The sequence below is a fragment of the Enterococcus phoeniculicola ATCC BAA-412 genome, assembly GCF_000407505.1.
Lineage (GTDB): Bacteria > Bacillota > Bacilli > Lactobacillales > Enterococcaceae > Enterococcus_K > Enterococcus_K phoeniculicola.
Genome location: NZ_ASWE01000003.1, coordinates 173,014 through 634,386 on the forward strand (window position 1 = coordinate 173,014; position 461,373 = coordinate 634,386).

At 37.0% G+C, this 461,373-nt stretch carries 397 protein-coding genes, 2 pseudogenes and 1 CRISPR repeat array (2 of these 400 cut by a window edge); of the genes and pseudogenes, 327 read left to right on the forward strand and 72 right to left on the reverse strand.

Features of this window, described 5'->3' with window-relative positions:
* The 41 genes from rpoC to truA all read left to right on the forward strand — a co-directional run.
* Positions 1-3,116: the 3' portion of a DNA-directed RNA polymerase subunit beta' gene (gene rpoC / locus I589_RS11515; RefSeq protein ID WP_010767939.1), read on the forward strand. It extends 532 nt beyond the left edge of the window; only the last 3,116 of its 3,648 coding nucleotides appear in the window; its start codon lies off the left edge, out of view; the stop codon is at positions 3,114-3,116.
* Between the two features lie 778 nt (positions 3,117-3,894).
* Entirely contained in the window at positions 3,895-4,203 is a 309-nt protein-coding gene (gene rpsJ, locus I589_RS11520; protein ID WP_005880808.1) for a 30S ribosomal protein S10, read from the forward strand.
* 28 nt (positions 4,204-4,231) lie between these two features.
* Positions 4,232-4,861: a 50S ribosomal protein L3 gene (gene rplC, locus I589_RS11525; protein WP_010767940.1), complete on the forward strand. Its 630-nt coding sequence runs from the start codon at positions 4,232-4,234 to the stop codon at positions 4,859-4,861.
* Between the two features lie 27 nt (positions 4,862-4,888).
* Positions 4,889-5,512: a 50S ribosomal protein L4 gene (gene rplD / locus I589_RS11530; protein WP_010767941.1), complete on the forward strand. Its 624-nt coding sequence runs from the start codon at positions 4,889-4,891 to the stop codon at positions 5,510-5,512.
* Positions 5,512-5,799: a 50S ribosomal protein L23 gene (gene rplW, locus I589_RS11535; protein WP_010767942.1), complete on the forward strand. Its 288-nt coding sequence runs from the start codon at positions 5,512-5,514 to the stop codon at positions 5,797-5,799. The genes rplD and rplW overlap by 1 nt, the downstream gene beginning before the upstream one ends.
* Before the next feature lie 40 nt (positions 5,800-5,839).
* On the forward strand, positions 5,840-6,670 hold the full coding sequence (gene rplB, locus I589_RS11540; RefSeq protein ID WP_010767943.1) for a 50S ribosomal protein L2: 831 nt from the start codon (positions 5,840-5,842) through the stop codon (positions 6,668-6,670).
* Between the two features lie 42 nt (positions 6,671-6,712).
* Positions 6,713-6,991 carry a 30S ribosomal protein S19 gene (gene rpsS, locus I589_RS11545; RefSeq protein ID WP_010767944.1) on the forward strand — a complete coding sequence of 93 codons (279 nt, stop codon included), beginning with the start codon at positions 6,713-6,715 and terminating at the stop codon, positions 6,989-6,991.
* Positions 6,992-7,014: 23 nt separating this feature from the next.
* Complete coding sequence (gene rplV / locus I589_RS11550) at positions 7,015-7,362, forward strand: 50S ribosomal protein L22 (protein ID WP_010767945.1); 348 nt, start codon at positions 7,015-7,017, stop codon at positions 7,360-7,362.
* A gap of 13 nt (positions 7,363-7,375) precedes the next feature.
* Positions 7,376-8,032, forward strand: a complete 657-nt coding sequence (gene rpsC / locus I589_RS11555; RefSeq protein WP_010767946.1) for a 30S ribosomal protein S3 — start codon at positions 7,376-7,378, stop codon at positions 8,030-8,032.
* Between the two features lie 2 nt (positions 8,033-8,034).
* On the forward strand, positions 8,035-8,469 hold the full coding sequence (gene rplP / locus I589_RS11560; protein ID WP_010767947.1) for a 50S ribosomal protein L16: 435 nt from the start codon (positions 8,035-8,037) through the stop codon (positions 8,467-8,469).
* Positions 8,459-8,647 (forward strand): 50S ribosomal protein L29, encoded by a 189-nt coding sequence (gene rpmC / locus I589_RS11565; RefSeq protein WP_010767948.1) that lies wholly within the window; start codon positions 8,459-8,461, stop codon positions 8,645-8,647. Before rplP ends, rpmC begins: the two co-directional genes overlap by 11 nt.
* Before the next feature lie 24 nt (positions 8,648-8,671).
* A complete protein-coding gene (gene rpsQ / locus I589_RS11570; protein WP_010767949.1) occupies positions 8,672-8,938 on the forward strand; it encodes a 30S ribosomal protein S17 in 267 nt (88 codons plus the stop codon).
* 58 nt (positions 8,939-8,996) lie between these two features.
* Entirely contained in the window at positions 8,997-9,365 is a 369-nt protein-coding gene (rplN, locus tag I589_RS11575) for a 50S ribosomal protein L14 (protein ID WP_010766218.1), read from the forward strand.
* A 36-nt stretch (positions 9,366-9,401) separates the two neighbouring features.
* The gene (gene rplX / locus I589_RS11580) at positions 9,402-9,734 is read left to right on the forward strand and encodes a 50S ribosomal protein L24 (protein ID WP_010767950.1); all 333 of its coding nucleotides are present in this window, start codon (positions 9,402-9,404) and stop codon (positions 9,732-9,734) included.
* 27 nt (positions 9,735-9,761) lie between these two features.
* A complete protein-coding gene (rplE, locus tag I589_RS11585) occupies positions 9,762-10,301 on the forward strand; it encodes a 50S ribosomal protein L5 (protein ID WP_010767951.1) in 540 nt (179 codons plus the stop codon).
* An 18-nt stretch (positions 10,302-10,319) separates the two neighbouring features.
* Positions 10,320-10,505 carry a type Z 30S ribosomal protein S14 gene (locus I589_RS11590; RefSeq protein ID WP_002356214.1) on the forward strand — a complete coding sequence of 62 codons (186 nt, stop codon included), beginning with the start codon at positions 10,320-10,322 and terminating at the stop codon, positions 10,503-10,505.
* Between the two features lie 35 nt (positions 10,506-10,540).
* The gene (gene rpsH, locus I589_RS11595) at positions 10,541-10,939 is read left to right on the forward strand and encodes a 30S ribosomal protein S8 (RefSeq protein WP_010767952.1); all 399 of its coding nucleotides are present in this window, start codon (positions 10,541-10,543) and stop codon (positions 10,937-10,939) included.
* A 31-nt stretch (positions 10,940-10,970) separates the two neighbouring features.
* A complete protein-coding gene (rplF, locus tag I589_RS11600; RefSeq protein WP_010767953.1) occupies positions 10,971-11,507 on the forward strand; it encodes a 50S ribosomal protein L6 in 537 nt (178 codons plus the stop codon).
* A 63-nt stretch (positions 11,508-11,570) separates the two neighbouring features.
* On the forward strand, positions 11,571-11,927 hold the full coding sequence (gene rplR / locus I589_RS11605) for a 50S ribosomal protein L18 (protein ID WP_010767954.1): 357 nt from the start codon (positions 11,571-11,573) through the stop codon (positions 11,925-11,927).
* Positions 11,928-11,947: 20 nt separating this feature from the next.
* Positions 11,948-12,448, forward strand: coding sequence for a 30S ribosomal protein S5 (gene rpsE, locus I589_RS11610; RefSeq protein WP_010767955.1), 501 nt, complete (start codon positions 11,948-11,950; stop codon positions 12,446-12,448).
* A 14-nt stretch (positions 12,449-12,462) separates the two neighbouring features.
* Complete coding sequence (gene rpmD, locus I589_RS11615; protein ID WP_010767956.1) at positions 12,463-12,642, forward strand: 50S ribosomal protein L30; 180 nt, start codon at positions 12,463-12,465, stop codon at positions 12,640-12,642.
* A 39-nt stretch (positions 12,643-12,681) separates the two neighbouring features.
* A complete protein-coding gene (gene rplO, locus I589_RS11620) occupies positions 12,682-13,122 on the forward strand; it encodes a 50S ribosomal protein L15 (RefSeq protein WP_010767957.1) in 441 nt (146 codons plus the stop codon).
* A complete protein-coding gene (secY, locus tag I589_RS11625; protein WP_010767958.1) occupies positions 13,122-14,417 on the forward strand; it encodes a preprotein translocase subunit SecY in 1,296 nt (431 codons plus the stop codon). Before rplO ends, secY begins: the two co-directional genes overlap by 1 nt.
* A gap of 65 nt (positions 14,418-14,482) precedes the next feature.
* Positions 14,483-15,130: an adenylate kinase gene (locus tag I589_RS11630; protein WP_010767959.1), complete on the forward strand. Its 648-nt coding sequence runs from the start codon at positions 14,483-14,485 to the stop codon at positions 15,128-15,130.
* Between the two features lie 202 nt (positions 15,131-15,332).
* Positions 15,333-15,551, forward strand: a complete 219-nt coding sequence (gene infA, locus I589_RS11635) for a translation initiation factor IF-1 (RefSeq protein ID WP_010767960.1) — start codon at positions 15,333-15,335, stop codon at positions 15,549-15,551.
* A gap of 32 nt (positions 15,552-15,583) precedes the next feature.
* On the forward strand, positions 15,584-15,700 hold the full coding sequence (gene rpmJ, locus I589_RS11640; protein ID WP_010742772.1) for a 50S ribosomal protein L36: 117 nt from the start codon (positions 15,584-15,586) through the stop codon (positions 15,698-15,700).
* Between the two features lie 17 nt (positions 15,701-15,717).
* Positions 15,718-16,083, forward strand: coding sequence for a 30S ribosomal protein S13 (gene rpsM / locus I589_RS11645; protein WP_010767961.1), 366 nt, complete (start codon positions 15,718-15,720; stop codon positions 16,081-16,083).
* 27 nt (positions 16,084-16,110) lie between these two features.
* Positions 16,111-16,500: a 30S ribosomal protein S11 gene (gene rpsK, locus I589_RS11650; RefSeq protein ID WP_010734450.1), complete on the forward strand. Its 390-nt coding sequence runs from the start codon at positions 16,111-16,113 to the stop codon at positions 16,498-16,500.
* Between the two features lie 81 nt (positions 16,501-16,581).
* Positions 16,582-17,520: a DNA-directed RNA polymerase subunit alpha gene (locus tag I589_RS11655; protein WP_010767963.1), complete on the forward strand. Its 939-nt coding sequence runs from the start codon at positions 16,582-16,584 to the stop codon at positions 17,518-17,520.
* Between the two features lie 27 nt (positions 17,521-17,547).
* Complete coding sequence (rplQ, locus tag I589_RS11660; RefSeq protein ID WP_010767964.1) at positions 17,548-17,928, forward strand: 50S ribosomal protein L17; 381 nt, start codon at positions 17,548-17,550, stop codon at positions 17,926-17,928.
* Between the two features lie 348 nt (positions 17,929-18,276).
* On the forward strand, positions 18,277-19,506 hold the full coding sequence (locus I589_RS11665; protein WP_010767965.1) for an ABC transporter substrate-binding protein: 1,230 nt from the start codon (positions 18,277-18,279) through the stop codon (positions 19,504-19,506).
* A 107-nt stretch (positions 19,507-19,613) separates the two neighbouring features.
* Positions 19,614-20,564 carry a carbohydrate ABC transporter permease gene (locus I589_RS11670; protein ID WP_010767966.1) on the forward strand — a complete coding sequence of 317 codons (951 nt, stop codon included), beginning with the start codon at positions 19,614-19,616 and terminating at the stop codon, positions 20,562-20,564.
* The gene (locus I589_RS11675; RefSeq protein WP_010767967.1) at positions 20,561-21,382 is read left to right on the forward strand and encodes a carbohydrate ABC transporter permease; all 822 of its coding nucleotides are present in this window, start codon (positions 20,561-20,563) and stop codon (positions 21,380-21,382) included. Before I589_RS11670 ends, I589_RS11675 begins: the two co-directional genes overlap by 4 nt.
* A gap of 28 nt (positions 21,383-21,410) precedes the next feature.
* Positions 21,411-24,386: a glycoside hydrolase family 2 gene (locus I589_RS11680; protein WP_010767968.1), complete on the forward strand. Its 2,976-nt coding sequence runs from the start codon at positions 21,411-21,413 to the stop codon at positions 24,384-24,386.
* Positions 24,376-26,091, forward strand: a complete 1,716-nt coding sequence (locus I589_RS11685) for an amylo-alpha-1,6-glucosidase (protein ID WP_010767969.1) — start codon at positions 24,376-24,378, stop codon at positions 26,089-26,091. The genes I589_RS11680 and I589_RS11685 overlap by 11 nt, the downstream gene beginning before the upstream one ends.
* Before the next feature lie 10 nt (positions 26,092-26,101).
* Positions 26,102-26,989, forward strand: a complete 888-nt coding sequence (locus tag I589_RS11690; protein WP_010767970.1) for a DMT family transporter — start codon at positions 26,102-26,104, stop codon at positions 26,987-26,989.
* Positions 26,982-27,989, forward strand: a complete 1,008-nt coding sequence (locus tag I589_RS11695; RefSeq protein ID WP_010767971.1) for a LacI family DNA-binding transcriptional regulator — start codon at positions 26,982-26,984, stop codon at positions 27,987-27,989. Before I589_RS11690 ends, I589_RS11695 begins: the two co-directional genes overlap by 8 nt.
* A 247-nt stretch (positions 27,990-28,236) precedes the next feature.
* The gene (locus I589_RS11700) at positions 28,237-29,076 is read left to right on the forward strand and encodes an energy-coupling factor ABC transporter ATP-binding protein (protein WP_034685206.1); all 840 of its coding nucleotides are present in this window, start codon (positions 28,237-28,239) and stop codon (positions 29,074-29,076) included.
* On the forward strand, positions 29,052-29,921 hold the full coding sequence (locus I589_RS11705) for an energy-coupling factor ABC transporter ATP-binding protein (RefSeq protein WP_010767973.1): 870 nt from the start codon (positions 29,052-29,054) through the stop codon (positions 29,919-29,921). The genes I589_RS11700 and I589_RS11705 overlap by 25 nt, the downstream gene beginning before the upstream one ends.
* Positions 29,911-30,708 (forward strand): energy-coupling factor transporter transmembrane component T family protein, encoded by a 798-nt coding sequence (locus I589_RS11710; protein ID WP_010767974.1) that lies wholly within the window; start codon positions 29,911-29,913, stop codon positions 30,706-30,708. Before I589_RS11705 ends, I589_RS11710 begins: the two co-directional genes overlap by 11 nt.
* A 168-nt stretch (positions 30,709-30,876) precedes the next feature.
* Complete coding sequence (gene truA, locus I589_RS11715) at positions 30,877-31,623, forward strand: tRNA pseudouridine(38-40) synthase TruA (protein ID WP_010767975.1); 747 nt, start codon at positions 30,877-30,879, stop codon at positions 31,621-31,623.
* Between the two features lie 1,060 nt (positions 31,624-32,683).
* Here the strand turns inward: truA and I589_RS11720 are convergent.
* Together I589_RS11720 and rpmB are read right to left on the reverse strand one after the other, a co-directional pair.
* Positions 32,684-35,326: a YfhO family protein gene (locus I589_RS11720; RefSeq protein WP_010767976.1), complete on the reverse strand. Its 2,643-nt coding sequence runs from the start codon at positions 35,324-35,326 to the stop codon at positions 32,684-32,686.
* A gap of 432 nt (positions 35,327-35,758) precedes the next feature.
* The gene (gene rpmB / locus I589_RS11725; protein WP_010767977.1) at positions 35,759-35,947 is read right to left on the reverse strand and encodes a 50S ribosomal protein L28; all 189 of its coding nucleotides are present in this window, start codon (positions 35,945-35,947) and stop codon (positions 35,759-35,761) included.
* Positions 35,948-36,226: 279 nt separating this feature from the next.
* Here rpmB and I589_RS11730 point away from each other — a divergent pair, with 279 nt between their 5' ends.
* The 15 genes from I589_RS11730 to gshAB all read left to right on the forward strand — a co-directional run bounded on the left by I589_RS11730 (position 36,227) and on the right by gshAB (position 57,137).
* Complete coding sequence (locus tag I589_RS11730; RefSeq protein WP_010767978.1) at positions 36,227-36,589, forward strand: Asp23/Gls24 family envelope stress response protein; 363 nt, start codon at positions 36,227-36,229, stop codon at positions 36,587-36,589.
* A gap of 51 nt (positions 36,590-36,640) precedes the next feature.
* Positions 36,641-38,320 (forward strand): DAK2 domain-containing protein, encoded by a 1,680-nt coding sequence (locus I589_RS11735; protein ID WP_010767979.1) that lies wholly within the window; start codon positions 36,641-36,643, stop codon positions 38,318-38,320.
* Between the two features lie 97 nt (positions 38,321-38,417).
* The gene (recG, locus tag I589_RS11740; protein ID WP_010767980.1) at positions 38,418-40,454 is read left to right on the forward strand and encodes an ATP-dependent DNA helicase RecG; all 2,037 of its coding nucleotides are present in this window, start codon (positions 38,418-38,420) and stop codon (positions 40,452-40,454) included.
* A gap of 41 nt (positions 40,455-40,495) precedes the next feature.
* Entirely contained in the window at positions 40,496-41,503 is a 1,008-nt protein-coding gene (plsX, locus tag I589_RS11745) for a phosphate acyltransferase PlsX (protein WP_010767981.1), read from the forward strand.
* Positions 41,504-41,630: 127 nt separating this feature from the next.
* The gene (gene acpP, locus I589_RS11750) at positions 41,631-41,873 is read left to right on the forward strand and encodes an acyl carrier protein (protein WP_010767982.1); all 243 of its coding nucleotides are present in this window, start codon (positions 41,631-41,633) and stop codon (positions 41,871-41,873) included.
* A 262-nt stretch (positions 41,874-42,135) separates the two neighbouring features.
* Positions 42,136-43,143 carry an ABC transporter ATP-binding protein gene (locus I589_RS11755; RefSeq protein ID WP_010767983.1) on the forward strand — a complete coding sequence of 336 codons (1,008 nt, stop codon included), beginning with the start codon at positions 42,136-42,138 and terminating at the stop codon, positions 43,141-43,143.
* Positions 43,144-44,088, forward strand: coding sequence for an ABC transporter ATP-binding protein (locus tag I589_RS11760; RefSeq protein WP_010767984.1), 945 nt, complete (start codon positions 43,144-43,146; stop codon positions 44,086-44,088).
* A complete protein-coding gene (gene opp4B / locus I589_RS11765) occupies positions 44,088-45,050 on the forward strand; it encodes an oligopeptide ABC transporter permease (protein WP_010767985.1) in 963 nt (320 codons plus the stop codon). The genes I589_RS11760 and opp4B overlap by 1 nt, the downstream gene beginning before the upstream one ends.
* Positions 45,051-45,083: 33 nt before the next feature.
* Entirely contained in the window at positions 45,084-46,001 is a 918-nt protein-coding gene (locus I589_RS11770; protein ID WP_010767986.1) for an ABC transporter permease, read from the forward strand.
* A gap of 15 nt (positions 46,002-46,016) precedes the next feature.
* Positions 46,017-47,813 carry an oligopeptide ABC transporter substrate-binding protein gene (locus I589_RS11775; RefSeq protein ID WP_010767987.1) on the forward strand — a complete coding sequence of 599 codons (1,797 nt, stop codon included), beginning with the start codon at positions 46,017-46,019 and terminating at the stop codon, positions 47,811-47,813.
* Between the two features lie 154 nt (positions 47,814-47,967).
* The gene (gene rnc / locus I589_RS11780) at positions 47,968-48,660 is read left to right on the forward strand and encodes a ribonuclease III (protein WP_010767988.1); all 693 of its coding nucleotides are present in this window, start codon (positions 47,968-47,970) and stop codon (positions 48,658-48,660) included.
* Between the two features lie 22 nt (positions 48,661-48,682).
* A complete protein-coding gene (smc, locus tag I589_RS11785; protein ID WP_010767989.1) occupies positions 48,683-52,267 on the forward strand; it encodes a chromosome segregation protein SMC in 3,585 nt (1,194 codons plus the stop codon).
* Positions 52,268-52,380: 113 nt separating this feature from the next.
* A complete protein-coding gene (locus I589_RS11790) occupies positions 52,381-53,217 on the forward strand; it encodes a Cof-type HAD-IIB family hydrolase (protein WP_010767990.1) in 837 nt (278 codons plus the stop codon).
* On the forward strand, positions 53,204-54,208 hold the full coding sequence (gene ftsY / locus I589_RS11795; RefSeq protein ID WP_010767991.1) for a signal recognition particle-docking protein FtsY: 1,005 nt from the start codon (positions 53,204-53,206) through the stop codon (positions 54,206-54,208). Before I589_RS11790 ends, ftsY begins: the two co-directional genes overlap by 14 nt.
* A 664-nt stretch (positions 54,209-54,872) precedes the next feature.
* Complete coding sequence (gene gshAB, locus I589_RS11800; RefSeq protein ID WP_010767992.1) at positions 54,873-57,137, forward strand: bifunctional glutamate--cysteine ligase GshA/glutathione synthetase GshB; 2,265 nt, start codon at positions 54,873-54,875, stop codon at positions 57,135-57,137.
* Positions 57,138-57,287: 150 nt separating this feature from the next.
* Here the strand turns inward: gshAB and I589_RS11805 are convergent, their stop codons facing one another.
* Together I589_RS11805 and I589_RS11810 are read right to left on the reverse strand one after the other, a co-directional pair.
* Complete coding sequence (locus I589_RS11805) at positions 57,288-57,692, reverse strand: hypothetical protein (RefSeq protein WP_010767993.1); 405 nt, start codon at positions 57,690-57,692, stop codon at positions 57,288-57,290.
* 11 nt (positions 57,693-57,703) lie between these two features.
* Entirely contained in the window at positions 57,704-58,153 is a 450-nt protein-coding gene (locus I589_RS11810) for a YueI family protein (protein WP_010767994.1), read from the reverse strand.
* A 159-nt stretch (positions 58,154-58,312) separates the two neighbouring features.
* On the opposite strand from I589_RS11810, the gene fitA reads away from it, so the two are divergent.
* The 7 genes from fitA to I589_RS11845 all read left to right on the forward strand — a co-directional run bounded on the left by fitA (position 58,313) and on the right by I589_RS11845 (position 64,246).
* Positions 58,313-59,260, forward strand: a complete 948-nt coding sequence (gene fitA / locus I589_RS11815) for an iron chelate ABC transporter permease FitA (RefSeq protein WP_010767995.1) — start codon at positions 58,313-58,315, stop codon at positions 59,258-59,260.
* Positions 59,257-60,225 (forward strand): iron chelate uptake ABC transporter family permease subunit FitB, encoded by a 969-nt coding sequence (gene fitB, locus I589_RS11820; protein WP_010767996.1) that lies wholly within the window; start codon positions 59,257-59,259, stop codon positions 60,223-60,225. Before fitA ends, fitB begins: the two co-directional genes overlap by 4 nt.
* Positions 60,222-60,980 carry an iron chelate ABC transporter ATP-binding protein FitD gene (gene fitC / locus I589_RS11825; protein ID WP_010767997.1) on the forward strand — a complete coding sequence of 253 codons (759 nt, stop codon included), beginning with the start codon at positions 60,222-60,224 and terminating at the stop codon, positions 60,978-60,980. The genes fitB and fitC overlap by 4 nt, the downstream gene beginning before the upstream one ends.
* 33 nt (positions 60,981-61,013) lie before the next feature.
* A complete protein-coding gene (locus I589_RS11830) occupies positions 61,014-61,973 on the forward strand; it encodes a siderophore ABC transporter substrate-binding protein (protein ID WP_010767998.1) in 960 nt (319 codons plus the stop codon).
* Positions 61,974-62,155: 182 nt separating this feature from the next.
* Positions 62,156-62,725, forward strand: a complete 570-nt coding sequence (locus I589_RS11835) for a GNAT family N-acetyltransferase (RefSeq protein WP_010767999.1) — start codon at positions 62,156-62,158, stop codon at positions 62,723-62,725.
* 50 nt (positions 62,726-62,775) lie between these two features.
* A complete protein-coding gene (locus I589_RS11840) occupies positions 62,776-63,675 on the forward strand; it encodes a metallophosphoesterase (protein WP_010768000.1) in 900 nt (299 codons plus the stop codon).
* Between the two features lie 10 nt (positions 63,676-63,685).
* On the forward strand, positions 63,686-64,246 hold the full coding sequence (locus I589_RS11845) for a DNA-3-methyladenine glycosylase I (RefSeq protein ID WP_010768001.1): 561 nt from the start codon (positions 63,686-63,688) through the stop codon (positions 64,244-64,246).
* 164 nt (positions 64,247-64,410) lie between these two features.
* Positions 64,411-64,917: direct repeats of the CRISPR family, unit length 33 nt; unit sequence GTCTTGCCCTTCATAGGGCAAGTGGATTGAAAT.
* Between the two features lie 132 nt (positions 64,918-65,049).
* Here the strand turns inward: I589_RS11845 and I589_RS11850 are convergent.
* From I589_RS11850 to I589_RS11860, 3 genes are all read right to left on the reverse strand, one after another.
* Complete coding sequence (locus tag I589_RS11850; protein WP_010768002.1) at positions 65,050-65,499, reverse strand: DUF1801 domain-containing protein; 450 nt, start codon at positions 65,497-65,499, stop codon at positions 65,050-65,052.
* Between the two features lie 23 nt (positions 65,500-65,522).
* Positions 65,523-66,161, reverse strand: a complete 639-nt coding sequence (locus I589_RS18625; protein WP_010768003.1) for a YdeI/OmpD-associated family protein — start codon at positions 66,159-66,161, stop codon at positions 65,523-65,525.
* A 129-nt stretch (positions 66,162-66,290) separates the two neighbouring features.
* Positions 66,291-66,689, reverse strand: a complete 399-nt coding sequence (locus I589_RS11860) for a DUF805 domain-containing protein (protein WP_081628316.1) — start codon at positions 66,687-66,689, stop codon at positions 66,291-66,293.
* Between the two features lie 158 nt (positions 66,690-66,847).
* On the opposite strand from I589_RS11860, the gene I589_RS11865 reads away from it, so the two are divergent.
* The 4 genes from I589_RS11865 to I589_RS11880 all read left to right on the forward strand — a co-directional run bounded on the left by I589_RS11865 (position 66,848) and on the right by I589_RS11880 (position 69,127).
* Complete coding sequence (locus tag I589_RS11865) at positions 66,848-67,462, forward strand: DUF1054 domain-containing protein (RefSeq protein WP_010768004.1); 615 nt, start codon at positions 66,848-66,850, stop codon at positions 67,460-67,462.
* 19 nt (positions 67,463-67,481) lie between these two features.
* A complete protein-coding gene (locus tag I589_RS11870; RefSeq protein WP_010768005.1) occupies positions 67,482-67,706 on the forward strand; it encodes a DUF2829 domain-containing protein in 225 nt (74 codons plus the stop codon).
* A complete protein-coding gene (locus tag I589_RS11875) occupies positions 67,703-68,467 on the forward strand; it encodes a 3-oxoacyl-ACP reductase (protein WP_010768006.1) in 765 nt (254 codons plus the stop codon). Before I589_RS11870 ends, I589_RS11875 begins: the two co-directional genes overlap by 4 nt.
* 150 nt (positions 68,468-68,617) lie before the next feature.
* Positions 68,618-69,127 (forward strand): QueT transporter family protein, encoded by a 510-nt coding sequence (locus I589_RS11880; RefSeq protein WP_010768007.1) that lies wholly within the window; start codon positions 68,618-68,620, stop codon positions 69,125-69,127.
* A 240-nt stretch (positions 69,128-69,367) separates the two neighbouring features.
* Here I589_RS11880 and I589_RS18540 read toward each other — a convergent pair whose 3' ends face one another.
* On the reverse strand, positions 69,368-70,285 hold the full coding sequence (locus I589_RS18540; RefSeq protein ID WP_010768008.1) for a hypothetical protein: 918 nt from the start codon (positions 70,283-70,285) through the stop codon (positions 69,368-69,370).
* Between the two features lie 355 nt (positions 70,286-70,640).
* Here I589_RS18540 and lepB (I589_RS11890) point away from each other — a divergent pair, with 355 nt between their 5' ends.
* The 6 genes from lepB (I589_RS11890) to I589_RS17905 all read left to right on the forward strand — a co-directional run bounded on the left by lepB (I589_RS11890) (position 70,641) and on the right by I589_RS17905 (position 77,364).
* A complete protein-coding gene (gene lepB, locus I589_RS11890; protein WP_162140354.1) occupies positions 70,641-71,120 on the forward strand; it encodes a signal peptidase I in 480 nt (159 codons plus the stop codon).
* A 44-nt stretch (positions 71,121-71,164) separates the two neighbouring features.
* Positions 71,165-73,807, forward strand: coding sequence for a leucine-rich repeat domain-containing protein (locus tag I589_RS11895; protein WP_010768010.1), 2,643 nt, complete (start codon positions 71,165-71,167; stop codon positions 73,805-73,807).
* A 54-nt stretch (positions 73,808-73,861) separates the two neighbouring features.
* Complete coding sequence (locus I589_RS11900) at positions 73,862-75,028, forward strand: DUF7601 domain-containing protein (protein ID WP_010768011.1); 1,167 nt, start codon at positions 73,862-73,864, stop codon at positions 75,026-75,028.
* Between the two features lie 27 nt (positions 75,029-75,055).
* A complete protein-coding gene (gene srtB / locus I589_RS11905) occupies positions 75,056-75,979 on the forward strand; it encodes a class B sortase (RefSeq protein ID WP_034685210.1) in 924 nt (307 codons plus the stop codon).
* Complete coding sequence (locus tag I589_RS11910) at positions 75,972-76,610, forward strand: Spy0128 family protein (protein ID WP_010768013.1); 639 nt, start codon at positions 75,972-75,974, stop codon at positions 76,608-76,610. The genes srtB and I589_RS11910 overlap by 8 nt, the downstream gene beginning before the upstream one ends.
* 214 nt (positions 76,611-76,824) lie before the next feature.
* A complete protein-coding gene (locus I589_RS17905) occupies positions 76,825-77,364 on the forward strand; it encodes a TetR/AcrR family transcriptional regulator (RefSeq protein WP_010768014.1) in 540 nt (179 codons plus the stop codon).
* Between the two features lie 106 nt (positions 77,365-77,470).
* Here I589_RS17905 and I589_RS11920 read toward each other — a convergent pair whose 3' ends face one another.
* On the reverse strand, positions 77,471-78,016 hold the full coding sequence (locus I589_RS11920) for a biotin transporter BioY (protein ID WP_010768015.1): 546 nt from the start codon (positions 78,014-78,016) through the stop codon (positions 77,471-77,473).
* A 146-nt stretch (positions 78,017-78,162) separates the two neighbouring features.
* Positions 78,163-78,774 (reverse strand): 30S ribosomal protein S4, encoded by a 612-nt coding sequence (rpsD, locus tag I589_RS11925; protein WP_010768016.1) that lies wholly within the window; start codon positions 78,772-78,774, stop codon positions 78,163-78,165.
* 342 nt (positions 78,775-79,116) lie between these two features.
* Between rpsD and I589_RS11930 the strand changes: the two genes are divergently transcribed.
* The 3 genes from I589_RS11930 to I589_RS11940 are packed head-to-tail and all read left to right on the forward strand — an operon-like array spanning position 79,117 to position 81,409.
* On the forward strand, positions 79,117-79,914 hold the full coding sequence (locus tag I589_RS11930) for a formate/nitrite transporter family protein (protein ID WP_010768017.1): 798 nt from the start codon (positions 79,117-79,119) through the stop codon (positions 79,912-79,914).
* 57 nt (positions 79,915-79,971) lie between these two features.
* Positions 79,972-80,610: a DNA alkylation repair protein gene (locus tag I589_RS11935; RefSeq protein WP_010768018.1), complete on the forward strand. Its 639-nt coding sequence runs from the start codon at positions 79,972-79,974 to the stop codon at positions 80,608-80,610.
* A 22-nt stretch (positions 80,611-80,632) separates the two neighbouring features.
* Positions 80,633-81,409: an HAD family hydrolase gene (locus I589_RS11940; RefSeq protein ID WP_010768019.1), complete on the forward strand. Its 777-nt coding sequence runs from the start codon at positions 80,633-80,635 to the stop codon at positions 81,407-81,409.
* 61 nt (positions 81,410-81,470) lie between these two features.
* Here I589_RS11940 and I589_RS11945 read toward each other — a convergent pair whose 3' ends face one another.
* Positions 81,471-82,652, reverse strand: coding sequence for a hypothetical protein (locus I589_RS11945; RefSeq protein WP_034685293.1), 1,182 nt, complete (start codon positions 82,650-82,652; stop codon positions 81,471-81,473).
* A 250-nt stretch (positions 82,653-82,902) separates the two neighbouring features.
* Between I589_RS11945 and I589_RS11950 the strand changes: the two genes are divergently transcribed.
* From I589_RS11950 to I589_RS11970, 5 genes are all read left to right on the forward strand, one after another.
* Positions 82,903-83,700, forward strand: coding sequence for a TIGR00282 family metallophosphoesterase (locus tag I589_RS11950; protein WP_010768021.1), 798 nt, complete (start codon positions 82,903-82,905; stop codon positions 83,698-83,700).
* A 12-nt stretch (positions 83,701-83,712) separates the two neighbouring features.
* The gene (locus I589_RS11955) at positions 83,713-84,099 is read left to right on the forward strand and encodes a YlbF family regulator (RefSeq protein WP_010768022.1); all 387 of its coding nucleotides are present in this window, start codon (positions 83,713-83,715) and stop codon (positions 84,097-84,099) included.
* Positions 84,083-86,641 (forward strand): DNA mismatch repair protein MutS, encoded by a 2,559-nt coding sequence (gene mutS / locus I589_RS11960; protein WP_010768023.1) that lies wholly within the window; start codon positions 84,083-84,085, stop codon positions 86,639-86,641. Before I589_RS11955 ends, mutS begins: the two co-directional genes overlap by 17 nt.
* Before the next feature lie 15 nt (positions 86,642-86,656).
* The gene (gene mutL, locus I589_RS11965; RefSeq protein ID WP_010768024.1) at positions 86,657-88,711 is read left to right on the forward strand and encodes a DNA mismatch repair endonuclease MutL; all 2,055 of its coding nucleotides are present in this window, start codon (positions 86,657-86,659) and stop codon (positions 88,709-88,711) included.
* A 255-nt stretch (positions 88,712-88,966) separates the two neighbouring features.
* Positions 88,967-89,521, forward strand: coding sequence for a Maf family protein (locus I589_RS11970; protein ID WP_010768025.1), 555 nt, complete (start codon positions 88,967-88,969; stop codon positions 89,519-89,521).
* A 135-nt stretch (positions 89,522-89,656) separates the two neighbouring features.
* On the opposite strand, the gene I589_RS11975 is transcribed toward I589_RS11970, so the two are convergent.
* The 4 genes from I589_RS11975 to treP all read right to left on the reverse strand — a co-directional run bounded on the left by I589_RS11975 (position 89,657) and on the right by treP (position 94,118).
* Positions 89,657-89,884 carry a hypothetical protein gene (locus I589_RS11975; protein ID WP_010768026.1) on the reverse strand — a complete coding sequence of 76 codons (228 nt, stop codon included), beginning with the start codon at positions 89,882-89,884 and terminating at the stop codon, positions 89,657-89,659.
* Between the two features lie 421 nt (positions 89,885-90,305).
* A complete protein-coding gene (locus I589_RS11980; protein ID WP_010768027.1) occupies positions 90,306-90,638 on the reverse strand; it encodes a hypothetical protein in 333 nt (110 codons plus the stop codon).
* Between the two features lie 140 nt (positions 90,639-90,778).
* Positions 90,779-91,246, reverse strand: coding sequence for a hypothetical protein (locus I589_RS11985; RefSeq protein ID WP_162140355.1), 468 nt, complete (start codon positions 91,244-91,246; stop codon positions 90,779-90,781).
* Positions 91,247-92,123: 877 nt separating this feature from the next.
* Positions 92,124-94,118: a PTS system trehalose-specific EIIBC component gene (treP, locus tag I589_RS11990; protein ID WP_034685212.1), complete on the reverse strand. Its 1,995-nt coding sequence runs from the start codon at positions 94,116-94,118 to the stop codon at positions 92,124-92,126.
* 266 nt (positions 94,119-94,384) lie between these two features.
* Here treP and I589_RS11995 point away from each other — a divergent pair, with 266 nt between their 5' ends.
* From I589_RS11995 to I589_RS12035, 9 genes are all read left to right on the forward strand, one after another.
* Positions 94,385-97,036: a glycoside hydrolase family 65 protein gene (locus I589_RS11995; protein ID WP_010768030.1), complete on the forward strand. Its 2,652-nt coding sequence runs from the start codon at positions 94,385-94,387 to the stop codon at positions 97,034-97,036.
* A 3-nt stretch (positions 97,037-97,039) separates the two neighbouring features.
* Positions 97,040-97,690, forward strand: a complete 651-nt coding sequence (gene pgmB / locus I589_RS12000) for a beta-phosphoglucomutase (RefSeq protein ID WP_010768031.1) — start codon at positions 97,040-97,042, stop codon at positions 97,688-97,690.
* Between the two features lie 158 nt (positions 97,691-97,848).
* The gene (gene treR / locus I589_RS12005; protein ID WP_010768032.1) at positions 97,849-98,562 is read left to right on the forward strand and encodes a trehalose operon repressor; all 714 of its coding nucleotides are present in this window, start codon (positions 97,849-97,851) and stop codon (positions 98,560-98,562) included.
* Positions 98,563-98,590: 28 nt separating this feature from the next.
* The gene (locus tag I589_RS12010) at positions 98,591-99,142 is read left to right on the forward strand and encodes an AsnC family protein (RefSeq protein WP_010768033.1); all 552 of its coding nucleotides are present in this window, start codon (positions 98,591-98,593) and stop codon (positions 99,140-99,142) included.
* Between the two features lie 314 nt (positions 99,143-99,456).
* The gene (gene msrB / locus I589_RS12015) at positions 99,457-99,894 is read left to right on the forward strand and encodes a peptide-methionine (R)-S-oxide reductase MsrB (protein WP_010768034.1); all 438 of its coding nucleotides are present in this window, start codon (positions 99,457-99,459) and stop codon (positions 99,892-99,894) included.
* A 196-nt stretch (positions 99,895-100,090) separates the two neighbouring features.
* Complete coding sequence (ruvA, locus tag I589_RS12020; RefSeq protein WP_010768035.1) at positions 100,091-100,687, forward strand: Holliday junction branch migration protein RuvA; 597 nt, start codon at positions 100,091-100,093, stop codon at positions 100,685-100,687.
* Positions 100,688-100,699: 12 nt separating this feature from the next.
* Positions 100,700-101,710, forward strand: coding sequence for a Holliday junction branch migration DNA helicase RuvB (ruvB, locus tag I589_RS12025; RefSeq protein WP_010768036.1), 1,011 nt, complete (start codon positions 100,700-100,702; stop codon positions 101,708-101,710).
* A 79-nt stretch (positions 101,711-101,789) separates the two neighbouring features.
* Entirely contained in the window at positions 101,790-101,981 is a 192-nt protein-coding gene (locus I589_RS12030) for a substrate-binding domain-containing protein (protein ID WP_010768037.1), read from the forward strand.
* Between the two features lie 277 nt (positions 101,982-102,258).
* Positions 102,259-103,350: a M42 family metallopeptidase gene (locus tag I589_RS12035; protein WP_010768038.1), complete on the forward strand. Its 1,092-nt coding sequence runs from the start codon at positions 102,259-102,261 to the stop codon at positions 103,348-103,350.
* Positions 103,351-103,559: 209 nt separating this feature from the next.
* Here the strand turns inward: I589_RS12035 and I589_RS12040 are convergent, their stop codons facing one another.
* A complete protein-coding gene (locus I589_RS12040) occupies positions 103,560-104,438 on the reverse strand; it encodes a LysR family transcriptional regulator (RefSeq protein ID WP_010768039.1) in 879 nt (292 codons plus the stop codon).
* A 119-nt stretch (positions 104,439-104,557) separates the two neighbouring features.
* Between I589_RS12040 and I589_RS12045 the strand changes: the two genes are divergently transcribed.
* From I589_RS12045 to I589_RS12075, 7 genes are read left to right on the forward strand one after another with little or no spacing between them, the layout of a single operon-like run.
* A complete protein-coding gene (locus I589_RS12045; RefSeq protein ID WP_010768040.1) occupies positions 104,558-105,463 on the forward strand; it encodes an acyltransferase domain-containing protein in 906 nt (301 codons plus the stop codon).
* A gap of 8 nt (positions 105,464-105,471) precedes the next feature.
* Positions 105,472-107,118: a malonate decarboxylase subunit alpha gene (gene mdcA / locus I589_RS12050; protein WP_010768041.1), complete on the forward strand. Its 1,647-nt coding sequence runs from the start codon at positions 105,472-105,474 to the stop codon at positions 107,116-107,118.
* 16 nt (positions 107,119-107,134) lie between these two features.
* Positions 107,135-107,434 carry a malonate decarboxylase subunit delta gene (locus I589_RS12055; protein ID WP_010768042.1) on the forward strand — a complete coding sequence of 100 codons (300 nt, stop codon included), beginning with the start codon at positions 107,135-107,137 and terminating at the stop codon, positions 107,432-107,434.
* Positions 107,424-109,106: a biotin-independent malonate decarboxylase subunit beta gene (gene mdcD / locus I589_RS12060; protein ID WP_010768043.1), complete on the forward strand. Its 1,683-nt coding sequence runs from the start codon at positions 107,424-107,426 to the stop codon at positions 109,104-109,106. The genes I589_RS12055 and mdcD overlap by 11 nt, the downstream gene beginning before the upstream one ends.
* 3 nt (positions 109,107-109,109) lie before the next feature.
* Positions 109,110-109,697 carry a malonate decarboxylase holo-ACP synthase gene (locus I589_RS12065; RefSeq protein ID WP_010768044.1) on the forward strand — a complete coding sequence of 196 codons (588 nt, stop codon included), beginning with the start codon at positions 109,110-109,112 and terminating at the stop codon, positions 109,695-109,697.
* Between the two features lie 25 nt (positions 109,698-109,722).
* The gene (locus tag I589_RS12070; protein WP_010768045.1) at positions 109,723-110,838 is read left to right on the forward strand and encodes an acyltransferase family protein; all 1,116 of its coding nucleotides are present in this window, start codon (positions 109,723-109,725) and stop codon (positions 110,836-110,838) included.
* 57 nt (positions 110,839-110,895) lie between these two features.
* Positions 110,896-111,771 (forward strand): triphosphoribosyl-dephospho-CoA synthase MdcB, encoded by an 876-nt coding sequence (locus tag I589_RS12075; RefSeq protein ID WP_010768046.1) that lies wholly within the window; start codon positions 110,896-110,898, stop codon positions 111,769-111,771.
* 145 nt (positions 111,772-111,916) lie between these two features.
* Here the strand turns inward: I589_RS12075 and I589_RS12080 are convergent, their stop codons facing one another.
* Both I589_RS12080 and I589_RS12085 read right to left on the reverse strand, forming a co-directional pair.
* Positions 111,917-112,207: a hypothetical protein gene (locus I589_RS12080; protein WP_245561647.1), complete on the reverse strand. Its 291-nt coding sequence runs from the start codon at positions 112,205-112,207 to the stop codon at positions 111,917-111,919.
* 130 nt (positions 112,208-112,337) lie between these two features.
* Entirely contained in the window at positions 112,338-112,736 is a 399-nt protein-coding gene (locus I589_RS12085; RefSeq protein ID WP_010768048.1) for a hypothetical protein, read from the reverse strand.
* A gap of 566 nt (positions 112,737-113,302) precedes the next feature.
* Between I589_RS12085 and I589_RS12090 the strand changes: the two genes are divergently transcribed.
* The 3 genes from I589_RS12090 (at position 113,303) to I589_RS12100 (ending at position 117,391) form a co-directional block, all read left to right on the forward strand.
* Positions 113,303-116,152: an endo-beta-N-acetylglucosaminidase gene (locus I589_RS12090; protein ID WP_010768049.1), complete on the forward strand. Its 2,850-nt coding sequence runs from the start codon at positions 113,303-113,305 to the stop codon at positions 116,150-116,152.
* A gap of 345 nt (positions 116,153-116,497) precedes the next feature.
* Positions 116,498-117,085, forward strand: coding sequence for a TetR/AcrR family transcriptional regulator (locus I589_RS12095; protein WP_010768050.1), 588 nt, complete (start codon positions 116,498-116,500; stop codon positions 117,083-117,085).
* Positions 117,086-117,160: 75 nt separating this feature from the next.
* Entirely contained in the window at positions 117,161-117,391 is a 231-nt protein-coding gene (locus I589_RS12100; RefSeq protein WP_010768051.1) for a hypothetical protein, read from the forward strand.
* 18 nt (positions 117,392-117,409) lie between these two features.
* On the opposite strand, the gene I589_RS12105 is transcribed toward I589_RS12100, so the two are convergent.
* The 4 genes from I589_RS12105 to I589_RS12120 all read right to left on the reverse strand — a co-directional run bounded on the left by I589_RS12105 (position 117,410) and on the right by I589_RS12120 (position 122,183).
* Entirely contained in the window at positions 117,410-118,132 is a 723-nt protein-coding gene (locus tag I589_RS12105) for a GntR family transcriptional regulator (protein WP_010768052.1), read from the reverse strand.
* An 85-nt stretch (positions 118,133-118,217) separates the two neighbouring features.
* Positions 118,218-119,321 carry an SGNH/GDSL hydrolase family protein gene (locus I589_RS12110; RefSeq protein ID WP_010768053.1) on the reverse strand — a complete coding sequence of 368 codons (1,104 nt, stop codon included), beginning with the start codon at positions 119,319-119,321 and terminating at the stop codon, positions 118,218-118,220.
* A 48-nt stretch (positions 119,322-119,369) separates the two neighbouring features.
* Positions 119,370-120,779, reverse strand: a complete 1,410-nt coding sequence (locus I589_RS12115; RefSeq protein ID WP_010768054.1) for a PTS transporter subunit EIIC — start codon at positions 120,777-120,779, stop codon at positions 119,370-119,372.
* A 222-nt stretch (positions 120,780-121,001) separates the two neighbouring features.
* A complete protein-coding gene (locus tag I589_RS12120) occupies positions 121,002-122,183 on the reverse strand; it encodes an MFS transporter (protein ID WP_010768055.1) in 1,182 nt (393 codons plus the stop codon).
* Positions 122,184-122,478: 295 nt separating this feature from the next.
* Here I589_RS12120 and I589_RS12125 point away from each other — a divergent pair, with 295 nt between their 5' ends.
* From I589_RS12125 to abc-f, 4 genes are all read left to right on the forward strand, one after another.
* Positions 122,479-122,994, forward strand: coding sequence for a DNA-3-methyladenine glycosylase I (locus tag I589_RS12125; RefSeq protein WP_034685215.1), 516 nt, complete (start codon positions 122,479-122,481; stop codon positions 122,992-122,994).
* A 439-nt stretch (positions 122,995-123,433) separates the two neighbouring features.
* The gene (locus I589_RS12130; RefSeq protein ID WP_010768057.1) at positions 123,434-124,102 is read left to right on the forward strand and encodes an HI_0552 family protein; all 669 of its coding nucleotides are present in this window, start codon (positions 123,434-123,436) and stop codon (positions 124,100-124,102) included.
* Positions 124,089-124,709, forward strand: coding sequence for a hypothetical protein (locus I589_RS12135; protein WP_010768058.1), 621 nt, complete (start codon positions 124,089-124,091; stop codon positions 124,707-124,709). The genes I589_RS12130 and I589_RS12135 overlap by 14 nt, the downstream gene beginning before the upstream one ends.
* Before the next feature lie 254 nt (positions 124,710-124,963).
* Positions 124,964-126,409, forward strand: coding sequence for a ribosomal protection-like ABC-F family protein (abc-f, locus tag I589_RS12140; protein WP_010768059.1), 1,446 nt, complete (start codon positions 124,964-124,966; stop codon positions 126,407-126,409).
* Positions 126,410-126,971: 562 nt separating this feature from the next.
* On the opposite strand, the gene I589_RS12145 is transcribed toward abc-f, so the two are convergent.
* Genes I589_RS12145 through I589_RS12155 form a run of 3 tightly spaced genes read right to left on the reverse strand, consistent with a single transcriptional unit; the run spans position 126,972 to position 129,958 of the window.
* Positions 126,972-128,072 (reverse strand): SIS domain-containing protein, encoded by a 1,101-nt coding sequence (locus I589_RS12145; RefSeq protein WP_010768060.1) that lies wholly within the window; start codon positions 128,070-128,072, stop codon positions 126,972-126,974.
* 6 nt (positions 128,073-128,078) lie between these two features.
* Positions 128,079-128,894 carry an HAD family hydrolase gene (locus I589_RS12150; protein ID WP_010768061.1) on the reverse strand — a complete coding sequence of 272 codons (816 nt, stop codon included), beginning with the start codon at positions 128,892-128,894 and terminating at the stop codon, positions 128,079-128,081.
* Between the two features lie 8 nt (positions 128,895-128,902).
* A complete protein-coding gene (locus I589_RS12155; RefSeq protein WP_010768062.1) occupies positions 128,903-129,958 on the reverse strand; it encodes a LacI family DNA-binding transcriptional regulator in 1,056 nt (351 codons plus the stop codon).
* A gap of 182 nt (positions 129,959-130,140) precedes the next feature.
* Here I589_RS12155 and I589_RS12160 point away from each other — a divergent pair, with 182 nt between their 5' ends.
* From I589_RS12160 to I589_RS12175, 4 genes are all read left to right on the forward strand, one after another.
* Entirely contained in the window at positions 130,141-131,109 is a 969-nt protein-coding gene (locus tag I589_RS12160) for an ROK family protein (protein WP_010768063.1), read from the forward strand.
* A complete protein-coding gene (locus tag I589_RS12165) occupies positions 131,096-133,471 on the forward strand; it encodes a glycoside hydrolase family 9 protein (protein WP_010768064.1) in 2,376 nt (791 codons plus the stop codon). Before I589_RS12160 ends, I589_RS12165 begins: the two co-directional genes overlap by 14 nt.
* A gap of 3 nt (positions 133,472-133,474) precedes the next feature.
* Complete coding sequence (locus I589_RS12170; RefSeq protein ID WP_010768065.1) at positions 133,475-134,782, forward strand: PTS sugar transporter subunit IIC; 1,308 nt, start codon at positions 133,475-133,477, stop codon at positions 134,780-134,782.
* Between the two features lie 302 nt (positions 134,783-135,084).
* On the forward strand, positions 135,085-136,044 hold the full coding sequence (locus I589_RS12175; RefSeq protein WP_010768066.1) for an LPXTG cell wall anchor domain-containing protein: 960 nt from the start codon (positions 135,085-135,087) through the stop codon (positions 136,042-136,044).
* A 158-nt stretch (positions 136,045-136,202) separates the two neighbouring features.
* Here I589_RS12175 and I589_RS12180 read toward each other — a convergent pair whose 3' ends face one another.
* The gene (locus tag I589_RS12180) at positions 136,203-137,069 is read right to left on the reverse strand and encodes a helix-turn-helix domain-containing protein (protein ID WP_010768067.1); all 867 of its coding nucleotides are present in this window, start codon (positions 137,067-137,069) and stop codon (positions 136,203-136,205) included.
* A 369-nt stretch (positions 137,070-137,438) separates the two neighbouring features.
* Between I589_RS12180 and I589_RS12185 the strand changes: the two genes are divergently transcribed.
* The 17 genes from I589_RS12185 (at position 137,439) to I589_RS12265 (ending at position 160,947) form a co-directional block, all read left to right on the forward strand.
* Complete coding sequence (locus I589_RS12185; RefSeq protein ID WP_034685309.1) at positions 137,439-139,082, forward strand: PTS transporter subunit EIIC; 1,644 nt, start codon at positions 137,439-137,441, stop codon at positions 139,080-139,082.
* Between the two features lie 5 nt (positions 139,083-139,087).
* The gene (locus tag I589_RS12190; protein ID WP_034685311.1) at positions 139,088-139,846 is read left to right on the forward strand and encodes a Cof-type HAD-IIB family hydrolase; all 759 of its coding nucleotides are present in this window, start codon (positions 139,088-139,090) and stop codon (positions 139,844-139,846) included.
* A 3-nt stretch (positions 139,847-139,849) separates the two neighbouring features.
* Positions 139,850-140,308, forward strand: coding sequence for a PTS sugar transporter subunit IIA (locus I589_RS12195; protein ID WP_010768070.1), 459 nt, complete (start codon positions 139,850-139,852; stop codon positions 140,306-140,308).
* Between the two features lie 790 nt (positions 140,309-141,098).
* Positions 141,099-142,202, forward strand: a complete 1,104-nt coding sequence (locus I589_RS12200; RefSeq protein ID WP_139242834.1) for a tyrosine-type recombinase/integrase — start codon at positions 141,099-141,101, stop codon at positions 142,200-142,202.
* 542 nt (positions 142,203-142,744) lie between these two features.
* Complete coding sequence (locus I589_RS12205) at positions 142,745-144,457, forward strand: SpaH/EbpB family LPXTG-anchored major pilin (RefSeq protein WP_010768072.1); 1,713 nt, start codon at positions 142,745-142,747, stop codon at positions 144,455-144,457.
* A gap of 29 nt (positions 144,458-144,486) precedes the next feature.
* Entirely contained in the window at positions 144,487-149,415 is a 4,929-nt protein-coding gene (locus I589_RS12210) for a SpaA isopeptide-forming pilin-related protein (protein WP_010768073.1), read from the forward strand.
* 1 nt (position 149,416) lies between these two features.
* The gene (locus I589_RS12215; RefSeq protein ID WP_010768074.1) at positions 149,417-150,079 is read left to right on the forward strand and encodes an isopeptide-forming domain-containing protein; all 663 of its coding nucleotides are present in this window, start codon (positions 149,417-149,419) and stop codon (positions 150,077-150,079) included.
* 163 nt (positions 150,080-150,242) lie between these two features.
* Positions 150,243-151,997 carry a sortase family protein gene (locus I589_RS12220; RefSeq protein WP_010768075.1) on the forward strand — a complete coding sequence of 585 codons (1,755 nt, stop codon included), beginning with the start codon at positions 150,243-150,245 and terminating at the stop codon, positions 151,995-151,997.
* Between the two features lie 150 nt (positions 151,998-152,147).
* Positions 152,148-152,711 carry a hypothetical protein gene (locus I589_RS12225; protein ID WP_010768076.1) on the forward strand — a complete coding sequence of 188 codons (564 nt, stop codon included), beginning with the start codon at positions 152,148-152,150 and terminating at the stop codon, positions 152,709-152,711.
* A 93-nt stretch (positions 152,712-152,804) separates the two neighbouring features.
* Positions 152,805-153,347: a signal peptidase I gene (lepB, locus tag I589_RS12230; protein WP_010768077.1), complete on the forward strand. Its 543-nt coding sequence runs from the start codon at positions 152,805-152,807 to the stop codon at positions 153,345-153,347.
* Between the two features lie 41 nt (positions 153,348-153,388).
* A complete protein-coding gene (locus I589_RS12235) occupies positions 153,389-154,123 on the forward strand; it encodes a hypothetical protein (protein WP_034685221.1) in 735 nt (244 codons plus the stop codon).
* A 22-nt stretch (positions 154,124-154,145) separates the two neighbouring features.
* On the forward strand, positions 154,146-155,252 hold the full coding sequence (locus I589_RS12240) for a coiled-coil domain-containing protein (protein WP_010768079.1): 1,107 nt from the start codon (positions 154,146-154,148) through the stop codon (positions 155,250-155,252).
* Between the two features lie 115 nt (positions 155,253-155,367).
* Complete coding sequence (locus tag I589_RS17910) at positions 155,368-156,468, forward strand: LPXTG cell wall anchor domain-containing protein (RefSeq protein ID WP_010768080.1); 1,101 nt, start codon at positions 155,368-155,370, stop codon at positions 156,466-156,468.
* A 32-nt stretch (positions 156,469-156,500) separates the two neighbouring features.
* Entirely contained in the window at positions 156,501-158,978 is a 2,478-nt protein-coding gene (locus tag I589_RS17915; RefSeq protein ID WP_010768081.1) for a BspA family leucine-rich repeat surface protein, read from the forward strand.
* Positions 158,979-159,360: 382 nt separating this feature from the next.
* Positions 159,361-159,711 (forward strand): hypothetical protein, encoded by a 351-nt coding sequence (locus I589_RS12255; RefSeq protein ID WP_010768082.1) that lies wholly within the window; start codon positions 159,361-159,363, stop codon positions 159,709-159,711.
* A gap of 308 nt (positions 159,712-160,019) precedes the next feature.
* Entirely contained in the window at positions 160,020-160,340 is a 321-nt protein-coding gene (locus I589_RS12260) for a homing endonuclease associated repeat-containing protein (RefSeq protein ID WP_010768083.1), read from the forward strand.
* Between the two features lie 73 nt (positions 160,341-160,413).
* Positions 160,414-160,947 carry a TetR/AcrR family transcriptional regulator gene (locus I589_RS12265; RefSeq protein WP_010768084.1) on the forward strand — a complete coding sequence of 178 codons (534 nt, stop codon included), beginning with the start codon at positions 160,414-160,416 and terminating at the stop codon, positions 160,945-160,947.
* Positions 160,948-161,046: 99 nt separating this feature from the next.
* Here I589_RS12265 and I589_RS12270 read toward each other — a convergent pair whose 3' ends face one another.
* Together I589_RS12270 and I589_RS12275 are read right to left on the reverse strand one after the other, a co-directional pair.
* Positions 161,047-161,865: a Cof-type HAD-IIB family hydrolase gene (locus tag I589_RS12270; RefSeq protein ID WP_010768085.1), complete on the reverse strand. Its 819-nt coding sequence runs from the start codon at positions 161,863-161,865 to the stop codon at positions 161,047-161,049.
* Positions 161,866-162,126: 261 nt separating this feature from the next.
* Positions 162,127-162,897: a MurR/RpiR family transcriptional regulator gene (locus tag I589_RS12275; protein WP_010768086.1), complete on the reverse strand. Its 771-nt coding sequence runs from the start codon at positions 162,895-162,897 to the stop codon at positions 162,127-162,129.
* A gap of 329 nt (positions 162,898-163,226) precedes the next feature.
* Between I589_RS12275 and I589_RS12280 the strand changes: the two genes are divergently transcribed.
* The 5 genes from I589_RS12280 (at position 163,227) to I589_RS12300 (ending at position 169,327) form a co-directional block, all read left to right on the forward strand.
* A complete protein-coding gene (locus I589_RS12280; protein WP_010768087.1) occupies positions 163,227-165,074 on the forward strand; it encodes a heavy metal translocating P-type ATPase in 1,848 nt (615 codons plus the stop codon).
* Between the two features lie 132 nt (positions 165,075-165,206).
* Positions 165,207-165,491, forward strand: a complete 285-nt coding sequence (locus I589_RS12285) for a hypothetical protein (protein ID WP_010768088.1) — start codon at positions 165,207-165,209, stop codon at positions 165,489-165,491.
* A gap of 12 nt (positions 165,492-165,503) precedes the next feature.
* Positions 165,504-165,737 carry a heavy-metal-associated domain-containing protein gene (locus I589_RS12290; RefSeq protein ID WP_010768089.1) on the forward strand — a complete coding sequence of 78 codons (234 nt, stop codon included), beginning with the start codon at positions 165,504-165,506 and terminating at the stop codon, positions 165,735-165,737.
* A gap of 65 nt (positions 165,738-165,802) precedes the next feature.
* The gene (locus I589_RS12295; RefSeq protein ID WP_010768090.1) at positions 165,803-166,471 is read left to right on the forward strand and encodes a Crp/Fnr family transcriptional regulator; all 669 of its coding nucleotides are present in this window, start codon (positions 165,803-165,805) and stop codon (positions 166,469-166,471) included.
* Positions 166,472-166,762: 291 nt separating this feature from the next.
* Complete coding sequence (locus tag I589_RS12300; protein ID WP_010768091.1) at positions 166,763-169,327, forward strand: HAD-IC family P-type ATPase; 2,565 nt, start codon at positions 166,763-166,765, stop codon at positions 169,325-169,327.
* Here I589_RS12300 and mafR read toward each other — a convergent pair.
* Positions 169,322-170,755 carry a global transcriptional activator MafR gene (mafR, locus tag I589_RS12305; RefSeq protein ID WP_010768092.1) on the reverse strand — a complete coding sequence of 478 codons (1,434 nt, stop codon included), beginning with the start codon at positions 170,753-170,755 and terminating at the stop codon, positions 169,322-169,324. The genes I589_RS12300 and mafR overlap by 6 nt on opposite strands.
* Positions 170,756-171,082: 327 nt before the next feature.
* On the opposite strand from mafR, the gene I589_RS12310 reads away from it, so the two are divergent.
* Together I589_RS12310 and I589_RS12315 are read left to right on the forward strand one after the other, a co-directional pair.
* Positions 171,083-171,745 carry a DUF998 domain-containing protein gene (locus tag I589_RS12310; RefSeq protein ID WP_010768093.1) on the forward strand — a complete coding sequence of 221 codons (663 nt, stop codon included), beginning with the start codon at positions 171,083-171,085 and terminating at the stop codon, positions 171,743-171,745.
* A gap of 311 nt (positions 171,746-172,056) precedes the next feature.
* Positions 172,057-172,500, forward strand: a complete 444-nt coding sequence (locus tag I589_RS12315; protein WP_010768094.1) for a DUF7006 family protein — start codon at positions 172,057-172,059, stop codon at positions 172,498-172,500.
* A 141-nt stretch (positions 172,501-172,641) separates the two neighbouring features.
* On the opposite strand, the gene I589_RS12320 is transcribed toward I589_RS12315, so the two are convergent.
* Together I589_RS12320 and I589_RS12325 are read right to left on the reverse strand one after the other, a co-directional pair.
* Entirely contained in the window at positions 172,642-173,544 is a 903-nt protein-coding gene (locus I589_RS12320) for a UbiA family prenyltransferase (RefSeq protein WP_010768095.1), read from the reverse strand.
* Positions 173,545-173,596: 52 nt separating this feature from the next.
* A complete protein-coding gene (locus I589_RS12325; protein WP_010768096.1) occupies positions 173,597-174,394 on the reverse strand; it encodes a hypothetical protein in 798 nt (265 codons plus the stop codon).
* Positions 174,395-174,964: 570 nt separating this feature from the next.
* On the opposite strand from I589_RS12325, the gene I589_RS12330 reads away from it, so the two are divergent.
* On the forward strand, positions 174,965-176,884 hold the full coding sequence (locus tag I589_RS12330) for an endonuclease MutS2 (protein WP_010768097.1): 1,920 nt from the start codon (positions 174,965-174,967) through the stop codon (positions 176,882-176,884).
* Between the two features lie 237 nt (positions 176,885-177,121).
* Here I589_RS12330 and I589_RS12335 read toward each other — a convergent pair whose 3' ends face one another.
* The 4 genes from I589_RS12335 to I589_RS12350 all read right to left on the reverse strand — a co-directional run bounded on the left by I589_RS12335 (position 177,122) and on the right by I589_RS12350 (position 180,896).
* Entirely contained in the window at positions 177,122-178,225 is a 1,104-nt protein-coding gene (locus tag I589_RS12335; protein WP_010768098.1) for an NADH-dependent flavin oxidoreductase, read from the reverse strand.
* An 82-nt stretch (positions 178,226-178,307) separates the two neighbouring features.
* On the reverse strand, positions 178,308-178,676 hold the full coding sequence (locus I589_RS12340) for a MarR family transcriptional regulator (protein WP_010768099.1): 369 nt from the start codon (positions 178,674-178,676) through the stop codon (positions 178,308-178,310).
* Positions 178,677-179,051: 375 nt separating this feature from the next.
* Entirely contained in the window at positions 179,052-179,588 is a 537-nt protein-coding gene (locus I589_RS12345; RefSeq protein ID WP_010768100.1) for a DUF5067 domain-containing protein, read from the reverse strand.
* Between the two features lie 99 nt (positions 179,589-179,687).
* Positions 179,688-180,896, reverse strand: coding sequence for a serine/threonine-protein kinase (locus tag I589_RS12350; RefSeq protein WP_010768101.1), 1,209 nt, complete (start codon positions 180,894-180,896; stop codon positions 179,688-179,690).
* A 116-nt stretch (positions 180,897-181,012) separates the two neighbouring features.
* Here I589_RS12350 and I589_RS12355 point away from each other — a divergent pair, with 116 nt between their 5' ends.
* The 7 genes from I589_RS12355 to I589_RS12380 all read left to right on the forward strand — a co-directional run bounded on the left by I589_RS12355 (position 181,013) and on the right by I589_RS12380 (position 188,553).
* On the forward strand, positions 181,013-181,435 hold the full coding sequence (locus I589_RS12355; protein WP_010768102.1) for a hypothetical protein: 423 nt from the start codon (positions 181,013-181,015) through the stop codon (positions 181,433-181,435).
* A 311-nt stretch (positions 181,436-181,746) separates the two neighbouring features.
* Complete coding sequence (locus I589_RS12360) at positions 181,747-183,303, forward strand: ClC family H(+)/Cl(-) exchange transporter (RefSeq protein WP_010768103.1); 1,557 nt, start codon at positions 181,747-181,749, stop codon at positions 183,301-183,303.
* Positions 183,304-183,611: 308 nt separating this feature from the next.
* Positions 183,612-183,767, forward strand: a complete 156-nt coding sequence (locus I589_RS18385; RefSeq protein ID WP_010768104.1) for a hypothetical protein — start codon at positions 183,612-183,614, stop codon at positions 183,765-183,767.
* Between the two features lie 171 nt (positions 183,768-183,938).
* Complete coding sequence (locus I589_RS12365) at positions 183,939-185,171, forward strand: sodium/glutamate symporter (protein WP_010768105.1); 1,233 nt, start codon at positions 183,939-183,941, stop codon at positions 185,169-185,171.
* Between the two features lie 21 nt (positions 185,172-185,192).
* Positions 185,193-186,092: a glutamate formimidoyltransferase gene (gene ftcD / locus I589_RS12370; protein WP_010768106.1), complete on the forward strand. Its 900-nt coding sequence runs from the start codon at positions 185,193-185,195 to the stop codon at positions 186,090-186,092.
* A 22-nt stretch (positions 186,093-186,114) separates the two neighbouring features.
* Positions 186,115-186,741 (forward strand): cyclodeaminase/cyclohydrolase family protein, encoded by a 627-nt coding sequence (locus I589_RS12375; protein WP_010768107.1) that lies wholly within the window; start codon positions 186,115-186,117, stop codon positions 186,739-186,741.
* Positions 186,742-187,242: 501 nt separating this feature from the next.
* A complete protein-coding gene (locus tag I589_RS12380) occupies positions 187,243-188,553 on the forward strand; it encodes an NCS2 family permease (RefSeq protein ID WP_010768108.1) in 1,311 nt (436 codons plus the stop codon).
* An 84-nt stretch (positions 188,554-188,637) separates the two neighbouring features.
* Here I589_RS12380 and I589_RS12385 read toward each other — a convergent pair whose 3' ends face one another.
* A complete protein-coding gene (locus tag I589_RS12385; protein WP_010768109.1) occupies positions 188,638-190,980 on the reverse strand; it encodes an ABC transporter ATP-binding protein/permease in 2,343 nt (780 codons plus the stop codon).
* Positions 190,981-191,172: 192 nt separating this feature from the next.
* Between I589_RS12385 and I589_RS12390 the strand changes: the two genes are divergently transcribed.
* From I589_RS12390 to I589_RS12460, 15 genes are all read left to right on the forward strand, one after another.
* The gene (locus I589_RS12390; protein WP_010768110.1) at positions 191,173-191,853 is read left to right on the forward strand and encodes a response regulator transcription factor; all 681 of its coding nucleotides are present in this window, start codon (positions 191,173-191,175) and stop codon (positions 191,851-191,853) included.
* Positions 191,843-192,874 (forward strand): sensor histidine kinase, encoded by a 1,032-nt coding sequence (locus tag I589_RS12395; RefSeq protein WP_034685224.1) that lies wholly within the window; start codon positions 191,843-191,845, stop codon positions 192,872-192,874. The genes I589_RS12390 and I589_RS12395 overlap by 11 nt, the downstream gene beginning before the upstream one ends.
* 123 nt (positions 192,875-192,997) lie before the next feature.
* Positions 192,998-193,351 carry a DUF2200 domain-containing protein gene (locus tag I589_RS12400; RefSeq protein ID WP_010768112.1) on the forward strand — a complete coding sequence of 118 codons (354 nt, stop codon included), beginning with the start codon at positions 192,998-193,000 and terminating at the stop codon, positions 193,349-193,351.
* 831 nt (positions 193,352-194,182) lie between these two features.
* Positions 194,183-195,031 carry a PRD domain-containing protein gene (locus I589_RS12405; RefSeq protein ID WP_010768113.1) on the forward strand — a complete coding sequence of 283 codons (849 nt, stop codon included), beginning with the start codon at positions 194,183-194,185 and terminating at the stop codon, positions 195,029-195,031.
* 17 nt (positions 195,032-195,048) lie between these two features.
* Complete coding sequence (locus I589_RS12410; protein WP_010768114.1) at positions 195,049-196,905, forward strand: glucose PTS transporter subunit IIA; 1,857 nt, start codon at positions 195,049-195,051, stop codon at positions 196,903-196,905.
* Between the two features lie 19 nt (positions 196,906-196,924).
* The gene (locus I589_RS12415) at positions 196,925-197,638 is read left to right on the forward strand and encodes a glucosamine-6-phosphate deaminase (protein ID WP_010768115.1); all 714 of its coding nucleotides are present in this window, start codon (positions 196,925-196,927) and stop codon (positions 197,636-197,638) included.
* Positions 197,635-198,444, forward strand: a complete 810-nt coding sequence (locus I589_RS12420) for a carbohydrate deacetylase (protein WP_010768116.1) — start codon at positions 197,635-197,637, stop codon at positions 198,442-198,444. Before I589_RS12415 ends, I589_RS12420 begins: the two co-directional genes overlap by 4 nt.
* A 229-nt stretch (positions 198,445-198,673) precedes the next feature.
* On the forward strand, positions 198,674-199,567 hold the full coding sequence (gene murQ / locus I589_RS12425) for an N-acetylmuramic acid 6-phosphate etherase (RefSeq protein ID WP_010768117.1): 894 nt from the start codon (positions 198,674-198,676) through the stop codon (positions 199,565-199,567).
* 135 nt (positions 199,568-199,702) lie between these two features.
* On the forward strand, positions 199,703-201,010 hold the full coding sequence (locus tag I589_RS12430; RefSeq protein ID WP_010768118.1) for a PTS sugar transporter subunit IIC: 1,308 nt from the start codon (positions 199,703-199,705) through the stop codon (positions 201,008-201,010).
* Positions 201,011-201,335: 325 nt separating this feature from the next.
* Entirely contained in the window at positions 201,336-201,635 is a 300-nt protein-coding gene (locus tag I589_RS12435; RefSeq protein ID WP_010768119.1) for a hypothetical protein, read from the forward strand.
* Positions 201,635-202,531, forward strand: coding sequence for an N-acetylglucosamine kinase (locus I589_RS12440; protein WP_010768120.1), 897 nt, complete (start codon positions 201,635-201,637; stop codon positions 202,529-202,531). The genes I589_RS12435 and I589_RS12440 overlap by 1 nt, the downstream gene beginning before the upstream one ends.
* Positions 202,528-203,616, forward strand: a complete 1,089-nt coding sequence (locus I589_RS12445; protein WP_010768121.1) for a DUF871 domain-containing protein — start codon at positions 202,528-202,530, stop codon at positions 203,614-203,616. Before I589_RS12440 ends, I589_RS12445 begins: the two co-directional genes overlap by 4 nt.
* A gap of 201 nt (positions 203,617-203,817) precedes the next feature.
* Complete coding sequence (anmK, locus tag I589_RS12450; protein ID WP_010768122.1) at positions 203,818-204,948, forward strand: anhydro-N-acetylmuramic acid kinase AnmK; 1,131 nt, start codon at positions 203,818-203,820, stop codon at positions 204,946-204,948.
* 10 nt (positions 204,949-204,958) lie between these two features.
* Positions 204,959-205,822, forward strand: a complete 864-nt coding sequence (locus tag I589_RS12455) for a MurR/RpiR family transcriptional regulator (protein ID WP_010768123.1) — start codon at positions 204,959-204,961, stop codon at positions 205,820-205,822.
* A 184-nt stretch (positions 205,823-206,006) separates the two neighbouring features.
* The gene (locus tag I589_RS12460; RefSeq protein WP_034685325.1) at positions 206,007-206,945 is read left to right on the forward strand and encodes an alpha/beta fold hydrolase; all 939 of its coding nucleotides are present in this window, start codon (positions 206,007-206,009) and stop codon (positions 206,943-206,945) included.
* 104 nt (positions 206,946-207,049) lie between these two features.
* Here the strand turns inward: I589_RS12460 and I589_RS12465 are convergent, their stop codons facing one another.
* Positions 207,050-207,877, reverse strand: a complete 828-nt coding sequence (locus I589_RS12465; RefSeq protein ID WP_010768125.1) for an AraC family transcriptional regulator — start codon at positions 207,875-207,877, stop codon at positions 207,050-207,052.
* 137 nt (positions 207,878-208,014) lie between these two features.
* On the opposite strand from I589_RS12465, the gene I589_RS12470 reads away from it, so the two are divergent.
* The 33 genes from I589_RS12470 (at position 208,015) to I589_RS12630 (ending at position 247,313) form a co-directional block, all read left to right on the forward strand.
* A complete protein-coding gene (locus I589_RS12470; protein ID WP_010768126.1) occupies positions 208,015-209,310 on the forward strand; it encodes an ABC transporter substrate-binding protein in 1,296 nt (431 codons plus the stop codon).
* 396 nt (positions 209,311-209,706) lie between these two features.
* On the forward strand, positions 209,707-210,627 hold the full coding sequence (locus I589_RS12475; RefSeq protein ID WP_010768127.1) for a carbohydrate ABC transporter permease: 921 nt from the start codon (positions 209,707-209,709) through the stop codon (positions 210,625-210,627).
* Complete coding sequence (locus tag I589_RS12480) at positions 210,620-211,465, forward strand: carbohydrate ABC transporter permease (protein ID WP_010768128.1); 846 nt, start codon at positions 210,620-210,622, stop codon at positions 211,463-211,465. Before I589_RS12475 ends, I589_RS12480 begins: the two co-directional genes overlap by 8 nt.
* A 10-nt stretch (positions 211,466-211,475) precedes the next feature.
* A complete protein-coding gene (locus I589_RS12485; protein WP_010768129.1) occupies positions 211,476-213,572 on the forward strand; it encodes a glycoside hydrolase family 36 protein in 2,097 nt (698 codons plus the stop codon).
* Between the two features lie 534 nt (positions 213,573-214,106).
* On the forward strand, positions 214,107-214,907 hold the full coding sequence (locus I589_RS12490; RefSeq protein ID WP_010768130.1) for a TrmB family transcriptional regulator: 801 nt from the start codon (positions 214,107-214,109) through the stop codon (positions 214,905-214,907).
* A 14-nt stretch (positions 214,908-214,921) separates the two neighbouring features.
* Positions 214,922-215,800, forward strand: a complete 879-nt coding sequence (locus I589_RS12495; RefSeq protein WP_010768131.1) for a sulfite exporter TauE/SafE family protein — start codon at positions 214,922-214,924, stop codon at positions 215,798-215,800.
* A 12-nt stretch (positions 215,801-215,812) separates the two neighbouring features.
* On the forward strand, positions 215,813-216,790 hold the full coding sequence (locus I589_RS12500) for an ornithine cyclodeaminase family protein (protein WP_010768132.1): 978 nt from the start codon (positions 215,813-215,815) through the stop codon (positions 216,788-216,790).
* Positions 216,791-217,246: 456 nt separating this feature from the next.
* Positions 217,247-219,172 (forward strand): BglG family transcription antiterminator, encoded by a 1,926-nt coding sequence (locus I589_RS12505; protein WP_010768133.1) that lies wholly within the window; start codon positions 217,247-217,249, stop codon positions 219,170-219,172.
* Positions 219,173-219,177: 5 nt separating this feature from the next.
* Positions 219,178-219,492 carry a PTS lactose/cellobiose transporter subunit IIA gene (locus I589_RS12510; RefSeq protein WP_010768134.1) on the forward strand — a complete coding sequence of 105 codons (315 nt, stop codon included), beginning with the start codon at positions 219,178-219,180 and terminating at the stop codon, positions 219,490-219,492.
* Positions 219,493-219,508: 16 nt separating this feature from the next.
* A complete protein-coding gene (locus tag I589_RS12515) occupies positions 219,509-219,844 on the forward strand; it encodes a PTS sugar transporter subunit IIB (RefSeq protein WP_010768135.1) in 336 nt (111 codons plus the stop codon).
* 12 nt (positions 219,845-219,856) lie between these two features.
* Complete coding sequence (locus tag I589_RS12520; protein WP_010768136.1) at positions 219,857-221,197, forward strand: PTS sugar transporter subunit IIC; 1,341 nt, start codon at positions 219,857-219,859, stop codon at positions 221,195-221,197.
* 109 nt (positions 221,198-221,306) lie between these two features.
* Positions 221,307-222,392 carry a M24 family metallopeptidase gene (locus I589_RS12525; protein ID WP_010768137.1) on the forward strand — a complete coding sequence of 362 codons (1,086 nt, stop codon included), beginning with the start codon at positions 221,307-221,309 and terminating at the stop codon, positions 222,390-222,392.
* On the forward strand, positions 222,383-223,438 hold the full coding sequence (locus tag I589_RS12530) for a M42 family metallopeptidase (protein WP_010768138.1): 1,056 nt from the start codon (positions 222,383-222,385) through the stop codon (positions 223,436-223,438). Before I589_RS12525 ends, I589_RS12530 begins: the two co-directional genes overlap by 10 nt.
* Positions 223,425-224,621, forward strand: a complete 1,197-nt coding sequence (locus I589_RS12535) for a MalY/PatB family protein (protein ID WP_010768139.1) — start codon at positions 223,425-223,427, stop codon at positions 224,619-224,621. The genes I589_RS12530 and I589_RS12535 overlap by 14 nt, the downstream gene beginning before the upstream one ends.
* Before the next feature lie 259 nt (positions 224,622-224,880).
* Entirely contained in the window at positions 224,881-225,468 is a 588-nt protein-coding gene (locus I589_RS12540) for a sugar O-acetyltransferase (RefSeq protein WP_010768140.1), read from the forward strand.
* A 288-nt stretch (positions 225,469-225,756) separates the two neighbouring features.
* A complete protein-coding gene (locus I589_RS12545) occupies positions 225,757-226,596 on the forward strand; it encodes a PRD domain-containing protein (protein ID WP_010768141.1) in 840 nt (279 codons plus the stop codon).
* Positions 226,597-226,612: 16 nt separating this feature from the next.
* Complete coding sequence (locus I589_RS12550; RefSeq protein WP_010768142.1) at positions 226,613-227,077, forward strand: PTS sugar transporter subunit IIA; 465 nt, start codon at positions 226,613-226,615, stop codon at positions 227,075-227,077.
* A 20-nt stretch (positions 227,078-227,097) separates the two neighbouring features.
* The gene (locus I589_RS12555; protein ID WP_010768143.1) at positions 227,098-227,376 is read left to right on the forward strand and encodes a PTS sugar transporter subunit IIB; all 279 of its coding nucleotides are present in this window, start codon (positions 227,098-227,100) and stop codon (positions 227,374-227,376) included.
* Between the two features lie 5 nt (positions 227,377-227,381).
* The gene (locus I589_RS12560) at positions 227,382-228,731 is read left to right on the forward strand and encodes a PTS galactitol transporter subunit IIC (protein ID WP_010768144.1); all 1,350 of its coding nucleotides are present in this window, start codon (positions 227,382-227,384) and stop codon (positions 228,729-228,731) included.
* Between the two features lies 1 nt (position 228,732).
* Complete coding sequence (locus I589_RS12565; protein WP_010768145.1) at positions 228,733-228,951, forward strand: hypothetical protein; 219 nt, start codon at positions 228,733-228,735, stop codon at positions 228,949-228,951.
* The gene (gene rhaD, locus I589_RS12570) at positions 228,944-229,744 is read left to right on the forward strand and encodes a rhamnulose-1-phosphate aldolase (RefSeq protein ID WP_010768146.1); all 801 of its coding nucleotides are present in this window, start codon (positions 228,944-228,946) and stop codon (positions 229,742-229,744) included. Before I589_RS12565 ends, rhaD begins: the two co-directional genes overlap by 8 nt.
* A 332-nt stretch (positions 229,745-230,076) precedes the next feature.
* A complete protein-coding gene (locus tag I589_RS12575) occupies positions 230,077-231,105 on the forward strand; it encodes a LacI family DNA-binding transcriptional regulator (protein WP_010768147.1) in 1,029 nt (342 codons plus the stop codon).
* On the forward strand, positions 231,086-233,353 hold the full coding sequence (locus tag I589_RS12580) for a glycoside hydrolase family 31 protein (protein ID WP_010768148.1): 2,268 nt from the start codon (positions 231,086-231,088) through the stop codon (positions 233,351-233,353). The genes I589_RS12575 and I589_RS12580 overlap by 20 nt, the downstream gene beginning before the upstream one ends.
* A gap of 13 nt (positions 233,354-233,366) precedes the next feature.
* Positions 233,367-234,239, forward strand: coding sequence for a carbohydrate ABC transporter permease (locus I589_RS12585; RefSeq protein WP_010768149.1), 873 nt, complete (start codon positions 233,367-233,369; stop codon positions 234,237-234,239).
* A complete protein-coding gene (locus I589_RS12590; RefSeq protein ID WP_010768150.1) occupies positions 234,236-235,060 on the forward strand; it encodes a carbohydrate ABC transporter permease in 825 nt (274 codons plus the stop codon). The genes I589_RS12585 and I589_RS12590 overlap by 4 nt, the downstream gene beginning before the upstream one ends.
* A gap of 18 nt (positions 235,061-235,078) precedes the next feature.
* Positions 235,079-236,326, forward strand: a complete 1,248-nt coding sequence (locus tag I589_RS12595) for an ABC transporter substrate-binding protein (RefSeq protein WP_010768151.1) — start codon at positions 235,079-235,081, stop codon at positions 236,324-236,326.
* 69 nt (positions 236,327-236,395) lie between these two features.
* Positions 236,396-239,560, forward strand: coding sequence for a glycoside hydrolase family 31 protein (locus tag I589_RS12600; protein ID WP_010768152.1), 3,165 nt, complete (start codon positions 236,396-236,398; stop codon positions 239,558-239,560).
* Positions 239,561-239,572: 12 nt separating this feature from the next.
* Complete coding sequence (locus I589_RS12605) at positions 239,573-241,201, forward strand: glycoside hydrolase family 13 protein (RefSeq protein ID WP_010768153.1); 1,629 nt, start codon at positions 239,573-239,575, stop codon at positions 241,199-241,201.
* A gap of 548 nt (positions 241,202-241,749) precedes the next feature.
* Entirely contained in the window at positions 241,750-243,801 is a 2,052-nt protein-coding gene (locus I589_RS12610; protein ID WP_010768154.1) for a BglG family transcription antiterminator, read from the forward strand.
* Positions 243,798-244,079 carry a PTS sugar transporter subunit IIB gene (locus I589_RS12615; RefSeq protein ID WP_010768155.1) on the forward strand — a complete coding sequence of 94 codons (282 nt, stop codon included), beginning with the start codon at positions 243,798-243,800 and terminating at the stop codon, positions 244,077-244,079. Before I589_RS12610 ends, I589_RS12615 begins: the two co-directional genes overlap by 4 nt.
* A 25-nt stretch (positions 244,080-244,104) precedes the next feature.
* Positions 244,105-245,466: a PTS ascorbate transporter subunit IIC gene (gene ulaA / locus I589_RS12620; RefSeq protein ID WP_010768156.1), complete on the forward strand. Its 1,362-nt coding sequence runs from the start codon at positions 244,105-244,107 to the stop codon at positions 245,464-245,466.
* A gap of 19 nt (positions 245,467-245,485) precedes the next feature.
* On the forward strand, positions 245,486-246,361 hold the full coding sequence (locus tag I589_RS12625; RefSeq protein WP_010768157.1) for a transketolase: 876 nt from the start codon (positions 245,486-245,488) through the stop codon (positions 246,359-246,361).
* Complete coding sequence (locus I589_RS12630) at positions 246,345-247,313, forward strand: transketolase family protein (RefSeq protein ID WP_010768158.1); 969 nt, start codon at positions 246,345-246,347, stop codon at positions 247,311-247,313. Before I589_RS12625 ends, I589_RS12630 begins: the two co-directional genes overlap by 17 nt.
* Before the next feature lie 122 nt (positions 247,314-247,435).
* Here the strand turns inward: I589_RS12630 and I589_RS12635 are convergent, their stop codons facing one another.
* Complete coding sequence (locus tag I589_RS12635) at positions 247,436-248,338, reverse strand: ArsR/SmtB family transcription factor (RefSeq protein ID WP_010768159.1); 903 nt, start codon at positions 248,336-248,338, stop codon at positions 247,436-247,438.
* A gap of 355 nt (positions 248,339-248,693) precedes the next feature.
* On the opposite strand from I589_RS12635, the gene arfA reads away from it, so the two are divergent.
* From arfA to I589_RS12660, 5 genes are all read left to right on the forward strand, one after another.
* Positions 248,694-250,172 carry an arabinosylfuranosidase ArfA gene (gene arfA / locus I589_RS12640; protein ID WP_010768160.1) on the forward strand — a complete coding sequence of 493 codons (1,479 nt, stop codon included), beginning with the start codon at positions 248,694-248,696 and terminating at the stop codon, positions 250,170-250,172.
* Between the two features lie 12 nt (positions 250,173-250,184).
* The gene (locus tag I589_RS12645) at positions 250,185-251,483 is read left to right on the forward strand and encodes an ABC transporter substrate-binding protein (protein ID WP_010768161.1); all 1,299 of its coding nucleotides are present in this window, start codon (positions 250,185-250,187) and stop codon (positions 251,481-251,483) included.
* A gap of 159 nt (positions 251,484-251,642) precedes the next feature.
* Positions 251,643-252,518, forward strand: coding sequence for a carbohydrate ABC transporter permease (locus I589_RS12650; protein ID WP_010768162.1), 876 nt, complete (start codon positions 251,643-251,645; stop codon positions 252,516-252,518).
* Positions 252,519-253,334 carry a carbohydrate ABC transporter permease gene (locus tag I589_RS12655; RefSeq protein WP_010768163.1) on the forward strand — a complete coding sequence of 272 codons (816 nt, stop codon included), beginning with the start codon at positions 252,519-252,521 and terminating at the stop codon, positions 253,332-253,334.
* An 88-nt stretch (positions 253,335-253,422) separates the two neighbouring features.
* On the forward strand, positions 253,423-256,458 hold the full coding sequence (locus I589_RS12660) for a glycoside hydrolase family 2 (protein ID WP_010768164.1): 3,036 nt from the start codon (positions 253,423-253,425) through the stop codon (positions 256,456-256,458).
* Between the two features lie 79 nt (positions 256,459-256,537).
* Here I589_RS12660 and I589_RS12665 read toward each other — a convergent pair whose 3' ends face one another.
* Positions 256,538-257,716 (reverse strand): ROK family transcriptional regulator, encoded by a 1,179-nt coding sequence (locus I589_RS12665; RefSeq protein ID WP_010768165.1) that lies wholly within the window; start codon positions 257,714-257,716, stop codon positions 256,538-256,540.
* Between the two features lie 152 nt (positions 257,717-257,868).
* Here I589_RS12665 and xylA point away from each other — a divergent pair, with 152 nt between their 5' ends.
* The 3 genes from xylA (at position 257,869) to I589_RS12680 (ending at position 262,249) form a co-directional block, all read left to right on the forward strand.
* Positions 257,869-259,176 (forward strand): xylose isomerase, encoded by a 1,308-nt coding sequence (gene xylA / locus I589_RS12670; protein WP_010768166.1) that lies wholly within the window; start codon positions 257,869-257,871, stop codon positions 259,174-259,176.
* Between the two features lie 239 nt (positions 259,177-259,415).
* Positions 259,416-260,912 carry a xylulokinase gene (gene xylB, locus I589_RS12675; protein ID WP_010768167.1) on the forward strand — a complete coding sequence of 499 codons (1,497 nt, stop codon included), beginning with the start codon at positions 259,416-259,418 and terminating at the stop codon, positions 260,910-260,912.
* Between the two features lie 254 nt (positions 260,913-261,166).
* Positions 261,167-262,249, forward strand: coding sequence for an acyltransferase family protein (locus I589_RS12680; protein WP_010768168.1), 1,083 nt, complete (start codon positions 261,167-261,169; stop codon positions 262,247-262,249).
* A gap of 145 nt (positions 262,250-262,394) precedes the next feature.
* Here I589_RS12680 and I589_RS12685 read toward each other — a convergent pair whose 3' ends face one another.
* Positions 262,395-262,826, reverse strand: a complete 432-nt coding sequence (locus I589_RS12685) for a GNAT family N-acetyltransferase (protein ID WP_010768169.1) — start codon at positions 262,824-262,826, stop codon at positions 262,395-262,397.
* Positions 262,827-263,299: 473 nt separating this feature from the next.
* Between I589_RS12685 and I589_RS12690 the strand changes: the two genes are divergently transcribed.
* On the forward strand, positions 263,300-264,991 hold the full coding sequence (locus I589_RS12690; RefSeq protein ID WP_010768170.1) for an Hsp70 family protein: 1,692 nt from the start codon (positions 263,300-263,302) through the stop codon (positions 264,989-264,991).
* Positions 264,988-266,814 (forward strand): DUF4947 domain-containing protein, encoded by a 1,827-nt coding sequence (locus I589_RS17920; protein WP_162140356.1) that lies wholly within the window; start codon positions 264,988-264,990, stop codon positions 266,812-266,814. The genes I589_RS12690 and I589_RS17920 overlap by 4 nt, the downstream gene beginning before the upstream one ends.
* A gap of 101 nt (positions 266,815-266,915) precedes the next feature.
* Here I589_RS17920 and I589_RS12700 read toward each other — a convergent pair whose 3' ends face one another.
* A complete protein-coding gene (locus I589_RS12700) occupies positions 266,916-267,854 on the reverse strand; it encodes a 2-dehydropantoate 2-reductase (protein ID WP_010768172.1) in 939 nt (312 codons plus the stop codon).
* 181 nt (positions 267,855-268,035) lie between these two features.
* The gene (locus I589_RS12705; RefSeq protein ID WP_010768173.1) at positions 268,036-269,694 is read right to left on the reverse strand and encodes a PucR family transcriptional regulator; all 1,659 of its coding nucleotides are present in this window, start codon (positions 269,692-269,694) and stop codon (positions 268,036-268,038) included.
* A gap of 156 nt (positions 269,695-269,850) precedes the next feature.
* On the opposite strand from I589_RS12705, the gene I589_RS12710 reads away from it, so the two are divergent.
* From I589_RS12710 to arcC, 7 genes are read left to right on the forward strand one after another with little or no spacing between them, the layout of a single operon-like run.
* The gene (locus I589_RS12710; protein ID WP_010768174.1) at positions 269,851-270,723 is read left to right on the forward strand and encodes an oxamate carbamoyltransferase subunit AllH family protein; all 873 of its coding nucleotides are present in this window, start codon (positions 269,851-269,853) and stop codon (positions 270,721-270,723) included.
* Positions 270,723-272,276: an acyl-CoA synthetase FdrA gene (gene fdrA / locus I589_RS12715; RefSeq protein WP_010768175.1), complete on the forward strand. Its 1,554-nt coding sequence runs from the start codon at positions 270,723-270,725 to the stop codon at positions 272,274-272,276. Before I589_RS12710 ends, fdrA begins: the two co-directional genes overlap by 1 nt.
* Complete coding sequence (locus tag I589_RS12720) at positions 272,269-273,687, forward strand: YlbE family protein (RefSeq protein ID WP_010768176.1); 1,419 nt, start codon at positions 272,269-272,271, stop codon at positions 273,685-273,687. Before fdrA ends, I589_RS12720 begins: the two co-directional genes overlap by 8 nt.
* Positions 273,688-273,706: 19 nt before the next feature.
* Positions 273,707-274,834, forward strand: a complete 1,128-nt coding sequence (locus I589_RS12725) for an ankyrin repeat domain-containing protein (RefSeq protein WP_010768177.1) — start codon at positions 273,707-273,709, stop codon at positions 274,832-274,834.
* A 4-nt stretch (positions 274,835-274,838) separates the two neighbouring features.
* Positions 274,839-276,329, forward strand: coding sequence for a cytosine permease (locus I589_RS12730; protein ID WP_010768178.1), 1,491 nt, complete (start codon positions 274,839-274,841; stop codon positions 276,327-276,329).
* 4 nt (positions 276,330-276,333) lie between these two features.
* Positions 276,334-276,780, forward strand: coding sequence for a nucleoside deaminase (locus I589_RS12735; protein WP_010768179.1), 447 nt, complete (start codon positions 276,334-276,336; stop codon positions 276,778-276,780).
* 14 nt (positions 276,781-276,794) lie between these two features.
* Positions 276,795-277,727, forward strand: a complete 933-nt coding sequence (gene arcC / locus I589_RS12740; RefSeq protein WP_010768180.1) for a carbamate kinase — start codon at positions 276,795-276,797, stop codon at positions 277,725-277,727.
* A 102-nt stretch (positions 277,728-277,829) separates the two neighbouring features.
* Here the strand turns inward: arcC and I589_RS12745 are convergent, their stop codons facing one another.
* Positions 277,830-278,876 carry a PTS sugar transporter subunit IIC gene (locus tag I589_RS12745; RefSeq protein WP_010768181.1) on the reverse strand — a complete coding sequence of 349 codons (1,047 nt, stop codon included), beginning with the start codon at positions 278,874-278,876 and terminating at the stop codon, positions 277,830-277,832.
* Between the two features lie 568 nt (positions 278,877-279,444).
* On the opposite strand from I589_RS12745, the gene I589_RS12750 reads away from it, so the two are divergent.
* The 15 genes from I589_RS12750 (at position 279,445) to I589_RS12820 (ending at position 299,063) form a co-directional block, all read left to right on the forward strand.
* The gene (locus I589_RS12750) at positions 279,445-280,830 is read left to right on the forward strand and encodes an extracellular solute-binding protein (protein ID WP_010768182.1); all 1,386 of its coding nucleotides are present in this window, start codon (positions 279,445-279,447) and stop codon (positions 280,828-280,830) included.
* Between the two features lie 98 nt (positions 280,831-280,928).
* Positions 280,929-281,807 (forward strand): carbohydrate ABC transporter permease, encoded by an 879-nt coding sequence (locus tag I589_RS12755; RefSeq protein WP_010768183.1) that lies wholly within the window; start codon positions 280,929-280,931, stop codon positions 281,805-281,807.
* Positions 281,804-282,625, forward strand: coding sequence for a carbohydrate ABC transporter permease (locus tag I589_RS12760; RefSeq protein WP_010768184.1), 822 nt, complete (start codon positions 281,804-281,806; stop codon positions 282,623-282,625). The genes I589_RS12755 and I589_RS12760 overlap by 4 nt, the downstream gene beginning before the upstream one ends.
* Before the next feature lie 67 nt (positions 282,626-282,692).
* Positions 282,693-283,706 (forward strand): LacI family DNA-binding transcriptional regulator, encoded by a 1,014-nt coding sequence (locus tag I589_RS12765; RefSeq protein WP_010768185.1) that lies wholly within the window; start codon positions 282,693-282,695, stop codon positions 283,704-283,706.
* Positions 283,707-283,723: 17 nt separating this feature from the next.
* Positions 283,724-286,009, forward strand: a complete 2,286-nt coding sequence (locus tag I589_RS12770) for a glycoside hydrolase family 65 protein (RefSeq protein WP_010768186.1) — start codon at positions 283,724-283,726, stop codon at positions 286,007-286,009.
* A gap of 16 nt (positions 286,010-286,025) precedes the next feature.
* Positions 286,026-288,203, forward strand: coding sequence for a glycosyl hydrolase family 65 domain-containing protein (locus I589_RS12775; RefSeq protein WP_010768187.1), 2,178 nt, complete (start codon positions 286,026-286,028; stop codon positions 288,201-288,203).
* Entirely contained in the window at positions 288,191-288,841 is a 651-nt protein-coding gene (gene pgmB / locus I589_RS12780; RefSeq protein ID WP_010768188.1) for a beta-phosphoglucomutase, read from the forward strand. The genes I589_RS12775 and pgmB (I589_RS12780) overlap by 13 nt, the downstream gene beginning before the upstream one ends.
* A 224-nt stretch (positions 288,842-289,065) precedes the next feature.
* Positions 289,066-290,388 (forward strand): NAD(P)/FAD-dependent oxidoreductase, encoded by a 1,323-nt coding sequence (locus I589_RS12785; RefSeq protein ID WP_010768189.1) that lies wholly within the window; start codon positions 289,066-289,068, stop codon positions 290,386-290,388.
* Complete coding sequence (locus I589_RS12790; RefSeq protein ID WP_010768190.1) at positions 290,378-291,814, forward strand: AcpB/EbpR/MafR family transcriptional regulator; 1,437 nt, start codon at positions 290,378-290,380, stop codon at positions 291,812-291,814. The genes I589_RS12785 and I589_RS12790 overlap by 11 nt, the downstream gene beginning before the upstream one ends.
* Before the next feature lie 138 nt (positions 291,815-291,952).
* Complete coding sequence (glpK, locus tag I589_RS12795) at positions 291,953-293,473, forward strand: glycerol kinase GlpK (RefSeq protein ID WP_010768191.1); 1,521 nt, start codon at positions 291,953-291,955, stop codon at positions 293,471-293,473.
* 1 nt (position 293,474) lies between these two features.
* Positions 293,475-295,304, forward strand: coding sequence for a type 1 glycerol-3-phosphate oxidase (gene glpO, locus I589_RS12800; protein WP_010768192.1), 1,830 nt, complete (start codon positions 293,475-293,477; stop codon positions 295,302-295,304).
* The gene (locus tag I589_RS12805) at positions 295,301-296,017 is read left to right on the forward strand and encodes an MIP/aquaporin family protein (protein WP_010768193.1); all 717 of its coding nucleotides are present in this window, start codon (positions 295,301-295,303) and stop codon (positions 296,015-296,017) included. The genes glpO and I589_RS12805 overlap by 4 nt, the downstream gene beginning before the upstream one ends.
* 216 nt (positions 296,018-296,233) lie before the next feature.
* A complete protein-coding gene (locus I589_RS12810) occupies positions 296,234-296,845 on the forward strand; it encodes an ATP-binding cassette domain-containing protein (RefSeq protein WP_010768194.1) in 612 nt (203 codons plus the stop codon).
* The gene (locus I589_RS12815; RefSeq protein ID WP_010768195.1) at positions 296,842-298,002 is read left to right on the forward strand and encodes an ABC transporter permease; all 1,161 of its coding nucleotides are present in this window, start codon (positions 296,842-296,844) and stop codon (positions 298,000-298,002) included. The genes I589_RS12810 and I589_RS12815 overlap by 4 nt, the downstream gene beginning before the upstream one ends.
* A gap of 32 nt (positions 298,003-298,034) precedes the next feature.
* Positions 298,035-299,063, forward strand: coding sequence for an ABC transporter permease (locus I589_RS12820; RefSeq protein WP_139242848.1), 1,029 nt, complete (start codon positions 298,035-298,037; stop codon positions 299,061-299,063).
* A 100-nt stretch (positions 299,064-299,163) separates the two neighbouring features.
* Here I589_RS12820 and I589_RS12825 read toward each other — a convergent pair whose 3' ends face one another.
* Complete coding sequence (locus I589_RS12825; RefSeq protein ID WP_010768197.1) at positions 299,164-299,631, reverse strand: effector binding domain-containing protein; 468 nt, start codon at positions 299,629-299,631, stop codon at positions 299,164-299,166.
* Between the two features lie 290 nt (positions 299,632-299,921).
* On the opposite strand from I589_RS12825, the gene I589_RS12830 reads away from it, so the two are divergent.
* The 12 genes from I589_RS12830 (at position 299,922) to I589_RS12885 (ending at position 311,742) form a co-directional block, all read left to right on the forward strand.
* A complete protein-coding gene (locus tag I589_RS12830; protein ID WP_010768198.1) occupies positions 299,922-300,356 on the forward strand; it encodes a universal stress protein in 435 nt (144 codons plus the stop codon).
* A 222-nt stretch (positions 300,357-300,578) separates the two neighbouring features.
* Complete coding sequence (locus tag I589_RS12835; protein ID WP_081628321.1) at positions 300,579-301,199, forward strand: NAD(P)H-binding protein; 621 nt, start codon at positions 300,579-300,581, stop codon at positions 301,197-301,199.
* Positions 301,200-301,249: 50 nt separating this feature from the next.
* Entirely contained in the window at positions 301,250-301,690 is a 441-nt protein-coding gene (locus tag I589_RS12840; RefSeq protein WP_010768200.1) for a MarR family winged helix-turn-helix transcriptional regulator, read from the forward strand.
* A gap of 440 nt (positions 301,691-302,130) precedes the next feature.
* Positions 302,131-304,026, forward strand: a complete 1,896-nt coding sequence (locus I589_RS12845) for an FAD-dependent oxidoreductase (RefSeq protein WP_010768201.1) — start codon at positions 302,131-302,133, stop codon at positions 304,024-304,026.
* Positions 304,027-304,220: 194 nt separating this feature from the next.
* Positions 304,221-304,952, forward strand: a complete 732-nt coding sequence (locus tag I589_RS12850; protein ID WP_010768202.1) for a hypothetical protein — start codon at positions 304,221-304,223, stop codon at positions 304,950-304,952.
* A 16-nt stretch (positions 304,953-304,968) separates the two neighbouring features.
* The gene (locus tag I589_RS12855; protein WP_010768203.1) at positions 304,969-305,907 is read left to right on the forward strand and encodes a serine hydrolase; all 939 of its coding nucleotides are present in this window, start codon (positions 304,969-304,971) and stop codon (positions 305,905-305,907) included.
* Between the two features lie 162 nt (positions 305,908-306,069).
* A complete protein-coding gene (locus tag I589_RS12860) occupies positions 306,070-306,567 on the forward strand; it encodes a YehS family protein (RefSeq protein WP_010768204.1) in 498 nt (165 codons plus the stop codon).
* A gap of 121 nt (positions 306,568-306,688) precedes the next feature.
* Positions 306,689-307,090 carry an HIRAN domain-containing protein gene (locus I589_RS17925; protein ID WP_010768205.1) on the forward strand — a complete coding sequence of 134 codons (402 nt, stop codon included), beginning with the start codon at positions 306,689-306,691 and terminating at the stop codon, positions 307,088-307,090.
* Between the two features lie 17 nt (positions 307,091-307,107).
* The gene (locus I589_RS12870) at positions 307,108-307,800 is read left to right on the forward strand and encodes a response regulator transcription factor (protein WP_010768206.1); all 693 of its coding nucleotides are present in this window, start codon (positions 307,108-307,110) and stop codon (positions 307,798-307,800) included.
* A complete protein-coding gene (locus I589_RS12875) occupies positions 307,787-308,788 on the forward strand; it encodes a sensor histidine kinase (RefSeq protein ID WP_010768207.1) in 1,002 nt (333 codons plus the stop codon). The genes I589_RS12870 and I589_RS12875 overlap by 14 nt, the downstream gene beginning before the upstream one ends.
* A 188-nt stretch (positions 308,789-308,976) precedes the next feature.
* Positions 308,977-309,735: an ABC transporter ATP-binding protein gene (locus I589_RS12880; protein WP_010768208.1), complete on the forward strand. Its 759-nt coding sequence runs from the start codon at positions 308,977-308,979 to the stop codon at positions 309,733-309,735.
* A 3-nt stretch (positions 309,736-309,738) separates the two neighbouring features.
* Entirely contained in the window at positions 309,739-311,742 is a 2,004-nt protein-coding gene (locus I589_RS12885) for an ABC transporter permease (protein WP_010768209.1), read from the forward strand.
* Between the two features lie 92 nt (positions 311,743-311,834).
* On the opposite strand, the gene I589_RS12890 is transcribed toward I589_RS12885, so the two are convergent.
* Positions 311,835-312,272, reverse strand: coding sequence for an acyl-CoA thioesterase (locus I589_RS12890; protein WP_010768210.1), 438 nt, complete (start codon positions 312,270-312,272; stop codon positions 311,835-311,837).
* A 254-nt stretch (positions 312,273-312,526) separates the two neighbouring features.
* Between I589_RS12890 and ahpC the strand changes: the two genes are divergently transcribed.
* The 3 genes from ahpC (at position 312,527) to I589_RS12905 (ending at position 315,302) form a co-directional block, all read left to right on the forward strand.
* Positions 312,527-313,090, forward strand: a complete 564-nt coding sequence (gene ahpC / locus I589_RS12895) for an alkyl hydroperoxide reductase subunit C (protein WP_010768211.1) — start codon at positions 312,527-312,529, stop codon at positions 313,088-313,090.
* A gap of 13 nt (positions 313,091-313,103) precedes the next feature.
* Complete coding sequence (gene ahpF / locus I589_RS12900; protein ID WP_010768212.1) at positions 313,104-314,639, forward strand: alkyl hydroperoxide reductase subunit F; 1,536 nt, start codon at positions 313,104-313,106, stop codon at positions 314,637-314,639.
* A gap of 294 nt (positions 314,640-314,933) precedes the next feature.
* Positions 314,934-315,302: an iron chaperone gene (locus I589_RS12905; protein WP_010768213.1), complete on the forward strand. Its 369-nt coding sequence runs from the start codon at positions 314,934-314,936 to the stop codon at positions 315,300-315,302.
* Between the two features lie 52 nt (positions 315,303-315,354).
* On the opposite strand, the gene I589_RS12910 is transcribed toward I589_RS12905, so the two are convergent.
* The 4 genes from I589_RS12910 to I589_RS12925 form a co-directional block, all read right to left on the reverse strand.
* Positions 315,355-316,998, reverse strand: coding sequence for an amino acid ABC transporter ATP-binding/permease protein (locus I589_RS12910; protein ID WP_010768214.1), 1,644 nt, complete (start codon positions 316,996-316,998; stop codon positions 315,355-315,357).
* The gene (locus I589_RS12915) at positions 316,995-318,713 is read right to left on the reverse strand and encodes an ABC transporter ATP-binding protein/permease (protein WP_010768215.1); all 1,719 of its coding nucleotides are present in this window, start codon (positions 318,711-318,713) and stop codon (positions 316,995-316,997) included. The genes I589_RS12910 and I589_RS12915 overlap by 4 nt, the downstream gene beginning before the upstream one ends.
* Positions 318,706-319,110 carry a YbaN family protein gene (locus I589_RS12920; RefSeq protein WP_010768216.1) on the reverse strand — a complete coding sequence of 135 codons (405 nt, stop codon included), beginning with the start codon at positions 319,108-319,110 and terminating at the stop codon, positions 318,706-318,708. The genes I589_RS12915 and I589_RS12920 overlap by 8 nt, the downstream gene beginning before the upstream one ends.
* A 390-nt stretch (positions 319,111-319,500) precedes the next feature.
* A complete protein-coding gene (locus I589_RS12925; protein ID WP_010768217.1) occupies positions 319,501-319,842 on the reverse strand; it encodes a YrdB family protein in 342 nt (113 codons plus the stop codon).
* A gap of 97 nt (positions 319,843-319,939) precedes the next feature.
* Here I589_RS12925 and I589_RS12930 point away from each other — a divergent pair, with 97 nt between their 5' ends.
* The 13 genes from I589_RS12930 (at position 319,940) to I589_RS12995 (ending at position 340,472) form a co-directional block, all read left to right on the forward strand.
* Positions 319,940-320,302, forward strand: coding sequence for a winged helix-turn-helix transcriptional regulator (locus I589_RS12930; RefSeq protein WP_010768218.1), 363 nt, complete (start codon positions 319,940-319,942; stop codon positions 320,300-320,302).
* Between the two features lie 260 nt (positions 320,303-320,562).
* On the forward strand, positions 320,563-321,975 hold the full coding sequence (gene pepV, locus I589_RS12935) for a dipeptidase PepV (RefSeq protein WP_010768219.1): 1,413 nt from the start codon (positions 320,563-320,565) through the stop codon (positions 321,973-321,975).
* A 585-nt stretch (positions 321,976-322,560) separates the two neighbouring features.
* Positions 322,561-322,968, forward strand: coding sequence for a hypothetical protein (locus I589_RS12940; protein WP_010768220.1), 408 nt, complete (start codon positions 322,561-322,563; stop codon positions 322,966-322,968).
* 4 nt (positions 322,969-322,972) lie between these two features.
* Positions 322,973-332,131, forward strand: coding sequence for a polymorphic toxin type 33 domain-containing protein (locus I589_RS18390; RefSeq protein ID WP_010768221.1), 9,159 nt, complete (start codon positions 322,973-322,975; stop codon positions 332,129-332,131).
* A gap of 10 nt (positions 332,132-332,141) precedes the next feature.
* The gene (locus I589_RS17930) at positions 332,142-332,543 is read left to right on the forward strand and encodes a DUF4279 domain-containing protein (protein WP_010768222.1); all 402 of its coding nucleotides are present in this window, start codon (positions 332,142-332,144) and stop codon (positions 332,541-332,543) included.
* Between the two features lie 533 nt (positions 332,544-333,076).
* Positions 333,077-333,214, forward strand: a complete 138-nt coding sequence (locus tag I589_RS18545; RefSeq protein WP_211215223.1) for a hypothetical protein — start codon at positions 333,077-333,079, stop codon at positions 333,212-333,214.
* Positions 333,215-333,222: 8 nt separating this feature from the next.
* Positions 333,223-333,600 (forward strand): hypothetical protein, encoded by a 378-nt coding sequence (locus I589_RS12965; protein WP_010768223.1) that lies wholly within the window; start codon positions 333,223-333,225, stop codon positions 333,598-333,600.
* A 730-nt stretch (positions 333,601-334,330) separates the two neighbouring features.
* Positions 334,331-334,975 (forward strand): L-fuculose-phosphate aldolase, encoded by a 645-nt coding sequence (locus tag I589_RS12970; protein WP_010768224.1) that lies wholly within the window; start codon positions 334,331-334,333, stop codon positions 334,973-334,975.
* 38 nt (positions 334,976-335,013) lie between these two features.
* Positions 335,014-335,499: a PTS sugar transporter subunit IIA gene (locus tag I589_RS12975; RefSeq protein WP_010768225.1), complete on the forward strand. Its 486-nt coding sequence runs from the start codon at positions 335,014-335,016 to the stop codon at positions 335,497-335,499.
* Between the two features lie 38 nt (positions 335,500-335,537).
* Complete coding sequence (locus tag I589_RS12980; protein WP_010768226.1) at positions 335,538-335,840, forward strand: PTS sugar transporter subunit IIB; 303 nt, start codon at positions 335,538-335,540, stop codon at positions 335,838-335,840.
* A gap of 19 nt (positions 335,841-335,859) precedes the next feature.
* Positions 335,860-337,257, forward strand: coding sequence for a PTS galactitol transporter subunit IIC (locus I589_RS12985; RefSeq protein ID WP_010768227.1), 1,398 nt, complete (start codon positions 335,860-335,862; stop codon positions 337,255-337,257).
* Positions 337,258-337,268: 11 nt separating this feature from the next.
* On the forward strand, positions 337,269-338,321 hold the full coding sequence (locus tag I589_RS12990) for a 2-hydroxyacid dehydrogenase (protein WP_010768228.1): 1,053 nt from the start codon (positions 337,269-337,271) through the stop codon (positions 338,319-338,321).
* A gap of 108 nt (positions 338,322-338,429) precedes the next feature.
* Positions 338,430-340,472 carry a BglG family transcription antiterminator gene (locus tag I589_RS12995; protein WP_010768229.1) on the forward strand — a complete coding sequence of 681 codons (2,043 nt, stop codon included), beginning with the start codon at positions 338,430-338,432 and terminating at the stop codon, positions 340,470-340,472.
* Between the two features lie 209 nt (positions 340,473-340,681).
* On the opposite strand, the gene I589_RS13000 is transcribed toward I589_RS12995, so the two are convergent.
* Positions 340,682-341,314, reverse strand: coding sequence for a pentapeptide repeat-containing protein (locus tag I589_RS13000; protein WP_010768230.1), 633 nt, complete (start codon positions 341,312-341,314; stop codon positions 340,682-340,684).
* A gap of 252 nt (positions 341,315-341,566) precedes the next feature.
* On the opposite strand from I589_RS13000, the gene I589_RS13005 reads away from it, so the two are divergent.
* From I589_RS13005 to I589_RS13045, 9 genes are all read left to right on the forward strand, one after another.
* Positions 341,567-342,250 carry an ABC transporter ATP-binding protein gene (locus I589_RS13005; protein WP_010768231.1) on the forward strand — a complete coding sequence of 228 codons (684 nt, stop codon included), beginning with the start codon at positions 341,567-341,569 and terminating at the stop codon, positions 342,248-342,250.
* Positions 342,247-343,515 (forward strand): ABC transporter permease, encoded by a 1,269-nt coding sequence (locus I589_RS13010; RefSeq protein WP_010768232.1) that lies wholly within the window; start codon positions 342,247-342,249, stop codon positions 343,513-343,515. Before I589_RS13005 ends, I589_RS13010 begins: the two co-directional genes overlap by 4 nt.
* A 352-nt stretch (positions 343,516-343,867) precedes the next feature.
* The gene (hisS, locus tag I589_RS13015) at positions 343,868-345,166 is read left to right on the forward strand and encodes a histidine--tRNA ligase (RefSeq protein WP_010768233.1); all 1,299 of its coding nucleotides are present in this window, start codon (positions 343,868-343,870) and stop codon (positions 345,164-345,166) included.
* 15 nt (positions 345,167-345,181) lie between these two features.
* Positions 345,182-346,951 carry an aspartate--tRNA ligase gene (gene aspS, locus I589_RS13020; protein WP_010768234.1) on the forward strand — a complete coding sequence of 590 codons (1,770 nt, stop codon included), beginning with the start codon at positions 345,182-345,184 and terminating at the stop codon, positions 346,949-346,951.
* Between the two features lie 105 nt (positions 346,952-347,056).
* Positions 347,057-347,932 carry a YitT family protein gene (locus I589_RS13025; RefSeq protein ID WP_010768235.1) on the forward strand — a complete coding sequence of 292 codons (876 nt, stop codon included), beginning with the start codon at positions 347,057-347,059 and terminating at the stop codon, positions 347,930-347,932.
* A 477-nt stretch (positions 347,933-348,409) separates the two neighbouring features.
* The gene (locus I589_RS13030) at positions 348,410-350,257 is read left to right on the forward strand and encodes an acyltransferase family protein (RefSeq protein ID WP_010768236.1); all 1,848 of its coding nucleotides are present in this window, start codon (positions 348,410-348,412) and stop codon (positions 350,255-350,257) included.
* 447 nt (positions 350,258-350,704) lie between these two features.
* Positions 350,705-352,531, forward strand: coding sequence for a beta-glucoside-specific PTS transporter subunit IIABC (locus I589_RS13035; RefSeq protein ID WP_010768237.1), 1,827 nt, complete (start codon positions 350,705-350,707; stop codon positions 352,529-352,531).
* Positions 352,532-352,562: 31 nt separating this feature from the next.
* On the forward strand, positions 352,563-354,026 hold the full coding sequence (locus I589_RS13040; protein WP_010768238.1) for a glycoside hydrolase family 1 protein: 1,464 nt from the start codon (positions 352,563-352,565) through the stop codon (positions 354,024-354,026).
* An 18-nt stretch (positions 354,027-354,044) separates the two neighbouring features.
* Entirely contained in the window at positions 354,045-354,893 is an 849-nt protein-coding gene (locus tag I589_RS13045; protein ID WP_010768239.1) for a PRD domain-containing protein, read from the forward strand.
* 43 nt (positions 354,894-354,936) lie between these two features.
* On the opposite strand, the gene I589_RS13050 is transcribed toward I589_RS13045, so the two are convergent.
* The gene (locus I589_RS13050; RefSeq protein WP_010768240.1) at positions 354,937-355,242 is read right to left on the reverse strand and encodes a GIY-YIG nuclease family protein; all 306 of its coding nucleotides are present in this window, start codon (positions 355,240-355,242) and stop codon (positions 354,937-354,939) included.
* On the reverse strand, positions 355,232-355,966 hold the full coding sequence (locus I589_RS13055; protein ID WP_010768241.1) for a tRNA1(Val) (adenine(37)-N6)-methyltransferase: 735 nt from the start codon (positions 355,964-355,966) through the stop codon (positions 355,232-355,234). The genes I589_RS13050 and I589_RS13055 overlap by 11 nt, the downstream gene beginning before the upstream one ends.
* A gap of 151 nt (positions 355,967-356,117) precedes the next feature.
* Here I589_RS13055 and I589_RS13060 point away from each other — a divergent pair, with 151 nt between their 5' ends.
* From I589_RS13060 to I589_RS13075, 5 genes and pseudogenes are all read left to right on the forward strand, one after another.
* Positions 356,118-356,738: a lysophospholipid acyltransferase family protein gene (locus tag I589_RS13060; RefSeq protein ID WP_010768242.1), complete on the forward strand. Its 621-nt coding sequence runs from the start codon at positions 356,118-356,120 to the stop codon at positions 356,736-356,738.
* Positions 356,739-357,134: 396 nt separating this feature from the next.
* Complete coding sequence (locus tag I589_RS13065) at positions 357,135-358,268, forward strand: exonuclease SbcCD subunit D (RefSeq protein ID WP_010768243.1); 1,134 nt, start codon at positions 357,135-357,137, stop codon at positions 358,266-358,268.
* Positions 358,269-358,896: pseudogene (locus I589_RS18805) on the forward strand (AAA family ATPase); the annotation flags it as partial.
* Between the two features lie 860 nt (positions 358,897-359,756).
* Positions 359,757-361,418: pseudogene (locus I589_RS18810) on the forward strand (SbcC/MukB-like Walker B domain-containing protein); the annotation flags it as partial.
* 17 nt (positions 361,419-361,435) lie between these two features.
* Positions 361,436-364,618 (forward strand): DEAD/DEAH box helicase, encoded by a 3,183-nt coding sequence (locus tag I589_RS13075; RefSeq protein WP_010768245.1) that lies wholly within the window; start codon positions 361,436-361,438, stop codon positions 364,616-364,618.
* Positions 364,619-364,834: 216 nt separating this feature from the next.
* Here I589_RS13075 and I589_RS13080 read toward each other — a convergent pair whose 3' ends face one another.
* A complete protein-coding gene (locus tag I589_RS13080) occupies positions 364,835-365,545 on the reverse strand; it encodes an HAD family hydrolase (protein WP_034685353.1) in 711 nt (236 codons plus the stop codon).
* Between the two features lie 297 nt (positions 365,546-365,842).
* Here I589_RS13080 and I589_RS13085 point away from each other — a divergent pair, with 297 nt between their 5' ends.
* The 5 genes from I589_RS13085 to pepF all read left to right on the forward strand — a co-directional run bounded on the left by I589_RS13085 (position 365,843) and on the right by pepF (position 372,884).
* Positions 365,843-367,558: an ABC transporter ATP-binding protein gene (locus tag I589_RS13085; RefSeq protein WP_010768247.1), complete on the forward strand. Its 1,716-nt coding sequence runs from the start codon at positions 365,843-365,845 to the stop codon at positions 367,556-367,558.
* 777 nt (positions 367,559-368,335) lie between these two features.
* On the forward strand, positions 368,336-368,734 hold the full coding sequence (gene spxA / locus I589_RS13090) for a transcriptional regulator SpxA (protein WP_010768248.1): 399 nt from the start codon (positions 368,336-368,338) through the stop codon (positions 368,732-368,734).
* Between the two features lie 375 nt (positions 368,735-369,109).
* Complete coding sequence (locus tag I589_RS13095) at positions 369,110-369,757, forward strand: adaptor protein MecA (protein WP_010768249.1); 648 nt, start codon at positions 369,110-369,112, stop codon at positions 369,755-369,757.
* A 188-nt stretch (positions 369,758-369,945) separates the two neighbouring features.
* On the forward strand, positions 369,946-370,998 hold the full coding sequence (locus I589_RS13100; RefSeq protein ID WP_010768250.1) for a competence protein CoiA: 1,053 nt from the start codon (positions 369,946-369,948) through the stop codon (positions 370,996-370,998).
* A 68-nt stretch (positions 370,999-371,066) separates the two neighbouring features.
* Positions 371,067-372,884 carry an oligoendopeptidase F gene (pepF, locus tag I589_RS13105; protein ID WP_010768251.1) on the forward strand — a complete coding sequence of 606 codons (1,818 nt, stop codon included), beginning with the start codon at positions 371,067-371,069 and terminating at the stop codon, positions 372,882-372,884.
* 78 nt (positions 372,885-372,962) lie between these two features.
* On the opposite strand, the gene I589_RS13110 is transcribed toward pepF, so the two are convergent.
* Together I589_RS13110 and I589_RS13115 are read right to left on the reverse strand one after the other, a co-directional pair.
* The gene (locus tag I589_RS13110; protein WP_010768252.1) at positions 372,963-373,616 is read right to left on the reverse strand and encodes a ClpXP adapter SpxH family protein; all 654 of its coding nucleotides are present in this window, start codon (positions 373,614-373,616) and stop codon (positions 372,963-372,965) included.
* Between the two features lie 115 nt (positions 373,617-373,731).
* On the reverse strand, positions 373,732-374,307 hold the full coding sequence (locus tag I589_RS13115; RefSeq protein ID WP_010768253.1) for a CYTH domain-containing protein: 576 nt from the start codon (positions 374,305-374,307) through the stop codon (positions 373,732-373,734).
* 198 nt (positions 374,308-374,505) lie between these two features.
* Between I589_RS13115 and yjbM the strand changes: the two genes are divergently transcribed.
* Genes yjbM through mgtE form a run of 4 tightly spaced genes read left to right on the forward strand, consistent with a single transcriptional unit; the run spans position 374,506 to position 378,261 of the window.
* Positions 374,506-375,171: a GTP diphosphokinase gene (yjbM, locus tag I589_RS13120; RefSeq protein ID WP_010768254.1), complete on the forward strand. Its 666-nt coding sequence runs from the start codon at positions 374,506-374,508 to the stop codon at positions 375,169-375,171.
* Between the two features lie 13 nt (positions 375,172-375,184).
* Positions 375,185-375,982, forward strand: a complete 798-nt coding sequence (locus I589_RS13125; protein ID WP_034685355.1) for an NAD kinase — start codon at positions 375,185-375,187, stop codon at positions 375,980-375,982.
* 2 nt (positions 375,983-375,984) lie between these two features.
* Positions 375,985-376,878: an RluA family pseudouridine synthase gene (locus I589_RS13130; RefSeq protein WP_010768256.1), complete on the forward strand. Its 894-nt coding sequence runs from the start codon at positions 375,985-375,987 to the stop codon at positions 376,876-376,878.
* Between the two features lie 18 nt (positions 376,879-376,896).
* Positions 376,897-378,261, forward strand: a complete 1,365-nt coding sequence (gene mgtE, locus I589_RS13135; RefSeq protein WP_010768257.1) for a magnesium transporter — start codon at positions 376,897-376,899, stop codon at positions 378,259-378,261.
* 71 nt (positions 378,262-378,332) lie between these two features.
* Here mgtE and I589_RS13140 read toward each other — a convergent pair whose 3' ends face one another.
* The gene (locus tag I589_RS13140) at positions 378,333-378,977 is read right to left on the reverse strand and encodes a copper homeostasis protein CutC (RefSeq protein WP_010768258.1); all 645 of its coding nucleotides are present in this window, start codon (positions 378,975-378,977) and stop codon (positions 378,333-378,335) included.
* A 105-nt stretch (positions 378,978-379,082) separates the two neighbouring features.
* Between I589_RS13140 and I589_RS13145 the strand changes: the two genes are divergently transcribed.
* The 4 genes from I589_RS13145 (at position 379,083) to recD2 (ending at position 385,200) form a co-directional block, all read left to right on the forward strand.
* On the forward strand, positions 379,083-379,940 hold the full coding sequence (locus tag I589_RS13145; protein ID WP_034685238.1) for a methyltransferase domain-containing protein: 858 nt from the start codon (positions 379,083-379,085) through the stop codon (positions 379,938-379,940).
* A gap of 371 nt (positions 379,941-380,311) precedes the next feature.
* On the forward strand, positions 380,312-380,818 hold the full coding sequence (gene trmL / locus I589_RS13150) for a tRNA (uridine(34)/cytosine(34)/5-carboxymethylaminomethyluridine(34)-2'-O)-methyltransferase TrmL (protein ID WP_010768260.1): 507 nt from the start codon (positions 380,312-380,314) through the stop codon (positions 380,816-380,818).
* 1,124 nt (positions 380,819-381,942) lie between these two features.
* A complete protein-coding gene (locus I589_RS13155) occupies positions 381,943-382,587 on the forward strand; it encodes a histidine phosphatase family protein (protein WP_010768261.1) in 645 nt (214 codons plus the stop codon).
* Positions 382,588-382,614: 27 nt separating this feature from the next.
* Entirely contained in the window at positions 382,615-385,200 is a 2,586-nt protein-coding gene (gene recD2 / locus I589_RS13160; protein WP_010768262.1) for an SF1B family DNA helicase RecD2, read from the forward strand.
* A gap of 55 nt (positions 385,201-385,255) precedes the next feature.
* Here recD2 and I589_RS13165 read toward each other — a convergent pair whose 3' ends face one another.
* Positions 385,256-386,230: a diacylglycerol/lipid kinase family protein gene (locus I589_RS13165; protein ID WP_010768263.1), complete on the reverse strand. Its 975-nt coding sequence runs from the start codon at positions 386,228-386,230 to the stop codon at positions 385,256-385,258.
* A gap of 400 nt (positions 386,231-386,630) precedes the next feature.
* Between I589_RS13165 and I589_RS13170 the strand changes: the two genes are divergently transcribed.
* Entirely contained in the window at positions 386,631-387,656 is a 1,026-nt protein-coding gene (locus I589_RS13170) for a glycosyltransferase family 4 protein (protein WP_010768264.1), read from the forward strand.
* Between the two features lie 41 nt (positions 387,657-387,697).
* Here the strand turns inward: I589_RS13170 and I589_RS13175 are convergent, their stop codons facing one another.
* The gene (locus tag I589_RS13175; protein WP_010768265.1) at positions 387,698-388,861 is read right to left on the reverse strand and encodes an NAD(P)-dependent malic enzyme; all 1,164 of its coding nucleotides are present in this window, start codon (positions 388,859-388,861) and stop codon (positions 387,698-387,700) included.
* A gap of 37 nt (positions 388,862-388,898) precedes the next feature.
* The gene (locus tag I589_RS13180; RefSeq protein WP_342662924.1) at positions 388,899-390,179 is read right to left on the reverse strand and encodes a 2-hydroxycarboxylate transporter family protein; all 1,281 of its coding nucleotides are present in this window, start codon (positions 390,177-390,179) and stop codon (positions 388,899-388,901) included.
* A gap of 201 nt (positions 390,180-390,380) precedes the next feature.
* Between I589_RS13180 and I589_RS13185 the strand changes: the two genes are divergently transcribed.
* The 5 genes from I589_RS13185 (at position 390,381) to efp (ending at position 394,887) form a co-directional block, all read left to right on the forward strand.
* Positions 390,381-391,931, forward strand: coding sequence for a Spo0B domain-containing protein (locus I589_RS13185; RefSeq protein WP_010768267.1), 1,551 nt, complete (start codon positions 390,381-390,383; stop codon positions 391,929-391,931).
* On the forward strand, positions 391,909-392,595 hold the full coding sequence (locus I589_RS13190; protein ID WP_010768268.1) for a response regulator: 687 nt from the start codon (positions 391,909-391,911) through the stop codon (positions 392,593-392,595). Before I589_RS13185 ends, I589_RS13190 begins: the two co-directional genes overlap by 23 nt.
* A 678-nt stretch (positions 392,596-393,273) precedes the next feature.
* Positions 393,274-393,522, forward strand: a complete 249-nt coding sequence (locus I589_RS13195; RefSeq protein ID WP_010768269.1) for a GlsB/YeaQ/YmgE family stress response membrane protein — start codon at positions 393,274-393,276, stop codon at positions 393,520-393,522.
* A 205-nt stretch (positions 393,523-393,727) separates the two neighbouring features.
* Entirely contained in the window at positions 393,728-394,129 is a 402-nt protein-coding gene (gene spx, locus I589_RS13200; protein WP_010768270.1) for a transcriptional regulator Spx, read from the forward strand.
* A gap of 194 nt (positions 394,130-394,323) precedes the next feature.
* On the forward strand, positions 394,324-394,887 hold the full coding sequence (gene efp, locus I589_RS13205; protein ID WP_010768271.1) for an elongation factor P: 564 nt from the start codon (positions 394,324-394,326) through the stop codon (positions 394,885-394,887).
* Positions 394,888-394,936: 49 nt separating this feature from the next.
* Here the strand turns inward: efp and I589_RS13210 are convergent, their stop codons facing one another.
* Entirely contained in the window at positions 394,937-395,353 is a 417-nt protein-coding gene (locus I589_RS13210; RefSeq protein WP_010768272.1) for a hypothetical protein, read from the reverse strand.
* Between the two features lie 47 nt (positions 395,354-395,400).
* Positions 395,401-395,760 carry a DUF1694 domain-containing protein gene (locus I589_RS13215; RefSeq protein WP_010768273.1) on the reverse strand — a complete coding sequence of 120 codons (360 nt, stop codon included), beginning with the start codon at positions 395,758-395,760 and terminating at the stop codon, positions 395,401-395,403.
* A 138-nt stretch (positions 395,761-395,898) separates the two neighbouring features.
* Between I589_RS13215 and I589_RS17935 the strand changes: the two genes are divergently transcribed.
* Positions 395,899-396,732, forward strand: a complete 834-nt coding sequence (locus I589_RS17935) for a MerR family transcriptional regulator (RefSeq protein ID WP_010768274.1) — start codon at positions 395,899-395,901, stop codon at positions 396,730-396,732.
* Positions 396,733-397,005: 273 nt separating this feature from the next.
* On the opposite strand, the gene I589_RS13225 is transcribed toward I589_RS17935, so the two are convergent.
* The 4 genes from I589_RS13225 to I589_RS13240 form a co-directional block, all read right to left on the reverse strand.
* The gene (locus I589_RS13225; RefSeq protein WP_010768275.1) at positions 397,006-397,650 is read right to left on the reverse strand and encodes a FusB/FusC family EF-G-binding protein; all 645 of its coding nucleotides are present in this window, start codon (positions 397,648-397,650) and stop codon (positions 397,006-397,008) included.
* Positions 397,651-398,026: 376 nt separating this feature from the next.
* The gene (locus I589_RS13230) at positions 398,027-398,881 is read right to left on the reverse strand and encodes a PhzF family phenazine biosynthesis protein (protein ID WP_010768276.1); all 855 of its coding nucleotides are present in this window, start codon (positions 398,879-398,881) and stop codon (positions 398,027-398,029) included.
* Positions 398,882-399,475: 594 nt separating this feature from the next.
* A complete protein-coding gene (locus tag I589_RS13235) occupies positions 399,476-400,420 on the reverse strand; it encodes an acetylxylan esterase (RefSeq protein ID WP_010768277.1) in 945 nt (314 codons plus the stop codon).
* The gene (locus I589_RS13240) at positions 400,407-401,594 is read right to left on the reverse strand and encodes an AGE family epimerase/isomerase (protein WP_010768278.1); all 1,188 of its coding nucleotides are present in this window, start codon (positions 401,592-401,594) and stop codon (positions 400,407-400,409) included. The genes I589_RS13235 and I589_RS13240 overlap by 14 nt, the downstream gene beginning before the upstream one ends.
* 138 nt (positions 401,595-401,732) lie before the next feature.
* Between I589_RS13240 and I589_RS13245 the strand changes: the two genes are divergently transcribed.
* From I589_RS13245 to I589_RS13280, 8 genes are all read left to right on the forward strand, one after another.
* The gene (locus I589_RS13245; RefSeq protein WP_010768279.1) at positions 401,733-402,662 is read left to right on the forward strand and encodes a glycoside hydrolase family 113; all 930 of its coding nucleotides are present in this window, start codon (positions 401,733-401,735) and stop codon (positions 402,660-402,662) included.
* Between the two features lie 90 nt (positions 402,663-402,752).
* Positions 402,753-404,063: an ABC transporter substrate-binding protein gene (locus tag I589_RS13250; protein WP_010768280.1), complete on the forward strand. Its 1,311-nt coding sequence runs from the start codon at positions 402,753-402,755 to the stop codon at positions 404,061-404,063.
* Between the two features lie 200 nt (positions 404,064-404,263).
* On the forward strand, positions 404,264-405,148 hold the full coding sequence (locus I589_RS13255; protein WP_010768281.1) for a carbohydrate ABC transporter permease: 885 nt from the start codon (positions 404,264-404,266) through the stop codon (positions 405,146-405,148).
* Positions 405,148-406,005 (forward strand): carbohydrate ABC transporter permease, encoded by an 858-nt coding sequence (locus tag I589_RS13260; protein ID WP_010768282.1) that lies wholly within the window; start codon positions 405,148-405,150, stop codon positions 406,003-406,005. The genes I589_RS13255 and I589_RS13260 overlap by 1 nt, the downstream gene beginning before the upstream one ends.
* 18 nt (positions 406,006-406,023) lie before the next feature.
* The gene (locus I589_RS13265) at positions 406,024-406,632 is read left to right on the forward strand and encodes a hypothetical protein (protein ID WP_010768283.1); all 609 of its coding nucleotides are present in this window, start codon (positions 406,024-406,026) and stop codon (positions 406,630-406,632) included.
* Between the two features lie 20 nt (positions 406,633-406,652).
* Positions 406,653-408,887 carry an alpha-galactosidase gene (locus I589_RS13270; RefSeq protein ID WP_010768284.1) on the forward strand — a complete coding sequence of 745 codons (2,235 nt, stop codon included), beginning with the start codon at positions 406,653-406,655 and terminating at the stop codon, positions 408,885-408,887.
* A gap of 3 nt (positions 408,888-408,890) precedes the next feature.
* Positions 408,891-410,318 (forward strand): glycoside hydrolase family 1 protein, encoded by a 1,428-nt coding sequence (locus I589_RS13275; protein ID WP_010768285.1) that lies wholly within the window; start codon positions 408,891-408,893, stop codon positions 410,316-410,318.
* 85 nt (positions 410,319-410,403) lie between these two features.
* Complete coding sequence (locus I589_RS13280; RefSeq protein ID WP_010768286.1) at positions 410,404-411,120, forward strand: GntR family transcriptional regulator; 717 nt, start codon at positions 410,404-410,406, stop codon at positions 411,118-411,120.
* Positions 411,121-411,193: 73 nt separating this feature from the next.
* On the opposite strand, the gene I589_RS13285 is transcribed toward I589_RS13280, so the two are convergent.
* Positions 411,194-412,015: a pyruvate, water dikinase regulatory protein gene (locus tag I589_RS13285; protein WP_010768287.1), complete on the reverse strand. Its 822-nt coding sequence runs from the start codon at positions 412,013-412,015 to the stop codon at positions 411,194-411,196.
* 10 nt (positions 412,016-412,025) lie between these two features.
* Positions 412,026-412,655 carry a helix-turn-helix transcriptional regulator gene (locus tag I589_RS13290; RefSeq protein ID WP_010768288.1) on the reverse strand — a complete coding sequence of 210 codons (630 nt, stop codon included), beginning with the start codon at positions 412,653-412,655 and terminating at the stop codon, positions 412,026-412,028.
* A gap of 165 nt (positions 412,656-412,820) precedes the next feature.
* Between I589_RS13290 and ppdK the strand changes: the two genes are divergently transcribed.
* The 29 genes from ppdK (at position 412,821) to I589_RS13435 (ending at position 444,998) form a co-directional block, all read left to right on the forward strand.
* Positions 412,821-415,427 carry a pyruvate, phosphate dikinase gene (ppdK, locus tag I589_RS13295; RefSeq protein ID WP_034685242.1) on the forward strand — a complete coding sequence of 869 codons (2,607 nt, stop codon included), beginning with the start codon at positions 412,821-412,823 and terminating at the stop codon, positions 415,425-415,427.
* Between the two features lie 266 nt (positions 415,428-415,693).
* Positions 415,694-416,092 carry a VOC family protein gene (locus I589_RS13300; protein WP_010768290.1) on the forward strand — a complete coding sequence of 133 codons (399 nt, stop codon included), beginning with the start codon at positions 415,694-415,696 and terminating at the stop codon, positions 416,090-416,092.
* A gap of 476 nt (positions 416,093-416,568) precedes the next feature.
* Positions 416,569-417,393: an ankyrin repeat domain-containing protein gene (locus I589_RS13305; protein WP_010768291.1), complete on the forward strand. Its 825-nt coding sequence runs from the start codon at positions 416,569-416,571 to the stop codon at positions 417,391-417,393.
* Positions 417,394-417,523: 130 nt separating this feature from the next.
* On the forward strand, positions 417,524-418,738 hold the full coding sequence (locus I589_RS13310; RefSeq protein WP_010768292.1) for an amidohydrolase: 1,215 nt from the start codon (positions 417,524-417,526) through the stop codon (positions 418,736-418,738).
* 84 nt (positions 418,739-418,822) lie between these two features.
* The gene (ald, locus tag I589_RS13315) at positions 418,823-419,923 is read left to right on the forward strand and encodes an alanine dehydrogenase (protein WP_010768293.1); all 1,101 of its coding nucleotides are present in this window, start codon (positions 418,823-418,825) and stop codon (positions 419,921-419,923) included.
* A 323-nt stretch (positions 419,924-420,246) separates the two neighbouring features.
* Positions 420,247-420,873: a beta/alpha barrel domain-containing protein gene (locus I589_RS13320; RefSeq protein ID WP_010768294.1), complete on the forward strand. Its 627-nt coding sequence runs from the start codon at positions 420,247-420,249 to the stop codon at positions 420,871-420,873.
* Positions 420,874-420,887: 14 nt separating this feature from the next.
* Positions 420,888-421,367 (forward strand): PTS sugar transporter subunit IIB, encoded by a 480-nt coding sequence (locus I589_RS13325; RefSeq protein ID WP_010768295.1) that lies wholly within the window; start codon positions 420,888-420,890, stop codon positions 421,365-421,367.
* A gap of 18 nt (positions 421,368-421,385) precedes the next feature.
* A complete protein-coding gene (locus I589_RS13330; RefSeq protein ID WP_010768296.1) occupies positions 421,386-422,135 on the forward strand; it encodes a PTS mannose/fructose/sorbose/N-acetylgalactosamine transporter subunit IIC in 750 nt (249 codons plus the stop codon).
* Positions 422,132-422,968 carry a PTS system mannose/fructose/sorbose family transporter subunit IID gene (locus I589_RS13335; protein WP_010768297.1) on the forward strand — a complete coding sequence of 279 codons (837 nt, stop codon included), beginning with the start codon at positions 422,132-422,134 and terminating at the stop codon, positions 422,966-422,968. The genes I589_RS13330 and I589_RS13335 overlap by 4 nt, the downstream gene beginning before the upstream one ends.
* A gap of 12 nt (positions 422,969-422,980) precedes the next feature.
* Entirely contained in the window at positions 422,981-423,916 is a 936-nt protein-coding gene (locus I589_RS13340) for a phosphoglycerate dehydrogenase (protein ID WP_010768298.1), read from the forward strand.
* A gap of 20 nt (positions 423,917-423,936) precedes the next feature.
* A complete protein-coding gene (locus tag I589_RS13345; protein ID WP_010768299.1) occupies positions 423,937-424,344 on the forward strand; it encodes a PTS sugar transporter subunit IIA in 408 nt (135 codons plus the stop codon).
* A gap of 19 nt (positions 424,345-424,363) precedes the next feature.
* Positions 424,364-425,248, forward strand: a complete 885-nt coding sequence (gene dapA / locus I589_RS13350) for a 4-hydroxy-tetrahydrodipicolinate synthase (RefSeq protein WP_010768300.1) — start codon at positions 424,364-424,366, stop codon at positions 425,246-425,248.
* Positions 425,249-425,343: 95 nt separating this feature from the next.
* Positions 425,344-426,417: a PucR family transcriptional regulator gene (locus I589_RS13355; RefSeq protein WP_010768301.1), complete on the forward strand. Its 1,074-nt coding sequence runs from the start codon at positions 425,344-425,346 to the stop codon at positions 426,415-426,417.
* Entirely contained in the window at positions 426,418-426,906 is a 489-nt protein-coding gene (locus I589_RS13360; RefSeq protein WP_010768302.1) for a PTS sugar transporter subunit IIB, read from the forward strand.
* A 2-nt stretch (positions 426,907-426,908) separates the two neighbouring features.
* A complete protein-coding gene (locus I589_RS13365) occupies positions 426,909-427,493 on the forward strand; it encodes an SIS domain-containing protein (RefSeq protein WP_010768303.1) in 585 nt (194 codons plus the stop codon).
* A 656-nt stretch (positions 427,494-428,149) separates the two neighbouring features.
* Positions 428,150-429,220: an ABC transporter ATP-binding protein gene (locus I589_RS13370; RefSeq protein ID WP_010768304.1), complete on the forward strand. Its 1,071-nt coding sequence runs from the start codon at positions 428,150-428,152 to the stop codon at positions 429,218-429,220.
* Entirely contained in the window at positions 429,220-430,104 is an 885-nt protein-coding gene (locus I589_RS13375) for a carbohydrate ABC transporter permease (protein WP_010768305.1), read from the forward strand. The genes I589_RS13370 and I589_RS13375 overlap by 1 nt, the downstream gene beginning before the upstream one ends.
* Position 430,105: 1 nt before the next feature.
* Positions 430,106-430,924 (forward strand): carbohydrate ABC transporter permease, encoded by an 819-nt coding sequence (locus I589_RS13380; RefSeq protein WP_010768306.1) that lies wholly within the window; start codon positions 430,106-430,108, stop codon positions 430,922-430,924.
* Entirely contained in the window at positions 430,908-432,200 is a 1,293-nt protein-coding gene (locus I589_RS13385; protein ID WP_010768307.1) for an MBL fold metallo-hydrolase, read from the forward strand. The genes I589_RS13380 and I589_RS13385 overlap by 17 nt, the downstream gene beginning before the upstream one ends.
* Before the next feature lie 27 nt (positions 432,201-432,227).
* Positions 432,228-433,517: an extracellular solute-binding protein gene (locus I589_RS13390; protein WP_010768308.1), complete on the forward strand. Its 1,290-nt coding sequence runs from the start codon at positions 432,228-432,230 to the stop codon at positions 433,515-433,517.
* A 331-nt stretch (positions 433,518-433,848) separates the two neighbouring features.
* Positions 433,849-435,396, forward strand: a complete 1,548-nt coding sequence (locus I589_RS13395) for a bifunctional metallophosphatase/5'-nucleotidase (RefSeq protein WP_010768309.1) — start codon at positions 433,849-433,851, stop codon at positions 435,394-435,396.
* A gap of 105 nt (positions 435,397-435,501) precedes the next feature.
* A complete protein-coding gene (locus I589_RS13400) occupies positions 435,502-436,206 on the forward strand; it encodes a LytR/AlgR family response regulator transcription factor (RefSeq protein WP_010768310.1) in 705 nt (234 codons plus the stop codon).
* Positions 436,196-437,323: a sensor histidine kinase gene (locus I589_RS13405; RefSeq protein WP_010768311.1), complete on the forward strand. Its 1,128-nt coding sequence runs from the start codon at positions 436,196-436,198 to the stop codon at positions 437,321-437,323. Before I589_RS13400 ends, I589_RS13405 begins: the two co-directional genes overlap by 11 nt.
* An 84-nt stretch (positions 437,324-437,407) precedes the next feature.
* A complete protein-coding gene (locus tag I589_RS13410; protein WP_010768312.1) occupies positions 437,408-439,201 on the forward strand; it encodes an ABC transporter ATP-binding protein in 1,794 nt (597 codons plus the stop codon).
* Positions 439,198-441,063: an ABC transporter ATP-binding protein gene (locus tag I589_RS13415; RefSeq protein WP_010768313.1), complete on the forward strand. Its 1,866-nt coding sequence runs from the start codon at positions 439,198-439,200 to the stop codon at positions 441,061-441,063. Before I589_RS13410 ends, I589_RS13415 begins: the two co-directional genes overlap by 4 nt.
* 357 nt (positions 441,064-441,420) lie before the next feature.
* Positions 441,421-442,098, forward strand: a complete 678-nt coding sequence (locus tag I589_RS13420; RefSeq protein ID WP_010768314.1) for a helix-turn-helix transcriptional regulator — start codon at positions 441,421-441,423, stop codon at positions 442,096-442,098.
* A complete protein-coding gene (locus I589_RS13425) occupies positions 442,098-442,442 on the forward strand; it encodes a RidA family protein (protein WP_010768315.1) in 345 nt (114 codons plus the stop codon). The genes I589_RS13420 and I589_RS13425 overlap by 1 nt, the downstream gene beginning before the upstream one ends.
* A 10-nt stretch (positions 442,443-442,452) precedes the next feature.
* Positions 442,453-443,820, forward strand: coding sequence for a Na+/H+ antiporter NhaC family protein (locus I589_RS13430; RefSeq protein WP_010768316.1), 1,368 nt, complete (start codon positions 442,453-442,455; stop codon positions 443,818-443,820).
* Positions 443,821-443,831: 11 nt separating this feature from the next.
* Positions 443,832-444,998 (forward strand): MalY/PatB family protein, encoded by a 1,167-nt coding sequence (locus I589_RS13435; protein WP_010768317.1) that lies wholly within the window; start codon positions 443,832-443,834, stop codon positions 444,996-444,998.
* A gap of 88 nt (positions 444,999-445,086) precedes the next feature.
* On the opposite strand, the gene I589_RS13440 is transcribed toward I589_RS13435, so the two are convergent.
* The gene (locus I589_RS13440) at positions 445,087-446,601 is read right to left on the reverse strand and encodes a helix-turn-helix domain-containing protein (RefSeq protein ID WP_010768318.1); all 1,515 of its coding nucleotides are present in this window, start codon (positions 446,599-446,601) and stop codon (positions 445,087-445,089) included.
* A gap of 144 nt (positions 446,602-446,745) precedes the next feature.
* On the opposite strand from I589_RS13440, the gene I589_RS13445 reads away from it, so the two are divergent.
* Positions 446,746-447,882 carry an AI-2E family transporter gene (locus I589_RS13445; RefSeq protein WP_010768319.1) on the forward strand — a complete coding sequence of 379 codons (1,137 nt, stop codon included), beginning with the start codon at positions 446,746-446,748 and terminating at the stop codon, positions 447,880-447,882.
* A 204-nt stretch (positions 447,883-448,086) separates the two neighbouring features.
* Here I589_RS13445 and I589_RS13450 read toward each other — a convergent pair whose 3' ends face one another.
* Positions 448,087-448,725, reverse strand: a complete 639-nt coding sequence (locus I589_RS13450) for a DJ-1/PfpI family protein (RefSeq protein ID WP_010768320.1) — start codon at positions 448,723-448,725, stop codon at positions 448,087-448,089.
* 110 nt (positions 448,726-448,835) lie between these two features.
* Between I589_RS13450 and I589_RS13455 the strand changes: the two genes are divergently transcribed.
* Positions 448,836-449,768 (forward strand): helix-turn-helix transcriptional regulator, encoded by a 933-nt coding sequence (locus I589_RS13455; protein WP_010768321.1) that lies wholly within the window; start codon positions 448,836-448,838, stop codon positions 449,766-449,768.
* 332 nt (positions 449,769-450,100) lie between these two features.
* On the opposite strand, the gene I589_RS13460 is transcribed toward I589_RS13455, so the two are convergent.
* On the reverse strand, positions 450,101-450,466 hold the full coding sequence (locus I589_RS13460; RefSeq protein WP_010768322.1) for a hypothetical protein: 366 nt from the start codon (positions 450,464-450,466) through the stop codon (positions 450,101-450,103).
* A gap of 505 nt (positions 450,467-450,971) precedes the next feature.
* On the opposite strand from I589_RS13460, the gene I589_RS13465 reads away from it, so the two are divergent.
* The 3 genes from I589_RS13465 to I589_RS13475 all read left to right on the forward strand — a co-directional run bounded on the left by I589_RS13465 (position 450,972) and on the right by I589_RS13475 (position 455,561).
* On the forward strand, positions 450,972-452,912 hold the full coding sequence (locus tag I589_RS13465) for a heavy metal translocating P-type ATPase (RefSeq protein WP_010768323.1): 1,941 nt from the start codon (positions 450,972-450,974) through the stop codon (positions 452,910-452,912).
* Positions 452,913-453,402: 490 nt separating this feature from the next.
* Complete coding sequence (rlmN, locus tag I589_RS13470) at positions 453,403-454,476, forward strand: dual-specificity RNA methyltransferase RlmN (protein ID WP_010768324.1); 1,074 nt, start codon at positions 453,403-453,405, stop codon at positions 454,474-454,476.
* A 521-nt stretch (positions 454,477-454,997) separates the two neighbouring features.
* A complete protein-coding gene (locus I589_RS13475; RefSeq protein WP_010768325.1) occupies positions 454,998-455,561 on the forward strand; it encodes an aminoglycoside 6'-N-acetyltransferase in 564 nt (187 codons plus the stop codon).
* Between the two features lie 341 nt (positions 455,562-455,902).
* On the opposite strand, the gene I589_RS13480 is transcribed toward I589_RS13475, so the two are convergent.
* Positions 455,903-456,739, reverse strand: a complete 837-nt coding sequence (locus tag I589_RS13480; protein WP_010768326.1) for an NUDIX domain-containing protein — start codon at positions 456,737-456,739, stop codon at positions 455,903-455,905.
* 88 nt (positions 456,740-456,827) lie between these two features.
* On the reverse strand, positions 456,828-457,112 hold the full coding sequence (locus I589_RS13485) for a hypothetical protein (protein WP_010768327.1): 285 nt from the start codon (positions 457,110-457,112) through the stop codon (positions 456,828-456,830).
* 148 nt (positions 457,113-457,260) lie between these two features.
* On the opposite strand from I589_RS13485, the gene I589_RS13490 reads away from it, so the two are divergent.
* From I589_RS13490 to I589_RS13500, 3 genes are all read left to right on the forward strand, one after another.
* The gene (locus I589_RS13490) at positions 457,261-458,637 is read left to right on the forward strand and encodes a class II fumarate hydratase (RefSeq protein WP_010768328.1); all 1,377 of its coding nucleotides are present in this window, start codon (positions 457,261-457,263) and stop codon (positions 458,635-458,637) included.
* A gap of 125 nt (positions 458,638-458,762) precedes the next feature.
* The gene (gene metG, locus I589_RS13495; RefSeq protein WP_010768329.1) at positions 458,763-460,769 is read left to right on the forward strand and encodes a methionine--tRNA ligase; all 2,007 of its coding nucleotides are present in this window, start codon (positions 458,763-458,765) and stop codon (positions 460,767-460,769) included.
* A 279-nt stretch (positions 460,770-461,048) separates the two neighbouring features.
* On the forward strand, positions 461,049-461,373 hold the beginning of the coding sequence (locus I589_RS13500; RefSeq protein WP_010768330.1) for an AAA family ATPase. It continues 611 nt past the right edge of the window; only the first 325 of its 936 coding nucleotides appear in the window; its start codon is at positions 461,049-461,051; its stop codon lies off the right edge, out of view.

Genomic DNA, 461,373 nt, shown 5'->3' on the forward strand with positions numbered 1-461,373 from the left:
TGCTAGACAATGTTGATTTAGACGGCGAAGTAGTGACACTGAAAGAAGAATTGAAGACAGCTCAAGGGCAAAAACGTACGCGTGCGATTCGTCGTTTAGACATCTTAGAAGCTTTCCGTGCTTCTGGAAATGAGCCAAGCTGGATGGTTATGGATGTTATTCCAGTTATTCCTCCAGATTTACGTCCAATGGTTCAATTAGAAGGTGGACGTTTTGCAACAAGTGACTTAAATGATTTGTATCGTCGTGTAATCAACCGTAATAACCGTTTGAAACGCTTGTTAGACTTGAATGCACCGAATATCATTGTTCAAAATGAAAAACGGATGCTTCAAGAAGCAGTGGATGCATTGATTGATAATGGTCGTCGTGGCCGTCCGGTAACTGGACCAGGAAACCGTCCGTTGAAATCTTTATCACATATGCTAAAAGGGAAACAAGGTCGTTTCCGTCAAAACCTGCTAGGAAAACGTGTTGACTATTCTGGTCGTTCCGTTATCGTAGTTGGACCAAACTTACAAATGTATCAATGTGGTTTACCAAAAGAGATGGCTATTGAATTATTCAAACCATTTGTTATGCGTGAATTAGTGCAACGTGAGCTTGCGTCAAACATTAAAAATGCGAAACGTAAGATTGAGCGTCAAGAAGATGAAGTTTGGGATGTATTAGAAGATGTAATTCGTGAACATCCAGTTCTATTGAACCGAGCACCTACATTGCATAGATTAGGTATCCAAGCGTTTGAACCTGTATTAGTTGAAGGACGTGCGATTCGTTTGCATCCGCTTGTGTGTGAAGCTTACAATGCCGATTTCGATGGAGACCAAATGGCCGTTCACGTGCCGTTAAATGAAGAAGCACAAGCAGAAGCACGTATGCTAATGTTGGCTGCTCAAAACATTTTGAATCCAAAAGATGGCAAACCAGTGGTTACACCATCTCAGGATATGGTTTTAGGAAACTACTACTTAACGATGGAAGAAGACGGACGTGAAGGCGAAGGCATGATCTTCCGTGATATGAACGAAGCAGTAATTGCATGGCGCAATGGCTATGTTCATTTACATTCACGTATTGGTGTAGATCCAAACACATTAGGCGACAAACCATTCACTGAATGGCAAAAAGAACGTATGATGATTACGACGGTTGGTAAGATTATCTTTAACGAAATCATGCCGCAAGAATTCCCTTATTTGAATGAACCAACGGACTTTAACTTAACCGTTCAAACACCAGATAAATACTTTGTGGAAGCTGGAACAGATATTCCTAGCTTCATCAAAGAACAAGAGTTGATTCTTCCATTCAAGAAGAAAAATCTAGGAAACATCATTGCGGAAGTCTTTAAACGTTTCAAGATTACTGAAACTTCTAAGATGCTTGACCGTATGAAAGATCTTGGATACAAACATTCAACGATGGCCGGGATTACTGTTGGGATTGCTGATATCATGGTTCTTCATGAAAAACAAGAACTGATTGATGCAGCTCATAAACAAGTAGAAACTATTACTAAACAATTCCGTCGCGGTTTGATCACAGATGATGAACGTTATGAACGTGTAATTGCTGTGTGGAATAAAGTAAAAGATGATATCCAACAACGATTAATGGAAAGTTTAGATGCAAAAAATCCAATCTTCATGATGTCTGATTCTGGAGCCCGTGGTAACATCTCCAACTTTACTCAGCTTGCTGGTATGCGTGGACTTATGGCCGCTCCGAATGGTCAGATTATGGAATTGCCGATTATCTCTAACTTCCGTGAAGGGTTATCTGTCTTAGAAATGTTTATCTCTACTCACGGGGCTCGTAAAGGAATGACCGATACAGCCTTGAAGACCGCCGATTCTGGTTACTTAACTCGTCGTCTAGTTGACGTAGCACAAGATGTTATCATCCGTGAAGACGATTGTGGTACTGATCGCGGACTAGAAATTCAAGCAATCCGTGAAGGAAATGAGATTATTGAGTCTCTGGAAGAACGTTTGGTAGGACGTTATACACGTAAAACTGTTCGTCATCCAGAAACAAATGAACTAATCATTGGTGACGATGAATTAATTTCCGAAGATATCGCTCGTCAAATCGTAGATGCTGGTGTTGAGAAGGTTACTATCCGTTCAGTCTTCACATGTAATACGAAGCACGGCGTATGTAAACATTGTTATGGTCGTAACTTGGCTACTGGTTCTGATGTTGAAGTTGGGGAAGCAGTTGGTACAATTGCCGCTCAATCAATCGGTGAACCAGGTACTCAGTTAACCATGCGTACATTCCATACCGGTGGGGTTGCCGGAGATGATATTACTCAAGGGCTACCACGTGTCCAAGAAATTTTTGAAGCACGTAATCCGAAAGGGCAAGCTGTTATTACAGAAGTAACAGGGGAAGTCATTGATATTTCTGAAGAAGCTGCGACACGTGTCAAAGAAGTGACGATTAAAGGGAAAACTGATACACGTACGTACACAGTTCCTTTCACTGCACGTATGAAAGTAGCAGAAGGGGATTATATCCATCGTGGAGATCCGCTAACTGAAGGATCAATTGAACCAAAACAATTATTACAAGTTCGTGATGTGTTATCTGTTGAAAACTACTTGTTACGTGAAGTACAACGCGTATATCGTATGCAAGGGGTAGAAATCGGCGATAAGCATATCGAAGTAATGGTTCGTCAAATGTTGCGTAAAGTCCGTGTAATGGATCCAGGTGACACAGATATCTTACCAGGAACGTTATTGGATATTGCAGAATTTAAAGACCGTAACTACGATACTTTAGTAGCTGGCGGTGTCCCAGCGACATCACGTCCAGTGTTACTTGGTATTACAAAAGCATCATTAGAAACGAACAGCTTCTTGTCAGCTGCTTCCTTCCAAGAAACGACTCGTGTCTTAACAGATGCGGCTATTCGTGGGAAGAAAGATCCGCTTCTAGGATTGAAGGAAAATGTTATCATTGGTAAAATCATTCCAGCAGGTACAGGGATGGCACGTTACCGTAACATGGAACCAAAAGAAGTCAGCGTAGCAAGCGAAAATGTTTACAGTATCTCTGATATTGAAGCACAAATGGCTGCTGAAGATGCGTTAAATAATAAATAAAAATAGAAAAGTAGAGTTGGTGAATGTTGCCAGCTCTATTTTTTTGCAAAAAACCTCTATAAAAATAAATTCACATTGTGCGTCATTATTCTGTTGTTGAAACACGGCTAATGCCAACAGCTGCCAATTTGGCGGATATAAACTTAGAGAAAAATAGATTTGGAGATGAATTTTCTTCCTGTGTAAAAATTCCTTTTAAGTTGGACTGCTTATTTAGCATCCAAGGTAGCTATCGTAGTTAAAATGCGAGAAAGAAACAAAGATGAATTCACTTTGAACTCGTGATAGAAGTGTCCAGCTCCAAGAATCAAGTGGGGACTGTGCATCGTCGGAAGTGAACCCCCGTGATTTTAGCATTATGCTGAAAATTTACTATTTGTTAACAGGGGAAGGAAGTTAGAATAAAACTTTTTGAGAGACGTTCCGTTCTCTTAAAGGGATACGAAATAAAATTAGTTTCTTCTATATAAATAGTAAACTAGAGAAAAAAGAAATCTGAAAAAAGAAGTGATCTAAAAAAATAAATAGAAAAGAAAATTAGACTATGAAAATAAATTATTTTTTTCAAGAAAAAGGCTTGCTATCTATGTTTTTCTGTAATATAATCATAAAGGTGCTGTTTACGTGAGTAAATGTGCACTGGTAGGGCTCGAAAGAAAACTGCCGGCTAAGAAACGAGAGGTTGCGACACGCCCGGACGCTTTGCCACGAACGAGCGTGACGGAAAATTTTCGTGGAGCTATGTCTACTTTTCAAAATAGGCGAAGGAGGGAATAAGATGGCAAAACAAAAAATTCGTATCCGTTTAAAAGCGTATGAACACCGTATTTTAGACCAATCAGCGGATAAAATTGTAGAAACTGCAAAAAGAACTGGAGCTAGCGTGTCTGGTCCAATTCCATTACCAACAGAACGTAGTCTTTACACTGTTATTCGTGCGACTCATAAATACAAAGATTCACGCGAACAATTCGAAATGCGTACTCACAAACGTCTGATTGACATTGTGAACCCAACACCAAAAACAGTTGATGCTTTAATGAAGCTTGACTTACCATCTGGTGTGAACATTGAAATTAAACTATAATCAAAAAAATTAAGTTGGAGGTGTACTCATGACCAAAGGAATCTTAGGGAAAAAAGTGGGAATGACACAAATCTTCACTGAATCTGGCGAACTAATCCCAGTTACAGTTGTTGAAGCTACGCCAAACGTAGTTTTACAAGTGAAAACAATGGAAACTGATGGCTACGAAGCTATTCAAGTTGGTTACCAAGATATGCGTGAAGTTTTATCAAACAAACCTGCGAAAGGTCATGTTTCAAAAGCAAACACGGCTCCTAAGCGCTTCATTAGAGAATTCAAAAATGTTGAGCTAGGAGAATACGAAGTAGGAAAAGAAATCGCTGTTGATGTTTTCCAAGCAGGTGACATTATTGATGTTACAGGTACTACAAAAGGTAAAGGATTCCAAGGGGTTATCAAACGTCACGGCCAAAGCCGCGGACCAATGGCTCACGGTTCTCGTTACCATCGTCGTCCTGGGTCAATGGGTCCAGTTGCACCTAACCGTGTATTTAAAAATAAAAAACTTGCTGGCCGTATGGGTGGCAATCGCGTAACAATCCAAAACTTGGAAATCGTTCGCGTGGATGTTGAAAGAAACGTTATCCTTATTAAAGGAAATGTTCCTGGAGCGAAAAAATCATTAATCACTATTAAATCAGCTGTGAAAGCTAAATAATTAGTACGGGAAAGGAGGAACTAAGGAATGCCGAATGTAGCATTATTCAAACAAGATGGAACCCAAAACGGTGAAATCACTTTAAACGAAGAAATCTTCGGAATCGAACCTAATGAATCAGTTGTCTTTGATGCAATCATCATGCAACGTGCTTCATTAAGACAAGGAACTCACGCAGTTAAAAACCGTAGTGCAGTCCGTGGCGGTGGTCGTAAACCATGGCGCCAAAAAGGAACTGGTCGTGCTCGTCAAGGATCAATCCGCTCACCACAATGGCGTGGAGGTGGTATTGTCTTCGGACCAACACCACGTTCTTACAGCTACAAACTTCCTAAAAAAGTTCGTCGTTTAGCAATGAAATCTGTATTGTCAGAAAAAGTTGCTTCAAACAATCTAGTTGCTGTTGACGCGTTAAGCTTCGACGCACCTAAAACAAAAGAATTCAAACAAGTTCTTGCTAACTTATCTATTGACTCTAAGGTGTTAGTAGTAATTGAAACAGAAAATGATTTTGCAGCATTATCTGCACGTAATCTTGAGAAAGTTTCAGTTGTTACTGCTGACAATGTAAGTGTTCTAGACGTTGTCTCTAATGACAAAGTGTTAGCAACACAAACTGCTCTTACTCAAATTGAGGAGGTGCTTGCATAATGAACTTACTAGACGTAATTAAACGCCCAGTGATCACTGAAAAATCTATGCTTGCCATGGACGAAAAGAAATTCACTTTTGAAGTGGACACTCGCGCAAACAAAACTTTAGTAAAACAAGCTGTTGAAGCAGCATTTGACGTAAACGTGAAAAACGTAAACATCATCAACGTGCGTCCTAAATTTAAACGCATGGGCAAATATGCAGGATATACAAAAAAACGTCGCAAAGCAGTTGTGACTTTAACTGAAGATTCTAAAGGAATCGAAATTTTCGATGCTGAATAAGCATTTCTAAAAGAAACAATAAAGTAGGAGGGAATAAGACGTGGCGATTAAAAAGTACAAACCTACCACAAATGGCCGTCGTAACATGACAAGTTCTGATTTCGCTGAAATCACAACTGCAACACCAGAAAAATCATTGTTACAGCCGATGAAAAACAATGCCGGTCGTAACAACAATGGCCGTATCACTGTTCGTCATCAAGGTGGCGGTCACAAACGCCAATACCGTGTCATTGACTTTAAACGTAACAAAGACAATGTACCAGCGGTTGTTAAAACTATCGAGTATGATCCAAACCGTTCTGCTAACATTGCGTTAGTTCATTACGAGGATGGAGTTAAAGCATATATCTTAGCACCTAAAGGACTAGAAGTAGGCATGCGCCTAGTATCTGGACCTGAAGCGGATATTAAAGTAGGTAACGCACTACCATTGGAAAACATTCCAGTAGGTACAGTTATCCACAACATTGAAATGAAACCTGGTAAAGGTGGACAATTAATTCGTTCAGCTGGAACAAGTGCTCAAGTACTTGGTAAAGAAGGCAAATACGTGTTAATCCGTTTGAACTCAGGCGAAGTACGTATGATCTTGGCAACTTGCCGTGCAACTGTTGGTTCTGTTGGAAATGAACAACATGAATTAATCAACATTGGTAAAGCAGGTCGTTCTCGTTGGATGCGTAAACGTCCAACTGTACGTGGTAGCGTAATGAACCCTAACGATCACCCACACGGTGGTGGTGAAGGTAAAGCTCCAATCGGACGCCCATCACCAGTATCACCTTGGGGTCAACCAGCTATTGGCTTCAAAACACGTAACAAAAAAGCTAAATCAGACAAACTTATTGTTCGTCGCAGAACAAAATAATTTCATTAACAGAGTGTTACACATTTTGAGAGGAGGTTCACCATGGGTCGTAGTTTAAAGAAAGGACCTTTCGCTGATGAGCATTTAATGAAAAAAGTTGAAGCTCAACAAGGTGCCGAAAAGAAAAGAGTTATTAAAACTTGGTCTCGTCGTTCTACAATCTTCCCAAGTTTTGTTGGATTCACAATCGCAGTTTACGATGGACGTAAACATGTGCCTGTTTATATCCAAGAAGATATGGTAGGACACAAATTAGGTGAATTTGCACCAACTAGAACTTATCGTGGCCATGCTGCTGACGATAAGAAAACTAGACGCTAATTTTGAGGGGAGGATAAATACAAATGGCAGAACAAATTACATCAGCTAAAGCAACTGCAAAAACAGTTCGCACTTCACCTCGTAAAGCCCGTTTAGTAATCGATCTTATCAGAGGTAAAAGCATTGCGGATGCAATTTCAATTTTGAAATTCACACCGAATAAGTCTGCTGGAATCATCGAAAAAGTTTTGATGTCCGCAGTTGCTAATGCAGAGAATAACTTTGACTTAGACGTTGAAAACTTGGTAGTATCTGAAGCTTTCGTTAACGAAGGACCAACTATGAAACGCTTCCGTCCACGTGCGAAAGGATCAGCTTCTCCAATCAACAAACGTACAAGTCATATTACAGTAGTCGTATCAGAAAAATAAGGAGGGACATTCAGTGGGGCAAAAAGTACATCCAATTGGAATGCGTGTAGGAATCATCCGCGACTGGGATGCTAAATGGTATGCTGAAAAAGAGTATGCTGAATTTTTACACGAAGATTTAAGAATCCGTAAATTTATCTCGACTAGACTTGCTGATGCTGCGGTGTCTACAATTGAAATCGAACGCGCTGCAAATCGTGTTAACATTTCAATCCACACAGCGAAACCAGGTATGGTAATTGGTAAAGGCGGATCTGAAGTCGAAAACCTAAGAAAAGAACTAAATAAATTAACTGGTAAAAGAATTCACATCAACATCGTTGAAATCAAAAAACCAGATTTAGATGCAAAATTAGTGGGCGAAGGAATTGCACGTCAATTAGAAAACCGTGTTGCTTTCCGTCGTGCGCAAAAACAAGCAATCCAACGTACAATGCGTTCAGGAGCTAAAGGAATTAAAACTCAAGTATCAGGCCGTTTAAATGGTGCGGATATCGCTCGTTCAGAAGGATATTCTGAAGGAACAGTTCCATTGCATACATTACGTGCAGATATTGATTACGCTTGGGAAGAAGCAGATACAACATACGGAAAACTAGGAGTTAAAGTGTGGATTTATCGTGGAGAAATTCTTCCAACTAAAAAGAACACTGAGAAAGGAGGGAAATAAGCATGTTAGTACCTAAACGTGTAAAACACCGTCGTGAATTCCGCGGAAAAATGCGCGGTGAAGCGAAAGGCGGAAAAGAAATCGCATTTGGTGAATACGGCTTACAAGCTGTTGAATCACATTGGATTACAAACCGTCAGATCGAAGCTTCTCGTATTGCTATGACTCGTTACATGAAACGTGGCGGGAAAGTATGGATTAAAATTTTCCCTCATAAATCATATACATCTAAAGCGATCGGCGTTCGTATGGGTAAAGGGAAAGGGGCTCCTGAAGGATGGGTTGCACCAGTAAAACGTGGAAAAATCATGTTTGAAATTGCAGGCGTACCTGAAGAAGTAGCTCGCGAAGCATTACGTCTTGCTTCTCACAAATTACCTATGAAAACGAAAATCGTAAAACGTGAGGAAATGGGTGGTGAATCGAATGAAGGTTAAAGAAATCAGAGAATTAACCACTGCCGAAATGCTAGACCAAGAAAAACAATTGAAAGAAGAATTGTTTAATCTAAGATTCCAACTAGCTACAGGTCAATTAGAAAACACTGCACGTATTAAACAAGTACGTCAATCGATTGCACGCATCAAAACAGTATTGCGTGAACAAGCTAACTAATAGTGGAAGGAGGCCATTCATCGTATGACTGAAGAAAGAAATCAACGTAAAGTTTACCAAGGTCGCGTTATTTCCGACAAAATGGATAAAACGATCACAGTATCTGTTGAAACTAAGAAGAATCACCCAATTTACGGTAAACGTATGAAATATTCTAAGAAATACAAAGCTCATGACGAAAACAACACTGCAAAAGTTGGAGATATCGTGAGAATTATGGAAACTCGTCCATTATCAGCTACAAAACGTTTCCGTTTGCTAGAAGTAGTGGAAGAAGCAGTTATTATCTAATAAAACGAGATTTTCCTATATAGATTGAGACTTAAAATCTGAAAGGAGGATACACATCGTGATCCAACAAGAAAGCCGTTTGAAAGTCGCTGACAATTCTGGCGCGCGTGAAATTTTAACGATCAAAGTCCTTGGTGGTTCTGGTCGCAAAACTGCTAATATTGGTGACGTGATTGTTGCTACTGTCAAACAAGCAACGCCAGGTGGAGTTGTTAAAAAAGGTGAAGTAGTAAAAGCCGTTATCGTTCGTACAAAATCCGGAGCTCGTCGTACTGACGGTTCTTACATTAAATTTGATGAAAATGCTGCAGTAATTATCCGTGATGATAAAAGCCCTCGTGGAACACGTATCTTTGGCCCAGTTGCACGTGAATTGCGTGAAAACAACTTCATGAAGATCGTTTCTCTAGCACCAGAGGTTTTATAATCGTGAGTCACTTATCAAAGGAGGTGCGCAACAATAATGTTTGTTAAAAAAGGCGATAAAGTTAAAGTTATTACTGGTAAAGACAAAAATAAAGAAGGCGAAGTATTAGCTGTCTTCCCTAAACAAAATAAAGTCACAGTACAAGGTGTTAACATTGCTAAAAAACACCAAAAACCTTCACAATCAGCTCCTCAAGGAGGAATTGTTGAGTTTGAAGCTCCAATTGATGCTTCTAACGTGATGATCATTGATCCATCAACAGGTGAAGCAACTCGTATCGGATACAAAGTCGTTGACGGTGTGAAAGTTCGAGTTTCTAAAAAATCTGGAGAAGTTATTACTACTCCTAAAAAATCAGAAGATAAATAATCATTTAAGGAAGGAGGGGCTTATTGAATGAACCGCCTGAAAGAAAAATATCTTAAAGAAATAACTCCATCATTAATGGAAAAATTCAACTATAGTTCTGTTATGCAAACACCTAAAGTTGACAAAATTGTCATCAACATGGGTGTTGGTGATGCGGTATCAAACGCAAAAAACTTAGATAAAGCTGTTGAAGAATTAGCAATTATTACTGGTCAAAAACCAATAATTACAAAAGCTAAGAAATCAATCGCTGGCTTCCGTCTACGTGAGGGTATGCCAATCGGTGCGAAAGTAACTTTACGTGGAGAAAGAATGTACGAATTTTTAGATAAATTAGTATCAGTATCTTTACCACGTGTACGTGACTTCCACGGAGTAAGTAAAAAAGCCTTTGATGGCCGTGGTAACTACACTTTAGGTATTAAAGAACAATTAATCTTCCCAGAAGTTGATTATGATTTAGTAGATAAAGTACGCGGTATGGACATCGTTATTGTTACAACTGCAAACACAGATGAAGAATCTCGTGAGTTGCTAGGACAATTAGGTATGCCGTTCCAAAAATAAAAAAAGGAGGCGAACTACGTGGCTAAAAAATCAATGATTGCTAAAAATAAACGTCCAGCTAAACATTCTACACAAGCTTATACTCGTTGCGAACGTTGCGGACGTCCACATTCAGTTTATCGTAAATTTCATCTTTGCCGTATTTGCTTCCGCGAACTTGCCTATAAAGGACAAATTCCCGGCGTGAAGAAAGCTAGCTGGTAAACAAGTAAACTCGCATAAAGGAGGTAAACAGTTCAATGGTCATGACAGATCCAATTGCAGATTTTTTAACTCGCATTCGTAATGCTAACATGGTTAAACATGAAGTGTTAGAAGTGCCTGCATCAAAAATCAAACGTGATATCGCAGAAATCTTGAAACGTGAAGGTTTCGTTCGCGATGTAGAATATATCGAAGATGACAAACAAGGTGTGATTCGTGTTTTCTTAAAATACGGAAAAAACAACGAGCGTGTTATCACGAACTTAAAACGTATCTCTAAACCAGGCTTACGTGCTTACGTTAAAGCTGATGAAGTACCAAAAGTACTAAATGGTTTAGGAATCGCAATCATCTCAACTTCTGAAGGTGTTATCACTGATAAAGAAGCAAGAGCTAAAAACGTTGGTGGCGAAGTAGTCGCTTACGTTTGGTAATCTAAAAGAATACACAAGGAGGTGTCTCTAAGTGAGCCGTATTGGTAATAAAATCGTTGTCCTTCCTGCGGGAGTGACAATTACTCAAGATGGAAATGATGTTACAGTTAAAGGACCTAAAGGTGAGTTAACACGTACTTTTTCTTCTGATATTAAAATGAATATCGAAGGAAACGAAGTGACATTCACTCGTCCAAATGACAGTAAAGAAATGAAAACAATCCACGGAACTACACGTGCGAACTTCAACAACATGGTTGTTGGTGTTAGCGAAGGTTTCGAAAAAGCTTTAGAACTAATTGGGGTTGGGTACCGTGCACAATTGCAAGGAACAAAACTTGTATTGAACGTAGGTTACTCACATCCAGTTGAAATTACACCACCTGCTGGAGTAACAGTTGAAGTTCCTTCAAATACTCAAGTAATCGTTAAAGGTGCTAATAAAGAACATGTTGGCGAATTAGCTGCGAATATTCGTATCGTTCGTCCACCAGAACCTTACAAAGGCAAAGGTATCCGCTATGTTGGTGAATACGTACGTCGTAAAGAAGGTAAAACTGGTAAATAATAGTAATTCATGTGAATTACTATTCGCAGCCTAAGGGCTAGCAAAAATAAAGAGGTGACAATTGTGATTACAAAACCAGATAAAAATAAAACACGTCAAAAGAGACATCGTCGTGTACGTAACAAAATCTCTGGTACTGCTGAGTGCCCACGCTTAAATATTTTCCGTTCAAACAAAAACATCTACGCTCAAGTAATTGATGACGTAGCGGGTGTGACGCTAGCAAGTGCCTCTGCCTTAGATAAAGAAGTATCAGGCGATACAAAAACAGAAGTCGCTACAGCAGTTGGGAAACTAGTTGCTGAACGTGCCGCTGAAAAAGGCATCAAAAAAGTAGTCTTTGACCGTGGTGGATACCTTTACCATGGCCGCGTTGCAGCTTTAGCTGAAGCAGCTCGTGAAAATGGACTAGAATTTTAGGAGAAGGAGGAACACCATTCATGGTTTATATTGATCCAAAGCACTTTGAATTAGAAGATCGCGTTGTTGCAATCAACCGTGTAACAAAAGTTGTTAAAGGTGGACGTCGTCTACGTTTTGCTGCTTTAGTTGTTGTGGGAGATAAAAACGGACATGTTGGTTTTGGTACTGGTAAAGCACAAGAAGTACCTGAAGCAATCCGTAAAGCAATTGAAGACGCTAAGAAAAACTTAGTTGAAGTACCAATGGTTGGTTCTACAATCCCTCACGAAGTAATCGGTGTATTCGGTGGCGGACGCATCCTTATGAAACCTGCTGTAGAAGGTTCTGGAGTTGCTGCTGGTGGACCAGTTCGTGCCGTATTGGAATTAGCTGGAGTTGCGGATATCACATCTAAATCTTTAGGTTCAAACACACCAATTAACGTTGTGCGTGCAACTGTAGAAGGTTTAACTCAATTGAAACGTGTTGAAGAAGTTGCAGAACTTCGCGGCAAATCAGTTGAAGAAATTATCGGTTAAGGAGGACAAAAATAATGGCTGAATTAAAAGTAACTTTAAAACGCAGTGTTATCGGACGTCCTCAAAACCAACGCGATACTGTTAAAGCGTTAGGTTTAAACAAAGTAAATAGTACAGTTGTAAAGCCTGCCAATGATGCAATCAAAGGTATGATTAACACTGTATCTCATTTAGTGGACGTTGAAGAAGTCTAAAAAAGATTTATTTAGATTGTTTAAGGAGGTGCCAAACCTATGAAACTTCATGAATTAAAACCTGCTGAAGGGTCTCGCAAAGTACGTAATCGTGTTGGTCGCGGAACATCTTCTGGTAATGGTAAAACTGCCGGACGTGGACAAAAAGGACAAAAAGCTCGTTCAGGTGGTGGCGTACGTCTAGGATTCGAGGGGGGTCAAACTCCTTTATTCCGTCGTTTGCCAAAACGTGGATTTACTAACGTAAACCGTAAAGACTATGCTGTTATCAACTTAGACGTGTTAAATCGTTTTGAAGATGGTGCAGAAGTAAGCCCAGTAGCTTTAATTGAAGCTGGAATCGTTAAAAATGAAAAAGCTGGAATTAAAGTGTTAGCTAACGGTGAATTAAATAAAAAATTAACTGTTAAAGCCGCTAAATTCTCTAAAGCAGCACAAGAAGCAATTGAAGCTGCCGGTGGTTCAATCGAGGTGATTTAATGTTTAAGCTATTAAAAGATTCTTTTAAAGTAAAAGACATTAGGTCAAAAATTCTCTTTACAGTATTTGTTCTGTTTGCTTTCCGCTTGGGTGCGCATATAACTGTGCCTGGTGTGGATGCAAACAGCTTGCAAAGCTTAAGCGAGTTACCTTTCTTTAACATGATGAATATGGTTAGTGGTAGTGCAATGCAAAACTTCTCTATCTTTTCGATGGGGGTTTCGCCATATATTACTGCATCAATCGTTATTCAATTGTTACAGATGGACATCGTTCCTAAATTTGTGGAATGGTCAAAACAAGGTGAAGTGGGTCGTAAAAAATTAAATCAAGCAACTCGCTATTTAACATTAGTTTTAGCGTTTGTCCAATCTATTGGGATCACTGCTGGGTTTAATACCTATGCTCAATTAGGGTTTGTTAAAACGCCTAACGTACAAACATATCTGACTATTGGATTAATCCTAACAGGCGGTACAATGTTTGTTACATGGTTAGGAGAACAAATCACCGAAAAAGGGATTGGTAACGGGGTTTCAATGATTATCTTTGCGGGAATTATTTCTCGTTTACCTGAAGGGATTAAAGAAATTTATGAAGATTACTTCGTCAATATCGACCCATCAGATATTTGGAAATCAGCGATCTTTGTTGCTATCTTAATCATTGCAATTTTGATTATTGTAACGCTTGTAACATTTGTTCAACAAGCAGAACGTAAAATTCCTATTCAATACACAAAACGTGTTGCTGGAGCACCAACGAGTAGCTATTTGCCATTAAAAGTAAATGCTGCCGGCGTTATCCCAGTAATTTTTGCCAGCTCTTTTATTGCAACGCCTAACGCAGTGCTGCAAGCACTAAGTGGGAAGTTTGAAGGTGCGGCTTGGTATGATGTAGTGATGCAAATATTCAGCTATAATACGTTGCCAGGTGCAGCTATCTATACTGTTTTAATCGTTGCATTTACGTTCTTTTATGCGTTTGTACAAGTAAACCCAGAGAAGCTTTCTGAGAACTTGCAAAAGCAAGGAAGTTATATTCCAAGCGTTCGCCCTGGTAAAGGGACTGAAGAGTATGTTTCAAGTCTATTGATGCGTTTAAGTACTGTAGGTGCTGTCTTCTTAGGTCTTGTGGCGTTAATCCCAATCATTGCTCAAATGGTTTGGAATTTACCACAATCAATCGGTTTAGGCGGGACAAGCTTGTTAATCGTCATCGGTGTTGCACTGGAAACTGCGAAACAGTTAGATGGCTTAATGTTAAAACGTAAGTATGTTGGATTTATTGATTAAGTAAGAAAAGCGTGTTGAGGATTTTCCTCAGCACCGTTCTCACAATTCATTAGGAGGGTACAGCAATGAACCTCATTTTAATGGGGCTACCTGGTGCAGGAAAAGGAACACAAGCAGAAAAGATTATTGATGCTTATGGCATTCCTCATATTTCTACGGGCGATATGTTCCGTGCGGCTATGAAGAATGAAACTGCTCTTGGCCTGGAAGCAAAATCATATATAGATAAAGGGGCATTAGTACCCGATGATGTAACAAATGGTATCGTCAAGGAACGTTTGGCTGAACCAGATACGGAAAAAGGCTTTCTATTGGATGGCTTCCCTCGTACATTGGATCAGGCAGAAGCTCTGGATGCTATGTTATCAGACTTGAACAAAAAAATTGATGCTGTCATCGACATCCACGTAGGTGAAGAAGTATTGGTTGAGCGTTTAGCTGGCCGCTTCATTTGCCGTAATTGTGGAGCAACTTATCACAAACTATTCAACCCAACAAAAGTTGAAGGTACTTGTGATCGTTGTGGTGGACATGAATTCTATCAAAGAGAAGATGATAAACCAGAGACGGTTAAAAATCGTTTAGCTATCAATATTAAAAATAGTGAACCAATCTTAGCGTATTATAAAGAACAAGGTTTGCTACAAGCTATTGATGGTGATCGTGAAATTGATGATGTATTCGTTGATGTAAAACAAATCATTGAAGGATAATAAATTGTCAATTGCTCATAGCCGACTTGCATAATGCAGTTTTTCTTGCCAAGTTTAACAAAATATGATAAAATATGTCAGTCCGACTTCTAGAGTGATTAGTCATTCTAGTGGGATCATTTTGAGAATTTCGAGGTGGGAACTGCAGTTTCCGCCATTTTATCGTGTGAAAATGCGAAACAAGTACAAGGAGGTACTGTGCGTGGCAAAAGAAGATATGATTGAAGTCGAAGGTACAGTCGTCGAAACTTTGCCGAATGCAATGTTTAAAGTAGAATTAGAAAACGGACACCAAGTTCTAGCTACTGTTTCTGGAAAAATTCGAATGCATTATATTCGTATCTTACCAGGTGACAAAGTAACGGTTGAATTATCACCGTATGATCTTAGTCGTGGCCGGATTACTTACCGCTTTAAATAATTGTACTCCGTAAAACCACAGGAGGTATTATCATGAAAGTAAGACCATCAGTAAAACCAATGTGTGAGCATTGTAAAGTAATTCGTCGTAATGGACGCGTTATGGTGATTTGTCCAGCAAATCCAAAACATAAACAACGTCAAGGATAATTGGAGGTGTAACAGATATGGCTCGTATTGCAGGAGTAGATATTCCTCGTGATAAACGTGTAGTAGTTTCACTTACCTATATCTATGGTATTGGTAACACTACTGCAAAAAAAGTTCTAGAAAAAGCTGGTGTTTCTGAAGATGTTCGTGTTCGTGATTTAACGAATGAACAAACAGATGCTATCCGTGCTGAAATTGACAACTTGAAAGTTGAAGGGGATCTTCGTCGTGAAGTGAACTTAAACATCAAACGTCTAATGGAAATCGGTTCTTACCGTGGAATTCGTCATCGTCGTGGATTACCAGTTCGTGGACAAAACACGAAAAATAATGCACGTACTCGTAAAGGCCCAGCTCGTACTGTAGCAGGCAAGAAAAAATAAATCTTAAGTGAAGGAGGTTAAAACTTCATGGTAGCAAAAAAAGTGAATCGTAAACGCCGTGTCAAAAAGAATATAGAAGCTGGGATTGCACATATCCACTCTACATTCAATAACACAATTATCATGATCACTGATACTCACGGAAATGCTTTAGCGTGGTCATCAGCTGGGTCATTAGGTTTTAAAGGAAGCAAGAAATCAACTCCTTTTGCCGCTCAAATGGCAGCAGAAACTGCTACTAAAGCAGCAATGGAACACGGATTAAAGACTGTTGAAGTAACAGTTAAAGGACCTGGTTCTGGACGTGAAGCAGCAATTCGTTCATTACAAGCAACAGGTTTAGAAGTGACTGCAATTCGTGACGTGACTCCAGTTCCTCATAATGGTGCCCGCCCTCCAAAACGCCGTCGTGTTTAATGAGTGCCTCTCATTTTGAGTTTGAATTAAAGAACGTCATTGAACAAGACACTTTTCGTTTTGAAAGGGGTAAAGATAAGAATGATTGAATTCGAAAAACCAAGAATCGCAAAAATTGATGAAGAGAAAGATTATGGCAAGTTCATCGTTGAACCTCTTGAAAGAGGGTATGGGACTACTTTAGGAAATTCCCTACGTCGTATTTTATTATCTTCTTTGCCGGGTGCTGCCATCACTAATATTCAAATCGATGGTGTGCTGCATGAATTCTCTACCATCAAAGGTGTGAGAGAAGACGTCACACAAATCATCTTGAACATTAAAGGCCTAGCGCTTAAAATGTATGGTCAAGAAGAAAAAACCCTTGAAATCGATATTACTGGACCAGCTACTGTAACTGCCGGCGATATTATCGTTGATAGTGATGTAGAAATCCTCAATAAAGATTTATATATCTGTAGTGTTTCAGAAGGTGCTACGTTCCATGCTCGCTTAACTGTGAGACCAGGTCGTGGGTATGTTCAAGCAGATGAAAACAAAAAAGAAGATATGCCAATTGGCGTTCTTCCTGTTGATTCTATTTACACACCAGTTCGTCGTGTGAACTACCAAGTAGAAAATACACGTGTTGGTCGTCGTGATGACTTCGACAAATTAACGATGGAAATATGGACTGATGGCTCAATTGAACCATTAGAAGCAATGAGTTTAGCTGCAAAAATCATGACTGAACATTTGGACATCTTTGTTAACCTAACTGATGAAGCACGTAATGCTGAAATCATGGTTGAAAAAGAAGAAACACAAAAAGAAAAAATGTTGGAAATGACAATTGAAGAATTAGACTTGTCTGTTCGTTCATACAACTGTCTAAAACGTGCAGGAATTAATACTGTACAAGAACTTACAAATAAATCCGAACCTGAAATGATCAAAGTACGTAACTTAGGCCGTAAATCACTTGAAGAAGTGAAAGCTAAATTACATGATTTAGGTCTTGGATTACGTAAAGAAGATTAAAACCTTTTACGAAGGAGGGAAACCAACGTGAGTTATCGTAAACTAGGACGCACATCTAGTCAGCGTAAAGCGATGTTGCGTGATTTAACAACTGATTTATTAATTAACGAACGTATCGTAACGACTGAAGCTCGTGCTAAAGAAGTTCGCTCAACTGCTGAAAAAATGATTACATTAGGTAAGCGTGGAGATCTTCATGCACGTCGTCAAGCAGCTGCTTTCGTTCGTAACGAAGTTGCAAGTGTACGCGAAGAAAACGAAGAAATCGTTATTGAATCAGCTTTACAAAAGCTATTCAGTGATATCGCACCTCGCTATGCAGAACGCCAAGGTGGCTATACTCGTATCTTGAAGACAGAACCAAGACGCGGAGACGGTGCACCAATGGTAATCTTAGAACTTGTCTAAAATCACACTAATCCATCACTTTATAGATGATTCTTTTAGAGTGTTATGATGTTGGAGTGTTTACTCCGAGTCTAGCTCAGCGCTGCTCTCCAAGTCTTTTGACTTGGGGAGTAAGCACTCATCATATATAAGGTGTTTTTATTTACTAATTTTTTATTACTTCATATAAGATTTAGTGAAAAGATTAATCTTATAAACTACAAAAGGATAGTAGCCTTTCATTAGAAAAGCTATTATCCTTTTGTTTTTTCTTTTGTTTTAGTAAATAAATAATTAAAAGCGTTTACATTTAGTAAATATTAAATTATAATAAGCGTATGAAATAGAAGAAAAAAAGGAGCGAGGCAAATGAAAAAAAGTTATTTGTTAATGATGGCAACATTGTTGGTTGGAATGATCGTATTATCTGGTTGTTCTTCTGGTGGAAAAGAAAAAGAAGACGCAGATGGTAAGGTTCATTTACGATTTTCTAGTTGGGATTCAGATGAGAGCTTGGATTTACAACAGGCTCTAGTGGATAAATTTAATGAAAAAAATCCGGATATACAAGTTACCTTGGAAGCTTACGGTAGTGATTATGATACAAAAATTGCAGCAGGAATTGGTGCAAAAGATGCGCCAGACGTTATGTATATGTGGAATTATCCTCAATATAAGGATGCCTTAGAACCTCTAGATGAATATATTGATGCTGAAGGAGATAAGTATAAAGAAAATTTTTATGAGACGTTGTGGAACTACAATTCACTGGATGAAGTTACTTTAGGAATTCCTACTGGTTTTACAACTCACGGAGTCTATTATAATAAAGATATGTTTGATGCAGCAGGAATAGACTACCCAAAAGCTGACTGGACATGGGAGGACTTGGAACAAATAGCAACTGACTTAACAAATGAGAATAAAAATGAAGTAGGATACGCTATGATGGGAAAACCGGACCCATATGATTTTGAAATGTATCTATGGGGAAATGGTGCTTCGTATACAAATGAAAAAGGTGAACTTGCTGGTAATTTAGATAGTAAAAATTCTATTGAAGTGTTTGATACATTTCAAGGAATGTTGAAAAATGAAGTGGCAATCGCCACTGAAGGAGATGGAGCGACTGAAATGAGCACAGGCAGTGTAGGGATGTTTGTAAATGGCTCATGGTCAATGAAAACATTGGAAGATGCAGGGATTAATTATGGTTTAGTTGAAATACCTAATTTTCCCAACCATAAGAGTGCAAGTATTATCAGCTCATCTGGTGTTTCAATCTCCAAATATTCTAAGCATAAAAAAGAAGCATTTGAGTTCATCAAGTTTTGGACGGGAGAAGAAGCCAATCAAGAAAGAATAAACTATGAGCTACCGGTCTTGAAGTCAGTGGTAAAGGAAAATAAATTAGAGTCAGATGAAATCAAAGGGGTATTTTATAGAATGTTAGAACGTAGTGAAGAGTATACTCCGACATCATTCAAAGTGGAAAATTGGAGTGACATCTCAGAGAAGCTAAAACTATCGTTTGAGCAAATATTTAATCCTAGTCAATTAACGAAACCAAAAGATGCATTAAAAGAAGCTGTTGAATAGAGTGTAGACTAGGTATAAAAGGAAAAGCAAGCTTTCGTTGAGAGAGATGAACTGTATCTTTTAAACAGAGCTTGTTTTTCTTAATAATTAATGAGGAGTAAAAAAGTATGGAAAATCAAGTAGCAGGGAGTAAGCCAAGACTGAAAAAGAAATCATGGAGTCGCTTTGCACCATATCTATTCATTATGCCGTGGATTATTGGTTTTTTAGCCTTTACTCTGGGCCCGCTAGTTCTTTCTCTTATCATGAGTTTTCATGATTGGCCAGTAACACGTGAACCAGTATTTGTGGGGATTCAAAACTATGTTCAAATGTTTACACAAGATAAGCAATTTTGGTCATCCTTGTTTATCACTTTCAAATTTGCTATTATTTTCGTCCCATTAAATATGATTATAGCGCTTATATTGGCAGTTTTATTAACTCAAAAAGTAAAAGGAGTGAAATTGTTCAGAGGAATTTTTTACTTACCAGCAGTTATTTCAGGTGTTGCGGTATCTATTATTTGGGGATGGATTTTTAATACAAAATACGGAATTCTCAACTATCTCCTTAGTTTGATAGGAATTGAAGGACCAAGCTGGTTAGTAGATCCTAAATGGGCACTATTCGCTGTAGTTATCGCCAGTGCGTGGGGAGTTGGGACTATGATGTTGATTTTTTACACAAATATCAAATCTATTCCAAAAGACTATTACGAAGCAGCAGTAATTGACGGTGCTTCTCCATTAAGGCAATTTTTTAGTGTGACAATTCCAATCATTACCCCTACCATTTTATTTAATTTAATTACCTCAACAATCACAGCTTTACAACAATTAACGCTAATTATTCTTTTAACGGGCGGGGGACCTTTAAAATCGACCTATTTCTATGGACTATATGTTTTTGAAAATGCTTTCAAGCATCAACGATTAGGTTATGCGAGTGCGAATGCATGGATTATGTTTATCATTATTTTATTCTTTACGGCATTGATATTTAAGTCTTCAGATGCTTGGGTCTTCTATGAAGCAGAAATGAAAACTAAGAAGAAAAAGCGGGGGAAAAAAGCATGACATTAACAAAGAAAAACAAAGTAATTATCTATGGCTTGTTAATTGCTTTTTCAATCTATTTTATGGCACCTTTTCTATGGATGTTGGTTACAGCGATAAAATCACCTGCGGAAGCAAATGTCTATCCACCAACTTTTTTACCTAAAGTTGCACAATGGAAAAATTTCGCAGATTCCTGGGGTTCACAACCCTTTGGCAAGTATTTAATGAATTCACTCATTGTAACGGTTATGACAACAATTGGACAAGTAATTTCATGCTCGATGATTGCATTTGGATTTGCTCGTTATGATTTTAAATTTAAAAACTTTTTATTTATGCTATTACTAGCTTCAATGATGTTGCCATGGGATGTAACAATGATTCCCTTATACATGGAGTTTAACGCTTTAAATTGGATTAATACATTGAAGCCGCTTATTGTACCTTCATTCTTTGGCTCAGCCTACTTCATCTTTTTACTACGTCAATTTTTAATGAATATTCCAAAAGATATTGAAAATGCTGCTAAAATTGATGGGGCAAACGATTTTCAAATTTATTATAAAATATTTTTACCAATTATGAGGGCTCCATTGTTTTTGATTTCCATATTAAATATTTTAAATGTTTGGAATGATTACTTGGGACCATTAATTTTCTTGCAAGATCGTTCAAAATATACGTTAGCTTTAGGTCTTGCTTCATTTAAAGGATTGCACAATACCAACATAATACCAATTATGTGTATTACATTATTAATGATTATTCCCCCTATTATTGCTTTCGTATTTGCTCAAAAATACATTATAGAAGGTATGAGTGGTGCGGTGAAATAAGTTTAAGGAGGAATTAGGAGTGATAAAAATGAAACCTTGGGAAAATATTCATGCTGTGGCAGACAATCGATTGCAACCTGTAGCAGCTTTTAATCGGTATCAAACACTACAAGATGCTTTAGATATGGAGGAAGAAGCAACGATAGGGTTCCAGTCATTAAATGGACTGTGGCAGTTTCGATACTTTCATACACCAGAAGAAGTACCACAAAACTTTATCGAATTATGGAAATCGCTTAACGAACAAATAGAGGTACCTAGCTGCTGGCAGCTAAAAGGATATGATCAAATGCATTATACCGATGTTTTATATCCTTTTCCAATTAATCCCCCTTTTGTTCCAACAGAAAATCCTACAGGAGTTTACGGTTACGAATTTGATTATGAGGTAAATAAAGGAGAACGGGCGATTCTTCAGTTCGAAGGGGTAAGCGCTTATTTTGAAGTATATCTGAATGGTGAGTATATTGGATTCAGTAAAGGAAGCCGTTTGGAGTCAAGGTTTGATATTTCAGAGTATTTAAAGCCAAATGGAAATCAGTTAATTGTAAAAGTGGTGAAATGGTCAGATGGAACTTACTTAGAAGATCAGGATATGTGGTGGCTATCAGGTATCTTTAGACCTGTTCGTTTGTATAAGCTAATTGATGGAGAAGATTTAGATATCCAAATTGATACACAGCCACAAGAAGGATATGAAGATTTTCAATTGTCTGTTCAGATAAAACATACAAAATCCAATGCTCGCCTTTACTTGTACGAGAATGGAAAACGAATAAGAGAAGTAAATCCACTCATAGACGGGAAAAGTCTAACAACCATTCTAGCACCAAAACGTTGGACTGCCGAAACGCCTCATCTTTACACGCTTATATGTGAAATTGAGGGGAAAGATGATTTCTATTTTATTCCAGTTAAATTTGGTTTTAGAGAAGTAAGGATTATTCAAAATCAAATCTGTATAAATGGAGTCCCTATCTTTTTAAATGGTGTGAATCGCCATGACTTTAATCCTAAGAATGGTTTAGTAGTAAGTCGAGAGCAGATGAAATCAGATGTTGAAATGATGAAAACATTTAACATTAATGCAGTTCGCACGGCGCATTATCCAAATCAAAGTTATTTTTATGAATTGTGTGATGAGTATGGTCTGTACGTGATTGATGAAGCAGATTTGGAATGTCATGGGTTCGAGAATACAGGTGTCTACGATTGGATTAGTGATAACCAACTATGGGAAAAACAATATGTTGACCGTGGTGTAAGAATGGTTGAACGAGACAAAAACCATCCATCTATTATTATGTGGTCTTTAGGAAATGAATCTAGCTCAGGACAAAATTTTACTGCAATGTATGGAGCAATTAAGCAAATTGATTCGAGCCGTCTAATTCATTATGAAGGAGATAAACAAGCTGCATACAGCGATGTATACACAACTATGTATACAAACTACGAGAAACTAGAACAATTAGGCAAGTTATCTGAAGGACGAAAGCCACATATTTTATGCGAATACGGGCATGCGATGGGGAATGGACCTGGGGGACTTGAAGAATATCAACGAATTATGCGGAAATATTCTCGTTTACAAGGAGGCTTTATCTGGGAATGGTATGATCAAGCAATAGAAATTGAACGAGATGGTGAAACTACCTATTTTTACGGAGGAGATTTTAAAGATACTCCTAATAATAGCAATTTTTGTGTGGATGGACTGATTCATCCGGATCGTAGTCCTTCTACAGCCTTATATGAAGTGAAAAAAGTATTTGAACCCATTAAAACGGAACTTATTCAAGAAAATAAGCAATTAAAACTTAGTATTCAGAATTTATATGATTTTATTGATTTGAGTACGATTCAGCTTGAGTTATGCTACTTGAATGAAGAAGGGGGATGCTTATTCTCAAAAATGAAAAATCTTCCAGCGATTTTACCAGGAGAAATTCGCCAATTCCCTATCGAAACATTTTCTGTACAGGACGGTACACAGGATATTTATCTTCGATTGAGATTCAAACAGCAAGAGACAGGCCACCTTGTTACAGAAAATCAGTTTCTTATTCAAAAGAAAAAAAGTACAGAGCCACATTTTGAATCAGCAAAATTCAAAGTGGAGCAAGAACATATGAAGCTAACCATTCAAAATGAATCGTCAAAAGCTGTGTTTAATCAGGTTACAGGATTATTAGAAACGTATGCGTATCAAGGAGAAGTGTTTATACAGCAGGGACCAAGGATGACTTTGTGGCGAGCGCCAATTGATAATGATATGTATCAGCTTAAAGAGTGGCAGGAAACGTTCTTTTTGAATAAACTTTCAGAACAGCTACGTGGGTTCGACTATCAAGAGACAGCCGATGGTATCACTGTTTCAGTGAGAAAATACGTGGGAGCTTTGAACCAAGGATGGGGCTATGAAGTGGAACTAACGTATAACTTTTTTGGAAAAGGTATGCTAAACCTATTCATAGAAGGAAAACCCAAAATTAATTGTGTCGAAATTCCTAAAATGCTTCCAAGAATTGGCTTTGAATTTCAAGTAAATCAGCAATTATCCGAATTTTCTTGGTATGGACTCGGTCCGCGCGAAAACTATTCAGATTCGAAAGCTAGTGCATTTATGGGGACCTATCATAGTACAGTTGAGAATCTACATGTCCCTTATGTCTTCCCGCAAGAAAATGGGGCGCATATGAACGTGGAGTATGCTGCATTACAAGATGGAAAAAAAGAGAGTGGCTGGAAGCTGTCTATGAATCCACCGAGAATGCTGACTATACATGATTACACTAAGGAGGCATTGGAAAAAGCGATGCATTCAGATGAAATAGAAAAATCACCTTTTAATGTATTGACGATAGATATCGCTCAATCAGGGTTGGGAAGTAATAGCTGTGGTCCTGAACAACAAGAAGCACATCGCTTGAAAATTCAACCGTTTGTGACAGAAATTAATTTTGAGCCAATGAAAAGAGAGGAGAAGCAGGATGAACATTAATATTGAAGAAATCCCTTTTTCTCGTCAGGGTTCATATTTTGTCTTATCGTATCTGAAAAAATGGAATAGCATAGTCCTCCGTGATATTCACGGAGGGGATATGTCTCCTAGTGAGTTATTTTTAGTGAAGATAGAAGGGAAAGTTAGTGATTTAACCAGTAAATTGTTTCAAGAAACGTATGAAGTTCGTGTTACTGAAACTTGTTTTCGACTTCAAAAAAAGTGTGATTCAACCTCATTTCTTGAAATTATTTATCCCACAGATCGCACAATCAGAATGAAAACACAGAATCTAGGTGTTTCATTTGAAGCTGTCAAAGAGAGATATGACACCTTTTATATGTTAACAAACCAAGTCTATGAATATATATCGTATAAAAAAGATCAGCGCTACCATTTTGTCCCATTGAGCGGATCGCTGGAAATAGAAAATCCTTGGAATGAAGTAGGAAACACAAAAGTTGAACTATTTTTAGCAGAAAGTGCAGAGGTACAGGAGCTACTCATTTTGAATGATAAAGTAGTTCCTCGTATAAACGATGATAATCCGAGCTCATTTGAAGAAGTGAAAGAGGGCTTAGAAAAAGAATTCTCTCAGTGGCAAGAGGCTTTATTAATAGAAGGAAAAAATCTGAGCCATTCAGATGAAATGGCATCTTATTTGTTGTGGTCTTGTCAAGTCCATGAAGAAAAAATGCTAACTAGACCAAGCCTGTATATGTCGAAAAACTGGATGCAAAATATTTGGAGTTGGGATAATTGTTTCAGTGCTTTAGGAATTGCAAAAGTAGATCCAGAGCTGGCGTATAACCAGTTTTTAATTTTTGTGGACCATCAAGATGAATCAGGGGCGTACCCAGACTTTATTAACGATGTATATGCTTCTTTTAGTTGTGTGAAACCACCTATCCATGCATGGGCATATCAGAGATTAATGGAGCAATCCGTTTATTTTCAAGACGCTAAAAAGTTACAAGTGATTTATGATAGCATCGGTCGTTCAACAAATTACTGGTTGAATCATCGTAAGCATCCCGAAACGGAGTTATATTATTATTCTCATGGAAATGATTCGGGATGGGATAATGCGAGTATTTTTAAAGCTGGAATGCCTGTATCTTCACCGGATTTAGTAGCTTATTTAGCTTGTCAATGTGCTTATTTAAGTGAATGGGCTAACCAATTAGGAAATTTAGAGGAAAGCTGTATATGGAAGGAAAAGAAACAGGGATTAATGGATCAGCTGATGACAAGCTACTATAACTATGATCGCCAACAGTTTGTAGCGTTAGAGGCGAAAACCGGAAAAGAGCTACCTTATTATGATAGCTTAATACTTTACATGCCATTAGTTCTAGGAAAAGCGCTGCCAGTTTTTGTGAAGGAGCGATTGGTGGAACAGTTAATTCAAAAGTTTGAAGGAGAGTACGGCTTGTCAACGGAAAGCATGACAAGTAAACATTATCGTCAATCAGGTTACTGGTTAGGACCTATTTGGGCGCCGGTATCATATCTTTTAATTAGCAGTCTTCGAAAAGCTAGTGAAGAAAAATTCGCTAGGCGTTTAGCAGACAAGTTTTGTCGGATGACCGAATTAGGTGGGATGGCAGAAAATTTTGATCCTGTTACTGCCAGAGGAAATGATGATTTAGCATTTACGTGGACATCAAGCGTTTATCTGATGTTGAATCAAAATAATTTTTAGGAGGGTGAACGTGTTCAAAAAATATAAAGGCCAAATGGGGCTGACGATAGTAGCTATTATTTGGGGAAGTGGATTTGTAGCTAGTGCAATAGCTATCCAGCATTATTCTCCTTACCAAACGCTTGCTTTGCGTTTTTTATTGGCAGCAATTTTGCTCTGTCTGATTTTTTTTAAGAAAATAAAAAAGATAAAAAAAAGTACATGGATGAGAGGAGGAATTCTTGGCGGAGCGGTATACTTGGCATTTCTGTTTCAAACAGTAGGACTAGCCTATACAACGCCATCTAAAAATGCGTTTTTGACAGCTGTTAATGTTGTAATCGTTCCAATACTGGGGTTTCTTTTTTATAAACAAAAATTTTCGCTTCAAATGGTTCTAGGTGCGGTGCTCTCTTTGTTTGGAATTGGTTTTTTATCCTTGCATGGATTTAATGGAGTAAATGGCGGAGATATACTTACACTAGTATGTGCAGTTTTTTTTGCACTACAAATTACATTAACCAATCAATTTATTGAAAATGAAGACCCTGTGCAGTTAACACTCGTTCAGATGGTTACAGCGGCTGTAATTGGGGCAGGTGTTTGTTTCATTAGAGGAGAGACGCTATTTTCTTCAAGTATTGAAGGGAATCTATCTATTTTTTATCTGGGTGCAATCAGCACGATGTTAGCTTTTTTGATTCAAACAGTTTCCCAAAAATATACAACAAGTACAGAGACGGCATTAATTCTTTCAACGGAAGCATTTTTTGGGATGATGGCTTCGGTAATTATATTAAAAGAACCCATTACAATTCAAATGATGATTGGCGCAATCCTTATCTTTTCTGGTATACTGATTGTGGAAGTAAAACCTTCTATAATCATGAGAAAAGCAAAGGAAGAGAGCTGTGAATAAACGTAAAAAACCAACAATCAAAGACATCGCCTCTGTTGCTGGAGTTTCTTCTGCGACAGTTTCTCGTGTGTTAAATTATGATGAAACATTAAATGTAGCCATGGAGACGAAAAAGAGAATTTTTGAAGCAGCAGAAGAACTTTCTTATGATGTTAGTGGACAGAAAGCAAAAAAGAAACAGGAAACAATTGGGTTTTATTATACATATAATGCGGAAGAGGAATTAGAGGATGTCTATTATCTTTCTCTAAGAGTAGATATCGAAAAGTTTTTTGCATTAGATGGTGTAAAAGTTCAGATGATTAATCAAACGACAAATAAAGAAGTTTTGAAAAAAATAGATGGAATAATCTGTTTAGGAATGTTGCAGTCTACGGCTATTCAGTGGCTGAAAAGTTTAGAAAAGCCAATTGTATTTATTGATTCTATTGTGAATCAGGATGAATTTAGTTCGGTATCGTTTGATTTTTCCTTAGCAACCCAAAAAGCTTTAAATCACTTGCTGGAATTAGGGCATGAAACAATTGGATTTATTGGTGGAAGAGATACAAATGAGTTTGGTATTTGTCAGGAAGACATTCGGTTAAAAACATTTCAAAGTTATCTAAATCAACTTGGACATTTAAGAAAAGAGTGGATAAAGGTTGGACATTATACGCCAAAAGATGGTTATGCTTTATTTAAAGAACTGATGTCTGAAAAAAATAAACCAACAGCCATTTTCATTTCAAATGATTCGATGGCAGTTGGCTGTTATAAAGCGGCAAATGAGATGGGGTTAAAGATTCCTGAAGATGTCAGCTTAGTGGGCTTTAACGATTTATCCACTTCAAAATACATGATTCCACCTTTGACGACGATTCGGTTGGATGCAGAATATCTCGTTCGAATTGCCAAGCAATTAATTTCAGAATCAATTGCTAAAAATTTAAAGCTACCCTTACAAATATTTATTCCAACTGAATTAAAAGTAAGAGAAAGTACAGCAAGACTTAAATAATTAAAGAATCAAAAAAGTAGTTGTCTGGATGTGGCAATCTTAAAAAGTAGACTAAAACTCTAACTTTTAAGATCGTTATAGGAAGATAACTACTTTTTTTACACCAATATCTGTCAAGACAGATATGTTTTTCCATTTTAACAGGAATTTGCTATAATAGAGCGGTACTTTATAAGTAAGAAATGATTGAAAAAAAAAGTATTATTTGTTAGTGTTAGTAAGACTAAACTTGTTGAGGGAGTACATGATGCAACCAATTATTGAATTAAAGAATATTACTTATAAATATCAACCTGATGATGTAAATCCTGCTTTGAAGGATGTTTCTTTTTCGATTAATAAAGGAGAATGGATTGCAATTATCGGACATAATGGTTCTGGAAAATCAACATTAGCTAAAACCATTAACGGATTATTGATGCCAGAGACTGGAACGGTCAATGTGGGCGAGTTATCTTTAAATGAGGAAAACGTCTGGACGATTCGTAAAATGGTCGGCATGGTTTTCCAAAATCCAGATAATCAGTTTGTTGGGTCAACGGTAGAAGATGACGTAGCATTTGGTCTAGAAAACCAAGGGATTCCCCGTGAAGAAATGGTAGAGCGTGTGAAAGCTGCGTTAGAAGCTGTACGAATGTCTGAGTTCTCTAAAAAAGAGCCTGCCCGTTTGTCTGGAGGACAAAAGCAACGTGTTGCAATTGCTGGTGTAGTCGCTTTAAGACCAGATATTATTATTTTGGATGAAGCGACAAGCATGCTTGATCCAGAAGGGCGTGCAGAAGTGATTTCAACAATTCAAAAGATTAAAGAAGAAAGTAATTTAACAGTTATTTCAATTACTCATGATATAGATGAAGCTGCAAACGCCAATCGCATTTTTGTTATGCGACAAGGTGAGCTGGTCAACGAAGGAACACCTGAGGAAATTTTTTCTGCAGGTCCTGAATTAATAAAGCTTGGACTGGATTTGCCATTTCCTGAAAAGCTAAAGGCAGCATTAAAAGAACGAGGAATTGATGTGCCTAGTGAGTATTTGACCGAGGAAGGAATGGTGGATTGGTTATGGACATCCGTTTTGAAAAAGTAGACTTTACCTATCAACCGAATACACCATTTGAACAGCGTGCTTTGTTTGATATTGACATGACGATTAAAGAAGGCTCATACACGGCAATTGTTGGACACACAGGAAGCGGAAAGTCGACGTTGCTTCAGCACTTGAACGCGTTAGTTAAGCCGACTAAAGGCGTGGTTGAGATTGGGGATAGAAAAATTGTTCCTGAAACGGACAATAAAAATCTAAAGCCTATACGAAAAAAAGTGGGGATTGTTTTTCAGTTTCCAGAAGCACAGTTATTTGAAGAAACCGTAGCAAGGGATATTGCTTTTGGACCAAAAAACTTCGGTGTTAGTGAAGAAGATGCACGAAAACTTGCAGAAAAAATGTTGCTGCAGGTAGGACTAGATGAGAGTTATCTTGAACGTTCTCCATTTGAGCTTTCAGGAGGTCAAATGAGACGTGTAGCAATTGCTGGTGTCTTGGCTATGGAACCTGAAATACTAGTCTTAGACGAACCAACAGCTGGTCTAGATCCACAAGGACGTAAAGAGATGATGGAAATGTTCCTGCGCTTGCACAAAGAAGAAGGAATTACGATTGTTTTGGTTACACACTTAATGGATGATGTGGCAAATTATGCAAACTATGTTTATGTTCTTGAAAAAGGACATATTGTAAAAGATGGAGAACCAAAAGAAATCTTTCAAGAACTAAGCTGGCTGAAAGAAAAACAATTGGGGGTTCCAACAGCTACTGAATTTGCTGAGCGATTAGTTGCAAAAGGAATTTCCTTTAATTCTCTACCGTTGACAGCGGACGAATTGGCGGATCAGCTAGTGATGCTTTCAGGAGGACATGCCAATGATGAATAAACTAATACTGGGAAGATACATGCCTGGAGATTCGTTGATTCATCGGCTAGATTCTCGGGCAAAATTAGTGGCAAGTTTTTATTTCATAGGAATTATATTTATGGCGAATAATTGGCAGACTTACTTGCTGGCTGCAGTATTTACGTTGTTTGCAATTTTGTTATCAAAAGTGGATTTGAAATTCTTTATTCGTGGAGTGAAGCCTTTAATCTGGTTAATTCTCTTTACTGTTGCACTGCAAATTATGTTCACTCGTGGTGGTGAGGTTTACTGGGAGTGGGGTGTGTTTAGTATCACTGAATTTGGATTGACGAATGGAGTCTTTATCTTCTGTCGTTTTGTCTTAATCATCTTTATGTCTACCTTGTTGACGTTAACAACGCCGCCGCTAGAATTATCAGATGCGATTGAATATCTATTACGTCCATTAAAAGTTGTTCGTTTCCCTGTTCATGAAGTTTCTTTAATGTTATCTATTGCATTGCGCTTTGTTCCAACCTTAATGGATGAAACGGAGAAAATTATGAATGCACAGCGCGCACGAGGCGTTGACTTTGGAGAGGGTAGTCTTATTCAAAAAATGAAAGCTGTGGTTCCGTTATTAATCCCATTGTTTGTAAGTAGTTTTAATCGTGCAGAGGACTTAGCAACTGCGATGGAGGCAAGAGGCTATCAAGGTGGAGACGGACGGACGAAGTATCGTGTCCTTCACTGGCATAATCGAGATACAATGGTTGTTGTTGCTTTTGTTCTCTTAACAATTGCTCTTATTTTCTTGAGAAGCTAAAGCAGTAGGGTGAAAAAGAACAAGTAATTAACAACAAGTAATTAACAACAAGTAATTAACAACAAATAAGCTGCTGAAAAGAAAAAGGGAGTGGATAGATTTGTCCCCTTCCTTTTTTTATGAGAAAAGAATAAAAAAGAGAAATACGATAATGCTTAGGAGGTAGTCATGGTTCGATATAAAGCAACCATTTCATATGATGGAACCCTTTTTAATGGGTTTCAAAGACAACCGAATGGACGTACAGTCCAAGAAGAGGTTGAAAATACACTGAAAAAGATGGCGAATGGCAAAACGATTCAAATTTTTGGCTCCGGACGAACAGATGCCGGAGTTCATGCGATAGGGCAAGTAATTCATTTTGATTATCCAGAGGAACGTCCGTTAGAGAGAATGAGATTTGGGTTAGATACGCAAACACCAGAGGACATTGCAGTAAAATCAGTGGAAATTGTTCCTGAAGATTTTCATGCACGTTATCTGGTGAAAGAAAAAACCTATCAATTTCGAGTGGATATTGGCAAACCAAGAAGCCCATTTCGACGTTTTTATGCAAGTTATTTTCCTTATCCAGTTGATGTTGAAAAGATTCAACGTGCATTACCAGATCTTCTTGGGACACATGATTTTACAGCATTTTGTGCAGCAGGAAGTCCAATTGAAGACAAAGTCCGAACGATTTACGAAGCAAAGATGGAAGTAAATGAAGCCGGAGATGAGCTTTTGTTTACCTTTCGAGGAGACGGATTTTTGTACAAGATGATTCGTATTTTAGTGGGGACATTGCTGAAAATTGGAAATGGTCGAATGTCAGAGACGTGTATACCTGAAATTATTGCCTCAAAAGACAGGAATCTTGCTGGACCTACAGCTCATCCAGAAGGGTTATATCTTGTAGAAGTGAAGTATGAATAGATAATTAATTTCTAGGTTAAACAATGAGTGTCTCGATAATTTGAGGATTGGAAAGAAGTATTCAGCTACGAGAACCAAGTAGATTTCTATAGCTATTTCTTTCAGAAAAGGTGACTCGGATGCACCAAGTAGGTACAACACATTTGCGAAGCCTTCAACTCAAGTATGTATCATGCGTAGAAGATGATGAGGTACTCCTATTTTCGACGTTTATTAAGTTTTCAAGAGGGTGTGGCATAACTTAAACAGTTATGCCACACCCTCTTGATTTTATGTATTAAAAAACCTATCGTCCTCTAGTATGATTAAATCACCACAAAATAAAAAACTGAGCGGATGATATACTCTATGGAAATTCTATCAAAAAATGTTTCGATTAACAGAAAAAAATTAGAAGTGACAGGCATTTCTCAAGAAACCAGTCGAAATGAACACAACTTGGTTATTGAAGCTTCTCTCTTTCACTAACCTCTCTGTATGTACAAACTTACGATTCTTATTCAAAAGATGCACAAGAAAAGCCTAGCATTGTCAAAAAAGGAGCCTGCCAGAGGGTAGCTGGCAGGCAAGGAGTTAAAAATGAAAAAGTGTTTTATTAGGGTTGTTTGTTGGTATGAATATACTATACCGAGAAAATTTGAATAAATGATGATGAAATTGTAGAAAAAAAGTAAAGAATCTCATCCTTTAAACTAGGTAAAAACACTACATACTTCAGAGAAAAAAAGGAGCCTGCCAGAGGGTAGCTGGCAGGCAAGGAGTTAAAAATGAAAAAGTGTTTTGTTAGGGTTGTTTGTTGGTATGAATATACTATACCGAGAAAATTTGAATAAACTATGACGAAATTGTAGAAAAGAGTTAAAGAAATAGTTAACTTTTAGGATTCATACACAGACTGAGAAATAAGAGTGAGGGCGGTCATAACTATCTAAGTTATAGGCCACCCTCACTCTTATTAAAGGTTGGAAAGAGGAGTAACTCATCTACACTACGTTTCGCTCTCATCATCTTCTACGCATGGAACATACCTAACTGGTTCTCATAGCTGAACACTTTCTGTTCAGGACTCACCTTTTTCCTTTTTACTAGATAAGTGATGAGTAATTCTTGCGCTTTCTTTTTTATTTAACCAATAACGATAACCGATGAACAAAAGAAGACAAATCACGAATAAGCTTGCACCTGGGATGAAACCTACTGGGAGATACTGCAGCGTAATCGTATGTTTTCCTTTTGGCACCTTAAGACTAACAAAGGCATCTTTAAAATCTGTGACTGCTACTTTTTTTCCATCAATAAATGCAGTCCAGCCTTTATCATAAGGAATTGTTGTAATAAGTGTTTGCTCTTTATCTGATGAACTTTCTCCTGTTGCGGTACGTCCGTTTACTGTAAAGTCGACGCCTGATTGCTTAATTTGATCGATAGCTGTTTGATAAGCAAGCGTATCTAGTCCCACAACTTTGGGTTCAATGAAGCTCACTTCAGCTGTTCCATAGAAACTCACAGTGAATTCAACACTTGTTTCTTGATCATAATAGCCCAAGTCATAGTATTGACCCGTGATGTTGATTTGGGATTTTTGTGTACGTCCATTCACCTTTACTGTAGCTGTTGAGCTTTCTAATTGAGCAAAGTTCGATGGGAACAGACTTATATACGCTTGGGTATTAGCCGGAACAGTGACTCTCCATGTGATATCCTTAGAAACATTAGGAGATTCTTCTTTGTAAGTTACTCCACTTCCTGTTTGAGTAATTATAGTATTTTTTTGTTCAATAATTGTTGCAGGATAAAATTGGAAGTAGGTTAAATTTAAGCCAGAAAGACCATTTAATAAATTTGTTTGGCTGGTTAAGTTATCTGTTTCCGGCTGTTTGATTTTTTGAATGCTGTTTGGGGCAAGAAACCCTAAAGGTAACGCATTTTTGTTTTCGTATAGATTATAGGCGCCTGATGTATTTACTTTATCGAAGCCGTAATAACTTAGATCTCCTTTTGATAGGAGGTACTTCATTCCTAAAAAGCTATCCATTGCAATAGTGTTATTAGGATAACGCAGATTAAGGTTTGTTCCTCGTGAACGATAGCCCAGTGTATTTAAATAAGTAGAAGAATGCCGATTTCTAATAGAAGAAAACATACCAATTCCATTATAACCGTAATTAAAGCTGTCATTTGCAGAAACACCGTCAAGGTTCTCTAATCGATAAAAAGTTTCATTTTCTTTTTTTGTTTGATCTACAAGCTTTTTAATGTCTGGATAAGGTTGTGTATAAAGACTTCTTGAAGCGTAATTCCAGTCATCTAAAATTCCTTGGACCATGCTGCTTGTATTAACGATTGCCTCTGTACTCATGAGTACAAGTAATAAAATCGTTAGTTTTTTCTTTGGGAATGAACCTAATTGATAGTAGCCAATAGCCAATAGATAGAGAAGAAGGAAGACAATCGTTAAAACAAAAGAGACCGTTGTTACATAGTCATAGCTCTCGTTTCCTTTTGTTCCCCAAGCGATGCAAAATGCACCAATCAGCACAAAAATAATCGCACTAAGTGTACCTAGGTCATTTCGCTTAAATTGTTCCCAACCATACCCTGCTAAAAAGACTACTAAGAAAGAAAAGAGGAAGGCATAACGAAATAAAAACATGTTAGGCGCATGCATTCCATGCCAAAAAAGATTTAATGGTACAAGATAAAAGCTTGCGATGAGAATCGCAAATAAACTAGCAAAACCTATTTTTTCTTTTAATGGAATTCGTTTGGATACAAAATATAATAGACAAAATACGAGTGGTAGCAATCCCACATAAATAAAAGGAATGGAGCCATATTTAGTCGTGTCATAAACACCAACCATGTTTTTGATTAAAATATCCCAAAGTCCAGTTGCTTCTGTTTTTAGCTTTGTAATCTCACTTAACTTTTCGCCGTTTTCTCTCAAATCAATGAGTGCAGGCAAGATGATTATCATCGATGCACCACCAGCTAGTAAGGAGGTTATTCCATATTGAAGGATAGATCCTTTAGTTTGTTTCCAGTGCGTGAATAGCCGAACACAGAAATAAAGAAAGGAAAATACGCCCACCATGAATCCCATATAAAAGCTGGATAAAAACAGCATTAAATAGGAAACAAAAAGTAGCGTAGGCTTTCGTAAGTCCATCACTCGATGAATCCCTAAGATGATTAATGGCAGATAGACAAAGGCATCCAGCCACATGATAATTTCAGAATGAGCAATCGCAAAAGAAGACAAAGCATAAGCAACAGCCAAAGCAACATGATTCCAGCGAGGAAGCTTGAAGGTCTGCTTAGCTAAGAACCAAAAGGCAAGACCGCTACTAGCTACTTTTAATAAAGTAATAACATACAGCGCATCAGGCATCCACTGATTTGGAAAGAAAAAGACAATTGCAGTGAAAAAACCACCAAGATAGTAAGAAATTAAAGACAGGTAATTCAAACCTAAAGAACCATTCCATGTATAAAAAATACTTTGTTTGCCCAGAAGCATATTTCTAAAACTTGCATGGAAATTTGAGAATTGAGAAAAGGCATCACTGGCTAATATACTGCGACTGCTTCCAGGATAAATACCGATGCTCAAGTAAACAAATGCCAAAATAAAAAAAGGAATAAAAAAGCTTGCTAACATATAAGAACGATTAGCCTTTATAAATCGTTTGATTGTTGTCATAAATAAACCTCACCAATTTTCTAAAAAATTCTTGATTTCAGTTTACCATATCTTAATAGGAAAACCTCCAAATTTTGAATAAAATTACGGAAAACCTTATTAGATTAAGGTTTTAAAAAGGTTGTTGCTGCAATAATAAATCTCAAATAATAAAAAATATTAACAGTATATTGACTTTTTTAGAGAAAGGGGGTATCTTTGAAGCATAACAGCACATATTTATTTACTTATTAGACCCCATCTAATAGGTGCACATAGGAGTATCATGGACGGTTTATACCGGAATTGTGCATAGTGGTCATTGCGCAATTCAGCGAGGATTGAGTATCTAGAAATAGATATTTGATTCTCGTTTTTGTTTTCTAATTGAGAAAAAGACAATAAAAAAAAACCGTTCAGGTGAACGGTTCGGAACAATTCATAATTCAGATATTAAACGCGCTCAACTTTTCCTGATTTCAAAGCACGAGCTGACACCCAAACTTTTTTAGGTGTTCCGTCGATCATAACACGAACTTTTTGTAGGTTCGGTTTAACAGTACGTTTAGAAGCGTTCATAGCGTGAGAACGATTGTTTCCACTTGATGTTTTACGACCTGTAAAGTAACAAACTTTAGCCATTTTTAATTTCCTCCTTTGCCTTGATGTTGGAGCGATAATTTTCAGCTCATACTAAAATAATTTAACACAATCTGCAAGTATTTACAAGAGAATTTTTTCATAGATGATTGACATTACTGGGGAAACATTGTAAATTAGACAAAGTTATTGTGAGAAATAGCCTTTTTTCGTTTAAATTGAGAGGTAACTAGGGGATCGTCCTTTTATTTACCGGTAGGCTATGATAAAATATTATAGTAGAAAATGGGTTAAATAGACTCGTTAAGGAGGGTCATTTCAATGGCTGTAAAAATTAAAACATCAGCTGGTACTATCGAAATAACAAATGAAGTGATTGCGACTGTCGTAGGCGGCGCAACTACTGACGTATTTGGAATCGTTGGTATGGCAAGCAAAAATCAAATTAAAGACAATATTACTGAAATTTTACGCAAAGAAAATTATGCGCGTGGGGTCGTTGTACGTCAAGAAGAAAACGGCATTGCTGTGGATGTGTACACAATCGTTAGTTATGGAACTAAGATTTCTGAGGTTTCTCGAAATGTACAAGAAAAAGTGAAATACAATTTAGAGACATTACTAGGCGTAACTGCAAACTCAGTGAATGTATTTGTGCAAGGTGTACGCGTACTGCCGGACTAGGCAGAAGATCCGCTAAAAAATAGCTGATCGATCTGAAGGAGGATTATTTAGGTGAAGGTAACAGAAATTAGTGCAAGTCAGTTCCAAGAGATGGTGCAGGCCGGTGCGAATCGTTTGCAGACAAATGCAGAATATGTCAATTCTTTAAATGTTTTCCCTGTGCCTGATGGTGATACGGGAACAAATATGAATTTATCAATGACAAGCGGAGCAAAAGCTGTTGTTGATTCTACATCTGATAAAGTGGGCGAATTAGCCAACGTTTTATCAAAAGGATTATTAATGGGGGCACGTGGAAATTCAGGAGTTATCCTATCTCAATTATTCCGCGGCTTTTCAAAGCAAATTCCAACTGTAGAACAATTAAATGCACAAGACTTAGCTGCAGCTTTTACACGCGGTGTTGAAACAGCATATAAAGCAGTGATGAAGCCCGTAGAAGGAACAATTTTAACAGTTGCTCGTGAAGCGGCAAAAGCTGGAGAGAAAAAAGCAAAAGAGTCAGATGATTGTGTGGAAGTTATGACTTCTGTGGTAACTGGTGCAAAACGTGCGTTGGCAAAAACACCAGATCTTTTACCTGTACTTAAAGAAGTGGGCGTAGTAGATAGCGGAGGCCAAGGATTATTATTCATCTATGAAGGATTCTTGAGTGTCTTAAATGGTGAATTCCAGTTAGATACGGTGTTTGAACCGTCTCCTGCTGAAATGGATGACATGGTGAATGCAGAACATCACCGCAGCGTTCAAGGTCAGCTGGCAACAGAAGACATTACATTTGGCTACTGTACAGAAATTATGGTGAAAATTGGCGAAGGCCCCACTGTAGATAGTAAATTTGACTATGAAGAATTCCGCAATTATTTAGATAAAATTGGTGATTCATTACTTGTTGTTAATGATGATGAAATCATTAAAGTGCACGTTCATACTGAGCATCCTGGTGAAGTGATGAATTATGGTCAGAAATTTGGTTCTTTAGTAAAAGTGAAGGTAGACAATATGCGCCTTCAGCATGAAACAATTTTAGAACACGATGGGGCGCAGCCAAAAGCAGCTGTTAAAAAACCTCGTACACCATTTGGCATCATTGCAATCGCTGCAGGGGAAGGAATCCAAGAATTGTTCCGAAGCCTAGGTGCCAGCTATGTTATTAGCGGGGGACAAACAATGAACCCAAGTACAGAAGATATCTTAAAAGCGATTGAAGAAGTCAATGCTGACCAAGTGATTATTCTTCCTAATAATAAAAATATTTTCATGGCAGCTGATCAAGCAGCAGAAGTCGCTGAAATCCCAGTAGCTGTTGTTCCATCAAAAACAATCTCTCAAGGGATGACTGCAATGCTTGCATTTAACGATCAAGCATCTTTAGCTGATAACAAGGCAAGTATGATTGAAATGCTTGAAAGTGTTGTTAGCGGTCAAGTTACGAATGCCATTCGCAATACATCAATTGATGGAGTGGAAATTACAGAAGGCGACTATTTAGGAATGATTGATGGAAAAATCATCATCTCAAATCCAGATCGTTTTGAAACTTCTCTAAAAACATTAGAACAAATGATTAATGAAGAAACAGAAATCGTAACCATCATCATTGGTGAAGAGGGTACAAGCGAAGAAGCCGAAAAAATTGGCGAAGCGCTAAACGAAAAATATGAAGAATTAGAATTGGAAATACACCAAGGCGATCAGCCGGTATATCCTTATCTATTTTCTGCTGAATAAAGTTAAATAAAACAAACTAGTAGCTGGGATGTAAATCGTTTATTGATTTATATCCCGGCTACTTTCAAAGTGTCCATAAAGAAGGGAGGGAAAATGTATGACCAGTCTAAAGGATCCCGTAACAGTTTTATCTGGTGTCGGGGAGAAAAGAGCAGGAAACCTTGCAGAGCTTGGGATTCAAACAGTGGAAGATTTGATGACGTATTATCCATTTCGCTATGAGGATATTCAAGAGAAGAACTTAACCGAGATTCAAGATCAGGAAAAAGTAACCTTGAAAGGGTTGGTTGTCTCAGAGCCTGTGGTTAGCCGATATGGATACAAAAAAAGTCGTCTGCAGTTTCGTATGATGCAGGAACATGCAGTTTTTAACGTATCCTTCTTTAATCAGCCCTATCTAAAAGATAAGATTGTGCTGTCAGAGGAAATTGCTGTGTATGGGAAATGGGATGCAAAGAGAAAAGCTTTAACAGGAATGAAAATTCTAGGAAGTAAAGCCACAGAAGAGTTTGCACCTATTTATCATGTCAGTAAGTCGATTCGCCAAACGACTTTGGTTGAATTAATTAAAGCATCTTTTACAGGGTATTTTAATCAGCTGACTGAAAATCTTCCAGAAAACCTGTTGGAAAAATACCGGTTGATGGGACGCAAACAAGCGGTCTTTGCGATGCATTTTCCTAAAGACCAAGAAGAAAGTCGACAAGCAAAACGACGAGTGATTTTCGAGGAGTTCTTTTTGTTCCAAATGCAGATTCAGGGCTTGAAACGAGCGGAAAAAGCAGAATCACAAGGACTATCGATTCTTTATGATGTTGAAAAATTAAAGCAGTTTACACAAAAACTTCCTTTTGAATTAACTGAAGCGCAAAAGCGTGTGACAAATGAAATTTGTCGTGATTTACGCAGTAAAAAGCACATGCAGCGCTTATTACAAGGAGACGTAGGGAGCGGCAAGACAGTAGTTGCCGCCATTGCACTTTATGCTACCGCCACAGCTGGGTATCAAGGGGCTTTGATGGTGCCAACAGAGATTTTGGCGCAACAGCATTTAGAAAGCTTGAATCAATTATTTGATCCTTTAGAGATTCAGACTGCGTTGTTGACAGGCTCAACAAAAGCAAAAGAACGTAGAGAAATCCTTGCGCAACTTGCTAGCGGTGAGATTGATGTAGTCATCGGTACGCATGCCTTAATTCAAGAAAATGTAGCATTTCACCGTCTAGGATTGGTGATTACAGATGAACAGCATCGTTTTGGTGTGAATCAGCGAAAGATTTTGCGGGAAAAAGGCCTGAAACCAGATGTGCTTTTCATGACAGCAACTCCGATTCCTCGAACGCTTGCCATCACTGCCTACGGTGAAATGGATGTTTCTGTAATTGATGAGCTACCTGCTGGAAGAATTCCTGTTGAGACACGGTGGATTCGTCCGCCACAGCTGGATAGTATTCTTGAATGGGTGCGAAAAGAACTAGCCATTGGTCATCAAGTATATGTCATTTGTCCGCTAATTGAAGAATCTGAAGCGTTAGATGTAAAAAATGCTACTGAAATTTATGAGCACCTTCAACAGGTTTACTCTCCTGAGTACCAAGTAGGACTTTTACATGGGAAAATGAAGAATACAGAGAAAGACAGCATAATGGAATCTTTCAAAGAAAAAGAACTGCAAATTCTTGTTTCTACTACTGTAATAGAAGTTGGGGTCAATGTGCCAAATGCTACGGTGATGTTGATTATGGATGCGGATCGATTTGGCTTAGCACAACTTCATCAGCTGCGCGGACGAGTAGGACGTGGTGCAGATGCTTCTTATTGTATATTGGTTGCTAACCCTAAAAACGAGATGGGCGCACAACGAATGAAAATTATGACAGAAACAAATAATGGTTTCATCTTAAGTGAAAAAGATTTAGAATTAAGAGGACCAGGAGAAGTTTTCGGCTCGCGTCAATCTGGTATCCCACAATTTTTAGTGGGAGATTTGATGACGGATGGGAATATACTTGAAGTTGCAAGAGAAGAGGCAAATAAAATCTGGCAAATTCCTGATTGGCAGTTAAAAGAGAGCTATCAGGGATTGAGCGAGTCTATCAAAATAGAAGATCCAGAAGGTCAGTATTTTGATTAGGAGAACAGACTGGTTTTTGAGTTGAGAGGAGCGAATAGGTAATGAGGATTGCAGTAGATGCAATGGGTGGCGATAATGCCCCGAAAGCAATTGTTGAGGGAGTGATGCTCGCACAACAGGATTTTCCGGAAATCGAATTTATCTTATATGGAAAAGAAGCTGAAATTAAAAAATACGTAACGAATGAAAAAAATCTGACGATTGTTCATACAGATGAAAAGATTGCTAGCGATGATGAGCCTGTAAAAGCAATTCGCCGTAAAAAGACAGCTTCCATGGTTTTAGCTGCTCAAGCAGTCAAAAATGGTGAAGCAGATGCTATTTTTTCTGCAGGAAATACAGGAGCGCTTCTAGCAGCAGGCTTGTTCATTGTTGGGCGAATTAAAAATATTGAGCGACCAGGACTGATGTCTACTCTTCCGGTAATTGGCAATCCAGAGGGTGGATTTGATATGTTGGACTTGGGAGCAAATGCAGATAATAAGCCTGAGCATCTTGTGCAATATGGGGTATTAGGTTCATTTTATGCACAGAAGGTACGTGGAATTTCAACGCCTAAAGTAGGTTTGCTGAACAATGGGACAGAGGAAACAAAAGGAAGTGAAGTAACTAAAAAAGCATTTGAGCTCTTAACAGAAGAAAAAAGTATCAATTTTATTGGAAATGTTGAGGCACGTGACTTATTAAGCGGTGTGGCAGATGTGGTAGTAACGGATGGGTTTACAGGAAATGCTGTGTTAAAGTCAATCGAAGGAACGGCGTTAAATATGATGGGATTACTAAAGACCTCTATTTTAGCAGAAGGCGTTAAAGGAAAGCTGGGTGCTTTGCTGTTGAAAAAGGCGTTAAAGGGAATGAAAAATGAAATGGATTACTCTAAACATGGAGGAGCAGTTTTGTTTGGACTAAAAGCCCCCGTTGTAAAAACGCATGGCGCAACAGGTCCAGAAGCAGTTCGCTACACGATTCGCCAGATTCATACAATGCTGGAAACTAATGTCGTTGGACAGTTAGTAACTCATTTTGAAGAGGACTCAAAGGACGAGTAGAAATCAAATTGAAATTATTCTGTAACATTTTTGAAAAAATGCTGGACAAATAGATTGTTTCTGAGTAAAATGTACTATGGCTTTGCTATTAAGAAGGTCTTGTCAAAAGCAGTGGAGGTGAATGCAATTGACTCGTGAAGAAGTTTTTACTAAAGTAGCGAATATTATCTCGAACCATTTTGATGTTGATGCAGATAAGGTAAACGATCAACTAAGTATTAAAGATGATTTGAACGCTGATTCGATCAGCATTATGGAATTTGTATTAGAGCTTGAAGATGAATTTGGGACAGAAATCTCAGATGAAGATGCCGAAAATATTGAAACTGTTGGTGGAGCGGTAGAATATATCCTTTCTCACCAAGGGTAATAAAAAAATAACAATTTATTAGAACAATCTAATGAATTGTTATTTTTTTTACCCTACGTTAAATTTTAATAGATTTTTCTGACAATTTGAGCAGTTTTGGGCGAATAAATCTTGCATTCTCCCCTGTATTTCTATATAATTATTAAGAAACTATTATACTATGTTAAGAGAAAGATTTGTATACGTTGAAAAATACTGATATTTCAATCTTTTTTCATATAAAAAACAACTTCAGTGAAGGGTAACAGAGAGGGGTATTCGATTGTCAAATGATAATCAATTATTAGACGTACAAAACCTGCATACAAGCTTCCGAATTAAAGATGATTTTTATGACGCAGTAGACGATGTGTCTTTTGTCCTCGAAAAAAATGAAATTCTAGCGATTGTAGGGGAGTCTGGTTGTGGAAAAAGTACGTTAGCAACAACCATTATGGGCTTACATGATCCAAATAATACAAAGATTACTGGGGAAATTTTATATAATGACTTAAATTTATCGAATTTAAATGAGCCTTTATATAATAAGATTCGTGGAAATGACATCGGAATGATTTTCCAAGACCCGTTGTCTGCGTTAAATCCTTTAATGAGAATTGAAGATCAGATTAAAGAAGGTCTTTCTTATCATACAACAATGAATGCAGAGGAACGTCAAGCACGTGCGCTTGAATTATTAGAGCAAGTGGGGATTCCCAATCCTCCACGTGTAGGCCGTCAATATCCGCATGAATTATCAGGTGGGATGCGTCAGCGTGTTATCATCGCAATTGCCATTGCATGTAAACCGCCAATTATTATTGCTGATGAGCCAACTACTGCATTGGATGTAACCATTCAAGCACAAATTTTAGATTTGCTAAAAGACTTGCAAAAAGAAACGGAAACGGGAATTATCTTAATTACACATGACTTAGGTGTTGTTGCTGAGATGGCTGACCGTGTTGCGGTGATGTATGCGGGTCAATTTGTAGAAGTGGCAGATGTAGAGGAATTATTTGCGAATCCACAACATCCATATACACGTTCATTATTGAACTCTATCCCTCAAGAGGATAATCATGACAGTGAGTTACACGTTATTGAAGGAGTAGTTCCTTCTTTGAAAAATATGGTACGTACAGGTTGTCGTTTTGCACCACGTATCCCTTGGATTCCAGAAAGTGATCATGAAGAAAATCCAAGTCTACATGAAGTTGCACCAGATCATTTAGTGCGTTGTACATGCTACAAGCATTTTCATTTTAGAGACGAAGAAGGAGAAGTGTAAATGTCAGAATTAATTCAAATAAAAGACCTAAAAGTGCACTATCCAATTCGCAGTGGTTTCTTTAACCGTGTCACTGATTTTGTTTATGCGGTAGATGGGGTAGACTTTACAATTGAAAAAGGAAAAACCTATGGACTTGTAGGAGAATCTGGTTCAGGAAAATCTACAACGGGAAAAGCGATTGTTGGATTAGAAAAAGTTACTTCCGGTGAAATCCTTTACGAAGGGAAAGATATTACTAAACGTAGCAATAGAAAAAAAATGGATTACAACAAAGATGTTCAAATGATTTTCCAAGATGCAATGTCTAGTCTGAATCCTAAAAAACGGGTAGCAGACATCATTGCAGAGCCTATCCGTAACTTTGAACGTTTAAGTGATCAGGAAGAAAAGAAAAAAGTAAAAGGGCTTCTTGATATTGTTGGAATGCCAGAAGATGCACTATATAAATATCCCCATGAGTTTTCAGGTGGACAACGTCAACGTCTAGGAGTTGCACGTGCAGTAGCAACAAATCCAAAATTAATTGTGGCAGATGAGCCGGTATCAGCATTAGACTTATCTGTTCAGGCACAAGTATTGAACTTTATGAAACGAATTCAAGAAGAATATGGTCTGAGCTACTTATTCATTTCTCATGATTTAGGGGTTGTGAAGCACATGTGTGACAACATTGCTATCATGACAAAAGGTCGTTTTGTCGAAATTGGTTCAAGAGAAGATATCTATACAGATCCTCGCCACATCTACACGAAACGTCTGTTATCTGCAATTCCAAGAATCGACGTGGAGAATCGTGACGCACACAAACAAAATCGTCGTCGCGTAGAAGAAGAGTATATCACTCATCAAAAAGATTATTACGACAATGTAGGTCGTGTATACGATTTGAGAAAAATTACAGATACACATCAAGTCGCATTAAAAGATGGGGGTGCTCAATAATGTGGAAAACAATTTTACGACGAATTATGTTAATGATTCCCCAAGTAATCATTCTTAGTATCTTAATTTTCTTATTAGCAAAAGCAATGCCGGGAGATCCATTTACTGGGCTAATTAATCCAAACCAAGACCCAAAAGTTATCGAGTCTATGCGAGAAGCTGCAGGATTAAATGATCCTTGGTATACCCAATATTTTAGATGGATAGGAAATGCGCTTCAGGGCGATTTTGGGCAAAGCTTCCTATATAAACGTCCAGTAGCAGATTTAATTGGTGAACGAGTAGTTAATACGCTCTATCTATCAATTTTAACAGTTATTATTACTTATATTATTGCTGTTCCGCTGGGAATGTTAGCAGGACGTTATCAAAACTCAATTCTTGATAAAGTGGTAGTCATCTATAACTTCTTTAGTTTTGCTGTACCTGTCTTTATTTTTGGATTGATTACCTTGTTCTTCTTTGGGTACCGTCTAGGCTGGTTCCCAACTAGTGGCTCACAAACAATTGGCTTAACAGGCGGCTTCTTTACAGAAGCTTTAGATAAGCTGAAATATATTATGCTACCTGCTTTAACACAAGCGTTCTTAGCAACCGCAGTTACGATTCAGTATCTTCGAAGTGAAGTCATTGATTCTAAATCTATGGACTTTGTTCGGACTGCTCGTTCTAAAGGGGTACCAACCTCTAAAGTCTTTAGTCGTCATATTTTCCGAAATGCTGCATTACCTATGGCCTCACAAATGGGCTATGAAATTACTTCGTTAATTGCAGGTTCTGTAGTTATTGAAAAAATCTTTGGCTATCCTGGAGTCGGAAAACTATTTATTGATAGTATTTCCCAACGAGATTATACGGTGATTACATCATTAGTTTTAATTCTTGGAATAGCGACACTTGTCGGAACATTACTTTCCGACATCATTATGAGTATTGTAGATCCGCGGATCCGTATTCAGTAGAAGATTATTTTCAGAAAGGAGAATGGATAAGTTATGAGCAAAGAAGAAAAAAAAGTGACGTCAGCTGAAAGTATCCCACCGATGGGGTTACGGATGATTGCACGTGAATTTTTAAAAGATAAAGTGGCAATTTTATCTTTGATTATTTTAGTTGTTTTACTACTTGCAATTTTTATTGGTGCCATGTTTATGGATCAAGATAAAGTTATGTTTGTAAGTATTTTTGATAAATACGCTGCACCTGGTTCTATTTCAGCTCAAGGACATAAATATATTCTGGGAGCTGATGAGGGTGGACGTGATGTGCTAGGTCAATTATTTATTGGGGCACGCAACTCTGTGTTAATTGGATTTACGATTACGATTATTACCTCTATTGTTGGGGTAGGAATTGGGATTATTTCTGGTTATTATGGAGGAATGATTGATAATATTTTGATGCGTATTGTAGACTTTGTTATGATTTTACCAATTATGCTGATTATTATCGTATTTGTGTCGATTATTCCTAAGTATAATGTGATGTCATTCGTCGGAATTATGAGTGCTTTTTATTGGGTAGGGAAAGCACGGCTGTTTCGAAGTAAGACGTTATCAGAAGGACGTCGTGATTATGTAAGTGCCTCTAAGACAATGGGGACAAGTGATTTCAAAATTATGTTCAGAGAATTAATGCCCAATTTAAGTTCGTTAATTATTACGAACTTAACAATGAACTTTGCTGCGAATATTGGGATAGAAACAACCCTTTCATTCTTAGGCTTTGGTTTGCCAACAAGTGTTCCAAGTTTAGGAACACTCATTGGATATGCCAGCAGTGGAGATGTTCTCGTGAACAGACAGTGGATTTGGGTACCTGCGTCAATACTTATTTTAGTCTTGATGCTGAGTATAAATTATGTTGGTCAAGCATTTAAGCGTTCAGCTGATGCCCGTCAACGTTTAGGATAAGAAGGAGGATATAGGATGAAGAAAAAGATTTTAGGATTAGTTACCTTGGCTTCTGTGCTGACATTAGGTCTGGCAGCGTGTGGCGGAGGGAACAGCAAAGGGACTGACTCTTCTGGTGGTTCAGCTACCGGTGGATCGGAAACAACGGATGTAGCAAGTTTCCCAATCGCAACAACGAATAAGGATGAAGCGATAAAGGATGGAGTATTAGATGTTGCAGTTGCGACAGATAGCCAATTTAAAGGGTTGTTCCAATGGGAATTTTACCAAGATGCATATGATAATATGTTTATGGGACCTTCTCACGAACAATTGTTCACTAATGACGGAGACTTTAAAATTACAAATGATGGAGCAGCTAGCTTAGACTTAGACCAAGAGGCTAAAAAAGCAACGATTACATTAAAAGATGGTGTAACATGGTCTGATGGTGAACCTGTAACTGCAGATGACATTATCTTCCCTTATGAAATTATCGGACACAAAGACTACACTGGTATCCGTTATGATGAAACATTCCGTCGTATTGTAGGGATGGATGAATACCATGATGGAAAAGCTGATTCTATTTCTGGAATCAAAAAAGTTGACGATAAAACAGTTGAAATTAACTATAAAGATGTAAATCCAAGCATGTTGCAAGCTGGTGGCGGTGTGTGGTCTTATGCAGCACCAAAACACGTGTTGAAGGATATCGCAATTAAAGATATGGAATCAAGTGATCCAGTTCGTAAAAATCCAGTAACATTTGGACCATATTACATGAGTAATATTGTTCCAGGTGAATCTGTTGAATACAGTCCAAATGAACATTATTGGAATGGAACACCTCAATTGAAGAAAATTGTGATGACTTCAGTACCTACATCAAGTATTGTAGAAGCATTGAAATCTAAACAATATGATATGGTTTACCAAATGCCTACAGATATTTATGACACTTATAAAGATTTAGACGGCTATACAAACCTAGGACGTGAACAAACTTCTTATACTTACTTAGGATTTAAACTAGGTAAATGGAATAAAGACAAGAGTCATGTAGAATACAATCCTGATTCTAAAATGGCTGACAAAGCATTGCGTCAAGCAATGGGTTACGCTTTAGATAACGGCGCAGTTGGCGATCGTTTCTATGCTGGATTACGTTCAAATGCAACGTCACTAATTCCACCAGTATTTAAAACAACACATAACTCAGAAATGAAGGGTTATACATTAGATATTGATAAAGCCAAAAAATTATTAGATGATGCTGGCTACAAAGATGTAGACGGCGACGGTATCCGTGAAGGCAAAGATGGTAAGAAATTCACTATCAAATTTGCTTCAATGTCAGGTGGAGAAACGGCTCAACCATTAGCTGACTACTATATTCAACAATGGAAATCTATTGGCTTGAATGTAGAATATACAACTGGTCGTCTAATTGAGTTTAACTCATTCTACGATAAATTAGAAAATGATGATCCAGAAATTGATGTATATCAAGCAGCATGGAATACAGGGACTGATCCAAATCCTGATGGACTATATGGACCAACTGCAGCCTTCAACTACACTCGTTTTGAGTCAGATGAAAATACAGAGTTAATCAATAACATTAGCTCAAGCAAATCATTTGATGCAGATTACCAAAAAGAAGCATTTGATAAATGGCAAGAGTATGCATTTGAAGAAGCATTTGTTATCCCAACATTGTTCCGTAACGAAGTGTTACCAATCAGCGATCGTGTAACAAACTTCTCATGGGCATATGATGCACCAAATCCATGGGCAACTGTGGGTGTATCTGCTGATACACGTAAATAATAGAATGATAAAATCGACAAAGAGCCTTGGTTCTTTGTCGATTTTTTTGATTTTTATTGAAGCTTTTCATTCTTTTAACAGAAGCATTTCAAAAATCAGCAAAAACCAGTATAATAGGGGAGTGTTGTAAATACAATTAAAGGAATGTGGAAGAATGGATATACAGCTGATTAAAGAATTACAGGAACGATATGGAATTACTTTTCATGATGTCGATATACTGGAACAAGCGTTTACCCATTCATCCTATGTGAATGAGCATCGGAATCTAAACTTGTCTGATAATGAACGATTAGAGTTTTTAGGGGATGCAGTATTAGAGCTTTTGGTTTCTCAATATTTGTATCGGGAATATCCGACTTTGCCTGAAGGAAAATTGACGAAAATGCGTGCAGCGATTGTGCGTGAAGATAGCTTGTCGATGTTTGCAAAAGCGTGTCATTTTGATCAATATGTTCGCTTAGGTAAAGGAGAAGAAAACTCTGGCGGAAGAAAGCGACCTGCCCTATTATGTGATTTATTTGAAGCCTTTTTAGGGGCGTTATATCTAGATCAGGGGACAGAGGCTGTTCATGAGTTTATCAAGAAAGTCATTTTTCCTAAAGTGGCTGCTGGTGCTTTTTCACATGAGATGGATCATAAAACGAGATTACAAGAAGTATTGCAAAAATCTGGGGATGTCTTTATTGACTACCGTTTGATTAAAGAAGAGGGCCCAGCCCATGAACGAATTTTTTGGACAGAAGTGTATGTGGACGAAAAATTAATTGGTAAGGGACAAGGAAAATCGAAAAAATTAGCCGAACAAAATGCTGCAGAAAATGCGTTGAGTGGGTTGCAAGGATAATTGAAGGGAGCAGGAGTCTTTCGTGTATTTAAAACGACTAGAAATCGCTGGATTTAAATCATTTGCAGATCGTACGGTCATTGATTTTGAAAACAGTGTGACGGCAGTTGTCGGTCCGAACGGGAGTGGAAAAAGTAATATTACAGAAGCAGTCCGTTGGGTTCTTGGGGAACAATCTGCTAAAAGCTTGCGTGGCGGGAAAATGCCAGATATTATTTTTGCTGGTTCAGATTCCCGTAAGCAATTAAATATCGCTGAAGTGACGGTGATACTAGACAATAGTGATCACTATTTACCGTTAGACTTCAATGAAATCAGTGTTACCCGACGTTATAACCGAAATGGGGACAGTGATTTCTTTATCAACAAACAAAGTTGTCGGTTAAAGGATATTCAAGATTTATTTATGGATTCAGGGCTTGGAAAAGAATCATTTTCTATTATTTCTCAAGGAAAGGTTGAAGCCATTTTCAGCAGTAAACCAGAAGATCGTCGAGGAATATTTGAAGAAGCTGCAGGTGTTTTGAAATATAAGCAGCGAAAGAAAAAAGCAGAACAAAAACTCTTTGAAACAGAGGATAATCTGAGTCGTGTCCAAGATATTATTTATGAACTAGAAGATCAGTTAACTCCTTTGGCAGCCCAGAGTGAGGCTGCTAAGGAGTTTTTACGCCTAAAAGAAAGCCTGACTGAAGCGGACATTAATTTAACTGTTAGTGAAATTAATACAGCAAAGGTCTATTGGGAAGAGCACAATCAAAAGTTAGTGGAATTAAATGAACAGCTTGCTCAATTAAATGAAGGAATACGTCAATCAGAGCAGACGCTTGTTTCGCTTAGAGGAAAACGTGGTGAAATGGACCAGTGGACGGAGCATGCACAACAACAGCTGCTGCATCTAACCGAAGCGCTTAAACAAGCAGAGGGTCAAAAAGAAGTAATGATTGAGCGTTCAAAGCATACCTTACAAAGCTCAAAAGAGTATCAGGAAAATCTCCAGGAGACTGCTGAAAAGATTCAACAGTTGGAAATGGATATTCTTGCTTTAGAAGAAGAAAAAGAGGCAAAAAGTGTAGAAGTTCTTAAAATTGAATCTGAAATAGACCAAAATGAACGAGAACTAATCAAATATCAAAAAACATCTAAAGAGTTATTAGAAGAGTTGCGTGGACAATATGTTGAGCTTATGCAGGAACAGGCAAGTACTGGAAATGAGCTGAAGCATTTAGAACGTCAGTACCAGCAGGAGTCCTCTAAGAATCAGCAAGCACTGAGCAAACATGAAGAGCTTGCAAAAAGAAATCAGCAGCTAGAAGAAAAACAGCAGACTGTTGCTGCAAACTATGAATCGATAAAAGTGGAGTTAGTTCAACAAAGAGAGCAATATGTTGAACACCAGCAACAATGGAAAGTCGCTCAACAGCAGTTAGCAGAAGAACAACAAACAATGTATCAGCTGATGAGCCGTGTGCAACAGGTTCGTGCACGTCAAAAGAGTTTGCAGGAAATTCAGGAAAATTATTCTGGTTTCTATCAAGGCGTCCGGATGGTTCTTCAACAAAAAGATACCCTTTCCGGTATTGTAGGGGCGGTTGCCGAATTAATTGATGTACCTGCTGACTACACGTTAGCTATTGAGACTGCTTTGGGAGGCGCTGCACAGCACGTTATTGTAGAGACAGAAAAAGATGCGCGTCAGGGAATTACCTATCTGAAACAACAACGTGGCGGACGTGCAACGTTTTTACCGTTAACGACAATCAAGCCGCGCCAAATGCAAGTGAATACCTTGCAAAAAGCAAACCAAATTTCTGGCTTTATGGGAATTGCCAGCCAGCTGATTTCATTTCCTGAGAAAATTTCTACCATCGTGGAAAATCTTTTAGGAACAATCATTATTGCAAAGGATTTATCCAGTGCCAACCAGATTGCACAAAGCATTAACTATCAGTATCGTGTAGTATCTCTTGAAGGAGATGTTATGAATGCTGGCGGCTCTATGACTGGTGGGGCGAACAAACGGGGAAATCAAGGAAGCTTATTTTCTCAGGCACAAGAGCTTCAAGAATTAGCGACACAATACGAACAGCTTGATCAACAACAGCAAGCACGAGAAAAACGAGTACGTGAGTTAGAACAAAAAGTTGCGGCATTTTCTGAAAAGGTAGAGAAAATTCGGGAACTAGGCGAAACGGCACGTTTTAAAGAGCAGGAAGTAGCAAATCAATTACAAAATATTACAGCAGATCTTGAACGGATTCAAAAAGAACAACAACTTTTCAGCTTTGAGACAAAAGAGCTGCAGAATTTTATTCAGCAATATGAAGAGCAGAAACAATCGTTGGAAAAACGTCAACGTGAATTAGATGAAGCACGTGAAGCTATTGATAAGGAAATTGAGTCCATTAGTCAAGAAAGTGATTTGATGGAGGAAAAACGACAAGAGCTAACACAAGAAAAAGCACGTTTAACAGCAAGTTTAGCCGTTTCTAAAGAACAACTGGCCAACATTCAACAACAACTTCAGCGAGCGGATGAGCAGTTGACAGAGACGGTTTTGAAGAAAGAAAGTCTTTCACGTCAGCTAGAGGCATTAACCAGCGATGTTTCTGATCATGAAGTAACAGAAGAAACACTCGCTATTCGCGTAACGGAGCTGCAAGAAAAACGGGATGAAATAAGCGAGCAGCTAACGGCGCGTAAATCAGAACGTATGAATGTGCAAGGCCAAGTTGATGAATTAGACAAAAATCTGGCTGAGTTAAACCGAAATCAAAAGCAGATGCTCTCAGATCAGACAAAAATTGAAGTACAAAAAAATCGTGCAGAAATGAAGCTGGATTCAGGACTTCAGTACCTGCAAGAAGAGTACAGCTTGACTTTTGAAGCGGCTGCCAAACAAGCCGAAGAAATTGAAGAAAACGAGATAGAAGAAACAAAGCAAGAGGTTAGCCGACTAAAACGGAGCATTGAACGATTAGGTCCAGTGAACTTAAATGCCATTGAGCAGTATGAACAAGTGAATGAACGACACGAATTCTTAGTGACACAACGAGATGATCTTTTGTCCGCAAAAGAACAGTTATTTGAAACAATGACAGAGATGGATCAGGAAGTGAAGATTCGTTTTAGTGAGGTTTTTGAAGCGATTCGTGAGAAGTTTAAAGTGGTCTTTCCAAATATGTTTGGGGGAGGTCGTGCAGAGCTTGTCTTAACTAATCCAGAAGATTTATTGAATACGGGGATTGAAATTGAAGCACAGCCACCAGGCAAAAAACTTCAAAGCTTGAGTCTCCTATCTGGTGGGGAGCGAGCATTAACAGCTATCGCATTGCTCTTCTCAATTATTCAAGTTCGTCCAGTACCGTTTTGTATTTTGGACGAGGTAGAGGCGGCATTAGATGATGCCAACGTTGCACGTTTTGGTCATTATTTAAGCCAATTTCAAAATGATACACAGTTTATCGTCGTAACGCACCGTAAAGGAACGATGGAAGCTGCCAACGTCTTATATGGGGTAACTATGCAAGAATCTGGGGTTTCTAAGATTGTTTCTGTTCGACTAGAGGAAGTAGCAGAGGGTGGAAAGATTATTTCTGCTAGTTAACAACAAATGATTTATATAAGGGAAGTAAAGTGTTCAGTTGTCTTATGAGCAATATTTGTCAATCCCTAGCCTAACTTATAAGACAACAGAAGCTTTAGTTATAAGGAGAAAAAATGATTAAACTTATTGCAATTGATTTAGATGGAACCTTATTAAACGATAAAAAGCAAATTTCTGAAAGAAACAAACAAGCGCTAGCGCAAGCAAAATCAATGGGCGTAAAAATTGTGATCTGTACAGGTCGGCCGTTAAAAGCAATTGAAGGATTTTTAGAAGAGCTGAATTTGTTGGAGTCTGGTGATTACAGCATTACGTTTAACGGTGGATTAGTCCAAAAAAATGATACGGGTGAAATTATAGAGCAGACGGTTATGGAGCAAAATGATATTCGCACGTTACATCAAGTTGCAGAAAAAATGGATTTACCGTTGGATGTTTTATCAGAAGGAACGGTGCTGCAATTTCCAACTTCTCAGACCAATCCATCAATTTATAGTCAGTTAAATAAACTACTTGATTTTCAGCCTGCAGTGATGAAAGAATTGAATGATTCAACCATCTATAATAAAGCAGTCATCGCGATTGACCAAGAAATTTTAGATCCAAAAATTGCAGAGATACCAAAAATCTACTATGATCAGTATGAAATCATAAAAACTCGGAATAATCTACTAGAGTTCATGCCTAAGGGGATTACAAAGGGGTATGGGATTTCTTTACTGGCAAAGGATTTAGGGATTGAGCGACATGAAATCATGGGTATTGGTGATGAAGAAAACGATTTGCCTATGATTGAGTATGTTGGTATGGGCGTTGCGATGGCAAATGCCATACCGCTTGTGCGAGATGCTGCAGACTACGTGACAGCAACGAATGAAGAAGACGGAGTTGCTCAGGCAATCGAGCAATTTGTTTTACACGAAAAGGAGGGATTCGATGGGATTCTTTGATAAAATCAAGAAAGCTTTTACAGGGGAAGAACAGGCACCAGAAGAAGTGGTTGAGGTTCAGGAAAAGTATGATAAGGGCTTAGAAAAAACACGGAAAACCTTTGGCGAACGAATGAATGAGCTGTTTGCTAATTTTCGTAGCGTAGATGAGGACTTTTTTGAAGAGCTTGAAGAAACGTTAATTGGTGCAGATGTGGGCTTTGAAACTGCCATAAAAATTACAGAATCACTACGTCAGGAAGTAAAGCTGAGAAATGCAAAGAAGCCAGCAGAGGTACAAAATGCAATTATTGAAAAGCTAGTTGATTTGTATGAGGCAGAAGGAATTAACGAAATTAATGAGATTCAGCTGCAAGAAGAAGGCGTAACGGTTATTTTATTTGTTGGGGTAAACGGGGTCGGAAAAACGACCAGTATTGGGAAATTAGCCCATCAATATCGAGAAGAAGGAAAAAAAGTATTAATGGCAGCAGCCGATACATTCCGTGCGGGAGCTATTGACCAGCTAGTAGTTTGGGGTGAACGTGCAGGTGTAGAAGTTGTTCGTGGAAATGCAGGTGGCGATCCTGCGGCAGTCGTATTTGATGCAGTGGCACGTGCCAAAGCAGAAGGTGTGGATGTTTTATTAGTTGATACAGCAGGTCGTCTACAAAACAAAGTAAATCTGATGAATGAACTAGAGAAAATCAAGCGTGTCATTCAAAGAGAACTACCCGATGCTCCGCACGAAGTCTTGTTGGTGCTTGATGCAACCACTGGACAAAATGCGATGGTACAGGCAAAACAATTTAAAGAAACTACGGATGTGACTGGTTTAGTGTTAACAAAGCTAGATGGAACAGCAAAAGGTGGAATTGTCTTAGCTATCCGAAATGAGCTGCATTTACCTGTTAAACTAGTCGGTTTAGGTGAAGGAATCGATGATTTGGAAGTTTTTGAACCAAATGATTTTGTTATCGGACTATTCAAAGGATTGCTAAAAGAAGAGTAAGATTGTAGAGCTGTGTAACACGTGTATTGCTACCAATTATAGAAGAAAGAGTCTGGAGTCGTAACGCATAAAAGTTATGATGTCCGACTCTTTTCTCATTTAAGGAAGGATGTATTTGGAAATTTGAAATATAGAAAGAAAAGAATCATGAAGGACTCTTTAATGATACCTATACCGTAAAAATACATGAAGAGTTGAAAAGTAAGAATGATAAACTTGAGTTTTTCTGCAAACTTGAATCAGATTTATTAGAGACCCTGCTCTTTGTGAGCACTTTTTTCGATAAGTAGATTGAGCGAGACCTCCTTGCTGAAAAAAGAAGGATTTAAATGTGTACAGGCACGTGTTGAAAGGTGTGCTGAATCCTAAGGAAGTAAAATAAGTAATTAGCCTACATGATACACAACAGGATTCTTTGAAAGAAATACGTGTGAAAAATTTTATGACAAACTTTCTAGGAAATAGAAGAGGGAAGTCATTACATACAATAAAAATAAATTCTTATGCATCTATCTTCACATTTAGTGGTATCATTTATTCGTAGCGAAAAAAACAGAGAATAAAGCTTCAAGAAGAGAAATGATGTTTGCCGAGGCAACTTTAGAGGCTTTATTTGGACTTTCCTATATAATGGTTTTTAGTAGAAATAAAAGGGGAAAATAGAATGCAAATGAAAGAATTCATGCGTCGGGCAAGTGTTCGACCATTTTTAAAAAAGGCTCGCTTTGGCTTAGAAAGAGAAAGTCAACGAGTGACGTTACAAGGAGAACTAGCAAAAACCGATCATCCTTCCATTTTAGGAAACCGTGAATTTCATCCTTATATTCAAACAGATTTTAGTGAAACACAGGTGGAGATGATAACACCAGTGGCAGATACCGCCAAAGAAATGCTGCGTTTTTTAGCGGCAATTCAAGACGTGACTATGCGCTCTTTACCAAAAGAAGAAATGCTTTGGCCGTTAAGTATGCCTCCTGCTTTACCAGAAAAAGAGGAAGATATCATCATTGCCAAGTTAGATAAGTTTGAAGATGTTTTATATAGACGCTATCTTGCAAAAGAGTATGGCAAGCGAAAACAAATGGTTAGCGGCATTCATTTTAATTTTGAATTTGCTGATGGACTTGTTCGACAATTGTTCAATGAACAGACGGCTATTTCTTCTTTTGATCAATTTAAAACAGAAATTTATATGAAGGTTTCACGAAACTTTTTGCGCTATCGCTGGTTAGTTACTTATTTATATGGCGCATCACCTGTTAGTGAAGCACGTTATTTTGAAAATGAACCCAAGCCTGAAGAGCCTGTAAGAAGTATCCGCAGCAGTAAATACGGATATACAAATCATGAAGATGTGACGGTCTCCTATGAGTCGTTGGAAACGTACGTTCAAAATATTGCTGAGATGATAGAAACAGGAAAGTTATCTGAAGAAAAAGAATTTTATGCCCCTCTTCGCTTACGGGGAGGAAAGAAAATGTCTGAGCTGGCAACTCACGGCATTCGTTATATTGAATTACGAAGCATTGATGTGAATCCTTTTGAGCGATTGGGAATCAGTGAAGAACAGATTCAATTTCTGCATATCTTCATGTTGTATTTATTATGGACGGAAGAGAAACATTCTGCAGATGAGTGGGTGGCAATTGGAGATTTGCTAAATAATCAGGTTGCCTTAGAAAATCCTTTGGAGCAAACGGAGCTGTTAGAAGAAGGCGAGGTCTTGTTTGCAGAGATGCTGGCCATGTTAGAGGAGTTAGAATTAACAGAAGAAGCGGAATTGATTCGCACGCTTCAAAAACAATTAACGAGTCCAGAAGATACGTTGTCTGGTCAGTTATTAAAAGAAAGCCAAGCATCTAGTCAAAAGAAAGTTGCTGTTGCATTCGCGCAAAACTATTATCAAGAAGCGCATGAACGTCCTTATCAGTTGGCAGGTTTTAGAGAGATGGAGCTTTCCACGCAAATTTTATTTTTTGATGCCATTCAAAAAGGAATATCAGTAACTGTTTTAGACGAAATGGACCAATTTTTGAAATTACAACATAAAGAGCATGTTGAATACGTGAAGAATGCAAATATGACAAGTAAAGATTCGTATGTTGTCCCATTGATGATGGAAAACAAAACTGTAACGAAAAAAATCTTGGCAGAAGCAGGTTTCCGTGTACCAAAAGGAGCAGAATTTGCCAACATGGAAGAAGCACAAAGAGCCTATCCTGAATTTGCAAAAACCGCCTTTGTTGTGAAGCCGAAATCAACGAATTATGGACTAGGTATTTCTATCTTTAAAGAGGGCGCCTCAAAAGAAGACTATCAAACGGCCTTAGAGATTGCCTTTGCAGAGGATACAGAAGTGCTGCTTGAAGAATTTCTTCCGGGAACAGAATATCGATTCTTCGTATTGGACGGAAAAGTTCGTGCAATCTTGCTTCGAGTGCCAGCTAATGTAGTTGGTGATGGTGAGCGGACAGTAGAAGCACTAGTTGCTGAAAAAAATCAAGATCCATTGAGAGGGACCCATCATCGTTCACCATTAGAATTGATTCAATTAGGAACGCTTGAAAAACTTATGCTAAAAGAGCAGGGACTGACAGTTGATTCGATTCCTGAAAACAATCAGGTAGTGTATCTTAGAGAAAATTCCAATATCAGTACGGGTGGGGATTCGATTGATGTCACGGAGACCTTTACAGATGCTTATAAAAAAATTGCGGTAGACGCAGTGGAGGCATTGGGCGCAAAAATAAGCGGAATTGACTTAATTATTCCAGATCAGACGATTGATCCAACAAAAGAGGCGAATGCCTATGGAATTATTGAAGCGAATTTTAATCCTGCTATGCATATGCACATTTACCCTTATCAAGGAACGGGACGCAGATTAACGATGGATGTTCTACATCTCTTGTATCCAGAAGTGGTTTAAAGAAAGATTCTGTTTCCGTCGTTTAATAAGCGTTTAAGAGCGTAAGACCTAACTTAAATCGTTAAGTCTTACGCTCTATTGTCGTTAGTAAGAGATAGTTTTCTTCTCTCAGAACGCTGTTGAGTGTCTAGTTTTTCAAGTCTTCCAAGTCTAGTCAAAAGCGGGAATACTAATGGTTTGTTTGGTTTCTTCGATTTCTAGACCCGTCTTTTGTTCCCACCATTGGCGCATTTCTTTTTCATACGTTTTAGGGAATGTCTCCACAACATCTGACAATTTTCTTTCAGCTAATGTTGCGTAAGGATAGTTCATGGCTAGATTATATTTCAGCTCCGTCAGCAAACTATAATATTGAAACATCATATAATTCATTTCCTCTTCATCCTCAACTGCCAAAACTTTCGGTGCACGATCCAGCATGAATCCAAAGCTGTGCATCATAAAAAAGATTCCATCCAGATGCTTGGGTTCAATCGTTTCAACGTCTTTTAACAAATCAATGTGACAATCCAATACACGTAACAATTCTTCTTTTAACTGTGTATAACCAACCATAAGATGGCCTCCTAACGAAATAGTTTATGCCAAAAGCCCTTATCTTCTTTGGGCTTTGCTGCCTCAGATGTTTCACTTGATGCATATTTTTCTTCGATATCAATCACTTCTTTATTTACAGCTTCTTTGGCTGTTAAAAGTAGACCAAAGCTCTCTGGATTTGTTTCAACAAAATCGTTAATCACAGTGAATTTGACCTTGTTTTGTGTTGCAAGCTGAATATAGGCTGCTTGAAGTTGCTCAGGGAGCGCACCGTTTAAAAGGATTGTCAACTCGGGATACTTTTTTAATTCTTTTACGAATCGTGATTGATTTTCTTTCTTTTTCATTTCGGCGACAGTCATGCTAAGGACACAGCGTTCACGAAACGTCCCCATATATTTATGCTGTTCATCTGGATTTACCAGTGGACTGCCATAGCGGCCGCGATCTAAGTGACTTTGAAGTTGGTCGTCTGCCATGGAAAAAACCTCCTGAATCTCTTTTCAATACTTAAGATAAGTATAGCACACTCTCATTTTTTTGCAGGAATGAAAAAAAGCATTGATTTTCTTCGACTGTTCCCATAAACTGTAATAAGAATGAAAATCATTCTCAATTAGTTTTGCTGGAGCGTATCTATGAAAAAAATGGGTCTGTTTTTACTTCTTTTTTTATTAACCCTTCTTTCTTTATTTGTGGGCGTAAAAGATCTTTCGTTTGTGAATTTATTTGTAGGAAATAGCGAAGAGAAGCTTGTTTTTTTTGCTACAAGAATACCTCGAACGATTAGTTTACTTTTGGCTGGAAGCACCTTAAGCATCTGTGGATTGATTATGCAACACTTAACTCAAAATAAATTTGTTTCACCAACAACTGCAGGCACTATGGATAGTGCACGATTGGGCATATTAGTGGTGATGCTGTTTTTACCTAATGCACCATTATCTGTTCGTTCACTGGTTGCATTTTTATTTGCTTTTATAGGCACGATGGTCTTTCTTGCATTAACAAAATTATTACCTGCGAGAAACCAATTAATGCTTCCCTTAATTGGTGTAATGTTTGGGAATATTATCGGCTCAATTGCTACATTTTTTGCGTATCAATTTCAGCTTGTTCAAAATATGTCTTCGTGGCTGCAGGGAAATTTCTCAACGGTCATGAAGGGCAGTTATGAGCTATTATATCTAACGATTCCTTTATTTGTCGTGATTTATCTCTTTGCTTACCAGTTTACAATTGTTGGATTTGGTGAGGACTTAGCAACAAATCTGGGGGTAAATTATCGTTGGATGCAGATTTTCGGTGTCGGTTTAGTGGCATTAGCTAGTGCAGTCGTCTTAATCATGGTGGGAAGTATCCCATTTTTAGGAGTAGTTATCCCTAATTTAGTCTCGTTGATTTATGGGGACAATATAAAAAATACATTAAGTATCACCGCCATTTCAGGTAGCTTGTTCCTTGTTAGTTGCGATATCATTGCACGAGTGATCATTGCACCGTACGAAGTGCCTGTCAGCGTGGTTGTTGGCGTTTTAGGAAGTATTTTATTTGTCATTCTACTAACAAGGAGGACAAATGCATGAAAAAAATTATTTATTCATCAGTAGGAAAACTTATTTTTCTAGCTCTGATAGCTTTCATTCTTTGTGGTGTTTATCTTACATACAATACTTATGGAAACTTTTCCTTTGCTTGGCAAATACGTGGAAAAAAACTTTTCGCATTTATATTGGTAGCGATTGCTACAGGATTTTCTACCATTAGTTTTCAAACACTCACACAAAATCATTTTTTAACACCAAGTATTCTAGGCTTAGATTCCTTGTATGTACTTATCCAGACACTGTTGTTTTTTCTCTTTGGTGGGGTGACAATGCTCTCTCAGCAAAGTCTAGGATTGTTCCTCGGAACCATTAGTTTAATGGTCATTGCTAGTCTATTCCTATCTAAATTTATGTTAGGAAAAAGTCAAAATGATTTGTTTCTTTTATTGATGATAGGCTTAATTTTAGGCACCTTATTCAGTAGCGGAAGTACCTTTCTTCAAGTATTAATGGATCCTAATGAATATGACTTATTACAAGGAAAGCTGTTTGCAAGCTTTGGAAATGTAGACAGTCAGTATCTTTTATGGGCAGCTGCCATTATTATAGGAATCTCAGCGATTTTATTTTGGTTAAGTACAACACTGGATGTTCTCCACCTAGGACGCGAACAAGCCATAAATTTAGGCATTAACCTTCCGCGTCTGCAAATTTTATTGTTAGTGTTGATTAGCGGACTTACAGGAACGGCGACTGCCTTAGTGGGGCCAGTGACATTCTTAGGATTTATTGTGGCAAATATCAGCTATCAATTCATGGGAACGTTTAAGCATCGTACTTTGTTTGTCACCTCTGGTTTGTTAGGTATTATTTTATTAGTAGGTGGTCAATTTTTAGTTGAGCAGGTCTTTCGCTTAAATACGACATTAAGTGTGATTATTGAATTTGTCGGAGGCGTGTATTTTGTTGGAAAGCTCGTTTATGAAAGGAAGCGTCACGTATGATTGAAATAAAAAATGTTTCCAAACGTTTTGGTGAAAAGCTGGTTGTTTCAGAAATAAAACTACCAATTACAGAAAATAAATTAACGGCATTTATCGGCCCCAATGGTGCGGGGAAAAGTACCTTACTTTCCATGATGAGTCGTTTGATTCCTAAGGATATTGGTGAAATTTATTTAGACCATAATGAAGTGAAATCGTGGAAATCCAATGAATTATCCAAAAAACTATCTATTTTAAAACAAAGCAATGGTGTAAATGTCAAAATTACAGTTAGAGAGCTGGTCAATTTTGGACGGTTTCCCTATAGTAAAGGACGTTTAAATAAAACGGATTATCGAATTGTCGAAGAAGCATTGCAAAATATGGGGTTAGTTGAACTGGCAGATCAAATGATTGATACATTATCTGGCGGACAACTTCAACGAGCGTATATTGCGATGGTTTTAGCGCAGGATACAGACTATATTTTACTGGATGAGCCGTTGAATAATTTAGATATGAATTATGCGGTTCAAATGATGCAAACACTGCGTCGATTGGTTGATGAAATGGGAAAAACGATTATCATTGTCTTGCATGATATCAATTTTGCGGCAAGTTATGCAGATGAAATTGTTGCGATGAAGGATGGGAAACTATTTACACATGGCACAACGGATGAAGTGATTCAAAGTGAAGTCCTCAATAAACTCTATGGAATGAATATCCGTATTTGTGAAATTGAAGGCAAACGATTCTGTATGTATTTTCAGTAATGAAAATCAAATAATTTATAAAGGAGAAAGATTATGAAGAAAAAAATCATCGCAGGCTTAGCAGTAGCTGCGTTAAGCTTAGTACTTGTAGCATGTGGAAATGGAGGAAAGACAGATACCACAGGAACCAAAGAAACCAACAGTTCTGCCCAAGCAACAACCATTGAGATAGAGGATAGTAATGGGAAAGTAACTGTTCCTAAAAATCCGAAGAAGGTGGTTGTCTTTGACAATGGCTCATTAGATACAATTAATGAACTAGGTGCAGGCGATGCAGTGATTGGTGCTGCAGTGGATAATTTACCCACATATTTAGAAAAATTTAACTCTGTGGAATCTGCAGGTGGGATAAAAGAACCTGATTTGGAGAAAATTAATCAAATACAGCCAGATTTAATTATTATCTCTGGTCGTCAACAGGATTTTCAAGAGGAGTTGTCTAAAATAGCGCCGACTGTTTTTTTGTCTGTAGATAATAAAGATACATGGGCATCTATCCAAAAAAATGTGACAACACTTGGAAAAATATTTGATAAAGAAGACGAGGCAAAAGAAAAGCTTGCTTCACTGGAAAAAGAAATTGCTACAACGAAAGAAGCAGCAGAAAAAAGTGGTATGAAAGCGTTAGTTGTTTTAGTAAATGAAGGACAGCTTTCTGCTTATGGTGAAGGCTCTCGTTTTGGAATCGTTCATGACACGTTTGGATTTGCACAAGCAGATGATGGGATTGAGGCTTCAACACATGGACAAAGTGTTTCATTTGAATATGTTCTTGAAAAAAATCCAGATGTATTATTTGTTGTAGATCGTACAAAAGCAATTGGTGGGGATGACTCACAAAATAATCTTACGGACAATGAATTAGTGAAGCAAACAACTGCTGGAAAAGAAGACAAAGTGATTCAACTTTCTCCAGACGTATGGTATTTAAGTGGCGGAGGACTAGAATCTACTCATTTAATGCTGGAAGATGTGAACAAAGCATTGAAATAAAGGCTCTCTCTTAATAAATAGTAGGAGCTAAATAATTCTTCTATTGGTTAGTTGGAATGAGAAGGAGGTCGGAAATTTTTATTTCTGACTTCTTTTTTTCATCAAAAAATGATCATGCTATAAATATTTCTTGATGTTTGCATATGGTTTCTATATAGTATGTAGAAAAGTAGGTCGATGATATGGAAATTTTGAAGAATTATGCGCTCCTGTTTGCTCAAAACCAGCAACTAGAAACACAACGTTTGCTTTTGCGATCTGTCACTTTAGCAGATGTAGAGGATATGTATGACTATAGTAAGGATGAAGAGACTACCGAGTTTGTATTTCCTACACATCGAACGCAGGAAGAGACAGGTAGTAGTATTGCTAATTATTTTATGGCGGCTCCACTTGGAAAATATGGAATTGAACAAAAAGAGACAAGACGGTTGATTGGAACAATCGATCTTCGAGTGAATGAAGCGTATAAAACTGGAGAATTAGGCTATGTACTGAATAAAAAGTATTGGGGACAGGGGATAATCCCTGAAGCAGCAAATGAACTCATGAAATTTGGATTTGACGTACTTGAGTTAAATCGAATATATGCATATCACGATGAGGAGAATCCAAAGTCTGGTCGTGTAATGGAGAAAATTGGGTTGCTTCGAGAAGGACGTATTCCTGCAGCACGAATAAATAAAGGAAAAGTAGTAACAGATATTCAGTATGGCGTGACAAAAGAGGTCTGGCTTACTAGAAAAACATGATACAATAGAGAGAAACAATGGATTGAAAGAACAAAAAAGAAGGTGTGTACGTGGCTCGATTAGCAGTCATTAGTGATTTGCATGTGGATATTAATCACTTTACAGAAATAGAACTTCAACAATTATTGGCTATCCTTAAAGAAAAACAAGTAACACACCTGCACTTAGCTGGAGATGTAGCAAACCGCGTGGAGACCTGTCAGGAGATTATCGAATTTTTTTCTAGCGCAGGACTTCCAACTACTTTTGTCTTTGGAAACCATGAGCTTGCAGATGTGTCCGGTGAAGCTATGATGACGCATTTTCCTAATACACATTTTTTAAATGAACGTTACATACCATTGAATCATCAAACGGTTTTATTGGGATTTAACGGCTGGTATGATTACAGTTATTCAACAATGGAGACAGAGAAAGAAATTGTTCGTTTAAAAAATCTCTATTGGTATGATCGTTTTATCAGTCGAGCCTTTTCAGATCCTGTGGTGAATCAACAGGGATTGAAGCGGTTAAAATATTTACTAACAGACTTGGAAAAGAAAGGTCTGTCAGTTATTTTAACTACGCATTTTGTTCCTAAAAGAGAATTTATTGTCTATCAGACAGGGAAATATAAACGCTGGAATCAGCTAAATGCATTTTTAGGATCAGAGGCATTAGGAGAGCTCATTGATGGGTTTTCAAATGTGAAGCAAGTGGTGTTTGGTCATACGCATCGAAGATTTGAGGACCAAACGATAGAAGAGACGATTTATAGCTGTCGTCCTTTTGGTTATTTCTATGAGTGGCAGCTAACAAGAAAATTTATCCAAGAAAATCAATTAATGGACACTTTTCAGATGGCGAAAATTAGAAATGTACTAAAGACAAATCAACACGCCTTTGATATTTATAAACAGGAACACCTGAAAGAGGAATTCCAATCTGCGATGACACTAATTGATTATTAGGAGGCAAAAGATGAAGCGATGTTCGTGGGCAGAAAGTCATGAGCTGGAAACGATATATCACGATACCCAGTGGGGAATTCCAGTGCATAATGACCAAAAATTATTTGAAATGTTGATGTTGGAAGCGATGCAAGCGGGTCTTAGTTGGCTTACCATCTTAAAGAAAATGGAGACTTTTAGTGAGGCGTATGATCATTGGGATTATCGGATAATTGCGACGTATGATGATCAAAAGATTGAAGAGTTATTGAGTAATCCAGGGATTATTCGTCATCCGTTGAAAGTAAAGGCAGCAATCAATAACGCACAGAAATTCTTGGCTATTCAAGAAGAATTTGGCAGCTTTGATACCTATATTTGGGGATTTGTTGATGGTCAGCCTATTATGAATCACTGGAAGGAAATGAGCGAAGTTCCAGGAACCACAAAGCTATCTGAAAAAATCAGTAAAGAATTAAAAAAACGAGGCTTTAAATTTTTAGGAAGTACAACGGTTTATGCATTTATGCAATCAATTGGGATGGTCAATGATCATGTGGAAGACTGTTTCTGCAAATACTCAACAAAATAAATAAGGTGCGGATGTGAAGTGGACATGAAATCCCCGGGACATCCGCACCATTTTTTGCGTGAAAAGAGAGGGGAAAACCCTCTTTTTCTCATACATATTTAATGTTATACTAAATGAAAGACGAAAAAGGGAAAATGCGTTCGTGTAACAGCCCTGTTTTCGCCGTCTTGCCCTTCATAGGGCAAGTGGATTGAAATTTCCATGGAAGGATTTAAATTAATAGGGTCTACTACGTCTTGCCCTTCATAGGGCAAGTGGATTGAAATAAATATTAACATTGCAGAAGAAAGAGAAATTCGGTCTTGCCCTTCATAGGGCAAGTGGATTGAAATTCCTGATTATATAAATGCTTTAAATAAAATAGAGTCTTGCCCTTTATAGGGCAAGTGGATTGAAATAATCACTTGCTCGTTATTATCTGGGGATACAGTGAGTCTTGCCCTTTATAGGGCAAGTGGATTGAAATGCTTTAAATGGACAGTTGACTATGATGGTCGTAGGTCTTGCCCTTTATAGGGCAAGTGGATTGAAATATGTGATTGCGGCAGAAAATATAGGGAGGTGGACACGTCTTGCCCTTTATAGGGTAAGTGGATTGAAATTACTGCATTGATTGTTTGTCTTGTCACATTGACAGCGTCTTGCCCCTTACAGGGCAAGTGGATTGAAATATCAACAGTTAATCCGTACATGTTGATGATTGATGTCTTGCCCCTTATAGGGCAAGTGTATGCTACTGTTTATTTATTGAAAAGAATGGAATTTTGTGAGCGTTCATCAAAATTCCATTCTTTTTTTGATAGTTATTTCTTTTTTGTTTGATAGTGTTCATAGCGAGCAATCCAATCAGCTGGGCTCATTTTTTTCGCGAGTTCTCCCATTAACTCATAAGGGATTGTCTTTGGATTAGTGAAGCGAATACAGCTTTTTCCCATATTTAGCTTTGTGGGTACCTGTTTTTTATATTCTTCTTCAAACCATGAGAGTAGAGAAGGATTGCTCATGATTCCCATGTGATACACAGCGAAATGATTCTTTTGTGCGCCAAGAGAAAGAAAAGGTAAAGGCTCATCTGGTCTATTTAAATAACCGTTTGGATAAGCACTTAGAGGGACAACAAAAGTAGGCATCCCATATTGCAACACAAACTGAAATCCTTCGGGGAGGTTGGTAAGAAGCTGTTCTTTTAGTAAAAAGTAGCTTGATTGCCATTTCTCCGGTAAATTCGCTTCGTATTCTTCAATAGTTTTCACGAGAATTCCTCATTTCTGAAAAATTATTTATATTTAATTCCTTCATTTAATAAATGAATCATTTCTTGCTTTCGTTTAATCTGTGTCGCTTCTTGTTTCGCACTGTAAACAAATCTTGCCCAATTTTTTTGATAACCTGGTGTGAGCGATTTAAAAAAGGCAAGAGCTTGTGGTTCATTTTCAAGATCTTTTTCAATATGTGGGATGTAAGTAATGTAATCCGCTACAGATTGACTAGCGTTTTTTTTTCTACTCTTTTTCTCGACGCGCTTTAGTCCAATAATTGTATAAGTATCGTCTAATTTGACCATCTGATTAAATTTATAATCACTATTTGGCACATACCCCTCTTGTTCATCTACGTGCAATGCGGGGAAGATGTCATCTCGGTGAACATAGGTATTTAATTGTTTATTGCCTTTTTTGGGATAGGCAATGAGTAGTCGTCCATTTGGAGTTAGAAGCTTTTTTTCTATAATAGTACCTATTTCTTGTTTCAATTCCTCAAGCGTTTTGACAAAGACAATCATCGTTTCTACTGGTTTTTTTGGATAAACTTCTGAGACCGATAAGTCAGAGAAGTAATCAGATGTAGGCCGATAAAGAACGGTCACTGATTGACTAGGGGTGAGTCGTAATTTTTGAAGCAATGTTTGTGCCATTGATATGCACTCCCTTCTCTGTAGAAGTATACATGAGAGGCTTAGTGAAAGGCTACTTAGATTACTTGAAACGCTCAGATATAAACAAAAAAACCAGAACGATAAATGCTCTAGTTTTTTGAAGGAAGACTAAAAATTTGATGAAGGTTTTGGACGCTTCTCGCTAGGGAGACAATAAAAAACAAGAAGTGCTAAGGGACCTATATAAGGAATAAAGTTAAAAAAGATAAAGCCCCAAGGAAAGCCACCATCTTGTAAACGACGGATATTAATAGCAAGGGTTGGAAGAAACGTAGCGAGTAGATAAAGAGCTAGCGCTAAAAAGATAGCAAATCCGCTGAATGCACCTGCAGAGATATTTTGTCTCCCGGGAATCCCCATGGTTAAAAAGCTGATGAGCATTAGCGTAACTAATGAAAGAATAATAAGACTATGTACAATAATTGCAAGCCAGTAATCTTTTCTATTGGTTCTTCCTTGAAAATTAACATAATTTTTCCAAAATTGACCATATGCTGTAAATATAATTTTTCACCTCCTGATGAATCCTTTAATTAGTGTATCATATAAGGAGAATTTTTTGACTATTATTGAAAATGTCTATTTTTAATGAGAGTTGGCTATTTTTTCATTTTCCGTTAAAATAAAGAGTCGTGACAAATTAAACAGGATTGAGAGGAACAACAATGTTTACGGAAGAGAGCTTTGATGTATTTACTATAAATGGATTAGATAACCGTATGGCGGCTATCCGCTCAGAAATCCAGCCGATTTTTCAAGAGTTGGATGAAGCGTTTAAAGAAGAACTTGAAAAAAAAGTGAAAGAAGAGCTATTTATTCATATTGCACAGCATCGTAGACGAACTGTCTATCCTCCTGAGAATACGTGGTCTGCGATTAGCAGAAAAAAACGAGGGTATAAAATGGAGCCTCATTTTCAACTGGGGATTTTTCCTGAGTATGTATTTATGTGGCTGTCTTTTATAGATAATCCAAAGAATGAAAAAGAAATGGCCCAAGTATTATTAGATAAACCTGCGCTTTTTTCTCATTTGCCAAAGGATACGATGGTTTCTTTTGATCACACGATAGATCGAGTAGAGAAGCTAAATGAAGTTGATTTACAAAAAGGGTTAACTCGTTTTCGTGATGTAAAAAAAGGAGAGTTTCAAATTGGACGGATTATTCCTAAAGAAAGTCTACTTTGGAAAAATAAACAAGACGCGCAAGACTATATGCTCGCTACATATGAAGCATTATTGCCTATTTATCAAGAAACCATTATCTATGCACCAAAATAAGTTTAAGAGGAGAATAGTGATGACATTTGAAGAAATTTTACCAAAATTAAAGCAGGGAAAGAAAATTGTACGTAAAGGCTGGAGTGGCTTTGAGCTGTATGTTACCTTAGTTGAGGGAGAAATCTTTGAGGGAGCTCCCGTCACCCCGTATTTTCTAATCAAAACATCTGATGAAGGATTTTCAAGCTTTGCCCCAACTGTTTGTGATATTTTAGCGGAAGATTGGATAATTGTTGAAGAATGAGTAAGATTGTCTATGAAGAATTTGTTGGAAAAACGATTTTAGCGACTGGGGCAGGTTCAGGCATTGGGTACGCACAAGCACGAGCCTTTTTAGAGCAAGGGGCTTTTGTCTATGGCTTGGATCAGCAAAGTGTATTAATGCTTCAGTTAAAAGAAGATTATCCTGCTACATTTGCCTTTCAGGTAGGGGATGTGAAAGAAGCTTCAGTGCTATCTTTGACTGTAGCGGCTTGTTTGGAACGTTTTGGAAAAATTGATATATTGCTGAATACTGCAGGGATTCTTGATGGGTATCGTCCATTACTGGAAACGAGTGAAGAGCTTTGGGATGAACTGATGGAGGTTGACCTAAAAAGTGTCTATCGATTAACTAAGCTTGTCTTGCCAGAAATGATAGAACGAGGCAATGGAACGATTATTAATATGGCTTCTATCGCAAGTGTGGTTGCTGGCGGAGGAGGAATCGCTTATACAACTGCTAAACACGCTGTCGCAGGATTTACCAAGCAGCTGGCACTTGATTATGCAAGTAAAGGAATTCACGTAAACGCTATTGCACCAGGAGCGATTCAAACCCCGATGAACCAAGCGGACTTTGCAGGAGATGGGGCGATGGCGAAATGGGTGGAAAATGAAACCCCTGTTAAGCGATGGGCTCAGCCAGAGGAAGTGGCAGCACTAACTTTATTTTTAGCAAGTGAACAATCAAGCTATATGCAAGGAACTCTTGTTCCAGTCGATGGTGGCTGGTTATTAAAATAAATTGTTGAGATATTCTTGAAAAATGAATTTTTTCGCGTATGATAAATAATAGTGGGTTTCCCACACTGTGGCACTTCAGCTGGAGAAGTCAATCTCCCATCCTTTGGTCACAGTTATGAACAAGAGAAATCTTGTAAAGGAGAATGACAAATGAATCAAAAAAAAGCGCGAACTGCCACTCGATGGACAGTGTCAGAGACTGCTAGAATGGCGATGGTGACAGGGCTATATGTCGTGGTTACTGTATTTTTATCTGTGATAAGTTTTGGAGTGATTCAAATTCGCTTATCAGAAATGTTTAATTATCTTTCGCTATTCAATATACGCTACATTCTAGCGGTGACATTAGGGGTAGCGATTGCCAATCTTGCTTCGCCACTGGGGATTATTGATGTAATTGTTGGAAGTGTTTCTACATTTCTTGTGTTATTAATTAATTATTATCTAACAAAAAAAATAAGAAATATGACTCATAAAATGATAGTAACAGCTCTCCTGTTTTCTTTTTCAATGTTTACAGTTGCAGGACAATTAACTATTTTGTATGGAGCACCCTTTCTTTTGAACTGGGGCATTATAGCAATTGGTGAGCTTGTTTCAATGACAGTAGGAGCAGTCATCATTCATTGGATAAGTAAAAAAATAGATTTAACTAAATAAAATAACGAAAAAGAGCGACAAGTAGAGAATGGATATTCTTTGTTTGTCGTTCTTTTTTGTTATTTTTAATAATGATAAGTAGCTAATTTTCTGAATGATTTGCTAACGATGTATGCAATCGTAAATAGTGCTTGAATAAATTTTAACTATACTTATTTAGTGAAAATCTAGTTGTTCTTAGGTTTGAAACGATAGGTTATCTTTCTCACTATGGATTCTTTGATTGTTCTGTAATGGTATTTAATCTAGCAGGTAGCTTTCTAGTAGAGTAAGTTGGTTTTGTATATGGTTTATTTGTGTATGCGGTACAAATATACTAAGCGATGAAAGGATTTCTTGTTTAAATATGTCCCATTTGTTTTGAGTCAATTCTTTTTTTTGCATCCCTTTTTTGATATATTCTGCAATTTTTTTCCACATAAACATATACCAATTATGTTCAGAAATGACATAGCTTTCAAATAGTTGAGTTGTCAATAAAACGTTTGAATATTTTTTTGTTCGAACAGAATTAATTAGCATACTAATCAATGCACGTTCAACAATTTGATTACTTTGAACATCAGTCAATGGAGTTTTATTGACCATTTTTAATACCTTTAGAAATAACTTTGGTGAAACTTGATTGATTCCATTAAGCTGTTGGTAAGAAAGAAAATCTAAGTCATAGAGAGTGTATACAGTAGCATTTTGTAATCTTTTAAGAATACGATGTTCTAAACTATTTATTTCATTTTCACTTACTTCCGAGTCTGGATTAAGTAAATAATCAGAACTCAAAATTTTATATAAGGCTTCTTCTTTCCCTAATGTGAAGGTGGTCGTTTGTATATATTCTTTAAATTCTTTAATTAGTGGCGTGCTATGTTGAAAATCTTTCTTATAGATTAGTGATAGGCAATCTATTTTATATGTAACAGTTGTTGAAAGACCCATTAATTTTTCTGTACACTCAAAAGGAGAAAGAGAAAGAATTTCTATAAGAAGGGCAAGGTCCGTAATTCTAATATCACTTTCTTCTTTTACAAAACGCTGAAAGGTTCTGCTGGAGATGCCATTCTCATCAAATACACGTAATGGTATTTTTTTTCCACGCCTAATTTCTTCTAAATATGTGCCAAATAAGCTATATTCATCAATATTCTTTTGAGTTTTCATACTCATCCTCCAATTTATTTCACGCCAGTTTGTCGTAAAGCCAACATTTTTCATAAATTTGATATTAATATTACATTAAGTGATATTTATAAGCAATGAAAAAACATAAAAAACGTTATTTTTTATTTTTGAACGAAATATAACCCTTGTTATAGCAAGGTTTATTAGTTATGCAAGAAAATGAATATTTGGGGAATCGTTATTTTATGTTTTCGGGAGGAAAATAAAATAAGCTGAGAATTTATTGATGTCTTATAATTTTTCGGGAAAAAGAATGGGGACATGTTACTTGGTAAGAAATCAAAAAAATAAGAATCTACACAAAAAAAAGGAATCTTCACCAATGAAGGATTTGATGTATTTGTTTATGAAGATTATCTTTCTTATTCTTTTATTTATGTTACTTTTTACCTTTGTTTTTGGCATTCATCGTGTAAAAAATGCCAGCATGGCTCCATCTGTTAAAGAAGGAGACATTCTTTTATTTTATCGACTCGATCATAGTTATCACTCTGGAGATATTGTTGTCTTAGAAAAAAATAAGGAAAAACAAGCACTGCGCGTTGTTGCTGTCTCTGGAGATGAAGTAGATATCACCAAGGATGGTCTAAAAGTTAACGGACACCCACAAGATGGCTTAGAAAAAGGCTACATTATGGAGGATACTGAACAGTTTGTTGAAGGGATTACACTTCCTGTGACCCTGAAAAAAAATGAATTTTTTGTACTAGGAGATAGTCGAGGGCATGCTGAGGATAGTCGGATTTATGGTCCTGTAAGCACCAATCAGATTCAAGGAAAAATAATGACTGTGATACGTAGAAGAAATTTTTAGACAAACAGACAATCTATTCTAAAGGAGAGGAGGAGATAAAAACGATGAAAAAACTAAGAATAGCGGCTGTGTGTATTCTGTTATTCTCGCTACTAGTTCATATAGGAATTCCGATACGAGCAGTCGCAGAGACGATGGCAATGGAAGAACTTAAAAGAGACAATGGGGATGATTTAGTAGATGATGAAACAAATACAACGGATACTCTAATAGAAACAGACGAGACTGATCAGACAATCGACTCAAATCAAGTTTTTTCTACGTTAGACTCAACGACAAAAAGTATTGAAACGCAAGAAGGAAAAAGAGAGGAATCATCACCTGAAGCTAGAGCTATTTCTGAGGGGGTGAATGTGTATTCAACAATCACAGGGAGTAAGAGAATTGATGCTATTTTTCCTGATGCTAATTTGGCAGTGGTTGTTTCCCGAACGCTAGGTTACGGGACGAATACAGCTCAAAAAGTCACTCAAACAACACTGAATACTATAACGACTCTTTCTGCTGACTCTATTGTAGTTTCTTCAATTGAGGGGATTCAATACTTGAATGGTGCAACAAAAATATCGTTTGAGAATTCTTTGAATATTACTGATTTAAGTCCATTGAAAGGATCAAATCTAACTAAGCTAAAGCAATTGTATTTAAAAAACAACAAGATTACAGACATAACGCCTTTAGCTACCGCTGGACTAACGAGTCTTGAAGAACTTTATCTAGAGGATAATCAGATAACCAATCTAACAGGAATTGAAAATATCTTAAGCTTAAAATACCTAAGCTTTCAAAATTCTGGGGATACAGGTAATGCAATTACCTCGTTAGCGCCTCTGTCTAAATTGGTAAATTTACAAAAAATTTGGGGAAAAAGTAATCAGGTTACCAGTTTACAGCCATTGGAAAATTTGTCGAAATTAACAGATGTTTTCATGGAGAGCAATGAGCTACATAGTATCTCTGGAATGGAGAATAAACTCAATTTAGTTAATTTCAGCATTATGTATCAGCAGGTAAAAGACTTAACTCCAATAGTGAATTCAACTGCTTTAGTGAGTCTGTATATTCGAGAAAATCAAATTTCCAGTGTGGAACCCCTAAAAAATATGGTGAAATTGAATACTTTATTGATGGAAAGTAATCATGTAGTCGATATAAGTCCTTTAAATAAGTTAACAAGCTTAACTTTATTTCTAGCAACAAACCAAACCTACACGTTACCCAAAGATGAATATTCTACGTTAATTCCTTTTGAATTAAATACTATCGTTAAAACAAGGAATGGGGCGGTTGTCAATCCATCAGTGATTTCGGACGGGGGTGTATATCAGAATTCGCTTATTCAATGGGACTTACCTAAGGGACAGACAGAAGTTTCGTATAGTTGGTACACTACTAGTCCAGCTCCAGGGGAATTCAGTGGAAAAGTTATTCAGCCAGTGGAAGAAAAAGAAACCGTTGATTTCACGATTACAAATACAATTTTAAATAATCCGAATGCTGGTGAAACCATCGAATATACGATTAAAATGACTTCTGAAAATGGTGCAGTGATTCTTCCTTCAAAAAATAACCTTGTGCCTTTACCTGAGGATAGTACTATTGGAACCTTTTCACTGAAAAATGGGGAGTCTATAACATTGAAGGGGCTTCCGAAAACGACGTATACAGTTTTTGAAAAGATTGACACCACTTATTATCGTTCTCAATATAGTTCTGTTCACGATACAGAAAATTTGACGAATCAACCATTGCCTAGCAATAGGACTATAAGTAATCGTTTAGCAGCAACAGAGAATCGGTTAGAATTTCTAAATAAGTATAAGTCAAAAATGAGTATTAGCAATCTTTTTTTGCCATCTGAGGCGATGAATTCAGCGGTATATGATATTTTCTTTACTTATCCAGATGGTTCAACAAGTGAAAATCATTTTACAGGTGTCACGTTAACTGAAGGTCAGCCTTTTGAAGAAATGATTGAAGTTGGGACGACTTATCAAGTAATTCAACGGGAAATTGTCGGATATGAGCCATCAGTTGAACTAACTGAAGAGGGAAAAAAACAACCAAGAAAATTTGGGGAAATTGATAAGAGTTTGTCTGCATCAGGAGTTATTGGTATAGAAGAAAACAGTCTTGTGTTTAAAAATGTTAAAACAGAGCAGTTGGAAATAACAACAAAAGATACAAGTAAATATCCAAATATCAATCAAACGTTTGAGTATACAATGAAGTTTTCTAAAACAGATCAATCCGAAGGCGCTAAATATACAGCAGATAAATATGTAGGAAATTCAGTTGTTGAAACGTATGAGGTAACAGCAGGTCAAACTTCGTTAGATGTTCATTTAAAGGATGGGGAACGCTTAGTTTTCCCAAAGCTTCCAATTGATAGCCAATTTTCAATAGAACAAAAAGGTGTCACTAGCTATCTAACGACAATTTTTGATTCAACGAACAATGGAATAATAACTGGAGGCGGACTTAGTAAGGGAAGAAAAATTGAGGGGCAGATGGAAGTTTACGGAAATCAACTTTCTTTTACGAACCATTCCGATTATATTCCGCCATCAACAGGAATTAGCCAAAGTGGGCTTGCTTCATGGACAATCATTTTTATGGTGATTGCGTGTCTAATAAGTTATCTTTTCCAAAAGCAAATACGATATTTAAGAAATAAAAATAGGTAGACAATTAAAGTGTCTGCTGAATTTAAATGAAAAGAAATTTAAGGAGAGAAAATAATGAATAAAACTTTAGGGAAAATTTTAACATTTTCAGCAGTAGTAGGATTTGGAGTGTTAGCAACTATACCAGCATTTGCGGCAGATCCAGCAACACCAGAACCAAGTGTCGTCTTAACAAAGACATTTGTTACACCGGACAAAACAGTCGTAACAATGCCAAGTGTGTTTAACTTTGAATTTGAGGTTGTAGAAGATTCATTCACTCCTCATGGTGCGACAACACCAGATTCATCAGTTACAGTACCAGATATTACAGATAAAGTGGTATCGTTCACTCCTGCAGCTGATAAGGGAACGACTGTAGATGGAGCAACTACCACCTATAAACAAACTGGGAATTTATTGGAAGGTATCACATTCCCAGAAGCAGGCGTTTATAAGTATACTATTACAGAAAAAACAGGAACCTATGTTGTGGACCCAGCAACGGAAGAATTAGTTTACAGTACAGCAACTTATACATTGTATGTTTATGTAAGTCGTGATACAGATGGAAATCCTATTGTAGATGGCGGGACAGTGGAAGATGAAAATGATAAGAAAGTAGACCCGACTCCTTCGACCCCATCAACTGGTGGAGGTTCAAATGAAGTAGAGGCAGCAAATGGCTTTAATTTTACGAATATTTATCGGAAGCAGGCGGGAAGTATAACTCCTCCAGATCCTAGCAATCCAGATGCAGGACTAGTGGTTTCAAAAACAATTACTGGGGATTTATCAAACACGTCCGATGAATTTACGTATTCATTTTTATTGGAAGATACACCGTTAGTTTCTGGTGAAACATATACACTTTCAACACCTACTGGAAATATCACTGTAACGCCAGGGACAACAGCGACATTCAAATTAAAAGGGGGAGAACAAGCCTTACTTTTAAATGCACCGGCTGGAGCAAGCTTTCATGTTGAGGAAACTGATTTTGGCTATTATACGCCATCCAATGTTTTAGAATTAAATAGTGTGGCGGCAGCTTCAGAAAGTAATGTAAAAGCAGGAGGTATCTTAGGAGAAAACAGTAATAAAACAGACTATACAAACAATTGGGAAACAACAACACCAACAGGGATTATTCTAAATAATTTACCTTATGTACTTCTTATTGTAGTTGCGGTGACTGGATTTGGGGCGTATATCGTAAGTAAACGTCATCATAAATCTTAAGAGAAATGAGATGGCTGTGAAGAGACCATGAAAAGCAAGCATAAAAAGAGGTATATTCGAATAGTGGATGGCTGTATTAATTTCTGTGTTTTACTTTTTTTGCTATTGCTATTTTCGTATGGATGTTATGCAATATGGGATTCAGAACAGATTTATGCTGCAGGGAATGCAGCAAACTATCAAGTCTATAAGCCTAGTGAAGAGAGTGAACTTTCTTTTAACGACTTAAAAGAGAGAAACCCGGATGTACTTGGTTGGCTAAATGTGTATGGAACAAAAATTGATTATCCTCTTCTTCAAGGAGAGGATAATCAAAAATATATCTCTACAAATGCTCAAGGAGATTATAGCTTGGCAGGAAGTATTTTTTTAGATTATCGGAATACACCTGATTTTAGTGATTTTAATACGATTGTTTTTGGGCATCATATGGAAAAATCAGCTATGTTTGGTGATTTAGAACGGTTTTTTAATCAAGATTTTTTTGACCACCATAAATATGGAAATCTTTATTTTGATCGTAAGGACCATGGAATAGAATTTTTTGCATTTATGGAAGTGGATGCATTTGATTCGAGTATATATACAACACCTATACGCCAAATACAAGCAAAACAAGAGTATTTAGAGAGAATAAAAGAGCAATCAAAATATTATCGTGATGTTGGGATTTCAATAGAAGATCATCTAATCTTGTTAAGCACATGTACAGAAAATACAACAAATGGGCGTCATATACTTGTAGGTCGCGTGACAGATGAAGTATTTCCGGAACCCAAAGAATCAAATAAGCGATTAGGGAAAGAAGTATTTTTTCAATCAGGAACATTTCAACAGAAATTGAAAGAAAATTGGCTAGTAGTCTGTTTGTTTAGTTTCCTTATTATCGTTTTGTTTATCCTTTATCTAAGTAAAAAACGAACGTTGAAAAAGGATGGTGAAAATGAATAAAAAAAAATTGGTGAACGCACTTATTCTCATCGTGGGCTTGCTGGCTAGTTTAGCATGCTTGCAAACAGGATATGCAGATACTTTTATAGAAGCCACGACTAGTATTCCAATTCAACAGCAGTTTGAATCAAATGAAAAAAATAAGGCTGGCATATTCACTTATCAGTTAGAAGCAGTGAATGAAGAATCACCAATGCCGACCAATCAATCGGTTTATGAATTTACAATAAGAGAGTCAGAAACACATACGATTTCACTTACTTTTGACCAGCCAGGTGTCTATCACTATGAAGTAAAACAAGTAATTCCAGATAAAAAAAAGCAGGGATATACTTATGATACTAGAAAATTATTCATTGAAGTCTACGTAAGCTATGCTCGAAATCAGCAATTATTATCCAACTTAATTGTTAAGAATGAAACGGGTTTAAAAGTAGAATCACTTACTTTTGAGAATTCATTTTTTAACTCCAAGATAGCTGGTCATCAAGAAAATAAGAAGTATTTACCTAAAACAGGAGAAGAAGTCACTTTCGTATTTTCTATTACTGGAATTGGCTGTATTTGGCTAATATGTCTATTTCTGATTTATAAACATAAATCAACGAATCAAAATGAAAAAAAGAGCTAGCAGGGAAAAAGACGCTGATTTGTCACTTTATTAAACAAGTATCGTCTTTTTGATAGTTAGGTTACTTTCTTTTAGTCTATCGAAAATTAGAAAGCAGAAGGACTATAATCTATTTATCACCTGAATCATGCTTATCAAAAATGAATGGTACGTTATTAATTCTTGGTAGTGTTTAAAGGAATCAAAGGAAAATATATGTTGACTGGAGAATTCAATGAGACAAAAGAGGTATGATAAATCATTTATTTTAAATGGCGCATATAAACTAGTTAAAAAGAAAGGATTCTCTTCTTTAACAGCTCGAGATATAGCAAAAGAACTATCTATTTCTACACAACCTATTTATATAGAATTTAAAAATATGAAAGCACTGCGCGATGAGCTGCTGATATATACATTTATGGGCATACAAGAGAATTACTTCAATACAAATAATACTCTTGAAGAGTTTATCAAAAATGTTCTTTCTTTTATCAATGACGACAACGAACTGTATATATCTTTACTCTCTGAGAGAGCATTTCTTGTACAATTAGCAAACTGTTTGTATGAACTCTATTGTGAGAATAGCGAAACTGTTCAAAGATTCAAAAATGAAGAGGATAGGCGGTTTAGTTTTATAATGCTTGTTAGCATGGCAACTGCGGCTTGTTATGTTGGTGAAAAAAAAACAGATGAAGAGAGTGACTATCTGAATCGAATGAATCAACTGGTCAAAAATGATTTATTTCGTTCGTTCTTTCTCTTTTCATAAAATTTTATAACAGTAAAACGACGACTAAAAAAGAAAGTTCGATACTCTGAGTCATTAAAAAGCAGAGTCTCGAACTTTTTGTATTCTAAATCAATAGGAGAATACTCTATCTCCCTCTTTGTAAAAATAACGAGGGGAGTCTGTCGCGGATGAAGATTCCTAAATAGCCAGCAGCTAAGGCTTTTAAAATTCCTGGAAGGATAAAAAAGCCAAAGCCAGAAATGAAAGCTTCCTGCCAGCCAAATTCAGCGCTTATCTTTAACCAGACAGTACCAAATCCTAGTGTGACCATTGCACCGATAATATTTGCAATAGCAGCCCATGTATAAGTAAAGGCCTTTTTTTCTAAGATAGCACCTGTGACTAGACCGTTAAAGATGAAGCCGATTAAATAGCCTCCAGTTGCGCCAAATAAGATACCAAAACCACTGGTCATTCCTGCGAATACAGGTAATCCGATAAGTCCTAATAATAGATAAATGAGAATGGCATACGTACCTGTCCGCTTTCCAAGGAGTGTTGCAGTTAGACCTACAGCAAAGGTTTGTCCTGTTAAGGGAATCAATCCTAGAGGGATAGTAAATTGAGAGAGGACACCGATAATTACAGCGAATTCTGCAGCAAGAATCCATTCTTTTAAAGAGGTTTTCATAAGCTTGTTCCTTTCTGTTAACCTTTTGTTTTATTTTGGTTAACGAAATTATAAGCTAATTTTTTTTAAATGTATAGTATTTTTTGAAAAAAACACAAAAAAACCAAAGCCTTGAAAACAAGATTTTGGTTGATGTTGTAAGACTCTTAAAGTTTTTTGTTGTAGAATTCAACGATTAGAGATTCGTCGATTTCAGGATGTAATTCGTCACGTTCAGGTAAACGAGTTAGTGATCCTTCTAATTTTTCAGTGTCAAAGCTTACGAATGCTGGGCGACCAACAACTGCTTCAACTGCTTCTTTAACAGTTACGATGTTTTTAGATTTTTCACGAATAGAGATCACTTGACCTACTTCTACGTGGTATGAAGGAATATCAACGCGTTTTCCATCAACTAAAACGTGACCATGGTTTACTAATTGACGTGCTTGACGACGAGTAGTTGCTAAACCTAGGCGGTAAACAACGTTATCTAAACGTTGTTCTAGTAAGATGATGAAGTTAACACCGTGTTTTCCTTCTTTAATTTTGCTAGCTTTTACGAATAAGTTACGGAATTGACGTTCGTTCATTCCATACATATGACGTAGTTTTTGTTTTTCAGCAATTTGCATACCGTATTCAGATAATTTTCCACGGCTGTTTGGTCCGTGTTGACCAGGTGCATAAGGACGACGTGCTAGTTCTTTACCAGTTCCTGATAGAGAGATTCCTAGACGACGTGATACTTTCCAAGATGGGCCAGTATAACGAGACATTTAAAGTTCCTCCAATAAAATAAGTTTTTGGAGTAAAATAATCCGATGAAAAACTCATATTCGTACAGTTTGTTCTCCAATCTTCACCTTTGCAGCCGCGGTTACGCAATTGAACCCGAAACGGGGCAACAAACTGGGGACGAGCTATTATCTTTCTGCTGCATTATTTTACACAATGAATAGTATACGTTAAAATTTAGAGAGAAGTCAAGTGATTTCTAATGTAAATGGTGAATGTTTTTTCAGAAAAAGGTCGATATTTTCAAAAAGAACTTTACAAATCGGTCTTTCGTTATTAGAATATACTTGTAGATTTTTTTGTTATAGAAAAGGAGAAAAAAGATGAATCCAGTATCACCATTATTTGAAAAGATTGATTCTTCTATCGAAAAGAAAGTCAATCTAATCGAAAACAGTTATATCCGATATGCTGTTCGAGCAATGTTGGCTTGTTTATTTTTAACGTTAGGTACTGCTATTGCTTTTGCCATTGCTATGAAGGGTGAATCAATGGTGCATGGGTTGGGAAAAATTCTTTACGCGTTTATGTTTAGCTGGTCGCTGGTGATGATTCTTTATATGAATGCGGAACTGGGAACATCTAATATGTTATATATGACGGTTGGCGTGTATCGAAAGAAGATTAAGCTTCCAATGGCATTAAAAATTTTATTTACGTGTATTTTGTTTAACTTAATCGGTGGTGTGATTTTCGGCTATTTAGTTTCTTTAACAGCCCCATTCCAAAACTTACCGGTGGATAATTATATGTTTGAAGGAATTACTGCAAAACTTGAAAAGTCAACGGTTCAAATTCTGGTTGAAGCAATGTTTGCAAATATTGTTGTAAATACAGCTGTATTGGTGAGTATGAGAATGAAAGATGATGCAGGAAAAGTAGCGGCTATTATTTTCATTATCTTCATCTTTGCCTTTTTAGGATATGAGCACGTTATCGCTAACTTCCCTGCCTTTACATTGGCCTATGCTGCCTCTAATGGTGGCTTAGCTGCAATGACTGCTGGAAGTGTAGCGCACAACTTAATCTTTGCACTAATAGGAAATTATATTGGTGGTGGTTTAGTAATGGGACTTGGCTATGCATGGCTAAACAATTCAAAATCAAATTATGTAGATTAATCAGCGAAAGTGGTGTGTTTGTGCACCGCTTTTTTCTGTTATTATGGAGGAGTAAAAATGACCCCTTTAACATTTCCAATCCAATCAGAAAATGCGGTACCTATGGAAAACTATATGAAGAATCATTTTCCGTTTGCAGGGGTGCCAAAGCCGCAACGCGCACAGCTTGAAAAACCGTATTTAGCAGCGAGTCTCAATTGGTCACTTGCTGAATTGCTACAGGTTATTCAAGAGAATTATGAGAAAAATGAACGAGAGTATCAATACTATGGAATTGATTTAGCACTAAAAAATGTACGTCGTCTAACGCTGGAGTTTATGAAGGCGTTATTACCGCTTATAGGAGAAAAAAGCTGGTGGGATAGTATCGATGCTTGGCGAAAAGTGTATAGCGAGTGGGTTAAGGTGCACCCGGAAGAATTACAGACAGTCTATTCTTGGTTTTACGGACATGAAGATTTCTGGTATCGTCGAATGGCGCTGAATTTACAATTGCAGCATAAAGAGCAGGTCAATCTTGAATTGTTGAAAAAAGCTATTATCTATGATAAGTATACAGAGGAGTTCTTTATTCAAAAAGCAATTGGCTGGGCGTTAAGAGAGTATAGCAAAACAGATACAAAATGGGTAGCTGATTTTTTAGAAACGGAACAATTAAGTTCGCTTGCTACAAGAGAAGCAAGCAAGTATTTATAAGAAAGCGAGACGGAATTTATTTATGAGACGAAGATTATTTGCCTTTGATATTGACGGAACATTGCTGGATAGTAACAAAGAAGCATTGGATAGCACCAGAGAAGCTTTAGAAATCTTACGAAGAAAAGGGCATCTTGTAACGATTGCTACAGGGAGAAGTCGATTCCATGCACAAGAAGTATTGCGAGACCTGGAGTTTAATAACTATGTTTTATGTAATGGGGCTGCTGCATTTTTAGATCACCAACAGGTTTATCAAAATTTACTGGATAGAGAAGAATTAGATACGTTCGTTGAAGAAGCAAATGAATTAGCTATTGATACGGCTTATGTCGGTTTAGATACAGCTAAGCGTTCTACCTCTAATAATCTTGAATTGATGGATGAGGCAATGAAATCTTTTGGCGGAACATTGCCTGAAATGGATGAATATTTTGTGGAGGAACAAGATGTTTACCAAGCACTTGCTTTTTATAATCGTTCCTTTGATCAACGATTTAAGGATAAATATAAAAAGATTCGTTTTGTACGTTGGCATGAAAATAGTGTAGATGTAGTGCCCTATAATGGATCAAAGGCGACGACTCTTTTAAATTTAGCCAAACGAGTTGGAATAAAAAATGAAGATATTATCAGCTTTGGTGACGGGGAAAATGATCGGGAGATGTTGCGATCTTCAGGCATAGGTGTAGCGATGGGAAATGCAATGCCTGAGATTCAGGCAGAGGCAAAACTAGTGACAGATACGAATGATAATGATGGAATTTGGAAAGCACTAAAGGAATTAGATGCGATTTAAAAAATGAGCTTGGTTTTGGTATAGGGACGAATCCCTATACCAAAACACAGGCTCATTTTTTTTAATAACATTTAGAGCAAGGTGTTAATCCTCGAGCAAGAGCTTCAGAGAGTGGTGCATCATAATACGTACCATTACCACATTTATGTGTATGATACTTAGAACCTGTTGCTGTAACGAGTACATGCTCTTCTGCCTGATTTGCAGCGGCTTGTTCGGCTTCTTGTTGTGCAATAGCTGCTTGTTGTTCTTGCTCTGCAGCTTGACGTTCTTGTTCTGCCTTTGCTAACTGCTCTTTCTTTTCTTGTTCTTGTTTTTCTTTTCTTTCTTTTTCTTCATTATCCTTCACTATTTGTTGTACAGCAGCCACGCGTTTTGTGAGGCCTTCATCTGTGGCTGGCAATTTTGCAATCGCAGTAGTAGCTGTATCACACAATGAATTAGAGGGTGATTTTTCTGCTGCTTCTACAGCTTTAGCTGCTTGTGCATATAATTTTTCTTGTTCCTCTTTTTCTTCAATTTTTGTTTGAAGAGAGGTAACTCGATTATTTAGTTCTTCTTTGTTCAAGCTGGCAAGTGCAACCTGTTTTACAGCTTCCTCCAAGTCTTTTCGTGCAAGACTTTTTTCTGCTGTTTCAACAGCTTCATAAATTGTAATGTTTTCTTCAATAGTCTTAAGACGTTTGTCGTAGTCATCGTATGTTTTACTTAATGAATGAACGAGTGTTGCCGCTTCATCATAATTTTTCTGGTTGGGTGTAGATTCTGCGAGTGCTAACGCAGTTTCTGTTTTTGCTAGTAATTCTTTTTCTTTCTTTTCTTCTTGTAAAATGGCAATGAATTCTTTGGAAGGTTCAACAACAATTTTTTCATCCTTCACCACTTTGTTCAATGAGGCCTTTAAAACATATGTATGCTCTTTTTCATCAGAAAGCTGAACGGTTTCTGAAAATGTGCCTTTTACATTTTTAATATTTTTTCCATCCAAGGTGATCTTTGCGTTTTCGCTGACTTCTCCTTCGATAGTTGCAACTCCTTGTGCATCTGTCGTTAACTGAACAGCATTCACAGAAAGCTGTAAAGGAGTAGAGGCTGTAGCTGCCCCAATTATTATTGCAATAACACTAACCGCTAAAGCGATTCCTCCCAGTTTCTTAGGCTTTTTACGAATCACTGAATAGATGAAAAAGCCAAGACTTAAAATTCCCCCTAATAATCCAAGTAACAAAATAATAGTACCCATAACAAACACATAAGCCTCCTAAATTAATTAAATTATTTATTTTAGTATAACATGTGAATTGTTTAATTTGAATGGGCTTTCTTATTTTCTCTTATTATTTTTTATAGATTTACAGCAGGAAAATGATTGAACTTCGTTTAAATAGAAGTCATCTATCCTTTGTACGGTTAAACAAACGTCACCTCGACTTTTCTTTCTCTTCAAAAACTACTATAATGAAGGAAGATGTGAATAGAAAAGAGGAAATAGTGTGCGTTTACTATTTATTGGAGATGTTGTGGGTTCATTGGGGCGCCAGATGCTAACCGATTACCTACCGAAAATGAAAAAGAAATATCGTCCGCAGGTGACGATTGCAAATGGAGAGAATGCGGCTTCTGGTCGTGGGATTACTGGGAAGATATACAAGAAATTCTTACAAGATGGCGTAGATGTTGTGACCTTAGGAAATCATACGTGGGATAATCGAGATATTTTTGAATTTATTGATGAAGCAAAAAAAATGATTCGCCCAGCAAACTTTCCTGAAGAAACACCGGGAAAAGGAATGGTCTTTGTTAAAGTAAATACGATTGAACTTGCGGTAATTAATTTGCAAGCACGTACCTTTATGACTGCAATTGATGATCCTTTTAAAAAGGCAGAAGAGCTGGTGAATATCGCAAGAGAACGGACACCATTTATCTTTGTTGATTTTCACGGAGAAACCACAAGTGAAAAACAAGCGATGGGCTGGTTTTTAGATGGTCATGTGTCAGCTGTAGTAGGGACGCATACACACGTTCAGACAAATGATGCACGAATTTTACCGAATGGAACAGCGTTTTTAAGCGATGTTGGTATGACCGGTCCTTATGATGGCATTTTGGGAATGAAACGAGAAGCAGTAATCGAACGATTTATAACCACGCTTCCGCAGCGATTTGAAGTCGTTGAACAAGGGCGTTCTTTGTTATCTGCCTGTGTCATTGATATTGATGAACAAACAGGAAAAGCAACCTCGATTGTTCCGATACAAATAAGTGAAGACCGACCATTTTCTGAATAAAAGGGAGGATCTATGGATTCTTTAGAACAAGAAGCTGCAGTGAAGACTGCTTTAGATAGATTAAGTGAGTTACTGGAACATAATGAAGTCATTCAAAAATACAAAGCGCTCAAGCAACGTGTAGAACAAAACAAACATTTAGATGAGCTTATTGAGAAAATCAAGCAAGCACAAAAAGATGCGGTTCAGTTTGCTCACTATGGAAAACCTGAAGCTGAGCGTGAAGCAATTAAAGAAGCAGATAGACTAACGGAGGAGTTTAATCAGCATCCATTAGTTTTGGCTTATAGAACACAGCTGGTGGAAGCCAATGATTTGGTTCATCACCTGACAGATTTGATTCAAAGAAAAGTAAATGAAGGATTAGAGGGGGAGTCAGTTCATGCCTCAAAAGACTAAAAATACTCCAATGATGGAACAATATTTAAGCATCAAGGCTCAATACCAAGATGCTTTTTTATTCTATCGATTGGGAGATTTCTACGAGTTATTTTATGAAGATGCTGAAAAAGCAGCACAGATTTTAGAATTAACATTAACTAGCAGAAACAGAAATGCAGATGATCCTATTCCAATGTGTGGTGTTCCCCATCACGCAGCGCAAGGCTATATTGATACGCTGATTGAAAAAGGCTATAAAGTAGCTATCTGTGAACAAGTGGAAGATCCAAAGACGACTAAAGGAATGGTGAAGCGAGAAGTTGTTCAGCTAGTGACACCGGGGACGGTTATGGATAGCAAAGGTCTATCTGCGAAAGAAAATAACTTTTTGACAGCAGTGGTCTCTTCTAATGAAGGATTCGGCTTTGCCTATGTAGATTTAAGTACAGGTGAGCTGAAGACGGCCATTTTAGCAGATGAAGAAGCTGTATTAAATGAGGCTTCTGCTCTGCAAACAAAGGAAATTGTTTTGGGAAGTGAGTTGTCTGACTCCCTTGAAAAACAACTGCGTGAGCGATTAGGTCTCGTCTTCTCCATTCAGGAAACAGCGGAAGAGAATGCAGAATTCAGCTTTTTAACTAGTGAACTAGAACATCCGCTTGAAAAAGAGGTAACTGGGAAACTGTTAACCTATCTTTCTGTTACACAAAAGCGTGGATTAGCTCATATTCAAAAAGCACTTGAATATCAGCCAGACCATTTCTTGAAGATGGACTTTTATTCAAAATTTAATTTAGAGCTAAGTCAATCAATTCGGACAGGAAAAAAACATGGGACTCTTTTATGGTTGCTGGATGAAACAAAAACAGCAATGGGTGGACGGTTATTAAAGCAGTGGCTAGACAGACCGTTAATTCAGCAGAAACAAATTATTTCAAGGCAGGAAATGGTTGCATCCTTACTCTCTTCTTATTTTGAACGAATTGATATTCAAGGCGCATTAACGAAAGTTTATGATTTAGAGCGTTTAGCAGGCCGTGTTGCTTTTGGGAACGTAAACGGGCGCGATTTGATTCAATTAAAGACTTCTTTAGAACAAGTCCCAATGATTCGTGAGCTGATTTTGGGGATAAATCAAGGACAGTGGAACGATCTTCTGCTGGATATGGAACCGATGGAAGAGCTTGTTCAATTGATTAATCAGGCGATTCAGGAAGAGGCACCCTTACAAATCACCGAAGGAAATGTGATTAAGGATGGCTTTAATGAACAACTGGACACCTATCGTGAAGCAATGAAAAATGGAAAGCAGTGGCTAGCTGAGCTTGAAGCAAGAGAACGTGCGGAAACAGGAATAAAGAATTTAAAAGTTGGATTTAATCGAGTGTTTGGCTACTATATCGAAATTACAAAATCCAATTTAGCGAATCTTGAAGAAGGAAAATATGATCGTAAGCAAACACTGGCAAATGCAGAACGTTTCATCACTCCTGAGCTTAAAGAGCTGGAGACACTGATTTTAGAAGCCGAAGAAAAGTCTGTTGATTTAGAGTATCAGCTATTTTTAGGGGTTCGGGAACAAGTGAAACAATCCATTGCCCGGCTGCAAAAGCTTGCAAAATCGTTGAGTGCGGTGGATGTTCTTCAAAGCTTTGCTACAATCAGTGAACGCTATCAATATGTTCGTCCCGAAATGAAAAGTAATGGTCAAAATTTGCAAATCATTGAAGGGCGACACCCAGTTGTAGAAAAAGTGTTAGGACATCAGGAATACATTCCAAATAGTGTCCACATGAATCCAGAAGAGATGATTCAGTTAATCACAGGACCCAACATGTCAGGGAAAAGTACGTATATGCGTCAGCTTGCATTAACCGTTGTGATGGCACAGATGGGCTGTTTTGTACCCGCTGAATCTGCAGAGTTGCCTATTTTTGACCGGATATTTACTCGAATAGGTGCAAGTGACGATTTAATTGCGGGACAAAGTACCTTTATGGTTGAAATGATGGAAGCCAATCAAGCGTTACGACATGCCACACCAAATAGTTTGATTTTATTTGACGAGCTAGGCAGAGGGACAGCGACGTATGATGGGATGGCTTTAGCGCAAGCAATCATTGAATATATCCATAAAGATGTTCGTGCAAAGACGCTCTTTTCCACTCACTACCATGAGTTAACCGTTTTGGATGAAGCTTTGTCTCACTTGAAAAATGTTCACGTAGGAGCGGTAGAAAAAGACGGCGAGGTTGTTTTCCTTCATAAAATGATGGACGGACCAGCAGATAAGAGTTACGGAATTCATGTAGCAAAAATTGCAGGGCTGCCAACCAAACTGTTAGAAAGAGCTGGAACAATACTTAAAGCATTAGAGGCAGGAAGCCATACCGTTGAACGTGTGGAAAAAGTAGAAGAGGATACCCAACAATTATCACTGTTCACTGAGATTTCAACAGAGGAAATTGGCGTAGTAGATACATTGAAAAAACTGAATTTATTAGAAATGACACCGATGGATGCGTTAAATACTTTGTATGACCTTCAAAAACGAATTTAGAAAGAAGGAGAGACAATGGGAAAAATCCAAGAATTATCGGAGCGCTTAGCCAATCAGATTGCAGCCGGAGAAGTAGTTGAACGTCCGGCTTCTGTCGTAAAAGAGCTAGTTGAAAATGCCATTGATGCTGGCGGCACACAAATTGATATTATGATTGAAGAAGCAGGATTAAAAACGATTCAGGTTGTGGATAATGGCGAAGGAATTGCCGAAGAAGATGTCTTAAGTGCCTTTAAACGACATGCTACAAGCAAAATCCATAGTCGAGATGATTTATTTCGGATTCGTACGCTGGGCTTTCGAGGAGAGGCATTACCTAGTATTGCTTCTGTCTCTGAATTAGAGATAGAAACGGCAGTTGAAGGGGCAAGCCAAGGCTCCTTTGTTTCCCTAAAAGGGGGAACAGTGGAGGTTCACACGCCGGCAGCTTTACGACAAGGAACAAAAATTACGATTCGAAATCTTTTTTTTAACACGCCTGCACGGTTAAAATATGTCAAAACCATTCAAACAGAGCTTGCCAATATTGGGGATATCGTCAATCGCCTAGCACTCAGTCACCCGACGATTGCATTTCGATTAGTCCATGACGGAAATCGGATGCTGAATACAGCAGGAAATGGTGATTTGAAACAAACGATTGCAGGAATTTATGGGTTATCCACAGCAAAAAAGATGTTAAAAATTCAGGCAGAGGATTTGGACTTTAAAATTAACGGGTATGTTTCCTTACCAGAGGTTACTCGGGCAAGCCGAAATTATTTATCCACGATTATTAATGGTCGCTATATAAAGAATTTTGCCTTAAATAAAGCCATTGTAGCAGGATATGGTTCAAAATTAATGGTAGGAAGATTTCCTATTGCAGTGGTGGAAATTGAAATGGATCCGTTGTTAGTGGATGTCAATGTTCACCCTACAAAGCAAGAAGTACGTTTATCTAAGGAAAAAGAACTGACACAGCTAGTTGCCCAAGCGATTCAAGATGCACTCAAGCAAGAGAATCTAATTCCAAGTGCAGCGGATAATTTACGTTTTAAAAAGAAACTAACAGATCAACCAAAAGCAGAGCAATTAGAAATTGACTTAGTGGAAGAAAAGCCTTCTGAGTTTCCAGTTAAGCGAACGCCGGGAAGTCTCTCTTTTGATAGCAAAACTGGAGATTTTTTCGTTCAATCAAACGAACAACACACACTTGTGGATAAACCAGTGGATAACTTTGTGGAAAGAACTGGAAAACTTTATTCAGAAAATAATGAATCGAAAGAAAGCTTGGTAGAACAGGAAAAATCTGTGGATGTTGTGGAAAAAGCTGTCGAAAACTCGACGAAAATCTCTGATGAATCTGTGGATAACTTTGTGAATGAGCCTCAAGAATCTGAAAGTTATCTACACCCGGAATTTGATTTTCATGGAGGAAGCAGTGAACGGGAACTGGAACAAGCGATTAAGAAACTTGAAAATGAGCACCCAACACAGCGTTTTCCAGATTTAGCATATTTTGGTCAGATGCATGGTACGTATCTCTTTGCTCAAAGTAAAGAAGGGTTGTATATTATTGACCAGCATGCTGCACAAGAGCGGATTAAATATGAATATTTCCGTGAAAAAATTGGAGAAGTAAGCGATGATTTACAAGAGCTACTAGTTCCGTTTATTTTGGACTATCCAAACAATGATGCGTTGAAACTAAAAGAACAAAAAGAGCTGCTGGAAGATGTGGGAATCTTTTTGGAAGAGTTTGGTCAAAATAGCTTTATTATTCGTGCACATCCCACATGGTATCCTGCAGGGCAAGAAGAAAGTATTATTCGCGAAATGATAGATATGCTGTTAACGACAGGAAGTGTAAGCGTAAAGAAATTCCGTGAAGCGACAGCCATTATGATGAGTTGTAAGCGATCGATTAAAGCCAATCACTATTTAAATGAAGCGCAGGCACGGGTTCTTTTGGAAGACTTGAAAACCTGTGAGAATCCATTTAATTGTCCACATGGGCGTCCTGTTCTTATCCATTTTACCAACTCTGATATGGAACGAATGTTTAAACGAATTCAAGATCCACATTAAGAAATAGAAAATTTAGAAAGAAGGTGGGACATAACTAATTAAGTTGTTTCCCACCTTTGTAAACTCTTAATAAAGGTTGGGAACAGAAGTAACTCATCTCCCCTGCGTTTCGCTCTCAACAACTTCTACGCATGGGACATGCTAGAGTTGAAGGTTTTACACAGAACCTGCTCTCGGAGCTGAACACTTCTGTTCCGACCTCTGGCAGTTATCCACAACAAAAGTTATCCACAGGGATAACAGGGAGGAAACAAAATGAAAATTATTTTAGCATCTCAATCACCAAGAAGAAAAGAATTACTGGGTCAATTGGTCCCGTCTTTTGAAGTAGTTCCAGCAGATATTGATGAAACAATCAATGAAAAAGATACACCAAAGGAATATGTGGATAAGATGGCTTCTTCAAAATCGGAGGTGGTAGCTGCTAGCTATCCAACTGATTTAGTGATTGCTAGTGACACAATTGTAGCTATTGATGATGAAATATTAGGAAAGCCTACCTCTCGTGAAGACGCATTTTTGATGCTGAAAAAAATGAGTGGCCGCAAACATATGGTTTATACTACAGTTGTTTTACGACAAGGCAAAAAAATTAGGAAAGAAACCGTTCCAGCTGAAGTGACATTTTTTACACTAACTGATGATGAAATTAATCAATATTTAGATACAGGAGAGCATAAAGATAAAGCAGGTGCGTATGGGATTCAAGGTGCAGCTTCTGTATTCGTAAAAAAAGTGAATGGAGACTATTACAGTATTGTTGGGTTTCCAGTAGGCGTAGTTCATCAGATGTTGAAAGAATTTGTTTAAGAGGACGAAGAAATATAGTCTAAGGGAAACAGTTGGACGAAAGAAAATAGAAGATAAAAATCGTGAAAATGATTTTTATCTTCTATTTTTATTTGTAGGAAATCATATATTTTTTTTATTGAAACGCTGGAACACTTATTTTTTTATCAGTTGCGTATACTTAACTTTTTGGTAACCATAGCGAACAGCACCTAAAAGTAAGACTATTGGATAAAGGAAAAGAGACACTGCCAGCCACTCTGCTGAATAGATTCCAGTAAATGACAAATGATAGGTTACAGCATATACCAAGGGCAAACTTATAGCGAGTAAACCATAGATTAAACTCATTTCAAAAATAATTCCACGATAGCTGTTCTTCATTTAGCAGCCTCCTATCAAGTTGATGTTTTAATACTTTACTTTATCAGTATAAAACTTCTAATAAACAAAAACCTCCTTCTAAAGTATGATTTTTCCCATAAAAAAGGAAGAAGATGAGCTTAGAACATAAGTTTTAACTGAAAATACAGATACCAGTCCAATTGATTGGACATCTACTTTTTACAATTTCCAATTTCTGCTGAAGTTATTTAATAGCTAAGTAGACATAATCCTGTAACCAAGTGGACCATCCAACATAGCTTAGGGGTACATGGAACATAGAAACGAAATTGCACGGTAGTGGAAAAAAACAAAAGTACATGGAACACGCTTAAAAAATGAAAATGAACAAACAATAAACGGTACTCAATATCTCAACTGCAGCAACAGAGCCTTGTTGGTTTTTGAGTACCGTATTTAATTAATTGACACGCGGATTCAAACTGTAACAATTACCATCGTTCTTTTTATATGCATACTTAATATCACTATCTTCTGAATTTTTAATCAAATAAATTTCTGTTCCTTTTTCTAAATACATAGAATACCAATCTTTTAACTCATCTTTTGAACTTACTTTTTCTTCAATTTCCCCTACATATTTTTCAATATCTTTGTCTTCTACAGGGGCATCAGTAGCATACAATAAAAAACCCGCATTTGGAATTTGAGTAATATTATTATCCTTGTTGCATGCACTTAAAATTAAAACAACAAACATAAAAATTAATAAAAATAATTTAGTGGATTTCATAATACCACTCACTTTCATTATTTATTGACTTTAACCGTATCATACCAGGTGCCTTCAGTAGTTCGCTTCCCATTTTCTTTATATGAACGAATCAATTTTCCCGAATATCTATCGTACACAGAAACTGTATCATTACTTTCTCACACATTTGCACGTATTCTCAATTGAGTATATCCACTTGATACTGCTTTAATTGAATATCCTGTAACGCCTGAACTCATTGGGGCAAAACTAACAGATACGCCACCGTAGCCAAAAGAAAAACTAGCCGAAGCTTTTTTGTTGCTTAGGTAATAGAAAGCAACATTTCTAGTAGGTCCAATACCTGGATGAGCCCCAACTACCGCATCCTTTTTAATAATCTTTGTTGAAGTACGTTTATACACATAGTTATAACCCCCAGAACTAAAAGTACTAATTCCACTGTGAGGTCTGATTATAAACTCATCGGGAGGCAACGAACCATCTTCTAGACAGCCATTACTAAACTCGCTCGCACTAATTGAAGGTATTTCTTGTTCAAAATAAGTTTCTTGACTCGAATCTAAACGAACATTATCTGCAAACACTGCAGGTGTCAAAGGTGAAAACATTAACTCAAATGACAACAAACCAACAACAATTTTTTTCGGTAATATAACAACCTTAATTTAATGTATATTGAATGTACCTTAAAATTAGAAACTTCGCAAACGTTTTCTTACGGAGTTTTAATCTATTATTTCAAGTGTTCAATAGCTAAAATTTAAACATTGTTATTTAATCACTAGGTTCACATAATCTCGAATTAAACCAAGCAGCGCCCATATCAACCGATACGGGCGTTCTTTTTGTGAATTTTAATTGGTCTAACTTCCTAGTGGAAGCGAAATTCCAAGCTCATCCGCAAGTTCTTTTATTGTTTTTCTACCATTTTACATCTCGTGAGAATACTTATTAGTATCTTGTAGTCTATCCAAAACAGAACATTCCGAAAAGTAAATTTTTAAAGAATTTATTTTTACTTCTCAATGGATACAAAGTCCCTAGTGGTTTATCTTACGAACTCTCGTCCAAAGAACTCAAATTCCCTCAAAGAAAAAACTAGAATAAGGAAAAGGTGGGACATAACTAATTAAGTTATGTCCCACCTTTGTAAGACTTTAATAAAGGTTGGGAACAGAAGGAACTCATCTCCACTGCGTTTCGCTCTCAACAACTTCTACGCATGGAACATGCTAGAGTTGAAGGTCTCCGCTGCGTTTGTCTCTCAACAACTTCTACGCATGAGACATGCTAGAGTTGAAGGCTTCGAAAATAAGCTGAACACTTCTGTCCCGACCTCACCCTCGTAAACTATTCATATAGAATTCAAAAATAGAAACGCTTGCATCAGCTTTTACATATGGAATAGGTGTAGAAGCTGATGGTTTTGTAGATAACCACTTGGTTCTCGAAGCTGAACCCTTTTATCTCAACCTCAACTTTTTGAAAAAGAGGTCAGTATTAATTTACGTTTGCTTCCCCAATTTTTTGAGCATGTTTGACAACACCTGTAGCAGAAAGTTTAAAGTCGTGTACTCTGTCATCGTTTGTAAGAGCAACAATGATATCCGTCTCTTTTCCAGCAAGCTTCACATCATCTAAATTCATTTCTGCAAGCAGTGTATCAGGGGTCACTTGATCATTTTCCTTCACGTGGACAGTGAAAGGTTCTCCTTTTAACTCAACCGTATCTAAGCCCATGTGAACAAGAACCTCTGCTCCGCCAGGCGTTAAAATACCAATCGCATGTTTCGTATCAAATATATTGGTGATTTTCCCTTCTACTGGTGAATAGATTAAAGAGCTAGCTGGTTGAATCGCATAGCCATCACCCATCATTTTTTGAGAGAAGACAGGGTCTTTTACTTCCGTAATTGGAATAATAGTCCCATCTGTTGGCGCAAAATACATTTCAACCGTTGTTTGAGTCGTAGTAGAAAGTGGTGTTTCTGCTGTAAAGTTTGTTGAGCTTGAAGCACCCGCTAATGCAGGTTCTAATTCAGGTGAATATAGAGCTCCGTTTGCTCCAACAGGATCTAATTTGTTTAAGATTCCTTGACGTCGAAAGACAATGGTTAGGATAAATGGAATGGCAACAGCAATACCCATGGCTAGGATATAGGCAATCCATCCTCCGCCAATAGTAGTGTTAATAGCTAAAAGACCAGGTAGTCCTCCAACACCAATCGCATTTGCACGAACACCCATCAGGGTAGAGAACATTCCTGCAAGTCCAGAACCAATCATTGCGGCAACAAATGGATAGACATATTTTAGGTTTATCCCAAACATAGCAGGTTCTGTTACACCAAGGTAACAAGAAATCATAGCTGGAATAGAAACTTGTTCTTCTTTTTCATTTCCTTTGTGTAAGAAGATAACAGCTAATACAGCAGAGCCTTGCGCAATATTAGATAAAGCAATCATAGGCCATAAGTTCGTTGATTTAAAATCAGCGATTAACTGCATATCAATTGCATTGGTCATATGATGCAGTCCTGTGATAACCAAAGGGGCATAAAGGAAACCAAAGACTGCACTGAACAACCAGCTAATGGAAGAGGTTAATCCTGCATTTACAATACCTGAAATCCAGCTGCCAATTGTCCAGCCGATAGGACCTAAAACGACGTGTGCGGCAATAATCGTTGGCACTAATGAGAAGAGAGGCACAAAAATCATGGAGATGGATTGTGGAATCACTCTTCGGAAGAAAATTTCTAAATAGGCAAGTAAGAATCCAGCTAACATTGCTGGAATTACCTGTGCTTGGTATCCAATCATTTGTACTTGAGCAAAACCAAAGTCCCAAAATGGAATGTCAGCAGCAGCAGTTCCTGCAACGCTGTAAGCATTTAATAATTGCGGTGATACTAATGTAATCCCTAAAATAATTCCTAAAATTTGTGTAGTACCCATTTTTTTTGCAATACTCCATGTAATTCCAACAGGCAGGAAGTGGAAAATTGCTTCTCCAGGTAACCATAAGAAACCATTCACACCATTCCAAAAAACAGATTTTTCAACAATTGTTGAACCACCGAATTGGATTCCCTCTAATACGTTACGAAAGCCAAGAATTAACCCGCCGACAATAATTGCAGGAATAAGTGGTGTGAAAATTTCTGCCAATACAGCAATTGCGCGTTGTACTGGATTCAGATTTTGTTTTGCTAATGCTTTACTTTGATCCTTTGAGACGCCCTCAACACCAGAAACTGCCACAAAATCATTGTAAAAAACTGGAACGTCATTGCCAATAATAACTTGAAATTGCCCAGCATTTGTAAACATTCCTTTTACGCTTGGAATATCTTCAATGGCTTTTTCATTTGCTTTGCTTTGATCATTTAAGACAAAACGCATTCTTGTCGCACAATGGCTGACTGCAGCAATGTTTTCTTTTCCGCCGATTTCTTTTAAAAGCGTTTCGGCATCCGATTGGTACTTACCCATACTCATTTACCCCTTTCATTTTAACTTGTGTATACAAGTTTCTTAATTCGCTTTCATAATACATGCCGCTTGATAAAAATGCAAGCGTTTTACAATTTTTTTTTTGAAGAAAAAAAATACTTCTATAATAGGCAAAAAAAATTTAGAGTAAACTAATTACTCATCAATCATTTGAAAAAAAATAAAAAGATAGGTTTCTCTTGAAAAAGCTTTCAAAATCATTTATACTCACTTTGACATGTATAGACAAGTTAGGAGAGGATACTATGCTAACCATTAAAATTATAAATAATGAGCTACGTGTAACAAATGGACAGACTAGTTTTGTTGAGACGGGTCCATTTACAAAAGTACCAGCTGTTCAATTAGCAGAGCGATTTAACAGTGAATTTCCAAGAGAAGAAAGCGCAATGTTTCAACTACAAGGAGAACCTAATCAAGAGTTACAGGCTTTTCGACAAGAGGTGAGTGAAGCATGGAATCATCCAGTTATTTTTGAATCAGAGGTGACGAGTTCTATTGAAGAAGCGCTAAAAAAAGAAAAAGAAAAAATGAGCTGGCTTCTTCGGTATTACGGCTATCATCCAGGAAAAGATGAATATGCAGTGGAGTCACTTTTGACAACAGGAAATGGATTTATTGGACTTCGAGGAACAACACCTGAAATGAAAATTAGTGAGAATCATTATCCGGCTACTTATTTAGCAGGTTTGTATAATACAGCAATTTCTGAGGTTTCTGGACAGAAAATTAAGAATGAAGATTTTGTTAATGCACCCAATATGCAAAGAATGACGCTTAAAATTGATGGAGAAGAACTTATTTTTGATGCATCACAGATTCAAGGTCTACAGCGTACGCTAGATATGCGTACTGGGGTGTTTACAAGTACGACCCGATTTTTAACGAAAACTGGAAAAGAACTTGAAGTAGTTGCTAAAAGGGTAGTTAGTATGGAGAACATGCATCTTTATGCGCTATCTTATCAAGTTACTCCGCTGAATTTCACTGGAGAAATTGAATTGATGAGTGTTTCAGATGGTGGAGTCTATAACTACAATGTGGCTCGTTACCGTAGCCTAACAAACACCCATCTAGATGTGGTGGAGCAAGAAGCAGTCGACGGAAAAACGAGTTTGATTGCTCAAACACGCCAATCGAATATAAAAATTCTACAGCAGTCAGAATTGAAGAGTGAGACGATTTCTTTAGACAAAGTAACAACAGAAATAACGAAAACAGCGATATATCAGACAATTCCTGTCATTGTAACTAAAGGAGAAACCGTTACTTTTGAAAAAATTGTTTCTGTCTTCATGGCAAAAGAAGGCGAGAAATTACCTGAAAAAGTTTTATCGGATCAAAACTTTCCTAGTTTTGACGAGGTGAAGCGCACATCAGCTGAGGCGTGGAATACATTATGGGCACAAGCAGAAATCAAAGTGTCAGGGGATATTATGTCGGAAAAGATGCTTCATCTGCATACGTATCATATGCTTGTTTCGGGCTCTCCTGTAGCCAATTCTACGCTAGATGCCTCTATTACCGCTCGTGGATTGCACGGAGAAGCCTATAGAGGACATATCTTTTGGGATGAGCTATTTATTCTTCCATTTTATATTATTCATTTCCCGGAAACTGCAAGACAACTACTGCTCTATCGCTACCATCGATTAGGCGCTGCAAAAGAAGCAGCAAAAAAAGAAGGATATGAAGGAGCGATGTATCCGTGGCAATCCGGCTTAGATGGGTCTGAGCAATCGCAAGAGCTGCATCTTAATCCGATTACAGGTGAATGGGGAGAAGATCACAGTCGCTTACAAAGACATGTATCATTAGCTGTTGCTTACAATGTGTGGCTCTATGGAAATAACACGAATGATCGTTTATTTATGGTGGACTATGGTATTGAGCTTCTGTTGGAAATTGCAAAATTCTGGTTGAGCAAGACCACGTTTGACGAGGAGAAGGGGTGCTACTCGATTGCCGGTGTGATGGGACCAGATGAATTTCATGAAGCGTACCCGGGAAGTCAAACTGGCGGTTTAACTGATAATGCGTATACGAATATGATGGTTGTTTGGTTATTTGAAGAAATTGAAAAAATCTACCAAACCTATGATGCAGATAGTTTAAAAAGTATCCAGAAAAAAGTCGCTTTAACCTCTAAACAGCTCGCTGAAATGGAACACATCAAGCATAATCTTCATCTAGAAATTAATTCAGAGGGGATTATTGCCCAATTTGAAGGCTACTTTGATTTAGAGGAAGTGGATTGGACATTTTATAAAGAGAAATACGGAAATATCTATCGTATGGATCGAATTCTTCAAGCAGAGGGACGATCGGCAGACGAATTTAAAGTGGCTAAACAAGCAGATAGTTTAATGATTTTTTATAACCTCCATAAATCACGCGTGGATCAAATTTTAACAGACTTACAATGTGAGTTACCAGAAGATTATTTGGAAAAAAACTTGGCTTACTACCTAGAAAGAACCTCTCATGGTTCAACGTTATCTCGGATTGTTCACTCCCAGTTAGCATCGATTGTTGACGATAGACAGCTTGCTTGGAAACTTTATCAAGAGGCACTAAGGTCAGATTATCAAGATATACAAGGAGGGACAACTGCTGAAGGGATACATGCAGGTGTCATGGCGGCAACTCTATTCATTACGTTGACGACTTTTGCAGGGATTGATATTCGACAAGACAGGATTCATATTCAACCACATTTTCCTGAACAATGGAAAGAGTTATCTTTTAAAATGTCAATTAGAGGAATTAATTTTTCAATTTCAGTTTCAGAAGAAACGCTAGAAATTGAAGCAGATCAAGAAGCGACCATTATGGTAGAAAATAAATCTGTTCATCTTCTACCAGCAAAACAAGTGACGATTCAGTTAGGAGAATAAAGCATGAGAAAAGGATTTATCTTTGATTTAGATGGTGTTATTACAGATACAGCAAAATATCACTATGTTGCATGGAAACAGCTTGCAGATGAACTAGGAATTACGATTGATTTAGCCTTTAATGAACAACTAAAAGGAATTAGTCGAATGGATTCACTTGAGCGCATTCTTGAGTATGGAAAAAAAGAAAATCAGTATTCTATGGAGGAAAAAGAAGCGTTCGCAGAAAAGAAAAACACTCACTATGTGACTCTTCTACAAGAGTTAACACCAGCGGATTTATTACCCGGGGTAGAACAATTTCTTAAAGAAGCTGCTGAAAAGAATATACCTTGCGGAATTGCGTCAGCTTCTAAAAATGCACCCTTCATTTTAGATAAATTAGGAATCAAAGAACGTTTTTCAATCATTGTTGACCCTAATACGTTAGCAAAAGGAAAGCCGGATCCGGAGATTTTCCTTCAGGCGGCAAATGCTTTATCGATTCAACCAGATGAAGCAGTTGGATTTGAAGATGCACAAGCCGGAATACAAGCGATTAAATCAGCAGGAATGTATGCAGTAGGCATTGAAACACAAGAGGCACTAGAAGGGGCAGACCAAGTAGTCAAGCAATTGGATGAGCTGTCGGTGGATGCATTGCTTCGTGTATAACTAAAAAGTAGGCAGAGTTTTCCTTTTTGAAAGGAGAAAACTGTCTACTTTTCTTCTATCTATAGGAAGAAGATGATAAAATTTGTCTAAAGCTAGTGGTTGATTTAAAAAAAGGTGGAGCTTATACTTGTATGTAGAAAAGAGATAAGGAGTAGGGCATGAATAAGTTTAACGAAATCTTTTTAGATTTAGAGAAGAAAATTTTAGCAAATGAATATCCTCCCCATACATTACTTCCTAGTGAGAATCAGTTGATTAAGATTTACGGAGTTTCTAGAGAAACGATTCGTAAAGCGTTAAATTTGTTAACGAATGCTGGTTATATTCAAAAAAAACAAGGGAAAGGATCGATAGTATTAGATTTAAATCGATTTGATTTTCCTATTTCCGGTCTAACCAGTTATAAAGAGCTGCAAAAGACACAGGCAATTCCAAGTCAGACAATTGTGCACACTTTAGAGGAGACAACCGTCCCTCAAAAATTGAGTGAGCTTACCGGTTGGCCCGCAGGCGAGGCTGTTTGGCAGTTAATCCGTCAGAGAAAAATTGATGGCGAAGTGGTTATTTTGGATAAAGATTACTTATTAAAATCTGTTATACCAGAATTGCCTAAGGAACGTGCAGAAGACTCTATCTATGATTATTTTGAGAATGATTTAAAATTAGAGATTGCTTATGCACAAAAGGAAATTACTGTAGAGTCAGCAAATAAAGAAGTGCGAGAATTAATGGAGCTACCAGAAGAGGAGCATGTCGTTGTCGTAAGAAGCTTAGTTTATTTAGAAGATACTCGATGTTTTGAATATACGGAATCAATTCATCAACTTGATAAATTTCGATTTGTGGAATTTGCGCGACGAAGAAAAGCTTAAGGAAGTTAAAAAGTGAGGAAGTGGACAAATGGCTGATTTAACAATTAAAGAACTCGCTGATCAACTAGGCGTTAGTAAGGATAAAGTAAAATATCGTGTGAGAAAATTACCTGATGATTCTACCTACAAAGAGGGAAATGTTACCTACCTTACAGAAGCTGCTATATCAATGATTAGAGCGGAGTTTGACGAAGTGGCAACTGAGTCTTTACCTAGTGAATCCCCGGTTGAAAATGGTGATTACCTAAAAGGAATTATCGAAAAAAAAGATGAACAAATTCATCAGCTGCAAGAAATGTTAAAAACACAACAAAAATTGGTCGATCAACAACAGCAATTAACCCTTCATGCAAATAAACAAATAGAATTACTTCAAACGCAAGTAAAGGAGTTAAAACAACCAGTAGAGATTGGTTCTTCTGCCACTCAGGAAGCTGTTGAAAAAGAAGAATCTGTGGCTGCTGATGAGAGTCCAGAAGAAGCATCGAGTGAATCCAAGTCGGTAGAACAAGAAACACAGTCAACACAAGCAGAGTCTGAAAAAAAAGCTGGTTTGTGGGCAAGACTATTTAAAAAATAGAATTTATAAGAAAATGGATAAGGGCGGAACAGAAGTGTTCAGTTCTAAGAAATAAGAAGGAATTCACGAAGATCGTTCCTCAAAGCTTTGGGAATTTCAGCTTGTTTTCGAAGGAGTTGCTTCTGTCCCGACCTCTCATTCATTTTTTAGCGGCGTGTTGACTGCCGCATGTATGCAATATTTATGGAAATACAAATATGAAAACAGTTGTCACGTCTAATTTAAGAAAAAAAGCATCAAAATCCATTAAGTTTCTACCTTGTGCTATACTTTTTCAAAACAGATGAAATTGTTTAGAAGGAGGATGATTGCTTGTGGGAAACTGGTCAAAAGAAGAGCTTAAAAAGACACTGACACCAATTGAATACGCAGTTACACAGGAAAATGCAACAGAGCGACCTTTTACGGGGAAATATGATGATTTTTATGAAAAAGGAATCTACGTGGACATTGTAAGTGGAGAGCCCCTGTTTGTTTCAACGGATAAATTTGATGCTGGATGTGGCTGGCCATCTTTTTCAAAGCCTATTGAGAAGAAATGGGTTGCAGAAAAAGCAGATTTTACTCATGGTATGCATCGGGTAGAGGTGCGAAGTAAAGAAGGCGATTCACATCTAGGGCACGTATTTACAGATGGACCGAAAGATACGGGGGGACTCCGCTATTGCATCAATTCTGCCTCGCTTCGATTTGTTCCGTTAGAAAAAATGCAAGAAGAAGGCTATGAAGCCTATAAACAGTTAGTAAAATAAAAGCAAAAATGAAAAGAATCTGAGCGGTCATTCAAAAGGAGTGATGTCTCAGATTTTTTTGTTCTTCTTAAGTGAGAAATAGAATCATAAGTTTTCCTGCTTATTTTCAAGACAAGCCATATCTGTGCTAGTCGGCTTTTTTCGGCGATGAATTTGTGCTACAATAAAGCGAACATATGTCCAGAAAGGAAAAAACATGTACGAATATATTATTGGAATGGTCACGTTTATTAGCCCTGCTTATATAGTAGTTGAAAATCAGGGAATAGGCTATCAGGTTGCGATGGGAAATCCTTATCGTTATAGTTCAAAAATGAATCAGGAAGTGAAAATTTATCTTCATCAAGTAGTACGAGAAGATGCTCATTTACTTTATGGCTTTAATCAACTGGAAGAAAAACAATTATTTTTGCGCTTAATCAGTGTCTCGGGTATTGGGCCAAAAAGTGCTCTTGCTATTATGGCTAACGAAGATCATGAAGGGTTAATTCGTGCCGTTGAAACAAGCGATGTTACTTATCTGATAAAATTCCCGGGAGTTGGAAAGAAGACGGCACAACAGATGGTTTTAGACTTGAAAGGTAAGCTTGGCGAATTAGCTGGAGAAGTAGCGGTAGAAAACACACCAGTCTCTTCAGAAAATCAAGCGCTGGATGAAGCCTTGTCTGCACTTACAGCTTTGGGATATAGCGATAAAGAATGCAAGCGTGTAGCAAAACTCCTTAAAGAAGAGCCTGTTATGGCAACAGATGAGTATCTCCGTCTGGGCTTAAAACTTATGATGAAGAAGTAGGGAGGACTAGTTATGACAGAAGAACGAATTGTCTCGCCGGAAACAAATGAGCAAGAAGAGAGTTTAGAAAAGTCATTGCGTCCTCAATATTTATCTCAATATATTGGACAAGATAAAGTAAAACAGGAACTCAGCATTTATATTGAAGCAGCAAAAAATCGTGAAGAATCATTAGATCACGTTTTGCTTTATGGACCACCGGGTTTAGGAAAGACTACAATGGCGATGGTCATTGCCAATGAAATGCAGGTAAATATTCGGACGACAAGTGGGCCTGCAATTGAGCGCCCAGGTGATTTGGTGGCAATATTAAATGAGCTTGAACCTGGCGATGTTTTATTTATTGATGAGATTCATCGGCTTCCGCGAGTAGCTGAAGAGATGCTTTACTCAGCGATGGAGGATTTTTATGTAGACATCATGGTAGGACAGGGACCCACGGCACATCCTGTTCACTTCCCTTTGCCACCGTTTACCCTGATTGGTGCAACCACCAGAGCAGGGATGCTTTCAGCGCCATTAAGAGATCGGTTTGGCATTATCTCTCACATGGAATACTATGAAGAACATGATTTAAAAGAAATTGTTCTTCGCTCTTCTGATATTTTTGCAACAGAAATTGTTGAAGAGGGAGCGATTGAAATTGCTCGACGTTCTAGAGGAACGCCGCGAATTGCCAATCGCTTATTAAAACGAGTCCGAGATTTTGCACAGGTCCAATCAGATGGTGTGATTGATCGAAACGTAGCCGACCAAGCATTAGTGATGCTTCAAGTCGATCAAGCCGGACTAGACTATGTTGACCAAAAGCTGTTACGAACGATGATTGAATTGTATGGGGGCGGTCCAGTGGGCTTAAGCACCTTATCAGTGAATATTGGAGAAGAAACAGAGACAGTTGAGGATATGTATGAGCCTTACTTAATTCAAAAAGGATTCATTAAAAGAACTCAGCGAGGGCGTGTTGCAACCGCACTTGCCTATGAGCACTTTGACTATCCGTTTGTAGAAAAGAATGACTGACATTGCTGCCTTTTTTTGCCTAAAACGATGAAATGGCACTAGGCGCAGTAGAAGCATTGAAAGCGCAGGAAAAGAAGATGTGTTAGTGATTGGATTTGATGGAAATGATGAGGGCATCGAAGCAGTTAACGAAGGCAAGATGGCATCAACTGTTGTGCAACAGCCAGTAGAAATGGGCAAAATTTCCTTACAAGCAGCTTACGATCACTTTGCTGGGAAAAAAATAGATGATAAAATTGATTCTCCTTTAGAATTAATTGAAGCAAAATAATTGATTCTTATGATGGAAGCAACTAAAAGAGTGAAAACAGCCCGCTGTTTTTGCTCTTTTTTGCGTATTTATTTAATAAAGAAGATGGGGAAAACTAGGAGAGGAATAGAAGGTTTTTTATTGGAATTAGTAGCGGATTTACGAAAAAAATGTTCCTTTTTTATCAGTTCTAAAGAACCATAACCTTTTTGGTATCGTTATTCTTAAAAGAGGTATTTAACCAATAGCAAAACACCTGTTACACTAAAATTATCAAGTGAAAAAGAGGGGAAAATTAATGATAAAAGAGCATTTACGAAGTTTATTGAAAGAATTAACGCAAGTTCATGGAGGGTCAGGTCAAGAACAGCCGGTGATTCACCAAGTACTGTCTTTACTTACTCCTTATGCAGATGAGGTCAGTGTAGATCCAAAAGGAAATATTATTGCGATAAAAAGAGGAAGAGAAGAAGGTCCAAATTTGATGTTAGCCGCCCATACGGATGAAATAGGGTTAATTGTCAAAAATATTTTGCCTAATGGATTTCTCCTTTTTGAGAAAATTGGTGGCGTTCCTGATAACTTATTGCCTGGGCGAAAGGTGCTTATTGGAAAGAATCATATTCCAGGTGTCATTGGTAACAAACCCGGTCATTTACAATCACCAGAGGAAGCAAAGCGAGTAAAATCAGCTTCAGAATGTTATGTGGATGTAGCAATGTTTTCTCGTGAAGAAGTGGAGGAAGCTGGGATTGCTATTGGAGATCAAATCATTTGGACTAGTGATTTCATGGAAATGCATAATAAGGACTACATAGCAACAAAAGCTGTAGATGATCGTATTTGCTGCTCGATTTTAATTGAGTTATTTAGAAATTTGAAGAAAGAAGATTTTGTAGGTACCTTGTACGGTGTGTTTACGGTTCAAGAAGAAGTTGGACTATTTGGTGCTGAAACAGCTGTTTTCCGTGTGCCAGCAGATTATGCGATTGCCCTAGATACAATTCCTTGTGGAGATACCCCAGAAGTTGATACAGAGGTTGAGCTACCGATTCGTTTGAATCATGGACCGGGATTGCCTATTGCCGATGGTGTGGGTATCCGTTTCTTTAGCTTTATTCATCCAGCGGTAAGACGAGTTATAGAAGAGAAGGCAGAGGACTTAGCGATTCCTCTACAAAAAGTAGCGATTGTCAGCGGAGGATACACGACAGATGGCGCTGCCCTCACTCATGCCAATGGCGGTCTGCCAGCAGGAACACTAGCTGTGCCAAGACGCTATTCTCATTCTCCAGTAGAGCTGGTTAGTCTAAATGATGCCACTTCTGTCTATAAAATTGTTGAAGCAATTGTGAAGGATAACGAGCATATTCAATTGTCATTTATTTAAGAAAAAAGTCGATTCGTTGGAGGAAAGAAGAGCGTTTCTTCATTTGATGAGAATGAGAACCAGCTAGAAATACTCCGATAATCAGTCACTGGAAAAAATGAGGCGATTGATTCCGGAGAACAACTACACATAGATGATAAACGGACGCTAAAGTTAGGCCTCAAATTAGATAAGGGGGTCTAACTTGAGGTTCTTAATGAATGAGTGAATTACTCATTAGTATAGCTGTTTCGTGTAACAAAAAACTCTTTTAGCGTATTGGCAATGGTTTTTGCTAATGGATTATCTTCGGTTAGATTAGAAGACAGATACACCGTTCGTTCAATTGGAAAGTCTTCAATTCGGCGAATCACAAAAGGATCACTTTCCTCATAGGACCAGGAAATTTTTGGAAAGAAGCTGACACCAAGTCCTTGATGAAGGATGGAACGTAAGGTGGCTGGGTCATCTGTGATGGAGCCGATGGTGAGCTCAATCCCCTTTCCCTGAGCAGCTAGGTCAATCGTTTTACGAAAGGCATTCTTCTTTGAAAGCATGATAATCGGTACAGATAAAACATCAGCCAAATAAATTTTTGGTTTAGAAGCGAGTACGTGGCTTTTTGGAAGCGCTATACAAACAGGTTCTGTAAGAATAGGCACATTAATAAGTCCCGCCTTTTTTTCAGAAGTAATCGATAAGACATTTGGTTTGGTATAGTCTGGCAAAGCATCATGTTGCATGATTGTCAGCTGTATATCTGGATGCTTTTCTAAGAAGGTCCGAACTAAGCTAGGGATAGAGATAGAAGCCACCTCTAAATGAAGTTCAATTGAAGAAATAGTTTCTTCATTCATCAAGTGAAGTGCTTCTAGTCCATCATCAAGTGCCTGCAGGCTTTCTAAAACGTAAGGATAGAAAGTTTCTGCATAAGTCGTGAGCTCTATATTTCGACCTTGGTGGGAGAATAGAGGGACATCTAAGCTTTTTTCTAAGTTTTTCATTGCCCGACTCAATGCAGGTTGAGAAATAAATAATTCTTTGGCTGCTTGGGTAATATTTTTTGTTTCAACGACCTTCTTGAAATAGCGTAGATGCAGATAGTTCATCTGTAATTCCCTCCATTCATATCTTTTTGGTTATAGGTTTTTATTATATCGATATTTATCATTATAGCAAACATTGGTTAAGATGGGTGTAGAAAATCACAAGTGAAAGGAGGTGCACTATGAGTAGCGGATTTTTGTTTCCTGGACAGGGAAGTCAGTCGTTAGGGCTGTTAGCAGATGTTCCTAAGTTTTACATTGACAAGTGTAAAGAGGTAACGGGTATTTTATTGGAAGAGACCCCCTCTAGCTATGAAGATACCGTATTTATTCAGCTAGCCCTTGTGGTAAAAGCCGCTTTTTATACGGATGAACTGAAGAAAAGAAAGATTTTTCCAGATATTACAGCAGGTCATTCGATTGGCGCATTTGCAGCTGCCTATGCGTGTGAAACGCTTTGCTTTGACGAGATGCTCTCTCTTGTATATAAGCGTGCGTCTTTGATGAAACAAGCCTACCCCACAGGATTTGGTATGGGAGTGATTGTAGGTCTAACACGGACAGAGGTTGAACGTGTAGTGAAAGAAACATTTGATGAAGCCCATCCAGTGTATGTTTCCAATGAAAATTGTCCGATGCAGCAAACGATATCGGGAAGTATTGAAGCAATGAGCCGAACGTTAGAGAAAGCCAAACAATATCAAGCACAGACAGCAAAGCTTCTAAAAGTTCCCGTCCCCTCACACTGTGTGCTTATGGATGACACGGTTAAAGCATTTGCATCATTTGTAGAGGAAGCACAGCTGTCACCACCTAGTTGTACCTACATGAAAAACATTGACGGACGGTCGACAACGGACAAAGAAGAGATTCGACAGGATTTATTGACAAACATTGCACACCCTGTTCAATGGAATCGGATGATGGACGTAACCAAAGAATTGGGCATGACAATAGGGATTGAGTTTCCGCCGGGGAACACGTTAACAAAACTCTATCAGGCAAAGTTTGGTGAAGAGATACGCACCATAAATCTTGCGCAGCATGGTATTGAGGATACAGTATTTCTATATGAAAAATGGAGATGAATTTGATAATGGAAAAAGAAAAAAGAAACTGGGCCAGTAAACGCGAGAAAAAAGCAAAAACAATGGCTAAAATCAGCGAATTGATGGATGGAAAATATATCCAGACAGAGTCAATTGTTGAGGTGCTGGAACGTGTGATTACGCCAGGTGATAAAGTCGTGTTAGAAGGCGACAATCAAAAACAAGCAAGTTTTTTATCCAAAAGCTTAGAAAAAGTGAATACAGAAAAAGTGAATCATTTGCACATTATTATGTCGAGTATTTCACGTCCGGAACATCTAACCATCTTTGAAAAGGGAATTGCTGACAAAATTGACTTTTCTTACGCAGGTGCTCAAAGTGTTCGTGTGGCACAGATGATTGAAGACGGTACGATGAAACTGGGTGATATTCATACTTACTTAGAATTATATGGTCGTTTATTTGTTGATTTGATTCCAAATGTTGTACTTGTCGCAGCAGATAAAGCAGATAAAGCAGGAAATCTCTATACTGGCTATAACACAGAAGAAACGCCAACGATTGTTGAGGCGGCTGCCTTTAAAGATGGAATTGTTATTGTTCAAGTAAATGAAGTCGTGGATAAATTACCTCGAGTAGATATACCAGGTGATTGGATTGATGTGGTTGTTCCGGCAGATGAGCCTTATCAACTAGAAGCATTATTCACGCGAGACCCTCAAAACATTACTGAGCTGCAAATTTTAATGGCAATGATGGCATTGAAAGGAATTTATGCAGAACATGAAGTGCAATCGTTAAATCACGGGATTGGATTTAATACGGCTGCTATTGAACTACTTCTTCCAACTTACGGAGAAACATTAGGGATTAAAGGAAAAGTTGCAAAAAATTGGGTATTAAATCCTCACCCAACAATGATTCCTGCGATTGAATCAGGCTGGGTAGAAAGTATTCACAGTTTTGGTGGAGAAGTTGGTATGGAAAAATATATTGCTGCTCGTCCAGATGTGTTCTTTGTCGGAAAAGATGGCACTATGCGGAGTAATCGAGCATTGTCACAAACTGCAGGGCAATACGCGGCAGACATGTTTATCGGTTCTACCTTGCAATTAGACTATCAAGGAAATTCCTCTACCGTAACAAAAGGACGTTTATCCGGATTTGGCGGTGCGCCAAATATGGGACATAACCCGGGAGGAAGACGACATTCAACTCCTGCTTGGCAATCATTGAGAGACGAAAGCAATCCTTTAGGAAAAGGACAAAAACTTGTTGTTCAAATGGTAGAAACCTACGGCTCAAATAAAAAACCTGTGTTTGTAGAAACATTAGATGCTATTGAAGTTCAAAAACAAGCTGGACTAGCAAACGCCCCTGTTATGATTTACAGCGAAGATACAACACATATCGTGACAGAAGAAGGGATTGCGTATCTATTTAAAGCAAAATCAAAAGAACAAAAGCAAGCGGCAATTGCAGCGATTGGCGGAGTAACACCACTAGGAATGACCAGCACGAAAGAGTCATTGGATGAATTAAGAAGCGCAGGAATTGTCAAATTACCAGAAGATTTAGGAATTAAACGAAGCGATGCAAAACGCTCCTTATTAGCAGCACAAACAATTGATGATTTAATCGAGTGGTCAGACGGCTTATACGAACCACCAATGAAATTCCGTACTTGGTCATAAAAAGGAGATAGAGAAAATGGAACAATTATCATACACCTATAAAGCGACACAACCAATGAAAGATAAGGTTCATGTGGGCGTAGTTGGCTCAGGGGACTTAGAAATTTTAATGTTTCCAACAAAAAATGCTGAATCAACTGTTCAAATTTGTACAGGAAGCGATGGCTTTGAAGAGGTTTGGAAAAATGTGCTAACACGATTTTTTGATCGTTATCCTATTTTGTCAGATATTGTCATCAATGATTTTGGTGCGACACCAGGCGTTGTTTACTTACGTTTGACGCAAGCAATGGAGGAAATTTCAGATGAAAAATAGTTTTGTTGAATTACAAGCAAGAGAACGTGTCTATGCTTTATTAGATGAAAAAAGCGGACGTGAGCTTATCGATCCGTTTGATCAAATGATTGCGCCAAACCTGGTTGCTCAAGGAATCGTTCCAGAAAGCGACGATGGCATTATTGTTTGTCGAGGAACACTGGATAAACAAGCGGTGGTAGTCATAGCCACAGAAGGAAAATTCCAAGGTGGCGGGATTGGTGAAGTCTCTGGTGCCAAAATAATTGCTGCTTTAACTCATGTTTTAGAGGAAAACAAAAAAGGAAATGAAATTATTCCTATCCTTATTCTTGATACAGGCGGTGTTCGTCTGCAAGAAGCCAATTACGGACTTCTTTCTATTTCTGAAATTGGAAATTTAATTGTTGCGTTGAAAAATTACGTGCCTGTGATTGGACTTGTTCCAGGACGTGTGGGTTCTTTTGGCGGGATGTCTATCACATCGGCATTGATGAGCTATTTAATCTCTACGAAGAAGGCAAGAGTTGGTTTAAATGGTCCAGAAGTAATTGAACAAGAAGCAGGGGTGAGAGAATTTGACTCCAGTGATAAAGATCTGATTTGGAATACAATCGGTTCTCGTCAACGCCTTCAAGCACAAATTGTGGATGAAATAGTAACCGACACAGTAGAAGACATTCATCAGGCAGTAAGTGCAGCAATCAAGGAAAGAAAAGATAGTAAACGAAGCCAGCGAGCAGATTTTTACTTGTCTTTACTATCTGAATTAGATCTTTCTAAACCTATGAACATTGAAGAGTATAATCAGGCGTTAGTAAATCATCAAGAAAAAGAAGTTGCTCTTCCAACGATTGAAGAAGCAAAAGCACCAGTTAATACGAGTGTCGGGTATCAATGGTTTCAAGCATTATCAGACTACACGCAGCCAAAATCATCTGTTCCGACCGTTTACTATGGTTCTTCCAATAAATTTGATGAAGAAGTTGTCGTGACAAGTATTGTACCAGATGAAAAAAATCCCATGTACCGTGTAAGAAATGGAGAAGTTGGTTTAGTTGAAGGATTTCGTATGGGACAAATTCTTGAGGCTGTCTATGAAGAAGATAAAGACAAACAAATTAAACGTCCAATTGTCGTTGTAATTGATGTGCCTAGCCAAGCTTATGGATACAATGAAGAGCTCATAGGGATTCATGTTGCTTTGGCAAACAGTGCAGCAGCTTATGCAAAACTACGCCAAACAGGACATCCTGTTATTGGCGTGATTGCAGGAAATGCAATCTCTGGGGCCTTTTTAGCCCACGGGTTACAGTCTTCTCGATTAATTGCATTAAACAGTCAAGAAATTAGTGTTCAAGCGATGTCTAAAGAAAGTGCTGGTCGTATTACCAATCGAAGTATTGAAGAAATAGAAGCTGCTTCTAAAACTGTTCCAGCAATCGCTTATGATATTCAAAGCTTCAATAAATTGGGTGCAGTTTACACATTTTTAGAAGATGTAATAAGTCAGGAAACTACGCAAAAGAGTGTTGAAAAAGTAATTTCTGCTGTAAACAAGGCGATTAAAGATGTTCGCTCAAGCGATGACAGAATGCTAACCAATCGTTATACCAGTGATATTGCTGTAAATGGCGGACGTGTGGAAACAAACAAAGTATTTACAAAAATGAATGAAGAATGGAATGGATAAGAAATGAATGCTCATGATATTGTGCAGTTTCATATAACTGAAAACATGTCGGTGACGTGGCCAGAATGGTTTGAGAAACTAACTCCTTTCTATGCAACTATTCGTCGGGGAAGAGCAAAAAAAGGTTATCTACCTGTAGGGCTTCGTGGGAAAGAAAGAAACCAGAGATTTGCTTTTGAACTCCCTCTGGAAGCTGTAGATACAGTAATTCAACCATGGTCGCTTATTAAGACATCCAGTTTTCGAGAAGAAGAAATTGCCCACTATCCTGTTTATCAAGCATATAAACAAGCAGCAGAAATTTTGCAAGGAGCAAAATGGGGTGTCAGTGGAAGCTTAGGTTTTGAGTTGGCGACAGGACGTCCAACGGTTAAGCCAACCAGTGATTTTGATTTACTCATTTATGCAAATGAACCAGCTGAATTGCCACTAGCGGCAATTCAGCAGCACCTTGCCTATTTTCAGCAGGTAGATACACAAATAATTAGTCAAAAAGGTGGATTTTCATTAAAAGAATATCTTAAAAACCCTAGTAAAAAGCTCTTAATGAAAACTATTTCAGGTCCAGTGTTGACGGATGAATTATGGTGAAAATAAAGAAAAGTGAGAAGATGACATGTTTGAAGATAAAGAAATCAACATTAATGTAAGTGATTTTCAGAAGGTATTTGCAGTTACAGCAGTTATGATGCAGACAATCTTAACCTTTGCGTTGAGCAATGCTCATAGTGAAACAACTGCCGCCTTTATCGGTGCCTTTTATGTAGCTGTAAAATATACAGCGCCAATGTTTATTTTTGCAATTGTTTATAATATGGTGAAAACAAGTCAGCATCTAAGTTATCTAGAATTTTTAAAAGAAAAATTTTTTGAACTCGTGGTTCCTTATCTGCTATGGACAACAGTCTATTTGTTTGTATTTCCAGCAGTTCAGCAAAAAGTTCCTTATACAGATACAGCATCCTTTTTGTTGAAATATATAACTGGAGATGCAGGTCCACATTTATGGTATACAGTAATGATGCTGCAAATTCAATTGCTTATGCCGTTTTTTGTTTGGTTAGGGTATAAAGTATTTGAACAAAAGAAACACGTTCTTCCTGTTCTTTTATTGTCTACAGTCCTCTATGTAGCGTGGTATGTATTCTATCAAAATCAAGTATTTACAGGCGCACACAATGAAGACTGGTATTTACTTGACCGTCTTGTCCTTAGTTTTATGGTATATGGTATCTATGGCGCGGCAGCATTTCGCTATCATGAAGTACTGTACAATTTTTTAAACAAGATCCGATTTGCTTTGATTCCTATTGGGCTAGTGATTACGATGTTTGCCATTCAATCACTTTTATCAGCTTCTGGGGATGTCAGCTTTGGAAATGCCCCTTATTTAAATACGATTCAAAGCTTGTATAGTTTATTGATTGTTCTTTCTGTATTCTTGTTTGCATCAAAAATGATTTTAAAAAATTCATCAAGTCTACCTGTTTTTAAATGGCTGTCTACGTATGCTTATCGAACCTATTTAGGAAATGTGTTTGTTTTCCAAACATTATTACTCGTGTTTAAAGATACGTGGTTAAAACTTCCTACTGGAGTGATGATTTTCGTCGCATACTTTATGACAGCAACTTGCGCCTTCTTATTGACGCATGTTCTTCATACCGCATGGGAATGGGTGAAGGGATTTATAAAATCAGAAAACGAAACAATGGAATTAGCAAAAAAATAATGATGAGTTATTAAAACGTGTAAAAAGTTAAACGAAAATGAAGAAGGAGTTCTAAGGATGAATGAATTTAGTCATATGAGCGAATCAATCTGTTGGGAACTAGCCAAGAGGGTAGAGAATGCCTTGATTGATGAGGTCAGCTTGACCCCAAAACCAGGATTAGTTGATCGAAAAACAAATGGTTCTCATGAAGATATGAATTATGCACTGTTTATTAAATCAGCAAGAACCTTAACTCCTTATTTTTATGAAATGGCACAAGCAGCATGGAAGAAACCCATCAATCGAGGGCTTCGAGAAACGATTGCACGAATTGGTCGAAAAGCGGAAGCTGCCATGTATCAGGCGACAGACCAAGTGAATACTCACAAAGGAGCAATCTGGTCATTAGGGCTGATGATTAGTGTTTCTGCTAGCCAATTGAGTCATGAGGGAAAGATAGAGTTGCCAGTTTTTTTTGAAAATATTGCGACTCTCTCTGCTTTTCCTGATTTAACCTATCAGAAAAAGAACACGACACATGGCGAAAAAGTAAAAAAGCAATTTGGTGTGAATGGTGCATACGGAGAAGCTGTAGCGGGCTATCCACATGTACAGATTGCCTTGATGGAGGCAGACAGGCACACAGATAAGTCAAAAAAAATGAGAAGCCTTCATATGCTTTTGGCAATTATCGGCTCATTAGATGATACATGCATTCTATATAGAAGTAATCAGCAGGTATTAGAGCATGTACAGCTTCTTGCAAATGAAGCCAATCAGACACGATTACCCAATCAAGCATTTACACAACTCATTGAGTACTGTGAAGAAAAACAAATTTCACCAGGTGGAAGTGCAGATTTGCTTGCAGCTAGTCTATATGTTCAATCAATAGAAGAAATGATGTTCTTTGATGGACAACTCTTGTTAAGAAAAGAATGTGTGAGATAAAATAGACTAGGACAGAGGAATTTATCAGATTCTCTAGTCCTAGTCTGTTTTTTTCAATTACGAACTTTATAGCCCAAGTTTTTGTCTCCGCCTAACGGTTTACATGAATAAGAGAGAAAATTAAAAATACATACTAGTAGAATGGTCATCCATTTTTCTTACCACGTAGTCTACGTTCATTACTTGTAAAACCCACAATAGCTATGATAGCGGCACTAGCAGTAAAAAGAACATCAGATAAGGCTATCTCGTGAAATCTAAGTATGGGTGAAACTAACAGAACAAGACTGAATAGGAAGATTCGTTCACTTTTATGGGCTTGTGTCTCATACGTCATGCTTTTCCAAGTGACATGAACGATAGTAGTGCGCAACAAGTAGGTCCATAAGACGGCTAATAATACGATTGTTACGACCAGTAAAATTACCGCCACCATACCGTAATACTTAAGTTGCTGTATGAGAGAAGAGGCGATTAACAAAAGTACATATAGACTAATTAAACCCAAATAGTTCTTTTTCTTATTTGTCATTGTTCGAACACCTCTTTTTTTAATAGACTAATGATTATGAAGCCTTCCAAGTGACATGGTCTAGGTACATATATATTGCACCTTTTGATGGATGTGCTTTAATTGCAGCAACACCTTCTTTACAACGACTTCTAAATCCATTAAAACCAAGACCTACGAAACCTCCTACAACAGCACCGGGTAAACCACCTAGTGCTCCAGAGAAAATAGCAATTGCGTCTCCAAGAGTGCCCATGCCGTAACTTTGATTAAATACGGAAATCAAATGATTACCATCAGCTTTAGATGTATAGTTTATTTTAACACCAATGTAGATAATAGAGGAGCTAAATCGAGCGTTAGGATTAATAAAATGTTCATTACCATTTTCGTCAATGCCTATGATTTCAATGTTTTGAGAATCAGTATAATCTAGTACGGATGAAGTTATCAAAGAATCATTCACTCTTATGTTTGACGTAGCTGACGTTGTAGAAGTTTCAGCATTTATTCGGAGATATGGATAAAGAACAAGAAATTATACAATACTTTAAAGCGTTGAATTTATTAGGGGTTAATGGGTTAGAATCAGAGTTTCTAAATGATTTAAGAAACTACGAGAAACTATATGGATTGCCTGGCATTGTTATTGATAACTAGCTTCATCATGCTTGTATAAGTGAAATCAGGACGTACATCAATGCATTAAGACGATTATTTCTAAGCAATTCTCTGAAAATGTAGATAATGGTCCATTAAATCGAGTGATTTTTTATCGCATTTATAGCTTTAAAAAAATTTTACTAACACTAATTATGAACTATAAAAAAAGGAATCCATGAGATTCTTTTTTTATCTTCTTATCCAGTTAAAAATAACTAGAGCTGCAAATAGCCACTATTGCCCTTCATTTTCCACCTATATTTTGTATAAAGATACCTATACTTTGTTCATGTACTCTTGTTATGGAAAACGCTATCATTTTATATGATAGAAATAATAAATTGTAGGAGGAAATAAATGAAGTATTGTGGGTATAAGGTTGGAACAGGAGTTCTATTAACTATGGCAGCAGTAACGCTAGCAGGGTGTAACACGGCAGATAGCGCAAAATCAGAGATTCTCTACACTCAAACAGAAGAAAGTAAATTGGATCGCCCAATGGATAACCAGCCAGAGTCATCTTATTGGTTCCCAGAAGAGTTATTGTCATGGTCATTCTCAGATGATGAAGATGCTAAGTATAATGTTAGCACGGTTCCGCTAGCAAAACGCGTGGATAAGAAAAAAGTGAGTCTTTCAAATGACACACAGACCCCAGAGATGAACGTAGTTGCACTATCTATTATGAATAGCAGTACCAGCGGAAATGTCCCAAGAGGCATGAATACTTTTGATGCAAATGTCTTCTCAAATTGGCAATATATAGATCAGCTTGTGTATTGGGGAGGTTCGTCGGGCGAAGGGATTATTGTTCCTCCAAGTGCGGATGTCGTAGATGCAGCACATAAAAACGGTGTACCTGTTTTAGGAACAATCTTCTTTCCGCAAACCGCACATGGCGGTAAGCTTGAATGGTTAGATACCTTTTTAGAAAAAGATGAAAACGGTGAATTTCCATTAGTTGATAAGCTGATTGAGGTATCAGAAGCGTATGGATTTGATGGGTGGTTTATCAATCAAGAAACGGATACAACGGTAACGAGCTTTGATGAGGCAAAAGAGAATAAAAGTGAAACAAAAGATGCTGAGGACGGAGCAGCTGAGGGGTTAAATAAAAAACATGCTGATTTGATGCAGGAATTTATTGCTCAATTTAAAGAAAAAAAGAAAAATCTAGAAATCATGTGGTACGATTCCATGACCTCTGATGGGAAAATGGATTGGCAGAATGGATTGACTGATAAAAATAAAGCGTATCTGGTTGATGCACAAATGAAACCATTATCTGATAGTATGTTTTTAAACTTTTGGTGGAACACAGAGGAGCTTGCAGATAAGGAACTATTGAAGGCATCCCAAGAAAAAGCAAAAGAGCTTAAACTTAATCCATACAATTTATATGCAGGAATTGACGTACAAGAAAATGGCTATCTTACACCGGTAGACTGGAACTTATTTACAGATAAAGAAGGAACACCTTATACTTCATTAGGCTTGTATGTCCCAAGCTGGACACATTCTTCGGCAAATAATCCAGATGATTTTCAAAGCAGAGAAGAGCTATTTTGGGTGAATGCAAAAGGAGATCCAACAAAATCAACAGCACCTGAAGGAACGCAGTGGCCGGGGATTTCAACGTATGCAGTAGAACAAACGGCCATTACAGAGTTGCCGTTTGTAACAAATTTTAATGTAGGAAATGGCTATAATTATTTTATTAATGGAGAAAAAGTCTCCAATATGGATTGGAATAATCGTAGTATGCAAGATATAATGCCGACGTATAGATGGATATTTACGCATGAAAAAGAGAACGCGCTAGATGTAACTATGGATTATGCAGATGCTTTTTATGGAGGAAATTCCTTACTATTTAGAGGGAAGATGCAAAAAGATGCGAAAAGTACAGTGAAGCTCTATCAATTAGAGTCTTCATTTGAGAAAAATACGGTGTTTACTACGACTGCTAAATCTTCTGATGAAACAGAATTATCCTTAGTTTTAGGTTACGACGACGGAAGTGAAGAAACATTTAAAGCAGATAAAAAGATTGGAAAAGAATGGACGACCGCAACATATGATGTGAAAAAAGCTACTGATAAAGTAGTGACTTCGATTTCATATGAAATTACTTCTGCAAAAGAGAATGATGTTTATGAGCTTCGTTTAGGTCAATTGGCGATAACTAATGGAAAAGAGTCGAACGTTTCTGTTTCAGAAGTCAAAGTTGAAGATGCCGTATTTGATGAAGAAGAAAGTAACTATGCAGGCGTGCGACTGACTTGGGACGGCAAAGAAAGCAAAGCGTCTCATTATGAAATTTATCGTGTGAATGAGGATGATTCGCGTTCCTTTTTAGGTGCAACGCCTGCAACCAACCACTATATCAATGGATTGGAAAGAACGGACGAGACGAACAAAACAAAATTTGAAGTAGTCCCTGTAGACATAACTGGGAAAAAAGGAAAAGCTTCAAAAGTAGTGACTATGGAGTGGCCAAACAATCAAGTACCAAAAGCGAGTTTTACAGCTTCAAAAACACTCGCAGCTCCGGGAGAAAAAATCACATTTACCAATACTTCTTCTTCAAATACAGAAAAAGTCAGCTGGGAATTTGAAGGCGGCGATGTAACAACAAGTACAGATGACAGCCCTACAGTTGTTTATGAAAAAGAAGGCGTTTATAAGGTAAAAATGACTGCAGAAAACAAATCTGGAAAAACGCCAATAGAGATGGAAGGACTTATTACGATTAGCAGTGAAGTACCAAAAGAGTTAGCCTTGCTATCTCAAGGGGCAAGTACAGAAGCGTCATCATTTACAAATGAATCAGAAGCTCCAGCGTTTGCTGTAGATGGAAAACTAGACACGAAATGGTGTGCCACAGGGACGACGCCTCATGAAATTACTGTTGATTTAGGTAGTGTGAAAACGGTGAGTGAAGTTCAGTTAGCCCATGCTGAGGCAGGTGGAGAGAGTCCAGATATGAATACGAAGGCATATACGATTGAAGTGAGTGAAGACGGAAAAGAATTTACAAAAGTTTCTCGAACAATTAATAATACAGCTGCTAATAGTGCAAATACATTTGCAGCACAAAAAGCACGTTATGTAAAATTAGTCGTTGATAAACCAACACAAGGTTCGGATTCTGCTGTTCGTATTTATGAGCTAGGTGTTTATGGAGTTGAAGGTGCATTGAAATAAACCTATCTTACATCTATAGATGAGAAATTTGTTTTGCTGATTATCTGAAGTAAACTAGTGAAAAGACTAGAAAAACGAGTCTGTTTTTCTAGTCTTTTTTGAGCAGTAAAGAGATTATGAATCGGGTAAAATTTTAAAATATAGTTATTTTACTCTCTTTTAGATGTGAAAGAATTCGATAAAAGGAGTAGGTGAACAAGAGGATTATCCAATTTGATACACGTGAATCAGTAGTTAATTATTCGATTGCATATGCTCGTGTTTTGTTTTTGTGAATATTATCGTTTACATATTCATGAATATTGTGTATAGTTTATTCATGAAGAAGAATATAGAGGTGAGAATATGGCAAAACGTTTTTCTGAAGAAGATATTTTAGAGATAAAGAAAAAGCTGAAATCAGCCTGTGAAATGAGCTGGCGCACAAAGGGCTACAAGCAAACGAATATTCCTTCTTTGACGAAAGAAGTTGGAATATCTACGGGCTCATTTTATTTAATTTATAAAACAAAAGAAGAGCTGTTTGTTGAGGTTCTTCAGCATGTCCAATCTACCATGTTAACTACTTGGGCTCGCTATATCGAAGAGGCAGATTCAGCATTAGAGGGCTTTAAACAAGGAATGAACTGGTTATACCATGAATATCGCTCGTATCCTGCATTATATGATTTTAATAGTCCAGAATATGACTTGTTTTTGGCAAAGCTACCAAAAGAAAAAATTCGTGAATTAGAAGAAGCGAGCATGTCGGTATTTTCTAAAATGATTGTACACTCAAAATTAAGGTTAAAGCTGTCAGAAGAAGAAACCATCAATATTATTTCCACTATCTTATTTCTGTCGCTGATTGAGCGAGATACACTAAAAGCAACGGAAAAGACTTTCACGTTTCTTATGAATCATGCTTTAGATGATTTGTTTGAGGAGGTGTAATAACCATTGCTTTTTGCTGAAGATGATTTAGAGAAAATGAATAGTTGACTTTAAACTTTTCTAGGAGGAGAAAAAATGATTAAAACAATCAATAAAAGAATTAATAAAATTAATCGGGCAATTGGGTTAGATCTAGTTATAAAAGAACCATCAAAAGAAGTGTTAACCATGAATCAATGGATAAATGCGGCTGCAACGGTCACGTGTGTTTCTTTAGGAATTGTTTATTCCTCAAAAGTTTTATTGGGGCTAGGTGCGTTAAGCGCTGCTGGAATGGCAATCGTACAGTTGGAGAAAAAGAAATAAGTAGAAATGTAGGCTGGTTTAGTTTGCCTCATGATTTTGAACAAAGTAGCTTAAGCTGAACTGGTCAGGAACAAAGCGACTTCTTGTATATTCAATTAGTCTACCCATATCATTAAAAACAAGATTTTCCATCATGCCTACACAATTATTAGTATCTAAGTCTAATTTCGATAAGTCATCATCTGTTGCAGCGGTCACTGAAAACCGTCGTTTAGCTGCTGCAATTTTTACGTTATTTTTGCTGAAATATGCATAGATAGACTGTTCAACAATGGTTTCTGATAGTTCAGGAATCAATTCAGCTTTGAAATAACTAAGATCTAACATGGTTGCTTTTTCATTCAGTATGCGAAGACGTTCAATTTTATAAACAACCTCATTTTTTTTAAATGGAGTCGAGCGTGCAAGAGCGTCATCAATAACTATTTTTTCAAAAGTTAGCACCCGTGTTTTTGCCTCCAAATGATTGGAGGATTGGATGGCTTTTAAGCCGCCAAAATTACCTGCGCCAAATGACCATTGACTGGAGTTGAGAGATTCTAAAATTAATACCCCTCTTCCTTTCACACTATAAACATACCCTTCTTCATTTAATAAAGAAATGGCCCGACGAATGGTATTGCGACTCGCCTCAAATTCTTTTGTTAATTCATTTTCAGTTGGGAGCATTCCTTCATATCTGCGTGAGTGAATTCGCTGCTTTAATTCTTCGTATATTGGATAAAATTTTGCTATAGCCATTATTTTCCCCTCATTCTATTCTGCTATCTCCATTTTAATGGAAAAAATTAGCTTAAACAACTTATTCAACAGAAAGAAGTGGGAGTTATTGAAAAATTGTTTTTGTCAAGAAAGTAAATAGATAGGCACCAATTGTTTTTCCACCAAGCGATGAAAAATGTAAATGATCACCTGAATCCAAGCATTCTTTTAACAGAGCTGAATCTACTTCATCACAGGTGAATTCTGCTAAATGGATTGCATGTGGAAGAGTAAGGATATAATGGTTAATGTCTTCACGAATTCTTTCTTTTTCAGGAGACCATGAAGCAATCCCATGATTTGATGAACCTTTAAAAGGTGAAAGTGTAACGGGACAAAATAGACAACCACTTTCTTCGCACAGCTCTTGTACGAATTTTATTCCGGAAATTAATTCATTTGTGCTAGGAAGTTCTTGAGAAGGTGTTCCTGCTCCTGGATGAAATAAGTCATTAATCCCAGCTAAGAAAAGTACAATATCTGGGGAAGACGATAACACGTCTTTCTTAAAGCGTGCTATGCCTGCTTCACCAAAGCTGTTACTCCATTCAGAAATAGAATTACCCTTTCGCAACAAACGGTTGCCAGAGATTCCGGCGTTCATAGTGGTGAGTTTATTTGGAAAAGCCTGATATAGTCTCTGGGTTAACTCGCCAGTAAAATAGCCTTGGCTTGTCAAAGAATCACCAAAAAAAGCAAGGAGTTTTGGCGACTGTGAGGTATCTACTTCAATACTTTCTATACCATAATAAAAAGTAGGGTAATCGTCATTTAACGGCTGTAAAACTTCAATTATTTGATTGTCTAACGTGTTGGCTAACGTAAAAATGCTGTTTTGTTTATTTTTTGCTTCTATAGAAAAGTAAATGGGATGATTCGCTAATATATCAAAAGAAAGCCAATCTGTCCAACGTGTTTCTCCGGCAGGAATAGAAAATAGTTGTTCACCGTGGAGAGAAAATGCGTATGAATCGTGAAATTGTTTAGTAGTTGATAAAGAAAGATTGGTTAGGATTAATGGTGTACGTCCATATTTATTTGTTATTTTTACTCGTATCTTGTTTCCAGAAACATTTGATAAATATCGAGTTACTTGTTTTCTACTAAGAGAAAGATCAAGGTTGTGGTAATCTGAAAAAATTTGTTTCCATAATAATACTTGTGCCATGTGTGATATTTCTCCTATCATGAGTGTGTGATTGTGGACTAAACAGAGCTACTTAGACAATTTTTTTATTCGTCCATACAAAAAGGTGAGACTAAAGGAGAGAAAGAAAGCAATTGCCATCACCAAGTAGTGTTTCATCCAAAATTGTGCAGGGATAATAACAAAAGAGAGTGGACCACTAGGGCCAAGTGAAACTGCATAAATTTTCAGCAGCATAATTAAGCCGCCTGCAACTCCAGCACTTAATATAGAAAAGAGAAACGGAAATTTTGCAGGAATTGTCACGCCAAACATGGAAGGTTCAGTGACACCCAGTAAAGAGGAGGTTCCCGCTGAAACAGCAATCCCTCGATCAGTTTTATTTTTTGCAAGTAAAGCCATGGCAAAGTCAGCTCCAGCCTCGGCTACGCAAACGATTGTAATGATAGAAAGCATAAAGCTTTGTTGGGTTGAAGCAATTAGTTGAATGTTTACTGCAATAAGTGCATGGTGCATCCCTGTAACCACTAAAGGTTCCCAGAGAAGTCCGAAAAGAATCCCAGCTAGTATAGGATTAAAATCAAACAGACCTAAAATACCGCTCGTAAGCCAAGTTGCAACCTGATTCATAGTTGGTCCGATTATAAGGAAGGTTAAAAAGGCAGTTACTAAAATGGCTACAGGTGCTATAACAATTAGCTGAAGTACATCCGGAATTAATTTTTTTAAGTGTTTTTCTAAAAAAACTAATACATAAGCGGCAACAAACGGAGGAAGCACAGAGTTTTGATACCCTAATTTCATAATATTTAGTCCAAAAATAGACCAATATTCAGGGGTAACATCTCCGGAAATGACAGAAGAAAGTTGAGCCCCTGAAAGTAAATCTGCATTTATTAAGACCAGACCTAACAGGATACCTAGTAACGGATTTCCACCGAAGCGCTTGGTTGCAGACCATGCAACAAGTACTGGAATATAGGTGAATGCTGTATTGGCAATCATTAGAATCATATCCGCTAGACCTTTTATTCCCGGATAAGAGGCGATTAGTGCATCTGTTCCAAAAACACCTGGGGCACTTAAAATATTGCCGATACCTAGTAAAATACCTGCACCAACGATAGCAGGGAGAATCGGAATAAATACATCTGAAAATAGTTTTAGCCCTTTTTGGAGAACATTTAGATTAGAGGAAGGCTCTTTAGTGGCTGTGGGCTTTTTTGTTGTTATCATCTCTTGAATCATATCATACACTTTGTCCACTGTACCGGGACCAATAACAACTTGATATTGTCCATTTGAATAAAAAGCGCCTTTAACTAAGGGCAATTCTTTTAGCTTTTCTTCATTAAATTTTCCTTCCTCTTTTAAATTAAACCGTAAACGTGTCACACAATGCGTCAGCCCATTGATATTTTCATCTCCGCCAACGAAAGAAATTATTTCTTTCGCCTCCTGCTTCATTTGATTATTCATTTTATGCCCACTCCTTTATTATTTGTTTGAACAAGTTTGTTTATTTGTTCAAACAAATAATAAAATGTGGAAGCGTTTTTGTCAAGCGTCATTTAACCAAAAAAAAAGAAGAGCAAAACAAAACCAATTTCGTTTTGTCTGCTCTCTTTAAAAGTTGTTAAACAGTAAAAAAGATAAATGAAAATAAAAGGAAGCAATTCTTTTTGTTTATTTCTTAGTAGATTAGTGTGAAGCTTTCTTTTTATGTGTAACAATTTTGTTTAGTTTTTCTGTTGTTGCGAACATAATGATAACAAATACGAGAAGAAACAACGGGTATAAACCAATACTAAATTTGGCTGCAATAAGTCCAAACAATGGTGGCATAAAGGTTGTTCCTACATAGGCGAAAGCCATCTGAATCCCAATAACTGCTTGTGAATGTTCTTTTCCAAAGTTTTCAGGAGTCGAATGGATAATTGCTGGATAAATAGGTGCGCAGCCTATCCCAATAACAATCAGTCCGGTGAGCGCTACAAGCCGTATATCTGTTGGAAAAGCAACAAGAAGGACTCCAACAAATGCAATTCCGGTTCCAATTCGAATGAGTGATTTATCGCCTAAATAGTCTGCAATAAATCCGCAAATAAATCGTCCAAAGGTAATACCCAAGAAGAAAAAGGAGCCAAAGCTTGCTGCGACTTCTGGAGAAATCTCTTTTATTTGGACAAGAAAACTACTTGCCCAAAGTCCTGCAGTCTGTTCGATTGCTGAATAAGAGAAGAAGGCAATTAGGATAGCAGGAATTCCTTTTAGCTGTAAAATTTCTTTAAACGAGAGCGGCTTTGCAGCTACTTTTTTCTGTGTTTCTGGTAAGTTTTTCTGTTTCCAAAGCGGAAGGCTGATAAATAAAACAAAAGTCAAAATAATTTGTAGAATCCCAATGGTTCGATAGCCGCTATTCCAGCCTTGACCACTTGTTAGATAATAGCTCATAATGTAGGGGCTAAGTGCAGCTCCTACACCCCAGAAACAATGGAGCCAGTTCATGTGACGAGAAGCATAATGGAGTGCAACATAATTATTCAATGCGGCATCCACGGCTCCTGCACCTAAACCGTATGGAATCGCCCAAAAAATGAGTGCTAAAAAGCTATGTGAGGTCGAAAAGCCAAAAAGAGCAATCGCTGTGGTCAATACACTTAAAGCTGTAACCAGTCCAGCACCCAGCTTTCTGGTTAATTTGTCTGAAAAAATACTGGAAACAATTGTTCCTGCAGCAATCGTCATGGTAATCATTCCAGCATAAGAAACAGGAACTTGTAAATCGGTATGCATAACTGGCCATGCAGAACCAACTAATGAATCAGGTAATCCCAAACTGATGAAAGCAATATAGATAATTGCGAGTAATAAAGAATACATTGTGTGCTCCATTCGATAATTTTTATTTGATTCTTGTTCAGTAAAGTGAGAGAAACATTTGATGTGACTGTCGACTATGAGCTATCTAAGTCAATAGGAGAGTTCTCATAACTTCTATTTTAATCTATTTTAATCAGTTGTGCTTAAATTAATATTTTTTTGATAAGAATAAAAAAAGTTTGCGTATTCTAATATGAGCACTCAAAATCAGACATATGATAAACGAAAAGGTGAGAAAGGATAGTTAGGGTACACTTTTTAGTAGAAAAAGAAATAGTGAAAAGGAGAGATTAATCTGAATAATTATCAATGGTACAGTGAACAGTGGGGGAAAGAAACCCGAGATGATCAGCAGTTATTTTTGCTATTAACTGTGGGCGTTTTTCAGGCTGGGCTAAGCTGGAAGGCAGCAGCAGGGAAAAAAGCAGTTTTTTATCGGAATTTTTGTGAGATGGATTTTCGAAAAGTAGCAGCATTTTTCCCAGATGATATTGACCGTATTTTAGAAGACCCTGAGATGATTCGCAACCCAAGAAAAGTTCAAGCTGTTGTAAAAAATGCACGAGCAATTGTCACTTTATTAAACGAGTACGATAGTTTCTCAGACTATTTATGGGATTTTGTGGGCGGTGTGCCCATGATTCATACTTACGAAACACAAGAGGAAGTACCGGCTGTTCTTCCAGAAGCGACAATGATTGCCAAGGATATGAAAAAGCGTGGATTCTCATTCGTCGGTCCAGTCGTAACGTATATGTTTTTAAAATCTGCAGGAATCATTCAAGACCAAGTGATTAATAGAGAGAAATAAAACAATCTTGAGCGAATGCGATAAAAATTAACTATTCCGATTCATCTATTAAATAAGCAGAGGAGAATCACATAGTTAGCTTACGAAAATAAAACGAATTTTATTTTAGACGCTCATGGGTATAAAACTCCATTACAAGAGGTAAGATAGGTCGGATTTAAAAAAATAAGAAGTTGATACAGATCACTTTGTACGAACAATTGTCTTTCTAGCTGCTTATTTAACAGACTGACTCTGTAGCTAGAAAAATTATCTTGGTGGTTCTGTATGAAAGGTGGAAAGAATTTCCTGTGCAGCAAAGTTAATAAATATAGATAGGGAAGTATCGAGAAATTCAGTTTTTTTTTTACTTTTACTTCTTAAAAGGGCTCATCCAAAATTAACTGAATAAGAAAACAATTTTTTTACAGGACTAGTGATAAAATAAAAGGAGAATGAAATGAATATCATAGCAGATGATTTTGCTCTTTTTAATCGGAAATACTTTACTTTTAAACAGTTGAAGGAAGAAAAAAGTATAGAAGAGATTGAAAAAATAAAAGATACCTATAAGGAACATTGGCAAAAGTGGAAGGCTATACAACTTCAGACAGCTAGTTTATTGCCTAAAGAATTTTTGATGAGTCAACCGAAAATTGAGAGCTGGACAAACGGCTGGAACTTGCGCAACCACTTTTGGAGTGCTTATCGTAGTGAAAATAGGAAAGAAGAGAGTGCCTGTTTAGCGGTACTGCTTAATAAAAAGCAATACCAAATTTACTTAATGTTTCAGCATTATAAAAGTGAAGAGAGAGTGGGCAATAAACAGGAATACAATCATTTGCTGGATTCTTTAGCACAATGGAGTCAAGAAGTAGATATTACAGATTATTATATCTGGCCTCAGCCTGAGCATGAGTTAGAGGAGCATCTCTCTTTATCCACATATCTCACAGACGAAGCACAACAAAAAGAGTTGAAGAAAGCGATGAAGGATAAAACCTTTCAAATAGGAAAGTTACTTTATAAGAAAGAAGAAATCAAGGATGTGGAGAAAATTACCGCAAAAACACTACAGGAATTAGCTCCTTTATATAGTTCAATAGGTCAAAAAAATGAAAAGATATAGTCAATCGAAAAAGAAAATTCGTGGCTGGAAACGCAGAGTTCGAGAAATCGAAAGATGGAAGAAAGTAGCAATGAATGTAGACAGTCAGTCACTTGAAAGAAATCAGCGAATCTACGTTAAATTTTGGTCGTCTTCGTTTTATTCGTTAGATAGGTACGAGCTTCCTAAATGGTACAAGCAGCACGTGGTTCAAGCATTAGCTGACATTTACTTTTCTTGGAAACAGACGATAGAAGAGATGGGTACCCCGTATTATTTAAAAATTTGGCTATTTGATCATTCATTTATGCAGTCTCAAGTCGTTGCTAGTATAGGTGAGGCTCTTTCGTTTTATGAAAAAACATTTGAGCTGTCGAAGAACAGGGAGAAATGGATTATTTCATACAATTTAAATGAAGCTGCAGACCTTTCTTGGGAAACTGGATTTTTACCTGGTAGCTGGACTGAGGAGGAGTTCAGAGAAGGACTACTTAATGGCTGGTATACTGCTAAGGAAATAAAAGAAATAAAAAAATCCGTTTATAAAATAGAAAAAAGTGAATCAACAACTATCTATTGGATAAAAGAGGATACCGTTTGGTTAGGAAGTGAAGCAAGGAGAAATTGACAAGCTATTGATAGCCTGTTACACTAAATAAAATTAAATGATAGAGGAGGAACCCTAGATTGAACAAATAAGTCATTATTTTAGAAGACAAATGAGTAAGAAGATTTGTACTTTTCAAGATGGCTAATCAATCTAGTAAATTCCTAATAGATAAAGAAGGAAAGCAGCTCTAATATTGCGACCTTCCTGTTTTTTTACTTGTGTTTTAGACCCTAACTTGAAAAGTCAGGGTCTTTTTTGTGGAGGAATGAAAGATGACAAGTATTCAAATAAGGAATATGAGCTTTGGTTTTGAATATCAGGAGAACCCAATTTTTCAAAATGTCAGCTTAAATCTTGATGATACATGGAAACTAGGTTTAGTTGGAAGAAATGGGCGAGGAAAGACTGTATTATTACAGTTGTTGATGAGGACTTATTCTTATCATGGAACGATTAAGTATTCAAAAGAATTCGTCTATTTCCCAGTGGAAATAAATGATATGCAGCAACTAACTTATTATGTATTAGAAGAAATTGCTTCATTTGAGCAATGGGCGCTTGAAAAGGAATGCCAACTGTTAGATGTGGATGTTTCTAAATTGTGGCAGCCATATGAAACGCTTTCTGGTGGAGAGAAAACAAAGCTGTTATTAGCTATTTTATTTCTTGATAAAGGGAAGTTCCCACTAATTGATGAACCGACAAATCATCTGGATATAAAAAGCAGAAAACAAGTGAAGGACTATTTACAAAAAAAATCAGGGTATATCATTGTTAGTCATGATCGTGCCTTTTTAAACGAGGTAATCGACCATACACTTGCCATTGAAAGAGAGCAGATTGTTCTCTATCAGGGAAATTATGAAACCTATGTCAAGCAAAAACAAATACAGGATAACCAAAGAGAAGAAAAAAATAATAAATTAAAAAAAGAAATTCAGCGCTTAGAGAAAACTGTGAAAGAAAAAAAAGAATGGGGAGATGCACGGGAGCAAAGCAATGGCGGCAGAAACATAGCCGCTAGGTTGATGAAACGTGCGAAAGCCATTGATCATAGACGACAGACTCAAGTGGAGGTAAAAAAGAGTTTACTAGATAATCGTGAAGAAAAAGAAGTACTGAGTATGACCCCTCGTTCTTCCTATAAAAAAGCGATTCTTCAATTAAAGGATTTTTCGTTAGGATATGAAAAGGGGAAATATTTATTTCAACCAGTTACAGTTACAGTCAATCAAGGTGAACAAGTGGCAATTGTTGGAAATAATGGGGTGGGGAAAACTACGCTGATGCGCTATTTTTTGCAGCCGGAGCATTTTTTTACGACTGGAGAATGTTACTTGGCGGAGGAGCTGATAATAAGTACAGTTTCTCAGGAAATTACTAGGATGGGGACATTAAAAGAATTTTCGGAGACAATGCAGTTGGATTATACAAAGGTTCTTACGTATTTAAAAAAATTAGGTATGGAGCGTACAGCATTTGAAACACCGATTGAGCAAATGAGTAGAGGACAACAAAAGAAAGTAGAGTTAGTTAAATCTATTCTTCAAAAAGCGGATTTATATTTGTGGGATGAACCATTGAACTATTTAGATTTATTCGCTCAGGAACAGCTTAGTGAAAGTATTGAAAAGGCCAAGCCCACAATGATTTTTATTGAACATGACACGTTGTTTTGTCAAAAAGCAACAAAACTAGTAGAAATAAAAGCAAACTAGTTTTCTTGTTTCAAACAGAGGGGGGGACAGACGTGTTCAGCTCCGGGAACAGGTAATGTACATCATTGGAAGTGAAACTTCGTGATTTGCAGCATAGGGGACTTGTGCATCATCGAAAGTGAAACTTCCGTGATTTACAGCAATGAGAAGGAGTTCACGATGATGACAAGAAACAACAAAGATTTTCTTTCAATGTTGACTGACCCTGAGTGTTCCTCAAATCTTTAGGGCTTTCTTCTTATTTATGAAGCCTTCAACTCTAGCATGTCCCATGCGTAGAAGTTGTTGAGAGACAAATGAAGTGGAGACCTTCAATTCTTAAAGCGTCTCGCTTCTAGAGAGTGATGAGAGCGAAACGAAGTGGAGACCTTCAATTCTTAAAGCGTCTCGCTTCTAGAGAGTGATGAGAGCGAAACGAAGTGGAGATGAGTTTCTTCTGTTTCCAACCCTTATTAAGATTTTACGAGTGTGGACTATAACTTAGATAGTTATAGTCCACACTTGTATTGAACGGAATTTAACTTATAGGAGGGCGTTTGTTCCAACCTCCATAGCTGTGCGGTTAAACATAATCTTGAACGGTTGTTTTACTTTTCACAGCTTGAGAGAAATCAGTAAAGATACGCTTGGTGATATCGATTCCTTTTTCTCTTGATATATACCAGCAGAATATTTGGAAAGGAAGTATTGCCAAATAAGGTGCTTTAAACTCATCTTTACAGTTGCCCAAAGCAAGAGTGTGTGAATCACTTGATACACTTTCGCGCAAAGAAATTGTAAATACATGAGTGGTATGCTTTTGTTCGTAAGCTTTTAATAATCCTGCTTTTTCAATAATTTCAGCTTTTGCAGGTGTATCAATAAAAAATAACCGATGCTCTGAATTGATTTCTAAATAAGGACCATGCATAAAGGCTTCCAGCTCAACTCCCTGAGAAGGAACACGGATGGTTTCAGAAAATTTTGTCTCCATTTCTTTCGCAGTTCCTACACTTGGTCCATAAGCAATTGAAGTAAATCGAGGAGCTTCTTTAAAGTCTTTACGATGCGTATCAAAAAATAAAGAGGATTGTTTTATTACATGATTAAATTGAGCAGTAAGAGCGAGGAACTCCTGTATCTCGCTAGCCTCTTTTTCCGCAGAAATAAGTCCTTTTTTCACACCAATTCGTAGACCAAGAAGCATAAGAGCAAGAACGGTTGCTGAAAAGCCTAATGTAACGTAGCCGACTCTTTCTCTTCCTGACAAAATATCTAAAGTAGAAGACGTAACTTTTGTAATCTCACTATCGGGAATACTTGTTACAGCCATTGTGTGAACCTTATGATGTTGAGTTACCTTTGACATGGCTTCAATCGTTGAGGTGCTTTGCCCACTTTGAGAAACCCCTAAAACCACTTGAAGCGTTGGATCAATTGTTTCGTAATGTGTAAAATTATAAGGCTCTTCAATGGAAATCTTGATTTGTGCCATTTTTTCAATATAGTATTTTGCACTTTTGGCAGCATTGATACTTGAACCAGCTCCCAGAACTAACCAGTTATCTGTATCTAATGCCAAACCTTCAATTGCTTTATCTATATGTTTTGGATAGGTATGAATAGCAGCTGTTAAAGTGTCCTGCTCCTCTAAAATATAAGAGAGCATTGTTGGATTTGTCATATTTTATTACTCCTTTTGGTTAAAATAATTGATTAGAAAATTGGCAATACCATCTTCTAAATTTGTATCTGTAACAAATGTCGCTTGTTGTTTTAGTTCATTCACAGCATTCCCCATAGCGACACTGATTCCAGATGCTTGAAGCATTTCTAAATCATTTTGTCCATCACCAAAGCTGATAATTCTTTCTTTAGGAATAGCTAGCTCTTTTTGTATAGCTTGAATAGCAGTTGCTTTATTTATCCCTAAAGGAATTAATTCGATATTATTTGGGTGTGAAGAAGAGACAGAGAGTAACTCACTTTTTTCTAATATATGCCGAATTTCTTTTAATTCGGTTTCCTGATTATCTGCGATGATGATGCCATTGATAATCCGGTTTTTCACAGAAAAGAGTGTATCAAGTGAATCAATAAAACAAAAATCTTCTTCACTATTTCCAATCCGAGATTGATCATTTTTTTGTAAATACTCGGGTAGCTGTTGAGTATAAAAGACAGTATGCTCACCGAAGAAAAATACAGGGAGCTGTTTAGGTGCAGTTGTCTCGTAAATTTTTTTCAAAGCATTCTCTGAAAGCTGTTCTTTATGAAGTGTTTGATTGATAGAATAGACACTTCCATTGGAAGCAACGACTTGAGTTTGTTCAGATAGTTTGTTTGCTATTTGAATGGCAGATGAGTATTTTCTTCCAGTTGCAACATAAAATAAATGGCCTTTTTTTTGGAGCATGTTAATGACCGTTTTGTTTTTTTTAGAAATCTCTTGTTGATTATTTACAAGCGTACCGTCAATATCCATAAAAATTAAGTGTTTATCCATTTTTCTGCTCACTTTCTTCCGATACCGCAAGACTCACGTATAATTAAGTCCGGTGAGTGTAAGTCAACAGTTTCTAAAGGTTCTTCATCAATTAACTTCAATAACCTGGTAACGGCAAGTTTTCCTAAAATTTGATTGTGTTGATTAATAGTAGTAATTCTTGGAATCTGATAATCTCCATCAGGAAAGCTGTCACAGCTTGCAATAGCAATATCTTCTGGACAGGACAATCCGTGGTCGGCTAAGGCGCGAAAAGCCCCGATTGCTACACGATCATTGATTGCTAAAATGGCATCCGGAAGAGGCGTCTGTTGTTTAAGAACAGAGGTCATACTGTTATATCCATCTTCTGTGTAAAAATCACTAAGATAGATAAGAGAAGAATCAAAACTACTGTAAAGAGAAAGTGCCTTCTCAAAGGCCTGCACCCGTTGCGTTGTAATCTTAACACCCTCTTCTCCTCCAATAAAGCCAATCCGACGATTTCCTAATGCAAGCAGATGTTGAACGGATAAAAATACGCCCTTTTCTAAATCTCTTTCCAGAAATGAACAAGAACAATCCACCTGATTTTGTCCAATAATTAATACGGGCACTTGATTATTTAATTGTTCCAAAGCTTGTAAATATTCTTTTTGAGGTATATCACGGTCAATTTCTCCTCCAAGAATAATGACACCATCCACTTTTTTTTCAATAATCGTTTTAAAAGTGTCTCTTTCTGTAAAACTACTGTCAGCTTTTTTTTGGCGACCTGCAGTCATTGTATTGAATAATAAAAGAGAATAGTTTTGTTCACCACTGGCAAGTTCAATTTCAGATACCAAGGATGTAAAATAAGGATTTGTAATATCTGATACAACGACAGCAATTGTCCTTGTTTTATTTGAAACCATCCCTCGAGCAAGCATGCTAGGCTGAAATCCTTCTTTTTCAATAATTGCCTGTACCTTTTCCCGCTTGGCAGGTGAAACTGAAGGATGGTTGTTTAAAACACGAGAAACGGTTGACACAGACACATTACTTTTTTTTGCTATTTCTTTGATAGTAATTGTTTTTTTCATTCGAAAGCGCCTCCTCGCTACCAGTTTAAGATAGTCTTGAATAAAAATCAAGATATTTTTGGTAACGTTTCTAAATGTTTAAAAAACAGTTGACAGAGATAATTGATTGAGGTTATGATGTCGTTGTAAGCGCGAACAGATTATTTTTATTTGGTAACGTTGTCAGATGAAGAGGTGTAAATATGCAGGAAACAATTTTATCCGTTGATTTAGGCGGGACAAAGATACTTATTGGAGAAGTAACACAAGAAGGAAAAATTCTATCTAGTAAAAAATATTCTTCAAATGTAACAAGCCAGCGATTGGCTACTGAAAAAATTACAGCAGCAATAGAAGATTACCTAGAGGAACAACCTATTTATGGGAAGTTGCTAGGACTTGCTGTCTGTGTGGTGGGAAGAGTGGATACAAAAAATGGTATATGGATAGAGATTCATCCAGGATTATCTGAACCTATTGATTTAGTTAAAGAGCTGAGAGAGACCTTTAAGCTACCATGCTGGATTACAAATGATGTTACAGGGGCTGCATTAGCAGAGCAATTTTTAGGCATGGGGAAATTCACAGATGATTTTATTTACCTCAATATTGGAACAGGAATTGCTGGAAGAATCATCGCCGAAAAACGGTTGGTGAGAGGTGGAAGTTTCAATGCGGGAGAAGTCGGTCATATGGTTGTAGATATGTCTAGTGAAGAAGTTTGTGCGTGTGGAAGAAGAGGCTGTGTGGAGTTATTTGCATCTGGATTAGGGATGCATAATCAAACATTGAAATACTTAGAAAAGTATCCTGATACTTGCTTGACTCCAATGGAGAATGAAAGAATCTCATTTCAAGAATTGATTGAAGCGTATGAACAGGAAGATAGGCTAGCGAAAAAGGTAGTGGATCAAGCGTTGCATGCCGCTGCCGCTTTAACCATGAATTTGATTCGAGTAAGCGATCCTGAAGCGGTTGTCTATGGAGGTGGCGTGATGAATGATGGCTGGTTTTTGTCACATTTGGTAACGTTACTAAATGAAAAAACGATTCGATTTGTAAAAAAAGGATTCCAAGTAACGACACTGGATCCAAATACAATTGCGTTGAAGGGTGCCGCAACAGGCGCATTTATGAAACTGAAAGGAGAGCTGTTAGATGGATCAATTTAAAAAAGAGTTAATCCGTTCTGGATTTATTCATAAACCACTGCCATTAAATCGAATGAATTCATTTGAAAAAAATCAGAAAGAAAAAGAATGTATTGTATTTAGTCGACCTATTATTAACGAGTATCATGCATGGATTCATGAGGGACGCGGACGCATTGAGACTACGGAAAAATCAGTTACTTTAATCAGTTCAACACGCTACTCATCTTGGGCAGAAGGGGCGCCAGAGGATGGAGATTACGTAAATTTTGGAGAAGTCTGCGCATATCTTCCTCTCCAAAATGAGGATTGGACAGACTTTACACAATTGAAATTAGATATTTCAGCGATTTGTAAAAATGTTATCAATCCCAATGTGATTCTTACTGTAGAAAATGATGGTGTGATTAAAATCCCAGATGTATATAACCGCGAAGGAACGCATGTTATTAATTTGGAAGGACAAGAAAAGCAAACGTATGTATTAGATATCAGCAATTTGCCAAGAGATGCAGTGAAGGGAATCCGTATTTTTTCTGGAGCAAATGGCTCTTATATGAATTTGCCTGGAGAAATGAATTATACTGTTGAAAATCTTGTTGTTGAAAAAAATGAGCAAAGAAGTTCAGCAAAAGGATGGCGTGCGCCAAAAAAAGAAATTGTTTTTTCTCATATCGGATATGGAACAAACTATTCGAAAACAGCCATTCTTAATGCGGATGAGTTTTCTGAAGGGACGTTTCAATTAATTAATGCAGAAACAAATCAAGTAGTTTTTGAAGGGAAGATTATACAAGTAGCTACGGAAAATGGCGTGTTCGGTTTGTTGGACTTTTCAGAATGGAAAAAAGAAGGATCGTATTATCTACGAGTGGCAGAGAGTAAAACCGAAGTGTTTAAGATTGGACCCTCAGCTAAGTTAAAAGAATCATCTATTTGGAAATCATTAAATTTTATTTTTTGTGAACGTTGTGGCTGTCCTATTCATGGAATTCACGGTACTTGTCACGAAGATATAATTGTATCGTACAAAGAGTCACTAGTCAGCTTCAATGGTGGCTGGCATGATGCAGGAGATCTATCTCAACAGCTCATCCAAACAGCTGAGGTTACTTCTAGCTTGTTTGAAGTGGCAGAGGAACAAAAAACAGACGAGCTTCTCTACCTTCGATTATTGGAGGAAGGCGAATGGGGACTTGATTTTATTCTGAAAACACGTCTGGATAATGGAGATAGAGTGACAAGCGCAGGAATTACCCGTTGGACAGATAATCGCATTGGAACGATGGATGATGCAACACCTAGAATTCATAATAGTCCATATGATAATTTTCTTATTACGGGAATTGTTGCAAAGATTATTCGCTCTTTACCTGCAACATATGCTATGAGACCTCAGTTGCTACAAATAGTGAAGGAAGATTACCAGAATGCCCTTGCCGGGTATAAAAAGACTGGATATACACATGAGCCTGTTTTTTGGGAGCATACCTATAGTACATCAAAAAGTTTATTTTTAGCGACGATGTCTTGGACTGCTGCACTAATGTATCAATTAACGCAAGAAGATATTTATAAAAATCAAATGAAAGACTGGTTTGATGCCCTTCTTTTATGCCAAGAGTCAGAAGGAATTCTCTTACTGAATGGTACCAATATTAAAGGGATGTTTTATCGAGATGAAACCCACAAAGTCTTTCAACATTTTAACCATCAAGCAAGAGAACATTTATATGCCCAAGCTTTTGAAGAAGTCTTAACAGTGAGCGAGAATGAAGACTGGCAGAAACGTGCGAATGATTATGCTGATTATTTAGAGTTTTTAGCTGAATTTACAGATCCGTATCCAATGTATGCAAGCGGTATATATAAAGAAGATGAGTGGACGGATGAAGAAAGTTTTAATAAACAACATTTATTAGTTGGCGATGAGGCAAAAGAGAGCTATCAAAAACAACTTCAACTGGGAATTAAGATTGCCGAAGGATTTTATATTAAACGATTTCCTGTTTGGTTTTCTTTTAGAGGAAATAATGCCATTCTTCTTTCCATGGGAAAAAGTGCAGGAATTATGGGACGTTTGACAGAAAATATTCATCTAATGGATATTGCAGATCAACAGCTGCAATGGATTGTTGGAAAAAATCCATTCGGTCAGTCAATGATTTATGGAGAAGGCTATAATTATGCACAGCAGTATTCCGTTTCTTCCGGAGAAATCACTGGAGAAATGCCAGTAGGAATACAAACATTTGGAGAAGAAGATGAGCCTTATTGGCCACAGTTTAATAATGCTACCTATAAAGAAGTATGGGTAGGAGTTGCTGGAAAATGGTTATCAGTGGTTGCGGAGTTACTAAAATTTGAACATAGAGGAGATTAGAACATGAAAAAAGAGAGCTCATTTAATAAAGAAGCATTTGGAGAAAAAGTTGCTGTAATGGCTAATAAAGTTGCAGTAAACCGATATATTTCAGCAATCCGTGATGCATTTGCAAGTACTATTCCCATTACAATCACAGCTGCCTTCTTCTTGTTAGTAAATAATGTCTTGCTAGCTGAAAAAACAGGACTTTTACGCGGTATTCCAGGAAGAGAAATGATTTCAGAGATTTGTGTGCAGGCGTACAACGGAACGTTAGGTATTTTGGGAATTATGGTAACGTTTCTAATTGGTGTTAGACTAGCTCGTTCCTATGAATCTGACGGTGCTCTTGAAGGAATCGTCGCATTAGCAGCCTATGTTTCTTTAGTACCAAACATAATTAGTATCACCGGTGTTGAGGGAACGGAAATTCAAGCTTCAGGAGCATTAACACAAACCTACACCAGTGCTTCTGCCATGCTTTTAGGAATTCTTGCTGCATTAATTAGCGTGCCATTAGTGGTGAAGCTGACTGCTAATGATCGATTGAAAATAAAAATGCCTGAAAGTGTTCCTCCGGCAATTGCAAAATCATTTAATAGCCTGATTCCTGCATTTTTCACTATTAGTTTATTTGCTATTGGTGAGGTAGTCTTAAGAACGGTGACTGGACTGACTGTTCCAGAGATTGTTGTCAATATTTTACAGGCTCCTCTAGTTGGTGGTTTCCAAACCTTGCCAGGAATTTTATTATATGTGTTTTTATCAACCTTCGTATTTATTTTTGGGATTCATGGCGCGTTTGTATTCGGTGCAATTTCAGGGCCTATCTTATTAACCTCTCTTCAGCAAAATGTCGAGGCTATAGGCGCAGGCGCAGCAGCACCTAATATTGTTACACAACCATTTTTAGATGCGTATGTATACATGGGTGGCGGCGGAACAATGATTTGTCTAGTGATTGCTGTTCTCCTCTTCTCAAAAAGACAAGATCAACGGATGATTGCGAAATTAGGTGGCGTTTCTAGTTTATTTAATATCAGTGAACCAATGATGTTTGGTTTGCCAATTGTTTTTAATCCAGTATATGCTATTCCATTTTGTATTGTTCCAATGGTATCTACTATTTTGGCATACCTTGCAACAAGTCTCCACTTAGTAAACCCAACCTATATATTGATTCCATGGGTAACGCCACCGGTATTATCTGGCTACCTTGCAACAGCTGGTGATTTTAGAGCCGCCTTATTGCAAATAGTGATTATTATTATCGGTACACTCATTTATATTCCTTTCGTTCTATTTTCAAATAAGATAGAGGAAGCATAAAAAATAAATAAAAAAAGATCAGAAGTGGATTTAGCCTTAAAAATAAGTGCTAAATCCACTTCTGATTGTTCTGTTTACTAATAGCTATTATTTAAAGAGCAGTTATTGGACAGTTGAAGGCGAGAATAGATAAGTAAGGAGAAGAATGGTACAAATATTATTTTGTCCTCAATCTCTGTATCTAGTTGTTCATTTGGTACAAAATATCAGACCTTTTTTATTATCTAAAGGAAATATGTGTAAATTCTTTCTTAGAGAAATCCAGTAGTATGAGGATTTCACGGATTGAGGAGGGAAAATTCATGAAGAAGAAAATGATGAAGGTTATGAGGAGTGGAGCAGTAGCAGTATGGTGTATTACCATTTTCTATACCTCTTTTGCAAATGCAGACACGGTAGTAGAGTTTGAGACCGTTGATAATCTTAGCGTCGTACGCACATCCGAAAATGGACATAAAAAACTGTTAGCTGACGGTTCAGAAATAGTGAAGGATGGCGATAAGTGGTATAGCGATGGAAGGGAAGTCACAATTGTTTTGAATAGAATTGTGACAAAGGACAGAGTGAGCCAGACAAGTTCTTCAGAGTCATATGCTCAAACAAAAGCGGAAATATTTCCCACTGTGACAATTAGTGAAACCATGTCGACAACGAATACAAAAGGAGAGTCAAGCGAAGAAAGCAAACAGCCGCAAATTTCAGAGACATCAAATGAGGGGACCAATACTACTGAAAGTGAATCGAAAGAAACAAGTACAGAAACGACAGGCGCAACGAGTACAGAAGTAATAATTACAGGGACGACTGAAACATCAAGTACAGAGACAACTGAAACATCAAGTACAGAGACAACTGAAACATCAAGTACAGAGACAGAAAATTCAGAAACCGTTCAGAAAACAGTTATAGGAAAGAAACATATGCAAACGACAGAAATAACAACCGCTCCAATTGAAACAACAAATAGGACAAGTAAAAAAATGTCTTCATCAAAACCTGTTGGAAAAAGGAATGAACAAACAGAGAAAGAGCAGTCAAAGAGATCCCTTCAAGAAAGCCAGAGAACAAAAGATGAGCATCAAATGACAAACCGAACAGCTTTACAATCAGGAGAATCGTCAGTGCCAGAGGTGTCATCAACACAGAAAAAAGGATTGATTCTTCCAAAAACAAATGAATCAAAAGCAAGTGGGATTACGGCTATAGGGATTTTTGTTGTAATAATAGGGTTATTTCTTTTTCGAATAAAAGGTAAAGAATAATACAAACGAGGTGACGTGGCACAAAACGGGATAATTTATCCTTCACACTCGTAAAATTTTACAAAAAGGTGGGAGCTGAAATGAATTTCTGTCCCACCTTTTTGGCTTAGAAAATTTATTTGCTGATTGAAGTATCCTAGGTATTTTCTAGCTTTTGTTCAAAGAGATACTTTTTTTATGTGAACAGCTAGCTCATCAGCTAAAGATTGTTGATTAAGTTCTCTGAAAAAGAGAAGGAGTTTTTCAGCTTCTGCATAGCCTTGTTCATGATCTCCTCGTTTTATAAGCAAAATAGAATCAAAATATCGAGCAATTGCGGCATGGAAAAATTCTTTATAATCGCTACTTAAAAGTTTTAATTGTTGGATAAGGACTTCAGCATAATCTAGAAATTGGTGCTTGATTGCCTGACTAATAAGATTGATTAACATTACACAAAAGATTTCACGACCTCTATCATAGTTCATATAAAGAGAAAGTGATTTCGACAGATTTTTGAAAAGAGGAAAATGAGCATGGAAATCAAGAAACTCTATCGTATTACCAAAAAGCTGTATTTCTTGCAATGTCCATGTTTCAATTCGTACAAGATACTCTTGAATGAATGCTTGATCTTCTTTGAGGATACAAGTGGTGTCCCAAATTCCTGTCATTTTGAACTGTTCGATCACACGGATTCGGCATCTTGTTTCAGCTGCACGCACACGATAAATTTCCGTGTTTTTTTCACTAAGCTCACGATAGAGTTGATGTAAAGAATCTACATTATGTGTATTTGAGTAACTAGAAAGTCGATAGATATAACTAGAATAAGGACTTAACCGATAGTCCATGTAGATGAAAAGGAATTCATCCATATCCATATTTAATCGTTCTAATACATGAATCAAAAAATTAGCAGATATACTATGTTTTCCTTTTTCAAATTCAATTGCATAGGATTTAGAAATAATTCCCGAATAAGTTTCCTTTTGTGATAAGCCTTTTTTTATTCGAATTTCCCGGATTTTCGGGCCAAAATTCATAGTCGTCACTCCCGTTTTTATAATGTTACGTTTATGGATTTCTTTTGTAAGAATTCATACAAGTATACGTGTTGGAGGGGAGCTTGAGCAAATGAAATCCATTTAAAAAATTTTTTTTCACTGCCTCAAAAAATCAGCTAGTTGAGTTTAATAGAAAAGGGGATTTTTTTACTCTCGTTTTTTTTCTTTTCATTTCTCTTCTTTTCAAAGCCTTTATTTTACAGGGTTTCCATTAGTAGTTTTTTACTCTAAAGCTAGTTTTTTTCTTTCTGTCTCACTTAGTTTTCAAAAAATCAGATGAACGAATTTATTTGTTAATATAAGTTTATTGAAAGAGGAGGATGAAAAATGGAAAATTCAATAAAGAAAATGAGTAAAAAAGATCAAATCCTACGAGTTTTTGAAACATTTGGTCGTTCATTTTTGTTACCGGTTTCTGTATTGCCAGCAGCAGGTATTTTAAAAGGAATTGGCTCGGCGTTTACAAATAGCAACACCATTGAAATGCACCCGTGGATGGCAAATGAGATTTTGCAATTTATTATGGGATTTTTAGATATGTTAGGAAGCGTAGCTTTTAGCAATCTACCGGTGATTTTTGCAGTAGGTGTAGCAGTAGGACTTGCGAAGCAGGAGAAAGGGTCTGCTGCTTTATCAGGGTTGTTAGGGTTCTTAGTATTACATAATACATTACATTTTCTTTTAGAGGTAAGTGGAAAGCTTGTAGATACTAGTGCAGAAAATGCAAGTGAGCTTCTAGCTGCGAGTATGCAAACGTATGTTTTAGGAATTTTAACGATGGATTTAAACGTTTTTGGAGGGATTATTACAGGGGTTGTTGTCTATCTCGTCCATAAGAAAGCGATTAAAGTACAGGTTCCTCAAATTTTTGGATTCTTTAGTGGACCGCGTTTGGTACCTATTTTAATTATGCCTGCGATGGCATTAGTTGCAGTTGGCTTCTTCTTTATCTGGCCATTACTTCAACAAGGAATTAATTTATTATCTGTAGCTATTTTAAAATCAGGGTATGTAGGAACGTTTGCTTATGGTGTGATTGAGCGACTATTGCTTCCATTTGGTTTGCATCATGGATTGAACTGGCCGGTTCGCACAACGCCATTAGGTGGGGTGTTTATGATTGATGGGCAAGAGTTTTCAGGAACAGTTAATGCCTATATGGCTGCTTTGACAGGAAAAGGCGCAATTGATCCAATGATTACTCGTTTTTCTTCAGGGAAATTTATCTACAATATGTTCGGACTTCCAGGAGCTGCACTAGCTATGTATATGACAGCAAAACCAAAAAATAAAAAAATGGTTGGCTCGTTATTACTTGCTGCAGGGCTAACTTCATTTATTACTGGAATTACAGAACCGTTAGAATTTACATTCTTATTTATTGCTCCAGCATTGTATGGAATTCATGCACTATTAGCGGGAACAACTATGCTTGTTGCCAATATGGCAGGAGCTGCTTTCTTGACGCCAACAGGGCATGGTCTGATTAATTTTATTATTTACGGGGTTCTTCAAGGAACTCGGACAAAGTGGTTCTTATTACCAATTATCGGTATTGCTTGCTTTATCGTCTACTTCCTGGTATTTACGTTTGTTATTAAGAAATTTGACTTTAAAACTCCAGGTCGCGAAGATGATCCCACAACGATTACTTTACATGGAAAAGATGAAACACGACAAAAGATGGGCGTGAAAACATTGAAGGACAAAGAAAGAGAAGCAGCAAATCCTGCATCCATGTCTCTTCATGATCAAGCCGTTGAACTGATTGCCGCACATGGTGGACAGGAAAATATAGAAGCTGTAGATGCTTGTATCACGAGACTTCGGATTAACGTAAAAGATGACTCGATTGTAGATAGCGAAAAGATTAAAACAGATTTATCTGCTTTAGGTTTTAATAAGTCAGGAATGCAAATGCAGTCAATTTATGGTGGAAGAGCGAATCAATTGAAAGTGGAGATTCAAGAATTATTAGGAATGGTGGAATGATCAGCATGGCAAAAGAAAGAATTTTGATCACTGATCTTGATGGAACCTTTGTAAAAGACTCAATTAAAGTAATCGATGAAGACAAAGAGTCAATTCAAGCATTAAAAAAGACAATGAAGATTGGGATTGCTACTGGGCGTTCAATTAAAGAAATTAACTTCATCGAAAATCAAGCAAAGATAAAAGCCGATGTCTTGATAGGGTTTAATGGGGCTGTAGTGGAGATTGATGGAAAACGTATATTTGAAGAGGCGATTCAAAAAGAATCATTAGAAAAAGTTTTAGCCTATATTGAAGAACAGGAAATTATTTTTGATGCACTTGATGGAGAAAAACGGATTGGCACACATCGGTCTGATGAAAAATCTAAGCTGTGGAATATGGAGCTTGTTGAGCCTGAAAATGTATTTGACAGCTTACTAACTAAGAAAATTTATAAGATTAATGTCCGTCCGGAAAAAGGGGAGAGCGATAAGATTCTTTCTCAACTACAACGTACATTTCCTGAGCTTGCTATTTGCAAAAGCGGTGAACAGAGAATTGAAATTACTCCCCCGGGCATTACAAAAGGGAATGCCATTGAAGCCTTAAAGGAAAAATTTGATTTGACAGTTATCTCTGTAGGGGATTCTGAAAATGACATAAGTATGTTCGATGTTTCAGATCATTCGTTTTGCATGTCTCATGCGGCGGATTCAGTAAAAAAACGAGCAAAAAAAATTATTAACGATTTCCATGAAGTAAATCAATGGGTAGGAGGATAAGTGATGTTTTTTTCAAAGAAAAATCGTATTTATGCACCTGTAGCTGGAACGTTCGTCCCACTAAAAGAAGTGAATGATCCAGTCTTTGCACAAGGTATGATGGGAGACGGTGTCGCGGTTGAGCCAAAAGAAACGCATATACTTAGCCCGGTTGATGGTACAGTAACCATGATTTCTGAGCAACAGCATGGAATAGGGATTCAAATGGAGGATGGTACAGATCTTTTGATTCATATGGGGATTGACACAGTAGAGCTTGGCGGTACTCCTTTTCTAACTAAGGTAGCCATTGGAGACAAAGTTTCTTCAGGGGATTTGCTTTCTATCATGGATATTGAAGCAATTCAGTCGTTAGGAAAAGAAACCGTAATTATGCTGATAGCAACAGGAAAACAACTGAGTAAAGTTCAGTTTTCCAGCCGGCGAGAAGTCGAGGCCTCTTCGGAATTAGCAAGGATTTAATTCAAACACGATTTTCGTAAAAAGTGCTAAGATACTATACTTTTAGATAAATATTTATATTTTGCTGAGCCATAGTCGAATGATTAGCTGTCATTGATTTTAGAAGAAAAAATAGCAAAGGAATAGAAGGGTTCGCCTATAATTTTTTAATAAAACGGATTCAGGCTACTGGCATTAGAAATAGTGTTTTAGTAGGCTGAATCCGTTGTTTAATCTTCTTGGCTATCATACAATAGATTTTGATAGCAGACAGGCTATTTATTGATAAGTGCTGAAAGCTAAGCTATCCAACAGCAAACGAAAGATACGAGTGAAACAGACTTTTAACGCTTATTTTTTGAAACAGATGCAGATACTTGAACATTTAGCGAACCGGGAATCGAAAAAATAAAGAAAGTTTAGCTTGGTGTAGAAATGGGTATATTTTTGCGATAACTTTCTTTTAGGTACGAGAGCAAAAAAAGACCCTTCTTAATCGGAGGGTCTTTTCTGTATTTAAGTAAATTAAAAAGTAATGAGAATGTTTAGAGATGTTCTCGTTGCTTTTTTTATTTATGTGAAAAATATATTTCTTGGAAGAATCAATTCCAAGAAATTCCATTCTTTAAAGCAAGAAATGAGACGTATCCAAGCATAGTCTTACATTCAGAATACTGAATTCGTTAAAAAATGTCAAACGTTTTTTTAAAAGTTTGAGCGTATAAATGAGTATAGGTCGTTTGTTGTTACTTTTTTTTAATAAAAAACATCTTAGTTTTTTTAGCCGTCAAATAAGCCGTCAATGAAAGGAATGAAATGTGTGGCACGCAGAGGAGAAAATATTTATAAACGAAAAGATGGACGATGGGAAGGACGATATATACGAGGTCGCCGGTTGAACAACCAAATCTATTATGGTTATGTCTATGCAAAGACTTTTCATGACGTGAGAGAAAAACTTGCGGAAAAGAAAAGGCTGTATAAAAATTCCCCACTTTCTTCCAATGAAATGAATGGAACAGTTTCTCAATGGATTGAAACGTGGCTTTCAGAGGAGCTAACATTTCAAGTTAAGCCCTCTACGTACTCTAGTTACAGATATAAGTTAAAAAAATATGTATTGCCGTATTTAGGGGAGCTTCCTGTAAAAAAAATCACCAAACAAACGATTCAGCAGTTAATTAATCAACTCACAGAGGCGGGGCTTTCTGTCACAACCATTCGTACATCCATACAGATTTTTAAGCGTGCCTTTATTCGTACAGATGAAGTAAATCATCTGTACGCAACGGTTTTTCATGGCCTTCATTATCCATTTTCCATTAAAAAGAAAATTCGAGCACTTTCCAAAAAAGAACAAATGCAATTGGAGCAAGAAGCAGAAAATACTGAAAATGGCTTACCTGCCCTATTGGCGTTACACACAGGACTTAGAATTGGTGAGATTAGTGCGTTGAAATGGACAGACATCAACTTTGAGAAGAAAGAACTAACGGTTACCCGTACCTTGCAGCGAATATTTAGTAAAAATCACTCATCAAAAACTGAAATTTGTGAGGATATGGTGAAAAGTGCTGCCTCTTATCGGATAATCCCACTAAATAATAAAATTTTAACACTTTTAAAGAAACAAAAAAGTAAACAAACCAGCGACTATGTTGTTGGCAAAACCGGGCATTTTTTTGAACCCCGAACCCTGACATACCAGTTTAAAAAGATAACATGCGCATTAAACCTGCAAAATATTCACTTCCATCAGCTCCGTCATACATTTGCTACCCGTTTATTAGAAATGGGTGCAGACATTGCATCAGTTAGTTCGCTGCTGGGCCATCAATCAGTAAAAATGACGTTGGATATTTATATTGATTCGTTAATGGCTCAACGAAAGAAGTGGATTAACAAGCTAGCCTAGCAAATAAGCTGTAGTAATAAATTGGTGATTTTTGTGAAATGCATAGAATCACAGGTTTAAAATAACTATTGTTTTTCCGTGGTGCAGTAAGGTCCTCATTTATGATTCATTCTTACATAAAATAGTTATAAGCCGTCAAATAAGCCGTCTAGTTGTTTGTTTCCTTTGTTTCTCGGACATTCTCTGACTGATTCTTGGAATTGATTCTTCTAAGAATCAATTTGAAAGTTATTTCATACTTTAACAATAGTGATAATTCCAAATTTATCAAGATTTATGTGGGGATATAGTCATTTTGATAACAATAGTCTAATAAATATGCAGAAATGGAGGTCTGAGAACTTTTTCAGATAAGAAGGGATGATCTCAAGAAAGTAAATGGGAAACGATAATTATAGAGATTCATGTATGAGGGAAAAAGTCTAATGGGGAATGAATTGTGAATTGTAAGTCAATTTAATGAAAAAGAATACATACGATTCTAGTGTTGTCCATAAGTAAATTAGGTTACTTATTAAAAAGTTAAACAAGGGAGCATAAAGATGAAAAATAAAAAGAAAAACATACTCACAAAAGTAGTCGTTGCGACGACTTTATTTACCGCAGTTGGATTTGTACCAGTAGGAAGTGTATTAGAAGCCTATGCCGCAGATGAGCTTGTTTCAGCGGATGCAGTCGCAGATACGACTTCGTCACGTTCAGTTACTTTATGGAAATATCAAGTAAAGGATGCGTCAGAGTTAGGGGATCGTGGAGATGGAACCTTTGATCCTACCGTAGATAAAGACGTGATTCCAGGAATTAAATTTAAAGTGCAGCGCGTTACACCAATCGTTGGTGGAACCTCATTAACGAATCCAAGAGAACAAAAAGAAGGAACAGATTATACCATTGATGCAGGCTTTACGGAACAAACGATTACCACTGATGCTTCTGGGAAAGCGGTACTTGATTTGGGTGTTGGACGTACCAATGATGGAGTTTATCTGATTACAGAGTTGCCTGATGATCGGACAGATTTAACGTCAACTGATGGCAAAAAAGTCGAAACGCCTGCGGATCCATTCTTTGTCTATGTTCCTCAAACAGATCGCAAAGATACAGGGAAATTAATCTATGACGTACAAGTCCAACCAAAGAACATTTTGGAAAGTTTGGTGAATCCGGACAAAACGATCGAAAATGACAAGGGACATTCGGTACAAGCTGGACAAGATTTTGAGTGGGAATTGGCGGCAAAAATTCCAGCAGGACTTTGGCAAGTAGCATCACAAGCTGGAGAAATTGATATTTATGATGCGGCTGGCAATATTACTGGTACCTACACTATGGTAAAAGGCCAACCGATTGTTATTACAGATGACACAGGGGTGTTACAACCAAACTTCTCCATGACAGATAAACTAGATAGTCAATTAACTTACAACGATGGCAGTGCCAAGGTTCAAGTGAAAAAAGGGGATGCAGGTGCTTGGGAAGACTTAGCAACAGGCGATTACACGGTTTCCTTTGATGCGGCAACCAACACGTTGAAAACGACGTTAACAGAGGCTGGGCTAACAAAAGTTGGCACAACTTCAAATGGGTACACAGATATTCAAACAATTTTTACCACAAAAGTTGCAGAGGGCTGGAATGGGATTCTAGATAATAACTTCACCATTAACTATCAAATTCCAGGACAAAAACCAAAAACAGTGACGCCTCCAGAAGAAGAAAAACCAAAATTTTATACAGGTGGTTTTGATATCGAGAAAACGGGAGAAGACACCAAAGCTGTATTAGCTGGCGCAGAATTCATGATTGCCTTGACAAAAGCAGATGCAGAAGCAGGGAAGTTCTTAGCCAGTGATGGGAAAGCCTATGACAAAGGGGCAACCTTGCCAACAGGTGTGACGTTCCAATTAGCTACATCGGATGCATCAGGTCGCGCAGAATTTAATGGGCTGGCACTTGATTGGGAAGATAAAAATGGGGATAAACTTGTTCAGGAAGAGGAAGTCAGCCGCAGTTATTGGGTAGTGGAAACCAAAGCACCAGAAGGCTATGAATTATTAAAAGAGCCTGTAGAAGTGAAAGTAGACTTATCTACAGCGGATAATACATTGGTCGAATTGGATATTGTTGATAAACCAAAAACCGACTTGCCATTTACAGGGGGCGAAGGAACGACGTTACTGATTGCAATTGCCTTGGGTGCGATTACGATAGGAACTGCAGCGATTGCCATTGATAAAAAACGTCGGAAAGCCTAATGGATGATGCATGAAAGGATGGGTAGACGATGCGAAAAACAACACAATTCAAGCAGGTAGTCGCCGTTCTCCTTCCAGTTCTATTTCTTTTAGGGATGGTTTTCACCTTTCCTAAAGGAGATAGTTTAAAAGCCGATGATTCTGAACAGCCCTTTGCGAAGGTCAAGCTCGCTGGGAAAACAGAAACGTTGACCGATAGTTTCGTGAAAGAAGAGCTGGTTGAAGTAGAGTTGATAGGAAAGAAAACAACGTTGCTTCAATTACCAGACCATGCCTCTTATGACGTGTATCAAACCACAGAAGAAGGCACTCGATTCGCTATTGCAGAGAAAAGAGTCACTGATGTCGATGAATTACTGAAGAAACAAGCTTCTGAAGCGGAACCTGCGACAAGTGAGTCGCAAAAGACAGGAGACTCTTCTACGAAAGAGACCGAATCGGCTGAGATGCTTGAAGAAGGGATTGAGCCAGCGCTTTTTCACGTCGCTTCAGAAAATGGCAAAGGGAAGACCTATTTTCAAGTAGTCGAAGGAAAATCACTTACGTTCACGATTGAACGAAAATCAACGGAAGAAATGCCCCTTATTTTGACCTCTGTTCAAGAAGAGGAGAGGAGCCAGCGTCTCTTTACCTTTGAGTCAATGGCGTCTACTGAAACTACTAACTCTTCTAAGGAGATACATTCGTCAGAAACAAGCGAACAAACGGAGACGTCAACAAAAGAGTCTGTTGTATCAGAAAATACGTCAGAGACTAGTTCGGAATCTGGAAAACAGGAACAATCAACTGGTTCTTCTGAGGAAGCGAATGCACACACGGAGGATACCCCAAAACAACAGGAATCAGAAACGCCAGAAACCTATGACCATGTGTTAGAGGTGGAAACAAAGCCGACGAAAAAGACGTTAGAAGAATTAACTTCAGCAAATTATAGCGAATCAGACTCGTTAAAAACGCCTCTGTTTTTCGGGAATGAAGCAAAAGCAACCAGTGTATCTGACGCTGACTCACCTATTATTATTCGGGATGCCAAGCTAACTACGAAAACAGGAACCGCTGATTTTGATGCCAATAACGATCCTGGAAATGATGCGGGAGAAGACAATGACATTGTCCGAACCTTTGATCAGATTGGGTATTTGGCTTCCTTTTCTATTCAAAACACCAAAGTAGATACGCAGTATACAGATATCCGATACCGAGTGATTACAGAAATGGATAATGCGGTGGAGGTAACGAACACTGTTCCACGAAACAACGGGGAGATTGCGAATGGCACGTATATTGATAGGCCGGCAGGAGATGGCTCGCAGGTTTCAGAAGGGGTGATGGAATCGGTCATTACTGATTCTGGACAAGTCTTCGTGCCCATCATTTTAAATGTTTATGGTTCTACACAAGGAAAACAAATTCAACCAACGATTAAATTAGAGATTGTGGAAGCCAAAAATGTCAAAACTGATAAGATAGAGGTCTTTAATAAGGTCTATGACCTGAATAATTTGCCTAATTTAAAAACACCAATCACTACAGTTTCTGCGAAGCCGTCTGTAGGTGTTCGATTGTTTCAGGGAGATGTCAAAGATAGTTCTGTATTTAGTGTAACCAATACCAATATCAATGCCTATGATGTAGGTGTTGTAACGGTATTACAGCCATTACCTGGGAGAAAAGATTATAAAGGCTCGACATTTCCAACAGGCCCTATTACCTACCAAATTAAACAAAAAGGGGCTTATCAAATTGGGGGAAATGACGAACAACCAATGACGACGGCTCAATATAGTCCATTTTCAATGAAAGCTTATGCCCCAGCCATCAATGACCGTAGCAAAGCAGATTGGAAAAAAAGCGGGACCGTAGATACTTCTAAATTTGTTCGACCTTTAGATATACCAAATGCCAACACCAAAAAAATCTATACTTCTCAACCCACAGGTGATTTGTCTCAAATAGGTGTCTATTCTTCAGGTTCATTCAGTAATACAGATGTAAATAATACAACCAATGTCAAGAACAGTGATTATGTAGGTGTTTTAAATCCGTATACCTATAACATGACTGGAAATCGAGCCTCAGCAGCTATGGATAAATCTTTCTCAAGTATGGAACTCATCTATCAATGGGATAAGACGACTACCTATAATACTGGAATAAAAAATAAGTGGACACAATATAGAATGGGTCTGTACGTGGATTCGGTTTCTTATGACGGGCTTACAACAACGAATAATTCGACTGTATGGTTTCCAGATATTATCACTCCACCAGGATCATATTCAAGTGCTCCAAATATTGGCGTGCCAACTGTTGGCGGAGCATATAACGACATGTGGGGAAAACCCTATTCCTCTGCTTCAGTAGGGCAGCCAAATGTTTCTAAAGGAGTCGGAAATGCTCAAGTCTCTCAAGGACAAGAAGCAGGCTTGTTTGATTATGCGTTTACAAAAAATATAACTACCGTAAAAGGAACAGAGCATATTGTGATGTGGGATCCAAGTGCATTCAAATATGATACAACAAGGGAAGCTTTTGGAAATACCTATTCAACAAAAAATATGGTTCATACCTTCCAATATGGTGTGCCCATAACGGCTACTAAAACACCTCCTTACACAATGCAAGTAGGAAAAGTAGCCGATAATAAAAAATTATACACATGGTATGACACTCCTGAAGCAGCACTTTCTCATGGGGAAATAGGTGCGGTAGTTTATAAAGCAACATTTGATAATGATCCCGAATATAACGATTGGACTAGTAAAAATATTCAAGCTGGCCCTCATATACCAGTTACTGTTATTGCCAATCCAGGAAGCAAGACTCCAAAGGGGAATCCGATTGTTGTTTTAGCTGCCCATCAATTTTTAGACAAGAATGGGAAAATGGTTTATGAAGGACCAAATGGAGGGACGGCTGATCCTAAAAAAAGTGGTAATTATACCGACGCCAAAAAGTATGGGACTTATGCTCCTTCCACTTTTGATTCTTCCGGAAATCTTTTGACGAAACCGATGGAGTATTGGAATTATATTGGAGATACTGTGTTTGTTAAAAATATGGCTATCACTACAAAAACAGAAGTAAAAAAAGATGTCTATCAATCAAATGAAGATATTGATATCAAAGTGACTGGTGTGATGATAGGAAGTGATTCGGTGACCTATGATGGTGCTCTAACCACTACTTTGCCAAAGGGGATTTCCTATAAACCAAAGACGGCAACGGATGCTTCAGGGAACTCACTTCCGGAACCCATTGTCACGTCTAATGCTGATGGAACAACAACCCTTCGTTGGGAATTTCCTAAGTTATCGAATGACCAACGGAAAAAAGGGATTGAAGTGAATTTTCAAGCCACTTCTGATTTCACTCAGCTAACCTTTAAGGACAGCGGGTACACGAAGAGCTTAGTCGTAAAAACCGTTGGAGAAATGTGGGTTAATGGGAACCCTTCCTTGAGTGATACCAGTGTGGAAGGTGTTCGTTCTTCTCAAGATGATTTTATTGAACTCTTAATTCAACAGATTATTTTGAGTAAGAAGGCAGATAAGCCGTCGATTGAGGTGGGAGATATCGATCCTGTAGGGGTGGATAATCGCCTGACGTACACGGTGAAGATGGTGAATAATAGCGCAGGGCCGCTTCCAAATGTGAAGTTGTTGGATGTTTTGCCTTATGATGGTGATTCTCGCGGGACGAAGTTCAAAGGAACCTATACCGTGGAAGCGGTCAAAGTCAATGATTCCTCTTCAACAATCAGTTATACGACGACCTCGGTTGATGAACACATGGACCCCAATGATGTTACTGGGTGGACTGATTATGCCACAGGCTCAGCGAGTAAAAATGCCAAAGGAATTTTAGTTTCCACACCTTCGTTAGCTGTTGGACAGACTGTTGAATTGACCATTACCCTAAAACCAACCAATCAAAAAGCAGGAGACGTTTTGGTGAATGATGCAGGGATGAACTCAGATTTGCATCTACCCGTCAATTCGCAAGCGGTATGGACTCGGGTATATGGACGTGACCTATCGGGGGTTGTCTGGTATGACGACAACTATGATGGCTTGATTGGGAATATGGCAAATGGTTCGCCAGAGCTTTTCGCAAAAAATATTCCAGTGAAGCTCTACCGGTCGAGTTTGTCAGATACGACGTATAAAGACCAATTGGTGGAAGCTAGTTTGACAGGGGAGAAATTTGTTGATGCATCGGGGAACTCACTGGTTCAAACTGATACAAATGGTTTCTATAAATTCTCGAATCTTCCGGAAGGAACGTATGTCGCAGAATTCATGGTTGGGGAGAAAGTGGTGAAAAAAGAAGTCCAAATCACCACTCCTGAGGTGGGAGACGACCCGACGAAAAATTCGAAGGCGAGTCAAGAAACCTACAAAACACCTGGGTATCTCCAGCCTCTCTTAGCTGATTTGCCAGGGAAAACCACACCTACAGATCCTACGTATCATGTTACGGATGTCAATCTTGGATTGATCCGTTCGTCAACCATTCGGTTGTTTAAATATGCTTCTGGTACCGCTGTGGATGCGAATAAAGATGGCGTGCTAAGTGACGTAGAAAAAGCGACAGGGACACCTTTAGCGGGCGCAGAGTTTACTATTTACAAAGATGGTGAAGCACTAGGAACAGCCGTCACTGACAGTAAAGGATTCTTAACATTTGACTTCTTCTTTAGAGGAACGTATACGCTGATTGAAACGAAAGCGCCAGATGGCTATGAATTAGTGAAGCATCCGATTGAGGTGGAAATTTCAGAAGGAAATGAGACCATTCTGCTGTATCAAGAAGATGATCGAATAACGAAGCTTCCTTATGCAGGTGGGAATGGCCCCGTTCGCTTCTTTCTTCTTACCACAGGGAGTCTCTTCCTGATAGGGTTAATAGGAATTGCCTGGTACTATCGAACACCGAAACAGAAAGGAGAACGGTAATATGAAAAAGCACGGATTTCCAGTGTTGATGATTTTCTATCTTGTTTTTCTTTTGGTGGGAAATGGTTCCATGGCTTATGGGGCAGAGAATGACTCGTATGCCATTTCTATCCAGAAATATAAATTAGATGACGCCACTTCTCTGCCAAAAGACTTTCCACAGGATGGCTCGAAAGCAACAAAGGTTTTGGATGCGAAAGGAAACGCCCTTGCCCCTCTTGCGGGGATTCATTATGAAATTGTCCGAGTGACCCCCGTATCTGAGGGGAGCGGATTTCAAGTAGTTGAAGGGGTAGAGGCCTTTGCCACAACCATTGTGACGGATCAATCAGGTTTGGCAAGAATCGATGGTCTGGCGCAAGGGATGTACCGTGTGACGGAAAGAAATGCCAATACCTTAAAGAATGTGATGGAGCCAGTGATTTTAGAACTTCCTCTGCCGCAACCTGATGGGAAGGCGGCACTTTCAGAAGTCTACCTCTATCCAAAGTCAAGTATCGTTTCGAAAACAAACGAGCCAACCCCCTCTAAGAGTAAGGAGCGATTGCCACAAACCAGTGGCAATATCGGAAACTATCATCCGTTTGTTTATGTGAGTCTGGTCATTTTAATTATGGGTGGTCTAGGATTTTTGTCGATGAAACAAAAAAAATCTACTCAGTAAACAAAAGAGGAAACAAAATGACTTCACACACGAAAATAATCGTTTGTTTCTGATGTTTATGAAGAGTTTAGGAGATCTGAAAATAACTAGTATAGTTATGATTCAGACTCCTTCTCTTTCTTTCCTTGAATAGAAAATCTTGAAAAAAGAGGGGGATGTGCGTGTGGGAAAGAAACCGAAAAAGGCAAAGAAGCACTCCTTTCTGATGATTTTTGCTTGTTTGATGATTTTTGCTGGTACGTTGATTTTACTGTATCCGATTGTTGGAAATTATTTGGCGAATCGGGAACGAAGTGAAGCCGTCTCGCAATATGATGATACGTTAAAGAAAATGAGTCAAGAAGAACGAGACGCACAACTGGTTCTGGCAGAGAAATACAATGAGTACATTTATAAAAAGCAACAAGGGAAATCCGTTGAGCCCATTGTGTATAGCTCTGTCGCAAATGAAGGGGCAGTTATGGGCACGTTGGATATCCCAGCCTTAGACATTCAATCGCTACCCTTTTATCATGGAACGTCCTATAAAACCTTGGATAAAGGCTTGGGGCATTTTGAACCTTCCTCCATTCCAGTAGGTGGCATAAATACGCGTTCAGTGATTACCGGTCATAGCGGGGTGAAAAACCAGGTATTGTTTACCGATGTTAAAAATTTGGTAGAAGGAGACATTTTCTTTGTCAATATTCTAGGCAAGCGTCTAGCGTATGAAATCGATTCATTTGAAGAAGTGCTGCCTAGTGAAGTGGACAAAGTAAAAGTCATTTCTGGAAAAGATACGGTGACCTTACTTACCTGTACACCGCCTGGAATTAATACGTACCGTTTATTGGTGACCGGGCATCGAATTCCGTATGAAGAAGCCTTGAATAAAAAGGTGACAAAACGAAATCTATGGAGTTATCAAACCGTTGTGCTCTTGACGTTAGCGCTCAACCTTCTGTTCTTCTTGATTTTAATGGGTATCTATCGGTATCAGGTCAAACGATTCCGTTCCAAAGATCCCCTCGTTTCCCAAAAGGGACGCAAGCGATTAAAACAATTGTTTTTTGTCACTAAATGTTTATTTGTGGCTTTGTTTCTCTCGATGGTGACGATTCTGGGAATCGCGATTTATGGGTATGCTCATATGCAGGAAGAAACGGACATGCCGCTGATTAATATCGGACAACAAGAAGAAATCAGTGAGTATAATTTAGATAAAATCAGTCAAGCCAATTATGAGGAAAAACAAATTGCTAGTGTGAATGTGTCTAATTATGCGGAGGCAAAAACGGTGTTTCAACAAACCACCAATAACTGGGGCATAGGAAAACTGGTGATTCCTAAGGTATCCATTGATTTACCCATTCTCGCTGGATTAGCGAATGAAAATTTGTTGACGGGTGCCGCTACTTATCGAAAAAACCAACAGTTGGGCAAAGGGAACTATGTGTTGTTAGCCCATAATATTTTTGACAAAGATGTTCTTCTTCATCGGATTCAAGACTTATCTGAAGGGGATATCATTTATACAACGGATTTTAAAGATATATATACCTATAAAGTGACGATTAATAAAGTCATTGAAGATACAGAAGTCTCCTATGTAGAAAATGAAATGTCAGGAACTGCGGCGCTTCTCACGCTCCTTCGATGTGAAGGCGATATAGGGACGATTTATCGTCGCGTAGTTCAAGGAGAATTAAGTAGTATTCAACCCTTAAAAACAGCCGATAAAGAAGTAATAAAGGAGTTGGGACTCCTTCAAACAAACCAGAAAATTACGGGAGAATTAGTTAAAAAAAATCCCGTTCATTCTTTTGAAAAAAAGAGTATGGTGTTGTCGGCAAAAATTATCTCTGAACCTATGCAGACCATTGTCCCGCTCTTTCTCTTATTTTTGATGCCGATTCTATTTTTGAATTTTATTCGATAAAAAGAGGATACGAGTGAATGAACAGGGGATAGAACTTTCTGCTCTATAAGAAACAATGGTTATTTAGGACTATTTCCAGTTAATAGAGGAAAGAAGAATCGATGCTTCAACATGAGTGATTAATCATTTCAATAATTGGAGGAACAAGCTGTGACGCTTACTGAAAATGAACAGTTGATTCGTCAACTAAAAGAAGAAAAACAAGCACTAAACGATGCCTTGTACCAAGCCTATGAAGAGCTAAAACGAGTGAAAGAACGGGTATCAAACGCAGAAAAGCAAACCCAAGAATGGCAAAAACGGGCTGCTGAAAAGGAAACGGCGTTAGAAGAGGCAAAAAAAGCAGGGACCATTCAACCACTGACAAGTAATGAAAACGAAGAACTCATCCAAACGAAACGTCAAATCAATGAATTGATGACGTTAAACGAGGAATTAAAAAAAGAAGTAGACCAATCGCAGCGAGAAATTGGCGAGGTCCTTATTTCGGCGAAGAAACAAGCAAGCCGGACCATTCAAGAGGCAGAAATTGAAGCAAAACAGATGATTCATTCAGCAGAATTAACTTTGGATACCATCAGCAATCGTGCAAAAAAAATTGCGTTGGAAGTGGATGAATCTCGTCAAAGCGTCACCAAAATCTATGATGAATTACAGGTGAAAGTTGCGCAGTTGGCAAAAGGAAGCCTTGTAATTGAGAGCGAAGAAGGCTGACTATAGACAGTCAGCCACTGGGGCGGTCGTTGATCTCTGCGACTCGCCATATCCGTAAATGGTAGTGATGAACAAAAGGGAGTGAGGGAAATAATGGCATCAGAAACAACAAAGACCTATCAGAAACGAAAGCGAAAAAAACAGTCTTCCGAAGGTCAATGGTTCTGGAAGCTTCTCAGTTTTTGTTTATTTCTATTGATTGTAGGGATTTTTTTCCGACAAACCCTCATGCAGTTGTATAGGATTCATCCAATCGAGGGAACGTCCATGGAACCCGCCCTTAACAGTGGCGAAATAGTCTTAGTATCCAAGCAGACTGTCCCGCAACGTTATTCGCTGATTTCTTTTTCCTTAGAAAAGGAACAGTTTGTGAAACGAGTCATTGGCGTACCTGGAGATGCTTTTTTTATCCAAGGGACACGGATGGTTTTTGATTTAGATGGGACGGGGAAGTTTCTGACGACGTATAGCCTAGATATAGCAGAGAGACAAGCAAATGAGTGGAAAAACTTATCCGCCATTCCAGAGGATTGTTACTTTGTATTAGGAGACCATTTAGAGGTGTCAAAGGATAGTCGAGTATTTGGCTGGGTAACGTCTTCTGATATAGAAGGAACAGTTCTATTGAAGAACTAAATGGAGCTTGTAAGGAAAAATAGAGAGTAGGTGGGAGAATGATGGTTGTTTTTTCATGGATTGGGGGTATTTTTCTCGTCCTCTTGACAGGGATTTTGGTCTATCGAGTATACATTAATTATCAGCTGAAACGATTAGCGTCAGAGAAGGTCTCCTCTGCGGTTGCGAGAAAGAAGCTGCTTTTTATTAAACAAAGAGAACAGGAAAAACACGTACAGAGCTTGTTCGCTTGGGGAATAGGAATGACTTGTTTCCTCTTTTTCCTGTTTTATTTTACATTAACTCTTCAACAAAAAAATCATACCCTTACGAATCAATTGATTCAGGTAAATGAGGAAGTATTACGTTTGAAGACGGAACAAAAACAATTCATTCAGCAGCTACCGGTAATGGCCTATCCTGAAAAAGGACTGAGTATCGAAACAAAACAATGGAAAGCATTGCTTTCAACAAAAGATAATCGAAAACTTCAAGGAGAAATGGAACAGCAGCTTGCTCAAAAACTCGCTCCCTACCTTGGGCTATCAACGGTTGTTCTAAGTGTTGATCGTGCGGCTAATCAGATTGATCTGTCTATTCAAAATGAAGAGCGAGAAGCATTGAATATGAAAGACGTGACGTCTAAGATTATCAAAGATTTCGTTAAGGTGGGAGAAGTGAAAACGATTCACTTTCAAACCGTTGCGCTTACAGATGAAAAGATACAGCCAATCGGACAGTGGCAGTATTCGCGTAAAGATACGGAAGCATTTGTTTTGGTATCTGATGCACAATAATCGATGAAAGAAGGCCGAAAACATGGGAGGAAAGAAACGTGATGGATGGTTTTTCACCAAAAATATCCTAGAGGAGATCAATGAATTACCTGATGAACATTTTGTTGAGAATACACCGCAAGGGGCACCTAAAAAAAAGTCAAAAGAAAAGGTGAAAAAAGGGATAGTAATTAATGGGGAAGAAAAAGTAGACAGTACTCATCTATCAGAAAGCCAGTTGGAACGACAAGTTCTTGAACGTGAGCTGAAAAAGTTGCGTAGGGAAGTCCAAAGAATGAAAGAAGAGGCGAAAAATACGCCAACGATTTCATTAGATACCTTGGCACAGACGCAACGAGAGTACGAAGAAAAGTTGACAAAACTAAAAGAAGAAAATCGATTACTAGAAGAAAAGACACACCGCTATAAAAAACGGGAAGCACAGCTTTCAAACGAATTAAACGAGGCACAGAAAGCATACAAAGAAGTCAAAAAAACACTTCCTTTTTTATCCTCCCAAATGGAAGTGACAGAAGAAAGACAAGAAAGTCTGGCTCATACCCTCGACCAAGTGTTACAGGAATTGTCTGATGCACAATCTGCGTTGGAAGAAAAAAATCAATTACTAGAACAAAAAGAAAAAGAGCTTGCTGAAAAGCAAGAAGCACATGAAACGATGCAGGGAACACTCCATCAGTTGGAGAGTCAACTGAAAAAAGAGCAGGACCAAGTTGTTCACCAAGAAAAGCTGCTTCATGAACAAGAAACCAAGTGGTTATTTCAGGAGCAGGGAGCCGATGGAAACTATGAGGAAGAAGTGCTGCAATTAAAGAGCCAAGTAACTGAATTGACGGCACTCAATGTCTCATTGACGGAAGAATTAAATCAAGCAAAGCAAGGTATTGGAGAAATCCTCATTGCTGCCAAAAAGCAAGCGAGTCAGTTTATAGAAGAAGGCAAGGTTGAAGCCGAACAGCTGATTTATTCTGCCAAACAAGAAGCGGAAGCACTCACAGGGCAAGCAAAGAAAATTTCAGCTGAACTCACACAATCTCGTCAGACTGTATCCGAATTATATGATGGATTACAAAGAACTGTCGATGAACTTTTTGAAAGTAACGAACAAGAAGAAACGAATCCCTCCTCTTGAAGGAGCGGAGGGCAAACCCCAACGTAGAATGTCCCTTGGTTTTAAGCAACTTTCTTCGTGGAAAAAAAGAACAAAAAAACGATAAAAAAATGTGAATAAGTTAGGAGTAATAAATATGAAAAAAAGTATAAAATTAATGGCTGCACTCTCTTTATTAGGGGCCATCTGTCTAACCAGTTTCCCTAGTCAAACACAAGGCTATGCTGCTACAACTGCTGCTGCAGCTACTACTTCTGGAACGATTATTATTGAATATACAGTGAGGGATACTGGCGAAATTTTAGATAAAGTGACCTACGCTGCAGGAACCTTAACTGTTGGCGACACGCTTCCTGTGGTACTAAAATCTTTTGCGGGCTATCGGTTAACGGATGCATGGATTTCAAATCCAACGACTGAAATTAAAATTAGTGAATTAGATAAAACGTTAACGGTGATGTATGTAGTGGATGAAACAACGGAACCAAGTACAACGGAACCAAGCACAACGGAACCAAGCACAACGGAACCAAGCACAACGGAACCAAGTACGACAGAACCAAGCACGACGGAACCAAGTACAACGGAACCAAGTACGACAGAACCAAGTACGACGGAACCAAGCACAACCGAACCAAGTACAACGGAACCAAGCACAACCGAACCAAGTACAACGGAACCAAGTACAACGGAACCAAGTACGACGGAACCAAGTACAACCGAACCAAGCGTAACACCTGCAAGTATTACTGTTTCAGATAAAGTGATGACAGTAGGGGACAAATTAACCGAAGAAATGATTCTGGACTGGGCAACGTTCAGCTATGAAGGGGATTATATTAGTGGGTTTGAAGTCATTGGCGAACCCATTCAAGTAGATGGAAACTCAAATAAACTATTGGAGGCCGGCAGCCATCAGATTCGTTACTATCTGACAGATCTTGACGGAAAACTGTTAGCAGAAAAAACCATGACCTTGACGGTTAATGAACCAACTGCTGTAGTACCGGATGAAGAAGCAAAGGATTCAGGAAAGACACCCGAGAAGTCAACGACTAAAAACCCTGTAGAACCAACAAAAGAACTGCAAGGAACGAAAAAAGAAATGACACAAAAACGTAAAACGCTCCCTGCGACTGGCGAACAAAAAACAAATGGCATCATTGGTCTTTCAGGTGTTGTTGGATTAGCCTTGGCTGGAGGAGCTCTTGTTCGTAGAAATCGTCAAAGAAAATAGGGAAAAAAGTTGACGAAAAAAGGAGCGAAGATATGAAAAGAACCTTATTTAAACGGATCTCGCTGTCAGCAATGATTCTTTTAGGCGTTACGCCAGCTCTTGGAACGATTCAAACCGTTTATGCTGTCTCACAAGAGGCAGCACCAACGGAAGAAACGAAGACTGTAGAACAAATGAATACAAGTGAGTCCATACTGGAATCAAGTTCAGGAGTAGAAGAAACATCTGAAGACAAACAAGATTCAACGAATAGTAGTCAAACGGAAGAGGGAACCGCCAGCAGTAGTCTTCCTGATTCTATCCCTGATTCGAGTGCAATAATAGAATCTGAGGAGACAACACTGGAGGAAACACAACAATCCATAGTACCTACAGAATCATCTACAGAAAGTTCTACACCAGCGATTCAGCGGGCAGAGGCAGAGATAACCGGAACATGGGGAACAACGACATGGCAGTTAGATGATGCAGGTGTTCTTTCCATTTCTGGAGGGACAGTTGACCTAAATACAGCACAAAAACCATGGGATGGGACACTGAAAGATAAAATTAAAGAAATTCATTTTACAGGAATGGTTTATTTAAGTGGTTCGGCTCAACGATTATTCGATGAAATGCCTGAACTTACAAAAATGAACGCCAATCAACTCAACACAAGTCAAGTGACGAATATGACAGGGATGTTTTTTGATACAAGCGGACTGACTGAACTAGATGTGAGTCACTGGGATACGGGAAAAGTGACATCGATGAATTCCATGTTTTTAGGAATGACTCATTTAAAAACGCTAGACTTAAGTCAGTGGAATACCTCCAATGTAACGAACATGACACAAATGTTTACCAGAGCAAGCAGCCTTACCTCTTTAGATTTGAGTCGATGGGATACCTCTAAAGTCACGACCATGTTTTCCATGTTTTCGAAAGCTAGTAGTTTAACCACCCTATTAACAGATCAATGGGATACGTCAACTGTTCAAAACATGGGACAAATGTTTATGGATGCTAGTAGTTTAACTACAACTAGTATGGGGAAGTGGAATACAAGCAACGTTACAAATATGTCGCGCATGTTTTATAATGCCAGCAGTGCAGAGACACTCGATGTCAGTAGCTGGAATGTTTCTTCTGTAACAACGATGGAGAATATGTTTTATGGGGCAAGAAATTTACAAAATTTAGACGTGAGTCAATGGGATACATCGGCTGTCACTAGTATGAAGGGCATGTTTCTTGGCGCAAAAAGCCTGACCCAATTAGCCGTGGATAACTGGGATACGTCAGCTGTAAAAACAATGACGTTATTATTTGCGGGAGCTACAAACTTAACAACCTTGAATTTAGGAAATTGGAATACACAAGCTGTAAAAAATATGAGTTCCATGTTTGCGAATACCAGTTCGTTACAAGTTTTGAATGTAAGTAACTGGGACACAAGCCAAGTAGAAGATATGCGGTTGATGTTTAGTGGCACTTCGTCCTTGACAACTGTAGATTTGACTCAGTGGAACACTCAAAATGTGCTAACAATGTACGCTATGTTTGAAGGAGCCAGTAGCTTGACCCAATTGGATCTTTCAAATTTTGATACATCTAAGGTAGAAGACACAAGCTATATGTTTAGTAAGATGACGAATTTGGCACAGTTGGATGTAAGCAGCTGGAATACGGCGAGTGTGAGGAAAATGAGTTTCATGTTCCGAGAAATGGCTAGTTTAAAAGAATTAGATGTGAGTAGCTTTGATACCGTTAACTCGGATTGTTCATGGATTTTTTCTAATACTCCTTTAGTGAAGCTCACATTGGGGACGCACTCTATCTTTACGAATAGTGGAAACTTTACGGATAGTGGACTGCCTAATAAGGTAGAGGGCTATGCAGATCAATGGGTGGGTGTGAACACAGAGAATAGTTATGCTTCGAGTATACTTTTTTTAGAAAATTACGATGGAACCATTCCAGATACGTATATACGCAAAGAAGATTCTACCCAACCTACAACAGAACCAAGCACGACCGAGCCAAGTACAGACCCAACAACAGATCCGAGCACCGACTCAACGACCGAGCCAAGTACAGACCCAACAACAGACCCGAGTACTGACTCAACGACCGAGCCAAGTACAGACCCAACAACGGAATCGAGTACGGGAGCAACGACCGAACCAAGTACAGACCCAACAACGGAATCGAGTACAGGAGCAACGACCGAGCCAAGCACAGACCCAACAACAGACCCGAACACCGACTCAACGACCGAGCCAAGTACAGATTCGACTACCGAATCAAGTAGCTCTAGCTCGGCAAAAGTAGGGCAAGGTTCATCTAATAGTGGGAAACCAGACGGGAACACTTCCTCTAAAAAGAAACAGCAAAGTATCCTGCCAAAAACAGGAATGCAGACGGTAAACTCCGTTATTTCAATGGTTGGCGGACTATTCGTATTTTTCTCTTTTAGTTATTTTGGGATAACAAAAAAGAGATATCAAGGAAAGCACATCAAAAAATAAATAGATAAAAGTAGTTCGAGTAGTCTGTTGCAGTAAAAAAATTTATTTGGTGGAAGAGTCTAGTGCATGTGCGTTAAGTAATGTTCTAGACTCTTGAAACCGAAATAAAATGAGGTACTCGCTTAGCAATCGCTAAAAGTAGTAACTAGCAGATGAAATGACTCACAAATGGAGACTGCTTGTAAAGAGTCAAAAAAAATTACATAAACAGTGAACTAATTTCTATAAGAATGAACAATCTTGTTATCCTTCGTTATAAATTAAACTTTTAAAGTGAGCTTGTGTGTAAATCAAAGAAATCAAAAGAATGAGCGTCAGAAAATAATCGCATTAAGTAAGACGTTGCGGAAAATAAATATGTTTAGGTGTAAAGGGTAGCTGTATGATGAAAATTTTCAAGAAGAAAAAACTATCTGAAAACCCCTTTCAACAAAGTAGTTTTAAAAAATATTTTGGCTTATCTATAGGGTTTTGGGAGCTTTATTCAAAAATAGATAAAGAAACAGGAGTAAATATTTCTAAAGAGACTGTCCACAAAATTTATAAACAAGTACTTGCCTTACAAGAAAAAAATGTTGTATTTGACCCTTCTATTGAGGAATATGATACAACCTTAAAAATTCATATGAAAGATGGACTTCTAATCATCTATGGCAATTGGAACATGAATGAAGAAGAGACCATAGATGAAATTATTGGTGCGAGACTGTATGAGTATGAAGATAGGACATAACTAATGTCACTTCGTAAACTCTTAATAAAGATTTGGGAGATGTAAAGATGTACCTACTTGGTGTTGCAAATCACGTAATTCCACTTCTAAAAATGCACAGTACCTGTTATCGGAGCTGAACACTTCTAATAAGCTGATAGGAAAGTTGCCGATAAGAGAATAGATGGTAGGAAGATGAAGTCAAATGAACGCTAGTCGAAAGTTCAAGAAAGGCTTTTAATGAAGTTACTAATCATTTAGAAAGATAGACGAAATTATTATTACGTGAATTCTCGTAGTTGAAATAGACGAAAGACAGGAAAAGACAAATGAAAAAATATACAGATGAATTTTTTATCCAGCAGGCACAATCTTTTTACAAAGAACATCAGAGACTTCCAAAAACACGAGATTTTTCATGGGGGAGCACAGCATTACGCCGATTTGGTTCATGGAACTATTTTTTATTAGCAGCTGAGTTAATTTCACCCAGTCAGGAATTAGATGAACAATTAAAAAGAAAAAAAGAGAAGTTGTGGACAGAATTACTTCAAATTACGTATCTTGAAGGTTGGTATGAAAATGAGGAAAATACACGGAGAGTCAGTCATTTAAGAGAAGAAATCGATAAAATAAATAAAAAGCGATGAAATTATTTTTCGTTGAATCAATAAAAAAGGGATGAAAATAGGGACAAAGGAATCGAGGTGAAAAAAGATACCGATGAAATCAGATAGACAAAAACTTTTAAAGAGTGGGTGCCGAGTAGTCGAACAGGTTGGATTTAGAGGCTTGACTGCACGAGCTGTAGCAAAAGAAGGGGCAATATCTACTCAGCCTATATATCTGGTGTTTGATAATATGACAGAATTGCGAGATGAGGTGAGAGACTACATCTTTTCTTTGATACGAACAAATTACTTTAAAGAGAATAAGACAATTTCTTCCTTTTTACAAAATTATACCAAATTTATTCAAGAGCATCCCGAACTCTATCTTGCTTTATTTTTAGATCAAAAAGAGATACGCCTTCAGGCAGAAACTTTTTTCCATCGTTTATTGAAAGAAAGTCTTGAGTCACAAACAGATAGAGTAAGTGAAGCGGGGAGTACCTTTTTACTTTCAAGGATAACAGGAATGGTAGCAAGCTTGATAGAAACAAATGAAATAAAAAACAGACCAGATGTGATTGAAGAATTATTGAAAAAAACGGTTATGCATGACCTTCAAACGTTTAAAGAGTGTATGGAAAACTGAGAGTAGTAAAGAAGTAAAATCAGCTCATAGATGAGAAGGTGGGACATAACTAATTAAGTTATACCCCACCCTCGAACATCATTATTTTTAATCCATCTACTAGACGATTGGAAATAATTCATCCAACGTTACAAGTACTCCATCCTGATTATTTGAAGGGCAGATATAGTCTGCTGCGTCCTTAACGTTGTCTGGTGCATTTTCCATGGCATAGCCCCTACCACAATACTTCAACATTTCAAGGTCATTCCCGCCATCACCAAAAGCCACACATTGTGCAGGTGTAATTCCCCATCTCTGAACCAGTCTTTCTAAACCAGAGGCTTTATGGCAATCTGGAATAATTAAGTCAACTGAGCCATGCCCACTACTGGTAGGAGTTAAGGCACCATCTAGTTTATCCTGAAATAATTCATAAAATTTCTCTGTTTGTTTTACTGGAACAGTGGTTGCAAATTTTAAAATCTGATCTTCTACCTGCTCAAAGTCATCCACCCATCTTATTTTACGATAATAGACACTTGTTGAGTCAAAAAATTCTTCACTCATTTTTCCATGCTCACAGTAGGCACTCTTTAAGCCACACATGACATTTTTCACTTCAGGGTAATCCTTACAAAATTCAAGAACGGATAGAATCGCTTCTCTTGAAATATCACCTGCAAACACAAGCTGATCTTTATCTTTTACGAGAGCACCATTTTCAGCAACAAAACTCAATTCATTATGATAGTCAGGAAAGTGAGAACGCAATTGTTCATACTGATTTCCACTAGCAGCAACAAATTGACAGCCCACTTTTTTCATTCTGGATAAAGCAGCTTTGAATCTTGGAATGTCATAAGTATAATCACCTCGTACAAAGGTTCCATCCATGTCTGCAGCAACTAATTTAATATTGTAGGGGTTAGGATTCATTAGAGTTTCTCCATTCATTATCGTTTTTTTGAAAATGCTTTCTTTACACGAGCGATTATACCATTAATATATATAACTTGTATGTTTTTTTTGTATTAAAAAATGAATTATAAGGAGCTCTTAATGATGTTTCAATATTCAAATGGAATTATTTAATTGAAACAAATGCAAAAAAGAATCTGACTATTTTTATAAATGAAGTCCAGATTCTTTAAAATTGATAGAGTCGCTTTGAAATGAAGGAGAGGGGAAAAGCAGTACTTACAGAGTGTTTTCGTTAGTTGCTTCTTTTACTAATAGAACGGTTTCAAAAATAATTTCACTTGCAACACTAAGCATTAAGCGCGAACGAAGTTTTTTTCTTTTTTGAATAGATTGGTGAACCAATAATGAAATATCACTTAGAGTAGCTAAGGGATTACTTGAAAATCCAGTAATAGAAATAATTTTTGCGCCTTGGACTTTGCATTCCGAAACAACATCTACAATTTGTTTTTCGTTTCCACTGAGTGAAAATAAAAGTAGACAATCTTGTTTGGTTGCAACATCAGGAATGTCGCGGATAGGGAAAACTTCGGTATAATCATTTGACCATAGACCGATATTTTTTAATTTTCGGTTTAACGAATTCACGACACTTGCACTTGAACCAATTCCAACACAAAAAATTCTTCTGCTTTCAAGAATAATGGTGGCAATATTCAACAAAGTATTCTTATCCATCATTTCAATGGTGCGAGCAAAGTCTAAGGTAGTGAGATGAATCATTCCTTCAAAGGTTTGTTCAGAAGAAGTTTTTGCGTCTAAAGAACGATTATTGATTAATGCATACTTAAATTCAGTAAAGGATTGGTATTGTAGTTTCTTTATGGCACGTATAATAGTTGGTGCAGAAATATGTAAGTTTTCTTGAATGATTTTTAATTTTAAATTAGGAACGTCATCGTATTTTAAAATGAAATCAATGACAAGTTGTTCCGTACTGGAAAGTTCGTCGTAATGATTTTGAATTTGGTTAAAGACAGACTCCATCCTAATCCCCCTCCTTCTTAATAATTGTTATTTATAATAGTATAGCATAAAAGAAGAAATTAGATTTATGAAAAAAATTTGAAATATTAAAACAGCGTATTTTTTTAGTATAACTGATTTTTTTAAGAAAAAGGGATCAACTAGATACAAAATCAATGTATCAGAAAAAGGGAAACTAGTTATCTAATAAAAAATAAACAAGAATAATCTATTAAGATAGTTGTTATTTTTTGATAAGCTTAAAAATATTTCTCAAACTTGACTATGATCAAGTTTTTTTGTTTAGGCAATTGTTATACTGCAAACGTAAAAGGAAGGCGGTAAAGTTTATGCAGCGATTTGTAGTAAGTAAAAAAAATCAGATAACTTTTTTAAATGGAGGATTTCTTTTTCTTGCATTGATGGGACATTTTTTGTTGAAAAATACGTATGTAGTTATGGGGGCACTCATTTTAGCATCTGCCATAGGCGTTTTGCCAATTCTTATACAGGCAGGTCAAGCACTTCGAGTCCACGTAATTAGCATTGAATTGTTGGTGAGTATAGCAGTTATTGGTGCGTTTTTCATTCAAAATTATGAAGAAGCGGCAATGGTCACATTTTTATTTTTGTTTGGTGCATTTTTGGAGCAGCGAACGCTAACAAAGACGCGTTCAGCGATTAAGGAGCTAACTGAAATGGTACCAGAGAGCGCAGTTCTCCAGCTATCAAATGGTACGTTTAAAGAAATTGGCATAGATGAGGTGGAAAAGGGTGATTACTTGCTTGTAAAAACAGGTGCCAAAATTCCTGTTGATGGAACTGTTCTAAGCGGAGTGGGTCATGTAAATGAAGCAAGCATCACAGGAGAAGCTATTTCTTTATCAAAAACGATTGGAGATACGGTATTTGCAGGAACTATTTTAGAAAATGGGACAGTTACTATTCAAGCAAACAAAATTGGAGAAGAGACAACCTTTGGAAAAATTATTGAGCTGGTTGAAGAAGCGCAAGATTCAAAGTCTGAAACAGAGCGATTCATCGATCGTTTCTCCAAGTATTACACACCGCTAGTCCTTCTATTAGGTGCTTTTGTTTTTGTTGTTTCACGGAATTTGTCTCTTGCTATTACAATTTTAGTATTAGGCTGTCCAGGAGCATTAGTGATTGGTGTTCCTGTTTCAAATGTTTCAGGGATTGGAAATGGCGCAAGAAATGGAATTTTATTGAAAGGCAGTGAGGTTGTCACACAGTTTAGTAGAGTAGATACAATTGTTTTTGATAAGACAGGAACCTTAACTAAGGGAAATCCAGAAGTAGCTGAACAAATTTGCTATGGAGAAGAAGAGAAAGCATACAGCTATTTAGCTAGCATTGAACAAGAATCAGACCATCCTTTGGCAAAGGCAATCGTTGCTTTTATTGGGAAAACGCCAAAGCAAAAGATAACTCATACGGAAGTTATAAAAGGAGGCGGGATTCGTTCAGAGATAAATGGACAACAGGTACTTGTAGGAAATGAATTTTTAATGAAGTACCATCAAGTAAATCTAACAGAACAGATGAAACGACAGATGAAAGATTTTGAAGAAAAGGGTGATTCTATCGTAGTTACAGCAATCGACAATGAAGTAAAGTTATTAATGGGAATTAGAGACACTATTCGTCCAGGCGTAAAAGAGAATTTAAAAAAATTGAAAAAAATGAGGATAAAAAATCTAATCGTACTTTCAGGGGATAATCAGGGAACGGTGGATTTGATTGCCCAAGAGCTGGAGTTGACCCAGGCACATGGGAACATGCTTCCTGAGGAAAAGGCACAGTTCATTGAGAGGCTGCAAAAAAATGGACAACAGGTTGCTTTTGTTGGAGACGGCGTAAATGATAGTCCATCCTTGGCAATTGCTGATATTGGGATTGCGATGGGAAATGGGACAGATATTGCTATAGAAACCTCAGATGTTGTGTTGATGAATTCAGACTTTACTCGTTTACCTCATGCCTTAGGGTTGAGTCGGGCGACAGCAAAAAATAGAAAAGAAAATATTGTGATTGCAGTGGGAGTGGTTCTTTTTTTGCTTGGAGGCTTATTATTTAGTCAATGGATGAACATGACTATAGGAATGCTGGTTCATGAGGGAAGTATAGTAGTTGTTATTTTGAATGCTATGCGATTGTTAGGGTACTCTGTAAACTAAATAAGAAAACTTGATAGTCATCAATTTTTTATTTTTCATCCTTATCTATACTAGAAAATAGAAAGTGTGTATCATTTGGAAAAATAATGTATCAAAAGTACATTGATAAAATAAAAGAAAGCTGGAATAGATATGTCAAACGTAGCCACATTTTTAATAGAGAACCAAGAAGCACTAGATCTATATACTACGGCAATTACACGTGCACATGGCGCACATCATCCAGAGGTGTTTGAAGTACAATCTATCTATAAAGTTATTCAAGAGAAAATCCGCAAAGGGGAAAATATAAAGGAAGACTTTGTTAAATTACGTGAGATTACAAATGAGTTCTTCATTCCAGATGACGTGTGTCAAACTTTTGAAAAGACCTATAAATTATTTGCGCAAGCCGATAAACTAACTCAAGAAAATTAAGGAGCGATTCTAATGAAAAAAGCAGTAATTACCTTAGAAACTTTAGCTTGTCCAACCTGTATGCAAAAAATTGAGCAGGCAGTCAAACGAGTTGAAGGTGTGGAGAAAGAGAGCGTGAAAGTCTTATTTAATGCAAGCAAATTAAAAGCAAATTTTGATTCAGCAAAGACGTCTCTTTCTACAATCCAAAAAGCGATTGAAGGCATTGGTTATCCTGTGATTAAGGCAGTTGAGAAATCTGCCTAGTTGTACATTTTTAAGAGCAAGTGTTAGGATGGTGTCGGATTCGTTTCTATAAGGGAGGAAAGCTCATGAATAAGGAACATCTTTGTGTGACTCTGGTGCCATTATTTAATCATTTGGAACTAGACGAACAAAAGAAAATTAATCAACTGGTTACCCATCGATTTGCAGAAAAAGGAGAACAAATTTTTACACCAGAATCCGATGCTCAATTAATAATTGTTGCAAGAGGAGCGCTGAAAGTCTATCAGTTATCTGCAAGTGGAAAAGAACAGCTGCTTCGTGTTGTAGAGCCTGGTGGTTATGAAGGTGAAAATCAGTTATTTGGTGCTGTAAATGAAGTCATTTTTGGTGAAGCACTAGAAAAAACAGAAATTTGTATATTAAAAAAATCTGATTTTACTGAGCTTTTATTGAAGTATCCACAAATAACCTTAAAGCTTTTAGAAATAAATGCAGATAAATCATTAACACTCGAACAGCAAACACAGTTTTTAATGATGGAGAAGGTGGAGGAGCGCCTAGCAACTTATCTGCTTAATTTAGGGAAGGCAACGCGCAAAAGTCAAGTCCACTTGCCAATGAAAATGAAAGAACTAGCTGCCTTTTTAGGAACAACACCTGAAACACTCTCTAGAAAATTTAAATTATTGGAAGAAGCGAATCTGATTATTCGTGAAAAGAAAGAAGTTGAGTTGATAGATTGGGACGGTTTAGAAGACATAAGCTTGATATAAAGAAACGATGAGTCGAGAAGACAATACTTCTTGTTAAAATAAATTATAAAGTGATACAAACACGTAAACACGGTGTCGATGCAAATGGTTTTGCACGTGTTCATAGTTTGTATCACTTTTTTGTAGAAACTAACTGCTACTTGAATCTGTTGGCATTCAGTTACAGCGGAAAACTAAAGAACGTTTTGAGAGTCGTTAAGCATTTTTTTCAGTTTTCACTGAAATTATTGACCAAAAAAAAGAAGTATTCTCTCCTATAATCAATGTATAAAGAACGAGGAGGAAATGCCGATGAAATGGTATCAATTATCAGTAAAAGATGTAATGAAGCAAACCGATACAACAACTACAGGATTAACTCCAGCTGTACGAGTGAAACACTTGGAAACAGATGGTTATAATAAAATGAATGAACGTGAGCAGTTAAAAACTTGGCAAAAAGTAGTGAAGCATTTTACCGATTTACTTATGCTCGTTTTACTTGCAGCGGCGATTTTAAAGTTTGTTACAGGGGAGTATGTAGAAGGAAGTATTATTTTACTCGTAGTGATTGTCAACGGCTTTGTTGGTTATTGGCAAGAAAGAAAAGCAGAAGAGTCTTTGGATGGCTTGAAACAAATGATGGGACAAGATGCAGTTATTCTTGTTGAGGGAATGAAGCAAACTGTTTCGGTGGAAGAGCTGGTTAAAGGAGATGTTGTTTCTCTTAAAGCTGGGGATGTTGTTCCAGCCGATTTACGATTGTTTGATGTTCATGAGTTATTAGTAGAAGAGGCTATATTAACAGGTGAATCTGAGCCTGTGGAAAAACATAGTCAGCTGATTCAAAAAGAAGCTCCTGCTGGAGATCAAAAGAACATGGCGTTTTCTGGTACATTGGTACAGGCAGGATCGGCTTTGGGCATTGTGGTTGAAACAGGAGATACAACAGAAATCGGGAAAATTAATCAGGCATTACAATCCGTTCAGTCACAAACAACGCCTTTAGTTAGAAAAATGCATCAGCTTAATAAGCAGATTTTCCGAGGGATTATTGGATTGATTGTCTTTCTTCTCTTCTTTACTGCTTTTCGTTATGGAATGGACTGGCAGTTTATGTTTTCAGCAATGATTGCCTTAATTGTTGCGATGATACCAGAAGGGTTGCCAGCGGTTTTAACGATGATTTTATCAATGGGTGTAAAAGAGATGGCTGACGAGCAAGCGATTATAAAAAGTATGCCATCTGTTGAAACGTTAGGAGCGATGACGGTCATCTGCTCTGATAAAACAGGAACATTAACGAAGAACGAAATGACTGTTATGGACGTAATTACGCCCAATCAAATGCGCGTGACAGAAATTATGAATAATTGTCAGGAGCTTAAATTATCTGATGACCAACTGGTAAGTGAGTTAAAGGGAAATCCAACTGAACTTGCTTTACTGCACTATGTTGAAAAAAGTGAGAAATCGCAATCCTTACGCCTTGTAACAAGTAAGATTCCTTTTAGTTCAAGCTACAAATACATGGCCACTCTTCATCCAGAAGGGGATGAGGCAGTTATTTTTGTAAAGGGAGCACCAGAAGTTTTACTAGGAAAGTCAGCTATGACAGAAAAAGAACGAAATGAGTGGGAAAAGGAAGCCTCAAAATTAGCGAAAAAAGGGCAGCGGGTATTAGGATTTGCTTATAAGCTTATAGCAAAAAATCAGGAACTGACCCATGAGTGTCTTACTGAATTAACGTTTAGCGGGTTAGCTGGAATTATCGATCCACCTAAAAAGAGTGCTATTCAGGCAATAAAAGAGAGTCAGGCAGCTGGAATTGTTGTGAAGATGATTACAGGTGACCACAAGGATACAGCGCAAGCCATTGGTCGTGAAATAGGTTTAAAGCATACAAACACTGTATTAGAGGGCATTGATATCGACCGTATGGGAGAAGAAGAGCTTGCAAAAATGGTTCAAACAGTAGATGTGTTTGCTAGAACAACGCCAGAGCATAAGCTGCGGATTATCACTGCCCTACAGGCAAATGGAGAAGTCGTTGGGATGACGGGAGATGGCGTAAACGACGCGCCAGCACTGAAGAAAGCAGATATTGGGATAGCGATGGGAATTAAAGGAAGCGAAGTCAGCAAACAAGCAGCAGATATGGTTCTTGCAGATGACAATTTCCATACGATTGCTAAAGCAGTAAAAGAGGGCAGAAGAATTTTTGATAATTTGAAAAAGACGATTAACTTTTTCCTCCCAACCTCTTTAGCACAAGGATTAGTCGTAGTATTCGCGTTATTGTTGAATCAGCCTTTGCCATTAACCCCTATTCAAATCCTGTGGGTGAACATGGTGAGTACCATTACTCTTTCTTATGCATTAGGCTTTGAAAAGGCCAGCAAAGATACGATGAATCGACCGCCAAGATCAGCAGATGAAGGGATTTTATCAGGATACAGCATGTTCCGAATTATCTATGTGTCACTCCTCATCATGATTCCAGGTTACTTGCTAGCTATGCAGTTCACAGGAGAGTCCGTTCAGCAGACGATTCTTTTGCAGAATATTGTTCTTGCTCAGGCAGTCTACATGATTAATTGTCGAGAGTTGACAGAGCCTTCATTAAACAAAGGTCTCTTTAAAAATAAAGCTTTGTTTATCTCACTAGGAATCTTGGCTGTCATTCAAGCTGGTGTAATCTATTTACCAATCGTACAACAATGGGTAGGAACTACTGGCTTAACTGGACAACAGCACTTGGTTATTTTAGCCAATGTTCTGCTACTGTTTCTCATTGTTGAAGGAGAGAAAGCCATAAGTAAACGACTATCGGCAAGACAAACACAACGGTCAAAAGAACAACGTGATTGTTTATAAATAGTGTTTAAGAGTGAGCTCGGTTAACTGCCGCAGCTCATTTTTTGTCGGCATGGTAGAAATATAACAAATTGGGACAGATACCTCCTCCAAAAGAAAATTTGAAACAATCAGGTCCTGTGGTTGAAAAAGAGTCTGTGCCACTTGGGAAAGTTCAAGTGAAACCATGGAGACTCTTCGACCCAACAAATCTGTTAATTCTTGTTGTAGAAAAGCTTTCCAAGCAGGCTCACCTTGGAAAAGAAAGTACACAGTCATAACTTTCGGCTGATAAGCGAATAGTGCTTGCTGCTCTAAAAGTGAAATTAGATTCATGAGATAGGCAGGATTTTCTAAATGAACAGTATCTTGAATGATTGTTAGGATTTCCTCATCGTTTTGATGGCGGTCACTCTGCTTTCTATCGGTTAATAGCTCTTGATACTCTAGTTGAAACTGTTGAGAAAGTAAGGTAGATTCATTATATTTTAAGAGAAGCAGTGTAAGATTTTCCGTTAGCTTTGATTCTTGTAAAGGAATATTTGACCGGCAAATTACTTGCTGAGTTAATTGGTCTGCAACAGAATATAAAGTGGGATACATACTATGCAAGTTGATTTTATTTCCAAACGTATTGTTGTAATTCCAGCTTTCCAAAAAGCAAAAGAAAGCAAAGAAGCATTCTTCATTTTGCAGATAGATTCCTTCTGTTTGATATAAACGGGTTAGAGGAGCCGCATATAGGGCATATAGTGAGTCCTCTTCGTGAAATGAAAAGGTGTTGATTCGACAATTTGCCTTTATACGGATGGTGTTAATGAAAAACCAGCAGGCACCAAAGATTTGTTCCGTATCTACTGATAAATCTGATTGATTCAACCGCTGTAAAAATTGGAAGTAATGCTCTTCGTGAATCGAGTAATCATCAAAAAAATAGTTATTGTGAGTGAAGGGGAGAAGCAGTCTATGATAAAAAATCCGAATAGCACTTTCATCTCCACGAAGTTCAGCGGTCTTTGCACCTATTTTAATTTGAATATCAAATTCCTTTAGCTGCTTATTTATTTTTGCTGTATGTCGTTTCAGGGTCTCCAGTGATAAGCCATTTTCGTATAAAAAAGAAGGGGTAGAGAGTGTCTGGGTGAACAATAGAGATTTGATGAGCTGCACGCTAACCGATTGAGTAAGAAACACGGTTAATAGTTCGTTGGCTAGTTTTTTCTCTGTATTTTTTAGCTGAATTCCTTGACTGCTGGAGTCAATAAACCAGCCTGTTGGCAGTTGATCACGAATTAGCTGAAGATCAGAAAAAATGGTTCGTTCGGTTGTCTGTAATTCTTGAGCTAGCTCTTTTGCTGTAATGCTAGGATAGTTTAATAACTGCTCTAATAGAGAAATTTGACGGAGCATATCTTTTTCAGTAATGACTTTTTTTAGCATGGAATACATTGAAAAACCTGCCTTTCGATTGAAAATCTAGAGTTGGAAAATATTACTTATAAAATAGGAAAATTGTTATGATTCGCCTATTTTTTAACAAATAACTCATAGATTTTTTCGTAGTCCCAACGCGTCTAAAACTTGCCTCTATTATACTGAATAAAGGGGAGAAAGGGAATTTAAAACAAGAAAAAACTAAGTATAGGAAAGTCGTAAAAAATGCATAGTTTCTATTACTATTTCATTAACACATTGGGAAATAAAGGATTATAATAAAAACAGGCAGAGTAGAAAAGTATAAAAAGTGCCTGAGGGGTTGCATCAGGAGGAATTATGATGAAATTTTTGAGTAAATATGGTTTTTATTTTTTCTTAGCGGGCATCCTAAGCGATTTATCCACCCCCTATATTCTAGGCATGTTTTATCCTGGATTGAATCAATTTGAGCGTGTAATTAGTACCTTTGGGGATGTCGCCAGTCCTGTTCGAGGAGCTTTTCTAATAGTTTCTGTTATTTCCGGCAGCCTATTACTACTTGCCGTTCCGGCAGTTTATCGAGTATTTAGCCGACATTCTGTAAAGCTGGGTGTAATTGCTTTATTGAGTCTAGGATTTTATGCGATAGGTGATTGTATTTTTACAGGACTATTTAGTATAAATACACAACAAGAAACGTGGGGAATTTCCACATGGATTCATAATATTGGTTCAGGGATTGGGTATGGAGGATTTTTATTATTTCCATTTTTAATCGTTATTTATTATTTGAATAGAGAAGAAGATAGCAAGAAGCGATTTTACTCTGTTTTGCTGTTGATGAGTTTATTTTTTGCAGCTGTTTACGGGTTCGCCCGTGTACCAGAGGTCAATCATCTACCTTTTCTAAATCAGTTGGGATTATGTCAGCGAGTAAGTTATTTATTTACGTATCTTCCAGCAGCATTCTTCGCATGGAATCATCTACGTGAAGCAGGACAAGAATTGTCTAATGAAGAGTAGCAAAATGACTAATGAGTACAGAGGGACTAGGGATGAATGTAGATGCTTAATTTCTATATAGAAAATTAAATGGAACAGAATAGAAACAAAAAGTAAATTCTGGGAGAGTCTATACGCTTCAATAGACAGGATACTTGTAGTTGGAAATGTTGTTATTGAGAAGTAGACGTACTAGAAAATGTTCAAAATAGTTATAAAGCTCAGTTGAGATGTGAACTTTACTTTCCGAAAAAATAAACAGATAATAGATATTTCAGGAATACCTATAGATTTTATTTGATAATAGGATTTTATTTGCAAGGAGTGAGTGTATGGAAAAAGAAGAGTTTACGTTTTTTTGGGAACTCAATATTGAAGAATTTATTTTAGAAGAACGACAAAAACAAGATGAAAGTCGAGCAATAGATGAAAACGATGCTCTTCTTATAACACATATCTATGAATATTGTCGGGAAATAAAGACAGTGATTAAAGAAGTGAGTCCTGAAAATTTTAGTGATTCAGCAAAAAAAATCTTTACATTGGATGCAAAAATTTCTTATTATCTCTTCTTTCTAATCTATGATTGTGTAGTCGATGCTGAAACATTAGAGAAAAATAGTGATCGAGATGCGATTCGTGACTATTATGAGACAAATGATATTTTTGAAAATTTAGACTTAGATAAGCATAAAGCAATAAATTGTGTACGCTATCCAGAACAGGTAAAACGCTGTATTTTTGACGAGGTGCAAGAAGATACTAGATTTCGGTAGAGTAACAGTAAACGATATTTTTATAGGATTATAAGTGATGAAAAAAGAGACGACAAAGAGTGATTCTTGAGGTATTCCTCTAGTTAGATCAAGAAAATCTAACTAGAGGAACACCTTATCTTTGCTGCCTCTTTTTTGAATTTAAGAGAAAAGTGTTCCAATAAAATAAAAGACGGGATAGCCTACCATCAATAAGGACATACTTTTTAGAACCAATGGAAAGGTTGTTCGTTTCTCTTGTTTGTTGAAATATATTTTTAGTTTTGGCAAAATAAATGGAAGAAATCCTACTAAGAGTAGAACAGACCAAGGCTCTTTTTTGAGAGAAACCTCAATAGCAATCCAAATAAAGATAATTGCTGTAGATAGATGAAGAAGAAGGACGCTTGATTTCTTTCCTAAATAATAAACGAGTGTTTTTCGTCCATTTCGAATATCCTCTTCCAAGTCGCAGGTGTTATTTGCCAGCAGGTTGTTGAACATGCAGAGAACCATTGGGAAAAAGGCCAAAAAGCTATTCAACAGAAAAGAACGATCTAAAGTGACTGCATCATAGCTTACCAGATAAGCACTCATCATAGGAATCATGAAGCCGCTCAAGACAGCAGGAACTGTTTCAGCAATGGGCAAGCTATTGATTGGTCGTCTGCCATAGGAATAGCCCAGACCCACATAGTAGCCAACGACACCTAAAATAAGGACATAAAAATCTGAATAATACGATAAGAGTAGTCCGCTAATAAATGAAAGACCAAGAAAAAGAAAAAAGATATTTCGAACAGACCTTAATGATAGATGCTCACGACCAATAATGTTCGTTTCTTGGCGGTAGGCTTGGTCTTTTGCATTTTGGTAGTCCATGTAGTTATTAAAGATGTTCACAGCGATATGAATGAATAAAAGCGTAATGGTAAATAGCAAGACACGCCAACTGAAAAAAAGCCCATAGTGAAAGCTTGAATAGGCCATCCCTAATAGAATCAGAAATAAATTGAGCGGAGCGGTATAAATTTCACCTAGCTCCCATAAAATCTTAAATGACATAATAAAATCTCCTTATAGTAAAAAATTGGGTTGAATGAGCAAGGCGAACGTACTATTCAATTTTCGTCCAGTCCTCTATAGTTCTTCCAGAAGCATCTTTTAGCTCTAACCAGCTGTTAGTCCCGGCAAAATAAAGAAATAAACCTACTTCATTTACACTTTTCAAAACTAAATCTTCCGTTGTGATAAATTTTTCAAAGACAGAAGCGTTGTCTGCTCTGATTTTTTGCCCCATTTTTGCAGAGAAACCAAGCGAACCATCTTTATTTAATGGCGGCTCAGGCATCATAACTGCCCCTTTTTTTATGAGCATTTCATTGCGCTTTTGCCAAAGAACGGTTGCTTTGCTTTGTCTGGTATCTACAAAAAATTCTATTTGACTAACCTCTTTACTCCATTTATGACGTGTTTTTCCAGTTTTTTTATTTTCTATAAGTGACAGATTTTCAAATGTATAACCAAATGTTGAAAAAACAGATAAAAGCCAATCTTTTGTGTTAGAAGCTGTAACCTGTGCATTTTTTGGGATATTTATTTCAGGAGATAGTTTTTTCATTAATGTGTGTGCATCTTTTGCTTCATCAAAGATCACCTGTTCAAGGTAGTCAAGTTCGTCCTCCCAAGAAAAAGAGACTGTGATAATCTGGTCAAAGTCAATTGACAGGTTTTCTGTTAAATCACTTGTTTTTCCGATAGCGAGAAATTGTCTTTTTTTCAATAAAAAAATTAGCGCAGGGGTTGATTGAGCTGTTGGGAAAACAGGCGTATCAACAATTGTGACAGTCGGTGAATTTTTTGACGAAATCACCGTTTTTGCGTCAGTTACATTTACAGTTAAAGTAAATTCCATAATAACTCCTTTGTATTCATTGATGTAGAAATAGAGGGGTCCATCAGAGAAAACCTCTGCCTGATTTTACCACGAAGGAAAGGATTCACCTAAAATTATGCAGTAAAAATAGCAGCTGAACAAACGAAAAATTCCTTAATAAAAAGGGAATTTTGATTATAAAAAAACATATTTTTATGTAGTTTTTGAAGTAGATAGTTAAGTAAGTATCGTGAAAATTCCCTACTAAAGTTGACATTTAGAGTTGAACTTGTTATATTCTTCTTGAGAATAAATCAAAGACCTAGAGAAGAACGGGGACTGTTTTGTGAGTGTAATAGGTATCTAATTCATAAGTTGAATAGCTAATAGACCAGATGGTTTATTTGGCGTGCTTATCAAGTGATACCTGTCGATTATAAAAAATGATTGTATTTTACAAGTGCAGAGAAGACTTCTCTCATCGTTTCTTGAAATACAGATAATTATTTAGACTGGGAGCATAGTGATTTCCAGTCTATTTTTTTGTATACCACTCTAGGGCAATGTATTTATTTAGACGGGTATCTCTTTTTTGAAAGGATGAAAGAGATGATTAACGAACAAACTATAAAAAATTTACAATTTGACCAAATGATTCGAGAAGTTCAAATTCGAGCAATTGGAGAGTATAGTAAACAACGAATTGAGCAGATGGACCTCCAAACGAGTGTCTCTGCTGTGGAATCAAGACAACAGGAAACAAGAGAAGCGAGGCTGATTATTGATAGTGGTCAGCATGTCCCTTTTATGGGACTCACTCAGATTCACCGATTAATGAAAGAAGTAGAAAAAGGTCTGCTTCTAACACCGGGTGAATTAATTGAAGTTGCTGATTTTTTAAGGAGTAATCGAATGATTCAAACATTCTTTGAAAAAAATCAGTATCAAACACCACTTCTTTATATCTACAGTAAAAATTTATCAAGTTTTCTAGCTATCGAGGAAAGTATTTATCAGAAAATTCAGGGACAACGGATTTTAGATGATGCTTCAAAATCGTTAAGACGCATTCGAAAGCAGCTAAATGAAAGTGAAAGAGCAATCGAAGAAAAACTCCTAAAATTCTTGCGACATCCAAATAACAAAACGATGATTCAAGAAACGATGATTGTAAAAAAAGGAGAGCACTACACGATACCCATTAAGGCAAGCTATAAAAATAAGATTTCAGGGAGCATCATTGAACAGTCTGGAAAAGGACAGACCGCATTTATTGAGCCTGCTGCTGTTGCAAAGCTAAATGAACAAATTGCGTTGTTAAAAGCAGAAGAAGTAGCAGAGGAGTATCAGATTTTGGCAGAGCTGAATGGTCTCTTAAGTGAACATGAGCTGTTAATTACCAATGGAATTGAAGCTGTTACAACGTTTGATATTATTTTTGCTCGAGCGAAATATAGCAGAGAGCTTGATGGAATCACGCCAAAAGTAAATAAAGAAGAACGGATTTCTATCAAACAAGGAAGACATCCTTTACTTCCTCCAAATGCTGTTCCTCTTGATTTTCAAATTGGTGCAGACTATCGTGGATTGGTGATTACAGGTGCAAATGCCGGGGGAAAGACACTCGTATTAAAAACAGTGGGGTTACTGACGTTAATGACCATGTTCGGGTTGCAAATTCCTGCAGAAGAAGGAACTGAGATTGCCATTTTGGATCATTTATTTGTTGACATTGGTGATCAGCAAAATCTGGAAAATGCGTTGAGCACATTCTCTGGACATATGAAAAATGTTGCGGCCATTTTAAAACAAGTGACACGGCATACCCTCGTTCTTCTTGATGAAATTGGAAGCGGGACAGAACCAAATGAAGGAGCGGGGCTAGCTGTTGCGATTATGGAGAGTATGTATCAAAAGGGTGCACTAGTTGTTGCAACGACACATTATGGAGAAATCAAACGTTTTGCCGAGGAGCATGAAGATTTTGTTCCAGCAGCTATGGCGTTTGATCGAGAAACGCTGACGCCAAAGTATCTTTTACAGGTTGGAAAAGTAGGAGATAGTCAGGCGTTATGGATTGCTAAAAAAATGGAAATGTCGGATGCATTAATTCAGCAAGCTGCCAGCTATATTGCTCATAAAAAATATCCGACAGAAAGAAAACTATTTTCAGCAAACAAACAAAAAAAGACCTTGAGTGCGCAACGACTCGAATATGAAGAGCGCTATCACAAAGGGGATAGAATTGTTTTAACTGAAACAAAAGAAGTCGGACTTATCTATGAAGATCATGGGGAATTGACAGTAGAAGTATTTGTAGCGGATCAAATGCGTACCGTTCAACGACGAAGAATTCGGCTAAAAGCCAAGGCACAAGAGCTATATCCCGCTGAGTATGACTTGGAGAGTTTATTTGTAGACTTTCAAACAAGAAAAAGGAAAAAAGATATTGATAGAGGTTCTAAAAAAGCACAAAAACAGTTAGCAAAAGAAGCAAAAGAGCGGATGCAACGAAATCAAATAGAATAAAATTCGTAAAGCTAATAAACAGATGTGTAAATAAAAACTGAATTTTAAAAAGCACAGGTGAGAAAACTTCACAGCGTTTACCGAACGTTTGCAACGATAAAAAGACTCAATGACTACAAAATCTCCTAAAAACGAAACAATCAGTTTAGTGGAGGATAGTCTATTGAGTCTTTTTTTATTGTAAAAATACTGACTTTCTAGGAAAAAATGAGGAGAATGTCTGTCAGTAAGTTGGGTTTATTTCAATCGTTCCGGCATCATTCCTTGCAGAAAGCCCCATACCCCATTACTGATTTTTAATTCTTCTCTATCGTATGAGGACAACTCTCGGCGAATGAGATTTTCTTGGTTATCCAAAATTTTTTGTGCCCAATGCGGATCAATTAATACAGAACGTCCAACAGCAATCAACTCTGCATGAGTTAATACGTTTTGCACATCGTGTTTTGTTCGAACATTTCCTACCCCAATTAATGGTAGTTTTCCATTGATTCTTTCATGGATATAAGCAAGAATGGTTTTTTCTTTATAGTCTTCACTTACCGAAATACGTGTATAATCATTCAATGAGAGATGCAAATAATCTAACGGCTTATTAGAAAGCTGATCCACTAAATAAAAGGTGTCAGACAAACGAATCCCCGGTTCTTCATATTCTTCTGGTGAAAATCTATATCCCACAATAAAATTTTTCACACCAGACGCATCCACAACGGAGGTAACACCATCCACTACTTCATTAATAAATGTAAAACGTTTTTCGAGTGTCCCACCCCAAGCATCAGTTCGTCGGTTGGAATGTGGAGAGAAAAATTGTTGAAGAAGATACGTGTTTGCCCCGTGAATTTCAACGCCATCAAATCCTGCTTCGATTGCTCGGCGAGTGGCGTCTTTAAAGCCTTCGATAATTTCTAAAATCTCGGTTTCTGATAATTCTCTAGGCATTTGTGCATCGGGTCTTTCGGCAGGTACCGCACTGGGAGCTACGATTTGGGCGCCGCCTAACACCTTAGAATCAGTCATTCTGCCACCATGAAAAATTTGAAGGATAGCTTTAGTATGATTTTTTTTAATGGCAGCGGCGAGTTTTGCTAAACCTGGAATGAAGCGGTCATCATAGGCACCTAACTCCCCTTCCCATCCTTTTCCACTTTCATGAACATTAGCGGCAGCTGTTATAAAAGCCCCTACCTCGCCTGAACGTAGGGAATAATAATCTAGTTCATCTGTAGTGATAACCCCATCGTAAAAGGACATTTTGGTCGTCATAGGTGCAATCACCAGTTTATTTTTTAATTGAAGTCCACGTTTGAACGTGAAAGGTGTATCAAATTCGGTCATAAGAAGAGCCTCCTAAATTTTATGTATGCACATGCATGTATAATGTAATAAAAAAAAGACGAAACGGCAAGCATTTAGTCTCTTAAAGAAATTCTTTTTGCAGCAGCATTTCAACTTCTTCTTGAACAGCAAGTAGTTCTTTGGCCCCTTCGTCTGTCAAAGTAACGTAAACACCACGTTTATCATCGGTGCAAATAGTTCGTTTCATTAACATGGGGTGTTTGTCTTCTAATCGCTTGATGAGACGTGAAAGAGCGCTTTGACTTAAACAAAGATGTGTTTGCAAATCACTAATGCGCATGTGTCGTCCGTGTTGGTTTAATTGATAAAGGGCATAATATTCGCTCAATGAAAGCTGGCTTTTTTTCTTCAATAAGGTCTCTAGATGTCCTTCAATCATCGATTGTTTCTTAGCATAATCAATCCATTGGGAGATAATTGGTTCTTTCATATCAACAGTCCTTATGTATATTTCCAATAGTTAGGTTAGCTCTATTGTGCTTGTTTTTTTAAGGAATGTCAAAAGGAAGTGTTTCTTATTCTTCGATAGTAAAATCTGGTTTGCAAAATAAAGGATTGAGAAAATCCCAACAAAAAAACCAATCCCTTTCATATGAGAGAGGATTGGCTTTTTAAAGAAAATACACGATTGTGGCTGGCCGTTCATTTACTGACTGTTAAGGAGTAAAGTAGCCTATTTACGGACTAAATAACTAGACTTTCACCTAAATATGTCCATAAAATGATGCCATCTATTCAGAATAGAATATTCTGTGTCTTCAAAGAGACAAAAGCCAGTTTTTCGAAAAAAACTGGCTAACCACCGTTATTGAAGGGTGAAATCTTTTTTTAGTTTCTCTTTATTACCGAAAAGTTTTGATACTTCAACTGAGACAGGAGAAGTGGTATCCGATAATTTATAAGGAACTTTCAATTCAAGCGTTGCGCCAGGCTGAATCTCTGTCATTGAGTCTACATATCCGCTGTCTGACATAATTGCTAGAGAGAGACCCACCCCATTTTGAAAGGCTTTGTCAGAAATTTCAGTCATGAACATCGCATTTTCATCACCATTATTTGTAAATTCATAGGTTACAACCCCAACATCTGACCCTTCGTAGTCTTTTGCCAGTTCAAGATTCTTGATGGTTACATGATAATCGCCTAAATCTCCCGTGTCAGTTGCTGCAGGTTTTTTTGATTCTTCTGTTTTATCAACAGATTCCTTATTCGTTTCTTTTTTTGTTACCGTTTCTTGCTTTGCTTTTTCTGTCGTTGGCTTTTCCTCATCTTTTGACCCCAAATTTGCAATGATTCCAATAACGACAATAATTCCTAATCCAATCAAAATCTTTTTTTTCATTGTTTTTCAATCTCCTCTTGTTATTTAGTCCGTGTTGCTGACTAAATCATACAAAAGTAAAAACAGAAAATCTTATGCAAAATGCATAACTGAGAATGCTTAGCTCAAATTTGGAGAGATGGCAACATAAATAAACCAAGCGATAAACCAAGCAAGAAAAAATAAACTATAAGCTAATACATGATCTCGCTTTCTGTTTGATTGTAGAAGGGGGGTGTAGAGACGAATCGTTTTTAAGCTTGTAAAAAAGAAATAAGGCGCGAAAATTAAAATAAATACGCCAAGATACCAAAAGAATGTTTCGTTAGGTGTAAACCGTTCTTTTACTCCTCCTATAGCACCCATCGCTATCAGTACGTAACCAAAAATAATGACTGCTTTTTTAGGAAGAGACATTGAACGAAAGTCGTCAAAATAAGTAAATAGAATAGATTTGGTTACTTTTTTCTCTACTTGTGTTTTTTGGTAAAGGCGTTTAGAAGCATTCTGTTTTTTACCTGCAGGTGACGCTTGATAAGTCTGTTCTGTTGGTTGCGATTTCGTCTGGGCTTTCTCATACGGCCGATTGGCTTGTGCTTGTACAACAGATTGGTAAGAGGCCAGGTTTATTTTGATGGCACGCTTCATTTCTTCTGCGGTTTGGTAGCGGTCGGCTGGATCCATTTTTGTTGCATGAAGAATAATTGCTTTTAGTGCGTAATTATTTGGCAGCTTTGTTTGAGGATACTCTTTTACCGCACAAACATTCATTACAACACCTAATGAATAGAGGTCACTTCGGCTATCTGTTTCAGCAAATCCAAATTGTTCGGGAGAAGCAAAGCCAACAGTTCCTAGTAACGTAGTGTCATTTTCTTTTTTACCATTAAATTGTCTAATGGCATCAAAATCAATCAGTTTTATCCGATCATCATTGGAAATCATGATGTTTGAAGGTTTGATATCTCGATGAATGAGTCCTGATTTATGTAAAGAAATTAACCCATCCAACAATTGAAGACTCATTTCATAAATAAACTTAGTTGACAAACCATCACTTGATTGAAGAAGGGTATTTAGGTTTTTTCCATGAACATATTCTTCGTAGACGTAGATGGTTTCTTCTATTACGTGAATTTCTTCAATTTTTGCAATGTGTGGATTACGGATTGTCATTAACGTGCGTAAATTTGCTTCGAGTTCTCTAGGATATTTTTTTTGCACCCAAAATTCACCAGATTGGTTATTCCGGACAAGAATAGGGCTGTCAGGCTCCGCCGTTAATGGCTCCAGTTCTTTATATTTATCTGCCTGCCATAATTGATCCATCGTTTCGCCTCCAAGAGTCATAGTCCAATTCATTATAGCAAATAACGAATAGTTGCGATAAGTTTTTCTCGTAGTATACTTGAAAAATAAGTGAATAAGTGGAAAAGGAGAGTAAGATGAAAGAAAAAAGTACAAATGAGTTACTTCATTCTTTGAAGGAAGCGGATAGTTTTAAGCGAGTCTATGCTGAAACTCAGCCTTATCTCATCAATCAATCCGTAAAAATACAGTTGGGTATTTTACTTGAAAAAACAGCAAAGACAAAAGCCGCAGTGATAAAAGCTGCAGCAATTTCAGAAGCAACAGGCTATCAATATTTTGATGGCAAACGAATTCCTCCAAGAGACAAGATGATTGCACTCATTCTAGGTTTTTCATTAACACTGGCACAAGCCAATGAATTATTGAAAAAAACTGGCTTTGGCATGCTCTATGCAAAGCATGAGAGAGATGCCGTCTTTATCTATGGTATCTCTCATCAGCTTTCTGTGTATGAAGTGAATGATTTGCTTTATGAAGAAGGGCTGGAAACGTTGTAGCAAATAAAAATGGCACTCATTACGCCCCAATTGTTAGAGAAAATGCTGACTGGTTTGTTCATTTGTCGTAAAAAAATTTTTTAGTAGACTTTTTTATCTGGTGAGAAAACAGCTAGCTAGATTGTTTAAGGTTACAGGAAAATAATTCGTTGAAGCAAGCCAGAAATGAGAGAAAAAAGTAAGGAAACGAATCTAGGCTGTTGCGAATTATTGTCTGATGTTTCATCGTTTAAATTCTAAAAATAACAATTTATCCCTTGAAAAAGCTATCCGATAAGCGTAGATTAAATAATGGATTGTGAGGGAACAGGATGGGACAAAAAGAGGGTCATGAATTACAAAAGCTAGATGGTACAAGGATTCTTTTCATAGGAAAGGGAATGATTGTCGGAATTTGTGTAGGTGTAGTGGTTACGCTGTTTCGATTTTTAATTGAGAAGATTAGTGAGCTGGTTGTTCACTGGTACTTATTTTTTCAGAAGCAACCAGTATGGATTATTCCGTGGGTGGTTGTCTCTATTTTTTTAGCAATTATTGTTGGACGATTAGTAAAAAGTGATGGAAATATCAAAGGAAGCGGGATTCCACAAGTAGAGGGTCAGCTTCAAGGGATAATTGATGTTCACTGGTTTTCTGTTCTATGGAAAAAGTTTCTTGGAGGTGTTCTGTCAATTAGTGCAGGGTTGTTTTTAGGTAGGGAAGGTCCTTCTATCCAATTGGGTGCAGTAGTGGCTCAAGGGGTGAGTGAGCAAATGAAAAGTACGAAGGCAGAAGAAAAAATTTTGATTTCTAGTGGAGCGAGTGCAGGGCTTTCTGCTGCATTTAACGCGCCGATTGCAGGACTTCTTTTTGTTTTAGAAGAAGTGTATCATTCATTTTCTCCACTGGTTTGGCTAACGAGTTTTTCTGCTGCTATTACGGCAAATTTTATTTCATTGTATGTATTTGGATTAAAGCCTGTTTTATATATTGGCACTATTGAAGCATTACCTTTACGGTATTATTGGACCCTTCCTGTTTTGGGAATTTTATTAGGTATTTTAGGCAGAGGGTATCAGCTTGTGCTTCTTCAATTACCAAAATGGTATGCAAAGATTCCTTATTTATCGCCTAATTATTATGGCGTCGTACCATTTTTAGCGATTATTCCTATTGCGCTCTTGTTTCCACATTTGTTAGGAGGCGGCAATCAAATTGTGCTAGCTCTTGCAGAAGCCCCATTCAGTTTGTGGCTATTGATAGGCTTATTTGGTTTACGATTTATTTTCTCAATGGTTTCTTACGGCTCGAACTTACCTGGTGGAATTTTCTTACCTATTCTAACTTTAGGTGCTGTTATTGGGACAATCTATGGCGTTTTTTTAACCAATTTTTTTGGCATGGAAAGTCTATTTATTAAAAATTTCTTGATGTTTGCCATGGCGGGTTATTTTGCTGCTATTGGAAAAGCCCCCCTTACAGCGATAATTTTAGTGACAGAAATGGTTGGAAACTTTTCTCATCTGATGTCAATTGGTGTGGTTGTTTTGGTTAGCTATGTAGTTGTTGATGTGTTAGGCGGACATCCAATATATGAAACCTTATTGGAAAGACTCGTAAAGCCAACCTTTCGGGATATTAGCGGACGAAAAACGATTCTTGAATTTCCAGTTCATGCAGAAAGTTCATTTGATGAGCAGATGGTTCGGGATATTAATTGGCCAGAAGACATGTTGTTGGCCTCTATCCGAAGAGGAGAATCAGAGTTGTTACCACACGGCGATACACTCATTCATAGCGGAGATACATTGCTTGTGTTGACAGATGAGTTGATTACACAAAAAGTAAAAATGGAATTGAAGAGATGTGAAAAAGCAGGAGAGGTCTGAACACTTCTGAGCTTCCTCTGTATCATTAAAAATAGAAAAACATAGTAACATTGGAGGGCGGACTGATTGGTGAATCAGTTTACGCTCTTTTTTAGGGGCAGGAAGTGAGCAGATGGATTGTGGTCTTTTGAATTTCGAGCTCTCATAAAAAAATGAGTTTCTTCGCAGTCGTGTTAAAATCTGATTTAAGTAGGAGCGTTGAGTATTCGTATAGGAACAATAAAAAATCTTTCTCCGTCCCGCTTTAAACGAAATGGCTCGCATTTTTTTCGTTTATGATACAATAGAGAAAAGAGGAGCTAAATAGAATGTATCCATACGCTGAGATAGGCTGGTTCATTCATGGTTTCATTAACAAGTACGAATATCTATGGTCTGCTTCTGCTTATTTTATGGTCTCGGATAAAAATGGCAAGTCAGATGATTTGTTGAAAATAACTGTGTCACCCTCCTATTTGTTTTAGAGGCGCGCAATAGTCAAAAAAGGAGACGTGATTTCAAGAGTCGTAGACTTTTAGAAAGCTTTTATCTATCTTTAAAATGTAAGCGCTTTATATTTTGTTGCTTTTTAAAGAAGTAGAATACACATAAAGTCGGATGGAAAAATTTGTTTTTATAGAAAGCGAGGTAAGAAAATGAGTATTGAAGTAGTCGAAGGTGTTCAAACGATGACAATCGACATGGTAGCAACTGCAGCTTTAGCGGGGTGTCTTTTGATGTTAGGTTATTTTATCAGAGAGAAGGTCCCGTTATTGGAACGTTTATGTATTCCTGCTCCTGTAATTGGCGGTTTTATCTGTACAATCGTTGTTTGGGGATTACGAGCATCCGGCACATTATCGATTACCATGGATACAACGCTTCAACTTCCTTTTATGCTAGCATTTTTTACTTGTGTCGGATTTGGTGGTAGTTTTAAACTTTTGAAAAATGGTGGTCGTCTTCTGGTTGTTTTTCTCGGTTCTTGTTGGGCGTTAGCAATTATTCAAAATGTGGTTGGTGTAGGATTGGCAAAAGTTTTAGGAATTAACCCAGTGTTAGGTGTAATGGCGGGGACGGTTTCTCTAGTTGGTGGACACGGGAACGCCGCTGCGTTTGGTCCTGTTGCAGAAGAATTAGGTGTTACGGGCGCTACAACTGTAGCAATTGCGGCGGCAACATTTGGCTTAGTTGTGGGAAGTTTAGCTGGTGGGCCTGTAGGAGATTTCCTAATCAAAAGAAATAAAATTAAAGCGGAGGTTCAAGATGAGGACGTTGTTGTGGAAGGTGGGAAACAGGTTGAACAAGGCGAGTTTACAAGTAAGTCATTTTTAGCTCATTTGACGATTGTTTTTGTATTTATGTTCGGTGGAATTTTAATTTCAAACTGGGTAGCAGCATTAGGTATTAAGAATTTTGCGTTACCTAACTATGTTGGGGCTATGTTTTTGGCTATAGGATTTAGAAATATTAATGATAAGCATGAGTTATTCAAGCTGGATTTTAAGGTAACAGACTTAATTTTGGATGTGGGATTAGGTTTCTTTTTAACGATGGCAATTATGACATTAAAAGTTTGGGAACTTGTTGATTTAGCAGGACCATTATTCATTATTCTAATTATTCAGTTTATCGTTTTGTTACTTTTTTCTGTATTTGTTGTTTTTCCACTACTTGGGAAAAATTATGACGGAGCAGTTATGACTGGCGGATTTACTGGTTGGGGAATGGGGATTGCTGCAACTGCCGTTGTGTGTATGAGCGCAATTTGTGAAAAATATAATGTTCGCTCGACCAAGGCATTTCTCATTGCCCCGCTTTGTGGTGCTGTGTTTGTGGATGTAGTCGCCATACCAACAATCATTTTCTTTATAACAAAATTTGCTTAAAAATAGAAAGGACGGATAACTATGGCAAAAATTATCGAATGTATTCCAAATTTTAGTGAAGGACAAGATCAAGCAATTATCGAAGGACTTGTAACTGTTGCAAAAGGGGTTCCTGGGGTCACATTGTTAGATTACTCTTCAGATGCGAGTCATAACCGAAGCGTATTTACTCTTGTTGGGGATGTAGAGGGGATTCAAGAAGCCGCATTTCAGCTTGTTAAATTTGCTTCTGAAAAAATAGATATGACGAAGCATCATGGAGAACATCCTCGAATGGGCGCAACAGATGTCGTTCCATTTGTTCCAATTAAAGATGTTACAGTTGCTGAATGTGTAGAGGTTTCAAAGAACGTAGCAGAAAGAATAAATCACGAGCTTTCAATTCCAATCTTTTTATATGAGGATTCTGCTCAAAAACCAGATAGAGTAAACTTAGCACGAATTCGAAAAGGGCAATTTGAAGGAATGACTGAAAAACTAAAACAACCTGAGTGGGCGCCCGATTATGGAGAAGCTAAAATTCATCCTACTGCAGGGGTGACTGCTGTTGGTGCTCGTATGCCGCTGGTAGCATTTAATGTGAATTTGGATACAGACAATATTGATATTGCAAACAAAATTGCTAAAATTGTCCGTGGGTCAAGTGGCGGATTCAAGTATTGCAAAGGGATTGGGGTTATGCTGGAGGACAGAAACATTGCACAGGTTTCAATGAACATGGTGAATTATGAAGGCACGCCATTGTATCGCGTAGTTGAGACAATCCGTTTTGAAGCGAAACGATATGGCGTCAATATTATTGGTAGTGAAGTGATTGGATTGACACCAGCTAAAGCGTTGATTGACTCTGCAGAATATTATCTTCAAATTGAAGCGTTTGATTATGGAAAACAAGTATTGGAAAATCATCTTTTAAATTAAGGAGAGTAATGGAGGAAACAACATGAAGTTAGTAGACATGAACGTGGCAGAATTTATTTCTGTACTGGGCTCGGATGCCCCAGCGCCTGGCGGAGGATCGGCATCTGCATTAGCGGGTTCGATGGGGACAGCATTAACAATGATGGTAATGAATTTAACAGTTGGCAAGAAAAAATATGAAGAATATGATAGCCAATCCAGAGAAATTTTGAAAAAAATGACGAAACTCAACAAGCAGCTTGTAGCGATTATTGATAGAGATACAGAGGCGTTTGAAGGGGTATCTGCTGTCTTTTCTATGCCTAAACAGACAGAGGAAGAAAAAGAAAAACGACGTGAAGCGATGCAAGCTGCATTAAAAACGGCAACACTTGTTCCATTTGAAATGATGGGTATAATGGTTGAAGCTGTGAATGAAACAAAAAAGGCGGTAGGTAAGTCTAATATAAATGCTGCGAGTGACTTGGGTGTTGCTGTATTGAATTTAAAATCAGGGATACAAGGCGCTTGGCTAAATGTGCTGATTAACCTTTCTGGTGTTAAGGATGAAGAATTTGTAGAACAATATCGAAAAGAAGGACAAAAAAGATTGGATGAAGGCTGCAAAACGGCAGACGAGGTTTATGAGGAGATTCTAAAAATTATTTGAGGAGATAAAGAGACAAACTTTCTTTTTACTGCAGAAAAAAGGGGATAATTAGGTTGATTCTTCTGTTAAGCATCGTTGAAAAAGCTCAGCGAATGGTTTTGTAAAAATAGTGGTCTCGTCTACGGATGGACGTGAAGGACGAGAGAGTCTTTTTTAGAAGGAAGAGGGCACTGAAAAATAAGCACAGATAGAGAATACAGGAAAATGATAGACTAAGAGAATGATAAAGGAGATTCGGCAGTGGTTGTCGCAATCTCCTTTTTATTTGTACATAATTCATTCTAGTAGCTTGTCTATGGAAATTTTGTATGGATAGGAAAAAAGCTGTTCAATAGATTGCAGTATGTTGAAAAGGGAATGTTCGTCTTTACTCTTCTTTTTTATTTCTTTATTTACTTATTGTCTTGTTTATTATATGATTATACACGTTGTTTTAGTTATATAATGCACTTTTTACGAACAATTTTTTGATTGTTTAACACTAGGGAGGATATTTAGAAAATGGAAAAAGTTCGTTCATATTTTGAACTAAAAGAGCTAAATACGACGGTAAAACGTGAAATTTTAGCTGGCTTCACTACCTTTATTTCAATGGCTTATATTTTATTTGTAAATCCAACAGTGCTAGGGGCATCTGGCATGGATGAGGGAGCAGTGTTTACTGCTACAGCACTTGCAAGTGCATTGGGTTGTATATTAATGGGGATTTTTGCTAAATATCCAATCGCAACTGCTCCTGCATTAGGAATTAACGCATTTTTTGCTTATTCTGTTTGTATTGGTATGGGCATTCCTTGGGAAACTGCTTTGGCAGGTGTTTTCGTTGCTTCACTTATTTTTATTTTAATTACCGTATTTAAGCTACGTGAATTAATTATTGATGCGATTCCTGCAGACTTGAAATATGCGATTTCAGGTGGTATCGGGTTGTTTATTGCCTTTTTAGGATTGAGTGAAGGAGGAATCATCGTCGCAAATGATTCTACATTAATTGCCTTAGGCCCATTAAATGTTGGCTCTACTTGGTTAACTATTTTTGGACTAACGGTTACAGCAGTTCTTTTGATTCGCCGAACACCGGGTGGTATTTTTATCGGAATGGCTGCTACAACATTATTAGGACTTGCAACAGGTTTGATTCAAGCACCCGAAAAAATTATTTCAGCTGCTCCTAGTCTGAAGCCAACGTTTTTGGTTGCTTTAAAGCATGTCGGGGATATTAACTCGCTGCAGCTTTGGGTCGTTGTCTTGACGTTCTTGTTAGTTACATTTTTTGATACAGCAGGCACGTTAGTTGGGCTAGCGAACCAAGCAGGTTTTATGAAGGATAACAAGATGCCACGGGTTGGGAAAGCATTAGCTGCTGATTCAACAGCGATGTTAGCAGGATCTTTATTAGGAACGTCTCCTGTAGGTGCTTATGTAGAATCTTCTGCCGGAATTGCGGTGGGTGGTCGTTCAGGACTAACAGCTGTAACTACAGGGTTCTTCTTTATTTGCGGGTTATTCTTTTCTCCTTTACTATCAGTTGTGACGTCTCAAGTAACTGCACCGGCACTGATTGTCGTGGGTGTTTTAATGGCACAATCACTCAGCCACGTCAAATGGGGTGAAATGGAAATTGCGATTCCATCCTTCTTGATTTTATTGGGGATGCCGTTGACATATAGTATTTCTGACGGGATTGCGTTAGGCTTTATTTTCTATCCAATCACTATGATTGCTGCAAAACGTGGGAAAGAAGTCTCCCCAATTATGTATATTCTCTTCTTTGTATTTATTGGCTTTATGTGGATATTAAATGTGAAATAAAAAAAATCGGCGTTTGTTGAGGAGGTCTGTAAAAAAGACCTTCTTCAACTGCGCCGATTCTTTTTCCTGTTTTTCTATAAAAACTTATTCTGCACGTAATGCAATAGCGGCATCTTTTTTCGCAGCCATTCTTGCTGGAATATGTCCACCTAACATAGTTAAAATAGTACTAATGATGATTAACGTAATCGCATGTAGAGGATTCAACTGCGCAACATTTTTTAACTCTGTCACGTTATATAGCACATAGTTAATTGGGAAGGTGGAGAGCCAGGCAATGACTACTCCCAGCGTTCCAGAAGCAATCCCTAAAATACATGTTTCTGCATCAAACACACGAGTGATGTCTTTTTTTCGAGCCCCTAAGGCTTTTAAAACACCAATTTCTTTGGTTCGTTCAATGACAGATGTATACGTAATAATACTAATCATAATCATACTTGTAACTAAGGAAATAGCAGCAAAAGCAACGAGTACATAGGTAATAGCATCCATTAATCCGCCAGTAAGTTCTGTCATTGTCCCAGCTAAATCCTGATAAATGATAGTCTCTTCTTTTTCTTTGCCTTTATTCCAATCATCAAGGTACGTTAAGATTTCTTCTTTATCTTTAAAATTATTTGGGTAAATCATAATGCTGTAAGGAAGACTTTCTCCACCAAGAGAAGCTAAAAATGCTTTCTTAGATGAAGCATCTATTTTTTCATTGGTCATGACATTTACGTCGCTACCTTGTTGGGCAGTCACAATTTTTGATTCTTTATTTTGATCGACAATTTTTGTTGTTAACTTGTCACTATAAGCAATTCCTGGTGCTAAAAGATTCATTGTAGAAGAAGATTTTACACGTAAAATTCCAGAAATCTTAATTTCTTCATTTCCTGCATTCTTATAAATGGATGCATAATCTGTATTAGGAATGAAGTTTCCTGTAGGAAGTTCTGTGTAATAGCTGTCATTTGGGATTAGCTTCATCGACGTGCCAACAATTTTATCAAAATCAATTTTTTCATCTTCTTTTAAATCGAAGCCTAGATTTTTTAATGCATTAATATTTGTATTATTATTTCCATCGACAATCAAGACAATATCATTTGGAGAAGCGGGATAGTTTCCTGCTAAAAGAGAGTAGTTGTCTTTTAAGAAATTTCCGCTATTTTCTTCAAGCTGTGTTGGAAAAGAAGAAACACCGATTCCTGTCATGGAAGTCATGGCAGAGGTCATAGCACTTGACGCACTATCTGGTGAATCATTTGAAAATTTGACTGGTTGAACTTCTCCATCAACTTCTCGTAACAAATTCATTCCTACCATACGGGTAAACCCAATATTATTACTTAGCTTTGGATCAATATTTTCTACATAGTCGACATATTTCTGGTCAATTTTATTTGTGTGCTGTGCTTTATCCTGCGCACTTAATTTTGCAGTGACTGTTTTTTCTTTAGGATAAGAGCCTTTAGATGCACCTAACGCGTCTTTTTGATTCATATCTTGTTCAGCAGCTACTTGGGAGATAGTGATAGGAAACTTCGACATGGTTTCTGATTGTGTTTTATCTATCTGAGCCTGAAATCCATTAGACAATGCGAGAACAATAGCAATCCCGATAATTCCTATGCTTGATGCAAAAGAGGTTAGGATGGTTCTCCCTTTTTTTGTTCGGATATTATTGAATGAAAGCTTTAAGGCAGTTGTAAACTTCATGCGTGTATGCTTTAGGTTAAATTGATCTGGTTTAGGTCGTTCGATATGTGGTTTGGAATCATTCTGAATTTTTCCATCTGCAAATTCAATAATTCGATTGGCGTACTGATGGGCTAGTTCTGGATTATGGGTGACCATTACGACCAGTTTTTCTTTGGAAAGCTCTTGAATCAGCTTCATGATTTGTACACTAGTCTCTGTATCCAAAGCACCAGTTGGTTCATCACAAAGAAGAATATCAGGGTCATTTGCCAACGCACGAGCAATAGCTACCCTTTGCATCTGACCGCCAGAAAGCTGGTTTGGCTTTTTATGCATATGCTCTTTTAGACCAACACGCTCCAGTGCTTGAGTTGCTTTTTTGTGTTTTTCTTCTTTAGAGACACCACTTAACGTCATGCCTAGTTCAACATTATCAATGATTCCTAAGTGGCTGATTAGGTTGTAACTTTGAAAAACGAAACCAACGGAGTTATTTCTATAAGCATCCCAATCGGAATCTTTAAAGGTTTTGGTTCCTTTGCCGTTAATAATCATATCGCCAGAATCGTAGTTATCCAAGCCGCCAATGACATTCAACAGAGTGGTCTTCCCAGAACCACTTGGTCCAAGAATGGCAACAAATTCCTGTTTTCTAAAGGCAACAGAAACACCATCTAAGGCTTTTGTGGTTGTTTCTCCTACTTTATAATGTTTTTTAATATCTTTTAGTTCTAACATTAAAATCCCCCGCTTTCATTTCTATCTTAGAAAGAATCTATGAATTAATGTAAAGTTTCATGAATTTTTTTGTAAAAAATCGTGAATCTTTCATAATAATTTGAAGTGTAGCAGGGAATTATTAACTGAATGTGAACTCGTTCATGTTTGATTCATAATGTAATGGTAAACTATAGGCGGGAGGGTGAATGTATGAATACAATTCTCATTATTGAAGACGATAAACATTTATTAAGACTCTATGCTTCGGTTCTTAACAAAGCACATTTTAAAACAATTGAGGCTTTGAATGGTGAAGAAGCGTTTGATATTTTAGATAAACAATATGTTGACTTGATTATTACGGATGTCATGATGCCAGAGATGGATGGATTTGAATTTTCCAAATTGTTAAGAGAGACGGGGAATAAAACACCGATTCTGATGATTACAGCTAAAAATACCTTTGAAGATAAGAAGCGCGGATTCAAATTAGGTATTGATGACTATATGGTGAAGCCAATTGATGTGAAAGAAATGGTGTTAAGAGTAGAAGCACTGTTAAGAAGGGCGAAAAGTTTCTATGCCCAAGAGCTTGTGGTAAACACCACTTCCTTAAATCAAGAAGAGCTGACGGTGACACAAAATGAACAGATAACAGTAGTCCCGCAAAAAGAGTTTCAGTTACTATATAAATTATTGTCGTATCCCAATAAAATATTTACCAGACAGCAGTTAATGGACACAATTTGGGGATTAGAGACGGATACAGAGGAGCGGACGATTGATGTACACATTAAACGTTTACGGACTCGATTTGAGAAAAATACGGACTTTCAGATTGTAACGGTTCGAGGGTTAGGCTACAAAGCGGTGATTACGTATGAGAAATAAATTACGTTCCAAGCTTTGGATTTATTTAGCGAGTATCATTTTTTTGCTTATTTTAACGACGTTTATCGTCTTCACATTCATTATTTATTTGATTGCACGGTTTAATTTATTATCAGGTCAGGAAAGATTTTTTCCAATATTTATCTTTATTTCAGCATTTAGTATCATCATCAGCTCAGGTGTCTCAGCGATTGTTGGAAAAAGAATTCTGAAACCTATTGCAGAGCTTAGAAAAAGTATGAATCAGGTGACTCAGGGAGACTTCTCCATTCAAATGAATCAGGTCTACACGATAGATGAAGTGAGTGATCTATACACAGATTTTAATATTATGGTCAAAGAATTGGGGAGTACAGAGACATTAAGAAATGACTTTGTTTCCAGTGTTTCCCATGAATTTAAGACACCTATCACAATTATTCAAGGGTATGTTCAGCTTTTACAGGATTCTGAGTTGACACCAGAAGAACGTGCCGAATTTTATCAGCGGATTTTGGAAGGAACACAGCAATTAGCTACATTGTCAGATAATATTTTGAAATTGACGAAACTAGAAACGCAAAATAGTGAGATTGAGAAAGCAGACTTTCGATTAGACGAACAAATTCGAGAGGTCATTTTGTTTTTACAGCCTAAATGGGAAAGACGAAACTTGAGTTTAGACATAGAGTTGCCGAATGCTGTTTATAATGGAAGTGAAGAATTTCTCTATCAGGTATGGTTAAATATATTGGATAACGCCATTAAATACAATAAGGAAAATGGACATATTTCAGTGAAGCTGGAAGAAAAATCTTCTGTATTTTTAGTAGAAATTGTTGACTCTGGAGTAGGGATGACTGATGCGGAGGCTGAAAAGTCTTTTGATAAGTTCTATCAAGCAGATAGAAGCCGAAAAACAGAAGGAAACGGCTTGGGATTATCGCTATCTCAAAAAATTATTGAGCTTCATAAAGGGCATATTCGTGTAAACAGCAAGCTAGATATTGGGACGGTATTTGTGATTGAACTACCGAAATAAGAAAGAAGCAGTTTTAGAAGAAATATAAGTTATCTGCTATGGAGGCAATGTGCTATGCAAAAAAATATATTTTTTCAAGAAGACATGCGACAATGAATAAAAATGAATCGAGGAGGAGCGAAAATGGCAGATCATAAAATCTTTCATATGAGTTTTGCGAGTGTTTATCCTTTATATATCAAAAAAGCAGAGCGAAAACTGCGAACAAAAGAAGAAGTGGACACCATCATTTACTGGTTAACTGGTTATGATGAGGAAAGCTTGAAACAACAGATTGACCGTGCTGTTGATTTTACGACTTTTTTTGCAGAAGCACCAAAGATGAATGAGGCAGCACCGCTAATTAAAGGAGTAGTCTGTGGGGTACGGGTAGAAGAAATTGACGATCCACTTATGCAGAAGATACGGTATTTAGATAAGCTTATTGATGAGCTGGCAAAAGGGAAAAAGATGGAGAAAATTTTGAGAAAAGCATAGTTTTTTTCTAGTCGAGATGATGAAAAATTCCTCCTTGTTAGAAAGAGCATTTTAACAAGATATTTAGAGGAACTTGCGAAAGATAGTTTGTCTTTTACTTTATAAGTGAGGGTGCAGATGTCTTATGCATATGGACGATTTTTAACTGAGAAAGGGATAAAACCGATAAAGATAGGAGGAGGTCGGGACAGAAGTGTTCAGCTTATTTTCGAAGCCTTCAACTCTAGCATGTCTCATGCGTAGAAGTTGTTGAGAGACAAACGCAGTGGAGACCTTCAACTCTAGCATGTTTCATGCGTAGAAGTTGTTGAGAGCGAAACGCAGTGGAGACCTTCAACTCTAGCATGTTTCATGCGTAGAAGTTGTTGAGAGCGAAACGCAGTGGAGACCTTCAACTCTAGCATGTTTCATGCGTAGAAGTTGTTGAGAGCGAAACGCAGTGGAGACCTTCAACTCTAGCATGTTTCATGCGTAGAAGTTGTTGAGAGCGAAACGCAGTGGAGACCTTCAACTCTAGCATGTTTCATGCGTAGAAGTTGTTGAGAGCGAAACGCAGTGGAGATGAGTTCCTTCTGTTCCCACCCTTTATTAAGATTTTACAAAGGTGTGGAATAACTTAATTAGTTATGTCCCACCTTCTTTCTTTTTTTTATTTGAAAAAAACTTGACGATTTTAAAAAATGTGTTATCCTATATTTGTAAACACTTACATAAAATGGATTTGTTACGGAAAATGCCGGCATGACCTAAATGACCACAATTGTTGTGGCTCATTTGGGTCTTTTTTTGTTTTCAAATGGATGTGTGTTTATATAACTACTCGAGAGGAAGGTGACTGATAACGTGCACGTGCTAAGAAGAATTAATAACAACGTTGTATTAGCAGAAGAAAATGGAAAGAAAATTATTGTCATGGGAAATGGTGTAGGGTTTAAAGTTTATCCCAATGAGTCAATTGATGAGAAAAAAATCGAGCAGACGTTTGTTCCTCAAATGGAAAGTGAAGTGAGCTACTGGGAAGATATTCTAAAAGAAATACCATTAGATGTCTTAACAACGGCTCAGAAAGTTTTGGAACTTGCTAAAAATCAATTAGATAAAGAACTTTCTCAAAATTTAATGGTTACGTTATCAGATCATATTGTATTTTCGATAAAACGACTGGAAGAGGGAATACTGTTAAGCCATCCTTTGTCATGGGAAATTAAGCAATATTATCCTAAAGAACTTGAGGTTGCCAAAGAAACGTTAAGACTCATTAATCAAGAGTTGTCCATTCAACTGACAGAAGAAGAGGTCCCGTTTTTAGCCATGCATTTTGTAAATGCACAGATGAATTATACAGGTGGCGTAGGGTCTGAGGATGTGATTGAAGTCATTCAGCAAAGTGTAAACATCATCAAATATCACTTCCAAATAGAAATTAATCAGAACACCACTTCATTTGCCCGATTCGTTTCTCACTTGAGATACTATATCATTCGTCAATTAAAAAAAGAGCAGTCAGTGAATTCTTTGGACAATGAGCTCATTCAAGTAGTTCAAACAAAATATGCAAAAGAATATAATTGTGCAATAAAAATCGCTAATTATTTAGAAAAAAATTATCATACTCAAACAAATGAAAATGAACTGGTTTATTTGTCTCTTCACATTAATCGATTGGTGAAGGAAAGCTAGTTAAAGGAGGATCGTCCATGGATATTCAAGAAGAGGTGAATCAAATTATCACAGGTGTAGGTGGGAAAAAAAACATTAAAACACTGACGCATTGTGTGACTCGACTACGATTTACTGTAAAAGAAGAGAAAGAAATCGATATAAAATCTATTGAAAAATTACCTGATGTTTTAGGGGTTCAAACGAGTGGGGGTCAATTCCAAGTAATTGTGGGTCCAAAAGTGGACAAACTATATAAAGAAGCGGTTTCTCAGACGGGTGGAGCATTTTCAAATGAAGAGATGCCTGAAGAAAAGAAAAAATGGAAGTTTAGTTCTATATTAGAAACACTTTCAGCCATCTTGATTCCTAGTTTACCACCAATCATTGGTGGCGGGATGATTAAAGGATTTTTATTCATGTTTTGGCAATTTGGCTGGGTGGAAATGGATAGTCAAATTTTTGAAGTAATCAATATCATTTCAGATGGAATGTTCTATTTTTATCCGTTCTTACTGGCGGTGAGTGCTGCCAAACGTTTTAAAACAAATGAATACATGGCACTTGCTTTGGCTGGCTCTCTCATGTATCCATCGATTATTCAAGGAGCAGGTGAGTCTAGTGCACCTATTCGTATTTTAGGAGCCATTCAAATTCCATACATTGACTATAGTTCTTCAGTCATTCCAATCATTTTATCCGTTTTTGCTATGAGTTTTGTTTATCGCTTTTTCAAAGACCGGATACCAGACTTACTGAGTACTATATTTACGCCGATGCTTACATTAGCAATTATGATTCCAGTAGAACTCGCATTATTAGCACCGCTTGGGTTTTATGCTGGTGATTACGTGGCAAAAGGAATGCAGGTTTTACTTGATTTTTCACCAATTCTTTCAGGATTTGTTATTGGAGCAACTCGTCCATTTCTCGTGTTGACAGGGACACATCATGCAATGAGGGCGATTGTACAACAGCAAATATCTACCTATGGGTATACCACAATTGGAGCAATGAACTATATGTCAGTTATTGCACAAGCAAGTGCTGCCTTAGGTGTTTTCCTAGTTGTAAAAAATAAAAAAATGAAAAATATTTCGTTTAGTTCTGCAATTTCAGGATTTTTAGGGGTGACTGAGCCTGCACTTTATGGGGTCATTGTAAAATATAAAATTGTTATGATTGCAACAATGATAGGAGGAGGTATTGCGGCTTCGATTACCTCGTACTTTGGTTCAGCAGAATACGCGATGGTTATGTCGAGCTTGCTAACAATCCCAGCTACGTTTGGTAATGGATTTATTGGAATTGTTATTGGCATTCCAGTCGCTGTTCTCATTACATTGGCTATTATTTATATAGGGAAATCATCTATTTTGAATGAAGATAAGAAACGACAAACAGAGAAAGCACCAGCTGCTGCAGTGGAAAACAAGCAGACTGTCGAAATTAAAAATCCTGCAAATGGAACGGTCTTACCTTTGTCTGTATTAAAGGATAAAACCTTTGCTAACGAGATTATGGGAAAAGGAATTGCAATTGCCTCAAGTGATGGGATATTGCGCGCACCTGTTAATGGAGAAGTCACTGCCATTTTTCCAACTAATCATGCAATCTCTATTATTGGGGATACAGGAGTTGAGGTGCTTCTTCACGTAGGAATGGATACAGTTAACCTTAAAGGTCAGTTTTTCCATCCAAAAGTAAAACAAGGCGACAGCGTAAAGATTGGAGAGGAACTACTGCAGTTTGATCAAGAGAAAATCAAACAAGCGGGGTATGACGATATAGTGATTATGGTTATCACCAACACGCAAGAGTATTTAGATGTTTTACCAAATAAAGAAGATGGGCTTGTCAGCGGTCAAGAAAATCTCTTGACGGTTTTAGCATAAAATTTGAGGAGGAAGAAAGATGAAATTAATTATTGCAAACGATGAAAAAGAAATGAGTGCGATTGCGGCACAACACTTGCTAGGATATATGTACAAAGAAGAAAGAGTGAATCTTGCTATTACAGGAGGAACATCACCGAAAGGAACCTATGAGATTCTTGCACCTCAAGTAAAAGGGAAACCCTATTTTTCAAATGTTCATTATTACAATTTTGATGAGATTCCTTATAAAAAGGAAGACAGAGAGGGTGTAACCCTTTCTGAATTACGGAAATTGTATTTTACGCCGGCAGAAATTTCAGATGAATTTATTCATCCATTAGACCAGCACAATTATTTAGATCAAGATAAACGATTAAAAGAGGATGGCGGCTTAGACGTCTTATTCCTTGGTGTTGGAGCAGATGGCCATTATTGTGGGAATCTACCCCAGACTACAAAGTTTGGTGATCTCACTTCACGAGTTGAAAATGACGACCGATTAAAAGCGCGTATTTTACCAGAGTTTAACAATGTGGAAGAGGATGTACCTGACTACTATATTACAATGGGGCCTCGAAGCGTGATGGCGGCCAAGCATTTAATTATGATTGCAACAGGAACGAAAAAAGCAGCGATTATTGAACGTTTACTAAATGGTCCAGTAGATGAGAATGTACCTGCAACACTCTTAATGCTGCATCCTAATTTAACCTTAATTATTGATAAAGATGCGGCAAGTCAATTAAAATGAAACATTATTTAATAGTTAATGCAGATGATTTCGGCTATAGTCGAGGAACTAATTATGGCATTTTAGATAGTTTCCAGCAGGGAATTGTGACCTCTACAACTATAATGGCGAATACGCCGGGCTTTATGCAGGCAGTTGAAATAGCTAAACGTCATCCTAAGCTAGGTGTAGGAATTCATTTAAATGTCACGTTTGGTCAACCACTAGGAAAAGGCTACAAAAAAATAATTGATTTCTCTGGTAATTTTCCAGCGTTATCTCCAACGAATACGTCACAGTTAATCGTTGATGAAAAAGAGATGGAGAAGGAGCTGCGCTTACAAATTGAACGCGTGTTAAGCGTGGGAATTGTCCCGACTCATCTGGACAGTCATCATCATTTCCATAAAGAAGAAGACGCAACGAGGCTAGTTTGTAAGCTAGCAAAGGATTATGGACTACCCATTAGATGGGGATATGGATTGGATTTACCGGAAGATATAAAAAAGGTTGATCAATTAATTTTAGATTTTGACTTTACGATTATGGAAATCATGAATCAAGCAAATGCTCAATGGGATGAACAAATCTTAATGTATATTCAACGGATAATAAAAGAGATAAAAATGAACGGCTGGGACTATACAGAAATCATGTGTCATCCTGCTTACGTAGATAAGTATCTCTATGAGCATACCTCAATGGATAAGGTTCGTGCGTTTGAAACAGCCGCTCTTTCTCATCCTTCAATAGCTAAATTGCTAGAAAAAAATGAGATTTATTTAACAAATTATCAATCATTGAAAAATGATGGAACCAATTTCTGATAAATAAAAGACCCTGAAACACTGAGCTGATGAAGCTTTTGTTTCAGGGTTTTTTGAGCGGTTCTATTTCTTGTTGAAAGAGTGCAAGAAGTCGTTGATTTCAGATAAGTTTCTTTTATTTTTAAAAATTTTTGAAATAATATTTCTTTAAATAGAGTTAATAGTTGAAATATAATTTCATAAGATGTATACTCTTTTTTGTAAGAGATTCCATTTAGGATGTGAGTGCATGTTAGAGAAGCTAGCAACGGAGAAGCGTAATGAATCAACAATGAATTTAGACAAGCTATCCGTGAGAGAAATTGCAATAAAAATGAATGAAGAAGACGGCAAAGTAATACAAGCAATCAAACAAGAAATAGATGCAATTGAGGAAGTGATTGTTAATGTTACAAATTGCCTGAAAAAAGGAGGGAGATTATTTTATATTGGCGCGGGTACAAGTGGTCGTTTAGGCGTGCTTGATGCAGCGGAGTGCGTCCCTACATTTAATATTAATCCAGAGATGGTTCAAGGATTGATTGCTGGCGGTCAAAAGGCAATGACTGTTGCGGTTGAAGGAGCGGAGGATTCACTTACCTTAGCGGAAGAGGACTTAAAGGAACGAGGGTTAACAGAAAAGGACTTTGTATTAGGAATCGCTGCAAGCGGGCGAACACCTTATGTCATCGGCGGATTAACCTTTGCCCGTAAGTTAGGGGCTAAAACAGGAGCACTTTCCTGTAACAAACAGGCAGAGATCAGTAAGTATGCTGAGTTTGCAATTGAAGTAGAAGCAGGTCCGGAGGTGTTGACAGGCTCCACACGGTTAAAAGCAGGAACTGCCCAGAAATTAGTATTAAATATGATATCAACAGCAAGTATGGTCCAATTAGGAAAAGTTTTTCAAAATTTAATGGTAGATGTTCAACCGACCAATATGAAATTAGTTGAACGCGCAAAGCGAATCATTATGGAAGCTACAGGCGTTTCATTTGAAAAGGCATCTTTTTATTTTGAAGATTCCCAGCAACACGTGAAATTAGCAATCGTTCGAATATTAACGGGAACGTCGAATGAAGAAGCAGCGCGTCTTCTTGAAGAAAACCAAGGATTTGTTCAAAAATCTGTTGAAGACCACTAAGTCTTGGTCATTGCTAGAGAGTATGAATCAATAAAAATCGTATCACCAGTAAAAAAATATTTGCACTAATAAGTATATAACTACAAGAAGCATTTATGGATACAAAAATAATCATCAATTAGGAGATGTAAAGAAATGAGTAAAGTTTTAAGTTGGATTGAACTAAAGTTAATGCCTCCGATGGCTAAATTTGCCGAACAACGCCATATGAAAGCAATTCGTAACGGGGTTATTTCAACATTGTCTTTGATCATGATTGGGACACTATTTTTAACAATTGCCAACTTGCCTATTCCGGGATATGTTGACTGGATTAAACCTTATACAGCAGACTTAGCCATTCCGTTTAGAATTACGATGGGACTTTTAGGGATTTATGGTGCGTTTAGCATGGGCTATAATTTAACGAAATCCTACAAGTTAGATGGAATTACAGGAGGTATTCTTTCGTTAGCTACTTTTTTAATGCTGACAATTCCAGTAAATGTCGATGAATTGTTGCCAGAGGGTCAAGGTCTTGGTTGGGTATTGCCAATGAACTACTTAGGTGGATCAGGAATGTTCTCAGCTATTTTAGCAATGCTCTTTGCCAGTGAAATGTATCGATTATTCACTACACACAATATTACAATTAAGATGCCGGAACAAGTGCCGCCAGCAGTTGCCCGAAGCTTTGAAGCCCTAATTCCTGGTGCATTTATTTTAACCGTTGTTTGGGTGGTTCGTGTAATTCTTGGACTAGATATTAATAAAATGCTTTTAGATTTATTTGCTCCTTTAGTGGATATTATGGGGAATAATCTTATCGGTGTTCTTTTACCAATGTTCTTTATCCACTTATTATGGGCTGCTGGTGTTCATGGAATGAGTATTATTGGTTCTCTTGTTCGACCAATGTGGCTGGTTATGCTGGATGGAAATGCGGCAGCATTTGCAGATGGTACACCAATTACTCAATTACCTTATATTGCGCCAGAACAGTTTTATCAATGGACAGTAACAATTGGTGGTGCAGGGGTATCTATCTCAATCTGTATTTTACTTCTATTTTGTCGTTCTACATTCCTAAAACAAGTGGGACGTTTCTCACTTATTCCGGGAATTTTTAACATCAATGAAATGTTAATTTTTGGTGTGCCGATTATCATGAATCCAATCTTAGCCATTCCATTTATCACGGCACCTTTAGTAACAAGTACCATTAGTTATTTTGCAGTGAAATTTGGTCTAGTAAACGGATTTATCAGTAATCAGGCGTGGACACTTCCAGCGCCAATTGGTGCCTATCTATCTTCAGGAAATGACTGGAGAATGATTGTACTTGTTGTGATTAATGTCCTTGTTGCTATGGCTATCTACTTCCCATTTGTTCGCATTTATGACAATAAGATGGTAGAAGAAGAGCTAGCTGCTTCTAATGAAAAACAAGTTGTTAATGCATAAGTGAGGAACATACCCTCCTTATTTAAGCATTTTATAATCCTCCTAAAACCAGCAAGTTCTCAAGACCAATACTTGAGGACGATGCTGGTAATAGGTCTTAGTTGAGAAATGAACGAAAAGAGATTTTGACAGAAGTATTCAGCGCTGAAAATGGAAGAGATACTTCCTACTTTAGAAGCTGTTAACTCAAGCAAATCTCAAGTATAGAAGAGGAGGAGGTCCCTTTTCTACCTCTATTAAGCATTTAGGAAATCTGGAAGTAATTATTATAGTTAGAGCCTGGATTCCAACAGTAAAAAATATGGTTATGAAAGGAAGTAGTGATATGTTGAAATTATTACTTATTATTGGAATTATTGGATTTGTCGTGGCAGGAATGTTATTGACTCATTATTTGGAGAAAAAGAATTGGCTGCCTAACCGTTGGCTTACTGGAGCACTTGTTTTTTTAATCATACTTATTCCAAGCATTCTATTTCCTAATTTACCCATGTTTTTTAAACAAATCCTTTATGTAGTAAGTGGCGTGTTAGCCATTATTTTCTTTGAAACGACTCGATTGATGCTTGAACGTGGTCAATATCGTGGGATTGTTCCAGCAGAGAAAAAGAAGGAATCAAACTAATGAACTATATTATTGGTGTAGATAGTGGGGGAACGAAGACGGAAGCAACAGCATTCAGTTTAGAAGGTGAGCCCTTAGAACAATGTATCACAGGGTTTGGGAATCCGCTTGTAGATTATGATATAGCTGTAAGAAATATAAAAAAAGCACTTCAAACGATTTTTTCAGCATGTGGAAAAGACTGCAAACTAGTGGTTATCGGGTTAGCCGGAGTGGACAGCAGTGGACAAAAGGAACGATTAGAGTCCGAATTTTCCTTTCTTAAAGTACCTATCATGCTAATAAATGACGGAAAACTTGCCCATTTATCTATACTGAAAGGAAAAGAGGGCATCCTTGCCATTTCGGGGACTGGCTCTCTTGTGCTAGGCTATCAAACGAGTCAATGGCTTCGTGTAGGAGGATGGGGGCATCTTTTAGGAGATGAGGGAAGTGCGTATGATATTGCAAAAAAAGCCATTCAACGAGTGCTTTTTGAGGAAGACTCAGGACAGACATACAGTGAATTGAGCGTATCGATTATGAACTATCTGCAAGTGACTGATGTCCTTTCTCTTGTTAAGATAGCCTATCAATTGAATAAAGGAGAATTCTCGAAGCTTGCTGCTGTTGTTGGAAAGCTAAGCACAACAAATGAATTAGCTAGAGGGATTCTTATTAAATCAGCCGAAGACTTGGCAAAACAAACGATTATACTGATAAACAAAATGGGAAATCCCCAAAAGAGGATTTCAATAGGTATAAATGGTAGTGTGATTGAAAAGAATCAACTATTTAGAAAAGCGTTTTTTACCTACTTATCTGATAACAATGTAAAGGTACAGGAGTGTGAAAAAACAGAGCCAACGACAAAAGGGGCTTATTATTTATTCAAAGAAGGATGGCAAAATAAATGAGAAGATTAGGCATTTCAGTATATCCAAATCACAGTAGCGTTTCAGAGATTAAGGAATATATCACATTAGCGGCAAAATATAATTTCAAACGGGTCTTTACTTGCTTATTATCCGTTGATGAAGGAAAAGAAACAATTGTCCGAGAGTTTACAGAGACGATTCATTATGCAAAAAAATTAGGAATGGAAGTTATTGCAGATGTTAGCCCAAAAGTATTCGGAACACTGGATATTAGCTATGATGACTTATCTTTTTTTAAGGAGATAGGTGCAGATGGTATTCGTTTAGATATGGGGTTCACGGGAAATGAAGAATCAATTATGACCTTTAATCCACAGGAATTAGCGATTGAATTGAACATAAGCGCGGGAACAAGATATTTAGAGAATATTCTTAGCTATCAGGCAAATGCAGAAAAGCTATTAGGCTGTCACAACTTTTATCCACATCGTTATACTGGACTAAGTTATGAACATTTTATAGAAACGACGAAAATTTATAAGGAAAAAGGCATTCATACAGCTGCATTTATCAATTCACCAACTGCAACAGTGGGTCCATGGCCTGTAGAAGAGGGCCTTTGTACGCTTGAAATGCATCGAGAATGGCCAATCACTACACAAGCTAAGCATCTATGGGCGACAGAATTAATTGATGATGTCATTATCGCTAATTCATTTGCATCAGAAGAAGAACTACAGGCATTAAGTGAGATTGATCCGTACAAATTGACCTTAGATTGTCAACTAAATGAAGAGATTCCAACACTTGAACGCAAAATTGTTTTAGAAGAATTTCATTTTAACCGTGGAGACGTGTCTGATTTTGTGATTCGTTCAACCCAAAGCCGTGTAAAATATAAGGGACATGAATTTTTACCATTCCATACCCCTGATATGAAAACAGGTGATATCATCATAGAAACTTCTTTATATGCTCATTATGCAGGTGAGCTTCAGCTCGCATTGTTGCCAATGGAGAACTCTGGAAAATCTAATGTTGTTGGACAAGTAGTCAAAGAAGATCAAGTGTTGCTTCCATATATTAAGCCATGGCAAAAATTTGCGTTTCGTGAAGTGAAATGATGAGTGAATTTATAGAAGTCAATTTAGGAGTAAACTGAATAAAATTTAAGCCGTATAAAGTCTGAAGCATAATTCTTTGAGTCATGTTTTAGACTTTTTACCACTTAAACAAGAGGGAGAAAGGTTTGTTCTTGGAGAGTTATTAACGGGTAAGACTAGACAGCTATTTCTGACCGATTAAACGAGAGAAGAGGGGAAAAAATGACGCATTACGCAGTAGGATTAATGTCGGGTACATCATTAGATGGAGTTGATGCGGCACTGGTTGAAATTTCAGGAGTTAATTTAGAAACAAAAGTGAGACTGATTGATTTTCTAACAATTCCTTTTTTACCAAAAATGAAAAAACAGATAGAGAAAAGTCTGTCCATTGAAGAATCAAGCAACGCACTATTATGCAGTTTAAATGTCGAACTTGGAGAGGTATTTGGAGAAGCAGTACTTGAAATTTGTAAAAAAAATAATCTAGACAGTTCAACACTCTTATTTGTTGCCTCACATGGTCAGACTATTTTTCATATGCCTAACGGATTAGATGGATTTGTTCCTTCAACGTTACAATTAGGTGAATCAAGTGTCATTGCAGAAAGAACAAAGACGACAGTCATTTCAGATTTTCGTTATCGAGACATGGCAGTTGGAGGGCAAGGTGCACCAATTGTTCCCTATTCAGAGCTTGTTTTGTATCAGGATGCCAAAGTCACTCGAATTCTACAAAACATTGGTGGTATCGGGAATGCAACGATTTTGCCATCAGGAGGAGAAACTGACACGTTAGCATTTGATACCGGACCTGGGAATATGATTATTGATGAGCTGTGCAGACACTTTTATCAAGTGGAATATGATGATGAGGGGAATTTTGCCAGACAAGGAATGGTGAATGAAGAAGTCTTAGAGTCGCTTATGGCACATCCCTATATTCAGAAAAAAGCACCGAAAACAACAGGTCGGGAAGATTTTGGGAAAGAGTATACAGCAAATTTATTAAAGAAGTACCAGCTTTCAGCGAATGATTGGATTCGAACAGCGACAATGTTTACCGCAAAGTCAATTGCAGAGACCATCGCTCCTTTTGCTAAGGGCAAAACAGAGTTGATTATTGGCGGCGGGGGCAGTTATAATAAGGTATTGATTGTGATGCTAAAAGAGTTATTGCCTGAGATGACCGTGAAGACACAAGAGGATTTAGGTTACTCTTCAGAAGCAAAAGAAGCAATTGCTATGGCTATTTTAGGAAATCAAACATACCATAGGTTACCAAGTAACGTCCCTAGTGCGACAGGGGCATTTAGAGAAGTCATTCTAGGAAAAGTAACCTATTATTCGTAGGAGGGTCATCATGGAAGGGAAGCATATTCATCGCCGAGTGGAAAGTATTTTTAGTGAGTTAACTCAATCAGAAAAGAAAATTGCCCAAATGGTTTTAGAGACACCTGAAGAGGTCATTCAAATGACCGCTAATGAACTAGCAAAAGCCTCTCAAACGAGTCCGGCTTCAGTCATTCGTTTCTGCCGATCCATTGGCATTTCAGGGTTTACAGAGTTAAAGCTAAAACTATCTGCGGAAGTGGATACGCCTAACTATACCTCTTATTCAGACATTTCTCCTGGCGAACCGATTAAAGACATCAAGAGTAAATTACTAGGAAATGCCTATCAGTCAATGAAGGATACAGTCAACTTAATAGATGAGAATGTAATTGATGAGACCAATGAGTTGATTCGAAAGGCACCAATTGTGTATGTCTATGGTCTGGGGGCTTCTTATTTAGTTGCTGAAAATATCGCACAAAAGTGGAATCGAATTGGAAAGACGGTCGTTTGCTTGTCAGATGCGCATCTGTTGTTGGTCATTTTAACTTCTGCTGTAAAAGAAGCTGTATTTATCGGTATCTCTAACTCTGGAGAGACAAAAGAAGTGATTCATATGCTCAAAATTGCAAAAAATTCTGGATTAAAAACGATTAGTATCACGCAGTTTGGTTCAAATACGATTAGTCATTTAACAGATGTCAGCATTCATACAGTTCGCTCAAATGAAGCGGAGTTGCGTAGTGCAGCAACCAGTTCTCTACTAGCTCAATTTATGGCAATAGATGTCTTATTTTATGCGTATGTATCAGAGAGCTATGAGGAGAATATCACACGAATTCGCCAATCCAGAAAAGCCATTGAACAGTATAAAAAAGATTCATTTAAATAAAAGGATTGCTAACGAACCATTCTGTTTCTAAAAAAGCTTTAGGAACAGGATGGTTTTTTCGCCAAATTATCAGACAGATTCGTCTAAGTGTCTGGAGATTTTTTTTTATACAGTAGAAAATGATGAGCAACTCTTGTTATAATTATCTGGAATAGAATCGTTGGAAAGTGAGAGTGGCATAGTTGTGGAGATTAGTGAATTACGGATTCCTTCAACGAATGATAAGAATCAGCTAAAGGTAAAAATATGGCAACCAAAACAACCGGTTAAGGCTGTGTTTCAAATGATTCATGGGATGGTTGAACATATTGATCGATATGGTGAATTTGCTGTATTTATGGCTTCAAACGGCTATTTAGTTGTCGGTCATGACCATATTGGTCACGGAGATTCTGTAACGGATGAAACTGAATATGGGCACTTTGGATCAAATGACGGGCATCAAATTCTCGTGAAAGATGTGTCCAATGTTCAACGTCATTTTTCCGCAGAATATCCGAATGTCCCCTACTTTATTTTAGGTCATAGTATGGGTTCCTTAGTTTTACGAAATTATTTAATTCAATATCCTGATGTTCCGCTAGCAGGAGCGATTATTATGGGAACGACCTATGAGTCAAGAAGTAAGATGAATGCAGCTATTTGGGTTAGCGGTCTAATTGCTAAAATAAAAGGAGCGACCTACCCTTCCTCTTTGTTAGATACTCTAGCTTTTGGTGGGTTTAATCGCTCATTTCGTCCAACACGGACATCAAAGGATTGGCTAACGAGAGATGAAGAAATGGTGGACTTGTATCTAGCTGATGCAAAGACACAGTTTATTTTTTCAGCAAAAGCCTATCAAGATTTGTTTGTTTTAACAAAAAATGCCAGTACTCCCTCCTTGTTAAAAAAGATAAATCCACAGCTTCCTCTTTATTTAATTTCTGGAGCACAAGATCCCGTTGGTCATTTTGGGAAAAATGTTGAAAGATTATATGAACAGTTAAAAGCGGATGGAAAAAATGTCACTCTGTCATTACTAAAGAATGGCCGACACGAAATTTTAAATGAAACGAATGCCTACGAAGTTTATCGAATGCTACTCGATTGGACGGAAAAGAGAAGGCAAGACTATAAATGAGAATGCCAAGGAAAGCCCACTTAAAAAAGGATTTCCTTGGCATTTGTTGAATGAAAAAGATGATGAAGTGCTAGGTATAGCTTGAGGGCTGTCCACTATTGTAATTATTTTCTAGGAGAATGACCATATACTCGCTTATAAGCTCGTGAGAAAGAAAGTGGATTCTGATAACCAACTGCTTTTGAAATCATAGAAACAGTATGATCAGAATTTTCTAATAAAAACTTTGCTTTTAGTAATCGATAATTAATCAAATAGCTTAATGTACTTTGATTAAATGCTTTTTTTATGACCCTTGAAAGATAAGAACTATTCAACGAAAGGTCTGCTGCAATTTTCTCAATAGTAAGATCCGCTCGCCAATAATTCTGACGTATATAAAGAACAAACTGCTCTATGTGCCTCTCAGAAATTTTCATATTTGAATTTAATGAGAGATTTGAACCATCAAGACTAAATCTAGAGATTAATTCTATTAATCTTCCTTGAATAGTCAAAGAACTGGACTCTGAAAAAAAGCTTGATGTGAGTAACTGATTTATCTGTCTGTTGATGTCGTTTGCGTTTGAAAGGTGTCCCACTCTATTTTCTGCGTTATATCCTAAATCATGTAAGACATCATCCACCAAATTTCCTTCAAATCCAAACCAAACATATTCCCATGGAGTCTGATTATCTGCTTGGTAAATTGCTGCGGAATCATTTGGGGAAATCATGAAAAAATCTCCTTTGTTTAGAGAGTACGTATTATTTTCTAGTGAAAAAGTCCCTTTTCCGTTGAGTATATAATGTAAAACAAAATATTCGCGCACTTGAGGACCAAAACTATGTGACGGCAGGCATCTTTCATGCCCAAAATTAATCGTTAGAAAATCGGTTAGTAGACAATCATTGAAGAAAAATTCACTTCTATCTTTGCTTTCTAGGAACATTACATCCGCCCTCCTTAAAATAAGATTGATTAAAAAAGTCAGAAATTGTATATCTATATTCGGAATTAGCTATATGATTATTTATTGTCCAGTATATAATCAATATTGTAAGCGATAACAAAGGAGGAAGCAATATTATGCGAGTAAGAAAAGGAATACTATCGATTTTATCTGTTTTATTTATTTCGGGCGGTATTTTAGCAGGGTGTGGAAACAGTTCAGAATCAAAAGCTGAAGAACAAACGAAGATTGTTTTCTGGTCAGGCGCAACGAAAGGAAATAAAGATCAGATTCATGAAGAGACATTGATTAAAGAATATGCTGAAAAAAATAATTTAGAGGTAGATTATCAGCTATTCAATTGGGATCAGCTAAAGGACAAAATTGTTACCTCAGTAGCAGCAGATGACGCACCTTCCATTACTTGGGGACTCGGAGAATGGTATGGGGAATTTAGAAATATGGGTGCGCTAGCAGATTTATCTACCTTCTGGGAAGCATATGAAGAAAATGATAATTTTTATCCGAATGTGATTGAAGCTTTGTCAACAGACGGAAAGCTACAAGCATTCCCTAATTATATTGCTCCGCGAGCATTAGTTTATCATGAAGAGTTACTAAAACAAGCGGGTTATGAGAATGCGCCAACTACTTGGGAAGAGCTTTTAGCAATGTCGAAAACAGTGAAAGAAAAGACTGGTCAATATACATTTGGGATTGCAGGTACAGGTGATAGAGCACCACAAGAGCTTGCTTCCTTCCTGTTTCAAAGTGAATTGACAATTGCTGAGGATATGGGAGAAGGGGAATATAAAAATACTTGGCAAGATTCAAAAGAAAACTTGAAAACTGCAACCGAAGTTTTTCAATTTTATAAGGATTTAAAGGATTCAGGTGCTATCGATCCTAATTCTACAGTTGGCGGATGGGAAGAGCTTGATACTAATTTTTCATTAGGTAAATATGCAATGGTAAATAACGGTTCTTGGATGCAAAACTATGAAGAAAACAATCCTGAAGAAATGGCAGATGCAGCAGTTGGACTCCCTGCCTATAACAAAAAGCCTGCAACTTTTTTAGAAATTAATACGTACTATGTGTATAACAATGATGAAAAAGAAGTGCGTGAAGCAGAAAAGTTAGTGGAATATTTGTTAAGCAAGGAAAATCAACAGGCAGGTAGACCAGAAGGTTCGCCTAGAACGGATATGGAGATTGATACGAAAAATAAATGGGCAAGTGGCTTTGGAAATCCAGAATTAATTGCACAAGCTCAACCGTTACCACCTATCTCAATGGCAGAAATTACGCAGCCCATGCAGGATGCTATTGCAATGGTTCTTCAAAACGATGAAGATCCAGAGGATGCAGCAATTTTCTTATCAGACAAAATAAATGAGGCATTAAAAAACCAAGAAATTTTATCGGAGTAATGATTGTACGAGGTTGGATCAGAAGTGTGCAGATTATTTGTAAAGTCTTTAATGCTAAAGATATGCCATCTTTAACGTGAAACAAAGGGCAGGCCTTCAGTGGGCTCATACTTCATGAATGAAGAATGAGCCACCTTCTGTTTTCAAACTTTTAAAGAAGCCTGGGTAGAACTTTTGGAGTTATGTCCCAGCCTCATCCCCATCTTTTGAGAAACCTCCAGTATTCTCTAAGGATGAGTTGGAAAATATAAGTATCCATCTCAAAAAAAGTAAGTAGATTAGTTCAAAAAAACAAGCTCAATTTTCTACAAAACTAGGTAAATGATGGAAAAAGCAAGATTAAGAATCGAGACCAGTAATTCTCGATATTTGTTCGTAAGCTAAGGGGGAATAAGGATGAATAGCAGTAAGCTTACAAAAGAAAGATCAAATAGAATTAGTGCAGCTATATTTATGGCACCAGCAATTATTTTTATGATATTTCTTATTGGAATCCCACTTATTCAAGTTATTTGGGATAGTTTTCATGCTAAAAGTTTAACGAATCCTACATTAAATGGATTTGTTGGATTGGATAATTTTAAGAAAGTCTTTTCGGATACTTTATTTGTAAATAATTTAAAAAATACAGTGGTTTGGACTGTTCTCTCTGTAGTTGGAGAATTATTGCTTGGTTTGACTGTTGGAATAGCACTCAATCAAAAAATCCGAGGTAGAACAGCGTTTAGAAGTATGATTATTGTTCCATGGATTGTTCCTATTGCTGTGGCGGGACTAACATGGACATGGATGTTAAATCCAGATTATGGCATCATCAACTATTTACTTGTTAAGACAGGATTTATTGAACAATCTGTCTATTGGCTTGGAAACAAAACCACAGCATTATTGACCGTTACATTGATTAATATCTGGAGAACGTTTCCGTACTGGGTCATTAGTATTTTAGCCGGATTGCAGTCAATACCTGATGATTTATATGAAGCGGCTTCTATTGATGGTGCGAGCATCATTCATAGATTTTTCAATGTGACACTTCCTGGTTTGAAAAATGTCGTAACAACTTTAATTTTTATGCATATTGTCTGGACTTCAGTTAACTTTGACTTTATATGGATTACTACTGAAGGAGGTCCTAATTATGCTTCGGAGACACTTCCAATTATGATTTACCGCTATGCAATGAAAAATTATGATATAGGAAAGTCTTCAGCATTATCGGTCGTGCTTATTATTATATTACTAAGCATATTTGTATGTGTACCCGCGTATCGTTTTATTAAAAAGAAAATGGATGAGGTGAGAGTCAATGGTTAAAAGTAAGACAGAAAAAATAGTTAGTCAGATAGCCACGTATGTAGTACTTATCCTTTGCTCTGTGTTTTCTTTTTTTCCATTTTTATGGATGCTATCGACTTCATTAAAGCCAGATACAGAAATCTATTCAACAACACCTTCATTTTGGTCATCTAATTTTAGTTTAACTAATTTTAGAGAAGTGCTCCAAGAATCAGATTTCCTTATTTTTTTTAAGAATAGCTTTTTTGTTTCTCTAGTAACAACGTTTATTGGACTCGTTATCGCTGTGTTAGCAGGCTATGCATTGAGCCGATTTGGTCGCTATAAATCAATCAAATTTGCAGGCATCTCTTTGACGGTTAGTCAGATGGTTCCAGGAGTTCTGCTGTTGATTCCAATTTACATGATCTTTAAGGGGATGGGATTAATAAACAGTTATTTAGCACTGATTTTAGCCTACTCTACATTTGTCATTCCGTTAAGCACATTTATGATGAAAGGTTTTTTTGATAGTATTCCACTTTCTTTAGAAGAATCAGCTGAACTAGATGGTGCTTCGAGGCTGAGAACCTTAGTGCAAATAATTTTACCAGTATCTATTCCTAGCCTGGTTTCGACAGGACTGTATACATTTGTTACTGCGTGGAATGAATACATGTTTGGTTATGTGCTGATTAGTGATGTAACACACCGTACATTAACACCAGGAATTACATTGTTTAGAGGACAATTTACAACAGATTGGGGAAATCTTATGGCTGCGAGTGTCCTTGCTGTGATTCCTGTAACAATTATTTTCGTATTTTTACAAAGATACTTGATTTCTGGACTTATGTCAGGAGCAGTGAAAGGATGAGTTTGAAAACATGGAACAGATTTATAAATACAAGATTGCAGACACGACAATCGTTTTTAGCGAATTATCAGGGAAACGGTTAAGGTTAATCCACTTTTCACCAGAGCCTTTTTTTGCAGACCGGCATATTCCAGAAGAATTGCTGGAAGCAAGCGCTATTGTAGAATTGCAGATTACAGGAGTTAATCAGCCGGATCATAAAGGAAATAAATTGGGCAATACATTGATTGGTCGAGAGCTAGTGGCTAAAAATATTCATTGTGAGGGGAACAAGATTACTATTATTCAATTTTTCCAATCAGAAGAAATCTATCTAGAAGTTGAAACTGTTATTGATGGGAGTCTTCAAGAAAATATGTTTGTTTGGAGAAGTAAAGTAAAAAATTTAGGGGAAACGATAGGTATTGAATACATTACTTCTTTAAATATAGCCGCTATTAATGATTCTTTTATCCATCATCCTTTTATAGAGGATCGCCTACATCTGCCAACGAATTCTTGGCAAGGGGAGTTGCAGTGGAAAAATGCGCGATTAAACGAGCTTGGCCTTTATTATGGCTTAGATGGTGAAGGACTTCAAGATTCAACGAAGTATATAGGGATAACCAATCAGACATCATGGTCATGTGCACAATACAGTCCATTTGGGTTGCTGGAGAATGAAAAAAATAATCGGATAAGCTTTTGGCAGATTGAAAATAATGGTGAGTGGCATTGGGAGCTAAGTGACTGTGGGTTTGGAAAATATCTTGTATTAAGAGCAGGTGGACCTACTGAACCCACCAATCATTGGTGGAAAAAGCTAAAGAAAAATGAACAGTTTGAAACAGTACCTGTAGCTTATGGAACTATTTTTGGAAGATACTCAGAGGCAATTGAGCTCTTAAATGAATATAGAAGAAGCATACGAAGAGAAAATGAAGACAATCAGACCTGTCCAGTCATTTTTAATGATTATATGAATAGTTTGATGGGAGATCCAACAACTGAAAAAGAATTACCTATGATAGAAAAAGCTGCAGAGGTTGGTTGCGAGTATTATGTGATTGATTGTGGCTGGTACTCAGATGGCTACTGGTGGGATAACGTGGGTGAATGGAAGCCATCGAAGCAACGATTTCCAGAAGGACTAGCATTTTTAACTCAGCGTATTCTTGATAAAGGAATGGTTCCAGGACTGTGGTTAGAGATTGAAGTCATGGGAATCAACAGTGAACTAGCTAACTCATTACCGGACGAATGGTTTATTTGCAGGCATGGGAAGCGTATCAAAGATCATAGCCGATATCATTTAGATTTTAGAAATAGTGAGGTTCAAGCATATGCAACAGCAGTTGTTGATAGGTTAATTTCAGAATTTAAAATTGGGTATATTAAAATGGATTATAATACCCCAACAGCGGGAAGTGATGTTGACGCAGACAGTTATAGTGATGCGTTGTTAAGTCACAATCGTGCGTATCTGGCTTGGGTGGATCGCTTATTTAAGAAATACCCGAAATTAGTTATTGAAAATTGTGGAAGTGGTGGCATGCGGCATGATTATGCAATGCTTTCACGTCATAGTATTCAATCAATAACAGACCAAACCAACTATCTAAGAAATGGCGCAATCGCAGCGATTGCAGCAACAGGTGTAACACCAGAGCAATCAGCAGTATGGAGCTATCCTTTAAAAGAAGGGGACAACGAAGAAGTGATTTTTAATATGGTGAATACGATGCTTTTACGAATACATCAGAGTGGACATTTAGCAGAGCTTAATAACCAGAGAGTATCCCTAGTGAAGGAGGGAATAGATGTGTATAAATCTATTCGACAATATATTCCCCTTGGAAAACCTAGATGGTATACGGGCCTTCCATCTTTAGATGATGAGTGGTTCAGCTTTGCTTTAGAAACACCAACGGATATTTATATAGCTGTTTGGCGAACAAAAAGCTTAGATTGTCAGTTTTCTGTCTCTTTACCAATGGATGTAAACGAAGTGCAACAATTATATCCAAAAAAAGAACTGGGTTCAGCGAACTTTTTCTTCAATAAAAATCAATTAATCGTTGAATATAGCAAAGACAAAATGGCACGTCTATATAAAATAAAAAAATAAAAAGATTATGGTGAGTTTGGGAGAGAATTAATACCCAGACTCTTTCCCACGATTATTAGTCAAGTGAGAAACAAAAGAATGACTGAAATTACGTGGGACATGATTTAAATATGAAACTCTATGGTGATTCAGTTTCATCATTCCCGAATGGAATAGATAGAGTATTTTCGAAGGTGGAACAGAAGTGCTCAGCTCCGAGAACAGGTACTGTGCATCATCAGAAGTGAAACTTTCGTAATTTACAGCAATAAGAAGGGATTGCTTTTGTTCACAACCTTTATTAAGAATTCACGAGTGTGAGATATAACTTAAATCGTTATGTCTCACACTCTTTTTTTGTGAAATAAAAATCAATATTTAATTTATTTTTCGAGTATTTAATTTTTTTATTAAAAAAACTCTTGTTTCATAATGTTTCTCAATATTTTTTACAAAAATATATTGTGAAAACAGTAACTTGTTGTTGCTTTTTTGGATGTATCGAGTTATAGTAGTCACTGTAGTAGCTACTAGTTAAAAAGTGAGGGTTAATCTATGGAAACGATTATTCAAATTATGAAAAAATATGATTTTTCTGAAATGGAGACCAGGGTGTATACAACATTACTGGAAAAAGGCAATCTTACGGGGTATGAAGTAAGCAAGCATTCAGGTGTTCCACGCTCAAAGGTATATAACATTTTAGAAAAGCTGTTAAAAAAGAATTTGATTGTTGTGAATAAATCAGAGCCTAAGCTTTATCATGCAATATCAGCAGATGAATTTTTAGAGAAATTAGAAAAAAATGTTAAAAATGATCTTTCCTATCTAACAAAAAATTTAGGAATGATTAAAGAAAAAGATGAAGAAGAGATGCTGTGGAAAATTGATGGCGTAGAGTATGTTTTGGATAAAGCAGAACATTTGGTTAAGAATGCAAAAGAGAGCTTACTAATTCAAGTGTGGCACGAAAACTTAACGGATTCCTTCGTAAAATTGCTGCAAGAAGCAGAGAAACGAGTGGATAAGTTTGTCTTAATTTTATTTAGTGCAACGCATGAGTACGAACTGCCCCTAGAAAAATATTATATTCATGGATTTGAAATCGATAAATTAGCAGATTTTGGTGCGAAGTGGATAAATATTGTGGCAGATGAACAAGAAGTGGTATTTGGCACGATTAATGAAGAAACGCAATCAACAGACGTTACGTGGACACGAAACCACGCCATGGTAAATCTCGCAAAAGAATATGTCAAACATGATGCATATACACTTAAAGTGATTACAGAATCTCCTGAAGAACTTAAAGTGAAATATGGTAATGACTTTGAGGGAATCAGGGAGATCTACTAGTAGGAGGAATTTTCATGATTCGAAATACTTTGTTGGGGTTAATTGTAGCAATCAACGCGTATTTTATTATTTACTTTGTAAGAGACCTGATAAAAAATAAACAAAGCTTTAAAGAAGAGCCAGGAGACACACGAATTTTACCGTTTACGTCATTTATTATTTTCTTTCTTTCAACATTTGGTATTTCTGACTTTGCTATTGGCACTGTATTGTATCCGAAAATGAACTGGGTAAGTATGAAAAAATTACCTGGGACATTGAATACACAATGTGTTGTACCAGTGGCTGTAATGGCATTGTCTTATATCACAGCCATTAATGTTGGAATAAAAACACTAGCTGTTTGTATTGTTTGTCAGGTAATTGGTGCCTATTTAGGTCCAAGGTTTGTGGTGAAGCTTCCTGAACGAACAATTAAATTATTTGTTGGCGTAGGATTACTTGTTGCTGCATTTTTAATTTTTGCAGGACAGATGAATTGGATTCCTTCAAATGGAACAGCTAGTGAACTATATGGTGGCAAGCTTGTTTTAGCTGGATTCTTACTATTTGTCTACGGTGCATTAAATAATATCGGAATTGGTTCCTACGCATTAACTATGGTAACTGTGTATTTACTAGGATTAAATCCAGTTGCAGCATTCCCAATTATGATGGGTGCTTGTACATTTTCTGTCCCAATTGGAAGCGTACAGTTCATCAAATTCAATGAATATAGTCGGAAAATTACGCTATTTACGTCAACATTTGGTGTGTTAGGTGTACTCGTTGCCGTATTTTTAGTGAAATCATTAAATACGTATATGCTTAAATGGCTTGTTATTTTTGTCTTATTATACAGTGCGTATACAATGTTAGGCAGCCAATTAAAAAAAATGAAATCAGTTAACTAAGGAGCGAGAAAAATGTTGTTTTTGAAAAAAGAGGATATCATCAATAGTTTTTCAATGAGAGAAGCCATCGATGCAGATAAAGAGGCATTATCCATGTATTCAGCAGGCAAGGCGAGTGTTCCCTTACGGACGAATATTGATGTGCCTAAAAGTAAAGGGCAAAGCTTATACATGCCTGCTTATGTCGATGGAGCAAACGGTGCATTAGGTGTGAAAATTGTTTCTGTTTACCCTGAAAATATAAAGAAAAATTTACCAAGTGTTCCGGCAACAATGATCGTCCTTGATCCAGAAACAGGAATCGTTTCAGCCTGCTTAGATGGAACCTATTTAACTCAGTTAAGAACAGGTGCGGTTCAAGGAGCAGCAACAGAATTACTTGCACGAAAAGATACGAAGATAGGGGCGCTGATTGGTACGGGTGGTCAAGCCCAATCTCAACTGGAAGCGATGCTGACAGTCCGAGAATTAGAAGAAGTTCGAATTTTTGATATTGATTTTGAACGTGCGAGCCAATTTGCAAAAGAGATGGAAGAAGTATTTTCCGTTTCTATGCGACCAACGAAAACGAGTCAGGAATGTGTGGAAGGGGCAGACATTATTACCAGTGTCACTACCTCAAAACAACCCACTTTCTCAGCAGAATGGGTTAAAAAAGGCGCACATATCAATGGTGTAGGAGCGTATACCCCTGAAATGTGTGAAATTCCTAGAGAAATTATCAAGAAAGCAGATGTCATTATTTTTGATACCATGGACGGAGTTCTTGAAGAAGCAGGTGATTTTATTTCACCACTAAAAGACGGCTATGTTCAAGAAGAAGACTATCAAGGGGAACTAGGTCAGCTTGTTAATGGAAAATTAATTGGGCGAACAAGTGATGAACAAATCACTATCTTTAAAACAGTCGGCTCAGCAGTATTAGATGTCGTTGTAGCCGCTGAAATTGTGAAAAAAGCAAAAGAGAAACATTTAGGAATGGAAATCTAATTGTTTGTAGATAAAAAATGAACCAAGGAGAAGGACTCCGGGGTTCATTTTTTTTTTACTTTTATTTTGGAACGGTGAGGAATTTTGGTAAGATTGGGACTCCTTCTAGTATTAAATAGTTTTCATTCGACAAGGGAGTACCTGTCAGCTGATTGTGATGAGAGTTGTCTTACTTAAATTAAACGAGTAGGGAGGTGGTTTATAGGAACTATCTACCTATTTTTTTACGCTAAAAATTTGACTAAAGAAAGTTCTCTATTCGATGAAGGCTCAGTGATACTAGTTATTTTTGTTTGAAGGAGGGGAAGGGATACATTGAACCTAAAAATACAGTTGTAAACTCTGACAAGAACTTGTTTAATCGATGATTGGGTTACTTGTTTACCAGTTGATAGGAAAAAAACATCGTTTTGTTACAAGCGTTTTCATACTATCTTATAAGTGAGGAGGGAGCGTATGAGGGAAAATCAAATGATACAACTATTAGCAAAAAGCGATGGGTTTCAATCAGCAGCAGAATTGGCTAACTTATTTGATGTTTCAGTTCGTACAATATCGAATGATATAAAACTAATGAATTCAACATCTGTAATGGATGGATTTTGCATTCAATTTATAAAAGGAAAAGGCTACTATCTTGAGGTGATTGAAGAAAAAGCTTTTCAACAGTATCTAGCTTCATTAATAGAGGGGACAAGTTCCAAAATACTCCCAGCCGATTCTCGAAAAATCAGCATTGCTCTTTCGCTACTTTTTGCCAATGACTATCTAACTATCAAACAACTATCTGATAGATTAGAAGTAAGCAGTTCAACAATTAAGAAAGATATGCTGAGTGTAAAAAAGATTTTTGAAGAACGAGAGTTAGCCTTATATTCTAAGTCTCATTATGGATTTAAGGTTATTGGTTTGGAAGAAAATCGAAGAAAAGCAATTATTCAGCTTTTACGTAATGAAATTATTCATCCAAAGCTAACAAGCGAGTATGAAAAGTTTCGGACGTTTTTTGATGAAGAAGCTTTTAGAAACTATATTGTAGATCAGATTGCTTCGTTAGGAATCAAGATGAATGATCTCGTATTGGAAAACATTGTTCAACATGTTGCGTTGTTAGTTTTTCGGATGAAACAGCACAACTTTCTAAAAGAGGAAATTTTTCACAATGAAAAAGAGACAACTACAATATTCACTACATTGACTGAACGGATTGTTGCTTACATTGAGGAAAAGGAATCTATTCATTTTCCAATGAATGAACAGAAATATCTTAGTAAACAACTATATGGGAAAATTATTGCGGTTGATGAACTAGCAGAATCAGATGAGCTCTTCAAATATATTACGCAGGCATTGAAAATCGTTGATAGTAAGTATCATACATTATTTAACCAGGATACGGAATTGAAGGATGCGTTAACGTTACACGTTGCTCCTTTGCTACAGCGTTTATATGGAGGACACCAACTTGAAAATCCAATTATTGAGGATGTCTACACCCGTTATACGAACGTTTTTAATATTGCTTATGAGTTTATTCAATTAATTGGAAACGATTTAGATTTTACTATTTCAAAAGACGAGATGGGCTATCTCGCAATCTACTTTGCAGCTAGCTTAGAGAAACAAACTTACGATCAAATGAATCAATACAAAAAAATAGCGGTGATATGTGCTACAGGTGGCGGGTCTTCCTTTTTTGTAAAAACAAAGTTGGAGCAAGTATTTATAAACGCCAAAGTCAAGACAGTTTCCACAATGGAGCTTCATAAAATTGATGAAACATTTGATTTAATTATTTCTACTATTCCAATCAAACAGGAATTCGGCTCAATCCCTCTGATATACACTCAGGCTTTATTAAGTGAAAAAGAGATTAAAAAAATTCAAAAGGATCTTCTCCTTGTTAATGAAAATAAAACTGTTGAGAATGATATTAATCAACAATTATTGAACCTTTTTTCAGAAGAAAATTTTGAAATTAGTGAAGAAACAGACTACCTAAAATTACTTATGGCAAGAGGAAAGCGTCTAGAAGCCGAAAAATTTTCAAAAGAGGGGTATGCAGAGCTGGTTATTCAAAGGGAGAAGTTAATTGATACGATTTATAAAAATGGGGTTGCAGGACCGCACCCTATGGAATCGAGGGCAATCAAGGAGTGTGTTGATGTTGTATTGTTACATACACCTATTCGGTTTAAAGAAAAAGAAGTTAAGCTACTATTCTTGATTAATATCAGTAACGAACATTTATTTTTGCATAAAGAAATCAGTCGATTGATGATACGAATAATGGAAGATAGCGACTTAACAAGGCAGTTAAACAAATTTAAAAATTATCAAGATTTTTCTCAGTATTTAAGAGAAATCATTCGGAAGGGATAAAAAATATGGATGAACAAGAGAAGAGTATTTTTCAAATAATCTCTGCTTCAGGAGATAGTCGAGGCTCGGCATTTGAGGCATTGCGATTAGCTAGAAAAGGTGCATTTGAAGAAGCTAACGAGAAAATGCAAGAAGCAAAAGAAAAAAGTATCATTGCTCATGATGAACAAACTCGATTAATTGCAAAAGAGATAAATGGGGAAAAAACAGAAACTACACTATTAATGGTTCATGCTCAAGACCATTTGATGAATAGTTTATTAGCTAGAGATTTGATTGAAGAAATGATTGAAATTTTGAAAGAACAAAAAATGAAATAGAAAAGGAGTAAAAAAAATGAAAACTTTATTAGTCTGTGCAGGTGGATTTTCGACAACAATGATGATGGAGGCTATGAAAAAAGTAGTGAAGGGATCAGAGAAGCTGGCGATTGAGGATTATCCAATGGAAGCAATCGGCGTGGATAAATTAGAGCGTTACATTGATGAATATGACGTGATATTAGTTGGTCCACAGTTAAGTCACAAATATGAATATATTGCACAGGAGGCTAAAAAGAGGAGGAAACCGACAGTTTTATTAACATCTGATATCTATGGGTCAATGGATGGAAGTACAGTAATGAAACAGGCAATACTTGCTTATAGAAAGAACCAACAATCAAAATCATAAAGGAGAAAAGAGATGGAGAAGAAAAAAATATCTACTTTTGACAAAGTAGAAGAGTTTATTCGAAAAACCTTAGTTCCAATTGCAAATAAGGTAGACAACAATGACTATTTAACAGCAATAAAAAAAGGGATGGTTGTTCTTACACCCGCATTGCTGCTAGGTTCGATTGCAGCTATTTTCCCATCAATTCCAGAATTTATAAAAGTTACCGCTGTTCAAAACTGGTTTGAGCAGTATGGGTACGTTTTTGGTTTACTGTCAAAAGTTTCTTTAGGGTTAGTCGGGTTATACGCAGTCTTATCTATTTCCTACTTTTTAAGCGAACAATGGAAGCTCTACACAATTGGCTCGATGATTTTATCTGCTATCGGCTTCTTGTTAATCTCTATGGATCTAGATGAAAATGGGAACATTATAGCCTCATATTTGGATTCCAAGGGGTTATTTGCCGGAATTTTTGTTGCAATTATTTGTGTAAAGATTTATCAATTTTTCACGAAGCACAAATTGGTTATTAAAATGCCAGAAGGTGTGCCAGATTTTGTCTCTAGCTCATTTGAATTGATTACACCTACTGCTGCAATTGCTATTTTATTTGTTGCACTACGCACTGTGACTGATGCTTTGAGTGGAGGAGTGTTGCTGCCGCAGGTAATTATGAATTTATTGGCACCAGCAATTGGCGGGCTAGATTCTTTTTGGGTGATTTACTTTGTGCTAGTGCTGCGCTTAGTTTTCTGGTTCTTTGGGATTCATTCTGCTGTTTTGTCCCCGATATTGTCCCCTATTATGGTTCAATATTTATCAGAAAATATTGCCGCTCATGAAGCGGGCGAACCACTGAGCCATGTTATTACAGGCGGAACAATGTCCGCCTTTGCAAACTTTACGGGTTCAGGAGTCACTATCGGTTTAGTTATTGCAATGCTGGTCAGTAAATCTATGCGTTATAAAAAAGTCGGCGCGGTTGCTTTATTACCTTCATTATTTGGAATTAATGAGCCTGTACTATTTGGTGTTCCGATTATTTTAAATCCAGTTCTAATGATTCCTTTCATTTTTGGCGGTGCCTTTGTTGGAATGATTCCGATGATTTGTATGAAACTAGGCTTATTAAATTATCCAATTTTTGATCCGCCTTATGTTCCTGTATTTATGGAAGGATTCTTAACAGGTTTTGACTGGCGTTCTATCATCATTCAAGTGATACAAGTAGCGTTGTCTTTTGCTCTTTATCTGCCATTTTTCAAAGTATTAGAGCGTCAGGAGTTAGATCAAGAGAAAGCAAATATAGAGAAATCTTCAATTATCAGTGAAGAAGATGAGGCGTTATTGGGGGATTTAGACTTCTAGGAAAAAATTTATTGAATGGATAACAGAGGTACGTAGCAGGTAAATAGAGTGGGAGCGAAAGTAACTTTCAAGTTAGAATTTGCTCCCTATTCTTTTTGGAGGAAAGATAATGGAAAAACGGATAGAAAAATTACGAAAAAAAATGAAACAAGAAATGCTGGATGGTCTGGTAGTTACAGATAAAGTGAATCGTCGCTATTTAGTAGAGTTTACCGGTTCAAATGGACTCCTGTTTATAACAAATCAAGAAAGCATCCTATTGGTTGACGGTCGATACACTGAACAGGCAGAGAATCAAACGTCGAATGTTCGAATTATCACCACTGCTCCAGAGAAAACTGTCTATGAATATTTGGCTGAATGGATTAAAAAAGGGCAGAGAATTGGCTTTGAAAAAAAGTCTATCTCCTACGAAGAATCTATGGAGTTTATTCAAATGTGTACGTCAGTTGATTGTCAGTCAGTGGAAACTAGTAACTTTATTGAACAATTACGAATGGTGAAGGAAGAATCGGAAATAACCAATTTGAGAATTGCGGCTGAATTGGCAGATCGTACATTTTCTTATATTCTAACTATTTTGAAACCCGGAATGACTGAGCTAGATGTTGCAAATGAAATAGATTATTACAGCAAACGAATCGGTAGTGAAGGACCAGCTTTTGAAACAATCGTTGCTTCTGGAAAGAGGACAGCTTTACCACATGCCCATGTATCAAAGAAAATAATTAATGAGAATGAGTTAATTATGATAGATTTTGGGTGTATTTATAAAGGTTACTATTCTGATATGACGAGAACATTTTCTTTGGGAAAAGTATCAGAAAAAATAAAAAATGTCTATACGGTATTGCTTGAAGCACAAAAACTAGCAATTGGGAGTATTGCCTTAGGGAATCCATTAGCTTCTTTAGATCAGCTTGTTCGAGATGTGTTGAATAAAAATGATTTGGCTGACTATTTTACTCATGGATTAGGACATGGAGTGGGTCTATCTTGTCATGAGTATCCATCAGTTAATCAGGTAAGTAAGGAAACAATTGAAGCGCTCCTTTTGTTTACTATCGAACCAGGGGTGTATTTTCCAGAGAAGTTTGGAATTCGGATTGAAGATGATGTCTTGATTCATGAAGATGGTCAGGTTGAAGTTTTGACAAAAACCAGTAAAGAATGGATGGAAGTAGCATGGATGTAAAAGGAAAAATTATGGAACTATCAACACTTGATGGTATTTCAGGCAGAGAAGACAGCGTTGGGCTGGCATTATCTAAAATGATTTCTCAAGATAATCAAAAAGATGCGTTTAAAAACTATTATTATGGAAATCTGAAAACAACAAAGAAAAAAGTTGCTATCTATAGTCATTTGGATGAAGTTGGTTTTTTTGTGAAAAGTATTGATGAGTCTGGTTTCATTTATTTTCAAGAAATCGGTGGCTGGTGGGGACATGTTATTTTGGGACAGAAAGTCCGAATTACCGCACGTGCAAATAAACAAGTGTATAAGGGAGTTGTAGGTACACTACCAGAAGGTTCAGTGATGGATGAGCATGTGGTGCCAATTTCAAAAATGTATATTGACCTAGGTGTTATAAATAGAGAAGAAGTAGTTGAGTTGGGAATTCAGATTGGTGATATGATTACACCTGACACAAAAGCAGAAGAAACACAAAATGGTCAGTTTATCATGGGAAAAGCACTAGATAATCGAGTTGGTTGTGGCATCATGGCAGAAGTATTGAATACGATTCAGGATAAAACATATGAAAATCTAGAAGTAATCGGAGTGGCGACTGCTCAAGAAGAGGCAGGAACTAGGGGCTCTAAGATTGCTGCTAAAGTAGTAAAAGGGGATATAAATTTAATTATTGATGTGGCTAATGGAAAGGATACACCTCGTGCAAGTACCTCTAAAACGCGTATTTTAGGAAAAGGACCCGGGATTTGTTTATATGATAAAACGGCATTAGCGAATATTGAACTGGCAGATTTTTTGCAAAAAACGGCTGAAAAAAATGGAATATCATATCAATTTGATCAATTCGCAGGAGGCGGAACAGATGCCGGCTCAATTCAACTTTATGAAGGAAACCCAACGATTGTTTTAAGTATTCCAGTTCGCTATTGTCATTCGTGGCACTCATTGGTATCAATAGGTGATTGTGAAAAATTAGTAACATTGATTTGCTGTTTTCTTGAAGAATTAGATAAAGAAAAGGAGCTGGAAAATGGTCAATTTTGATAAAGTGATTTCAAGATATGGGACTTATTCAACGCAATGGGATTATATTCAAGATCGTTTTGGAGAAAAGAATCTCTTGCCTTTTTCTATTTCTGATATGGATTTTGAGCTACCTGAGGGGACAAAAGAGGTTTTGATTCAATCGGCAGAACGGGGGCTATTCGGTTATACCCGATGGAATCATGAAGATTTTAAAGAGGCAATTACAGGCTGGTTTGCCAGACAATTTCAGACAAAGCTAGAGAGAGAGTCCATTGTTTATAGCCCTAGTGTTATCTATAGCTTATCTGTTTTGATTCAATTACTAAGTCAGTCTCAAGGGAAAATTGTTACATTTACCCCTTGTTACGATGCTTTTTTTCAGACGATTAGCGAAAACGACAGGAGACTTATTGGCTTTTCGTTAAAAAAAGAACAGAATAAATTTTCCATTGATTTTGAAGAGCTTTCGCTTTTATTTGAACGAGAAAAACCTGAGATTTTCTTGTTGTGTAATCCTCATAATCCAACAGGTAGAGCATTTACTGAATTGGAGCTAGTAAAAATGATTAGTCTATGCAATCAGTACCACGTTGCGATTATTAGTGATGAAATTCATATGGATATCCGTAGAGTAGGGATAAAACATATACCTATTTTGAAGCTATCCAGTCAAATAAAAGTACCAGTTGTTTTATTATCTTCTGCATCTAAAACATTTAACTCACCTGGGCTAGGGTGCTCATATGGAATGATTCCAAATAGGGAGTTAAGAGAGGCTTATCTTGCTATCTTAAAAAGAAGAGATGGGTTGTCCTCAGCAGCTTATATGGGTCTGTTAGCACTACAAGATTGTTATAATAATCAAGAAGAATGGTTACGGAATCTAAACAAATATATTGATGGAAACTTTCAAATGGTGAAACAGAAACTTCAAGATGCGCCATACATCTCGTTTGATATACCAGAGGCCACTTATTTAGCTTGGATAGAGTTAACAGGTCTTCCAGTTAGTATGGACCAGCTGCAATCTGTGCTTGTACATGAAGAAAAAGTAGCCATCATGCGCGGCGATGCATATGGAATAGAAGGAGCGCATTATTTACGTCTAAATCTAGGTGCACCACGAGAAAAAGTTGAAGAAGGAATCAATCGGTTGCTGCGAGGAATTGAAAAGGCAACAAATGAAAGACTAGAAAAGTAGATAGAGAACAGGGTTAAAAGAAATGATACAAGTACCTCCATTTTTTTTGATTCTGGGAAAAATGGGTTATTGAATACTTAAAAAATGTCAAAAAATGTAGAGAATAGATGAATCATCTTAACCAGCAATTCTTTAAGTGTAATAGAATAATTTGAAGAGATTATCAGCTTCATTCCCACCCTTTTCGTCACCTTGCCCATATTTATTTTTTGATGGGCTTGATACAATAAAGAGAATAAATGAAACTGAGGTGACTGGAATGAGTGAACAAGTGAAAGCTCTTACGAATGAAGGGCTACCATATGATGATATGGATGAACAGGTGGAGGCTGCGAGAAGTCATGCAATTAAAGAGTGTCGAAGATATAATTTTTTAGTGAATTCAGAAAATAGATATGATTTGTCAATTTTGAAAAATCTATTTCATTCAATGGGAGAAAATGTATATATTGAATCTAATTTTCAATGTGAATTTGGGTTTAATATCTCTTTAGGAAAGAACATTTATTTTAATCACGATATGATTATTTTAGATTGTAATGAAGTGACTGTAGGCGATGATGTGTATGTGGGACCAAGAGTTGGTCTGTACGGTGCCAATCATGCAGAGGATCCGATAGAGCGGTCAGAACACGTAGTTTATGCAAAGCCTATTCATATTCAAGATAAGGTTTGGTTAGGTGCAGGAGTTCATGTTCTCCAAGGAGTAACAATTGGGGAAAATACAATTATCGGTGCAGGAAGTGTTGTGACAAACGATATTCCAGCCGACGTGATTGCTGCTGGAAATCCATGTAAAGTGATACGGCCGATTAGAAAAAAAGATCGTGAAGGATTGAAAAGATAGGTTTTAAAAGAAAAAATTTCTCTACTTATTTCGTTGCTAAATGTTATTATTTGACGAAAGAAAAATAATTGATTGGTAGAGTGGTCAAAAAAATAACTGTAAATTTAGTTTTTTCTATTGCATAGTAAAAAATAGTCGGCTATAATGTAATCGTATTCAAAAGGTTTCAATAACTTTATAAGATAAGTGTAACTATTAAATTAGGCATAATCAGATTCAAGAACACCTCTACAGGTGCGCTTGATTTTGATTGTGCTTTTTTTGTTGCAGAAAAGGAGGTGACGCTGTTTGAGAATTGTACAATCATTAAATCAAAACGCATTGTTAGTTTCTGATGAAGGACAAGAATTTATTATTATCGGCAAGGGAATAGGCTATGGCAAGAAGAAAGGAGATCTTGTTGAAAATGAAGAGGTAAGCAAGTATTACAAAATAAAAAATAGTGAAAATGAACAACGTGTGCAGGCAATTCTGGAAGAATTAGACGAAGAAGTTGTTTTGATGGCAGAAAGAATTGCAAAGCATGCACAAGAAGCACTTCAAAAAGAATTAAATGAAAGCTTTATTTTTTCTTTAGCTGCACATATTAAGTTCACAGAAGAAAAGTATCGGCAAGATATTGAGATACCCGAGCCATTTCACTATGAGCTTCGCTATCTCTATCCCAAAGAGTATAAGGTTGCTGAATGGGCAGTAGATTTTTTAAACAGTGAGTATAATATGAACCTTCCCAAGGTTGAGATTTCTTTTTTCATTTTACATTTTGTGAATGGGTTGCTTGAAAATGAACAGGTAAGTAATGCGGTTGAGTTAAGTGAAATGTTAAATGATCTTGTTGAAATTGTGGAGCACTCATTAGGTTGTTCGTTAGATCGCAATAGTCTTGAATTTTCCAGATTTATTATTCATATTCGTTATTTTATTCTTCGGACGAACAATAAGGAGAAGAAAATTAGAAAAAATAGTGAGAATATGGATAAGCTTTATGGAATGACGACAGCAATTTATCCGAAAGAATATGCAGTTGTTCATGAGATGAAGCAATTGTTAAAGCAGATGTATGGTATTGAGTTTGGTGCAGCAGAAGATTTTTATTTGCTACTACATCTTGTACGACTATCAAATTAATAAAGGAAGAATGAAAATGAATGAAATGAGAGAAATGTTTCAGTTAGAGTTAGTGAATTTAGATGTAGCAGTTAAAGACAAAAACGAATTTTTTCATGTAGTTGCAAAGAAGCTGTTAAAAAAAGGATATATTGAAGAAACGTTTGAATTGGCGATTATCAAACGAGAAATGAGCTATCCGACAGGACTGGGGCTAAAGGATATTGCAATCGCAATCCCCCATACAGATGTTGCACACATAAAAAAGGCGTTTGTCAGTGTTAATCGCTTATCTGCACCAATCGAATTTGTTCAGATGGGAACAGATGACGTTTTTTTACAGGTAACAGATATTTTTGTGCTGGGGATTAGAGAACCCAAAAAGCAAGTTGGATTATTGGCAACATTGATGGAGCTATTTTCTGATGAATCTTTTGTACATCGCTATAGTCAGGCATCGACAGAAAAAGAAATAAACCGCTTATTTTTAAGCTATTTATAAACAATTAGGAGGAAGTTATTATGAAAAAAATTATTGTTGCATGTGGATCAGGAGTGGCTACTTCACAAACCGTTGCTTCAAAGTTAGCGAAGCTGTTGAAAGAAAAAAATGTTCCTTGTGAAGTTGAAGCGGTGGATATTAAATCTTTGAAGCATCACGTAAAAGGGGCAGATGGCTATGTATCAATTGTGAAAACAAAAGAGGATTATGGTATTCCAGTATTCAATGGGATTGCCTTTTTGACAGGTATGGGTCAAGAACAAGAGTTAGAAAAAATAATCAAATTAATTGAGGGGTGACTAGCATGGAAACACTACAGACGGTTGTAAATTATATATTAAATGATTTAGGGGCGGCGGTTTTCGTCCCAGCACTTATGTTAATTATTGCGTTGTGTATGAAAATGAAGTTTTCGGAAGCATTTATTTCTGCATTAACGCTAGGGATTGCATTTACAGGAATGTCATTACTTATCAATTACATGATGGGTTCCATGGGTGATGCAGCTGCTAGTATGGCAAAACAAACGGGAATCAATTTGCCGGCAGTTGATGGTGGTTGGCCGGGCATGGCATCTATTTCGTGGGCATGGCCTTATGCGTTTTTACTGTTTCCTTTGACTATTGGAATTAATATTCTGATGCTGATTTTTAATCAGACAAAAACGCTGAATGTGGACATGTGGAATGTCTGGAACAAAATCTTTACTGCGGTGATGGTTTCTTACATTTCTGGGAATGTTTTATGGGGATTTGTTGCGGCCAGCATCCAGATTATTTTAGAGCTGAAAGCGGGAGATATTTTTGGTCCAGAAGTAGAACAATTGACAGGGATTCCAGGTGTGACTGTTCCTCATTTTATCACACTGATTGCTGTTATTTTACATCCTATAGATGAACTGTTGAAGAAAATTCCCTTCTTCAATAAACCAATGGATGCAGATTCTTTAAAAGAAAAAATTGGTATTTTTGGAGAAAATTCTGTCATGGGGGCGATTATTGGATTTCTATTGGGATTAGCTGGAGCCTATGGAATTGCAGGATCATTACAATTAGCCGTCCAAGCGGCAACGGCGATGACTCTCTTCCCAATGATTTCTAAACTTTTCTCTCAGGCATTGTCGCCAATTTCAGAAGCAATTTCTGAATTTATGAGAAAACGATTCTCAGGTAAAGAAGTTTATATTGGTTTAGACTGGCCGATTTTAGCTGGTCGAAATGAATTATGGGTTGCAGTAATCATTACAATTCCAGTTTTACTTGTGATGGCAATCATTCTTCCAGGAAATAAAGTTCTTCCGTTTGCAGGAATCATCAACTTATCCTTTGTTGTAGGTGCGTTGCTATTAACCAACGCAAACTTAGGACGTATGATTTTCCATGGGGTTGTATCTGCACCCATCTTTTTGTATGGGGCAACGTATTTTGCTCCTTATATTACAAGACTGGCTAATGAAACAGGAGCAGCAGAAGTATCCTCAGGAAAAATGATTTCATGGAGTACATTTGAAGGACCTGATTTTAGATATCTACTATCTACTGCATTTTCAGGAAATATCCTAAGTATTGTTTTGTTTGTTGGATGGCTAGGATTGTTCTATTGGCTTGTGAAAAGTAGAAATAAATATAATGAAACACTGAAAGCAGCTGAATAAAATGAAAAAGAAACTCTTTTGGATTCTTTGTATTTTAGCAGATTTAGTATTACTGGTAATTGGTTTTATAAAAAGTAATTTTTTGATAAGCATGCTTGCTCTGGGCTTGATTTTATTCATTAAACAAAAGAGCTACCCATTGCTGTTTCAAACGTTTGATGAAGAGTGGGATAAGAAAAGAGCTGCATTCAAAGCAAAAAGGAGAGAAAACTATGAATAATAATTTTTTGAATAGCAAGGCAGTAAATGAAGTAGCAGATTTAACCTATACCATGTGGCGTATGGGATGGGATGAAAAAAATGGAGGAAATATTAGCTATATTCTTTCTGATGAAGAGGCTTCACAGATTGAAGCATCAGCTAGTCGATTTGTAGAGCTAGAAAATATTCCAGAAAACATGATAGGAAAGTATATCTTAATTACTGCTTCAGGTAGTAATTTCCGACTTGTAAAAGAGGATATCATTCATACTTTGGGTGTAATCAAGGTGGAAAAAGCAGGCTACTCTATTTGTTGGGGATTTGAAGAGGAGAATCGGCCTACCAGTGAGATTTACATGCATCTTTTGTCTCATAGTGCACGGTTGAAGGTAGATTCAACACATCGGGTCGTTGTTCATAACCATGCAACAGAAATTTCTGAAATGACTTTTGTTCATCCGTTAACGGATAAGGCATTCACACGTACTTTGTGGGGAATCATTACAGAATGTATCATTGTTTTTCCAGATGGGATAGGCGTGTTGCCGTGGATGGTCTGTGGAAACGAAGAGATTGGTCAAGCGACAGCAGAGAAATTAGCAGACTGTCGAATTGTAGTGTGGGCACACCACGGAATTCTTGCCACAGGAAATAGCTTAAACGATGCATTCGGTTTGATTGAAACAGTCAACAAGGCAGCAAAAATTTATATGAACACGTTTGATAAGAGAATCACTGATGGAATAACAACAGAGCAATTAAAAGAAGTGTCAGCATTCTTTAGTATTCAGCCTAGGGAAGAATTTTTATAAGGAGAAAAATAATCAGAATTAATGCACTATCTGTCATGGATGAGGGAATAAACAGTTTTATGAACGAAGTCGAGATAGAACTTTTTGAGTTGTGTCTTGGCTTCTTTTTTAGTTAAAGAATCCTTGCTTGAGTATAGACTATAGGGGAGTTTTATCAAAAAGTAAGTTTGGAGAATAGCTATCTATTTATAATTCTGTAATAGATAGAAAATTTTTGCTCAAGATGAGGGGCAGAGTAAAAATTTATATGTAAACGTTGACAAAGTGAAATGAAGGTGCTATTCTGAGCTTACAAAAGTTAAACGTTTTACCTATCGTAAAGGAGTGGTTGTGTGGAAAAAGTCACAATCAAGGATATCGCAAGAGAAGCAGGCGTAAGTATTGCGACTGTCTCTAATGTGATTAACAATAAAGCAAATCGAGTATCAGAAAGAAAGAAACGGGAAATTCGGGAGTTAATGGAAAAATACCACTATGCGCCCAATTTGAATGCTCGTTCATTAGTTGCTCAGGAGTCGAAAATGATTGGAATTCTTTATTATTCAATTAAGGAGGAAATTGATTTTGGTGATCCTTTTATTGCAGATTTAATGACTGGATTGGAATTTGAAGCAAAACAACAGGGTACATTTATTCTGTTTCATGGATTTAATGAGCTGAAAGATATAGATTTACTACAGCGAAACTGGAATTTTGATGGGTTCATTATTATTGGTGCTTTTGAAAATATTATTACTGAACTAGTTAAGAAGATTAAAAAACCAATGATTTTTATCGATAGTTACTATAATCTGCCAATTGAACGCGAACAGATTTTATTTGTGAATAATGATGATCGTAAGTTATCTTATGAAGCAACAAAATTTTTACTGAATCACGGACATCGAAAGATTGCTTTTTTCAGTCCGAAGTTTTCACTAAATGATGATGGAGTGGTTCCACAACGTTATCTAGGCTATATTGATGCTTTAAATGAGTTTGGCGTAAAGCTAGATGAAAAGCTTCTTTTTTCAGAGGAAAAATTAGCGTTATTTGTCGAGGAAGAGAAGAAATATACAGCATCAGTCATTAATTCAGATTATTTAGCCGCGCAGTATCTCTACAAACTTAGAGAAAGAAAACAAGCCTTTAAATCACTAGTTAGTTTCGATAATAACTTGTTTTCTCAACTATTGGATCCCTCACTTTCAACTGTTGACTTGAGACAGAAAGAAAAAGGGAGGTTAGCAGTAAATCTGATTAACGAAATGTTGCAGAAACAAACTTCTGAAAGAGAGAGAAATATTATGGTTGAAGGAGAATTTATTAATAGGGATTCAGTACTAGAGAGGATAGAAAAAAATGACGAAAGTATCAAGTAGACAACCCATTATAGGAGAACAGTACCGTTTTACTGTACTGACTCCTTATCTAGTTCGAATGGAGTATTCTAAAACTGGGCTGTTCATTGATGAGCAGACACAGATGATCGTTAATCGAAAATTCCCAGAATTTGAATTTGAACTAGAAGAATCCTCAGAATTGTTAGAAATCTATACAGAGGCATTTCATTTGGTTTATGATAAAAAAGAGTTTTCAAATCAAGGATTACAGATTAATATGAAATCAAATTTTACCGATTTTAACAATCGCTGGTTCTATGGTGAATCTATCAATACCTTAAAAGGAACAACGAGAACTTTAGATGCTATTGATGGAAGGACAGATCTTGAAGAAGGAATTATTTCAAGACAAGGCTATGCAACATTAGATGACTCAAAATCATTTATTATCTCTTCAAATGGGGAACAAAAAGCACGGTTAGAGGAGTCCATTGATCTTTACTTTTTTGGTTATCAGCATAAATACAAGCAAGCTTTACAAGACTATTTTCGTCTAACTGGTCCAACGCCAATCCTTCCTCGTTATGCATTAGGAAATTGGTGGAGTCGTTTTTGGGCATATACAGAACAAGAATATTTGAATTTGATGGATCGCTTCAAATCAGAGGAAATCCCACTAGCTGTGAGTGTTATTGATATGGATTGGCATGTGAGAGATGTTCCAAGTCGATTTGGTAGTGGTTGGACAGGATATTCTTGGAATAAGAAATTATTTCCCAATCCAGAGAAATTTTTAAAAGCTTTACATGATCGAGGATTAAAAGTTACTTTAAATGTTCATCCAGCAGATGGTATTCGGGCATTTGAAGATTGTTACGAGAAAGTTGCTGAACGATTAAAGTTAAACGTTTTACTTGAAGAGCCCGCTCAATTTGATATAACAAACAAAAATTTTATAGAGAGTTATTTTAAAGATGTCCATCATCCTTTAGAAGAGCAAGGTGTTGACTTTTGGTGGATTGACTGGCAACAGGGAACTAAAAGTAAAGAAGAGGGTTTAGATCCTCTTTGGCTACTTAATCAGTTACATTTTGAAGATATTCAAAAGAATAAAGATGGGTTAATTCTTTCTAGATATGCAGGTCCTGGAAGTCATCGTTACCCTGTAGGATTTTCAGGAGATACTATTATTAGCTGGGAATCATTGCAATTTCAACCATATTTTACTGCGACTGCTTCAAATATTGGCTATTCATGGTGGAGTCATGATATTGGGGGACATATGGGTGGTCAGAGGGATGATGAACTAACCTTGAGATGGCTCCAATTCGGGGTGTACAGCCCAATTAATCGTTTGCATAGCTCATCAAGTCCATTTAATGGAAAAGAACCTTGGAATTTTTCTCCAATGATTCGAGAAGCGATGAAGGAAGCCTTACAAGAAAGACATCGCTTATTGCCCTACCTTTACACAGCAAATGTTGAACTAAGCGAGCAGGGACAGCCACTACTACAACCGTTGTACTATGAATATCCAGAAGACAACCAGGCTTATACTTATCAAAATCAGTATTTATTCGGACAGGAGTTATTGGTTGTTCCAATTGTTCATAAGTCAGACGCAATTTATAATTTTTCACAGGAAGAGATTTGGTTGCCTAAAGGAAAATGGTATGACTTCCACACAGGGAATCGTTATGAAGGAGAAATAGAGATTCGGATTTTCCGAAAGCTAAATGAAATGGCTATTTTTGCAAGAGAAGGAGCTATTATTCCAACTGATCCTAATATGTTGGTGACGGAGGCAAGTCAACTACCAGAAATTATTGAGTGGCGAGTATTTCCTGGTGAATCAAATCAATACGAACTAATTGAGGAAATAGATGGTAAACGTTGTGTGACGACCTTCAAACTGGAATGGAACAATAAACGGATTACTATTGATTTATCTGGGGATTGCTCTATTTTACCAAGAAATCGGAAACATTTTTTGGTCTTATATGGTGTTGAACAGTCTAATGGAAAATCTCTTTCAAAAAATATTTTTAAAGAAGAAATCAAAGGAACTCTTGTATTACCAGTCAAAGAAATTGAAAAGCAATCAATGACTGAAATGATTTTTGAGAGAATCAATTTACCAAATATTTCTTATAATCTGAAAAATGAATTGTGGGAAACATTAGGAAGTCTTTCAGATTTCAAGAAGAAGCTCTTATTTGTGAAGAGGTTCAAGGATGACTTACTAACGGATTTATTGTCTGAAGCATTCTATATAGAAGAAAGTTGAGGTGGGAGGAAGCATGATTGGTTCTAAGAAAAACAATATACTTTGGATTTGTTTGTTTTTACTACCAAGTTTAATTGGATTCCTAGTGTTTATTATCTATCCAGTATTCTATTCATTGGGGGTCAGTTTTACTGATTGGGATCTTATTAACCCCATGAAATTTATAGGACTCAGGAATTATCAGACACTTCTTGCAGATCCTAAGTTTTGGAATTCATTAAAAAATACTTTTCTGTTTATTCTTGGTTACTTGCCTTCCGTTATGATTTTAGGTTTGGCAGTTGCACTGCTTCTAAACGGTAAACTACGCTTAAAACCATTTTTTCGAGGAGTTTATTTTCTACCAGTAGTGACTTCTTGGGTAGCTGTCTCATTAGTTTGGAAATGGCTGTTTAATCCAAAATTTGGCTTGATTAATTATTTTCTTTCATTAGTAGGAGTACATGGACCGAACTGGCTAAATGATCCTAAGGTTGCAATGTTGGCGATTATTATCACGAGTGTTTGGAAGGATATCGGATTTATTATGGTACTTTATCTGGGAGGACTACAAAATATTTCTCCTTCACTTTATGAAGCAGCCAATATTGATGGGGCAGACAAATGGCATCAATTTTGGAGAATTACCTTACCAATGCTAAAGCCAACAACTTTCTTTGTTTCGATGATCTCACTGATTAATTCCTTCCAGGTATTTGATCAAGTAAACATTATGACAGAGGGGGGACCAGGCGATGCGACGACAGTATTAGTTCAAAATATCTATAACTCTGCGTTCAAGTATTCAGAAATGGGTTATGCAGCTGCCATGTCTTGGATATTATTCCTCATTATTTTGGTAGTTTCATTAGTGCAAATGTGGGGAGAAAGGAAGCTGACAAAATGAAAAAAATAAGTCTGTTGACTGTGTTAAAGTATCTTATTGTGTTGCTAGGCTGTGCCATCATGGTTCTGCCATTTCTATGGATGGTCTCCACTTCATTAAAAGCACGAGGTGCAACTATGGTATTTCCACCAGAGTTTCTCCCGAAAACGCCTATGATAGAAAACTATCAACAAGTGATTGAACGGTTTCCGATGTTAATCTTTATGAAAAATTCAATTATAGTTTCATTAGTGACAACAGTTGGAACAATTATCGTAGCTTCAATGGCAGCATACGCTTTTGCACGGATGCGTTTTAAAGGAAGAAATATTTTATTTCTTCTCTATTTAAGTACCATGATGATTCCTTCGCAGGTCATCATGATTCCACAGTTTATTTTACTAAAAAATCTTGGCTGGATTGATTCCTACCAAGGTTTGATCCTACCCAATATTTTCGGTGTTTTTGGGGTATTTCTAATGAGACAGGCATTTTTAACTATTCCTACGGAGTTAGAGGAAGCAGCTTTTATGGATGGCGCAAATCATTGGACAGTCTTTACTAAGGTGGATTTACCACTTGTAAAACCAACGATTGCTACTTTGTTTGTCTTTACTTTTATGCAGTCTTGGAACAATTATTTATGGCCACTAATCGTCACTAGCAGTCGAGAAATGGCAACTTTACCTCTAGGGCTTTCGCTATTACAGGGGCGTTGGAGTACAAACTGGAACCTAGTGATGGCTGGAGTCGTGATTAGTGTGATTCCAATTTTAGCGGTTTATCTTTTTGCACAGAAATATTTCATTCAAGGGATGACCATGAGTGGGATGAAAGAATAAAAAATGGAGGAAATAAAAATGAAGAATAAGTATCTATTGATGGGTATGGCAACGATGACAGCACTTGTACTAGGTGCTTGTGGTGGTGGGAAATCTGTTTCTGATGAAGCCAAGACAGAGATTAAGTATTACAGTTTTTCTGCAACACCAGATTATGAAGAGCAATTAAATGAGATGGTTGACAAATTTGAGGAAGCCAATAAAGATATTAAGGTTGACGTAGAGCTCGTTCCTTACAGCGATTATTTCACAAAATTACAAACTTTAATGGCCGGTGACCAGGCTCCAGATGTTTTTGAATTAAATTATGAGAATTTTGTCTCCTATGCAGATAAGGGAGCATTGCTTGATTTAGATAAGTACATTCAAGCGGATAAAGATTTTGATTCAAATACACTGAATAAAGAAGCCTTTGAAGCGTATCAGTATGATGGAAAACAATATGGTATGGTAGAGAGTTTCTCTAACGTAGTTACCTTCTACAACAAAGATTTATTTGATCAGGCTAAAGTGGGCTATCCAACAAAGGACTGGACTTGGTCTGATGAAGTGGCAGCTGCAAAAAAATTAACAAATACAAAAGATAGTATTTACGGGACTTACGCTCCAGTAACGATGAATGAGTTTTATAAAGTAGCTGCACAAAATGGTGGCAAGCTAAAAGATGATGCTGAAAATTGGACAATTAATGATCCAAAAAATGTTGAAGCATTAGAGTATATGGTAAGTAACGTAACTAAAGAAAAAATTTCTCCTTCTCCAGAAGAAATGTCTGGTCAAAACTCAGAAGATCTTTTCTTAAATGGACAGCTAGCAATGGTGCATACCGGGATTTGGATGTTTGGACAATTCAAAGAGGCTGATTTTGACTGGGATGTTCAAATAGAAGCTGGGAATACGCAAAAAGCTACCCACTTTTTCGCTAATGGCTTGGCAGTTTCTAAAGATACTAAGCATGCTGAGGCAGCCTATAAATTTACACAATTTATGAGTGCTAGTGAAGAAGCAGCAAAAATTCGTGTAGATAGTGGTTGGGAATTACCAGCAGTCACTGATGAAGCATTATTGAAACCTTATTTAGAGCAAACTCCACCAGAAAATAGGAAGGTAGTTTTTGATTCACTTGATTACTTAATCTTGCCTCCTGTAGATGCTAGTTGGAGTAAAATTAGTGACAGTGCAGACAAAGAATTTCAAAAAGTTCTTTTAGGATCAGAAACAGCGAAAGACGCTTTAGACAATCTACAAGAAGAATTTGGAAAATAAGAAGAAATAGACCCAGAGTTTAAGAACTGAGCAGACTAGCTCTGGGTTCTTTTAAGAGAGGAAATTTATATGAAGTTAACTGAAAAGTTCTCAAAAATACTTTCATTGTATGATGCATTTCTCAATGGAAAATTGTCTCCTGAAATCAGTCGACTCCACTGGTTGAATGAGCAATTGCCAATAGCAGCAGCTTCTGTTTGGTTGAAAGTGAAGACTGGTATCATACTCGAAGAAGTAGATTACACGATTGTTCATAAAATTCAGCACGAATGGTCAAAAGAAACAGAGAATGTATTTAATGAAGCAGCTGATATTTATACTTCTAACTTGGCTATTTATTATATCACGTTATCGGAAGTAAAAAATGAGTATCAATTATTTGAGTTGCAAAAAGAAATTACTGAAATTCGTGATTTTATTTTTGCTCATATGATTCGTCAAGGATCATTAATTTCATCTCTTAAAAAGAAAATACCAGCTGTTGATTTAGTCTTTAGCGTTTTGCCATTTGGTCTTTTTGCACCAGAGGATCTTGTTATGGTTTCGGGAATTCAGGAAGTAGTATCCTCGCAATCAGAAAGCCTTTCTGTATCGGAGACGGCACTTTTGGGTATTTACTACACTGAAAAATATGATTTTGGTAAAGCTGATATGTATTTAAGTATGGCAGCTACAATTTTAAATGATGATGAGTGCATTCTTTTATCACTGCTAGAGACCTATTTGCGTCAGAAAAAAGAAAGTATTTCGGCAAATGCATTCATCCATAAACCACTAGGAAATGGGAATGTATATGACACACTTCCATATGAGCGTGCACCTCATTATCCAACAGCTGGAGGGACGTGCAAATTCAATGTCCAAGTGAATAGTCAAACGGTAGAAAAAGTTTTCATGAAGCTAGATGGCATTGCAGAAAGAATTCCGTGTTTGCTTGTGGATGAGGCTTTACATATTTATCAAGCAGTCGTTGAATTACCAGAAGAATATGTTGAAGGTTCTTATTCATTTATAGCAATCGGAGAAGAAATAGAAACCTCAGTAGATTACGAGTTAACGATAAAAGAACAAGTAATTGTCCGTAAAGTTGATTTTATAGGATCAACTTCGCATGAAAATATATATCAGGCAGTAACTAATCATCAAACCATATTTTTGAATCTACAGAAAACAAAGCTGCAAATGTCATTGAATAAACCAGCGATAAAATCAAATAAGCTGAACGAGCAGTGCTTAATCATAGATTCGACAGGAGCTATTACCACTAATGATGGACAAGTGATTGTTACGTTTTTTGAAGATATGTTAGAAATTCAAGAGCTAATTGGTAAAGGAATTTTCAGCATTTCTCTAAAATTTTTTGATGACGCTGAGATTTATTATGGTTTTGGTGAACGATACAACGCGATTAATCAGTTTGGGACCATCATTGATTGTTTTGTTTATAACCAATATCGTGACCAGGGGACACGAACTTATATGCCAATGCCATATTATTTTACTGATAAGGGCTATGGTTTGTCCATTGTTACAGATTATTACACACGTTTTGATTTACAACATAGCAATAAAGGAATCGTTGAGTTGACGGTGGAGACAGAACCAACAGATTTTATTTTCGAGATTGATTTATTACATGGAAGTATGAAAGAAATGATACAGCAGTATATTCAAAGTACAGGACAGCCTAGGATGGTACCTAGCTGGGTATTTGGTCCTTGGATGTCGAGTAATAATTGGGATCGAGACAGTGTTGTTCGTGAGCAGATTAAGTTAACAAATGAGCACGGCATCCCGTCAACAGTTATCGTGCTTGAACAATGGAGTGATGAAACAACTTATTACATGTTTAATGATGCACAATATTCATTACTTGATCCGGGAAAGAGTCACTCATATGATCAGATGACCTTTCCTGAATGGGGACGGTGGCCAGACCCTAAAGGACTGATAGAGCACTGTCATGAGAATGGATTGAAATTTATTTTGTGGCAAATTCCTATCGGAAAATATTTAAATCAGCAAAAGCATCCATTAAAAGATCAAGATGAAAAGTTTATGATTGAACAAGGTTATGTTGTAAAAAATTCGGATGGAACACCATATCGAATTCCAGAAAATTGGTTTACAGATAGTCTTTTGTTAGATTTTACTAACAAAGCAGCTAAAAAGTGGTGGTTTGAAAAGAGACAGTATTTGATTGAACTGGGTGTAGATGGATTTAAAACAGACGGTGGTGAGATGGTCTATGGTGCAGATGTTCAATTTTCAGATGGTAGTAATGGACGTAAAATGCGAAATAATTATCCGAAAGAATACATTAAATCTTATTATGAATTTGCTCAGCAAAATCAAGGAATTACGTTTAGTCGAGCAGGATACACTGGTGCACAAACTTATCCAGCACATTGGGCAGGAGATGAGCGCTCAACATTTGATGCATTTAAACGCCAACTGATTGCGGGAATCAATTCTGGTTTATCTGGAGTGATTTTCTGGGGATGGGATTTAGGAGGATTCAATGGTGACATTCCAACGGCTGAATTGTTTATGAGGTCTGCTTCAATGGCAGCTTTTTGTCCCATTATGCAGTACCATGCTGAGAGTAAGGGAGAATTCAACCAAGACCGAACGCCTTGGAATATTGCTGACCGAACCAATACACCAGAAGTAATTGATGTTTATCGTTTCTTTGCGAATACTCGGATGAATCTATTGCCATATATTTATGATCAATCACAAAAAGCGGTAAATAATTGTCTGCCGTTGATGCGTGCATTGAAAATAGATTATCCTAGTGAAGCATTTGATAATTGCTACGATCAATTTATGTTTGGAGAATCCTTATTGATTGCTCCTGTGATTAGAGAAGGTGAACAAAGTAGATTTATTCAGTTTCCAGAAGGAACATGGACTGATTTTTGGACACATCAAGTAGTTGAGGGCGGACAGACAATAGAAGTTCATGCAAAGGCAGATCAAATTCCCGTTTTTATCAAACAAAATTCCATAATTTTGTTAAATCTTGGAAATTCGGGGATAATTGGTGAGCAAATTGGCAATAATATAAAAAGATATACCAGACCTAAACTAATTGTAACAGCAAAAGATGATTTTAAAGAAATAATTGAGGATCATCTTGGCAATAGCATTCATGTAACAGTAGATAAGGCTGAGAAGAGTGTAATGTATGATAGTAATCTAGAGATTGAAATAGAATTTATCGACTTGTAGGGGGACAAAGTTATGGAGAAAAAATGGTGGCATAATTCAGTAGTTTATCAAATCTATCCTCGAAGCTTTCAAGATACAGATGGTGATGGAATCGGTGATTTAAAAGGAATTATTCAACATTTAGATTATCTAGAAAATTTGGGGATTGACGCAATCTGGCTTTCTCCAGTCTATCAATCGCCCAATGATGACAATGGCTATGATATTAGTGACTATGAAGCAATCATGAAAGAATTTGGTTCGATGGAAGACATGGAGTGTCTGATATCAGAAGGAAAGAATCGCGGCATAAAAATAATCATGGATTTAGTAGTGAACCATACATCTGATGAGCATGCATGGTTTGTAGAATCAAGAAAGAATAAAGAAAATAAGTATCGTGATTATTATGTTTGGCGTGATGCAGTTAATGGCGAGGTTCCAAATGGATTACGTTCAACTTTTAGCGGAACTGCTTGGGAATTTGATGAAACGACAGGTCAGTATTTTTTACATTTGTTTAGTAAACGCCAGCCAGACCTAAACTGGGAAAATCAGAAAGTCCGACAAGAAATTTATGATATGATGAATTTTTGGATTGATAAAGGTGTAGGCGGCTTTCGGATGGATGTCATTGATTTAATCAGTAAAGTACCTGATAAAGAAATTACTGGAAATGGACCAAAAATTCATGAGTATCTTCAAGAAATGAACAGTGCGACATTTGGCGGGAAGGATCTGATGACTGTTGGTGAGACATGGGGGGCAACTCCAGAAATCGCCAAGCTATACTCGAATCCAGAACGAAAGGAACTGTCTATGATTTTTCAATTTGAACATGTTGGATTGGATCAGGAACATGGTGAGGGAAAAGATAAGTGGGATTTACGCCCGTTAAATGTTCCAGAACTAAAACAGGTATTGTCAAAATGGCAGGTGTCACTAGGAAATGATGGCTGGAATAGTCTATTTTGGAATAATCATGATTTACCAAGAATCGTATCTCGTTGGGGAAATGATACGATTTATCATGAAAAAAGTGCTAAATTATTTGCGATTTTATTGCATATGATGAAAGGAACTCCTTATATTTATCAAGGGGAAGAAATTGGAATGACTAACTATCCAATTTCAGATATTTCAGAAGCTGAGGATATAGAAACAATCAATATGTACAATGAACGACTTGCATTAGGTTTTGCCAAAGAGACACTTATTGAATCAATTAATGCCAAGGGACGTGATAATGCACGGACACCAATGCAATGGGACAATTCAACAAATGCAGGTTTTACAACAGGAACTCCTTGGTTACATGTAAATCCAAACGCAAAAGAAATCAATGTTAAAAAAAATCTAGAAAATCCGGATTCTATCTTTTACACGTATAAGAAATTGATTACGTTGAGAAAACAACATGATCTCATTGTGTGGGGAGAGTACGAGCTGTTAACAGATACACCAAATGAGATTTTTGCGTATAAACGAATATTTAATGGAGAAACTTGGCTTGTTGCTGCAAATATTAGTACAGAACCACATAGTCTATATATACCAACTTCTGTTAAGGAAACGATTATTTCAAACTATGATATATCTGAGATATCTTCTGGAACATTCCAATTAAGACCATATGAAGCTTTTGTAATTCGTATTTTATAAATAAAAAGATTTTAACCAGAGTAATATTTTTATGCTAGTTTTCTGTTAAATCGAGCGTTCAAAAACTACTTTCATTTCAGGAAAAAATAAATATACTAGTCACATGAAACGTCGAGAACCGAAGCAACGCCTTCTGTTCCCGACGTTTATTAAGATTTTAAGAGGGTGGGAGATAACTTAACTAGTTATGACCCACCTTTCTTTTGCTTTTTTTTCGAATTACTTAACCAACAGAATTCTAAACGTCACTAATACATAAAAAAAGAGGGGCTGGCATTTTTAGTGGATCATAGTTAATCAGTTTTCTGTTATTTTTTTCCTTCTTTATTTTTGATAGGATTATTTGAAGGACCAATTTCTTTATTTTTTAATGGGGACAAGATAACTAAGCTTGTCTTTCAATGAGTAATGATGTCGAAAGATTCTTTGCTAAATCAGGTTTCTTTGCGCTTTGGTCCAATCAATTTATTAATGCGCTTTCAAGTTGTGCCCAAGTGTTCTGGGGTTATCACAGGTCTTATTATATATTAGGTGTGGGGGAAGGAAGAATGATTAATTACAAAATGAGTTATCTTATGTCTGGAGATGAGACGGAATATTCGATTGATGAAGTACAAATGCGTACTGGAATGAAAAAAGAAATGCTTATGTTGGAGATAGGAAAAGTAAATGAAGTGATTTACCAGATGGCGCTTCCAGAAATTAGTATGGAGGAGAACGTTCTGCTTATCCCAAAAAACGTGAAAAAGAAATGGCTGGATATTTTATTTGAAGAAAAGGAGACGGAGATTGTCTACACAGAAACAGAAAGACAATTAATGATTTATCTTCTTGTATTTATGGAGGAAGAGGAATATTCGGTATTCCATTTTCAAGAATTCTTCTCTGTGAGTAAAAATACCATTTTAAGTGACTTACGTAAGTTAAGAGAGAAAATTTCAAAAAAACAAATAGTCTTAGATTATTCGAGAAAACGTGGGTTTGTATTGAGTGGTTTAGAAATAACAATCCGTTCAACAGCTTACCAGATGTTAGGCGAGTTGGTAGGTGCTAAAAATGGAACACGATTGGTAAATAAAGGTCTTTTTACCAAGTCGATTTGTTTATATGCAGATGTTCGAACTGATTTTTCCAAAACGATTGAAATCTTTGGTTTGTCAGTTGTTCCAAGCCGATTTGAAGAAATGGTCTACTTTATTTCGTATCTATTTTGTCGAGTAAGTGGTCATGAAATCACAATCAATCAGGAGGATAAATTATTACTGGAAAAACTTTTGTCTTATCAGGCTAGTAACTATTTTTTAGCTAATTGGACAGAAATAAAAAACAAAACGAGTGAGGCTTTTTACTTTACCATCTTGTTTATGACTGTAATCCAAGGAGAGATTCAAGATAAATCCTTAGAATTTCTGCTTGAATGTGCGGGAGACATGATTCATGAAGTGGAACGACTAGCAGCAATTGAATTTCAGAATTACCGAAAGCTTCTTTTAGATTTGTTTTATCATTTGGTCCCAGCTTATTTTCGGATTCGATTTCATTTTCCATTAGGTAATGTACTAATTGATGAGATTAAACTGCAATATAGTGAAATATTTGAGATTACGAAAGTGGCACTTTTTCCATTAAAAAAGTTAATCCAACAGACAATACCTGATGAAGAAATAGGGTACTTTACCATTTTATTTGGAGGGGAAATTAGAAGCCAAAAAGAGCGAAAAGAGGATATTCAGTTACGAGCGTTAATCTTGTGTCCAAGTGGAATTAGTTCTTCGTTAATTATGAAATCTGAGCTGCAAGAGCTTTTTCCGCAAATTGATTTTCATGAGGCACGTTCTGTAGAGTCATTTAAATCAGAAGGCTCAGAAGCGTTTGACATGATTTTTTCAAGTATACCTATCAAAACACAAAATAGGCTGTATGTAATTAAACCGATTATGACACAGCTCGAAAAGAACATGTTGTTGCGAACGGTTCAAGAGGACTTCTTATTTCCAAAAATATTAATTCCTTCAGTCAATGAGATTATTGATATTATTCTCCCTCATATTGAGTTGAAAAAAGGAGTCTCAAAAGAAAAATTGTACAAGGCGGTTCAAAGAAAAGTAAGTAAAGAGATGAAGAGAAGGGAAGACGATAGACCTATGCTATCCGAATTATTAACACGTGACATGATTCAATTATCCGATGAACCAATGAACTGGGAACAGGCAATTGAATTCGCCGCACAACCACTAAAAGAGAACGGAAAAATTGAAAGTAGCTATGTGACAGCGATGATAGACAAGGTAAAAGATTATGGTCCTTTCATTCATATTGGTAAAGGTGTTGCGTTGCCACATGCTCGCCCGGAAGATGGGGTGAATCAATTAGGGATGTCCCTGTTGAAAGTGAAGGATCCCGTCTTATTACTTGATGATGAAAAACATGCAATTCAAATTTTTATCTGTCTAGCTGCAGTTGATAACGAAGTTCATTTGAAGGCGCTAGCAAGTCTTACAAAAATTTTATCAAATAAGGAAAAGTTAGAGGCTTTATTATTAGCAAGTTCACAAGAAGAGATTTATCAAATTATAACTAAAGGAGAAGAAGAAGAATGAAAGTAGCAGCTGTTTGTGGATCAGGATTAGGATCAAGTTTTATGGTGGAGATGAACATTAACTCGGTATTAAATGAATTAGGTGTAAGTGGTGTAGATGTTGCTCATTACGATTTAGGGAGTGCTGCACCAGAAATGGCCGATGTTTTCTTTGTTGGCAGTGATTTGGCTGACAGTGCGCAGCATTTAGGTGAAGTGGTTGTTTTAGACAGTATTATTGATCTTGATGAATTGAGAGAAAAAGTCGAAGCGCTATGTAAAGAAAAGGGACTATTATAAAAAATAAACAACGGAGGACAAAAAGATGAGTGGAATCTTGGATATTTTAATTGATATTGCTAGTACACCAGCGATACTCGTTGCATTAATTGCGATTTTAGGGAATATTTTGCAGAAAAAAGATATTGCTACGATTGTTAAAGGTGGTATTAAAACGTTTGTTGGGTTTCTAGTAGTGACAGCGGGTGCAGGAGTGATTGAAAGTTCTCTAGCCCCTTTTGGAGAAATGTTCAAAGTAGCGTTTAATATGCAAGGAGTGGTTCCAAATAACGAAGCGATAGTAGCGCTTGCTTTGACAAAATATGGTACGTATACAGCTCTCATTATGCTAGCCGGTATGGCTTTTAATATTTTGATTGCACGTATTACTCGTTATAAATATATCTATTTAACGGGTCATGCCACACTGTACATGGCTTGTATGATTGCGGTTATTTTAAGTGTAACAGGCATGGGAACTGTAAGCCTTGTGTTATTTGGCGGACTTGCATTAGGTATCTGTAATACCATCTTCCCGGCAATTGCTCAACCATTTACACGACAAATTACAAAAAATGATTCAGTTGCTCTGGGACATACAGGAAATTTTGGTTATGCGTTAAGTGGACTCATTGGGAAATATGTCGGAAATAAAGAAAAATCTACTGAGGATATCAACTTTCCAAAAGGGTTATCTTTCTTACGTGATTCAACGGTAAGTATTACCATCACAATGGCTGTGGTGTATGTGATTGTTGCTTTGTTTGCAGGAAGCCAATTTATTACTGAAAATTTAAGTAATGGAACAAATTATATTATTTACTCTCTTCAACAAGCTGGCTCATTTGCTGCAGGAGTGTTTGTTATTTTAGCAGGGGTACGTTTGATTTTAGCCGAAATTGTGCCTGCTTTTAAAGGGATTTCTGAAAAGTTAGTTCCAAATTCTATTCCAGCACTAGACTGCCCAATCGTCTTTCCTTATGCGCCAAATGCTGTTTTAATTGGATTTTTGACAAGTTTCGTTGGAGGGATTGTTAGTTTAGTAATCATGGTTTTAACTGGGACAACGGTTATTATTCCAGGTGTAGTTCCTCACTTTTTCTGTGGTGCTACAGCGGGTGTATATGGAAATGCAACAGGAGGGGTTCGCGGAGCAGTGATTGGTTCTTTTATCCATGGAATCATTATCAGCTTTATGCCAATCTTGTTAATGCCAGTTATGGGAGACCTTGGTTTCCAAGGTTCGACATTCTCTGATACAGATTATGGTGTAGCGGGTATCTTCTTAGGAAACTTGGCAAACATCGGCGGACAAATTGCAGTTATTTCTGGGATTGTTGCAGTTCTTGCGGTGTTACTTGGCTTGACTATTTTTAAAAAGAATAAAACAAACGCAGTTTCTGAATAAATGATAGGGGGCATTTCTTGTGACAATCGATGACAAACAGTTGGCTGAACTGGAGCTATTGGCGACAAAGATACGATTAGATACCTTAAAAAGTATTAAGCATATGGGGCAAGGACATTTAGGAGGATCATTTTCCATTGTTGAGTTATTAGCTGTTTTATACGGAAAGCAAATGAACATTGATCCTGAAAATCCGCAATGGGAAGAACGCGATAGACTCGTTTTATCAAAAGGTCATGCAGGTGCAGGATTATATAGTGCATTAGCAAATAAAGGATATTTTAGTAAAGAATGGTTATGGACAATTAATGAGGGGGGAACAAGGCTTCCTTCTCATCCAGACAGACAAAAAACGCCTGGAGTTGACGCAACTACTGGCTCATTAGGACAAGGGACATCCATAGCAGCTGGCATGGCTACGGGATTTAAAATGGCTAACAAAAATAATTATGTGTATTTAATTGTTGGAGATGGAGAGTTAAATGAAGGTCAATGTTGGGAAGCTTTTCAATATATAGCACATTTCAAATTAAATCATTGCATTGTGATTATTGATGACAATAAAAAACAATTAGATGGACCCACAGAAGAAATTATGAATCCATTTGATTTGCAAAAAAAGATGGAAGCATTCGGATTTTATACACTGAAAGTGAAAGGATCAGACATCAGAGCAATTGATGATGCAATTGTTTTATGTAAAACAATTGAAAATCAGGCAGTTTGCATTGTGCTGGATAGTATAAAAGGGCAAGGAGTTTCTTATTTTGAAACACTTGATGCAAACCACTCGGTGAAATTTAATACAGAAGAAGTAAATCAAGCGGCTGAACAAGCGATAAGTGAGCTGCAGCAAAAAATTGAGGGGATGATAGAGGATGTATACGCTAAGTAAAACAACAACAGTAGGAAAAGAATTGCGTACCTGTGTCGTCGATACACTGAATGAGCTGATGCAGGAAAACAAGAAGATTGTCGCATTAGACGCCGATTTAGGTGCCGCCAGCGGATGGACTAATTTAGCTAAAAATAACCCAGAACAATTTATCAATATGGGAATTGCTGAGGCAAATATGGTGGGGGTTGCAGCTGGACTTAGTTTGACAGGCTATACTCCATTTATCCATACTTTTGGTCCATTTGCTACCCGGCGAGTATTTGATCAACTGTTTATATCTGGCGGATATGGCGGAAATACAATCAATATATATGGTTCTGATCCAGGATTTGCAGTTGGGACAAATGGCGGAACCCATACAACCTGGGAAGATGTTGCCTTAGTAAAAGCAATCCCTAATTCCATTGTTTGTGATGCAGCAGATGAAGTTCAGATGGAGTGGATTATTAAAGAATTCAGTCAAATGAAAGGAATTCACTATGTTCGAGGCAATCGAAAAGGGGTTCCAACAGTTTATGAAAAGGGCTCTACCTTTCAAATAGGAAAAGGCAATATTCTACGCGAAGGAAAAGATGTACTCATTATCGTCGCTGGACAACTGGTATTTGAAGCATTACTGGTTGCAGAAAAATTAAGTAAGCAGGCAATAAGCTGTGAAGTAATTGATATGTTTACAATCAAGCCAATTGATAAAGAGCTAATTATTCGCGAAGCAAAAGGGAAAAAACAAATTGTTTCAATTGAAAATCATTCTATCACAGGTGGTTTGGGAAGCTCTGTAGCTGAAGTAATCTCAGAACAAGGAATCGGTATTCCGTTGAAGAGAATTGGTGTAGATGAACGATTCGGACAGGTAGGGTCACCAGATTTTTTACAGGAAGAATTTGGGCTGACGGAAAGGGCGATTGAACAAGAAATAACGAAATTGCTGTCTAAAGTAACTGGATGAATCTATTCTTTTAGACAGGAAACATAAAAAGAGGTAGGGACAAATATCTATGAGAGCTATAGCCCTCATAGATATTTGTCCCATTCTTTTTGTTGATATATCGACTTCAGTTACGAGATGAGCTAGCTATAATACACCCGAAGCTTTATGTCTTGATCATAGTCACCAAAGCCACGACCAAAGATAGTTAGTCCACCGACATTCACCGATTCTTCTTTAACCTCAAATCGAATTGTCCAATTTTTTGAATTATCTTGGAATTCTTTCACTGTCACATCTGACAATTTTTCTCCATTCATAAAGGTTCCCTCATGAGTGATTTGTAATGTTTTTAATAGACCGTACTGATTCATATCATTGGGCCACCATTCAGGATTTATTTTTCCGCGACGATCAGAATAATCCCCCAAGCTTGTCCAAGTACCTAATAGAATATCGTTTAAGGAGAACGTGATATCAGAAGGCCAATTATCCTTGGCAAAAGGATACTCTGAAGAAATCTCCATACTAAGTTCAATTTTTTGCAGAGATTCATCAGGGTTTAAATAATTGGTCGCCTTGTATTCTAAAAATCCTTTTGTAAACCAAACAATTTGTGCAGAAATCCGACTAGAATCCATAAAAAACTTTGGCATGTCTAATTGACCAATAAATTTGTTAGCAGATGCCATGCCACAGGAAGGAGCGATGTCATAATCAGTAAATTGCCCCAAAGGAATGTCAGCATCATAGTAATCGAAGGCTTCTTCAATTTTTTCGGGAAATTGAACGGTTAGATTCTCCACTTTTAAACTAGAAACTTTTTGTATTCCAGATTTTCCAGGAATTTTTCGAGTAGTGATTAAATCAGCCGCTTCTAGTTTATTTACATGCATCGTAACAATAGAGTTGCTGAGGCCTAGTGCTTTAGCAAGTTCTTTTATATTCATTCTTCTTTTAGCCAATAGTTGAATAATCTGTATTCTTACAGGACTATCTAATGCACTGAATACAGGTAAAGAGCTTTCGGAAAGTTCAATTTTCATAATTTTTCATCCTTTTTAGTAAGTATATATTAAAAATGAACGATTTTTAGAAATCACTAATTAACAATCTGTAACAAGTCACTCTAGTTCCATAGTAAGTGAAATGTAGGAAAAAATAAATGGATTTCTATGAATAGTTTTTAGTTCAAATTTTTCTATCTATTAACATGATAAACATAAATGTGAATTAAATCAATGGTTACGCCCGAATGTTTTCGGGAAATAAGAAAGTCTTTAAATTTCTAAAAATGTTTATTTCTTTGTTGACAACGGTTTCAAAAAATGCAAATATATAAATGTAATTACGTAAATGTTTATTTAGTTAATGTTTTTAAGAATCAAAGGAGGAGCAGTTGTGAAAGCAAAATTGAAAGTTAGCGAAGGGTTTGAACTAGCAAAAATTGATAATCGCATTTATTCATCATTTGTTGAGCACATGGGGAGATGTGTTTATGGAGGAATTTATGAGCCGGGCAATCCATTATCAAATGAATCAGGGTATAGAGAAGATGTAATTGAAGCGATTAATGAATTGTCTGTGCCCATGATTCGTTATCCAGGAGGGAATTTTGTTTCCGGATATAAGTGGGAGGACGGCGTTGGGCCAAAAGAAGACAGACCTAGACGAGTCGACCTTCACTGGAGAACAGTTGAATCGAATCAGTTTGGAACAGATGAATTTATGGACTGGATAAAAGAAGTAGATGCAGAAACAATGATGGCGGTTAACCTTGGAACAAGAGGGATCCAAGAAGCTTGCGATTTATTGGAGTATTGTAATTTGGATTCAAATTCTTACTGGGCTCAAAAACGTAGAGAGTATGGAAATGATTCGGCTTATAAAATTAAAACATGGTGTTTAGGAAATGAAATGGATGGACCATGGCAAACAGGCCATAAGACAGCCTATGAATATGCACGTTTAGCGAATGAAACGGCGAATGCGATGCGCTTATTAGACCCGTCGATTGAGTTAGTAGCATGTGGTAGTTCAAATGAATCGATGCCTACGTTTGGTGAATGGGAAGAGACAGTACTTAAAGAATGCTATGACAATGTAGATTATATTTCTATGCATCAATATTTCGATGCGCCGAAGAAAGGAACTTTGCATCACTTAGCTAAATCTGTTCGTATGGATAAGTTTATTGACTCTGTTGTGGCTATTTGTGACTCAATTAAAGCAATGAAACGTTCAGATAAAACAATGATGATTTCATTTGATGAATGGAATGCATGGTACCATTCCAACGAACATGATGCGGCGGTGACTCCGTGGCAAGAAGCACCAGATATTTTGGAAGATCAGTATACATTTGAAGATGGACTATTAGTTGGCTTGGCACTTATCACGCTTTTAAAACATGCAGATCGTGTGAAAATTGCATGTATGGCTCAATTAGTGAATGTGATTGCCCCAATCTTTACCAATGAAACAGGATTATTTAAACAAACAATTTTCTATCCATATGCTCATGCCTCAAATTATGGTAGAGGAACAGTTTTGCAGTCAATTATTGAAAGTCCAGAATATGAGGTAGAAGAATTTGGGAAAGTACCTTATTTGGAAAGTGTAGTGATTGACAATGATGATGAACATCTAACTATTTTTGCAGTCAACCGTAGTCTAGATCAATCGTTGGAATTATCGTTGGATTTTGTCGGCTATGAAGCCTATCAGTTGGATGCTCATATTGAATATAGTTCTACAGATCCATTAGTGAAAAATTCATTCACTTCCTCTATTGAACCTATAGAAGTAGAAGTGAACCCAGAAGCTAAACAACTGGATATTAAACCACTTTCTTGGAATGTCATTCGATTAAAAAAATAGGAGGAAGAAAAGATGAAAAAAATGAAAAAACTGGTAAAAGCTGTTGTAGTTTTTGGTGCGTTACTTGGCTTAGCTGCTTGTGGTAAGGGAGAAGAAACGAAGTCAACAAGTTCAGACGAAGAGCTAACTGTATGGTGCTGGGATGCTAATTATAATGTCAGCATGGTAAACAAAGCAGTCGAAAGATATAACAAAAATGAAGGAAAAAATCTTAAGGTCAACATACAAGATATTTCTAGTGAAGATGTTAACCAAAAAATGCAAACGATTTTATCCTCTGGCTCAACAAAAGGACTGCCAGACATTGTTTTATTACAAGATGCGGATGGTCAAAAGTTTTTATCAACCTATGACGGTGCATTTGCAGATATGTCGGACTCGGTAAAATTGGATGACTATTATGACTTCAAAAAAACAGCCGTTAGTTACGAGGGAAAAACATATGGTTTACCGTTTGACACAGGGGTTACTGGTTTATTTTATAGAACCGATTTATTTGAAGAAGCTGGTTATACAGAAGAGGATTTGACAGACATCACTTGGGATCAATTTATAAAAATTGGTGAGGATGTTTCAAAGAAAACAGGCGTAAATTATTATGCAGATCAATTTTACACAGAAACACGTATTGAACAAATCATTTTACAATCAGCAAACAGTTGGTTTAATGATGAATCAGGCAAACCATCGATTAAGGGGAATGAAACGTTAGCTTCTACTTTAGAGGTAGCCAAAAAATTAAAATCATCATCCAATGTAACGAATGTTAATGGTTGGGATAGTTATTTAAAAGTGACGAATAATACAGAAACAGCTTCTATTATAAACGGTTGTTGGTTTGTTGATTCTATTAAACAAGCAGAAGATCAATCCGGTAACTGGGGTCTAGCAACAATCCCTCGTCTAGATGCTGATGGTGCAACGAATTATTCAAATACTGGCGGAGCAAGCTGGTTTGTTTTGGATGGTTCAAATAAAAAAGAGGAAGCCATTGAGTTCTTAGTATCTACGTTTGGAGAAGATACAGAGTTTCAACAACAAATTTTAACTGAAAATGGCTGTGTATCTTCTGCAAAAGCTGCTGCCAAAGGTGAAGCTTATCAACAAGAAGTTGCCTTTTTTGGAAATGAAAAAATCTATGTGAAATTAACAGACTGGTTAAATAAAGTTCCAGCTGTCTACGAGACAAAAGAGACACCTACGATTAAAGATACGTTGAAAGAAAATTTACAAACCATTTTAGATGGATCGGTCCCTATTGAAAAAGGACTAAGTGAGATTCAATCATCTGTAGAAAGTAAAATTCAATAATAAATGGCTATGTCTAGGTTTATTTCATAGAATGAGCATGTTCTAGACTTAATGAAACGAAGCGGCTAAACATGTGGTATAGGAGTATCTGAAAGCAGAGGCGCTAACTTGCTTCAAAGAAACATCCCCGTGCTTAGCCGTTTTAATAGGGGGACTATCATGAAAAAAGTACTTAGTAATAAAAAAGATTTTTATGGATGGTTTTTTATTTCTTTTGCCGTAGTTTTAGCAGCAATTTTTATCGTTTATCCAGTAATTAGCTCTTTTTTGATGAGTTTTCAGTCAATAAAAGGATTTAAAACAGAGTTTGTGGGCATCGGTAACTATCTTCGATTGTTCAGTGATAAAACATTTCAAATCTCAATGATGAACAGTATTTTCTTTTTAATTGTACAAGTACCGATTATGCTGTTGTTAGCATTATTACTGGCTTCGTTATTAAATTCTAAAATGTTTCGGTTTAAATCATTTTTCCGAACAGCTGCATTTATCCCGTGTGTCACGTCACTAGTTGCTTCTTCAACATTATTTAAAATGATTTTTGCGAATGATGGATTAATCAATAATCTCTTGTTAAAATTTGGACTCGTTTCAGGTCAAATTCCTTGGCTGTCAGATGGTCTACTTGCAAAAATTGTTATAATACTTGTGCTGTTGTGGCGATGGACAGGCTACAATATGATTTTCTATCTGGCTGCAATGCAAAATATTCCAACTGAAATCTATGAGGCAGCAGAGATGGATGGAGCGAGTAAAATAAAACAATTTTTTCATATTACTATTCCGAATTTGAAGCCGATTATTTTAGTGACAGCAATTAGTTCTACGATTGGCACACTACAATTATTTGATGAGCCGATGAACTTGACAAAAGGTGGACCAGGAACTGCAACAACAACTATTTCACAATATATTTACAACACGTCATTTGTGTATTCACCAAACTTTGGCTATGCTGCAACGCTTTCCTATGCCATCGTATTTATTGTGGTTATTTTGTCGATTATTCAATTTAGAGCAGGAGGGAAAGAGTAAATGAAAACAAAACAAAATTTAATGAAAGTCTTTGGCTATGCATTTTTAATTATTTGGACAATCATTTCTTTATTTCCCTTTTATTGGCTTATTGTGGGGTCAACGAATAAAAGTGTCGAAGTTTCTAAAGGAACATTGGCAATTGGCGGTCATTTAAAAGAGAATCTGTCGAATTTAGTCCAACAATATGATATTTGGCATGTTTTTTCTAATACGATTATGATTACAGTCATCTTTAGTATTTTGTGTTTACTGGTTTGTTCGCTAGCCGCGTACGGATTCTCAAAGTTTTCTAGTAAAGGGAAGCGAGTGATTTTCGCTCTTTTTCTTCTGACAATGATGATTCCTTTTGCAGCTCAAATGATTCCTCTCTATCGTTTGATGTCTAAACTGAGTTTAAATGATTCCTGTGCGGCTATTATTTTACAAGGACTAGTATCAGTATTTCTTATTTTCTTTCTATCACAAAGCTTTACTAGCTTTCCAGATGAAATCATTGAAGCCGCAAGAATTGATGGTGCTTCAGAGCCTTCGATTTTCTTTCGAATAGTGTTGCCTGCAATGAAATCTACAATGGCTGCAGGTGTTATCTACGCATTCATGAATCAATGGAACAACTATATGTGGCCACTAATCATTTTACAAACAAATGAAAAGAAAACATTAACACTGATGATTTCTTCCATGGCAAATGGTTACTATATAGATTATGGGGCATTAACGCTAGCGATACTGATTGCCACTTTACCTATGATTGTGATTTTTTTGACTTTACAAAAACAATTTGTTCAAGGCATGACTGGCTCTTATCGATAAAAATAAATCCATTTCAGAGGCTAGGGGAAAAGACCTAGTCTCTGTACGTTTAGAAATAGATTGTAACAAAACAAGGAGAGTGTAAAAAATGTTTAAGAATCATCAAATTTTACATGAAAATAGAGAGAAGCCTCATAGCCATTTTCATTCATATGAATCAAAAGAAGAGGCAGTATCGTTTGAAAGAAAAAAATCAATGGGTTTTCAACTATTAAATGGCGAGTGGTCATTTAGCCTAACGGAGCTTCTTGAACGGGTTCCAGAAGGATTTTTTGGTGAAGAGACATTATCTGATAAATGGTCAGAAATACAAGTTCCAGGACATTGGCAACTGCAGGGCTATGGCAATCCACACTACACAAATGTCGCTTATCCTTTTCCTGTAGAACCCCCTTATATCCCTACAAAAAATCCGACAGGTTACTATAAACGAGAAGTGTTTTTTTCGAAAACTTCGTCAGAAAGAAAAACGATAATTTGCTTTGAAGGGGTAGATAACGCGTTCAAACTATGGGTGAATGACCAATATATTGGGTATAGTACCGGAAGTAGGACTCCTGCTGAATTTGATTTAACGAATGTTTTAGTGGAAGGAAAAAATAGTATCCAAGTACAGGTCTGTCAATGGTCAGCGATGAGTTATCTGGAAGATCAGGACATGTGGTGGCTGAGTGGGATTTTTCGAGATGTGTATTTGTATGAGCGTCAAAAAGAGGGGATTTATGATCTCTTTATTCGACCGGAATTAGATGATTCGTACACAGTAGGACACTTAGCTATTGATTATTGTTTTAAAGAAAGAAAGGATGAGAAAGAGTATACCATTAAGGTTGAAGTGACGGATCCTACCAATTCTTCAGTGATGCTAGATGAAACCATGAGTGCGACAGGTAAAGAGGTTTCTCATCATTTTAAGATTGATAATCCAAAGCATTGGACAGCAGAAACACCGCATCTCTATCAATTAATTATTGAAGTATATAAAGAAAAAAGACTTATTCAAGTGATTCCACAAAAGATTGGTTTTCGGACGGTGGAGGTAAAAGACGGACTCATCCAAGTGAATGGCCAGCCTATTTTGTTTAAAGGGGTCAATCGTCATGATTGGCATCCGACACTTGGACGAGCAGTTCCACTTTCCTACCTTGAAAAAGATATTCAATTAATGAAAGAGTTTAATATCAATGCAGTTCGTACAGCACATTATCCAAATGATCCGCGTTTTTATGATTTGTGTGATTTTTATGGTCTATACGTGATTGATGAAGCAGATATTGAGACGCATGGAATGGATATCGTTAACAGAAGAAATGAATTAAGTGATCACATTGATTGGCAGCCAGCGTATTTGGATCGAGTGAAACGAATGGTTATCAGAGATCAAAATCATCCCTCTATTTTAATTTGGTCATTAGGAAACGAATCAGGTTTTGGGCAGAATCATCAAGCGGCAACAGACTGGATTCGAAGCTATGATCAAACAAGATTGATTCACTATGAGGGAGAGTCTAGACATATTTTTGAAAATGAGCTTGAACAAAAAAATCATGCGACTGACCTGTTTTCAACAATGTATACCTCTGTTGAAAAGATGCAAATAGAAGGAAAAAAAAGAGCACTTGAGCAACCACATATTTTATGTGAGTATGCGCATGCAATGGGGAATGGACCAGGCGGACTGAAAGAATATATGGATTTATTTTATAAATACCCTAGGCTTCAAGGAGGCTTTGTTTGGGAATGGATAGATCATGGTATTCAGCAAACAACGCCATCAGGTGAAGTGTATTATGCATATGGAGGAGATTTTGGAGATAAGCCAAATGATAGTAACTTTATTATTGATGGCTTAATTTTCCCTGATAGAACGCCTTCTCCTGCACTTTATGAGTATAAAAAAGTAATTGAACCAGTAACGATTGAGTTTTCTGCAGATAACAGACAAGTTCATCTAATCAATCGTTTTGACTTTAGAAATTTAAATACATTATCCGCACAATTTGTTTGGAAGATGAATGGACAGATTCTTGATGTAGTAGCTGTGGAAAATATAGACATAGAGCCTAGGGAAGCTGCCACAATTTTGGTTCCTAAACCCACAGCTGATGTTACTCATTATGAAGGAGAAGTGGTGCTATCTCTTATTTTTAAAGAACCAAAAGGGCGGTTTATTTACTCTGATAAGGTTGCTTGGAAACAAGCGATAGTAAAGTCAGCTTTGCCTAAACTAATAGAGAAAAAAGCATTTAGTTCTATGGTAGAGGATGAAAAATTGACAATCTCAAGTAATGATGTTCAGTTATGCTTTGATTTGAAGACAGGTCATATGTTGGAATGGACTTATAGAGGAAAGCCGTTAGTGACAGGACAGCCCAAGATTAATTTTTGGCGAGCGGTAACAGACAATGACCGATTAGGACAAGACGAATTCTATACAGCACCTATGACCGATGAATGGTATGAATATGGGATTCATCAATTAGCAGAGCGAGTCGAGTCTGTCCAAGTCGATGAACAAGAAGAGGCGATGTTAATTGTAATAAACAGCACTCAAGCCGCTGTTTCCAGAGATTGGGGAATTAGACTTGAGAAGACGTATCGTATTTTTGGAAAAGGTGCGGTAGAGATTTCAGTAAAAGGGATTCCTTTTGGAAATAAACCGAAAACACTGCCAAAAATTGGGTTACAGCTGTATTTAGCAAAAGAGCTCCAAACGGTTAACTGGTATGGTTTTGGACCAAACGAAACCTATGCAGACAGTTGTCAAAGTGGTTATCTAGATAGCTGGGAAAAGTCAGTAAACGAGATGTTCACTCCGTATGTTCGTCCGCAAGAAAATGGGAATCGAATGGAGACAAGAAATGTCACTATTCGTAACGAAGCTGGAGTGGGGGTCACTATCTCTGGTACGCCATTTCAGTTTAGTGTTCGAAATTATTCAACAGAACAGTTAGACGAAGCAGAACACACTTATGAGTTGACTGAGCTAGATGCTGTCGAGTTAAACTTAGACTACCGGCAATATGGTCTGGGGTCAGCAAGCTGTGGTCCTGAAGTGGCCGAAGCGTACAAGCTTTATAATGAACCATTTAATTTTTCATTTGTGCTAGACTACGCGGATTAGGTAATAAATACGTAGAAAAGATGATAAAAAGCCAGTCGATTTGTGTGAATGGAACACAAATCGACTAGCTTTTTGGTTTTTATTCGTGAAGAGACACAATCTCTTCTTTTATCAGCTTCAACTTTTTAATGTTCAAAAAGTTTTGTGCAGAGTTAGCGAATGCACCGTAGAGGGTGGCGCTTTTTTCTAAGAATGTATTTCGGATAAGGACATCTTTTGAAAATCGGTTCTTTATATGGGCATTGATAAATGGAATCATCTCAGGAATCTTCCTATACAGAGAGCTGTTAATCACCACAATTTCAGGATCATACATCATGATAATATTGTTGATGCCTATACTTAGAAGCTCTGCATTTTTTTCTAAAAGGGCAATCGCACGGTCATTTTTCTCTTGGAAGGCTTGTTGAAGCGTATCTGAATTTACGTAATCTAAGCCTTCTTGTTTTGCATATTCTTGATAGGTTGCTTTGTTTGAGGCGTACTGTTCCAGACATCCTAAATTTCCACAAGGACATTCTTTTCCATGCGGATAAAGAATAGAGTGACCGATTTCTCCGGCACGTCCTCGATAACCCACTTGAAGATCCCCGTTTTCGACAATCCCTGCACCAATTCCGCTATGAATACTAATAGAGACCAGATTTTGATAATGAGAAGAAAATGTATACTCACCCAAGGCTGCTAGGTTTGCTTCGTTTTCTAAAAAGACGGGGAAATCACAGATTGCTTGCAGCTCTTCCCAAAGGTTTCCTTTATCCAGATTATAATAAGGCGTAAAATGTATGACGTTATTGTGTACCTGTCCATGGATTGCGGCTGTCAAACCAATGATTCCATGAGGGGTTTTTGGTTGAATCGACAAAAAATGATCAATTATTTCCTTCATTTGTCCTACTACATTTTCTGCGGAAACATCGATTCGGCGTTTTCGGATACTGTCAATGATAGTACCGTCTATATAGGCAAGCATTGCTTCAATATAGTTATAGCCAAGGTCAAAGGCAATGACTAAAGCTGACTGGCGATTAAAGGTAAGCATAATTGGTTTTCGCCCACCGACATTTGACGCATCGCCAATCCGTGTTTCGCTGATAAATTCATCCTCAATCAGCTTCTTTGTAATCGCAGAGACAGAGGCTTTATTTAGTCCAGTCAGAGTTGAAAGCTCTGCTCGAGAAACTTCATTTTTATCAATAATGACCGTTAAAATTTTTGCTTCATTTTGTTCTCTAATTGTATATTTACTAGATATCATAGGTAAACTCCTAACTTCATATTCACTAATTTAATAATAAAGTGTCTGTAAGCGCTTGACAACTAAATTCGTATGATTTATAGTATCTTTGTAAGTTAGTTTATCGTACTAACAAACTTAAATCAAGTGATTTATTATTAGGAGGAAGAAAAATGAGCTATTTTCCAAATGTAGAAAAAATTCAATATGAAGGACCAACAACTGAAAACATGTTTGCTTTTCGCCATTACAACCCTGAAGAGCTAGTGATGGGAAAAAAGATGAAGGATCATTTGCGTTTTGCAATTGCTTATTGGCACACAATGACACAAGATGGTTCCGACCCATTCGGTAATCCAGTAAACCAAAGAACATGGTTTGCAGATACACCTATGCAAACAGCAAAGAACCGTGTAGAAGCTTTCTTTGAAATCTGTGAAAAATTAGGCGCTGAATATTTCTGTTTCCATGATATTGACATTGCTCCTGAAGGTGAAACTCTGGAAGAATTCTTTGCAAACATCGATGAAATTACTGATTTAATTAAAGAAAAAATGGATCAAACCGGTATTAAATTATTATGGAATACAGCCAATATGTTTTCAAATCCTCGCTATATTAATGGGGCGGCATCAACAAATAATGCAGATGTCTATGCATACGCTGCTGCACAAGTAAAAAAAGGATTAGATATTTCCAAAAAATTAGGTGGAGAAAACTATGTATTTTGGGGTGGTCGTGAAGGTTACGAAACTTTACTAAATACAGATATGAAATTTGAGCAGGATAATATTGCCCGTCTATTCAAGATGGCTATTGCTTACGGTGAAAAAATTGGTCACAAACCTCAATTCTTATTAGAACCAAAACCAAAGGAACCTTCAAAACATCAATACGATTTTGATGCAGCAACAACAATGGCCTTTATCCAGCATTATGGATTAGAAGGTGATTTCAAACTGAACTTAGAAGCAAACCACGCCACTTTAGCTGGACATACTTTTGAACATGAAATTGCTGTTGCACGAAGCTACAATGCATTGGGTTCATTAGATGCTAACCAAGGCGATGTTTTACTTGGATGGGATACAGACGAGTTTCCAACAAGTATTTTTGATACAACCTTAGCATTGTATGAGGTATTAGAAAACGGTGGGATTGCTCCTGGTGGAATTAACTTTGACTCAAAAGTTCGTCGTTCTTCATTTGAAATGGAAGATTTATTACTTGCGCATATTGCAGGGATGGATACGTATGCACGTGGTCTAAAAGCTGCTGCGAAATTAAAAGAGGATCGTTTCTTTGATGAATTAAAAGAAGAACGGTATGCATCATTTAAAGAAGGAATTGGGGCAAAAATCATCAAGGATGAAGAAGACTTAGAGTCACTGACAGAGTATGCGTTAGGTCACGATCATATTGAATTAAAATCAAGCCATATTGAATACGTGAAGAGTCGTCTAAACGATTATTTAGTTTAATCTGTTACATTTACAGGGGCTAGAAAAATTTTACTTTTCAATTACGATAGGTTTTACCTATTCAGTAATAAATAAAGGCTGCAAAAAAGGGCACTTCAAAAAATCAAGCTGGAATATCCGAAAGCGCCTTGCTTTTTTGAGATATTCCAGCTTATTTTAAATGAATATTTTTTTGAAGGAGTTAAGTTTACAAATAAGTATCTTTGATTAGAACCATGACTTATTTTAGGAGGAAAAGCATGTCTTATGTTTTAGGTTTAGATTTAGGAACGAGCTCATTAAAGGGGCTGTTATTTCGTCAAGATGGAGTTTTAGTTGGTGAAGCTAGTGCAGATTATCCTTTATTAACGCCACAAGCAGGTTACAGTGAACAAAATCCAGCGGAGTGGCGGCAGGCTGCTCATAAGGTATTGAAGACACTAGTTTCTGAGCATGAAGAAATCAAAAAAGAGCTAGTGGGCATTAGTTTTTCTGGTCAAATGCACAGTCTTGTTTTATTAGATGAATCAAATGAAGTCATTCGCCCGGCGATTTTGTGGAATGATGTTCGGACGACAAAGCAATGTCGAGAAATTATGGAAACAGCAGGAGACCGTATTCTCAATATCACAAAAAATGTTGCGTTAGAAGGGTTTACCTTACCTAAAATTTTATGGGTACAGGAAAACGAGCCGGAAAACTGGTCAAAAGTTCAACACATGATGCTTCCAAAAGATTATCTTTCATTTTGGCTTACTGGAAAGTACTCAATGGATTATTCAGATGCAGCAGGGACGCTTTTATTAGATGTTGAAAACAAATGCTGGTCTACCGAAATTCTAAGTACGTTTTCCATTCCACAAGAGATATTACCAACCTTATATGAATCCTCAGGTGAGGTGGGTGTAATCACTGAAGCGTTGAAAAAAGAATTTGGTTTTGAACAGGATGTGAAGATTTATGCAGGGGGAGCAGACAATGCATGTGCAGCTCTCGCTTCAGGAATCATTCAAGAAGGTGCAGGAATGGTCTCAATTGGGACAAGTGGCGTATTTTTATCCTTTGAGCAATCCGATAAGGTAAATTACAATGGCAAGCTTCATTTATTTAGTCACGCTGTGAAAGATAAAGTTTACTCAATGGGTGTAACACTTGCGGCGGGAAATTCGTTAAGCTGGTATCGAGATACCTTTGCACCAACCCTTGATTTTGGGGAATTGTTAAAGGATGTTGGAACAGTGAAACCAGGATCAGATGGGCTACTATTTACACCGTACATTGTCGGTGAACGTACGCCTCATACTGACAGTCAAATCAGGGGCAGTTTTATAGGAATGGATACGCATCACCGTTTGCCGCACTTTGGTCGTTCAGTGTTAGAAGGAATTACATTTTCTTTAAAAGATTCACAAGAAATGATGGAAACTACAGCAAAACGAACATTTACGAAAATTGTCTCAGTCGGAGGAGGCGCAAAAAATCCTGACTGGCTGCAAATGCAGGCGGATATTTTTGACTCAACAATTGTCACGTTAACGACCGAGCAAGGTCCAGGAATGGGTGCTGCGATGCTTGCAGCTGTTGGAAGCGGCTTGTTTCCAGATGTGAACAGTTGTGTAGGCACCTTTGTAAGCTATGATAAGGAAATCGTACCTATTCAAGAAAATGTGGCAGCGTATAAGAAAATCTATGAGATTTACAAACAAGTTTATGGAGCAACAGCGGATATTTGTCATCAGCTAGCAGAAATTCGTTAAAGAAATAGTTAAAGATGAAAAACAGTGAATGGGCGAAGGAAAGGTCGTCTGTTTGCTGTTTTTTGTTTTGTAAGAAGTCTGGTCTCTATGGCGTTCTTCCTCATAAATCCAAGAATGAACTAGGGAGGCTAGACATGACGGACGTTTTTTCCTTTCTTTGAACCGTAATTGGCTGACAATAATCATACATAAGTCCTATTTAATCGTTTTCAAAAACAAGGTATACTTTTACTACAAAATGGTATAAGGAGGTGTTGGTAATTCGAAAGAACTACCCAATGTTAGATATTATTCGATATGTGGCGGCAGTTTCCGTCATTCTTATTCATTGTGGAAAATTAGTTGATAACGAGCTTGTTCATTTTTTTCTTAAAAGCACATTTGCCAGACTAGCAGTTCCACTATTTCTTATTTCTACAAGTTATTTTTTAAAAAAAGGAATGAACACTCATCCTGAATATGGAAAAAACTATTTTTTTAAACAGGGCAAACAATACTTGTTTTGGAGTCTAATTTATTTACCTTATGGAATCCACTATCTTTATGCGATGAATCTTTCGCCCGTACTTTATCCAATTGGCTTATTGGTAGGGCTTCTTTATATTGGAACATGCTATCACTTGTGGTATTTTCCAGCGTTGTTTTCGAGTATTTTTTTAACAAATTTTATCAAAAAAAGAAGGAACTATCTCTTTTTATTAGCAATCAGTGGGGGATTGTTTCTTGTTGGTGCTTCTGAGACATATTCTTCTTTTTTAGAGAATACGTTTCTTCAAACATATTACACTAGCCTACATAACTTTGTTTTGACTACTAGAAATGGTTTGTTTTATAGTTTTATCTATGTGGTATTAGGGTATCTTATTGCTGATTTTGAACAGTCAAAATTTTTTAAAACGAGAGTGAATCTGAAGCTGTTTCTATCACTGGTTCTTTTTTCTCTGGAATGTATAGTCATTTTTAATAACCAAGGTGCAGACAAGAATTTTTCACTTTCTTCACCATTTGTGGTGACATTTCTATTTATTTCACTGCTTCAGTCAAATACATTAAAGAACAGCAACTTCTTTTTACTAAGGCAATATAGCCGCTATCTATTCTTTCTTCATCCTTTATTTTTAGAAGTAATCAAGTGGTTTATTGGCTATTACGGAATACAGGTAAATGGGCTTTCTTTATTTTTCAGCACATTTTTCCTAACAACTCTTTTTTCTGCTGTCATTTTGTATAAAGAGATAATGACTGTTCCAATAAAAAAATCTCTGTTTTTATGGAGTAAAAATAAATTATCTGCTCTATCACTGAAAGTTCAAAAAAGAGTGAGAAGCATTGAGTAAATTTAACTGGTACTAATCGTTTTTTCTCAGTGCCTTAATCGATAAAAAAACGATCTCTGCTTGCGATTTACTAAGCAAGTAGAGACCGTTTTACTATTTTTAACGGATAACAAAAAGTGATGAACGCTTCTGGAATAAGCTTCCTTTATTTTACTAATTTTAAATGTAAAATTGGGTATGGTTTTCCCTGATCGTCCAAGTCATCTCTTGAAATAAGTTGAAAGCCAAGCGTTTTATAGAAGGCCGCTGCCCCCTTATTTTGTTCATTTACATCCACAGAAGTAACTTTTTTTTGCTGAATTAATTCTTCCAAGATGGCTCTCCCGTAGCCTTTTCTAAAAACGGAAGGTGAAAGAAACAGCATCTCTAAGTTTCCCTCATTTGTTCCAGAAAATCCAATTAGTTTTTCTTCCACCATCCATACAAGTAAGTCAACATGTGCGAAATAAACAGGAAGATTTTTTTTGATTTCTAGTAAATCGGATTCTTCTAAAAATGTATGTGTTTGTCTAACGGATTGTTCCCAAATATCAATTAATTCTATATAGTCTGATTCTACGGCTTTTCTTGAATTCATTATTTCTATTCTCCTTTGTCAATTTCTCTTATTATACATGAAAATATAGAAAAGAGTATTTTTCCTGGGCGTCTTTTTCGGACCATTTCTCTTCTTTTACTGACAAATTACTGGTGAGAGAATAATTGTCAGAGGTTGTTAGAAAGCTCATAGATAGCCTATTCTATAAATATTTTTTTAAATGATAACCTATATAATAGACTAAGTTCTTTTATGCTATACTAAAAAAGAAAAATGGGCTGTCGAAAATGATGAGAAATGGGGAGTCATTTGCAAAGGGGCCTATTGGTTAAGGGACAGCAAAAAATAAACACGTGAGCCAGTTGATTGCAGTAAGCTATCGAGTGGTAGTCATGTAAGCTTGTGGCATGGATGAACGAAATCCTCATTTAATTGAAACAAGAGTTTTTTGTAAGTTGCTCAACATAAGGGAAACTATAGAGACGTCATTTTAAGACAAAAAGGAGAAGTGTATGACAGTTTTTGGCATTGATTTAGGGACATCAAATAGCTCAATTAGTTTTTGGGATGGAGAAAAAGTACAGTTAGTACCCAATCAGCATGGGGAACGATTAACGCCATCTGTGATTAGCCTAGATGAAACAGGGGAAGTATTAATCGGAAAAATTGCAAAAGAGCGTTTATTGACACATCCGGAACGAACGGTTTCTACTTTCAAACGGTTTATGGGAACGAAGAAAAGCTATAAAATTGGGGATACATCATTTACACCAGTGGAATTATCTTCTTTAATACTAACTTCATTAAAGAAATCAGCTGAACAGTTTTTAAACGAACCCTGTGAAGAAGCAGTGATTTCAGTTCCAGCTTATTTCAATACAATCCAACGGGAAGTGACGATGGAAGCTGCAAAACTAGCAGGACTAACTGTGACAAATCTGATTAGTGAACCGACAGCTGCCGCAGTAGCGTATGGTCTGACTAAAAAAGAGGATCAAATGATTCTGGTTTTAGACTTAGGAGGAGGGACATTTGATGTGTCTTTGCTTGATTTGTTTGAGGGAGTTATGCAAGTTGAAGCAACCGCTGGAGATAATTATCTTGGTGGAGAAGATTTCACGCAAGTATTAATTCAAGATTTTTATGAGAAAAATCAGATTGAAACTAGCACGTTAAGCCTACAGGAGCAAGGAAAAGTCTATCAAAAAATGGAACAAGCAAAGCGCGAATTAGGTCAAGATAACGCGGTGAATGTATGTTTAGAATTGAATCAAAAAGAGTACACCTATCAATTAACACCCTCGGAGTATGAACAACTACTAGAGCAGCTACTTCATCGGATGAAGCTGCCAATTAGCCGTGTGTTAAAAGATTCAGAAGTTACTTTAGCGGAGATAGACCAAGTGATTTTAGTTGGAGGGGCTACACGTCTAAATCTTGTTCGACGTTACTTCGCCAAGCTGTTAAAAGTATTCCCTAATAGTCATTTGAATCCTGATGAGGTAGTGACATTAGGTGCGGCAATTCATGCAGAGCTAAAGCAAGAAACGATAAAAAAGGAACTAATTCTGACAGATGTTAGTGCGTATTCTCTAGGAGTAGATGCGGTTCGTCAAACGGAAAATGGTTATATTAATGATGTATTTGTGCCGATTATTGAGCGTAATACAACCATTCCGGCAAGTAAGATGAACTATTTTTATACAGTAGTAGAAAATCAGAGGAAAATGGCATTTATCGTTTATCAAGGAGAAAATGCGAAAGCCAGCGAGAATCTAAAGGTTGGAGAAATCGTCATTGATCTTCCTAAACGTACGCCCAAAGATTACCCAGTTGCTTGTCGGTTTACCTATGATAATAATGGAATTATTGAAGTGATTTTAGAAGATGAGAAAAATGGTCATAAAGAGAAGCTCATTATAGAAGAAAACCCTGGAAGCTTAACTCCAGAAGAGATTCAAGCATCATTGGAGAAACTGGCAGCATTAAAAATTTTGCCTGAAGATCAAGCAGAAAATCGGATGTTGCTGGCTAGAGTTGAACGACTCTATAGTGAGACATTAGGCAATAGGAGAGAACAGATTCAAGGATTGCTGTTTGATTTTCAAGCAATTTTGAAGACGCAGGACCGTAAGCTGATTCAGCAACGTTATCGAGAGCTTTCTAAAATTGTTGATGAGTTGGAAAGGGATATATGGCTATGAACTGCTGGGAGATATTAGGGATTGAGCCTACAAATGATATAAAGGCAATTAAGAGAGCCTATGCAAAACAATTAAAGCAAATCAATATGGATACAGAAATTGAGCGATTTCAACAATTAAAAGAAGCGCTCGATTTGGCTAAACACTTTGCTAAATTCATAACTGAAGAAGATGAATCAACTCTGGATGGATTTCTTGAAGAAGCTGATGAAGTGAATAGCCAACAGCCAGAACCGGTACAATCAACCTTTGACGAAGGATTGAAAGAAATACTGGGGGATACCTATACATCTATTTTTGACGAAACGATTCAACCAACAGATTTTTCAGAAAAGGAAGTAGAAGAAACAGTTTCTGTTGAGTCATTTGAAGAGGCATTGACAAAATTTTATAATGAACGACGTTTTTTTGACGATGTAGATGGATGGAGAGCTTTTTTACGTCCGTTTATGAATTTGGATATTGAGTCATTTACTCAGATTCAGTGGACTTTAGAACGATTTTTGCGGGAAAATTATTATCTGATGGGGAATAATGTCCGAAACTATTTCGCTGAACTTTGTCAAATAGATACGTCCGCACCTGAAAATACGGAGTTATTTGATCCTCCTGCATTGGATTTTTCTTTTTCAGAGGAGATACCATTTCACCAACGACTTGACTACTTTATCAAACGAAATCAATTATATACGCAACTTTTGGATGGACAGTCAGGAAAAAATCTAAGAGGCGTGCTAAGCGCTTGTCAGCAAATTTATAAAGAGGATTCAGATTTAGCTTTACTTGAAAGTTTTCTATTGTTACTTGAAGATTTCCGATTAAATGATGCAAAAAAACGAGAAAGACTATTAGACTTGCAATCATTTTCAACGAATTCAATTCAGTGGACATTCCTGACATCATACATGGATTTTATGACCGCGTATCGAAAAGGAGAACCAGACCCACTGGAACCTGCTTCTTTTTATCAAATGGAACAGCAAGGAATCCCTAAGAAGATTTACTGGTTACTAGCCGGAAATTATGCATATTTGACAAAAAATAAACGACAGACAGTAATGTTTTGGTACGGACTTCAAGAAGAATCGCCAGAGCTGTTTACAAAAAAAGAAATTCAGTATACCCAAAGAGGCGTATGGAGTAAACCAAAGAAAAAGAAGTCATTTATCCAGGAGTGGCGAACGCTTGTCTATGGCTTCTTAATTGTGCTTGCCATATTTTTGATAGGAAAGTATATAGTAGATACACCTACCAAGAAGCCTGAGACATTCACTTATACTTACGATTCGTTGAATCTTGAAGATTTTGATTTTAAGGATCTGAAGATACCATCTGTACTTCAATCCAACGAGTCATCAGAGGAAGAGACAACCTCATCAGAGGAAAAAAAAGTCGACTTTGAAAAAAATATGACGCTGTTTGCTGTAGATCCTAATGATAAAGAGCCAGTTAGTTATGAATCCTATGAAACGGGTGGATTTTCAGCAACTGTCCCCGACTATTCTCATTATAATGAGCAAGACGTCCAAAAAATCTTAGGAAAGCCGGATAAAGTTGTAACGAATGCAGAAGAGTTGAACGACTTATTAAAAGAGAAAGAGCTTGAGCTGATTTTAGAAGAGATGAACTCAGGAAAATTAACCGAAGAGCAAGCGAGAGCCTTTTATGCACAAGCTATAGATTATTCAATCGTATCTGGTGGGGATATGCGTGCGTTGTTATATTCGGGTGAGAAACCCAATGTCTATATTTATAACGGAAAAGTTGGCTATATTACACCTAAAACGAAATATGTTCAGTTTTATGGAAAAATAGAGGAGTAAAATATTTTATTCTGATAAGACAATCAAATAAGCGTGCCCTTTTCAAAATGAACGATTTGAAGAGGGCACGCTTTTTTTCGTTGTATCTAAATGACGAGTGCTTATTTTGCTTTAAGAATTTCTTCCTTGCTATGGATTAGCTGTGTTAAAAAATCGCAATAGGGAGTTGGAATATTGTATTTTTTTCCTTTTCTAGAAATTGCTCCATTGATATAATCAATTTCTGTTAAACGATGATTGGTTATTAAATCCTGATACATAGAAGGATAATGCATACCAATAGTCTCTGGATTAAAACATTCTTCTACATGCTCAATAACCTCTGGAATATCTAACATGACACCTTCGTGAGCAGCCACTGCAGCAAATTCATTCACGATGGTAACCACCATGTCATGGGCAGGGCGTGTTTCGCCTAAGCCAGCCATATTTGTGTCTAAGATGGTGCATAGTCCATTCATTGTTCCATTGACACATGCTTTACGGTAGATAGAATAATGAATATTGTCAGAGTATTTCGCATTTAGTCCAGAATCAGAGAGAACACTTGCCAAGTCTATTGCTGCTTGTTCCTGATTTTTTCCTAGATTTTGAAGCTCTACTGAGCCGTTCCCAAACAATTTTACTTTACCAGGACCTTCTAAACCAGCTGTCCACATAGTGTTTCCAATAAAGATATTTTCCATTGGAACGTATTTTTCAACAATATCTTCATGGCCAATCCCATTTAATAGGCATAACACGTTTGTATGCGCGCCAATTAACGGTTGAATATCTTGCAGCATTTTATCTAGCTGCATTGCTTTGGTAAATAAAATGATTAAATCTGTTTTTTCTTCTGAGTGAATTTCAGATTGTAATTCGACAGGTAGCTGAACCGTGAGTTCTTCTCCATTGAAATTTGCTTGAAGACCATGTTCTTTTATTTGATTTACGTGTGCAGGCCAACCGTCAACAAGGGTAACCTCATTTCCACCTTTGTGTAGCATTAATCCGAATCGGCTTCCCATCGCACCTGCACCAGCAATTGTAATCTTCATTTCTCCATGACCTCCTGTGATGTTTTTTATTACTTGTCAATTGTACGTGGAGAGAAGAAGAAAGTAAATGAATAACGCCTCAATTCAGTAGCGTTTCTTGAATTATTTGTTGAGAAAAAATAGCTAAGAAAATGAATGAACTTTATATAAACTACAGACAGATGTATTTATTTACTAAGATTTATTTCTGATGAAACTTCAAAGCTAGCTGCAGTGCAAAGGTATGTTTTTTATCTGTGATATCCATTCCTAAAATATCTTTCATTCGTTCAATCCGATAGAGCAAGGTGTTTCGATGAATATACAGTTCTCTTGATGTGGACGCAATATTTAAGTGGTTGTCAAGATAGACTTCGAGTGTTTCAAGTAAGTCACTGCCATTTTTTTCATCATAATCAATAAGCTTATGCAAAAAGTGGCTGGTAAAGAGATCAGCTTCTTTTTCTGGAATTTGTTTAGAAAGAAAGGTTTCTAAATAAAAATCGTTTAAGAAAAAAATCCCTGTTTGAGCAGGCTGAATAATGGTTAACATATTAGTCGCTTCCGAGTAGCTTTTGTGAACGGAAAAAAGTGATTGGGTTGAACCAACGACTATTGAAAGTTGAACTTGATTTGCTGATTGAGCTTCTAAATAGGCTTGCAGGTTCATTAGTTGTTTTCTTTGGCGAATAGTTACCTCTTCAAAAGAGAGGTTTTTTTCTGTACCCAAAAGGCCGATTAACAGGTTTCCTTGTTTAAAAATGTGTGTGTCTAGAAAATTGTTCTTTATATATTTATGACTAGCAGAAAGAAGAAGCTGCATGAGCTGTTCTTCTTTTTTTCTTGTCTCCACGAAAGAAAGTTCCTCTTCATTTAGAAAGTTTGTCTGAACGATAAATGCTGAGTAGTTCAAGCTCTCATTTATTTCGATAGTAAATGAGTTCAGCGCCTCAAGATCCAGCTCATTTCCAGATAACAAGTGAGTAAAGAAATCGCGGTGAATGCGATTGTTTACGCGCTCTTTTTCTGTCTGATGAACAATTTCTAAGGCAATTGACATTGTACAGCTTTCCAACACTATGTAGTCAATATTTGAAAGTGGTCGTTGCGTTAGATAAACAATGATATAGCCGTAGTTTGTCTGATTAAAAAAGATGGGTAAAATACAACAAAGAATCGGCTGATCTTGAAAGACAAGATTTCGGTAGATTGGATGCTTCAACTTTTCCACGTTCATAGGTAGGTTTTCTAATGCTTGCTTGGGAAAGATAAAGTCATTTTCCTGATAAATGAGCGTATTTTTGAGTGCTTCATCAAATCCTTCTAATGTGAGTGCCTGCCAGTTTCCAGAAGTGATTAACACAGGATTTTCAATAATTCGGCTTAACTCCTTAGCTAAATAATCAATTCCTCCACCATTTAAGGCAGTCTCAAAAAACTGGGAATGCACATCTAAAGCAAATTGTTTTTCGCTATCAACACTAGCTGATAGCTGGTTCATTACGGTTTTTAAAATTTTTGAGAAAGCTACACCATAAGGGATTTCAATAAGAGGAATTTGAAATTCATTACAAAGAGCAAGTAAGTGTTCAGGGATGACTTCAAAAAATATATGGGGCTTGATACAAACAGCAGCGATACTCAACTCTTGAAAACGCTTAAAATATTTTGCTTGCTGTTGTTTATCCATCCCGAAAAAATAGCCGGAGGTTACTAACAGCTCACCAGCGAATAACCAATCATCTGCATGGGGATTATCCATAATATTGACACTCGTTATCGTCCTATTTAGTCCGTTCTCCCCTGCAATTAGCCGAAATTCTTGAGAGCTGGGTAAGGATAAAAAATCTGCTACATTCATTTTCTTTCTCCTTTGATTATAAGAATGACTAAAGTATAAGTGATTTGGTTAAAGTATACAAATGCAACGATTGTAATTGAGATAGTTCGTACGTATTAAAGCGTTTACATAAGAGGTATCATAAATCCATAATCAGAAATAGAAGAAGGTGAGGCAATGGTCTATCAAGAATATTTAGTGAAATCAGGTACGTTTTCGGATACTCAGCTTGCACAGCTAGAAACTTATAGGGGAAACGTACATAGCATTTTCCATCGTACAATGAATCTAATAGACGAAAATGAGACGTTACTAACCTTGTCTACGGATGAATTAGATGCCGCTCCTCAAACTTTGCAGCTTTCCAATTTTTTTCCTAATGAATCCATTCGTCAGGGGATGAGAGTGGTAGGTGGAAACAATTGTTTACTTGTTGATTCAAAATGGCGGTTTGATTTTAAAAACATGGTGAGTCAAGGGATTGAACAGCCTACGTTTTTCTTTCATTCGGCGCTGTCTTCTCAACTGGTATTTGTAACCAAACAGATACATCAAAAAAAGAAAGAAAAAGTGGGAGTAACAGCATTTGAGCAAGCTGTTTACTCTAAGCTGGAGGAAGTGACAACAGCATTTGAACAGGCGATTTTGGTAAATGATAAAAAAGAAATAGAGAGACAAATAAACCAATTAATTGGACTTGGGATTGGGCTCACTCCATCTGGTGATGATTATTTAACAGGATTCTTTTTAGTGACAGGGATGAATCGGTATCCCTATCCGTGGGTGAATCGACTACTGAGTGAGCTGTTTTCTAAGAGTGCTGGCAAAACAAATAGTATTAGTCAAACACAGATGAAGCTTGCATTAAACGGACAAGCTAGAGAACGATTAGTCCTTTTTTTAAAAGAAATGATGCAAGAGACAACCGATGTTCAGCTGGAAAAGCGAAAAGAGGAGGTTCTAAAAATTGGTTCATCCTCAGGTGAAGATATCCTGAAGGGCATGCTTGCTGGAATAAAATTAACCATTCAACTAGGAGGAAAAAAATAATGACGCTAACTGTAAAAATTATGGAAAACCGATATGTAGACTCTGTTTCTCTTATGGCTTTATCAACAAGAGCCAATGAACTAGATGGAGTAAATGAGGTAATTGTGGCTATGGCAACAGATATGAATAAAGAAGTAATGGAAAATGTTCATTTGTTTAACGAAGAAATTAAACAAGCAAAGTCCAGCGATTTAGTGATTGCAATGACCGTTGAAAATGCGGAACAGTCTGATAGTCTTTTTGAACAAATTGAACAAATGATGAATGAGAAGAAAACCATCACGCAAGGACAATCTGAACAAGTTTTTTCAACCATTGATACGGCAGTTGAGGCTAATCCAGAAGCGAATTTAGCATTGATCTCAGTGAATGGATTATTTGCAGCAAGAGAAGCAAGAAAGGCTTTAGAAAAAAATCTTCATGTCATGATGTTTAGCGACAATGTAGCAGTAGAAGAAGAGATCAGCCTGAAACAATTTGCACATGAACGAGGATTATTCATGATGGGACCAGATTGTGGTACGGCAATTATTAACAACAAGGGATTAGGCTTTGCAAACAAGGTTCGCTCTGGATCTATTGGAATTATCGGGGCTTCTGGTACTGGTTCACAGGAACTATCTGTTCGCATCCATGAATTTGGCGGAGGGATTTCTCAGTTGATTGGAACGGGTGGACGTGATTTGAGTCAGGCAGTAGGCGGGTTGATGATGCTGGATGCAATGGACGAGCTGGAAAAAGATGAGCAGACCAAAGTGATTGCGCTTATTTCAAAACCGCCAGCTAAGGAAGTAGAAAAGAAAATCATAGACAAAGCGAAAATGATGAGTAAGCCTGTGGTTGTCTGGTTTGTTGGTAGTGAGAAAGAAAGCCAAGAAGAAAATGTCTATTTTGAAAAATATTCAAAAAATGCAGCGCTAAAAGCAGTCGAGCTAGCAGGAATTGATTTATCTACATTAGACCTTCATCCATTGAACTGGCCACTCATTCAAGAGGTTCGAGAATCTTTTGGTTCAGAGAAAAAATATATTCGCGGTTTATTTGCAGGAGGAACCCTTTGTGCAGAAGCGTTGACAATTGCTGAAGAAACATTAGCTGATGTTTACAGTAATATTTCTCATGAACCAGAAAAACAGCCAGACGATTTGTTCCATAGTAAAGGACACACCTTTATTGACTTTGGGGCTGATGAGTACACCAATGGGAAGCCGCATCCTATGATTGACCCAAGCAATCGAATTGAGCGGTTTAGAAAAGAAGCAAGAGATCCAGAAGTGGGTGTAATTATTCTTGATTTTGTTCTAGGATTTGGTGCACATCCTGATCCGGTAGGGATGATGGTGGATGAAATAAAACAAGCAAAAGAGCAGGCAAGAAAAGAAGGCAGAGCTTTAGAGATTTTAGGTTATGTTTTAGGAACAGAGTTAGATGAACAAGTGCTAACTAAGCAGATAGACCAATTGATTGAAGCAGGTGGTATTTATGCAAGCAGTAGCCAAAACACAGGACTTTTAGCTCGAGAATTTGTGGGAAAAGGAGAACATCATGAATAATTTATTTGGATCAGAATTAACAGTCATTAATGTTGGCATTCAACAGTTTTCTGAGGATATTAAAAAACAAGGTGGAAAGGTTGTTCAGCTTGACTGGGCACCTCCGGGATTTGGAAATTCAGAAGTATTGGAAGCATTAGCACGAATTGAAACACCTGAAAATATGGAAAAAATTAAACAAGCCAATGAAGAGGTTTTTCAACGGATTACGAATGGGCGCATCTTTTTAACTGGCTATCAACAAGCCATTGATGTTGTTCCTAATATGACAAAGAATACTATCCTACATGCAGGACCGCCAATTACATGGGAAAAAATGAATGGGCCAATGCAAGGAGCAGTTTTAGGCGCAATCGTATTTGAAGGGCTGGCAAAAGATTTAGAGGAGGCACGAGTTGTTGCCGAAATGGGCGGAGTTATTTTTTCTCCTTGTCATGAACATGATTGCGTAGGCTCGATGGCGGGTGTAACATCTGCTTCTATGTATGTCCACATTGTTGAAAACAGAACCTATGGAAATATCGCTTATACCAATCTAAGTGAGCAGCTGTCAAAAATTCTTCGTATGGGAGCCAATGACCAATCAGTTATTGATCGCCTGAACTGGATGCGCGATGTATTTGGCCCTATGCTGAGTGAGGCAATGACCTTGAATCCTACAGGGATTGATTTAGGACTTCTAGCAGCGCAGGCTGTTCACATGGGAGATGAGCTTCATAATCGAAACGTGGCTGGAACTACCTTGCTGATTCAAGCATTGACGCCGTATCTCATACAAACAAACTTTTCTGTTGAACAACAAAAAGAAGTTTTTGATTTTGTTGCAAGCAGTGACTATTTTTCAGGACCAACATGGATGGCATTTTGTAAAGCAGCACTGGATGCGGCGGCTGATGTTCCTTACAGTACCGTCTTAACAACAATGGCTAGAAATGGGACAGAATTTGGTATTAGAGTTAGTGGTCTTGGGCAGGAGAATTGGTTCATTGGTCCTTCTCAAAAAGTGCTTGGGCCAATGTTTGCAGGTTATAAAGAAGAGGATTCAGGTTTAGATATAGGAGACAGCGCAATTACGGAGACGTTTGGTTTAGGGGGATTTGCGATGGCAGCAGCACCTGCAATTGTCGCCTTAGTTGGCGGAACAGTTTCAGATGCTATTGACTACACAATGAAAATGGAAACCATTACTACTGGAAATAATGTAAACATCACCATTCCTGCCTTGAACTTTTTAGGTTTGCCAACAGGAATTGACTTGCTAAAAGTAGTTCAAACTAATACCTTACCTCTGATTAATACCGCTATTGCGCATAAAGAAGCAGGTATCGGTATGATTGGTGCAGGAATCACGCATCCACCAATGGAAGCTTTCCAAAAAGCGATTATTGCCTTTAGTAAACAATTTGATTAAGAGAAAGGAGGGCTCTTTAATGAGGTCAAATGCTTCAATTTTTGAAGTAATTCAAGAGAATCAACTAGAAAAATTAGAAGAACACTTAAAGAATAAAGAATCGATACATTTACTGGATTCTATGGAACGCTCCCCTTTGATGCATGCAGTTTTAGCAAATAATTTGGCGATGACTGGTTTATTAATAGAAGCAGGTGCTAATCCGAATCAAAAAGATGCTACTGAATTATCTCCATTCATCGCTGCAGCGGCTAATGGGTTTGATGAGGTGTTTCAACTACTCTTAACTGCACAGCCAGAATTGACCTCTGTGAATCGCTTTGGGGGGACAGCACTTCTTCCTTCCAGTGAAAAAGGCTATTTAAAAACGGTTCAGTTAGCAATTGGTGCAGGTGTTCCAGTGAATCATGTCAATCGATTGGGCTGGTCAGCATTGTTGGAGGCGGTTATTTTAGGCGATGGAGGATTTCTTTACCAAGACGTGATTCGTACGTTAATGGCAGGGGGGGCAGACATCTATCAAGAGGATGATGAAAAGCAACATAGCTTAGATTATGCAAAAAAACGAGGACAAAAAGAAATAGTTGCACTATTAGAACAAACAGATGCTGATGGATATGAACAAATTCGCACTAGTATTCGTCAAAACGACTGGATTTCGGCATTGGCAAAGCTCTATGTAAAAATAGAGGAACCAAAAAAACAATTTTATTTAGGGTATGTGTTTGAACAGCTGAAGAACTACGAACAAAGTCGTTATTATTATCAGAAAGGCGCACAGACAGAAATACAATTTTATTTTTACTTGGCTATTTTAGAAAGAAAACTTGGGCATAAACAAGCTGCACTTTCTTATTTTGATAAGGGCGCAAAGCAGGATCAGGGGAGTTTTTTTAGTTATCATAAATCTAACTATTTACGAGAGCTTGGTGAACATGAGGCAGCTATTGAAGTTATGGATACTTTACTTAAAAAAAATCCTAACCGAGTTGACTATATGTTCCATAAAGCAAACAGCTTGCGTAGCATAGGAAAATTACAACTGGCGGTAGAAACGCTGGAGCAAGCCGCACAATTGGTACCAGAAAATGAACTCTATCAAGAACAGGCAGAACAGGTGAAAAAAATAATCGTACAAGGAGAATAAGACCATGACAACAACTGAAAAGATCGTTGCCACTGACCAACTGCTCCAAGAAGCAGAGGAGAAAAAAATCATTCAGCTTGATACAGAGAGAAACACCGAATTTTCTAAAGATTTGTTGCCAAAAACTGGAGAGGATAAGAATTGGGGAATCTTACAATTTACTACCTTATGGATGGGGCCCGTTCACAATATTCTATCCTACATGACCGTTGCAGGATTCTTTATCTTAGGGTTAAATACAAAACAAGTTATCGCAGCTGTCATGACTTCAGCCGTCATTGTGTCTTTCTTTTATGTTATTAATGGGATTGCCTCTGCTAAATATGGAATTCCATTTGCGATGTTGATTCGTTCCGTCTTTGGAATTAAAGGATCTATTTTTCCTTCGCTAGCCCGTGGATTGATTGCGGGTGTCGTATTTTTTGGCACACAGAGTGTTATTTCAGCACAGGCATTTGACGTGATTTTTGAACGGTTAATTCCAGGTTATATGACTATTGGCGGTTCAGCGACGATTCTAGGGTTCCCAATATACAGTAGTATCAGTTTTGTACTTGTATGGCTAGTGACTGTGGGTCTGTTTATTGGGGGAACAAAAGTATTGGATAAACTAGGAACGTATGCTTCACCAGTTGTCTATGTATTTATTATTGGCGCAGCTATTTGGTCAATCAATATCGCAGGAGGCTTTGGAAATGTCTATAATTTTGAACCAGAAAATGCACAGTTTTCTATTCCATTATTTATTGCTTGTGTCAGTGCGTTAGTTTCAAACTGGGCAGGTCCAATCGTGAATATAGGGGATTTTACACAAAAAGCCAAAAATTTAAAGGCAATGATTATCGGGTTGCCGTTAGGCTTTATCGCTTCTTATATCTTGTTTGCTATCACCTGTGTAGGCTTGATTGCAGGGACTCAAATTGCTTTTAATCGTCCTATTTTTAACATTGTAGAAGCAATTGATAAGATGCAGAGCACAGCAGCTGTTATCGTGTTGATTTTAGCATTAAATTTAGGGGCAACGGCCTTTGTTGTCTTTGGTAATCTCTTTCCAGCAGGATTACAACTAGCAAGTCTGTTTCCAAGTAAACTAAGCGTCATAAAAGGTGGAATACTGACAGCCGTTATCGGCACACTTATCATGCCGTGGAAGTTAGTGGAAAGCCAAGAAACACTCTTTTATTTTTACAGCTTTATCGGATCAATGTTTGGACCGATTGCGGGAATCATGTTGTCTGACTTCTTTATTGCTAAAAAGCAGAAAATAGAATTGAAAGCAATCTATGTAACGGAAGCAAATGAAAACCAACTCGCAAAAAATTATAATAAACCAGCTATGTGGACACTGGGTATTTCGTTTGCTGTCTGTATGATTGGCGCCTTTTTCCAAAAAGTAGAGCTGTTGAAGCTTATTAATGATTTTGCCTTTTTCTCAGGATTAATTCTTTCATTTATTTTATATACTGGCTGGACACTAACAAAAGAAAAGGAGTAGGAAGATGACTGATTATTTAAAATTAGCGGTGGATGCGACGTTGGAAGGAATGAAGCGTGGAGACGGTGGTCCATTCGGTGCTACAATCGTTCGTAACGGTGAGGTAATTGTAGCCGTCGGAAATACAATGATGCGAGACACGGATCCATCTGCCCATGCAGAAATGGTAGCGGTTAGAGAAGCTTGTAAAAAACTGGACACGATGGATTTATCTGATTGTGAAGTCTATGCTACTTGTGAACCTTGTCCAATGTGTGTAGGAGCGATGATGTGGGCAAATATTACGCAGGTATATTATTGCAGCACCAGAGAAGATGCAGCAAAACATGGGTTTTCAGATATGCATTTAAGAAACTATTTGGACGGAAGCGACAAATCAGCACTAACAATGGAGAAAGTAGCGAACAGAGAAGACTGTGACCATTTATGGGAAGCTTTTAAAGAAAGATAAGAGAGGAGTCATATATGGAAAAACAGACGATTGTTATTGCATTGGGAGGGAATGCTATTTTACAACCTGGACAAACAGGAACCTTTCAGGCGCAGATGGAAAATATTGAGCGGAGTATGAAAAGTATTGGTTCACTTATAAATGAGGGGCATCGAGTAGCAATCGTTCATGGAAACGGTCCACAGGTAGGGCAGATTTTGCAGCAAAATGAACTCGCAAGTCCTGTTATTCCGGAACAACCATTGGCTGCGTGTAGTGCTGAATCACAAGGATATATAGGGTATATGATTCAAGAATCATTCAAAAATTTATTTCCGACAATAGAAGCGGCGACACTTGTTACACTGACAGAAGTTGATCCTTCAGATGAGGCGTTTCACAATCCAACCAAACCAATTGGCACCTTTTATTCTGAAGAACAGGCACATGAGTTGAGAAAAGAAAAAGGCTGGAACATGCAAGAGGATGCAGGACGTGGGTATAGAAGAGTCGTTGCTTCTCCAGCACCTATCCGAATTCTTGAAACACCTATCATAAAAAAATTATTGAATCAAGACATTGTAGTCGTTTCTACTGGCGGTGGAGGAATTCCTGTTGTAAAAAACGAGCAGGGAAACTATTTAGGAGTTGCTGCTGTAGTGGACAAAGACTTATCTGCATTACAGTTATCAAAAGATATTGAGGCCGATAAGTTAATGATTTTGACGGATGTTTCCAATGTTTATATTAACTATGGAAAACCGGAACAACAAAAATTAGAGGCGATTACTGTAGAGCAGGCACAAAAATATATGGATGAAGGACAATTTTCAAAAGGAAGTATGGCGCCAAAAATGGCGGCAGCGATTGACTTTTCAAAACAAGGAAAGACAGCAATCATTTGTTCATTAGAAGATGCCTTTGCTGCACTAAAAGGTGAGGCGGGCACTCGAGTGATTGGAGTGTAATAAAAAAGACCTTTCATGATAAGAAATCAACGGTGTGTATCTGGACTCGTCGATTTCTAAAAAATGAAAAGGTCTTTTTTTTGTTGCTTGAATAATGATTGTTTAACCTAAAAATTCAAATACATCTTTCCGATGATAAAGTTTCAGAACTTTTTCAAAAAGAAATTGAGCTGCGAGTGCGCAGATGACGGGAATCACCAACCAGCATAAGAGAACCAGTCCGCCATTTAATCCCTGCTCTAAGGAAGCGAGCGGGCCTACGATTCCTACTAAGCCAAATCCAGCAGAAGCGGGTGTTCCTGAAATAGAGAATAAAGCGACAGGAATTGCTGAAAGAATCGCTGTAAAGAAACAAGGAACTAAGATGATTGGTTTTCTAAACAAATTAGGCATCATCATTTTCATCGCGCCTAGAGCAATGGCAAAAGTTACGCCCGGTTTATTTGTTTTAATAGAATTCACAACAAGGACAACGGTCGTTGCTGCAACACCCATCGCCGCTGCACCTGCGGAAATTCCATTTAATTGAATCGCCATTCCGATAGCAACGGTTGAAATAGGTGAGATAATTAGAAGGGCAAACGAACAGCTGATAAGGATACTCATTATTATTGGCTGAAGTGTGGTAAAAGTATTAATCCCATCACCAATCGCTGCCGTAAGCTTCGCAATATAAGGATATAAATAAAACCCGATTGTTCCTGCCCCAATTCCAACAAGCATAGGGGTTAAGACGATAGCAACAGAACCAAATCGATCACCAATGAGTTGAATCAATAAAACTGCAATCGCAGAAGTAATCATGGTATTGATGATATCACCTGTTCCAGTGCCTATATAGGCGCCTGTTTCTCCTACTGCTGGGTTAAACTTCACTGCTCCTGAGCCAACAAATGCAGCACCGCCGACAACCATCATAGGCATAGGTTTAAAATCAAACTGATGAGCAATAAGCGTACCAATAATTAAAGGAGTTGCTAATTGAAAAATAATGGCAGATTGTCCAATCGTTACAGCAAGTGAATTATCACCGAATAATTTTAAAATAGCAGCTAACACTGCATTTGGAATGAGACCGACGATAATTCCTGTGGCTGTTCCTGCTAGGACTTTATTCAAAAAAATTTTTGGAGTTGTTTTCATATTCATAGTACACCTACTTACTTTCTATGTTTTTTATCAGTTTAAATCAGTTTCATTCTATGAGTGAGTTGTTGATGAAAAACAGTTTTCATTTTTTATGTAAAATAGAAAAATGTGCTCTCAAACACACGTCTTTTTTTATCCTCCTTGAATTCTCATATTTCTGACAATTTCTTACTGATTTATAAAAGTATTGTCAGAATCTAAAAGGTTATTTTTAATAGTATATGAGAGTATACAGTGTAAATCAAGCATTATTTCAGTAAAAAATAAAAAAATTCCGAATGTTCAGAATAATTATATAACGATTAAAAATAAAAAAGAAAAGTAGGCCTGGTTATCAGCGGGATGGATAGGTTTATCCTTTTTTCAAAATGATTCAAATAGTTTTCATGAAAATATCGTTTCTATTTGGATCATAGAACAAAAAAGGAACCACTATTTTGAGTTCTTTATAGAAAGAAAAAATAAAATAAAAAATCCTTTATTGAAAGCGTTGACAAATTTAAAGTTTAACGTTAAACTTATTTTTGTAGTTTAACGTTAAACCTAAAACTAAGGAGGAACTAAAATTATGAAGAAACGAAAAATTTTTACGACCATGATGACCTTATTGATGGTAGCGACACTGGCAGCTTGTGGAAGTTCAAAAAGCTCGGGAAATGCAAGTGGAACAACAGATTCAAACGAAGATAAAGGAATGGAAGTTCTAGGGGAGAACGTAGTATTTGATCCCAATAAATTAATAAATGATGGAAAACCAATTGATATTGAATACTGGACATGGAATGAGGGAGATCCAGCCATTACTATGGCCAAAGAATATGAAAAAATTTATCCAAATGTAAAAATTAAAGTGGTGAATCATCCTTGGGAAGATTATTGGACAAAGCTTCCTTTAGCCTTAAAAGGAAAGAATGGTCCAGCTGTATTTAATATTCACAACTCTCAAAACGATATATTGATGCCCTACTTAGCTCCTTATGATATTGAAACTGAGAAGTTAACAGCGGACTTTACTTCAGTAGAGCCTCATATTACAGATGGAAATGTCTATTATATCGATAGTATGATTAATACAGGGAACATTTATTATAATAAGACACTTTGGAAAGAAGCTGGGTTGACTGATGCTGATATTCCTAAAACTTGGACTCAGTTTGAAGAAGTAGCAAAAAAATTAACTAAAAAAGATGGCGAAAAAATTACACAGGCAGGTTTTAACTGGAATGGAGAAACTTACAGTGCCTTGTATCAAGGCTTGAATTATCAAAAAGGAGAACTGCTATTTAAAGATGGTGGAAAAACAGTAAATTATGATAATTCAGTGACTAAAGAGAATCTGCAATTTCTAATTGATTTATATGAAAAAGCAGGTGTCGGATCAAAAGATTTTGGTGCGGAATCTTCTCAAAGCTTTGGAAATGGACAAAGTGCGATGGTTTACAAATGGGGCTGGTATTTGAACGAACTAAACACCAATTATCCAGATATTGATTACGGAGTCTTTGCTACGCCCACACCGACGGAAGATGTGCCTTTAGCTTATGACCGTTTTAATGGTGAGAGCACTCCAGGAATTAACAAAAATCAGACAAAAGAACAACAAGCCGTCGCTCAGGATTTCCTAACTTATTGTTTAGCGAATGATGAGTATTCAAAAACAGGTGCGCTAGCGTTAGCTTCATTCCCTACGAAAAAATCATTAGCTGAAGATGCGGATATTTTAGCAAATCCAGTGTTGAGTGCAATTGCACCACGGGTTGATCGCTTAATTTGGCCAGGACCATTCCCTGCAACTGTTGAATCTACTGCTACAGAAACGATGGAAGATGTCTTGTTTAACGGAAAAGAATTGAGCGCTTCAGTAAAATCAGCACAAGAAAAAATGGAAAAAGATATGAAGGATACAGAATTTACTTCATTGGAAGATAGTTACGCGTTTATTAATGAGAAATAAATAGAGTAATGTAATTCAATTTTTTATCAAATGTGCTGGAATAAATAAGGGTGAATAGATTATTTATTCCAGCAACTACTCTAAAGGAGGAGCATGTAGTGGAAAAGATAAAAAAGTCGTCTTCATTTTTTAATTTAAAAACAGTTGCCGTAACACTGTTAGTCATCTATTTTGCCATTTTTCTTGTATACCCCATTTATAAGGCGTTTGCTGGAAGTCTTCATAACTGGAATCCACTGATTGATAAATATGATTATGTAGGATTTGAAAACTTTAAGGATGTTTTAACAAGTGGATTATTTTGGGATTCAATGAAAAATACGTTTGTCTTTGCCTTTTTCTCAGTCTTGTTTCGAATTGTCATTGGACTAGGGCTTGCGTTATTGTTAATGTCGAAGCTTACTAAAATGAAGACGGTATTTCAAGGATTGTTCTACTTGCCAACAATTACCCCGCTTGTAGCTGTATCATTTGTTTGGATGTGGATGTTTGATCCACAGTTTGGCTTGATTAATAAAGTGTTTCATTTAGATATTAACTGGTTGAAAGATACTCATTGGGCGTTACCTGCCATTATCATTATGACCATTTGGAAAGATTTTGGTTATGCAACTGTTCTATTTTTAGGCGGATTAATGGGCTTGCCTGAAGATGTTTTTGAAGCAGCAAGAATTGATGGCGCAAGTAGCTGGCAAACCTTTTGGCGGGTAACGGTACCTTTATTAAAACCTACTACACTGTTTGTGATGATTACATCATTAATTACTTATCTTCAGGCTTATATCCAAATTTTGATTATGACGGATGGAGGTCCAGGAACGTCCACGTATGTTATTTCTTATTTGATTTTTGATGAGGCATTTGTTAAATACAATTTTGGGACAGCGTCAGCTATGGCGATTATTTTATTTGTGATTATCGGTATTCTAACTGTCATCATGTTTAAAGTAACAGCAGAAAGGAAGGAACTCTCATGAATCTGAAAAAAACAAGAGCAACGCTATTAAATGTTGTTTTACTTATTCTTGCGGTGATTACGATTATTCCGTTTATCTGGATGTTCTTGTCTTCTTTTGCACCAAATAGTGACATTGTAAAAATAGGCGGATCCTTATTTCCTATTCCTTCGACTGTTTCAAATTATACTGGGGTTCAAGAAAAATTTGATTTTATGCGGATGTTTTTAAATAGCTTGTTTATCGCCATTACAACGACTGTAATTATCATCTATACTAGCGCATTAATGGGCTTTGTATTTGCAAAATTCCGATTTAAGGGAAAGAATCTTCTCTTTGGCGTTGTACTAAGCACAATGATGCTTCCTTGGGCGGTTACGATTATTCCCAAGTATGAGATGATGGTTGATTTTGGTTGGTTAGATACGTATAAATCTTTGATTATTCCATCTATGGTAAGTGGATTTGGCATCTTCATGTTTCGTCAGGCAATTTCTCAGATTTCTGATGAAATGATAGAAGCTGCACGTGTTGATGGAGCCTCAGATTTTTACATTTTCCATCGAATTATTTTACCAATGTCACAAAATACAATTGCCAGTTTAGCAATTTTTCAATTTTTATGGAGCTGGGAAGACTTTTTATGGCCGTACCTCATGATTAATGATGAAAGCAAACAGCTTTTGTCCGTCGGGCTACGTCTATTTAATGGACAATATGGAACGGATTATGGGGGACTATTTGCTGCAACCTCTATTTCAATTATCCCAGTAATTATCATCTACATTATTTTCCAAAAGCGTTTTATAGCTGGCGTTGCAAGTGGGTCTATCAAATAATTGATAGAAATTGGCTCTAACTGAGGTATAATAAGCTTAAACTTTACTGATTGAAAGGACGATGAGCATGAGAGTAACAATAAAAAAAATTGCAGAAGAAGCAGGAGTGAGCGTTACCACAGTTTCTAACGTAATCAATAACAAAGCCCATCGTGTATCGAAGGATAAAAAAGAGCTTATTCAATCAATCATAAAAAAATATAACTATTCACCAAATATGAATGCAAGAGCCTTAGTTAAGTCTTCTTCTCGATTAATAGGGCTACTCTATTTTTCGGAAAAACCAAAACTTGATTTTTCAGACCCTTTTGTTACAGAGGTACTTGAAGGAATTGAGCGAGTGGCAAAAGAGCGCGGATTTTTTATTCTTGTTCATAGTGTCAGCTCATTTGAAGACATTGAGGAAGTACAAAAGAATTGGAAGTTTGAGGGATTTATTGCTGTTGGATTTAGTCAGCAGCTATTCAAAGAAGCAAATGAAATTGTTCAAGGGCCAATTGTCTTTTTAGATACGCACTTAGAGGCAACTCTTAACAAAACAATAAAAAACTATCCGAATCGCTATTTTATTAATACAAATGATTTTCAAGCAGCTTATGATGCGACAAGCTATTTGCTTAATCGCGGACTGACATCGATTGCATTTCTTTCCTATGCCTTTGATGAAAATCAAACAAGCGTAATTCAACAGCGATATCTAGGGTATAAAGCTGCACTTGCACAGAATAATCAAGGAATCAATGAACAGCTTGTCTTTACCGATGAGGAGCAAGTAGATATGCTGAAAAAAATTGATAATTATCAAGGAGTTCTTGTAACGGCAGACTATCTTGCATTGAAATTCATTCATTTTTTAAAACAACATGGGGCGTATGATAAACAAGCCTTATCGATTATTGGATTTGATGATATTGCGTATTCAGAATTAAATGATCCACCTCTATCTACTGTTCGTCTAGATCAAATTAGCAAGGGCGAAAAGGCGATGCAAATGATTGTGGACATCTCTGAAAAACAAGAAATTGTAAAGCAAGTGACTCTGCTAGAAGGAGAACTTATTTTACGAAAAACGACGAACTAAAGAAAGGTTGTTTAGTGATGGCGAAAATTGCTGATATCTATTATAAATTAGATCCTTGGGTGATTACAGAGCAAGGATTTGATAAAAAACGCAATGAAGTTTCGGAGTCTATCTTCTCCTTAGGAAACGAGTATTCCGGAATTAGGGGCTATTTTGAAGAAGGTTTTGGCGGAGATACTTTATTGGGAAGTTATTTTAATGGGATTTATGAAAACAGTCCACAAGAAAATCGCGTGCAATACAAAGGAATCGTGGCTCGCAGCCACTTTATGGTGAATGCAGTCGATTGGCTGTACACGCGTATCACTTTGGATGGAGAAACGTTAGATTTAGCGCAGGCGAATGTGTCTGATTTTGTCCGAACATTAGATATGCGTACAGGTGTTTTATCACGAAGTTTTGTATGGCAAACTAAGAACAAGAAAAAAGTAAGACTTCATTTTGAGCGATTTTTAGATATGACGCATGCTCAATTTGGTTTTCAAAAAATTCAAGCAGAAGCTCTCAATTTTACAGGAGAGGTTACCTTTGAATTAGGTGCAGATTTTAATACAATCCATCAATCACAGGAACAGAATTTTTGGCAAGAAGTTTATAAACAAACGAATACGCTAACTAGTGCAATTATTGGCAAGACGATTACAACGAATCAAAAAATTTATTCAGGCTTTAAACTGAAAGCAAACCAATCCCTAGAAACAGTTTCTGTTGAGAGGGATAAATTTATCGGTCATAAGTTTAACGTTAAACTTGAAGAGCGTCGCTTGTTTGAGGTGATTCGTTTTTCAACTAATGTAGCAAAGAAAAAAGACATTGATACGGAGGAATTGTTAGAAATCGGTGAAACATTGCTGACTGAGCAGATAGAGACCTATGAAGAAGCAAAGATGAGACAAGCTGCTTATTGGGCAGATATATGGCAGAATTTGGACATTATTATTGAAGGGGATGAACTTAATCAACAAGGGATTCGCTTCTGTATTTTTCAATTGCAACAAACTTATCATGGACAAAATCCATCTAATAATATTGGGGCAAAAGGATTGACCGGTGAATCATACGGGGGGCATGCATTTTGGGATACGGAGACGTGCTGTTTGCCTTTTTATCTATTAAATAATATTGACGCTGCCAAAAATTTACTGGAATTTCGATATCAAACTCTTCCTGAAGCGCGTAATCGAGCGAAAGAACTTGATTGTAAAGGAGCTTGTTACCCAATTGCAACTTTAAATGGAAACGAGGCGAGTGATTTATGGCAGCATGCAAGTCTTCAATTCCAGCCTAGTACAGGAGTTGCTTACGGTATTTGGCACTATATGCAAGTGTCTGAGGATCAGGATTTTTTAATGAGTCACGGGATTGAAATGCTGATTGAAATTAGTCGATTTCTACGAACAAGAGGAGATTGGTCTCCAACGGGTGAGTTTGGGTTCTTTGGTGTGATGGGACCAGATGAGTTTCAGATGATGGTGAATCACAATGCGTATACAAATTATATGGCGAAAAAAACGTTTGAGTACACACTGGAAAGTCTAGAAAAAATAAATGATCAGTTCCCAGAAAGATTCACTGAGCTGGTTACTGAATTTGCTCTTACAAAAGAAGAACAAATGGATTGGGCTAAATGTGCGGAACAGATGTTGATTTTAGAAACAAAAGACGGCCTCATTGAACAACACGATGGCTTCTTTAAACTGCCTCATGTAGATATCAAAAAGATTCCAGTAGAGGAATTTCCTTTGTATCATCATTGGTCTTATGATCGGATTTATCGAAATGACATGATTAAGCAACCAGATGTATTAATGTTCCAGTTTTTATATAATCAGGATTTTAGCCATGAATCAAAGCGAATCAACTATGAATTTTATGAACCAAAAACAATCCATGAATCCTCTCTTTCTCCCTCAATTCACTCAATTCTTGCAGCCGAACTAGGAAGAGAACGAGAAGCGTATGAGTTTTTTGGATTTGCGACTCGAATGGACTTGGATAATTATAACAGAAATACAAGAGAGGGTTTACACACCACTTCGATTGCTGCTGCGTGGATGAATATTGTTTATGGATTTGGCGGGATTCGAACAGATGGAAAAGAGTTGGTAGTGGCACCGATGATTCCTAAGCAGTGGACAAGCTATTCGTTTAAGCTGACGTATCATCAGACACTGATTTCCATTCATGTGGAGCAAGACACCGTAACTCTTACTAAAGTTAAGGGAGAACCAATCACACTGAAACTTTACGGAGAGTTCATAGAGATTGCTTCAGAGCCAGTCATCAAAACGATTCATTTGTAAAAGGAGAAGATAGTGAATGTGGAAAATAACAGATTCATTCGATAAAGATCAGATAACAAACTTTGGAAATAAGTATCTTCTGGCAAATGGATATATGGGGTATCGCGGAACAATGGAGGAGTATGGCAAAGAAGAACTGGTAGCCAATACGATTCTAGGGCTGTATGACCAAGTGGGGACAAGTTGGCGAGAGCCTGTTAATGCGCCCAACGGGTTGTTTATAAAGATGAGTTTTGAAAACGAAGAGCTTAGTTTACGGACAAAGAAGCCATTGAAACATCAACAAGAGCTGAATATCTATGAAGGATTGCACAGACGAGAGACAAGTTTTTCAGTTGAAGGAGGTCAAGTGACACTTTCAATTGAGCGATTTTTGAGCATGGCCTCTGTCCATTTAATGGCAGCTAGAGGTGAGTTAATCAGCAGTGTTCCAATCACTCTTACTTTACAGGTGGGTATTGATGGGAATGTTTGGGATATTAATGGCCCACATCTTATAGGGACTCAACTGTGTGAGTTAGATGAAACCTCTCTACTTTTTGAAGCACAAACAAATGAGGAAAAAAAGAAGCTTTCTGTAGGACAAACAATTACAGTTGACGGAAAATCCAGGTATATCAAAACTGAAAAACAAGGCTTTCATGAGTATCTGATTACATTAGAGCCGAATGTTCCTTTTTCTTTTGACACTTTTTCTGCCACGTATAATGAAAATGATGGAGAAAATCCAACTGAACAAGTGGTTAGTTTACTTAATGCAACAAAAAAAGAGGGGTATCTCTCATTGAAGAAGGCGCACCGAAATATCTGGGCTAATCTTTGGAAGAAATCAGATATTGAAATTCTTGGCGATGAAGAAGCACAGATTGCTTTGCGTTATAGTATCTATCACTTGTTATCAATTGCTCCTCGTCACAGTGATAGGCAATCCATTCCAGCAAGGGGCTTGTCTGGTCAAACATATAAGGGGGCTGTTTTCTGGGATACAGAAATGTTTATGGTTCCTTTTTTCCAAAGAACAGATCCGCAGATTGCACGAAATCTATTGATGTATCGAGTACACACCTTAGATGGCGCACGAAAAAAGGCGAAAAGTTATGGTTTTGACGGTGCATTTTATGCGTGGGAAAGTCAGGAGTATGGACAAGATGCGACCTCTGATTATAACGTGACAGATGTCTTTACAAACCGGCCGATGCGTACCTATTTCCGTGATAAGCAAATTCATATCACAGGAGATATTGCCTACGCGATGTGGAATTACTATGAATATACAAATGACGTTTCCTTCTTGTTAGATGGAGCTGCAGAAGTTATTTTTGAAAGTGCAAAGTTTTATGTTTCCTATAGCTACTTCAAGGAATCAAAAAATAGATATGAGCTCTTGGACGTGATTGGACCTGATGAATATCATGAACGTGTAGCAAACAATGCCTATACAAACAAGTTGGCTCAAGTGACTATTTCGATTGCGTTAAAGGTTTGGTCATTTTTGGAAGCTCACTATCCAAATGAATTGTCTGTTCTTTTGCAAAAAACAAAATTAGAGGAACAAAAAAATCTGTTAGAAAGGTTTCAACAACTCATCTATGTTCCTGCTCCAGATGAATCTACTGGACTGATTGAACAATTTGACGGGTATTACCAACTAGAGGACACTTCGGTTGCTACGGTAAAAAGCAGGCTCTTAAATCCTCAGGAATATTGGGGTGGGGCATATGGTATTGCATCAGACACACAGATTCTTAAACAAGCAGATGTTCTTCTCTTATTGAATCTGTTTTCTTCATCCTATGACAAAGAAGTGATAAAACGCAATTGGGCGTACTATGAGCCTAGAACGGAGCATGGCTCTTCATTAAGTCCATGTATCTATGCAATGGCTGCTTGCAAGTTTGACAATCAAGAATGGGCATATCCTTATTTTATGAAGACTGCAACGGTGGATTTGACTGGAGAGACGAAACAATTTGCTGGTACCATCTACATAGGTGGAACGCATCCTGCAGCAAATGGGGGTGCATGGATGGCAGCTATCTTAGGATTTGCTGGATTGAAGGTGACCGATGGACAACTAGAGGTAGACCCCAAGCTTCCTAGTCACTGGGAAAAAATGAAATTTCAAACCATCTATCAAAACGAATATTATACAATTGAAATTACCCAAGGAGGTCAAAAGATATGGAAAAATTAAAGGGTGCTTTATTTGATCTTGATGGTGTATTAGTGGATACTGCAAGTTATCACTATTTAGCTTGGAAAGAATTAGCAAACGAATTGAATATTCCTTTTACAAAGGTCGATAATGAGCGGTTGAAAGGGGTATCGCGAATGGCGTCACTGGATATCCTGCTGTCTTTAGATAAGGAAAACAGGCTGTATACATCAGAGCAAAAAGAAGCGATGGCAACGCGTAAAAACGACTTATATGTTCAACTGATTCGCCATATGGATGCATCAGAAATATTACCCGGTGTAGTATCCCTTCTGAAAATGTTAAGAGAGCAAGGCGTTAAGATTGCATTAGGGTCTGCTAGTAAAAATGCACCTAAAATCATGGCCTCAACAGGGCTATCTGCTTTTTTTGACGCAGTGATTGACGGAAATGTTGCAGCAAATGCGAAACCAGACCCTGAAGTGTTTTTAAAAGGGGCTGCTGCCATTGGAATAAGTCCAGACGAGTGCGCCGTGTTTGAAGATGCCGAAGCGGGTCTACAAGCTGCAAAATCTGCTGGTTGTTTTGCAATAGGCGTTGGAGAGTCGGTAAATCTACCTAGTGCCGATGTTGTATACTCTGATTTGACTCTATTTGATTTATCTGTTTATTTTTAACTTTTTTGACAAGAAGAGATTCAGCTTCTATAGCACCATTTATTAAAAGGGTGTAAAAGAAGAGAATGAGACGTTCCCTTTGTCTCAGCAACTGACTATCTGTTCTTGTCTTTTTTTATTAAAGTGGCAGGGATGGAGCGAAGTACGGAATCAACATTACTGGCTTATTCTAAATTCTTCGGGTATTCTTGGTTTATAAAGCGGATACAAAGGAGTTTTTAGTAATGGAGATTATTATTATCGGAGCATCGTTTGCAGGAGTTAGCTGTGGACTAAGAGCAAGACAGCTTTATCCTAAAGCAAAGATTACCTTGATTGAAAAAAATCAGGTTTTAGGATTTATTCCAAGCGGCTTTTTATTATATATCACAGGTAGAGTATCAACTCTTGAAGAGGCAGTATTTATTAAGCAAGATGTATTAAAAAAAGCAGAAATAGAAGTTCGGTTAGATGAATCACTGACGAATTGCTATCCAGATCAACATCGTATTGAGACGACAAAAGGAAGTTATACCTATGATCGGCTTGTTTTAGCTTATGGATCTGCTCAAGAATCACAAATTTTGCAAGTAGATGATTTGTCAGAAACAGAGACACTTCCTTTGGTGTATAAGGATTTCCCATCTGCCAAACGTTTAGCTGAAAAAGTCCCTGCGGCAAAAACTATTTCGATTATTGGCGCGGGTCAAGCAGGCATGGAGGCAGCAAGTGCTTTTGTTCAGTTAGGAAAACAAGTGGAGCTATTTGAAACCATGGATTACCCCTTGTTTAAATATTTTGACCAATCCTTTTTGGCCCCTTTTCTAGTTACCCTAAAGGAGACAAAGCATCTTCACTTGCACTGTAATACGAGTGTGAAGACAATTACGCAAGAAAATGGGTTTCATCTTGAAACGAATACACAAACACAAGCAAGTGATCTAGTACTGACAACGGTTAACGTTCATCCAAAAGAAAATCCATTCTATCAAATTTTTGAAAGTCACAGTGACTATACCTTAAAGACAGACGCATATTTAGAGACCTCTCAGACAGATGTGTTTGCAGTGGGAGACTTGATTCAAATTCCAGCGCTAGCACTAAAGGAACAGTTGTATATGCCGTTAATCAATAATGCCATTCGTTCAGGTCATATTGCAGCAGAAAATTTGGAACAAAAAAGAAAGCCATTCAAAGGTGGATTACGTACTGTGGGAACGCATCTGTTTGGCTGGTATTTAGCAAGCACAGGATTGCTGGAGGCAGAAGCGTTTAGTTATCCTGGAAAAATTGCAACCAAGAGCTGTACACTAAATGCTCATTTGTTTGATGAGGCGGTCATCCATTGTAAAATAACTTTTGATCAAGAAACACGTGAAGTATTAGGCGTTCAACTATTATCGAAAGAAAACTGTTTAGAAAAAATCAATACAGCCGCTTTAGCGATTGAAACAAGACGCACATTGGAGGAGCTTGCACAAAAAGATTATTTCTTTCAACCAATATATACCCCTGCATTTGACGTGTTGAATCATCTTGGATTAGGAAGTGATTCAGATGAGAGTTGAAGAGCTGTTAGAAAAAAAAGAAGCCAAACAAATGGGTCTGCTTAAGACGCTTGTGATGACTGGTGGAAAACAGCCGATACAAGAGATGGCAAAGCAGCTTCAAGTGACCAAAAAGTCGGTTGAGAACTATGTGGATGATTTGCAGTATATATTAGCTAGCTATAAAGACAAGTGCTGGCTAGATTATGATGGGTATTACTTAACATTTTCTATGGTGCCGGATTTTTCAGTTGGCGAAATTGAATTTCGGCTCTATCAGAAAGCTCAAAAGTTTCAAATTTTACTTACCCTTTTAAAAGAACGAGAAATTGCATTCGTTCGTGTTTCCCAAGAGCTGCAAATTAGTGAATCGTCTCTTTTTCGGAAAATTAAAGAGTTGAATGTATTGCTAAAAGAATTTGATTTGACGATTTGGCAAGGAAAACTTGAAGGAGAAGAAGCACAAATTCGCTATTTTTATTTCCAGCTCTTATGGTATATAGGAAACCCGATTGATGAGGTCTCTGAACGGAATAACCGATATGTGGAAAATATTGAACGCGGTCTGGGGATTCATTTAACACAGGAAGCGAAAAAAAGAATTTTGTTATGGCTTAAAATTACAAAGCTTCGTTTGAACGTCCCTAATCAGGTATTTACACGACTAAATCAAAAATTTCAGCCGTATGTGAAAGATCCAATGTATCAACAACTAAAACAGATTGTTTATCGTTCATTTGGGTATTATGCAGTGGAGATTCGCGAAGAGGAAGCCATGCTTCATTTTTGTTTTTTATTAAGTATGTCTATTTTGTCAGAAGAGGATTTTCGAACGTATTCGTTAGCTCGTTCTCGATTTACTCCTACAGGCTTAGTAGATACGATTATATTAGAAAACATTCTCAGATTCTATCGTCCGATAAAGATTCATCATGAAATTGAAGCAACTTGTTACTACTATCTTGCACAAATTCATCCCCAGCTGTATTTTTTTAAAGGAGATGTGGAGATTTATAATCGTGAGAATATTTGGGCGATGGAACAAGAGCTGTCTAGTAGAGATATGAGGGCGTTGTGTCTGAAGCTATTGGCGATTACACAAGAGGAGTTTTCAATCCCTGAGGATGAAAAAAATAGTTTGTTGGCAATGACAGCTGTTAAATATTTGAGTGTCTTGGCTGTCTTGGATTTTCAAATGAATCGAGAGGTACGTGTAGGTATCCACTTAAAAATGGAACCACTCTTTAAAAATGCAACGATTACAATGCTTATCTTGCACTTAAAAAATATAAATGGGGTTGTTGTAGAGGCGTGCCGGACGAATCAAACCTATGATTTGATTATTAGTAATGAAAAATTGCATACGAGCACCCCAGTCTATTATTTTTCAGAATTAGGAACAAAATATGATATTGATCAAATAAAAAAGCTCATTCGTGACTTATAAAAGCTGCGAATGAGCTTTTATTATCAGCATTTTGTCAAAAAATGCTAAAAAAGAAAAAAACTTGACGGAATATTTTTACAAACACGATGTAAGATACAGATGTAGAAAGAAAACGCTAACATTAAAGGAGAAGAGAACATGACTGAAAAAAAATATATTATGGCAATTGATCAAGGAACGACAAGCTCACGAGCAATTATTTTTGATAAAGAAGGACAAAATGTAGGAAGCTCACAAAAAGAATTTACACAATATTTTCCAAATTCTGGTTGGGTAGAGCACAATGCAAATGAAATCTGGAATTCTGTGCAGTCTGTAATTGCAGGAGCATTTATTGAATCTGGGATTAAGCCAAGCGAAGTTTCAGCAATAGGAATCACCAACCAGCGTGAAACTACTGTTGTGTGGGACAAAAAAACAGGCTTACCAATCTATAATGCGATTGTTTGGCAATCTCGTCAGTCTTCTCCGATTGCAGATGAATTAATTGAAAATGGACACAAAGATCTGCTTCATAAAAAGACCGGATTAGTGGTGGATGCGTATTTTTCAGCAACAAAGATTCGCTGGATTTTAGATAACGTAGAAGGGGCACAAGAAAGAGCTGAAAGAGGCGAGTTGCTATTTGGAACGATTGATACTTGGTTGGTATGGAAGCTGACAGATGGGCAAGCACACGTAACGGACTATTCTAACGCAAGCCGTACAATGCTTTATAATATTCACGATTTACAATGGGACAAAGAAATTTTATCTCTTTTGAATATTCCGGCTGTGATGTTGCCTGAAGTGAAAAGTAATTCAGAAATTTATGGCTATACGCAAAGCTATCATTTTTATGGAAGTGAAGTTCCTATTGCAGGAATGGCAGGAGACCAGCAAGCGGCTTTATTTGGACAAATGGCTTTTGAGCCAGGTATGGTAAAAAATACCTACGGAACAGGTTCATTTATTGTTATGAATACAGGAGAAAAACCGCAGCTTTCATCGAATAATTTGTTGACAACCATTGGCTATGGAATTAACGGAAAAGTCTACTATGCATTAGAAGGAAGTATTTTTGTTGCAGGGTCTGCGATTCAATGGTTACGTGATGGCTTGCGAATGATTGATTCTTCCGCAGAGTCAGAAGAGATTGCAGCAAAATCGACTGGTGGCAATGAAGTGTATGTTGTCCCTGCATTCACAGGATTAGGCGCACCTTATTGGGATTCAGATGCACGAGGATCCGTATTTGGCTTAACACGTGGAACGACGAAAGAGGATTTTGTGAAAGCAACCTTACAGGCAGTTGCTTACCAATCAAGAGATGTGATTGATACGATGAAAATTGATTCTGGGATTGACATTCCCGTGTTGAAGGTAGATGGCGGCGCTGCAAAAAATGACTTATTAATGCAGTTTCAAGCAGATATCTTAAACACAACGGTTCAAAGAGCAGCAAATCTTGAAACCACTGCATTAGGGGCAGCGTATCTAGCAGGATTGGCAGTTGGATTTTGGAAGGATATCGATGAATTAAAGTCTATGCAAAAAGAAGGGCAACTCTTTGAACCAAAGATGGATGAAGACACCCGAACGGATTTATATGATGGCTGGAAAGAAGCAGTTGCAGCAACGAAGATGTTCAAACATAGAGTAAAGAAGGAAGGGATTTAAGATGACATTCTCCTATGAGAGTAGAAACCAAGGAATCAAAAAAGTGAAAGAATCCACCGCCGATGTGTTGATCATTGGTGGGGGAATTACAGGGGCAGGCGTTGCATTGCAGGCAGCAGCCTCAGGAATGAAAACCGTGCTAGTTGAAATGCAGGATTTTGCAGAAGGAACCTCTTCTCGCTCAACAAAATTAGTGCACGGCGGGATTCGCTATCTAAAAACATTTGACGTGGAAGTTGTCTCAGATACCGTAAAAGAACGGGCAAATGTTCAAAAAGTAGCACCGCATATTCCAAAACCAGATCCTATGCTCTTACCTATTTATGATGAACCAGGTGCAACATTTAACATGTTTTCGGTAAAAATTGCTATGGATTTATACGATCAGCTGGCAAATGTTACCAATACCCCCTATGCAAACTATGTATTATCCAAAGAAGAAGTTTTAGAAAGAGAGCCTCAGTTAAAACAAGAAAATTTGTTAGGTGGTGGGGTGTATCTTGATTTTCGTAACAATGATGCGCGTCTGGTCATTGAAAATATCAAGCGTGCTCATGAAGATGGCGGTGTGATGTTAAGTAAGACAAAGGTCATTCGTATTTTGCATGATGAAAATGGCAAAGTAAATGGCGCCACAGTTGAAGACCTCTTAACAGGAGAACAGTTTGATATTCATGCGCATGTGGTCATTAATACGACAGGACCATGGTCAGATGAAGTTCGTGCGATGGATGAAAAAAATGAACTTCCTCATCAGATGCGTCCAACAAAAGGCGTTCATCTGGTTGTTGACAAAGAGCGATTGAGTGTTCCTCAGCCAACGTATTTTGATACAGGAAAAAATGATGGACGAATGGTGTTTGTTGTTCCTAGAGAAGGGAAAACCTATTTTGGGACAACAGATACGGATTACACGGGTGATTTAAAACAACCAACTGTTACGCAAGAAGATGTGGATTATTTACTGGAGATTGTAAATAGTCGTTTTCCAGAGGTTCATTTAACAATTCATGACATTGAAGCTAGCTGGGCGGGACTACGTCCATTAATTTCTACAAATGGTGGTTCTGATTATAACGGTGGGAATAATGGCAGTTTATCCGATGCTGGATTTGATAGTATTGTTCATGCTGTTGAAGACTACCTCGCAGATACAAGTAAAAAAGGAGAAGTTGAAAAAGCAATTAAAGATGCGGATGCTGCTTTAGCAGAAGGAACTCTATCTACTTCTCAAATTTCTAGAGGAAGTGCGTTGGAACGTTCTAAAGACGGCTTGTTGACCTTAGCGGGTGGAAAAATTACTGACTACCGATTAATGGCAGAAGGAGCTTTGAAGTCTATTCAACAGATTTTACAAGAAGAGTTCCAACAATCGTTTGAGTTGATTGATTCCGTAAATTATCCAGTTTCTGGTGGAGAAATTGATCCGAATAATGTTGAGGAAGAAATGGCTCGTTTGGCAAAAGGAGCGCAAGCAATTGGGTTAGAGGACGCAGATGCTATGTATCTTGCAAATCTATACGGATCGAATCTTTCAAAAGCCCTGACTTATAACGAGCCTGTTGAAGGATTGGGATTACGTGAAAGTATCGCTCTTAACTATGCGCTAAATGAAGAATTAGTATTGACTCCTGTGGATTATTTACTTCGTCGGACGAATCATATCTTGTTCTTTAGAGACGGCTTGGATGAAATAAAGGAACCTGTTGTGAATAAGTTTGCTGCATTTTATAAGTGGAGTGCAGAAGAACGAAAGGTGATGGAACAGCAATTAGAGGCAGTTCTTGCGGAATCTGGTTTGACTAACTTAAAAAAGGAGAATAAGAAATGAGTGATATGACACAGATTTTTAGTGAATTTTTGGGAACAGCGATGCTTGTACTATTGGGAGGTGGGGTCTGTGCGGCTTCTAACTTGAAAAAAAGTAAAGCAGAAGCTTCTGGTTGGATTGTAATTGCGATGGGCTGGGCGACCGCTGTTACAATTGCCGTATACGTTTCAGGATTCATGGGTCCTGCACATTTGAATCCAGCCGTTACAGTAGGGATGGCAATTGCAGGTAAGTTTTCTTGGAGTCTTGTTTTTCCATTTGTTATCGCTCAAGTTGTTGGTGGGATTGTTGGAGCAATCGTTGTATGGTTAGCTTATCTGCCTTTATGGGATGAAACAGAAGATCAAGGAGCGATTTTAGGAACCTTTGCAACAGGGCCTGCTGTACGTAACTTACCAGCAAATACAATGACCGAAGCAATTGGTACCTTTGTATTAGTATTAGGATTACTTGCTTTTGGAGAAAATAGTTTTGCAGAAGGACTAAATCCAGTTGTCGTTGGTATTTTAATTTTAGCAATTGGTTTATCTTTAGGAGGACCTACAGGGTATGCCATTAATCCAGCCCGTGATTTAGGCCCAAGAATTGCTCATCAAATTTTGCCTATAAAAAACAAAGGAACCTCTGATTGGAGCTATGCACTTGTTCCGATTGTCGGTCCTGTGATTGGGGCCGTATTAGCTGCAGGATTATACCTTGTTTTACCTTTATAAATAATCAGTAAAAGAATCTGATGAATCTTTAACAAATGGCATGAATCATTTGTTAAGAAAGTCAGATTCTTTTTTGAATACAACATAACTATGTTCGCTTCTCTACCTATGATAAAATAAGAAGATAAATTAAAAAAAAGAACGATTTCTTATAAAAAGAATCATAGGTCACTCCTTTAACATGGGTGAATCGTTTTAAGAGATAGGGAGTTTGTTGTGGAAAATCAATTAGTTATTGAGGGGATGTTACTGTCTAGAAAAACGGTGACAAATCAGCCTATTAGTCTCACCCTAAAAAAGGGGGAAGGAATAGGAATTTATGGCCCTAACGGATCAGGAAAATCTACATTGTTAGATAGCATTAGCGGTATTTTACCTTTAGCAGAGGGGCGAGTAACCGTGAATGGCATTTTGAGTTATGCAATGCAATTCGATGGATTTCAGGAAAATTTAAGCTGCTTGGATAATTTATATTTAGAAGCAAATTATGCAGGAATTCCAAAAAATGAACGAAAAGAACGGATTACTAAGCGTGCACAAGAGTGTGGAGTGACTTCGTTTCTGAAGAAAAAAGTAAATAAGCTTAGTTCAGGAATGCGGGTACGTTTGATGCTGGCGGCAAGTCTGCTAGTCAACCCAGATGTATTGCTGTTGGACGAGGCGTTTAATGCACTAGATGAAGAGACAATTGTCAGTATGCAGGCAATTTTACACAGAGAAAAACAAAATGGTTTGAGTATTCTTTTTGTTTCACATAATAAATTTCATTTTGAGTCTATCTGTGAGTCTATTTTACTCTTTCCAAGTTTAGAGGTAGAAGCGTTATGAGGATGAAACAGTTGCTGGTTGGTGAAATTTATCAAGGAAAGAAATCTTTTTTCTTCTTTTTACTCATCCTTCTTCTCACGCTTGTGGCTTTTATGACAGCTTTGCCATTAGAGATGCTTCAACGAAATTCAGCGGTACCTTCAGTAAAAATCGCGTTATCAATGCCTGTGAATAATCAGGAGATAGCTGTAATGGTAGGGGTTCTCGACAAAAATGATTTGGTGGAAAAGTTAGAGGTTGTTTCCCCAAAAGAGGGTAGATTTGGGGTAGCAAAAGGGGCTTATGATATGTATATTGAGCTTCCTGAAAATTTTGAGGAGGCGCTGTTTGAGCGACAGACAGGAACGATAAAACTATATGCAAAAAATGCACTTGTAGGAAATGTCGTATACCAAATTATTTATGAAATGGTTCAAACTTTAAATAATCTGCAAAGTCTATCCTTGGACTATTATCAAGTGCTGCAAACAGGAGAGGCAACCTATAGTCAAACGCAAAAACTGAGTCGCAATTTTGATATGACCCTTATTCAGATGCTTCTTGAAAGGCAGGATCTATTGAGCATTCACGGGGGCATCTCACAATATCCGCTACAGCTAACTTCATTGTTTTTATTTTTAGCACTCTCTGGGATTAGTATGTTTAGCGGACTTTTGAGTAATCAGCAAATTAATCAGGGAACAATGAAAAAACTTTTATTTTATAACTATCCGCTTTCTTTTATTTTACTGGTAAAGTATGCAATAAGCTGGCTGATTTCATTGCCATTTTTATGGGTGTTATGGAAATTATCTGACTACTTTGGAATTCAGATAGATGCACTTCGATTGCTTGCCGGATCAAGTGTTCTGCTGCTCTTTTTGGTGCTGCTGACGACACTTATTGCCTTTTTATTTGGGCGTACAAAAAAAGAAAACCGTCTCTTTTTACTTTATGCAAGTGGGGCGTTTCTCATGTTGTTTTTAGGAGGGCTTATCTATCCTCTATATAGCCAGCCAGCCTTTATGACGCAAAGTAATCCTGCTTGGTATGCACAAGTTGTGATAGAGCAGTCGATTCAAGGAGCAGAGTGGACTATTCAATGGATGCTGCCTTTGGTAGTAGGAAGCGGTATGCTTCTAGGCATTCTTTCTTGGAGGTGGAAAAAATCGAGTTAGTAAAGATTTATCTTAAGAGAATGTGGCTGCCCTTGGTCTTTCTTTTGTTATTACTTTGTGGCCAGCTGTTAACCACCCGAATGAATGTTTATTTCACAAAGGGGGCGTCTATTCCAAGTGCAATTGAAGTCGTTGACTTAGAAAAAAGCCCGCAAACTATTGAATATATCAATCGTTTAAAACAAACGCCTAATCTGAAGGTCCATGTGACAACCCGCTTTGAAAAAGAGCAGTTGAATAAAAGTACGATTCAAGGGATTCTCGTTTTGCCAAAAAACTTTAGCGAAGTACTGGTGAAAAATGAAACCGAGCTGTTAAATTATTATACGGCAACTGGTATTCAAGATACTCGTCATATTCAGGAAGTGATGCTGTCAAGTCTTTTACAAATGAAGGGCGAGGCACTTTATCATAACGCTCTTGAAGAAAGTGGCTTGGTAAAAGGAGAACGTGAACCGGAGCTTTCAGAACTATTTCAGGTGGTCTATTACAATGCCTCTGGTTCTGTCGTCACTAAAAAGACAGACAAACCACTTTTTACATTGGGATTAGCTGCATTGTTTTTATTGCTATCCGTTCTGTATTTGCAAAGCTACCTTCCAGGAGAGGATCAGAGACGCTTGGCGTTTTATGGAAGGAAGACATTATACCAACAACAAGGTATCATTGGTGGAATTCTTTTAGCTAGTTGGCTAGGAATTGTAGGTCTTTTCCTCTTTCTTATGCCTAGATTTATTGGTGGAACGTTCCCCAAAAATAGTTTTTTACTCTTATTAGGTCTGTTATTGTATTGTTTTTCTCTAAGCTTCTTTTTTATTCACTTAGGGAAAAGAAAGTGGCTAATCGTACTTTTTGTTCCATGGTTTATTCTGAATATGACAATGGGGGGGGCTGTTTGGGGTGTACCAAGCGAGAATGTTCTGCTTACAGCTTTTCTTCCAGTTTCTTATGTTATAAAAGGGCAAGTGTTACCACTCTATCTTTTTTCTGGACTGTTTTGTTTAACGGCATTGGGACTGGGAAGCAAACACAAGAAAAAGCGAGTAGAAACTAGAACATAAAAAGAACCGTCCAATGACGAAAAAACTAAGATAGATGTTCTCTAGCTAGCAGATTTTTCGTCAAAGGATGGTTTTTTTTTTTATGAGCAGAAGGGTCTACCTATTTCATTGTAACAGGGATATAGATAGAGAATGGATCTGTAGACTCTAAGATAAAGCAATCAACCACTTCCAATAAATAATGACCACTTACTTGAAGTTCTGAAGACTGATAAAGTTCGCTATAAGAAGAAGCGATAAATGTGTCAGCTTCCGTTCGATTAGCCACCGTTTTTGAAAAAACAGCGTAGGTACCTTCAGGAAACTCAAAAGTATTCAAGTCGGGAATGACTCGATTTGATTTTACACCAACAAGATAATGCGGGGATGCCGTTGCATCGTTAACTGCATAGAAGTGGCGGTCAATTGCTTGGGATTCCAAGTCTTCTTTTATCTGTCTTAAATTTGCTAGCTGTTCTAGTTTATGTGCACTCATTTCAGAAAAGTCATTGGGGTCTTGTGGAATCGACACTAGGGTTGAGAAACCGACAACGTACGTTTTTGGACATTCTTTCACTAAAAATGACATGTGGCTCATCTCCTTTACTTGTCTCTTTAACAGCAACCTATTAAAGTTGTCTTGAATATAACATAGGCAGTAGAAATTAGATAAATATTTGCATTAAAAAAGATGAAGTCAAACGAGTAGTGATTTGTGTTCCGATGCTTATTAAGATTGAGGGTGGGCTGTCACTTAAAATTAGTCATGTTCCCACCTCATCTTCTTTGATTCTTACGTATACCAATAAGCTAATGAAAGGGTCTTGGTTAGGTAGAAGATGGGGCGTATGATAAAATAAAAGAAAGGAGGCGGTAAAAATGACCAGTCGTTATGAAAATATCCTCGTTGCTGTAGATGGATCAAAAAATGCGGAAAAAGCGTTTGTTGAAGCTGTCGAGCTGTCAAAAGAACATCAGGCCCATTTGTATGTTGCTTATGTGGTAAATGAAATTGAAATGACACATAGTGCTTACGCCTATTCTAAGCTGTTAGCTGAAGAAGAAGCTCATGTAGAAAAGGTATTGTTGGAAAAAGTTGCACATGCTAAACAAGAAGGAGTAAACGAAGTCACCCCTCTCTCTCAAATTGGAAATGTCAAAAAGGTTTTAACAGAAACGATTCCAGAAGCATACCCTTTAGATTTATTGATTGTAGGGGCCACTGGAAAGGGGGCTATTCAAAGAGCTGTTGTAGGCTCAACAGCGTCCTATGTAGTCAATCATGCGCCCTGTAACGTGTTGGTAGTTAAGTAAAAAGTAAGTAGAAAAGCTCATCGGTGAAAAAATCATCGATGAGCTTTTTTTGTTAAAAAACAGAAGACTAGTGATGGAAGATGAATTTTCACAAGTGTTGAATTCTTATAAAATTAGTTGAAAACATCTATTTTTTTCGTTAGATAAATTGTTTGGTCAATTTTATTGTAAGAGGTGTCTTGCTTTTTTGTACACTACTTTCCTTTTGAAAGAGGATAACGTATGATGACAATGAAGAGGTGGTGTGAATCTATGCGTCTGATTATTTTAGGTGGGAGTGGGTTTGTCGGTCAGGCAATTGCCAATGCAGCTAGCCAAAGACAAATAGCTGTTATTAGTATTTCCAGAGGAGGAAAGCCGAAACATGCATCCTGTATTTCAAAAAAAATCACTTGGGTCTCTGCAGATGTATTTCAGCCGGAAAGCTGGGCAAAATATGTTCGAAAAGGCGATGTAGTAATTGATGCGATTGGTATTTTTTTCCAGCAGTCAAGAAAAGGAATCACGTACAAACGAATGCACTATGAGGCTGCAAACTTAAGTGCACAGATAGCAAAAGACCAAGATGCTTCCTGTTTTATTTATATTTCAGCCGCGCATAGTATTCCTATTTTTAAGGATTATTTTGTCTGGAAGCAAAGAGCAGAAAAAAGTATTCAGGAAATTATGGGAAATGTCTTGATTTTTAAACCGAGTCTCCTGTATAGTCAACATCATCAATACTGGATGGCAAAAGGAATTCTTATGGCGAAAAAAGTTCCAGTACTGCGCTTCTTTTTTAAGAAGATAAATCCAATGGAAATCAATGAATTTGCGAATAGCTTGCTTACCAAGATTAGCTAGAGAGACCATCATAAGGACACTAAAAAGAATGAAGACGGGTGAAGGATTTTATGCAAGCCAATCAATTGACGAATGCGAAGAAGTTTATCCAATTCTCAGATGCAGTGAGAGAGTTTTATACGTATAACAAAGACGGACTGGCAAAAATAGATTTGACAGTGACTCAAGCAAGAACCTTACATGTTCTTTCAGATTTTGAAGGAATGAGTCAGCAGGATGCAAAACGTTTTCTAGCAGTGAGCTCTTCCACGTTATCTGAAATGATTACAGTGCTGGAAAAAAAAGAATTCGTTATCCGGAAAATAAATAAAGAAAACCGAAGATTTACACTTATTTATTTAACTGAAAAAGGGCAGAAGGTCATGACTGAGTTGAATCGATTATTTGAAGAGTATTGTTCAAAAATGACAAAAAAAATGACTCAAGATGAGGTAGAAATATTTGAGCAACTGTTAAATAAATTGACATTGTCTAATAAAATAGAGAAGTAACCGAGAGGGTAGGATAGAAATCATTCTTAACCTTTATTATAAAATTGTAAGAGGAGGTCGGGACAGAAGTGTTCAGCTCCGAGAAATAAGAAGGAATTCACGAAGATTGTTCCTCAAATCTTTGGGAATTTCAGCTTATTTTCGAAGCCTTCAACTCTAGCATGTTCCATGCGTAGAAGTTGTTGAGAGCGAAACGCAGTGGAGATGAGTTGCTTCTGTTCCCGCCGTTTATTAAGATTTTACAAAGGTGTGGAATAACTTAATTAGTTATGTCCCACCTTCGCTCCATTTTTCGTCAAAATGTTCATTTTCTCACAATTGGTTTTTTTAGATAGTTTAAAATAAAAATTGACTATTCATTGAAATAATGGTATTTTTTGAGTATACGGTTCGGAAAACGAACAGTTAAACTTGATTAGTTTGTCAAAGGAGTGGGGAAAATGGGTTTATTTGTGAAAAAAAGAACAATGTGGGCTGTTGGGATACTTTCTATCTTTTTGCTAGTGGGTAGTGGCTGTCAAACAGATGAAAAACGTGCAAATGAAGTGAAGTCGGGAACCTATTCAGCAACAACCAAAGGGTTCCACGCAGACGTGGGTGTCGAGGTAACTGTTGATGATAAGGGGAAAATTACGGAGCTTGTAGCAGATGTTGGTGGAGAAACACCTGAATTGGGTGGGGAAGCTGGACCAAAAGTTGCAAAAGAAATTATTGAGAAACAGAGTTTAGACATAGAAGCAGTATCTGGTGCTTCAATTACGTCAAAAGCGGTTGTTGACGCGACAGAAACTGCATTAAAAGAATCAGGCATGGATACTGAAAAACTAAAAGGCAAGAAGCAAACCGCAGGAGAAAATGAAGAAATTACGACAGATATTGTGGTTGTAGGTGCAGGTGCCTCTGGAACGGCAGCCGCTGCTGCTGCAATTGACGGTGGAGCAAAGGTTGTTATGTTGGAAAAAACAAAAGATGTCGGTGGAATCAGTAAATTTTTTGCTGGCGGTCCCTTTGCGGTAGAATCACATTTACAAAAGGAAGCTGGAAAAGAATATGACATTAAAAAAGAAGATGTGCTGCAAACACTTAATGATTATGCACACTACATAAATTATGGACCTTTGACAAAAGCGATTGTTTATAAATCTGGAGACACGATTGAATGGATGGAAAAATGGGGTGTTGATTTTCATGTAAATGAAGAGACACCGCAAATTGCTCATCAAGATGATGATATGAAATGGCGATTGTACCATTGGTATGATTTATTTAGTTATGAGCCGACAGATAAAGCAGCGATTGATGTTGTTCACGAAAAATTAGCAGATGCCGGTTTAGAGGTTAAATTTAATACGACTGCAGAGAAACTTCTAAAAGATAAAGAAGGAAATGTAATCGGTGTTGAAGCGACAAAAGAAGATGGAAGTAAACTTACAGTTCATGCTAAATCCGTTATTTTAGGAACTGGAGGCTTTGCAGGAAATCCAGATATGATGGAGGAATATTATAACACGGATGCATTAGGTCAATGGGGAGAAGATGGTGCGGGTGTAAAAATGGCTTGGGATGCAGGCGCAGCAAAATGGGATACGGCGTCTTCTTTACTTCACGGAAATGGCATGGTTGCACCAAGCAAAGAATCGGATGTTACTCTTTCAACAAGCCCATTTAATCAAATTGTTCGTTCCCCATTACTGTGGATTGATCGAGGGGGCAATCGCTATTGTAATGAGGAAGCAGTTTGGGATACGGCGCTTTCCTCAAACGCAGCCTATTCTGTCGGAGGAATTTATTACATTGTTGTAGACAAGGCAACGTTAGATAGCTATACAAAAGGAAAACCGCTTGTAATGGATACGGCTGTTGGAGGACCAAATATGGACAAAGCAGATTTTGTAGAGCTAGCAGAAGAGGGAGTAAAGCAAGGGATTATTACAAAAGGAGAAACCGTTGAAGAGCTTGCAAAGGGATTGGATGTTGAAAAATCTACATTGCAAACAACAGTTGAAGACTATAATACTGCTGTCAAAACAAAAGAAGACGCCTATGGAAAATCAAAAGATAGTTTAGTCTATGGGGTAGAAGAAGGTCCTTTTTATGCAGTGAAAATGCAAATTAGTAATCTGGGTACATTAGGGGGCGTTCGGGTAAATGATAAGCTGCAAGCAACGGATGAAAATTTAAAACCTATTTCAGGTTTATACGTTGTCGGAAATGATGCTGCAGGTTTTTATGGAAATAATACCGCCTATCCGCCATATGAAGGTTTAGCTACAGGATTCGCCTGGAATTCGGGACGTATTGCAGGAGAAGATGCTTCTTCAAGACTTAAAGAATAAAAAATAGAAGAGTTGACTCTTAACTAGCCATTCCTAGAGACTAGATAAGAGTCAATTTCTTCGGTGTAAAACAGAGAATAATAAAATCGTTCTTGACCATTAAAATACATACGTTATAATATTTCATATAGCTTTTTTATAAATAGATTTCCAACTGTCTGATAGAGACAAGGAAGAATTCGGAGTGATTTTTGATGGAAAGTACACATATAAAGCGAGTTGGGATATTATTATTTCCCCTAATGCAAGTGTTTTTTTCAGCTTGGGTAGGTCATCAGCACCAGCAAACTGGTAAAATGATGCTCATTGGAAATATATTTTTCTTTTGTTGTTATTTATTTATTCATTTTTTCTTTTTAGATACCTTTCAGAAATTTATAGATAGAGGCAAATCCTTTCCAATTGCTATCTATGGAATCAAAGTAGTCGTAGCGTTTCTTTTTTGGTTTTTAATGGGGAACTATCGAATCAAATATTATTTTTTGGTCTTTTTTTTAGTGGAGCTTTATCAAATCCTTCTTTTCATACCAAAACTAATGCTTGGTCATGACTGGATACATATTGTTGTGGAAAGCTTTTTTGCTGGGATGTTATTTCCTGTACTTCTTGCTCTGGAGAAACCATTTTCTATTCAGCTTCATTTTTTATGGCAATTTATACCTGCTTGTCTCTTCATATACTTAGTGAAGGGAATTGGCAGAAATCTTTCTATTCGTTTAGAGAAAACAAATGTAAAGGGGCTTTCTTTATTAGTTGTTACGGCTGGCTTAATCCTTTTACAATTGTTTACTAAAGGGCTAGTAAATGGACTGCTGTTTTTATTATTGATAGTCGCTTCTTTTGTTGTCTACAAACGTTATCAACAGTCGATTTATAAACAATACATACTTAGTACACTACTTTTTATCGGGACATTTTTGTTATAGTAAGGTGAGGCGGAAAATGAATATACAGAACAAACAACTGAATTTACTCATTGGCTGTGGGCTGATAATTTCTTGTCTATTGGCTCTATTTGGCATCAGTCAATTTGGAGAGCATGTTCAAGCTGAAGAGAAAAGTAGTCTGCAGCTTCAGCAAAAAAAAGAAGCAGAGAAACAACAAGCGCAATTTAATCAAGAAGTTGAGACATTCTATCAGCAAATTCGTACATCAATCGATGAGGAAGAAGCTTTAAATTATGAATCTATCGGGATTAGTTTTTATGATTTATCCAATGAACGAGAAATTTCACTAAACGGAGATGTTGTGTTCGAAGCAGCAAGTACAACGAAAGTGGCACTCGCTATGCTTATTGCTGATATGATTCAGCAAGGGGAGGTTTCGCGTGATAGTGAGCTTACCTATGAGTCAGAGGATTATGAAGACGGGACAGGATTTATTGTCAATCACCAAATTGAAAAAAGCTATTCGATTGATACGCTGGTTAATTATATGTTAGTGTATTCAGATAATATTGCAACCAACATGCTCTATCGAGAAGCTGGTGGAAGACCCGCAGCTAGAAAATTGATAAAAGAAAAGTATTTACCAGATTTTGATGCGACAGATAATTATCTAACTGCAAACCAGGCAAGAGATTTACTTATTCAACTTTATGAAAATTTAGATGAGAATCCTTTGTATACAAAAATTATAGAATCATTACAGCAAACGGATTTTCCTGTTCGATTATCAACAGACCAAACGATAGGTCAATTAGCGCATAAAGTAGGATCAGTAAATAATAGTATCCATGATATTGGCTTGTTTAATGTAGAGCATCCCTATATACTGACATTTTATTCAACGGGACTTACAGATGCAGAAGAAGAAATTTCCAAGCTTTCAGATAAGATTTATCAATTAATGACACAAGAGTATCCGATAGAAAGTAAATAAAATACCTGCTGACTTGTAAATGTATGTAGATAGATACTGACAAGTTAGCAGGCTTTTTTAGAGAAAACGATTATGGTAAAATAGAAGCGATAACCTGACTTCTTTTTGTAGCAACAGGTATTTGTGAAATCTTTAAATAAAAGAAAGCAACTGGGGGATATGATGAATAATAATGATATTTTAATACGTTTACGCTACGCATTGGATTTGAAAAACCAAGAGATGCTGAAAATTTTTCAATTAGGCGGCATAAAAATGGATCAGGAAACACTAGGTGAGTTGTTAACAAAACAGCCAGCAGATGAAGATCTTCCTAGAGATGCTGTTTGTGATGCGAAAACACTAGAGTCATTTTTCAATGGGTTAATTATTTTTAAGCGTGGAAAACAAACAATTAAACCAGGAACGACACCGCCGAATCCTTTCCAAATAACGAATCAGGCGAGTGTAAATAATGTTCTTTTGAAAAAAGTTCGGATTGCTTTATCTATGACAAGTGATGATATTTTAGATGTTTTACGTTTAGCAGAGGTCTATGCATCGCCAAGTGAAATTAGCGCAATTTTACGAAAAGAAGGGCATAGAAATTATGTGGCATGTGGGGATCGATATGCAAGAAACTTCTTAAAAGGATTAACCATTCGATATCGAGAAAATTAAAGTAAAGGCTTAAAAATGTGTGAAAAACATTTTTAAGCCTTTTATACATAAGATTTATCAACTCAAAAGAGAACCTGTGATAAAATAAGAATTATCAAACATAGGAAAAGGTGGGATACTCTTGGAACAACTCGTCGACCAAGATTTATACATAACAATAACAGGCACACATCATTATTTTGGCATGAGTCCTTTTAAAGTAGGAAACTTTTTGTCTTTAGTAAAGGAGCCTGAAAATATTTTTGATGAAGAAGCAATTGCTGTTATGGCACCTGTGATTGGAAAAGTAGGATATGTTGCAAATAGCCCGCATACGCTTGCCAAAGGCTGTTTAAGTGGAGGAAGAATTTATGATTTATTACCAAATGAATGCTTGGTAATTCCTCGTTTCATCACGCAGACAAAAATTATTGCTCGCGTACATCCCGATAAAAAGCTAGTGACGCACACTGAGATTACAATTGCAGATTCAAATGAATTTAGAGAAATGAGCGACTTTTACCGTAAATTAACTGAAGAATAAAAAAGTGAGGGAAGTATATGCACAATAAAATATATTTAGTTGAAGATGATGAAATGATTCGTCAAACCGTATCTACTGCGCTGGAAAAATGGGGATTTACTGTTTTTTGTGTAGAAAATTTTCAATATGTGATGGAGGAATTTCACGAGATTCAGCCAGACCTTGTTTTGATGGATATCTCACTTCCTTATTTCAACGGGTATCATTGGTGTGAACAAATTCGAAAAGTATCTAATGTACCAACGATTTTTCTGTCTTCTGCGAGTGATAAGATGAATATTGTGATGGCGGTAAATATTGGGGGCGACGATTTTATCAGCAAGCCCTTTGATTTAGATATATTAGTGGCAAAGGTGCAGGCTGTTTTAAGAAGAACGTATACCTTCAATGAACATGATCAACAGGTTACCTATAAAGAATGGTCTCTAGAATTAGCAGAAAATCAGCTAGTTTATGGAGACCAAACACTTTCTTTGACTCCAAATGAAACCAAAATTCTGGCGTTGTTGTTTGCAACACCTGAAAAACCAGTCTCAAAGGAAGTCATTATGGAAAAACTCTGGGAAAGCGAAGAGTTTATCAGCAAAAATACGTTAACAGTGAATGTAGCACGTTTGCGAAAAAAGCTGTCTGAACAAGGTATCCCATCGATTATTCAAACGGTGAAGGGGAAAGGCTATATTTTGGTGGCATCAGATGAAGAAAAATAGTGCATTTATTGGTCAACTGATTCGTGATTATATCTGGCAGATACTTCTTTATGTGCTGATTCTTGGGTTAGTGACGGTCACGTTTTATCTCCATAATCTTCCCTGGACAGCTTATCAAGATGCCATTTTATTTTCATTTCCTCTCGTATTCGGACTGTTTATTATAAAGGTGAGCGTGGATTGGTACAAGCACAAAAAGCTTCAACGTTTAGCTGAAAAGGACTGGCAAGTGGAGTCTCTTGATGAGCTTCCTAGGCAAACCCTTTTAGAAAACGATTATGCGCGCTTGTTAGAAAGTCTATCGAATAGAGTCGGGCAAATCAGCTATCAAAAAGAGCAACAGCAAACAGAACTAATCGACTACTATGCGCTGTGGAGCCATCAAATAAAAACCCCATTAGCAGCCTTGGACTTAATGATTCAGGTAGAGGAGAGTCCTAGAAAAAAAGAACTGAAAAATGAAATTTTTAAAATACAGCAATACCTAGATATGATGCTTCAATATTTACGTATGGAGTCGATGGAAAATGATTTTGTTTTTAGAGAGCTATCTTTAGAACAGGTAGTGAAGCCTATCATAAGAAAATTTGCTCCCTTTTTTATTGAAAAGGACTTAGAGCTTGATTTGCAAATTGAAAATGTTCATCTAGTATCTGATGAAAAATGGTTGAGCTTTATTTTGGAACAGATTATTTTTAACGGAATCAAATATACAAAAACAGGGAAACTCACGATTAAAAGTGAAACGCCGTACTCTTTTATGATTCGTGATACAGGACAGGGAATCCTTGAAGAGGACATTCCTCGTGTATTTGAAAAAGGGTATACAGGTCTCAATGGACGAACAAATCAAAAGGCAACAGGTTTAGGCTTGTATATGAGTAAAGAAATTGCAGACAAGTTAGGAATTCAACTGACATTAACCTCTAAGATTGGAAACGGGACAAGTGTCCTATTTTCTTGGAATCAAGCTGGAAGTAAAGAATAAATTCAAAAAGCTGTGAAGACATACTCACTTGGTTCTCAGAGTTACCTATCTCTGCTTTGCCACGTAAATGTTTTCCAGCTTTTTTCATGTAGTCCTACAAAAATGTAAGCTTGTAGCATAGAACTGTTGGTGGTATGAAAGGCTGGTTCTTAGTAGACTAAAAGAGAACAACAGGAGGAGGAACCACTATGGCATTTTTACAAGTGAATCATATTCAAAAAATTTATAGCAGTCGTCACCAAGCAACACAAGTAGAGGCATTAAAAGATGTTACTTTCAGCGTGGAAGAAGGAGAGTACATTGCCATTATGGGTGAATCGGGGTCTGGAAAGAGTACGTTACTAAACATTCTCGCGACACTAGACAAAGCTACAAAAGGCGAGGTTCTATTAGAAAGTCAGGAGCTTAGTCAAATTCCAGAAGGCAAACTTGCACAGTATCGACGGGAGCATCTGGGGTTTGTTTTTCAGGATTTCAATTTGTTAGATACCTTTAGTGTACGAGATAATATTTTTTTACCACTCGTTTTATCTAGAGTAAAAGTACAAGAAATGGAAAAACGCTTGAAGCCTTTAGCTATATCTTTAAAGATTACAGAGTTGCTAGATAAGTATCCTTATGAAATTTCTGGCGGACAAAAACAACGAGTTGCGGTTGCTCGTGCCTTGATTACAAATCCAGATTTGGTTTTAGCTGATGAACCAACAGGGGCGTTAGATTCCCGTTCGGCGGATTCTTTACTTGAGTTATTTGAGGACGTGAATGAAAAAGGTCAAACTATCTTGATGGTTACCCACAGTGCTTTGGCTGCAAGCCACGCAAATCGTGTTCTATTTATTAAAGACGGGCAAGTCTTCCATCAAATTTATCGTGGGCAGCAAAATAATCAGGAGTTTTTACAGAGTATTAATGATACTATGACCGTCCTGCTTACAAAGGGGGCGTAAGACATGTTTTATTTGAAATTAAGCTGGAACAATCTAAAAAAGAATAAAACTACCTATCTTCCGTTCTTGCTTTCAATGATTTTTTTAGTCATCCTGAATTTATTAATGCAGGTGATGATTGGAAACAAAGGAATGCAGACAATTCCAAGAGCAGCAACAGTTCAAAGCATTTTTGGTTTTGGAAATAATGTTGTAATGATTTTTTCTCTTATCTTTGCATTTTATACGAACAGCTTTCTTATTAAACAGCGAAAAAAAGAGCTTGGCTTGTATAATATTTTAGGGCTAGGTAAGAGTTCGCTAGGCTTTATGCTGTTTGTAGAAACAATGCTGAGCATGGTAATTGTGCTGATTACAGGAATAATGAGTGGCACAATTTTTTCGAAATTTTTATTTTTAGTGATGAAAAAGATGACCGGTTTTGGTGAGGATTTCGTCTTTCAGCTTTCTACAACTATGTTTGTTTCTGTTTTTATTTTATTTGCAGGTATTTTTGCTATCTTGTTTTTCTATAATTTTATACAAGTGATAAAAACTAATCCCATTGAGTTGTTGCACGGAGGACAAACGGGCGAAAAAGAACCCAAATCTAGATGGATTTTGTCGTTGGCAGGTGTGGGCTTATTGGGCACAGGTTACTATTTGTCGCTCACGATTCAGTCACCAGTTGAAGCCATACAAATCTTCTTTCTAGCGATTGTTTTTGTAATTGTAGGTACCTATCTTTTAGCGATAACAGGTAGTGTTACTTTATTGAAATTTTTAAAAAATAGAAAAAACTATTACTATAATCCAAAGCATTTTGTGAACGTTTCAGGAATGATTTATCGGATGAAACAAAATGGGGCGGGACTTGCTAGTATTTGTATTCTTTGCACAATGGTGTTGGTGACCGTTTCTTCGACAGCGGGACTGTACTTTGGAAAGGAAAATGTGTTACGAGGACGAAATCCATTTGATGCTTCAATTACCACGCAGGGAAAAGTACCAGAAATTCAAGAAACATTTGAAACTCTTGCAAAAAAGAATCATCTTGAAGTGACAAAAAGTTTTTATTTAGAGCTTCCAAGTAGTATTGGTGTTATAAAAAAAGGAACCACAGTGATACCTATGAAACAAGGAGAAATGAACTTTTCTTCATTTGCGCTTCTTCAGTTTATCCCACTTGATGAATACAACCGTCTAACAGGTGAAAAACAGACTATTTCAGAAAATGAGGTGCTCGTATACGGAGTAGCGGGAGAGTTTGAGGGAGAGGAAATTCAATTTCCTGAAACCACAGTAAAAATAAAACAGCGCATAAAAACGATTAATTTTCTGCCAAGTATAGCGGCTATCTCTCAAGCCTTTTTAATTGTTACTCCCTCGTCAGAGATTTCTAATCAGCTAATTAAGCAAATTGAATTACCTGAAAACTATGAGAAGTCAATTCAGCTTCAATCAGAGATGGCTGGAGATTTTAAGGGGACACAGGAAAATCGTATGGCGTTTATTCAAGCGATGGAAAAATATACAAAACAGCTGAATCAGCCAGAAAGAACGGATTTACCAAAGCCAAGTATGGCCTATGCAGAATTTTCTTCCATTGATATGGATCGATTAGAGACCAATGCCTTTGTTGGCGGATTTTTATTTATCGGGTTAATTTTTGGGCTCAGTTTTACTTTAGCTACGGCGTTAATTATTTATTATAAACAGATATCAGAAGGCTATAGCGATGCACGAAGATTTGAAATTATGCAAAAGGTTGGGATGAGTCACAAAGAAGTACGTCAAACTATTGTCAGTCAAATTTTAATGGTCTTTTTGTTTCCTATTACATTAGCGGCAATTCATCTAGCGTTTGCCCTGCCAATCATTCGTAAAATACTTGTGTTGTTTGGTTTGACAGATAACCAGCTCATCACTATCGTAACAGTGATTTCGGTTGTACTATTTACCGCTTGCTACCTATTAGTTTATCTGTTTACGTCAAAAGTTTATTATCGAATTGTAGAAAGAAAATAAGAAGATGAGGGTGGGGTATAACTAATTAAGTTATACCCCACCTTTGTAAAATCTTAATAAACGGCAAAAAAATGAACTCGTCTTACTCTCAATTATTCTCCACGTGTCTGCTCATAATACTCTTCAAAAATCTGATGAATCTGTGGATGGGTCTTTTTCAGACGAATTAGACGCTGTGTTTCAGCAGATAAAAAGCAGTGGCTGCTGGTACCGGTAGTCAATACTTTTTCACTATTTTCTGGATGAATCGTATAGTCAAATGTGAGTCTTGTGCCTGTATAGGACTGAATGGAGATGGCAATCCGAATATCATCACCAAATCGAATCATTTCTTTATAGGTACAAGAAACATCCAGCACAGGAATAATAATTCCTGCCTCTTCAATTTCCTTATAGCTACAGCCAAGATAATTCAGCAGCTGAACTCTGGCTTCTTCAAACCAGCGAATGTAGTTGGAATGATGAACAATCCCCATCTGATCTGTTTCATAGTAATGCGGGCTTCTTAGATAGCCGGGGTAAGTTGACATAGATAGCTCTCCTTTTCTACTTTACTAAAACTAGCATAACGAGAATTAAAAAAGAAAGCAAGTTGAAAAAAATTATCATTCTCAATAATAAACTCCAATTGAGAATATCAATGTTTTGTATACGTATGTTTGGGAATATAATTTCAGAATAATTTAAATTAATTCTAAAAAGCTATTGACTTTTCAACCGATAAAAGGAATAATTTTAGTATAGTTGTTACTATAGAATTTATATTATCTGGGAGGAAAAATACATGTCATTAATTGGAAAAGAAATCGAAGAATTTGCAGCAAAAGCATTTCACAAGGGAGAATTTATTGATATTCAGTCAGAAGATTTAAAAGGTCACTGGAGTGTTGTTTGTTTCTACCCAGCCGATTTTACATTTGTATGTCCGACTGAATTAGAAGATTTACAAGAACAATATGGTACATTAAAAGACTTAGGTGTGGAAGTTTATTCTGTTTCAACAGATACACACTTTACACATAAAGCTTGGCATGATCATTCTGATGCGATTAGTAAAATTGAATATATTATGATTGGTGACCCAAATCATAAAATTACACAAATTTTTGATGTATTGGATGAAGAAGAAGGACTAGCACAACGTGGCACATTTATTATTGATCCTGATGGTATCGTTCAAAGTATGGAAATCAATGCAGATGGTATTGGACGCGATGCCAGCATTTTAGTTGATAAGATTAAAGCGGCTCAATATGTTCGTAGTCATCCAGGTGAAGTGTGTCCTGCAAAATGGAAAGAAGGCGCTGAAACATTGAAACCTAGCTTAGATCTTGTAGGAAAGATTTAAGGGGGAGAATAGAATGGCCTTAGAAGCAGATATTAAACAACAACTTGCTCAGTATTTAGAGCTGTTAGAAAAAAATCTTGTGCTGACCGTTAGTGCAGATGACAGTGAAAATGGAAAAGAAATGGTTGCTTTTGTCGAAGAGATTGCAGAAATGACGCCAAAAATTCGCGTTGCGTCTGGTACACTTGCAAGAACACCTAGTTTTAGTGTGAACCCAGAGGATGAAGATAAAGGGATTGTCTTTGCCGGCATTCCTTTAGGACATGAGTTTAATTCTTTAGTACTGGCACTCCTACAAGTAGGCGGACGTGCGCCAAAAATTGAAGAAGCAGTTGCTAAACGAATCAAGACTATTTCAAAACCATATCATTTTGAGACATATGTCAGCTTAACTTGTCATAACTGTCCAGATGTAGTCCAAGCATTGAACATTATGAGTGTGTTGAATCCAAATATTACACATACCATGATTGATGGCGGTTTTTTCAAAGAAGAAGTTGAAGCAAAAGAAATTATGGCAGTTCCAGCAGTTTTTCTAAATGGAGAATTCTTTGCTAGCGGACGTAGTTCATTAGAAGAAATCTTACAACAACTGGAAGGCTCAGATGTGAGTACGGAAGAATTCGATGCCAAAGCGCCTTATGACGTCTTAGTTGTTGGTGGTGGTCCTGCAGGTGCGAGCGCTGCAATCTATGCGGCACGTAAAGGAATCCGCACAGGGATTGTTGCTGAAACATTTGGTGGTCAAGTAATGGAAACATTAGGTATTGAAAATGTTATTGGAACAAAATATACCGAGGGACCTAAGTTAATTGCTTCTATTGAAGAGCATGTGAATGATTATGATGTAGACGTCATGAAGCTGCAGCGTGCTAAAGCAATTGAGAAAAAAGACCTTATTGAAGTGACTTTGGAAAACGGCGCGACTTTAAAAACAAAAACAGCGATTCTTGCTACTGGTGCTCGCTGGCGTAATGTCGGAGTTCCTGGAGAAGCAGAGTTTAAGAATAAAGGAGTGGCATATTGTCCTCATTGTGATGGTCCTTTATTTGCTGGAAAAGAGATCGCTGTCATTGGCGGAGGAAATTCAGGGATTGAAGCGGCGATAGATTTAGCTGGCGTAGTTAAACATGTTACTGTTTTGGAATTCATGCCTGAGCTAAAAGCAGATAGTGTCCTTCAAGAACGACTCCATTCACTGCCAAATGTTACCGTTCTAAAAAATGTTCAAACTAAAGAAATTACTGGTGACAGCAAAGTCAATGGAATTACGTACATTGATCGTGTGACGAATGAAGAAACACACCTTAACGTAGAGGGTGTATTCATTTTGATTGGCCTTGTACCCAATACTGAATGGGCAAAAGAAACCATCGAGTGCAACCGATTTGGCGAAATTACAGTAGATAAAAAAGGTGCGACAAATGTACCAGGGATATTCGCAGCTGGGGATTGTACAGATAGTGCCTATAAACAAATTATTATTTCAATGGGCTCAGGTGCGACAGCCGCTTTAGGTGCATTTGATTACATGATGCGAAATAGCTAAAAGCTACGAGAAGAAATCGAAGATGGAACAGAAGTGCACTGCTCTGAGAATAAGAAGGAAAAGTTGCTTCTGTTCCCGCCGTTTATTAAGATTTTACAAAGGTGTGGAATAACTTAATTAGTTATTCCACACCTTCATTCTCTTTTTTATGGGGAAATTGCCGAAATAAATATCTTATCGGATTTTTCTTGCATATACGTTGCCTTCCAGAGAGAATTTTTCTATGATGAAGAAAATAAGTTCTCACTTTTTCAGACATTTTGAAAGAAGAGTTAAAAGAAGGAAGGAAAGAAAATGAACGAGTTTGATGCGTATTTAGCAAAGCTTGAGGAAATACAACGTCCACGAATGACGGAAGTTTTACAATGGGTTCATAAGGAGTTTCCTGAACTATCGACAAAAATCGCATGGAATCAGCCAATGTTCACGGAACATGATACCTTTATTATTGGATTCAGTGCGTCAAAAAAACATATGTCCGTTTCTCCTGAGGTAGCTGGAATTACCCATTTCGCACCAAAAATAGAAGCGGCAGGATATGACCATACAAAAAATATTATGCGTATCCCATGGGAAGTAGACGTAAACTATGACTTACTGCGTGAAATGATTCAGTTCAATCAATTAGAAAAAGCAGACTATACAGCTTTTTGGCGAAAATAAACATGATACCCTGTGCAGCAGAGAACCGTTCTTCTCTTGCACAGGGTATCATTTATTTTTTTGTTAAGGTTCCTTTTTCTAATTGATAGGTTGAGTCTGCAATAGCTAAGGTAGTTTCACGATGAGAAATCAGCATCACCGTTTTTTCCTCAAAGCTGTTTTTTAAACTGGATAAAATTGCTTGTTCATTTAAATAGTCCAAATTGCTAGTCGGCTCATCTAATAATACAAGTGGCGCATCTTGTAAAAATAAGCGAGCCAACCCAATTCGTTGACGCTCACCGTCGGATACACTGCGGAAGCTTCCACCAATTTTTGTCTCATAGCCTTCAGGAAGTGAAAGAATCCATTCGTGAATAGCTGCTTTTTTTGACGCTTCTTTAAGAGCTGCATCTGAAGCACTAGGATTTCCTAATCGAATATTTGCAGCAATCGTGTCCTCAAAGATAAAGGTGGTCTGCTCCATCACTCCTTGCGTATGGTGCAAGCTAGACTCAGTGTATATGGATAAATCCTGTTGATTCATTTGGATTTTTCCCTTATCAGGATCCCAATAACGCATGAGAAGTTTTACTAATGTGCTTTTTCCATTCCCGCTTTCTCCGCCAATCCCAATTTTTTCTCCTTTTTTTATAGAAAGAGAAATATTTTTAAGGAGCGTTTGCGTATTCTTATAAGAGAAGTTCACTTCTTGAAACTCAGCTGAGTTAAAGGTATCACTTTTAATGTTTGAATTCTCAAAGGAAACAATGGGCTGTTCTTGTGTGAGGGCATAAAGACGGCGCCCACTTGCAAAAGTAGTCAATAAGGCACTGCCTAAGCCGCTGAGAGCTAACACGGAACCAAAAGAGCTAAGGCTAAGGACCGTTCCAACTAAGACATCTGTCCCCTTTAAATGAAGAGAGGAGCCAACTAGGAAAAGAAGCACTGCAGTAATGACTAAAACAAGCTCACTACTGACTCTTAGCCAGCCTTCTTGTGTGAGTCGGCGGCGGTATTGCAGGTTCAAATTCTTGCCTGCTGTTTCTAAATCAGTAAGACGTGTTTCTTCAAGGGAATATTGAGCAATATCCTGAATGCTTGAGACATCCTCCATTATCTGCTGGTTGAGCTCAACAAAAGCAGTTTGATAATCATCTCCTAAATGTTGGCTTTTTTGATAGCCAAGGATAGGGAGTAGAACGCCAACCAATAACTGACCGATCAAAAGAATCCCAGCTAAAAGCAAATGATAGCTGGCAAGAAATCCAATGGTGACGAGGGTTGTTCCAAACGCAATTAAGATAGGAGAAATCGTATGAGCAAAGAAAACCTCCAAAGCTTCAACATCACTTGTAATTGCGGTGATTAGATCGCCGCTTTTTCTACCAGATAGTTTTGCGGGTCCAATTTTTCTAAGGGTTTCAAAGATTTGATCGCGAATTCTTGCTAACAAACGAAAAGCAATATCATGATTTAAATACTGCTCTAGGTACCGGGCAATGCCACGTATGAGTCCACAAATAATCATATAAAGAAGTGTTCTCTGTGGGGTTGCTGTATGTTTAGCAAGTTCAAACAAAGCTTGTAGTCCCAATAAAGGAATTGCAATGACAGAAAGATTACTGATTATTCCAAGTGCAGCAGCAAGAAAAATCTTTCCGCTCATTGGGCGCACAAAAGAAAGTAACCACTTGACTAAATCGATTGTTTTCAAAATTCTGTCCCTCCCGATAGTAGCACTTGTTCATCCTCAAAGTAATCTTTAAAGTAAGCAGAGGTATCCTTTAGTTCAGCAGGTGTACCAGCTGCGACTAAGTGGCTATTTTCAAATACAAATACTTGATCTGCTTCAAGTACGTTATAAAGTCGATGCGAGATAAATAGAACGATTCGTGTTTTTGCTAATTCTTTTAGACAGGAAAGAATGATTTTTTCACTTTTCAGATCCACGCCAGAAGTTATCTCGTCAAATAGGTAAAAGTCTGCTTCTTTTAATAGAGCGCGGGCTAGAAGTAGGCGTTGGCGTTGTCCACCCGAGAGATTTCCACCATTTTCATAAAGAGGCTCCTCTAATTGATGAGGAAGCTGTTTTATAAATGAAGTCAGCTGTACTTTGTCTAAAATTTTCCAGATTGCTTCATCAGATGCATGACGATTTCCTACCAACAAATTTTCTTTAATGGTTTTTGGATACAGGTAGCCATGATTATCAACTAGCAATGCGTGTTGCAGTAAGGTTTGCTTAGAAAGCTGGCGAAGCTCTGTCTGGTTCCAGAAAATTGCTCCTTGGTAGTCCGTTAGATGATGAAGGATCAATCGAACGAGGGTACTTTTTCCAGAACCTGATTTTCCCACGACAGCTGTAAATTCACCTTTTGCAAGGGAGAGGTTTACTGAGTCTAAGGCTGGAGAGTTTTCTGAGTAAGAAAAGCTTACATTCTCTAATTTAAGTGTTTCAACAGGAGTTTCTAACACTGTTTTACCATAAGCAGGCTCTGTTCGTTCTAAGTAATCAAATAACTTTTTACATGCGCTAATACCGTTCATTGCCACATGGAATAAAGAACCCAGTTGTCTCATGGGAATGAAGAACTCTGCGCTTAACAACAGAAACATGAGCATTCCTTCAAAGGATAGATTTCCTTGCTGGTAGGAAAATAAAGCCACACCAATACCGGCTGCTGCACCACAATAAGAAACAATATCCATAATCGTAATCGAGTTCAACTGCATTGAAAGAAGACTCATGGTGACTTTTCGGAATTTTTCTGCATTGCTGGAAGCTTCAAGTTGTTTTGCTTCATCTTGATTGTATGCTTTTAGTGTACTGAGCCCACTTAGGTTCTCGTGAAATTTTACCCCGAGGTCTGTATAGGTGGTCCAATAGCCGCTTAATATCCGTTTTGCAATTTTCATTACTCCCATAATAACTAGAGGAATCAACGGCATGCAAAGAAGCAAGAGAAGTGCGGGCTTCCAAGCAAACATTCCTAATGTAAAAAAAATCATGAATGATGCGAATAGACAATAAAAAAGTTGTGGTAAAAACCGGGCATAGTAAATTTCTAATTGTTCAATCCCATCCACAGAAAGCTGAGCAAGGGTTGAAGAAGGAAGTTGATTTTGGCTTTTTCCTAAACGAAATGACTTTGCTACAATTTCTTTTCGCAAATGTAATCGAAGCTCCGATGAAGCTCGAAATGTAAGTATTTCTTGGCATTTAGACAAAATAATTTTAAGGATACACACACCAAACAGCACACTGACAAGGAGTGCGCTATGGCCAGTTTTCGTATAAAAATAATTGCTTAATTCAATGGAAATTGTCCACCACAATAAGATTGATGAAAATAAATTCAGTAAACGAACAACGACAAGTAAAATAAGATTCTTTTTTTCAGTTAGCTGGAATAAACGCCGATCAATCATTCATCTCACCTAAATCGGAAGCCTTGGGTTGTTTTTTTTCTTTTCCTTTTAGATACCAAGTTAAACCGATGACATGTGCGATATAGACGACTGTTAGTGAAATACGCATGATTAGGTTATTCACAAGAATTCCTGGAATTAAGAAAATTACCAAAATCATTAAAAACATTTTTATCATGCCTTTATTCGTAATTTTTTTCTCAATTAAAGTTTCTTTAATATATTTTTGGTAGTTTTTTGACTGAATAAACTTTTGGTAGAGTTTTTCAGAGCTTCTGAGCCAGAAGAACCCTGTCAATAAGTAGAATACAGTGGTGGGAAGAAATGGAAGAAAAATTCCTATTGTCCCTAGTGCAAATGTAATTGATCCTAATGCGATAAATAGCCATTTTTTCATATAGTTACTCCTTAGAGATTCATTTTAAGGATTGTTTGAACAATCTGGCTAAGTATAACATACATTTCTTTAATTGAGAATGATTATCATTTTGAGGTTTTGAGGGAAAGAAGGGGGACTGATAAGTAAGACTACTGTTAAAACAAGAATTAGAATTTTATTATTTTATTTTTTAAAGTACAAAATAGGTCGTATTTCTCCTTTTTGTTTTGTGAAAAATAATTTATGGGTATTCTTTTCTTCCAACTATACATATAAATAGCAGTGAGTACGAAAATGTGTTGAATTTCCTGCTCACTACTATCAGACGCATTGATAATACCAGTGTGGAGTATTTTAATGGGGGAAATAAGCTGAAACGCAATATGTAAGTCATTAACTGGTACGTAATTACAGAGTGCCAAAATAGCTGCTTAATGAAAGATTTAAGAGAGTAGCAGTAGAAAAAATAATCGCTGCTAATGGATAGTTCATACGAAACAAGCAATAGGCGATAACACCAAAAAGCAGACATTTAACCAATAGTAACCATAATCCTTCAAGACGATGGGCAGAAGAGGGAGCGCACCAAATGCTCCAAATACTCATCATTAGTATAGGTGCTAGTATGCCAATAGATACACGGATTCCTTTATCTACTTGAAGTGTAAATCCCCAATACCCTAAGATAATTAGGGAAAAGAGTTCCAGTAAAAATGCGAGTGCAATATTTCCATTTTTTAGTAGATTCATTTTATTCTCCTTCTTTATGAGCTAGTTCGAGTATATAATAATAGGATAAACAGGACAATTACGCACAAAAAAGTAAGTACCTAACGGAGGTTGAAAGTTGAAATCAGAAACGGAAAATAACTGTCTTACAGGTGATTATGGCTTTGAAAACATAGAAAGATTAGTAACGATGATAGGAGGCAAATGGAAAATACAAATTATTTACCATTTGAGTGGAAATCCCAATATTCGATACGGTCAGTTAAAACGAAAAATTCCTGAAGTGAGTCATAAAATATTATCTGCTCAACTAAAGGATTTGGAGAAAGATAAACTCATTTTGAGAATAGAGCATGATGAAGTTGTTCCTAGAGTCGAGTATCTGCTTACAGAGCTTGGTCGTAGTCTTCTACCTGTGTACGAGGTGTTTGGAAATTGGTGTGATGAAAACAAACATATTTTTCGACGTGTGGAAATATAAGAGGCGTTTTTTTACCTAACCTTTGACTAGATCACGACCAAATGGGTAGTTGTATTATCGCAGGGGGAGAGGGTCAATAGTCCTAGGTGAATTATTCTATAGGTATGTGCCTTTTTTATAAATGGTTGAAAATTTCATTTTTTCTATGGTATAGAACAGATAGATGAAAAGACATTTTCAGAAAAATGAGGATTCTTTTGTCACTTTTTTTAATAAATGGTATGATTAAACACGAAAGAGAAAGAAGTGGAGGAAGTAAAATGACAATTGATTGGAAAAAAGAAGTCGAAGCACGTAAAGATGACTTAATGAAAGATTTAATTGATTTATTGCGCATCAATAGTGAGAGAGACGATTCAAAAGTTACTGTGGATGCTCCTTTTGGTCCTGGACCTAGAGACGCATTAAAACACATGCTCGCTTATGGGGAACGTGATGGCTTTACAGTAAAAAATGTGGACAACTATGCTGGACATATTGAGTATGGCGAAGGGGACGAAACATTAGGAATCTTTGGTCATATGGATGTTGTTCCTGCAGGAGATGGCTGGTCTACAGATCCTTACGAGCCTGTCGTAAAAGATGGGAAAATTTTTGCTCGTGGTTCAAGTGATGATAAAGGACCTAGTATGGCTGCGTATTATGCACTAAAAATTATTAAAGATTTGGGTGTACCATTATCTAAAAAAGTCCGTTTTGTTGTGGGTAGTGATGAAGAAAGCGGTTGGGGAGATATGGATTATTATTTCCAACATGAAGAAGCCCCAGATTTTGGTTTTTCTCCAGATGCAGAATTTCCAATTATCAACGGTGAAAAAGGAAACATCACGTTAACGTTGAATTTCAAAGGAACAAACGATGGTGAAATTCATTTGGTAAGTTTTAAATCTGGCTTACGTGAAAATATGGTTCCTGGAACAGCTACAGCTACGCTAACAGTTGCGGATGAAGCATTGAGTGCAGAAATTGAAAAAAGCTTTACGAATTTTACAACGGCACATCCTGTGAGTGGAACAATCAAAGTTGATGGAACGACCCTTGCTATTGAGGTAGTCGGAAAAGGTGCTCATGGTGCTCATCCAGAAGCTGGAATGAATGCGGGGACATTTTTAGCACTGTTCTTAGATCAATTTGATTTTACAAGTGGGGCAAAACAATTTTTACACACGGCGGCCGCTTACGTACATGAAGATTTTTATGGAGAAAAATTAGGTGTAGCTTATGAAGATGCAAAAATGGGTAAATTGACTATGAATGCAGGATTATTCTCTTTCACTGAAGGAAGCGATGAAAACTATATCCGCACCAATTATCGTTACCCTCAAGGAACAGATGCGGATACGTTAGTTGCTGGCTTAGAAAAAACACTAGGCGCACAAGGGGCAACTATCACACGTGGAGAGCGCAATATGGATCCTCATTATGTACCAATCGATGATCCGTTGGTAGCAACCTTACTGCAAGTGTATGAAGATCATACAGGACAAAAAGGTTTTGAACAAATCATTGGCGGTGGAACCTATGGACGCTTACTAAAACGTGGCGTAGCGTATGGCGCGATGTTCCCTGGCTATACAGATACCATGCACCAAGCGAATGAATTTATGAGCTTAGACGATTTATTCCGTGCAACAGTCATTTATGCAGATGCTATTTATCGTTTGGCGAAGTAAATAAAAGCTTGCCCTAAGTAATTTTTTTGCAGCTTTTGACTACCTGTCTGATTTGTAAGACAAGGGTATAAATAGTGAAAAATTAAAATGAATAGACCTGAAAGTAGTGAGATTTTTGAGTAGAACAATCAAAATTCTCACTACTTTTTTTGTAGCATTTTTTATTCACTTAGATACATTCTTTTTAAGAACTGTTAAATGGGTAGAAGAGAGCTCAAGTCTAGAGAGAGCAGTTTATCAAAAAAATAGTGTTAGTTGCTTGTATAAAAAGTTTAGAAAGAATACAGAATAGAGGATTAATTCTATGTGGATTCTAACGTTATAATAACTAATTACTCCTATGCGAAACAAAAATTAAGTAAGGGACAGAAATAATAAAAAAACACTTATTGTTTTATTTATAATATTCTGATAACATTAGTTATTATTAAGGTCGTAATTTGAATTTTATCCAAAAATGTATGTTTATTTTTCGAGGTATCTTTGAAATGGAAAGGATAAGGGAAAAGGAAGTATCATATTTTTGGAATCGCTTACTTTTTTGGTAGCCGAGATAGAATTCGTTTATGATGAGGAGGTGAAAAAATGAAAAAATTTAGTTGGGTTATTTGTTTGTTGTTCGTATTTTTACTTGTTGGTTGTAGTCAGAAAAAAGATGGAGAAATTGATTCACGCGTTTATAAGCTGGAAACAGATTTTAAGGAGAATTATCAATTATGGGTTGATATTAAAGCAGATGGAAGCATCCAGTACAAAGAGTATGCTTTAGATATTAAATCAACAGGAAGTGAATTCAAACGTATTGGGAATTTAGCGAAAACAAGTACGTATAAGAAAATGCTCTCAGAAGGTGATCAAGAAATTTATGAAACTTATCGTTTACTAGGTAAGGATATCTATGATGTGGGGTATAACTTGTATTACGGGAAAAAAGAAGAGGCAAAAAAATTATATGAAAAAATTTTGAACGAAGAAGAAAAACTAAAGGAGTAGGATTATGGGGAAATCATATTTGAAAAAAGGGTTGGTATATATATTGGTTCTTTCTCTGCTATTTAGTGGGATTCCATGGCAAGTAGTTTCAGTATTTGCTGATGAAACAACCACTTCATCTAGTAGTAATCATGAACCAATAGAAGAAAAAGAAAAAGTTACTTTAGAAGATTTACCAGAAGAAACACAAAAAAAACTAGAAGAAGTAAGTGCCAGTGAAGAAATACCAAACGAACTGGATAAAGAAGAATCAGAAGAGTTGATAGATTCTAAAGAAGAAATTCAAGAATCATTTTCAATTTCTCAAGCATTACTTTCTGATTTCTCTGAGAAAAAAACAACAATAGTGAGTCAATTAAAAGAAGAACAATTTGATTCTGGTAAAGAAGAAGTGGTTGAGGAAAGGACAGAATATTCTAAGACATTCATTGATCCAAAAACAGAGATAGGGGAAACGATTCTTTTTACGTCACCTGTACATGAAAAAGACCAGCAGGGTAACTGGCAAGAAATTCAGGCTACGGTGAAAGAAGCAGATCAAACCATTCAACTAGTTGACGAAGCAACTGTCACGATTCCAAAAGAGGTGACAGAAGAATCAGCTATACAAGTGACGGATATAGAAACACCATTTGAGCTGAGTCTACTGCATGATCGTTATGAAGTGGTAGCGACGAATGAAAATCATGTGTTACTTCAGTCAGAGAAAGAGAATGAACCAATTGAAATTTCAGTTAATCAAGGAATAACAGAATTTTCTCAATACGTAGACACACAAACCAATCTGGAAGAATTGGACTTTAAGTTGAATCTATCAGACGGCCAGACTGCTCGTTTTAATCAAGAAGTGGGTGGAATTGAACTCTGTAAAGAGGACAATATTGAAACGATTATCCCCTATCCAACACTAGTGAGTGTGGATGATCAAGTAATCACACCACTCACATTTTCTTATGAGGAAGAGACTGGAATAATACATATAAAGTCGATAAAAAAAGAGAGTCTAGAACAAGTTGGAAAAGCAAAAATATCTTTACGAGCGGTATTGAAGACAGATGTTACTGTAAAAGGGCTCACATCAACTAGCATCCGTCAATATGATGACAAAATGAGTTATGCATTCCAAAATTATATGATGGTTGGCTATGATAATGGTTTTTCTTCAGGTGATGAAGGAGCTGCTCATTTTCAAACCTATGGAATAGTAAATATTCCAAGTGAACCATTTGATGAAATTAGCCGTACCCATGAAATTATGTCTGCGACACTTAAGTTAAAACGAATCGGACAAGTTGGCTTTTGGGGAGATACTGCAAAAGATAGCAATGGAAAAATAGTAAGTCGATTATTTGAAGCAGCCCCATTAACTAAAGATGTAGGTGCATTTTCTACATTGACTTATGATAAATTTATTTCAAAATTAGGTTCACCATATGGAGTGCCTTCAAATGAAGATGGAAAAGAAACGAAACTCGCAGGGTTAGAGCCAAACAATCGATGGGTTGGTTTTGATATCACTAATACTGCAAATGATTGGAAAAATGGAATAAAAAATTATGGTTTGTTATTAAAAAATAATAAAATGTCCTCACACGAAATGCCTTATTCACAAGCGGAGGTATTTGGAAGCAATGGATACGCGAATGCAGAGCCATATGTGATATTAACTCATCAAGAACGTCCGCCAATAGATAAGAATATGCCACTTAAAGATACAACGTTGCAACTTCGTCCTTTTGTTCAAAGTGATAATGACGGACTTCTTCAATTTTCTGCGTTAGGGCTAGACGGAACGGGTCGGCCAGAAGCAGAAATTACCTATCGTATTAAGGATGCAAACGATGATAATAAAATAGTATATACAGGAAAAGAAGCATCTATCGGTAGAGAATATATCTATCCCAATTATCCTATTCTCTACAATAATGCTCAAAAATATCTTGAATTATCTAGTAATTGGCAAACTAATGATCTTTTGACTACGGTATTAAAAGAAAATCATTTGTATCAGGCTGAGGCAACGATTACGTATACGAAAAATGGAAAAAATGAATCTGCAGAAAAAAAATATGATACGTTTCAGTTATATAAAGTCTCTAGTCAAGATACTCTTTCACGTTTACTTTCATTTTATGGATTAGAAAAGAATCGAGTAAGCTTTATGAGAGATAACAACATGAAAGATGAGTTGTTATCTCAAGGAAATTTTGTTTTTATTCGTAATCCAAAGAAGAATGCAGGAAAAGCCTATACAGCAAAACCATTAACGAATGCTGAAAAAATTCGTTTAGATTCGCTAGCAATGGGACGTGGAAAACATTGTCAATTTGGTTTTGAACCAATTAATATAGGAAGTGGAAATTTTTTATATGACACTACGGATAATACATGGTTTGTAGGAGAGACCGAAGAGAGTTTCACGCGTACTTACAATGCTATGGGACAAGGTCAAGATAGTCCCATTGGCAGAAATTGGACAGTGAATCAGATGTTACAATTAAATCAGCTAGCAGATAAAGGAATGATGTTTACTCTGGCTGATGGTGGAAAAGTGTTTTTCACTCGAAAAAGTGATGGAAGCTATCAAGTCGAAGATGTGTTACCCTACACCTTGAAAAAAAGTAAAGAGATTGTAGACAAAGTAGAAAAAAGACTTTTTATTTTGGAGGATACTTCCCAGCGATATACTTACACTTTCGATGCTACAGGCCAGATCCGTTCTATAAAAAATGCTTATGGACAGGAGAAAAAGTATATATACGAAACGGAAACAGGTCTTTTAAAGGAAATATCATTATTTAATGACAAGACCCTTTCTTTTAAATGGAACAGTGATGGACATTTGACAGAAATTGTTTTTCCTGATGGAACAAAAAATAACTATAGTTATAGTGATGGTGGAGATTTAATAAAGGCAACAGATTCTTCAGGTGCCATTTTTACCTATGTATATGATAATCAACATCGAATGACTAGTTATGCAGGAAATGATGGAAAAGATATTTATAAAAATGAATATGACACACAAAATCGTGTAATTAAGCAAACAGATGCTGAAGGTAATGTTGTTATGCTAGCTTATGGAGAAGGCAGTGTGACAACGACTGACGGAAATGGCGTGAAAACAGTTAGTACATTTAATGACCATTATCAGCCAACAAAGACAGTCTACGAAGATGGCAGCACAGAGGTAAACAGCTATAATGAAAATAATCAGCTTGTTAAGTCGGTAAATAGAAAAGGAGAAAGTACTACTTATACGTATGATGCTCATGGTAATTTGACCAGTACCAGCTATCCTGATGGAACTAAAGAAACAACAACCTATAATCAATCAGGGTTACCACTTATAGAGACCAACAGACAAGGAAATACAGTTACGCGTGAATACGATAAGCAAGGAAATGAGATAAAAGTAATTGATGAGAGTGGCTACACAACTGTTTATACGTATTCAAATCAGGGAGAAAAATTAACTGAAACAAATGCCATGGGACAAACGATTACCTATACGTATGAAAATGGCTGGTTAAAATCTGCAAACGATGAACAAGGATTAATGTATGCCTATACGTACGATACTAGAGGTTTGTTGGCAACAGAAACAGATGGAAACGGCAAAACAAAGAGTTACATCCGAAATACCCGTGGAGAAGTAATCAAAGAAACTAATTATAATGGGGCAGTTAAAACCTATGCGTATGACACTGAAGGAAACAAGATTAGTGAGACAGACTATAATGGAAATGTAACTCTCTATACATATAATAAAATAGGAAAATTAGTAACAGAAACTAATCCTGCAGGTGGTATAAAAAGCTACAAATATGACGGAAATGGCAATGTGATAGAGGAAAGTGATTATCTAGGAAATGTAACTAAAATGACGTATAACTCAATGAATCAGAAAATTTCTCTTACCTTACCTAACGGTTCGAGAACATCATATGAATATGACATTCTTGGAAATCTGACAAAACAAGTTTCGCCAAATGGGGACACGATAAAGTATGTGTATGACTTAAATGGCTACTTAATCAAAGAAACAAATTCTCAAGGACATGAAACCGTCTATGAAAGAAATATATTTGGTCTGCCAACAAGAATTATTTACCCTAATATGACTGAAGAGTTATATACATATGATGCACAGGGAAATATGTTGACTCATCAAGCACAAAATGGACAACTCACCTCCTATAAGTATAATGCAAAAAGGGAAACGATTACTGTTACTATTGGAAAACGCGTAACTAATCAAAAGACAAATTCTCGTGGCGCAGTTATAGAAGTAACTAACCCATTAAATCAGACAGTAAAAACAAACTATAATACAAGTGGACATGTAAAAGAAATTATAGAAGTTGACGGAACAGTAATCAGCTTTGAACTAGATGGGGAAGGAAATATTCTAAAGGAGATCGCTGCGGATGGTGTTGTCTCTCAATATAACTATGATGGAAATGGAAATAGGATAAAAGAAATCTCTCCAGAAGGACAGATTACAGTCTACACGTATAATCGTTTAAATTTATTAGAAGCTGTCCAATATCCTACAGGAGAGATTGAACAATATTACTATGATTCAAACGGGAATATGGTCAAAAAGATTGATCCATTAGGTTATGAAACTGCTTATCAGTATACTCCAAATAATGAACTTTCTCAGACAACGGATGCATTAGGAAATAGTTCCTTATTTACTTATGATAAAAATGGCAATGTAGCAACGTATACTGATGCATTGGATCGAGTAACAACTTACCAATATAATGGTTTGAACCAACTAGTAGAAGAAACAACTTCTACAGGACTTTCCACAACTTATTCTTATAACAAAGCAGGTCAGCTTGTACGCATGGAAGATAGTGCCAATCGTCTAGAAACCTATACCTATGATGCTGTAGGCAATCTCACTTCAATTACAGATAGCTTAGGTCGTAAAGAGTTATTTGCGTACAATGAGTATGGTAATAAAATAAGTGAAACGGATATTTTGGGAAACCAGACAAAATATATCTATGATGAGCTTGGCCAATGTATTAAAAAGATTTTGCCACAAGGATCTGAAGAAACAACAGTTTATGATAGTAGAAACCGAGTAAAACAGGTAACTAATCCTAATAGCAGTGTAGTTACTTATGAATATGATGTAGTGGGTCAGTTAGTTAAAGAAATTAATGCTGAAGATAAGTCAAAAGTCTATGAGTATGATAAAAATAGACAATTAACTCGGATTATTGATGAAAATGAGAATAGTACAAGTATTACCTATGATGATTTAGGAAGAGCGATTCAAACCGTTGATAGTACAGGGACTATTTTAACGCAGCATTATGATGGCAATGGGAATGTTATAAGTGAGATAGATGGTGAAGGAAACGAAACAACCTATGGTTATGATCAATTGAATCAATTGGTTGAAGTAGTTGATGCACAAGGGTTTAAAGAAACTACTTTTTATGATGCTGTTGGTCGAACGATTCAAACGACCGATTTTAATGGAAATATTCAAAATTATACCTACGATGATGCGGATAATCTTATTGAAACTATGGATGCATTAAAGCGGAAAAAATCATTTAGCTATGATGTTAGAAATCAATTAATACAATCTGTAGATGCAATTGGAGCAAGTACAAAGTATACATATAATGTTGATGGTACGGTGGCTAGTGAAGAGAATGCTAAAGGGTATTTACTGACGTATACTTATGACGAATTTTCACAGCTTGTTAAGACAACGGATACTATTCATGAAGACGCATTATATGAATACACCTATGATAACTATGGCCAATTAGTCAAGGAAACTCGTTCAGGAAGTCAAACGACAGAAATGAGTTATGATTTAGTAGGGCGTTTAGTCCAGATGAGCTATCCAAATGAGACTAAGATTCATTATACTTATGATGAATTTGATCGTGTAGAAACGATGATTGATGCTCGTGGAAACGAGACTAAGATTGTTTATGACAATGTAGGGAATATTACAGAATTAATTGCACCAAATGATGCACATACCACTTATACGTACGATGGGAATAATAATTTATTAAAAACAACAGATCCCTTAAAGTTTGTAGAGAGTTTCACTTATAATAAGAACAATCAAGTTGTTGAAACAACAGATGCAATTGGATCGGTGACTAAGAAAAGCTATACTTCTCGATTAGAACTTTCGAGTCAGACTGATGCAAGAGGAAATAAGCAAAGTTTCTTTTACGATGGAAATGGTAATCAGACAGAAGTTGTTGATGGGAAGGAAAATAGCACGAAGTTTTCTTATGATAATGTGAATCGATTAATTCGTACGACCAACCGATTAGATAAGGTAACGGAGTACGGATATGATGCTCAAGATAATCTCACATCAATCAAAGATGCAAACAATGGGATTACAAAGTTTAATTATTCACTCGTAGGCGAGTTAGAGGAGCAAATTAGTGCAAATGGCAAGGTAGAGTCTTATAGTTACCGCCTAGATGGACAGTTGGAAGAAACAACCAAAGCAAATGGAGAGACGATTACATATAGTTATGATGAACTGAATCGTATGATAGGAAAGCAGTTAAATAATGAAGATTTTATTTATGCATATGATAAAAACGATGAGTTAGTTCAAGCAGAAATTTCGACTGATTTCGACCTTAGCGAGTTAGATAATGAAGTTTTACAAGAAAAGATACCAAACAGTCACAACTTAACTTTTGAACGAAATGAACATGGGGATATACTCACAGCTGTGACAGATACAGATGAAACAATTAGGTATACTTATGATAAATACGGACGTCAAACATCAATTACTTATCCAAATGGTGAAGTGATTGAGTATAAATATGATAAGAAAAACCAATTAATTGAAATTATTAATGGCGATACAACAACTTCTTATCAGTATGATGGAATGGGTCAAATTAAGGAAATTAATCATGGAGATGGAACGAAATCTAGCTACCGCTACTTAACTACAGGAGAAATAGCAGAAAGTGTCACAAGTCAGTCAAATGGGGGAATTTTATCTAAACAAGTCTATGACTATGACGAGAATGGTAATTTGATTCAAGAAACACTCGATTATCCAAAATTTTCATTAGTCAAAACGTATGAGTATGATATAGAAGATCAAGTGATACAGGTAACAGAGGAAGAGAAAGGTATGGTTCGGGTAACGAAATATATCTATGATAATGTTGGAAATCGGCTAGCAAGTTCTCTTGAAGTGAATGGAAAATCAAAAAGTTATCAGGAATGGACACAAACGAGCGATAACGAATTGATTTCAGTAACAGGAGACCAGGATGCAAGCTATGAATATGATAAAAATGGTCATGTAAGTAAAAAGATCTGTGTAACAGGGGAAGTTTTTTCTTATATTTATGACTCGGAAGGCCGACTTATTCAAGAGAGCTCAAACTTTGGCAGACAGACTTACTATTATTACGATGCGTTAGGAAACCGCGTGACAAAAGCGACAGGTAAAGAAACAGACCGTAAGTTAAAAACAGACTTAATGGAATGGATGAAGGGCTGTGATCGTGAAGCTCAGTTGCGTTTGGTCCCAGAAGATATTACACTTGAAGAAGCGTTAAAGGCAGTAAAGGAATTAAAATGTTTGCCTGTAAAAGACCGAACATGGATTATTGATCATACAAAAAATCGGCGAGAAGTGGTGGAGGAAAAACAGAAAAAAGCGATTCCTGCGAATACAACGTTAGAGGTTGTTCATTATGTTAATGATTATACACAAGAATACGTCAGCCCATTACAACAAACAAGCTCTATCTATGAAAAAAAGAAGAAAAAAACGACGGAAGCAACGTTGTTTTATGATCAACGCGGAACGATCGTCGGGGATGACTTAGATACTTATCATCAAGACGGGTTAGGGAGTTTACATACCCAAACACAAAAAGTAGATGGGACTCTTTACTCGAATAATTTGTATCAAGCCTATGGTCGAAGTGAGCGGCCGATATACGATCAAGTCGGATACCGCAGTCAATATCATGAGGATTGGAAAAAACAACATTTACGCGCTAGAGAATATGATACAACGGTTGGTCGGTTCCAACAATTAGATACGGTTACCGGAGATGTGTCAGATCCGTTAACGCAACATAAATATATCTACGCTAAGAATAACCCATTAAAATATCGTGATGACGCAGGGCGAGCAAGCTGGTTGTCAAAAACATGGAATAGTGTCAAGCGTAAACTAATAGGGCAACCGGTGAGGAAAATCGGTCAATCCATGGCGAAAAAATTAAGGCAAACGGTCAATACGGTCATGAGAAAGGTTGTTCCGCCATATTATCGAATATTTAGAGAGGCACATGCTGCACTTCGTTCAACAGGGATCAGCAAAAAGATGAAAGCAGGAATAGGGACAGTAGGGGTCAGTTACAATCAGAACTCTTCAACTATGGCTGGAGCAAGAGTGGTTTGGTATGGAAATCAACCATATAATCTAAACGACCCAGAACAATACAAAAATTACTCTAAAAAAACAAATATTGACTATACGACAAGACGTGCAGCCTACCAAATTAAGAAACTATGTGAACAAGCAGAGAAGATATATACCCAACGAGAGCAACAAGTGAAGTACTTGGAAAGCACATTAGGCAAAGCCAATTCGCAAGGCCAATATTATTTCCCAGCTATGTCAGGTGGCGGGATATGGATGGACTTGGATGAAGCCAGAGCGTATATTAATGAAGATAGTAAACGAAAGAAACAAGTAATCGGTGTAGCAGGAATAGGGTTATTAACCATTTTGGCATTATTCCCGCCAGCAGCAGCACTCCCAGGATTCTCAGTAACAGCTACCTCTGGAGGCGAGCTAGCACTGTCTAAAGGTGGCGTTCTCGCAAATGGTGCTGTAGCAAGTGTAGCAGGGACGATTAGTATAGCAGGAATAGCTGGAAGTGGTTCTGGAGATGGTGAGCCGGAACAGCCATCTAATAAAGAAAAAGTAAATGACAACTACTTGAAAAATAAAGGTTTTGATGGGCACAAGGTAAAAGAAGAGACGAGGGGAACAACAAAAGATGGTTCAAAGTATGATATTTATGTTGATAAGGATACTGGCCAACTGTGGGTATTCAGAAAAGGTGGTAAAGGAGAAGGAATACCAACAGGAGAATATATAAAATAGGAGAGATATAATGAGTGCAACTAGAGTTAAGGTAAAACTAACAATTGAAGGCGAAGATTTGGATCCGAATATTGTAACAGAAAAAATTGGACTGACGCCAAATATCACACATAAAAGAGGCGAGAAGTTAAAAAACAATAGAACTAGAAGGCATGGGTCTTGGGGAATTATACAAGAGTTTGAAGAATCTTATGATATCTCAATCCAATTAAATAAGTTATTAGGATTAATAACTAATAAGGAAGATAAACTTTTATATATAAAAGAAATGTATTCTTGTACTATTATTGTTTCCGTTATTATTGAAATAGAAAATAAAGAAGTTCCTGGAATTGTTATTGAGGAGGGTTTTTCTAGCTTGGTTTCAAAAATAGGTGCTGATATAGATATAGATATTTATATCATGTCATAAAAATTCTTCCATTACATATGATATCGAAAATGTAAATGGGTACAGAAGCACTAACTAATCAACTAAAAAAATCTAGTTGTATTCATATTCATTATTAAACATGGCTCCTATAACTCTTACAGTATTTTTTAGTCATACATGGTCAGAAATTACCAGAATGCATGGTGGAACAAGTAGCTTGGACGAAAATTCAAACCTTAGAAACCATAGAACTCCGTAGAGGAGGGACTTATATAACAGGAATACGTTATGAGGGGTTAGCTAAATGGATAATCCAAGAAAATGATATAGTTGATATAGTTTCGCTTTTCCCACCAGATATATGTATAAAACCAATCTCTGATATAGATAATAGTTAAACTATATACTTTTGAGCAAATAAAAAAGAAACGATTGAACTCTGTCGTTTCTTTTTTTACATCGATATATCAAAAATGTCAAAAAATGAGATTTTGAATAGTCTGCCTGATGGATGAAAGTATACAGAAAATAATGGATTTATACATGTTAGAGATTCGACTGGTAAAGTTAGAATGAAGATAGATCCACCAGATAAAATTACTGAGTACGATCATGTACACTTATTTGACAATAATGGAAATCCAATAGATATAAACGGAAATATTGTGGGTTGGAAGAGTAAAGATGCACATATTCCATTTGGGAATTAGGAGGAAATATGGAAAAAATAATAGAAGATACAAAGTATTGGGATGCCAGAGTACTTGATTTGAAATCATTGTATTTTGGGGATGAGATTCAAGTGATATTTGAAGATGAAGAAACGGATGTGTATATCCTTGAATTTATACATTGTTATAAAGTGTCATATGAAAATAGTTTTACTCCAGAGAGTAATATGAAAGTATGTGATATGAATAAAGGGCAATTAGGTTACTTTATGCAAGATGTATCTGTCTCTAAATATGATAAAGACGATGAGTTTATAAAATTTTTTCTCGACTTATCAATCATGACAATGGAGATAGTTTGCAAAAACATTACTGTTAAAAAAGTGCCTAAGGATACAGTATCATTTTTTTGGGAAAATAATTAAAAAAGGCACTTCACCACAAAACTGATAATCAAGTTGCCAATAGATAACAAAAGCTAGCTGTATTTATTGTGAAAATTCATTGTTGAAAAAAGAAGCGATTGAACTTTGTCGCTTCTTTTTCTGCATTTAGAGTTATTTTCTAGTCTTGAGAAAGTCAGTTGGGCTGGAAAAAGCATAGAGATAGTAAAAAAAGCAAAATACTAACTACTTCTTAATCTCAGTTTTGCGAGTGAACTGCTACTGTGGAGATGGTGAAACATCCACATAGAAATCAATGGGAGTAAAGCACGAAATAAATAAGAAATGCTGCTGAATCAGTTTCTCTTGTTTTCTTCACTAGTAGTCTAGGTATTTTTAGGGAGAGTGGAACGATAGTCCTCTCTTCAAAAGAAAATAAGTCCGATTTTGATTATTAATATCAAAATCGAGCTTATTTTTTTGTAGTTGATTACATCAAACAAGCTTTATCTACAAAAAAGAACGACGGCAGCAACGTTGCTCTATGATTAGCGTGGAACAATCGTAGGGGATGATTATCATCAAGACAGGTTAGAACGTTTACAAGTAGAAGGTTAATGGTTTTTCTAGTTCATAACTTTGCAAAAAATGGCTAGAGACTACTTTATCACAAAGAAATAGTAGAATTAGTTTTTTTTTGTGATGAAACCGCATTCAAAGAGAAGGCTGTTTCAGCTAAACTATAGACGTGATAAAGAAAGGAGCAAAAATTATGTTAATGGAAAAAGAGCGCAATCAAATAGTTTCTTATGGGAAAAAGTTAATTACTAGCGGACTAACAAAAGGGACGGGGGGAAATATTAGTATCTATGATCCTGATTTAGACTTAATGGCTATTAGTCCAAGTGGAATTGACTATTTTGAAACTCAGCCAGAAGATGTTGTAGTAACAAAATTATCTGGAGAAATAGTTGACAGTCCAAGAAAACCATCTAGTGAACTAGACATGCACCGTATTTATTACATGAAGCGACCTGAGATTCGTTCTGTCGTACATACACACTCTCCGTTCAGCACGACACTAGCAACATTAGGTTGGGAATTGCCAGCTGCAAATTATTATATTGCAATCGCTGGGGGAAACACTATACGTTGTGCAGAGTATGCTTCTTTTGGTACTTGGGAGCTGGCAGAGAATTCGTTTAAAGCAATGGAAGACAGATATGCTTGTTTCTTAGCCAATCATGGCTTGTTAACCTGTTCTTATGACTTAGCTAATGCATTTTCAATTGCTGAGGAAACAGAACGTATGGCGGAAGTATACTGGCGGTCAAAATCAGTTGGAGAGCCCAAAATCTTGGTAGATGCAGAAGTAGATTTTATGTTGGAAAAATTCAAGACTTATGGACAAAAGTAAGTTGGAGGTATTGCGCATATGTTAGGTGGGGTGGAACGTTGAATTTAAAAAGGTTATTGAAAAAAGAGATGATGTATCCAGAAATTCATTTTACAAGCCAAGAACAACTTTTTGAATTTGTAGGCAATGAATTAGGACGAGCAGGTTATGTTACTCCAACTTATAAGGAGAAAATCAGCGAACGGGAAAAGAGCTTTCCGACAGGGCTGAGAACTAAAACAGTAGATGTGGCAATTCCCCATACAGACCCGGAAACTGTGAAAAGAGCGTTTATTATGGTCATGAAGTTAACAGAAGGAATTCCCTTTAACCAAATGGGTACTTTTCCGGAAGATGCAGTGATTGTGTATCCTAAGTTGGTCTTTGTTTTGGGGTTTGATCATGGGGACATTCAATTAGAACTGTTGCAGGGGTTGATGACGTTGTTTAATAATCAGCTGGCAATGAAGAAGCTGCTTGAGGCAACTTGTGCCGAACAGCTATTGAATATTTTGGAACAAGAGTTAGTGTTAATTGCTAAATAAATGTAAGAAATAAAAGTAAATAAGAAGGAGTAAAAAAGATGAAAAAATTAAGTATTATTTCTGTCTGTGGCTCTGGTACCGTCACTAGTTCAATGATTGCCAATAAGGTAAAGGATTTATTGGAGGATAATGGCTATAGTGCGAGTACGGTGGAAGTCAATCCGGCGGGGGTTGATGCACTACTAAGTTCAGGTACCTATGATATTATCGTCCATACAAGTCCCTTACTAGCAGACTATGATTTGCCTACAATTAATTCAGTTGGTTTCCTGACAGGAATGGGAGAAGAAGAGTTTATTGAAAAGTTATTGAGTACAGCTAAAGAGATTGCTGGTGAATAGAGTTAAAGGAGGAGAGAGAATGTTAGATCTGTTATCAAATATCATGGATTCGTTTGGTGCAGCAATCGTAGTTCCTTTTGTGATTTTTGTCATTGCTTTATTCTTAAAAGTAAAGCCTAAACGAGCCTTTCAGGCAGCATTAAATGCAGGGATTGGTTTAACTGGTTTTAGTATGTTGATAGGAGCGTATACGCCAATTGTAACGCCGGTTGTTAATCGAATGGTGGAACATACAGGAGTCAATTTACGTATTTTAGATACAGGCTGGCAAGCTACCAGTGTTGTCGCATATTCGACAGAAGTAGGTATGATTTTTCTAGGATTAGGATTATTGATTCAGTTAATTTTATTCCTGTTGAAATTTACCAATATCTTTATGCCATCTGACTTATGGAATAACTATTCTTTCATGTTGTGGGGATCAATGCTTTATATTGTTACTAAAAACTTGATTTTGTCCATTGGTCTTATGATTTTAGCGAATCTGTTTACATTGTTATTCACTGAAGTATTAGCAAAACGATGGAGCAATTATTACGGCTATCCGGGAACAACCATTTCAGCACCACATGACGTGACTCAAGTACCGTACGCGATTTTAATGGATTGGGTATTAAATAAATTAGGGGCTAATAAAATTCAATGGAATCCGACTAGTGTACAAAAACGTTTAGGATTTTTGGGAGAACCAGTGACATTGGGCTTTATTTTAGGCTTGTTCTTAGGTCTGGCTGGGAACTTTATGCGCCTTGGTGAACTAGCTGCATGGGGTGAAATTGCCAGCGTGGGTGTGGCTACAGCGGCGATTATGGCTATTTTTCCTAAAATTGCTGGTATTTTTGCTTCAGCATTTACAAGTATTACGGATGCAACTAAAAAATCTGCTAAAAGCTCTGGTAAAGGGAGAGAATGGTATTTGGCTATTAATGATGCAGCAGGATATGGCGAGCCTGCGACTTTGCTGACAGGCTTGATTTTAATCCCAGTTATTTTAGTACTTGCTATTATTTTACCCGGTAATGAAACTTTGCCTATGGTTGATTTGATTGCAATTCCATATATTATTCAACCAATTATTGCAATTTCAAAAGGAAATATTTTTAAATCTTTAATTTCAGGAACCATCATTTTAACAATTAATTTATATATTATTACCGCAGTAGCACCAACATTTACTGAGGTGGCGAAAAGTGTGGGCGTAACAATTCCAGCAGGAGCGTTATTGATTGCTAGTTTTGTTGTTTTGGGAAATTATTTCTTAGGCTCATTATTCTTGATTTTCTTGACTCAAAATCCAATGTTGATTGGACTAACTGTGATTGTCTACTTAGTTTTACTAGTTTTTGTGAAAACGAAGAAAGAAACAATTGTAAATTATTTAGAAGAAACTGGAAACTTGAAAAACAATGAACTATAGAGGTGAAGAAAGTGAAAGTTGTTGTAATTGGAGATACACTGGTTAATAGTCAAACGTTAATAGAAGCTGTTAATGAAATGAAGTTAGGAGGAACCATTGAAGAAATTGAGTCTTTTGAATGGTATTCCGATTTAACAAAAGATCAATTTCAGGAGCATATTTTAGCCATTGAACGTGGTGGACCCGAAGCAGTAGAGATTCCAGCAGGCATTATCGAAGCTTTGTCAAATGCTGACTATCTATTTGCGCATTATGCACCCATTTCAAGAAAAATGATTGAAGCAGGACAACGATTAAAATTAATTGGGACCTGCCGCGGTGGGTTGGAAAACGTGAATTTAGAAGCGATTAAAGAAAAAGAAATTCCGCTAGTACACGTGATTCGAAACGCAGAACCGGTTGCTGATTTCACCATTGGCTTAATGTATGCCGAAACTAGAAATATTGCACGCGCTCATTGCGCAATACAACAGGGAAAATGGGAAAAGAGCTTCTCAAACGATTCCTATAAAACTACTTTGGCAAATTTAACTGTTGGGATTGTTGGTGTAGGTTACATTGGTAAGCAAGTCATTGAACGTCTAAATGGATTGAAGGTTTCAGTTATTGCTTACGATCCTTTTGTTGATAGGGAACGTTTAGCTGCAGATGGTTTGAACGTAACGCTCAAAGAAAATTTGACGGATCTTTTTAAAGAAGCGGATATCATTTCACTTCATATGAGAGTTACTCCTGAAACCAAGCAGATGATTAATAAAAAATATATTAATTTAATGAAGCCAAGTGCGTATATTATTAATACGGCTCGAGCAGATATTTTATGTAAAGAGGATTTAGTTGATGCATTAAGAAATAAAAAAATTGCGGGTGCAGCGATGGATGTTAGCTGGACTGAGCCAATTCCAACAGATGATCCATTATTAAAACTAGAGAATGTGACACTAACAACGCATATTGCGGGGGATACAGTTGACGCGATTCCGAGATCGCCATTTCTATTGAAAAAAGTAGTGAATGATTATATGGAAAAAGGGTATAGTGACATGCTTATTAAAATAGAGTAACAGGTGGACATGGCTTACAGAAACTTTCTGTTTTTGTGAGCCTTTTGATATAGATGAGGACTTGTTTATTAAATAAAGAATAGGTACTTGAAGGGAGGAAAATGCTAAATGGATGAAACGATTCTTACTATTTTGAAGGAAGCAGTCGCTTCTCCAGGGATTGACTTAGTAGTGATTGAAGAAAAATTGCAGCTTAGTAAAAAAAAGCTGGAATATTATTTAAAAAAAACGAATCAGCTGCTAGTGAACCATAATTTTCCAGTTGTTTACAGAAAAAAACGTAAGATTTGGGTGTCATTAGATAATGTGGATTTAAACAAACTTATTTCAGAATTGAAAGAGGAACAGCGTCATTACCTATCCCTTGGGCTTCGAAGGAGTATGCTGCAATTAATCATTTTGACAGTTCCTAGATGTTCCTTAAGTTTTTTAGCAAGTAGAGTAAATGTCAGTAAAAATACTGTTGTAAATGATTTGACTGCAATCAGAAAAAGTCAGAAAAAAGGAATTATCTTAAACTATACAAGAAAATCTGGCTATTATTTTCAGGGAGAAGAGATTTCTATAAGAATTCTACTTATCCGTCAATTGCATAGGGTACTAGAAGCTGGCTTAGATGCGCAGTTTTTAAGTGATTTTCTTCCTCTAAATTTACTTGAGCTGAGTTCACTGAGAGAAGCCTTAATTCGCTTTGAACATCAGTTAAATACGCAGTTTTCTGATCGCCAGATGAAGTTGTTACCTATAGTAATTGCTTTGATGAAGAAACGGGCAGCGGCAGGCCAACTAATTACAGAATCTGAGTATAGAAAAATTAAAACAACTGTACTTGATTCAGATTACGATCGAATTTCTAGCCAAATGAAAAAGATTCACTTTTTGGAGGAGCTCCCAAAAGCGGAGCAATCGTTTTTAATTATACAGATATTGAGTGCTAATGTAGTAAAAAGTAAAATCATGCGTACCAATCAGCTAGGTCAATTAATCGATCAAACGATTCGCCTATTTGAGATGAAGGCGGTACTTTATATCGAAGACAGAGACAAACTAAGTCAACTTCTCTATCAACATATGGGACCGGCAATCTATCGACTGAAATATGGTATTCCATACGAAGATAATGATATCGAAGAAATTATTCAAGAATACAAGTTAATTTTTCCACTTGTTAGAGAGTCACTTAAGCCAATAGAAGAGGTTTACCATGTTCACTTTACAGAAATCGAAATTATTTATGTTGGTTTGATTTTTCAAAGTTTTTTGACGAAAGGATATTTAAAAGGACAGAAGAGAAGGATTCGAGCGATTGTGATTTGCGAAAATGGGATTTCTGTATCTAATCTGCTTTTTGAAACATTAATAAAAATCTTCCCAATGATTGATTTTATTGCAAATCTATCTGTACGAGAATTCTATGATAATTCTCTTATCTACAGTGAAATTGAGGTGATTTTTTCAACTATTTATTTGGAAACAAATCAACAAGTGTTTACCGTGACTCCTTTTTTGACTGAATTGGAAGAGAATCGTTTGATTGAACAAGTGAATCAAAAGTTGTATGGTAGGACAGCTCGTGTAGATATTCAAGAAATTATGAATATTGTCAAACGTAAGGCAAGTACTTTAGATGAAGCGGGTTTACAAAGTGAGTTGCACCGATATTTTCAAAGAAGTGTCTTTGTGGATAAAATGAACGTGGAAAAATCAGATTTTAATCGTCTTTTACCAGTTGAGCGAATCAAGGTTACGACAAGAAAGTTTACTTTTCAAGAAGCGATTCAGGCTGTGGGGGAGCCGCTGTTAAAGGATAAAATAATTGAACAACAATTTATTGATACAATTATTCAAAAATACGATGAGCGATACCCTTATTTTGTTATTGCTCCACAAATTGCTATTCCCCATGCTGGATATAACGATGGTGTAAATCAGTTGGGATTTAGTTTATTAAAATTGAAGCACCCAGTTCGCTTCTCACCACGCCTGAATGTTTCAGTTTTATTGATGATTGCCCCCATTGATAATAAGAAACACCAGAAAGCGGTACAAGCTTTTTATGATTGTGTGTCTGATGAAGCGAATCATCAAGAGCTATTACGTCAGCAAACACCAGAACAGTTAAAAAAATTTTTTGAAAGAAAAATGAAATAATTTACTTATCGCTATTTTATAATTAGATCGCTGTTGGATTGGATATATCCTAACCTTAATTTAATGGAGATTACCTACCATAAATAAACTACAATTAGTATAGTTCCTTATTTTTGTGAAGAGAAACATATTTACTAAAACCACCAAAAAAAACCAAATGCTCGTAGCTTTTCCTACCGTGCATTCGGTTTTTTGTTGCCTTTTCAGGGTCAATCCTCTATCACTAACCCCAACCCCATTGCAATCACAATGGCTTGTTCCTGATTGACAATCAGCCCCTTCATCCACTCCTGAGAAAGCGCAATACTATCAAATGTGTTGGTTGAAAGATTCAAGTGAGCGAGCTTTGTGTGAAACCAGCTAGAGCCAGTGAGCTGATTTTCTTCAAGTACAAGCTGCTTCCAAGTAACTTCAACGAATTCACTGTCTGTTAACTCACAGTTTGAAAACGTAACGGTTTTTAGATTTGTATTACTAAAAGAAGAAAGTGTTGCAAGACAATTGTCAAATTGACAGTCTCTAAGGTAGCTTTCGGCAAAATTTGTTCCGGTTAATTTACATTGTTTAAACAAAACTTGCTGAAAACTGCCAGCAATCCATTCCAAATTTGATAAATCACAATTTTCAAAAATGACATTACTACATTCAAATCGTTCTAGCTGTGTTCGCTGCATGACCAGCCGCTGTAAATGGGCTTCACGAATGACTAGGTTACTGCATGTGTCATAGCTTAAATCTAAATCGGCTGCATGAATCCCTTGAAAGATCGCCTCGTCTTCAAGATAAATATCGCTGTTCGTTAAAGCGGGAAGGATGGGTGCAGCTGGAGTTGTTTTTTTCATAAATCCAGTTCCTTTTCGTTTTCTTCTATTATAGCAAATTCTGGTAGCAAACTCTGTGTATGAAAAAGTAATTCAAAAATGAATATAAAATCGTCGTGTTTATGCGTTTTTTTAACGGAGTATAAATGAAAAATCACTGAAAAATATCGGAAAATAGGTGTAGGGTAAAATCGGTCTAAAGGACCATTTCGAGAATGGCTGGGTATGTGAGAATAAAAGAGTAGTGAAAAAGCGATACATAGGGAGGATAACATGACAGTTATTGAAGCAAAGAACTTAAAAAAGATTTATGGAACAGGGCAAGCGACATTTTCGGCCTTGAAGGGTGTCGATATTCGCATTGAAAAAGGAGAATCCGTAGCAATTGTAGGAAAAAGTGGTTCAGGAAAATCCACTCTTATGCACATTCTTGCACTTTTAGATAAACCGACATCTGGGGAAATTTTATTACTTGGAAAAAATACGACAGAAGTTAAGAAAAAAGAATTAAATAAAGTGCGGAATGAAACATTTGGGTTTGTCTTCCAACAATTTTTTATGAATCCAAAAGATACCGTATTAGAAAATGTCTTGCTTCCTTTGAAGATTTCGGGAATTTCTTCAAAACAGAGAAAGCAAATGGCGATGGAGGCGTTGGCAGCGGTTGAATTAACTGATAAAGCAAAGAATAAAGCCAATAATTTATCTGGTGGACAAAAGCAGCGTGTATGTATTGCCCGGGCATTGGTGAACAATCCAGAGATTATTTTTGCAGATGAGCCGACAGGCAATTTAGATTCTGCAACAGGTGAAAAAATCGAGCAATTATTATTCAATTTAAATCGAGAAAAAAATATTACATTAATTGTTGTGACGCATGATTCAGAATTAGCGGCGCGATGTGATCGTCAAATCTATATTAAAGATGGGGAAGTTGTTTCCGGGGGTGCAGCATGAAAATTACAGATATCTTAAAATCAGCTAGTTCAAATTTATGGAGAAATAAGGGGCGAACAATCTTAACCATCGTCGCTATTTTCATTGGGGCGTTTACTATCTCATTGACTACAGGAGTTAATATCGGTGTGAATGATTACATTGATAAGCAGGTAAACGGTGTTGGTGGAGAAAATATGTTAATTGTCCAAAGCAATTCAGGGATGGGCAACCCGACAGACGGACCTGAGGAATACAGTGAAGATAAATCATCTGCTGTGCCGGATATGATTACAAAAAAAGATATGGAAGACATGACCTCTATGAAAAATGTGGAGAAAGTCGAACCTTTTTTACAGTTAAATGTTGATTATATTCAAGCAAAAAACGATAAAAAATATGTATTCTCTGGATCAAGTGCCGGTGATTTAACGATTGATTTGGAGGAAGGTCGTCCTGTTTCAAATAAGACCGAGGACTATGAAATAAATATTGCACCTGATTATATTAAAAGCTTGGGCTTTTCTTCTGCTAAGGATGCACTTAACAAGAAAGTAAAACTAGCAGTCTCTTCACAAGCAACACAAGAACAGACCATTATTGAGGCAACCATTGTAGGGGTTCGTACACAAAGCTTGGTTAATAATGGTGATTCCATATTTAATCCAGCATTAGAAGAAAAAATTTCTGAAATTAATCAGAATAATTTACCTGACACAATGAAAAATAATTATTATGCGGCAACGATTACAATGAAAGATGATTTGAGTGAAGCGCAAGTAACGAAGCTTAAAGACACATTGTCAGATAAAGGGTATATGGCGATGACTGTAGAAGATCAAATTGGCATGATTCGCCAAGTAATTAATGCGATTACAGGGGTGTTGACGATGTTTGGTGCGATTGCATTATTAGCGGCAAGCTTTGGTATCATCAACACACTGTATATGTCTGTTCAAGACCGTACAAGAGAAATTGGCTTAATGAAAGCAATGGGGATGAGCAATTCAAAGATTTTCTTAATGTTTAGTGCCGAAGCTCTGTTAATTGGATTCTGGGGATCTGTTTTAGGCGTGCTGGGTGCCATGGGTACAGGTATACTTGTCAATAATATAGCGGCAACTTCTTTCTTAGAGGGGTTAACTGGTTTTTCATTGGTGCAATTTTCATTACCTTCCATATTGATGATTATGGTGATTATCATGTTGATTGCATTCTTAGCAGGAACTTTCCCTGCAAACCGAGCAGCAAGACTAGATCCTATTGACGCATTGAGGTATGAATAATCAAGTTTTATTGAAAATCTCTTCACTGTTTTCTAAAAATGACTTGACTTTCATGGAAGTTCCTAGTAGTTTATAAGTAATATTAAAAATCAGTGAAGGAACGAGTAAGTGTCAAGCGCTTAGTAGAGAGAACTGCCAGTGGCTGAAAGCAGTTTAAGACTTGTAGCTGAAAAGACAATCTGGAGATGAGTGCGTGAAAAGCCACTCCGTTACGAGCGTTAATCGTTAGAGGAAAACAACCTGTAAAGGGTGTTTTCAAAAATTAGGTGGTACCACGTATGACAGTCATTCGTCCTTGTTCAATTGAGCAAGGACGAATTTTTTTATCTAAACGAAAAGAGGAGCGAATACTATGAGTTATCAACGTCCAAAAGGGACAAATGATATTTTACCTGGAGAATCAGAAAAATGGCAATTTGTTGAAGAAACAGCACGATTATTATTTAGAGATTATCAATTTAATGAAATCCGCACCCCTATTTTTGAGCATTATGAGGTGATTGCTCGAAGTGTAGGGGATACGACGGATATTGTTTCAAAAGAGATGTATGATTTTTATGATAAAGGGGATCGTCATGTTACGTTACGTCCTGAAGGAACAGCACCAATTGTGCGCTCTTATATCGAAAATAAACTGTTTGGTCCAGAGTTTACGAAACCATTTAAAACTTTCTATATGGGTCCAATGTTTCGTTATGAACGACCTCAAAAGGGGCGTTTGCGTCAATTTCACCAGATTGGTGTAGAAGCGTTTGGTAGTCAAAATCCCGCAACGGATGTGGAAACAATGGCTATGGCGCTAGATTTTTTCAAACAGTTAGGCATTCAAAAAATTCGCTTAGTAATAAACTCATTAGGTGATCAGGAAACCCGTCAAAATTATCGTCAGGCGTTGATTGATTACTTGGCTCCTCACGCAGAAGAATTAAGTGAGGATTCAAAACGTCGTCTGCATGAAAATCCACTACGTGTATTGGATAGTAAAGACAAAAAAGACAAGCAGTTTGTGGCAGATGCGCCTTCTATTCTTGATTATTTAAGCGAAGAAGCAAGCCGTCATTTTGAAGAAGTAAAAGCAATGCTAACAGCGCTAGATATTCCTTTTGAAGTGGATAGCAATATGGTTCGAGGCTTAGATTACTATACGCATACTATTTTTGAAATTATGAGTGATGCACCAGGAATGGGTGCGCAGTCTACTATCTGTGCCGGCGGACGCTACGATCATTTGGTTGAAGAGCTGGGCGGACCTGAAACTCCAGGATTTGGTTTTGCTATTGGTATTGAGCGTGTACTTATTACGCTTGAAGCAGAAGAAGTAGTGATTCCAGCATTGAATGAACTGGATGCATACGTTGTTGGACTAGGAGAAGCTACGAATATTGAAACATTAAAAGTGGTGCAAGCTATCCGTAACTTTGGCTTTTCAGCAGACCGTGACTTTATGAACAGAAAAGCAAAAGCCCAGTTTAAAACAGCAGATAAAGCGAATGCTAAGCTTGTTTTAACGCTTGGAGAAGATGAGTTAAAACAAGGGATTATCAATATTAAAGTCATGGCAACAAGAGAAGAAAAAAGTTTTACATTAGAAGAAATTTATCAGCAGTTTGATGAGGTTTATGATGAAATGCTGACGGAATTATTGGATTAAGGGAGAGAATGAAGGATGGCAAAGAGAACGGTTTATAATGGTTTAGTTTCAAATGAACAGCTAGGCCAAGTAGTTACATTAAAAGGTTGGGTACAAAAAAGACGAGATCATGGTGGCGTTATTTTTATTGACTTACGTGATCGTGAAGGAATTGTGCAAATCGTCTTTAACCCAGAAATTTCAAAAGAAGCGTGGGAAATTGCGGATAAATGTCGTAGTGAATATGTCATTGAAATAACAGGAACCGTGAGAAACCGTGACGCAGAAGTGATTAATCCCAAAATGAAAACAGGCGAATTTGAAGTGATGGCAACGGAAATTACTGTATTGAATACAGCAAAAACACCGCCGTTTACTATTGAAGACGATCAGATTATCGGTGACGAAATTCGTATGAAGTATCGCTATTTAGATCTTCGTCGTCCGAAAATGACCAAGAATATCAAGCTAAGAAATGATACGACAAAAGCAATTCGTCATTACTTAGATGATCAAGATTTCTTAGATATTGAAACACCTTATCTTGGAAAATCAACTCCTGAAGGTGCCCGTGACTATTTGGTTCCTTCTCGTGTGCATGCGGGACACTTTTATGCATTGCCGCAGTCACCTCAAATTTTTAAACAGTTGCTGATGAATGCTGGATTTGATCGCTACTATCAGATTGTTCGCTGTTTCCGTGATGAAGATTTACGTGGAGACCGTCAACCTGAGTTTACGCAGGTGGATATTGAAACGACCTTCCTGAGCACTGAAGAAATTCAAGAGCACACCGAAGCATTAATTGCAAAAGTCATGAAGGACGTAAAAGGAATCGAAGTTACTCTACCATTCCCAAGAATGACGTATGATGATGCGATGGCTCGTTATGGTAGTGACAAACCAGACACACGTTTTGATATGGAGCTCATTGATATCAGTGAAACTGTGAAGGATGTTGAATTTAAAGTGTTCCAAATGGCGCTGGAAACAGGCGGCGTGGTAAAGGCATTGAATGCAAAAGGTGCTGCAAACAATTATTCACGTAAAGACATGGATCAATTAGGCCAATACGTTTCTCAATTTGGTGCCAAAGGGCTCGCTTGGCTAAAAGTGGAAGAAGATGGATTGAAAGGTCCGATTGCAAAATTCATTACAGAAGCTACCGAAGATATTATAAAGGTAACAAATGCAGAAGTTGGCGACTTGTTGATGTTTGGTGCGGACAAAGCGAATGTTGTCGCTGCAGCTTTAGGGGCTATTCGCTCACGTATGGGTAAAGAGCTAGGTTTAATTGATGAAAGTAAATTTAACTTTTTGTGGGTAACAGACTGGCCGCAATTTGAATACGATGAAGAAGCAGGTCGGTATGTTTCTGCCCATCATCCATTTACAATGCCTAAAGCAGCCGATATTCCTCTCTTGGATACTGATCCTGCGGCAGTGTATGCAGAAGCTTATGACATAGTCTTAAACGGTTATGAATTAGGCGGAGGTTCTTTACGTATCCATACACGTGATTTACAGGAAAAAGTATTTGAAACATTAGGGTTTTCAAAAGAAGAGATGGAAGAACAGTTTGGCTTCTTGCTAGAGGCGTTGGACTATGGGTTCCCTCCTCATGGGGGAATTGCATTGGGGCTTGATCGCTTTGCAATGCTATTAGCTGGCGAAGAAAACATTCGTGAAGTGATTGCTTTCCCTAAAAATGGAAAAGCAGTTGATCCAATGTCTGCTGCACCAAGTACGGTTTCTCCTCTTCAATTATTTGAATTAAATATAGATGTAACAGCAATTGAAGAATAAACATTAAAAAACACGAAATTTTGGGACAACTTCTAGGGTTGTCCTTTTCTTTCGCCATGAAAACTCGTATAATGTGGGGAGAAATCAATAAAGTGAGGCTTTTTCATGAAAAAAAAAGTAGAGAGCTGGGCCCATCATGATTACACAACCAAGCTCTCAGTTGCCATTGTCTACGCATTATTAGCGTCTGTTGCCATTAATTTCTTCTATCAGCCAGGAAACATTTATTCTAGCGGGATTACAGGATTAGCACAAATCTTAACCACGTTATCAAAGCAGGTTGTTGGATTCAATGTTCCTATCTCAACAACTTTATATCTGCTGAATATTCCGTTATTTATTTTATCATGGTTGAAAATTGGACGAAAATTTACAATTTTTACAATCATTACTGTAACGCTTACTTCATTCTTTATCCATATTGTTCCGGAGACAGTCTTGTCTACTGATCCAATTATCTGTGCCATTTTTGGTGGTGCGGTTATGGGTGTAGGGATTGGGTTTGCTTTAAAAAATGGATTATCTTCTGGCGGCTTAGATATTTTAAGTATTACAATCCGAAAAAAAACAGGGCGCTCTGTCGGCTCAATTTCTATTTATTTTAATGTACTGATTGTATTTGTTGCCGGAATCTTATTTGGCTGGCAATATATGTTTTACAGCACACTGTCCATCTTTGTGAGCGGAAAAGTAACGGATGCTGTCTTTACAAAACAAAAGAAAATGCAAGTGATGATTGTTACAAAGCATCCTGAAAAAGTAGTTAATGAGATACAAAAGAAGCTTCGACGCGGAATTACCATTATTAATGAAGCTGAAGGTGCGTTTAAGCACGATAAGCAGACGGTACTGCTGACAGTTGTGACACGATTTGAGTTACCTCAATTAGAGGTAGCCATGCGTTGTTCAGACCCACATGCCTTTGTGAGTATAGCCGACAATGTTCAAATTTTAGGTCGATTTTATGAAGAAGATCTTTAAGATATGTATGTAAAGAGGTCAGTACAGAAGTATTCAGCTCTAAAAAAGAAGGAGTTGCTTTTCTGTTCCCACCGTCTATTAAGAGTTTACGAGGGTAAGAGATAACTTAGATAGTTATCTCTTACCTTTTTTATGAATACGTGATAGTTTTAGCAGGGTTCTATACAAAAATCGTTATTAAATGAAGTGTTTAATCATGGAAATACTCAATATTGTTAAAAATTGAACAAATTGTTTGATATAAAAATTGCCTGAATTTTTAAGTATACGAATCCATTTTAAAACGAAAGTTCTTTTAAATTATTAAAATTTGTTAAATTATTTGGACAGACTATAAAAAAATGTAAAATATGCTCCTTTTTTTAGTGAATCTATGGGAATATAGAGAAAGGAATCATTAAAAAAAATTCATTGCTATTCTAGCAAGTAAACCGTATATTATGGTTATGAAATAAATTGAAAAGTTGGAAATCACCGATGGAAAAACAAAAACGATTGCATTCTAGCCGCTATATCACAGGAATTGACGGTCTTCGTTCATTAGCTGTGATTGGCGTTATATTATATCATTTACTTCCTTCATCTATGAAGGGTGGGTACCTGGGGGTGCCAGTTTTTTTTACTGTATCAGGTTATTTAATTACTGACTTATTATGTCAGGAATGGGACCAAGATAAACGAATAAATATTGGTCAGTTTTACGTGAGGCGGATGAAACGGCTCTATCCAAGCTTAGTTTTCTTACTTGTTACGGCTTCCGCTTATATTACGTTGTTCCAAAGAAATTTATTGAGTAATTTGCGAGAGATTGTCTTTAGCTCGTTAGTATACTTGAATAATTGGTGGCAAATAAATAATGGCATGTCTTATTTTGACCGTTTTGCAAATGAGTCCCCCTTCACCCATATCTGGTCGTTGGCAGTAGAAGGACAGAATTATCTTATCTGGCCAATTTTGTTCTATTTATTAATGAAATTTGTTAAAAGAAGAGATTGGGTATTTTATTTTATCATGGTGCTGTCTATTGCTTCTGCGATTTGGATGGCCGTTCTTTACACACCAAATGCGGATCCAACACGGGTCTACTATGGAACGGATACGCGTTTCTTTTCTATTGGGTTGGGAAGTGCACTTGCACTTGTTTGGCCAAGTACACGGCTGAAAAAGGAAATTCCTGTACAGGCAAAGAAATTGATGAACTATGCAGGAATCATATCCTTTTTACTTCTTGCGTTAGCTTTCTTATTTTTCGATGCACACTATGACTTTATGTATTATGGCGGGATGTTTTTGATTAGTCTCATTTGTGTGGTGTTAGTCGCTGTAACTGCTCATCCAGGGGCAAGTTTAAATAAGTGGCTGACGAATCCGGTCTTTACGTGGATTGGAAAAAGAAGCTATGGCATTTATTTGTATCAGTTTCCGGTTATGATTTTTTACGAAGCAAAAATCTCTAATCTAGGAGACCATGTTTGGCTTCATACACTAATTGAGCTGATTCTGATATTAACGATTAGTGAGCTGTCATATCGATTTATTGAAAAACCATTAGGAAAATTTAACTACGGACAGTTGATTACAAACATGAAAGCGCGTCTGAAGACTCCTTTTTTACCAAAAGAAATTGCGGTTTTGGTCGTTTCAGGATTAGTTTTTTTAACCGCTGTTGTTGGGTGGGCGATTGCACCAGAAACAGAGCTTACAGCAGATCAGAGCAAGCTTCAGCAACAACTCGCAGCCAATAAAAAGGCTGCAGAGAAAAGTAAAACTTCAGGGCAAGAAGCAGTTGATCCAAAGAAACTAACAAAAAAATATGAATTAACCTCAAAACAGGCAGAGCAAGCAAAAAATCTGCCACTAACCTTATTTGGGGATTCGCTCGCACTAGGAGCTACCGCTGACTTACAGGATGTTTTTCCCAATATCATTGTAGATGGTGAAATTGGTCGTCAGCTCTATGATAGCCCGCCAATGCTGCAGTCTTTAATCGATAAAAAGTTATTGAAAGACAATGTATTGATGGTGTTGGGAACAAATGGGTCATTTACTGAAGCGCAGATGGACAGCGTAATGACGACAATTGGAAAAAGAAATGTCTATTGGGTGAATACTCATGTGCCGACAAAGCGTTGGCAAAATGAAGTGAATACCATGTTGGAAAAAGCAGAAAAAAAATATGATAATTTAGTAGTGATTGACTGGTATGACTACAGTAAAGATCACGATGAATGGTTCTATGATGATCGGGTTCATCCAAATGAAGAAGGAATGGACCGATATGTATCATTTGTTTCTGCAAAGATACTGGAAGCTGTAGAAAAATAACTTTAGTAAAGCTCAGGTCATTTCCTGAGTTTTACCAAGAATCTGGGGGTTGGAGCTGAACATTGCTGTCCAACCCCCTTTTTTTATTTATTAGGTAAGCAGACGAATGAACTAAAAGAAGCGTTTTGATGTTTAAAGGATTCATCGTTGATTTTGTATCTTCTATAGTTGGAATTGCTAGAAAAAATATCGGAAAAAATGTGGAATAAAGAGAGGCAAGGATAAAAAAACAGTAAATATTTTATTGGAATTCAGTGGTTGCGTTTTCAAAAAAGATATGGTAGTATCGAATTAATAAAACAGGCATGTGACTGGTAATGCAGGCAGGACCTAAATAAAAACAAATATGTTTAAGTATGCTCATATTTGATTTTATTTAGTTTCTGCCTGTTTTTTTGTATTTATTTGGCCAATAAATACAAAATAATTAAGTAAAGGAGAAAATCAGTGGATATTAATCAGACTGCAAAACAAATTGTTTCATTCATTGGTGGAAAAGAGAACGTTGCACATTTAGAACACTGTTCTACGCGGCTTCGTTTTACGCTAAAAAATGATGATTTAGTAAAAAAAGAGGAACTAGAAAAAGTTGATGGAGTTATTGGTGTTCGACAAAATGTCCAATGCCAAGTTATTATCGGGAATGATGTAGTTGAAGTTTATAAGCAAGTACAAAAAGAATTAGGCGAATTAGAGACTACTGGCGTGAATAGAAAAAAATCTAAACAATCATGGGGAGCAATCTTTTTGGATTTCATTATCTCTATTTTTCAGCCGTTAATTCCAGCTATTGCTGGAGGGGGAATTTTAAAATCCTTACTCTTATTAGTTTCTGTTTCAGGCGTGATGAGTACTGAAAGTCAAACCTATCAAATTTTAAACTTAATAGGGGGCGCACCACTTTACTTCTTACCTATCTTGGTGGCTATGACAACAGCTAAAAAGCTAAATGTCAATCAGCTAGTTGCTGTTTCAGCAGTAGGTACGCTTCTTTTACCAGAGATGACTACACTGTTATCCTCAGGAAGTACATTCTTAGGGTTTGGTGTTGAAAATATTGCTTATGCTTCTCAAGTATTTCCTGCAATTTTGACCGTTTTGTTTTATTCTCAAGTAGAGCGAGTGTTCACACGTTTTTCACCTAAAGCTATTCGTATTTTCTTTGTTCCAATGATGAGTTTATTAATTACCGTACCAATAGCATTATTGATTTTGGGACCTTTAGGTTACAATGTTGGGATGGCGTTTTCAGGCGTAATTGTTTGGCTATATAGTCACTTAGGCTGGCTCGCAACGGCTATCTTAGCGTCAGTCTTGCCTTTAATGGTAGTAACAGGCATGCATAAAGCAATGGTTCCTTATGCAGTATCATCTATGAGTGAATTAGGAGCAGAATTACTTTATTTACCTGCTTCTTTAGCGCATAACATTGCAGAATCAGGTGCATGTTTTGCCGTGAGTTTGAGAACAAAGGACAGCAAACTGCGGTCAACAGCTATTTCTGCAGGCATCTCTGCACTATTTGGCATCACTGAACCTGCACTATATGGTGTCACTATTTTACATAAACGTGTACTTTATAGTGTGATGTTTTCTAGTTTAATTGGTGGAGCAGTTGCAGGAATATTTGCCATTAAATCATTTGCCCTAGTGGGGCCTGGATTAGCAAGTATTACCATGTTTGTGGATGCAGACAACGCAATGAACATCGTCTGGGCTTTTGTAACCTTGGCTATTTCATTTGCTGTTGCTTTTGTGACAGTGCTAGTGTTCTTTAAAGAACAGGCAGAGATTTCTTTGGAAAAATCAGTAGATGAAGAATTCTTAACAAGCCCCATTGAAGGGAAAGTCATTGCTTTATCAGAAGTTAAAGACGATGTTTTTTCAAGCGGTATGGTGGGAAAAGGAATTGCCATTGTTCCTGAAACTTCTGAATTAGTTGCTCCGGAAGATGGGGAAGTAACTATGTTATTTGATACGTATCATGCATTAGGATTTAAGACGGCTAATGGAGCGGAAATTTTATTTCATATTGGCATTGATACGGTTAAATTAGAAGGCAAGTATTTTGAATCATTTGTTAAAGTAGGAGACAAAATAAAACGTGGAGAAAAAATGATTCATTTTGATTTACAAGCAATTCAAGAAGCCGGTTATGATCCAACAGTTATCTGTGTGGTGACAAACCAAGAAAGCTATCAAGTAGATTCGTATCATGTATATGAAACTGTCTCAAATACTGCTGAAGTATTGTCTATTTCACCAATCAAATAAAAAAACTATGAAAAGAAAGAGTGAGTCTATTATGAATGAAACATTTCCAAAAGGATTTTTATGGGGTGGCGCTATTGCTGCAAATCAGGTGGAAGGTGGTTGGAATTTAGATGGAAAAGGACTATCTGTTGCAGATGTGGCTACGTACAAACCACACGTGGACAATAAGGATTATTCTGCTCACGCATCAATCACAAAAGAAGCGATTGAGCAAGCAATGAGTGATCCTTCTGATCAATGGTATCCAAAAAGAAGAGGAATCGACTTTTATCATCGTTATAAGGAAGATCTTGCTCTATTTGCAGAAATGGGATTTAAGGCACTGCGTTTATCAATTGCGTGGACAAGATTATTTCCAACTGGAGAAGAATTAGAACCTAATAAAAAAGGTGTTGAATTTTATCGCAACGTATTTAAGGAGATGAAGCGTCTAAATATTGAGCCAATTGTTACTCTATCACATTATGAAATGCCTTTGTCACTGAGTATTAACTATAATGGATGGGTAGAACGGCGAGTGATTGACGATTTTGTCCGATTTGCTTCGGTATGTATAAATGAGTTTGATGAGTATGTAGATTATTGGCTTACATTCAATGAAATTGATAGTATTCATCGTCATCCATTTACAACTGCAGGAATTTTATCGGAGTTATCCGAAAAAGGAAAAGAAGAACAAGATGTCTATCAAGCATTACATCATCAATTTGTTGCGAGTTCACTGGTAACAAAAATTGCTCATGAAAAAAATTCTAAGAATAAAGTTGGCTGTATGCTGACAAAATTAATGACGTACCCACTTACTTGTGCACCAATAGATGTAGAACTTACTCAAAAGAAAAATTTAGAAAATAATTTTTATGCAGATGTTCAGGTAAAAGGGGAATATCCGAGCATGATCGAAAAGGATTTAGAAAATCGGGGAATTTTTATTAATATGGCAAGCGATGACCGTGAAATTCTAAAAAAACATACAGTCGATTTTCTATCGTTTAGCTACTATATGTCAATGGCAGAATCTGGAAATCCGGAGGCTGAAAGAACGCCGGGAAATACAGTTCTGGGTGTGAAAAATCCTTATCTCCCATCCACTGATTGGGGCTGGCAAATTGACCCCAAAGGTTTAAAAATAGCATTGATAGAATTATATGATCGCTATCAAGTCCCATTAATGATTGTTGAAAATGGAATGGGAGCAGTTGATAAAATTGAAGAAGGAAAAATTCATGATGCGTATCGAGTAGCTTATTTTAGCGAACATTTTAAGCAGATGAAAGAGGCAATTGATGTGGGTGTAAATCTAATTGGCTACACTAGCTGGGCGCCTATTGATTTAGTTAGCGCCGGCACTTCTCAAGTATCCAAGCGGTATGGGTTCATATATGTTGATGCAGATGATGAGGGAAATGGGACGTATAATCGTATGAAGAAAGATTCGTTTGACTGGTATAAAAAAATTATTCAAACAAACGGAGCAAGTTTGAATGATGCCTAATTTAAGGGGTGATCATCAATGATTTCGGTTAAAAAAGTATTAAATTCAAGTGTTGTTCTTGTTGAAAAAGAAGAGCAAGAATTGATTGCGTTGGGAAGAGGCATTGGCTACGGAAAAAAGCCGGGAGATTTCATTTCAGATGAAGAGGTGGATAAAATATTTTTGTCCATTGATACAATGAAGTCTGCACAATTTTTTGAATTGATTGATGAAATTCCTATTCAATATTTTGAGATGACTAAATCAATCGTAACACTGGCAGAGAAGGCATCGTTAAATAATCTGAATACGAATATTTATTTGACTTTGTCGGATCATTTACATTTTGCTGTTGAGCGATATGAAAAAGGCTTAAATGTATCGAATCGGCTTCAATGGGAAATTTCTAATTATTATCCAAAAGAATATGAAATCGGACTGCGTGCGATTAGTGTTTTAGCTGAAGCGTTTCACTGCAAACTACCGGAAGAAGAAGCAGCTAATATTGCTTTTCATTTAATCAATGCTCAGACGGATACTACTGTGGTTTCCAATGGAATGGAAAAAGCGAAACTAGTTGGAACCATTATTAGTATGGTTCGTTACGCAGTTATGCAACCAATAGATACTAATTCAGTGCACTATAGTCGATTTGTAACACACGTACGCTATTTTGTAGATCGTTATTTTTCTCAGGGATTAATTGATGAAAAAGAAGATGAATTGTATCGTCAAATGTGGTCTTTGTATCCCAATGCAATGGACATTGCAACAAAAGTTAAGGCCTATATTGATAAAACTTACGATACTCAGATTCCTGAAAATGAAATAGCTTATCTAGGGGTTCATATCAATCGATTAATGAATCATTCATCTATGAATAGCTAGTTAAATAATTAAAAAAACGAAAGTGAGAAAAGATAGTTATCGATTATCTCTTCTTGCTTTCGTTTCTTTTTGGTACCGGATAACAACTTTTTGGTTTCTTTAAATAGGCTTCCTTTTGTTTACGGGATAAACGTTTAAAAGTAGCTTCTGCACTGGTTGCTTCACTTCGAGTTGAAAAAACTTCTGCGTGAATCATTTCCAAGGGTCTGCGACTTTGCGGGTGGGTGTATTTTGCCCCAGTCCCCTTGTTGTGTTCAGCAAGACGACGAGTTAAATCTGTAGTGTATCCTCCGTAAAATGTATCGTCTTTACAGTGAAGGACATAGAAAAAATGAGTATCAGCGACCATAAAGCATCTCCTTTAACTCTTTTGTATATTCATTTGTTTCATCATACGTAAATAGTGGGGGGAGAATTCGAAAGCCATCCGTCTTTCCATCTTTTATTCCCTCAATTAGCAGGGCGTTGGCTTCTTTTCCAACTCTAGGATAAACAAACTGAACTTTTTTTGGTGCGATTCTTAACAGCTTCATTTCTTCAATAATTTCTAAAAAGCGGTCAGGTCGATGAACCATAGCCAAGCGCCCATTTGTTTTTAAAAGCTTAGAGGAAACATCAATTACATCATGTAAGGTTGTATGAATCTCGTGACGAGCAATAGCAAGGTAAGGATTCGGGTTCTTTTGACTAGTAGGAAGTTCTTTAAAATAGGGTGGATTACACACTACAAGGTCAACGGAATCCGGTTTTACTTTTTGACAGGTATCCTTTAAATCCATTTCGTAAACCTGCATTTGCTCTTCTAAATGATTCAGCTGGACATTTCTTTGCGCCATGTCCGCCAAACGAGGCTGTAATTCAATTTGAATAATTTCTGTCGCTGTCTTTCGACTTATAAATAAGCCCACTGCACCATTTCCAGCACAGAGATCAACAATTCGTCCTTTTTTAGGAAGAGAAGGAAAATTTGCTAAGAGTACTGCATCAATTGAAAAAGAAAATACGTCATTACTTTGAATAATTTGGATATCTTCAGCATAGAGCTGGTCAATTCTTTCGCCGTCTTTTAGCATAGGATTCATTTCCTCCTTGAAAATTGATAAGAATGACTTAAAAAATTCATGCTTATGTATTATACTACGTTTAGTGGAGAGAAGAAATAGTCAAAAGAATTTGAAATATAGTTCATTTTTTGACAGATTGCTCCAAGGAGAGGAAGAGACGATGTTTTTTAGATTTATGCGAGGGGTTGTCCGTGTTGTTTTCTTTATCATTAACGGCAATGCCCACTATCAAAATAAAGAAAAATTACCCAAAGATGAGAATTATATTTTAGTTGCCCCACATAGAACATGGTGGGAACCCCTTTATTTAGCTGTTGCAGCTGCACCCAAACAGTTCAGCTTTATGGCAAAAGAGGAGCTGTTTAAAAATCCGGTTCTCTCATATATTTTAAAGCATGCCAATGCGTTTCCAGTTAACCGTGATAAGCCTGGACCTAGTGCAATAAAAACACCTGTAAAGCTTTTAAAATCAACAGAATTAAGTTTAATTATGTTTCCAAGTGGAACCAGACATTCCTCAGAATTAAAAGGAGGAATGGCATTAATTGCAAAAATGTCAAAGACGAAAATTGTTCCTTCTGTTTATCAGGGACCATTAACACTAGGTGATTTATTTAAGAGAAAACGTGTAGTTGTTCGTTTTGGAGACCCCATTGATATCAGCGACATTAAAAAAATGGATAAAGAAGGTTTGGCAGAAGTGGAACGCAGAACGCAAGAAGCCTTTGATCAATTAGATAAAGAAGTTGATCCAAACTTTGTTTATGATGCAAAGAAATAATGAAATGATTGAGCAAGACGTCTGTAGAAGATGTTGAGAGAAAATCGAGGTAGAGACCTTCAATTCTTAAAGTGCTCTTTCTTTCTATGATATGGTCGCAACCTTATCCTTTTTGGGTAGAGGTTGCGTTTTTGATTTGTAATAGTAAGTGGACAATATGATTTGAAACAATGGCTTGTTGGCAAATCATGTTTTTTCGTTTTCTCCTCTTATCTTTTACTTGATTGTATCCATTGAATAAGGCGTTTATTAGAGAATACTAAAGAAGGATTCGTCTCCGAAAGAAAAAATGTCACGAAATTCATGAAATTTGGTATAATAGTAAGAAGCCCTTTTTTGGGGAGACTGGAAATCAAAGGAACGAAAAAACTGGTAAACAAGTTGAGGGTGAAAAACATGCGATTTTTACATACGGCAGATTGGCATATTGGGAAAAAACTTCATGGCTATGATTTATTAGAAGATCAAAAAAAAAGCATGCTGGATATTCTTTCTATTGCAAAAAAAGAGAATGTCGATGCGATTGTGATTGCAGGAGATTTATATGATCGTTCCGTTCCTTCTGTAGAGGCAGTTGAAGCCTTCAATCAGCAGCTAATAAAAATGAATTTGGAAGAGAAATTCCCGCTATTCGCTATTTCGGGCAACCACGACAGCAGTACTCGTTTAGAGGCTGGCGCTCCTTGGTTTTCTCAGACAGAATTTTACTTAAATACACGTTTAGAGCAAGCGTTTGTACCAATTGAATGGGAAGATGCACAGTTTTTCTTACTCCCTTATTTTGAGCCGATTGCCGCTCGACTCTATTTTGGCGACGAATCAATTCGAACACTCCCACAAGCGATGGAAAAAATTATCTCAGAAATGAAGAAAAAATTTTTACCAGATAAAAAACATATCTTAGTTAGTCATTTTTTTGTTGCAGGAAGTGAAAAGACTGATTCCGAAACGAAAATAGAAGTTGGGGGGCTTGATGGTGTTCCTGGGGGAATGCTGAAAGATTTTGACTATGTGGCATTAGGACATTTACATGGAAAAGATGCACTTCACCAAGAGAATGCTCGTTATAGTGGCTCGCCGTTAAAATTTTCACTTTCAGAGATGAACCAAACTAAAGGCGTATGGATTGTTGAAACACAGCCCAGCATTTGCTACAGATTTGTTGAGCTGACGCCACTTCATGAAATGACAGAGGTGACTGCCAGCTTTAATGAGTTAACTTCACCAGCATTTTATCAGGAGATGAATCGGGAGGACTATCTTCAAATTCAATTAACCGATCGCGCTATCATTCCGAATATGATGAACCAGCTGCGACAGATTTATCCACGTATTCTCAGTGTAGAGCGAGTTAATGGGCGAGAGGAAGGAACAAAAAGACAGATAACACTCCAGAAAAAAAACTTAAATCCTCAAGAGCTGATTGCAACTTTTTTTGAAGAAATGACGGATGAAAAACTGACTGAGCGTCAGAAAATCTGGATAGATGAAGGATTACAAAATTTAAATGATTGGGAGAGGAAAAAATAGATGAAACCGAGACAGCTTACTTTAAAAAATTTCGGGCCGTTTATCGATGAAACACTAGATTTTTCTAGGCTTTCAGAGTCCTCTCTTTTTTTGATTAGTGGAAAGACAGGCTCTGGAAAAACTACTTTATTTGATGGGATGACCTATGCGCTGTTTGGGGAGACCTCTGGACGACTACGCTTAGGAAAAGATATGCGTTCTTCGTTTGCAGCGCCGTCTGAAGAGACCTCTGTTTCCTTTCTTTTTGAACATCAAGAATTGTTCTATCTTGTTGAGAGAAAGCCTGAACAGATTTTAGCGAAGAAAAAGGGCGAGGGTGTAAGAACACAAACAGCAAAAGTTTCTTTAACTATAATGGACACCTCTGAAAAAGAGCTAAAACAATATACTAAACGAGGTGAGGTAGATCAAACGATTAAGGAGCTTTTGCACTTGGATGCGAAGCAATTTTCTCAAATCGTTTTATTACCTCAAGGTGAATTCCGTAATTTTTTAATTGCAAACAGTAATGAAAAAGAAGCGGTTTTAAGAAATCTATTTGGTACACAGCTTTATCAAAACATGAATGAATGGCTGAAGCAGCAGCTAAAAGAACAGCAGAAATCCTTAGACCATTTAGTTTTGGAGACGTCGCATTTACAGCAACAATTTGTTTGGCAAAATGAGCCGGTTTCCACAGTGTCCACACAAGAGCTTATACTTGCGTGGGAGACAGAGCTAGAACAGCAGCGGGCAACAGTTGAGGAAAAGGACCAACAGTTTGCTACGCTGAAAAAACAACAAGAAGAAGCTGAAGAACTCTATTATCAGTCAAAAGAACGAGCAGATGCCTATAAACGATTAGCAGAAATTGAAGAAAAACAGCAAAGAAATGAAGAAAGAAAACAAGAAATTGCTCAGCTGAAAGAGAAAGAACAGGCGTTGCGTTGGGCAGAAAAACAGAGCATCTTAGTGGAGAAACAACAAGATGTACAACAGCATCTACAAAAAATTATGAGTCAAAAAGAACAGCTGTTGCACTTGCAGAAAGAAAAAGAAGAAGACTTCTCCAAATGGACAAACCAAAAAGAAGAGAGTGAACAGCTTGTTCAGCAAGTAAAAGAAAAAAAAGAGCGTGCACAAAAAATTCAGTTTTTACTGCCGATTGCAAAAGAATACGATGATTTAACTCAGTTGAAACAAGAGAAAGATCAACAGCTTACAAGTTTAAATGAAAAGAAACAAGCGATAGAAGCAAGTAAAGCAGCGTATGGAAAAAAGTATCAGAAGCTTGAAGCGATAATTAAAGAAAAAACGAATTGGCAGGAAAAAAAACTCTCTTTATTTGAAACAGAACAGATGGTTAAACAAACGCAACAGTTAGAGGAATCCTGTGAGGAGCAACGAGTAACAGAAACGCAATTACTTGAAGAACAACAAGTAGTAAAAGAAAAACTCCATTTAACAACGGAGCACGTTCAACAAAGTAGTGAAGAATTAGTAGAAATAAAAAGCGAATGGGCAAAAATGCAGATTGCGCGGTTAAGTCTATTGCTTGTTCCAGGGGCGCCTTGTCCAGTTTGTGGTGCAACAGAACATCCAAGTGAGGGGACCACTCATCAAATATATTCATCTGAAACGATTAAAGAAAATGAAGAGGCGCTTACTTTAGCGGAAGACCAGCTAGCACAAGAACAACAACTACTTCAGCATATGCAGGCGCAATCCCAACAACTTGAGACTCGTATTTTAGAAAATCAGCAGGGACAAAAAGAAGTTCAACGACAGTTAGAAGAACAAACACAACTTCTTGAACAGCAAATCCAAGCAAATTATAGTCTATCTTTGGAAGTCCAGCAAAATGGCAAAGAAGGGTATTCAGAAATTCTTCAGCAGCTAAAAAAGGCACATGAAGAACAAGACATCAATATTCAACAAGCAGAAGAAGAAGCGCTTGAATTAGAACGCGCGCGTTTACAGATTATGGAAGAGCAAACGGAAGTGGAACACTCTCTTGCAGTAAAGACGAATGAACTGGGTGAGATAGAAGGACAAAGACAATCGTTAGCCAAACAAACGGAGGAAGGTTCTTACCAACAGCTAACGCAAGAATCTGAACGACTGAAAGAGTCCATTCAACAATTGGAAAATAATCTGATGAGTTACGAACAAGAAGGGCAAATGCTACGTGAAACTTTGCTGAAATTAAACGAGCAAGTTCAAGGGCTAGAGGAACAAATCACCAATCAAATTGATGAAGAAATGAACGTAAGAGCCTCTCTGGAAAAAAGAATCATTGACTCTCCGTTTATAGATGAAGAAAGTGAGCTGCTAGCACTTTTTGAAGAGGTTGAAGTGCTTGAAACTATTCAACAAACTATTCACCAATATGAAGAAGAACAAGCAGTTTTGAAGAGTCAACATCAAACAATTAGTCAGCAGATTGGTGAAAAAGATCTTCCTGAATTATCCGTCATTCAACTTGAATGGGAAGAAAAGAAACAACAGATGTTAGAGAGCCAAAAACGTGTGGTTCAAGCACAAGAGCAATGGCAAAGAAATGAAGAGTATCGCCAACAGCTGGCAGCTCTCTATGAAAAAAGTCAGAAACAACTAGACGAGATTAGTTTATTTCAACAGCTAGCACAAACTATTAATGGTGAAAATGCATTTAAGACAAGTTTGGAGCGCTATGTACTGCAGGCATATCTTGAAGAGGTATTACTTGTCGCTAACTTGCGTCTAGGAAGATTAACCAGAAATCGCTATCAGTTTGAGCTTTCTGATGGCGTTGGTAGTTATCGTAGCAAAACGGGTTTGGAAATTAATGTGTATGATGACAATGCGGGAGCGACGAGAAGTGCGCATACATTGTCTGGAGGAGAAAGTTTTATTGCGGCACTTGCTTTAGCTTTGTCTTTAGCCGAAGTGATTCAAAGTCAAGCAGGTGGTGTGACTATAGAGGCTTTATTTATTGATGAAGGGTTTGGCTCACTAGATGAGGAATCCTTAGAAATGGCCATGGAGGCGTTGGAAACGATTGAAAATGAAGGACGAATGATTGGTATAATTAGTCATGTTCGTGAGTTAAAGAGCCGAATTTTACAGCAAGTGTTAGTAAAAAGTACGGGTACGGGTCAAAGTACCATTGATTATCAGTTAAATGACTAGAGAAGGGAGGGAAAAAAATGAAATGGAGTATACCAGAAAAAGTGATTGAGCGTGGACGGACCTATTTAAATGAAGGTCGTGTTTTGTCAGTGACACCTGATTTTGAGAATAGAGTATGGCACGCAGAGGTTTTAGGTTCGGAGTTGTATCTCGTAGGGTTAGATGGAACGGCCAAAGAGAACGATTTGTGCCAATGTCCTTATTGGCAAGAGCATCATTACTGCAAACATACGGTGGCAGTTGAGCTTTATCTTAGAAAACAAACAATTTCTCGTGTGATGAAGGAAAGTCAGCGTCTTCCGGAATCAAAGCGGGTATCTACTTCAGATATGTTTACAAAAGGATTTGCACGTCTGCAGGAAACAAAAAAGGAGCCAGAAAGTACTCCGTTGTTTTCAGAGTTTATTGTAGAATCAATTGAAACAAATCAATATCATCCAGAGTTTTCAGTATTAGGAATTTCATTAAGAGTGGGTTATGCCACAGGAAAGAAACGTAGTTATGTAGTGAAAAACATCTATGAGTTTTTGCAAGCTGTTGAGGAAGAAAGAATCTATACAGTAAACAAACAGTATCCATTTACTCTGCTAGAAAAAGTGTTTGAACCTAGTCAGTGGGCATTGTTAAAAGAGCTGTCAGAAATGGCGCAGACCCAGCAGCTGTTAGGAACAACCGGACTCCAAGTAAAAGGGAAAATGGATAAACGCTATTTATTGCTGCCTATTCAACGAGGAAAAGAACTGCTCGAACGTTTGGCATCAACCAAGAATTTAAAATTGATAGTCGGTGAAGATACCTATAAACAGATTCAATTTACGACAGAAGAGTTACCGCTAAAAATGATTGTTGAAAAAGTGCAGGATGAATTTGAGCTTCATGTAAACCAAACCTTTGATCATTTTTTCAGCTACTATCACTGGGGAATTATTTCAGGAAAATTTTACGAATTGACACCTGCTCAGCAATCCATTTACACAACGCTTGAGCAATTGTTAAAACGAATGAAAGAACCTGTAGTGTCTTATCAGAAAAGTGAATTATCTCAATTATTTAGAGAAGTCTTGCCTGTTTTGAAGAAAATAGGGCAGGTGGAAGTTCAGGAAGCCGTCACTAATGAAGTCAGTGATACTCCGGTTCAGCCTATTCTATTTTTTCGAAAAGTCAAAGGAATGATTCAGGTTCGAGTGGACTTTGCCTATGGGGATGTGGTTTTTTCAACGGATAAAAAACATCAGATCTTACCTGAAGGAAGAAAAGAAGTCCTTCGTGAAACAGTCCGAGAAGAGCAGGTTCTTTCCCTCTTCCCACTGTATAGCTATAAGAAGAATAGCACTGGATTTGAAAAAGCTTTGCCAACTGGAGAACGGCTTTACGCCTTTTTTACAAAAGAGCTTACCGTTTTTCGACATCACGCAGATGTAAAGATTGGAAAGAAGCTTAGAGAATTGTATCTTGATGCCCAGCATTATCAACCTCAAATTGAGGTTAGTGAGGATGGCTCATGGTTAGATGTACGATTTGACGTAACAGGGATTGAAGAGCAGGAAATTGATGCTGTTTTACAAAGCTTACTCAGAAATGAACGCTTTTATACGCTAGAAAATGGACAGGTTCTTTCATTTGATTCAGAAGAGTTTCAGCAAACAAGCACGATGCTGTCGCAGCTGAGAGAAAAAATCCACTCGGAAAATGGCGTGATACAGATGCCGCGAAACCAAGGTCTAGTTTTACAGGAGAAGCTAAAAAGTACACGTACGCATTTTAGCACATCCTTTGATGAAATGGTGACAGACCTCATCCACCCTGAACAGTTTGAAGCAAGTTTGCCTCAGCAAATTAATGCCCAGTTGAGGGAATATCAGGTGACAGGATTCAAATGGTTGAAAATGTTGAGCCACTACCAATTTGGTGGGATACTGGCAGATGAGATGGGACTAGGTAAAACGCTCCAGATGATTACGTACTTGTTATCTGAAAAAGAAGAAAAAGAAACGATTTCTGCCTTAATTGTGGCACCAGCAAGTTTGATATATAACTGGCAGGCAGAAATCAAAAAGTTTGCACCAACACTTACCTCTGTGGTTGTTGGTGGGAACAGGAATGAACGTGAAGCATTGCTGAAGCTTCCTGTTGATATTCGGATTACATCCTATGCAAGTTTACGTCAGGATGAAGATCTTTATCAAAAAGAACAAGTGGGTTATCTCGTATTGGATGAAGCGCAAATGGTAAAAAATAGTGCAACGAAGACAGCTCAGGCTTTGCGGAAAATGCATGCCCCTCAACGGTTTGCGTTAAGCGGAACACCGATTGAAAATAATCTGGAAGAGTTGTGGTCATTATTCCAAACAATTATGCCTGGATTTTTCCCCAATAAAACGAAATTCCGGGAATTAAAAGTGACAGAAATTTCTCAGATGATTCAACCATTTATACTTAGAAGAGATAAAGCGACTGTGCTAAAAGATCTTCCGGAAAAAATTGAATCAAATCTCTATAGTGTATTAACAGAGGAACAAAAGAAAGTCTATCTTGCTTATTTACGTCAGATGAGAGAGCAAGTCAATCAAATGGATGCAGCGACATTTAAGAAAAATAGAATCAGTATTTTAGCTGGTTTGACTCGTCTGAGACAAATTTGTTGTGATCCTAGGTTATTTATAGAGGATTATACAGGTGGTTCAGGAAAGTTAGATCAAGTAAAAGAGATGGTTTTAGCAGCAAAAGAAAACAATCGGCGCGTGTTGTTATTTTCTCAGTTTACAAGTATGCTTTCAATTATTGAAGAAGAGCTGTCAGAGCTTGGTATGACTACGTTTTATCTTCGAGGAAGTACGAAACCTCAAGAGCGAATAACTATGGTTGATGCATTTAATGCTGGAGAAAAAGATGTTTTCTTAATTTCTTTAAAAGCGGGAGGAACTGGATTGAATCTCACTGGAGCAGACACAGTTATTCTCTATGATTTATGGTGGAACCCGGCAGTAGAACAGCAAGCAGCTGGACGTGCGCATCGAATTGGGCAAAAGAATGTCGTGGAAGTTTGGCGAATGATTGCAGAAGGAACAATTGAAGAGCGCATGGATTCTCTTCAACAAGAAAAACGAGAGCTTTTCCAAAAAGTAATACAAGGAAATGATGATCAGCTAAGTAAATTAACAGAAGAAGATATTCGATTAATTTTGAGTATTGGAGAGTAGATAAATAGCAGGAGTAAGAAGGCGTAACCTTTCGCCATCTACCACTCCTGCTTTTTTGCTTATTCCTAAAAATAAAGAAACATTTATTTTGATTCTCTATACAATCACTTATCTTAAGGTGAAACCCATATGAGAGAAGTCCCTGATAGTATTACATGCTAGTGCAGCCCTCCTGAGCTGGCAGTACACTAAATAGTTAGAATCTACTTATCTCGCCTAAAAAATAGATTGAATAGTTTCAAATAATTGTTCAAAGGAAGTTAATTCCATATCAAATAATGGTTGTTCTCCATCTGGGAGCGACCGTTCTCTATGGTTAAACCATAACGAGTGCCAATCACTTTTTTTGGATCCAACAACATCATTTTCAAAGCTGTCTCCAACATAAAGTGTTTTTTCAGCAGTGAAGCCAAATGATTTCTCAGCTAGTTTGAATATCTCGACTTCTGGTTTTTGAAAACCAGTTGCTTGCGAAATGATTACGCGTTCACTAGGTACCCATTTTTCTAAACAAAGCTGCTTTACTTTTTTGTATTGGTGATCGGTTGGACCGTTAGTGATAATTCCGATAGGGATTTGTTTTTCTTGAAGATAGTCGAGTGTTCGCTTTACTTCCTCATGCATGCAAATGTTATCTAATTCTTCTTCATATACTTTTTGAAAATGCAAACCGTCTTCTTCCGTGATATGGGGATAATCCAAGTCAATTAAGGATTGGCTTATTCGATGTGCACGCATATATTCAAGCGTCCATTTGTTTGCCATTACTTTTGGGAAATTTTCATCGCTATGATAGCGAAATCGAATATAAAGCTCCTTCATATCTTCCTCAGTCACTAAAGGAATCACTCGGTTTACAGCATTCTTGAAGGGTTGCTGCTGGTCATAAATTGTGTCATCAACATCAAAGACAATTGCTTCAATCAAAAATAGTCCACGCCTTTCAAAATTTTCATTTATTTTCAAAGTAAAATCCTCATTCATTGTAGTCGAATTTCATGAATAAAAAAAGGGGAAAAATACTGTTAAATAAAGGTTTATATTACCTATTTTCATTAAAGGTTGATAGGTCAAGCAAAGTCAAATTTCAGTTTTTTTCACCGAAAAAGAAATAAATTGGTTTTCTTTTCAGAAAATGTTAGAAAGAGAAGAATTCTTGAAAAATCATTATGGTATACTAGATTTTGTGTGAGAAAATTTACAGGGAAGTTAAGGAGGAAGAAAATGTTAAAACGTTTTTTTAGTTATTACAGACCTTATAAAGGGCTGTTTCTATTAGATTTTTCATGTGCGGTATTGGCTGGGTTACTAGAATTGTCATTTCCTGTGGTTGTCAATCAAGTAATCGACAAAATTATGCCAAAAGAAGATTTTCGCTTAATTGCATGGGCATGCATTGGCTTACTACTCTTTTATATTATTAATACAGCTTTACAATATGTTGTGGTATTCTTTGGTCACAAATTGGGCGTAAATATTGAAACGGATATGCGCCGAGAGTTATTTAATCATCTTCAAACGCAATCTTTTGATTATTATGACAATCAAAAAACAGGAAAACTTATTAGTCGTCTAACGACAGATTTATTTGAAATTTCTGAGGTAGCGCATCATGGACCAGAAGATGTATTTATCACGATTATGACTTTACTGGGTTCATTTTTATTGATGTTGAATATTCATGTGAAATTAGCGGTTGCGACCTTTATATTGATTCCGTTTATTACAATTGCTTTGGTATTCTTCAATAAAAAAATGACAAAAGTAAATACTCGAATTTATGATAATCTTGGTGAATTTAATGCAGGGGTTGAAGCGTCAGTTAGCGGGATTCGTGTGACACAGTCTTTTTCAAATGAAGCATTTGAGAACCGTCGTTTTGAGGGATTGAGTCAAGCGTATAGAAAATCAAAAATTTTGTTTTATAAGGTAATGGCAGTCAGCTCTTCTTATAACTACTTTTTAATTCGTCTAATTAATTTATTTGCGCTGATTTTTGGTGCTTATTATACAATTAATGGAGAAATCACCAATGGGCAATTTGTTGGATTCATCTTACTGGCGAATGTGTTTGTTCGACCAATTGAAAAAGTAAATAACATGATAGAAAGCTACCCAAAAGGAATTGCTGGTTTCAAGCGATTAACAGAGGAGCTTGATAAGAAGCCTGCTATTGTGGATAAGAAAGACGCGGTAGAAGTAACGTCGCTTCAAGGAAATATCTCTTATTCGGATGTCTCCTTTTCCTATAGTGATAAAACCAAAGTTTTAGATCATATTAATTTAGCGATTAAACCGGGTGAAACCGTCGCATTTGTTGGGCAAAGCGGTTCAGGGAAAACGACGTTATGTAACTTACTTCCTCGTTTTTATGAGGTATCTAGCGGGGCTATCACGATTGATGGAATGAATATTCAAGAGATGACATTATCTTCTTTGCGCAGTCAAATTGGAATTGTACAACAAGATGTGTTCTTATTTCCTGGAACCATTCGAGAAAATATTGCTTATGGGAAGTTAGATGCTACAGAAGATGAAATTTTACAGGCGGTAAAGTTAGCACATTTGGAAAAAGTCATCGACCAAATGTCTGATGGTCTGGATACAATTATTGGTGAGCGAGGGGTAAAACTCTCTGGAGGTCAAAAACAGAGAGTAGCGATTGCACGTATGTTTCTGAAAAATCCTCCGATTCTTATATTAGATGAAGCTACTTCTGCATTAGATACTGAAACAGAGCAAGTGATTCAGGAGTCTCTAAATTCGTTAGCAGACGGCCGTACAACTCTGATTATCGCGCACAGGTTAGCAACAATCAAACATGCGACTCGAATCATTGTTGTTAGTGAGGACGGAATTTTGGAAGAGGGGACGCACGAGCAGTTAATGAATTTAGACGGGCATTATCGAGCGCTCTACAATGCTCAGTTTAGAAAATAAGTACACAAATTGAACGTGAGCTACCGGATTTCCAGTAAGCTAAGTATACATGGTGAAGAATGAGTACTCCGTTCATTTTTTATTTACCATACTCCGCCGATCCAAGCTTTTTACGAACAAAAGAATAATTTTTTCTAAAGCAAAAATCCAGAAAATACGTATAAAAAATAGACTTTTTTTCATTTTGCTGATGAGAAGAGTTCATTTTTAGATAAAGTAAAGTGAAAACATTTGATGAAAATAGACAATTTACTGCGTATTTTAGAAGTATCATAAAGAAATAAATATAAGAATATCTAGGTGTTTTTCAAATCTTTAAATAACAAAAATATATTTATATTTTTTGAGTAACTTTTTTAGAAAATCGGAAAAGAAATTTCTCCCTATTTCCAGTAGTGTTTCCTTATGAAATAGTTAAGCAAAAGGAAAATAGTTCAATTTAAAAGAAAAATACAAAAAATAAAAAACAAGAATATCGCAAAATTATTTCGTATATTTGCCTAAATATTGCTAGTGATTGATACAGTTTTTTGTTCTGTTTCACGTATTTTTTTAGATTTTTCTAAAAATTTGAAATTTCTCATTTTCATTATAAGGTTTTCAAAAAAAGATTGATTTTATAATGAAAACTTTTTAAAAAACATTCATTTTTTGTGTGTTTATTTTGAAATTGGCTAGCATTTCATAAAAATATTCGTTATAATAAGAACAGATAGAAGAACGAACTCTTCTTCTGTTCCAAAACTGTGACGTTGTTCACAAAAGGAGTGATGCACGTTGTTAACACTTTTTACTTCCCCAAGTTGTACCTCTTGTCGTAAAGCTCGTGCGTGGTTACAAGAACATGAGATTCCTTTCGTTGAAAGAAATATTTTCTCTGAGCCATTAAATATTTCTGAGCTGAAAGATATTTTACAAATGACTGAGGATGGTACAGAGGAAATCATTTCGACACGATCGAAAGTTTTCCAAAAGTTGAATATGGATTTGGATGAATTATCACTGCAAGATCTTTTGACTCTTGTACAAAAAAATCCTGGGTTGTTACGTCGTCCAATTATGATTGACGAGAAACGTTTGCAAGTTGATTTTAATGAGGATGAAATTCGTCGGTTTTTACCACGTGATGTTCGCCAATTGGAATTACGTCAAGCACAACTGATGGCAGGCCTATAAAATGATTGCATAAGTATATACGGATTGTTTAATAAATAGATGAAGTGGTCGGACAAAAGCGGCTAACTCCTAGAAATAATGAGAAGCTGATTTTTTGTTTCTGCCACTTTATTAAGATTCTAAGAGCGTGGACTATAACTATTTTGAGTTATGGCCATGCTCTTTTTTCATTTTAATAAAAAAATTGTTTATCCTGACATATAATTTTTATCAAATGTTAGCAGCAAAGTTTGGCTGGAATAAAGCTAGATTTGATTGAATAAGTTGAATTTCCCTAAATATTTCCGAGGTTAGAAGTTTTTTCTTTACTTTTAGGGTGTTTCAGCTACAATGTACGTATATCCTATTACTAGGTAGAAGTGAGGTGTGGCTAATATGGAAATGGAACATATTAATGAAAATACTATCCGAGTATTGATTGGCAATGAAGATTTAGCTGCCAGGGGGATCACTTTTTTAGATTTATTAGGGAACCATAAGGAAATAGAAAATTTCTTTTATAGTATTTTAGAAGAAGTAGATGTAGAAGATGAATTTCAGGGAAGCGAAGCGGTGACTTTTCAAGTACTTCCAAAAGGTGACGGATTAGAACTATTTATCAGTAAAAGCTTGTCTGCAGAAGAGTTATCTCAGTTAGATGATATGCAAGGCTCTAGTATGGACGAGATTAGTGAATTTATGCGTGCTCAATCATCAGAAGATGAGCCTGACATGCCTGTTGAAGTAGAAAGTTCATTCCAAAGTGTTATCTTCGTGTTAGATGACTTTGAACAAATGATTGCTTTGTCAAATGAAACATTTTTAGAATCAGCATGGTCAAATCTTTATCGGTTAAATGAATCTTACTATTTACAAGTGAATTTTCTCATGGATGAATTATCTAAGCATGATGTAGATGATCAAATTGCACAGTTACTGGAATTTGCAAAAACAACTCAGGTGACAGAAGAAGTTCTAGCAGAATATGGTGAGTTAATTATGGAGCGTAATGCGTTAGAATTAACTCGTTTCTACTTTAAATAAAAGAGGATGTTCTCCTGTTCTCTCTGCCCAAAGCTTATTAATTAAGTTTTGGGCTTTTTTTGTAAATAATAATCAAATAAAAAATAGAGAAAACTTTTATCAGGGGGACGAACAAAAAAGTTCACAAAACAATGAGGCCGTTGTGGAATCATTGCTTTTTTGCGTACCTTAGTGATGAGGTGAAAAAAATGTTAGTTGCAAAATGGAGAAATCAATTTGTTTATGCCGATGAGGTAGCCTTTCAAAAGGTTGTAGTGAATCGAAAAGAACTTCGTTGTCCAACATGTCAACAGCCTGTATTTATTAAAAAAGGACAATTTAAATCGCCGCACTTTGCTCATCGTAAAAATCAATGTCTATCTTTTAGTGAGGGAGAGACACAAGAACATATTTATTTGAAAAAGCTGTTGTTTCGCTGGTCTAATGAACAATTGGAATTAGAAGCCTACCTGCCAAAACTACAGCAACGACCAGATTTATTATCCTGTCAAATAGTCATTGAAGTGCAATGCTCTATCTTAGCACAAACCCGAATGATTGAACGAACAAGTAATTATTTGTCTCATGGGTATCAAGCTTGGTGGCTGATGGGGGAAAAACTGATGCCCAAAGGAACGCTTACTGCTCTTCAACGAAGCTTTTGCAGTTACAATAAGCTATTGGGCTGTTATTTTTGGTGTATAGATGCAAGGGAAGAAAAGATTCATTTATATTATCATGTGCTGGAATTTCCAAAAGGGGAATTATTTTTTCAAAAAAAAGAATGGGCATTTAAGCAGGAGACACTAGCAGAAATATATGCATGTCGCTTCCAGAAAAGACCGCCAATCTGTCAAACAGAGCTATTTCAGTACTGGGGAGATTATCAGAAAATATTATTCAAGGAGTTGGTTAGAAAGAAAAAGCAAACGTTTGAATTACAAAAGAAACTTTATTTGAAACAAAAGAATCTTCAGGCTATGTCTCACTGGATGTATCAGCCCAGTGCATACTATCTTTTTTTTGGTGTCCAGATTATGTACTACCGTAGTTATTTTGAGGAACTGCTTAATCAACGAAAAAAGATGAATCTAAAAGAATTAAATGAGTTCTTTCAAGTTTGGCGCAAACAAACGACGATGAAAAAGTGGACGTTTCCATTATGTAAAAAAGAAGAGTTGGAAAAAAAGCTCTTTCTCGAGTGTTTAAAACTTTCAAAAATAGAAATTATCAGAAATTTCGAAAAATTGGGAACGAATTGATGAAAGAATGGTAAAAAAAAAAATTATTGTGCTAAAATAGACGTAGATTAAATGAAGGGGTGTATGAAATGAGCGAAACAAAACAATTACCTGATCGTTCTTCACTGGCAACAGACGTTACTTGGGACTTAACAAAAATCTTTGCCTCTGATGAAGTATTTGAAGAAAAATTCCAAGAGCTTTCAACAGAGCTTGAAAAAGCTGATAGCTTTAAGGGGACACTAGCAGCAGGTTCAACACAATTTTTAGCTGCTATTGAATTTTTATTGGATGTGTATCGGAAAGTCGAAGTGATTTATGTATACTCTCATCTAAAAAATGATCAGGATACAGCAAATTCAACTTACCAAGCAATCTATGCAAGAGCAAGTAGCTTATTGGCAAAAACCAGTGCTGCTGTTTCATGGTTTGAGCCAGAGGTGCTGACATTGTCTGATGAACAGATTTGGGCGTACTTTGAAGAAGAGCCTAAACTTGAAATTTATCGTCATTTTGTTAAACAAATGGTTGATAACCGGGCGCATATTCTTTCTTCTGAAGAAGAAGCCCTTTTAGCGGGAGCTAGCGAAATTTTTGAAGCATCAAGTGATACGTTTGCTATTTTAAATAATGCAGATTTAACTTTTCCTGTTGTTAAAAATGAAGAAGGTGAATCTGTGCAGCTTTCTCATGGCGTCTATGGTCAATTGTTAGAAAGCACGGATAGAACTGTTCGAGAAGCCGCATTTAAAGGCTTATATGGTGTCTATAAGCAGTTCAAAAATACATTTGCATCTACTTTAAGTTCTCATGTAAAAGGACACAATTTTAAAGCAAAAACACGTAAATACAGCTCTGCCAGAGAGGCTTCATTGAGTAATAATCACATCCCAGAAAGTGTCTATGATACATTAGTAACAGTTGTCAATAATCACTTACCATTACTTCATAGATATGTAGCACTAAGAAAACGATTATTAGCTGTAGATGAGTTGCATATGTATGATTTATACACACCTGTATTAGGGGAAGCACCTATCAAATTTACGTATGACCAAGCACGTGAAAAAGCGTTAGAAGCTTTGCAGCCATTAGGACCTGAGTACATGGCAGTTGTTGAAGAAGCTTTTGAAAACCGTTGGATTGATGTTGTTGAAAATAAAGGAAAACGCAGTGGCGCCTACTCATCAGGTGCGTATGATACTCTGCCATATATTTTAATGAACTGGCATGATGCGTTAGACCAACTTTACACATTGGTTCATGAAATGGGACATAGTGTACACAGCTATTTCACACGGAATAATCAACCTTATGTTTATGGTGACTATTCTATTTTCTTAGCAGAAATTGCTTCAACAACAAACGAAAATATTCTTACAGAGCATTTATTAGAAACAGAAAAAGATCCTCGGGTTCGCGCTTATGTGCTAAACCATTATCTGGATGGGTTTAAGGGAACGATTTTCCGTCAAACACAATTTGCAGAGTTTGAACATTTCATTCACACTGAGGATGCAAAAGGAACACCTCTTACAAGTGAATTTTTAAATGAAAGCTATGGAAAATTAAATGCGAAATATTATGGACCAGCAGTAGAAGAAGATGAAGAAATCGCGTTAGAATGGTCTCGTATCCCTCACTTCTACTATAATTACTACGTGTTCCAATATGCTACTGGATTTTCAGCAGCTTCAGCTTTAGCTGATAAAATTGTTGAAAATGAACCAGACGCACTAGAAAAATATCTTACGTATTTAAAATCAGGAAATAGTGATTATCCAATTGAAGTCATGAAAAAAGCAGGTGTCGATATGACACAATCAGCTTATATTGAAGAGGCGATGAAGGTATTTGAAGCACGTTTGGATGAACTGGAAGCATTGATTAGTGAACTAGACAAATAAAAAAAAGCTCTCTTAGATTCTGTTTTTCTAAGAGAGCTTTTTTTGTGCTTTATCGATACTAGTAAGAGATAAGAGTGTTTAAATTAAATGTAAACTATGTCCGTTAGTTCCGACTTGGCGCTTATTTTTTTGGTTAAAATAGTCTTCATCTAAAAGATCATAAATTGTTTCAGGAGACTGGCAGAGTTCAAAAATATCACTCATCGCCGCTTTTCCTTCCACTAAGACACCAAAATCCTTATTGTATGAAAAGTTGTAGACAACAGCAGATGGATGTTGGACGATGTCCATTTCTCTGGCAATTTGCTGATCAGAATAGAAGGCTTCCTTAACAAATTCTGATTCTCTGTCTTCTAAAAACATCTCTAAATCACCGCCCGTATCAACGATTAGCTCTTCTACTAATTTTTTTGAGTAGGCTTTTCCATGACAGCCGACCGCTTCTTGCAGACGTAAAAGAAAATGACGTCCTTTTTTCTTTCCTTGAAGCTGAGCTGCCTTATAATCCAAAGAAGCGGAAAAAATCGTTTCAAAAAGATGATTTCTTTTCTTTATATCAGTAGTTGGAATACCTTCACGTTTCATTAAATCCCCAATTGTACGTAAATTAACTAGTGGTATAAATCGAAATTGAATTTTCTTAGATCCGCTTTCTACAAAATCTAAAATTTGTTTTTCTGTGTGATAACAAATACTCCCCAAAGGGTTAATAAATAAATAAATTTCTATCAAATGAATCTCCCCCAAACAGACTCTATGTGACAAACAAGTCAACATGACAATATAACCTTACCAAAAGAAGATGAAAAAAGAAATTAAATGGCTTGTGAACAGCCATGACAGAAGCTTATTGAGTAGCTTCCAGCATCCGCTGAATTTTATTTTTTGCTGGTTGATATGTTAGCGATAATCGAGACAGAAGGTTTCTAAACTGAATTTTTCCAGCGGCATAATCTGTAACTTCAAGTTCTAGTTCATAATCATGAGATTCGCCATACCAGCTTTCATCAATAGCCAACAAGCCTTCCACTACAGGAAACTCAGCGCGCTTTGTTGTCAATTTCCCAATTGATTTTAGTGAGCGGCTGTCGATGTGATAGGTTTGAAGACAATCGTGAACAGCGCCAAAACTTGGAAGACGATCTTCTAAAAGATACTCTTGGGCTTGACTCAGCGTTAGGTCATCCGTAGTTTCCAATAGGCCATCTTCGACAGGTACTTTTAATGTTAACTCGGCGTGTGTTTCCAAGACTCGAATGCGTAAACCCATCTTTTCTTTTTTTAATACATTCATCTCATTATCAAAATAAACATTTGTCTGTGTATGAAAGTCTTTCTTTTCTAATTGGAATAGTTCACAGACTGCCCGGTAGTTTTCAGCAGTCAATAATGTTTTAAATTCAATCTCTAAATTTTCGCTCATGAAAGCACCTTTCTTTCTTTGTGTTCATTGTTACACAATCTAATTTATTCCGTCAATTGAAAGGCCCCATTTTCTTATGCCAATTTTTGGAGATGAATTCTGTAAAATTTGGAAATTCTTAAACGGATTCAGTGAGTGTTTTTTCTTGTTTATGTTAAAATGTAGAGTGAACGCTATAAGATAAGTTGAGGGATTGCTATGGAACGAGATTGGGATACATTTTTAGCGCCATACGAACAAACAGTTTCAGAATTAAAAGTGAAGTTGCGAGGGATTCGTAAGCAATTTCGTGAACAAAATCGCCATGTACCAATAGAGTTTGTTACAGGACGAGTCAAACCAATAGAAAGTATTATTACAAAGTCACAATTGCGACATATTCCGATGCAACGCTTAGAAGAGGAAATGTCAGATATTGCGGGTCTAAGAATTATGTGTCAATTTGTGGATGATATCCATCAAGTTGTCCAAATTATACGAAATCGAAAAGATATGAAGGTCATTCAGGAACGAGATTATATTACGAATAAAAAGGCAAGTGGTTATCGTTCCTATCATTTAGTTATTGAATATCCAGTCCAGCTAGTTGGCGGAGAGAAGAAAATTTTAGCGGAGATTCAAATTAGAACGCTCGCAATGAATTTCTGGGCGACGATTGAACATTCATTAAATTATAAATATCAAGGAGCATTTCCAGAAGAGATGAGTGAACGTCTTCAACGTGCAGCAGAAGCTGCCTATCAATTGGATGAAGAAATGTCAACAATACGTGAGGAAATCCAAGAAGCACAACGACTGTTTTCTCATGGTCGTGGGAAGTCCGAAGACGTTTATTATCATAAGTCAATGGATCAAGAGGAGTGAAAAAATGACAAGCATGAAAGTAGCGATTGTCCAAAATCATGAAGAAAAATCGCAAGTTGTCGCACAAAAATTGCGAGAAATGTTGAAAAAGGCCAATATAAAAATTGATGACCAGAGACCTGAGCTTGTCATTTCAATTGGCGGAGACGGAACGTTGCTTTCTGCCTTTCATCGATTTAATCATCGATTGGATGAGGTTAGTTTTTTGGGTGTTCATACAGGGCACCTTGGGTTTTATACCGATTGGCGTGATTTTGAATTAGAGGAGCTAGTGGATAGTTTAAGTAGTAATCGAGGGAAAAGTGTAAGCTACCCTCTGCTTGACGTACGGATTACTTTTTTAGATGGCAAACCAGACAAACATTTTTTAGCTTTAAATGAATCTACAATTAAACGGGGAAACCGAACCATGGTAGCAGATATTTTAATCAAGGATGAGCTATTTGAACGTTTTCGTGGGGATGGTTTATCTGTTTCTACACCAACAGGTTCTACCGCCTACAATAAAAGTGTTGGAGGAGCCGTGATTCATCCAAGCATCAATGCGTTTCAATTAGCTGAAATTGCTTCATTAAACAATCGTGTGTTCCGAACACTGGGCTCACCTATCGTAATCGCTCATACTGAATGGCTGGAAGTGAAGCTGCAGGACAGTAAGGATTATCTTGTGACCGTCGACCAGCTAGATATTGAACAAGACAATATTGCCTCTGTCTATTATCGTATAGCAGATGAACGAATTCATTTTGCATCATATCGACATATGCATTTTTGGCGTAGAGTGAAAGATGCGTTTATTAGTGAGGGGTAAACATGGAGTTTTCTTGGCAGTTTAAAAAAGAACAATCCCAGCAAATAAAATATTTTTTAAAAGAAAAAGGGATATCTAAAGGATTATTAGCAAAAATCAAGTTTCAAGGTGGAGAAATTAAAGTTAATGGAAAAGTGGAGAATGTCTTGTTTTCTCTTACCTACAATGATATGGTAAAAATTGTGATTCCAGATGAAGGGGAACATGAAACGCTCTTACTCGACGATCACCCGATAGATATTGTTTTTGAGGATGACCATCTTTTGATTGTGAATAAACCAGCTGGTGTTTCTTCGATTCCAGCTCAATATCATCCAAATCACACGATGGCAAATCGAGTCAAAGCCTATTATAAAAAACAAGGCTACGCCAATCAAGTGATTCATGTAGTAACAAGACTGGATCGAGATACCTCTGGGCTAATGCTTTTTGCAAAGCATGGATTTGCTCATGCAAAGCTGGATGTACAGTTGAGGGCAAAGAATTTTGTGAAAAAATATCAAGCACTTGTCAGCGGGGAAAATGAGCATTTAAATCGTCATGATGAGATTATTCAACCTATCGGAAGAGATTATAGTTCATTATTAAAACGTAAGGTAACAGAGGAAGGTCAGTATGCGAAAACAGAATACTGGCTAGAAAAAATACAAGACGAAATCGCACTCGTTGATATTCAGCTCCACACAGGGAGGACGCATCAAATACGCGTGCATTTTTCAGCGATAGGCTGTCCGCTGTTAGGGGATGAAATGTATGGGGGAAGACTAGATTTGGGGATTACAAGACAGGCACTTCATTGTTATGAGCTGCAGTTTTCGCACCCTTTTACGAACGAGCCGCTAGCCTTTTATCAGCCTATGGCGACAGATATGCATCAATTAATACAAGTAGATTAACAGTGAGGTGAGATTGGTTTGGATGAAAATCAAGAATTAGAGGAACAATTTGCTTTTTTACTCAAAGATTTGCAAGAAAATAATATCCAGGAATTTCGGGAGAGATTTTTGGAGATGCACATCTACGAGCAGGGGCAGTTCTATCAATCTCTAACCGATGAAGAACGTCTAGTTGTTTATACCTATCTTTCGCCCAAAGAATTGGCGGATATGTTTGACGTCATTGAAGAAGATAATGAAAATATGAAGGATTATCTTGCAGAGATGCGACCAAGCTATGCTGCGGAAATGCTTTCGGAGATGTATACCGATAACGCAGTGGATTTATTAAATACACTAGATAAGAAACAGATTGCAAAATATCTTAGCTTGATGGATGCTGAGGATGCAAGTGAAATCAAAGACCTGCTTCACTATGAAGATGATACAGCAGGGTCCATCATGACAACAGAATACGTCTCAATTGTAGCGAATCAAACGGTACGATCAGCAATGTATGTGTTAAAACATGAAGCAGATGTAGCAGAAACAATTTACTACATTTATGTCGTCAATCAAGAAAACCAGCTCTTAGGCGTTATTTCATTACGTGATTTGATTGTTAATGAGGATGATACCATGATTTCTGATTTGATGAGTGAACGGGTAATCTCTGTTCACGTAGGTGACGACCAAGAAGATGTTGCGCAAACATTTCGTGACTATGATTTCCTAGCATTACCAGTTACAGATTATGATGATCATTTGTTGGGTATTGTGACAGTTGATGATATTATCGATGTTATTGATGACGAGGCGGCAAGTGACTACTCAGGGTTAGCAGGGGTAAATATCGAAGAAGTCAGCGAAAATCCGTTAAAAGCTGCTTCTAGACGGTTGCCATGGCTGATTACGCTATTATTTTTAGGGATGTCTACAGCTACTCTTATCAGTCACTATGAGTCGTTGGTGAGTGAGGCGAGCATTCTTGCAGTCTTTATCTCACTTATTACAGGAACTGCAGGAAACGCGGGTACACAGTCTCTAGCAGTTGCTGTCCGCAGGCTAGCTCTAGCGGATGAAAAAGATAATAATTTTGCACGTCTTATATTCAGTGAGGTGCTTACAGGTCTGGTCACAGGACTTGTAACAGGAATCACTATTTTTATTATTGTTGGTTTCTGGCAGGGAAACTTTATTTTAGGGTTTGTGATTGGGATGGCGATGCTTTGTGCGATTACAGTTGCAAATTTAGCGGGGAGCTTGATTCCTATGTTAATGGATAAGCTCGGATTTGATCCTGCTGTTGCCAGTGGTCCGTTTATCACCACATTAAGTGATTTGACAAGTGTACTGATTTATTTTAGTATTGCCAGCATGTTTATGAGTTACTTTTTAGCCTAAAGTTAAAAAAGGTCCTTTCCAACTAAGTATAGATTGCTTGGTTGAAAAGGACTCTTTTTTTGTGAATGAAATTAATTTTCAGCTAATTCAACAATCTTTGTTCCGTGGACTTCTTGAACGCCCAGTGCAGAGAGCACCTTCTCTGCATTTTTATAACTAATACCTGCTCCAGGGAGAATGATTAGACGATTATCAGCGTGGGCGATTAATGCACGCAAGTGATCGAAATTCTCTTCAATAGGTGTTCCTGCAGGTCCTCCGTGAGTCAAGATGCGATGCACACCATGTTCGGCTAACCAATCGATTGCCTCAAATTGACGAGCTTTGGGAATTTCATCAAAAGCCATATGAAAAGTAATTTGCAGACCTTCTGCATGTTCGATTAATAACTCTAACGCTTCTTCGTCTAACCAGCTGCTTGGAGTCAAACAGCCGATAACGACTCCATCAGTACCTAATTTTTTTGCTTCAATTAAATCTGTATGCATGATTTTTAATTCTATATCATTAAAAATAAAATCGCCGCCTCTTGGACGAATCATAGTCATAACTGGCACGTGTTTTTCACCAGCATAACTTAACACTTCTTCAATCACTCCTGTGCTAGGCGTTGTGCCACCGACGGCAAGATTGTCGCACAATTCAATTCGTCCAGCCCCTTTAGCAATTGCTTCTTGAATATGTGTAAAGTTTTCAGCACAAAATTCTTTAATCATTTCTTTTCCTCCTTCTAAGCATCTTCCATCGCATTGTATCATATTTTTTTTCATTGCTAAAGGAGAATAAGAAAGGTAAGATTATCAATGAAAGGGGACGAATATATGCTAAAAAAAATTGATCAGGGAGCATTGTTTCTTAAAGAAAATGCCTCCGTTTTTCGTTGTCCTACGTGTCATGGCACTATGAAGGAAGAGAATCATACTTTTTTTTGTCCGTCAGGTCATCGTTTTGACTTATCAAAGAAAGGGACACTTTATTTTTTAAATCATCAAATTCAAACAGAATATACAACAGATATGTTTGCCCCTAGAAGGCGAATGATTGAAGCTGGCATGTATAATCCTGTGATGGATGAGCTTGCTAATATGATAGATTTTCCAGAGTTTATCTTGGATGTTGGTTGTGGGGAAGGCAGTTTTCTTAACCAGTTAAATGAACGAAAATCTCTTGAAAAAATGATTGGATTTGATATTTCAAAGGAAGGTGTATATCTGGCAACTCAACAGCCATTACCTGCATTTTGGTGCGTAGCAGACTTGACCAATCTTCCTTTTTCAGATAATTGTATTCCAACGATTTTAAATATCTTTTCTCCCTCCCATTACAAGGAGTTTCAACGAGTATTAACAAATAACGGTCAGCTATTAAAAGTAGTTCCTCAATCAGGCTACCTGACAGAGCTGCGTCAAGCCTTTTATCCAAACGAAATCGAAAAACAAAGCTATTCTAATGAAGCAGTCGTGAAAAAATTTGAAACAGAGATGCACCTCGTAGAACGTAAACGAATAACATATACATTTGATATTCCAAAAGAAAATCAACTTGATTTGCTGGAGATGTCTCCGTTAGAATGGGGCGTGACAGAAGCAGTTAAGCAAGGATTGAGAGAGAATCCGTTAGAAAAAATTACAGTTGATATAGAAATATTAAAAGGTTCTCATAGTAATCGTTTTCATTAAGTTTTATTTAAGATTGAGGTTGTCAAAGTAACATTTTGATGATATAGTATCAACAAGTTGTTTTTTCATTGGTTTTTATCAGGTTCCTGTTCTGATAAAAGTTAGTGAGAAGAGCTTCACTAACGTAACGACTCGCAGTGATGACACCGAGGCGGTACGTTTTTTTTATGCAAAAAAATAGGAAATCTGGACATATCACTTTAATTTATGCTCCGGATTCTTTACACTTGAATAAATGCAAGGAATAGAAGAAACTTACCATCTTCTTCACATGAAACATGCTGAATTGCAGAACACAGCTCCTTAAGCAACCAGCTATTTCTGAAGTTAGAGACTTCTATCCTACCTCAAAAAAAGGAGAAATCAGTCGTATGACCAATCATATCGTTTTGTTTGAACCACAAATTCCAGCGAATACAGGAAATATTGCACGAACATGTGCTGCAACGAATTCACCGCTCCATTTAATTGAACCTTTAGGGTTTTCAACAGATGACAAACATTTAAAGCGTGCAGGCCTGGATTATTGGCATGACGTAAACATTACCTATCACAAAGACTTAGAGGCTTTTTTACAATTTTTAGGAGATAATAAACTCCATCTAATTACCAAGTTTGCAAATCAAGTATACAGTGAAGAGACATTTAAGGATAATGAAGAGCATTACTTTATGTTTGGAAAAGAAACAACGGGTCTTCCAGAAGCCTTCATGAGAGAAAATGAAGAAAAATGTTTGCGTATTCCGATGAATGATGAGCATGTTCGTTCTTTAAACTTATCTAATACAGTAGCACTAGTTGTCTATGAGGCACTCAGACAGCAAGCGTTTCCTAATTTAGAGCTGCAGCATCATTATAGCCACGATAAATTAGATTAAATTCGGATTTTTTCATTAGGTATCAGTGGTTTATGATAGAATAGAACAGATAGCTAGGCTAGAAAATTAATCTGATAACTATTCAGTGATTATAGGCCAGCATTAACGTTAATCGTCAGAGAGTCAGCAGCCCTTTTAATAAAGAGAACAGGTGCTGCTTCGAATCATCTAGTTAGAATGAAATCTAAAAGAATCTGGCAATCATGCGTTGTTTAGATTCATAGAAGGTAGAAGAGGTCGGGAAAGAAGTGTCCAGCTTATTTTCGAAGCCTTCAACTCAAGCATGTTCCATGCGTAGAAGATGATGAGAGCGAAACGAAGTGGAGACCTTAAACTCAAGCATGTTCCATGCGTAGAAGTTGTTGAGAGCGAAACGAAGTGGAGACCTTCAACTCAAGCATGTTCCATGCGTAGAAGATGATGAGAGCGAAACGAAGTGGAGACCTTCAACTCAAGCATGTTTCATGCGTAGAAGATGATGAGAGCGAAACGAAGTGGAGACCTTCAACTCAAGCATGTTTCATGCGTAGAAGTTGTTGAGAGCGAAACGAAGTGGAGACCTTCAACTCAAGCATGTTTCATGCGTAGAAGATGATGAGAGCGAAACGAAGTGGAGACCTTCAACTCAAGCATGTTTCATGCGTAGAAGTTGTTGAGAGCGAAACGAAGTGGAGACCTTCAACTCAAGCATGTTCCATGCGTAGAAGTTGTTGAGAGCGAAACGAAGTGGAGACCTTCAACTCAAGCATGTTCCATGCGTAGAAGATGATGAGAGCGAAACGAAGTGGAGACCTTCAACTCAAGCATGTTTCATGCGTAGAAGATGATGAGAGCGAAACGAAGTGGAGACCTTCAACTCAAGCATGTTTCATGCGTAGAAGTTGTTGAGAGCGAAACGAAGTGGAGACCTTCAACTCAAGCATGTTTCATGCGTAGAAGTTGTTGAGAGCGAAACGAAGTGGAGATGAGTTGCTTCTATTTCCAACCTTTATTAAGATTTTACAAAGGTGTGGAATAACTTAATTAGTTATGTCCCACCCCCATCCTCTTAGCATCTTAATAAACACTTCTATCCCAACTTCAAACCAACGCTTTTTTATTGATTGATTTAAGGAGTTTATGGAATGAAATTATATTTTACAAGACATGGGAAAACTCAGTGGAATAAAGAGAAACGATTTCAGGGAATGGGAGGAGACTCTCCGTTACTTTCTGAAAGTTATGAAGAAATCAAAGCATTGGGCGTTTACCTAAAGGATGTTCCTTTTGAAAAAATTTATTCAAGTACATCAAAACGAGCAAGAGATACTGCCAAAGGGATACTTTCTGAGTTGCGCTATCCTGTTGAAATCATTTATACAGATGACTTGCGAGAGCTGGGTCTAGGCTCTTTAGAGGGGCAAAAAATTGAAAAAATCAAAAAAATGCATGGGGAAAACTTACACAATCTTCGTCATCATTTAGAAAAATATGATCCGACGCCTTTTGGTGCAGAGCCAATTATGACTGCTATCGAACGAATTGAAACGGTTGTTTCTACTGCAGTTTCTGAGGCTTCAAAAGGGCCATTGCTATTTGTGGGACATGGAGCAGCACTAACAGCATCAATTCAACACATGGTTGGAGAACCGCTAGAAAATTTACGTAAGGCTGGCGGATTATTAAATAGTAGTTTGACTATTGTGGAAACAACTAATCCTTCTGATGAGTTTCCTTATCAAATGGAGCTTTGGAATGATGTTCATTTTTTAGAGAAGCATCAAAAGTAACAAATTTTTATAAAAGGGGGCGAGAACATGCAAAACCAAGCGCTTGATGCAAATTATGTCGTTGGAAATGTAGCAGCAATTTTCTTTCAAAATCCCAGTAATTTTTATAAAGTTTTACTAATTCGGGTAACTGATACGAATACAGACTATAAGGAGAAAGAACTAGTAGTCACTGGAAGCTTTGGCGAAATTCAAGAAGAAGAAAGCTACCGTTTTTATGGAGAATTTGTAGATCATCCGCGCTATGGCCGTCAATTGCAGGTAGATCGCTATCAACAAGAACGCCCCACATCAGCAAATGGGCTTGTTCAGTATCTGTCCAGTGACAAGTTTCCTGGTATTGGGAAAAAAACTGCAGAAAAAATTGTTGAAATTCTTGGAGAAAATGCGATTGAACGGATTATTGAAGAACCAGATGTTCTAAAGCAGCTTCCCGCATTAAATGAAAAGAAGCGTCACATCATCGTTGAAACTATTCGCTTAAATCATGGAATGGATCAAGTGATTGTTGGATTGAGTCAGTATGGCTTCGGAAGCCAGCTTTCTTTTGCCATCTATCAAGCTTATCAAAACGAGGCGTTAGATATTATTCATGAAAATCCTTATCAGCTAGTTGAGGACATTGAAGGGGTAGGTTTTAAACGAGCAGATAATCTTGCCGAGCAGTTAGGAATTGGTGCACAATCTCCTAAGAGAATTCGTGCGGCCATCGTACATCAGATATTTCAACAATCTGTTCAAACTGGAAATACGTATATTGAAGCTAAGCAATTACTGGAGCAGACGATACGCTTGCTTGAAACAAGCCGACCAGTAGAAATTGTGCCAGATGAGGTAGCAAATGTCATTTTACAACTTGTTGAAGAAGGCAAAATTCAACAGGAAGAAACGAAGCTTTATGAAAATAGTTTATATTTTTCTGAGTGGGGAATCGGGAGCTCCATTCATCGATTATTGGCGAGAAAAAAAGAAATCACTTATGATAAAAAAGAAGTGAAAAAGACGATTCGCATGATTGAAAAGCAATTAAATATACAATATGGCGAGTCTCAACAAAAAGCAATTGAAGAAGCGATTCGTTCGCCATTGTTTATTTTAACCGGAGGACCAGGTACTGGAAAAACTACGGTTATCAACGGAATTGTTAATTTATTTGCTGAGCTAAATGGTCTTGATTTGGATCCAACGAAATACAGTCAGGAAGTGTTTCCAATTTTACTGGCTGCACCAACAGGTCGTGCTGCTAAACGAATGAATGAAACTACTGGATTACCTTCTGGGACGATTCATCGCCTTTTAGGTTTAAATGGACGGGAAAAAAGTCCTACAGTCAGTACAAAAGAGCTTGAAGGTGGACTGTTAATTGTTGATGAAATGTCAATGGTGGATACCTGGCTTGCGAACACATTGTTTAAAGCAATCCCAACTAACATGCAGGTCATCTTCGTTGGGGATAAAGACCAGCTGCCTTCTGTGGGACCTGGGCAGGTACTTCATGATCTTCTCCAAATTGAAGAAGTGCCTAAAATGGAGCTGACAGAGATTTATCGACAAGGGGATGGATCAAGTATTATCCCGCTAGCTCATGAGATAAAAGAGGGACATTTACCAAGTGATTTTACGAAAAATCAAAAAGATCGTTCTTTTTTCAGAAGTGATGCTTATCAAATTGAGCCTTTGATTTCTCAAATTGTTGAGAAGGCAAAGAAAAAAGGGTTTACCGCACAGGATATTCAGGTGCTTGCTCCAATGTATCGAGGACCTGCAGGAATTGACGCCTTAAATAAAATGATGCAGGAAATCTTTAATCCAAATACTGGAAAGAAAAAAGAAGTGACGTGGAATGAGACTGTTTATCGAATTGGTGATAAAGTCCTCCAACTAGTTAATTCTCCAGAATTGAATGTTTTTAACGGTGATATGGGACAAATTACAGGAATAATTTATGCAAAGGACTCAGAAGATAAAGTAGATGAACTGGTCATTCAGTTTGATGCCAATGAGGTCTCTTATAAACGGAATGAATGGAATAAGATTACACTTTCTTACTGCTGTTCTATCCATAAATCACAAGGAAGCGAGTTTAAGATGGTCATTTTACCAATGGTCCATCAATTTCAACGGATGCTTCAAAGAAATTTACTGTATACGGCGATTACAAGAAGTAAAGAAATTTTAATTTTGCTTGGAGAAGAACAAGCGTATCAAACTTGTGTTGCCCATGAATCAGCCAGTCGTTTAACCACGTTAAAAGAGCGTATTCTTTCTGCTGGAGAGATGACGTTCACGATAAAAAGTAAGTTAGAGGCTTTTGAGGACTCACTTGTTGGAGATAACCCGTTTTCTGATCAAACGGTGGAAAAAGTAAAAATTCTAAGTCCTGTATCTGAAAAGAGGGACATAAAGACGTCAGATACATCTGTGGCTTATGAATCAGATACCACCAATTTGGAAACGAATTTGCGAGTGGACGAAGAAGTAACATTATTTGACGAGATAGAAGAGACGAGCGGACCACGTGTATTAACACTCCAATTGATACAAAAACAAGAAATTTCGCCAATGATTGGTATGGATGGTATTACACCACAGCAATTCATGGAGGCTAACTAAAAAAATCCAGACTGACGAGAAGACTCGTCAGCTTGGATTTTTTTTATTGATTGAGTTAACACCAAATCCACTGTTTTTTAGTGGCAAAGTGAATATCAAATGAGCGAGCCCCCATCACTTCTCCATCCGCTTGTCCATACTCGGACATGGTGGAGACGATTCTAAGTTTGTTTCCTGTATAGTGATGGAAATTTTTTGAGTTCATCTGTTTTTTTCGTGTTAATAACAAAATTAACCAAAAAATTTTAAAAATATTAATTCGCTCCACCAGGACAAAATCTAGCTGATTTTTTTGAACGTCAGCAGTAGGTGCAATTGCAACGCCTCCACCAAAGTAAGGGTGATTGGTTGTTGTACATAAAAAAGCTTTGGAAAAATTCATTTGTTGTCCATTTATATCCACCATGATTGGAAATCCTTTTTGAGTAAACAACACCTTGATAATAGAAGCCATATAGGCTAACGAACCTAAATTATATTTATTTAGGCGTTTTTTTGTCGCAGAATCATTCGTTGCATGAACAATCGCCGCATCAAGACCGATCCCTACATTGTTTAGCACAAGTCCCTGTTCATCTTGGATTTTTTCATCATAGGTGATGACTGATATCTCGCGCGGAATGGGTGTCTTTACAATTTGCCAAAAGGCTTTTTCGGCTTCTCTAGGCAAGCCGATTCCTCGAGCAAAATCGTTTCCTGAGCCTGCGGGTATGTAGGCGACAGGGATTTCACACTGTAGGCTGTAAAAAGAATTTAGTACTTGATGCAGTGTTCCATCTCCACCAATGACTACCAACAATGGAAAAGCATCCTCTTCATTAAAATTAGTTAGAAATTCTGCTTTCCAAGGAATTAATGCCTGCTCAACTAATTGTTCTGCCAGCTGCTGTTCATGACCTGCATATTCTGTGAAATATTTAGTATAGAGAAACTCTCTTTTTGAGACGATATCGATAATCCGTTTTGCCACTTTCTCGGCACTACCGCTTCCGGCAGTCGGGTTAATTAAAAAGTGATAGTGGAATTTCATAAATTCCCTCCTAAAAATAAACATTTAAAGCAATCAAAGTTTCAAGTCTACATTATAACAGAGGATACGAAAGATAAACATTAAAAAATCCTAGCAATTCATAAATTATCCGTCACGTTGTTTTTATTTATGAGACAATATAGAAAAAGATTTCTTATTTATTAAAAAAAAGACTACTTAAATTAAGAATTATTGCTTAATGGAATAAGTAGAAATAAATGAGGAAGCAGAAATCTTTTGCATATAAGAGTTCTTGATGCTATATAGCAATTTTCACTTATTTGAGATACACTGGTAGTTGTATCTATGTCTCCGTGTGAAGGAGTTACAAACTTATTTTTTTGAAACTTAAATAGAAGAATGAGTAATTACTGAAATAATTGGGTAAAAGGAGCAGTTTATGATTAAAATTACGATGTTTTCATCAGCAGATAAGGTAAAAGGTCAAGGAGTGGGAAGTGCCTATCTCGAGCTGTTGGCGATGTTAAAAAAATATTTTTCAAAAGAATTCTCAATTAAAATTAACAACTATAAAGCAGCCGATATTTCTCATTATCATACGGTGGATCCGATGTTTTATTTGTCTACCTTTTTTTGGAATCGCGGCGTGAAATTAGGCTATGTTCACTTTCTGCCAGAAACGTTAGAGGGAAGTGTGAAGCTTGTTCCATTTATTCAACGAATATTTAACTGGTATGTGATGTCATTTTATAAGCGGATGGATCATCTGGTCGTAGTGAATCCTAGCTTCATAGAAAAGCTAGTAGCGCTTGGTGTCAGTGAGGAGAAGGTCACTTATATTCCAAATTTTGTCTCTCCTAAAGTTTTTTATGAAGCAACCGCAGAAGAAAAGCAAAACTGGAGAAAAGAAGCAAGCCTATCGGAAAAAGACTTTGTTGTACTAGGGGTGGGACAAATTCAGCAACGAAAAGGAATTGATGATTTTGTTCAATTGGCGATTCAAAATCCTGCCATTCAATTTATTTGGGCAGGTGGGTTTTCTTTTGGAAAAATCACAGATGGTTATGAAAAATACCAAAAAATTTATGAGAATCCACCAGCAAATTTACATTTTACAGGAATTGTGGATCGAGACGAGATTGTAAAATACTATAATATGGCAGATTTATTCTTGCTACCTTCATACAATGAGTTATTTCCAATGTCTATTTTGGAGGCCTTTAATTGCGGTACACCTGTCATGTTGAGAAATTTAGAGCTGTATGATTCTATCTTAAAAGAAACATTTATTACAGCAGATGACATAGATGAGATGCAACAAAAATTAGATGAACTGGTGGAGCAGCCAGAGAAACTGCATGCTTTCCAGGAAAAATCACGGCAAGCAGCTGAAAAGTATTCAGAGAAAAATTGTGCAGCACAATGGCTTGAATTTTATACGGAGCTTGCAAGTAAGAACAAATAAAAAATGGCGGATTTAGTTGAAGGCTAAATCCGCCATTTTCTTTATTTTTCTACTGCCTGACTCACACTTTGAGCCACGACTTTAGCTACCCCTTCTTGAAAGGCATCTGGGATAATATTTGTAGTTGTTAACTCATCTTCAGAAATCAAGCTGGCAATCCCTTTTGCTGCTGCAATTTGCATATCTACCGTAATCTTTTTCGCACGTGCATCTAGTGCTCCTCGGAAAATTCCCGGAAAGGCAAGAACGTTATTGATTTGATTTGGAAAGTCGCTTCGTCCAGTCCCCACAATGTAAGCACCTGCTTTTAGCGCTTCGTCTGGGAAGATTTCAGGTGTTGGATTCGCCATAGCAAAGATAACAGGTTTATCATTCATCTCTGTAATCCATTCTGCTTTTAAAGCACCAGGAGCTGAAACCCCCACAAAGACATCCGTTCCTTTTAGTGCATCAGAAAGTGTTCCTGTCCGATGTTCACGGTTGGTAATTTTTGCAATTTCTGCGTGATGAGGAGCTAATGAAGCATCACCTTCGCAAATAATTCCAGCGCGGTCAACAACCGTTACATGTTTGATTCCTGCAGCGAGAAATTTTCGAGTAATGGAAAGTCCTGCAGATCCACCTCCATTGACCACGACTTTGACTTCATCCAATGATTTATTGATTAATTTTAAACTATTAAATAAAGCAGCTAAAACAACAATAGCAGTGCCGTGCTGATCGTCATGAAAGACAGGAATATCAAGCTCTTCAATCAAGCGTTGTTCAATTTCAAAACAACGAGGAGCACTGATGTCCTCAAGATTAATTCCGCCAAATGTTGGGGCAATTGCTTTGACTGTTTGGATAATTTCTTCTGTATCCTGCGTGTCTAAGACAATTGGAATGGAATCAACATTTGCAAATCGTTTGAATAAGGCAGCTTTTCCTTCCATTACAGGCATGGCAGCTTCTGGACCGATGTTTCCTAATCCGAGAACGGCAGAACCATCACTGACAACAGCTACGGTATTTTTTTTAGTTGTTAACTCATATGCCAGCTCTTTATTTTCATGAATTGCCGAAGAAACAGCAGCAACTCCTGGTGTGTAGGCAATACTTAAATCTTCGCGACTTTCAATCGTTACTTTTGAAACGACTTCTAATTTTCCGCCAAAAGTCTTGGCTTGTTCAATCGCTAATTCTTTTACGTCTTTGTTTGACATGATAATCTTCCTTTCGAACTCTTTTATTTAGTATACCTTAAAATAGCATTCTGAAAATAGCAGTCATAGAAATTACAGTAATTGCTCCACCAAGTCGTGTGGCAACCTGTGCAAACGGCATTAAGTTCATTCGATTTGCAGTACTTAAAATAGCTACATCACCTGTTCCGCCCATACCACTTTGACAAGCAGAAACGATGGCAGCTTCTACTGGATTCATGTTCATAAAGCGTGAGACAAAAAATCCTGTAGCAATAACTGTAAAGACAACGCTAATGACAACGATGAAATACTGCCAGCTTAACATACCTACAACATCTTTTAATGGAATATATAACATACCTAAGCCTACCATAAGTGGGAAGGTAAAGTTTCCAGAAATAAATTTATAGAGCTGTTTTGACCCACGTTGCGTATCTTTTGGAACGACATTCAAATATTTTAGGAAAGCAGCAGCGACAATCATTAAAACAGGGCCGGGAAAGCCAGTTAAATGCTGTAACAGTCCACCTGTAATAAATAGCGTACATGCAATTAAAACACCAGAGCCCATAAGCTTTAAATCGATGGGTGCTTTATCTTCTTCTAAAGCATCACTTAAATCATCTGTTCCACTAATTTTGATTAACTCACCTTGACCGGATAACTCTGGACGTTTTTCACCAAGTCGACTCAATAAGCCTGAACACATAATAGCAAAAAAGTTTCCAATAATTGTTGCAGGAATCAACTGACCCACTAACTGTTCACTAGGTAGTCCTGTAATGGCACTGTACCCCAAGGATAATGGAAGGATTCCTTCACCAATTCCTCCTGCTAAAACAGGTGTTACGATATAAAATAAAGTATGCTTCCAGCCAAGCCCAAGAAGTGTTCCTACCAAAGTTCCAACACCCATTGCAAAAATCATGCCTAATGCCATTGGAACGATCATTCGCATTAATCCTTGAACTAAAATTTTACGATTCATTCCTAAAATACTACCACATACCAGACACGCAATATAGAAGTACAAGAAATTTGCCTGCTTCATGAGAATATCGGTTGTTGCTAAGACATTTTGATTTAACAGATTGAAAAAGACCATGATGGATGGAACAAGTAAAGATAAGATAGCAGGTCCGCCAAAGTTTTTTAATATAGGAATATTTCCACCGATAGTTCCTAATAACCAGCCCATTGTTAAAATAATTGCAAAACCACCTAACATATTTACAGGAAGCTGTTCCAGTAGTGCCGTCACTAAGATGATGGCCGAAGTAACGATGTATACAGGCAATGATACTGAGCCGATACGAATGTTTGCTAATTTTTGCATCCAACCTGTTTGTCTAGGTGTGTCAGCAGTTATCTTTTTTTCCATGTTAATTCCTCCTCGTTGTTTGTTACATACTCATCTTATTGAAATCGTTTTCTATTTGATAGGTTATTTAATTAATTTAACTAAACATAAGTTTTTTAAGTAAGCGCACTATTTCTCATATGCTATACTTTACTTAGAAAAATAAAGGAGTTTACTATGAAAAAAGGGGCAAAACTATGGCGGTTACTTTCCGTGATTTTTATCACAACTCTAATTGTGATGATTACTTTTTTTTATGGCGTGATGACCAAGCAGACGATTAAAGAGGTACGAAAAAATCAAGAGGAGTCACTTCTTGCATTAGGAAAACAATTATCCATAGAAGACCAAGTAATCCATGCATTAAGAAATGGTCAGACAACAGAGGCGCTGGAACGGTACACTGTTCAGGTTGGTGAAATTCATCAGTTAGATTTTGTAGTGATTATGGATATGGAAGGAATTCGGCTAACACATCCAGATCTCAAGAAAATAGGAAAACATTTTGAAGGTGGCGATGAGCTGCTGGCTTTAAAAGGAAATGAACATATTTCAGTAAGTAAAGGAAGTTTAGGCGAATCGCTAAGAGGCTTTGTTCCAGTTTTCGACCATGGGGAACAAATAGGTGTAGTTGCTATGGGAATTAAGCTTACGTCTTTATCCAGCTTGGTTAATCGAACGAAAAAAGACTATACGATGAGTGTGGTACTGAGTGTGGGATTTGGTTTGATTCTTGCTGTAGGAGTAGCTTATTATTTAAAAAAGCAGCTTCATGATTTAGAACCACGTGAGATTGCACAATTATTAGAAGAACGAAATGCGATGTTAGAGGAAACAAAGGATGCAATTGTTGTGATTGATAAAGAACAGACTATTTTGTTGGCGAATATTGAAGCGACTTTGATGTATGAAAAGATGCTTAATAAAAAAGCAGAGCTGGTTGGAAGAAAATTAAGTGAGTTACTGATTTTTCAAGAGAGGCTAACGATTGAATCGAAAACAGAGCAGTTCTATCAACAAAATGGACAGGACTATTTTGTTTCCATTGCTCCTATAAAAGTAAGAAAAAAAGATATTGGTCATGTGGTTTTCTTAAAGAACGCAACCGAGACATTTATTATTGCTGAACAGCTTGTTAGCACAACTACCTACGCATCGGCTTTGCAGAGTCAATCCCATGAATTTATGAATAAAATGCATGTTATTTATGGGTTAGTTGATTTAGAAGACTATGCTTCGCTGCAGCAGTATCTGGCAGATATTTTAAAACCGGAAAAAGAGTTTGCCCATCGATTGGCGATACTTGTAAGAAATCCGGTATTAGCTGGATTTTTAAGTGGAGAGAGAATGAAATTTAGTGAGATAAAAACACAACTGATAGTCGAAATCTATCCAGAGATTCCACCCAATCAACGAGATGAGGATACACAAAATCTTTTGGCAATCTATCGCTACATCCATCGATTCTTTCTTGAGCAGCCACTTCCAGAAGAAATGGTTCAAAGGATTGAATATAAAGAGGATACGTTAACCACTACCTATTCATTTGCTTATTCAAAAGAACAGCTTACACGATTTGAGCTAGAATTTTATACCTCGTATTTAATGACACTATTAAACAATGCGCAAGCGACTATTCATTGGGAGAACCAGCAAGATAACTGGCTGCTATTAATAGTCACTGTTCATTATGAAGGAGTAAAAGATGACAAGCGTACTAATCATTGAAGATGATCCAATGGTTTCATTTATTCATCAAAAGTATTTGGAAAAAATCACTGGCTTTCAACCTATTTATTTAGCAGAAACAATAGAAATGGGACTTGAACAGACAAGAAAGAACCAGCCAAAGCTTGTTTTATTGGATCTACATTTAAAAGATGGAAATGGACTGAGCTATCTTACAAGTATCAGAAAAGAAAGAATAGATGTAGAAGTGATTTTGATTACTGCAGCCAATGAGCTGGATAGTGTAAAACAAAGCATGCATTTAGGTGTGCTGGATTATTTAATCAAACCATTTTCTTTTGAGCGATTTGCCAAAAGTATTCAGCTCTATCAAGAAAAACAGGCTCAACTAAGTAAGACTGTCAGCGACCTTTCTCAAGAAACGATTGATTCATTATTTAAGCAGCCTAGGATTCAAGAACCGGTAAAATTAGAAGAATTACCATTAGAAAAAGGACTGACTCAATCAACGTTACATTTACTAATGGAAAAAATCAAACAGTTGCCTCCACAGTTTACAGTTCAAGAGCTGTCAGAGATAAGTCAACTCTCCCATGTCTCTGTTCGTAAGTATTTACTGTTTTTAGAAAACGCCGATATTTTAACGAGTGAGAGTGTCTATCTGAAAGTAGGAAGACCCTATCAATTGTATCGAATGAAATAGATGAACAAAAATTGACATTTAAGCGGCTAGCTCCGAGAACTTCTATCTGACCTCCTATCCTAATTTTAAAGAGAGGGAGGTAAATTTAAATAAAAAAATATTCCATATAAAACTTTCTTCTTTTCAATTATTAATAAAAAGAAGAAAGTTTTTTTCGTTAGAATAAAATGAGCGAATGACAGTTATAAAAATACGGAATTTTATTTAAAAACTCCTGTTTTAAAGTTTATTTCGTTTTAAAAATAACGAATGTTTATAGGTTCTGTCTTTAATAATGTTAAATTAATAATAGATGTTTGAATAAAAAAATAAAATTTTTTTGATTTTTAGTATGTTTCATTTGTGTTTTTGGTAAATATTTGCAACAATGTATGCAGATACAAATTCTCCTATTTTGGTAAGTTGGTTTCCAAAATAGTTTTGAAAGAGAGGGCTGTAAAATTATCTAAATGTTTTTATTGAGGAAGCTTTCAATCAGTATTGGAATTTTAAGAATCAAATCGTCAGAATCAACAAACGAGAAGCTTTTGTTCGCTGGAGAAAGCTTAGATTTCTCGGAATTGTCATTTTTTGTTATTCTTTAAAATAACGGGAAGAATAATAGGTATAGACAATTAAGTATATTTATACTGAATTTCATCATATGTAAAATAACTAAACAGGAAGAAGGAACAACCTATGCATTTATTATGGACACTAATTGTAGGAGCTGTTATCGGGATGATTGCAGGAGCGATTACCAATAAAGGAAACTCTATGGGATGGATTGCAAATATTGCTGCGGGTCTGGTAGGATCATACATTGGAGAAAAGCTATTAGGAGATTGGGGGCTTCATGTCGCAGGTATGGCAGTATTCCCATCAATTATTGGCGCGGTCATATTAGTTGCTATTGTTTCATTTTTCTTTGGACGAGGAAGAGACTAGTGAATAAAGACATTTAGATCGAACGATGACCCTTATGGATTTTAAACAAAAAAACCGAATAGATAACAAACATTTAAACCAACAAGAATAAAATGGATGTTCATCTGATCATTTGGTTACTGATAAAAAACAAAGAGATGAAAAACAGGAACATCTCTAGACGTAAAAAGGACAGAAGAAACTATTTAAAGGAGTGAAAAAATTTATGATATCTTTATATACAACACCTAGTTGCACATCATGTAGAAAAGCAAAAGCTTGGTTAATCCAGCAAGGACTTCCGTTTACCGAAAGAAATGTGTTTTCGCAACCGTTACGAAGAGAGGAACTAAAACGAATCTTGGCGTTATCTGAAAATGGAACAGAAGATATTATTTCAAAACGTTCAAAAGTCTATGAAAAATTAACTGTGGATATTAATGACATGCCTTTAGGCGATTTATTGACATTAATTGAAAAAAATCCTGGCTTATTAAGACGCCCAATTATCATTGATGAAAAAAGACTACAGATTGGTTATAATGAAGATGATATACATTGCTTCATTCCAAGAGAGGTTCGAAATGTTATTTTTAAAGAGCGTCAGAAGTATTTTGCTTATGAATAAAAGATAATTTTAAAGGAGCTAGACAACAGTCGATGCTCTTTTTTTGACTCTTTTCATTTATTTATTTTTGGTTCACACACTTTTTTTTAAGAATTGTTTTGCTGAGTGAAGCTAGAAAAAAACTTCACTAGTATAAATGGTCAGAATTTGCTACAATATGGAAGTATGAGTTTATAGACAAAGGAGAAATTAAAATGATTGCAGTAAGTGATTTAAGAGCTGGAATGACATTCGAATTAGATGGCAAGTTAATTAAAGTATTAGATGCTAGTCACCATAAACCAGGTAAAGGAAATACGGTTATGCGTATGAAATTACGTGATGTGCGTTCAGGAGCAACTTATGATACAACCATGCGTCCAGATGAAAAAGTAAAAAAAGCGCATATTGATACAAAACCGGTACAGTTTTTATATGTACAAGATGATATTGCAAACTTCATGGACTTAGAAACGTATGAACAATATGAAGTACCAACTGAGTTAATTGAAGATGAATTAAAATTCATGTTGGAAAATATGGAAGTAAAAATCCAATTCTTTGGTACTGAAGTTATCGGTTTAGCTGTTCCTACAAGCGTTGTGTTAAAAGTCGTTGAAACACAGCCTTCAATTAAAGGTGCAACAGTAACAGGCTCTGGTAAACCAGCTACAATGGAAACAGGACTGGTAGTAAACGTACCTGATTTCGTTGAAGAAGGCGAATTACTGGAAATCAATACACAAGAAGGTACGTATTTAAAACGTGCATCAAAATAAGAAACACTCGAAACCAGCATTTTTGGTTTCGAGTGTTTTTTTAACACCTTTACAGGAATTCTTTGGATTTTTTTTCTAAATGAATCCACTGCAAATTTACTTCTTTTATGAGTGGAGATAACAAGCGATTAATAAAAATAGTTTTTACTGGTAACAGTAGCTGCCAAGCAGAAAGAGAGGAGTAGGTGATGACTTTTCCTTTTTCTACAGGGGAACATATTCCTTTATTTATTTGTTCTTCTTTTTGTTTACAAAATGTTTTTACTCGCCAAGAAACATCGTAATCCGACAAGTAAAGAAGAAATGTAATTGTTTCGGCCTCATTCCATTGGAGTGTTTGTACAGAATCAGACAATTCATAGAGCTGACTTAGTTTTCTTAAATCTACTATCTGATTTTGAGAGGAATTGAGGTAGGGAGGACGAAGCTTTGTTGAATTAAAATCTGTAATAAGTAAGTTTTTCATCAATCATCAGTCCATTTCTTTACAGCTTCTTTCAGAGAAAGGTAGATTTATTCTTCGTGATGAGCCAAAACAAGAGCAATATCCTTACTATTCTTTGCTTGGTTATCTAACGCTACAAATCCATCCATAACAACTACAGAGAACGTTTTTTTCAAATGTAGGGCAATCCTCATAAAGCGTTCAATCATAGTGTCGCTCAAATTTCCATTAATTATTAGCTTTACCTTTTTTGATTTAGCCATCTCTTTTACTGCTTTTACGTGTGCAGGGAAATTGTTTCGTAATTCTTTATAAGTGACAAAATGAACGACATTGGTCGATTCACAGCCAAGCAAAAGGGCCTTTTCATCAAGCACATTATCCGTACGATGTGCTTGCTCCATCAGATATTTTTGAATAGCATTCATGTAACTCACTTCCTTTTCAAGATAGTGCGGATTGTACTATCTTATTCTTTCGGTTGCGAACGTTCGATTCGCGTTCTTAGAGAGAATCCTCTATTATATATATAAACTACCCCTTAAAGGGATGGTCAAGGAGGAGCCATGAAAACTGATACACTCATTACGATTGGTATGCTGTCAAAAATTACTCATGTTCATAAAAAGGCGTTGGAATATTATGATAAAATTGGTATTTTACCACCAACCTATGTAGATGATGAAAATGGGTATCGTTACTACTCAGCAAAACACATTTATCTTGTAGAAGCGATACGCGAATGTGCAGAGTTGTCGATTCCGTTAAAGCAGTTGAAAAATTTTATCTCTGAAGATGGATCTCAAATTGATTTATTACCTCTGATGGACTTAGGCACTACACTTGCTACTGCACGTCTAAAAGAAGTTGAACAACATTTAGCTACATTAAAATCGATGAAGGAAGAAATAAGCTACTCTGAGGATTTTTTGAGTCAGGAAAGTCTACAATATGCAACCGTCTCTGAAAAAACATACTGGTTAACTCCATATGCTGGAAACCAAGTGAGTACAGATTATCATGTCCATTTAGCACAAACCAAGGAACAAATGCGAAAATTAGGGATTGTACCAGGCTATGAAGCAGGAATGCTGACTTTCTGGAAAGAGGGGCAACCTTATTCTTATTCCTATCAGTCGATCGATAAAAAGAATGCAACCATTAAGAAAAAACAGGTAGTCGTATTTCCTGAAACTACCTTTGCTTTAATGAAATCACCAAACACCAATCATCAGGCAGTCAGTGAAACCTTTGAACGATTACGTGGAGAAACATATGAAAAGGCGATTTTTCAAACAGAAATCTTCGCAAAAAAGTATGATTTTGAATCCCCTCTGTTTGAAATGAAAAGCACCTTACCAGAGGCAAGCTTACTAAAACAGCTCCAACAAATGGTATAAAAATAGAGAAGTGGGGACATGACTAATTAAGTTATCCCCTCTTAATCTCTTAATAAAGTGAGAAGACAGACATGTACCTACTCGGTTCTCCGAGCGGCGCATGTCTGTCTCTTCATTTATTCTTGCGTTTATCCTAAAATAGGTTTGTCGAACGAACCACTGATCTTTCAATCGCTGTCTTTTCTAAACGAATCTATTTTTTGTCACTAGATAGCATACATTAGGAGTATCCCCATCTTAATATTTGAATAGTAAGCCTTCATGTGCAAAAAATTATTTTTCTGCTTTAACCGTTTGAATAAAGCTGAACAAAGGATCAAGCGTTTGTATATTTTGATTGCAAGACTCGCTATCATGGCAAATATAGTTGCCACGTTTTGTATAAGTACCATCCCCGGAAGATTTAATTAAGGATAAGAACATAGATACCTCAGATGTCTTATGACAAATACTGCAAATTCCTTTTGAACTATCAGAAGAAAGGGTTCCATACACACCTGTTAACTTATCCTCTTCATATAAAATGATATATTTTCTTTGGGTTCCAGCATCATTCCAGCCCACGTAGCTATGATTTCTAAGGTCAAGTTCAGCCCACTTTGGAAAGTGAAGCTTTTTTACTTTTCTAAATAGTTTTGTTAATTGCTGTGTACTAGGCTCGCGAAATGGAATTACCTCATTTTTTAAACTTTCTAAATAACTTTCTGCTTTTGCTTTTGTCACTTGGTTATCAGTGATGAGTGCCATAAAATGAGTTACTTTTTCAGGAACCTCTTCAAATAGCCCATTCACTTGTTCAATGGCTGAGTCCTGAACGGTTCTTATCGTCTGTTTATCATTAACAGAAGAGTAAGTGTTTAATAATACAGACACCTGCTGTTTAATAAAATTATACTGGTGTGGTTGAATTGTTGGCATAAAAAAATTTCCTTTCAAATTGCCTATTCTGTAGTTAACAATGTTGTTGGAAGGCATTTTTTGACCAACAACATTGATCAAAAAAGAAACGTTTGGGTAGCTAAATACGATACAGTAGTGTATATCATAGCATCACCCCCTTTATGAATTTTTTATATTTGGGTTTTCAGTAAGAACTAAGCAATTTATTCTATAACAAAATAGAAGGTACCACAAGCATTGTGTAATGACGGGTTGCAAGTTTAATGGCAACGACTAGACTCAATACTCAATAAATTTCGTTTTATGAGATTTTTAAAAGTTTCCTTAATGTTTAAATGGAACATAAAGAAAAAGAAGGTGTTGTAGTTAACAATAGAGCACACCTTCTTTCTTCTTAGCTGTTATCTGTTATTGTCAAATCTTTCATTCCTAAGTAATAGCCCTTCCCGCCAACATAAACGTTTTCTATTTCGTTTTGAGCATTCTCAGCCAACGTTACCACTATCTCAGATGGCGATTGCAATGAGTGACCTTGCTCAAAGAGATAGGTTTCTTTTTTTATTTGTTCTTTATGCAAGTAGCAAGCTAAGGCGCCATTTGAAGTCCCGGTTGCCGCTTCCTCATTGATGTCATATAACGGAGCAAAGTTTCTACATAAAATGCGCTCTTTCGCAAATGTATAGAGATGCATTCCAATCACATCATAAAAACGGCTGATTTCTTTAATCTTTTCAAAGTTTGGTTTCAAAGCGTTTAAGTCCGCTTCCCTTTTTATAGGAACTAATATGTCTTTTAATCCTGTAGAAACTATTTGAATAGGATATTGGGTATCAATCAGTTGACGGTCAAAGCAGTCAGTCAACTCATCTGGTGAAAGAATATCATAAAAGGCTGGCTTCACCTGCTCCATGAAGAAGCGATCATCTTTTATGGTAATAGCGAGGATACCACTTTTTGTTTCGATGGTATAGTGATTCTTTGAAAGAATATCTAAATGTTTTAATATAACAAACGCACCAATTGTGGCATGACCACATAGGTCAACCTCTTCTTTTGGTGTAAAAAACTCAAAAGTATAATCAGCATTTTGGGATTTTGTTATAAAGGCAGTTTCTGCATAACCCAATTGTTTTGCTATCATCATTTTTTGTGAAATAGTCAAGTCTTCTTCAAATAGTACGACACCTGCTTTATTTCCACCTGTATTTTCTATACTAAACGCACTTGCGACATAAACAGATAATTTCATACAATACCTACTTTCTTTTCAATAAATTGTAACACAGGAAACAATCTAATTAAGTGTAATTAGCTTCTTTGATTTAGTTATATAAAAAGAGAGGAATTTTTTGCTAATGAATAAATGACAGAACAGCTTTTTTGAGGATTGTTAATAGAAATACATGAAATGAATAGAAGAGAGGAGAATTGTTTTCCTAAATTTAGGCTAGAACAAACAGGGATAGCCTATAGTTATTCGTACAAGTAGCATTGTATAAAAGTCAAAGTAGCTAGCTTGCGTCCGGTTGGATTTCGGACGCCTGCCAGCTACATGATAGTATAATCTGAGAGTGAGACATAACTATTTAAGCTATATCTCACTCTCGTAAAATCTTAATAAACGGCGGGAACAGAAGTAACTCATCTCCACTGCGTTTCGCTCTCAACAACTTCTACGCATGGAACATGCTAGAGTTGAAGGCTTCGAAAATAAGCTGAAATTCCCAAAGATTTGAGGAGCAATCTTCGTGAATTCCTTCTTATTTCTTGGAGCTGAACACTTCTGTCCCGACCTCGTCTCAAAAACTTTTTAATAATGTTCCAAATCTTTCTCCATTTTTTACTAGTCAAGAAATACGTGGCGCAACTTATCGCTAATTTTTGGTAAATATTCATGTCCGTATTCAGGCAAAGTAAAGAGTTTCTTGGGACTTTGAATATTATTATAAGTAGCCAATTGTGTTTCTGGTGGAACGACAGTATCTTGAAGACCCATTAGCCAATAAACATCTGCTTTAATGCGAGGGGCTAGATGCTGAATGTCAATGTATTCCAATGTCTGAAAAAAGGCTTCTTCTTGTTCATGCAAAGGATCTTTGAACTGAAACCAGTAAGGAATCTCTTCAAATGCGGAAGTCTGTGCTCCCATTTGATAAGCTTTTCGATAATCAGATAAGAATGGGTAGGTGGCAATGATTCTTTTTATTTCAGGAACAAGTGCTGCACAAGCAATGGTTAATCCACCGCCTTGAGAAGCGCCTTGAGCATAAATCTTCTTTTCATCGACTTCTTCCAAAGACATCAAAATTTTTGCGGCTTTAACAGTGTCTAAGAAAACTCTTGTATAGTAAAGGTTTTCTGGTCCTTCTTCTACGCCTCGAACAATTAATCCTTTCGTTACTGTTCCTTTTGTTTGTGTACAATCCTCCGATAATCCGCCTTGTCCTCTAGCATCCATAGCTAAAACAACAAAGCCCTCTGCTACCCAACCAATCTTATCTTGCCAATCTCCGGCGTCCACATGATAGCCATGAAATTGTAACAGACCTTTATGCTGTAATGTTTTCTTCTTGGGAACTAGCAACTGGCAGTGAATTTTTGCACCGCCCACACCGATAAAATATAAATGATAGGCATCAGCAACAAAAGAGGCTAGGTCATAAGGAATCAATTCATAGTCAAATCCTGTGTCGTTTAATGAAGCCAATTGCTTTTCCCAAAATGAATCAAAATCTTTCGGTTTTTGTCCAAGTCCTTTATAGGTTTTCCAATCGTCAATGTGAATCATATGTTTTCTCCATTCGTTTTATTAATTCAAGATACATACGCACGGTATGATAGGGGCCTTTCCAATTATCACTTATGGAAGAGCTTTTAGTAGTACTTTGCTCGTCGGGATTATCAGCACAAAGGTATGCCAACCACTCACTGGCGTGTCTTTTATCGACAAAATAGGTTTGAATGGCTTGCCATAGTGTTTCTGTAGCATCAAGAAATGTTTGCTCCTGCGTTTTTTGATACGCATTATAAAAACCAATCATTGCTTCTGCCTGCACCCACCAAACTTTGGTCTTGTCTGTTGTTAAAAAATCAGTGGAATGATTCATTAATCCCTGAACATCTAGTCCATGCTGAAGTGTGTAATTCGCTAGTTCGATAATTTGCTGGTTTAGCTGTGTCGACTGAGTAATCGCCTGTCCTCTATCCAGCAGCCATGACGTTTCAATATCATGCCCGTATGAAATTTCTTGCGTCATTGAATGCCAATCCCCTGAAAAAAACTGATGACAGTATCCTTCTTTTTGAATGATTTTTTCTTGAAATAGATTCATCAAAAAATGAAGCTGTTGTAACAGTTTTGGATTTGGCCATAGTTCATAAAGCAGTGTATAGGCTTCAAATAAATGAAGGTGTGTATTCGTTGTATAAGAAAGCTCGATGTCTGCAAGACCTACTTCACAGATGGGAATTTCTTTCCAGTCACGAGAAAATTCTTCTGCATAGCCCATCTGGTTGTCACGAAAAGCATGAGTTTCAATCAGGAAGAACAACTCTTTTGCAAGTGCTAAAGCTTCTTCATTTTTTGTTGCTTTGTAGTATTCACTTAACGCATAAAGGGCAAAACTTTGAGCATATAAAACTTTCTTATCTTTTCGCACGAAACCGTCATGAGAAACCTGCCAATACACACCGCCGTATTCCTCATCCCATAAAACTTCTTTTAAAAAAATAAAACCGTGTGCACTTGCTTCTTTCAAGTTATCTGAGGAAATCAGCTGGCTTGAAGCAGAGAATGCCCATAAATAGCGACTTTGCATCACCGAATTTTTAGGCGCCTGCTTGACCTGTTTTAAGTCTTTGTCAACTTCACCAAAAAAACCACCGCAAGCTTCATCTATTTGATTCAACCAAAACGGAAGAATCGTCTGCGTAAGCTGGCTATACAATTCAGTTTGATTCATCGTATCCTCCTATACTTTTTGAAATAAAAAAATGATTCTTTACAAATTGGAAAAAATCTTTCATAATTCTGTTATCGTTTACAATTTAAAAATATATACTTTTTAAATTAAATGTCAATCTATTTTTGGAGGTTTTTTATGGATTATGTAAAAGGAGTTACCTTTGGGTTTATGAGTAAAAAAGGAGAATGGGCGACAAGTCAGGCAAAAGAATCACTTCGGCTAATGAAAGAAGGGTGTGGTGCAGATCATGTCATTTTACCTATTGTGGTAGAGCAAAAAACTGCACAGTCAACTGAAATTGATTGGAAAGGAGAAACTGTATTAAGCGATAGCGAGGTGACAGAGTTGATTACTTTTGCTAAATCAATTGGACTGAAAGTCATCCTTAAACCAATGGTGAATATAAGTGACGGGACATGGCGCGCGCATATCAATTTTTTTGAATACGATGTTCCTTGTGAACCAAAATGGAGTGAGTGGTTTGCTTCATACACAGAATATATTGTGCATTATGCAAAAATTGCAGAACAAACCGCCTGTGAATTGTTTGTAATTGGCTGTGAGTTAGTTAATACAGATCGTCGGGATGCACAATGGCGCAAGCTGATTAAAGAAGTACGTCTGTCTTACAAAGGAGTGATTACCTATAACTGTGATAAATATCAGGAGACCCATGTTACTTGGTGGGATGCGGTAGATGTGATTTCTTCTTCAGGTTACTATCCAATAGATAAGTGGTCACAGGAATTAGATCGAATTGAAGCCGTTGTTTTTAGGGAGAATAAGCCTTTTTTCTTTTGTGAAGCTGGCTGTCCCAGCAGAGAAGGCAGTGAATATTTACCAAATGATTGGTCGCTTACAGGGAAAGTAAATCAGCAATCTCAAGGGAAGTGGTATCAGGCAATGTTTGATGCTTGTCAAACGAGAAGCTGGGTAAAAGGATTTGGATTATGGGACTGGAAAGCGACTCTTTATAAAAAAGAAGAAGCAAATATGGATATGGATTATGCCTTGTATGGCAAGGTTTCTGAAGGAATTGTTCAAAAATTTTACAAAAATATATAATAAATTTAAATAAAGTATATACATTTAACAAAGAAGATGTTATCATTTATTTGCAATCGCTTACTAAAATAATTTTTTGGAGGAATTATAATGAAAAAGAAATCAATTTTAAGTTTATTAGGTCTTTCAGCCGCGAGTTTATTTGTTTTAGGCGCATGTGGTAAGTCAGATGACTCTGCCAAAACAGACAAAGATGGAAAAGAAACCATCACTTTTATTAACCATAAAACCGACTGGGAAGGAAACGGTAAATGGGATAACTACATGAAGGAATTTAACAAGAAATACCCAGATATTAAAGTGGAAATCCAAACAATCACCGACTACGCGGGTCAAATGAAAACACGAATGAACAGTGATGAGTACGGCGACTTACTGATGTTGCCTGGAGATATTCAACCACAAGAATTTGCAACATTCTTTGAACCATTAGGAGAGAAAGAAGAGTTGGCGAAAACATATATGGGCTTAAACGACCGTTCTTACGATGGCGTATCGTATGGGATTCCAACGCAGATGAATGCTACTGGGATGGTTGTAAATAAGAAAGTGTTTGAAGAAGCAGGGATTACAGAGTTTCCAAAAACAACGGAAGAGTTTGTTGCGGCTTTAAAAACAATTAAAGAAAAAAATCCTGATATAACACCACTTTATACAAACTATGCGGCTGGCTGGACACTATCAAACTGGGACTTTGTGCGACCAGGTGCGTCAGGAGATAAAGATTTTACCAATAAAATGACCACGGATACGGCACCATTTGAAGAAGGAAAAGTCATGAATGAAATCTATAAAACTCTATATGATGTTAGTAAAGATGGCTTGATTGAAGCCGATCCAACAACTACTGATTGGGAACAATCAAAAGTAGACATGGCCAATGGAAAAATTGGAGTGATGGTTTTAGGCAGCTGGGCAGTTCCTCAAATTCAAGAAGTAAACCCAGATACAGCAGATGACATTACATTCCAAGCATTTCCAATGACCGCTTCTGATGGAAAACAATATATGGGTGTCGGTGGTGACTATAACTTAGCTATCAATGTTCACAGCAAAAATAAAGAAGCCGCACGTAAATTACTTGACTGGTTAGTTAATGAATCAGATTACGCAGTAGATAATGGCGGACTGCCAGCGGTGATTGGCGGGAACTATCCAACAGCATTGAAATCAAGTCAAGAAGCCGGTGTTGAGTTGATTGAAGAAAATCCCGCACCAGCAGGAAAAGAATCATTATTCAGCGACATCAATAATGAGTCTGAGTTGGGTATTGGCACGACAGACGCTGAAAAACAAAGAATCATTGATGCAGCAACTGGTAATACGAAAGAAAGCTTTGAAGCAATCATGAAAGACTTCAACAAACGCTGGTCAGATGCTATTAAATCAGTAGGCGAATAACAATCGCATAGATAATTTGTTCAAAACAATGGAGCGCTTCTATTGATTTTCTGATTGAACATAAACTAAATGAATCGCTTCATTTGAGTAAGTACAAATGAACAGTCTTAATTGGAGCTGGGACAAAAAGTAAACCATTTGTTCTAGCTCTATCTCTATTCTTTAAATTGCTTTAAACGTTTATAAGGGGGGAACATCTAGTGAAAAAATTTAAGCTTAGTCAAAAAATGGAACAAAGGATTTTAGTCATCAGTTTTACTATCATTCCTGTACTGCTCTTATTAGTTTTTTCTTATTATCCTTTGGTAAAAATGATTCAATACAGTTTTACCAATTGGAATGGTTACAATCCTTCAAGTGAAGCAGTTGGCTGGGATAACTACAAAACTGTGTTAACCAATCCCAACTATTTTACAGTATTTAAAACTAGTCTCTATTACTTTATTGCTACATTCTTCCAATTAGGATTTGCTTTGTTATTTGCAACAATCTTATCTTTTAAAGTGAAGTTTGCTAATTTTTGGAAAGGAATACTCTTTTTTCCATATTTATTAAATGGTGTAGCTATTGGATTTATCTTTCTCTACTTCTATAAAGGTGGCGGAACCTTAGACACTGTACTTAGTAGTTTGGGGTTGGAAAGTCAAATTCGATTATGGTTGGGAGACCGCTCGATTAACAATATTTCCTTAGCATTTACCTCTGTTTGGCGATATACCGGATTTAACTTTTTAATTTTCTTAGGTGCAATTCAATCGGTGAATCCTGAAATTTATGAAGCCGCAGAAATTGACGGAGCCAACCGTTGGGATGAGTTCAGATATATCATCATGCCAAGTATCAAAAATATTATTTTCTTGAATATTATTTTAGGCGTAAGTGGTTCGCTAAGTGTATTTGATATTCCATACATCATGACTGGTGGTTCAAACGGAACAATGACTTTTGTTATCAAAACGATTGATACAGCCTTCAAGTACAACAAGGTTGGTTTGGCATCAGCAATGGCACTTATTTTGCTAGTAATTGTTATATCTGTGACGGTTATTCAACGATTTGCTACTAGAGAAAAGAGGGATGCGTAATGGAACTCATACAGACACAGAAAAAAAGGAAAAAGAAAGTAAAAATTACGCCAGGAAACATTTTTAAATATTTGATTCTACTTATTGGAGCAATCGTAGCAATCTTGCCAATTTTGGTTGTGTTCATTGGTTCGTTCAAATCCAATAATGAGTTTTTAAGTTCAGGTGTTTTATCATTGCCAAAGAGTTTAGATTTTTCAAACTATAAAACAGCATTCATTAACGGACAAATGTTATTGGGATTTAAAAATACACTAATCATTTTTGTTATCAGTATGGTGGGCAAGTTAACGTTAGGATCGATGTTTGCCTATGCCATGAGTCGTTTTGAGTTTCGTTTAAAGAAACTAATTATGGTGTTATTTATGATGGCGATGCTGATTCCGGGAATTACCAGTCAGGTGGCTACATTTCAAATTATTAACAGCATGGGATTATTTAATACCATGTGGGCAGTCATCGTTTTAAACCTTGGAACAGACGTAATTTCTGTATATGTATTCTTACAATATCTAAATGAGATTCCTATTTCACTAGATGAATCAGCCTATTTAGATGGAGCTTCTTATTTTGGTATCTTTTGGCGAATTATCTTACCGAATTTAAAGGCACCCATTGTAACCATGTTGATTATCAGTGGAGTCGGGGTGTACAACGATTTTTACAATCCATTCCTTTATATGCCAGATCGTAGTTTGAAAGTAATTTCTACCGCATTGTTTGCTTTTAAAGGACCTTATGGAACGAACTGGCCTGTAATTTTGGCAGGCGTAATTATTGTTATCTTGCCTATCCTTATTGTGTTCGTCTTTTTACAAAAATATATTTATAACGGTGTTGCTGGTTCTGTGAAATAAGAAGTAAGGGGGTTGCCAATGGAAACAAAACAATCAAAATTAATTCGTGGAGTCGAGTTTTTTTACGAGATGGTGAAGGCAAGTGTCTATTTTTGGTTTCTATTGTTAAAAAATGGACTCGTCTATGGGATTTTACCAGCAGTAACGTACACGATGATGTATAGTACAACAAATGAAAAAAAAGAAGAAAAGTTTTTTAGCGTACTTAAAAAGAGAAGGACAGTGATTCCTTATGGAAAGCTTATATCAATGGCTTGGTTCTTAACAGGAAGTCTACTGGCAGTTACTTATTTTTTGATGAGTCACAAGGACACTCATTCATTTGGTTTGTTTCAAGTGGCCAGCCTTGTTTTCTTCTTTTTATTCACTATCTACCTTTGTTGGGTGGCATGGTTTCATGTAAAAGGGGTAATAAAAATTAACTGCTATGCACTTAGTTTGGATCAGCTTGTCCGTCATCCAGTGAAAAGTTTGTATATTGGCAGTTTAATAGTCACAGCAAGCCTGATTGCTTGGGTCAATTTATTTGTTTTTTGTTGCATCGTCCCAGGTCTATTTTGTTGGCTCGTTGAAAAAGGACTATGTAAAAATCAGTCAGCAACTCCTACAGTGACTGAAATGAGATAAAAATTAGAGGAGGAGCTATCGTGTCACTTATCTATATAAATAAAGAAACGAAAGAATTTCATCTAACTAACGGACAAGTCAGCTATATTTTTCGTGTAATGGAAAAAGTTCAAACACTAGAGCAGCTGTATTATGGTCAAGCAATCACGCACCGTTCAGATTTTTCTTATCTGATTGAACGTGAAATTCGACCGTCTAATAATCAATTTAAAGCAGACCATACCTCATCTTTAGAACACGTTAAACAGGAATTTCCAGTCTATGGAACGACTGATTTTCGGTATCCAGCAGTAGAAGTTAGCTATCCTGATGGCGACTCGATTAGCAGATTTCAATATGATTCCTATGAACTTTTTTCAGGAAAACAAAAAATAAAAGGAATGCCAGCAACCTTTGCAACCGAGTTGGAAGCAGAAACACTAGTTATCCGTTTAAAAGATGAGTATTCGGAGTTAGAACTTCAGCTTTTTTATACCATCTTTGCTGATGCGCCAGTTATTACCAGGCATTCAAAGCTGATAAATCATGGTAGCGACTCTTTTCAAGTGAACCAATTAATGAGTATGAGTGTAGATTTACCAACAAAAGAATATGAGTTTCTTCATCTAACAGGTGCGTGGGCTAGAGAAACACATGTGCGAAGAGAACCGCTGCATTACGGGATTCAGTCCATCTCTAGTACACGAGGAGCCAGTAGTCATGTTCATAATCCATTTTTTGCCTTGTGTGAGCCCGCAGCAAATGAATCTGCAGGTGAGGTATTTGGTTTTAGTCTGATATATAGCGGGAACTTTCTTGGTCAGCTGGAAGTAGACACATATGACATCACTCGTTTGATGTTCGGAATCAATCCATTTCAATTTTGTTGGAAGCTAGATCCTAATACATCATTTTCAACGCCAGAAGCAGTTATGGTTTATAGTCAAGCAGGATTAAATGGGATGAGCCAGATTTTTCATTCCTTTTATCGAAGTCATTTAATTCGTCCAATATGGGCGAAAAAAGAGCGACCTGTTCTATTAAATAATTGGGAAGCAACTTATTTTAATTTTGATGAAGAAAAATTGGAAGAGTTAGTTCAAACCGCTAAAGAATTAGAAATTGAGTTGTTTGTGTTGGATGATGGCTGGTTTGGCGAAAGAAATAGTGATAATTCTTCTTTAGGTGATTGGTCCGTGGATAACAGAAAACTCCCCAATGGTTTATCTGCATTCTCAGACAAAGTACACGAGGCAGGAATGAAGTTTGGGTTATGGTTTGAACCGGAGATGGTTTCTGCGGACACTGAGTTATTCCAAAAACATCCAGATTGGGTGATTGGCCATCCAAAGAAAAATATTTCTCATGGACGAAATCAATTTGTATTAGACTTCAGCCAGTCAGAAGTAGTGGAAGCCATCTTTTTACAGATAAAAGCCATCCTCGATGAGACTACGATTGATTACGTAAAATGGGACATGAATCGTTATATATCAGAAGCTTATTCCTCTCATTTAGAAAAAGAGAGACAAGGAGAGGTCTTTCATCGATATATTTTAGGTGTATATGCACTTTATGAAAAAATTCTTTCTGAGTATCCGACTTTGTTGATTGAATCGTGTGCGGGAGGCGGTGGACGGTTTGATCCAGCACTTCTGTATTATGCGCCGCAAACATGGGCAAGTGATGATACGGATGCAGTGGAGCGTTTAAAGATTCAGTATGGGGCTTCTCTAGTCTATCCTTTGTCCAGCATAGGAAGCCATGTATCTGAGGTTCCCAATCATCAGGTAGGACGAACGACATCTCTCAAAATGAGAGGGGATGTAGCAACTTTTGGCACATTTGGCTATGAGCTGGATGTAACGAAGCTTTCAGAACAGCAAAAAGAGGAAGTCAGATGCCAAGTCCGTCAGTTTAAAGACTCTCGTGAATTAGTTCATTCGGGTGATTTTTATCGCTTATTAAGTCCCATGGATTCAAATGAAGTCGCTTGGATGGTTGTTTCAAAAGATAAACGATCCGCATTGGTGGGCTATTATCAAGTGCTGGCAAAGCCTAATCCTAGCTACAAACGCGTAAAACTTCAAGGATTAGAGAAAAAATACAAGTATCAAATAAACGGAAAAATGAGTCGTTACGGCGATGATTTAGTGCAAATAGGATTGCTGCTTGGTGAAAATTATATTAATCGGGCTAATGACTATTGGGCAAAAGAAAAAGAAGGTGACTTCCAGAGTAAGATGTTCTATCTGGAAGCAATTGATGAGGTGTAAAAGATGAAGACAAAATTTCCAAAAGATTTCTGGTGGGGAGCTGCAACGTCAGGACCACAAAGTGAAGGAAGATTTAATAAGCAACATGCCAATGTATTTGATTACTGGTATGAAGTAGAGCCGGAAGCATTCTACAATCAAGTAGGACCTGATACAGCTTCAAATTTTTATAACAGCTTCAAAGAAGATATTAGATTAATGAAGGAGATTGGGTTAAACAGTGTTCGGACATCAATTCAATGGACACGTCTTATTGATAATCTTGAAGAAGGGACTTTAAATGAAGATGGCGTTCGTTTTTACAATGAAGTGATTGATGAATTTCTTGCAAACGGGATTCGCCCAGTTATAAATCTTCATCATTTTGATCTTCCTGTTGAGCTGTATCATAAATATGGTGGTTGGGAATCAAAGCATGTTGTAGAGCTGTTTGTAAAATTTGCTAAGCAATGTTTCACTTTATATGGCGATCGTATCACTGACTGGTTTACATTTAATGAACCCATGGTGATTGTGGATGGACAATATTTATACCAATTTCATTATCCGAAAGTGGTTGATGGAAAAAAAGCTGTACAGGTGGCTTATAATATTCAATTAGCTTCTGCCAAAGCCATTCAAGCGTTTCGTAAAATCAATAAAAATAAGGAAAGCCGAATTGGGACGATTCTTAATTTAACGCCTTCTTATCCTGCTTCCGCAGAAAAAGAAGATTTAGCAGCAGCAGAGTTTGCTAACTTATGGTTAAATCAAATGTTTTTAGACGCTTCTATTAATGGGGCATTTCCAGAGAAGCTGATTTCTTATTTAACAAGGGATGGAGTTATCTGGGAAGCGACTGCTGAGGAGTTAGCAATTATTCAGGCAAACACTATCGACGTTTTAGGTGTGAATTTTTATCATCCACATCGAGTATCCAGACCAAGTGTTTCTTCTGACAGCTTGGCGGTTGATTGGATGCCGAATAAATATTATGACGAGTATGATATGCCAGGCAGACGAATGAATGTGGATAAAGGCTGGGAAATTTATCCGCAGGCGCTTTATGATATTGCCATTAACATTCGCGATAATTATGGGAATATTGATTGGTTCGTATCAGAAAACGGGATGGGTGTATCAAGAGAAGAACGCTATTTAAATAAAGAAGGAATGATTGAAGATGATTATCGCATTCAATTTATTCAAGAACATCTCTACTGGTTAGCTAAAGGAATAGAAGAAGGCTCAAATTGTTTTGGTTATCACTTGTGGACACCAATTGATTGCTGGTCATGGGGGAATGCCTATCGAAATCGATATGGATTTATTTCTACTAATATTCATACACAAGTAAAGACAATTAAAAAGTCGGGTTATTGGATTAAACAAGTCGCTCTGGAAAACGAAGTGACATTTTCTGAGACTATTGTTAATAAATTCCAAGAATAATCGAAGTTAGATAGACAAATGTTCTTAATACACATATACTTTTAAAGTAATAGAGAAAGTTTTTTCTTGCAGAGGAGGAATAGACGTGCAAAAATATATTCTCATTTCAAATGATATACGAAATAAGATATTAAAGGGTGAATATACAGCAAATCAACAAATTCCTTTTGAAAAAGATTTATGTGTATATTATGATTCAAGTAAGATGACCGTGAAGAAAGCTCTGGACATGCTAGTGACAGAGGGACTTATTATCAAGCGCCGCGGTTCAGGAACATTTGTCAAAGACATTGGTCCAGATGAATTGGAGCGGATGAGTGTCGCAAATCAGTTTAGAGGTACGACCGCTTTAAATCCAGATAAAGAAGTAAAAAGTACAATTTTAAATTTTTCTGTTATTCCTTGCCCGGAAAACGTTCAAAAAAAATTGAATATAGATGCAGATAGTTTTGTTTATGACATCTATCGTGCACGTTCAATTGATGGACAGCCTCATGTAATGGAAAAAATGTATATGCCTATTGATTTAATTCCAGGATTAAAAAAAGCAAATGTTGAAGGCTCTATCTATGAATACCTTGAAGAAAAATTACATTTGGTTATTCAAAGTGCGCATCGAACGATTTCTGTACGAAAAGCGACAGCATATGAGGCGGAATACCTTGCGCTTCAAGAAGGAGACCCTGTAGCCGTTGCTGACCAAATCGGTTATCTCGATACAGGGGCTGCCTTTGAGTATTCAACTTCTGTGCATAGATATGATGAATATTCAGTAGAAATTGTGCTAACAAGGGATAATTAAACAAAAAAGACAGCAGCTAGAAGCTTCTGTCTTTTTTGTTGCCTAAATATGTGTGGTTAGCACGGTGAATTTCTTAGGCAAGATGTTCTTTTTTATCGAGTGCTTCTAAAACTAAGAAAGCGGACTCTTCAATAGATTTATGTGTAACGTCGATGACAGTTACACCAAGAGTATCAAAGATATCTTGGGCATACTGTAGCTCTTCTCGGATTCTATCGCTGTTTGTATATTTAGATAGCTGGTCAAGACCTAAAGATTGCAGACGATTGGTACGGATTTTTTCTAAATTGTCTGGATCACAGGTTAAACCAATAATTTTGTTTGCAGGTACTTCCTTAAGCTGTTCAGGTAGCGGCACTTCTGGAATGAGTGGTAAATTTGCCACTTTTAAATGTTTATTTGCAAGGTACATGCTGAGTGGCGTTTTTGAGGTACGAGAAACACCGAGTAAAACAAGGTCGGCTTCTAAAAAACCCCGTGGATCTTTTCCATCATCGTATTTAACTGCAAATTCGATAGCAGCAATTCTACTGAAGTATTCTTTGTTTAGCTGATGAACGACTCCGGGTTCATTTAATGGTGCCACTCCTGTTTGCGCATGAATCATTTCTGTAAAAGGGGTCATTAAATCAAAGGATTGTAGTCCTGTTCTTTGACAAAATGAAGTCACAGTTTCAACTAATTCAGGATTGACTAGCGTTGTAAGAACAATTGCTTTGTCTGATAGTGCATCTTTTAGTATTTCTGTTAGTTCTTCCTTATCGTTAATGAAAGGAAAACGATAAGTCGGGCTAAATTCAATTGTTGGAAACTGTGCAGTTACAACGGATACTAATTTTTGAGTTGTTTCGCCAACTGCGTCTGAAATTAAGTATAAGGCAACATTTTTTGTCATAATAAAACTCCTATCTATTCATTTCGGTAGATTTTGCTTGCTGAATAATGTAGTCCAACAAACGTGATTTTGTTACTTTTCCAATAACCTTCAAAGGCTGTGTCTCACTGACAATAGGTAAAGAATCTACCTGATACGTACCCAGCAAATCTCCAGCTTCTAAGATAGACATATCTTTTGTACATGTCTTTATATGAGGCGCTCTTGTCATTACTACAGCAACAGGTGTTTTCTCAATGTGATTGCTGAGAGAAGCACGCAACAAATCCTTTCTAGAAAGAACGCCTACTAGTTCTTGTTCCTGATTCGTTACATAAAGAGAACCAACATCATACATAAATAAGGTGGTAATTGCATCATGAATACTAGAGTCATGAGTGATTAGCAGTGGTGGAATCATTATTTCAGAAATCTTTGTAGAGAAAGTTTTATCAAAAAATAAAGGTTCGATTGTCTCTCCAACGTATGTATAGCCAACTTTAGGGCTTGCTTGAAGAATGCCAACCATGGTTAAAAAAGAAAGATCTGCTCTGAGAGTAGCTCTTGAAATAGCCAATTGTTCAGAAATTTTTTCGCCACTAACCGGCTGAAATTCCTTTACGACTGAAATGATTTTTTCTTGACGTTCGGATAAATTCATATGCAACCTACTTTCTTCTATATGTGCACATATATCATCATTACGTCTCATATTATACTCTTTGTTGTTCAATATGCAACACAAAAATGTATTGACTTTTATTATGTGACATATTATATTGTTTTTGTGTTAATATGTGTCACATATAAGAAGGGGGATTTTTTTATGAAGACATGGGTATTACCCTTTAATAAGGGAAACGCTGAACAAAAAGAGTTATTAGGAGGAAAAGGAGCGAATCTTGCAGAGATGACAAGACTTGGTTTTCCTGTTCCACAAGGATTTACGATTACTACAACGGCTTGTTTGGATTATTTAGAAAATCAGGAATATTTAAACCCATCCATCCTTACAGAAATAAATATTGCTATTGCTGCACTTGAGGATGAAACGAAGAAAAAATTTGGGAATAGTCAGAATCCACTACTTGTTTCTGTTCGAAGTGGAGCAAAATTTTCAATGCCTGGAATGATGGATACGATTTTAAATTTAGGGTTAAATGATGAAACAGTTCTTTCTTTAGCAAAAGACAGTGGAGATGAACGATTTGCTTATGATTGTTATCGCCGGTTGCTGCAGATGTTTGGAAATGTCGTTTTTGACATGGATCACCAATTATTTGAAAAAATTGTTGCTGACTACAAGCAAACTCATCAACTTGTTTCAGATAGTGATGTAACAGCAGATGGATGGAAAGAAGTCATTGTAGCATTTAAAGTGTTATTTGTGAAACTGAAACAAAGAGACTTTCCTCAAAATGTAGAGGAACAGCTATTACTTGCTGTGGAGGCAGTATTTAAAAGTTGGAATAATCAGCGTGCAAAGACCTATCGAAGATTGCATGGGATAAGTGATTCTTTAGGGACTGCTGTAAATGTGCAAGAAATGGTTTTTGGTAATTTTTGGGATACGTCGGGAACAGGTGTTGTATTTAGCAGAAATCCTGCAACAGGAGAAGCCGGCTTATTTGGTGAATATTTGATGAATGCGCAAGGAGAAGACGTTGTGGCAGGTATACGGACGCCTAAAAGTATACAGACGTTAAAAAAAGATCTTCCAAAAGTTTATTTGCAACTGAAGGAAATTTGCGAAAAATTGGAAGCGCATTATAAAGATATGCAGGATATTGAATTTACGGTGGAAAAAGGGAAATTGTTTATTTTACAAACACGTAATGGCAAACGAACAGCAAAAGCGAAGCTTGTGATTGCGTTAGACTTATTTAAAGAAGGAATGATTACTGAACAGGAGCTAATCGAAAGAATTGAAGGAAATGATTTAGAAGAGGCATTGCATCCTGCTTTTTGTAAAGAAGATAAGAAAGAAAAAGAGAGCTGGGTGTCTGGTCTCCCAGCAAGTCCAGGAGCAGCAGTTGGACAAATCTATTTTTCAGCAGATCAAGCAGTAGAGGCCAGTAAGCGTGGAGAAAAAGTAATTTTAATGCGTGCAGAAACCTCACCGGAGGATATTGAAGGAATGGCAATTAGCGAGGCAATTGTCACTTGTAGAGGGGGGATGACCTCTCATGCAGCGGTGGTTGCTCGTGGAATGGGCATATGCTCTGTCGTAGGTTGTGAAAATCTGAGTGTGGATGAAAAAGAGCGGGTTGCTTATGCGGATGGTCAGGTAGTAAAAGAAGGAGCGGTACTTTCTGTAGATGGTACAACAGGAGACGTCTATATAGGAGAGCTACGCTTAGAAAAAAACAATACGCAACTACCATTAAAAGAGCTGTTTGAAATGTTAGACAAACAGTCATCAATTGCTGTACGGGCAAATGCTGAAACAGAAAAAGATATTACAACGGCAATGGAATTAGGGGCTACAGGAATTGGTTTATCACGAACGGAGCATATGTTTTTTGAAAAGAAACGGCTCATGCTTTTCCGTAAATTGATTTTAGCGCAAACGCTTGAAGAACGAATTGCTATTTTAGAAACATTAAAAGAAGTGCAAAAAGAGGATTTCAAACGAATGTATTATGTGGCAAAAGGACATCCGATGACCATTCGTTTGCTGGATCCGCCTCTGCATGAATTCTTGCCAAAAAATGAAGAAGAATATCAGGAAACAGCAGAGTTTGTCGGGAAATCTGCAAAAGAAATTAAGCAAAAAGCGAATGCTTTGGCTGAAGTAAATCCGATGTTAGGCTTTCGTGGTGTAAGATTGGGTGTTGCTTATCCAGAAATCTATCAAATGCAGGCTGAAGCGATTATGGAAGCAGCGGTCGAGAGCTATTTTGAATTGAACAACTGGATGGAAGTGGAAATTATGATTCCATTTACAACAGATGCTAGTGAGTTTCAAAGAATCCGTCAACTGCTTGAGGAACGAATTCAAGAAGTCTTTCATAAGTACAATCAGCCAGTTCCTTATATGATTGGAACAATGATTGAAATTCCTCGAGCATGCATTTTAGCAGATGAAATAGCGCAATACGCAGACTTTTTCAGCTTTGGAACCAATGATTTAACACAAATGACGTATGGATTATCCAGAGATGACTCACCAAAAATTATTAATCAATATATGACCCACGGCTTAATGAAAGAGGATCCATTTCAGGTATTGGATGAAAAAGGAGTGGGGGCACTCATGAAGATGGCGATTGAAAAAGGGAGAAAGATTAAGCCTGAATTAAAAATTGGTATTTGTGGAGAAGCAGCCGCACATCCGGATTCAATCGCATTTTTGAAAGACTATGCTATCGATTATATTTCGTGTTCACCGTATCGAATTCCACAAGCCAAATTATTGCTCGCCAAGGGATAATTTGTTTATAAAGGAAAGAGGAGGTTGGGACAAACACCCATGAGAGCGATTGCTCTCGTGGGTGTTTGTCCCAACCTCCTCTTTGAGTAGCGGTCAACCATTCAGCAAAGAGACTTTAAAAAAATTAGTGATGAGACCAAAGTCAATCTGACTCCTCGATAGATAGATCAGTCAATAAATAAAAATAAAACGCATTACTTTTGACACATTTTAGATTTCATTAGATGATAAAGACGTATCAAACCCGATGAAAGGAGACAAAAACGATGTCAATGGTATTTGTAAATTTTCCAGTTACGGATGTTGCAAAGTCAACTGAATTTTATGCAAAGTTGGGTTTTAAAAAGAACGAAGAGTTTTCAAATGAAGCGACCAGTTCAATGGTTTGGGATGATCATTTTTGGATAATGCTTTTAAATCACGAATTTTATCGTCAGTTCATCAAAGAAAAAGAAATTATTGATGCCAAAAAAACAAGTGGTGTGCTAGTTGCAATTAGTATGGATAGTGCAGATGCAGTTAAGAAATTTGCAGAAACGGCAAAGGAAAATGGCGGCACCTATTATTCTGTACCTATGGGTATACCCGAAGACCAAATGTTTAGTTTGGAAGTGCAAGATCCCGACGGCAACATGTTGGAACCTGTATGGATGAATATGGAATAAACGACCTGTTTTTTGTAACCATTATAGGAAGTGTTTGACTAGAAGCTTGTTTTTTTATCAATGTCCAAATGTTTATTTATAAATGTTTAAGAATGAGGGTGGGACATAACTATTTAAGTTATAGCCCACCCTCGTGAAATTTTAATAAAGGTTGGGAAGAAAAGAAACGCATTTACACTATGTGTTGAGGTGGAGAACTCATCGACTTCTACGCATGAAACGTGCTAGAGTTGAAGGTCTCCATTGCGTTTCGCTCTCATCAATCTCTAAAAGCGGGATGGAGAATTGAAGGTCTTCCCTGCGTCTGCCTCTCAACAGCTTTTACTCATGAGACTAGAGTTGAAGGCTTCGCAAATTACGCAGGTTCACTTCCGATGATGCACAGTACCTACTTGGTTCTTGGAGCTGAACACTTTTATCCCGACCCCATTTTCTTTCTTTTAGATAAAGAAAGCTACATATTAGGAGGAGAAACAATGTATCGAGGTATTTTTTTGGTGTTATTTATTTTGTTGGCAGGTTGTTCTCAAACCACTATGTCAACAAAAACACCGACTAGCAGTAGTCAATCATTAACTAGTGAATCAGCAATAAGTGAAGCGAACACCAAAGAAACGGATCAGACATCTGAAACAACACTACATTCAACAACGGAGTCAATCAATCAAACCAGTCAAACTGAAACAGCAGAAACTTCGGAAGTTTGGCGAGCAAAAGTCGGTAGCCTGATTCCAGCTGTCGAATCAAATGCTATTGAAGAAGTAAGGCGGATTCTTCTTGATCCAACGTATCCTATCAATGAAATTAACGAAAAACAGGAGAGTCCGTTACTGGTAGCAACGCATCAAAATAACGTTGAAATTGCAAAGCTTTTGATTGATGCAGGTGCTGATGTGAATCAACAAGATGAAATTCAAGATAGTCCTTATTTATATGCAGGAGCAGAGGGACGAACAGAAATCTTAGCCTATATTCTTGAACATGCCAACCCAGATCAGTCTGTGCGAAATCGTTTTGGCGGGAATGCACTTATTCCTGCAGCAGAAAAAGGGCATATAGAAAATGTAAAATTATTGTTGGCGGATGGAAGAGTAAATATTGATTTACAGAACAATCCTGGGTATACCGCTTTAATAGAGGCTGTTGCTTTACGGGATGGTTCACAGGTCTATCAAGATATTGTAAAGCTTTTGATTGATGCAGGTGCAGACAAAACGCTTAAAGATAATACTGGACGCACGGCAAGTGATTATGCAAAAGAATTAGGCTATGGAAATATTTATCGAATGCTTCAAGAATAAACAGAAAAGACTAATTTTTTGAACAAAAAGATTCTCTCTAATAGTGCGGGGAGAATGTTCAGTGGAAAGTTACTGAATTTATTATGCGGAGGCAGTGGGCTGTCCGCTATTTATAATTAAGGAGGAAAAAATGACTAGTACATGGATTCGAAATATTTCGATTGAAACAGAATATTTAAAAGAAGAAAACTATCTCTATGGAAGTGACACTAAAAAGATTGACATTCAAATAGAGGATGGGAAAATCCTTAAGATTTGTACGCATCATTCAGAAAATATGAGTGGTTCAGACATAGATGGGACAGGGCTACTCATTTTACCCACGATAAAAGAAATGCATTGTCATCTAGATAAAAGTAAATTAGGGGTTCCTTGGCGTCCTGTAACTCCTGCTAAAAACCTGGTTGAGCGATTTACGAGTGAGATTACTGAGTTAGATGCATTGGATCTACCTATCGAGGCCAGAGCAAAAAATTTAATTGAAACAGAGCTGGCACAAGGAGTGACCTTTTTCCGTTCGCATATTGATGTTCATCCTGCAGTAGGACAGAGATACCTTGAAGGTGTGCAACGAGCGATTTCAGATTATGATGCGTCTTTTGATTACGAATTGATTGCATTTCCTCAACATGGACTGTTACGGTCAAATGCCTATCAAGAAGTTGATTTAGCGTTGAAAAATGGCGCAACTTTAATTGGTGGTGTAGATCCTTATTCATTAGATGGACAGGTGGAGAAGTCACTGAGTCAAACCTTTGAATTAGCGGTTAAGCACCATGTCCCTATTGATATTCATGTACATGACCGAGGGGAAGCAGGTCGAAAAACTTTTGAAACTATTCTTTCTTATACAAAGCAAAGTAATTGGCAGGAAAAGGTGTTTGTCAGCCATGCTTTTGGTTTAAATGATTTTGTTGGGGAGCAACGAGCAGAGATGTTCTCTAGCTTGGCAAATGAAGGAATTGGGATTATTTCTAGTATTCCTATCAGCGGGGGAGTTCCTCCTTTAACCGAATTACAAAAAGCTGGAGTAAAAGTGGCCATTGGCTGTGACAATATTTATGATTCTTGGTCTCCTTATGGTACTGGAAGTGTAAGGGAAAAGTTAAACCGTTACGGGGAGATATTTAATCAAAAAACGCAAGAAGAATTGACACAGATTTTAGGTTTAATTACAGGGGGGAAACAAACAATTTCAGAAAAAAATGAAGGCGAGCTATGGCTGAAAGAAGGGGATGCGGCTAGCTTTCTTTTAACCAATGCCTCTTGTGCGGCCGAGTTTGTTGCAAGACAGACACCAATAGATTATAGCTTTTATCGTGGGAAGATTGTGTATCAAGGGTAATGTTATTTTTAATGGAAAGTGTTTGATGAGAAATTGAAATCCTCTTTTGAATATGTTACGCTTTTTTTCAGGAGATGATAATGTATGAAAATTGGGATAGTAAAAGAGCAAAAGAATAATGAGAATCGAGTGGGGATTACCCCAAGTGGTGTCGTTCAATTGCGTAATGCAGGCTATCAATTATTTGTTGAAAAAGAGGCGGGAGTAGGTTCCGGCTTTTCCGATTTAGCGTATGAAGAAGCTGGAGCGGTAATAAGTACAGTTGACGATACATGGGCGTGTGACATGGTGATAAAAGTCAAAGAGCCTCTACCAAGCGAATATCATTACTTGCGTGAAGGATTAATTTTATACACATACTTCCATTTAGCTGCAAATAAAGAGCTGGCTGAAAAATTAATTGAAACAAAAGTAACGGCAGTTGCTTATGAAACCATGCAAGAAGCAGATGGTTCTCTGCCTTTACTAGCACCCATGAGTGAAGTTGCAGGGCGAATGGCTGTCATTGCAGGTATGCAATTTTTACAAAAACAATATGGTGGAAAAGGATTAATCTTAAGTGGTGTTCCTGGCGTTGCCAAAGGAAAAGTAGTCATCATTGGTGGCGGCGTTGTTGGAATTAACGCAGCTAAAATGGCACTAGGACTTGGTGCGCAAGTGACGATATTAGATGTGAACAAAAAAGTATTGCAAAAAATCGATGATTTATTTAATGAACAGGTTGAGACGTTGTTCTCTAACGAAAAAAATATTGATGACGTGGTGACAAAAGCCGATTTAGTTGTCGGGGCTGTCCTTCTTCCAGGAGCAAAAGCGCCTACGCTTGTTACGGAAGAGACGATTGCTAAAATGGTGCCGGGCTCTGTATTAGTTGATATTCCAATTGATCAAGGGGGCATTTTTGAAACAAGTGACCATGCAACAACCTTGGAAGAGCCAGTATATGTGAAGCATGGTGTCATTCACTATACAGTAGCGAACATTCCGGGTGCTGTTCCAAAAACGTCAACAGAAGCACTCACTAACGTGACAATTCCTTATGTGAATGAAATTCTCAACTATTTAAATGGAAAAGAAGTTAGATACGAACGGATGGTGCGCTCTGGAATCAATACAATTGACGGAAAATTAGTCAATGCAGCAGTCGCAGAAAGTTTGGATATGCCATACACAGAAATTATTTAATAAAAAAATGCAAGACACGTTTTGAAACGCTGCGCCAGATCTTTGGGCGCGACGACTTTCAATACGAACGTCTTGTGTTTTTTTTTTGTTGTCAAATGGGGTTATTTTAAAGTATGTCACATTTTTTGAATTCAGTAAAATTCGTCATCGGCATTGATTTGAGGCGTAAAAGTTCGATGAAAGCTATTGATGTGGACTATTTGGTCTCCTTTAAAACGAAGGTATGGTCTTCAAAAACAAAATATAGTCAATTTTTTTGTTTTTGGAGACCATATCAATATGTTAGGAATCATGTAAGAATATGGATAAAGGAGATGAGCAATTTGAAAAAAATACAAACAACAAAATTTATGTATGATATCGGTGCGTTGGCAATTGTTCGAACAGAAACATTTGAGCGAGCAACTGAAATTGCTGAAGGGTGTATCGCTGGGGGAATCCCAGTCATGGAAATGAGTTTTACTTTGAATAATGCAGGAGAGATTATTCAACAACTGAAGAAAAAATATGGTGGCTCTTTATGTGTAGGGGCAGGAACTGTATTAGACTCTGAGACTGCACGATATGCAGTTATGAAAGGTGCTGATTTCATTATTTCTCCTAATTTCAATTTAGGTGTTGCACAAATTTGTAACCGCTATCAGATTCCCTATGCACCTGGTTGTACAAGTATTACAGAGGCTGTAGAGGCGTTAAGTGCGGGTGCAGCATTTATCAAGGCTTTTCCAATATCAGATTTTTATGGTAGCCAACTGATTAAAGTTTTTAAAACGCCAATTCCAGATATGCCAATCTTAGCTAGCGGTGGGATAACGCTAGACAACTTAGAGCAGTGGATGGAAAAAGGTACAGATATTTGTGGATTTGGTTCCTTACTTACCAAAGGAACCTCAAAAGAAATAGAATATAACGCAAAAAGAATTTCAGAGATTATCAAAGAATACAGATAGAAAGAGGAAAAAAGATGATTGCATTAACTAGAGTAGATTTTCGATTGATTCATGGTCAAGTAATAACGCGTTGGTTGAAACAATGTGATATTAATGAAATCGTAACCGTTGATACAGAATTGAGCAAAGATGTTTTTATGCAGGATGTGTTTAAAATGGCTGCTCCAAAAGGGGTGAAAATTAGCGTTGTTTCTTCGGATGATGCGGTTTTGTTGCAAGAAAAAGGGGGAATGGATAAAAAGCGTGTATTGATTTTATTTAAGAGCGTGAAAGAACTGCACAAAACAGTAAACAAAGGATTGAAATTAGAAGAGGTACAAATTGGTGGCTTAGGAGGAGGACCCGGGAGGAAAGCTGTAAATAATGCGATTACATTAGATCGTACGGACGCTGACCAGCTTTTAGAGCTTGAAAGCAAAGGAATTAACATCTATTTTCAAACGACTCCGGACTATCCATCAGAAACATTAAAGAATGCAGTAGCTAAACTATAAAATAAAAAGGAGATTGTCATGGTTATTCAATCAGCGTTAGTAGGTCTTATCTATTGGATTGCAATGGGAAGGGCACAGTATTTCTTTTCTTTTGCTTTTCGTAAACCAGTTGTTTTGGGTGTATTTATTGGCTTAGTTTTTGGAGATGTTCAACAAGGTCTTTTGTATGGAGCAACGATTCAATTAATTTACATGGGTGGAATCGAGGCAGGCGGGAATATTCCTAGCGACCAGGCGTTGGCTGCTTGTATTGCAATCCCAGCTGCTTTATTAAGTAATCTCGATGCAAATGCGGCGGTAGCCTTGGCTGTTCCTTTTGGCGTATTAGGCGTATTGATTAACAATGTACGCCGAACCTTTAATTCTTTTTACAATACACGTGCGGATAAATTAATTGAGGAAGGAAAATATGATCAGCTATCCCTATACTCCTTTTTGCTTCCATGGCTGACAAATGGCGTCTTATATTTCACACCAGTGTTTATCTCAACTCTATTTGGTGCCAATGTCGTTAAGGCGTTTATCAATGTCATTCCTGAATGGCTGATGAATGGGTTATCAAATGCTGGCGCAATGCTTCCGGCTTTAGGGTTTGCATTGACGCTTGTAGTTATGGGGAAAAAACAATATTTGCCATTCTTTGTTCTTGGGTTTTTCGCCTACTCGGTTATGGGCTTTTCGATGCTAACAGGCGCTGTTTTCGCAGTGTGTATAGCAATGATTAGTTCGTTATTCAAACAAAATTCTGATGAGGAGGAATATGCATGAATGAAGTAAGTTCAATTTCAGAAAAAAAAGTTACGCGAATGGATTTATTTAAAGCATGGTGGAAGTGGACTTTAGCAGTAGAGGTACCCGTAAGTTTTGACCGCATGCAGGCCTTGGCTTTTAGCTATTCATTAAATAAAATCTTACAAAAAATATATAAAGATGATTCTGAAGAACTACAAGAAGCAATGAAACGTCACGTTCAAATGTTTAACACCAATTGTGATTGGGGTAGTGTGATTCATGGGATTATCATTTCTTTAGAAGAACAACGAGCGATGGGAAATGAAGAAATCACACCCGAAATGATGGAGTCATTAAAAATTGGCCTAATGGGACCATTAGCAGGAATTGGCGACAGCGTAGATCAAGGAATCGTAGCAACCATTCCACTTGCAATTTTTGTTCCTATGGCATTGGAAGGTTCTATAGTAGCCGCATTCATTCCAGGGTTGATTTATCTTGCTTGGTCTTATGGTTGGTCATGGTTTTTATTTAATAAAGGCTATTCATTAGGAAAAAACTCAGTTATGACCATCCTACAATCAGGAGCAATCAAAAAAGTAATTGATATTGCAAGTATTGTTGGACTCTTTATGATTGGCTGTCTCTCAGCTGCTTATGTCAAATTTGAAACAATCTTGGAATTTGTAAGTAATACGGAAAAAGTTTCTGTTCAAGAAATATTGAATGGTATGCTGCCAAATCTTCTGCCGTTCTGTTTAGTTATGGCCATGTATTTTTATATTATTAAAAAAGGGCCAAAATATTTAAATATTATTCTGATTACGATGGTGTTGGCGATTTTACTAACATTCTTCGGAATTATTTAGAGGAGGAACGTAATGAAAGTCTTAATTACCCCACGAGGGTTTGCCTCTTATGGATTAGATTACGTAGAGAAAATGGAAGCAGCAGGATTAGAAGTTCACTACAATGATACAGGTTTGGCTTATTCGCCAGAGGAATTTGTCGAGCTTGCTGAAGATGCAGATGCAATCATTGTAGGTGTAGATAAAATGGATCAGACAGTAATTGATAAATGCCCGAAACTTAAAGTGATTTGCAAATTTGGTGTTGGTACGGATAACATCGATGTATCATATGCAGAAAGTAAAAATATTTATGTGGGGAGAACGGTTGGTTCTAACTCGAATGCGGTAGCTGAGCACGTCATGAGCTTTATCTACTGCGAGTCAAAAAATCTATGGACGACGATTCGTGATGTAAAAAATCATGGGTGGGAGAAGCCAACTGGTTTTGAGGTACGTGAAAAAATATTAGGAATCATCGGTTTTGGGGCTATTGGGAAGTACTTGGCAAAACAAGCAGTAGGCGTAGGGATGACGGTCCAAGTAAATGATGTGTTCGATATTCCAACAGAAGTATTAGACGAGTACCGAGTTGAAAAAGTCGAATTGGGACATTTACTGGAACGTTCAGATTATATCTCGCTACACCTACCATTAATTAATGATACCAAAAATATGATCTCAACAAAAGAATTTAAACAAATGAAAAACAGTGCTTGTTTATTGAATACTGCTAGAGGTGGAATTGTAGATGAAGAAGCCTTGTATCAGGCATTGACAACAGGAGAAATTAGAAGTGCGTGTTTTGATGTGTTCAGTACAGAACCGCCAACGGAAGACGAGCCGTTGTTGGGTTTGGACAATTTTTTATTGACCTCTCACACCGCAGCAAGAACTGTAGAGTCGGAAAAACGAACTTGCGAATTTTCAGCAAGGATCATCATGGAGCAGCTGCAGGTTTTAAGTTAGGAAGGATGAGAGAAAATAAAATGGCAAAGTTAAACATTATTGTAGCAACACATGGAAAGTTTGGAGAAGAATTGGTAAAGTCAGCGGAAATGATCATTGGACCAATGCAAAATATCTATAATTTGTCACTTCTTCCTGAAAAATCTTTTGAAGATTTTTATCAAGAAGCCAGAGCAATTTTTTTAGAAATCGAAGGTCCAACCATTGGTTTAGTAGATTTATTTGGAGGAACACCTTCCAATGTGCTGACTGCGCTGACGAAGCAATATGAACATAAAGTATTGAGTGGCATCAATTTACCTTTGCTGATTGAAGTGTACATGCAGGGGATGAACGCAGAAAGTATTGATTTGGAACAAGTTATACAAGAAGGGTTTACTATTTTTAATGAGAGCATGATTTTAACGAATGAACGTTTAGAAATGTAGAAAGCCGGAGGTGTTAGCAATGTTTGAAGGAATTATTACACCGATTGTCACTCCAATCAAAAGGAATGAAAAAGAGTGTTTAAATTTAGAAGCAATGAAACAACTGGTCGATTATTTGATTGAAAAAGGTGTATCTGGTATTTTCCCATTAGGTAGCAATGGGGAGTTCCATGTACTGAGTAATCAGGAAAAAATGGATTTTGCCAAAGCAGTGATTGAACAGGTGAATGGGCGTGTTCCCGTTTACGTGGGGACAGGTGCATGTTCAACTTTGGAAACGATTCAGCTATCAAAACAAGCAGAAGCATTGGGAGCAGACGTATTATCAGTGATTACACCCTATTTTTTGAAGCCAACAGATGAGGAACTAATTCAGCATTATACTCAAGTTGCTGCTAGTGTGAAAATTCCCATCATTTTATACAATATTCCAAAAGCTACTGGAGTGAATATCTCTGCAAGTGTGTTAAAAGAACTGAGTAAGGTTGATAATATTTGCGGCATTAAAGATAGCAGTGGCAATCTAGACAATTTAAAAGGCTATATTGAAGCTGTCGAAGGAACAAAGATTAATGTATTAGTCGGCTCTGACTCAAAAATTCTAGCTGGGTATCAAATGGGCGCGACGGGTGCCATCGCAGGGACCAGCAATTTGATCACAGATACCTTGGTAGGTTTGGATCAAGCTTATCGAGCAGGAGAATTCGATAAGGCGAAAAAACTTCAACAGGATATTGAAGAACTGCGGAAAGTATTGCCATTGGGGACTGTTCCTTCAATATTAAAACGAGCGATAGAGATGGCGGGCATTGCAGAAGTGGGTCCTGCACGAAAACCGGTTCAAGAACCAAATGAGCAAGTAGAAAATCAGATTAGGAACATGCTAGCTTATTATCATTTATAAACAAGGATGAGTAGTTGGAATGGTTTTCGAGCGGTGAATGTATCCAAGAAAATGTATGATATATTTAGATCAAAATAGAATTTTTGGTGATCAAAATGAAACTAGGGAAAATTTTTAAAGAGTTCATTCATGTAGTTCAAGAAAACCCCGACTATATCATTGGGTTGCTGAACGAAGAAGGTAGGATAGTATCATGCAGTTTGGAAGAAAAAATTAACCAGGAAGTGGCGATTGACAGCAATAATCCTGATCAGCGAATATATAAAATCGTTGTATCCAACTATCAGTATGGATACCTGTGGGTCAATGGACCAAATCAGGCCATTGATGTTGTTGGTAAGCTTCTTTTTGATTCCTTAAAGACTCGTATTCAATATGAGTTAAATCAAAAGTCTGCTAAAGAAATACTCTCAGTCGACGATAAGCTTATTAAAGAATTTTTAAATGATGAACAATCGAATTACGGACAGCTGGAAAAGTTGATGGCAAAAATTAATTTTGATCGCTCACTTCCTCGTATCCCAATATATATCATTAATGAGGAAAAGTTTGATAAAGAAGAAATTACGGGTTTAAAATATAAGATCAATGATAAGAACACCATTTATTCGTTGCTAGAGCCGAAACATCTATTAATCTATAAATCACTGCCAAAAAAAAATGGAAAATATACGACAGAATACTTGAATGAATTTATCCAGGAAATGATTGAATGGGGCTTATCTGATTGTTATTACGCGGTTGGATCAATCCAAATGGATATTGATTTATACAATTTCAGCTATCAAAACTGTCTTTGGTTGCATCAGAATGTTTTGCTGACGAAAGACAAACCGGTCTATTTTGAGGATCAATTATTTTCTTATTTCACGACGAATGTTCCGAAGGCGTTAACTTCTAATGTTTTTGATTATTACAAAAAGAAAATAGAGCAAATAGATGTAGAAGAATTTATCCAAGTAGTCGATCAGCTTTATGCAAATGATTTCAGTGTTAAGAAAACATCTGAGCGATTATTTTTACACAAAAATACTTTACTATACAAAATAAAACGCTACGAGGAACTATTCAACTTAGATATTCGAGGAAGCTTCCACGGGAAAATGATGATTTATAGTTTGGCTAATTTTTTTAAAAGCCAAAGTCGAAAGCAAGTAGGTGAAAAGTAAATGAGTGTGAAAATCAAATTAGTTCGTGTAGACAACCGATTGCTGCATGCAACAGTAGCACTGAATTGGAATAGCTTTGTGAATGCGAATTTTATTGCGGTAGTTGATCCTACTCATACGGATGATCCTTTTCTTGCAAAAGTTCTTCAGCTTAGTTTTCCGAAGAAAAAAGGGGTGGGAATTTTTTCAGTTGACCAATTGCTTGAATTTCTTCAGAAAGAACGGGAAGAAAAATGTAACTTAATGATCATTTTTAAAGATTTGGAAGTGTTAAAAGAAGCAGTTGACAAAGGATTTGAGATTTCAGAGGTTCAACTACCTTATCCAGCTAGCAGAGTGATGATTAAGCAGTTGGATGCTTATTATAGTGTAGAAGAAATCAAAGCAATCAAATATATGCAGACAAAAGGAACGAGATTTTTCTTACAAACTGCACCTTACGATTCAAAGGACTATTCTATCTTTAAACAAACAATGAAAGATGGTTAATCATGATAGAAAAATTTGAACAAACAATAAAAAACGAGATTAATGAATTATTTGATACATTAGACTATCAAATGTTAAATGATGCAAAAGAGCTAATTTTAGCTTCAGAAAATGAGGGGGGACGAGTTCATGTAACTGGAATCGGCAAACCTTCTTATATTTCTGGTTATATTGCTTCTCTGCTTTCCTCTACAGGAACACCTGCTTATTTTTTGGATGGGACAGAGGCTGTGCACGGTTCAAGCGGACAAGTGAAATCAGGAGATGTAGTAATAGCCATTTCCAATAGTGGTGAAACTGCAGAGCTTTTGTATACCATTCGAACGTTGAAAGCTAATGGAGCTAAAATTATCGGCGTATCTAAAAATCGGCGCTCTTCTCTGAGCAAATTGTCAGATATTTGTTTGTGTGTAAGTATTAAAGAAGAAGGTGATGACTTGAACAAGCCGCCGCGTAGTTCTATTATCAAGCAGACTGTATTATTACAAAGCTTATCAATTCTTTTACAAAATGAACGAAACTTAAGTCCCGATGATTACGTTGCTTGGCATCCAGGCGGAGCGATTGGTAAATCTTTAGGTGCATGAAAAAAAGGGAAAAATAATTAAAGCAAACATATTCGTAAGTGCCTCATAGAGTGGTATCTCAAGCTCTGTTGAGGCTTTTTTTTATCCTAAATCACTTAATAAAGAACTTAAATTAAAATAATAAAAATTCTATGAAGTTACAAAGGTAGGACAAGATTAAGGAGAATTCAAAAATAGTTCCAAGCACATGAAGGGGATTTATATCAATAAGGACTAGAATTAAAAAGTTTGCTGTTAGTTTGTACAATAAAAAATAAGAATAGTAGCAAAAAGGGATATATCCTTAAAAGGATAGCCCTTTTTGATTAATTCAAGAGTCTGGTTGCCTGTAGCAAGAGACAAAAATGGTCTATAAAAATGCCATAATTTCATAGAAAATTTCTGAAAATTAACGATTTGATTGTAGGGCTGAGAGAAGGCGTAATAAGTGTCGAAATGAGCATTTTTTTTGGGGATTTCGTTGATATTTACAAAAAATTTACAAGGTTTTTATCATAGTTTAATGAAAGTAAGAGATAATACAATTTAGGACATTTTTAAGAAAAGCCGAACGTTCATCCATTCGTTTCCTAAAAATCCTAACATTTTTCATAGAAATTTAGTGAAAAATGGTATACTTATTTTGGATGACAAATAAATATTTTGGAGGCTAACTCATGATAGAAGTTATCGACTTAAAGAAAGTATTCGATAATGGATTTGAAGCACTAAAATCAGTGAACTTTACTATTGAGAAAGGAGATCTCGTTTGTTTATTAGGTCCAAGTGGTTGTGGGAAATCAACTATCTTAAATCTAATTTCGGGACTATTGACACCTTCAGCAGGAGACATTCGTTTTGCAGGGAATTCTGTGATTGAAACAGAACCTAAAGATCGAAACATCGGTTTTGTTTTTCAAAACTATGCATTGTATCCACATATGACTGTCGAGGAAAATATTATGTTTCCATTAACGGTGGGCGCGAAGAAAATTTCTAAAGCAGAAGCGAAAGAAATCGCCAAAGAATACATGGCTCTAACGAATATCGAAGAGTTAAAAAATAAAAAACCAGGAACGTTGTCTGGTGGACAACAACAGCGTGTAGCAATTACACGTGCGCTCGTTCAAAAACCAGAAGTTCTTTTATTAGATGAACCATTAAGTAATTTAGATGCACGTCTGCGTTTAAAGATTCGTGAAGAAATTCGACGCTTAGTAAAAGAAGTTGGGATTACGACCATTTTTGTAACCCATGACCAAGAAGAAGCGTTGTCTATTAGTGACAAGATTATCTTATTAAATGAGGGAATTATTCAACAAGATGATGATCCGCAAAACCTTTACTTAGAACCAAATAACTTATTTGTTGCAGAGTTCATAGGAAATCCAATCATCAATATTTTACCGGTAGAAGTGAAAAATGGTGTGATGTATTACGAATCAATGGCGATTCCTGTGGCAAATTTTGTTTCCAACCGATTTAAAACTGATATGCCAGACGGAAATTATCATCTAGGCATTCGACCAGAGGATGTACTCCCTGCTGACTCAGGAGTGTTTACAACAACTGTTCATGGCGTAGAGTTAATCGGAAGAGAACGAATCTTGAATTTTGAAGTTGGTTCTAAACGAATGAAGTCAATTGTTAGTATTGAAACAGGAATTGAAGAGGGTACAGTGATGTCTTTTGATTTTGCTTATCATAAAGCCTTCATATTTAACGAAAATGGGGAGCGAATCTACTAATGTTTAAAAAGAGGAAGTATAACCCAGAAAATCAACCAAAAGCTTGGTTGTTTTTGATTCCTTCATTAGCAGTGATTTTACTGTTTAGCATTTATCCTTTATTCCGTTCGTTTTACATGAGTTTTCAAAAGGGATCATTGATTAATCAAAGCTATGCAGGAATTGAGAATTATCAAAAGGTATTAACTGACCCAGTGTTTGCAAAGGCAATGTTTAATACGGCGTTGTTTGCTTTTACAGTGGTGCCCATTGCGTTAGTAATTTCTTTGGCAATTGCGTGGATTATTTTTGAAAAAGTGAAGCACAAAGGCTTTTTTGAAACTATTTTCTTCATGCCTTATGTAACAAGTACGATTGCGATTGGGATTGTTTTTCGGTATTTTTTTAACGGCTCCTATGGGATTGTTAACTATATTTTATCTATTTTTGGCATTCCAGCTGTGAACTGGCTGGATAATGTAGATATGAGTATGACTACGCTGATTATCTTTGGGATTTGGACAAGTTTAGCTTTTAATATCATTATTTTATTGTCAGGATTCAGAAACATTGATCCAGAGCATTATAAGATTGCAAAAATGTTTGGTGCTACGGATAATGAAATCTTTCGCAGAATTACATTTCCACAGCTCATTCCAACATTAACGTTCTTATTAACGGTTAATATTATCGGAGCATTTAAAGTTTATACACAGGTGTATGCTTTGTTTGCAGGTCAACCAGGTCTTGCAAAAAGTGCGACAACAGCCGTGTACTACATCTATGACAAGTTCCATGTGGCGGGCAGACCAGGTGTAGCAATGGCGGCAACAGTTATCTTGTTCATTGTTATTTTATTGATTACGTTCATTCAGAATAAATTAGTGAAGAGGGTGGAAAAATAAGATGAAAAAAGTTGCAACTGTGATTGCGTATGTGTTTTTAATCCTTTTAGGAATTATCACGCTATTCCCATTTATCTACATGATTTTAGCTGGATTAATGACGTATAGTGAAGCAACTAGTATTCCACCGACAATGTTTCCCAAAAGTCCGCAGTGGTCAAACTATGCAGAGGTCTTTACGAAAGCACCGTTTTTACAATATTTTATCAACACGACGTTTGTTTCAGCTGTCACTACGATCGCAACATTGATTACGGCTGTTTTAGCAGCGTTTGCCTTAACGAACTTACAGTTTAAATATAAAAATCTTGTGATTATGATGATGATTTCTTTATTGATGGTGCCTTATGAGTCGATTATATTTACTAACTACAATACGATTTCTAAAATGGGCTTGTTGAACACCTATCTTGCATTAATCATCCCGTTTTTAACAAGTATCTTTTATATTTATTATCTCCATGGTTACTTAAAAGGGATCTCTCCAACCTTTTATAAAGCAGCAAAAATTGATGGCGCATCAGATTTGGAGTACATTTGGAAAATTTTAATTCCAATGTCTAAACCAGCATTAGTAACTGTAGGGATTTTAACATTCATTTCCAGCTGGAATTCATTCTTATGGCCATTACTTGTAACGAACGAGAAAAAATATCGTTTATTAAATAATGGATTGTCTGCTTTTACAACAGAAAGCGGGAGTGATGTTCACTTGCAAATGGCAGCAGCCACCTTGACTGTCTTGCCGATTTTATTCATTTATTTAGTCTTTAGAAAAGAAATTATTCGAGGAGTGGCAAAAAATGGAATCAAAGGGTAAGACTTCGTTAACTTTCCATAGTGGAATTTTAACCATCGGCGGCACTGTCATTGAAGTGGCGTATGAAGATTCACATATCTTTTTTGACTTTGGAACAGAATTTCGACCTGAATTGAACTTGAAAGACGACAACATTCAAACGCTCATCAATCATCGGTTAGTGCCGGAAATAAAAGATTTATATGATGCAAGATTAGGCTATACCTATGAAGGTGAAAATCAAGAAACGTATGCAAATACAGCAGTTTTCTTGTCCCATGCACATTTAGATCATTCACGAATGATTAACTATTTAGAACCAAGTATTCCTATGTATACATTAAAAGAGACAAAAGCAATCTTGAATTTGTTAAATCGTGAGGGAGATTTTCTTATCCCGTCGCCATTTGAAGGCAAGGGCTTTACTCGAGAGCTTATTGGCTGCGAAGCAAATGAGGTAATTAAAGTGGGGGCTATTTCTGTTGAGCTAGTTCCTGTAGATCATGATGCTTACGGGGCATGTGCTTTATTGATTACAACACCAGATCGTTTCATTACCTACACAGGTGATTTGCGTTTACATGGTTATGACCGTGAAAATACGGTTCGCCTTTGTGAAAAAGCGAAGCATACAGATGCCTTAATTATGGAAGGAGTAAGTATCAGTTTCCCAGAACGTGAAGAAGATCCAGAACAAATAAAAGTAATCAGTGAAGAAGATCTTATTCAACAACTGATTCGTCTTGTAAATGAAAATGAATCTCGTCAAGTGACGTTTAATGGGTATCCAGCCAATGTGAAACGCTTTGAAAAAATTGTTGAGCTGGCTCCAAGAACGGTTGTGCTTGAAGCGTCTATGGCTGCTCTTTTAAAAGAAGTAACCGGACGCAGCGCACATTACTACTATCTGGAAGATAGTCCAATTATTCCTGAATTAGACCCTTCACTGGAAATTTCCTATGAAGTCCTAATTAATGACAATCATCAATATCTGTGGCAAGTTGTTGATCGATTTACCAATTTACAAGGAGGTGGCGTTTATATTCATAGCGATGCAGCACCGTTGGGGGACTTCGACCCTCAATATGCAGTATTTTTGGAGATGTTAGATAAGCAAAAGGTAACCTTTGTACGTTTAGCATGCTCAGGCCATGCATTCCCAGAAGATTTAGATCAAATTATTGCATGGATTGAACCAAAATTACTGATTCCAATTCATACGTTGAAGCCAGAAAAACTGGAAAATCCGTATGGAGATCGGTATTTGCCTACCAGAGGCGAGAAAATTGTTCTTTAAAAATGAATTTACAGGGAGACTAGAAAAATGAAATTGAAAAAATTATCAACAGCCGTATTGGCGGCAGCAGCTGTTTTTGTTCTAGGGGCGTGTGGAAACAGTAATGATAAAGGAACAACTAAAAAAGATGACGGGAAAATCGTTACAGAAATAAAAGACGATACAACAATCACGTTCTGGCATGCTATGAATGGCGCACAAGAAGAAGAATTAACAAAAATTGCGAAAGACTTTATGAAAGAAAATCCAAAAATTAAAGTTGAATTGCAAAATCAGTCTTCTTATCCTGATTTACAAGCAAAAATTAACTCTACATTACCATCACCAAAAGATTTACCAACCATTACCCAAGCGTATCCTGGCTGGTTATGGAATGCATCTCAAGATGAAATGTTAGTAGATTTACAACCATACATGGATGATAAAACAATTGGTATGGATAAAGAAAACCCAATTAAACCTGCATTACTTGAAGGGGCACAAATTGACGGTGTTCAATATGGAGTACCATTTAACAAATCAACAGAAATGTTATTCTACAACAAAGATATGCTAGATAAATATGGCGTTGAAGTACCAAAAACAATGGAAGAATTAAAAGAAGCTTCAAAAACAATTTATGAAAAATCAGATAAAAAAGTTGTCGGTGCCGGATTTGATTCTCTAAATAACTACTACGTTATTGGGATGAAAAATAAAGGAGAAGAATTTGGAAAAGATACAAAAATTGACAGCAAAGCATCAAAAGAAGTAATTAACTTTTATGCTGATGGCGTGAAAGATGGCTACTTCCGTATAGCTGGCTCTGATAAATATCTATCTGGTCCATTTGCTAACGAACAAGTAGCAATGTTTATCGGAAGTATTGCCGGAGAAAGCTTTGTAGCAAAAGATACTGAAGGAAAATTCGTTTACGATGTTGCTCCTCGTCCAGAAGAAATCAACTTACAACAAGGAACAGATGTATACATGTTCGACAGTGCTTCTGCTGAAGAACGTACAGCAGGCTACCTATTCATGAAATATCTAGCTTCACCAGATGTTCAATTGGACTGGGCAATCACAACAGGATATATGCCAATTTTAGATTCAGTAATTACAAGCACTGAATATCAAGAAGCTAAAAATACAAAAATCCCTGCTTACTTGGAAGCTGCAACAAAAGAATTATTCACAGTTCCAGTAGTTGAAAATAGTGATTCTGCTTATAACGAAGTTCGTTCAATTATGGAAAATGTATTGTCAAATACAGATAAAGATACAGATAAAATTATTAAAGACTCACAAGCGCAGTTAGATGACGCTTGGAATCAATAAGAACGGGTAAGCGCAAAGCGTTCAGGATAGAAGAAAGTATTTCTGATTCTACCGTTTATTAAGAATTTACGGGGGTGGGATATAACTTAGACAGTTATGTCCGCCCTCTTTTTTTATGCTTACAGGCAGGTAAAAAAATCTGATAGTGGATGAATAGATTACCTTTTTTTTTACAAGAAGAATGAAAATAAGGAAATATTTCATGAAAAAGTGAGATGAGTGTTATCAAAATCTTATCAATTTGTTTGATTGTAGGAGTTTGACATTTCCTATACCCTTCTTTTTTGTTAAGATGAAGAGAGAGAAAATTAGAGTAGGGGCGAAGTAGAAAATGGAAATAAGAATTTTAGCAACGAGTGATATGCATGGCTATATTGAACCAACTAATTACGCAGAAAAAAATAGTGACTTACCTTTTGGAACAGAAAAAATCGCAACTTTAATTAAGAAAATCCGTGAACAAGCAACGGGACCTGTTCTATTAATTGAAAATGGTGATTTTATTCAAGGCTCTCCATTTAGTTATTACCTAGCGAAAAGTAAGAGAGTCGCTGAACTTACTCAAGTTATTAACACACTGGACTATGATTTAGGCGTTCTAGGAAATCACGAATTTAATTATGGTTTAGCGTATCTAAATTCAGCAATTAAAAGCTACAATCATCCAGTGTTAGCTGCAAATATTTTAAATAAAGACGGACAACCTGCCTTTGGAAAAGCGTATGAAATTTTCGAAAAAGAGGGCGTAAAAATTGCTGTTTTAGGATTGGTCACTCAATACATTCCTCATTGGGAGCAGCCGGCGACAGTCAAAGACCTAACATTTAAAAGCATTGTTGAAACAGCAAAAGAGTACATTCCCCAATTAAAAGAGCAGGCAGATATTGTTGTAGTTGCCTACCATGGAGGGTTTGAAAGAGACTTAGTAACAGGGGAGCCAACTGAGCTTTTGACAGGAGAAAATGAAGGGTACCAACTTCTACAAGAGGTATCAGGAATTGATGCATTGGTTACAGGACACCAGCACCGTGAGATTGCTACACATATCCATGGTGTTCCTGTGATACAGCCAGGTTATAGAGGAAGCCATTTAGGAGAAATCATCTTAGAGGTTGAAAATACACAGGAAGGCTGGCATGTGGTAAGTAGTCAAGCTGAGATTCACGCAACCGCTGGTGTTGTAGCAGATGAAGAAATCAAAGAGCTAATTGCGCCAATAGGTGAAGAGGTTGAAAAATGGTTAGATCAGCCTGTTGGAAAAGTAGAAGGCTCTATGAAAATTAATGATCCGATGGGTGTGAGACTCCATGAGCATCCTTATATTGAGTTTATCAACCGTGTTCAAATGGACGCTAGCGGCGCAAAGATTTCCGGAACTTCTCTATTTAACAATGAAGGGAAAGGTTTTGGCGAAATCATTACAATGAGAGATGTCATTACTAACTACATCTATCCAAATACTTTAGCTGTTTTAAAAGTTACTGGGGCAGATTTGCGAGCTGCACTTGAGCAGACAGCGAACTATTTAGCAGTAAAAGACGGAAAAATTATTTTTAATCCAGAATTTATTGAGCCTAAGCCTCAGTACTACAACTATGACATGTATGAAGGAATCGATTATGTGATTGATATGTCTAAACCAGCCTTTAGCCGTATTACGACGCTGACGTTTGAAGGAAAACCAGTGGAGCCGACCGATGAATTAGAAATGGTTATCAATCAATACCGTGCGGTTGGCGGTGGAAATTATACTATGTTTGAAGCTGGAAAAATTGTTCGAGAAATCCAGATAGACATGACAGAGCTAATTGCGAATTACTTGAAAAAAAATCCGGTGATTCAAGCCGAAACCAATCAAAACTTTACCGTTATTTTGTAAAACGTTCGAGTGAAATATAAAAAAAGCATGTATGTCTGCCAAAAGAGACTGCATGCTTTTTTGTACACATGATATACTAAATAGAAAAGAAATGGAGGAGTGAACATGCGCTTGGCACTTTGTGAGGATAAACAACTCCATCAAAAAGAATTTCAAGCTGTGATTAGTCAAATGAAGGAGGACTATGACATTCAGTTAACTATCTATGACTCTGCAGAAGCATTATTGTTTTCATTGGAAGATACGCCTGTGGATGTCATCTTTTTTGATATTCAACTAGAGGGAAAGTTAAACGGCATGGAGGCTGCAAAGAAGATACGCGCCCAAAACAATTTTACGCCAATTGTTTTTTTATCTAATTATGATGAGTATGTATTTGATGGATACGATGTTGGGGCACTTGGCTACATTATGAAGCCGATAACAGAGCAACAAATGGCACATCTGCTTTCAAAAGTGGCGAAGCTTCAAGAGGTTCCAACGATTCTTGTCAAAACAAAGGGAATCAATCAAAGTATTCCGTTATTTGATATTTTATATTTTGAAATTATGGGACATACCTTGTCTATCGTCACGCAAAATGATGTATATGAATTGACCGGAACACTTAGCATGTATGACGACTGGCTAACAGATGATTTTATAGGAATCCACAGGAGCTTTAAGATTAATTTAGCACATGCCATAGGAATTGACGGGGCGACACTATTGATGAAAAACAATCGCCGGCTGCCTATTGCAAGAAGTCAAAAAAAGCAGGTGAAAGAGGCTTTTCTCTCCCATTATCGGAGGTTGTCTTATGAAAATTGAGGGAATAAAACTAGTCTTAGGCATCCTTTTGTTTATCGAACCATTTTTCTTTCAGCCGAAGTGGAAGTGGATGTATGGGCTTCTGTGGCTGCTTGGCATTTCTTTGATTATGACAAAACTGGCAGCAGTAGGGTACGGGTTGTTTTTTCTTATTAATCTCTTTCTCTTTTGGAAATATAAACAAAAGACGGTGAGTGTGGGGTGTTTATCAGCCATTGGTTTTTTTTTAGCGTTTGGTTTTCCAGAAAGGGAGAAGATTCTCCTTTTGCTCATGCTTCTCTCGGTTCATCACGAGCCTGTATTGCCGCAATTGAATCTTCCAATGAGTGTCTTGAGTTATCTGATGGATGGCTTATTTCTGGTTCTTTTTTTCTTGGGAAGTCCCCTTATGAGCGTTCTTCTTCTCTTTTTGCTGGAACTGTATCTATTCTTTTCTTTTGGTCTATTAAACTACTTGTATCAGGAGACAGATATGGTCTATGCTCGATCACTTGATCAAATTATGGCAAACTACATAAATGAGGTAAACGAACTCTATCAGAAAATTCGTGGCTGGCGGCATGATTATCATAATCATTTACAAACATTAAATGCGCAGTTAAAAAACCATCAGTACGAGCCTGCACAGACCTATTTATCTTCCTTGGAAGAAAGCCTAGGGGAGATTGATCAGATTGTTCGTAGTGGAAATACAATCATTGATGCCGTGGTAAACAGTAAGCTTTCATTAGCTGAAACAAAGAATATTCCGATTCATGTAAAAGTGTTTGTGGGAAATCAGCCAATTGCTCAGGAAGTTGATTTAGTCGTGATTCTTGGGAATTTATTAGATAATGCAATAGAGGCGAATTTAGAAATAGAGGATGCGAGTCAGCAGCTGCTGCGTGTATATATATCGATTCTTCAGCAACAGCTATATATTTCCGTGACGAATGCTCGTCCACTGACACAAGAAATCTCGCCGGACTATGTCTCAACCAAAAATGATAAACGAGGTTTAGGAATCAGAAGAATCAATCATCTAGTAGAAACCTATCATGGAATTGTTAATCGGCAATATGAAGAAGGCTTTTTTGTGACAGAAGTACTTCTTCCACTGGAAATGATTTCAAGCTGACGGTTCACGAATAGAAATAAACCATTCACGTATTAATGGTTTATTTTTTTATAGATGCAGTATGCTGAAGGGGAGGTGAGTGAAATGAAGGAAGGATATACACTAAAAGAAAATTTTTTTTGGTATTTTAAACAGGTTAAGCAATGGTTTCCTATTCTAATGATTAAACTATTTTTAGGGACACTACTCTTTGCGGCAGCAAGTTTTTTAGAAATTTTACTTCCAACAATGTTGGTAAAAGGAATGGTTCAGCTGATTCCTTTAAAAGAGCTGCTATTTCAGCTTATTGTCATAGGCGGAGCCATTGGGCTTACTCGAGCCCTTTTGTCAGAGCTTGAGAATCGGACAACAGCTCATCAAATTACAGTGCGAAGTACGTTAGGACGGAAAATTACGGATACTTTTTTAAGTATGCCTTATGATTTTTTAATTGAGTCAAAAACAAGGCGTGAATATAAAAAGGCAACAGATAATGCAACAAGTACAAACCAATCTGGCGCAGAAGCCTTTTATACGGTGTGTTACCAATTGATAAAAAACTGTGTAACCATCCTTATTTTTGGTTTAACTATTTCTTATTTTTCTCCGCTGTTGTTTTTAGTTGTCGTTCTAGCGAGTCTAGCCAATTATTTTGGGTTAAAAAGAGTGCTCAAAAAGCGTATTCAGCAAAAAACAGCGTTAGCTAAGTTAGCGATGCGTCGTTCATACTTAGAACGGATTTCGTATCAAATAGAAGCAGCAAAAGATTTACGACTCTATCCGACGGGCCCTTGGTTAGAAGAGGAAATGACAATAACGGTAGAACAGATTATGCTGTTAAAACAATCATATAGCTCCACAGTGTTTTTTACTAAGCTAGTAAAGTCTGTTGGCTTATTTTTCCAAACGATTATTTCTTACGGCTATCTTGTATGGGGAATCTTTCAGCAGATTCTTTCTTTAACTGAGTTTACCTTATATGCTTCTATGATTGCCCGGCTAAATCAGTTGGCAGAACAATTAGTCAATGATGTTTATCTTTTACAACAAGCTAATAGCGATTTAAATGATTACCGGCAATGGATTGATACATATGGAAAGCCAACTGCCAAACAGCTACAAGAAACAGATTGGGGTGAAGAGCTGACACTCTCATTTGAGGATGTTTCTTATTGTTATTCAGGAAATACAGAACCTACGATAAAGAATCTATCTTTTACGTTGCAACAAGGACAGAAAGTTGCTTTAGTGGGTGCAAACGGTGCTGGCAAAACAACGATTGTGAACTTATTAACGGGCTTGTTGACGCCAACAACTGGCAGGATTTTGGTAAATGGGCAAGATATACAGACAATTGATAAAGAAGAGTATTATGCACATATTTCTCCTGTCTTTCAAGAGAGCATTGTGTTAGCGACATCTTTGGGCCAAAATATTGCTTTGCAGGAGAACTATTCTGAGGAGCGTGTCTGGGATGCATTAAAGAAAGCTGGCATTGATCAGAGAATTCGTCAACTAGACCTTGGGCTGGAAACAGAACTAACTCGTTATTTATATGAAGATGGCATTGAGCTTTCTGGAGGAGAGACACAAAGATTAATGCTAGCACGCGCCTTATACAAGGGGGCGGAAATTCTTGTGTTGGATGAACCGACTGCGGCGTTGGATGCTTTGGCAGAAGAAGAGATGTACAAGCAATATAACGAAATGACAAAAGAAAAAGCAAGCCTGTTTATTTCTCATCGCCTAGCCTCTACTCGTTTTTGTGATGAAATTTTATTTATCAAAGAGGGAAGACTAGTAGAACAAGGAACACACCGAGAGCTGCTACAGGCTGGAAACGCGTATGCACAAATGTATGAGGTACAAAGTCACTATTATAAGGAGGAGCAAAAATGAGTCAGCTATTCCAGCAATATAAGAAAGTTATTTTACTAATTTATCAGATGGAAAAAAAGACTTTCCTCTACTCCTTTCTTTTTTCATTTACACAAGTTCTTTTTCCGTATCTCTCTTTATGGCTGACTGCTCGAACCGTTTCGTTGCTAGCTGAGGGTATCTCTTTTCAAATGATTTTTAAAGAAGTTCTGTTTTATTCGTTCCTCCTGTTTCTTGACAATATTGCTATGAGCTTTTTTGAAAAGAAACGCTCGGATGTGGAAGAAAGACTTCAATTAAGTTTGAATCAAGCAATTACCAATAAACTACTAAAAATTAGCTATTATCAGCTTCAAGATCCTAGCCTGCGGACAAATTATCAGCGAGCAAAAGAAGGAACCAATTATAATGGGGGAATTTATACATTTGTTCATAGTATGATGGATGCATTTTTCAATGCTGTCGTAGGAATTATTTTAGGTATTTTGACCTTAATACAGCTTTATGGAGGAAAGACACAGAACACGCATCGTCTTGCACAATGGAGTAACAGCGGTGTACTTATAGGGTTGATTATTGGTCTTCTAGTAGTGTCTATTATTATCAATGGTTACTATTCAATTAAAAGCAATCGAGTACAGCAGCAAGCATTTAAAGAGATTACTTTTATTAACCGAATGTTTAGTTATTACTATGAGACTGTTGAAAATTATCGAAATGGTTCTTTTTTCCGATTGTATCAGGTAAAAGACTACTTTCTTCACTTAATTAAACAATTTGATCTCCAAACCTTTCAATTGTTCAAAAAAATTTCAAAAAAGAATAGTCGATATCAGACGATTAATCAAACAGTAACCATTTTTACTAGCACCTGTATTTATGGATTGATTGGTGTAAAGGCTTATTATGAGGCAATTGAGATTGGTGAGATTATTTTATTTTCCGGTTACTTTCTTCAATTTATTCAAGGAATTAATCAAGTGTTTAACAGTTTTGTAGTGAGCAATTCAATTGTTCAGTATTTGGATTTTTACTATGATTTCTTAGAAATGGATGAACAAACCTCTGGAACATTACCAATTGAAAAACGAAATGATAATGAGTATATTATTGCCTTTCATGATGTAAGTTTTAGGTATCCTAAAAGCCACAGCTGGGCACTGCGACATGTTTCATTTCAACTGTCAGTCGGTGAAAAGACTGCAATTGTAGGCCCTAATGGTTCTGGGAAAACGACTCTGGTAAAGCTGATTTGTCGATTATATCCCGTAACTGAAGGGAAAATTACATTAAACGGAATAGAAATTGAGAAATACGATCCAGAAGAGTATCGACAGATAGTCGGGGTTGTTTTTCAGGACTTTAAGTTGCTGTCATTTCCCTTGGCAGACAATGTGGCTACTAGTAAGCAACCAAATGAAGAGCGGGTGAAAGAGGGACTAAATGTGGCAGGGATTTATGAACGAGTAGAACGGCTTCCCAAGGGGATGAAAACGACTCTGTATCGGAATTTAGATTCAGATGGGGTAGATATTTCAGGTGGTGAAGCACAAAAAATTGCGATTGCAAGAGCGTGGTATAAAAACTCTCCCTTTGTTATATTGGATGAGCCAACAAGCGCATTGGATCCTTATTCAGAATATGAGATTTATAAACGATTTGATGAGCTGGTACAGGAAAAAACGTCCATCTATATTTCACATAGAATGAGTTCTGCTAAACTTAGTCAACGAATTCTGGTCTTTGATAACGGACAGATTAAAGAACAAGGAACTCATAATCAATTGCTGAAGGAAAATGGACTCTATGCTCGCCTATTTAATGCGCAAGCCCAATATTATAGAGAAGAACAGGATGAAAAAAATCTCTCACTATTTTTGTAAAAGTATATGAGCGTGTGAACAAGCTCTTTTTTACCACTATTTACTCAGTTTTTTTACGAGGGCTGGAAGTAACTATCATGGTTATGACTGGCTCTTTTTTTTTGACTTTATTTTTATTAAATGAAGTAGAAAGAAAAAAAGGGAGGAAAGATGTCTTGAAAGCTTAATATAAAAGCGTTTAAGCTTGATTTTTTAAATTTTTATGTCGTAAGTACATAATATTATTTTTTTTGTGGACTATTCTTTCTCTCCAAGCACATCGTTAGAAAGCATAAGCGTATGCCGAATTGACGGTGTTTCATCTGTGGTGATAATATTTTCTCAGGTTAACCAGAAATTATTAATGGAGGTGAGAAAATGCTGCAAGTTGATAAAGTACTGGACTTATCAACATTGGTTGATTTTCTAGCAGAAGTTTTGGGGAAAAGAACCGAAATCGTCTTACATGATCTTAAGGATGTAACTACGTCCATTGTTTACATAAAGAATGGAGAACTAACCGGTCGTACCTTAGGTCAAGCGACGACAGATTTTTCCTTACGACTAATTGAAAGCGGAAACACAAAAAAAGTTCCCTACATAACAAATTATATGGGAAAAGACTTAAAAGGAAAGCTGTTTACTTCCTCTACATTTTTTATTAAAAATTTTGAGGAGGATTTAATTGGCTTGCTGTGTATCAATACAGATACTTCTGAGGTGACCACTGCAATAGAGTTACTAAAATCAATGCAGCCAAGATGTTTTTATGAACAAGAACCAGTAGTAAACAAGTCAAAAGAGCAAACACAGCTTCAAGAAGTTTTACAAGGAAACCCTAAAGAAATTATTCAAATGACGGTAGAAAGAGTGATGTCGGATACAACGATTCCTTTTTCTAGGCTAACTGCGGAAGAAAAATTAATTATTTTTGAACGCTTAAATCGTGAAGGTATTTTTTTAATGAAAAAATCTGTCGAACGATTAGCTGAGATTTTTCAAATTTCAATCCCCTCTTGCTATCGTTACATTCGAAAAATAAAAAAGGAAAGTTGATGAATAAGCCTATGTATTCAGTCATTATAAAAAAGAATGGTCTTTATTCTATATCAGGTCAGTTACCTGTAAACGAAGAAGGTGTAGTCATAGGAGACTTGTACCAGCAAACAAAACAGTCTCTGCAAAATATAGAGGCTATTTTGCTGGCGAATAATTTAAAAAAAGACTCAATCTTTAAAATGGGTATATTTACTACAGAAATGGATCAGTTAGAGGTTATTAATCGTGCATATATGGAGTTTTTTGAATCTGTAGAAATAATGCCAAGTCGTTCAGCTGTTGGAATAAATTCGTTAGTTAAGAAAAGTTTGATTGAGATAGATTGTTTAGGATTTTTCTAGGAGGGAAAAAATGGGGAAAACAAAAGAAAAGGCATCTAGTCCATATTCATTAATTATCATTGCGGTACTTGTTCTTTATGTACTGTCGTTTATTATTCCATCAGGAACCTATGAAAGAATTGACGGAATTGTAAATCCGGAAAAGTTTGAATTTATTACAAAACAATTTTTAACCCCTTGGAAGCTAATCGGACTTTTGGGAGGTGCTGCTGCAGAACAGTTTGGCACATTATGGATTAATATGTTTGTCACAGGTGGAACGTTAGCGATTATGACGGAAACAGGTGTATTAGATAGAATCATTACCGCTATTGTAGAAAAATTACAGAATAAAGCATTAGTACTTGTTCCATTTTTTTCTCTATTTATGTTTTTAACAGGAATGGTAGGTACATTTATTAATTCAGCACTTGCATTATTGCCGATAGGTCTTTTGATAGCAAAAAAACTAAAAGTAGATAATATCTTTGCTTTTGGGATTATCTTTTTGTCTTCGTGGGCAGGTCTATGGATGTCAGGAATTAATCCGGTTGCATTACCACTTGCTCAAGAAATAGCGGGTGTGCCTCCATTTTCTGGGGTATCATTTCGTACGTTGTTTGCACTTATCGTGATTGTAGTCATCATCTTATATCTCGTCTGGTATGCAAGAAGAGTTAGAAAAAATCCGGAAAAAACCTTTATGAACAAAATTACATTGAATGAGGTTCATAAAGAAATTGCAAATAAAGGACAGGCAAAAACAAGTGACTTGTTTGCTTGTATTGTCTTTCTAGGGGGGATTTTATTTTTTGGGATTGGGACTATTTTATGGAAGTTTGGAACAAGTGAGTTTACAGGTACGATGCTAGTGATTGGTATCTTTGCTTCAATTGCTACAAAATTGACTTTCCCGAAAGCGATGCAATATTTTACAAAAGGCGCGGCGAGTATGATGGTTCCCGTATTGATTTTGTTTTTCTCGCAAGGCTTGTCTATCATTTTGACTCAAACATCAATTACGGATACACTTATTTATTTTCTGGCAATGCCGTTAAAGCCGCTAGGTGGAATTGCAGGAGGATTAGGGATATTTGGTATCAATAGTTTAATTAATATGATATTGTATGCGTTTGTTCCGCATGTAGCAATGGTTATGCCTATTATGGCTCCCTTAGCTTCAGCTATTCATGTGGCACCAGATACCGCAGTACTAGCTGTTCAATATGGTGCAGGGATTACTGATTTTATAACCCCTTTTAATGGAGTGATGTTAGCAGGTCTTGCTATTGTTGGGGTGAAGTATAAAGAGTGGATGAAATTTATTCTCCCAATCACCTGTATTATAGGAATCATCATGATTGTCGCTTTAATTATCGCAGGAACATTAGGAATGTAGGAGGAAAAATAATGTATAATTTTGATAAAACAATGAATCGAAAAGACCTAAATGCAATTAAATTTGTCCCACAAATAAAAGAACAAGAAGGTGCACTTCCTTTTTGGATAGCAGATATGGATTTTGTTTGTTCAGACGGAATCAAAGAGGGACTGATTAAACGGACACAAGAAGCTAATTATGGTTATACAAAACCAAGAAAAGAATATTTTACTTCTATCGTAAATTGGATGGAAAAGCGTCACAATTGGCAGATAGAACCAGAATGGATTGTTCCAAATCCGGGAATCGTTGCAGCGATGGGCTTTGTTTTTAAAGTATTTGCTGAACCAGGAGATAAGGTTCTTATTCAAACACCTGTCTATCATATGTTTTCTCACATGATTGAAGTATCTGGGGGAATAGTGATTAATAGCGAGTTGAGGTTAACAGATGGTCGCTATCAGATTGATTTTGATGATTTTGAGAAAAAAGCGTCTGATCCCAAGGTGAAATTATTCTACCTTTGTAATCCTCATAATCCGACAAGCAATGTTTGGACTGTGGAAGAGCTGAAAAAGCTAGGAGAGATTTGTGTAAAGCATGATGTTCTCATATTTTCTGACGATATTCATCATGATCTCATTATGCCTACTTATCAATATACACCAATTACTAAGGTTGATACACGTTTCAAAGATATATCAATTATCGCCACTGCCCCAAACAAAACATTCAATATTGCAGGATTTAAAACAGGAAATATTATTATTGAAAATGAAGAATTGCGTTCCGCTTATCAAAAGTATACTAATCAGCAACGTTGGCAAGGGTTAAGTATCTCTTCAATTGAAGCAAATATCGCCGCCTATGGAAATAGTGATGAGTGGTATGAAGAAATGTTAGCGTATGTCATAGAAAACAATCGTTTTTTTGATACGTATGTGAAAGAAAATATACCATTACTGCAGACTTATACACATGAAGCTACCTATTTGAAATGGATAGATTTTACTAAATTAGGTTTTTCTGATAAAGAGTTAAACCAGTTTTTATTGAATGAAGCTCGAGTGTGGCTTAATGCAGGACAATCATTTGGGGAAGGCGGAAGAGGTTTTATGCGTTTTAATATTGCTACCTCCAGAGAAATGATTCATGCAGGATTACAGCGAATAAAAAATGCGGTTGATGCAATTTAAACAGTATAAATAAACCCAAAAGAGGGGATTTCTAAGAAGCTCATTTGATGAACTTTCTAGAAATCCCTATTTTTAGTGGCTGAGCGAATTAGTGAATGACGAGTTGGTTCATGCGTTTGACAATTAGGTGGAGTAATTCTTTTTTTAATCCCAATAAATCCCTTTCCGTGGGTCTCATCTGCCAGTAAAAGATGGGGGTGTTTAACGTCTCGAATAAAGAGTAAAACTGATCTGTGATGATTAGCTCACAGGAAGCATCAAAAACGTCCACTAGTTCAATATGCTGAAAACAATGATTTTTTATTAGATTGAGGTAGTATTTTTTTGGTACATGATCATAGATTGAAAGAATGGAAATTTTTATAGGTTTGAGCTTGAAGTATCTGTAGAGACCTCTTTGTATCCACGCTTGGTAGTAAGGAAAGACTTTTTCTTTTGGAAAGGTAATTTGTTGAAACTTTCTTCGGGTGCGTAATTTCTTATAAAATAGTTCTGTCATATACGCTGCTTGTGTCATAAATTCTTTTTTGTCCGTATCTGTTTTTACTTGGAGTAGCAGAGTGTTGCTTCCACCGAAAAAAAACCGTTCAAAATGAAGCTGAGCCACTTTTTTATACATAGTTGCTTTGTCTTCAGGAAAAGGGATAAAGCGAAATAGTGTCCAATAAGTTTCAAACCAAAACTGAGTCACTTCGTTTGGCAGAAGTGCAAGTTGATAGCAGATAGGTAGATTGTTTGTATTTAAGTTAGGATAAATATCTATGAAGCTTAAAATATATTGATAAAAAAGCTGACATTCTAGCGTACTTTGTTTATCAGATAGTTGATAAGTAGTGAGCATTTGACGATAAGGATGGCTAATTTTTTTATAGAGAATATCTTGTGAAAAGTCTACTGCTATTTGTTTTTGGAGAGGATTTGTTTTAATTTTATCTAAACGATTTAAGGTGATGGATATCCAAAGAGTCAGGTTATGATGATTTTCAAATGACTTTTGTAATTCACTTAGTTGAAGAATTTTTTTAACTAGAACTGCACTCTGTTTCTTCTTTTTTTGAGAAATAATTCGCTCAAAATCTGAAGAGAGAGAAAAAAATAAGTAGGAGAGGTAGCGAATTATTTTTTCATCTCCATACAAAGAAACTATATTTTTTTTAACGAGTTTTATAGAAAAATCATCAAGGATACGCTTTACTTCATTTAGCCGATTATTCACAGATGAAATGCTCAAAAAATTTTTTCTTGAAAAATGAATGCTGTCAAAAGAACCATTGATTAATAGTTCTTTCATAATTAGGAATGTGTCTGATTTATTTAAATAGGTAAGAAAAAACTGACTGTAAGAAAATGAGTGATGTAAAATTAAATGGTATTTCCCATCTGTAAAAGCAAGTTGACTGGCTGAAGAATAGGAGGACAAATCCTCTGTTAATTTTTCTAAATCATTTACAAGTGTTTTTTGATTGATAAAAAGGGAGTCTTTCAATTCTTTTTGGGAATAGGGATTGGTTGTTTGAGCAAGTAGTTGAAAAAGAGCCACTCTTCTCAAAACAGCTGCAGAAAGAAAACGCCCATAAAATTGGTTTTCAAAAGATTCAATCATATGGCTACCTCCAGTAGTTATGAATAAAGGGTTTATAGGCTGATTTTAACATAACGAAACATATTTTTCATGACTTTCTTCATTTTCTCTTGCCTATTCGATAGGTAATTAGGTATGCTTAGATGAAAGAAACTGAGGTGGCTTATGGAAAAGACTGAAATCGAAAAACTGATTAAAAAATATATTGTGATTGGCGCATTCCTTGTAGTTGGAATTATCTACCTACTGCCAATTTTAGGAATTGCAAAGACGATTCTTGGCGCATTTACCAACATTATTTTAGCAGCACTACTAGCTTATGTAATTAACATTATCATGGTAAAGATTGAACATGGGTTTGATAGGCTTTCCTATCCTTGGGTAAAAAAAATAAAGCGGCCGGTGAGTCTGCTGCTATCACTTATTATTTTACTCTTTGCAATCGTCGTTTTTATTGGTCTCGTGGTTCCGAGCATCTTTGAATCGCTAAATGTATTATTTGCTTCTTTACCTAGCTTTTTCAATGATGTTCAGCAATACCTAATCAATGTGTTTCAAAATAATCCTGAGATTAAACAAACGATTGCTGCGCTGGAGATTGATTGGAAAGCACTTTTACAAAATACCCTCTCATTTTTAGGTGGAGGAGTAGCAAACTTTGTTGATGTTGCAATTACGGTCATTAGTGCAGTATTAGGAAGCTTGTTCAATTTTCTGTTAATCTTGGTGTTTGCTATCTATATTTTACTAGATAAAGAACGATTTATACGGGCGTATGAACGGATTGGCAATCTCTACATTCCTAAGCCAAGAAAACGGAGAGTCGATAAAGTATTGAAAATTATTCATCAAACATTCAGCTCTTTTATTGGCGGACAATGTTTGGAAGCAGTTATTTTAGGAACGCTTTGTGCTATAGGAATGCTAATTCTTAGAATGCCTTACGCAGTGATGGTTGGGACATTAGTTGGCGTCATAAATATTGTTCCCATTGTAGGTGCGTATGTAGGTGGGGCAATCGGGATGTTTATGGTGTTTACCGTTAATCCTGTCTTATCCATTGGATTTTTAGTCTACTTGATTATTTTACAGCAGTTTGAAAGTAACATTATTTATCCAAGAGTTGTAGGAAATTCAGTTGGCTTACCTGGTATTTTTGTGTTAGCCTCTGTTATGGTTTTTGGGACATTGGCAGGTATTCCGGGAATGTTTTTGGGCATTCCAACCACAGCCTGTGTCTATAAGCTAGCTAAAATTTACATTTCAGAGAAGGAACAGAAAAAAGCGCTGAAAATTTCATAATCACTTCTTTTAAGTAGAATAGAAATGATAAGAAAAGAATCAATTATAGAAGTGAAAAGACCAAAAATCATATTTACGATTTTTGGTCTTTTTTTGCTAATGAATGATACGACGAGACTAAATAGCAATATTGATACAAGCAATAGGATGTTTTCATAGTCGCAGAAAATAAGTTGTAGGAGGATATTTACTGAATACGTTTATTTAAATCGCATCATTAGTAGGGAGAGTTTGCATAAGCTCAAAGAAATAGGTAGCTTCTCCAGTGCGAAAATAATTATACCAAGCGTCCAAAGTATCGGAACTAAATACATCCAACTGCTCAATAATGTGCTTAGTCCATAACAAAGAAGCAGTGGAATTAGCAGTAATAAGTTGATTAGATGAGACAGAGGGCTGGTCTGCATAAAACGCTTTTCCTTTGTATTGCTGACTAACCATCTCAAGAAAGCCTGATCCGTTACTCGTATGATAGCGATGATCTAAAAGCCCTTGCTCAGCGAGGGCTGCAGTAGCCCCACAGATAGCACCCACAGTCGCTCCAACTGAAAGAAATTCTTTTGCTTTTTTTAGAATCCCATCATGTTTTGGATCACTCCAAGTATCAGCGCCGGGTAACAGAATGGTATTTTCATTACTGACAACAATCTCGTTTGTTAGTAAGTCTGGAATAATTGTCATTCCGCCCATTGTATGAATAGGCTCTGTTGAGTGACTGACAGTTTTTATCGACAAGCTACTTGCTCCTTTTTTAAAGAAACGCTTCGAGTGTAGCTCTGAGGTAAGATGCCCTATCTCCCAGTCAGCTAGAGTATCAAGCACGTAAATATAAATTGTTTTCATAATATCTCCTCCATATAATTGTAATAAACGAATGAATCTACTATGATTATACCTACTGATAGTTGACAACTGTATGTCAGTAATTAAATAGTTTAAAAGGTGATTATTAAATGAAGCTTAGTAGATTAGTGAGTATTATTGTGATTTTGCTTGATAAAGAACGCGTAAGCGCACAACACTTAGCAACAACGTTTGAAGTTTCAACTCGCACTATCTACCGTGATATAGAGACTATTAATATGGCGGGGATTCCAGTTGTTTCAACTTCTGGAGTAAGCGGTGGTTTTGAAATCATGAAAAATTATAAACTTGATAAAAATGTGTTTTCCATTAATGATATTACTGCAATCTTAACCGGACTATCTAGTCTCTCGAATATGGTAAGCCAAGATGAGCTGACAAATGCTACCATTAAAATGAAAAGCTTGATTCCGCAAGATAAACTAGACGAAATTCAGTTTAAAACGGAACAAATACATATTGACTTAAGTCAGTGGACAGGATATAGAAATTTGCAGCCATACTTAGAAACGATTAAACTCGCTTTATCAGAAAGTAAGCTGATTTCATTTGTCTACATTGATCGTCACGGAAATAAGACGAGCCGAAAGGTTGAGCCTTATCAAATTATTCTTAAAGGAAATCACTGGTATGTTCAAAGCTATTGTCTAAAAAGAAAAGAATTTCGTTTGTTTAAATTATCTAGAATATCAGAGATAAAGCTTGAGAAAACGGGGTTTACTCCACGTAGCTATCAAAAACCAATGTTAGAATTCTCTGATATTTTAGAAACGCTGCAAATAAATATTAAGCTGCGTGTGCACAAATCTGTTATGGACAGGATACTTGATTTTTGTATGTATGAACAATGTTTACCAGAGGGGGACGAACACTTCATTGTGGCGCTTCCTTTTGTAGAAAATGATTACTACTACAATTTTCTTTTAAGTTTTGGAGATAAATGTGAATGTTTAGAACCTGTACATGTTCGGGAAAAAATTCAACAAAAGCTAGCTAATTTGGTTGACCTGTATAAAAATTAAGTGAGTACTTATAAAGACGCCACCCATTCATTTCTTTAGGTTATTAAATGAATAGACGATAGAGAAAGGATTGGCATATTCACTCTTAACTGGAATTTAGTTCAATAAAATAATCGTCGTTTATTCTGTTAATTTTTTTAGGGAATGACGCAAGGACTTAAAGAGAGAAAAATGTGAGGGAGGCTGTTTTTTAATTGGTTGGCTTCCCTTTGAAAGTGTAGACGAGAATACCCCCATATTTTTCTGTCACATAATCGATTAACAGGAACTAAGTACGCATCTAACTATAAAAAAGGAGGATCTCATCGTTTTCAGATGTATCCTCCTTTTTTTTAATTCGCTTCTTGATAAAAGAAGGAACAAATAGTATGTAAAACAATGCTCAATAATAGCATAGCTGGAATCCAAGCAAAAATCATGGTAAACATTGCTGGAAATAATAAACCAATCACCAGACAGCCCCCGCCGATATTCATGATTGAAGATAAGCCGATTTTTACTGCTTGATTGGTAGTGAACTCTTTCCAAATAATAGGATAGCCAACCGAAAAAATGAACCCAATAATGATGGAGCAAGTAATTGATAAAAGTAATAATCGGAGAATCTCATTTCCTCCATTAGCTAGTACTAAAATTCCTGTCAACCACCCGAATGTTCCTAGAACTGCTTTTGCTAAACTCACTTGATATTTTTTCATTGTATTTTCCTCCAATAGTTTTTATTTCTTGCTTACAACGTAAGAATATCAAGGAAGTTTACACAGTTAAATAAATTTTCGGTTTGTTGCTAAATATGCTCACTTTGTTGCAAATTTTACGTTTGTTGAAATTTGTAAGTCCATTTGGAATAGGTTGTTTTATAGAAGAGATGGAAAAGCTGTCTATTTTTTTATGATAGTAGAGATAGAGTAAAAATTAGTTAGGTAAATAAACCTAGAATGATGCAAAGAGGTGCTTTACGAGGATGAATTGGTAAAAATTAAAAAATAAATTCTAGGTGTGAAGGATTCTTTAGATAGAATCACTCATTTTTCTGAATGGAAGGAAAGAGGAAGAAACAGCGAAATGAAAGGTTAGACAAGAATGGTCAAACAATATGGGGAAAAGATAGATATTTGTTTGACATATGAATGTTCAATCATATATAATAAACGTATGAAAGATGAATCATATGTATGCTGATGCATGAATGGAGGGGTCAAAATGGATACATCAAAATCAACACATCAACATGAAGCACATGTACACGAACAAGGTCATAATCATTCGCACGAACATGATCATGGAAATTTACCAGTTATCTTATATGCAGTGGGAGTTATTTCCTACCTAGTTGCTTTGCTCTTAATAAAGAATCCACTTTTAGAAAATAGTTTCTATGTGTTAGCAATTGCTACGGCAGGCTATCATGTGATTGTTGAAGGAATTACTGAAACGATTACAGATACGAGAGAAAAAAGAAAATTTATGCCAAATGTTCACATTTTGATGACATTAGCTGCTGCAGGAGCTGCAGCAATTGGTGATTTTGATGAAGGAGCATTGCTGATTTTGATCTTTGCAGGCGCGCATTTTCTTGAAGAGTATGCTGAAGGTAAAAGTAAGCGTGAAATTACCAAGTTGTTAAAATTAAATCCAACAGAAGCACGACTCATTCAGCCAGATGGTGAAACCAAATTGGTGGATGTTTCTACCTTGCGTATTGGAGATGAATTAAAAGTATTGCCTGGAGATCAGGTTCCTACTGATGGGGTTATTTTATCTGGAGGTACGGCTATTGATGAATCTTCTATTACCGGAGAAAGCATGCCAAAAGAAAAACAAGCTTCTGATGAAGTGTTTGGAAGTACCATGAACGGCACAGGCACATTTACGATGAAAGTAACGAAGGATAGTAAAGATACAGTCTTCGCAAAGATTGTTGAAATGGTTAGTCAAACACAGTCTAATATGTCAAAGACCGCAACAAAAATTAAACAGTTGGAACCAACCTATGTTACCGTCGTTTTACTAATCGTACCGTTATTTATACTTGCAGCTCCTTTTGTTTTTGGCTGGAGTTGGGATACGAGTATTTATCGTGGAATGGTGTTATTAATTTCAGCTTCACCGTGTGCGCTCGCAGCAAGTGCAGTTCCTGCAACCTTATCGGGAATCTCTAATTTAGCCAAACGCGGCGTGTTGTTTAAGGGAGGAAGCTACCTTTCTAATTTAGCTACCATTAAAGCCGTTGCGTTCGATAAAACAGGTACATTGACAGAAGGAAAACCCTCTGTTACGGATACTTATTTTGTCAATGAAGAGAAAAAAGAACAATGGATTGAGCTAATTGTTAATATGGAAAAAGAGTCAAATCACCCGTTGGCAAATGCGATTTTAGAAACATTTTCTCAAACAACTGACTTACAATTATCTGTAACAAATGAAATAGGAAAAGGCTTAGTGACTACTTATCAAGGAAACCACTATCAACTAGGAAAAGTAGAAGACACTAGTCAGTTATCAACCGAAATCCAAGAAAGAAATACAAGATGGATGACAGAAGGAAAGACAGTAGTGTATCTCATTGAAAATGATACGACTGTAGGAATGATTGCCATGATGGACGTTCCTAACAAAGCAGCCGAAGGAGTCATTCACTATTTACGTAGTCAAGGAATTGAAACCACGATGATTACAGGGGATGCGAAGGTCACTGGGGAAGCGGTAGCTAAAAAACTTCAGATTGACCATGTACAAGCAAATGTTCTGCCTGAAAATAAATCCTTCATTATTAAAGAGCTGCAAAAAAATACGGGGACTACGGTCATGCTGGGTGATGGAATTAATGATGCTCCAGCATTAGTACAAGCAGATATTGGTTTTGCAATGGGAGATGGGACAGATATAGCTATTGACGTAGCAGATGCAGTAATCATGAATAATGACTTAACAAAATTTAGTTATGCGCACCGTGTATCTAAAAAATTAAATACAGTCGTGTGGCAAAATATCTTCTTCTCAATGTTTATTGTAGCGCTATTAGTTGTTTTAAATATTTTAGGGAAGATGGATATTGGGATTGGTGTGTTGGCACATGAAGGAAGTACATTATTAGTTATTCTAAATGGACTGCGACTACTTGTTCCGTTAAAAAATCAATAGAGACAGCTTTTAGAGAAATAGATCATCGATGTGATGGTCTATTTTTTTGATAAATTGAGTATGACCAGTACGCTCTTTGTTTCGTTTTCAACTTTTCGTAAGATTTGAAGAACACAGGATGTGCTAGGGAGAGAAGTGCTCTGTTTCTGTAGGTTGTTAAGATTATACGAGGGTGGCTATAGCTTAGATAGCTATTTAGTAATCCCCATAAAATATTTTTAGTGGCTAAGCTCAGGAAAAAAATCCAAATTGTGCTTTGTAAAAAACAACAAGCGTATATGCCACTCTGATGAATAAGAAAGTTAAGTAAATCACATTTTTTGTTGAAGGAAAAGAATCCACTTTGTGTAGAAAAAACTGCTCTATTGTAGGGAAACAATGGGAAAAGTCTGTGAAGTTTTTCTGTTAGTTATTGAGAAGTTATTGCATATATGTGAAGAATCGGGTATAGTATGTAGCGAATCTTTCGTGAAGAAATGGGGTAAAAATTGTGGAGAAACAATCCATTTACGGGTTAACTAGTGAAGAGTTGGTTGCGTGGTTTCTAGAGAATGGGGAAAAGAAATTTAGAGCAACCCAAGTCTGGGAATGGCTGTATGAAAAACGAGTTGCAGCTTTTTCTGACATGACCAATTTATCAAAAGACCTAATCAATAAATTAGAAGAAAATTTTGTCATTAATCCATTGAAACAAATGGTTGTCCAAGAGGCAAAAGATGGTACGGTAAAATATTTATTTGAATTACCAGATAAAAATATGATTGAAACAGTGCTTATGCGTCAGGAGTATGGTCTGTCTGTTTGTGTTACGACGCAAGTGGGCTGTAATATTGGTTGTACATTTTGTGCAAGCGGACTGCTGAAAAAACAACGGGATTTAACAGCTGGTGAAATCGTGGCGCAGATTATGTTAGTGCAGCACTACTTTGATGAACGTGGCTTAGATGAACGAGTTTCCCATGTCGTTGTGATGGGAATTGGTGAGCCATTTGATAACTATAATAATGTGATGAACTTCCTTCGTATCATTAATGATGCAAAAGGTCTGGCAATCGGTGCCCGTCACATCACCGTGTCAACTAGTGGACTTGCAAACAAGATTAAAGAGTTTGCTGAAAATGGTCTACAAGTCAATCTTGCTATTTCTCTACATGCCCCAAATAATGAGGTACGGACGTCAATTATGCGTATTAACCGTAGCTTCCCAATTGAAAAATTAATGGAGGCAGTTGACGAGTATATAGAGAAAACCAATCGACGAATTACGTTTGAATATATTATGTTAAATGGGGTAAATGACCGTCCAGAGCATGCTAAACAACTTGCAGAGCTATTAAAAAATAAGAAAAAACTCTCTTATGTCAATCTAATTCCTTATAATGCCGTAAGTGAACACGATCAATATTCTCGTAGCGATAAGGCAGATGTTTTGAAGTTTTATGATATTTTGAAAAAGAACGGTGTAAACTGTGTGATTCGTAAAGAGCACGGGACAGATATTGATGCTGCTTGCGGGCAATTACGAAGCAAACAAATGAAGAAACAAAAAGAAACAGTTAAATAAAATTGAGGTCGTAACAGTAGTGTCTAGCTCCGAGAACAGACACTGTGCATCATCGAAAAGTGAAGCTACGTGGATTTGCGAAGCCTTCAACTCAAGCATGTCCCATGCGTAGAAGTTGTTGAGAGCTAAACGCAGTGGGAATGAGTTCTTCCCCACGCCACACGTAGTGTAGATGAGTTGCTTCTCCCGACTCTTATCAAGAGTTTACGAGGGTGAAGGTGGGACATAACTAATTAAGTTATTCCACACCTTTGTAAAATCTTAATAAACGACGGGAACAGAAGCAACTCCTTCGAAAATAAGCTGAAATTCCCAAAGATTTGAGGAACAATCTTCGTGAATTCCTTCTTATTTCTCGGAGCTGAACACTTCTGTCCCGACCTCCCCTCAGTTTTTTGTTTTCTAGTTGAATTCAACGATTAACGAGCATTGGCGTAAATAATGAGTAGATAGTAAATATTTCGCTTTTTTTCAAGAGACTGGTAAAATGAATCAATGGATTGATGAGCGGAGGGACAACTATGATAATCACAGAATTTGATCGCGAAAGCATCGCATTAAAAAATCAATTAACTGATTTACTGGCTTTAACTTGGCCTAAGGATTATGGAGAAACAGCTTCAGAGAAAGTTGAAGAATTACTTACCGATAATCGGATTGCCGTAGCTGCTTTGGAGGATGACCAGTTGATTGGATTTGTAGGGGCGATTCCCCAGTATGCAATGACGGGGTGGGAGATGCATCCCTTGGTTGTTTCTTCAACACAAAGAGGAAATCGAATCGGTGCGCGTCTTGTTCAATATCTGGAAAAAGAAGTTGCTTCAAAGGGTGGACTTACGATTTATTTAGGTACAGATGATGAAACCAATCAAACAACTCTTAGTGAGGATGATTTATTTGAGAATCCCTTTGAAAAGATTCGACAAATTAAAAATAAGGAAAATCATCCCTTTGAATTTTATGAAAAACAAGGCTATCAAATTGTTGGTGTTTTACCGGATGTTAATGGCTGGAATAAACCGGATATTTTAATGGCAAAGAGGGTTGGGAAAAAAGTTTCCGAATCTAATACAAAACAGGGATAAAAGAAACAGCTGATTTCTATAAGATTGGTATACGAGTAAAAATAATTTTTAAATGCGTCATTTTTTTAGCGTAAAGACAGAAGTCATCAAATAAAAGAGAATGGTCAGCTAGTTGATGAATATCAGCTGTAAATAGAACTAGAGTAGCTCAAAAATCACCTAGAGAAGAAAAAATAGAATCGTTTTTTTCTAAGAAATTTTGAAGAGGAAATACTCACTAATTCTGACAAAAAAAGAAACAAGGAGGGCGCAATTGCCTAGTCCTTGTTTTTTTTGATGAGGATGCATTTAAGAATGCTAGACCGATGTGTTTACTAATCTTTGTCAGTTCTACTCAATAACTATAGCGAATTATTTTTTCCTTCTGTCACTTCAGGCTTTAGCTGATAAATTTTTGAAGGACGCCCAATGCCGACAGGACGCTCGCCAATTTCATCAAAATATTGAAGCATAGCTTTTTTGAAATTGGAGTGATCAATCGAGTGAAAATCGATTCCTAGAAATTTAGCGAATACTTTTCGTGCTTCTGTAATGGTAAAATCTTTTCCTAATACTTGAAGAACTTGAGGTTCATGTTCCATTTTATCTGACACTCGATTGAAGGCTTTTAAAATAATCTCGCTATGGTCAAAGGCTAGCGTATCTTTTCCTGTAGAGGAGCCAGATTTTAAGTCAAGTATTATTTCTACGTCACCGCTAGTAAGGTGAATCTGATTTGCTTTTCGTTCCATCGTAAACCAGCGAACCTCTTTTGCATCATCTCCTGCAATCAAGGGCTCTTCACCGATGAAAGCAAGATAGCTAACCGTCACGACCCAACCACGAGGGTCACGATTAGGCGTACTAAAGGAATGAAGCTGTTCAATATTTTCTTTTGAGATCACCACACCAGTTTCTTCGGTTGTTTCTCTTAGAACACTTTCCCCCGTAGACTCATTTCTCTGGACAAACCCACCAGGCAAAGCCCAAGAGTTTCGATAAGGGTGTCCTTTTCTTTTTATTAATAAAATTTTCAACTGGTCTTCTTCCTTGTTATAGCACATCAAAACGATGTCCACAGTTAAAGAAGGCTTTTCATATTCAGGTAACTCCTGTTTATGGTACCATTCCAGGAACTCAGCTTCACTTGCTTCTTGCTCAAAGTAAAGTTTTTCCTCTGATTTGGAACGAAATTCCACGTTTGAACACCTCTTCTTCATTGATTTTCATACTTCATTGTATCATGAGTGATAAAAAAGCCAAGACTCATGTACTTAAAAATAAATATTAATAAATGCTTGCAAAAATATTTGGAAGCAGTAGGTTAAATAAGAAAAACAGTAAATAAACAGGAACGGTCTTCTTCTCTTTTTGTTGTAAAGAGTAAAGTCCTGCAAAAGCAACACCACAATAAAGTACCCAACGAAAGACGCGAAGTGAAGTCAAAAATGCTGACAAATGTTCTTGTCCAGTAAAATACGCATACATTTGTGGATAGAAAAAGCATAAACCAAGATGTATAAATGAGAAAATAGCAATGAGACCAAGCAAAATGATTGATTGTTTCTTCATAAGATAATGATTCCTCTCTGTTGACATTCTCCAAAAAAATGGAAGGCTTGATTATTATACCACGAGATTGTTTTTCTTGAGAAAGTATTTGAGCAGCTTCATGGAATCAAGTATAGTGAAGATGAGAGAAAAATTAGGAGGAAGATATATGGACTATCGTACGCAAAGAGATTCAATGGGAGAAATTCAGGTTCCTGTTGAAGCAAAGTGGGGACCACAAACACAACGAAGCAAAGAAAATTTTTTAATCGGACATGAAAAAATGCCACAACCATTGATTGAGGCATTGATTTTAATAAAACAAACGGCGGCAGTTGCCAATCTGGCTGTCGGAAAGCTTTCTTCAAAAAAAAGTGAAGCTATCTATCAAGCTGCACAACAACTATTGGATGACCAAACAGCTCTCATGACCCATTTTCCACTGTCGGTTTGGCAGACAGGAAGCGGTACACAAACAAACATGAATGCGAATGAAGTCATTGCTCATTTTGCAACAACTGAGGAGCTATCTATTCATCCAAATGATGACGTAAATTGCTCACAAAGCTCCAATGATGTGTTTCCAACGGCTATCCATATTGCCGCAACAGAATCTGTGGTTCATCGCTTGTTTCCAGTGATGGATCAAGTCATTGGTCAATTAGAAAAATTAGAAAAAACCTATCAGTCTACGATAAAAATTGGTCGTACTCATTTGCAGGATGCAACCCCTGTAACATTTGCACAAGAAGTAAGTGGGTGGCGTGCCGGACTGCAACATACAAAGCAGATGATTGATTCAACCTTGCGTGAGATGAGACAGCTGCCTATCGGTGGAACGGCGGTAGGAACAGGGTTAAATGCTTCTGGGGCTTATGTTGATGCGTTTATTCAACAAGTGAATAAGAAAACCGGACTTGAATTTGTCGAGTTGAAGAATAAATTTCATGGACTAGCAAATAAGGATGCACTTGTTTTCTTAAGTGGGGCATTGAAGGCGTTAGCTGCAAACAGCATGAAGATGGCAAATGATGTCCGTTGGTTGGCTAGCGGACCAAGAAGCGGCTTTGGAGAAATTACCTTGCCTGCCAATGAACCGGGAAGTTCAATTATGCCTGGAAAAGTCAATCCAACACAGTGTGAGGCATTAAGTATGGTTGCAATTCAAGTAATGGGAAATGATGCGGCAATCGGATTTGCAGCTTCTCAGGGGAATTTTGAATTAAATGTCTATATGCCAGTTCTCGCCTATAATTTGTTGCAAAGCATCAATCTTCTTACGGACAGTCTGCGTTCATTTGAAGAAAAGTGTCTTCGCGGTTTAACGGTTAATGAAGAAAAAATGGCGATCTATGTCAATCAATCACTGATGCTTGTCACAGCGCTAAATGCGCACATCGGGTATGACAAAGGAGCAGAAATTGCTAAAAAAGCATTTACTGAACAGCTAACGCTGAAAGAGGCCGCACTCGAGTTATCCTATGTGACAGAACAGGAATATGATGAATGGGTGAGACCGGAATCCATGTTGGGTGAAAACGTCTAATTGATTGATATTGTTCGTTTTTTATGTCATAGAATTTAATATAAAATGGACAAACAAAATAAAAGTTGTGGTATACTAGCAAGGAAACGAATTCGCAGATAGCGATAAAGGAGGAGTAATCATATATGGCTGACAAAGAAACTTTTTATATTACCACGCCAATTTATTACCCAAGCGGCAAATTGCATATTGGGAATTCTTATACAACGATTGCCTGTGATGCAGTGGCCCGTTATAAACGATTAATGGGATTTGACGTGTTTTACTTAACAGGAGTTGACGAACACGGACAAAAAATTGAAACAAAAGCGGATGAATTAGGTGTGAATCCGCAAGAATATGTGGATAAGATGGCCGCAGATGTGAAGAAGCTTTGGAAAACACTAGATATCAGCTATGATAAATTTATTCGTACAACAGATGGCTATCATAAAGAAGCGGTTCAAAAAATCTTTGATCGTCTACTTGAGCAAGGGGATATTTATCTTGGCGAATATGAAGGCTGGTACTCTATTTCTGATGAGGAGTTTTTTACAGAAACACAGCTTGCTGAGGTATACAGAGATGAAGAAGGCAAAGTCATCGGCGGAAAAGCACCAAGTGGTCATGAGGTCGAATTGGTGAAAGAAGAGTCTTATTTCTTCCGTATGAGTAAGTATGCAGATCGCTTGTTGGCTTATTATGATGAGCATCCAGAATTTATTCAGCCTGAATCAAGAAAAAATGAAATGATTAATAATTTCATCAAACCTGGACTAGAAGACTTAGCTGTTTCAAGAACAACATTTACTTGGGGAATCCCTGTAAAAAATGATCCTAAGCATGTAGTTTATGTATGGATTGATGCATTATCAAACTATATCACAGCGTTAGGTTACGGGTCAGAAGATGATACGCTCTTTAAAAAATATTGGCCTGCAGATGTCCAAATGGTCGGAAAAGAAATTGTTCGCTTCCATACTATTTACTGGCCAATCATGCTAATGGCATTAGAATTACCATTACCAAAGAAAATCTATGGTCATGGCTGGTTATTGATGAAAGATGGAAAGATGTCTAAATCAAAAGGAAATACTGTCTATCCAGAAATGCTTGTTGAGCGTTATGGATTAGATGCGCTTCGTTACTATTTATTACGTGCCGTTCCATTTGGCAGCGATGGTGTATTCACTCCAGAGGACTTTGTTGCCCGTGTGAACTACGATTTAGCCAATGATTTAGGGAATTTATTGAATCGTACAATTGCAATGATTAACAAGTACTGTGACGGGTATGTCCCTAAATATGCTTCATTAGTTACGCCATTTGATAGTGAGTTATCCACAACTGCGGCAAATGTTGTTGGACGATACCACGAAGCAATGGATAAAATGGAATTTAGTATTGCTTTGTCTGAAATATGGAACCTGGTTTCACGTGCTAATAAGTACATTGATGAAACGGAGCCATGGGTTCTTGCCAAAGATGAAGAAAAGAAAAAAGAACTGGACAGCGTGATGATTCATTTAGCCGAAAGCTTGCGAATCGTTGCAATCTTATTACAACCGATTATGACGGAAGCCCCTACGAAAATCTTTAGTCAGTTAGGATTAAATCCTGAGGAAATGAGTCTTCAAGGACTACATTTTGGTGAATTTCCTAGTGATACCAAAGTGACGGCAAAAGGAACACCAATCTTCCCGCGTCTTGAGTTAGATACAGAGGCTGAGTATATCAAGAAGAAGATGGCAGAGGGTGCAAAGAGTCCAGAGGAACAAGTGAAATGGAATCCTGAAGAAACAGAATTGGTTTCTGAAAAAGAAGAAATCAAGTATGAAGACTTCGATAAAATTGAACTAAAAGTAGCAGAGGTTATCGATTGTCAAAAAGTGAAGGGCGCAGATAAATTACTGCAGTTCCGCCTAGATGCTGGAGACAATCAAGACCGACAAATATTATCTGGTGTGGCAGAATTCTACCCAGACCCAAGCGCGCTAATTGGGAAAAAGGTAGTCATCGTTGCCAACTTAAAACCACGTAAAATGCGTGGGCAAATTAGTCAAGGAATGATTCTTTCTGCTGAATCTGCAGAAGGAAAACTTGAACTTGTCGATGCACCTAAAGGGATGCCAAATGGATCAATTATTGCCTGAGGGTGATAAATAGTTTACATGAAAAGCTGAGCGGTAACTGAAAAGTTTGCTCAGCTTTTTTGTCTAACTAACCGTTCTTCATGGAAGGTTCTCGAGGGTGAGTGCATCTGTTTTGACTATCTTTTTCATGGTAAAATAAAATCAGCAAAAAAAGATGTGAAATTAGGATGAGTAAAGCATATTTTTCATTGGGAAAATGAGTTGTGTATAAATAAAATAATAAAAAAACAGACAGTTTTTCAGGTTCTAGTATTGGATGAAAAAAAGGAGGCGTATAAATTGGAAAGAGAAAGCTTTATGAAAATTACGGGATTAATTGATGAGGTAGAAAAAGTTGTTTTGGGAAAACGAGAGGTTGTTCAGCTGACAATTGCCGCTCTTTTGGCCGATGGACATGTCTTGTTTGAAGATGTGCCGGGCGTAGGGAAAACAGTGATGGTAAAAGCAATTGCCAAAGCGGTTCATGGAGCCTTTTCTCGGATACAATTTACGCCGGATTTATTGCCAAGCGACATCTTGGGTGTTTCCATTTTTAATAGTCAAACGAATCAATTTGAGTTTCGTAAAGGACCTATATTTACGAATATCTTATTAGCAGACGAGA

Coding starts and splice junctions, on each gene's coding strand:
- rpsJ (WP_005880808.1), top strand. CDS start 3,895: ATGGCAAAACAAAAAATTCGTATCCGTTTAAAAGCGTATGAACACCGT.
- rplC (WP_010767940.1), top strand. CDS start 4,232: ATGACCAAAGGAATCTTAGGGAAAAAAGTGGGAATGACACAAATCTTC.
- rplD (WP_010767941.1), top strand. CDS start 4,889: ATGCCGAATGTAGCATTATTCAAACAAGATGGAACCCAAAACGGTGAA.
- rplW (WP_010767942.1), top strand. CDS start 5,512: ATGAACTTACTAGACGTAATTAAACGCCCAGTGATCACTGAAAAATCT.
- rpsS (WP_010767944.1), top strand. CDS start 6,713: ATGGGTCGTAGTTTAAAGAAAGGACCTTTCGCTGATGAGCATTTAATG.
- rplV (WP_010767945.1), top strand. CDS start 7,015: ATGGCAGAACAAATTACATCAGCTAAAGCAACTGCAAAAACAGTTCGC.
- rplP (WP_010767947.1), top strand. CDS start 8,035: ATGTTAGTACCTAAACGTGTAAAACACCGTCGTGAATTCCGCGGAAAA.
- rpmC (WP_010767948.1), top strand. CDS start 8,459: ATGAAGGTTAAAGAAATCAGAGAATTAACCACTGCCGAAATGCTAGAC.
- rpsQ (WP_010767949.1), top strand. CDS start 8,672: ATGACTGAAGAAAGAAATCAACGTAAAGTTTACCAAGGTCGCGTTATT.
- rplX (WP_010767950.1), top strand. CDS start 9,402: ATGTTTGTTAAAAAAGGCGATAAAGTTAAAGTTATTACTGGTAAAGAC.
- rplE (WP_010767951.1), top strand. CDS start 9,762: ATGAACCGCCTGAAAGAAAAATATCTTAAAGAAATAACTCCATCATTA.
- rpsH (WP_010767952.1), top strand. CDS start 10,541: ATGGTCATGACAGATCCAATTGCAGATTTTTTAACTCGCATTCGTAAT.
- rpsE (WP_010767955.1), top strand. CDS start 11,948: ATGGTTTATATTGATCCAAAGCACTTTGAATTAGAAGATCGCGTTGTT.
- rpmD (WP_010767956.1), top strand. CDS start 12,463: ATGGCTGAATTAAAAGTAACTTTAAAACGCAGTGTTATCGGACGTCCT.
- rplO (WP_010767957.1), top strand. CDS start 12,682: ATGAAACTTCATGAATTAAAACCTGCTGAAGGGTCTCGCAAAGTACGT.
- secY (WP_010767958.1), top strand. CDS start 13,122: ATGTTTAAGCTATTAAAAGATTCTTTTAAAGTAAAAGACATTAGGTCA.
- I589_RS11630 (WP_010767959.1), top strand. CDS start 14,483: ATGAACCTCATTTTAATGGGGCTACCTGGTGCAGGAAAAGGAACACAA.
- rpmJ (WP_010742772.1), top strand. CDS start 15,584: ATGAAAGTAAGACCATCAGTAAAACCAATGTGTGAGCATTGTAAAGTA.
- rpsM (WP_010767961.1), top strand. CDS start 15,718: ATGGCTCGTATTGCAGGAGTAGATATTCCTCGTGATAAACGTGTAGTA.
- rpsK (WP_010734450.1), top strand. CDS start 16,111: ATGGTAGCAAAAAAAGTGAATCGTAAACGCCGTGTCAAAAAGAATATA.
- I589_RS11655 (WP_010767963.1), top strand. CDS start 16,582: ATGATTGAATTCGAAAAACCAAGAATCGCAAAAATTGATGAAGAGAAA.
- I589_RS11665 (WP_010767965.1), top strand. CDS start 18,277: ATGAAAAAAAGTTATTTGTTAATGATGGCAACATTGTTGGTTGGAATG.
- I589_RS11670 (WP_010767966.1), top strand. CDS start 19,614: ATGGAAAATCAAGTAGCAGGGAGTAAGCCAAGACTGAAAAAGAAATCA.
- I589_RS11675 (WP_010767967.1), top strand. CDS start 20,561: ATGACATTAACAAAGAAAAACAAAGTAATTATCTATGGCTTGTTAATT.
- I589_RS11680 (WP_010767968.1), top strand. CDS start 21,411: ATGAAACCTTGGGAAAATATTCATGCTGTGGCAGACAATCGATTGCAA.
- I589_RS11685 (WP_010767969.1), top strand. CDS start 24,376: ATGAACATTAATATTGAAGAAATCCCTTTTTCTCGTCAGGGTTCATAT.
- I589_RS11700 (WP_034685206.1), top strand. CDS start 28,237: ATGCAACCAATTATTGAATTAAAGAATATTACTTATAAATATCAACCT.
- I589_RS11705 (WP_010767973.1), top strand. CDS start 29,052: ATGGACATCCGTTTTGAAAAAGTAGACTTTACCTATCAACCGAATACA.
- I589_RS11710 (WP_010767974.1), top strand. CDS start 29,911: ATGATGAATAAACTAATACTGGGAAGATACATGCCTGGAGATTCGTTG.
- truA (WP_010767975.1), top strand. CDS start 30,877: ATGGTTCGATATAAAGCAACCATTTCATATGATGGAACCCTTTTTAAT.
- I589_RS11720 (WP_010767976.1), bottom strand. CDS start 35,326: ATGACAACAATCAAACGATTTATAAAGGCTAATCGTTCTTATATGTTA.
- rpmB (WP_010767977.1), bottom strand. CDS start 35,947: ATGGCTAAAGTTTGTTACTTTACAGGTCGTAAAACATCAAGTGGAAAC.
- I589_RS11730 (WP_010767978.1), top strand. CDS start 36,227: ATGGCTGTAAAAATTAAAACATCAGCTGGTACTATCGAAATAACAAAT.
- recG (WP_010767980.1), top strand. CDS start 38,418: ATGACCAGTCTAAAGGATCCCGTAACAGTTTTATCTGGTGTCGGGGAG.
- plsX (WP_010767981.1), top strand. CDS start 40,496: ATGAGGATTGCAGTAGATGCAATGGGTGGCGATAATGCCCCGAAAGCA.
- I589_RS11760 (WP_010767984.1), top strand. CDS start 43,144: ATGTCAGAATTAATTCAAATAAAAGACCTAAAAGTGCACTATCCAATT.
- opp4B (WP_010767985.1), top strand. CDS start 44,088: ATGTGGAAAACAATTTTACGACGAATTATGTTAATGATTCCCCAAGTA.
- I589_RS11770 (WP_010767986.1), top strand. CDS start 45,084: ATGAGCAAAGAAGAAAAAAAAGTGACGTCAGCTGAAAGTATCCCACCG.
- I589_RS11775 (WP_010767987.1), top strand. CDS start 46,017: ATGAAGAAAAAGATTTTAGGATTAGTTACCTTGGCTTCTGTGCTGACA.
- rnc (WP_010767988.1), top strand. CDS start 47,968: ATGGATATACAGCTGATTAAAGAATTACAGGAACGATATGGAATTACT.
- I589_RS11790 (WP_010767990.1), top strand. CDS start 52,381: ATGATTAAACTTATTGCAATTGATTTAGATGGAACCTTATTAAACGAT.
- ftsY (WP_010767991.1), top strand. CDS start 53,204: ATGGGATTCTTTGATAAAATCAAGAAAGCTTTTACAGGGGAAGAACAG.
- gshAB (WP_010767992.1), top strand. CDS start 54,873: ATGCAAATGAAAGAATTCATGCGTCGGGCAAGTGTTCGACCATTTTTA.
- I589_RS11805 (WP_010767993.1), bottom strand. CDS start 57,692: ATGGTTGGTTATACACAGTTAAAAGAAGAATTGTTACGTGTATTGGAT.
- I589_RS11810 (WP_010767994.1), bottom strand. CDS start 58,153: ATGGCAGACGACCAACTTCAAAGTCACTTAGATCGCGGCCGCTATGGC.
- fitA (WP_010767995.1), top strand. CDS start 58,313: ATGAAAAAAATGGGTCTGTTTTTACTTCTTTTTTTATTAACCCTTCTT.
- fitB (WP_010767996.1), top strand. CDS start 59,257: ATGAAAAAAATTATTTATTCATCAGTAGGAAAACTTATTTTTCTAGCT.
- fitC (WP_010767997.1), top strand. CDS start 60,222: ATGATTGAAATAAAAAATGTTTCCAAACGTTTTGGTGAAAAGCTGGTT.
- I589_RS11830 (WP_010767998.1), top strand. CDS start 61,014: ATGAAGAAAAAAATCATCGCAGGCTTAGCAGTAGCTGCGTTAAGCTTA.
- I589_RS11835 (WP_010767999.1), top strand. CDS start 62,156: ATGGAAATTTTGAAGAATTATGCGCTCCTGTTTGCTCAAAACCAGCAA.
- I589_RS11845 (WP_010768001.1), top strand. CDS start 63,686: ATGAAGCGATGTTCGTGGGCAGAAAGTCATGAGCTGGAAACGATATAT.
- I589_RS18625 (WP_010768003.1), bottom strand. CDS start 66,161: ATGGCACAAACATTGCTTCAAAAATTACGACTCACCCCTAGTCAATCA.
- I589_RS11865 (WP_010768004.1), top strand. CDS start 66,848: ATGTTTACGGAAGAGAGCTTTGATGTATTTACTATAAATGGATTAGAT.
- I589_RS11870 (WP_010768005.1), top strand. CDS start 67,482: ATGACATTTGAAGAAATTTTACCAAAATTAAAGCAGGGAAAGAAAATT.
- I589_RS11875 (WP_010768006.1), top strand. CDS start 67,703: ATGAGTAAGATTGTCTATGAAGAATTTGTTGGAAAAACGATTTTAGCG.
- I589_RS11880 (WP_010768007.1), top strand. CDS start 68,618: ATGAATCAAAAAAAAGCGCGAACTGCCACTCGATGGACAGTGTCAGAG.
- I589_RS18540 (WP_010768008.1), bottom strand. CDS start 70,285: ATGAAAACTCAAAAGAATATTGATGAATATAGCTTATTTGGCACATAT.
- lepB (WP_162140354.1), top strand. CDS start 70,641: ATGTATTTGTTTATGAAGATTATCTTTCTTATTCTTTTATTTATGTTA.
- I589_RS11895 (WP_010768010.1), top strand. CDS start 71,165: ATGAAAAAACTAAGAATAGCGGCTGTGTGTATTCTGTTATTCTCGCTA.
- I589_RS11900 (WP_010768011.1), top strand. CDS start 73,862: ATGAATAAAACTTTAGGGAAAATTTTAACATTTTCAGCAGTAGTAGGA.
- srtB (WP_034685210.1), top strand. CDS start 75,056: ATGAAAAGCAAGCATAAAAAGAGGTATATTCGAATAGTGGATGGCTGT.
- I589_RS11910 (WP_010768013.1), top strand. CDS start 75,972: ATGAATAAAAAAAAATTGGTGAACGCACTTATTCTCATCGTGGGCTTG.
- I589_RS17905 (WP_010768014.1), top strand. CDS start 76,825: ATGAGACAAAAGAGGTATGATAAATCATTTATTTTAAATGGCGCATAT.
- I589_RS11920 (WP_010768015.1), bottom strand. CDS start 78,016: ATGAAAACCTCTTTAAAAGAATGGATTCTTGCTGCAGAATTCGCTGTA.
- rpsD (WP_010768016.1), bottom strand. CDS start 78,774: ATGTCTCGTTATACTGGCCCATCTTGGAAAGTATCACGTCGTCTAGGA.
- I589_RS11930 (WP_010768017.1), top strand. CDS start 79,117: ATGAATCCAGTATCACCATTATTTGAAAAGATTGATTCTTCTATCGAA.
- I589_RS11935 (WP_010768018.1), top strand. CDS start 79,972: ATGACCCCTTTAACATTTCCAATCCAATCAGAAAATGCGGTACCTATG.
- I589_RS11940 (WP_010768019.1), top strand. CDS start 80,633: ATGAGACGAAGATTATTTGCCTTTGATATTGACGGAACATTGCTGGAT.
- I589_RS11945 (WP_034685293.1), bottom strand. CDS start 82,652: ATGGGTACTATTATTTTGTTACTTGGATTATTAGGGGGAATTTTAAGT.
- I589_RS11955 (WP_010768022.1), top strand. CDS start 83,713: ATGGATTCTTTAGAACAAGAAGCTGCAGTGAAGACTGCTTTAGATAGA.
- mutS (WP_010768023.1), top strand. CDS start 84,083: ATGCCTCAAAAGACTAAAAATACTCCAATGATGGAACAATATTTAAGC.
- mutL (WP_010768024.1), top strand. CDS start 86,657: ATGGGAAAAATCCAAGAATTATCGGAGCGCTTAGCCAATCAGATTGCA.
- I589_RS11970 (WP_010768025.1), top strand. CDS start 88,967: ATGAAAATTATTTTAGCATCTCAATCACCAAGAAGAAAAGAATTACTG.
- I589_RS11975 (WP_010768026.1), bottom strand. CDS start 89,884: ATGAAGAACAGCTATCGTGGAATTATTTTTGAAATGAGTTTAATCTAT.
- I589_RS11980 (WP_010768027.1), bottom strand. CDS start 90,638: ATGAAATCCACTAAATTATTTTTATTAATTTTTATGTTTGTTGTTTTA.
- treP (WP_034685212.1), bottom strand. CDS start 94,118: ATGGGTAAGTACCAATCGGATGCCGAAACGCTTTTAAAAGAAATCGGC.
- I589_RS11995 (WP_010768030.1), top strand. CDS start 94,385: ATGCTAACCATTAAAATTATAAATAATGAGCTACGTGTAACAAATGGA.
- pgmB (WP_010768031.1), top strand. CDS start 97,040: ATGAGAAAAGGATTTATCTTTGATTTAGATGGTGTTATTACAGATACA.
- treR (WP_010768032.1), top strand. CDS start 97,849: ATGAATAAGTTTAACGAAATCTTTTTAGATTTAGAGAAGAAAATTTTA.
- I589_RS12010 (WP_010768033.1), top strand. CDS start 98,591: ATGGCTGATTTAACAATTAAAGAACTCGCTGATCAACTAGGCGTTAGT.
- ruvA (WP_010768035.1), top strand. CDS start 100,091: ATGTACGAATATATTATTGGAATGGTCACGTTTATTAGCCCTGCTTAT.
- ruvB (WP_010768036.1), top strand. CDS start 100,700: ATGACAGAAGAACGAATTGTCTCGCCGGAAACAAATGAGCAAGAAGAG.
- I589_RS12035 (WP_010768038.1), top strand. CDS start 102,259: ATGATAAAAGAGCATTTACGAAGTTTATTGAAAGAATTAACGCAAGTT.
- I589_RS12040 (WP_010768039.1), bottom strand. CDS start 104,438: ATGAACTATCTGCATCTACGCTATTTCAAGAAGGTCGTTGAAACAAAA.
- I589_RS12045 (WP_010768040.1), top strand. CDS start 104,558: ATGAGTAGCGGATTTTTGTTTCCTGGACAGGGAAGTCAGTCGTTAGGG.
- mdcA (WP_010768041.1), top strand. CDS start 105,472: ATGGAAAAAGAAAAAAGAAACTGGGCCAGTAAACGCGAGAAAAAAGCA.
- I589_RS12055 (WP_010768042.1), top strand. CDS start 107,135: ATGGAACAATTATCATACACCTATAAAGCGACACAACCAATGAAAGAT.
- mdcD (WP_010768043.1), top strand. CDS start 107,424: ATGAAAAATAGTTTTGTTGAATTACAAGCAAGAGAACGTGTCTATGCT.
- I589_RS12065 (WP_010768044.1), top strand. CDS start 109,110: ATGAATGCTCATGATATTGTGCAGTTTCATATAACTGAAAACATGTCG.
- I589_RS12070 (WP_010768045.1), top strand. CDS start 109,723: ATGTTTGAAGATAAAGAAATCAACATTAATGTAAGTGATTTTCAGAAG.
- I589_RS12075 (WP_010768046.1), top strand. CDS start 110,896: ATGAATGAATTTAGTCATATGAGCGAATCAATCTGTTGGGAACTAGCC.
- I589_RS12080 (WP_245561647.1), bottom strand. CDS start 112,207: ATGGTGGCGGTAATTTTACTGGTCGTAACAATCGTATTATTAGCCGTC.
- I589_RS12090 (WP_010768049.1), top strand. CDS start 113,303: ATGAAGTATTGTGGGTATAAGGTTGGAACAGGAGTTCTATTAACTATG.
- I589_RS12095 (WP_010768050.1), top strand. CDS start 116,498: ATGGCAAAACGTTTTTCTGAAGAAGATATTTTAGAGATAAAGAAAAAG.
- I589_RS12100 (WP_010768051.1), top strand. CDS start 117,161: ATGATTAAAACAATCAATAAAAGAATTAATAAAATTAATCGGGCAATT.
- I589_RS12105 (WP_010768052.1), bottom strand. CDS start 118,132: ATGGCTATAGCAAAATTTTATCCAATATACGAAGAATTAAAGCAGCGA.
- I589_RS12110 (WP_010768053.1), bottom strand. CDS start 119,321: ATGGCACAAGTATTATTATGGAAACAAATTTTTTCAGATTACCACAAC.
- I589_RS12115 (WP_010768054.1), bottom strand. CDS start 120,779: ATGAATAATCAAATGAAGCAGGAGGCGAAAGAAATAATTTCTTTCGTT.
- I589_RS12120 (WP_010768055.1), bottom strand. CDS start 122,183: ATGTATTCTTTATTACTCGCAATTATCTATATTGCTTTCATCAGTTTG.
- I589_RS12130 (WP_010768057.1), top strand. CDS start 123,434: ATGAATATCATAGCAGATGATTTTGCTCTTTTTAATCGGAAATACTTT.
- I589_RS12135 (WP_010768058.1), top strand. CDS start 124,089: ATGAAAAGATATAGTCAATCGAAAAAGAAAATTCGTGGCTGGAAACGC.
- abc-f (WP_010768059.1), top strand. CDS start 124,964: ATGACAAGTATTCAAATAAGGAATATGAGCTTTGGTTTTGAATATCAG.
- I589_RS12145 (WP_010768060.1), bottom strand. CDS start 128,072: ATGACAAATCCAACAATGCTCTCTTATATTTTAGAGGAGCAGGACACT.
- I589_RS12150 (WP_010768061.1), bottom strand. CDS start 128,894: ATGGATAAACACTTAATTTTTATGGATATTGACGGTACGCTTGTAAAT.
- I589_RS12155 (WP_010768062.1), bottom strand. CDS start 129,958: ATGAAAAAAACAATTACTATCAAAGAAATAGCAAAAAAAAGTAATGTG.
- I589_RS12160 (WP_010768063.1), top strand. CDS start 130,141: ATGCAGGAAACAATTTTATCCGTTGATTTAGGCGGGACAAAGATACTT.
- I589_RS12165 (WP_010768064.1), top strand. CDS start 131,096: ATGGATCAATTTAAAAAAGAGTTAATCCGTTCTGGATTTATTCATAAA.
- I589_RS12170 (WP_010768065.1), top strand. CDS start 133,475: ATGAAAAAAGAGAGCTCATTTAATAAAGAAGCATTTGGAGAAAAAGTT.
- I589_RS12175 (WP_010768066.1), top strand. CDS start 135,085: ATGAAGAAGAAAATGATGAAGGTTATGAGGAGTGGAGCAGTAGCAGTA.
- I589_RS12180 (WP_010768067.1), bottom strand. CDS start 137,069: ATGAATTTTGGCCCGAAAATCCGGGAAATTCGAATAAAAAAAGGCTTA.
- I589_RS12185 (WP_034685309.1), top strand. CDS start 137,439: ATGAGTAAAAAAGATCAAATCCTACGAGTTTTTGAAACATTTGGTCGT.
- I589_RS12190 (WP_034685311.1), top strand. CDS start 139,088: ATGGCAAAAGAAAGAATTTTGATCACTGATCTTGATGGAACCTTTGTA.
- I589_RS12195 (WP_010768070.1), top strand. CDS start 139,850: ATGTTTTTTTCAAAGAAAAATCGTATTTATGCACCTGTAGCTGGAACG.
- I589_RS12200 (WP_139242834.1), top strand. CDS start 141,099: ATGAAATGTGTGGCACGCAGAGGAGAAAATATTTATAAACGAAAAGAT.
- I589_RS12205 (WP_010768072.1), top strand. CDS start 142,745: ATGAAAAATAAAAAGAAAAACATACTCACAAAAGTAGTCGTTGCGACG.
- I589_RS12210 (WP_010768073.1), top strand. CDS start 144,487: ATGCGAAAAACAACACAATTCAAGCAGGTAGTCGCCGTTCTCCTTCCA.
- I589_RS12215 (WP_010768074.1), top strand. CDS start 149,417: ATGAAAAAGCACGGATTTCCAGTGTTGATGATTTTCTATCTTGTTTTT.
- lepB (WP_010768077.1), top strand. CDS start 152,805: ATGGCATCAGAAACAACAAAGACCTATCAGAAACGAAAGCGAAAAAAA.
- I589_RS12235 (WP_034685221.1), top strand. CDS start 153,389: ATGGTTGTTTTTTCATGGATTGGGGGTATTTTTCTCGTCCTCTTGACA.
- I589_RS12240 (WP_010768079.1), top strand. CDS start 154,146: ATGGGAGGAAAGAAACGTGATGGATGGTTTTTCACCAAAAATATCCTA.
- I589_RS17910 (WP_010768080.1), top strand. CDS start 155,368: ATGAAAAAAAGTATAAAATTAATGGCTGCACTCTCTTTATTAGGGGCC.
- I589_RS17915 (WP_010768081.1), top strand. CDS start 156,501: ATGAAAAGAACCTTATTTAAACGGATCTCGCTGTCAGCAATGATTCTT.
- I589_RS12255 (WP_010768082.1), top strand. CDS start 159,361: ATGATGAAAATTTTCAAGAAGAAAAAACTATCTGAAAACCCCTTTCAA.
- I589_RS12260 (WP_010768083.1), top strand. CDS start 160,020: ATGAAAAAATATACAGATGAATTTTTTATCCAGCAGGCACAATCTTTT.
- I589_RS12265 (WP_010768084.1), top strand. CDS start 160,414: ATGAAATCAGATAGACAAAAACTTTTAAAGAGTGGGTGCCGAGTAGTC.
- I589_RS12270 (WP_010768085.1), bottom strand. CDS start 161,865: ATGAATCCTAACCCCTACAATATTAAATTAGTTGCTGCAGACATGGAT.
- I589_RS12275 (WP_010768086.1), bottom strand. CDS start 162,897: ATGGAGTCTGTCTTTAACCAAATTCAAAATCATTACGACGAACTTTCC.
- I589_RS12280 (WP_010768087.1), top strand. CDS start 163,227: ATGCAGCGATTTGTAGTAAGTAAAAAAAATCAGATAACTTTTTTAAAT.
- I589_RS12285 (WP_010768088.1), top strand. CDS start 165,207: ATGTCAAACGTAGCCACATTTTTAATAGAGAACCAAGAAGCACTAGAT.
- I589_RS12290 (WP_010768089.1), top strand. CDS start 165,504: ATGAAAAAAGCAGTAATTACCTTAGAAACTTTAGCTTGTCCAACCTGT.
- I589_RS12295 (WP_010768090.1), top strand. CDS start 165,803: ATGAATAAGGAACATCTTTGTGTGACTCTGGTGCCATTATTTAATCAT.
- I589_RS12300 (WP_010768091.1), top strand. CDS start 166,763: ATGAAATGGTATCAATTATCAGTAAAAGATGTAATGAAGCAAACCGAT.
- mafR (WP_010768092.1), bottom strand. CDS start 170,755: ATGTATTCCATGCTAAAAAAAGTCATTACTGAAAAAGATATGCTCCGT.
- I589_RS12310 (WP_010768093.1), top strand. CDS start 171,083: ATGAAATTTTTGAGTAAATATGGTTTTTATTTTTTCTTAGCGGGCATC.
- I589_RS12315 (WP_010768094.1), top strand. CDS start 172,057: ATGGAAAAAGAAGAGTTTACGTTTTTTTGGGAACTCAATATTGAAGAA.
- I589_RS12320 (WP_010768095.1), bottom strand. CDS start 173,544: ATGTCATTTAAGATTTTATGGGAGCTAGGTGAAATTTATACCGCTCCG.
- I589_RS12325 (WP_010768096.1), bottom strand. CDS start 174,394: ATGGAATTTACTTTAACTGTAAATGTAACTGACGCAAAAACGGTGATT.
- I589_RS12330 (WP_010768097.1), top strand. CDS start 174,965: ATGATTAACGAACAAACTATAAAAAATTTACAATTTGACCAAATGATT.
- I589_RS12335 (WP_010768098.1), bottom strand. CDS start 178,225: ATGACCGAATTTGATACACCTTTCACGTTCAAACGTGGACTTCAATTA.
- I589_RS12340 (WP_010768099.1), bottom strand. CDS start 178,676: ATGAAAGAACCAATTATCTCCCAATGGATTGATTATGCTAAGAAACAA.
- I589_RS12345 (WP_010768100.1), bottom strand. CDS start 179,588: ATGAAAAAAAAGATTTTGATTGGATTAGGAATTATTGTCGTTATTGGA.
- I589_RS12350 (WP_010768101.1), bottom strand. CDS start 180,896: ATGGATCAATTATGGCAGGCAGATAAATATAAAGAACTGGAGCCATTA.
- I589_RS12355 (WP_010768102.1), top strand. CDS start 181,013: ATGAAAGAAAAAAGTACAAATGAGTTACTTCATTCTTTGAAGGAAGCG.
- I589_RS12360 (WP_010768103.1), top strand. CDS start 181,747: ATGGGACAAAAAGAGGGTCATGAATTACAAAAGCTAGATGGTACAAGG.
- I589_RS18385 (WP_010768104.1), top strand. CDS start 183,612: ATGTATCCATACGCTGAGATAGGCTGGTTCATTCATGGTTTCATTAAC.
- I589_RS12365 (WP_010768105.1), top strand. CDS start 183,939: ATGAGTATTGAAGTAGTCGAAGGTGTTCAAACGATGACAATCGACATG.
- ftcD (WP_010768106.1), top strand. CDS start 185,193: ATGGCAAAAATTATCGAATGTATTCCAAATTTTAGTGAAGGACAAGAT.
- I589_RS12375 (WP_010768107.1), top strand. CDS start 186,115: ATGAAGTTAGTAGACATGAACGTGGCAGAATTTATTTCTGTACTGGGC.
- I589_RS12380 (WP_010768108.1), top strand. CDS start 187,243: ATGGAAAAAGTTCGTTCATATTTTGAACTAAAAGAGCTAAATACGACG.
- I589_RS12385 (WP_010768109.1), bottom strand. CDS start 190,980: ATGTTAGAACTAAAAGATATTAAAAAACATTATAAAGTAGGAGAAACA.
- I589_RS12390 (WP_010768110.1), top strand. CDS start 191,173: ATGAATACAATTCTCATTATTGAAGACGATAAACATTTATTAAGACTC.
- I589_RS12395 (WP_034685224.1), top strand. CDS start 191,843: ATGAGAAATAAATTACGTTCCAAGCTTTGGATTTATTTAGCGAGTATC.
- I589_RS12400 (WP_010768112.1), top strand. CDS start 192,998: ATGGCAGATCATAAAATCTTTCATATGAGTTTTGCGAGTGTTTATCCT.
- I589_RS12410 (WP_010768114.1), top strand. CDS start 195,049: ATGGATATTCAAGAAGAGGTGAATCAAATTATCACAGGTGTAGGTGGG.
- I589_RS12415 (WP_010768115.1), top strand. CDS start 196,925: ATGAAATTAATTATTGCAAACGATGAAAAAGAAATGAGTGCGATTGCG.
- I589_RS12420 (WP_010768116.1), top strand. CDS start 197,635: ATGAAACATTATTTAATAGTTAATGCAGATGATTTCGGCTATAGTCGA.
- murQ (WP_010768117.1), top strand. CDS start 198,674: ATGTTAGAGAAGCTAGCAACGGAGAAGCGTAATGAATCAACAATGAAT.
- I589_RS12430 (WP_010768118.1), top strand. CDS start 199,703: ATGAGTAAAGTTTTAAGTTGGATTGAACTAAAGTTAATGCCTCCGATG.
- I589_RS12435 (WP_010768119.1), top strand. CDS start 201,336: ATGTTGAAATTATTACTTATTATTGGAATTATTGGATTTGTCGTGGCA.
- I589_RS12440 (WP_010768120.1), top strand. CDS start 201,635: ATGAACTATATTATTGGTGTAGATAGTGGGGGAACGAAGACGGAAGCA.
- I589_RS12445 (WP_010768121.1), top strand. CDS start 202,528: ATGAGAAGATTAGGCATTTCAGTATATCCAAATCACAGTAGCGTTTCA.
- anmK (WP_010768122.1), top strand. CDS start 203,818: ATGACGCATTACGCAGTAGGATTAATGTCGGGTACATCATTAGATGGA.
- I589_RS12455 (WP_010768123.1), top strand. CDS start 204,959: ATGGAAGGGAAGCATATTCATCGCCGAGTGGAAAGTATTTTTAGTGAG.
- I589_RS12465 (WP_010768125.1), bottom strand. CDS start 207,877: ATGTTCCTAGAAAGCAAAGATAGAAGTGAATTTTTCTTCAATGATTGT.
- I589_RS12470 (WP_010768126.1), top strand. CDS start 208,015: ATGCGAGTAAGAAAAGGAATACTATCGATTTTATCTGTTTTATTTATT.
- I589_RS12475 (WP_010768127.1), top strand. CDS start 209,707: ATGAATAGCAGTAAGCTTACAAAAGAAAGATCAAATAGAATTAGTGCA.
- I589_RS12480 (WP_010768128.1), top strand. CDS start 210,620: ATGGTTAAAAGTAAGACAGAAAAAATAGTTAGTCAGATAGCCACGTAT.
- I589_RS12485 (WP_010768129.1), top strand. CDS start 211,476: ATGGAACAGATTTATAAATACAAGATTGCAGACACGACAATCGTTTTT.
- I589_RS12490 (WP_010768130.1), top strand. CDS start 214,107: ATGGAAACGATTATTCAAATTATGAAAAAATATGATTTTTCTGAAATG.
- I589_RS12495 (WP_010768131.1), top strand. CDS start 214,922: ATGATTCGAAATACTTTGTTGGGGTTAATTGTAGCAATCAACGCGTAT.
- I589_RS12500 (WP_010768132.1), top strand. CDS start 215,813: ATGTTGTTTTTGAAAAAAGAGGATATCATCAATAGTTTTTCAATGAGA.
- I589_RS12505 (WP_010768133.1), top strand. CDS start 217,247: ATGAGGGAAAATCAAATGATACAACTATTAGCAAAAAGCGATGGGTTT.
- I589_RS12510 (WP_010768134.1), top strand. CDS start 219,178: ATGGATGAACAAGAGAAGAGTATTTTTCAAATAATCTCTGCTTCAGGA.
- I589_RS12515 (WP_010768135.1), top strand. CDS start 219,509: ATGAAAACTTTATTAGTCTGTGCAGGTGGATTTTCGACAACAATGATG.
- I589_RS12520 (WP_010768136.1), top strand. CDS start 219,857: ATGGAGAAGAAAAAAATATCTACTTTTGACAAAGTAGAAGAGTTTATT.
- I589_RS12525 (WP_010768137.1), top strand. CDS start 221,307: ATGGAAAAACGGATAGAAAAATTACGAAAAAAAATGAAACAAGAAATG.
- I589_RS12530 (WP_010768138.1), top strand. CDS start 222,383: ATGGATGTAAAAGGAAAAATTATGGAACTATCAACACTTGATGGTATT.
- I589_RS12535 (WP_010768139.1), top strand. CDS start 223,425: ATGGTCAATTTTGATAAAGTGATTTCAAGATATGGGACTTATTCAACG.
- I589_RS12540 (WP_010768140.1), top strand. CDS start 224,881: ATGAGTGAACAAGTGAAAGCTCTTACGAATGAAGGGCTACCATATGAT.
- I589_RS12550 (WP_010768142.1), top strand. CDS start 226,613: ATGAATGAAATGAGAGAAATGTTTCAGTTAGAGTTAGTGAATTTAGAT.
- I589_RS12555 (WP_010768143.1), top strand. CDS start 227,098: ATGAAAAAAATTATTGTTGCATGTGGATCAGGAGTGGCTACTTCACAA.
- I589_RS12560 (WP_010768144.1), top strand. CDS start 227,382: ATGGAAACACTACAGACGGTTGTAAATTATATATTAAATGATTTAGGG.
- I589_RS12565 (WP_010768145.1), top strand. CDS start 228,733: ATGAAAAAGAAACTCTTTTGGATTCTTTGTATTTTAGCAGATTTAGTA.
- rhaD (WP_010768146.1), top strand. CDS start 228,944: ATGAATAATAATTTTTTGAATAGCAAGGCAGTAAATGAAGTAGCAGAT.
- I589_RS12580 (WP_010768148.1), top strand. CDS start 231,086: ATGACGAAAGTATCAAGTAGACAACCCATTATAGGAGAACAGTACCGT.
- I589_RS12585 (WP_010768149.1), top strand. CDS start 233,367: ATGATTGGTTCTAAGAAAAACAATATACTTTGGATTTGTTTGTTTTTA.
- I589_RS12590 (WP_010768150.1), top strand. CDS start 234,236: ATGAAAAAAATAAGTCTGTTGACTGTGTTAAAGTATCTTATTGTGTTG.
- I589_RS12595 (WP_010768151.1), top strand. CDS start 235,079: ATGAAGAATAAGTATCTATTGATGGGTATGGCAACGATGACAGCACTT.
- I589_RS12600 (WP_010768152.1), top strand. CDS start 236,396: ATGAAGTTAACTGAAAAGTTCTCAAAAATACTTTCATTGTATGATGCA.
- I589_RS12605 (WP_010768153.1), top strand. CDS start 239,573: ATGGAGAAAAAATGGTGGCATAATTCAGTAGTTTATCAAATCTATCCT.
- I589_RS12610 (WP_010768154.1), top strand. CDS start 241,750: ATGATTAATTACAAAATGAGTTATCTTATGTCTGGAGATGAGACGGAA.
- I589_RS12615 (WP_010768155.1), top strand. CDS start 243,798: ATGAAAGTAGCAGCTGTTTGTGGATCAGGATTAGGATCAAGTTTTATG.
- ulaA (WP_010768156.1), top strand. CDS start 244,105: ATGAGTGGAATCTTGGATATTTTAATTGATATTGCTAGTACACCAGCG.
- I589_RS12630 (WP_010768158.1), top strand. CDS start 246,345: ATGTATACGCTAAGTAAAACAACAACAGTAGGAAAAGAATTGCGTACC.
- I589_RS12635 (WP_010768159.1), bottom strand. CDS start 248,338: ATGAAAATTGAACTTTCCGAAAGCTCTTTACCTGTATTCAGTGCATTA.
- I589_RS12645 (WP_010768161.1), top strand. CDS start 250,185: ATGAAAAAAATGAAAAAACTGGTAAAAGCTGTTGTAGTTTTTGGTGCG.
- I589_RS12650 (WP_010768162.1), top strand. CDS start 251,643: ATGAAAAAAGTACTTAGTAATAAAAAAGATTTTTATGGATGGTTTTTT.
- I589_RS12655 (WP_010768163.1), top strand. CDS start 252,519: ATGAAAACAAAACAAAATTTAATGAAAGTCTTTGGCTATGCATTTTTA.
- I589_RS12660 (WP_010768164.1), top strand. CDS start 253,423: ATGTTTAAGAATCATCAAATTTTACATGAAAATAGAGAGAAGCCTCAT.
- I589_RS12665 (WP_010768165.1), bottom strand. CDS start 257,716: ATGATATCTAGTAAATATACAATTAGAGAACAAAATGAAGCAAAAATT.
- xylA (WP_010768166.1), top strand. CDS start 257,869: ATGAGCTATTTTCCAAATGTAGAAAAAATTCAATATGAAGGACCAACA.
- xylB (WP_010768167.1), top strand. CDS start 259,416: ATGTCTTATGTTTTAGGTTTAGATTTAGGAACGAGCTCATTAAAGGGG.
- I589_RS12685 (WP_010768169.1), bottom strand. CDS start 262,826: ATGAATTCAAGAAAAGCCGTAGAATCAGACTATATAGAATTAATTGAT.
- I589_RS12690 (WP_010768170.1), top strand. CDS start 263,300: ATGACAGTTTTTGGCATTGATTTAGGGACATCAAATAGCTCAATTAGT.
- I589_RS17920 (WP_162140356.1), top strand. CDS start 264,988: ATGAACTGCTGGGAGATATTAGGGATTGAGCCTACAAATGATATAAAG.
- I589_RS12700 (WP_010768172.1), bottom strand. CDS start 267,854: ATGAAGATTACAATTGCTGGTGCAGGTGCGATGGGAAGCCGATTCGGA.
- I589_RS12705 (WP_010768173.1), bottom strand. CDS start 269,694: ATGAATGTAGCAGATTTTTTATCCTTACCCAGCTCTCAAGAATTTCGG.
- I589_RS12710 (WP_010768174.1), top strand. CDS start 269,851: ATGGTCTATCAAGAATATTTAGTGAAATCAGGTACGTTTTCGGATACT.
- fdrA (WP_010768175.1), top strand. CDS start 270,723: ATGACGCTAACTGTAAAAATTATGGAAAACCGATATGTAGACTCTGTT.
- I589_RS12720 (WP_010768176.1), top strand. CDS start 272,269: ATGAATAATTTATTTGGATCAGAATTAACAGTCATTAATGTTGGCATT.
- I589_RS12725 (WP_010768177.1), top strand. CDS start 273,707: ATGAGGTCAAATGCTTCAATTTTTGAAGTAATTCAAGAGAATCAACTA.
- I589_RS12730 (WP_010768178.1), top strand. CDS start 274,839: ATGACAACAACTGAAAAGATCGTTGCCACTGACCAACTGCTCCAAGAA.
- I589_RS12735 (WP_010768179.1), top strand. CDS start 276,334: ATGACTGATTATTTAAAATTAGCGGTGGATGCGACGTTGGAAGGAATG.
- arcC (WP_010768180.1), top strand. CDS start 276,795: ATGGAAAAACAGACGATTGTTATTGCATTGGGAGGGAATGCTATTTTA.
- I589_RS12745 (WP_010768181.1), bottom strand. CDS start 278,876: ATGAATATGAAAACAACTCCAAAAATTTTTTTGAATAAAGTCCTAGCA.
- I589_RS12750 (WP_010768182.1), top strand. CDS start 279,445: ATGAAGAAACGAAAAATTTTTACGACCATGATGACCTTATTGATGGTA.
- I589_RS12760 (WP_010768184.1), top strand. CDS start 281,804: ATGAATCTGAAAAAAACAAGAGCAACGCTATTAAATGTTGTTTTACTT.
- I589_RS12765 (WP_010768185.1), top strand. CDS start 282,693: ATGAGAGTAACAATAAAAAAAATTGCAGAAGAAGCAGGAGTGAGCGTT.
- I589_RS12770 (WP_010768186.1), top strand. CDS start 283,724: ATGGCGAAAATTGCTGATATCTATTATAAATTAGATCCTTGGGTGATT.
- I589_RS12775 (WP_010768187.1), top strand. CDS start 286,026: ATGTGGAAAATAACAGATTCATTCGATAAAGATCAGATAACAAACTTT.
- pgmB (WP_010768188.1), top strand. CDS start 288,191: ATGGAAAAATTAAAGGGTGCTTTATTTGATCTTGATGGTGTATTAGTG.
- I589_RS12785 (WP_010768189.1), top strand. CDS start 289,066: ATGGAGATTATTATTATCGGAGCATCGTTTGCAGGAGTTAGCTGTGGA.
- I589_RS12790 (WP_010768190.1), top strand. CDS start 290,378: ATGAGAGTTGAAGAGCTGTTAGAAAAAAAAGAAGCCAAACAAATGGGT.
- glpK (WP_010768191.1), top strand. CDS start 291,953: ATGACTGAAAAAAAATATATTATGGCAATTGATCAAGGAACGACAAGC.
- glpO (WP_010768192.1), top strand. CDS start 293,475: ATGACATTCTCCTATGAGAGTAGAAACCAAGGAATCAAAAAAGTGAAA.
- I589_RS12805 (WP_010768193.1), top strand. CDS start 295,301: ATGAGTGATATGACACAGATTTTTAGTGAATTTTTGGGAACAGCGATG.
- I589_RS12815 (WP_010768195.1), top strand. CDS start 296,842: ATGAGGATGAAACAGTTGCTGGTTGGTGAAATTTATCAAGGAAAGAAA.
- I589_RS12825 (WP_010768197.1), bottom strand. CDS start 299,631: ATGTCATTTTTAGTGAAAGAATGTCCAAAAACGTACGTTGTCGGTTTC.
- I589_RS12830 (WP_010768198.1), top strand. CDS start 299,922: ATGACCAGTCGTTATGAAAATATCCTCGTTGCTGTAGATGGATCAAAA.
- I589_RS12835 (WP_081628321.1), top strand. CDS start 300,579: ATGATGACAATGAAGAGGTGGTGTGAATCTATGCGTCTGATTATTTTA.
- I589_RS12840 (WP_010768200.1), top strand. CDS start 301,250: ATGCAAGCCAATCAATTGACGAATGCGAAGAAGTTTATCCAATTCTCA.
- I589_RS12845 (WP_010768201.1), top strand. CDS start 302,131: ATGGGTTTATTTGTGAAAAAAAGAACAATGTGGGCTGTTGGGATACTT.
- I589_RS12850 (WP_010768202.1), top strand. CDS start 304,221: ATGGAAAGTACACATATAAAGCGAGTTGGGATATTATTATTTCCCCTA.
- I589_RS12855 (WP_010768203.1), top strand. CDS start 304,969: ATGAATATACAGAACAAACAACTGAATTTACTCATTGGCTGTGGGCTG.
- I589_RS12860 (WP_010768204.1), top strand. CDS start 306,070: ATGAATAATAATGATATTTTAATACGTTTACGCTACGCATTGGATTTG.
- I589_RS12870 (WP_010768206.1), top strand. CDS start 307,108: ATGCACAATAAAATATATTTAGTTGAAGATGATGAAATGATTCGTCAA.
- I589_RS12875 (WP_010768207.1), top strand. CDS start 307,787: ATGAAGAAAAATAGTGCATTTATTGGTCAACTGATTCGTGATTATATC.
- I589_RS12880 (WP_010768208.1), top strand. CDS start 308,977: ATGGCATTTTTACAAGTGAATCATATTCAAAAAATTTATAGCAGTCGT.
- I589_RS12885 (WP_010768209.1), top strand. CDS start 309,739: ATGTTTTATTTGAAATTAAGCTGGAACAATCTAAAAAAGAATAAAACT.
- I589_RS12890 (WP_010768210.1), bottom strand. CDS start 312,272: ATGTCAACTTACCCCGGCTATCTAAGAAGCCCGCATTACTATGAAACA.
- ahpC (WP_010768211.1), top strand. CDS start 312,527: ATGTCATTAATTGGAAAAGAAATCGAAGAATTTGCAGCAAAAGCATTT.
- ahpF (WP_010768212.1), top strand. CDS start 313,104: ATGGCCTTAGAAGCAGATATTAAACAACAACTTGCTCAGTATTTAGAG.
- I589_RS12905 (WP_010768213.1), top strand. CDS start 314,934: ATGAACGAGTTTGATGCGTATTTAGCAAAGCTTGAGGAAATACAACGT.
- I589_RS12915 (WP_010768215.1), bottom strand. CDS start 318,713: ATGATTGATCGGCGTTTATTCCAGCTAACTGAAAAAAAGAATCTTATT.
- I589_RS12920 (WP_010768216.1), bottom strand. CDS start 319,110: ATGAAAAAATGGCTATTTATCGCATTAGGATCAATTACATTTGCACTA.
- I589_RS12925 (WP_010768217.1), bottom strand. CDS start 319,842: ATGAATCTACTAAAAAATGGAAATATTGCACTCGCATTTTTACTGGAA.
- pepV (WP_010768219.1), top strand. CDS start 320,563: ATGACAATTGATTGGAAAAAAGAAGTCGAAGCACGTAAAGATGACTTA.
- I589_RS12940 (WP_010768220.1), top strand. CDS start 322,561: ATGAAAAAATTTAGTTGGGTTATTTGTTTGTTGTTCGTATTTTTACTT.
- I589_RS18390 (WP_010768221.1), top strand. CDS start 322,973: ATGGGGAAATCATATTTGAAAAAAGGGTTGGTATATATATTGGTTCTT.
- I589_RS17930 (WP_010768222.1), top strand. CDS start 332,142: ATGAGTGCAACTAGAGTTAAGGTAAAACTAACAATTGAAGGCGAAGAT.
- I589_RS18545 (WP_211215223.1), top strand. CDS start 333,077: ATGAAGATAGATCCACCAGATAAAATTACTGAGTACGATCATGTACAC.
- I589_RS12965 (WP_010768223.1), top strand. CDS start 333,223: ATGGAAAAAATAATAGAAGATACAAAGTATTGGGATGCCAGAGTACTT.
- I589_RS12970 (WP_010768224.1), top strand. CDS start 334,331: ATGTTAATGGAAAAAGAGCGCAATCAAATAGTTTCTTATGGGAAAAAG.
- I589_RS12980 (WP_010768226.1), top strand. CDS start 335,538: ATGAAAAAATTAAGTATTATTTCTGTCTGTGGCTCTGGTACCGTCACT.
- I589_RS12985 (WP_010768227.1), top strand. CDS start 335,860: ATGTTAGATCTGTTATCAAATATCATGGATTCGTTTGGTGCAGCAATC.
- I589_RS12995 (WP_010768229.1), top strand. CDS start 338,430: ATGGATGAAACGATTCTTACTATTTTGAAGGAAGCAGTCGCTTCTCCA.
- I589_RS13000 (WP_010768230.1), bottom strand. CDS start 341,314: ATGAAAAAAACAACTCCAGCTGCACCCATCCTTCCCGCTTTAACGAAC.
- I589_RS13005 (WP_010768231.1), top strand. CDS start 341,567: ATGACAGTTATTGAAGCAAAGAACTTAAAAAAGATTTATGGAACAGGG.
- I589_RS13010 (WP_010768232.1), top strand. CDS start 342,247: ATGAAAATTACAGATATCTTAAAATCAGCTAGTTCAAATTTATGGAGA.
- hisS (WP_010768233.1), top strand. CDS start 343,868: ATGAGTTATCAACGTCCAAAAGGGACAAATGATATTTTACCTGGAGAA.
- aspS (WP_010768234.1), top strand. CDS start 345,182: ATGGCAAAGAGAACGGTTTATAATGGTTTAGTTTCAAATGAACAGCTA.
- I589_RS13025 (WP_010768235.1), top strand. CDS start 347,057: ATGAAAAAAAAAGTAGAGAGCTGGGCCCATCATGATTACACAACCAAG.
- I589_RS13030 (WP_010768236.1), top strand. CDS start 348,410: ATGGAAAAACAAAAACGATTGCATTCTAGCCGCTATATCACAGGAATT.
- I589_RS13040 (WP_010768238.1), top strand. CDS start 352,563: ATGAATGAAACATTTCCAAAAGGATTTTTATGGGGTGGCGCTATTGCT.
- I589_RS13045 (WP_010768239.1), top strand. CDS start 354,045: ATGATTTCGGTTAAAAAAGTATTAAATTCAAGTGTTGTTCTTGTTGAA.
- I589_RS13050 (WP_010768240.1), bottom strand. CDS start 355,242: ATGGTCGCTGATACTCATTTTTTCTATGTCCTTCACTGTAAAGACGAT.
- I589_RS13055 (WP_010768241.1), bottom strand. CDS start 355,966: ATGCTAAAAGACGGCGAAAGAATTGACCAGCTCTATGCTGAAGATATC.
- I589_RS13060 (WP_010768242.1), top strand. CDS start 356,118: ATGTTTTTTAGATTTATGCGAGGGGTTGTCCGTGTTGTTTTCTTTATC.
- I589_RS13065 (WP_010768243.1), top strand. CDS start 357,135: ATGCGATTTTTACATACGGCAGATTGGCATATTGGGAAAAAACTTCAT.
- I589_RS13075 (WP_010768245.1), top strand. CDS start 361,436: ATGAAATGGAGTATACCAGAAAAAGTGATTGAGCGTGGACGGACCTAT.
- I589_RS13085 (WP_010768247.1), top strand. CDS start 365,843: ATGTTAAAACGTTTTTTTAGTTATTACAGACCTTATAAAGGGCTGTTT.
- I589_RS13095 (WP_010768249.1), top strand. CDS start 369,110: ATGGAAATGGAACATATTAATGAAAATACTATCCGAGTATTGATTGGC.
- I589_RS13100 (WP_010768250.1), top strand. CDS start 369,946: ATGTTAGTTGCAAAATGGAGAAATCAATTTGTTTATGCCGATGAGGTA.
- pepF (WP_010768251.1), top strand. CDS start 371,067: ATGAGCGAAACAAAACAATTACCTGATCGTTCTTCACTGGCAACAGAC.
- I589_RS13115 (WP_010768253.1), bottom strand. CDS start 374,307: ATGAGCGAAAATTTAGAGATTGAATTTAAAACATTATTGACTGCTGAA.
- yjbM (WP_010768254.1), top strand. CDS start 374,506: ATGGAACGAGATTGGGATACATTTTTAGCGCCATACGAACAAACAGTT.
- I589_RS13125 (WP_034685355.1), top strand. CDS start 375,185: ATGAAAGTAGCGATTGTCCAAAATCATGAAGAAAAATCGCAAGTTGTC.
- I589_RS13130 (WP_010768256.1), top strand. CDS start 375,985: ATGGAGTTTTCTTGGCAGTTTAAAAAAGAACAATCCCAGCAAATAAAA.
- I589_RS13140 (WP_010768258.1), bottom strand. CDS start 378,977: ATGATTAAAGAATTTTGTGCTGAAAACTTTACACATATTCAAGAAGCA.
- I589_RS13145 (WP_034685238.1), top strand. CDS start 379,083: ATGCTAAAAAAAATTGATCAGGGAGCATTGTTTCTTAAAGAAAATGCC.
- trmL (WP_010768260.1), top strand. CDS start 380,312: ATGACCAATCATATCGTTTTGTTTGAACCACAAATTCCAGCGAATACA.
- I589_RS13155 (WP_010768261.1), top strand. CDS start 381,943: ATGAAATTATATTTTACAAGACATGGGAAAACTCAGTGGAATAAAGAG.
- recD2 (WP_010768262.1), top strand. CDS start 382,615: ATGCAAAACCAAGCGCTTGATGCAAATTATGTCGTTGGAAATGTAGCA.
- I589_RS13165 (WP_010768263.1), bottom strand. CDS start 386,230: ATGAAATTCCACTATCACTTTTTAATTAACCCGACTGCCGGAAGCGGT.
- I589_RS13170 (WP_010768264.1), top strand. CDS start 386,631: ATGATTAAAATTACGATGTTTTCATCAGCAGATAAGGTAAAAGGTCAA.
- I589_RS13175 (WP_010768265.1), bottom strand. CDS start 388,861: ATGTCAAACAAAGACGTAAAAGAATTAGCGATTGAACAAGCCAAGACT.
- I589_RS13180 (WP_342662924.1), bottom strand. CDS start 390,179: ATGCAAAAATTAGCAAACATTCGTATCGGCTCAGTATCATTGCCTGTA.
- I589_RS13185 (WP_010768267.1), top strand. CDS start 390,381: ATGAAAAAAGGGGCAAAACTATGGCGGTTACTTTCCGTGATTTTTATC.
- I589_RS13190 (WP_010768268.1), top strand. CDS start 391,909: ATGACAAGCGTACTAATCATTGAAGATGATCCAATGGTTTCATTTATT.
- I589_RS13195 (WP_010768269.1), top strand. CDS start 393,274: ATGCATTTATTATGGACACTAATTGTAGGAGCTGTTATCGGGATGATT.
- spx (WP_010768270.1), top strand. CDS start 393,728: ATGATATCTTTATATACAACACCTAGTTGCACATCATGTAGAAAAGCA.
- efp (WP_010768271.1), top strand. CDS start 394,324: ATGATTGCAGTAAGTGATTTAAGAGCTGGAATGACATTCGAATTAGAT.
- I589_RS13210 (WP_010768272.1), bottom strand. CDS start 395,353: ATGAAAAACTTACTTATTACAGATTTTAATTCAACAAAGCTTCGTCCT.
- I589_RS13215 (WP_010768273.1), bottom strand. CDS start 395,760: ATGAATGCTATTCAAAAATATCTGATGGAGCAAGCACATCGTACGGAT.
- I589_RS17935 (WP_010768274.1), top strand. CDS start 395,899: ATGAAAACTGATACACTCATTACGATTGGTATGCTGTCAAAAATTACT.
- I589_RS13225 (WP_010768275.1), bottom strand. CDS start 397,650: ATGCCAACAATTCAACCACACCAGTATAATTTTATTAAACAGCAGGTG.
- I589_RS13230 (WP_010768276.1), bottom strand. CDS start 398,881: ATGAAATTATCTGTTTATGTCGCAAGTGCGTTTAGTATAGAAAATACA.
- I589_RS13235 (WP_010768277.1), bottom strand. CDS start 400,420: ATGATTCACATTGACGATTGGAAAACCTATAAAGGACTTGGACAAAAA.
- I589_RS13240 (WP_010768278.1), bottom strand. CDS start 401,594: ATGAATCAAACTGAATTGTATAGCCAGCTTACGCAGACGATTCTTCCG.
- I589_RS13245 (WP_010768279.1), top strand. CDS start 401,733: ATGGATTATGTAAAAGGAGTTACCTTTGGGTTTATGAGTAAAAAAGGA.
- I589_RS13250 (WP_010768280.1), top strand. CDS start 402,753: ATGAAAAAGAAATCAATTTTAAGTTTATTAGGTCTTTCAGCCGCGAGT.
- I589_RS13260 (WP_010768282.1), top strand. CDS start 405,148: ATGGAACTCATACAGACACAGAAAAAAAGGAAAAAGAAAGTAAAAATT.
- I589_RS13265 (WP_010768283.1), top strand. CDS start 406,024: ATGGAAACAAAACAATCAAAATTAATTCGTGGAGTCGAGTTTTTTTAC.
- I589_RS13275 (WP_010768285.1), top strand. CDS start 408,891: ATGAAGACAAAATTTCCAAAAGATTTCTGGTGGGGAGCTGCAACGTCA.
- I589_RS13285 (WP_010768287.1), bottom strand. CDS start 412,015: ATGACAAAAAATGTTGCCTTATACTTAATTTCAGACGCAGTTGGCGAA.
- I589_RS13290 (WP_010768288.1), bottom strand. CDS start 412,655: ATGAATTTATCCGAACGTCAAGAAAAAATCATTTCAGTCGTAAAGGAA.
- ppdK (WP_034685242.1), top strand. CDS start 412,821: ATGAAGACATGGGTATTACCCTTTAATAAGGGAAACGCTGAACAAAAA.
- I589_RS13300 (WP_010768290.1), top strand. CDS start 415,694: ATGTCAATGGTATTTGTAAATTTTCCAGTTACGGATGTTGCAAAGTCA.
- I589_RS13305 (WP_010768291.1), top strand. CDS start 416,569: ATGTATCGAGGTATTTTTTTGGTGTTATTTATTTTGTTGGCAGGTTGT.
- I589_RS13310 (WP_010768292.1), top strand. CDS start 417,524: ATGACTAGTACATGGATTCGAAATATTTCGATTGAAACAGAATATTTA.
- ald (WP_010768293.1), top strand. CDS start 418,823: ATGAAAATTGGGATAGTAAAAGAGCAAAAGAATAATGAGAATCGAGTG.
- I589_RS13325 (WP_010768295.1), top strand. CDS start 420,888: ATGATTGCATTAACTAGAGTAGATTTTCGATTGATTCATGGTCAAGTA.
- I589_RS13330 (WP_010768296.1), top strand. CDS start 421,386: ATGGTTATTCAATCAGCGTTAGTAGGTCTTATCTATTGGATTGCAATG.
- I589_RS13335 (WP_010768297.1), top strand. CDS start 422,132: ATGAATGAAGTAAGTTCAATTTCAGAAAAAAAAGTTACGCGAATGGAT.
- I589_RS13340 (WP_010768298.1), top strand. CDS start 422,981: ATGAAAGTCTTAATTACCCCACGAGGGTTTGCCTCTTATGGATTAGAT.
- I589_RS13345 (WP_010768299.1), top strand. CDS start 423,937: ATGGCAAAGTTAAACATTATTGTAGCAACACATGGAAAGTTTGGAGAA.
- dapA (WP_010768300.1), top strand. CDS start 424,364: ATGTTTGAAGGAATTATTACACCGATTGTCACTCCAATCAAAAGGAAT.
- I589_RS13355 (WP_010768301.1), top strand. CDS start 425,344: ATGAAACTAGGGAAAATTTTTAAAGAGTTCATTCATGTAGTTCAAGAA.
- I589_RS13360 (WP_010768302.1), top strand. CDS start 426,418: ATGAGTGTGAAAATCAAATTAGTTCGTGTAGACAACCGATTGCTGCAT.
- I589_RS13365 (WP_010768303.1), top strand. CDS start 426,909: ATGATAGAAAAATTTGAACAAACAATAAAAAACGAGATTAATGAATTA.
- I589_RS13370 (WP_010768304.1), top strand. CDS start 428,150: ATGATAGAAGTTATCGACTTAAAGAAAGTATTCGATAATGGATTTGAA.
- I589_RS13375 (WP_010768305.1), top strand. CDS start 429,220: ATGTTTAAAAAGAGGAAGTATAACCCAGAAAATCAACCAAAAGCTTGG.
- I589_RS13380 (WP_010768306.1), top strand. CDS start 430,106: ATGAAAAAAGTTGCAACTGTGATTGCGTATGTGTTTTTAATCCTTTTA.
- I589_RS13385 (WP_010768307.1), top strand. CDS start 430,908: ATGGAATCAAAGGGTAAGACTTCGTTAACTTTCCATAGTGGAATTTTA.
- I589_RS13390 (WP_010768308.1), top strand. CDS start 432,228: ATGAAATTGAAAAAATTATCAACAGCCGTATTGGCGGCAGCAGCTGTT.
- I589_RS13395 (WP_010768309.1), top strand. CDS start 433,849: ATGGAAATAAGAATTTTAGCAACGAGTGATATGCATGGCTATATTGAA.
- I589_RS13400 (WP_010768310.1), top strand. CDS start 435,502: ATGCGCTTGGCACTTTGTGAGGATAAACAACTCCATCAAAAAGAATTT.
- I589_RS13405 (WP_010768311.1), top strand. CDS start 436,196: ATGAAAATTGAGGGAATAAAACTAGTCTTAGGCATCCTTTTGTTTATC.
- I589_RS13410 (WP_010768312.1), top strand. CDS start 437,408: ATGAAGGAAGGATATACACTAAAAGAAAATTTTTTTTGGTATTTTAAA.
- I589_RS13415 (WP_010768313.1), top strand. CDS start 439,198: ATGAGTCAGCTATTCCAGCAATATAAGAAAGTTATTTTACTAATTTAT.
- I589_RS13420 (WP_010768314.1), top strand. CDS start 441,421: ATGCTGCAAGTTGATAAAGTACTGGACTTATCAACATTGGTTGATTTT.
- I589_RS13425 (WP_010768315.1), top strand. CDS start 442,098: ATGAATAAGCCTATGTATTCAGTCATTATAAAAAAGAATGGTCTTTAT.
- I589_RS13430 (WP_010768316.1), top strand. CDS start 442,453: ATGGGGAAAACAAAAGAAAAGGCATCTAGTCCATATTCATTAATTATC.
- I589_RS13435 (WP_010768317.1), top strand. CDS start 443,832: ATGTATAATTTTGATAAAACAATGAATCGAAAAGACCTAAATGCAATT.
- I589_RS13440 (WP_010768318.1), bottom strand. CDS start 446,601: ATGATTGAATCTTTTGAAAACCAATTTTATGGGCGTTTTCTTTCTGCA.
- I589_RS13445 (WP_010768319.1), top strand. CDS start 446,746: ATGGAAAAGACTGAAATCGAAAAACTGATTAAAAAATATATTGTGATT.
- I589_RS13450 (WP_010768320.1), bottom strand. CDS start 448,725: ATGAAAACAATTTATATTTACGTGCTTGATACTCTAGCTGACTGGGAG.
- I589_RS13455 (WP_010768321.1), top strand. CDS start 448,836: ATGAAGCTTAGTAGATTAGTGAGTATTATTGTGATTTTGCTTGATAAA.
- I589_RS13460 (WP_010768322.1), bottom strand. CDS start 450,466: ATGAAAAAATATCAAGTGAGTTTAGCAAAAGCAGTTCTAGGAACATTC.
- I589_RS13465 (WP_010768323.1), top strand. CDS start 450,972: ATGGATACATCAAAATCAACACATCAACATGAAGCACATGTACACGAA.
- I589_RS13475 (WP_010768325.1), top strand. CDS start 454,998: ATGATAATCACAGAATTTGATCGCGAAAGCATCGCATTAAAAAATCAA.
- I589_RS13485 (WP_010768327.1), bottom strand. CDS start 457,112: ATGAAGAAACAATCAATCATTTTGCTTGGTCTCATTGCTATTTTCTCA.
- I589_RS13490 (WP_010768328.1), top strand. CDS start 457,261: ATGGACTATCGTACGCAAAGAGATTCAATGGGAGAAATTCAGGTTCCT.
- metG (WP_010768329.1), top strand. CDS start 458,763: ATGGCTGACAAAGAAACTTTTTATATTACCACGCCAATTTATTACCCA.